414 protein-coding genes, 3 tRNA genes, 1 other RNA gene, 6 pseudogenes and 1 riboswitch (2 of these 425 cut by a window edge) are annotated in these 461,373 nt (G+C 63.0%); of the genes and pseudogenes, 167 read left to right on the top strand and 257 right to left on the bottom strand.

The features are described from left to right. The 3 genes in view from allB to RS897_RS00810 are tightly spaced (at most 27 nt apart) and all read right to left on the bottom strand, a layout consistent with a single transcriptional unit that may run on beyond the window. Nucleotides 1-542, bottom strand: partial view of an allantoinase AllB gene (gene allB / locus RS897_RS00800; RefSeq protein WP_315834725.1) — the 5' end (the start) only. 892 nt of this gene lie to the left of the window's left edge; 542 of the gene's 1,434 nt are visible here — the first part of the coding sequence; the start codon lies at nt 540-542; its stop codon lies off the left edge, out of view. A gap of 8 nt (nt 543-550) precedes the next feature. Then, nucleotides 551-1,342, bottom strand: a complete 792-nt coding sequence (locus tag RS897_RS00805) for an SDR family NAD(P)-dependent oxidoreductase (protein WP_315834726.1) — start codon at nt 1,340-1,342, stop codon at nt 551-553. A gap of 27 nt (nt 1,343-1,369) precedes the next feature. Next, nucleotides 1,370-2,428 carry an ABC transporter substrate-binding protein gene (locus tag RS897_RS00810; RefSeq protein ID WP_315834727.1) on the bottom strand — a complete coding sequence of 353 codons (1,059 nt, stop codon included), beginning with the start codon at nt 2,426-2,428 and terminating at the stop codon, nt 1,370-1,372. Nucleotides 2,429-2,572: 144 nt separating this feature from the next. Between RS897_RS00810 and RS897_RS00815 the strand changes: the two genes are divergently transcribed. Further along, nucleotides 2,573-3,487: a LysR family transcriptional regulator gene (locus RS897_RS00815; protein WP_315834728.1), complete on the top strand. Its 915-nt coding sequence runs from the start codon at nt 2,573-2,575 to the stop codon at nt 3,485-3,487. Between the two features lie 238 nt (nt 3,488-3,725). Here the strand turns inward: RS897_RS00815 and RS897_RS00820 are convergent, their stop codons facing one another. Both RS897_RS00820 and RS897_RS00825 read right to left on the bottom strand, forming a co-directional pair. Then, on the bottom strand, nt 3,726-4,514 hold the full coding sequence (locus RS897_RS00820; RefSeq protein ID WP_315834729.1) for a slipin family protein: 789 nt from the start codon (nt 4,512-4,514) through the stop codon (nt 3,726-3,728). Nucleotides 4,515-4,663: 149 nt separating this feature from the next. Further along, nucleotides 4,664-5,299, bottom strand: coding sequence for a flavin reductase family protein (locus RS897_RS00825; protein ID WP_315834730.1), 636 nt, complete (start codon nt 5,297-5,299; stop codon nt 4,664-4,666). A gap of 103 nt (nt 5,300-5,402) precedes the next feature. Here RS897_RS00825 and RS897_RS00830 point away from each other — a divergent pair, with 103 nt between their 5' ends. After that, nucleotides 5,403-6,311: a LysR substrate-binding domain-containing protein gene (locus tag RS897_RS00830; RefSeq protein WP_315834731.1), complete on the top strand. Its 909-nt coding sequence runs from the start codon at nt 5,403-5,405 to the stop codon at nt 6,309-6,311. Nucleotides 6,312-6,384: 73 nt separating this feature from the next. Beyond that, nucleotides 6,385-7,233 carry a class I SAM-dependent methyltransferase gene (locus tag RS897_RS00835; protein WP_315834732.1) on the top strand — a complete coding sequence of 283 codons (849 nt, stop codon included), beginning with the start codon at nt 6,385-6,387 and terminating at the stop codon, nt 7,231-7,233. A gap of 85 nt (nt 7,234-7,318) precedes the next feature. On the opposite strand, the gene RS897_RS00840 is transcribed toward RS897_RS00835, so the two are convergent. Continuing rightward, nucleotides 7,319-7,816 carry a putative quinol monooxygenase gene (locus RS897_RS00840; protein ID WP_315834733.1) on the bottom strand — a complete coding sequence of 166 codons (498 nt, stop codon included), beginning with the start codon at nt 7,814-7,816 and terminating at the stop codon, nt 7,319-7,321. Between the two features lie 124 nt (nt 7,817-7,940). Beyond that, nucleotides 7,941-8,753 (bottom strand): IclR family transcriptional regulator, encoded by an 813-nt coding sequence (locus tag RS897_RS00845; RefSeq protein ID WP_315834734.1) that lies wholly within the window; start codon nt 8,751-8,753, stop codon nt 7,941-7,943. 242 nt (nt 8,754-8,995) lie between these two features. On the opposite strand from RS897_RS00845, the gene RS897_RS00850 reads away from it, so the two are divergent. From RS897_RS00850 to RS897_RS00860, 3 genes are read left to right on the top strand one after another with little or no spacing between them, the layout of a single operon-like run. Beyond that, nucleotides 8,996-9,901, top strand: coding sequence for a tripartite tricarboxylate transporter substrate binding protein (locus tag RS897_RS00850; RefSeq protein WP_315834735.1), 906 nt, complete (start codon nt 8,996-8,998; stop codon nt 9,899-9,901). Nucleotides 9,902-9,928: 27 nt separating this feature from the next. Continuing rightward, a complete protein-coding gene (locus RS897_RS00855; protein ID WP_315834736.1) occupies nt 9,929-10,711 on the top strand; it encodes an enoyl-CoA hydratase/isomerase family protein in 783 nt (260 codons plus the stop codon). A 21-nt stretch (nt 10,712-10,732) separates the two neighbouring features. Further along, a complete protein-coding gene (locus RS897_RS00860; RefSeq protein WP_315834737.1) occupies nt 10,733-12,823 on the top strand; it encodes an acetate--CoA ligase family protein in 2,091 nt (696 codons plus the stop codon). On the opposite strand, the gene RS897_RS00865 is transcribed toward RS897_RS00860, so the two are convergent. Continuing rightward, complete coding sequence (locus RS897_RS00865; protein ID WP_315834738.1) at nt 12,824-13,576, bottom strand: GntR family transcriptional regulator; 753 nt, start codon at nt 13,574-13,576, stop codon at nt 12,824-12,826. 222 nt (nt 13,577-13,798) lie between these two features. Here RS897_RS00865 and RS897_RS00870 point away from each other — a divergent pair, with 222 nt between their 5' ends. The 4 genes from RS897_RS00870 (at nt 13,799) to RS897_RS00885 (ending at nt 17,127) form a co-directional block, all read left to right on the top strand. Next, nucleotides 13,799-14,506: a fumarylacetoacetate hydrolase family protein gene (locus RS897_RS00870; protein ID WP_315834739.1), complete on the top strand. Its 708-nt coding sequence runs from the start codon at nt 13,799-13,801 to the stop codon at nt 14,504-14,506. Between the two features lie 2 nt (nt 14,507-14,508). Then, the gene (locus RS897_RS00875; protein ID WP_315834740.1) at nt 14,509-15,381 is read left to right on the top strand and encodes a polysaccharide deacetylase family protein; all 873 of its coding nucleotides are present in this window, start codon (nt 14,509-14,511) and stop codon (nt 15,379-15,381) included. Nucleotides 15,382-15,486: 105 nt separating this feature from the next. After that, nucleotides 15,487-16,710, top strand: a complete 1,224-nt coding sequence (locus tag RS897_RS00880) for an MFS transporter (RefSeq protein ID WP_315834741.1) — start codon at nt 15,487-15,489, stop codon at nt 16,708-16,710. A gap of 54 nt (nt 16,711-16,764) precedes the next feature. Continuing rightward, nucleotides 16,765-17,127 (top strand): VOC family protein, encoded by a 363-nt coding sequence (locus RS897_RS00885; RefSeq protein WP_315834742.1) that lies wholly within the window; start codon nt 16,765-16,767, stop codon nt 17,125-17,127. Between the two features lie 107 nt (nt 17,128-17,234). Here the strand turns inward: RS897_RS00885 and RS897_RS00890 are convergent, their stop codons facing one another. From RS897_RS00890 to RS897_RS00925, 8 genes are all read right to left on the bottom strand, one after another. Beyond that, nucleotides 17,235-18,401: an ABC transporter substrate-binding protein gene (locus RS897_RS00890; RefSeq protein ID WP_315834743.1), complete on the bottom strand. Its 1,167-nt coding sequence runs from the start codon at nt 18,399-18,401 to the stop codon at nt 17,235-17,237. 157 nt (nt 18,402-18,558) lie between these two features. Beyond that, nucleotides 18,559-19,443, bottom strand: a complete 885-nt coding sequence (locus RS897_RS00895) for a VOC family protein (protein WP_315834744.1) — start codon at nt 19,441-19,443, stop codon at nt 18,559-18,561. A 66-nt stretch (nt 19,444-19,509) separates the two neighbouring features. After that, on the bottom strand, nt 19,510-20,703 hold the full coding sequence (locus RS897_RS00900; protein ID WP_315834745.1) for an FAD-dependent monooxygenase: 1,194 nt from the start codon (nt 20,701-20,703) through the stop codon (nt 19,510-19,512). Then, nucleotides 20,700-22,322 (bottom strand): FAD-dependent monooxygenase, encoded by a 1,623-nt coding sequence (locus RS897_RS00905; RefSeq protein WP_315834746.1) that lies wholly within the window; start codon nt 22,320-22,322, stop codon nt 20,700-20,702. Before RS897_RS00905 ends, RS897_RS00900 begins: the two co-directional genes overlap by 4 nt. 64 nt (nt 22,323-22,386) lie before the next feature. Continuing rightward, a complete protein-coding gene (locus tag RS897_RS00910; RefSeq protein ID WP_315834747.1) occupies nt 22,387-23,271 on the bottom strand; it encodes a fumarylacetoacetate hydrolase family protein in 885 nt (294 codons plus the stop codon). Between the two features lie 293 nt (nt 23,272-23,564). Beyond that, on the bottom strand, nt 23,565-23,855 hold the full coding sequence (locus tag RS897_RS00915; RefSeq protein WP_315834748.1) for a hypothetical protein: 291 nt from the start codon (nt 23,853-23,855) through the stop codon (nt 23,565-23,567). After that, entirely contained in the window at nt 23,852-24,130 is a 279-nt protein-coding gene (locus RS897_RS00920) for a hypothetical protein (RefSeq protein WP_315834749.1), read from the bottom strand. The genes RS897_RS00915 and RS897_RS00920 overlap by 4 nt, the downstream gene beginning before the upstream one ends. Before the next feature lie 193 nt (nt 24,131-24,323). Continuing rightward, nucleotides 24,324-25,034, bottom strand: coding sequence for a GntR family transcriptional regulator (locus RS897_RS00925; RefSeq protein WP_315834750.1), 711 nt, complete (start codon nt 25,032-25,034; stop codon nt 24,324-24,326). A 263-nt stretch (nt 25,035-25,297) separates the two neighbouring features. Here RS897_RS00925 and RS897_RS00930 point away from each other — a divergent pair, with 263 nt between their 5' ends. From RS897_RS00930 to RS897_RS00970, 9 genes are all read left to right on the top strand, one after another. Beyond that, nucleotides 25,298-25,570 (top strand): hypothetical protein, encoded by a 273-nt coding sequence (locus RS897_RS00930; protein WP_315834751.1) that lies wholly within the window; start codon nt 25,298-25,300, stop codon nt 25,568-25,570. Between the two features lie 39 nt (nt 25,571-25,609). Then, nucleotides 25,610-26,053: a hypothetical protein gene (locus RS897_RS00935; protein ID WP_315834752.1), complete on the top strand. Its 444-nt coding sequence runs from the start codon at nt 25,610-25,612 to the stop codon at nt 26,051-26,053. A 27-nt stretch (nt 26,054-26,080) separates the two neighbouring features. Continuing rightward, nucleotides 26,081-26,569: a hypothetical protein gene (locus tag RS897_RS00940; RefSeq protein ID WP_315834753.1), complete on the top strand. Its 489-nt coding sequence runs from the start codon at nt 26,081-26,083 to the stop codon at nt 26,567-26,569. A gap of 234 nt (nt 26,570-26,803) precedes the next feature. Next, on the top strand, nt 26,804-26,998 hold the full coding sequence (locus RS897_RS00945; protein ID WP_315834754.1) for a hypothetical protein: 195 nt from the start codon (nt 26,804-26,806) through the stop codon (nt 26,996-26,998). 187 nt (nt 26,999-27,185) lie between these two features. After that, nucleotides 27,186-28,499 (top strand): ABC transporter substrate-binding protein, encoded by a 1,314-nt coding sequence (locus RS897_RS00950; RefSeq protein ID WP_425476422.1) that lies wholly within the window; start codon nt 27,186-27,188, stop codon nt 28,497-28,499. A gap of 5 nt (nt 28,500-28,504) precedes the next feature. Next, the gene (locus RS897_RS00955; protein ID WP_315834755.1) at nt 28,505-29,437 is read left to right on the top strand and encodes a carbohydrate ABC transporter permease; all 933 of its coding nucleotides are present in this window, start codon (nt 28,505-28,507) and stop codon (nt 29,435-29,437) included. A 130-nt stretch (nt 29,438-29,567) separates the two neighbouring features. Then, nucleotides 29,568-30,341 carry a carbohydrate ABC transporter permease gene (locus RS897_RS00960; protein WP_315838936.1) on the top strand — a complete coding sequence of 258 codons (774 nt, stop codon included), beginning with the start codon at nt 29,568-29,570 and terminating at the stop codon, nt 30,339-30,341. A 38-nt stretch (nt 30,342-30,379) separates the two neighbouring features. After that, nucleotides 30,380-31,387 (top strand): Gfo/Idh/MocA family protein, encoded by a 1,008-nt coding sequence (locus tag RS897_RS00965; protein WP_315834756.1) that lies wholly within the window; start codon nt 30,380-30,382, stop codon nt 31,385-31,387. 22 nt (nt 31,388-31,409) lie between these two features. Beyond that, nucleotides 31,410-32,489 carry a Gfo/Idh/MocA family protein gene (locus RS897_RS00970; protein WP_315834757.1) on the top strand — a complete coding sequence of 360 codons (1,080 nt, stop codon included), beginning with the start codon at nt 31,410-31,412 and terminating at the stop codon, nt 32,487-32,489. Here the strand turns inward: RS897_RS00970 and RS897_RS00975 are convergent, their stop codons facing one another. From RS897_RS00975 to RS897_RS01005, 7 genes are all read right to left on the bottom strand, one after another. Then, nucleotides 32,490-32,735, bottom strand: coding sequence for a hypothetical protein (locus RS897_RS00975; protein WP_315834758.1), 246 nt, complete (start codon nt 32,733-32,735; stop codon nt 32,490-32,492). Between the two features lie 259 nt (nt 32,736-32,994). After that, complete coding sequence (locus RS897_RS00980) at nt 32,995-33,798, bottom strand: phytanoyl-CoA dioxygenase family protein (protein ID WP_315834759.1); 804 nt, start codon at nt 33,796-33,798, stop codon at nt 32,995-32,997. 365 nt (nt 33,799-34,163) lie between these two features. Beyond that, the gene (locus RS897_RS00985; protein WP_407654408.1) at nt 34,164-35,687 is read right to left on the bottom strand and encodes an acyl-CoA synthetase; all 1,524 of its coding nucleotides are present in this window, start codon (nt 35,685-35,687) and stop codon (nt 34,164-34,166) included. Nucleotides 35,688-35,830: 143 nt separating this feature from the next. After that, nucleotides 35,831-37,399 (bottom strand): fatty acid--CoA ligase, encoded by a 1,569-nt coding sequence (locus tag RS897_RS00990; RefSeq protein ID WP_315834761.1) that lies wholly within the window; start codon nt 37,397-37,399, stop codon nt 35,831-35,833. Then, nucleotides 37,399-38,595: an acyl-CoA dehydrogenase family protein gene (locus RS897_RS00995; RefSeq protein ID WP_315834762.1), complete on the bottom strand. Its 1,197-nt coding sequence runs from the start codon at nt 38,593-38,595 to the stop codon at nt 37,399-37,401. Before RS897_RS00995 ends, RS897_RS00990 begins: the two co-directional genes overlap by 1 nt. A gap of 12 nt (nt 38,596-38,607) precedes the next feature. Then, complete coding sequence (locus RS897_RS01000; protein ID WP_315834763.1) at nt 38,608-39,741, bottom strand: acyl-CoA dehydrogenase family protein; 1,134 nt, start codon at nt 39,739-39,741, stop codon at nt 38,608-38,610. 4 nt (nt 39,742-39,745) lie between these two features. After that, nucleotides 39,746-40,594, bottom strand: a complete 849-nt coding sequence (locus RS897_RS01005) for an enoyl-CoA hydratase (protein WP_315834764.1) — start codon at nt 40,592-40,594, stop codon at nt 39,746-39,748. Nucleotides 40,595-40,944: 350 nt separating this feature from the next. On the opposite strand from RS897_RS01005, the gene RS897_RS01010 reads away from it, so the two are divergent. Further along, nucleotides 40,945-41,256 carry a DUF1272 domain-containing protein gene (locus RS897_RS01010; RefSeq protein WP_315834765.1) on the top strand — a complete coding sequence of 104 codons (312 nt, stop codon included), beginning with the start codon at nt 40,945-40,947 and terminating at the stop codon, nt 41,254-41,256. Here the strand turns inward: RS897_RS01010 and RS897_RS01015 are convergent, their stop codons facing one another. The 3 genes from RS897_RS01015 to RS897_RS01025 form a co-directional block, all read right to left on the bottom strand. Continuing rightward, the gene (locus tag RS897_RS01015; protein WP_315834766.1) at nt 41,257-42,180 is read right to left on the bottom strand and encodes a DUF1932 domain-containing protein; all 924 of its coding nucleotides are present in this window, start codon (nt 42,178-42,180) and stop codon (nt 41,257-41,259) included. 78 nt (nt 42,181-42,258) lie between these two features. Then, complete coding sequence (locus RS897_RS01020; protein WP_315834767.1) at nt 42,259-43,917, bottom strand: benzoate-CoA ligase family protein; 1,659 nt, start codon at nt 43,915-43,917, stop codon at nt 42,259-42,261. After that, nucleotides 43,914-45,071, bottom strand: a complete 1,158-nt coding sequence (locus RS897_RS01025) for an FAD-dependent monooxygenase (RefSeq protein ID WP_315834768.1) — start codon at nt 45,069-45,071, stop codon at nt 43,914-43,916. The genes RS897_RS01020 and RS897_RS01025 overlap by 4 nt, the downstream gene beginning before the upstream one ends. A gap of 72 nt (nt 45,072-45,143) precedes the next feature. Here RS897_RS01025 and RS897_RS01030 point away from each other — a divergent pair, with 72 nt between their 5' ends. Together RS897_RS01030 and RS897_RS01035 are read left to right on the top strand one after the other, a co-directional pair. After that, nucleotides 45,144-45,563 carry an acyl-CoA thioesterase gene (locus RS897_RS01030; RefSeq protein WP_315834769.1) on the top strand — a complete coding sequence of 140 codons (420 nt, stop codon included), beginning with the start codon at nt 45,144-45,146 and terminating at the stop codon, nt 45,561-45,563. A gap of 41 nt (nt 45,564-45,604) precedes the next feature. Beyond that, on the top strand, nt 45,605-46,381 hold the full coding sequence (locus RS897_RS01035; RefSeq protein ID WP_315834770.1) for an IclR family transcriptional regulator: 777 nt from the start codon (nt 45,605-45,607) through the stop codon (nt 46,379-46,381). A gap of 43 nt (nt 46,382-46,424) precedes the next feature. On the opposite strand, the gene RS897_RS01040 is transcribed toward RS897_RS01035, so the two are convergent. Beyond that, nucleotides 46,425-47,246 carry a class II aldolase/adducin family protein gene (locus tag RS897_RS01040; RefSeq protein WP_315834771.1) on the bottom strand — a complete coding sequence of 274 codons (822 nt, stop codon included), beginning with the start codon at nt 47,244-47,246 and terminating at the stop codon, nt 46,425-46,427. A 222-nt stretch (nt 47,247-47,468) separates the two neighbouring features. Between RS897_RS01040 and RS897_RS01045 the strand changes: the two genes are divergently transcribed. Further along, a complete protein-coding gene (locus RS897_RS01045) occupies nt 47,469-48,398 on the top strand; it encodes a LysR substrate-binding domain-containing protein (RefSeq protein WP_315834772.1) in 930 nt (309 codons plus the stop codon). Between the two features lie 26 nt (nt 48,399-48,424). Here the strand turns inward: RS897_RS01045 and RS897_RS01050 are convergent, their stop codons facing one another. Next, nucleotides 48,425-49,207: an SDR family NAD(P)-dependent oxidoreductase gene (locus RS897_RS01050; protein WP_315834773.1), complete on the bottom strand. Its 783-nt coding sequence runs from the start codon at nt 49,205-49,207 to the stop codon at nt 48,425-48,427. Between the two features lie 225 nt (nt 49,208-49,432). On the opposite strand from RS897_RS01050, the gene amaB reads away from it, so the two are divergent. Then, on the top strand, nt 49,433-50,947 hold the full coding sequence (amaB, locus tag RS897_RS01055; RefSeq protein WP_315834774.1) for an L-piperidine-6-carboxylate dehydrogenase: 1,515 nt from the start codon (nt 49,433-49,435) through the stop codon (nt 50,945-50,947). A gap of 47 nt (nt 50,948-50,994) precedes the next feature. Here the strand turns inward: amaB and RS897_RS01060 are convergent, their stop codons facing one another. Next, entirely contained in the window at nt 50,995-51,549 is a 555-nt protein-coding gene (locus RS897_RS01060) for a TetR/AcrR family transcriptional regulator (RefSeq protein WP_315838937.1), read from the bottom strand. A 154-nt stretch (nt 51,550-51,703) separates the two neighbouring features. On the opposite strand from RS897_RS01060, the gene RS897_RS01065 reads away from it, so the two are divergent. Then, the gene (locus tag RS897_RS01065) at nt 51,704-52,477 is read left to right on the top strand and encodes an SDR family NAD(P)-dependent oxidoreductase (RefSeq protein ID WP_315834775.1); all 774 of its coding nucleotides are present in this window, start codon (nt 51,704-51,706) and stop codon (nt 52,475-52,477) included. A 70-nt stretch (nt 52,478-52,547) separates the two neighbouring features. Here RS897_RS01065 and rocD read toward each other — a convergent pair whose 3' ends face one another. From rocD to RS897_RS01090, 5 genes are all read right to left on the bottom strand, one after another. Further along, a complete protein-coding gene (gene rocD, locus RS897_RS01070; protein ID WP_315834776.1) occupies nt 52,548-53,798 on the bottom strand; it encodes an ornithine--oxo-acid transaminase in 1,251 nt (416 codons plus the stop codon). A gap of 284 nt (nt 53,799-54,082) precedes the next feature. After that, nucleotides 54,083-54,610, bottom strand: a complete 528-nt coding sequence (locus tag RS897_RS01075) for a hypothetical protein (RefSeq protein WP_315834777.1) — start codon at nt 54,608-54,610, stop codon at nt 54,083-54,085. A 104-nt stretch (nt 54,611-54,714) separates the two neighbouring features. Then, nucleotides 54,715-55,209, bottom strand: coding sequence for a DUF302 domain-containing protein (locus RS897_RS01080; RefSeq protein ID WP_315834778.1), 495 nt, complete (start codon nt 55,207-55,209; stop codon nt 54,715-54,717). A 62-nt stretch (nt 55,210-55,271) separates the two neighbouring features. Continuing rightward, on the bottom strand, nt 55,272-56,147 hold the full coding sequence (locus RS897_RS01085) for an alpha/beta fold hydrolase (RefSeq protein WP_315838938.1): 876 nt from the start codon (nt 56,145-56,147) through the stop codon (nt 55,272-55,274). Nucleotides 56,148-56,344: 197 nt separating this feature from the next. Further along, a complete protein-coding gene (locus RS897_RS01090) occupies nt 56,345-57,115 on the bottom strand; it encodes an alpha/beta fold hydrolase (protein ID WP_315838939.1) in 771 nt (256 codons plus the stop codon). A 216-nt stretch (nt 57,116-57,331) separates the two neighbouring features. Between RS897_RS01090 and RS897_RS01095 the strand changes: the two genes are divergently transcribed. Next, the gene (locus RS897_RS01095) at nt 57,332-58,294 is read left to right on the top strand and encodes an AraC family transcriptional regulator (RefSeq protein WP_315834779.1); all 963 of its coding nucleotides are present in this window, start codon (nt 57,332-57,334) and stop codon (nt 58,292-58,294) included. Nucleotides 58,295-58,324: 30 nt separating this feature from the next. On the opposite strand, the gene RS897_RS01100 is transcribed toward RS897_RS01095, so the two are convergent. Then, entirely contained in the window at nt 58,325-60,286 is a 1,962-nt protein-coding gene (locus RS897_RS01100; RefSeq protein WP_315838940.1) for a putative bifunctional diguanylate cyclase/phosphodiesterase, read from the bottom strand. Nucleotides 60,287-60,533: 247 nt separating this feature from the next. Here RS897_RS01100 and RS897_RS01105 point away from each other — a divergent pair, with 247 nt between their 5' ends. Further along, complete coding sequence (locus RS897_RS01105; RefSeq protein WP_315834780.1) at nt 60,534-61,022, top strand: Lrp/AsnC family transcriptional regulator; 489 nt, start codon at nt 60,534-60,536, stop codon at nt 61,020-61,022. 7 nt (nt 61,023-61,029) lie between these two features. Here the strand turns inward: RS897_RS01105 and RS897_RS01110 are convergent, their stop codons facing one another. Beyond that, the gene (locus RS897_RS01110; protein WP_315834781.1) at nt 61,030-61,230 is read right to left on the bottom strand and encodes a hypothetical protein; all 201 of its coding nucleotides are present in this window, start codon (nt 61,228-61,230) and stop codon (nt 61,030-61,032) included. Between the two features lie 382 nt (nt 61,231-61,612). Between RS897_RS01110 and RS897_RS01115 the strand changes: the two genes are divergently transcribed. Further along, complete coding sequence (locus tag RS897_RS01115) at nt 61,613-62,512, top strand: LysR family transcriptional regulator (RefSeq protein ID WP_315834782.1); 900 nt, start codon at nt 61,613-61,615, stop codon at nt 62,510-62,512. 538 nt (nt 62,513-63,050) lie between these two features. Continuing rightward, nucleotides 63,051-64,166, top strand: coding sequence for an SMP-30/gluconolactonase/LRE family protein (locus tag RS897_RS01120; protein ID WP_315834783.1), 1,116 nt, complete (start codon nt 63,051-63,053; stop codon nt 64,164-64,166). Between the two features lie 514 nt (nt 64,167-64,680). Here the strand turns inward: RS897_RS01120 and RS897_RS01125 are convergent. After that, on the bottom strand, nt 64,681-65,352 hold the full coding sequence (locus RS897_RS01125) for an alpha/beta hydrolase family protein (RefSeq protein WP_315834784.1): 672 nt from the start codon (nt 65,350-65,352) through the stop codon (nt 64,681-64,683). Nucleotides 65,353-65,439: 87 nt separating this feature from the next. Between RS897_RS01125 and RS897_RS01130 the strand changes: the two genes are divergently transcribed. Then, on the top strand, nt 65,440-65,838 hold the full coding sequence (locus tag RS897_RS01130) for a hypothetical protein (protein ID WP_315834785.1): 399 nt from the start codon (nt 65,440-65,442) through the stop codon (nt 65,836-65,838). 111 nt (nt 65,839-65,949) lie between these two features. On the opposite strand, the gene RS897_RS01135 is transcribed toward RS897_RS01130, so the two are convergent. From RS897_RS01135 to RS897_RS01180, 10 genes are all read right to left on the bottom strand, one after another. Beyond that, nucleotides 65,950-66,453, bottom strand: coding sequence for a GNAT family N-acetyltransferase (locus tag RS897_RS01135; RefSeq protein ID WP_315834786.1), 504 nt, complete (start codon nt 66,451-66,453; stop codon nt 65,950-65,952). Nucleotides 66,454-66,532: 79 nt separating this feature from the next. Continuing rightward, on the bottom strand, nt 66,533-67,351 hold the full coding sequence (locus tag RS897_RS01140) for an aspartate dehydrogenase (protein WP_315834787.1): 819 nt from the start codon (nt 67,349-67,351) through the stop codon (nt 66,533-66,535). After that, the gene (locus RS897_RS01145) at nt 67,348-68,046 is read right to left on the bottom strand and encodes an ABC transporter ATP-binding protein (protein ID WP_315834788.1); all 699 of its coding nucleotides are present in this window, start codon (nt 68,044-68,046) and stop codon (nt 67,348-67,350) included. The genes RS897_RS01140 and RS897_RS01145 overlap by 4 nt, the downstream gene beginning before the upstream one ends. Then, nucleotides 68,046-68,795 carry an ABC transporter ATP-binding protein gene (locus RS897_RS01150; protein ID WP_315834789.1) on the bottom strand — a complete coding sequence of 250 codons (750 nt, stop codon included), beginning with the start codon at nt 68,793-68,795 and terminating at the stop codon, nt 68,046-68,048. Before RS897_RS01150 ends, RS897_RS01145 begins: the two co-directional genes overlap by 1 nt. Next, complete coding sequence (locus tag RS897_RS01155) at nt 68,792-69,817, bottom strand: branched-chain amino acid ABC transporter permease (RefSeq protein WP_315834790.1); 1,026 nt, start codon at nt 69,815-69,817, stop codon at nt 68,792-68,794. Before RS897_RS01155 ends, RS897_RS01150 begins: the two co-directional genes overlap by 4 nt. Next, nucleotides 69,814-70,725, bottom strand: a complete 912-nt coding sequence (locus tag RS897_RS01160) for a branched-chain amino acid ABC transporter permease (protein WP_315834791.1) — start codon at nt 70,723-70,725, stop codon at nt 69,814-69,816. The genes RS897_RS01155 and RS897_RS01160 overlap by 4 nt, the downstream gene beginning before the upstream one ends. Nucleotides 70,726-70,963: 238 nt before the next feature. Then, nucleotides 70,964-72,139, bottom strand: a complete 1,176-nt coding sequence (locus RS897_RS01165) for an ABC transporter substrate-binding protein (RefSeq protein ID WP_315834792.1) — start codon at nt 72,137-72,139, stop codon at nt 70,964-70,966. A 213-nt stretch (nt 72,140-72,352) separates the two neighbouring features. Next, nucleotides 72,353-72,895, bottom strand: coding sequence for a 3-hydroxyanthranilate 3,4-dioxygenase (locus RS897_RS01170; RefSeq protein ID WP_315838941.1), 543 nt, complete (start codon nt 72,893-72,895; stop codon nt 72,353-72,355). Between the two features lie 58 nt (nt 72,896-72,953). Then, nucleotides 72,954-73,928: a dihydrodipicolinate synthase family protein gene (locus RS897_RS01175; protein ID WP_315834793.1), complete on the bottom strand. Its 975-nt coding sequence runs from the start codon at nt 73,926-73,928 to the stop codon at nt 72,954-72,956. A 43-nt stretch (nt 73,929-73,971) separates the two neighbouring features. Next, entirely contained in the window at nt 73,972-75,402 is a 1,431-nt protein-coding gene (locus RS897_RS01180; protein ID WP_315834794.1) for an NAD-dependent succinate-semialdehyde dehydrogenase, read from the bottom strand. Nucleotides 75,403-75,502: 100 nt separating this feature from the next. Here RS897_RS01180 and RS897_RS01185 point away from each other — a divergent pair, with 100 nt between their 5' ends. Both RS897_RS01185 and RS897_RS01190 read left to right on the top strand, forming a co-directional pair. Further along, complete coding sequence (locus tag RS897_RS01185) at nt 75,503-76,450, top strand: LysR family transcriptional regulator (RefSeq protein WP_315834795.1); 948 nt, start codon at nt 75,503-75,505, stop codon at nt 76,448-76,450. A gap of 324 nt (nt 76,451-76,774) precedes the next feature. Further along, nucleotides 76,775-77,644: a bifunctional 5,10-methylenetetrahydrofolate dehydrogenase/5,10-methenyltetrahydrofolate cyclohydrolase gene (locus RS897_RS01190; RefSeq protein ID WP_315834796.1), complete on the top strand. Its 870-nt coding sequence runs from the start codon at nt 76,775-76,777 to the stop codon at nt 77,642-77,644. A 208-nt stretch (nt 77,645-77,852) separates the two neighbouring features. On the opposite strand, the gene RS897_RS01195 is transcribed toward RS897_RS01190, so the two are convergent. The 4 genes from RS897_RS01195 to RS897_RS01210 form a co-directional block, all read right to left on the bottom strand. Further along, complete coding sequence (locus RS897_RS01195) at nt 77,853-79,022, bottom strand: toll/interleukin-1 receptor domain-containing protein (RefSeq protein ID WP_315834797.1); 1,170 nt, start codon at nt 79,020-79,022, stop codon at nt 77,853-77,855. Nucleotides 79,023-79,259: 237 nt separating this feature from the next. Next, entirely contained in the window at nt 79,260-82,355 is a 3,096-nt protein-coding gene (locus RS897_RS01200) for an efflux RND transporter permease subunit (protein ID WP_315834798.1), read from the bottom strand. Further along, nucleotides 82,352-83,527 carry an efflux RND transporter periplasmic adaptor subunit gene (locus RS897_RS01205; RefSeq protein ID WP_315834799.1) on the bottom strand — a complete coding sequence of 392 codons (1,176 nt, stop codon included), beginning with the start codon at nt 83,525-83,527 and terminating at the stop codon, nt 82,352-82,354. Before RS897_RS01205 ends, RS897_RS01200 begins: the two co-directional genes overlap by 4 nt. After that, entirely contained in the window at nt 83,524-84,654 is a 1,131-nt protein-coding gene (locus RS897_RS01210; protein ID WP_315834800.1) for an efflux RND transporter periplasmic adaptor subunit, read from the bottom strand. The genes RS897_RS01205 and RS897_RS01210 overlap by 4 nt, the downstream gene beginning before the upstream one ends. Before the next feature lie 144 nt (nt 84,655-84,798). Here RS897_RS01210 and RS897_RS01215 point away from each other — a divergent pair, with 144 nt between their 5' ends. Both RS897_RS01215 and RS897_RS01220 read left to right on the top strand, forming a co-directional pair. Next, nucleotides 84,799-85,455 (top strand): TetR/AcrR family transcriptional regulator, encoded by a 657-nt coding sequence (locus tag RS897_RS01215; protein ID WP_315834801.1) that lies wholly within the window; start codon nt 84,799-84,801, stop codon nt 85,453-85,455. A 12-nt stretch (nt 85,456-85,467) separates the two neighbouring features. Continuing rightward, nucleotides 85,468-86,025, top strand: coding sequence for a DUF488 domain-containing protein (locus RS897_RS01220; RefSeq protein WP_315834802.1), 558 nt, complete (start codon nt 85,468-85,470; stop codon nt 86,023-86,025). 89 nt (nt 86,026-86,114) lie between these two features. Here RS897_RS01220 and hflX read toward each other — a convergent pair whose 3' ends face one another. Both hflX and RS897_RS01230 read right to left on the bottom strand, forming a co-directional pair. Further along, a complete protein-coding gene (hflX, locus tag RS897_RS01225) occupies nt 86,115-87,572 on the bottom strand; it encodes a GTPase HflX (RefSeq protein ID WP_315834803.1) in 1,458 nt (485 codons plus the stop codon). Nucleotides 87,573-87,681: 109 nt separating this feature from the next. After that, nucleotides 87,682-88,170, bottom strand: coding sequence for an Lrp/AsnC family transcriptional regulator (locus RS897_RS01230; protein ID WP_315838942.1), 489 nt, complete (start codon nt 88,168-88,170; stop codon nt 87,682-87,684). 120 nt (nt 88,171-88,290) lie between these two features. On the opposite strand from RS897_RS01230, the gene RS897_RS01235 reads away from it, so the two are divergent. Both RS897_RS01235 and RS897_RS01240 read left to right on the top strand, forming a co-directional pair. After that, nucleotides 88,291-89,493: a diaminopropionate ammonia-lyase gene (locus RS897_RS01235; RefSeq protein ID WP_315834804.1), complete on the top strand. Its 1,203-nt coding sequence runs from the start codon at nt 88,291-88,293 to the stop codon at nt 89,491-89,493. Beyond that, entirely contained in the window at nt 89,490-90,674 is a 1,185-nt protein-coding gene (locus RS897_RS01240; protein WP_315834805.1) for a M20 aminoacylase family protein, read from the top strand. Before RS897_RS01235 ends, RS897_RS01240 begins: the two co-directional genes overlap by 4 nt. An 86-nt stretch (nt 90,675-90,760) precedes the next feature. On the opposite strand, the gene RS897_RS01245 is transcribed toward RS897_RS01240, so the two are convergent. From RS897_RS01245 to RS897_RS01265, 5 genes are all read right to left on the bottom strand, one after another. Then, nucleotides 90,761-90,883: a hypothetical protein gene (locus RS897_RS01245; RefSeq protein ID WP_315834806.1), complete on the bottom strand. Its 123-nt coding sequence runs from the start codon at nt 90,881-90,883 to the stop codon at nt 90,761-90,763. A gap of 366 nt (nt 90,884-91,249) precedes the next feature. Continuing rightward, nucleotides 91,250-92,746, bottom strand: a complete 1,497-nt coding sequence (locus RS897_RS01250) for an MDR family MFS transporter (RefSeq protein ID WP_315834807.1) — start codon at nt 92,744-92,746, stop codon at nt 91,250-91,252. 42 nt (nt 92,747-92,788) lie between these two features. Next, nucleotides 92,789-95,899, bottom strand: coding sequence for an efflux RND transporter permease subunit (locus RS897_RS01255; RefSeq protein ID WP_315834808.1), 3,111 nt, complete (start codon nt 95,897-95,899; stop codon nt 92,789-92,791). Between the two features lie 12 nt (nt 95,900-95,911). Next, nucleotides 95,912-97,033 carry an efflux RND transporter periplasmic adaptor subunit gene (locus tag RS897_RS01260; RefSeq protein ID WP_315834809.1) on the bottom strand — a complete coding sequence of 374 codons (1,122 nt, stop codon included), beginning with the start codon at nt 97,031-97,033 and terminating at the stop codon, nt 95,912-95,914. A gap of 31 nt (nt 97,034-97,064) precedes the next feature. Next, a complete protein-coding gene (locus tag RS897_RS01265; RefSeq protein WP_315834810.1) occupies nt 97,065-98,639 on the bottom strand; it encodes an efflux transporter outer membrane subunit in 1,575 nt (524 codons plus the stop codon). 204 nt (nt 98,640-98,843) lie between these two features. Between RS897_RS01265 and RS897_RS01270 the strand changes: the two genes are divergently transcribed. Together RS897_RS01270 and RS897_RS01275 are read left to right on the top strand one after the other, a co-directional pair. Next, nucleotides 98,844-99,482, top strand: a complete 639-nt coding sequence (locus RS897_RS01270; protein WP_407654607.1) for a TetR/AcrR family transcriptional regulator — start codon at nt 98,844-98,846, stop codon at nt 99,480-99,482. Nucleotides 99,483-99,518: 36 nt separating this feature from the next. Beyond that, on the top strand, nt 99,519-100,379 hold the full coding sequence (locus RS897_RS01275; protein ID WP_315834812.1) for an AraC family transcriptional regulator: 861 nt from the start codon (nt 99,519-99,521) through the stop codon (nt 100,377-100,379). On the opposite strand, the gene RS897_RS01280 is transcribed toward RS897_RS01275, so the two are convergent. Beyond that, the gene (locus RS897_RS01280; RefSeq protein WP_315834813.1) at nt 100,376-100,633 is read right to left on the bottom strand and encodes a hypothetical protein; all 258 of its coding nucleotides are present in this window, start codon (nt 100,631-100,633) and stop codon (nt 100,376-100,378) included. The two genes, RS897_RS01275 and RS897_RS01280, sit on opposite strands and share 4 nt — an antisense overlap. A gap of 225 nt (nt 100,634-100,858) precedes the next feature. Here RS897_RS01280 and RS897_RS01285 point away from each other — a divergent pair, with 225 nt between their 5' ends. Further along, complete coding sequence (locus RS897_RS01285) at nt 100,859-102,115, top strand: MFS transporter (protein WP_315834814.1); 1,257 nt, start codon at nt 100,859-100,861, stop codon at nt 102,113-102,115. 177 nt (nt 102,116-102,292) lie between these two features. Continuing rightward, nucleotides 102,293-103,063 (top strand): methyltransferase, encoded by a 771-nt coding sequence (locus tag RS897_RS01290; RefSeq protein ID WP_315834815.1) that lies wholly within the window; start codon nt 102,293-102,295, stop codon nt 103,061-103,063. 37 nt (nt 103,064-103,100) lie between these two features. Here the strand turns inward: RS897_RS01290 and RS897_RS01295 are convergent, their stop codons facing one another. Beyond that, nucleotides 103,101-103,859 carry a hypothetical protein gene (locus tag RS897_RS01295; protein WP_315834816.1) on the bottom strand — a complete coding sequence of 253 codons (759 nt, stop codon included), beginning with the start codon at nt 103,857-103,859 and terminating at the stop codon, nt 103,101-103,103. A 212-nt stretch (nt 103,860-104,071) separates the two neighbouring features. Here RS897_RS01295 and RS897_RS01300 point away from each other — a divergent pair, with 212 nt between their 5' ends. The 3 genes from RS897_RS01300 to RS897_RS01310 all read left to right on the top strand — a co-directional run bounded on the left by RS897_RS01300 (nt 104,072) and on the right by RS897_RS01310 (nt 107,002). Next, nucleotides 104,072-104,746 (top strand): response regulator, encoded by a 675-nt coding sequence (locus tag RS897_RS01300; RefSeq protein WP_315834817.1) that lies wholly within the window; start codon nt 104,072-104,074, stop codon nt 104,744-104,746. Next, nucleotides 104,746-106,146 carry a sensor histidine kinase gene (locus tag RS897_RS01305; RefSeq protein WP_315834818.1) on the top strand — a complete coding sequence of 467 codons (1,401 nt, stop codon included), beginning with the start codon at nt 104,746-104,748 and terminating at the stop codon, nt 106,144-106,146. Before RS897_RS01300 ends, RS897_RS01305 begins: the two co-directional genes overlap by 1 nt. A 217-nt stretch (nt 106,147-106,363) precedes the next feature. Next, complete coding sequence (locus tag RS897_RS01310; protein ID WP_315834819.1) at nt 106,364-107,002, top strand: outer membrane protein; 639 nt, start codon at nt 106,364-106,366, stop codon at nt 107,000-107,002. A gap of 48 nt (nt 107,003-107,050) precedes the next feature. Here the strand turns inward: RS897_RS01310 and RS897_RS01315 are convergent, their stop codons facing one another. The 5 genes from RS897_RS01315 to RS897_RS01335 all read right to left on the bottom strand — a co-directional run bounded on the left by RS897_RS01315 (nt 107,051) and on the right by RS897_RS01335 (nt 114,345). Further along, a complete protein-coding gene (locus tag RS897_RS01315; protein WP_315834820.1) occupies nt 107,051-108,109 on the bottom strand; it encodes a peptidoglycan-binding protein in 1,059 nt (352 codons plus the stop codon). A gap of 253 nt (nt 108,110-108,362) precedes the next feature. After that, nucleotides 108,363-109,013: a response regulator gene (locus RS897_RS01320; RefSeq protein WP_315834821.1), complete on the bottom strand. Its 651-nt coding sequence runs from the start codon at nt 109,011-109,013 to the stop codon at nt 108,363-108,365. Next, entirely contained in the window at nt 109,010-112,549 is a 3,540-nt protein-coding gene (locus RS897_RS01325) for a hybrid sensor histidine kinase/response regulator (RefSeq protein ID WP_407654409.1), read from the bottom strand. Before RS897_RS01325 ends, RS897_RS01320 begins: the two co-directional genes overlap by 4 nt. A 178-nt stretch (nt 112,550-112,727) precedes the next feature. After that, nucleotides 112,728-114,218: a monocarboxylate uptake permease MctP gene (gene mctP, locus RS897_RS01330; protein ID WP_315834823.1), complete on the bottom strand. Its 1,491-nt coding sequence runs from the start codon at nt 114,216-114,218 to the stop codon at nt 112,728-112,730. Next, a complete protein-coding gene (locus RS897_RS01335) occupies nt 114,208-114,345 on the bottom strand; it encodes a DUF3311 domain-containing protein (protein WP_315838943.1) in 138 nt (45 codons plus the stop codon). The genes mctP and RS897_RS01335 overlap by 11 nt, the downstream gene beginning before the upstream one ends. Before the next feature lie 327 nt (nt 114,346-114,672). On the opposite strand from RS897_RS01335, the gene RS897_RS01340 reads away from it, so the two are divergent. Then, nucleotides 114,673-115,155, top strand: coding sequence for a hypothetical protein (locus RS897_RS01340; RefSeq protein ID WP_315834824.1), 483 nt, complete (start codon nt 114,673-114,675; stop codon nt 115,153-115,155). Nucleotides 115,156-115,180: 25 nt separating this feature from the next. Here RS897_RS01340 and RS897_RS01345 read toward each other — a convergent pair whose 3' ends face one another. From RS897_RS01345 to RS897_RS01400, 12 genes are all read right to left on the bottom strand, one after another. Further along, nucleotides 115,181-116,761 (bottom strand): serine hydrolase domain-containing protein, encoded by a 1,581-nt coding sequence (locus RS897_RS01345; RefSeq protein ID WP_315834825.1) that lies wholly within the window; start codon nt 116,759-116,761, stop codon nt 115,181-115,183. A 14-nt stretch (nt 116,762-116,775) separates the two neighbouring features. Continuing rightward, nucleotides 116,776-118,503, bottom strand: coding sequence for a cation:proton antiporter (locus RS897_RS01350; RefSeq protein WP_315834826.1), 1,728 nt, complete (start codon nt 118,501-118,503; stop codon nt 116,776-116,778). 68 nt (nt 118,504-118,571) lie between these two features. Then, nucleotides 118,572-119,510: a LysR family transcriptional regulator gene (locus RS897_RS01355; protein WP_315834827.1), complete on the bottom strand. Its 939-nt coding sequence runs from the start codon at nt 119,508-119,510 to the stop codon at nt 118,572-118,574. A gap of 372 nt (nt 119,511-119,882) precedes the next feature. Beyond that, a complete protein-coding gene (locus RS897_RS01360) occupies nt 119,883-120,515 on the bottom strand; it encodes a TetR/AcrR family transcriptional regulator (protein WP_315834828.1) in 633 nt (210 codons plus the stop codon). 377 nt (nt 120,516-120,892) lie between these two features. Then, nucleotides 120,893-123,118, bottom strand: coding sequence for a xanthine dehydrogenase family protein molybdopterin-binding subunit (locus RS897_RS01365; protein ID WP_315834829.1), 2,226 nt, complete (start codon nt 123,116-123,118; stop codon nt 120,893-120,895). Further along, nucleotides 123,115-123,579: a (2Fe-2S)-binding protein gene (locus RS897_RS01370; protein ID WP_315834830.1), complete on the bottom strand. Its 465-nt coding sequence runs from the start codon at nt 123,577-123,579 to the stop codon at nt 123,115-123,117. Before RS897_RS01370 ends, RS897_RS01365 begins: the two co-directional genes overlap by 4 nt. A gap of 30 nt (nt 123,580-123,609) precedes the next feature. Then, the gene (locus tag RS897_RS01375; RefSeq protein ID WP_315834831.1) at nt 123,610-124,059 is read right to left on the bottom strand and encodes a DoxX family protein; all 450 of its coding nucleotides are present in this window, start codon (nt 124,057-124,059) and stop codon (nt 123,610-123,612) included. 278 nt (nt 124,060-124,337) lie between these two features. After that, nucleotides 124,338-125,312, bottom strand: coding sequence for an NAD(P)H-dependent flavin oxidoreductase (locus RS897_RS01380; protein ID WP_315834832.1), 975 nt, complete (start codon nt 125,310-125,312; stop codon nt 124,338-124,340). Between the two features lie 95 nt (nt 125,313-125,407). After that, nucleotides 125,408-125,821 (bottom strand): Rieske (2Fe-2S) protein, encoded by a 414-nt coding sequence (locus tag RS897_RS01385; RefSeq protein ID WP_315834833.1) that lies wholly within the window; start codon nt 125,819-125,821, stop codon nt 125,408-125,410. After that, nucleotides 125,818-126,930, bottom strand: a complete 1,113-nt coding sequence (locus tag RS897_RS01390) for an amidohydrolase family protein (RefSeq protein ID WP_315834834.1) — start codon at nt 126,928-126,930, stop codon at nt 125,818-125,820. The genes RS897_RS01385 and RS897_RS01390 overlap by 4 nt, the downstream gene beginning before the upstream one ends. Continuing rightward, a complete protein-coding gene (locus RS897_RS01395; protein ID WP_315834835.1) occupies nt 126,927-128,012 on the bottom strand; it encodes an amidohydrolase family protein in 1,086 nt (361 codons plus the stop codon). The genes RS897_RS01390 and RS897_RS01395 overlap by 4 nt, the downstream gene beginning before the upstream one ends. Nucleotides 128,013-128,182: 170 nt before the next feature. Further along, nucleotides 128,183-129,526: an aminotransferase-like domain-containing protein gene (locus tag RS897_RS01400; protein ID WP_315834836.1), complete on the bottom strand. Its 1,344-nt coding sequence runs from the start codon at nt 129,524-129,526 to the stop codon at nt 128,183-128,185. Nucleotides 129,527-129,625: 99 nt separating this feature from the next. Here RS897_RS01400 and RS897_RS01405 point away from each other — a divergent pair, with 99 nt between their 5' ends. Next, nucleotides 129,626-129,850: a DUF1127 domain-containing protein gene (locus RS897_RS01405; RefSeq protein ID WP_315834837.1), complete on the top strand. Its 225-nt coding sequence runs from the start codon at nt 129,626-129,628 to the stop codon at nt 129,848-129,850. 26 nt (nt 129,851-129,876) lie between these two features. Continuing rightward, complete coding sequence (locus tag RS897_RS01410) at nt 129,877-130,458, top strand: GNAT family N-acetyltransferase (protein WP_315834838.1); 582 nt, start codon at nt 129,877-129,879, stop codon at nt 130,456-130,458. Between the two features lie 48 nt (nt 130,459-130,506). Here the strand turns inward: RS897_RS01410 and RS897_RS01415 are convergent, their stop codons facing one another. Further along, entirely contained in the window at nt 130,507-131,946 is a 1,440-nt protein-coding gene (locus RS897_RS01415) for an aldehyde dehydrogenase family protein (RefSeq protein WP_315834839.1), read from the bottom strand. 255 nt (nt 131,947-132,201) lie between these two features. On the opposite strand from RS897_RS01415, the gene RS897_RS01420 reads away from it, so the two are divergent. After that, nucleotides 132,202-133,044: a glutathione S-transferase family protein gene (locus RS897_RS01420; RefSeq protein WP_315834840.1), complete on the top strand. Its 843-nt coding sequence runs from the start codon at nt 132,202-132,204 to the stop codon at nt 133,042-133,044. On the opposite strand, the gene RS897_RS01425 is transcribed toward RS897_RS01420, so the two are convergent. Together RS897_RS01425 and RS897_RS01430 are read right to left on the bottom strand one after the other, a co-directional pair. Next, nucleotides 133,045-133,917 carry a helix-turn-helix domain-containing protein gene (locus RS897_RS01425; protein ID WP_315834841.1) on the bottom strand — a complete coding sequence of 291 codons (873 nt, stop codon included), beginning with the start codon at nt 133,915-133,917 and terminating at the stop codon, nt 133,045-133,047. Between the two features lie 44 nt (nt 133,918-133,961). After that, nucleotides 133,962-135,200 (bottom strand): aminotransferase-like domain-containing protein, encoded by a 1,239-nt coding sequence (locus RS897_RS01430; RefSeq protein ID WP_315834842.1) that lies wholly within the window; start codon nt 135,198-135,200, stop codon nt 133,962-133,964. A 181-nt stretch (nt 135,201-135,381) separates the two neighbouring features. Between RS897_RS01430 and RS897_RS01435 the strand changes: the two genes are divergently transcribed. Continuing rightward, nucleotides 135,382-136,986 carry a CYTH and CHAD domain-containing protein gene (locus tag RS897_RS01435; protein WP_315834843.1) on the top strand — a complete coding sequence of 535 codons (1,605 nt, stop codon included), beginning with the start codon at nt 135,382-135,384 and terminating at the stop codon, nt 136,984-136,986. Between the two features lie 118 nt (nt 136,987-137,104). After that, nucleotides 137,105-137,707: a DedA family protein gene (locus tag RS897_RS01440; protein ID WP_315834844.1), complete on the top strand. Its 603-nt coding sequence runs from the start codon at nt 137,105-137,107 to the stop codon at nt 137,705-137,707. 7 nt (nt 137,708-137,714) lie between these two features. Here the strand turns inward: RS897_RS01440 and RS897_RS01445 are convergent, their stop codons facing one another. Next, nucleotides 137,715-138,605, bottom strand: a complete 891-nt coding sequence (locus RS897_RS01445) for a dihydrodipicolinate synthase family protein (protein ID WP_315834845.1) — start codon at nt 138,603-138,605, stop codon at nt 137,715-137,717. A gap of 166 nt (nt 138,606-138,771) precedes the next feature. On the opposite strand from RS897_RS01445, the gene RS897_RS01450 reads away from it, so the two are divergent. The 5 genes from RS897_RS01450 to RS897_RS01470 all read left to right on the top strand — a co-directional run bounded on the left by RS897_RS01450 (nt 138,772) and on the right by RS897_RS01470 (nt 144,264). After that, nucleotides 138,772-140,184 carry an FAD-binding oxidoreductase gene (locus RS897_RS01450; protein WP_315834846.1) on the top strand — a complete coding sequence of 471 codons (1,413 nt, stop codon included), beginning with the start codon at nt 138,772-138,774 and terminating at the stop codon, nt 140,182-140,184. A gap of 70 nt (nt 140,185-140,254) precedes the next feature. Then, on the top strand, nt 140,255-141,589 hold the full coding sequence (locus RS897_RS01455) for an ABC transporter substrate-binding protein (RefSeq protein ID WP_315834847.1): 1,335 nt from the start codon (nt 140,255-140,257) through the stop codon (nt 141,587-141,589). A gap of 80 nt (nt 141,590-141,669) precedes the next feature. Continuing rightward, nucleotides 141,670-142,623, top strand: coding sequence for a carbohydrate ABC transporter permease (locus RS897_RS01460; protein WP_407654410.1), 954 nt, complete (start codon nt 141,670-141,672; stop codon nt 142,621-142,623). Then, nucleotides 142,616-143,503, top strand: a complete 888-nt coding sequence (locus RS897_RS01465; RefSeq protein ID WP_315834848.1) for a carbohydrate ABC transporter permease — start codon at nt 142,616-142,618, stop codon at nt 143,501-143,503. Before RS897_RS01460 ends, RS897_RS01465 begins: the two co-directional genes overlap by 8 nt. A gap of 95 nt (nt 143,504-143,598) precedes the next feature. After that, nucleotides 143,599-144,264: a GntR family transcriptional regulator gene (locus RS897_RS01470; RefSeq protein ID WP_315834849.1), complete on the top strand. Its 666-nt coding sequence runs from the start codon at nt 143,599-143,601 to the stop codon at nt 144,262-144,264. A gap of 24 nt (nt 144,265-144,288) precedes the next feature. Here the strand turns inward: RS897_RS01470 and RS897_RS01475 are convergent, their stop codons facing one another. Then, entirely contained in the window at nt 144,289-144,978 is a 690-nt protein-coding gene (locus RS897_RS01475; protein WP_315834850.1) for a TetR/AcrR family transcriptional regulator, read from the bottom strand. Nucleotides 144,979-145,183: 205 nt separating this feature from the next. On the opposite strand from RS897_RS01475, the gene RS897_RS01480 reads away from it, so the two are divergent. From RS897_RS01480 to RS897_RS01490, 3 genes are all read left to right on the top strand, one after another. Continuing rightward, complete coding sequence (locus RS897_RS01480) at nt 145,184-145,768, top strand: DUF2147 domain-containing protein (RefSeq protein WP_315834851.1); 585 nt, start codon at nt 145,184-145,186, stop codon at nt 145,766-145,768. A gap of 75 nt (nt 145,769-145,843) precedes the next feature. Then, complete coding sequence (locus tag RS897_RS01485) at nt 145,844-146,506, top strand: DUF3313 domain-containing protein (RefSeq protein WP_315834852.1); 663 nt, start codon at nt 145,844-145,846, stop codon at nt 146,504-146,506. Next, nucleotides 146,503-147,828: an adenylate/guanylate cyclase domain-containing protein gene (locus tag RS897_RS01490; RefSeq protein ID WP_315834853.1), complete on the top strand. Its 1,326-nt coding sequence runs from the start codon at nt 146,503-146,505 to the stop codon at nt 147,826-147,828. Before RS897_RS01485 ends, RS897_RS01490 begins: the two co-directional genes overlap by 4 nt. A gap of 51 nt (nt 147,829-147,879) precedes the next feature. On the opposite strand, the gene RS897_RS01495 is transcribed toward RS897_RS01490, so the two are convergent. From RS897_RS01495 to RS897_RS01535, 9 genes and pseudogenes are all read right to left on the bottom strand, one after another. Further along, nucleotides 147,880-148,782: a fumarylacetoacetate hydrolase family protein gene (locus RS897_RS01495; RefSeq protein WP_315834854.1), complete on the bottom strand. Its 903-nt coding sequence runs from the start codon at nt 148,780-148,782 to the stop codon at nt 147,880-147,882. A gap of 16 nt (nt 148,783-148,798) precedes the next feature. Beyond that, the gene (locus RS897_RS01500) at nt 148,799-149,197 is read right to left on the bottom strand and encodes a RidA family protein (RefSeq protein ID WP_315834855.1); all 399 of its coding nucleotides are present in this window, start codon (nt 149,195-149,197) and stop codon (nt 148,799-148,801) included. Nucleotides 149,198-149,208: 11 nt separating this feature from the next. Continuing rightward, nucleotides 149,209-150,264, bottom strand: a complete 1,056-nt coding sequence (locus RS897_RS01505; RefSeq protein WP_315834856.1) for an Ldh family oxidoreductase — start codon at nt 150,262-150,264, stop codon at nt 149,209-149,211. 19 nt (nt 150,265-150,283) lie between these two features. Next, entirely contained in the window at nt 150,284-150,682 is a 399-nt protein-coding gene (locus RS897_RS01510) for a cupin domain-containing protein (protein ID WP_315834857.1), read from the bottom strand. A gap of 338 nt (nt 150,683-151,020) precedes the next feature. Further along, nucleotides 151,021-152,166: pseudogene (locus RS897_RS01515) on the bottom strand (IS4 family transposase). Nucleotides 152,167-152,367: 201 nt separating this feature from the next. Then, the gene (locus RS897_RS01520) at nt 152,368-153,129 is read right to left on the bottom strand and encodes a GntR family transcriptional regulator (RefSeq protein ID WP_315834858.1); all 762 of its coding nucleotides are present in this window, start codon (nt 153,127-153,129) and stop codon (nt 152,368-152,370) included. Nucleotides 153,130-153,253: 124 nt separating this feature from the next. After that, nucleotides 153,254-154,207 (bottom strand): amidohydrolase family protein, encoded by a 954-nt coding sequence (locus tag RS897_RS01525; protein WP_315834859.1) that lies wholly within the window; start codon nt 154,205-154,207, stop codon nt 153,254-153,256. Nucleotides 154,208-154,227: 20 nt separating this feature from the next. Continuing rightward, nucleotides 154,228-155,211 carry a Bug family tripartite tricarboxylate transporter substrate binding protein gene (locus RS897_RS01530; protein ID WP_315834860.1) on the bottom strand — a complete coding sequence of 328 codons (984 nt, stop codon included), beginning with the start codon at nt 155,209-155,211 and terminating at the stop codon, nt 154,228-154,230. Between the two features lie 14 nt (nt 155,212-155,225). Further along, nucleotides 155,226-156,224, bottom strand: coding sequence for an ABC transporter substrate-binding protein (locus RS897_RS01535; RefSeq protein WP_315834861.1), 999 nt, complete (start codon nt 156,222-156,224; stop codon nt 155,226-155,228). 249 nt (nt 156,225-156,473) lie between these two features. Here RS897_RS01535 and RS897_RS01540 point away from each other — a divergent pair, with 249 nt between their 5' ends. The 6 genes from RS897_RS01540 to RS897_RS01565 all read left to right on the top strand — a co-directional run bounded on the left by RS897_RS01540 (nt 156,474) and on the right by RS897_RS01565 (nt 162,050). Then, nucleotides 156,474-157,280, top strand: coding sequence for an ABC transporter ATP-binding protein (locus tag RS897_RS01540; RefSeq protein WP_315834862.1), 807 nt, complete (start codon nt 156,474-156,476; stop codon nt 157,278-157,280). Next, nucleotides 157,277-158,047, top strand: coding sequence for an ABC transporter permease (locus RS897_RS01545; protein WP_315834863.1), 771 nt, complete (start codon nt 157,277-157,279; stop codon nt 158,045-158,047). Before RS897_RS01540 ends, RS897_RS01545 begins: the two co-directional genes overlap by 4 nt. A 33-nt stretch (nt 158,048-158,080) precedes the next feature. Further along, nucleotides 158,081-158,839, top strand: coding sequence for an SDR family NAD(P)-dependent oxidoreductase (locus RS897_RS01550; protein WP_315834864.1), 759 nt, complete (start codon nt 158,081-158,083; stop codon nt 158,837-158,839). Further along, complete coding sequence (locus RS897_RS01555) at nt 158,836-160,395, top strand: FAD-dependent monooxygenase (protein ID WP_315834865.1); 1,560 nt, start codon at nt 158,836-158,838, stop codon at nt 160,393-160,395. The genes RS897_RS01550 and RS897_RS01555 overlap by 4 nt, the downstream gene beginning before the upstream one ends. A gap of 28 nt (nt 160,396-160,423) precedes the next feature. Further along, on the top strand, nt 160,424-160,747 hold the full coding sequence (locus RS897_RS01560) for an AraC family ligand binding domain-containing protein (RefSeq protein ID WP_315834866.1): 324 nt from the start codon (nt 160,424-160,426) through the stop codon (nt 160,745-160,747). Between the two features lie 172 nt (nt 160,748-160,919). Next, on the top strand, nt 160,920-162,050 hold the full coding sequence (locus RS897_RS01565; RefSeq protein WP_407654411.1) for a DSD1 family PLP-dependent enzyme: 1,131 nt from the start codon (nt 160,920-160,922) through the stop codon (nt 162,048-162,050). A 44-nt stretch (nt 162,051-162,094) separates the two neighbouring features. Here RS897_RS01565 and RS897_RS01570 read toward each other — a convergent pair whose 3' ends face one another. Continuing rightward, entirely contained in the window at nt 162,095-162,928 is an 834-nt protein-coding gene (locus RS897_RS01570) for a FadR/GntR family transcriptional regulator (RefSeq protein ID WP_315834868.1), read from the bottom strand. Between the two features lie 31 nt (nt 162,929-162,959). Here RS897_RS01570 and RS897_RS01575 point away from each other — a divergent pair, with 31 nt between their 5' ends. The 3 genes from RS897_RS01575 to RS897_RS01585 are packed head-to-tail and all read left to right on the top strand — an operon-like array spanning nt 162,960 to nt 168,265. Next, on the top strand, nt 162,960-164,342 hold the full coding sequence (locus RS897_RS01575) for an aminotransferase (RefSeq protein ID WP_315838945.1): 1,383 nt from the start codon (nt 162,960-162,962) through the stop codon (nt 164,340-164,342). Between the two features lie 49 nt (nt 164,343-164,391). Then, nucleotides 164,392-166,008 (top strand): ABC transporter substrate-binding protein, encoded by a 1,617-nt coding sequence (locus RS897_RS01580; RefSeq protein ID WP_315834869.1) that lies wholly within the window; start codon nt 164,392-164,394, stop codon nt 166,006-166,008. 16 nt (nt 166,009-166,024) lie between these two features. After that, nucleotides 166,025-168,265, top strand: a complete 2,241-nt coding sequence (locus RS897_RS01585; protein ID WP_315834870.1) for a N,N-dimethylformamidase beta subunit family domain-containing protein — start codon at nt 166,025-166,027, stop codon at nt 168,263-168,265. An 11-nt stretch (nt 168,266-168,276) separates the two neighbouring features. On the opposite strand, the gene RS897_RS01590 is transcribed toward RS897_RS01585, so the two are convergent. From RS897_RS01590 to RS897_RS01640, 11 genes are all read right to left on the bottom strand, one after another. Further along, on the bottom strand, nt 168,277-169,578 hold the full coding sequence (locus tag RS897_RS01590; protein ID WP_315834871.1) for an LVIVD repeat-containing protein: 1,302 nt from the start codon (nt 169,576-169,578) through the stop codon (nt 168,277-168,279). Nucleotides 169,579-169,673: 95 nt separating this feature from the next. Continuing rightward, nucleotides 169,674-170,621, bottom strand: coding sequence for an ABC transporter substrate-binding protein (locus RS897_RS01595; protein ID WP_315834872.1), 948 nt, complete (start codon nt 170,619-170,621; stop codon nt 169,674-169,676). Nucleotides 170,622-170,697: 76 nt separating this feature from the next. Beyond that, nucleotides 170,698-171,744: an ABC transporter permease subunit gene (locus RS897_RS01600; RefSeq protein WP_315834873.1), complete on the bottom strand. Its 1,047-nt coding sequence runs from the start codon at nt 171,742-171,744 to the stop codon at nt 170,698-170,700. After that, the gene (locus tag RS897_RS01605; RefSeq protein ID WP_315838946.1) at nt 171,734-173,260 is read right to left on the bottom strand and encodes a sugar ABC transporter ATP-binding protein; all 1,527 of its coding nucleotides are present in this window, start codon (nt 173,258-173,260) and stop codon (nt 171,734-171,736) included. The genes RS897_RS01600 and RS897_RS01605 overlap by 11 nt, the downstream gene beginning before the upstream one ends. 198 nt (nt 173,261-173,458) lie before the next feature. Further along, complete coding sequence (gene xylB, locus RS897_RS01610; protein ID WP_315834874.1) at nt 173,459-174,904, bottom strand: xylulokinase; 1,446 nt, start codon at nt 174,902-174,904, stop codon at nt 173,459-173,461. A 110-nt stretch (nt 174,905-175,014) separates the two neighbouring features. Then, nucleotides 175,015-175,629 carry a hypothetical protein gene (locus RS897_RS01615; protein ID WP_315834875.1) on the bottom strand — a complete coding sequence of 205 codons (615 nt, stop codon included), beginning with the start codon at nt 175,627-175,629 and terminating at the stop codon, nt 175,015-175,017. Beyond that, on the bottom strand, nt 175,626-176,294 hold the full coding sequence (locus RS897_RS01620) for a hypothetical protein (protein ID WP_315834876.1): 669 nt from the start codon (nt 176,292-176,294) through the stop codon (nt 175,626-175,628). The genes RS897_RS01615 and RS897_RS01620 overlap by 4 nt, the downstream gene beginning before the upstream one ends. After that, entirely contained in the window at nt 176,284-177,042 is a 759-nt protein-coding gene (locus tag RS897_RS01625) for a MotA/TolQ/ExbB proton channel family protein (RefSeq protein WP_315834877.1), read from the bottom strand. Before RS897_RS01625 ends, RS897_RS01620 begins: the two co-directional genes overlap by 11 nt. 247 nt (nt 177,043-177,289) lie before the next feature. Then, a complete protein-coding gene (locus tag RS897_RS01630; RefSeq protein ID WP_407654608.1) occupies nt 177,290-179,446 on the bottom strand; it encodes a xanthine dehydrogenase family protein molybdopterin-binding subunit in 2,157 nt (718 codons plus the stop codon). Between the two features lie 23 nt (nt 179,447-179,469). Continuing rightward, nucleotides 179,470-179,868, bottom strand: a complete 399-nt coding sequence (locus RS897_RS01635) for a (2Fe-2S)-binding protein (RefSeq protein ID WP_315834879.1) — start codon at nt 179,866-179,868, stop codon at nt 179,470-179,472. Between the two features lie 150 nt (nt 179,869-180,018). Further along, nucleotides 180,019-180,891, bottom strand: coding sequence for a helix-turn-helix domain-containing protein (locus RS897_RS01640; RefSeq protein WP_315834880.1), 873 nt, complete (start codon nt 180,889-180,891; stop codon nt 180,019-180,021). Nucleotides 180,892-181,171: 280 nt separating this feature from the next. On the opposite strand from RS897_RS01640, the gene RS897_RS01645 reads away from it, so the two are divergent. From RS897_RS01645 to mug, 3 genes are all read left to right on the top strand, one after another. Further along, a complete protein-coding gene (locus RS897_RS01645) occupies nt 181,172-181,465 on the top strand; it encodes a PepSY domain-containing protein (RefSeq protein WP_315834881.1) in 294 nt (97 codons plus the stop codon). A 351-nt stretch (nt 181,466-181,816) separates the two neighbouring features. Continuing rightward, entirely contained in the window at nt 181,817-182,038 is a 222-nt protein-coding gene (locus tag RS897_RS01650; RefSeq protein ID WP_315834882.1) for a hypothetical protein, read from the top strand. 208 nt (nt 182,039-182,246) lie between these two features. Next, the gene (gene mug, locus RS897_RS01655) at nt 182,247-182,780 is read left to right on the top strand and encodes a G/U mismatch-specific DNA glycosylase (protein ID WP_315834883.1); all 534 of its coding nucleotides are present in this window, start codon (nt 182,247-182,249) and stop codon (nt 182,778-182,780) included. A 483-nt stretch (nt 182,781-183,263) separates the two neighbouring features. On the opposite strand, the gene RS897_RS01660 is transcribed toward mug, so the two are convergent. The 8 genes and pseudogenes from RS897_RS01660 to RS897_RS01695 all read right to left on the bottom strand — a co-directional run bounded on the left by RS897_RS01660 (nt 183,264) and on the right by RS897_RS01695 (nt 192,027). Beyond that, nucleotides 183,264-184,043 carry an ABC transporter permease gene (locus RS897_RS01660; protein WP_315834884.1) on the bottom strand — a complete coding sequence of 260 codons (780 nt, stop codon included), beginning with the start codon at nt 184,041-184,043 and terminating at the stop codon, nt 183,264-183,266. Continuing rightward, complete coding sequence (locus RS897_RS01665; protein WP_315834885.1) at nt 184,040-184,948, bottom strand: ABC transporter permease; 909 nt, start codon at nt 184,946-184,948, stop codon at nt 184,040-184,042. Before RS897_RS01665 ends, RS897_RS01660 begins: the two co-directional genes overlap by 4 nt. Next, nucleotides 184,941-186,032, bottom strand: a complete 1,092-nt coding sequence (locus RS897_RS01670) for an ABC transporter ATP-binding protein (RefSeq protein ID WP_315834886.1) — start codon at nt 186,030-186,032, stop codon at nt 184,941-184,943. The genes RS897_RS01665 and RS897_RS01670 overlap by 8 nt, the downstream gene beginning before the upstream one ends. 5 nt (nt 186,033-186,037) lie before the next feature. Further along, entirely contained in the window at nt 186,038-187,150 is a 1,113-nt protein-coding gene (locus RS897_RS01675) for an ABC transporter substrate-binding protein (protein WP_315834887.1), read from the bottom strand. A 30-nt stretch (nt 187,151-187,180) separates the two neighbouring features. Further along, complete coding sequence (locus tag RS897_RS01680) at nt 187,181-188,497, bottom strand: NtaA/DmoA family FMN-dependent monooxygenase (RefSeq protein ID WP_315834888.1); 1,317 nt, start codon at nt 188,495-188,497, stop codon at nt 187,181-187,183. 1,056 nt (nt 188,498-189,553) lie between these two features. Continuing rightward, nucleotides 189,554-190,268, bottom strand: a pseudogene (locus tag RS897_RS01685) (type 1 glutamine amidotransferase domain-containing protein). Nucleotides 190,269-190,415: 147 nt separating this feature from the next. Beyond that, nucleotides 190,416-190,637, bottom strand: coding sequence for a hypothetical protein (locus RS897_RS01690; protein WP_315834889.1), 222 nt, complete (start codon nt 190,635-190,637; stop codon nt 190,416-190,418). 163 nt (nt 190,638-190,800) lie between these two features. Continuing rightward, a pseudogene (locus tag RS897_RS01695) lies at nt 190,801-192,027 on the bottom strand (ABC transporter substrate-binding protein). A 142-nt stretch (nt 192,028-192,169) separates the two neighbouring features. Here RS897_RS01695 and RS897_RS01700 point away from each other — a divergent pair. From RS897_RS01700 to RS897_RS01710, 3 genes are all read left to right on the top strand, one after another. After that, on the top strand, nt 192,170-192,868 hold the full coding sequence (locus RS897_RS01700; RefSeq protein ID WP_315834890.1) for an NADH:flavin oxidoreductase: 699 nt from the start codon (nt 192,170-192,172) through the stop codon (nt 192,866-192,868). Continuing rightward, nucleotides 192,784-194,010: an FAD-dependent oxidoreductase gene (locus RS897_RS01705; RefSeq protein ID WP_315838947.1), complete on the top strand. Its 1,227-nt coding sequence runs from the start codon at nt 192,784-192,786 to the stop codon at nt 194,008-194,010. The genes RS897_RS01700 and RS897_RS01705 overlap by 85 nt, the downstream gene beginning before the upstream one ends. Before the next feature lie 108 nt (nt 194,011-194,118). After that, the gene (locus RS897_RS01710; RefSeq protein ID WP_315834891.1) at nt 194,119-194,532 is read left to right on the top strand and encodes a tyrosine-type recombinase/integrase; all 414 of its coding nucleotides are present in this window, start codon (nt 194,119-194,121) and stop codon (nt 194,530-194,532) included. A gap of 61 nt (nt 194,533-194,593) precedes the next feature. On the opposite strand, the gene RS897_RS01715 is transcribed toward RS897_RS01710, so the two are convergent. The 5 genes from RS897_RS01715 to RS897_RS01735 form a co-directional block, all read right to left on the bottom strand. Further along, nucleotides 194,594-194,669 (bottom strand) — tRNA-Lys (locus RS897_RS01715). Nucleotides 194,670-194,859: 190 nt separating this feature from the next. Next, nucleotides 194,860-195,414, bottom strand: a complete 555-nt coding sequence (locus RS897_RS01720) for a Spy/CpxP family protein refolding chaperone (protein WP_315834892.1) — start codon at nt 195,412-195,414, stop codon at nt 194,860-194,862. 131 nt (nt 195,415-195,545) lie between these two features. After that, a complete protein-coding gene (locus RS897_RS01725) occupies nt 195,546-196,871 on the bottom strand; it encodes a TRAP transporter large permease (RefSeq protein ID WP_315834893.1) in 1,326 nt (441 codons plus the stop codon). Continuing rightward, complete coding sequence (locus RS897_RS01730; protein WP_315834894.1) at nt 196,868-197,446, bottom strand: TRAP transporter small permease; 579 nt, start codon at nt 197,444-197,446, stop codon at nt 196,868-196,870. Before RS897_RS01730 ends, RS897_RS01725 begins: the two co-directional genes overlap by 4 nt. A gap of 131 nt (nt 197,447-197,577) precedes the next feature. Continuing rightward, entirely contained in the window at nt 197,578-198,582 is a 1,005-nt protein-coding gene (locus RS897_RS01735; RefSeq protein WP_315834895.1) for a TRAP transporter substrate-binding protein, read from the bottom strand. A 331-nt stretch (nt 198,583-198,913) separates the two neighbouring features. On the opposite strand from RS897_RS01735, the gene RS897_RS01740 reads away from it, so the two are divergent. The 3 genes from RS897_RS01740 (at nt 198,914) to RS897_RS01750 (ending at nt 201,708) form a co-directional block, all read left to right on the top strand. Continuing rightward, nucleotides 198,914-200,419, top strand: coding sequence for a glycosyl hydrolase family 79 N-terminal domain-containing protein (locus RS897_RS01740; RefSeq protein WP_315834896.1), 1,506 nt, complete (start codon nt 198,914-198,916; stop codon nt 200,417-200,419). Between the two features lie 108 nt (nt 200,420-200,527). Next, on the top strand, nt 200,528-201,214 hold the full coding sequence (locus tag RS897_RS01745; RefSeq protein ID WP_315834897.1) for a site-2 protease family protein: 687 nt from the start codon (nt 200,528-200,530) through the stop codon (nt 201,212-201,214). A gap of 35 nt (nt 201,215-201,249) precedes the next feature. Further along, nucleotides 201,250-201,708 carry a hypothetical protein gene (locus tag RS897_RS01750; RefSeq protein WP_315834898.1) on the top strand — a complete coding sequence of 153 codons (459 nt, stop codon included), beginning with the start codon at nt 201,250-201,252 and terminating at the stop codon, nt 201,706-201,708. A gap of 3 nt (nt 201,709-201,711) precedes the next feature. Here RS897_RS01750 and RS897_RS01755 read toward each other — a convergent pair whose 3' ends face one another. The 3 genes and pseudogenes from RS897_RS01755 to RS897_RS01765 form a co-directional block, all read right to left on the bottom strand. Further along, entirely contained in the window at nt 201,712-202,680 is a 969-nt protein-coding gene (locus RS897_RS01755; protein ID WP_315834899.1) for an amidohydrolase family protein, read from the bottom strand. Nucleotides 202,681-202,789: 109 nt separating this feature from the next. Beyond that, a pseudogene (locus RS897_RS01760) lies at nt 202,790-204,339 on the bottom strand (2-isopropylmalate synthase). A gap of 403 nt (nt 204,340-204,742) precedes the next feature. After that, nucleotides 204,743-206,338 (bottom strand): 2-isopropylmalate synthase, encoded by a 1,596-nt coding sequence (locus tag RS897_RS01765; protein ID WP_315834900.1) that lies wholly within the window; start codon nt 206,336-206,338, stop codon nt 204,743-204,745. Between the two features lie 458 nt (nt 206,339-206,796). On the opposite strand from RS897_RS01765, the gene RS897_RS01770 reads away from it, so the two are divergent. Together RS897_RS01770 and RS897_RS01775 are read left to right on the top strand one after the other, a co-directional pair. Then, entirely contained in the window at nt 206,797-207,168 is a 372-nt protein-coding gene (locus tag RS897_RS01770) for an ArsR/SmtB family transcription factor (protein ID WP_315834901.1), read from the top strand. A gap of 3 nt (nt 207,169-207,171) precedes the next feature. Next, nucleotides 207,172-207,657, top strand: coding sequence for an SRPBCC family protein (locus tag RS897_RS01775; protein ID WP_315834902.1), 486 nt, complete (start codon nt 207,172-207,174; stop codon nt 207,655-207,657). Between the two features lie 7 nt (nt 207,658-207,664). Here RS897_RS01775 and RS897_RS01780 read toward each other — a convergent pair whose 3' ends face one another. From RS897_RS01780 to RS897_RS01805, 6 genes are all read right to left on the bottom strand, one after another. After that, nucleotides 207,665-208,627, bottom strand: a complete 963-nt coding sequence (locus tag RS897_RS01780) for a polyphosphate kinase 2 family protein (RefSeq protein ID WP_315834903.1) — start codon at nt 208,625-208,627, stop codon at nt 207,665-207,667. 98 nt (nt 208,628-208,725) lie between these two features. Continuing rightward, a complete protein-coding gene (locus RS897_RS01785; protein ID WP_315834904.1) occupies nt 208,726-209,448 on the bottom strand; it encodes an NUDIX hydrolase in 723 nt (240 codons plus the stop codon). After that, the gene (locus RS897_RS01790; RefSeq protein ID WP_315834905.1) at nt 209,445-210,467 is read right to left on the bottom strand and encodes an ABC transporter substrate-binding protein; all 1,023 of its coding nucleotides are present in this window, start codon (nt 210,465-210,467) and stop codon (nt 209,445-209,447) included. Before RS897_RS01790 ends, RS897_RS01785 begins: the two co-directional genes overlap by 4 nt. A 145-nt stretch (nt 210,468-210,612) precedes the next feature. Then, nucleotides 210,613-211,509 carry an NAD-dependent epimerase/dehydratase family protein gene (locus RS897_RS01795; RefSeq protein WP_315834906.1) on the bottom strand — a complete coding sequence of 299 codons (897 nt, stop codon included), beginning with the start codon at nt 211,507-211,509 and terminating at the stop codon, nt 210,613-210,615. Nucleotides 211,510-211,613: 104 nt separating this feature from the next. Next, nucleotides 211,614-212,615: an ABC transporter permease gene (locus tag RS897_RS01800; RefSeq protein ID WP_315834907.1), complete on the bottom strand. Its 1,002-nt coding sequence runs from the start codon at nt 212,613-212,615 to the stop codon at nt 211,614-211,616. 10 nt (nt 212,616-212,625) lie between these two features. After that, nucleotides 212,626-213,366: an ATP-binding cassette domain-containing protein gene (locus RS897_RS01805; RefSeq protein WP_315834908.1), complete on the bottom strand. Its 741-nt coding sequence runs from the start codon at nt 213,364-213,366 to the stop codon at nt 212,626-212,628. Nucleotides 213,367-213,643: 277 nt separating this feature from the next. Between RS897_RS01805 and RS897_RS01810 the strand changes: the two genes are divergently transcribed. Next, on the top strand, nt 213,644-214,636 hold the full coding sequence (locus RS897_RS01810; protein ID WP_315834909.1) for a sugar-binding protein: 993 nt from the start codon (nt 213,644-213,646) through the stop codon (nt 214,634-214,636). Nucleotides 214,637-214,815: 179 nt separating this feature from the next. Here the strand turns inward: RS897_RS01810 and RS897_RS01815 are convergent, their stop codons facing one another. After that, nucleotides 214,816-215,604 (bottom strand): ABC transporter permease, encoded by a 789-nt coding sequence (locus RS897_RS01815; protein WP_315834910.1) that lies wholly within the window; start codon nt 215,602-215,604, stop codon nt 214,816-214,818. Between the two features lie 153 nt (nt 215,605-215,757). Continuing rightward, nucleotides 215,758-216,567 (bottom strand): ABC transporter ATP-binding protein, encoded by an 810-nt coding sequence (locus RS897_RS01820; RefSeq protein WP_315834911.1) that lies wholly within the window; start codon nt 216,565-216,567, stop codon nt 215,758-215,760. Between the two features lie 190 nt (nt 216,568-216,757). On the opposite strand from RS897_RS01820, the gene RS897_RS01825 reads away from it, so the two are divergent. Together RS897_RS01825 and RS897_RS01830 are read left to right on the top strand one after the other, a co-directional pair. Continuing rightward, complete coding sequence (locus RS897_RS01825; protein WP_315834912.1) at nt 216,758-217,573, top strand: ATP-binding cassette domain-containing protein; 816 nt, start codon at nt 216,758-216,760, stop codon at nt 217,571-217,573. Beyond that, nucleotides 217,570-219,126, top strand: a complete 1,557-nt coding sequence (locus tag RS897_RS01830; RefSeq protein ID WP_315834913.1) for an ABC transporter permease/substrate-binding protein — start codon at nt 217,570-217,572, stop codon at nt 219,124-219,126. Before RS897_RS01825 ends, RS897_RS01830 begins: the two co-directional genes overlap by 4 nt. Before the next feature lie 27 nt (nt 219,127-219,153). Here the strand turns inward: RS897_RS01830 and upp are convergent, their stop codons facing one another. After that, complete coding sequence (gene upp, locus RS897_RS01835; RefSeq protein WP_315834914.1) at nt 219,154-219,783, bottom strand: uracil phosphoribosyltransferase; 630 nt, start codon at nt 219,781-219,783, stop codon at nt 219,154-219,156. Nucleotides 219,784-219,986: 203 nt separating this feature from the next. Between upp and RS897_RS01840 the strand changes: the two genes are divergently transcribed. After that, on the top strand, nt 219,987-220,319 hold the full coding sequence (locus RS897_RS01840) for a DHCW motif cupin fold protein (protein ID WP_315834915.1): 333 nt from the start codon (nt 219,987-219,989) through the stop codon (nt 220,317-220,319). A 27-nt stretch (nt 220,320-220,346) separates the two neighbouring features. Beyond that, nucleotides 220,347-221,051, top strand: a complete 705-nt coding sequence (locus RS897_RS01845; RefSeq protein ID WP_315834916.1) for a class I SAM-dependent methyltransferase — start codon at nt 220,347-220,349, stop codon at nt 221,049-221,051. Nucleotides 221,052-221,274: 223 nt separating this feature from the next. Here RS897_RS01845 and RS897_RS01850 read toward each other — a convergent pair whose 3' ends face one another. The 3 genes from RS897_RS01850 to RS897_RS01860 form a co-directional block, all read right to left on the bottom strand. Further along, nucleotides 221,275-221,925: an HD domain-containing protein gene (locus tag RS897_RS01850; protein ID WP_315834917.1), complete on the bottom strand. Its 651-nt coding sequence runs from the start codon at nt 221,923-221,925 to the stop codon at nt 221,275-221,277. A gap of 26 nt (nt 221,926-221,951) precedes the next feature. Continuing rightward, nucleotides 221,952-223,454 (bottom strand): flavin-containing monooxygenase, encoded by a 1,503-nt coding sequence (locus RS897_RS01855; protein ID WP_315834918.1) that lies wholly within the window; start codon nt 223,452-223,454, stop codon nt 221,952-221,954. 237 nt (nt 223,455-223,691) lie between these two features. Then, the gene (locus tag RS897_RS01860; RefSeq protein ID WP_315834919.1) at nt 223,692-224,276 is read right to left on the bottom strand and encodes a DUF2147 domain-containing protein; all 585 of its coding nucleotides are present in this window, start codon (nt 224,274-224,276) and stop codon (nt 223,692-223,694) included. Between the two features lie 208 nt (nt 224,277-224,484). Between RS897_RS01860 and RS897_RS01865 the strand changes: the two genes are divergently transcribed. Then, entirely contained in the window at nt 224,485-225,162 is a 678-nt protein-coding gene (locus RS897_RS01865; RefSeq protein ID WP_315834920.1) for an HAD family hydrolase, read from the top strand. Nucleotides 225,163-225,177: 15 nt separating this feature from the next. On the opposite strand, the gene RS897_RS01870 is transcribed toward RS897_RS01865, so the two are convergent. From RS897_RS01870 to RS897_RS01895, 6 genes are all read right to left on the bottom strand, one after another. Then, nucleotides 225,178-225,393, bottom strand: coding sequence for a hypothetical protein (locus tag RS897_RS01870; protein ID WP_315834921.1), 216 nt, complete (start codon nt 225,391-225,393; stop codon nt 225,178-225,180). Nucleotides 225,394-225,504: 111 nt separating this feature from the next. Further along, nucleotides 225,505-226,437: a metallophosphoesterase gene (locus RS897_RS01875; protein ID WP_315834922.1), complete on the bottom strand. Its 933-nt coding sequence runs from the start codon at nt 226,435-226,437 to the stop codon at nt 225,505-225,507. 262 nt (nt 226,438-226,699) lie between these two features. Then, nucleotides 226,700-227,212, bottom strand: a complete 513-nt coding sequence (locus RS897_RS01880; protein WP_315834923.1) for a GNAT family N-acetyltransferase — start codon at nt 227,210-227,212, stop codon at nt 226,700-226,702. A gap of 89 nt (nt 227,213-227,301) precedes the next feature. Then, a complete protein-coding gene (locus RS897_RS01885) occupies nt 227,302-227,445 on the bottom strand; it encodes a hypothetical protein (RefSeq protein WP_315834924.1) in 144 nt (47 codons plus the stop codon). A 149-nt stretch (nt 227,446-227,594) separates the two neighbouring features. Continuing rightward, nucleotides 227,595-229,349, bottom strand: coding sequence for a sulfatase-like hydrolase/transferase (locus tag RS897_RS01890; RefSeq protein WP_407654412.1), 1,755 nt, complete (start codon nt 229,347-229,349; stop codon nt 227,595-227,597). A 159-nt stretch (nt 229,350-229,508) separates the two neighbouring features. After that, nucleotides 229,509-230,915, bottom strand: coding sequence for an MFS transporter (locus RS897_RS01895; protein WP_315834925.1), 1,407 nt, complete (start codon nt 230,913-230,915; stop codon nt 229,509-229,511). An 80-nt stretch (nt 230,916-230,995) separates the two neighbouring features. On the opposite strand from RS897_RS01895, the gene RS897_RS01900 reads away from it, so the two are divergent. Continuing rightward, nucleotides 230,996-231,916, top strand: coding sequence for a LysR substrate-binding domain-containing protein (locus RS897_RS01900; protein WP_315834926.1), 921 nt, complete (start codon nt 230,996-230,998; stop codon nt 231,914-231,916). Between the two features lie 28 nt (nt 231,917-231,944). Here RS897_RS01900 and RS897_RS01905 read toward each other — a convergent pair whose 3' ends face one another. Genes RS897_RS01905 through RS897_RS01915 form a run of 3 tightly spaced genes read right to left on the bottom strand, consistent with a single transcriptional unit; the run spans nt 231,945 to nt 235,880 of the window. Next, nucleotides 231,945-233,342, bottom strand: a complete 1,398-nt coding sequence (locus RS897_RS01905; RefSeq protein ID WP_315838949.1) for an L-serine ammonia-lyase — start codon at nt 233,340-233,342, stop codon at nt 231,945-231,947. Nucleotides 233,343-233,347: 5 nt separating this feature from the next. Beyond that, on the bottom strand, nt 233,348-234,511 hold the full coding sequence (locus RS897_RS01910; protein ID WP_315834927.1) for a M20 aminoacylase family protein: 1,164 nt from the start codon (nt 234,509-234,511) through the stop codon (nt 233,348-233,350). Nucleotides 234,512-234,533: 22 nt separating this feature from the next. After that, entirely contained in the window at nt 234,534-235,880 is a 1,347-nt protein-coding gene (locus RS897_RS01915; RefSeq protein WP_315834928.1) for a DUF3100 domain-containing protein, read from the bottom strand. Between the two features lie 215 nt (nt 235,881-236,095). Here RS897_RS01915 and RS897_RS01920 point away from each other — a divergent pair, with 215 nt between their 5' ends. Then, entirely contained in the window at nt 236,096-237,031 is a 936-nt protein-coding gene (locus tag RS897_RS01920) for a LysR family transcriptional regulator (protein WP_315834929.1), read from the top strand. A 162-nt stretch (nt 237,032-237,193) separates the two neighbouring features. Continuing rightward, entirely contained in the window at nt 237,194-238,552 is a 1,359-nt protein-coding gene (locus RS897_RS01925; protein ID WP_315834930.1) for a serine hydrolase, read from the top strand. 22 nt (nt 238,553-238,574) lie between these two features. Here the strand turns inward: RS897_RS01925 and RS897_RS01930 are convergent, their stop codons facing one another. Next, nucleotides 238,575-239,270, bottom strand: a complete 696-nt coding sequence (locus tag RS897_RS01930; protein ID WP_315834931.1) for a TetR/AcrR family transcriptional regulator — start codon at nt 239,268-239,270, stop codon at nt 238,575-238,577. Between the two features lie 112 nt (nt 239,271-239,382). Between RS897_RS01930 and RS897_RS01935 the strand changes: the two genes are divergently transcribed. After that, nucleotides 239,383-240,012: a hypothetical protein gene (locus tag RS897_RS01935; protein ID WP_315834932.1), complete on the top strand. Its 630-nt coding sequence runs from the start codon at nt 239,383-239,385 to the stop codon at nt 240,010-240,012. A 24-nt stretch (nt 240,013-240,036) separates the two neighbouring features. Here the strand turns inward: RS897_RS01935 and RS897_RS01940 are convergent, their stop codons facing one another. The 6 genes from RS897_RS01940 to RS897_RS01965 all read right to left on the bottom strand — a co-directional run bounded on the left by RS897_RS01940 (nt 240,037) and on the right by RS897_RS01965 (nt 245,362). Beyond that, on the bottom strand, nt 240,037-240,990 hold the full coding sequence (locus RS897_RS01940; RefSeq protein ID WP_315834933.1) for an OmpA family protein: 954 nt from the start codon (nt 240,988-240,990) through the stop codon (nt 240,037-240,039). 162 nt (nt 240,991-241,152) lie between these two features. Continuing rightward, a complete protein-coding gene (locus RS897_RS01945) occupies nt 241,153-242,010 on the bottom strand; it encodes an SDR family oxidoreductase (RefSeq protein WP_315834934.1) in 858 nt (285 codons plus the stop codon). An 83-nt stretch (nt 242,011-242,093) separates the two neighbouring features. After that, complete coding sequence (locus RS897_RS01950; protein WP_315834935.1) at nt 242,094-242,408, bottom strand: hypothetical protein; 315 nt, start codon at nt 242,406-242,408, stop codon at nt 242,094-242,096. After that, nucleotides 242,392-243,489 carry a hypothetical protein gene (locus tag RS897_RS01955; protein ID WP_315834936.1) on the bottom strand — a complete coding sequence of 366 codons (1,098 nt, stop codon included), beginning with the start codon at nt 243,487-243,489 and terminating at the stop codon, nt 242,392-242,394. Before RS897_RS01955 ends, RS897_RS01950 begins: the two co-directional genes overlap by 17 nt. Beyond that, entirely contained in the window at nt 243,486-243,905 is a 420-nt protein-coding gene (locus RS897_RS01960; protein WP_315834937.1) for a hypothetical protein, read from the bottom strand. The genes RS897_RS01955 and RS897_RS01960 overlap by 4 nt, the downstream gene beginning before the upstream one ends. A gap of 11 nt (nt 243,906-243,916) precedes the next feature. Continuing rightward, nucleotides 243,917-245,362: an FAD-binding oxidoreductase gene (locus tag RS897_RS01965; RefSeq protein ID WP_315834938.1), complete on the bottom strand. Its 1,446-nt coding sequence runs from the start codon at nt 245,360-245,362 to the stop codon at nt 243,917-243,919. A gap of 203 nt (nt 245,363-245,565) precedes the next feature. On the opposite strand from RS897_RS01965, the gene RS897_RS01970 reads away from it, so the two are divergent. After that, on the top strand, nt 245,566-246,612 hold the full coding sequence (locus tag RS897_RS01970; RefSeq protein ID WP_315834939.1) for an alpha/beta hydrolase: 1,047 nt from the start codon (nt 245,566-245,568) through the stop codon (nt 246,610-246,612). Nucleotides 246,613-246,634: 22 nt separating this feature from the next. Here RS897_RS01970 and bluB read toward each other — a convergent pair whose 3' ends face one another. The 3 genes from bluB to RS897_RS01985 all read right to left on the bottom strand — a co-directional run bounded on the left by bluB (nt 246,635) and on the right by RS897_RS01985 (nt 249,226). Beyond that, nucleotides 246,635-247,285, bottom strand: a complete 651-nt coding sequence (gene bluB / locus RS897_RS01975; protein WP_315834940.1) for a 5,6-dimethylbenzimidazole synthase — start codon at nt 247,283-247,285, stop codon at nt 246,635-246,637. Between the two features lie 61 nt (nt 247,286-247,346). Beyond that, the gene (locus tag RS897_RS01980) at nt 247,347-247,778 is read right to left on the bottom strand and encodes a lysozyme inhibitor LprI family protein (protein ID WP_315834941.1); all 432 of its coding nucleotides are present in this window, start codon (nt 247,776-247,778) and stop codon (nt 247,347-247,349) included. A gap of 167 nt (nt 247,779-247,945) precedes the next feature. Continuing rightward, on the bottom strand, nt 247,946-249,226 hold the full coding sequence (locus RS897_RS01985; protein WP_315834942.1) for an NADH:flavin oxidoreductase/NADH oxidase family protein: 1,281 nt from the start codon (nt 249,224-249,226) through the stop codon (nt 247,946-247,948). Between the two features lie 94 nt (nt 249,227-249,320). Between RS897_RS01985 and RS897_RS01990 the strand changes: the two genes are divergently transcribed. Beyond that, a complete protein-coding gene (locus RS897_RS01990) occupies nt 249,321-249,782 on the top strand; it encodes a MerR family transcriptional regulator (RefSeq protein ID WP_315834943.1) in 462 nt (153 codons plus the stop codon). Continuing rightward, a complete protein-coding gene (locus RS897_RS01995; RefSeq protein ID WP_315834944.1) occupies nt 249,779-250,210 on the top strand; it encodes a GFA family protein in 432 nt (143 codons plus the stop codon). Before RS897_RS01990 ends, RS897_RS01995 begins: the two co-directional genes overlap by 4 nt. Nucleotides 250,211-250,703: 493 nt before the next feature. Here the strand turns inward: RS897_RS01995 and uxuA are convergent, their stop codons facing one another. The 5 genes from uxuA to RS897_RS02020 all read right to left on the bottom strand — a co-directional run bounded on the left by uxuA (nt 250,704) and on the right by RS897_RS02020 (nt 256,330). Further along, nucleotides 250,704-251,888: a mannonate dehydratase gene (gene uxuA / locus RS897_RS02000; protein WP_315834945.1), complete on the bottom strand. Its 1,185-nt coding sequence runs from the start codon at nt 251,886-251,888 to the stop codon at nt 250,704-250,706. Nucleotides 251,889-252,067: 179 nt separating this feature from the next. Further along, entirely contained in the window at nt 252,068-253,087 is a 1,020-nt protein-coding gene (gene ilvC / locus RS897_RS02005) for a ketol-acid reductoisomerase (RefSeq protein ID WP_315834946.1), read from the bottom strand. 177 nt (nt 253,088-253,264) lie between these two features. After that, nucleotides 253,265-253,867 (bottom strand): LysE family translocator, encoded by a 603-nt coding sequence (locus RS897_RS02010; protein ID WP_315834947.1) that lies wholly within the window; start codon nt 253,865-253,867, stop codon nt 253,265-253,267. Nucleotides 253,868-253,986: 119 nt separating this feature from the next. Continuing rightward, nucleotides 253,987-254,529: an acetolactate synthase small subunit gene (gene ilvN / locus RS897_RS02015; RefSeq protein ID WP_315834948.1), complete on the bottom strand. Its 543-nt coding sequence runs from the start codon at nt 254,527-254,529 to the stop codon at nt 253,987-253,989. Between the two features lie 22 nt (nt 254,530-254,551). After that, the gene (locus RS897_RS02020) at nt 254,552-256,330 is read right to left on the bottom strand and encodes an acetolactate synthase 3 large subunit (RefSeq protein ID WP_315834949.1); all 1,779 of its coding nucleotides are present in this window, start codon (nt 256,328-256,330) and stop codon (nt 254,552-254,554) included. A 432-nt stretch (nt 256,331-256,762) separates the two neighbouring features. Between RS897_RS02020 and RS897_RS02025 the strand changes: the two genes are divergently transcribed. Next, nucleotides 256,763-256,936 (top strand): hypothetical protein, encoded by a 174-nt coding sequence (locus RS897_RS02025; protein WP_315834950.1) that lies wholly within the window; start codon nt 256,763-256,765, stop codon nt 256,934-256,936. Between the two features lie 63 nt (nt 256,937-256,999). Here the strand turns inward: RS897_RS02025 and RS897_RS02030 are convergent, their stop codons facing one another. Together RS897_RS02030 and miaA are read right to left on the bottom strand one after the other, a co-directional pair. After that, complete coding sequence (locus RS897_RS02030; RefSeq protein ID WP_315834951.1) at nt 257,000-258,079, bottom strand: branched-chain amino acid aminotransferase; 1,080 nt, start codon at nt 258,077-258,079, stop codon at nt 257,000-257,002. 175 nt (nt 258,080-258,254) lie between these two features. Beyond that, nucleotides 258,255-259,175, bottom strand: a complete 921-nt coding sequence (miaA, locus tag RS897_RS02035) for a tRNA (adenosine(37)-N6)-dimethylallyltransferase MiaA (RefSeq protein ID WP_315838950.1) — start codon at nt 259,173-259,175, stop codon at nt 258,255-258,257. A gap of 66 nt (nt 259,176-259,241) precedes the next feature. On the opposite strand from miaA, the gene serB reads away from it, so the two are divergent. After that, entirely contained in the window at nt 259,242-260,135 is an 894-nt protein-coding gene (gene serB / locus RS897_RS02040; protein ID WP_315834952.1) for a phosphoserine phosphatase SerB, read from the top strand. A gap of 200 nt (nt 260,136-260,335) precedes the next feature. On the opposite strand, the gene RS897_RS02045 is transcribed toward serB, so the two are convergent. The 11 genes and pseudogenes from RS897_RS02045 to RS897_RS02095 all read right to left on the bottom strand — a co-directional run bounded on the left by RS897_RS02045 (nt 260,336) and on the right by RS897_RS02095 (nt 270,984). Beyond that, nucleotides 260,336-261,865, bottom strand: a complete 1,530-nt coding sequence (locus RS897_RS02045) for a Do family serine endopeptidase (protein WP_315834953.1) — start codon at nt 261,863-261,865, stop codon at nt 260,336-260,338. Between the two features lie 260 nt (nt 261,866-262,125). Then, complete coding sequence (locus RS897_RS02050) at nt 262,126-262,329, bottom strand: DUF2065 domain-containing protein (protein WP_315838951.1); 204 nt, start codon at nt 262,327-262,329, stop codon at nt 262,126-262,128. A gap of 192 nt (nt 262,330-262,521) precedes the next feature. After that, on the bottom strand, nt 262,522-263,442 hold the full coding sequence (hflC, locus tag RS897_RS02055) for a protease modulator HflC (RefSeq protein ID WP_315834954.1): 921 nt from the start codon (nt 263,440-263,442) through the stop codon (nt 262,522-262,524). Further along, nucleotides 263,439-264,578 carry an FtsH protease activity modulator HflK gene (gene hflK / locus RS897_RS02060; protein WP_315834955.1) on the bottom strand — a complete coding sequence of 380 codons (1,140 nt, stop codon included), beginning with the start codon at nt 264,576-264,578 and terminating at the stop codon, nt 263,439-263,441. The genes hflC and hflK overlap by 4 nt, the downstream gene beginning before the upstream one ends. A 149-nt stretch (nt 264,579-264,727) precedes the next feature. Next, nucleotides 264,728-265,264: a dihydrofolate reductase gene (locus tag RS897_RS02065; protein ID WP_315834956.1), complete on the bottom strand. Its 537-nt coding sequence runs from the start codon at nt 265,262-265,264 to the stop codon at nt 264,728-264,730. Then, nucleotides 265,257-265,751, bottom strand: a complete 495-nt coding sequence (locus RS897_RS02070) for a GNAT family N-acetyltransferase (protein WP_315834957.1) — start codon at nt 265,749-265,751, stop codon at nt 265,257-265,259. Before RS897_RS02070 ends, RS897_RS02065 begins: the two co-directional genes overlap by 8 nt. Next, nucleotides 265,748-266,542, bottom strand: coding sequence for a thymidylate synthase (locus RS897_RS02075; protein WP_315834958.1), 795 nt, complete (start codon nt 266,540-266,542; stop codon nt 265,748-265,750). Before RS897_RS02075 ends, RS897_RS02070 begins: the two co-directional genes overlap by 4 nt. 179 nt (nt 266,543-266,721) lie before the next feature. Beyond that, a complete protein-coding gene (locus RS897_RS02080; RefSeq protein WP_315834959.1) occupies nt 266,722-267,702 on the bottom strand; it encodes a tripartite tricarboxylate transporter substrate-binding protein in 981 nt (326 codons plus the stop codon). A gap of 268 nt (nt 267,703-267,970) precedes the next feature. Next, nucleotides 267,971-269,533: a tripartite tricarboxylate transporter permease gene (locus RS897_RS02085; RefSeq protein ID WP_315834960.1), complete on the bottom strand. Its 1,563-nt coding sequence runs from the start codon at nt 269,531-269,533 to the stop codon at nt 267,971-267,973. A 7-nt stretch (nt 269,534-269,540) separates the two neighbouring features. Beyond that, nucleotides 269,541-270,272, bottom strand: a complete 732-nt coding sequence (locus RS897_RS02090; protein ID WP_315834961.1) for a tripartite tricarboxylate transporter TctB family protein — start codon at nt 270,270-270,272, stop codon at nt 269,541-269,543. 356 nt (nt 270,273-270,628) lie between these two features. Then, nucleotides 270,629-270,984 (bottom strand): annotated as a pseudogene (locus tag RS897_RS02095) (chromate transporter). Between the two features lie 241 nt (nt 270,985-271,225). On the opposite strand from RS897_RS02095, the gene ssrA reads away from it, so the two are divergent. From ssrA to RS897_RS02130, 7 genes are all read left to right on the top strand, one after another. Beyond that, nucleotides 271,226-271,597, top strand: a transfer-messenger RNA (tmRNA) gene (ssrA, locus tag RS897_RS02100). Nucleotides 271,598-271,826: 229 nt separating this feature from the next. Next, nucleotides 271,827-272,351, top strand: coding sequence for an SspB family protein (locus RS897_RS02105; RefSeq protein WP_315834962.1), 525 nt, complete (start codon nt 271,827-271,829; stop codon nt 272,349-272,351). Nucleotides 272,352-272,582: 231 nt separating this feature from the next. Then, nucleotides 272,583-273,992: a class II fumarate hydratase gene (gene fumC / locus RS897_RS02110; protein WP_315834963.1), complete on the top strand. Its 1,410-nt coding sequence runs from the start codon at nt 272,583-272,585 to the stop codon at nt 273,990-273,992. A 188-nt stretch (nt 273,993-274,180) separates the two neighbouring features. Then, entirely contained in the window at nt 274,181-274,369 is a 189-nt protein-coding gene (locus RS897_RS02115; RefSeq protein ID WP_315838488.1) for a DUF4169 family protein, read from the top strand. Next, complete coding sequence (locus tag RS897_RS02120) at nt 274,366-274,665, top strand: ribbon-helix-helix domain-containing protein (RefSeq protein WP_315834964.1); 300 nt, start codon at nt 274,366-274,368, stop codon at nt 274,663-274,665. The genes RS897_RS02115 and RS897_RS02120 overlap by 4 nt, the downstream gene beginning before the upstream one ends. Nucleotides 274,666-274,928: 263 nt before the next feature. After that, a complete protein-coding gene (locus RS897_RS02125) occupies nt 274,929-275,252 on the top strand; it encodes a ribbon-helix-helix domain-containing protein (RefSeq protein WP_315834965.1) in 324 nt (107 codons plus the stop codon). A gap of 233 nt (nt 275,253-275,485) precedes the next feature. Then, complete coding sequence (locus tag RS897_RS02130) at nt 275,486-276,328, top strand: GNAT family N-acetyltransferase (RefSeq protein WP_315834966.1); 843 nt, start codon at nt 275,486-275,488, stop codon at nt 276,326-276,328. 22 nt (nt 276,329-276,350) lie between these two features. On the opposite strand, the gene RS897_RS02135 is transcribed toward RS897_RS02130, so the two are convergent. Beyond that, nucleotides 276,351-277,547, bottom strand: a complete 1,197-nt coding sequence (locus RS897_RS02135) for an MFS transporter (RefSeq protein WP_315834967.1) — start codon at nt 277,545-277,547, stop codon at nt 276,351-276,353. Nucleotides 277,548-277,629: 82 nt separating this feature from the next. On the opposite strand from RS897_RS02135, the gene RS897_RS02140 reads away from it, so the two are divergent. Next, on the top strand, nt 277,630-278,628 hold the full coding sequence (locus RS897_RS02140) for an AraC family transcriptional regulator (protein ID WP_315834968.1): 999 nt from the start codon (nt 277,630-277,632) through the stop codon (nt 278,626-278,628). Between the two features lie 5 nt (nt 278,629-278,633). Here RS897_RS02140 and RS897_RS02145 read toward each other — a convergent pair whose 3' ends face one another. Further along, nucleotides 278,634-279,668, bottom strand: a complete 1,035-nt coding sequence (locus tag RS897_RS02145; RefSeq protein ID WP_315834969.1) for a threonine aldolase family protein — start codon at nt 279,666-279,668, stop codon at nt 278,634-278,636. 48 nt (nt 279,669-279,716) lie between these two features. After that, nucleotides 279,717-279,827: riboswitch (SAM-I-IV-variant riboswitch) on the bottom strand. Nucleotides 279,828-279,939: 112 nt separating this feature from the next. Between RS897_RS02145 and RS897_RS02150 the strand changes: the two genes are divergently transcribed. Continuing rightward, the gene (locus RS897_RS02150) at nt 279,940-280,371 is read left to right on the top strand and encodes a cupin domain-containing protein (protein ID WP_315834970.1); all 432 of its coding nucleotides are present in this window, start codon (nt 279,940-279,942) and stop codon (nt 280,369-280,371) included. Between the two features lie 149 nt (nt 280,372-280,520). On the opposite strand, the gene RS897_RS02155 is transcribed toward RS897_RS02150, so the two are convergent. Further along, on the bottom strand, nt 280,521-281,534 hold the full coding sequence (locus RS897_RS02155) for an aldo/keto reductase (protein WP_315834971.1): 1,014 nt from the start codon (nt 281,532-281,534) through the stop codon (nt 280,521-280,523). Between the two features lie 198 nt (nt 281,535-281,732). Between RS897_RS02155 and RS897_RS02160 the strand changes: the two genes are divergently transcribed. Then, nucleotides 281,733-282,071 (top strand): GrlR family regulatory protein, encoded by a 339-nt coding sequence (locus tag RS897_RS02160; RefSeq protein WP_315834972.1) that lies wholly within the window; start codon nt 281,733-281,735, stop codon nt 282,069-282,071. A gap of 28 nt (nt 282,072-282,099) precedes the next feature. On the opposite strand, the gene RS897_RS02165 is transcribed toward RS897_RS02160, so the two are convergent. After that, nucleotides 282,100-283,041 (bottom strand): acetamidase/formamidase family protein, encoded by a 942-nt coding sequence (locus tag RS897_RS02165; protein ID WP_315834973.1) that lies wholly within the window; start codon nt 283,039-283,041, stop codon nt 282,100-282,102. A 228-nt stretch (nt 283,042-283,269) separates the two neighbouring features. On the opposite strand from RS897_RS02165, the gene RS897_RS02170 reads away from it, so the two are divergent. Continuing rightward, nucleotides 283,270-283,974 (top strand): glutathione binding-like protein, encoded by a 705-nt coding sequence (locus RS897_RS02170; RefSeq protein ID WP_315834974.1) that lies wholly within the window; start codon nt 283,270-283,272, stop codon nt 283,972-283,974. Nucleotides 283,975-284,005: 31 nt separating this feature from the next. Here the strand turns inward: RS897_RS02170 and glgA are convergent, their stop codons facing one another. After that, nucleotides 284,006-285,430: a glycogen synthase GlgA gene (glgA, locus tag RS897_RS02175; protein ID WP_315834975.1), complete on the bottom strand. Its 1,425-nt coding sequence runs from the start codon at nt 285,428-285,430 to the stop codon at nt 284,006-284,008. A 262-nt stretch (nt 285,431-285,692) separates the two neighbouring features. Here glgA and RS897_RS02180 point away from each other — a divergent pair, with 262 nt between their 5' ends. Further along, complete coding sequence (locus RS897_RS02180; protein ID WP_315834976.1) at nt 285,693-288,167, top strand: glycogen/starch/alpha-glucan phosphorylase; 2,475 nt, start codon at nt 285,693-285,695, stop codon at nt 288,165-288,167. A 235-nt stretch (nt 288,168-288,402) separates the two neighbouring features. On the opposite strand, the gene RS897_RS02185 is transcribed toward RS897_RS02180, so the two are convergent. Both RS897_RS02185 and RS897_RS02190 read right to left on the bottom strand, forming a co-directional pair. Continuing rightward, on the bottom strand, nt 288,403-290,451 hold the full coding sequence (locus tag RS897_RS02185; RefSeq protein WP_315834977.1) for an adenylate/guanylate cyclase domain-containing protein: 2,049 nt from the start codon (nt 290,449-290,451) through the stop codon (nt 288,403-288,405). 187 nt (nt 290,452-290,638) lie between these two features. After that, nucleotides 290,639-292,342, bottom strand: a complete 1,704-nt coding sequence (locus tag RS897_RS02190; RefSeq protein ID WP_315834978.1) for a SulP family inorganic anion transporter — start codon at nt 292,340-292,342, stop codon at nt 290,639-290,641. A 175-nt stretch (nt 292,343-292,517) separates the two neighbouring features. Here RS897_RS02190 and RS897_RS02195 point away from each other — a divergent pair, with 175 nt between their 5' ends. Beyond that, the gene (locus tag RS897_RS02195; protein ID WP_315834979.1) at nt 292,518-293,675 is read left to right on the top strand and encodes a diphosphate--fructose-6-phosphate 1-phosphotransferase; all 1,158 of its coding nucleotides are present in this window, start codon (nt 292,518-292,520) and stop codon (nt 293,673-293,675) included. Between the two features lie 78 nt (nt 293,676-293,753). Here RS897_RS02195 and RS897_RS02200 read toward each other — a convergent pair whose 3' ends face one another. Further along, on the bottom strand, nt 293,754-293,999 hold the full coding sequence (locus RS897_RS02200; RefSeq protein ID WP_315834980.1) for a hypothetical protein: 246 nt from the start codon (nt 293,997-293,999) through the stop codon (nt 293,754-293,756). A gap of 291 nt (nt 294,000-294,290) precedes the next feature. Between RS897_RS02200 and RS897_RS02205 the strand changes: the two genes are divergently transcribed. Further along, nucleotides 294,291-294,881, top strand: a complete 591-nt coding sequence (locus RS897_RS02205) for an NADPH-dependent FMN reductase (RefSeq protein ID WP_315834981.1) — start codon at nt 294,291-294,293, stop codon at nt 294,879-294,881. Between the two features lie 4 nt (nt 294,882-294,885). Here the strand turns inward: RS897_RS02205 and RS897_RS02210 are convergent, their stop codons facing one another. After that, the gene (locus RS897_RS02210) at nt 294,886-296,352 is read right to left on the bottom strand and encodes a GH1 family beta-glucosidase (protein WP_315834982.1); all 1,467 of its coding nucleotides are present in this window, start codon (nt 296,350-296,352) and stop codon (nt 294,886-294,888) included. 252 nt (nt 296,353-296,604) lie between these two features. Here RS897_RS02210 and RS897_RS02215 point away from each other — a divergent pair, with 252 nt between their 5' ends. After that, entirely contained in the window at nt 296,605-297,477 is an 873-nt protein-coding gene (locus RS897_RS02215; protein ID WP_315838489.1) for an aldose 1-epimerase family protein, read from the top strand. A 38-nt stretch (nt 297,478-297,515) separates the two neighbouring features. Further along, nucleotides 297,516-298,331: a glycoside hydrolase family 16 protein gene (locus RS897_RS02220; protein WP_315834983.1), complete on the top strand. Its 816-nt coding sequence runs from the start codon at nt 297,516-297,518 to the stop codon at nt 298,329-298,331. A 110-nt stretch (nt 298,332-298,441) separates the two neighbouring features. Here RS897_RS02220 and RS897_RS02225 read toward each other — a convergent pair whose 3' ends face one another. Then, nucleotides 298,442-298,888: a hypothetical protein gene (locus tag RS897_RS02225; RefSeq protein ID WP_315834984.1), complete on the bottom strand. Its 447-nt coding sequence runs from the start codon at nt 298,886-298,888 to the stop codon at nt 298,442-298,444. Between the two features lie 241 nt (nt 298,889-299,129). On the opposite strand from RS897_RS02225, the gene RS897_RS02230 reads away from it, so the two are divergent. Continuing rightward, on the top strand, nt 299,130-300,605 hold the full coding sequence (locus tag RS897_RS02230) for an amidase (protein WP_315834985.1): 1,476 nt from the start codon (nt 299,130-299,132) through the stop codon (nt 300,603-300,605). 41 nt (nt 300,606-300,646) lie between these two features. Here RS897_RS02230 and RS897_RS02235 read toward each other — a convergent pair whose 3' ends face one another. Next, nucleotides 300,647-301,930, bottom strand: coding sequence for a cystathionine gamma-synthase family protein (locus tag RS897_RS02235; protein WP_315834986.1), 1,284 nt, complete (start codon nt 301,928-301,930; stop codon nt 300,647-300,649). A 473-nt stretch (nt 301,931-302,403) separates the two neighbouring features. On the opposite strand from RS897_RS02235, the gene RS897_RS02240 reads away from it, so the two are divergent. Continuing rightward, complete coding sequence (locus RS897_RS02240) at nt 302,404-303,225, top strand: glycoside hydrolase family 16 protein (protein ID WP_315834987.1); 822 nt, start codon at nt 302,404-302,406, stop codon at nt 303,223-303,225. A gap of 5 nt (nt 303,226-303,230) precedes the next feature. Here the strand turns inward: RS897_RS02240 and RS897_RS02245 are convergent, their stop codons facing one another. Continuing rightward, complete coding sequence (locus tag RS897_RS02245) at nt 303,231-304,460, bottom strand: ABC transporter substrate-binding protein (protein WP_315834988.1); 1,230 nt, start codon at nt 304,458-304,460, stop codon at nt 303,231-303,233. Between the two features lie 330 nt (nt 304,461-304,790). Between RS897_RS02245 and RS897_RS02250 the strand changes: the two genes are divergently transcribed. Then, nucleotides 304,791-306,134, top strand: a complete 1,344-nt coding sequence (locus tag RS897_RS02250; protein ID WP_315834989.1) for an MFS transporter — start codon at nt 304,791-304,793, stop codon at nt 306,132-306,134. Between the two features lie 28 nt (nt 306,135-306,162). On the opposite strand, the gene RS897_RS02255 is transcribed toward RS897_RS02250, so the two are convergent. The 4 genes from RS897_RS02255 to RS897_RS02270 form a co-directional block, all read right to left on the bottom strand. Continuing rightward, nucleotides 306,163-306,897: an SDR family NAD(P)-dependent oxidoreductase gene (locus tag RS897_RS02255; RefSeq protein WP_315834990.1), complete on the bottom strand. Its 735-nt coding sequence runs from the start codon at nt 306,895-306,897 to the stop codon at nt 306,163-306,165. Nucleotides 306,898-306,929: 32 nt separating this feature from the next. Then, nucleotides 306,930-310,751: an AsmA family protein gene (locus tag RS897_RS02260; protein ID WP_315834991.1), complete on the bottom strand. Its 3,822-nt coding sequence runs from the start codon at nt 310,749-310,751 to the stop codon at nt 306,930-306,932. Nucleotides 310,752-310,894: 143 nt separating this feature from the next. Then, nucleotides 310,895-312,130: an NAD(P)/FAD-dependent oxidoreductase gene (locus tag RS897_RS02265; RefSeq protein ID WP_315834992.1), complete on the bottom strand. Its 1,236-nt coding sequence runs from the start codon at nt 312,128-312,130 to the stop codon at nt 310,895-310,897. 19 nt (nt 312,131-312,149) lie between these two features. Continuing rightward, the gene (locus RS897_RS02270; RefSeq protein WP_315838490.1) at nt 312,150-313,499 is read right to left on the bottom strand and encodes an FAD-binding oxidoreductase; all 1,350 of its coding nucleotides are present in this window, start codon (nt 313,497-313,499) and stop codon (nt 312,150-312,152) included. Between the two features lie 278 nt (nt 313,500-313,777). Between RS897_RS02270 and RS897_RS02275 the strand changes: the two genes are divergently transcribed. Then, nucleotides 313,778-314,323, top strand: coding sequence for a thioesterase family protein (locus RS897_RS02275; RefSeq protein ID WP_315834993.1), 546 nt, complete (start codon nt 313,778-313,780; stop codon nt 314,321-314,323). Here the strand turns inward: RS897_RS02275 and RS897_RS02280 are convergent. The 9 genes from RS897_RS02280 to copM all read right to left on the bottom strand — a co-directional run bounded on the left by RS897_RS02280 (nt 314,304) and on the right by copM (nt 323,704). Then, nucleotides 314,304-315,119 (bottom strand): tellurite resistance TerB family protein, encoded by an 816-nt coding sequence (locus tag RS897_RS02280; protein WP_315834994.1) that lies wholly within the window; start codon nt 315,117-315,119, stop codon nt 314,304-314,306. The genes RS897_RS02275 and RS897_RS02280 overlap by 20 nt on opposite strands. A 141-nt stretch (nt 315,120-315,260) precedes the next feature. Beyond that, nucleotides 315,261-315,809, bottom strand: a complete 549-nt coding sequence (locus RS897_RS02285; protein ID WP_315834995.1) for a nucleotidyltransferase family protein — start codon at nt 315,807-315,809, stop codon at nt 315,261-315,263. Between the two features lie 16 nt (nt 315,810-315,825). After that, the gene (gene ilvD, locus RS897_RS02290) at nt 315,826-317,667 is read right to left on the bottom strand and encodes a dihydroxy-acid dehydratase (protein ID WP_315834996.1); all 1,842 of its coding nucleotides are present in this window, start codon (nt 317,665-317,667) and stop codon (nt 315,826-315,828) included. Nucleotides 317,668-317,826: 159 nt separating this feature from the next. Further along, on the bottom strand, nt 317,827-319,212 hold the full coding sequence (locus RS897_RS02295) for a sensor histidine kinase (RefSeq protein ID WP_315834997.1): 1,386 nt from the start codon (nt 319,210-319,212) through the stop codon (nt 317,827-317,829). Between the two features lie 6 nt (nt 319,213-319,218). Continuing rightward, nucleotides 319,219-319,896, bottom strand: coding sequence for a response regulator transcription factor (locus tag RS897_RS02300; protein ID WP_315838491.1), 678 nt, complete (start codon nt 319,894-319,896; stop codon nt 319,219-319,221). Between the two features lie 427 nt (nt 319,897-320,323). Further along, complete coding sequence (copD, locus tag RS897_RS02305; protein ID WP_315834998.1) at nt 320,324-321,211, bottom strand: copper homeostasis membrane protein CopD; 888 nt, start codon at nt 321,209-321,211, stop codon at nt 320,324-320,326. Then, complete coding sequence (gene copC, locus RS897_RS02310) at nt 321,208-321,570, bottom strand: copper homeostasis periplasmic binding protein CopC (RefSeq protein ID WP_315834999.1); 363 nt, start codon at nt 321,568-321,570, stop codon at nt 321,208-321,210. The genes copD and copC overlap by 4 nt, the downstream gene beginning before the upstream one ends. Nucleotides 321,571-321,656: 86 nt before the next feature. Continuing rightward, a complete protein-coding gene (locus RS897_RS02315) occupies nt 321,657-323,129 on the bottom strand; it encodes a YncE family protein (protein ID WP_315835000.1) in 1,473 nt (490 codons plus the stop codon). 14 nt (nt 323,130-323,143) lie between these two features. Then, nucleotides 323,144-323,704 carry a CopM family metallochaperone gene (gene copM, locus RS897_RS02320; RefSeq protein ID WP_315835001.1) on the bottom strand — a complete coding sequence of 187 codons (561 nt, stop codon included), beginning with the start codon at nt 323,702-323,704 and terminating at the stop codon, nt 323,144-323,146. A 262-nt stretch (nt 323,705-323,966) separates the two neighbouring features. On the opposite strand from copM, the gene RS897_RS02325 reads away from it, so the two are divergent. Continuing rightward, nucleotides 323,967-324,479: a DUF2059 domain-containing protein gene (locus tag RS897_RS02325; RefSeq protein WP_315835002.1), complete on the top strand. Its 513-nt coding sequence runs from the start codon at nt 323,967-323,969 to the stop codon at nt 324,477-324,479. 147 nt (nt 324,480-324,626) lie between these two features. On the opposite strand, the gene RS897_RS02330 is transcribed toward RS897_RS02325, so the two are convergent. Further along, the gene (locus RS897_RS02330; RefSeq protein ID WP_315835003.1) at nt 324,627-324,821 is read right to left on the bottom strand and encodes a DUF1328 domain-containing protein; all 195 of its coding nucleotides are present in this window, start codon (nt 324,819-324,821) and stop codon (nt 324,627-324,629) included. A 296-nt stretch (nt 324,822-325,117) separates the two neighbouring features. Here RS897_RS02330 and RS897_RS02335 point away from each other — a divergent pair, with 296 nt between their 5' ends. Together RS897_RS02335 and RS897_RS02340 are read left to right on the top strand one after the other, a co-directional pair. Beyond that, nucleotides 325,118-327,679 (top strand): ATP-dependent helicase, encoded by a 2,562-nt coding sequence (locus tag RS897_RS02335; protein ID WP_315835004.1) that lies wholly within the window; start codon nt 325,118-325,120, stop codon nt 327,677-327,679. 205 nt (nt 327,680-327,884) lie between these two features. After that, entirely contained in the window at nt 327,885-328,523 is a 639-nt protein-coding gene (locus RS897_RS02340; RefSeq protein WP_315835005.1) for a chloramphenicol phosphotransferase CPT family protein, read from the top strand. Nucleotides 328,524-328,533: 10 nt separating this feature from the next. Here the strand turns inward: RS897_RS02340 and RS897_RS02345 are convergent, their stop codons facing one another. Beyond that, a complete protein-coding gene (locus RS897_RS02345) occupies nt 328,534-329,283 on the bottom strand; it encodes a GntR family transcriptional regulator (protein ID WP_315835006.1) in 750 nt (249 codons plus the stop codon). 239 nt (nt 329,284-329,522) lie between these two features. On the opposite strand from RS897_RS02345, the gene RS897_RS02350 reads away from it, so the two are divergent. The 3 genes from RS897_RS02350 (at nt 329,523) to RS897_RS02360 (ending at nt 333,694) form a co-directional block, all read left to right on the top strand. Then, the gene (locus tag RS897_RS02350; RefSeq protein ID WP_315835007.1) at nt 329,523-330,887 is read left to right on the top strand and encodes a class-II fumarase/aspartase family protein; all 1,365 of its coding nucleotides are present in this window, start codon (nt 329,523-329,525) and stop codon (nt 330,885-330,887) included. A gap of 68 nt (nt 330,888-330,955) precedes the next feature. Continuing rightward, on the top strand, nt 330,956-332,290 hold the full coding sequence (locus tag RS897_RS02355; RefSeq protein ID WP_315835008.1) for a cation:dicarboxylate symporter family transporter: 1,335 nt from the start codon (nt 330,956-330,958) through the stop codon (nt 332,288-332,290). A gap of 9 nt (nt 332,291-332,299) precedes the next feature. Further along, a complete protein-coding gene (locus RS897_RS02360; protein WP_315835009.1) occupies nt 332,300-333,694 on the top strand; it encodes a class II fumarate hydratase in 1,395 nt (464 codons plus the stop codon). A 2-nt stretch (nt 333,695-333,696) separates the two neighbouring features. Here RS897_RS02360 and RS897_RS02365 read toward each other — a convergent pair whose 3' ends face one another. From RS897_RS02365 to RS897_RS02375, 3 genes are all read right to left on the bottom strand, one after another. After that, on the bottom strand, nt 333,697-335,049 hold the full coding sequence (locus RS897_RS02365) for a spinster family MFS transporter (protein ID WP_315835010.1): 1,353 nt from the start codon (nt 335,047-335,049) through the stop codon (nt 333,697-333,699). A gap of 40 nt (nt 335,050-335,089) precedes the next feature. Further along, on the bottom strand, nt 335,090-336,442 hold the full coding sequence (locus RS897_RS02370) for a spinster family MFS transporter (protein WP_315835011.1): 1,353 nt from the start codon (nt 336,440-336,442) through the stop codon (nt 335,090-335,092). Nucleotides 336,443-336,694: 252 nt separating this feature from the next. Beyond that, complete coding sequence (locus tag RS897_RS02375) at nt 336,695-337,465, bottom strand: class II aldolase/adducin family protein (protein WP_315835012.1); 771 nt, start codon at nt 337,463-337,465, stop codon at nt 336,695-336,697. Nucleotides 337,466-337,603: 138 nt separating this feature from the next. Here RS897_RS02375 and RS897_RS02380 point away from each other — a divergent pair, with 138 nt between their 5' ends. Then, a complete protein-coding gene (locus RS897_RS02380) occupies nt 337,604-338,320 on the top strand; it encodes a Crp/Fnr family transcriptional regulator (protein WP_315835013.1) in 717 nt (238 codons plus the stop codon). A 98-nt stretch (nt 338,321-338,418) separates the two neighbouring features. Here RS897_RS02380 and RS897_RS02385 read toward each other — a convergent pair whose 3' ends face one another. Then, nucleotides 338,419-338,733, bottom strand: coding sequence for a hypothetical protein (locus tag RS897_RS02385; protein ID WP_315835014.1), 315 nt, complete (start codon nt 338,731-338,733; stop codon nt 338,419-338,421). A gap of 325 nt (nt 338,734-339,058) precedes the next feature. Here RS897_RS02385 and RS897_RS02390 point away from each other — a divergent pair, with 325 nt between their 5' ends. The 3 genes from RS897_RS02390 to RS897_RS02400 all read left to right on the top strand — a co-directional run bounded on the left by RS897_RS02390 (nt 339,059) and on the right by RS897_RS02400 (nt 342,514). Beyond that, on the top strand, nt 339,059-339,838 hold the full coding sequence (locus RS897_RS02390) for a L,D-transpeptidase (protein WP_407654413.1): 780 nt from the start codon (nt 339,059-339,061) through the stop codon (nt 339,836-339,838). Between the two features lie 212 nt (nt 339,839-340,050). Further along, nucleotides 340,051-341,466: an MBOAT family O-acyltransferase gene (locus tag RS897_RS02395; RefSeq protein ID WP_315835015.1), complete on the top strand. Its 1,416-nt coding sequence runs from the start codon at nt 340,051-340,053 to the stop codon at nt 341,464-341,466. A gap of 1 nt (nt 341,467) precedes the next feature. Continuing rightward, on the top strand, nt 341,468-342,514 hold the full coding sequence (locus RS897_RS02400) for a hypothetical protein (RefSeq protein WP_315835016.1): 1,047 nt from the start codon (nt 341,468-341,470) through the stop codon (nt 342,512-342,514). Nucleotides 342,515-342,627: 113 nt separating this feature from the next. On the opposite strand, the gene RS897_RS02405 is transcribed toward RS897_RS02400, so the two are convergent. From RS897_RS02405 to RS897_RS02420, 4 genes are all read right to left on the bottom strand, one after another. Then, nucleotides 342,628-344,046, bottom strand: coding sequence for a M20/M25/M40 family metallo-hydrolase (locus tag RS897_RS02405; RefSeq protein ID WP_315835017.1), 1,419 nt, complete (start codon nt 344,044-344,046; stop codon nt 342,628-342,630). A gap of 109 nt (nt 344,047-344,155) precedes the next feature. Continuing rightward, nucleotides 344,156-344,653 (bottom strand): RidA family protein, encoded by a 498-nt coding sequence (locus tag RS897_RS02410; protein WP_315835018.1) that lies wholly within the window; start codon nt 344,651-344,653, stop codon nt 344,156-344,158. Nucleotides 344,654-344,819: 166 nt separating this feature from the next. After that, nucleotides 344,820-345,248: a c-type cytochrome gene (locus tag RS897_RS02415; protein ID WP_315835019.1), complete on the bottom strand. Its 429-nt coding sequence runs from the start codon at nt 345,246-345,248 to the stop codon at nt 344,820-344,822. A gap of 22 nt (nt 345,249-345,270) precedes the next feature. Beyond that, nucleotides 345,271-346,845: a flavin monoamine oxidase family protein gene (locus RS897_RS02420; protein WP_315835020.1), complete on the bottom strand. Its 1,575-nt coding sequence runs from the start codon at nt 346,843-346,845 to the stop codon at nt 345,271-345,273. Between the two features lie 352 nt (nt 346,846-347,197). Between RS897_RS02420 and RS897_RS02425 the strand changes: the two genes are divergently transcribed. Next, the gene (locus RS897_RS02425; RefSeq protein WP_315835021.1) at nt 347,198-349,534 is read left to right on the top strand and encodes a Tex family protein; all 2,337 of its coding nucleotides are present in this window, start codon (nt 347,198-347,200) and stop codon (nt 349,532-349,534) included. Between the two features lie 135 nt (nt 349,535-349,669). Here RS897_RS02425 and RS897_RS02430 read toward each other — a convergent pair whose 3' ends face one another. Then, complete coding sequence (locus RS897_RS02430; protein WP_315835022.1) at nt 349,670-350,638, bottom strand: Bug family tripartite tricarboxylate transporter substrate binding protein; 969 nt, start codon at nt 350,636-350,638, stop codon at nt 349,670-349,672. Between the two features lie 87 nt (nt 350,639-350,725). Then, nucleotides 350,726-350,869, bottom strand: a complete 144-nt coding sequence (locus RS897_RS02435) for a hypothetical protein (RefSeq protein ID WP_315835023.1) — start codon at nt 350,867-350,869, stop codon at nt 350,726-350,728. A gap of 79 nt (nt 350,870-350,948) precedes the next feature. Here RS897_RS02435 and RS897_RS02440 point away from each other — a divergent pair, with 79 nt between their 5' ends. The 4 genes from RS897_RS02440 (at nt 350,949) to RS897_RS02455 (ending at nt 354,822) form a co-directional block, all read left to right on the top strand. Beyond that, nucleotides 350,949-351,512, top strand: a complete 564-nt coding sequence (locus RS897_RS02440) for an RrF2 family transcriptional regulator (RefSeq protein ID WP_315835024.1) — start codon at nt 350,949-350,951, stop codon at nt 351,510-351,512. 92 nt (nt 351,513-351,604) lie between these two features. Next, entirely contained in the window at nt 351,605-352,816 is a 1,212-nt protein-coding gene (locus tag RS897_RS02445; protein ID WP_315835025.1) for an NAD(P)/FAD-dependent oxidoreductase, read from the top strand. A 42-nt stretch (nt 352,817-352,858) separates the two neighbouring features. Continuing rightward, the gene (locus RS897_RS02450) at nt 352,859-353,281 is read left to right on the top strand and encodes a cupin domain-containing protein (RefSeq protein WP_315835026.1); all 423 of its coding nucleotides are present in this window, start codon (nt 352,859-352,861) and stop codon (nt 353,279-353,281) included. A gap of 206 nt (nt 353,282-353,487) precedes the next feature. Beyond that, nucleotides 353,488-354,822 carry an NAD(P)/FAD-dependent oxidoreductase gene (locus tag RS897_RS02455; RefSeq protein WP_315835027.1) on the top strand — a complete coding sequence of 445 codons (1,335 nt, stop codon included), beginning with the start codon at nt 353,488-353,490 and terminating at the stop codon, nt 354,820-354,822. A 43-nt stretch (nt 354,823-354,865) separates the two neighbouring features. Here the strand turns inward: RS897_RS02455 and RS897_RS02460 are convergent, their stop codons facing one another. The 12 genes from RS897_RS02460 to RS897_RS02515 all read right to left on the bottom strand — a co-directional run bounded on the left by RS897_RS02460 (nt 354,866) and on the right by RS897_RS02515 (nt 368,382). Next, on the bottom strand, nt 354,866-357,160 hold the full coding sequence (locus tag RS897_RS02460) for a VWA domain-containing protein (RefSeq protein WP_315835028.1): 2,295 nt from the start codon (nt 357,158-357,160) through the stop codon (nt 354,866-354,868). 13 nt (nt 357,161-357,173) lie between these two features. Beyond that, on the bottom strand, nt 357,174-357,971 hold the full coding sequence (locus RS897_RS02465; RefSeq protein WP_315838493.1) for a CbbQ/NirQ/NorQ/GpvN family protein: 798 nt from the start codon (nt 357,969-357,971) through the stop codon (nt 357,174-357,176). A gap of 70 nt (nt 357,972-358,041) precedes the next feature. Then, nucleotides 358,042-359,061, bottom strand: a complete 1,020-nt coding sequence (locus tag RS897_RS02470; protein ID WP_315835029.1) for an alpha/beta fold hydrolase — start codon at nt 359,059-359,061, stop codon at nt 358,042-358,044. Nucleotides 359,062-359,095: 34 nt separating this feature from the next. Beyond that, nucleotides 359,096-360,430, bottom strand: a complete 1,335-nt coding sequence (locus RS897_RS02475) for a purine-cytosine permease family protein (protein WP_315835030.1) — start codon at nt 360,428-360,430, stop codon at nt 359,096-359,098. A gap of 88 nt (nt 360,431-360,518) precedes the next feature. Next, nucleotides 360,519-361,556, bottom strand: coding sequence for an aliphatic amidase (locus tag RS897_RS02480; RefSeq protein WP_315835031.1), 1,038 nt, complete (start codon nt 361,554-361,556; stop codon nt 360,519-360,521). 71 nt (nt 361,557-361,627) lie between these two features. Then, nucleotides 361,628-362,323 carry an urea ABC transporter ATP-binding subunit UrtE gene (urtE, locus tag RS897_RS02485; RefSeq protein ID WP_315835032.1) on the bottom strand — a complete coding sequence of 232 codons (696 nt, stop codon included), beginning with the start codon at nt 362,321-362,323 and terminating at the stop codon, nt 361,628-361,630. Further along, on the bottom strand, nt 362,323-363,072 hold the full coding sequence (gene urtD / locus RS897_RS02490; protein ID WP_315835033.1) for an urea ABC transporter ATP-binding protein UrtD: 750 nt from the start codon (nt 363,070-363,072) through the stop codon (nt 362,323-362,325). Before urtD ends, urtE begins: the two co-directional genes overlap by 1 nt. Nucleotides 363,073-363,077: 5 nt before the next feature. Then, a complete protein-coding gene (urtC, locus tag RS897_RS02495; RefSeq protein ID WP_407654414.1) occupies nt 363,078-364,223 on the bottom strand; it encodes an urea ABC transporter permease subunit UrtC in 1,146 nt (381 codons plus the stop codon). Nucleotide 364,224: 1 nt separating this feature from the next. Next, nucleotides 364,225-365,118 carry an urea ABC transporter permease subunit UrtB gene (urtB, locus tag RS897_RS02500; protein WP_315835034.1) on the bottom strand — a complete coding sequence of 298 codons (894 nt, stop codon included), beginning with the start codon at nt 365,116-365,118 and terminating at the stop codon, nt 364,225-364,227. Between the two features lie 60 nt (nt 365,119-365,178). Beyond that, on the bottom strand, nt 365,179-366,450 hold the full coding sequence (locus RS897_RS02505) for an ABC transporter substrate-binding protein (protein WP_315835035.1): 1,272 nt from the start codon (nt 366,448-366,450) through the stop codon (nt 365,179-365,181). Nucleotides 366,451-366,586: 136 nt separating this feature from the next. After that, entirely contained in the window at nt 366,587-367,228 is a 642-nt protein-coding gene (locus tag RS897_RS02510) for an ANTAR domain-containing response regulator (protein WP_315835036.1), read from the bottom strand. Continuing rightward, nucleotides 367,225-368,382, bottom strand: coding sequence for a transporter substrate-binding domain-containing protein (locus RS897_RS02515; RefSeq protein WP_315835037.1), 1,158 nt, complete (start codon nt 368,380-368,382; stop codon nt 367,225-367,227). The genes RS897_RS02510 and RS897_RS02515 overlap by 4 nt, the downstream gene beginning before the upstream one ends. Nucleotides 368,383-368,778: 396 nt before the next feature. Here RS897_RS02515 and RS897_RS02520 point away from each other — a divergent pair, with 396 nt between their 5' ends. Further along, nucleotides 368,779-368,979 (top strand): DUF6496 domain-containing protein, encoded by a 201-nt coding sequence (locus RS897_RS02520; RefSeq protein WP_315835038.1) that lies wholly within the window; start codon nt 368,779-368,781, stop codon nt 368,977-368,979. A gap of 86 nt (nt 368,980-369,065) precedes the next feature. On the opposite strand, the gene glk is transcribed toward RS897_RS02520, so the two are convergent. Next, nucleotides 369,066-370,022: a glucokinase gene (glk, locus tag RS897_RS02525; protein ID WP_315835039.1), complete on the bottom strand. Its 957-nt coding sequence runs from the start codon at nt 370,020-370,022 to the stop codon at nt 369,066-369,068. A 40-nt stretch (nt 370,023-370,062) separates the two neighbouring features. After that, nucleotides 370,063-372,030, bottom strand: a complete 1,968-nt coding sequence (malQ, locus tag RS897_RS02530; RefSeq protein WP_315835040.1) for a 4-alpha-glucanotransferase — start codon at nt 372,028-372,030, stop codon at nt 370,063-370,065. A gap of 261 nt (nt 372,031-372,291) precedes the next feature. Here malQ and RS897_RS02535 point away from each other — a divergent pair, with 261 nt between their 5' ends. From RS897_RS02535 to RS897_RS02580, 10 genes and pseudogenes are all read left to right on the top strand, one after another. Next, complete coding sequence (locus RS897_RS02535; protein WP_315835041.1) at nt 372,292-374,247, top strand: alpha-1,4-glucan--maltose-1-phosphate maltosyltransferase; 1,956 nt, start codon at nt 372,292-372,294, stop codon at nt 374,245-374,247. Nucleotides 374,248-374,257: 10 nt separating this feature from the next. After that, nucleotides 374,258-377,566: a maltose alpha-D-glucosyltransferase gene (gene treS, locus RS897_RS02540; protein ID WP_315835042.1), complete on the top strand. Its 3,309-nt coding sequence runs from the start codon at nt 374,258-374,260 to the stop codon at nt 377,564-377,566. Then, on the top strand, nt 377,563-379,707 hold the full coding sequence (glgB, locus tag RS897_RS02545) for a 1,4-alpha-glucan branching protein GlgB (protein WP_315835043.1): 2,145 nt from the start codon (nt 377,563-377,565) through the stop codon (nt 379,705-379,707). Before treS ends, glgB begins: the two co-directional genes overlap by 4 nt. Nucleotides 379,708-379,709: 2 nt before the next feature. After that, nucleotides 379,710-381,782, top strand: a complete 2,073-nt coding sequence (glgX, locus tag RS897_RS02550) for a glycogen debranching protein GlgX (RefSeq protein ID WP_315838495.1) — start codon at nt 379,710-379,712, stop codon at nt 381,780-381,782. Beyond that, a complete protein-coding gene (treZ, locus tag RS897_RS02555) occupies nt 381,779-383,545 on the top strand; it encodes a malto-oligosyltrehalose trehalohydrolase (RefSeq protein ID WP_315835044.1) in 1,767 nt (588 codons plus the stop codon). The genes glgX and treZ overlap by 4 nt, the downstream gene beginning before the upstream one ends. A 4-nt stretch (nt 383,546-383,549) precedes the next feature. Continuing rightward, nucleotides 383,550-386,321 carry a malto-oligosyltrehalose synthase gene (gene treY / locus RS897_RS02560; protein ID WP_315835045.1) on the top strand — a complete coding sequence of 924 codons (2,772 nt, stop codon included), beginning with the start codon at nt 383,550-383,552 and terminating at the stop codon, nt 386,319-386,321. Nucleotides 386,322-386,545: 224 nt separating this feature from the next. Beyond that, on the top strand, nt 386,546-387,703 hold the full coding sequence (locus RS897_RS02565) for a terpene synthase family protein (RefSeq protein WP_315835046.1): 1,158 nt from the start codon (nt 386,546-386,548) through the stop codon (nt 387,701-387,703). A 285-nt stretch (nt 387,704-387,988) separates the two neighbouring features. Next, entirely contained in the window at nt 387,989-388,261 is a 273-nt protein-coding gene (locus tag RS897_RS02570; RefSeq protein WP_315835047.1) for a hypothetical protein, read from the top strand. Between the two features lie 452 nt (nt 388,262-388,713). Further along, nucleotides 388,714-394,884 carry a HAMP domain-containing protein gene (locus RS897_RS02575; protein ID WP_315838496.1) on the top strand — a complete coding sequence of 2,057 codons (6,171 nt, stop codon included), beginning with the start codon at nt 388,714-388,716 and terminating at the stop codon, nt 394,882-394,884. Beyond that, nucleotides 394,881-396,305: pseudogene (locus tag RS897_RS02580) on the top strand (HWE histidine kinase domain-containing protein); the annotation flags it as partial. The gene RS897_RS02575 and the pseudogene RS897_RS02580, both read left to right, overlap by 4 nt. Nucleotides 396,306-396,816: 511 nt before the next feature. Here the strand turns inward: RS897_RS02580 and RS897_RS02585 are convergent. Beyond that, a complete protein-coding gene (locus RS897_RS02585) occupies nt 396,817-396,981 on the bottom strand; it encodes a DUF3309 family protein (RefSeq protein ID WP_082070007.1) in 165 nt (54 codons plus the stop codon). Nucleotides 396,982-397,239: 258 nt separating this feature from the next. On the opposite strand from RS897_RS02585, the gene RS897_RS02590 reads away from it, so the two are divergent. Then, nucleotides 397,240-398,049: an RMD1 family protein gene (locus RS897_RS02590; protein ID WP_315835049.1), complete on the top strand. Its 810-nt coding sequence runs from the start codon at nt 397,240-397,242 to the stop codon at nt 398,047-398,049. Nucleotides 398,050-398,133: 84 nt separating this feature from the next. Here RS897_RS02590 and RS897_RS02595 read toward each other — a convergent pair whose 3' ends face one another. From RS897_RS02595 to RS897_RS02650, 12 genes are all read right to left on the bottom strand, one after another. Then, nucleotides 398,134-398,313, bottom strand: a complete 180-nt coding sequence (locus RS897_RS02595) for a hypothetical protein (protein ID WP_315835050.1) — start codon at nt 398,311-398,313, stop codon at nt 398,134-398,136. Nucleotides 398,314-398,328: 15 nt separating this feature from the next. Next, complete coding sequence (locus RS897_RS02600) at nt 398,329-398,958, bottom strand: hypothetical protein (protein WP_315835051.1); 630 nt, start codon at nt 398,956-398,958, stop codon at nt 398,329-398,331. 27 nt (nt 398,959-398,985) lie between these two features. Next, complete coding sequence (locus tag RS897_RS02605) at nt 398,986-399,363, bottom strand: hypothetical protein (RefSeq protein ID WP_315835052.1); 378 nt, start codon at nt 399,361-399,363, stop codon at nt 398,986-398,988. A 12-nt stretch (nt 399,364-399,375) separates the two neighbouring features. Next, nucleotides 399,376-399,813, bottom strand: a complete 438-nt coding sequence (locus RS897_RS02610; RefSeq protein ID WP_315835053.1) for a hypothetical protein — start codon at nt 399,811-399,813, stop codon at nt 399,376-399,378. 171 nt (nt 399,814-399,984) lie between these two features. Continuing rightward, a complete protein-coding gene (locus tag RS897_RS02615) occupies nt 399,985-400,713 on the bottom strand; it encodes an HAD-IA family hydrolase (protein WP_315835054.1) in 729 nt (242 codons plus the stop codon). Next, nucleotides 400,710-401,663, bottom strand: a complete 954-nt coding sequence (gene cbbX, locus RS897_RS02620; protein ID WP_407654415.1) for a CbbX protein — start codon at nt 401,661-401,663, stop codon at nt 400,710-400,712. The genes RS897_RS02615 and cbbX overlap by 4 nt, the downstream gene beginning before the upstream one ends. A gap of 206 nt (nt 401,664-401,869) precedes the next feature. Beyond that, nucleotides 401,870-402,292, bottom strand: a complete 423-nt coding sequence (locus tag RS897_RS02625; RefSeq protein WP_315835055.1) for a ribulose bisphosphate carboxylase small subunit — start codon at nt 402,290-402,292, stop codon at nt 401,870-401,872. Between the two features lie 63 nt (nt 402,293-402,355). Continuing rightward, the gene (locus tag RS897_RS02630; RefSeq protein WP_315835056.1) at nt 402,356-403,816 is read right to left on the bottom strand and encodes a form I ribulose bisphosphate carboxylase large subunit; all 1,461 of its coding nucleotides are present in this window, start codon (nt 403,814-403,816) and stop codon (nt 402,356-402,358) included. A 34-nt stretch (nt 403,817-403,850) separates the two neighbouring features. Beyond that, a complete protein-coding gene (gene fba, locus RS897_RS02635) occupies nt 403,851-404,933 on the bottom strand; it encodes a class II fructose-bisphosphate aldolase (protein WP_315835057.1) in 1,083 nt (360 codons plus the stop codon). A 38-nt stretch (nt 404,934-404,971) separates the two neighbouring features. Beyond that, entirely contained in the window at nt 404,972-407,020 is a 2,049-nt protein-coding gene (tkt, locus tag RS897_RS02640) for a transketolase (protein WP_315835058.1), read from the bottom strand. After that, nucleotides 407,017-407,892, bottom strand: a complete 876-nt coding sequence (locus RS897_RS02645; protein ID WP_315835059.1) for a phosphoribulokinase — start codon at nt 407,890-407,892, stop codon at nt 407,017-407,019. Before RS897_RS02645 ends, tkt begins: the two co-directional genes overlap by 4 nt. A gap of 11 nt (nt 407,893-407,903) precedes the next feature. Beyond that, entirely contained in the window at nt 407,904-408,932 is a 1,029-nt protein-coding gene (locus RS897_RS02650; RefSeq protein WP_315835060.1) for a class 1 fructose-bisphosphatase, read from the bottom strand. Between the two features lie 157 nt (nt 408,933-409,089). Here RS897_RS02650 and RS897_RS02655 point away from each other — a divergent pair, with 157 nt between their 5' ends. Next, nucleotides 409,090-410,028 (top strand): LysR family transcriptional regulator, encoded by a 939-nt coding sequence (locus tag RS897_RS02655; protein WP_315835061.1) that lies wholly within the window; start codon nt 409,090-409,092, stop codon nt 410,026-410,028. A gap of 6 nt (nt 410,029-410,034) precedes the next feature. On the opposite strand, the gene RS897_RS02660 is transcribed toward RS897_RS02655, so the two are convergent. Together RS897_RS02660 and RS897_RS02665 are read right to left on the bottom strand one after the other, a co-directional pair. After that, a complete protein-coding gene (locus tag RS897_RS02660) occupies nt 410,035-411,267 on the bottom strand; it encodes an acetyl-CoA C-acetyltransferase (RefSeq protein ID WP_315835062.1) in 1,233 nt (410 codons plus the stop codon). Nucleotides 411,268-411,311: 44 nt separating this feature from the next. Continuing rightward, nucleotides 411,312-412,094 (bottom strand): SDR family NAD(P)-dependent oxidoreductase, encoded by a 783-nt coding sequence (locus RS897_RS02665; protein ID WP_315835063.1) that lies wholly within the window; start codon nt 412,092-412,094, stop codon nt 411,312-411,314. 308 nt (nt 412,095-412,402) lie between these two features. Between RS897_RS02665 and pdxR the strand changes: the two genes are divergently transcribed. Then, entirely contained in the window at nt 412,403-413,875 is a 1,473-nt protein-coding gene (gene pdxR / locus RS897_RS02670) for a MocR-like pyridoxine biosynthesis transcription factor PdxR (protein WP_315835064.1), read from the top strand. A 32-nt stretch (nt 413,876-413,907) separates the two neighbouring features. Here pdxR and RS897_RS02675 read toward each other — a convergent pair. From RS897_RS02675 to mnmA, 4 genes are all read right to left on the bottom strand, one after another. After that, a tRNA-Met gene (locus RS897_RS02675) sits at nt 413,908-413,984 on the bottom strand. A gap of 96 nt (nt 413,985-414,080) precedes the next feature. Further along, the gene (locus tag RS897_RS02680; protein ID WP_315835065.1) at nt 414,081-414,419 is read right to left on the bottom strand and encodes a hypothetical protein; all 339 of its coding nucleotides are present in this window, start codon (nt 414,417-414,419) and stop codon (nt 414,081-414,083) included. A gap of 93 nt (nt 414,420-414,512) precedes the next feature. Then, a complete protein-coding gene (locus RS897_RS02685; protein WP_315835066.1) occupies nt 414,513-415,151 on the bottom strand; it encodes a class I SAM-dependent methyltransferase in 639 nt (212 codons plus the stop codon). A gap of 22 nt (nt 415,152-415,173) precedes the next feature. Beyond that, nucleotides 415,174-416,370, bottom strand: coding sequence for a tRNA 2-thiouridine(34) synthase MnmA (mnmA, locus tag RS897_RS02690; RefSeq protein ID WP_315835067.1), 1,197 nt, complete (start codon nt 416,368-416,370; stop codon nt 415,174-415,176). A gap of 265 nt (nt 416,371-416,635) precedes the next feature. On the opposite strand from mnmA, the gene RS897_RS02695 reads away from it, so the two are divergent. The 9 genes from RS897_RS02695 (at nt 416,636) to RS897_RS02735 (ending at nt 425,125) form a co-directional block, all read left to right on the top strand. Further along, a complete protein-coding gene (locus RS897_RS02695) occupies nt 416,636-418,132 on the top strand; it encodes a flagellar hook-length control protein FliK (RefSeq protein WP_315835068.1) in 1,497 nt (498 codons plus the stop codon). Between the two features lie 10 nt (nt 418,133-418,142). Beyond that, the gene (locus tag RS897_RS02700; RefSeq protein WP_315835069.1) at nt 418,143-418,865 is read left to right on the top strand and encodes a flagellar hook assembly protein FlgD; all 723 of its coding nucleotides are present in this window, start codon (nt 418,143-418,145) and stop codon (nt 418,863-418,865) included. A gap of 181 nt (nt 418,866-419,046) precedes the next feature. After that, nucleotides 419,047-419,322 (top strand): CtrA inhibitor SciP, encoded by a 276-nt coding sequence (gene sciP / locus RS897_RS02705; RefSeq protein WP_002714638.1) that lies wholly within the window; start codon nt 419,047-419,049, stop codon nt 419,320-419,322. A gap of 228 nt (nt 419,323-419,550) precedes the next feature. Next, nucleotides 419,551-421,161 carry a flagellar basal-body MS-ring/collar protein FliF gene (fliF, locus tag RS897_RS02710; RefSeq protein ID WP_315835070.1) on the top strand — a complete coding sequence of 537 codons (1,611 nt, stop codon included), beginning with the start codon at nt 419,551-419,553 and terminating at the stop codon, nt 421,159-421,161. Nucleotides 421,162-421,167: 6 nt separating this feature from the next. After that, nucleotides 421,168-422,256, top strand: a complete 1,089-nt coding sequence (fliG, locus tag RS897_RS02715) for a flagellar motor switch protein FliG (protein ID WP_315835071.1) — start codon at nt 421,168-421,170, stop codon at nt 422,254-422,256. Further along, complete coding sequence (locus RS897_RS02720; RefSeq protein ID WP_315835072.1) at nt 422,256-422,912, top strand: FliH/SctL family protein; 657 nt, start codon at nt 422,256-422,258, stop codon at nt 422,910-422,912. The genes fliG and RS897_RS02720 overlap by 1 nt, the downstream gene beginning before the upstream one ends. Nucleotides 422,913-422,915: 3 nt before the next feature. Next, entirely contained in the window at nt 422,916-423,266 is a 351-nt protein-coding gene (gene fliN, locus RS897_RS02725; RefSeq protein WP_315835073.1) for a flagellar motor switch protein FliN, read from the top strand. Between the two features lie 58 nt (nt 423,267-423,324). After that, entirely contained in the window at nt 423,325-424,704 is a 1,380-nt protein-coding gene (gene flbD / locus RS897_RS02730) for a sigma-54-dependent transcriptional regulator FlbD (protein WP_315835074.1), read from the top strand. A 100-nt stretch (nt 424,705-424,804) separates the two neighbouring features. Further along, complete coding sequence (locus RS897_RS02735; RefSeq protein WP_315835075.1) at nt 424,805-425,125, top strand: hypothetical protein; 321 nt, start codon at nt 424,805-424,807, stop codon at nt 425,123-425,125. Nucleotides 425,126-425,188: 63 nt separating this feature from the next. Here RS897_RS02735 and RS897_RS02740 read toward each other — a convergent pair whose 3' ends face one another. Both RS897_RS02740 and RS897_RS02745 read right to left on the bottom strand, forming a co-directional pair. Continuing rightward, nucleotides 425,189-425,383 carry a hypothetical protein gene (locus RS897_RS02740; protein ID WP_315835076.1) on the bottom strand — a complete coding sequence of 65 codons (195 nt, stop codon included), beginning with the start codon at nt 425,381-425,383 and terminating at the stop codon, nt 425,189-425,191. Beyond that, nucleotides 425,380-425,775 (bottom strand): DUF4345 domain-containing protein, encoded by a 396-nt coding sequence (locus tag RS897_RS02745; protein WP_315835077.1) that lies wholly within the window; start codon nt 425,773-425,775, stop codon nt 425,380-425,382. The genes RS897_RS02740 and RS897_RS02745 overlap by 4 nt, the downstream gene beginning before the upstream one ends. A gap of 181 nt (nt 425,776-425,956) precedes the next feature. Between RS897_RS02745 and RS897_RS02750 the strand changes: the two genes are divergently transcribed. The 6 genes from RS897_RS02750 to RS897_RS02775 all read left to right on the top strand — a co-directional run bounded on the left by RS897_RS02750 (nt 425,957) and on the right by RS897_RS02775 (nt 430,282). Further along, a complete protein-coding gene (locus RS897_RS02750; RefSeq protein WP_315835078.1) occupies nt 425,957-427,066 on the top strand; it encodes an ATP-dependent DNA helicase in 1,110 nt (369 codons plus the stop codon). Nucleotides 427,067-427,166: 100 nt separating this feature from the next. Further along, nucleotides 427,167-427,550, top strand: a complete 384-nt coding sequence (locus tag RS897_RS02755; protein WP_315835079.1) for a BA14K family protein — start codon at nt 427,167-427,169, stop codon at nt 427,548-427,550. Nucleotides 427,551-427,847: 297 nt separating this feature from the next. After that, entirely contained in the window at nt 427,848-428,564 is a 717-nt protein-coding gene (gene msrA / locus RS897_RS02760; RefSeq protein WP_407654416.1) for a peptide-methionine (S)-S-oxide reductase MsrA, read from the top strand. Between the two features lie 143 nt (nt 428,565-428,707). Further along, nucleotides 428,708-429,121, top strand: coding sequence for a peptide-methionine (R)-S-oxide reductase MsrB (msrB, locus tag RS897_RS02765; RefSeq protein WP_315835080.1), 414 nt, complete (start codon nt 428,708-428,710; stop codon nt 429,119-429,121). A gap of 129 nt (nt 429,122-429,250) precedes the next feature. Beyond that, nucleotides 429,251-429,625 (top strand): hypothetical protein, encoded by a 375-nt coding sequence (locus RS897_RS02770; protein WP_315835081.1) that lies wholly within the window; start codon nt 429,251-429,253, stop codon nt 429,623-429,625. Between the two features lie 378 nt (nt 429,626-430,003). Beyond that, nucleotides 430,004-430,282, top strand: a complete 279-nt coding sequence (locus RS897_RS02775; protein WP_407654417.1) for a hypothetical protein — start codon at nt 430,004-430,006, stop codon at nt 430,280-430,282. 28 nt (nt 430,283-430,310) lie between these two features. On the opposite strand, the gene RS897_RS02780 is transcribed toward RS897_RS02775, so the two are convergent. Together RS897_RS02780 and RS897_RS02785 are read right to left on the bottom strand one after the other, a co-directional pair. Beyond that, nucleotides 430,311-430,781, bottom strand: a complete 471-nt coding sequence (locus RS897_RS02780; RefSeq protein ID WP_315835082.1) for a DUF4112 domain-containing protein — start codon at nt 430,779-430,781, stop codon at nt 430,311-430,313. 80 nt (nt 430,782-430,861) lie between these two features. Continuing rightward, entirely contained in the window at nt 430,862-431,488 is a 627-nt protein-coding gene (locus RS897_RS02785; protein WP_315838500.1) for a peptidoglycan recognition protein family protein, read from the bottom strand. Between the two features lie 167 nt (nt 431,489-431,655). On the opposite strand from RS897_RS02785, the gene RS897_RS02790 reads away from it, so the two are divergent. The 3 genes from RS897_RS02790 (at nt 431,656) to RS897_RS02800 (ending at nt 435,504) form a co-directional block, all read left to right on the top strand. Next, a complete protein-coding gene (locus RS897_RS02790; RefSeq protein ID WP_407654418.1) occupies nt 431,656-433,176 on the top strand; it encodes an amidase family protein in 1,521 nt (506 codons plus the stop codon). A gap of 238 nt (nt 433,177-433,414) precedes the next feature. Next, nucleotides 433,415-433,675, top strand: a complete 261-nt coding sequence (locus RS897_RS02795) for a DUF2798 domain-containing protein (RefSeq protein ID WP_407654419.1) — start codon at nt 433,415-433,417, stop codon at nt 433,673-433,675. 158 nt (nt 433,676-433,833) lie between these two features. Continuing rightward, nucleotides 433,834-435,504, top strand: a complete 1,671-nt coding sequence (locus RS897_RS02800; protein WP_315835084.1) for an adenylate/guanylate cyclase domain-containing protein — start codon at nt 433,834-433,836, stop codon at nt 435,502-435,504. A 31-nt stretch (nt 435,505-435,535) separates the two neighbouring features. Here RS897_RS02800 and RS897_RS02805 read toward each other — a convergent pair whose 3' ends face one another. The 4 genes from RS897_RS02805 to dnaG form a co-directional block, all read right to left on the bottom strand. Then, nucleotides 435,536-436,147, bottom strand: coding sequence for a LysE family translocator (locus RS897_RS02805; RefSeq protein WP_315835085.1), 612 nt, complete (start codon nt 436,145-436,147; stop codon nt 435,536-435,538). Between the two features lie 13 nt (nt 436,148-436,160). After that, nucleotides 436,161-436,964, bottom strand: a complete 804-nt coding sequence (locus tag RS897_RS02810; RefSeq protein WP_315835086.1) for a lytic murein transglycosylase — start codon at nt 436,962-436,964, stop codon at nt 436,161-436,163. Nucleotides 436,965-437,137: 173 nt separating this feature from the next. Next, the gene (gene rpoD, locus RS897_RS02815; RefSeq protein ID WP_315835087.1) at nt 437,138-439,309 is read right to left on the bottom strand and encodes an RNA polymerase sigma factor RpoD; all 2,172 of its coding nucleotides are present in this window, start codon (nt 439,307-439,309) and stop codon (nt 437,138-437,140) included. Between the two features lie 304 nt (nt 439,310-439,613). After that, nucleotides 439,614-441,626: a DNA primase gene (gene dnaG / locus RS897_RS02820; protein ID WP_315835088.1), complete on the bottom strand. Its 2,013-nt coding sequence runs from the start codon at nt 441,624-441,626 to the stop codon at nt 439,614-439,616. Nucleotides 441,627-441,866: 240 nt separating this feature from the next. Between dnaG and RS897_RS02825 the strand changes: the two genes are divergently transcribed. After that, a complete protein-coding gene (locus tag RS897_RS02825; protein WP_315835089.1) occupies nt 441,867-443,048 on the top strand; it encodes an MFS transporter in 1,182 nt (393 codons plus the stop codon). Between the two features lie 2 nt (nt 443,049-443,050). Here RS897_RS02825 and RS897_RS02830 read toward each other — a convergent pair whose 3' ends face one another. Continuing rightward, entirely contained in the window at nt 443,051-443,446 is a 396-nt protein-coding gene (locus tag RS897_RS02830) for a gamma-glutamylcyclotransferase family protein (RefSeq protein WP_315835090.1), read from the bottom strand. A gap of 32 nt (nt 443,447-443,478) precedes the next feature. Continuing rightward, on the bottom strand, nt 443,479-444,291 hold the full coding sequence (locus RS897_RS02835) for a transglutaminase-like domain-containing protein (RefSeq protein ID WP_315838502.1): 813 nt from the start codon (nt 444,289-444,291) through the stop codon (nt 443,479-443,481). A 241-nt stretch (nt 444,292-444,532) separates the two neighbouring features. Between RS897_RS02835 and RS897_RS02840 the strand changes: the two genes are divergently transcribed. Continuing rightward, a complete protein-coding gene (locus tag RS897_RS02840) occupies nt 444,533-445,333 on the top strand; it encodes an N-formylglutamate amidohydrolase (protein WP_315835091.1) in 801 nt (266 codons plus the stop codon). A gap of 48 nt (nt 445,334-445,381) precedes the next feature. On the opposite strand, the gene RS897_RS02845 is transcribed toward RS897_RS02840, so the two are convergent. From RS897_RS02845 to RS897_RS02870, 6 genes are all read right to left on the bottom strand, one after another. Next, a complete protein-coding gene (locus RS897_RS02845) occupies nt 445,382-445,999 on the bottom strand; it encodes a LysE family translocator (protein WP_315835092.1) in 618 nt (205 codons plus the stop codon). A gap of 102 nt (nt 446,000-446,101) precedes the next feature. Continuing rightward, complete coding sequence (locus RS897_RS02850) at nt 446,102-447,712, bottom strand: acyl-CoA synthetase (protein ID WP_315835093.1); 1,611 nt, start codon at nt 447,710-447,712, stop codon at nt 446,102-446,104. A gap of 30 nt (nt 447,713-447,742) precedes the next feature. Continuing rightward, on the bottom strand, nt 447,743-448,198 hold the full coding sequence (locus RS897_RS02855; RefSeq protein WP_315835094.1) for a GatB/YqeY domain-containing protein: 456 nt from the start codon (nt 448,196-448,198) through the stop codon (nt 447,743-447,745). 86 nt (nt 448,199-448,284) lie between these two features. Further along, the gene (locus tag RS897_RS02860) at nt 448,285-449,958 is read right to left on the bottom strand and encodes a glycosyltransferase family 39 protein (RefSeq protein ID WP_315835095.1); all 1,674 of its coding nucleotides are present in this window, start codon (nt 449,956-449,958) and stop codon (nt 448,285-448,287) included. Between the two features lie 154 nt (nt 449,959-450,112). After that, nucleotides 450,113-450,823, bottom strand: a complete 711-nt coding sequence (locus RS897_RS02865; protein ID WP_315835096.1) for an alpha/beta fold hydrolase — start codon at nt 450,821-450,823, stop codon at nt 450,113-450,115. A 43-nt stretch (nt 450,824-450,866) separates the two neighbouring features. Next, nucleotides 450,867-452,432 carry an AMP-binding protein gene (locus RS897_RS02870; protein ID WP_315835097.1) on the bottom strand — a complete coding sequence of 522 codons (1,566 nt, stop codon included), beginning with the start codon at nt 452,430-452,432 and terminating at the stop codon, nt 450,867-450,869. A gap of 178 nt (nt 452,433-452,610) precedes the next feature. Here RS897_RS02870 and carA point away from each other — a divergent pair, with 178 nt between their 5' ends. After that, on the top strand, nt 452,611-453,801 hold the full coding sequence (gene carA, locus RS897_RS02875; protein ID WP_315835098.1) for a glutamine-hydrolyzing carbamoyl-phosphate synthase small subunit: 1,191 nt from the start codon (nt 452,611-452,613) through the stop codon (nt 453,799-453,801). 91 nt (nt 453,802-453,892) lie between these two features. Here the strand turns inward: carA and RS897_RS02880 are convergent, their stop codons facing one another. Then, on the bottom strand, nt 453,893-454,417 hold the full coding sequence (locus RS897_RS02880; RefSeq protein WP_315835099.1) for a Dps family protein: 525 nt from the start codon (nt 454,415-454,417) through the stop codon (nt 453,893-453,895). Nucleotides 454,418-454,600: 183 nt separating this feature from the next. Here RS897_RS02880 and RS897_RS02885 point away from each other — a divergent pair, with 183 nt between their 5' ends. The 5 genes from RS897_RS02885 to RS897_RS02905 all read left to right on the top strand — a co-directional run bounded on the left by RS897_RS02885 (nt 454,601) and on the right by RS897_RS02905 (nt 460,492). Continuing rightward, a complete protein-coding gene (locus RS897_RS02885) occupies nt 454,601-455,296 on the top strand; it encodes a class I SAM-dependent methyltransferase (RefSeq protein ID WP_315835100.1) in 696 nt (231 codons plus the stop codon). A 108-nt stretch (nt 455,297-455,404) separates the two neighbouring features. Continuing rightward, nucleotides 455,405-455,481, top strand: a tRNA-OTHER gene (locus RS897_RS02890). Nucleotides 455,482-455,789: 308 nt separating this feature from the next. Further along, nucleotides 455,790-459,119, top strand: a complete 3,330-nt coding sequence (carB, locus tag RS897_RS02895) for a carbamoyl-phosphate synthase large subunit (protein ID WP_315835101.1) — start codon at nt 455,790-455,792, stop codon at nt 459,117-459,119. A gap of 187 nt (nt 459,120-459,306) precedes the next feature. Next, entirely contained in the window at nt 459,307-459,783 is a 477-nt protein-coding gene (gene greA / locus RS897_RS02900; RefSeq protein ID WP_315835102.1) for a transcription elongation factor GreA, read from the top strand. A gap of 310 nt (nt 459,784-460,093) precedes the next feature. Continuing rightward, the gene (locus RS897_RS02905; protein WP_315835103.1) at nt 460,094-460,492 is read left to right on the top strand and encodes a DoxX family protein; all 399 of its coding nucleotides are present in this window, start codon (nt 460,094-460,096) and stop codon (nt 460,490-460,492) included. Between the two features lie 164 nt (nt 460,493-460,656). Here RS897_RS02905 and RS897_RS02910 read toward each other — a convergent pair whose 3' ends face one another. Together RS897_RS02910 and RS897_RS02915 are read right to left on the bottom strand one after the other, a co-directional pair. After that, nucleotides 460,657-461,139: an Lrp/AsnC family transcriptional regulator gene (locus RS897_RS02910; RefSeq protein WP_315835104.1), complete on the bottom strand. Its 483-nt coding sequence runs from the start codon at nt 461,137-461,139 to the stop codon at nt 460,657-460,659. Between the two features lie 19 nt (nt 461,140-461,158). Continuing rightward, a protein-coding gene (locus tag RS897_RS02915; protein WP_315835105.1) for a hypothetical protein crosses the window boundary here: on the bottom strand, nt 461,159-461,373 show its 3' portion. Its footprint extends 52 nt past the window's final position; the window shows 215 of its 267 coding nt (coding positions 53-267); its start codon lies off the right edge, out of view; its stop codon occupies nt 461,159-461,161.

Genomic DNA, 461,373 nt, shown 5'->3' on the forward strand with positions numbered 1-461,373 from the left:
AACGACACCCGCTTGCCGGTGGGCGCCACCACCTCGAACGCCTCCAGCATGGCGCCGGTGGTGGGCGACGGAATTTTGCCGAAGGTGTTGCCCATATAGAGCTTGAAACCGATCACACCGCCGTCGACCAGTTCCGGCACCTGCGCGATGGTGTCTTCGCCGAGCAAACCGTAGAGGCCGTAATCGACATAGGCCTTGGAACTGGCGATGGCGTGCTTGGCCGCCAGGATCTCCGCATTCGCCGTCGGCGGAATGGTGTTGGGCATGTCGAACACCGTGGTGACGCCGCCGAACGCGGCGGCCGCCGTGCCGCTTTCCCAGTCTTCCTTGTGCGGATAGCCGGGATCGCGGAAATGCACATGCACGTCGATTGCGCCCGGCAGCACGTGAAGACCGCCGGCGTCGAGGGTCTCCGTAGCCTGCGGCATCGAGTCCGCAGTGCCGACGGCCAGGATTTTTCCGTTCTTGATGGCGACACTCGCCGGAAACGTGGTGTCGGCGGAAACGACGATGCCGTTGTGGATGACGAGATCTGCGATCATGGCGTCCCTCACAGCATGGCCCAGCCGCCGTCGACCGGCATGTCGACGCCGGTCAACTGCCGCGACACGTCACTGGCCAAAAAAAGACAGGCGTTGGCGACATCGCTATCGGTGGTGACGCGCCGCAGCGCATAGTCCGCGGCGTGGCGCTGCATCGCCTCTTCCAGTGTGATGCCGAGCTTCTTCGCCATGTCGGCGCAGACCTTGTCGCGGAAACGCGGGCCGTCGACCATGCCGGGCGCGACGTAATTGACATTGATGTTGTGCTGGCCGACCTCCAGCGCGAAACTCTTGGTGATGCCGCGCAGCCCCCATTTCGAAGCCGAGTAGGCCATGCGGCCGGCGCGGCCGCGCAAACCGAAGGTGCCGCCGACATTGACGATCTTGCCGTAGCGCTGCTCGGCCATCGCCGGCAACACCGCATGCATGGTGTGGAAGCAGCCGTTCATGTTCAATGTGACGATCTCGTCGAACTCGTCCGGCGTGGTTTGTGCGCCGGTCTTGCCGATCGGGCCGGAGCCGCCGGCGATATTGACCAGGATGTCGATGCGGCCGAACGCCTCGAGCGCCGCCTTCGCCGCGATATCGCATTGTGCCGGAACCGTCAGGTCGCACGGCACCACGATGGCCGGCCGGCCTGAAGCGCGCACCTCGGCGGCGACCGGCTCGATTGCGGCGACGTCGCGGCCGATCAGCACCAGCTTGCAGCCCTCCGCGGCAAAGGCCTTGGTCACGACAGCGCCCATGCCTTTGGCCGGGCCGGTGATGACAGCAACACGATCGGTGAGTTTCAAGTCCATGGCTTGCGTCCTGCAGGTTGGTTTGGTTCAGAACAGCTTCTTCGGCAGCTCGGAGGCGGCTGGAAGAAAGGCTGGGGTGAAAATCTCGTCGACCGCCGGCGTGCGTGGCAGCCCATTGATCGACACCATGGTGTCGATGGCGCGCTTCAGTCGTTCGGGATTGACATTGCCGAGGCCGATCTTGGCAATCTCCGGATGATTCATTTCGGCCCGCAGCGTCGCGTCGAAGCGGGCACGCTCGACGTCGATCTTGATCAGCGGCTCACGTTTCGCGACCGCGGCGACCGCTCCGTCCGGATCCTTCAGTGCAGCGACCAGCCCCTTGTTGATCGCCTGGACCAGGCCTTTCACCACTTCGGGATTGTCCTTCACCAGCTTCTTGGACACGATGATGGCGTTGGAATAGAGATCCATGCCGTAGTCGCCGAAATTGATGTAGCGAATCTTGTCGTCACCGACGCCCATGGCGCGCGCCGAGAAGCGGATGGTGTTGACATAGCCGAGCACGCCGTCGACCTGGCTCTGCATCAGCATCTGCTCGCGCAAATTCGGCTGCAGGTTGGTGATCTTCACAGCGGTGCAATCGATCCTGGTGGCCTTGCAGAACGCCGGCAGCAGCTTCAGCGCGCCGTCGTTGGCTGCGCTGCCGAGTGTCTTGCCGGCCAGATCCTGCGGCGTCTTGATCGGACTGTCCGCCTTCACCGCAATGGTGAATGGCGGCTGGTTGAACATCACATACACCGCGACCGGCGCATCATCCGGCTTCTTGGCCGCGAGTTCGATCAAGGCATTGATGTCGCCGAAGCCGACATCGTAGGTGCCGTTGGCCACCAGCGGCACCGCCGCTCCCGAGCCGTTGCCCTGATCGATGGTGAGGTCGATCCCTTCGGCTTTGAGGTAACCGAGGTCCTGGGCCAGGAAGAACATGCCCTGCGGCCCCTGGTACTTCCAGTTCAGCACCATCTTGAGTTTGGTGTCGGCCGAGGCCGGCACGGTCATCGCCGTGACGCCGAGCATGGCGACCGCCGCCACTGCCAGACGACCGAAATTCGAACGCAACACCACTCCGATGGGCCTGTTCTGCATGGATCAATCTCGCTCTGTTGGGCGCGCAGGACGCCTCGCTGCCGGCGTCCCTGATCTATCCATGCAAGAGTGCGGTTATCTATCGCCGATTTTCTGGTGGAGCGTTGCCGAAAAGTATACACTCCGGAAAACCGGAGTTTTTCGATGCGCCATTTGCGTTTCCTCAGGTACGTCGACCAGGTCGCCCGCTCGGGCTCGATCCGGAAGGCCGCCGACACGCTCAACGTCACGGCCTCGGCGCTCAACCGGCGGATCATGGACATGGAAGACGAACTCGGCACCCAGCTGTTCGAGCGTCGGCCGCGCGGCATGCGGTTGACCGCGGCGGGTGAGGTGTTCGCCCGCTTCATCCGCAGCCAGTTCGCCGAGACCGAGCGGATGCGTTCGCAGATCGAGGATCTCAAGGGGCTGCGCCGCGGCAATGTCCGCATCGCCTGCAGCCAGGCGCTGGCGCACGGCTTCCTGCCCGAAGCGATCTCGGTGTTTCAACGCGCCTATCCGCTGATCACATTCGAGGTCAATGTGTCGGACCATGAGCGCGCCATGCAGGCGCTCGCCGCCCTCGAGGTCGACGTCCTGCTGGTGTTCCGCCCGCCGCAGCTGCCGAATTTCCGGCCGCTGCTCACCTTGAAACAGCGGCTTGTGGTGCTGATGGCCGCGAAACATCCGCTTGCAAAAAAGAAGACGTTGCGGCTGTCGGACTGCCGGATGTATCCGCTGGCACTCCCGGAGCGCAGCATCGGCGGTCGCCAGTTGCTGGATGAGGTCACCGCGCGTGCAGGGCTGAGCCTCGCGCCGTCGATCCAGTCGAACTCGTTCGAATTCCTGCGCGGCTGCGTCGCCCGCGGCCAGGCGCTGTCGTTTCAGATCGAGGTCGGCGCACTGCCGGATTATCTCGCAGGCTCAGGCGTCATCGCCCTTGCCATCGACCAGCGCGACGTGCCGCACGCCAACCTTGTGCTCGGACAACTGCGGGACCGCAACCTGCCGAGCGCGGCGGCGATCTTCTGCGAGCATTTGAAGAAGGCATTGCAGGGCATCGACAGCAGCACGCCGTGATGGGCTTGGCCTCTCATGGAAACGCGAGGTGAGCCCACGGATAACGCTGAGGGTTGTCGAAACGCATCAACACTCCCCTTGTCGTTGCCGGGCTTGTCCCGGCAACCCCGCTTAGGGACGCAGTGCCTCCCTAAGCGAGATCACCGGGACCAGCCCGGTGATGACAGTGATGAGTGCGGTGCCTTCGCCTCTAAAGCCGATGCGACTATCGCCCGTCACTCAGCAGGGCGACTCCAGGTCACTTGCCCGCCACCACCTTTGCCGCATCGGCAATCCCGCGGGCCATCGACACGAACTCGCTCGGCATCATCACGATGGTCATGGTGTTCTGCTCGGCGCCGACTTCAGTGATCATCTGCATCCGGCGCAGCTCAAGGCCGGCCGGATTTTGCATGATGACTTCGGCCGCCTTGCGCAGCTGTTCGGCGGCATCGAGTTCGGCCTCCGCCTTGATCAAGCGGGCGCGCTTCTCGCGCAGCGCCTCGGCCTCCTGCGCCATGGCGCGCTGCATGCTGGGCGGGATCTCGACGTTCTTCATCTGCACCAGTTCGACTTTGACGCCCCACGGTTCGGTGATGGCATCTATCAAGCTCTGCATCAGATTGGCGATGGTGTCCTGGGCCTTGAGAATTTCGTCCAGCGAATGCTGCCCGAGCACGGTGCGCAGCGTGGTCATCGAGACCTGCACCACCGCGTTGCTGACATTCTTGACCTCCATCACCGCGCGCTCGGGATCGAGAATGCGAAACCAGATCACCGCGTCGACCTTGATCGGCACGTTGTCGCGGGTGATGCCCTCCTGCTGTTCGACATTGGCGGTGATGGTGCGCAGATCGAGCTTGGTCAGCCACTCGATGAAGGGCACGATGAAGAACAGTCCGGGCCCCGCGGTGCGGTCATACTTGCCGAGCCGGAAGATCACGGCCCGCTCATACTGGTTTGCGGTGTGAAAACTCATCACCAGCAGCACAAGCGCCGCAACGGCCACAACAATGAAGGAAAGAAAAAAGAGCGGATACTCGGTCACGGGCCTGCTCCATGAATAAAGTCTCTTTGGTCTCCTGGACCAAATGAGAACAAAACAGGAACATTGTCGGTAACGTTCAAGAGGCCGCCGTCATCACTTTCGTGTGGCCGCAGGATCGGTCGTCCCCAGCCGTGACGGGACCCTACCGCTCAGGTGTTGTGCTGCGCCAACAGCGCGCGAGCCTGTTCAAGATTCTGCGGCTCGAACTTGTCGAGGGTACGGGTGTAAAGCGTCCCTTCCATGCGCCCGATCAGATCGAGCCGCGTGGTATCGATATGGAGCCGGTCGGGGTCGCTCACCGCTTCATCCGCGATATGCATCAGCACGATCCGGCCGAGCATCAGGCTGAAATTACCGAGCCTGATTTCCTGCATGAACCGGCATTCGAACGACACCGGACTCTCGGCAATGCGCGGCGGCTTGACGCGCAGGCTGGGCAACGTGGAGAGCCCCACCACGTCCACTTCGCTGATTCCAGGCGGAAACGGCATCGAGGTGTTGCGCATCTTCTCGGCCGCGGAGAACGGCACCAGATTGACCACGAACTCCTCGGTCGCACGAATGTTGAGGCGCGTGTCCTTTGGACGAACTGTGGAACTGCGCCCGACACCGAGGCCAACGGTCGCGGGATCGCTGCCGAACACATTGAAGAATGAGAACGGCGCGGCGTTGACCAGGCCGTTGCCGTCCTGGCTGGTCACCCAGGCGATCGGGCGCGGCAGCACGGTGGCAAGCATCAGCTTGTAGCGCGCCTCTTCCGGGATGCTTTCGAAGTCGAACTGCATGGCCACCTCCGTTGGAATCGGCCCGGAAGATGTCGCCAGTGCGCATTGCAGACAAACGAATCCATCGCTGTACGGGTGACTTTTTGTCACCTAAGATCGGCCCATGAATGGGCAGACCTCGATCCGGCACATCTCCGCATTGCGCTCGTTCGAGGCGGCGGCACGGCTGCGCTCGTTCCAGGCCGCGGCCGATGAACTGCATTTGACGCCATCAGCGATCAGCCACCAGATCCGGCGGCTGGAGACGAATCTCGGCCAGGCGCTGTTTGTGCGCACCCATCGCAAGGTCGACCTGACGGCAGCGGGACAGACGTTGCAGGGCTACGTGAGCCGAGGCTTCGCCGAATTCGCCCGTGGCATTCACGCCATCAGCGATGCCACGCGCGCCGCCGAATTGCGCGTCAGCGTCGCGCCAACGTTTGCCGCGGCGTATCTGACGCCGCGGATCGAGCAGTTCGAACGTTTCAATCCGGCGCTGCGGCTGCGGCTCGACATGAGCCAGAACCTGGTGGATTTCGAACGCGGCGAGTTCGACGCGGTGATCCGGATGAGTGCGCGCCCGCCCTCCGGGTTCTTTGCCGAGCCGGTGTCCAAGGTGCGGGTCGCGCCGGTGTGTTCGCCGGCGATCGGTGCCAGGCTTCGCAGCGTCGCGGGTCTGCGGCAGGTCACCCGCATCATCATCAGCCAGGCACCGGATGCCTGGGTGCGCTGGCACCGCGCCTTCGGCCGCGAGGATCAGAAGCCGCGGCGCGAGGTGCGTTTCGATCCGATGACTGCGGGATTGCAAGCCGCGATCGACGGCGTCGGCGTCATGATCGCACCCGTCGACGTGATCCGCAAACAGGTCCAGGAGGGCCGCCTGATGCTGCCGTTCGACCAGATCTACGAGACCACATCGATCTATCGCTTTCTATGCCGCAAGGGTGATGAGACCCTGCCGAAGATTGTCAGACTCCGGAACTGGCTGCACCAGGCCGTGCGGGACGAAGAGCGCGCGGCAGCGCAGGCATGAGAGAGACAGTCGCCAAGAATATCGGCGCCGGTTTTCCAGACAACAACACAACCCATAACATCGGGGAGACGACATGACTTCAGCACCAATGACCGACCAGTTGGCCTTCTGGAACGGCAGCGCCGGGCGCAACTGGACCGACTTCCAGGAAACCCTGGACGCCACCTTTGTGCCGGTGTTGCAGAAGCTGCTGGCGCGCGGCGCGATCAAGCCGGGCGAGCGGGTGATCGATGTCGGCTGCGGCTGCGGCGCCTCCTCGATCGAGCTCGGCAACCAGGTCGGCGCCCACGGCGAAGTGCTCGGCATCGACATTTCGTCCGACATGCTGACACGGGCGCGCCATCGCACGCCGCCCGGCCTTCACGTCCGATATCAGCTGGCGGACGCGGCCAGCCATGCGTTCGTGCCCGATCATTTCGATGTGCTGTTTTCTCGCTTCGGCGTGATGTTCTTCGACGACCCCGAGCGCGCGTTCACCAATCTCGCTGGCGCGATGCGGCCAGGCGGCCGCGTCGTATTCGCTTGCTGGCGGCAACCACGCGACAATCCATATTTCATCCTGCCGCTGCAGGAGGCTTATAAACATGTGCCGAAATTGCCGGAGGTAAAGCCGAACGATCCGGGCCCGTTCGCATTCGCATCGGAAGACCGGGTGCACAGCATTCTCGGTGCCGCCGGCTTCACATCCATCGGGATGGAGCCATTTGATACGCCGCTCGACATGGCCGCCGGCCGCGGGCTGGACCACGCCATGCACTTCGCGCTGTCGATCGGTCCGGCCGCGCGGGCACTCGAGGGACAGCCGCAGGACAAGATCACTGCTGCCGCGCAATCGATCCGGGACGCATTGGCGCAACACGCCAGCGGCGACAGCGTCAACCTCAAGGGTGCGATATGGATCGTGACGGCAGTCAGACCATAAGCCCATCGCGCCCGGCGCAGACCGCTCGCATCGCCGGTGCTCTGATTCAGTTGACCTGAATCAGAGCCACCATCAGAGCTTCGACTCAGAGTAACGTGTACTGCGCCCGCTCGCGCGTCGACAGCAGCGGCAGCGCCTGCTCCGCAATCAATGTCTTGAAATGTGTGCTGCCCTGGTGTGCGGCGAAAGCCGCCTCGTCGGCGAACAGCTCGTAAAACAGGAATTGACCGGGATCATCCTTGCCTCGGCTGATCAGAAACATTTTGACTCCCGGCTCGCTTTGGGCTTGCGGCAGAAAGCGACGCAGAATAGCGGTCACAGCCTCGGCCTGTCCTTCTCTGGCTTTCCATTGGGCGACGACGAGCAGGCCGCCAGCGCCGGTGATCTCGCTCAAGGTTTTCTCACTCGTGGATTTCTGATTGATCATCTCTGCTCCGTTGGGTGTCAGTGGCTGGGAATAAGCCTCATCAAGCGACGAGACCTTCGCCATCGCGATAGTCGCGCCAAGCATGCCGATGGCCGATCGACGGGCAATCGACACACCAGCACTCGGTCCGGTCATTGGGCTGTACAGCTGCTTCACGATATGTCCAATCCGCCATTGCTGCTGTCGGGGACGAGCACAACAATGACGCGCATCGCGATGCAAACGTTTCGGTCTCAATCGAAACATTGATCTGGGAATGCAATGTGGCGCTTGGATGCGGTCAACCGCCGGCTTCGGATGCACTGAGCTCGGTCAGTGCCGCACCAAACTGTGCCGCCAGCTCCAGCAGCGGTCTTTCAAGTTCGCGCACGACAGCGGCCGGCTTCGCTGGTGTGGTCACACTGATATTGAGCACATAGACCGGCCAGCCCTCGATCGCCACGGCCGCCGCCAGCGCCACCACATGGGGTTGCCAGGAGGCATGGCAATAGCCTTTGCGCGCAATCTGCCCGGCGGCATCCGCGATCTCGCGCTCGAGCTCCGGCCACGCCGTGTTGCGCCGCCGCCGCTTGATCCTCGACAGCAGGGCGGCACGCTGCGGCTCGGATATCACTGCAAGATACGCGCGGCCCAGCGACGTCAATTCGATCGGCACGCGATGCCCGGAGACGATGCTGCGCTCGGCGCCACGGGCGTTCATGCGCACCGAGTCCAGATAGACCATCTCGTCGCGGTCGCACACCGCGAGCCCGACATTGACGCGCAGCCGCCTCGCGACAGCCGTCATCAGGGGCGCCGCGACGCGCAGCACCGATGACCCCGTGCGCATGGCGTGGCCGAGACTGAGCACCGGCGCACCCAGCCGATAGGCGCGCTGCGCGCGGTCGTGCTCCAGGAAACCTGTCGTGACCAGCGTCTGCGCCAGCCGGCTGACGGTGGCGCGCGATAATCCGGTGCGCTCGGCGAGATCGCCATTGCCCAGCAATTCAGAGCCCGGCCGGAATGCGCGCAGGATGTCGATACCGCGTGTCAGCGAACGGTTGGTCGCGGATTTTTTGGGACGCGCGGGCGCGGTGCCGGCTCTCCTGGTCATCAACAACCTCCTCAAAAGCACGTTTTCGGATCATGCCTCCATTTCCACCAGGTGGAAATGGGCAGCAGGCCCGTCCGGCGGCGCGTGCTAAGCCGGACAGCATAAAAACCCACGAGGAACCCGGGAGACCGCGGATGTCAGGCCGCTCTATCACGTCAGAACCACCGCACCGTATCCGGCCTCGGCCGCTTCTCGCTGTCATGATGGCCCTCGCCGGTCTTGTCACTCTGTCGACAGGTCCAGTGCGTGCGGCCTACCCCGAAAAGATCATCCGGATCATCGTGCCGTTCGCCGCCGGTGGCGGCACCGACGTCATCGCGCGCACCCTGGCCCAGGAGATGTCGACCACCCTCGGCCGGCCGGTCATCATCGAGAACAAGCCGGGCGGTGGCACCATTCTGGGGACCCAGACGACCGCAACCAGCCCGCCGGATGGCTACACCCTGGTGATGGCAACGTTCGCGCACGCGGTCAATCCGAGCCTGAATAGCAAACTGCCGTTCGACACCTTCAAGGATTTCGCAGCCGTAGCGCTGGTGGCCCGCTCGTTCAACATCGTTGTGGTCAATCCGAAATTGCCGATCAAATCCATTGCGGATCTGACCGCGGAGGCCAAGGCGCATCCGGACGCCCTCAACTACGGCACCTTCGGCACCGGCACGTCGGCGCATCTCGCCGGCGAGTTGTACAAGAGCCTGGCAAAGGTCAATCTCACAACCGTGCCTTACAAAGGCGCCGCGCCGGCGATCACCGATCTGCTCGGTGGCCAGATCCAGGTGATGTTCACAACGGTGGCAAGCGCCTCGGCGCTGATCGCGGGCGGCCAGTTGCGCGCGCTGGCGGTGACCTCCGCCGAACGCTCGCCGGCCTATCCGGATCTGCCGACGGTGGCGGAAGCGGGCGTTCCCGGCTATGTCGCGGAAAGCTGGTACGGGCTCTTTGCGCCCACCCAAACCCCACCGGAGATCATCACGCAGCTCAACAGCGCTGTTGCCAAGGCGGTGCAATCTCCCGCGTTCGAAAAACTCAAGCTCAATGAAGGCCTGATCATGATGGGCGGTCCGCCGGACCAGCTCGATCGTTATGTGCGCGAACAGGAAGCCCGCTGGCGCAAGCTGATCCAGGACGCCAACATCAAGGCCGAATAACTCCCTCATTATCAGCGGAACATGATCATGACCGATCTCGTCAAACTCACCGTCGAGAACTCCATCGCGGTTCTCACCCTCAACAGGCCGCAGGTGCGCAACGCCATCGATGACGCCATGCGCGGTGAATTGATGGCCGCTCTTGATCGCGCCGCCAACGACGATGCGGTGCGCGCGCTGGTGCTGACCGGCGAAGGCAAGGCGTTCTGCTCCGGCGGCGACATCTCCGGCATGAAGCAGCGCCTGCAAGCCGCCCCCGGCCAGGTCGCATTCAACGGCTGGCGCCGGCAGCGGCGCACCCACCAGAGCGTGGCCGCACTGCATGGCCTGCCGAAGCCGACCATCGCCGCGGTGAACGGCGCCGCCACAGGACTCGGCTGCGACATGGCGCTGGCCTGCGATTTCATCGTGGCGTCCGACGCGGCGTCCTTCAGCATGAGTTTCATCCGCCGCGGCCTCGTATCCGATGGCGGCGGTCTCTATTTTTTGCCCCGGCGTGTCGGCCTGCCGCGCGCCAAGGAACTGATCTTCTCAGGCCGCACCGTCGAGGCGCAGGAAGCGTTGACGATCGGCCTCGCCGATCGCGTCAGTCCCGCGGACAGGCTCGTTCAGGAGGCCTGCGCCTGGGCGCACGACCTCAGCCGCGGCTCGGCCGCGGCGCTCGCATTGTCCAAAGCCATTCTTGATCGCACCTTCGAGACCCCCGAAGAACAGCTGTTCGCACTGGGACGCGAGGCGCAGGCGATCTGCTACACCACCGCGGAACACCAGGACGCGGTCGCAGCCTTTCTGGACAAGACGGCACGGTAAGATGCCAGCAGGAGATCTGACGTGACCCGAACCGCCCTCGACCGCCTGATCACACCGCGCAGCATCGCCATTGTCGGTGCGTCGTCCGATCCGACCAAGCTCACGGGACGGCCGCTCGCCTATCTGGACGGTTACCGTTATCCGCACCCGGTCTATCCGATCAACCCGCGTGAGCAGATGATCGGCGACCGGCGCTGCTATCCGGATCCGACCTCGCTGCCGGAAGCCCCCGACGTCGCGCTGGTGCTCGTCGGCTCCGACCGCGTCATCGATGCGGTGAAGCAGCTCAGTGCCCGCGGCACGGCGGCAGCGATTATCCTCGCCGGCGGCTTCGGAGAAAGTGGTCCCGAGGGCGTGCAGCGGCAGCGCGAATTGATCGAGGCCGCGGGATCGATGCGGCTGCTCGGGCCGAACACCATCGGTCTCATCAACCTGACCGATGGCATTCCGCTGTCCGCCAGCGCCACACTCGAAGGCGAGACGCTGCGCGCCGGCAATGTGGCGCTGATCTCGCAGAGTGGCGGCATCCTCGGCTCGCTGCTGTCACGCGCCGCCGCGCGCGGCCTCGGCTTTTCCAAACTGATCGCCACCGGCAACGAGGCAGATCTTGATGTCGCGGCCGTGCTCGACCATCTGGTCGACGATCCGGCGACACGTGTCATCGCGCTTTATCTCGAGGGGCTGCGGCGGCCACTGGCCTTTCGTCACGCGGCGCAACGCGCAGCGCGCGCCGGCAAGCCGATTGTCGTCTTCAAGGTCGGCCGGTCCGACGCCGGCGTACGGGCCGCAATGTCCCACACCGGCGCGCTGGCCGGCTCGGATGCGGCTTACGACGCCCTGTTCAGGCAGTACGGCATCATCCGCGCCGAGCGATTTTCCGATCTCCTCGACTTGCCGCTGGCGCTTAGCTGTGGACGGCGACTCGCGGGACGCCGCCTTGCGATCGTCACCTCCACCGGCGGCGCCGCCGGCCTCGTCGCCGACGCCGCCGGTCTTACCGGATTCGCGACACCGGCCCCGGATGCCGCCACCACGCAAGTTTTGACCGAACTCGGCGTCGCCGGCGCCATTCTGGACAGCAACCCGATTGATCTCACCTTGGCCGGCGCGAAGCCAACAGTGTTCCGCAGCGTGATTGCGCAGGTGCTCGACAGCCCGGGCTATGATGCTGTCGCCGTGGTGCTGGGCTCATCATCCGCCAACGATCCGGACCGGGCGATACAGCCTTTGCTCGATTGCGCTGGCACCAGCACCAAGCCGATCATCGCCTATGTCAGCCCCGATGCGCCGTTAATCGTGCGCAAGCTCAACGAAGCCGGCATCCCCGCCTTCGCCGCGCCGGAAAGCTGCGCCGCTGCGCTCGCAGCGATGTGGTTTGCGCAACACGCCATCGCGACCGAGACCCGCGAGGCACTTGCAGAACCATCGCGCGATAATGCGGAGATCGCGATCGATCTGAATCCCGGCCCGCTCAACGAGGCCGAAAGCAAGGCCTTGTTCGCGAAGTTCGGTCTTCCGGTGACGCGAGAGATTGTCGCGGACACACCGGAAGCAGCGGAAACCGCCGCACAAACGTTCGGCGGCAATGTCGTGGTGAAGATCCTGTCGCGCGCGGTGCTGCACAAGACTGAAGCGGGCGGCGTCGCGCTCGACGTGCCGCCGCATGCGGCGGCCGCCACCTGCGCACGGATGGCGCGGATGTTCACCAGCGCCACGGCGCAGGCGCCCGAGGGTTTCCTGGTGCAAGAGCAGGTCGAAGGCGGCGTCGAACTCATTCTTGGCCTGGCCCGCGATCCTCAGCTCGGGCCGTGCGTGCTGCTCGGCATGGGGGGCGTCGCCACCGAACTGTTCAGGGACACCGCGATGCGCCTTGTTCCCGTCAGCCGGCATGATGCCGAAACCATGATCGGTGAACTGAAGTCCGCGCCGCTGCTCAACGGCTTTCGCGGCCGTCCGATCGCCGACACCGACGCACTGGCCGACGCCATTGTCGCATTCTCCCACATGATTGAACGTCTCAGTGACAGGCTGTCGGAAGCGGAAATCAATCCGCTGTTCGTGCTGCCGAAGGGGCGCGGCGTGGTGGCGGCCGACGCTGTGGTGGTCGTGTGATCAGCGCCGGGCGGCGGACTTTCGCGTCCGCGGCTGAACGGGAGCCGCCTCGGTGTCGCGCAGACTGAACCAGCGCGCCATCGACAGCTTCACGGCGAGGACGTGCTGGCGCATCAGTTGCTCCGCCTCCCGCGGCTCGCGGCAAATGATCGCCTCATAGATCTTGCGGTGCGCCGCATGGCGCTGCCGCACGTCATCCAGGTCGAAGGCCACGATGTTGTGCGCTGACGTCTGGGGCACACGCTGGCAGATCCGCAGCACGTCGGCAACCAGTTGCGACTGCGCGGCCTCGTGAATGACGCCGTGAAACGCCTCATTGGCTTCGGCGTAAAATCCGCGGCGCGCGTCTTCCGCGGTGTCGTCAGCAAGCGCCTTCTCCCCGGCGACAAGTGCGGCCTCCATACGCAGGCGCATCTCGTCGCTCAGGCCGCGCTCGGCGGCGAAACGCGCGGCGAGGCCTTCCGCCAGCGCCCGCATTTCATAGGCATCGACGATCGCGGTGAGCGACTGCTCCGGCACGGTGAAGCCGCAGTTCGGCGTGTGATGCAACAGCCCTTCACCAGCCAGCGTCTGCAGGGCGGCGCGCAACGGAGTGCGCGAGACCAAGAGTGTGCGCGCCAGATGCACTTCATTGAGACGGCTGCCGGCGGCGAACGCGCCATCGAGCAGCGATTGCCGCAGCCGCTCGGCCAGAAGCCGGGACTGCGTCGATGCGCTGCGCTGTTCGGGGCCGAAAGCCGGATCTTCGGTCATCATTTTCTCAAGTGTGTACATATTTCGATTCGAATGGGCTGTCGATCACGACAGAAATCGCGCCATTTCCGGTGGATAGCCGACCTCGAAACCACCATGTGGGCCGTCTTAAGCCAATTATTGTACACACTTTACCATTGACAACGCACAAGTGTACTCACTTTAATGAGGAGACAGCCGGGATGCCAGCCCGACTGACACCGCTAGAGAGAGGACTGCCGGATGCTCCTGTCCCGGATCGCGCGCGACGCCGCGCCATCATCGATCAGCCTGCCCGTTGTCGGGACCGAGTCGTTGTTCGAGGTACGCCGCATCTATTGCGTCGGCCGCAACTATGTCGACCACATCCGCGAGATGAAGGAGGGGGACGAGCGCGATCCGCCCTTCTTCTTCCAGAAGCCGACCGATGCCATCGTGTTGAATGGCGACGTCGTGCCCTACCCATTGCTGACCGACGACTTCCAGCACGAAATCGAGCTGGTCGCGGCCATCGGTCGAGGCGGCCAACGCATCGCGCCCACAGAAGCGCTCGATCATGTCTGCGGTTATGCTGTTGGCATCGACATGACCCGCCGCGACCGCCAGCGCGAGGCGCGCGAACGCGGCCTGCCCTGGGAAATCGGCAAGTCGTTCGACCGCTCCGCGCCTTGCGGGCCGATCCATCCGGTGGATCGCGTGGGCCACATCGGGTCCGGAAACATTTCGCTGACCGTCAACGGCGCTCTCCGGCAGCGCGGCGATGTCGCGCAGATGATCTGGAACGTGGCCGAGATCGTCGCCAACCTGTCGTTTCACTATGCGTTGCACACCGGCGACCTGATTTTCACCGGAACCCCGGCCGGGGTCGGGCCCGTGGTGCCGGGCGATCATATGGTCGGCAGTATCGATGGCCTCGGCGACATCAGCTTCATCATCGGCGAAAGGATCTGATCATGCGCCCCACTGAGCGCCTGTCGTATTCCCCGATCACCGAACGGCCACCGTTGAAGCTTCCCGGCGATGCGCGCCTTGCGGTGTGGGTCATCGTCAATGTCGAGGAATGGGACGCGAAGGAAACCATGCCGCGGACCGTGCTGACGCCGCCGGCAGGCGGCTCGCCAAGCCCGGACATTCCGAACTGGGCCTGGCACGAATACGGCAATCGCGTCGGTTTCTGGCGCATGCTCGAGGTGTTCGACACACTGAAGATCAAGGCGGCGCTGGCTATCAATGGCTCGGCGATCGCAGCCTACGAGCCGATCGCCCGCGCCGCCCGAGACCGCGGCTGGGAGTTCATCGGCCACGGTTTCTCGCAAAAGAACATGCAGAAGGTGGCGAACGAGCGCGAGGACATCGTGCGCACATCAAAAGCCATCGCCGACTATGTCGGCCGTCCTCCGCGCGGCTGGCTCGGGCCGGGCCTCACCGAGACCTGGGAGACGCCCGACATCCTGCTGGAGGAGGGCTATGATTATGTCTGCGACTGGGTGCTCGATGACCAGCCGGTGGTGCTGAAAACGCGCACCGGGTCCATTGTCAACATTCCCTACACCCAGGAATGCAACGACGTCGCCATGATGCTGATCCAGCATCACAAGGCGTCTGAATATCGCGATCGCGCCATCGACCAGTTTGAACAGCTTTACGCCGACGCCCGCGAGTCGGCCCGCGTCATGGCGCTGGTCGTGCATCCCTACATCATGGGCGCGCCGCACCGCCTGCGCTACCTCCGCGAAGCGCTCGAACACATCGCCGGCAAGCCCGAGGTAACGTTCCGCACCGGCGAAGAAATTCTGGACTGGTATCGCACAGCATCGAAGCCCTGACACAGGCTCTGCAAGAAAATCCGCGGCGCGTGACCGGAATACCTCCGCCTCGCGCATGTCATCAAGAAAGACAACAACGATCCACGCGATCGGGGAGGATTTGCCATGACCACCGAGACCAGGACTCTGTCCGACCATAGCCGATCCACCAGCGGCCTGATGCTGGCGATGTTTATTGTGCTGCTGGCCTCCTATGTCATCAATGCAATGGACCGGCAGATCTTCCCGTTGCTCGCCGCCGACGTGCGCAAGGAGTACGGCTTCTCGCTCGCCGATACCGGGCTGTTGTCCACCATCTTCACACTCGGCATGGCGATCGCCGGCTGGCCGACCGGCGCCCTGCTTGCAAGATTCACCCGCAAGACTGTGCTGCAGATCGGTATTGCGATCTTTTCGGTCGGCACCGTGCTGACCGCCTTTGCCACCAGCATGGCCGACATGCTGATCTACCGCGCCGCCACCGGAATCGGCGAAGCCATGCAGCTCACCGCGCTGATCGCGATCGCCACCACATCTTTCGTGAATTTTCGCGCCGTCGCGGTGGGATCGATCAATGCTTCGTTCGGTGTCGGCGCCATCATCGGGCCGCTACTGGCAAGCGTCGCACTCGGTGCCTATGGCAGCTGGCGCGGCCCGATCATCCTGTTCGGCGCGATCGGTTTCGTTGCGATGGCTGTGATCGCGGTGGCCGTGCGCCCACAACTGACCGAGGTGCAGGGGCGCAGCGGCAGCGAACGGCTGAGCGGCGGCGCCCTGACGCTGTTCAACCGCAACACCGTGATCCTCACCATTCTCAGCCTGATCGGCGGCCTGATCATCTACGGCTATCTCGGCATGTATCCGACCTTCCTGCGCGAGCAACTGCATTTCTCGCCAGCCGACACCGGACGCATCATGAGCATCTACGGCATTGGCGTGCTGTGCTCGCTGATCGGCGGCTGGCTCGGCGACCGTTTCTCGCAGCGCGCCGTGCTGGGGCTGGCCTTCCTCGGCGCCGCCATGCTCGGCTATCTGCTGTTCTCCACTTCGCAGAGCTTTGCGGTGCAGGCGATACTGTCGTTCGCCTGGGGCTTCATTGTCAGCGGCACCATCTACGTCAATCTGGCCGGCGCGCATGTCAAGGCGGTGAATGCGTCACTCGCCGGCCGCGCCTCCGGCATGTTCGTCACCAGTCTATATGGCGCGGCGGCCCTCGCCGGCTACCTGATCGGTTTCCTGGCCAACCTGACCGGTTGGAGCCACGCCGGCTTGATCCAGATCACGGCGCTGTCGGCTATCGGCGCGGCCCTCAGCCTTGCCATCCGTCCCGAGCTGATGTCGCGCACCTGACGCCACGGCAAGCGACGTCGCCGATCAATCAGTTGAGAGAAGCAGGAGTGCCCCTTGAGCTTCGTTCCAGCCCGCGCCGCGTTCGACCATATCGGCCTGATCACCGACCAGCCCCAGGCCAATGAGACCTGGGTCGAGACCAATCGTCTCTGGGTTACCAACCCGCGCAAGCATCCATTCCATGTCGAATTTCTGCGGTACGCACCGGATAGTCCGGCGCCGCTGGCGCTCAAGTCGAAACCCCATGTGGCTTATCGGACCGATGACATGGAACGTGCCCTGGCCGGCCACACCGTGGTGCAGCCGCCGTTCGATCCGTCCGGCACAGGGTTCGTCAAGGTGGCCTTCATCGAGATCGGCGACGCGCTGATCGAATTGATGCAATACCGCGATCCGAACGAAGCCGGATGGTTTTGACCAGCTTAGAGCCATTTCCGTTCCGATAGAATCGGAACGGGGCTCTAGATTCTTGTTTTGACGCGTTTTCTTGACGCGAACCGGTGTCCACTTCGCTGGAAAACGCTCTAATGAATGGTCATGATCTCGCCGAACGAATCCCAGCTCGTGCCGTTGAAACGCATCAGGCGCAGCTGCTTGATCGGGGCATAATCGTCTTTCGTTGTGTTCAGCGTGATGCCGGGCAGCAGCAGGGACAGCGGCACCTGTTTGAGATCCGTCGCCTGCCGCATCAGGTTTTCGCGGGTGAGATCGTCGCCACACTGGCGCAGCACGGCCACAAGTGACTGGGCGACCGAATAACCGAACAGCGCATTGGTATCGAACGGATCAGCCTCAGGCGCGTAAGTCTTCATGGTCGACATGTACTCCGCGACACCGGGATCGTCCTTCCACGCCGGATCGCGCGGATCCTTGAAGTAGGTCGCTGAAATCACCCCGATCGCTTTCTCCAGCCCCACGGGCTTGAACGTCGCGGCGATCGACGCCGACGGGACATCGACGAACTGGACCGGCTGCCAGGACAGCTCCGACACCTTGCGCAACCCCTGCGCCGCGAACTTCGAGATGCTGACATGGAACAACACGTCGGCGTCGCTGGCCCGCAGGCTGACGATCTGGGAATCGAGGGTTGGGTCGGTCACATCATAGGTCCGCTCCGCGACGATCAGCCTGTCGGCGTCCGAGCCGAGCCCCTTGCGAATGCCCTTCTCACCTTCACGGCCGTACTCGTCGTTCTGGTAGACAATGGCGACCCTGGCCTGCGGCTTCGCTTGCCGGATGTAACGGCCATAGGCTTCGCCGACGCGCTCCGCGGACACCGGCCACGGCATGGTCCACGGAAACTCCTTCGGCGCGAGAAAGCGTGACGATCCGGACATCACGAACAGCTGCGGCACTTTTTTGCTGTTGAGGTATTTCTGTGTCGCGGTGTTCGGCGCGCTTCCCAGCGATCCGACAATGGCAAGGACCTCATCGGCTTCCACCAGCCGGCGGGTTTGCTCAACCGTCTTGGGCGGACTCAAGCCATCGTCGAGCGAGATCAGGTTGATCTTCCGGCCGTTGATGCCACCCGCCTCGTTCACCCGTCGCAACAGTGCGGCCGTGCCGCCCGCGGTCGGAATCCCGATCGCGGATCCCGGGCCACTGTAGGGCAGCGTTTGCCCGAGCTTGATTTCGGTGTCGGTGACACCGGGGCCGTAGCTTGGACCGGCCATCGCCACGGAAGAGGTCAAGCAACAAACCAGGACAAACAGGGACAATGCGGCTTTCACGTCTCGCACTCCTTATGTGATGGCGCACGCCGGCGCTCGACCAGCTCTCGGAGCCGGCCGGCTTGCGCGATGTCAGTCCGATGACGAGGCTCAGAGCCGCGCTCGGCGTCCGCTGCGGTTACGCCTCGCGGAAATCGAAGTCGTATTTGGTGCCCCAGGTGGTGAGCGTGGCGCGATCCCATAATTGCGGTCTCAGCGGCAGCGTTTCATGCCAGGGCCGTGGCTCGAACCAGCCGAGCTCGGCAATGTAGATGTCCATATCGGCATAAAACTCGACCAGCACGCGATCGGGATCGAAATGGTAGGATGCGAGATTGTGGCCGGCGGTGTGGCGCGCCGGTCCCCAGACGATCGGAATCTCATGCGTACTCAGGAGATCGGCGGCATCGTGATGATGACTGCGCTCCTTCAGCTCAAAAGCGACATGATGCAGTTTCCGGAACGGCGCCTCGACCACATTGAGCACATGGTGATCCCTGTTGCAGGTCAGGAAGGTGGCGCCGAGGTCGAGTTCGTCGGTCTTGATGAAACCAAGCAGCTCCCTGAAGAACTGCACCGACTTCCGCGCTTCCGGCGACATCACGGCAATGTGGCCTAGCTTGTTGGGCACCACGCCCTGCGTGCCAAACCCCGGCGCCGGCAAACTCATCTCGGTGAACAGCTGCACCACATGGCCGCCGGGCTCGGTGACTTCGAGGAGTTTCGCCACGCCCGGCCGCGCATCGCTCTTGAGCGTCGGCGTCAGGCCGACATCCCTGATCCGTGTCGCCCAGTCATCCAGCGACCGTTCGTTCGTCACCTGCAGGCCGAAACATCGCAGCCCGGCTTCTTCCGAAACCTTGAGCGCAATGTTGTGATGGTCGAGCCCCAGGCTGAGATAGGTCGAACCATCCGCCGCCCGCTCGGTGACTTTGGCACCGATCACTTCGGTATAATATTTCAGTTCGGGCTCGATGCGTTGCGTGCCAAGTTCGATGAAACCCAACCGGAATGCTTTCGACATAATGTCCTCCTGTTCTTGATGCGCCTGTTCGATCCGGGTTTTCCCCGGCGCCGGCGCTTGCAAACATCACACGAATTCTGCTGTCTCCAGCCGCTCGGCATCGAAGCCGAAAATCGACGCACGCCTGGGCGACAGCCCGCTCCAGGCCGCCATCTGGGCGTCCCGCTTCTGTTGTTCGGCGCCGTCAGGCAGATGAAACGAGGTTGAGTTGCCCCGCGCCGCCAGTTGGATCGCCGCAGTCCTCGGCTTGCGCCAGGTTTCGTAGGTCACGAGCGCCCTCTCCACATCGGAGGACGCGATGTCCGTCAAACACCGCGCAAGCGTTGCCCCGTCTTCGATCGATTGCGCCGCGCCTTGTGCGAGATAAGGCAGCATCGGATGGCAGGCGTCGCCAAGCAGCGTCACCCGCCCCACGCTCCAGCTTGCCAGCGGGGTGCGGTCGAACAGCGCCCATTTGAAGGTTTCGTCCACGGCACCGAGGATCTCGTGCACCTGGGGATGCCAGCCGGAATAATACCGTTTGGCTTCCGCGATATCGCCGCGGTCGTTCCAGGACTCCCGATCCCAGTTGTCCTGCTCGGTGACCGCCACGAAATTCATGTAGCGGCCGCCGGACACGAAGTAGTGCACGAAGTGTCCGCCCGGCCCCATCCAGTTGGTGGTCTGATGCTTGAGATTGAGATGGGCCAGCCGCTCGACAGGGGCAAGGCCGCGATAGGCGACGTTGCCGGAAAACCGCGGACGCTCATCGCCGAACAGGCTCTTTCGCACCGCTGAATGAATGCCGTCGGCGCCCACCACCACATCGCTGTCGATGACGGAGCCATCGTCAAAGACGGCGCGCGCACCGGTGGCAGTCTGACTCACGTCGATGCAGCGCCGTCCGCCATGCAGTCGTTCCGCCGGCAGTGCGGCCGTCAGGACCGACAGCAGATCGGCACGGTGGAAGTGATAATACGGCGCACCGTATGCGTTTTCGGCAGCGTCTCCCAGGTCCTCTCGCCCCAGAATCCGGCCGTCATCCCAGCGTCGGATTTCGATGCCCAAGGGCCTGACGGCCCGGTTGCGCAATGCGTCTGCAAGACCATAACGATGCAGCAGCCGGGTGGCGTTGGGACTCAGCTGAATGCCGGCTCCCACCTCAGTCTTGTTGACGACCTGTTCATAGACGTGGACGTCACAGCCGGCACGCAGCAAAGCCAACGCAGCCGCGGTGCCACCGATGCCGCCACCGACCACAGTGACCTTCAAGCCGTTCATCCGGCAGCCTCCCATCCCAGCGCTCGAGCGAGGATCCGATCCGCGTCCGCGCGCGTCCGTTGCGACCCGCGCCAGGCGATGTGCTGATCGGGCCGGACCAGCAGCGTATCGCGACCGTAGATCCGCTCAAGCGACGGTTCGTTGAGCTTGAGGATCTGCAATGGAATTCGGGCTTTGGCCGCCGCCGCGACGAAATTGTCGGTGTCCGCCCCGCCGAAATCGATCAGCGTGAACCACGGCCCCAGCCGGTCGAACAGCGCACTGCCGTCGCTCAGGAACGTGCTGGGCAGCCGCGCGCCGGGCATGGTGGTCGGCGTATAACGTACCGGATCCAGCGACGGCTCCGCACCCTGCTCGGCCGCGACGATCGGAGAGCGGTGATAGACATAACCGAACTCGACGCCCCAGCTTTCGTTCTCGGCGTTGCCGAGTGCGGCGACCCGCGCGCCAATGGCGGCACGGCGCTCTGCACTCACCGGCACGTCGGACTCGAGATCGGCCAGGTAGCTCTGCATGATCTCGATGCGAACCCCGGTATGCCGCGCCGATGCCTCGCGGTTACGCAGGCCGACGGGACGACGCTCGTGTTCATAGGACGCGAGCAAGCCCGGACCGCCGGTGCCGTTCAGGGTCGCCGCCAGTTTCCAGCCGAGATCGACGGCGTCGCCGATCCCGGTGTTCATGCCGTAACCGCCGGTCGGAATGTATTGGTGGACCGCATCGCCGGCAAGAAACACCCGCCGCCGGCCGTAGGATTGCGCCAGCAGCAGATGCGGCGTCCAGGTGTTGGAAATCAGCACGGTGTGATCGAATGGCGCGCCCGCGAACTTTTGCAACAGAGCGCTCGGGTCGATTCCATTCGGCGCCGAAGCCGGATCTTGCCGCGCCTGAACGGTCCAGATGTCATTGTCATTCTGCGCGATCATGGTGCCGAACGGCGACTGATAATGCCAGGCGATGCCCCAGCGCTGCAGCAGCTCACGCGCCGTCGAGCGAAAATGAACCATCTGGAACAGGCCGACCCGGGGCGTGCCGTCGAGCGCGATATCGAGAAGCTTGCGGACACGGCTGCCACCGCCGTCGCAACCGATCAGATAGTCGCAACGCACGGTTTCGGTGTTGTCATCTTCCGAATTGCGCAGGATCGCGGTAACGCCGGCATCGTCCTGCTCGAAGTCCTCGAAGGTCCAGCCGAACCGCACATCGGCGTCGGGCTGGGCTTCCGCCATCCTTTTCAGCACCGGCTCGATCTCCACCTGTGACACCCGCATCGCCGGCTCGCGCGACTGTGTGCCGTCATTGGTGGCGCGGATCAACGCACGGGACTGCTCCGGGCTCGGATAGCGGAAGCGATGCAATTCATGCCCGGCGAGCGACGTGATCCAGGCGACATCGAACGGATGCTGCTCGGGCACGGCCGACTTGCGCAATTCGTCTGCCAAGCCGAACTTGCGGAACAGCTCCATGCTGCGGCCGTTGGTAATATCCATTTTCGGATATTTCGTCGTGGTGGCGTTGCGCTCAACCACCATGACCTTGATGCCGAACTGGGTCAGCACCTTGGCCAGTGTCAGCCCCACCGGGCCGCCGCCTGCGATCAGAACCTGCGTCGTCTTCATCGGAGCTCCCTGTCAACGCGCCTCCGAAAATAACCGGGTTGTGCGCCGGCCTTGATTTATCTCATCAAGCCGCGCGGGCTTGTTCGTCTTCGGCGACAATCGGATTCGAGAGCGTGCCGATATCTTCAATGATGACCTCGACGACGTCGCCTGGTTTCATCCAGACCGGCGGCTTGCGCGCCGCGCCGACACCAGCCGGCGTTCCCATCACCAGCACGTCGCCGACCTCGAGGGTCATGCAGGCAGACAAAAGCTCCACCGTCTCCGCCACGCCGAAAATCATGTCGCTCGTGTTGGCGCTCTGCATCACAGCGCCATTCAGGCGAGTCTCGATCGCAAGTCCCGCTGCACCGGCAGGAAGCGCGTCGCTGGTGACGAAGTCCGGACCGAAGGCACCGCTGGCGTCGAAATTCTTGCCGACCGTCCATTGCGGCGTCCGCAGCTGATAATCGCGGATCGAGGCGTCGTTGAAGATGGAATAGCCGGCGATATGCTCAAGCGCGACATCGCGTTTGACGTGGCGCGCGGTCCGGCCGATGACGGCGACCAATTCCCCCTCGAAATCCAGCGCCGACGACTGCAGCGGCCGCACGATCGGCTGGCCATGGGCCACCAGCGACGTGTTGGCCCGCAGAAAGATCACCGGGAAGTCCGGGCGGGCCTGCTTCGATTCCGCGGCATGGTCCGCATAGTTCAGGCCGAGGCAAAGGATTTTTCCCGCCTGGGTGATCGGCGGCAGCAGGCGGATGACGCCAGCATCGACGGCCTTGATTTGCGGCGCGTCACGATGAGCTTTCGCGATCTGCGCCATGACCGACGGGCCAAGTGCAAGCAGTGCCGGCAGCGTATCCGGCAGGCCGGGTACGATATAGGCCAGCGGCAGGATCCCTTCGGAGGAGCGAAGTCCCAGCGCGGGTTTCGCGTGCCGTTCGTAGCTCACAAGCCGCATAACTGCCCCTCCAATAAAATCGATGTTTTTTGTTTATATGATAAAAAATCGATTTTCAAGAGGCGACCGAACGAACCGGCCTGGAGCGCGGCATAACACTGGAGCAACTGGCCTCGGGCTGAGACTGACATGCTAGAGCCTTTTCCGTTCCGATAGAATCGGAACGGGGCTCTAGTTGTTCTGTTTTGACATGTTCTTGACGCGAACCGGTCTCCACTTCGCTGGAAAACGCTTTGGCAGTCCAGAAGTACGGAGCGGGTCGCAACCGCATCGCGGCGAGCCGCCTTTACGCCTTAAGCGAAATACGAGATGTCTCGGTCGGGGTGCTTTATGGCAATGCTGGGCGCCGTCTTTGTGCGATCCTGCCCGGCCCACGGATACATCGCTTCGAAGAGCGTTTTGTGAGCGCTGAGCACGTCACCGTAGGTCAGGGCCTTCTTTCTTTGAAGTGCCGCGAAAGCATCATCAATGCCCGTCGTAAAGGAGGCATGTTCCAGCCGTCTGACGATGGCGGGATCCTTCTCTTGAGCAAGATTTTGTAGGTAGCCGCGCGTTTCGAAGTCGCCGAACGGGTCAAACGTCACAGCTTGGCTTCGTGCAGATAACGGGCTTGAAGTTGGATCATCTCGATGCGTGTGATCCGATTTGCGCGCTGCAATCCGATCAACAGTTGCTCGATCTCATCGAACTCGACCATATCCCCGGCTAGACGCGACATATGATGCGCCAAGCGATCATTTGGACCTTCTGAGTAGGTGACCTGATACGTCCGGGCGAGTGTCCGGATGTGCTCAGCGGTCGAGGAGGCAGTCAGCTTGTCCATCTTCATAATATAGCAATTTTTGGCCTGAAATTCCATTAATGAAAAGCGCCTGGAAATCAGCGGCTTGCAGGTCCATTTGCTGCCTCCCGAACACATGCGAAAACGGCCATCCGAAGAGTTGGCTGGCACGATTCACGGTCTGATCCCGGCTACCCTAAGAGGGCTATCGACTGGCGGTCGACAGGTACATCGTTGAGAAAGGCAACGATAAGAGTCCGTCCCGCGTCCGTCAGGTCGTTTCGTGCCGGCGCGTGACCTGCGTCACCAGGGAGGACGTGTGCGAGATGTGCGCGTTCGCCAGCCGGATCGCCTCCGAGACATTGCGAGCAATCACCGCATCGGCAATCCCCTTGTGCTCCTTCTGCACGTCGCGGCTGATCTTGGAACGGGTCGACAGCGCGCGATAACGCGCCGCCTGCTCGAACAGCATGGCATCGAAATCGATCAGCCAGCGCGAGCCGCAGGCGGCGATGAGGCTGGCATGGAACGCACGATGCCGCGCCTCCCAGTCGGGATTGATCCGCCTCGCATCGTCGGTCACATGCGTCGGCGTCTGCGTCAACCGATGCAGCGCCAGCACGATGGCCTCATCGGTCGCCTCAGTGGCGCGCGTTATGGATTCGCGCAGCGTGACCTCATTCAGCAGGCAGCGCGTGCGGGTCAGCTCTTCCAATTGATCGACCGACACCGATGGCACGCGAAAGCCGCGCTGATCCGACAGCACCACCCAGCCTTCTGCAGACAACCGGTTCAGCGCCTCCCGCACTGGACTTGCTCCGGCGCCGTACTTCTCCCGCAGCACGTCGATCGCGAGTTTCTCACCGGGCATGAACACCGCCGCGATCAGATCGCGCCGCAGCCGCTCCTCGATGCTGGAGGCGAGCGTCGTACTGACGCGTGACGTGGCTTCGACGGCGGCGGCTTGTTTTCTTGGCGGCATGAAACTCTCGGCGTTGCGGATAACGCCACCAAAGTGAGAAAAATCGATGAAAAAGTCAAATCAGATAAATCATCGATTTATGTGCATCAGCCGATGTGCGCCATCCTGTCCGCCACAACGTCTCTGGCCTTTATGGTTCCCTTATGAGGTTCGTGGCCCGCCCGTCTCGAATTCCTACACCCGCAATGACACCTTTTGGACCGAAGCGAACTCAGGGCAATGGCCCAACGCTTCGCGCACCAGACCCTGCATTGGAAAGTGTCATGAAACAGACCGAACCTCCCTCTAGCACCTCGACCGTCGTCCTGATCGGCCGGAACAGCCGTGGCGGCTGGGTAGCCCAGGAACAGAACGGCCTCTATGGCGGCCTGTTCATCAACCGCGCCGAAGCCGTGCGTTATGCACTGTTTGAAAATGGCCATCATCCTGAAGCCATCATCACCGCACCGGACGCGTTCGAGCTCGACATGACACAGAAGCCGTCGGCTGACATGACGGTGAGCGATGCCGGACCGCCCCTGCGGCGCGTTGCGTGATATCAGCGCGGCCTCTGGCCAGCGCTCCGAGGTTCAAAAATGCTTCAGCTCACTCCGGCACAAGCCCAGCAACAGCTGATCGATACCGTGATCGGGCTGACGCAGCTGTCGATTTCACACCGTGCAATCACCATCGGCAGCGGTGCGCCCGAGCTCTGCGTGGCGCTGCAGCGCCGCGGCTTCTTCCGGGTCGTAACATCAGGCACTTGCCCCGTGGCGCGCGCTCAGCATGCGATCGGGATCATCGCCGGCCACCACTCGCATCAGGCGCTCGAGACCCTGATCGAAGATATCTCGCATTATCTCGACACCGCCGCGACCATCGCCGTTCTGATCGATACCACTGAGAACGGTTGTGGCCTGAAAGTCCGCTCACGCCTGGAACAATTCGGCTTCCGGATCGATGCCGGTGTCCGCGGCCAGCATGGCCTTCTGTTGTCGGCGCGGCGGCAGGACGCTGCGCTCGTGGCCGTCGCCGCCTGAATAGTCCGAGATCAAGAGTTCCGTCAGATGAGTTCCGCAAAGCCCGGCGCCGTGCCGGTTTCCGGCATGATCGCGGATCAGCCGACGTTGATGCGGCGGCTGTTCGGCACAGCCGACGCGCGCAACGATTGGCACACCAGGGCGCTGCGGGCTTGGCTGCTAGCGCTGCTTCGCCTCGCCGTGACCGGCGATCGCGCCGACCGGCTGGAGGTGATGGCGACGGCCCGCGCCCTCGACGGCCTCGGCGCAACGACCACCGATGAAAGAACATTGACCGATCAAACTTTGAACGATCCGGTTTTCCACTTCTTCCACGCGACCAGCGCCAAACTTTGCCGCGCTATCGCCGATCCGACGCAGCCGGATTGTGACGATGTGCTGCGACGGCACATTGCCCGAATCGACGATCGGCGACTCAAACGCGCGTTCGCTGCTGCCGTCGACATCGAGCCGTCAGTGCCGAGACCAGCCGTTGCGTCGTTTGGACCAAGCGCCCGGAATGCACGACACCGCTGAAACGCGCAACGATCGCGGCACGACTGACGGCGAATCACTGCGCTCAACCCAACGACCTTGCAACCATTCAGCGACATTTTTGGGATTATGCGTGGCACGCAATTAGGCGTGAGGTTCTTTTTTGCGATGTATCGCAGCGCGATTTCCTCACAATGGCATTATTTGGACAAGTGATTGGATGACAAATCGCAACCATCCTCTATCTTCAGCGTTGCTACGTAAAGAATAGCAAGCATGGAGGTGCCGATGTCGTCCTGTGATTCGCGGTTTGAGATTTTTCAGGATCCGACGAACAATTGGATCGTGTGGGATTGCAAACTCGACGACTTTGCCCGGCTGGGGTCGGACGAACTTTTCTCCCTCTCGGAAACAAACGCGCGCGCGGCCTGCGATCTGCTGAACAGACTCGCCGACAAACGCGCGGCTTGATCCCCTAAACTCCTGGAACCCTCATGATGAGTTGGCCGACGCCTCGGCCGACTTGATATCATCTTGCTTTCGGCTCTTGTCAAAACGCAACAAGTTGCGCAACCTGTCGGTCAAATCCGGGGCAACCAAACCGGACAAAAGGGGCTGTCACAAAAGCCCCTTGAAAAACGACAGGGAGGGTGACGCCATGACGCACGCCATGGGCCGTACCGTGGGCGCTCCTGCGCTTTCACGTCGTTTGCTGATGACCTCCATGCTCGGAGGTGCGCTGGCGACGCGCGGATCAACCGCCTTTGCGCAATCCGATCTGCGACTGCGCATGTTCTGGTGGGGCTCGAAGGAGCGGGCCGAACGGACCAACAAGGTCAACGCGCTCTATCAACAGACCAATGCCGGCCTGACCGTCACCGGCGAATCGCTGGGATGGACCGACTACTGGCCGCGGCTCGCTACGCAAACCGCCGGCCGCAATGCGGCCGATGTGCTGCAGATGGACTACCGCTACATCTTCGAGTACGCGCGGCGCGGCGCGCTGTTGCCGCTCGACGGCTATCAGCCCGCGGCGCTCAATCTCGGCGACTTCAGCCCGGCCGCAATCGACAGCGGCAAGGTCGACGGCAAGATCTACGGCGTCAGCCTCGGCCTCAACTCCACTGCATTGATTTATGACAAGGAGCTGATCCAGAAGCTCGGCCTGAAAGAGCCGAGCTGGGAGATGGCCTGGAGCGAGATCGGGGACCTCGCGGTCGAGATCAGCAAAGCCGCCAAGCGCGACCGCTTCACCGGCCTCGCGGATGGGGGCCGGGACGAACCCGCGCTCGAAGTCTGGCTGGGCCAGCGCGGCAAGTCGCTCTATACGACCGAGGGCAAACTCGGCTTTGACGACAAGGACATCGCCGAGTGGTTCGCGTTCTGGCAGGACCTGCGCAAGCGCGGCGGCTGTGCCGCGCCGGATACGCAAGCGCTCGACCGCGGCGAAATCGATTCGAGCATGCTCACTTTGGGCAAGGCGGCGATGGGCTTCCATCAGTCCAATCAACTGGTCGGTTTCCAGGCGCTGAACAAAAGCAAGCTCGGGCTGACGACCTATCCAAATGGCGGCAAGGGCGCCAAGCCCGGTCGCTACCTGAAGCCGGCGATGATGTGGAGCGTCTCCGCGCAGTCCAAGCAGCAGGAGGCTGCCGTCAAGCTGGTCAGCTTCTTCGTCGCCGATCTGGAAGCCGGCAAGCTGCTCGGCGTCGAACGCGGGGTGCCCGCGTCCGATGCGGTGCGCAAGGTGGTGACGCCGACCCTCGACGAACTCGGCCGCACCATGGCTGACTACATCACCCTGATCAGCGACAAGGTCGGCCCGCTGCCGCCACCGCCGCCGCGCGGCGCCGGCGAGATCCAGACCATCCTGCGCCGGGTCAACGAGCTGGTGGGCTTCGGCAAATTGGCGCCGACCGACGGCGGGAAACAGTTCGTGATCGACAGCACCGCCGTGCTGGCCCGCGGCTGATCACGATGGCAAGCGCCGTCAGCGAAGCAGCACCGCGCCCAATCGAAGGCGCAGGCGAGAACGGCTGGCGTGGCAGCGGTGCCGGCTACCTGTTCCTGACGCCGTGGCTGCTCGGCTTCTTCGGGTTGACGCTCGGCCCAGCGCTGATTTCGCTTTATCTCTCGTTTACGGACTTCGACCTGCTAAGCACGCCGCGCTGGGTGGGGGCCGCCAACTATGTCCGCATCGCCACCAGTGATCCGAAATTCGTCGCGGCGATGCATGTGACGTTTCTCTATGTCGCTCTCGCTGTGCCGCTAAAGCTCGCCTTTGCGCTGATGGTGGCGGTGATCCTCAACAAGGGCATTCGCGGCCTGCCGCTCTACCGCGCGATGTTCTATCTGCCGTCGCTGATCGGCGCGAGTGTCGCCATTGCCGTGTTGTGGCGGCAGCTGTTTTCCGGCGACGGGCTGCTCAACCGGGTGCTGGCCCTGATCGGCATCCAGGGGCCGAGCTGGATCTCCGATCCGGACACTTCGCTTTACACCCTGGTGGCGCTAAGCATCTGGCAGTTCGGCTCGCCGATGATCATTTTCCTCGCCGGGCTGCGCCAGATCCCCAAGGATGTCTACGAGGCCGCCGAGATCGACGGCGCCAGCCGCAGCCAGCAGTTCTGGCGGATCACCCTGCCCCTGCTCACCCCCGTGGTGTTCTTCAACGGCGTGGTGCAGACCATCGAGGCGTTCAAGGCTTTTACGCCCGCTTTCATCATCAGCGGCGGCACCGGCGGCCCGATCGATTCCACGCTATTCTATACGCTGTATCTCTATCAGGAGGCCTTCGCCTATTTCCGGATGGGTTATGCCTCGGCGCTGGCCTGGATCCTGGTGGTGATCATCGCGGCGTTCACCGCGCTCGCGTTCCTCTCCTCGCGCTACTGGGTGCATTACGATGGCTGACACCACGGCATCCACCGCACTCGCACGCCGCCCCGGCTGGGCGCAGGATGACGAGCAGGCCCAGGAGCAGGGTGTCGGACGCGGCCGCTCCCTGCTCTATCACGTGCTGTTGTGCCTCGCCTCGATCGCCATGCTCTATCCGCTGCTGTGGATGCTGGCGAGCTCATTCAAGCCGGAGAGCGATATCTTCAGCAGCGCCTCGTTGTGGCCGTCGCATTTCAGCCTTGAGGCCTACCAGCGCGGCTGGTCCGGGCTGCAGGTCTCGTTTGGCCAGTTCTTTCTCAACTCGCTGCTGGTCTCGCTGAGCTGCGTGATCGGCAACGTGATCTCGTGCTCGCTGACCGCCTATGCCTTCGCCCGGCTGACATTCCGCGGCCAGAATATCTGGTTTGCGCTGATGCTCGGCACCCTGATGCTGCCCTATCATGTGACGCTGATCCCGCAATATGTGCTGTTCCTCAACCTCGACTGGGTGGGCACTTTCCTCCCCCTGATCGTGCCGAAGTTCCTGGCCGCGGATGCCTTCTTCATTTTCCTGCTGGTGCAGTTCTTCCGCTCGATCCCGCGCGATCTGGACGACGCTGCGATGATCGACGGTTGCGGTCCCCTGCGCATCTACTGGATGGTGATCCTGCCGCTGTCGCTGCCGGCACTCGCCACCGCCGCGATCTTCACCTTCATCTGGACCTGGGATGATTTTTTCGGCCCGCTGGTCTATCTCACCGACATCAACACCTACACCGTGCAACTGGGCTTGCGCAGCTTCGTGGATTCCACCGGCAAGTCCGACTGGGGCGCGTTGTTCGCGATGTCGACGCTGACGCTGCTGCCCGTGCTCGGCTTCTTCCTGGCGTTCCAGCGCCTGCTGATCAACGGCATTGCCACCACCGGTCTCAAGGGATAATCGAGCCCGCACCTCTTTGGCCTGCGCAAGGACACCACATGACAAAACTTCGCTTCGCCGCCATCGGCATCAATCACGCCCACATCCATGGTCAGATCGACTGCCTGGTGCGCGCCGGCGCCGACCTGGTCGGCTTCCATGCGCCCGAGGACGATCTGGCGAAAGCGTTCGCCGAGCGTTACCCGCAAGCGCCGCGGGCGGCCGATCGCCGGCGGTTGCTGGAGGATTCCGGTATCTCCCTGATCGTCTCCGCGGGCATCCCGGCCGACCGGGCGCCGCTCGGCATCGAAGTGATGCGCCATGGCAAGGACTATATGAGCGACAAGCCCGGGATGACCTCGCTGCAGCAGCTCGCCGAGGTGCGCCGCGTGCAGGCTGAGACCGGACGCATCTATTCGGTCTGCTATTCGGAACATTTCGAGACCCGCTCGACGGTCAAGGCCGGCGAACTGGTGGCCGCAGGCGCCATCGGCCGTGTCATCAACACCACCGGGCTCGGTCCGCACAAGCTGAAAAACCTGCCGCGGCCCGACTGGTTCTACCGGCGCGAGCGCACCGGCGGCATCCTCACCGACATTGCCTCGCACCAGTGCGAACAGTTCCTGTTCTTTGCGGACGCGCTGGACGCCGAAGTGGTGGCCGCTACCGTCGCCAACCGCGCCAATCCCGAGACACCGGAGCTGCAGGATTTCGGCGAGCTGCTGCTGCGCGCCGGCGACACCACCGGTTATGTCCGGGTCGACTGGTTCACGCCCGACGGGCTTCCGATCTGGGGCGATGGCCGGCTCACCATCCTCGGCACCGAAGGCACACTCGAACTGCGTAAATACATCGATATCGCCGGCCAGCCTGGCATCGATCATCTGTTCCTGGTCGACCGCAAGGGCACCCAGCGCATCGATTGCAGCGACGTCGAACTGCCCTACGGCCGCCAGTTGATCGCCGATATCCGCGACCGCACCGAAACCGCCATGCCACAAGCGCGCTGCTTCAAGGCCATGGAGCTGGCGCTGACGGGCCAGGCCATGGCCGAGCTGAAACAATAAGCCAGCAGGAAAGACCAACCCCATGGCCAAACGCTGGACCGTTGCGGTGATCGGATGCGGCATCGGCCGCAGCCATATCGAAGAGGGTTACGCCTGCCTGCCCGCGCAGTTCGAGGTGCGGGCGCTGTGCGACCTCAACCAGGAGCGGCTTGCCACCGTCGGCGACGAATTCTCCGTGCCCCGCCGCACCACCTCGTTCGATGAAGTGCTGGCGATGGCCGACATCGACATCGTCGATATCGCGACTCCGCCCGGACTGCACTTCTCGCAGACCAAAGCCGCGCTCGCCGCCGGCAAGCAAGTTGTGTGCGAAAAGCCTCTGGTCGGCTCGCTCGCCGAGGTCGATCAACTCGCGGCAATCGAGGCTAGCGCCAGGGGGCGCCTGATGCCGATCTTCCAGTACCGCTACGGCGACGGCCTGCAGAAAGCCAAGCGTATCGTCGAGCTCGGTCTCGCCGGCAAGCCGTATCTCGCAACCATTGAGACCGCCTGGCAGCGCGGTGCAAAATACTATGCGGTGCCGTGGCGCGGCCGTTGGGAAACCGAACTCGGCGGCGCGCTGTTGACCCACGCCATCCACGCCCACGACATGCTCAGCTGCCTGATGGGCGATATCGCCTCGGTGTTCGCGCGCACCGCCACCCGCATCAACAATATCGAGGTCGAGGACTGCGCGGTGGCCAGCCTGCAGATGACAAGCGGCGCGCTGGCGTCGCTCAGTATCACACTGGGGTCGGCCAAAGAGATCAGCCGGCTGCGGCTGTGCTTTGAGCACGTCACCTTCGAGAGTTCGCTTGCGCCCTATGCCCCCGGCGACGATCCCTGGCAGATCATCCCAACGTCGCCCGAAGCGGGGGCGCGTTTCGCGGCCGCACTCGAAGGCTGGTCCCACGTGCCGTCGCGCTTCGAAGGGCTGATGGCGGCCTATCACCGCGCGCTGGAGAGCGGTGGGCCTTTGCCGGTGACGCTGGCCGATGCGTGGCGGTCGCTGGAGCTGATCACAGCGCTCTATCATTCCGCTGAGACGGGCGAGCCTGTGCAACTGCCGATTGCAGCCTATCATCCGAAATATCGGGGATGGCGACCGCTGGATCGTTCCTGATCATTCCTGCGGCGCGCGCGTTTTTCCCGGAGCCGGATTATCTCCGGCATCTGATTGCATGCTCGGACTTTTCACGGTGACATTCGGAACGGCACCCGAGGCAAGCTGACGGCCGTTCGCCGGCGGCACGACGGCCTCGCGAACGATCTGGCGCGCCAGTTCTTCGTCGTCCACCAGCAGCACCGGCTCGCCAGCGACGCAGACGACCCAACCGACTTCGCTGCGCAGAATGGTGTAGTCCGACATTGCAGGACCGAAACGTGTCGTGTGAAACCAAACATATTGCCTAAAAAGCTCGATACATTTGAACCCCGCGCGTTAACACTTGGTGCGGCGAATTGTTGGAATCCCGTTACATCTCTGTTAACGCGATCGCCGAAAGTCGTCCCTATGTTACCGTGCCTGGTCCGCAAGTGCCCGAAGGTGCGGGCTTTTCCGGCCACAACACCCGCAGTGCGCTGCAACGCTCCATCTCAACATTAATCTGTGGATCGCCCAATCGACCTCAGAGCGGCGCCGGCGGAACCAGCCTGGCGAGCCTCGGCAGCCGATCACGCCACAGCGCGCAAGCACGCTGATACGGCGACAGATCTGCGACGAGATTCGCGACCTGGTCGCGAGACAACACGCTGCGTTCGCAGAAGAACGGGCGAAGCGGCCGGTGCGAGATGTAATTATAGAACACGGCACAGCGGTCGCGTGAGATGGCCGGTCGTCCGCGATGATAATGCGTGGCGAGATCGCTGAAGATCACGGTGCCAGCCGGTCCCACACAGCTGGTGATATCGCCATCGCGGAGCGTCCCCAGTTTTGTCTCGAGCGTCTCCTGCGTGAGCACGGGATAACCGGAGCCCGACATGATCTCGCCGTCCGGAAAACGCCGATGCAGAATCTCCAGCGGCCCGCCGTCGATATCGACATCATTGAAATAGACTGCGACCTTGAGCATGCGCCGATCCTCGATATCGCGATGCCATCGGCGCGCTCCGCTCTGCCGTCCATCGGCCACGGTGTAGAAAATATTGATCCCGTCGTATCCCACCGGCAATCCGAGATAGGTCTCGGCGATCTGCAGAAGCCGTTCGTTGAGACCCCATCTGAAGATATCAGAGTGGCTGATCACCTCCTGAGCATTGGCCTGAACGGTATACTGATGTCGAAGCTCACCTCTGGCAGAACGGTCGGCATAGACGTCCTTAAGCTGCTTCCCCGACGCAAACAGCTTATCCGAGCCGGACAGACCAAGCGCGCCCAGCGACGTGATGAAGACCCCGTCTCGCTCCAGGCTGGCCACAATTTCGGCATCCATTGCCGAGAGTTTTGGCAGCTTCGCTTTATATCTGCTCTTCGCCTGCTCATACGCGGCGGAAAGGCGATCTTCCACCATGGAGATATTGATGAGCCGCGATGCCCATTGCGCAGGCAAGCCGCGCATGCGCCTGGCAACTCTCTTGTGTAGAAGCGTCTGATTCAAGATGTCGTCCCCGATCGTTTCGAAACCATCGTTCGATACTACATGGGGGCAAATATGGTGGCATTGAGCCGACCATCATCGTTCGCGATAAGAATTATTCTTGGACAGCGCCAGCCGGCACGACCGCAAGATATCTTCATGCGCCGTCACGGACCGCAACAAATTACCGGACTGTCAGCGACCTTTGACAACAAGCGGCCTCAAATCCGCCGGCCCGCCCGCTCCCAATACGGATCCCGCAGCCGTCGCTTGAAGATCTTACCAGAGTCCTCGCGCGGCAGTTCGGTCCTGATCTCGATATGCTTGGGCACCTTGTAGTCGGCGAGTTGCGTCTTGAGATGGGTCCGCACCGCGGCGAGGTCGAGAGAAACACCGCCCTGCGGCTCGATCACGGCGATGAGCGCCTCGCCGAACTCCTCGTCCGGAATGCCGAACACCGCGCAGTCGTGCACGCCGGGATAACCGTGCAGCACGGCCTCGATTTCGGCGGGATAGATGTTGACGCCACCAGAGATCACCATGTCGCGCTTGCGGTCGCTGATGAAGACATAGCCCTCGTCGTCGATGTAACCGACGTCGCCGGAGGTGATGAAACCATCGCGATCGATCTCGGCGCGCTTCTCCGGCCTGTTGTGATAGGTGAAATCCGCACTCGCCGGGATGCGCGAATAGATTTCGCCGATCTGCCCCGGCGGCAGGATGTCGCCGGCCTCGCTCAGGAAACGCAGCTCGGCGCCGGGTGAGATCCGGCCCACCGTGCCCGGCTTCTTCAAGGCGTCCTGCGGCGTCGCAAACGTCACCGCGCCGGATTCCGTGCTGCCGTAGAATTCATAGATCACCGGCCCCCACCAGTCGATCATCGCGCGTTTGACCTCGGCCGGACAGGGCGCGGCAGCATGGATGACGTGGCGGAGCGAGGACATATCGTATGCCGCACGCACCGTCTCCGGCAGTTTCATCAATCGGATGAACATGGTCGGCACCATGAAAATGATGTCGATCTTTTCGTCCTGCACGATGCGCAAGAATTCCTCGGCATCGAACCGCGGCATCAGCACCAGCGCATCGCATTCCCGCCCGGCGCGAATGCCGTAGGCATTCGGCGCGGAGTGATAGAGGGGCCCCGGCAACAGCGCGCGTCCCTGCGGCCTGATGCCGTAAATCATCGCACGCATCCGATTGGTGTAAGCGAGCTGTTCGGGCGTCGGTGCCGCCCGGCGTACGCCCTTGGGATGGCCGGTGGTGCCGGAGGTATAGATCATGTTCGGTGGCGGCGGCAGCTCGGGACCGTCATACGGCCTCTGACGTGCCATCCAGTCGTCGAGATCGATGGCGCCCACCGGTAGCTCCAGCCCGCCCGGCTCGATCCGGTAACTCGCCACGACCTCCGGCGGCGGCGGCACGCCCAGTATCGTCACTCCGTCCGGGATGGCGCCGCGCATCTTGTGCAGCAAGTCGCTATGGCCGATCAGCACATGGGAGCCGGAATCGCCGATGACATAGGCGATTTCCTCCGGCTTGAAGTGCCAGTTCACCGGCACACCATAACCACCCAGCATGATGATGGCATACACCGCCTCGAGAAAGGCAATGTCGTTGCGCATCAACACGCAGACGCTGTCGCCCTGTTTGACTCCCAGCGATTGCAGGCCGCCCGCGATCAGGCGAGCCCGCTCAGCGACATCCGTCGTGCTGCGGCAACGGTCGCCACTAATAATTCCCATGGAGGGGGCTTTGGATGAGACAGTCATCAAGCAAATTCCAGTCAGTAGCCCGGATGAGCGCAGCGATATCCGGGATCAGTTTCTGTGTGTCTGCCCCGGATGTCGCTCCGCTCATCCGGGCTACGATCGTCACGATCGGGTATTCAGTTCACCCGCCGCTCCCGGCCGGCCCAGAACGGTTCGCGCAGTTCGCGGCGCAGGATCTTGCCGGTGCCGTTGCGCGGCAGCGCCGGAATGAAGTCGACGCTTTTGGGCACCTTGTAGCCGGCGATGCGGGTGCGGGCATGAGCGATGATGTCGTCGGCCGTCACCTCGGCGCCCGGCTTACGCACCACCATCGCCTTCACGGCTTCGCCCCATGTGTCGTCGGGCACGCCGATCACCGCAACCTCGGCCACCGCCGGATGCCCGAAGATCGCGTTCTCCACTTCGGCGGGATAGATGTTCTCCGCGCCTGATATGATCATGTCCTTGATCCGGTCGTGCACGTAGACATAGCCGTCCGCGTCCATGTAGCCGGCATCTCCCGTGCGCAGCCAGTTGTCCGCGCTCAAGGTCGACGCCGTCGCCTCCGGCAGCTTCCAGTATCCCACCATGTTGGCAGTCGAGCGTGTCGCGATCTCGCCGACTTCGCCTGGCGGCAACGGCCTGCCCTCCGCATCCAGGATCGCGAGCTCAACGCCGGGCACCGCCTTGCCGGCGGACCGCAGCCGCGGCGAGCCATCGAGGGTATGGTCCTCCGGCGGCAGCACCACGATGGTGCCGGTAGTTTCCGTCATGCCGTACATCTGCACAAAGCCGCAGCCGAACACCTCCATGCATTCCCTGAGGAGATCGACCGGAATTGGCGACGCGCCGTACAGCAGGTATTTCAGCCGCGAATAGTCGATCTGCCGGGCACGCGGGTGGCGCACCACGAATTGCATCGCCGCCGGCACCATGAACAGCTTGGAGATCCGGTCATTGACGAAATAGTCGAGCACCTTCGACGGATCGAATTCGCGCGCCACCACGCCCTTGGCGCCGGAATGCAGCCCGACGATGCCCCAGCCGGTGCCGCCGATATGAAACACCGGCATCGCCACCAGCGACACATCGTCCGCAGTCCAGACATTCCAGGGCGGCAGTTCGCCGGATTGCTCGTCGCGACGATCGACCAGATTGCGATGGCTGAGCATCGCTCCCTTGGGATGGCCGGTAGTCCCCGAGGTATAGAGCTGCAGCGCCACGTCCGTGAGCTGCGGCTGAAATGTGGGAGCCGCATCATTCTCGGCGTCGCGCCAGGCCTCATACGCCGGCCACTCCGCAGCGTTGCCCTCCATCGCCACCAGCAGCGGCGCCGACGTGAGCGTTGACATAAACGCCCGCACCACATCGACGAACTCCGCGCCGACGAGCAGCGCCTTCGCCTCGGCATTGTCGATGATGTAGACCATCTCCGGCGGCGCCAGTCGCCAGTTCACCGGCGACATCACCACGCCGATTTTCATGGCCCCGAGCAGCAGCTCGAAATAGTGGTCGCTGTTCTTGCCGACATAGGCGATGCGATCGCCAGCCTTGAGCCCCGCTGCGGCGAGCGCGTGAGCCGCCTTGTTGCTGTTGCGCTCGAACTGCGCATAGCTGGTCTCGCGTCCCTCGAACGTGAACGCCACCGCATCGCCGCGCTGCTCGGCATGGCCGCGCACCACATCCACCAGCGTTGAACCGGTCATCACAACCCCAGCATGTTCTTGGCAATGATGTCGCGCTGCACCTCCGAGGTGCCACCAAAGATGGTGTAGGCGCGGCGATTGAGATAGTCCGGCACGATGGTCAGTTCGTCTTCCGGAATCCCCGCGGGCTCGTTCAGCGCATAAAGCGGCCGCATCGGCTCCCAATAGAGCGCGTCATAACCGATCACGTCGACGCCGAGCCGGGTCATCGCCTGCTGGATTTCACTGCCGCGCAGCTTCAGCAGCGAGGATACCGCGCCGGGGTTCTGCCCGGTCTGCAGATCGGACGTGATGCGCAGCTCGATCATGTCGAGTGTATCGATATCGACATCAAGTTCGGCCAGCCGGCGCGCGATGTCAGGATCGTCGATCGCCCGCCCGGTCTGTTCGGAATGTGCAAGCCGCGCCACATGGTCGAACCGCGCGCGCAGCCGCGCCGCGGTCATCCCGCCGCCACGCTCGAACTCCAGCAGATACTTGCCGTAGGTCCAGCCTTTATTTTCTTCGCCGACCAGGTCGCTCACCGGCACCCGCACATCGTCGAAAAACACCTGGTTGACTTCATGATCGCCGCCGATGGTCTTGATCGGGCGAATCGTGATCCCAGGCAGTTTCATGTCGATCAGCAGGAAGCTGATGCCCTCCTGCTTGCGCGGCGTGTCGGCGGTGCGCACCAATGCGAACATGCGGTTGGCATGATGGGCGTGGGTCGTCCAGATCTTGGTGCCGTTGACCACATAGTGGTCGCCGTCGCGCACGGCGCGCGTCTTCAGCGACGCCAGATCGGAGCCGGATCCCGGCTCGGAATAGCCCTGGCACCAGTAATCCTCGCCCGAGAGCATGCGCGGCAGATAGTACGCTTTCTGAGCGTCGCTGCCGAAGCCGATGATCACCGGCCCGACCATGCGTACACCCATCGGCGACAATGACGGCGCGCCGGCACGGGCACACTCGGTCTCGAAAATCCAGCGCTGCGCCGGCGACCAGCCGGTGCCGCCATATTGCGTCGACCAGGCCGGCGCGACCCAGCCGCGCGCATGCAACACGCGCTGCCAGGGGCCTGAAATCTCCGGCTCGGAGAACACCGACGGCGTCAGCGCCTGGCCGCGCGCCAGTGCCGGCGTCAGGTTTGCAGCCAGGAAAGCTCTGACCTCGTCCTGAAAGGCGCGATCTTCCGGCGTGAACGACAATTCCATGATCCGCTCCGTTTACGCTGCTTGCTCGGGCACATCGGTCAGCGCCAGGCGCCGACGGTAGTGATAGGCGGAACCGCCGAACAGCGTGTCGAACATCAGCACGCGGCGCAGATAGAGCCCGATGTCGAGTTCGTCGGTGACGCCCATGGCGCCGTGCAACTGCACCGCCTGCTCGGCCACGAACCGCGCGCAGGTGCCCACCTTGGCCTTGGCGCCGGAGGCGGCACGACCGCGCGCCCGTGGCTCCGCCTCGGCCTGCAGTGTCGCCACCCGCGTGATGGCCCGCGCTTCTTCGCAAGCCATCGCCATGTCGGCCAGGCGATGCCGCACCACCTGGTTGGCCGACAGCGGCCGGCCGAACTGCTCGCGCATCTTGGTATAGTCGACGGTCGCCCGCAGCAGATAATCCATCATGCCGACAGCCTCCGCACACAGCGCCGCCAGCGCCCGGTCGACCACAGCCTCGAGCGCGGGCCGCGCGTCCGCGGCCTGCCCGAGCCGGGCATCCGCCGGCAGTTTCACACGCGACAGCGTGAGCACACCGGCACGTCCGCCGCCAAGCCGGGCGTGCTCACGCATTTCCGCCCCCTTGATGCCGGCCGGCACCAGGAACAGCCCAAGACCGCTGTCGGTGTTTGCGCTGACAATCCATTGTTGCGCCGATGGCCCGTCAAGCACCGCGAGTTTGCGGCCATCGAGGATCCAGCCGTCTCCGGACGCGTCGGCACGGGTTTCGATGGCGCTGAGGTCGAAACGTCCACCGCGCTCGGCATAGGCAAACGCGAGGCGAAGATCGCCCGATGCGACCTGCGGCAGCAGCGCGGCCTGTTGCGCCTCGCTGCCGGCTTCCGCGATCAGCCCGGCGCCGAGCACGACGGTGGAGAGATAGGGCGACAGCGCGAGGCCGTGCCCGAATGCCTCCATCAGGATGGCGATGTCAGTCGCACTGCCGTCGAGGCCCCCGTAACGCTCCGCAATCGGCAGCGCCAACCACCCAAGCTCGGCGTAACGTGCCCACAACGCCCCGCTTTCGTCGGCTGTGGACGCCGCGATGCGACGGCGCTCCTCGATCGAGAATGTGTCAGCGATAAAACGTTCGGCGCTGTCGCGCAGCAGGCGCTGTTCTTCGGTCAATGCCAGGTTCATCGGTTTACTCCGCAGCCGGCTTGCGCACCGTCGCCGGGATGCCGGCGGGGTCGATGATGGTGCCGAACTGCTGCAAATTGTGGGCGTGACAGAGCTGATGCAATGCGAAAGCCTGATCGATCGCCGTCTGCTGTCCCGTCGCATCAACAGCGCGATTGACGGCTTCCTTGGTCATCTTCAGCGCGAAAGCCGGCTTGGCGGCGATGCGCAGCGCGAGGTCCTGGACAAAGCGGGTGAGATCGGTCCGCGGCACCACATGATTGACCATGCCGAGCCGGTGCGCCTCCTGGGCACTCCAGCTGTCGGCGGTGAACAGCAGCTCCTTGGCCTTGCGCGGCCCCAGTTCGAACGGATGCACAAACCATTCGACACCGCAGACCCCGAGCGTCACCACCGGATCGCAGAACTCCGCATCATCGGAGGCGACGATCAGGTCGCAGGCCCAGGCCAGCATCAGCCCGCCGGCGATACACTTGCCCTGCACTTCGGCAATGGTCGGCTTGGCGAGGTTGCGCCAGCGCCGCGTGATCTGCAGGTAGATCTCCTGCTCGCGGGCGAAGCGGCCGTGGGCGCCCTTCTCGCGAAACCCGCCCCAGCCACCGATGGACGGAAAATCCGCCCCGGCTTCATTCTTGCTGCCGGCGCGCAAATCGTGGCCGGAGGAGAAGTGAGGATCGGCGCCCGCCAGCACGATCACCTTCACCGCATCATCCTGCACCGCGATGTCGAACGCCGCATTGAGATCGTAGGTCATCTGCAGGTTCTGCGCATTGCGGGCCGTGGGGCGGTTCATCACGATGCGCGCGACCTGCGGCGACGGCATCTCGTAGCGCACGGTCCCGAACTCCGGCATCTCGCGGCTCCCGTTCCGACGGGAGCACGACATCACCCTGCACGAACGCAAAGTCTGCGCGTCGCGATCAGGCGAGCCGTTTCCTTCCCATCTTTTTCTTTGAGCAAACGGCAAGCGCCAATGTTAGTCAAGCCACTAATTAACTCAAGCCAGCGCGCACATCGCCAGCGTGGCCTGCGAGCAGGTCTTGCGTTCAAATACTAATTTCTCGTGACGGAAATCGATCTTTCAGCTGGGCGTCATCTCATTGACGACCGCAATCCCATGTCCGGAATCGAGGGGATTTCGCCATTTGCAACGCCGATCCGACTTTGCGAGTCTTGACCGAACTCGCATTGAAGGAATCGAACATGGCGCTGCAGCTGCGACCGAACTGTGAATCGTGCGACAAGGATCTGCCGCCGTCGGCGACAGACGCACGGATCTGCTCCTACGAGTGCACCTTCTGTGCGGATTGTGCCGAGAACCAGTTGCACAATGTCTGCCCGAACTGCGGCGGCGGTTTTGCGCCGCGCCCGATCCGCCCCGCCACCGAATGGCGGCCCGGGCTGTCGGTCGAGAAACGGCCGCCGTCCGACAAGCGCGTGCACCTGCACTACAGCGGCGATGATATCGCCGCCCACTGCGCCCGGATCAGGGACATCGATCCCGCTCTGCGGTGATCAGGTCTTCGGTTTGAGCGAAGCCAGGATGCGATCGGCCTCGGTGCGCCAGTCGGCGCTGCGGGCAAACCCGGCCTCACCCTTTCGGCCGAACAGGCCGGCGTCGGCGAGATCAGCCACCCAGGCCTGGCGATCGGCGGTGCCTGCCGCCGACCACGGTGTGAGGCCGGCCTCGCGCACAGTCTCGGCCACCTCGCGCACCTCTTCGCTGCGGCGACGGCCGTGCTCGATAACGCGCTGGAAGAAATAGGCGCCCTGCTTCTCCCAGTCGATGCCGGGAAAGGTTTCCCGCAGCGAAACCAGCACCGCGTCCTCGACGCCATAGGCGCGCGCCGTGGTGAAGCTCTCGATCACCATCGCCTCCAGGCCCTTGATCATGACGCTGCGGCACATCTTGACCGCAGAGGCGACACCAAGCTTGTCGCTGGCGACCTTGGCGTCGAAGCCGAGCGCGACCAGCAGCGGTGTCAGCTCCGCGGCGCCGGGACCACCGAGCAGCAACGGCACCTTGAGGCGATACGGCGGCACCGACGTCATAACGGCGCCTTCGACATAGCGGCCGCCATGGCCATCGATCATGACAGCCGCGCGCTGCTTGGCGCCGGGCGAGGCCGAGTTGAAATCGAGGAACCAGGCCCCCTTCTTGACCGCAGGCGCGCAGGCCTGCGCTACAGACACGGTCTGGCTCGCGGTCACCGCTGAAACGATGAAATCGGATCGTGCCGCAAGATCTGTTGCCGATGACGCCAGTGTCACACCATGAACACCCGCATGATCGCGCAAGGCGCCGGCCTCGCCACCATCGAGCTTGATGTCATAAGCGCTGATCCTCAGATCCTGCTTGCGCAGGTCTTCAGAAAGGATCCGCCCCACCTCGCCATAACCGACGAAACCGATATGCCACTGCTTTGGATTGACCGACATTGCCGCACTTTCACCGTCGATGATGGATTAACGGCGTCAGCTTAACCGGGGCGGCTTTCGTTCAAAATAGCCAATCGCTCAATTCTGCGTTGCCGCCACAGCCTTCACCAGCGCCTGGCGATCGATCTTGCCGGTGCCGGTTTTCGGCAGTTCGTCGACAAACGCGATCTGACGCGGGTATTTGTAGGGCAGCAGTTTCTCCTTGACGAAATCCTGCAGCAGCCGGGTCGTCGCCGCAGGGTCGCAGGCGCGATCGTTCATCGCCACCACCGCCTTCAATGTCATGCGGCGGTCGGGCAATTCCAGCGCCAGCACCGCGCATTCGCGCACCAGAGGGTGTTCGGCCAGGCACAGCTCCACCTCCAGCGGATAGACCCATTGCCCGGAGATCTTGATCAGATCGTCGGCGCGGCCGCGGAAAAAATGGAAGCCATCGTCGTCGCGCACAAAACGATCGCCGGTATAGATCCAGCCGCCGTCGCGGATGGTCTCCGCGGTCTTGTCCGGCCGATTCCAGTACAGCGGGGTATTGGAATCGCCGCGCACCCACAAGATGCCCTCCTCGCCATCCCCGACATCGCGGCCATCCTTGTCGCGCAGCGCCAGTTCGTAACCGGGAACGCGCAGACCCGCCGATCCCAGCTTCTTCCGCTCCGGCCTATTGGACAGATAGATGTGCAGGGCTTCGGTGGAGCCGAGGCCTTCGACGATCTCAAGCCCGGTGAGTTGTTTCCAGCCGTTGAACACATCAGCCGAAAGAACTTCCGCGGCGGACAGCGCCAGCCGCAGCGACGAGAAGTCGGCCGCGCGCGCCCCTTCGGCCTTGGTCAGCGAGGTATAGAGCGTCGGGAGGCCGAAAAACACGGTTGGCCGATATTGTCCAATCGCTGCGAAGATCGCATCCGGCTTCGGTTGGCCCGGCAGCAGCAGCGTCGCCGCACCGACGGAAAACGGAAACGTCACGGAATTGCCGAAACCGTAGGCGAAGAACATCTTCGGCACCGAGAAACAGATATCGCCCAGCGAGAGCTTGAGTACGTCGCGTGCGAACGCCATCTCGCTGTAGGCCATGTCGTGCTGCAGATGCACGATGCCCTTCGGCCGTCCGGTCGAGCCCGACGAATACATCCAGAACGCCATCGCATTGCGGTCGGTATCGGCCTCGGGCAGATCGCCCGTAAAGCGATCGAGCCATCGATCGGCCACAAGGGTATCAGGCACCGCATGGACTTCAGGCGCGCCGTTGACCACGATCAGCGTACGCAACGCCGTTGCCGCGCATGCCGTGGCATCGAACCGCGCGCTGAACTCGGCGTCGGCGACCGCGACCGTGGCGCCGGAATCCGCCAGGTAGAACTGCAGCAGATCCGGCGGCGTCAGCGTGTTGATCAGCAGCGGCACGAAGCCCGCGCGCACCGCGCCGAAGAACGCCGCCGGATAGGCCGGTGTGTCGTCGAGGAACATCAGGATGCGGTCGCCACGCGCCAGCCCGAGGGAATGGAAGCCATGCCCCCAACGCGATGCGTCCGCACACAACTCAGCAAAGGTGCGCGTGCCGAGCGGCCCCATCAGCGCCAGCCTGTCGCCGCGCCCGGCGTCGAGATTGTCAAACAGGATACGGCTCGCATTATAGCGCTGCGGGACCGCAAAGCCGATCTCACGGCTGCCGGCGCTGTCGACCGGGACCTGATCGGCAACAATCCCATCCGCTCCATGAGGCCCATTCGACGCGGTCATCTGGCGCCTCCCGCCTGCCGATGCTCCGCGGACCGGGAGGCCTCGTAACGCGCCATGAAGGCGGGCGCCATGGCGCGCAGCCGCGCGATGTCGATCCGGCCGGACCGGGTGATGTAGCTCATGGCAAAATCCTCAAGGCTCAAACTCATGTACTCGGGGAATTTTTCGTACCAGTCGGCGCTGGTGCGTGCGGCGGCAACCAGTTTCTGCACGATCGGTTTGCGCTCGGCCTCGTAACGCCGCAGCGCCGCCGGACAATCATCGCGCTCCGCCTCCAGCGCCTTGGTCAGGGCGATCGCATCCTCGATCGCCAGCCGCGTGCCGGAGCCGATAGAGAAGTGCGCCGAATGCAGCGCATCGCCGATCAGCACGATATTCTTGAACGACCAATGCTGGTTCCAGACCCAGGGAAAGTTGCGCCAGATCGAACGGTTCGATACCAGCTTGTGACCACCGAGCGTGTGCGCGAACACCTGCTCGCAGATCGCCTGCGACTCCTCGGGCGACTTGTCGGCGAAACCGTAGCGCTGCCAGGTGGCCCGGTCGCATTCCACCAGGAACGTACTCATGGTCGGCGAATAGCGATAGTGATGGGCGTTGAAGGCGCCGAGTTCGGTCGCGACAAAAGTCTGCGACAGTGTCTCGAAACGCTGGGTGGTGCCGTACCAGGCGAACTTGTTGCTGGAATACGCGAGTGTGGTGCCGAAATCACCCTCGTACGCGCGCCGCGCCGTTGAGTTCAGTCCGTCGGCGGCGACGATCAGGTCATAGTCATCGAGGCGATCGAGCGATGGCACATGGGTCGCATAATGCACGTTGACGCCGGCAGCGGCGGCACGTTGCTGCAGGATCTGCAACAGCTCGAGCCGGCCGATCGACGAGAAGCCGACCCCATCGATGACGATGGTGTCGCCCCGCAGATCGAGAGTGATGTTTTTCCAGCTTTCCATCCGCGGCGCGATCGCCGCGACCGTGTCGGGATCGTCCGCACGCAGGAAGTCCAGCGCCTGCTCGGAAAACACCACCCCAAAGCCCCAGGTGACGCCTTCGGGGTTCTGTTCAAACAGATCGACCTCGGCCTCGGGATGACGTGTCTTCCACAGGTACGCAAAATAGAGACCTCCAGGGCCTCCGCCGAGCACGGCAATCCGCACGCGACCCTCCCGCTATTTTTGACATTATACAATTAATTCCTCAATATACAAAAATCCAAAACGAGGCAAGCCATGTCCAACACCGCCTTCACCACCCAGGTCACGATCGAATGGGGCGACTGCGACGAAGCGGGAATCGTGTTTTATCCCAACTACTTCTACTGGCTGGACTGCAGCTTCCAGCGGCTGCTGCGGGCGCGCGGCCTGAGCCTGCGCGAGGTGCGCAAGCGATTCGGCGCGGTCACCCCGATCACCCAGGCCCACGCCGATTTCACCGCGCCGGCGCGTTACGACGACGTGCTCGACATCGCGGTCAGCGTCGCGCTGCAGGGCGAACGGCGCTTTCGCGTCGACTATGATTTTACGTCGAACGGCAAACGGATCGGCAGCGGCCATGAGGTTCGCGCCTTCGCCCTGATCGGCGCCGACGGTACGATCAAGGGCGCGCCGGTTGATGCGGAGTTTTTGTCGATCCTGGTCCCAGCCAACTGACCGGTATCGCCATGCGCCCGCCGAAATCCTCGAAGTCCTCCATGCCGACCGATGATGGCGAGGATGCGCGCGCCTCGCGCCGCGGCATCCAGTCGGTCGATATCGGCTTTCGCGTGCTGGCCGCGCTCGCGGCGGAACCGCAGGCGGCCACGCTCGGTGCGGTGGCGAAACGCTCCGGCCTTTCGGCCTCGCAAGCGCATCGTTATCTCGCAAGCCTGATCGCATCCGGCATGGCGCATCAAGCCACCTCCTCCGGCCGCTATGAACTCGGACCGCAGGCGATCCAGATCGGATTGGCGGCACTGGCACGCACCGACGTATTCGCGGAGGCCGATCCGGCCATCGCCGACTTCACCCGCGACACCGGCCGCTCGACACTGGTGGCGGCGCGCGGCCCGCTCGGCCCCACCATCGTGCGCTGGCATGCCGGCCGCACGCCGGTGACCACGTCGCTTGCAGTCGGTTCCGTGCTGCCGTTGCTGGGATCCGCCACCGGGCACGCATTCCTCGCGTTCATGGGCACCGAGGAACTTGTTGGCGCAGTCGAACAGGCCCGCGCAACTGACCCCCGTGACGCCGATGTCGACGCAATCCGGCAGCGCGTGCGCACCACGATGTCGGCCTCGGTGGACGAAATGCTGATCCCGGGGCTTCGTGCCACCGCGGTGCCGATCCTCGACATCCAGGGCCGCGCCGCGCTGGTCGCCACCGTGATGGCGACCCCGGCATTCGCCCGCACCGACGACGAGGCCATCGTGCGCAAACTGCAGTCGGTCTGCAAAACCCTCACCGAACGTCTCGGCGCACGCTGGCAGTAGTCCGCCCCGGATAAATCCGGGACGGCACGGTCAGTCGTCGCACTCAGTCGAGAAAATCCGGCTGCTCTTTCAGGATGCGCGCGTAGAGCGGTTGAAACTGAAACCAACCGCCGAACGGAGTGCCGACAATCCGATAGGCTTGGGTGGCCGCCTCATGCGAGATCAGCTTCAGCGGCTGGTTGGTGCCGGCCGCGGCCGCCTCGGCCAGCAGTTGCACCTGGCATGACCGTTCCATGGTGATGAACCACCAGGCCGCTTCATCGACGGTCTTGCCCACCGTCAACAAACCGTGGTTCTGCAGGATCGCGGCCTTGCATGATCCGAGCGCGTCGGCGATCTGCTGACCTTCGTCGAGATCGGCGGCGACACCACCATAGTCGTCATAAAGTCCATGGTCGTTGTAGAAGGCGCAGACGTCCTGCGAGATCGGATCGAGCTTGCGCCCGAGCGCAGCAAAGGCGCGGCCATACGTCGAATGCGAGTGGGCGGCGCCGACGGACTCCGGACGTGACGCGTGGACCCGGGAGTGAATCGCGAACGCCGCTGCGTTGACCGGGCGATTGCCCTCGACCACCTTGCCCTCGTGGCTGACCCGGATCAGGTCGGACGCCTTGATCTGACTGAAATGCATGCCGAACGGATTGACCCAGAACGTTTCGGTGAACTCCGGATCGCGCGCGGTGATATGGCCGGCAACTCCTTCGTCAAACCCGAATTTCGAGAACAGCCGGAACGCGCCCGCCAAGCGCTGTTTGCGATGCTGACGTTCCTCCGCAACGGTCTCGAAGACCGGCGGCTGTGGCAAACCGCCGAACATCTTTTCGGCGGCGGATCTGCTGTCATCGAATTTTTGCGGTGCGTTCACTGAACTCTCCCTGGGTGTGGCGAATGGATCGAAACGCGCACGGTCGGCCGGCGCCGTAGCGCCGCAATCGACAATCCTCCCGTTTCGCCTGTGGTCGATTGCACGCATGAACCAACGTCATACGAACGATCGCGTTGCCTGAACCGGTGTTTGGTGCAAGCATCGCCAGATGCAAACCAAGGCGCAAATGAATTCGCTTGCGCTCACGTGAATGACATTCATATGCAGCGCTCGCGTTCATCCCTGCCGCCGATATCGACGCTGCGCCCGTTCGAGGCCGCGGTACGGCTGGGAAGCTTCAAGGCGGCAGCGGAAGAACTCGGCCTGACGCAATCGGCAATCAGCCACCAGATCAGCGCGCTGGAAACCCATTTCCGCAGCAAGCTGTTTCAACGCCAGGGCAACCGGCTGGTGCTGACCAAAGCCGGCTCGACCTACGGCGCCGCAGTCCTGCGCGCCTTTTCCGAAATGGCGCGCGCCGGCGAAACACTGCTGAGCAGCGAACGGCAAGAGATTGTCAGGGTCAGCGCAACGCCGAGTTTCGCCGCCTTCGCCGCATTGCCCAACATCGCGGCATTCAAGGCCATCAATGGCAGCCTCGACCTGCGGCTGGAGGCCCGCAACACCGGCGTCGATTTCGACACCGAGACCATCGATGCCGCTATCGTGGCCAACAACCCACCGTTTCCCGGGCTGCAGGCGCACCGGCTGTTTCGATCAAAGCTTGCCCCGCTGGCGCGCCCTGAATTGCGTGCGAAATTCCCGCCAGTGAAGACACCGCACGATCTCTTGCGTTTGCCGCTGATCGAACTCAACAACATTCCGGGCATGTGGGAGCGTTGGTTCGCCAAGGCCGACCCAAAGGTCAAACTGGGCGAGCTCCGTTTGTCGAGTGACAGCCTGCTGGCGGCAATTCAGATGGCGGAAGCCGGCGTCGGCGTGGTGCTGGCGCCCTTTCCGCTCGCAGCCCCGGTTGTTGCAGCCGGCCGGCTCGACGCGCTGTTCCGCCCCACCATCGCGATGGAGCGACCGGACATCTATCTGGTCTACCGAAAGACCGATGCGGGCTCGGCAAAAATCAAGGCCGTCAGGCGATGGATCAAGGATATCATCGCCGGCCTCGAACGCCGCACCAATACCACGGATCTCTGAAGCAACGCGATACCCCGCCGTGCGCCTCAAAACACGCTGTAGCCGCCGTCGATCACGATGGTGTCGGCGGTGTGATAGGCCGAAGCGCCGCTCATCAGATAGACCGCGATGCCGGCGAAGTCCTGCGGCTTGCCGAAGCGGCGCATCGGAATGCGCGGCACGGCGTTCGCCATGAACTTGTCGTTGGCCTGCAGGCCTTCGGTCATCTCGGTGTCGATCCAGCCCGGCAGAATCGCATTGGCGGTGACGCCGTAGCGCGCATGCTCCACGGCCAACGCCTGGATCAGCGAATTGATCGCGGCTTTTGATCCGGCATAGTGCTCATTGCGGGCGGTGCCGAACAGCGAGGCCATGCTGGAGGTCGCCACCAGCCGGCCGAATGCATCGCCCTGCCCGGCGCGCGCGATCATATGCCGGACCACCGGCTGGAATGCGTGAAAGACACCGTCGAGATTGATCGAGAACATGCGCCGCCAATCGTCTTCGGTGCGGTCGGCAAACGCCGTTCGTCCGCCGCCGCCGATTCCGGCATTGGCGAAGCAGCCGTCGATGCGGCCGAATTCCTTGAGCGTTGCGTCAGTCGCACGCGCGGTCTCGTCACGGCTTGCTACGTCGCAGACCAGCGTCTGCACCTTGCCGCCGAGCTTGCTCAGCTGCGCCGCCGCCGCTGCATTCTTCTCCGCGTTGCGGCCCCAGATCGACACCGCGCAACCGTGCGTCGCCAGTGCCTCGGCGATACCGAGGCCGATGCCGCCGTTACCGCCGGTCACCACCGCGACGCGGTGATTCAAGTCGAACAGGTTTGCCATGATCAGATCCTTGGATTCTTCCCTGGATTGTTATGAGAATTCCGTCGTGCAAATCGCGCGTCTCATCTCGTCCTCGGACAGTTATCTCATCGACCACCGTCGCTCGGCAAGCCTCGTCGCATCCATCGCAACGGATCGCGCCGTCCTCCGGTTTCAACTGCAAGGCCAGGTGAAAAAATGCTGATGTCGTGGTAGCGTGTCCTCCCAACTCGCAAAGGCCTTGTCATGACACTCGCAGCACGCGTCGACTCCATTTTGCAACATCTCGGCGTTCACCCTGATCGCCTGAGCGGCGGCGAGCGGGTGGTCCACTCGCCGCTGACCGGCGAGGTCATCGCGCAGATCAGGGATACGCCGCCGGCTCATGTCGGCGACATTATCACGCGCTCTGAACGGGCCTTCCTTGCCTGGCGCTCGATCCCGGCCCCGCGCCGCGGCGAGTTTGTCAGGCTGCTTGGCGAGGAGTTGCGCGCAAGCAAGAGCGAGCTTGGCGAACTCGTCACCATCGAGGCGGGCAAGATCCGCTCCGAAGGCCTCGGGGAAGTCCAGGAGATGATCGATATCTGCGATTTCGCGGTCGGCCTCTCCCGCCAGCTCTATGGCCTCACCATCGCCAGCGAGCGGCCGAACCACCGGATGATGGAGCAATGGCATCCGCTCGGCCCCGTAGGCATCATCACCGCCTTCAATTTCCCTGTCGCGGTGTGGGCCTGGAACGCGGCACTGGCCCTGGTGTGCGGCAATCCCGTGATCTGGAAACCGTCGGAAAAGACCCCGCTGACGGCCCTTGCCGTCCAGGCGGTGGTGCAACGCGTGGCGGCACGGTTCGGTGACGCTCCGGCCGATCTGTGCACGGTGCTGATCGGTGGCCGAGACATCGGTGAGATGCTGGTTGACGATATCAGGGTGCCCCTGGTCTCCGCCACCGGTTCGACCGCGATGGGCCGCATTGTGGGCCCGCGCCTGGCGCAGCGTTTCGCCCGCGCCATTCTGGAGCTCGGCGGCAACAACGCCTCCATCGTAGGCCCGACGGCCGATCTCGACCTCGCACTGCGGGCCGTGACCTTTTCCGCCGTCGGCACCGCTGGCCAGCGCTGTACCACGCTGCGGCGGCTGTTTGTGCATGACAGCCTTTACGACCCCTTCATCGCGAAGCTCAAGCAGGTCTATGGCGCGATCCGGATCGGCAATCCGCTGGCGGACGACGCCGTGCTGGTCGGCCCGCTGATCGACGGTGCCGCTTTCGAGCGCATGCAACACACCCTGGTCGCGGCTCGAAAAGCCGGCGGCACCGTGACGGGCGGCGAGCGCGTCGCCGGAAGGGACGCCGGCGCCTACTACGTGACACCGGCGCTTGTCGAAATGCCCGCACAGACCGGGCCGGTGCTGGAGGAAACCTTCGCTCCGATCCTCTATATCATCAAGTACGCCGATTTGGGCGACGCCATCAGATGGCACAACGACGTGAAGCAGGGCTTATCGTCGTCGATCTTCTCGGCTGACATCCGTGAGGTGGAGACATTTCTCTCCGCAACCGGCTCCGACTGTGGCATCGCCAATGCCAATATCGGGCCGTCCGGCGCCGAAATCGGCGGCGCCTTCGGTGGCGAAAAAGAAACCGGCGGCGGCCGCGAAGCCGGCTCCGACGCCTGGAAGGCCTACATGCGCCGCGTCACCAGCACCATCAACTACGGCCGCGATCTCCCGCTCGCTCAGGGCGTCAGGTTCGACATCGGCTGAGCCTGTGCGCGGGGCAATGCGGATTTTCGTCGCAAACAATCCGACGTTCAGCCGGGCGGAGGCGCGGCCCGCGCCACCGCGTCTTGCCCCAGAGCTTGAATCATGGCGCAGGCCGCCGTGGTCGACCGCCCACCCGCGGTCAGCGCGGCGAAGAACGGGTAGCCCGTCAAGGCGAACAGGACATCGACGAGATCACCCGAGGCACGCGCGCCGGCGCGTTTGACCAGCCGCCCGACAAGAACCGACAAGGCTTGGCGCCGCCGCGCATTGCGTGCGCCGAGGATCTCGGCAAATTCAGGATCGCTTACGCTTTCCGCCTCAAGGCGGCCCATCGCTTCGCGGCGAAAACTCCAGAACTCGCAGAACACGGCAATCAGGCTATCGAGACCTTCTCGAGGATTGGGGTCGGCCATGGCGTTGGCCAGCCGCGAGAGGCCGCCGCGCGCAGCAATATCATCGAACACCGCCTCGAGCAGAGCGCGGCGCGACCCGAACTGATTATAGACGGTGAGCCGCGTCACGCCGGCTGCCTTCGCCGCCGCATCGAGCGAAAAGCCAGCCGACGACCCACGCGAGGCGAGCAATGTGGTCGACGCCACCACGATGCGCGCGCGAGTTTGAGCGGCAGCCTCCTCGCGTTGCGGGCTGCGATAGGTCCGTGAGGCCAGAGCGATTGACTCCCAAAATGGATATACAATATGTATATCAAAATTAGTACAGAGCCAACGGCCGTTCAAGAGAGCGAAGGGGAATTCCTTGCCGCATCATCCGATCTATCCCGATCTCAAGGGCAAGACTGCCTTTGTCACCGGCGGTTCAGGCGGCATTGGCGCCGAAACTTGCCGCTGGCTTGCGGCCAGCGGCGTCAGGCTGGCGGTCGGCGGCCGCGATGAGGCGGCGCTGTCGCGCGTGGTGGACGACCTCGTGCAAAACGGCGCGCAAGCGCTGGCGATCCCTGCCGACTGCACCGACCCAGCCGCGCTGGACGGCGCCCGCGCCGCCATCGAGCAGCGCTTCGGACCCGTCGACATCCTGATGGCTTTCGCCGGTGGCGGCACGGCACGCCCGGCAGCGGTGCACGACACCAGCGAAACCGACTGGCGTTCCGCGCTGGATCACAATCTCACGGCCACTTTCCTGACCCTGAAAGCCTTCCTGCCGGGCATGCGCGAGCGACGATCGGGTGCCATCGTAACAATGGCTTCCACCGCCGGCCGCGCGGCTTCGGCCGCCTCTTCGGCGTACGCGTCGGCCAAGGCCGGCGTGATCATGCTGACCCGGCACCTCGCGCAGGAGGTCGGTCCGCTCGACATCCGCGTCAACTGCGTATCGCCGTCGGCCATCCTCACCGAGCGTACGGCGCGCCATATGCCCGCGGAGCAGAGGGCCGCGATCGCCGCGCTGCACCCGCTGAACCGGCTCGGAACTCCGGCCGACGTGGCCGCGGCGGCGCTATTTCTTGACTCCGACTGTGCGTCCTGGATCACCGGCGCAACGCTGGACATTGCTGGCGGTCGCCTGATGCACTGAAGCCGTTGACGTCATCCCGAGGTGCGAGCGACGCAAGTCTTGAACGCTGAACGGCCGTTTGCGCATGTCATCACGCATTGGGGGCAATGGCCTCGCCCGCCGTCGCAGTCTCCATAACCGGCGATACGACATCCCCCAGCACCTCGGCCAGCCGATCGATGGCCCAGTCGATCTGGCTCTCGTCGATGGTCAGCGGCGGCGCCAGGCGGATGGTGTTGCGATGGGTGTCCTTGGTCAGCACGCCGGCCTGCAGCAGGCGCCCGACCACTTCGCCCGAGCTCGCCATGCTCCGGTGCAGTTCAATGCCGGCGAACAGACCGCGCCCACGCACCTCACGAATGACCGGATTGTCCAGCGCGGACAGTCGGCGCAACAGATAGGCTCCCGTGCTCGCCGCACGCTCGACCAGATGCTCGTCGATCAGTGTATCGAGCGCGGCGAGCCCGACCGCGGCGGCGATCGGGTTGCCGCCGAACGTGCTGCCGTGATCGCCCGGCGCAAACACGCGCATCACCTCATGGCGTGCGAGAAACAGCGACACCGGCAGCAATCCGCCGCCGAGCGCCTTGCCGAGCATCAAGCCGTCGGGTTCGACGCCATCATGCTGGCACGCCAGCAGCTTGCCAGTGCGTCCCAAACCAGTCTGGATCTCGTCGCACAGCAACAACACATCGTTGGTCCGGCAGATCCGCGCGGCCTCGGCGAGATATCCCTCCGGCGGCACATTGATGCCGCCTTCACCCTGGATCGGCTCGATCAGGAACGCAGCCGTATGAGGCGTGATCGCCGCGGCAAGCGCCGCGATGTTGCCAAACGGCACCGACCGAAATCCCGGGGGAAACGGTCCGAAGCCATCACGATATTGCGGCACCGTGGAGAAACCCGTGATCGCGATGGTGCGACCGTGGAAATTACCATCCGCGACAATGATCTCGGCGCGGTCCGCCGGCACACCTTTAACCTTGTAGGCCCATTTGCGCGCCGCCTTGAGTGCGGTCTCGACCGCCTCCGCGCCGCTGTTCATCGGCAGCGCCGCGTCCATGCCGGTCAGCGCACAGGCCTTCGCCAGGAACGGTCCGAGCCGGTCGCTGAAATAGGCCCGAGAGATGGTATCGAGGCGCTGCGCCTGCGCGGTCAGTGCTGCGACCAGTCGTGGATGACAGTGGCCGAAGCTGACCGCCGAATAGGCGCCCATCATATCCATGTAGCGACGACCGCGATCGTCCCACAGATAGATCCCTTCGCCGCGAACGACGGTGACCGGCAAGGGCGCGTAGTTGCCTGCGCCAAAGCGGGCTTCGAGGTTGGCGAGATCACTCACGACACACCTCCTTAGCTGGAGGGAGCCGTCGCATTGGATATCAGCCGTTCGGGACGCCGAATCAGCCGGGGCTCCCTGCATCCTATGTAGGACGGCGGACTCCAAAGTGCGAGATCATTTGCAACGACCTGCGGCATCTTGCTCGATCGTGCGGTATCAGGATCGTGCTGACACCAGTGGAGGATTCGACGTTCGCATCCGAGCTGCGTGCCGATAGTCCCGGGACGTTACGTTCCCTAGGGAAGAATACGAGGAGTCGACACCGAACAACCGAGGCCTCTCGCCTAACCCTTCGCGGCGGGTACGGGCGGCACCGGCAGAATGATTTCGGAAGCGACCTTCCAGTCCTTCCCGACACGAAGCCAATTGATAATCATGAGAAACGGCCTGGCTGTTCCATCCTGCCCTGCATAAGAGACCGTGATGTTCATTGGCACGTAGGACTCGGCGACGTCACGCGTCAGGCCGACAACCTTGAGCTTCGAATAATCCGGCTCGAGCACGACCGGACCGGAGCTGCCGATATCATGCAGCTTTTGATCAATCGCCTCGTTGCCCCAAAAGCCGGCCCAGTTCCCTTCGAACTGGATCGCGCTCTTAGCCACCAGCAGGGCCGAGGGCGATTGCCAGAACATCCCATGCAGAGCCTTGAAATCGTGGTTGTTGGCCAAATCCATCAGCCTGCCGAACTTCGATTTTATCGCGCTGAGGGTCGCAGCATCCAGCGGCTCTTTCCTGACGGCGGGAGCAGCCGCGACAGCCCCGGTGGAAAGAGCCAAGGCAGTGAGGGTGACAAGAAGTGTCTTGTACATGCAGAAATTTCCCTTCCATGGTCTGGCTCGCGACAACGCCCGTCGCGTTCCGCGATTGGTATGAGTGACCCACGTCCAGCGACCGAAGACGTCAGCAGGACGTTTTAGCTTGCACATTCGCGTAGCAAGGCTGTGATTTTCGCATCAAGATTTCGGGCGACGGCGAGGGCTTCCGAGCTGCCATAATGCAGCAGATAACTCTCCATTTTGTCATAAGACACGTGCACGCCATCCGGGCGCTCATCAATCAGCACTGTGACCGGAGCGTAGGATCCAGCATCGGGCACGTGCTTGACCATCTCTTTCATGATGAGTGGATTGCCGACCACAAACCGCATGATCTTAGGCGTCTCGGATCCAGTTTCGCGACGCAGAATGTCGCCCAAGTCGAATTCCGCGAAGAGCATAAGGTCCGTTCGGCCGAGGCCGCTTTGCACAACGCGCTCCAGGTCCGGGAAGGAATTTGTCGCCCTCGTTTCCTTGAAAAATTCGGCCATGTTGGGTTGCCCGACCGCCGACTTGAGCGCGCCCACAACAGCGTCGAATGATTTTGAGCTCGTGAGACTGAAGCGCTCCACCTCGAATTTAGCGATTGTCATTTGTCCTCCATAACAACTCTCATGGATAAAGTGCTTCTGATCGCGTCGGAACGCGCCGGATGTCATGCAGCCGCGGGCTGCGCCTCCAGGAAGGTCCGGACGTGGCTGACGAACATCTCATGGTACTGAAACAGGGCGCCGTGCCCTGAATCGGGATAGAGGACCAGTTGAGCGTTGCTGAGTTCCTTGAACATGGCGTAGGCGTTGCTCGCGGGCAGCATGGTGTCGTGGCTGCCGCTGACCACAAGAGCGGGTTGGCGGATGGCGCGCAGAATGGCGTGCCCGGGATCAGGTGTCGCGCACCAGGTGATCAGCGCTTTGGCCTGAGGATCGGTGACCGCGCTGCCGTTATCGGTGTCCCGATCGTCCTGACGCACCTTCGTCCGCTTCAGGAAGGCCAAGCCGGACGACCGGCTGGCAGACGAATTCGTGAAGAACAGCGGCAGGCGGGGATCCGGCGCATCGGTTTGGGAAAACGCCTGCTGCAGAACCGCTAACAGATGTTCCTCTCCGCCTTTCGGCGCGGTGCCGACGAGGATGAGCTTCCGCACCAGGCGCTCGTGCTCCGCGGCGATCTGTTGGGCGACGCAGCCGCCGAGAGAAAAGCCCAGCAGGTCGACCTCAGAAAGGCCGAGCAGATTGATGAAGGCGACTGCGTCTCTGGCCATTGCTGCGACATTGTCAGGCGTATGGCCAGTCGAGCGACCAACCCCGGCGTTGTCGAATGCGATGACAGGGCGATCGGTGGCGAGAGCGTTGACGACGGCAGGATCCCACGCATCGATATTGCCCGAGAAGTGCTGCAGGAGAACCAGCGGCGTTCCGGTAGGGGGGCCGAGGCGGCGATAGGCGAAGCGGATTCCGTGGCCTTCGATGTAATGGGTGGGCGCCGTTTCGAGCGTGGCGACGTCCTGGCTCGCGATGTCGATTTGAGTCATGTCATCCTCTGAATGCCTGGCATAAAACAATTGAGTGGAGAGACCGGTGTGGCGCAGCGAAAGAAGGCCTCCCTGCAGGATTTTCGCTGGCGCATCGGCGGCGTTGGCTGGTTGCGCCATCGCGGCCCGATGCGCTCTGCATTCCCTGGAGCGAGCGTGCGCGCTCCCGGCGCGAACAGCCGCCGGGAGCGATACCGTCACTTCACGAGCGCTGCCTTTTCGATGACCTCAGCGACTTGCTTCGCATGAACGACGAGCGAAGCATGGCTGCCGGCGACTTCCGTCGTCTGAGCCTTCATCCTGGCGGCGAACGACTTCTGGGCCTCGGGCGCGAGGACTTTGTCTTTCGTGCTAATGACGTAGAAGGTCGGCTTGTCATGCCAGGCCGCAATGTCGACGGGGGCCTCGAACGCAACGTGGTTCAGCGGAAGCTGCGAGTTGGCCAGGTGCGCGGCGATCTCCGGAGGAAGGTCAGCCGCGACGGCTGACGGAAACACCTTGGGGTCGATGTACAAATTGCCCTTCGCATCGGGATGGATCGCGTTGCCGCCTTCGGTCGGTGGGCCGGCCTTTGCTAGCGACGCCAGGGATTCACCGACCTCCGGCGCGAAAGCGGAAACATAGACCAGCGCCGAAACCTTGGGATCGTTGCCGGCTTGCGTGATCACCACGCCGCCCCAGGAATGGCCAACCAGAACGGTCCTTCCGTCCTGCTTCGCGAGCGCCTGTCTGGTGGCATCAACGTCGGCGGCGAGAGAAGTGAGCGGATTTTCCACGAGCGTGACGCTGTAGCCTTTCTTCGTGAGGATATCGGCAACGGGCTGCCAGCTCGTCTGGTCCACGAAAGCGCCGTGCACGAGCACGATGTTGTGGGCTGCTCCCTTGGGCAGTTCGGCGGAATGAGCGGAGCCGAATAACGCCGTTCCGGCCAGGAGCGCGGTGGCGGCTGAGAGGAGAATATTTCGCATTGTTTGTTCCTGTTGGCATGTCGGACGAAGACGGTCCGGGGGAATGGAGAGGCGTTTCCAGCAGGGGTCGCGGTTCTTCCATCCGCCGTTGGCGAAATGGTTGCCGCTCGTCACGTCGGCCCGCCGCGACATGACGTATTCCGTGGACCTTTCGGACGATAGAGATCAATCGTCCGGATGTTGTGTCCAATCGTCCACCGGTCTAATCTCGGCGGCATGGACATCCTCGCCCAAGTGCTCGATCGCGTTCGTCTCGGCGGGACGCTGCTGTTTCACTTCGAGCTCGGCCATCCCTGGAATCTGGAGTTACCCGCGCGTCCCTACGCCCTGTTTCACTATCTCAGCCAGGGTTCAGCAACTCTCGCGCTCGGACAGGAACAGGAAATCCAGATGACTGAGGGCGATTTTGTCGTGATCACACGCGGCGAGCCCCATGTATTTTATTCGGATCGCCGGGCCAAGCCCTTGCGGATCATGGATATAGACCGATCGTCGCCGCGTCTTGGCGTCGTTCGTCACGGCAGCCGTGCAAAGCCGCTCTCGACCTTGATCTGTGGTAATTTCACGGTGTCACGACCGCTGTTTGGCAGCGTGCTGGAGCTGCTTCCGCCCGTGCTCCTGCTGAAGCCAACGGCGGACGGTGGCTGGCTTGAAGCAATCCTGCGCCGCATGGTCAGTGAATCCGCGCTCGAGCGTCCCGGCCAACGGGTCGCCCTCTCACGACTGACGGAAGTGCTGTTTGTCGAGGTGCTCCGAAGCTGGATTGCGTCGCTCAGTCCCGGACAAGGCGGCTGGCTCGGGGCCATATCAGACCCGCATATCGGACCGGCGCTCAAGCTGATCCACGAAAACCCGGAGCGGCCCTGGACCCTGAGCGACCTTGGCCAACGGGTAGGGCTCGGCCGCTCGGTATTTTCAGCCCGTTTCACCAGGCTCGTCGGCCAGTCCATGCATCGCTATGTGATCGAACGCCGGATGGCGGAAGCGGCGTTCCTGCTGGAAACCAGCGAGGAGCCGATCGCACGGATTGCCAGCCGGGTCGGTTACGAGACGGCGGCGGCGTTTTCGAAGCTGTTCCATCGATATCACGGCCTGTCGCCCGGCCGGCACCGAGCAGCTCGACGACGTGATACAAGCCACCCGCAACCGGAGGATTCGACAGCAGAAGTATCCGATTGACCTCAACCAGGCGCGCCGCAACCATAAGTGCTAGGCTGCGTGTCCGGTCTTGCGATCGTCGATGCCGAGCAAGGTGAGAACCTCGTGGGCCGAAATCGGCCGCCCGATCAGAAATCCCTGCACTTCGTCGCAATCGGCCGCGCGCAAATAGTCGAGTTGCGCCTCGGTTTCGACGCCTTCGGCAACCACCCCGATCTTCAAATCGCGGGCAAGACCGATGACGGATTTGACGATGGCCGCGCAATCCGGCTGGATCAGCATGTCGCGGATGAATGACTGGTCGATCTTGATGCGGCTGAACGGCAATTTGCGCAGGTAAGTCAGCGACGAAAATCCGGTGCCGAAATCGTCGAGCGCGACCGTCACACCGAGCTCGAGCAACGCGCTCAGCACCGATGGCGCGGAGCCGTATTTCGAGATCAGCATCGACTCGGTCATTTCGATTTCGAGCCGCCGTGGCGACACGCCGCTATCGCTGAGCGCTCGCACCACGCTCTGCAGGACGCCTGCGTTCTGCAGCTGAACCGCCGAGAAGTTCACCGCGATCCTGATGTCGTCGGGCCAGCGCGACAGCACGACACAGGCGTGCCGGATCACCCACTCGCCGATCGCATGGATCAGCCCACTTTCCTCGGCGATCGGGATGAACTCACCGGGATAGATCAGCCCGCGCACCGGATGCTGCCAGCGCAGCAACGCTTCGAAGCCGGCAATGCGATTGTCGCGCAGGTCGAGAAACGGCTGGTAGACCAGTCGGAATTCGTTGCGTTCGACCGCCGATTCCAGATCACGTTGCAGCGCCCGGCGCTCGCGGGCCGCGGCATCGTCACTTGGAGCGAAGAACTGGATCGCCCCCACACCAAGCCGCTTGGCGCGATACAGCACGACGTCGGCATGTTTCAGGAGCTCATTCGAGGTGTTGCCGTCGCGCGGCGCAAGCACGATGCCGATGCTGATGGCGCCCTGGACTTCGCGTTCGTCAATCTGGAACGGGTCGGCAAAGGCTGCAATGACTCGTTCAGCCAGTGCCAACGCCTCCTCCGGCCCGGCCATATTTGTGGCAATCAGCGCGAACTCGTCGCCGCCGATGCGTGCGGCGATGTCGGCGTCACGGGTGCAGCGGCGCAGCCTGGCTGCGACCTGGATCAGGAACTCATCCCCCGCGGGATGGCCATACAGATCGTTGATGTCCTTGAAGCGATCGAGATCGAGCAACAAGACTGCAAATTCTTTCCCACTGAGCGACAGCCGGGTCAGGCAGTTTCCGAGACTTTCGTTGAAGGAGAATCTGTTGGGCAGCAGAGTCAGCGGATCCTGGCGAGCCACCTTCTCGGTGGCTAGCTGCTTGATCAGAGAGCCGGTGAATTCGAAGGAATACGCAAACACGCTGCGCAACAAAACGAATGTGTAGATCAGCACCAGCACGGCGACCAGCACGGAGGCGAAGTCGCCAATGCGGCCGAGACAAATCTCAGCGCCGATAAAAATCGGGGTGATGAAAGCAATCGCCGCCACCGGAATGGTGGCGAACGCAAGCGCGCCACCGGCCAGCATGCCGGCGCACAGGCAAGTGATCACCAGTTGCCCACCGTTGCCGGCTTGCGCAAAGAACGCCAGCGGCAGGATCGCCCATGCACAGCCCAGCAGAAAGGCATTGCGGACCAGCCGGTGGATGGTTCGGCGCGAGACCGACGGCGGCTTTGCCACCCGCCATGTGGTCCGCCCCTTCAAGGTGATGAAAAGCGTGGCACACACGAGGCCGGCGCCCCAGAGCACAGCCGGCAGGCGATCGGATGAATCCCACAGCGCCAGCACCAGGATGACAGCGTTGCAGGCATTGGCCAGCATGATGCCGGGGGCGTGACGCAAGACCAAGGCGATCTGCTCGGCACGGATGAAGCCGGCGACGATCTCGTCGGTCGGCGGAGCGCCAAACGCAGCGAGATCCCCGGCGAACAGCCGCGAAACGTAAGACCTCAGATCCACCAGCATGTCGAATTCCATTCCCGGGGCCCCGACGCGGACGCCGGTTTCCCCATTGTGGCAAAGTCGCTGCTATTCTTTGAGGAAATGTGAACGATGACCGGCATCTAGGGTGTGCCTTCACCCCTCCATATGCGTCATGGCGCCATGTCGGCGGTATGGCTAACAAAGCCTGACTGGGAAAAGCACATTTGAACTTCGGTTCCCGACCGCGTAATCACAGGTGCGCATCCGCGCCCGGCCTATCTGGTGATTTATGTCAAAGCCTATCCTCGATCAATTTGACCGCCGCATCATTGCCGAACTGCAGAAGGATGCGCGGATCACCAATGTGGCCCTCGCCGAGAAGGTCGGGCTGTCGCCGCCACCTTGCCTGCGACGGGTGAAGCGGCTCGAGGACGAAGGCGTCATCCGCGCCTGGCGCATCGAGATCGATCGCAAGGCTCTGGGGCTTGGAGTCACGGTGTTTGTCGGCGTCAAATTCGACCAGCCGCAGGAGATCGAATCCAGCGAATTCGTGGCCGCGATCGGTCGCTGGTCGGAGGTGGTCTCCTGCCAGTTGATTACTGGGGATATGGATTTCCTGCTCGAAGTCGTGGTCGAGGATCAGGACGCCTATCAGCGCTTCCTGTTCGACAAGCTGTTGAAGATCCCCCACGTGAAGGACGTGCGCTCCAACTTCGCGATCAAGACCTTCAAGACCGGCGGCGCCCTTCCGTTCGCAACGGAGGCGACATCGCCCTAGCTCGTCGCTATTTCTTCGCTCGCAAGACCCCCTCGGCAAACGCCGTCGTCAGACCGAGGATAAGCACTGACGCAACGATTTCAGCTCCCGCGCCAAATCCGAAGGCCAGCACGACCGCAACGACGACCACGATCAGGACAGCCACCGTAAAGCCGTCATCCGCGATGGCGTGAAGCGAGCTTTGCAGCCGGGAGCGCAGGGGCGCCATTCGTCCTATGCGCCCGGCGGGTTGCCGCTGCCGGCAACGGCCGTGGCTATATGACTGGCCTTATGTTTCTGCCCGATGGCAACGGCGATTCCGGACAAGCGACGCATGCAATGAGTCAGCAGAAGCTGCAGCCACGAAGTCGTTGATCGCGAGATGCTGTGTGTCGTCATGGATTGATCCTCATGCGTGGCCGGCGAAGAGCGACCGGCGCGGCGGGCGGCCTCACACGGCTTTTTTTGATGGGGAGAAAACAGACGAGCACGCCTCCGCCGGTCGCACTCGTATCAGTGCGCGCTGCCGATCATTTTGACAAACGAATAATTATGGCTCTTATTATCGGCTATATCGATACTATTCGATCACGAGGACCAGCGAGCGCGCCATGGATACCGAACTGGCCAGGACCTTTCTCACCGTCGTCGATGCCGGAAACTTCATCACCGCAGCGGAACGTCTGCACCTCAGCCAGTCCACCGTCAGCACGCGCATTCACACGCTGGAGACTCAGCTCGGATGCACACTGTTCGTGCGCAACAAAGCCGGCACCACGCTGACAGCGGCAGGCCGGCAATTCCAGCGGCACGCATCGACGCTGGTTCGAACCGTTGAACAGGCCCGCCAGGATATCGGAATTCCAAAGGGCTTCAGCCGGACGCTGGTGATCGGCGGCCGCATCGGCTTGTGGGAGGAATTTTTACTGCATTGGCTGCCGCTCATGCAGCAGCGCAACCCGGACGCCTCCATTCGTGCCGAGAGCGGACTCGAACCGGAGATCATGCAAGGCCTTATCGAGGGGCGAATTGATATCGGGGTGATGTACACGCCGCAAAGCCGCCCCGGATTGAAGGTCGAACAATTGTTCGAGGAACGCCTGGTGATGGTGTCGTCCCACGCAAAACATCCACCCGAACCCGGACCCGGTTATGTGTATGTCGATTGGGGGCCCGAATTCTATACGCGGCACAGCGCGTGTTTTCCGAACTTCATCGGTCAGTCATTGACCGTGAATATCGGCTGGCTGGGACTGCAGCATGTTCTGAACAACGCAGGTTCAGGCTATTTTCCCATGCGCATCGTATTGCCTTATCTCGAAAGCGGGCGGCTCCATGTCGTCGCCCGTGCACCCGAATTCTTCATGCCGGCCTACGTGGTTCACTCTCTCGACGGCGACACGGCGCTGCTTGGAAGCGCAATCGAGATCATGCACGACATCGTCCGCACGAAAGCCAAAATCAAGAGCGGCACAGGGGCCGCAAAGCAGGTGAGAAACATCCGGCGCTGAGTGTTCCCGCTATGTCGGACCGGCCAAACCGCCGACATTATCTTCGGCGGACAAGTGTTGATCCGTGGGCACGGCGTTCCAAAAACAGGCGAACGCAATCTTAAAAACGATCTGTTTTTGACTGAAATTTTCAGCAACCGATTGGATCGGGAGAAAATCGGATCCACCCGACGTGATGACCTTGCAGACTGCGGCATTGCAACAGCCGACATCTCACTATCTGGGACAGAGCTATTCTTGTCTGCCGCGATATCGGAGATATCGCCGTCATCTTGCCGCATCGAAAAAAAGCGCTAGCATTCGCGTTGTTCGATCCTCGTGATCTCATCAGCATGCTCAACCTGAAAATCTGAAAACTCAGATACCGGACGCGCCGTCGAACAAATCTCCGCAATACCTGAAATCGACCTTTTGGCATTCACACAGAACGTCCACCGCCAAAAAAGTATCAGGAAAATCTGCAAGACTGAGCTGCACAAGACTGATCTGCAAAAGAATCTGGACGGCAAACCCAGCCAGACAACCGGAGGAAGCAACGATGACAATATTGCCTGAGACACTGGACGAGACTTCGCAGCCGCAGCATCGCGGTTTCGATCGCCGCGGTCTGCTGCGCACCGCCGGCGCGCTGGCTGCAACGACGGTGCTGGCGCCGAACGCACTCGCACGCGACTACGGCCGCAATGCCGAACCGGCCCGCTATCCGGACCCCGACATCGTTGTGATCGATCCCAAGCGCTTCAAGGCCAAGGTCGGCAATACCGTGATCCAGCGGCTTTTTACCGGATGCTTGTGGGCCGAGGGCCCGGCCTGGAATTCGCAGGGGCGTTATCTGGTGTGGAGCGACATTCCCAACAATCGCCAGCTGCGTTATCTGGACGACGACCAGCACATCTCGACGCGGTTTCGCTATCCGGCGAATGAAAGCAACGGCAACACCTTCGACACCGAAGGCCGGCAGATCACCGCGCAACGCACCCAGCTGGTGCGTTTCGAGCACAACGGCTCGACCACCGTGCTTGCCGATCAGGCGAACGGCAAGCCGATCAACGGCCCCAACGACATGGTGGTGCATCCCAACGACAAGTCGATCTGGTTCACCGATCCCGGCTATGGCGGGCTCGGCCGCTATGAAGGCGTGATGGCCAACACCGGCACGGTGCAGCCAAACCAGAAAGAAGCGGTGTATCGCATCGACGGACAGTCCGGTCAGATCACCAAGGTGGCCGACGAACCGTTCAAGCCGAATGGCATCGCTTTCAGCCACGATTACAAAAAGATGTATGTCTGCGACACCGGCATCACGCACTATCCCAATGCCAAGAACATCATCTGGCAGTACGACATCGACGGCGCCAAGCTGACCAATCCACGCACTTTTGCCGACACCACGCTGGACGGCAAGTCCGGCTTCCCGGACGGATTGCGGGTGGATGTCGACGGCAACGTCTGGGCCGGACTCGGCTGGGTCGGCGAGGGTTATGACGGCGTGCATATCTTCGCGCCCGACGGCACGCGCATCGGCCAGATCAAGCTGCCGGAGATTTGCGCCAACGTCTGCTTCGGCGGCGCCAAGCGTAACCGCCTGTTCATGACCGCAAGCCAATCACTGTATGCGGTTTATGTCGAAACCCAGGGTGCGCATTTCTGCTAGAGCCTTTCCCATTTCGATAGAATCGAAACGGGGCTCTAGATTTTTGATTTGACGCGTTTTCTTCACGCGAACCGGTATCCACTTCGCTCGAAAACGCTCTAAGGCGACCTCATCGCCAGCACCACATCCTGCATCATGGCCAGCGCGGCCGTGATGCAGGATGAAAAGAAAATAGAACCTCCATCAACGCGTATAGAAAATGACGCCGGCGATGATCACCATCGCTGCGACCGCCAGCATGTGCGCGAGCAGCCCCGAGGCTGCCCTCCTGGTGGCTTCCTTCATGTTCCCCCCATGATGGGCATGAGTCATCGCCGGCCGCACAGGCCCGACAACTCAGATATGTGACGCGGAACACCCCAAAACGACTTGAAGCGCGGATATTCGCGGATTCGAGTCCCCACTCGGCGAATATCGATACGTCAAAGAGTCGACCATCAATGCGGCATCAATTTGTCTCGAGCTGCCCAAGTTCAGGGCATGGGCTGGAGAGGTGATTCGCCCGCAATACGATTCAGATCGTCTGCTCGATCCACGCGGTCAGCTGATCCATCACCTCGTCAAGCACTTGCGCATCCTTGCGGCCGGTGCGGGCCGGCACATGAAACGAATGATCGGCATCATGAAATAAATTCAGCGTCGCGCGGCGGCCGAGCGCCTTGCACACCGGATTGAGCTGATCGAGTTCGGCGAGCTTGTCGTTGGTGCCTTGCAGGAACAGCATCGGAATTGTCACGTCGAACAGATGCTTGGCGCGATCCTGCGACGGCTTGCCGGCGGGATGCAGCGGGAAGCCGAGAAAGATCAGCCCGCGCACATCGGGCAGCGGCGTTGCCGCTTGCGCCTGCGAGGTCATGCGGCCGCCGAATGATTTGCCGCCTGCAAAGACCGGAATTTTCGGCAGCAGTTCGACCGCAAACGCCACCGCGGCACGCACGGTGGCGTGGGCAATGGCGGGCGCGTCCGGCCGTTTGCTGCCGCGCTCCATGTAGGGGAACTGATAACGCAGGGTTGCGATCTCGCGTTGCACCAAACCGGATGCAACGGCGGTCATGAAGGAATGCGCCATGCCGGCACCGGCGCCGTGGGCCAGCACATAGACCGCACGCGGATGCGGGGGCGATTGCAGCAGGCCGGAGACTTTGACGTCGTCGCGAACAGTGATGGTCACGGGTTTGGTCGACACGGGCGGCGCTCCGGGATGGGTACTTTCACGTTGTATATACGAACCGGCGGGCGGGTTGGAGCGGACGGCAAGGGGTGGTCAAGAATAATGGCGTTCGTTGTTGGCACTGCCGCGCAACATCATGCTGCCGGAGCGGCGTGCGACGCAATGGCTGTTGTTTTGTTGCGCGACGCGTTGCCAAACGCCGGGAGCTGCGAGAGCATTCGTGATCGGCGGCCTATCGCCGACCAAATTTTTGATCGACGAGGCACGCTTATGGCTGATCGCAACGCCGACATCTACGATCTGAAGGCCTATCGTAACAGGCAGTCCGCAGCGCGGCTCTTGGCCGAGAAGAAGGCGGCGGCCGCATCGCCGATTCCAGCTGTCGCGCCACGGCCGAGGAGCGAAGCGGTCTCGGCGGCGTCCTTCGCCATGCCCGCGGCATTCTTCGCCTTCTGGCCGTCGCTGCCGCCGGATCAGTCCCGTGAGCACGACGGCGCATAAGCGCCGTCGCTGGTGCAATCAGGCATTCCAATCTACGGCTTCATCTATGATGTCAAAACGAGGTCGCGGAGGCGACAGCAGCAACGCCCGCATGTCAGACAACTGTGCGAACTACCCCGGCGATGATGCAGGCCGAGTGCTGAGCACGATAAAGTCCTCGCCGTCCAGGACAAAGCCAGCGACCTCGCGCATCCCCAGCCGGAGATGCGCGCTGAGCGAGCGCGGATTGTCCGCGCGAATGAACAGGACCGCCTCGCGATCGGGCCGCCGCGCCACCAGGTCCCGATACAGCGCCTCAAGTACGCCCTGCCCGCGTGCGGCGCGATCGATGCACACCGGTCCATAGCCATAGGCATCGTCGCCGCCCGGCCACGCCCGGAACATCGCCACCACAGGCGGTGCCGACACATGGACCTTGTCTTCGGTGAGCAGCGCACCAATCAGCCCGGCCTCGCTGGTGGCGACAATGATCAATTGCCCGGCGTCGAGCCAATCCATGATCACGCCGGCGGACCAGTCGCCAAGCAGCATCCCGCCGTGATCGGCGGCGTTCGCCGTCAGCAGCGCCGAGATCGTTTCCACATCGTCCGGCGTCGCTGGGCGTGTCGTGATCATGGCTGAAATTTCGCCCGTGGATCGGAGGATGAACGCAAGTCCTGCCCGACCGGACCGGCGAGCGCAACCCCCACCGGTCTCAGAGGCTGACAGGTCGGACTCGGCCTTCGATCAGGTGCACCAGGCTGAGCGCGGTCATCTCCGACGACTTTGGGTTGGTGCCCAAAGGCCGGTTTTCGACCATGACCACCAGCGTCCCGAAATCGCCTTTCGCCACCAAATGATGACAATTTTTCGTCGTCGCAGGATTGGCCACCAGTTCCACACCGGTGCGTTCGAAACCGATGCCGGCCAGCGCCGAGATTGCCGCGACATTGGCGTTGGCAGGAAAGCGACTCGCCGCCTCGCGCGCGGAACCGCGAAAGAAAACATGCGCCGATGTCAGGGCACCAAGATCGACGAGATCTTCGGCCGGCGTGCCTTTCCACGCGCGTGGCGGCTTGATGATGCGATGGGTGACGGATTCGAGTGGCAGCCGCGACGCCGCTGCCAATGCATCGAGGCCGCCCAGCGCGCCGGACGGGATCAGGATCCGGCTGCCAAAACGCTCGGCCTGATCCACCAGCCGCTGCAGCACCGCGTCATCGGTGAAGGCACTGGTCGACGAGACCACAAAGCCCGGCGCACAGCGCAAGCTCGCCAGCCCCCAGGGCTCGACCGCAGCACGGCCCGCGGCTTCCACCACCAGATCGGGTGTGAGATCACGCAACGCATCGGGTGACGGCAGCCAGCGCGCGCCTTCGGGCAGTTCGCGGTCGTGGGCCGGCGCGCTGCGGGTGGCGATGCCAGCCAGCACAATGTTGTCATTGCGTGCGGTCAACAAATCAGCGACCCGCCGCGCAATCGCGCCCCAGCCGACGAACGCCAGACGCAACGGCTTCTTTCGCGCAATGCTCATAGCCCGATATACCGCTGTACCTTCGCCGCATCTCGATCAAGCGCCGTGCTATCGCCGCTCCAGACGGTATGCCCCTTCTCCAGGATGTAGTGATGATCGGCCAGCCGTTTCAGCACCTGTATGTTCTTGTCGACCAGCAGGATCGATTGCCCCTGTGCTTTAAGTTCGGCAATGCAGCGCCAGATCTCCTCGCGCACCACTGGCGCCAGTCCCTCGGTCGCTTCATCAAGGATGAGCAACTTGGGATTTGTCATCAGCGCCCGGCCGATCGCCAGCATCTGCTGTTCACCACCGGAGAGAGTCGCCGCATATTGCTGCGCGCGCTCGCCGAGTCTCGGGAACAGATCGTAGATCCGGCGCTCGGTCCAGGGCGCGGCCCGGCCGGTACGGTTGGCAGCAGTCGCCACGAGATTTTCGCGCACGGTGAGGGTCGGAAACACCATGCGGCCTTCCGGCACGAGCCCGATGCCGCGCCGCGCGATCGTCTCAGGCGCGGAGCCCGCCATCGGCCGGCCATCGAAGGCAATGCCGTCGCCGACCGGGACAAGTCCCATGATCGCTCTCACCGTGGTGGTCTTGCCCATGCCGTTGCGTCCCAGCAGGGTCACGATCCGGCCGTCGGGCACATCCAGGCTGACATCAAACAGCACCTTGCTCGGCCCATAAGCGGCCTGCACGTGACTCAGCTGCAGCATCACGCATCCCCCTCGCCGAGGTAAGCCACGCGCACCGCGTCGTTGTTGCGAATCTCGTCGGCATCGCCGGTGGCCACCACCCGGCCATAGACCAGCACCGAGATCCGGTCGGCGAGTGCGAACACCGCATCCATGTCGTGTTCGATCAGCACGATGGTCACCTTGCCCTTGAGCCTGGTGAGCAGCGCGATCATCTCCTGGCTCTCGAGCGGCCCGAGCCCGGCCATCGGCTCGTCCAGCAACAGCAGCGATGGTCGTGCCGCCAGTGCAACCGCAAGCTCAAGCTGCTTGCATTCGCCCTGGCCGAGATCGGCAACCCGCGCGGACGCCTGCGCTTCGAGGCCGACCTCCCGCAGCAACTGCAAAGCCGGCTCGCAAACGGCGCGGTTTGTTCGCGCGTCGGCAAAGAAACGGAAGCTATGCCCCTGCTGCGCCTGCACGGCGAGCGCGACATTTTCGAGAGCCGTGTACTGCCCCAGCAACTGGGTGATCTGGAAGGTGCGCGCGAGGCCATGGTGCACACGCCGCCACGGCGGAAGGCCGCCGATATCGACGCCACCAAGCCGGATGGCGCCGCTGTCCTGGCGCAGCTCGCCAGCCACCTGATTGATCAGCGTGGTTTTGCCGGCGCCATTGGGACCGATCAGCGCGTGCAGCGCCCCCGCCGGCACCGTCAGGCTGACATCGTCGGTAGCGATCAGGCCGCCGAAGCGTTTGGACAGGTTGCACAGTTCCAGTGCTGCGGTCATGGCTGCGCCCTGCCCGCGCGGCCCAACAGCGCCGCCAGCCCACCACGCGTCAGCATCACCACGGCAAGCAGGATGAAACCAAGATAGAGCTGCCAATTCTCGGTCCGTGCGGCGAGCAGGGTTTCCAGCAGCACCATGGCAGCCGCGCCCAGCAATGGCCCGGTCAGGGTGCCGGCGCCGCCCAGGATGACCATCATCATCAGCTCGCCCGACTTGGTCCAGTGCATCATGTCGGGGCTGACAAAACGCAGATGGTTCGCCATCAGCGCACCCGCGAGCCCTGCGCCGGCGCCTGCGATGATGAAAGCGACCAAACGATAGCGATACGGCGCCACGCCCATCGCCATCATCCGCCGCTCATTCTGCCGCAGTCCCGACAGCACGAAGCCGAAGCGCGAGCGCACGATGCATGCGGTCAGCAGGAACCATGCCGCCGCGGCCATTAGACAGATATAATAGAACGTCGCGTCGTCCCGGGTGTTGAGGAACGGCAGCACATCACGCCGCCGCATCATCAGGCCGTCGTCGCCGCCATAGGCCTTCAGCGACACGAACAGGAAGAACACCATCTGCGCGAACGCCAGCGTGATCATGATGAAGGGCACGCCGCTGGTGCGCAGCGACAGGGCGCCGATCCCGGCCGCGGCAGCGGCGCTGACCAGCATGGCCACTGGGATCGCCACCAGCAGCGCGTCGCTGCCAGGGAAGAAGCCAAGAAATGCGCTGCTATCGGCGAAGTGCTGATAGAGAATGCCGACGGCATAACCGCCGAGGCCGAAAAATGCGGCATGGCCGAAGGTGACCAAACCACCATAGCCGAGGACCAGGTTCAGGCTCATGGCCGCGATCGCGTAGATCATGACCTGCGTCGCCAGCCCGACCACAGACGGTACCTGCAACATCGCACCGGCCGGCGGCAGCATCGCCAGCAGCACGCCGACGAGCACTGCGGCCAGCAACCGAGGCGCAACGATCGTGATCGAGCGGTCGCCAGTGCGGCTTTCCAGCGAGTCCGATGTCATGGCTTCCCCGCCAGCAGGCCCTGCGGCCGGATCAACAGCACCAGCGCCATCAGGAGATAAATGCTGATCGACGACAAGCCGCTGGCCAGCGCGTCGGCATTCGATCCGCCCATCAACTGGCGCAACAGCATGGGCAGGAACGCTCGCGCCAGGGTATCGACAAGACCAGCCACAAGAGCGCCGAAGAAAGCGCCGCGCACCGAGCCGAGACCACCGATCACCACCACCACAAAGGCCAGGATCAGGATCTGCTCACCCATCCCCACCTGCACCGACGTGATCGGGCCGGCGATGACTCCGGCGAGACCCGCCAGCAGCGCGCCGAGGCCGAACACCGCCGTATAAAGCAACCTGACATTCACTCCGAGCGCCCGCACCATCTGGCGATGGGTCGCACCCGCGCGCACCAGCATGCCGATGCGGGTGCGATGGATCAGCAGGAACAGCCCCGCGGCCACCGACAGGCCGAGCACGATCACCAGCAGGCGATAGACCGGATACACCAGGCCCGGCAGCAGCGTGACCGAGCCGGAGAGCGACGGCGGCATCGCCACGAACAGCGGCTGACGCCCGAATAGCATATTTGCGCTCTGGTTGATGATCAGGATCAGCGCGAACGTCGCCAGCACCTGGTCGAGATGGTCGCGTTGATAAAGCCGCTGCACCACGACAAACTCGATGAGAATGCCGCTGGCCGCTGCTGCGGCAATCCCGCCAAGCAGCGCCAGTCCGACAGAGCCGGTATAGGCCGCAACCAGCGCCGCCGCATAGGCGCCGATCATGTACAGCGACCCGTGGGCGAGATTGATCACGCCCATGATGCCGAAGATCAGCGTCAGGCCCGCCGACATCAAGAACAGCGTGATGCCGAACTGCACGCCGTTGAGGATCTGTTCGAGGATGATCATGCGGTTGCGGCTGCGAAGCTGGAACGAGATCGAACTTGATTGAAGCGGTTGCTCCGCAACCGCGGCTCACCTCGCCCCGCTTGCGGGGAGAGGTCGGATCGCGTCAGCGATCCGGGTGAGGGGACGTCACCACAAACTCCGCGCGTTGAAGAGCCCCTCACCCCAACCCTCTCCCGCACGCGGGGAGAGGGAGCGCGCCGTCCGTTGCGGCAACGATTCGAGCGAGCCTCATCATGCTCTAAAACTTGCAGTCCTTGGCGTAAGCCTCGCCATGGCTCGACAGGACCTTGGTCTTGGTGTTGAGGGCGAGCTTGCCGTCGGCGGACTTTTCCGCTTTCAGCGCCCACCAGTCCTGCACCGGATGCTGGTTGGGGCCGAACTTGAAGGTGCCGCGGGTGGACTGGAAATCCGCCTTCAGCATGGCCTGGCGAAACGCTTCGACATCGTCCAGCTTGCCGCCGGTGCCCTTCAGCGCCGCGCCGATCGCCAGTGCGGTGTCATAACCCTGGCTGGCATAATAGGTCGCCGGGCGATGGTGGGTCTTGTTCCAGGCGGCCATGAAGGCCTTGTTGGCGGGATTGTCGAAATCGGAATTCCAGTGCGAGGTGACGTTGACGCCGAGCGCCGCTTCACCGACCACCGACAGCGTCACCGCATCGAGCGATGGCGCCGCCACCACCATCGCGATCTTGTCCTTCAGGCCGGCCTGCTCATACTGGCGCAGGAACGCAATGCCGAGGCCGCCGGGTTCGAACTGGAACACGGCTTCCGGCGCGGCAGACCTGATCTGTGCAAACTCCGGCGCGAAATCGGTCTGGTCGAGCCGGGTGAAGCTTTCACCTGCGATCTTGCCCTTGTAGAAGCGCTTGAAGCCTTCCAGCGCATCCTTGCCGGCCTGATAGTTCGCCGCCACCAGATAGACCGACTTGTAGCCGAGCTCATTGGCGAGCTGGCCGGCGCTCTCATGCAGGGAATCGTTCTGCCACGACACCACGAAGTAGTTGGGATGGCAGCCCTTGCCGGCAAAAGTGGACGGCCCCGCATTGGGGCTGACATAAATCGCGCCGGCATCGAGCACGTCGGGCACGGTGGCCCCGGCCACGTTGGAGAAGACGATCCCGGTGAAAATCCTGACCTTGTCGTTCTTCATCAGACGGTCGGCGATCTGTTTGCCTTGCCCCGGCTTGGCGGCATCGTCTTCCACCATCACCTGCACCGGGACGCCGCCGAGCTTGCCACCATTCATGTCGATCGCAAGTTCGAAGCCATCGCGGATGTCCTGGCCGAGATAACCGCCGGGGCCAGACAGCGAGGTGATGATACCGATCTTGACCGGCGCCTGGGCTCCCGCGGGAGCAGCCCATACGGACAAGATCGCGAGACATACGCCAGCAGCGACTTTCGACACGTTCATGGTAATGACCTCCCCCAAACTTCAGACACGATGAGATGTGCTTCGCTCAACGTAATCCGTCATCCTGAGGTGGCCGTGCGCAGCACGGCCCTCGAAGGACGACGGCTCATACGTTTGATTCATCGGCCGTACATCCTTCGAGGCTCGCCCAGCGGTGCAAGTGCACCGCAAGGCTCGCACCTCAGGATGACGGAGCGGATCAACGCAGGCCACCTAGAGCTTGACCCAACCCGCCGGCGGATCCTTGCCCGGGTGCAGCGTCTTACAGTGCGGACAGGTCCGCGCGGCTTCGTTGCCGTAGAATTCGCGATACAGCGGCGGCAGATCGTCGACGATGCTTTCGAGATCGACCTCGACGCGATGCACCAGCCCTTCGCACTTGAAGCAGTACCACTCGAAAGCATCGAGCACGCCGTCGGCGCGCTTCGGCTCGACCACGAGACCGACCGATCCTTCCTGCGGACGCTGCGGCGAATGCCGCACATGCGGCGGCAGCAGGAAAATCTCGCCCTCGCGGATCGGCACGTCGTAGTGCTTGCCGTTGTCGACCACCTTCAGCACCATGTCGCCGCGCAGCTGGTAGAAAAACTCTTCCACCGGATCGTCGTGGAAATCCGTGCGGCGGTTCGGGCCGCCGACCACGGTGACCATCAGGTCCGCATCCTTCCAGATCTGCTGGTTTCCGACCGGCGGTTTCAGCAGATGCTGATGCTCATCGATCCACTTTGCGAAATTGAAGGCCCGCAACCGTCCCAGTTCACTCATCTGCCGTCTCCCGCGTCGTTCTCGTTATTCGCCTTTTATTCGCTTTGGCTCAGCCTGCCTTGCGAACGTCCCCGATCTGAAGCCCGCATGCCTCGAAAGCACGACGGGTGATCGAGCGTTCTTCCTCGGTCAGGCCGAGCAGCGGCGGGCGCACGGGGCCGCCGACCTGGCCCAGCAACTCCTGCCAGTATTTCTGGTGCGCGTGCGGCTTCTCCGGCGGCCGGGTGCCGCGCAGCGCCGCGCGCACTGGATTGAGGCTGTCGCGCACCGCACGCGCCTCCTCGATCCGTCCGGCGAACGCCAGATCAGTGTAGGTCCGCATCCGCCGGTCCGTCGCCGACTGCAGAAGATACGGCGGCGACGAACACAGATAAAGCTGCCAGCCCAGTTCGACGATGTTGTCGAACCACTCTTCCTCGGATGCCGTGCTGACCAGGATGCGGTCGCCCGCGAGCCGGGTCAGTTCCTTGTACATCGGGCGCTCGACGCTGTACTTGATTGCGACCACGTTCTCGATATCGGCGAGCTGGTTGCACAACTGCGGCGACATCAGATAGCCGCTGTCCGGATGGCTCCACAGCGCGATCCCGATATCGACCTTGCTGGCGATGGTCCTGTAGTAGTTCAGCAGGGTCTCGTCCTGGGACTTGAAGAAATGCAGGATCGGCGCGTGCACCACGATATAGTCGGCGCCGACCTTTTGGGCATGACGGGCCAGGTCGATCACCACATCCATGTTCTGGTCCGAGCACGACATGATGGTGGCGCCGCGTCCGGCGCAGGCATCCACTGCCAGCTCGAACGAGCGCTTGCGCTCCTCGACCGACATCGAAAAGAACTCACCCTGCTTGCCGGCGATGAAAAGTCCGTCGATGCCGAGCTCGCCGGTCCAGTGCGCCACATTGCGACGGAAGCCGCCTTCGTCGATCGACAGGTCATCTTTGAACGGCATCAAGGCTGCAGCCCAGATCCCCTTCATATGCTGCCGGGCATAGGCTTTGGCGTCTTTTCTGGAATACTTCATGACGTGTCGTGTCCCTGGCCGATTTTTGCGCTTCCTGACGCCGTCACATCAGACGGTGCGAGATATTCTTGACGATGGTGTAGTGCGACAGCCCTTCCGCGCCGCCCTCCCGGCCGAAGCCGCTTTCCTTGACCCCGCCGAACGGGGTTTCGGCGACCGAGGCTTCCAGTGTGTTGATCGAGAAATTGCCGGCCTCAATGCCTTCCGCGAGGCGGTCGGCATTGCTTGCCGAATGCGTGAAGCCATATGCCGCCAGGCCAAAGGGCAGCGCGTTGGCCTTTTCAATAGCCTCGTCGAGGGACGAGACCGGATTGATCAGCGCCAGCGGACCGAACGGCTCCTCGCGCATGGCGCGGGCGCCATCGGGCAGGTCAGCCAGCACCGTGAGCGGAAAGAAATAGCCGCGATTGCCCAGGCGCTCGCCGCCGGCAAGCACGCGCGCGCCCTTGGCCCTGGCATCGGCAACCAGCGTCTCCATCGCTTCGACCCGGCGGCGATTGGCCAGCGGCCCCATCTGGGTGGCGGGGTCGAGGCCATTACCGACCGTCACCGTGCGTGCTTTTTCCACGAACGCCTTGGTGAATGCCTCATACAGCGGTTCCTGCACGAAGAAGCGCGTCGGCGAGGTGCAGACCTGGCCGGCGTTGCGGGCCTTGCGCACCGCCGACATCGTGGCGGTGGCGACGGGATCGACATCGTCGCAAACGATCACCGGCGCATGGCCGCCGAGCTCCATCAGCACGGGCTTGGCGTGACGCCCGGCCATTTCCGTCAGCCGTTTGCCGACCGCCGTGGAGCCGGTGAAAGCGACCAGCCGAATAGGATTCTGCGGAATGAGATACTCGGAGATCTCCGAAGGGACGCCGAAGACAAGGTTGAGGACCCCGGGGGGCAGGCCGGCATCGTGAAACGCGCCGGCGATATGAAGCGCACCGGCAGGCGTTTCCTCCGCGGCCTTGATAATGATCGAGCACCCCGCCGCAAGCGCGCCACCAATCTTGCGCGCTGGCTGGCTCATCGGAAAATTCCAGGGGGAGAAAGCCGCAACCACGCCGATCGGCCGCTGCAGCACAATGTATTTGATGCCCGGTTCGCTGGGAATGACCCGGCCGTAGGTGCGCTGTCCCTCGCCCGCATCCCATTCCAGGAATTCGCAGCCGCGCACCACTTCGAGACGCGCCTGTTCGATCGGCTTGCCATGCTCCAGGGTGATCGCAAACGCGATCTCCTCGACCCGCTCCCGCATCAACGTCGCGGCCTTACGCATGATGTCGCCACGCTTCGCCGGCGCCGTCCGGCTCCACACCTTGAAGCCATCAGCGGCAGCGGCCAGCGCGGCATCCAGATCCGAGCGGCTCGCAATCGGGACCGTTCCGATCTCGCTCTCATCGGCAGGGTTGAGCACCGGTTGCCCCGACGTGGCCCTCCTCCAGGTCCCTCCGATATAAAGTTGAAGATCAGGATATTGCGCCATTACCAGCCTCGAGCGATTGGATTACCTCGTGATTAGGCGGTCGCGGCGTTTAAGTTGCAATCCATATATTTCTTATCTATTCATAATGGATTGATTATGGATGCCGATGAACATCACGATCCGCCAGATCCAGTCCTTCCTGCATGTGGCCGAGCTCGGCAGCTTCACCCGCGCGGCCGAGAAGATGCACACCATGCAGCCGGCGCTGTCGCAGCAGGTGCGCGACCTGGAAGCCGAACTGGGCATACGCCTGTTCGACCGCACCACACGCCGGGTGGAACTCACCGAAGGCGGCGCCGAGTTTCGCAACATCGCCGCCAAGATCATCGAGGATCTGGAAGCGGCGGCACGTAACGCGCACGACCTTGCCGAGCGCAAGCGCGGCCGTGTCACCGTCGCCGCACCGCCGCTGTTGGCCGCCGCCATCGTGCCGCGTGCAATCGCCGACTTTCACCGAAAATATCCGGGTCTCCAGGTCAAGCTGATCGACGCCCGGACCGACCAGATCGTCGAGCATGTCCGCTCCGGGCAGGTCGATTGCGGAATCGGCACCTTTCATGCGGGCGAGAGCGAAATCTCGTCGACCCTGCTGGCCCGCGACAGCCTGATGGTGTTCTGCACCACCGGCCATGCGCTCGCCGGCAAGCCAACAGTCGGCTGGCGCGACCTCGATGGATTGCCGCTGATTACACTCACGCGAGACAGCGGCATCCGCCTGCTGGTCGAGGTCGGCTTTGAGGCCGCCCAGATCAGACTGGTTCCGGCCTATGAGGTCGGACAGATCACCACAGCCTTGGCGATGGTCGAGGCCGGACTCGGCGTTGCGGTGTTGCCGACCTACGCGTGGTCGGGGGCGCGCGGCATGACGATATCGGCCGTGGCACTGCTGCCCCGCATCACCCGCGACATCGTGATGATCACCCGCACCGGCCGCAGCATTGCGCCCGCGGTCTCGGCCTTCGCCCGATATCTCGGCAAATACACCACCGTCTCGGCGGCCACGGCCGAGGGAGCGAAACCCTCATCGGCGCGGAAGCGCACGCGCTAGCGGATGACTTACGCTGAATCAACTCCGTCATCCTTATGGTGCGAGCCTAGCGGTGCATCTGCACCGCTGGGCGAGCCTCGAGGGATGCACGGCCAATTCTCCGAGGTATGGGCCGTCGTCCTTCGAGGGCCGTGCTACGCATGGCCTCCTCAGGATGACGGATCACCTCATCCGCTTTAGCTCAAAAGCTGGCGTCCGATGCATCATCGCCGGTCAGCGGCCCATTGCCTTTACCGGCCCAAGGATGGGAACCATCGGGAAGCGCAGAGACGACCGCCGCGCGCCTGGGCACCAACCTTCAACGGAGGTGCCATAACTGCTGTAATGGCTGCTGCAACGATCGCGGAAACCATCGACGGGCATAAACACGCGCAGATCCTTCTCGACGCTGTCGCCGTCGAGCTGGCTCATCTCGCACAGGCTCCGGGATTTGCGGTGATCCTGGTCGGCGACGATCCGGCCAGTCACATCTACGTCCAAAGCAAAATCAAGATGGCCGAAAGGCTGGGCCTGCACGGCGAAGCCGAGATCCTACCGGACAGCATCACCGAAGCCGACCTGCTGTCCATCATCGCGGCCCTGAATGCGCGGGACGATATCGACGGCATCCAGCTGCCGCTGCCCGTGCACATCAACACGCTGCGCATCATGGCCGCGGTCGATCCCGCCAAGGATGTCGACGGCCTGCATGCCCTCAATGCCGGTCGTCTGGTACATGGGGCGGATGCTCTGATTCCCTGCACGCCGCTGGGATGCCTGAAGCTCATCAAATCGATGGTTCCCGACCTGACCGGGTGCCATGCCGTCGTCATCGGCAGTTCCAATATCGTGGGCAAGCCGATGGCCGCGCTGCTGCTGGAAGAACGTGCGACCGTGACTCAGACCCACGTCCATACGCGCGACACCCAGTTCATCTGCCGCAGCGCGGATATCCTGGTCAGCGCGGTCGGCAAACCCGGACTGGTGCGCGGAGGCTGGATCAAGCCGCGGGCCGTCGTCATCGACGTCGGCACCACACGCGTCGCGCGGCCCGACGGCGGCTACGACGTGCGCGGCGACGTCGCTTTCGAGGAGGCGATGCGGGTGGCCGGCGCCATCACGCCGGTGCCGAGAGGCGTTGGCCCGATGACCATCGCATGCCTGATGGAAAATACGGTGAAGGCCGCCAAAGCCCGGTTGGCGAGGAACGGCTAGGTCGGCGTCATTACCCGCTGACAGCAACCTTTGTCCTTCGTCATGGCCGTATACGTGTCCCGGCCATGACGATTCATTTGGCAAAGTGCCGAAGCGCTCGCAGCCACGCGTGAAGAACGGACGGGTCGAAGCCTGCTGCTGAAGGATGGAGGAAAACAGTTCAATCGACGGCTGACGACGTCAAGACACAGATCCGCCCCGCGCTCGACTACGGCCGGCTAACGGGTGATGTCACCACAATGCGCACAACAGGGTCTCCGGGCGCACTCGCCGTGGTCCAGTGACTCTCATACAGCTCCAGCAGCCAGCTTGACGTCCATCCCCTGTCAACCGCGCACGTCAGAATATCGCGCATCGATCCGCTCCGGTGTTCGACGTCAACAACTGCGTCTTCTGCCCGTTGCACCTCCTTCATCCCCAACTGGCGGCAGAGTCTCTTTCCGTCCTTGGTCCACGCACGTGCCGTAATTTCGGATACGAACAGGCGCTTGAACGCGCCCGCCAACAAAACGAAAAAAAACGATTCAATAAGCAGCCCTATGCCATCGTTCTTGTGTCCAGGTTCGATGCCGATCATAGATAAATATGCGGGATAATCGCCGCCAAAGTGGAAGTCCGGCATCATTTCCATACTCAGTTCATCCTCAGCTATTCTTCCAACCTTGACCTCTCTGTAAAATTCGTCGAACAGCAGATGCATTTCCCAATAGCCGACAATATTGTCGTCATTGTCCACCAGCAGTCGCCAATGCTCGGAATGGTTCCAGAATATCTCTTCCCACTGCTCCACGGTGCCCTCGTCTCGCGGATCGCTAAATCCCAACAACTTGTTATCCAGCCGAACTAATATTTCAGCCAGTCTCTTTGCAGGATCTTCCCATCCCCAGCCGATCACATCGTTTATGTTGGCAATGCGATGTCGGCTTGGGGCAAGGCCCAACTTCTTCCGAATTGCATTGCGAAGCTGGTCAAGATCGCTATCGAAGGACTCGTGCCTTATCTGCAGGAACTCCATCCCGGCAATCGAACGGGCAACATCGTCCAAGTCGCGCTGTTCCGGCTCTCTCGCGCCGTCGACGTAGACCGGAATAATCTCTTTGCTGGTCGCGAGTGCAGTCTCCACTTCAATGCGGCAATAATCTTTCGCCGCGTCGGCTTGCGACAGGCGTGTGAACCAATGCAGCCCTATGACGAACAGGACAATGTGAGATTCGCTTATGGATTTCCTAAGTCTGGCCTCCAGATCACTTCCGGGAGAGCGCTGGTCCTGATCCCAAAAAACCTTTTTTCCTGGAAACGCACGGGTCAAATGCTGCGCAATCAATCGGGCAGACGAAGCGCCGTCAGTCCACCGGTAGCTGATAAAAATATCAGACACTTCGGCTCTCCGATTTTCCATGTTGGGATTCGCAACTGCCCGAAACGCACCGCAACAAACTCGCCTCAGCCTTTCGAGTCGGCATTCCACCAGGCCGGTCCGGACATGCCGGCCATTCATATCAATGGTTCGAGCTCTTTCAAGCACCAGTGACAGGCGCTTGAAGCGCGTTTGTCGGTATTGTCGCCGCTATCGTCAGCCTCGTGGAATGACAGTAACGCACTCAACTCTCACTGACTAGGATGACTCCACTTCACTCTCGGGCGCGGTTTTGGCCTCCTCCGCCTGCCCATAGCCCGGCGCCTTGATCCGGAACCAGGTGACATACAGCGCCGGCAGGAACAACAGCGTCAGCACGGTGCCGACGATGATGCCGCCCATCATCGCATACGCCATCGGCCCCCAGAATACCTCGCGGGCGATCGGGATCAGCGCCAGGCTTGCGGCCGCCGCCGTCAGCATGATCGGCCGCATCCGGTGTTCGGTCGCTTCCATCACCGCCTCCCACGCCGGCCGGCCTTCCTCGCGCAGATGCTCGATCTGCACGATCAGGATCACCGAGTTGCGGATCAGGATGCCGATCAGCGCCAGCACGCCGAGGATGGCGACGAAGCCGAGTGGCGCGCCGCTGGGCAACAGCGCTGCGACCACGCCGATCAGCGCCAGCGGCGCCACGGCAAAGACCAGGAACAACCGCTGGAAGCTCTGCAACTGCAGCATCAGGATGGTCGCCATGACGAACAGCATCAGTGGCACGACCGCGACGATCGGCGCCTGGCTCTTGCCGCTTTCCTCGACGCTGCCACCGACCACGACATTGTAACCCGGCGGCAGTTTGTCGTCGAAGGCGGCGATCTGCGGCTTCAGCTGATCGACCACCGTATTCGGCTGCACCGCATCCAGGATGCCGGCCTTCAACGTGATGGTCGGCAGCCGCGAGCGGCGCCAGATCGTGGGCTGCTCGATCTCGTAACGCAACGTCGCCACCGCGGCGAGCGGCACCGACTGGCCGCCGCTGCCGGCCAGTTGCAGGTCGCGCAGGGTCTCGAGCGACTGGCGTTCGGTCGCCTTGGCGCGCCCCAGCACCTTGATCAGATAGATGTCGTCGCGCACCTGGGTCACCGAGGTGCCGTCGAGCACACCGTTGAGGGTCGAGGCGATGTCTTCCGAACTGACGCCGAGCTGCCGCGCCTTGTCCTGCAGCACGTCGACCTTGACCACGCGCGCCGGCTCCATCCAGTCGAACACCACGTCGCCGAGATGCGGATTGCTGCGCAGCACGCCAGCGAGCTCGAGCGAATAGCTGCGCACCTTGGCGATATCGGGCCCGCTGACGCGATACTGTATCGGGCGGCCGACCGGCGGGCCGATGTCCAGCAATTTCACAAAGGCATCGGTACCGGGGAACGTTTTCTTCAGATAGGCCTGCAACTCCCCCCTGAGGCGATCGCGCACCTTGAGGCCCTTGGTGACGATGACGACCTGGCCGAAGGTGACGTCGGCCGGCTGCACGTCGAACGACAGCACGAACCGCGGCGCGCCGGTGCCGACATAACTCGACCAGTGATCGATGCCGTCCCTGCCCTGCAGCGCCTCGCGCTCGAATTGCGCGATCTGCGCGTTGGTTTCCGCGATCGACGAGTTCTGCGGCAGGTTCCAGTCGACCACCAGCTCATTGCGATCGGACGACGGAAAGAACTGCTGCTGCACGAATTTCATGCCGCCCAGCGACAGCGCAAACACCACCACGGTCACGGCGATGGTGATCCAGTGGCGACGCATGCAGATGTCGAGAATCTGCGCGAAAATCCGGGCGAAGCGGCCTTTCTCCTCATGATGGCTCTTCATCGCCTCGGGCAGGATGGTGACGCCGAGCAGCGGTGTAAACAGCACCGCGACGATCCACGACACCACCAATGACACCGCGATCACCACAAACAGCGTGAAGGTGAATTCGCCGGCGGCGCTGTTGTTCAATCCGATCGGAATGAAGCCGGCGACCGTGACCAGGGTGCCGGTGAGCATCGGGAATGCGGTCGAGGTGTAGACATAAGTCGCTGCCTTGGTCAGCGTATCCCCAACCTCGAGCCGCGCGACCATCATCTCGACCGCGATCATGGCATCGTCGACCAAAAGGCCGAGCGCGATGATCAGGGCGCCGAGGGAAATCCGCTGCAGTGAAATCCCGGCATAAGCCATCACCACAAAGGTGATGGCGAGCACCAGCGGAATCGAGATCGCGACCACCAGACCTGCGCGCATTCCCAGGCTGATGAAGCTGATAGCCAGCACGATGACCACGGCCTCGAACAGCGCCCGGGTGAAGCCGCCCACCGCTTCCTCCACGATCTGCGGCTGATCGGACACGAGGTGCACGCCGACGCCGATCGGCAGGTCGGCCACGATCCGGGTCATCTTGTGCTTCAGTGCTTCGCCGAACTGCAGCAAATTGGCGCCGGCCTTCATGCCGATGGCGAGACCGATCGCCGGCTCGCCATTGAAACGAAACAGCGAGGTCGGCGGATCGGCATAGCCGCGGGTGATGGTGGCGACGTCGGTGAGCGGAAAGAAACGATCGTTGACCCGCAGGTTGATGGCCTTCAGGCTGTCTTCCGTGGTGAACTGGCCGCTGACCCGGACACTGATCCGTTCCGGACCGGCCTGTAGCACACCCGACGGCGCGATCGCATTCTGCGCCTGCAGAGCGCTGACGATCGTGCGGCCGTCGAGACCCAGTGCGGCAACCTTGCGGGTGGAGAATTCGAGATAGATCACCTCGTCCTGGGCGCCGACGATGTCGACGCGGCCGACATTCGGTACGGTCAGCACCTGGGCGCGCACGTCCTCGACCCGGTCACGCAACTGCCGCTGACTCAAGCCGTCGCTGGTGAAGGCATAGATGTTGCCGTAGACATCGCCGAACCGGTCGTTGAAGCCAGGCCCGACCACGCCTTGCGGGAAACTGCTCTTGATATCGGCGACCATGTTGCGCACCCGCACCCAGGTCGGGGCCACGTCCTGCGCCTTGGTGGTGTCGCGCAAATTGACAAAGATCGTGGTTTGCCCTGCAACCGTCAGGCTCTTGGTGTAGTCGAGCGATTCCAGCTCTTCGAGCTTCTTCTCGATCCGATCGGTGACCTGGCGCGTCATCTCCTCGGCGGAGGCACCGGGCCACTGTGCCTGGATCAGCATGGTCTTGATGGTGAAGGCGGGATCTTCCTCGCGCCCGAGCTGCAGATAAGAGAACAGCCCGGCTGCCATGAAGGCGATCATGAAATACCAGACCAGCGAACGGTGATGGAGCGCCCAGTCAGACAGGTTGAATGATTTCACGGGGTCGCTTCCTGATCGATGCGGACCTTCTGGCCCTCGGCAAGACTGTGCACGCCGGCGGTGGCGACGCGCGCGCCAGCGTCGAGACCGGCGGTGACACGCACGCCGCCATCATCATCCTTGGTGCTTTGGATTTCGCGCAGCGCCACGGTGTGGCTCGACGGATCGACCAGCCAGACGAAATTCTTGCCGTCCCTGGCGAGGATGGCCGACGGCGGTACCCGCAGGCCTTGCACGACGGCGCCGGCCAGCACCGTCGTCACCGTGGTGCCGAGCCGGAAGGTTTCCGGCGGATGGTCGAGGGTGATGCGGACACGCCGCGAACGGGTCACCGCATCGGCTTGCGGCGCGATCTCGCGCACCTTGCCTTCGGCCTTGATCGAGGGATCGAGCTGCAGGCTGACCGCGAAGGGCATACCGATCGACAACGCACCGGCGATATTGTCAGCGACGTCGATGACAGCTTCGCGCACATCGGGACGCGCCACCGTCACCACGGCCTGGCCCGGCGACACCACCTGACCGACTTCAGCGTTGATTGCGGTGACGACACCGGCAAAATCGGATTTCAGCTGGGCATAACCGAGCTGTTCGCGCGCCTTGGTGAGATTTGCCTGGGCGCGGATGACGGAGGCCTGCGCAGCGGCGCGGCTCTGCTCCGCGGTCTCAAGCGTCGCCTTGCTGGTGGCGTCGGTTTCCATCAGCGTCCGCTGGCGTCCCTCCGCGCCGGTCGCATTGGTCAATTGCGCCTGGGCGCTCGACACATCCGCAATCGCCGAGCGCACCGCGAGCTCGAGCGAGGCCGGATCGATCGCGGCCACGACTTGCCCCTTGTCGACGTTATCGCCGACATTGACCGACCGCGCCACCAGCCGCCCGAGCACACGAAAGCTGAGATCGGTCTTGAACTGCGGCTGCACGGTGCCGACGATAAAGGCATTGTCCGCCGATGCCGGGGCGACCACGGCCGAGAGCACCGGCCGCACCGGAACGGGGGCTGCGACTTTTTCGTTGCAACCGGCGACCGTGATGCAGGTGCTCAACAACAAGGTGATGCGCGTAGCCCGGGTGAGCGGAGCGATACCCGGGATCAACTTCGCGACGCCCACCCCGGATGTCGCTTCGCTCATCCGGGCTACGGAGGCGATGGACTTGGCATGATGGAACATCATGATGCGCGCTCCCCGTCAAAAGTCACCGTCTGCCCCGGGCTGAGCAGCTTGCCGCCCTCGGTGACAACACGATCACCCGGCGACAGCCCACTCTTGATACTGATCGTTCCGGTCTCGTACTCGTCGACCGCGACCTCCTTGAGCGACACGGTTTTGGTCTTGCCGTCCACCACCCAGACCGCAGGCTTGACGGCATCCGCCATCAGCGCGCTCCACGGCAGAACGATCCGCTGCACCGGCTTCCACTTCCCGGTGCCAATGACCGCACTGCCGAGCGTCATGGCCGGCGGCGGGTTTTCGATCGCGACCTTTACCCGCACGGTTGCCGTTTTCGGATCGATGGTCGGAGACACCTCGCGCACGTGGCCTTGCGCCATGACCTTCGAATCCGACACCAGCACCAGCGCGATCTTGTCGCCTCCCGGCTGGCGGAAGAAGATCGACTCATAAACATCGAACACGGCGTCGCGGTCGCCGTCCTGCGCCAGCGTGAAGGCCGACTGCGCGGCCTGCGCCACCTGGCCGACTTCAAGGCTACGGGCAGTGATCACGCCCGCGGCGCTGGCGCGCAACTCGGTGTAGCCCAACGCATCCTTCGCGGTGCCGAGCTGCGCCTTGGCGGATTCAAGCGAGCCCTCGGCGGTGCGCAGCGCCTCCTGGGCCTGATCGAAGGTCGCTCGCGTCGTGAAGCCGTTGCCCATCAGGGTCTTCTGCCGCTCAAACGTCGCCGTCGCCACCCGCACCTGGGATTCCGCCGCGGACACCGCGGCGGTGGCGGCATCGAGATCGGCCTGCTGCTCGGTGGGATCGATCCGCGCCAGCACGTCACCGGCATTCACATGGGCGCCGACGTCCACCAGCCTCTCAATCACGCGGCCGCTGACACGAAACGACAGTTCGGCCCGCACCCGGGCCTGGACATCGCCGGTCAGGGTGACGGAGGCCTGGCGATCCTTCAACTGCACGGTTTCGGTGCGAACCAGGGTCGGCGGCTTTGCGGCGACCGCATTGCGATCGTTGCAGCCGGCAAGCACCGCCACAACGGACAGCACACAAGCGGCGCGCAACCCGGCGCCGATGCCGGATCCGGGATCACGACTGACACGACATCGGAGACGGCTGCTCATGACGACACGCTCGACGTTTGAGGGGGCACCGGCTTGATTGGAACCCATGGTGGCACGGGCCTCTTTCAGAGGCGCGACAAATATTATTGACTAACTCGTAAGTCAATAATAAAATCACCCTCATAATAAGAGCTTGGAGAGACCATGCCGGAGACTGACGCACCGCCCAAACGCCGGGAACGCCGCAAGGCGGAACGCCCCGGCGAAATTCTCGACGCCGCCTTCGAGGAATTCGTCAAGCACGGCTATGCCGCCACGCGGCTCGAGGACGTGGCAGCGCGCGCCGGCGTCACCAAGGGCACGATCTATTTCTACTTCGACACCAAGGAGCGGGTGTTCGACGAGATGATCCGCCACGTTTCGCGGCCGGTGTTTGCCGAGCTCAACAGTTTTGTCGGCGCACTGCACGGGTCCTATCGCACGCGGCTGCGCGCACTGATCGGCTTCCTGCACACCCGGATGGCCGGAGAACGCGCGTCACGCGAGACACTGCGCTTTCTGATCGCCGAAGGCGCCCGCTTCCCCGACCTGGTGGAGCGTCATTATCTGGCGTTCATGCAGCCCTTCACCGAACGGTTGCGCGAGATCATCGCGGCCGGCATCCAAGCCGGAGAATTCCGCCCTACTCCCGCAGCGAACTTCCCCGAGATCATCGTCAGCCCGGCGATCCTGCTGAATGTGTGGTGGATGCTGTTCGGCGACCGGCGACCGATCGACGTCGAAGCCTACATCGACGCCTCTTTCGATTTGCTGATGCGGGGGTTGTCGGGGGCAGCGGCGACCGGCGCATCTGCCAGCTGACGAGCGCACCAGATGTCAGCAAATCTTGTCTTCACAGTGGGACACTCCAACAGGACGCTGTCCGACTTCATCGCCGTTCTCCGCTCCGCCGGGATCTTGGCACTGGTCGACGTGCGGCGGTATCCCGCCTCGCGACGGCATCCGCATTTCAACGCTACCCCGCTGAAGAACGAACTGGCCGCAGTCGGAATTGGCTATCGGCATTTTCCCGACCTTGGCGGTTATCGGGATAATCCTGTCGTCTCATCCTCAGGTCCGAACGACGGCTGGCCACCGGGATTTCTGCGCAATTATGCAGACTATGCGATGACCGAGGTGTTTCAGGCCGCATTGACTCGTCGGCGCGACACGCTGCAGCCAAAGACCGCGCTGATGTGCGCCGAGAAGTCGTGGACCGACTGTCACCGGCAAATCATCTCGGACTATCTGATCGCGCGGAGGCATGAGATCATTCACGTGATCGATGCCGAGGGCCGCGAACAGGGAGCATTGACTGCGTTTGCCCGGCCAACGGAGGGAGGACTCATCACCTACCCCGCCGCCCGATCACAATTGCAGCTCGATCTTTAGAGTTTCCGTTCCGATAGAGTCGGAATGGAAGCTCTCGCCGGCGCTGCCGCGAACGCCCGAAGGTCAATCGAAGGCTAACAATCACTGACTCATGACGTAGCCAGGCTTTTCCGCAACCGCGCGATCGCGCCGGGCAGGCCACGCACCCTCATGATCCGTCCATTGGCATCATAACCCTCGGAGAGCACGCGCGCGTTCTCATACACCTCGCTCAGCCGTCCCTGTTGAGCATACGGCAGCACCAGGTCGTCCTCCACCATGGCCGCTTCGAAGAACGCGATGATTGCCTCGCGCAGCGCCGCCACGTTCTCGGCCGACTTCGCTGACAGGAAGATCGCGTCGGGGTGTTTTGCGCGGAGTGCAGCGCAATCCGCCTCGTTTATGCGATCGATCTTGTTGAGGAGCAGGCGCGACGGGACGATATCGGCGCCGATCTCGCGCAGCACACCGCGGCTCACCTCCAATTGCGATTCGTAGGTCGGATCCGACGCGTCAACGACGAACAACAGCAGCGATGCTTCGAGCGCTTCGGCCAGCGTGGATCTGAACGACGCAACGAGATCATGCGGCAGCTTCTTGATGAATCCGACCGTATCCGAGACCAGCACGCGCGGCCTCGTCTCGGGGTGCAGGGCACGCACCGTCGTGTCCAGCGTTGCGAAAAGCTTGTCCGCAACCAACACCTCACTGCCGGTCAGCGCACGCATCAACGACGATTTCCCAGCATTGGTGTAACCGACCAGGGCGACCCGGAGCCGATCGCGACGCGCCGACCGGCGCTCGTCATGATCTCGCTGGATATCGTCCAGTTGCTGCTTCAGCTCCGCGAGGCGATCGCGGATCTTGCGGCGATCGAGTTCAAGATCGGACTCGCCTGAGCCAGGGCCCTGATGACGTCCGCCGCCGCCCGACGCTTCCCGCAGGCGTGGCGAGACGTACTTCAACCGCGCCATCTCAACCTGCAGCTTTGCCTCACGGCTGCGTGCATGACGATGGAAAATCTCCACGATCACGCCGGTCCGATCGAGGACCTCCGCTCCGGTTGCACGCTCGATATTGCGTGCCTGGTTCGGCGAGATATCATGATCGACAATCACGACATCCGGCTTTGGCGCCTCCCGATCAAGTTCGATCTCCACCACACGCGGCTGCTTCTCGCCAGCATCTCCAAAGCGTTCCCGAGCCTTGGACTTGCGAAGCGGTGCCGTGGATCCAACCACGCCTGTCCCGCCGGTCATGGCGGCGAGTTCTTCCAGCCGCCCCTTGCCGAGCACCGTTCCGCCGTCGATTGCGTCGCGCTTCTGTGAAATCACGCCGACCACATCGTAGCCGAGCGTCTTCACCAGGCGGCCCAATTCCTCGAGGCTCCCGGCATGCGCGACGTCATCAACATCCGGGAGCTGGACCGCGACAAGGATCGCACGCGGAACGGGGGCTTCAGTTTCCATGATACAGCACTTGCCACTTCTTCCGTCCGCTCTACGCCGGACATGTTCTCTGTTCGTCTGTGTCCGTCTCTGTTTGCTTGGCGGCGACGCATCCGCCAACTGACATGACAACAGTGTCCGCAAGATAGACAGAACGGCGGAGAGAAGCGAGACGAATGAAAGGGCACCCGTATAGTCAGCGCATGAATGCCCCGGGATTTCGGCCGCCCTACAGGATCGGCACGCTCAGCCCGACCTTGACGCGGTCCATGGCAACAAAGGTTCGAAACCGTTTCACATTGTTGTTGGCGAAAAACAGGCGGTGCGTCAGCGCCTCGTAGTCGGCCATTGTGGCGGTTGTTATGACGAGCACGAAATCGGCCTCTCCGGTGACGTAGTAGCACTGCTGCACGCCCGGGTCGGATGCGAACGAGCGCTTGGCGGCTTCAAGCATCTCGACACGTTCGCTCTCCATCTCGACTTCAACGAACAGCGTGATGGCCTGCCCGACCCTGGCTGGATCGACGACTGCGACATTCGCCTGGATGACGCCCGTGTCTTCCATTCTCTTGATGCGCCGCTGGACGGCCGCCGCCGAAAGACTGACGGCTTCGGCGATCTCGCGCTGCGACGTCTTGTTGTCACGCTGCAGGATTCGGAGAATGGCACGATCCGTACGGTCGAGATCATCCGGTGATGGGACGGGTTGTTTGTGCATCTGCAAGCGCTTCAGTGAGCCAAAATTGTGTATGAGGGCCGGAAATGGAGCACACAACGCGTCACATACGCAATATCGTTGATAAGGCAGACGACTCTCTTCGGCGCCGAGGCCCTCACCATGCTGATCATCAACGACCATAAGGATCACGGCAAACCGCTCGACGCAGGCGATGCCGCAACGATCGGCCTTGCCGCCGCGAGCGAGGCGGAACGCTTTCTCGAACAGCGCGACGGGCACAGGCCAACCCCGCTGCTCTCCCTTCCCAGCCTGGCCCGCGAGTTGGGTGTCGCCGCAATCCACATCAAGGACGAAGGCCATCGCCTGGGCCTCGGCAGCTTTAAAGCGCTGGGCGGCTCGTACGCGGTCATCCGCCTGATTGTCGAGGAGGCGTCTCGCCAGCTCGGCCGGACGATCGATATCTCGGAGTTTCGCTCACCGGATGTCCACGCTGTAGCGGCAAAACTGACCGTCGCCTGCGCGACCGACGGCAACCACGGCCGCTCCGTGGCCCAAGGCGCCAAGCTTGTCGGCGCCAAATGCGTCATCTTCGTTCATGCCGGCGTCAGCGATGCGCGCGTCAACGCCATCGCGCGCTTTGGCGCCGAGACGGTGCGCGTTGCCGGTAATTACGACGATTCCGTCGCGGAGGCGACGCGCGTGGCAAACGAGAGCGGTTGGATCATCGTCTCGGACACGTCATGGCCGGGATACGAACGCATTCCGGGACTCGTCATGCAGGGCTATACCGCGCTGCTCCGGGAGGCATTGCGCCAGTTGCCCGAACCGCCGACTCATGTCTTCGTCCAGGCCGGGGTCGGCGGCATCGCCGCCGCGGTCGCCGGGCATTTCTCGCAGGTCCTCGGTCCGCAGCGTCCGTTCTTTGTCGTGGTCGATCCGGCCCACGCAGCCTGCCTGTACGAAAGCGCCCGCGCCGGACATCCGGTCAAGCTGTTGCATGGCGAGGCGACGGTCATGGCGATGCTCGAATGCCACGAACCATCGCTCGTGGCATGGCGTATTCTGTCGCGCACCGCCGACGCCTTCATGACGGTGGAGGATGACGAGGCGATCGACGTGATGAAGCGGCTCGCTCATCCCGTCCCGGATGACCCCGTTATCGTTGCAGGCGAGAGCGGCGGCGTCGGTCTTGCCGGGTTGATCCAGATCACACGTGATCCGGCGCTGCGCAATCGCGTCAAACTTGGCGCCCACGCGCGAATATTCCTTATCAACACGGAAGGGGCGACTGACGCAATCGTTTACGAGCGCCTCGTCGGCCAAACGCCCGGCGCAGTCGCCGGCAAGGGAACGCACGCATGACGGACGACACAGCAATCGATAGCGAGATGCGGGCGTGGAGGCATGATCTTCATGCGCATCCGGAATTCGGATTTGAGGAGACCCGGACTGCAACCTTCGTAGCCGCAAAGCTGCGCGAATTCGGATTGGACGACGTTGTCGAGGGGATCGGCGGCACCGGGGTGGTCGGGACACTGAAGCGCGGCACCGGCAACCGTGCGATCGCGCTGCGCGCCGACATGGACGCCCTGCGGATCACGGAACAGGGGACGCTGGACTACAGATCGACCAATCCCGGCATCATGCATGCCTGCGGACATGACGGGCACACCACCATGCTGCTCGGCGCCGCCAAGATGCTCGCCGAGCAAGGCGGCTTCGACGGGATCGTCCGTTTCATCTTCCAGCCGGCCGAGGAATGGGGAAAGGGCGCGCTTGCCATGCTCGGCGACGGATTGATGACGCGCTTCCCCTTCGATGAGATCTACGGGCTGCACAACATGCCGGGCCTGGCGGTCGGCAGTTTCGAGACCCGTGCCGGGCCGATGATGTCGGCGGAAGACAATTTCGAGATTGTGCTGCAAGGTGCCGGCGGCCATGCCGCGCGCCCGCATTGGGGCAACGAGGTGCTGGTCGCCGCCTGCGCCGTGGTCACCAATCTACAGACCATCGTCGCACGACGCCTCAACCCGACCGATATCGGCGTCGTCTCGGTGACCGAACTGATCACCGACGGCACCCGCAATGCCCTGCCGGGCCACGCCCGCATACTCGGCGATGCCCGCAGCTTCCGGCCCGAGGTTAGCGCCGAGATCGAAAAGCAGATGCGCATCATCGCCGCGGGCACGGCACTGACCTACAACGTCGGCTCCAAGGTGATTTATACGCGGGAATTCGTGCCGCTCATCAACGATGCTGCGTCGGTGGAGGAGGCTTTTGCCGCCGCCCGCACCGTCTTCGAGCCCGACCGCGTCGCCGCGGCCCACGAGCCGATGACCGGTTCGGAGGACTTCGCCCAGTTCCTCGCCCACGTGCCCGGCTGCTTCTCCTTCATCGGCAATGGGGAGGCATCGGCGCCGCTGCATAACCCGACCTACGACTTCAACGATGAGGCGCTGCTCGGCGGCGCGCGCTTCCATGCCGCCATCGCACGCCGCCGCCTAGGCAGGATCAACGGAGGCCCAGCAATCGGTGAGGCTTGAGAGGCTGTTCCACCGAGCTTGAAGAGATCTTCCGTGAGCCCGCAGGTCTGGAACCATGCGGAGCGCTTTCCTGATTGGCTGTGGGTTCAAATCACCGGTGACCACGGCACCATGATCTCGCGACAGCCGCTGGCGGTCTTTTCGACATGGGCCAGTGCGGGGAATGGATAGTGGAAGCCCTGGATCAGCATCTTTTCCACCACCAGCATGTCGTACACTTTTCGCCGGGTTCACCAACCTTGTAACGATAGAAGCTCGATCCCTGGGTGGTGCTCTGTGGAACGGCGGCTACCGCTGCAGACGGCGCGAGCGGCAGTGACCGGCCGAGCGCGGCGGCAGCTGTTGCGGACAACAGAGTCCTGCGAGTCATGGTCGGCATGGTGCGGTCCCCCCAGGAATATTTGCTTCGAGCGCTCGCTCGTGCCTGTTGTTGGCTTGTGCGCGATGATGGCAGCACAGAGCTTTTCTCACAAAATGCGCGCGCTTCTAATTCCGGCAATGTTCGGAAACGAATAAATCGGTCAGGCCCGGATGACGTTTACGAGTACCCCGCCTTATGGCGAGGTATCACCGCGCTATTTCCCCGCCAACCGCTGCTCCGGCGCCAGCGCCACCAAGAGACAGGCGATCGCCACCACCGCCGCCGCGGCGAAGAAGGTGGTGGAGAGCGCATGCCGATAGAGCAGCACCAGCGCTGTATCGCTGACTGAGGGCATGTGCGACGTCACCGTCTCAATCGGCGTGCCCGGCGGCATCAGAGCGTGAAGCCGCGCAGTCAGCACAGCGCCGGCGATCGCGACGCCGACCGCACCGCCGAGCGAGCGAAAGAACGCCGACGTCGCGGTGGCGACGCCCATGTCCTGCCGGCCCACGGCGCTCTGGATCGCAGTGGTGAGATTGGGAAAGGACACGCCGATGCCAAATCCCAGGATCACCAGGATGGCGATGCCCAGCCCTGCGCCTTGGCCGGTCCAGGCCGTGACGCCAAGCGCCGTGAAACACAGGGACGCCAGCAGCAAGCCGCAGGTCACCAGCCATTTGTAACGGCCATAATGCGACACCAGCCGGCCACCGCCGACCGACGCCACGATCACGCCGCCCATCATCGGCGCCACCATCAATCCCGCCGCGGTCGGGCTCGCGCCCTGCACCAGCTGGAAATACAGCGGCAGAAACACCGCCGCCGTGAACAGCCCCATGGATGCGAGGCCAATGACCAGCACGCTCGACAGAAACACACGATTGCCGAACAGATGCGGCGGGAGCAGCGGCTCCGCGGCCCGTCCCTCGTTGACGACCAGGAGCCACAATGCGCCGATGGTGATCCCGGCAAGGCCAAGGATCACCGGTGACATCCAGGGATAAGTGTTGCCGCCCCAGCTCAATGCGAGCAGCGCGCAGCAAGTGGCGGTGCTGAGCAGCAATGCCCCGGCATAATCCAGCCGATGGGCGATGCCGCGCGGACGGTGTTTCAGCGCAACACCGATCAGCAGCATCGCCAGCGCACCCACCGGCAGATTGACGTAGAAGATCCAGCGCCACGACAAATGATCGGTGATCACGCCGCCCAGTAACGGCCCGGTAACGCTGCAGACCGCGAACACCGCAGCAAACAGCCCCTGATAGCGGCCGCGTTCCCGCGGCGGCACCAGATCGCCGATCACGGTTTGCGCGAGGGTGATCAATCCGCCCGCACCCAGCCCCTGGATGGCGCGATAAACAATCAGCGACGTCATGCTGTCGGACAATCCGCACAACACCGAACCGATCAGGAAGATGGTGATCGACACGAAGAACGCAGGCTTGCGCCCATAGGTGTCGCTGAGCTTGCCGTACAGCGGCGTGGTCATGGTGGACGCCACCATGAACGCGGTCACCACCCATGACAGATGCCCAAGACCGCCGAAATCGCTGGCGATACGCGGCAAGGCGGTGGCGACGATATTCTGGTCCAGCGCCGCCAATGCCAGCGCCAGCATGATCCCGGTCAAGATCAGCCAGAGTTCGCGCCCGGCAACGCGGGTCTCGGTCACACCGGTCTCAGTCACAAGGGGGTCGGCAACAGATGTCATCTCATCGTCTCTTTCGACTGCAGCTTTCTACTCCTGATTCGGTCACTCAGCTGCGCGCGGCACTGCAACGGCCGCAGACATCGCGTCGGGTTCGCCGGCCTCGTCGCCGGCTGCGTTTTTCGAATGATCGGCAGCCAGCAGGATGTAGAAGGCCGGAACCACGAACAGGGTGAACAGCGTGCCGATCGCCAGGCCCGAGGCGATCACCAGGCCCATGTTGAAGCGTGATGCGGCGCCGGCGCCCGATGCCGTGATCAGCGGCACCACGCCGAGCACCATGGCGGCCGTTGTCATCAGGATCGGCCGCAGCCGGATCGCGGTCGCCTCGATGACGGCATCGCGCCTGGAACGTCCGGCGTGCTGCAGCTCGTTGGCGAACTCAACAATCAGGATGCCGTGCTTGCTGATCAGCCCCATCAGGGTGACGAGACCCACTTCAGTGTAGATGTTGAGGCTCGCGCCCTTGATGCCGAGCATGATGAAGATCAACGCGCCGGCAATCGACATCGGCACCGAGACCAGGATGATCAAGGGATCGCGGAAGCTCTCGAACTGCGCCGACAGCGCCAGGAAGATGATGATCAGCGCAAAGCCGAAAGTGGTGGCGAACCCGCTCGATTCCTGGATGAACTGTCTCGACTGCCCGGCATAGTCGATGGTGTAGCCCTTCGGCAGCGTCCTGTCGGCGATCTCCTTCATCGTCGCCAGCGCCTCTCCGGTGATCACACCGGGCGCGGCGACGCCGGAAATGGTGGCGGCATTGACCTGCTGGAAATGATTCAGCGATTCCGGCACCGTGGTGGTCTTCAACGATGCCACGGTCGACAGCGGGATCGCGGTGCCGTCGGAGGTCTTGATGTAATAGTTCAACACCTGGTCGGCGTTGAGGCGGGAGCGCTGCTCGACCTGGGGAATGACCTTGTAGGAGCGACCGTCGAGGCCGAAATAATTCACGTAGCCGCCGCCAAGCAGCGTGCCGAGCGCGCTGCCGACGTCGCTCAATTTGAGCCCGAGCTGTGCGGTCTTCTCGCGGTCAATCACCACCGAGGTCTGCGGTTGGTCGATCTTCAGGTCATTGTCCAGGAAGATGAACTTGCCGCTCTTGAGCGCCTCGGACGCGAACGCCTTGGCGACGCCGTCAAGCCGGTCGAACGGGTCGGTGGTCTGGATCACGAACTGGATTGGTAGACCGGAGGATCCGGGCAGCGGCGGCTGCTGGAACGCCACGATCCTGGCGCCGGCAATGCCGGCCATCTCCTGCTGCACCATCGGCTGCAGATCCGCCGCCGTCTTCGCACGCTGGTCCCAGGGCTTGAGCACCCAACCCGCGATCGAGCTGCCGACGACGTCAAGCTGGAACACGCCCGCGGTTTCCGGATGCGCTGCGAACCGCCGGTAGACTTCCGCCGAATACAACAGCTTCTGCTGCAGCGTCGCATTCGGCGCCAGGGTCGATTGGGTAAGAATGATACCCTGATCCTCCTGGGGCGCCAGTTCGTTCTTGGAATTGGAATACAGCCAATAGATGCTGGTCAGCACCAGCGTGGCGAACACCACGGTCACGGGAATGGTTTTCAGGCTGCTGGCCAGCAGCCGCTGGTAACCGTGTCGCAAGCGGTCCATCCGTGCGTCGATGAATGCGACGATGCGGTCGTCGAGCGTCGGCTTGTCCTTGTTCGACGGCTTGAGAATGAAGGCGCAGCACATCGGCGTCAGCGTCAGGGCGATGACGGCCGACACGGTGACCGCGCCAGCGAGGGTGAAGGCAAACTCGGTGAACAGCGCCCCGGTCAAGCCGCTCTGGAAGCCGATCGGCACATAAACGGCGATCAGCACAACGGTCATGGCGATGATCGGGCCGGCGAGTTCGCGTGCGGCAAGCAGCGACGCCTGCAGAGGCTTCACACCCTCGGCGATGTGACGGTTGACGTTTTCGACCACGATGATGGCATCGTCGACCACGAGCCCGATCGCCAACACCAGCGCCAGCAAGGTCAGGAGATTAATCGAAAAGCCAAGCGCCAGCAGCATGGTGAAGGTGCCGACCAGCGACAGCGGGATCGCGATCACCGGGATCAGCACCGAGCGCCAGGAGCCGAGGAACAGGAATACCACCGCGGTGACGATCGCCAGCGCCTCGATCAGGGTATGGATCACCTCGCTGATCGAGCTGTTCACGAATTCGGTGGAGTCGTAGATGATCTCCGAGTTCAGCCCGTCCGGCTGCTGCGCCTTGAGGTCCGGATAGACCGCGCGCACACCTTTGATCACGTCGAGCAAGTTCGCCGCCGGCGCCACCTGGATGCCGATATAAACCGCGCGCTTGCCGTTAAAACCAACTGACGACTCGTAGTCTTCCGACCCCAGCGTGACATTGGCGATGTCGGACAGTTTGATGTTGGCGCCGTTGACCTGCTTGACCACGAGATCGCGGAACTCCTGCAGCGATTGCAGGTTGGTCGCCGCGGTCAGGTTGACCTGGACCATTTGGCCCTTGGTGGTGCCGAGTCCGGCGATGTAGTCGTTGCTCGACAGCGCCGTCGAGACATCGGTTGCGGTCAGCCCGTAGGCGGCCAGCTTGACCGGATCGAGCCACGCGCGCAACGCAAAGGTCTTGTTGCCGATCAGCTCGGCGGTCTGCACCCCCGGCACGGCCTGCAGTTTCGGCTGCACCACCCGGATCAGGTAATCGGTGATCTGGTTGGGCGCGAGCACATCGCTGTTGAAGCCGATGTACATGGCATCGATGGTCTGACCGACCTTGACCGTCAGCACCGGCTGCTGCACGCCGCTCGGCAACTGATTGATCACCGAATTGACCTTGGTGTTGATCTCGGTGAGCGCCTTGCCGGAATCGTAGTTCAGCCGCAGGTTGACGGTGATGGTGCTGGTGCCCGACTGGCTGGTCGAGGTCATGTAGTCGATGCCGTTGGCCTGGGCGATGGCATTTTCCAGCGGCGTGGTGATGAAGCCTGCCACGATCGCCGGATCGGCGCCGTAGTAGGTGGTGGTGACCGTCACGATGGCATTCTGCGTGCGCGGATATTGCAGGATCGGCAGCGAGGTCATCGATTTCAGACCCAGCACCAGGATCATCAGGCTGACGACGAGGGCGAGCACCGGCCGGCGGATGAAGATATCGGTAAAGGACATCGCGGCCTCTGCTTACTGGTCGACCGGCTTGGGATTGGGGTCGTTGGCCACCGGGATCGCATTGTCGATCTTCAGCGTGGTGCCGTTGCGCAGCTTCATCTGTCCCGTTGCCACCACGGTCGCGCCGGGCTCGATGCCGGAGACGACAGCGACCTGGTCGCCGCGGGTCAGCCCGGTCTTGATGAACGACTGCCGCGCCACCAGCGCATCCTTGCCGGCGGCACCCTTGACGGCGAGAAACACCGAGTTGCCGTATGGATTATAAACGACGGCGGTCTGCGGCAGCGTGACGTAATTAGACGGCTTGTCGACCGCGACATCGATCAGCACATACATGCCGGGCAGCAGCTTGCGCTGCGCATTGTCGAAGATCGCGCGCACCTGCACGTTGCGGCTGGTCTGGTCGACCTTCGAATTGATCGCCAGCACCTGTCCCTTGAAGGCCTGGTCCGGATAGGAATCCACCCGGGCGGAGACCTCCTGCCCAACCCTGACCTGATCGATCGCCTGCTGCGGCAGGTTGAAATCGACATAAAGCCGGTCGAGCGCCTGCAGCGTCACAATGGTGGTGCCAGCGGTGAGATACTGGCCGACATCGACCTGACGCACGCCGAGACGGCCGGCAAACGGCGCCCGCAACGTCTTCTGATCGACCACCGCCTGCTGCTGGGCCACCAGCGCCAGCGCATTGCGCTCATTGACCAGATCGGAATCGACCGTGGCCTGGCTCACCGCATTGATCTTCAGCTGGCCCTGATCGCGCTTCAGCGTGATGGCGAAGCCATCCGCGGTCGCCTGCAGCGACTGCAGCTTGGCGACGTCATCTTCTTTGCGAAGGTCGAGCAGCACGTCGCCGGCCGCGACATCCTTGCCGGATTCGACATGGATCTTGTCGACGATGCCGGCGAGCTGCAGCGCGAGATCCGCGCCGTTCACGGCACGAAAGCTGCCGACGGCGGTCAGCTTCGGCTGCCACTCGGACGGCGACGCCTTGACGGTCGACACCGTCTGCGGCGGATCAGCGAGCGACGCCAAGGCCTGCCTGATCATGCCGGACCGGAAATTGACGAACCAGGCGAGCGCGGCGAACACCGCCCCGACGACGCCCAGCATGATGACCATTCGCTTCAACATGAGTGAACTCCATGCCCTCACATGGGCAGCATCAATTGATCGGCGCAGCAGGCGGCGTCGGCAGCGCACCGGCGGGTGTGAAAATCGCCGCGATCCCGGCCGGCTTGGCTTCGGACGCCGGCGTTTCGTCAATGCGGTTCCACCAGCCGCCGCCGAGCGACTGGTACAGCGCCACGGTGTCGGCATAACGCGAAGCCTGTGCCTTGACCCGGTTGGTGCGCGCGGTGAGCAGGGTCTGCTCAGCGTTGATGACGGTCAGGAACGTGGTGGAGCCGGCCTTGAACTGCGCGCGCGAGATCGCCAGGCTTTCCGCCGCGGTCCTTTCCGCATCGACCTGGGCCTTCAGCAGCGACGCATCGGACTGAATGGCGCGCAGTGAATCCGCGACATTCTGGAATGCGGTGATGACGGTGGAGCGATATTGCGCGCTTGTCTGCTCCAGCGCCGCGACCTTCGATTCCTTGGTGTGGAACAGCGAGCCGGCGTCGAAGATCGGCCCCGCGACACTCGCCGCCACGCTCCATGCCGCGGTCTGCGGACCGTACAGCGCCGACAGCGCCAGAGCCGAACTGCCGCCCGATGCCGAGAGCGTGACGTTCGGCAGCATGTTGGCGGTCGCGACGCCGACATTGGCGCTGGCCTGATGCACTTGGCTCTCCGCGGCACGGATGTCCGGCCGCTGCCGCACCAGCAGCGAGGGAACGCTGACGGGCAGATCGCGCGGCAGGCGCAGGTCTTCCAGCCGCACCGCCTCGCCCTTGTCCTGGTTCGGCAGCCGACCGAGATAGGCCATCAGCTGATTGCGGTTCTGCGCGCGCGATTTCTGTAGCGGCGGCAGCGTCGCCACGGTCTGCGCCAATTGCGCCTTCTGGGTCAGCACGTCGGCATTGGAGACGGCCCCGAGCGCAAACTGTTGCTCGAGCAGCGACACCAGCTGGCGCTGGCCGTCGATCTGCTCCTCAGTCACCCGGATCTGCGCCGCATAGGATGCGTCGCTGATCGCGGTGGAGACGACGTTCGCCGTCAGCGTGAGATAGGTCGCCTCCAGCTGGAAACGCTGATACTCGGCGCTGGCGAGATCGGCCTCGATGCCGCGTGCCTTGCCACCGAAGATGTCCGGCGTGAACGAGACCGGAACCGAGGTGTTGTAGAGCGTGTATAGAGATGCCGGCCCGGCGAGCCCGGACTGCGCCGACGACACCCGATTGCGCGTGACACTCGCATCACCGCTGATCGAGGGCAGCAGCGCGCTGGTATCAGCAGCCGCCACCTCGCGCGCCTGGCGCAACGCCGCCTGCGCTGCCGCGAGATCCGGATGATTGTCGACCGCTTCCCTGACGAAAGCTTCGATCTGCCGGGAACGCAACACGCGCCACCAGGCGCCAGACACATCGGCACCGGGTGCGAACCGCTGCGCCGCGCCGCCGGCGCCGTCCGCGGAAACCGTCGCGCTCAGGACACCAGCGGTATAGCCACTGACCTGCGGTGCCACAGCCGGGGTGAAATCCGGGCCCACCGCGCATCCACCCAGGGACAACGCGATCTGAACTGCGATTGGTGCCCAAATACCTTTTAAGCGCCTTTGAAGGCGCGTTCGCAACGACATCAGACAATCCACGAAACTGAACTGTTCAGTACTTGCCAATTCAGCCCAAACGAGTCAACAGTACTGAACTGTTTAGTTTTGTTACAAAGCACGTCGGTGAAGGTCTCGAAGCCAGACTTCCCGGCTCGAACGTTTGTTGTTTCAAGTTGTTGGCTGGCGTCATGGTGCGTTGAGGTGGACGCAACGATTCGACCGCGATGGAGGATGCAATTGAGTGAAGCAATCGCGGCTGCGGTCCCGAAATCTGCGCCGACCGGCCGAAAGATGGAGACGGTCACCCGCGCCGCCCGGCAATTGTTTCTCGATCAGGGATTTTCCGCGACCAGCATGGAAGCGGTGGCGAAAGCCGCCGGCGTATCGAAGGCAACCCTTTACGCATATTTCCCGAGCAAGGAGGCGCTGTTCGCCTCCCTGATCGTGGCGGAATGCGAGGGCATGCAGCGTCACTTGCCGCAGCCTGATTTGTCGGACGGCTTCCTGCCGGCGCTGCGACGCTTCGCGTGGCAATATGTCGACGCCTTCGTCAGACGAAAGGACGTTGCCTTCGTCCGCATCATCGCCAATGAAAGCGGCCGCTTTCCCGAACTCGGGCGGCTGTTCTACGAAAGCGGACCACAAGCGACGATCCGACGGCTAGCCCGCTTTCTCGACGAGGCCAAGGCGCAGGATCTCATCGACTTCGACGACTCGATGACAACCGCGACGCAATTCCTCAGCCTGGTGCGCGGCGAGCTGCCGCTGCGCGCCGTACTCGGACTGGCCGACATGACGGATGAGGCGATGGAGCGGGAAATCGAATCCGGCCTCGCATTTTTTCTCAAGGCCTGTCGGCCGAACAGCTGAACACCCTCCGCCGCCGGTACGCGGGCCAACACGGACATGAGCGATACAACCCGTCCCGATCCCGATCACATCCCCCGCCCGGTGGTCGGCCTGTCCATCGAATTTGCGGGCGAGGTCGGAGAAACCGCTCCGCACGCCCACCGCAAGGCGCAGCTGTTGTGGGTGCGCAAGGGCGCGCTCACGGTCGAGGCCGGTTCCGGCATCTGGACCGTGCCGCCGAACTGCGCGATCTGGATTCCCGGCGGGGCGATGCATACCGCACGTGACTCCGGCCCGGTGTCGGTCGGCTGTCTCTATGTCGAACCCGGCATCACCACCGGCTCGCGCGCCGAATGCGGCATCGTGTTCATCCAGCCGCTGCTGCGCGAATTGCTGTCCCGTTTCATCACCACGCCTCATCTCTATCCCCAGGGCGATACGCGCGAGACGCGGCTGGTGTCGGTCCTGCTCGACGAACTGCAGGCCGCTCCGGAAGAACCGCTGCATTTGCCGATGCCGGTTGACCGGCGGTTGCTGCGGCTGGTGGAAGCGCTGATCGAGGATCCTTCGCTGCGTTTCAGCCTTGGCGAATGGGGCGCACGGGTCGGCGCCAGCAACAGGACGCTGACCCGCCTGTTCCAGAGCGAAACCGGACTGTCATTCGGCCAGTGGCGACAGCAACTGCATGTGAGCATGGCACTGCGACGGTTGGCGTCAGGCGATTCCGTTACCACGATAGCCCTCGACCTCGGCTATGAAAGCATCAGCGCCTTCATTGCCATGTTCAAACGCATGCTCGGCACCACGCCATCCCGCTATTTCGATGATATCGCGGGCGCGGACAAAGCGGTCGAGACCGATGATGCGGATAGCTCCGCGAGCAAAATCGTCAAGCTGCGGCTATCGCGACAAGACTAGGGCTTGTGCGCGTCGACGATGGCGCGGACCAAGGGATTGCGCGGTGCAAGAACGTCGAACAATCCCACCGCATGCAGCACCGGCATCGCCGTGATCATATCGCGCTCGGCAGCGGCACGCGCTTCAGCGGTCGCATTGGCATCGGTGAGCACGACGGCGTTGGCCAGAAATGCAGCGATCGAGCCCTTTCGCACGGTTACGCCATCATACTCGGCCTGGTCGACACCGTCGGGTAAAATATCTTCGGCACGCATCGTTCGTCTCCGTGTTGAGGACAAGCCACAACGCTAGTTGGAGCAAACCCGAGCCGCTATCGTGCCCCGGTCATTCGATGCGCCAAGACAGCCAAAAAGCACCTTTTCCAATCGGATCCCGCCCCGCTTTGATGCATGGCTCACAGTCCGGGATGCGCTTTCAGCAGACCCCGACCTGGGCCATAAGGCCTCTTGAACCCGATCCCTCCCTGTCATCGCGAGCCCATGTTAGCGCCCTCCGAGCAGCATCCGACTGCTGGTCTCAAACTGATCGCGCCGATCGTGGTGCTGGCGTGCGGCCACATGCTGTCCAACTTGATTCGCACCCTGCCCGCGGTATCGATCGACCTGATCGCGGCCGATCTGCAGGTCAATGCGGCAAGTGTCGGTTCGCTGGCGGGCGCCTATCATTTCGCGTTCGCCGCGGGCCAGATCCCGCTCGGCGTCGCGCTCGACCGCTTCAGCGTCCGCACCGTCTCCATCGCATTGCTGCTGGCGACCGTGATCGGCGCGGCGTTCGCCGCGATGGCGCGTACGCCGCTCGAATTCTGCCTGGCGCAGATCGTGCTCGGATTCTCGACCTCGGGCATGCTGCTGTGCCCGCTCACCTACGCGGCGCGGCGCCTCCCGTCGGCGAAGTTCGGCCTGTGGACAGGTATCATTCTCAGCCTCGGCAACTCCGGGATGATCCTCTCCGCCAGTCCGCTGGCCTGGCTGGTCGAGAATTATGGCTGGCGCGGCGGCTTCTGGCTCTCCGGTGCGCTGTCGGCGTGCATTGCCGCTGCGGTCCTCATCGTCGTGCAGCGCGATGTCGCGCGCCCGCAGGAAACGCGCGGCATCGCCAATGAGGCCATGGGCGTGTTCAAGCTGGGACTGTCACGTGACCTGCGCGGCGTCGTCATCCTCGCATTTTTCTCGGTGGCCATCTTCATGATCATGCGTGGCGTCTGGGGTGGGCCCTGGCTGATGGACATCAAGGGCCAGTCCAGGATCCAGGCCGGTCAGATCCTGTTGGTGTTCACGCTGGCGCTGATCGTAGGGCCGATGCTGATCGGAATCCTCGACCGGCGGCTGGGACATCGGCGCGTTCTCGTGATCACGACCCATATCCTGACCGCGCTCACGCTGATGGTGCTGGCCGCGGGAAGTCCCGGAGGTCCGCTGTCGACAGCGCTTGGCATCCCCTATGTCAGCGTCGGCGTCGATACCATTCTGCTGGCGGCGATCGGCATCTTCAATTCGTCCCAGCCGCTGCTCTACGCCATGACGCGACAGGCGGTGCCGAGCCAGGATACGGGAAAGGCGCTGTCCGCGGTCAATCTCTCGTTCTTCTTCGGCACGGCCGTGCTGCAGGCCGTAATCGGCCTGGTGGTGGCACACTGGTCGCTTCCCGCCGCGCTGACGGCGCTGGCTGGCGCGTTGCTGTTCGGCGTCGCCGTATTCGCGGCGCTGAGCCGGACTCCGCGTTCGCGTCCGGCCTGAGCCGCAGCGCACAATTCATCCAGCGGTTGCAAGCCGCCTGTGATGTTCGCGCGCATGTGTGCAAGCGGATAACGATTCGCGGGGAACTATTGTGAGAATGCCGACTTTGGATAAGCGAGTGGCACGGCATCCGTTCTGGATGCGCCCTTTTCACGCCAGCTGATTTCGAGGTGCGGAATGTCAGGTTTCACTGACCGCCAGGCCGAGCGAATCCTGACCATCGGCGATTTCAAGAGTCCAACAAGCTACAGCCTGCCCCGGTCTCTGTTTCGCAAGCTGGTGCACTTCTTCTCGTTCCACTTCATTCTCAACCGCGGCAGCACGTCGACCACAACCGTGTCGGGGCTGCGGCTGACGGTGCCGCCGACCGTGTTTCATCCAAAGCTGTTCCTGACCAGCAAGTTCTTCGCGGACTTCGTCCAGAACCTGGATCTGCGCAACAAAAGCGTGGTCGAGGTCGGTACCGGATCCGGAATCCTGGCGCTGTCAGCCGCGAAGGCCCGAGCCGCGCACCTGCTCGCTCTCAACCCCGCGGCCGTCGCCGCCGCACAGAAAAATGCCGTCGACAACGGCTTCGCCGACAAGGTAACTGCACTGGAATCGGATCTGTTCGCCGCGGTCCCACCCAGCGACCGTTTCGACGTCATCATTTCCAGCCCGCCGTCATTCGCGGGCGAGCCTCTCAACGTGGCCGATCGTGCCTGGCACGCCGGGCCGAACTATTGCACCATTGCGCCGCTGTTCGCGCAGGCGCGCACGCGCCTGAAGCCCAAAGGGAAAATGTATCTGCTGCTGTCATCCGACAGCGATCTCGAGCTGTTCGCAACGCTGACGCGGCATGCCGGCTTTTCCAGCCGGCTATTGGCCGAACGCTCGATCGTGGTCGAAACATTCCTGCTGTTTGAACTGGCCTCAATGCGGGACGTCACGCCGACGGCATCGAACTGAAAGTCTTGAGCCGGTCTTGAGCTGATTCTTGCGCCGGTCAGACCGGCGTGCGCGTCTTATGCGCAGCGTCGTAGATTTCGACGCGTAGCATCGGAAATTTCCCGAGCAGTTCGGTGCCTGCGGATTTTGCCGCCTTGGCGTCGTCATATTGATTCTTGAAATGCCCATCCACCACCAGCGTGAAGCCCGTCGCCGGCGGAATGTCGGCGCGTGGCTGCTGCTTTCCGCCGTGAGCCGGCGCTGGTTTTGGTGCCGGTTTGATGACACTGGGCGGCGGAGCGGCTGCTTGAGCCGCGGCCTGGTCCGCCCCCTGAGTCTTTGACTGGTCCTTGGATTGCTCCTTGGGTTGGTCGGCCTCACGCTTCGGCAGCGTCAGCGGCAGGCGTGGCGCGCTCTCCTTCGCCGCGGCCGGCGCCGGAGCGGCGGACACAGCCTTTGCCACAACTGGAGGATTTTCGGGATTTACGACAGTCACAGGCTTTGCGGCTTTTGCAGCAGCGGTCGTCGGGGTCTTCGTCACAGCCTTGCTCACGGTTTTGGTCACAGTCTTGACGGCCTTTACGGCAGCCTTCTTTACAACAGCCTTGTCCACAACAGCCTTGTTTACAGCAGCCTTGTTTACAGCAGGCTTGGCAGCCTCCACCGGCTTCACAGGGGCGACCTTGGCGGGTTTCGCAGCCTTGACTGCGCTCGCCTTGCCGGTCGTCGCCACGCGCACAGCCGGCATTTTCGCGACGACGGATTTCGGTTTGGTTCCCGCGCGCGCAACAGCCGTCTTTACTTTCGATTTCGCCAAACTCAACTCCTTTGCAGCGCGGGCCTTCTAACATCACCAGCGGCTGCGACAAAACCGCAATCTGTCCTCAGAACGCGGACAATGTTGCCGATTTGCAACGATTCCAGCACTGTTGTGCGTCATCTCGCCTGCATCTTCAATATCGACGTGCAATATTCACGCAATCCTCGGGGGCACAATGCAAAAATCAGACATTCGAACGGAATCCCGACATGCGCCTGCTGCTGGTGGAAGATGAAGCTGAAATGGCGGCGGCGCTGAGTGCGGCGCTGCTGAAGTTCGATGTGGTGGTCGACCATGTATTCTCGCTGGATCTGGCGCGCGAGGCCATCGCCGAGCCCGTGCACGATGCGATTATCCTCGACCGCCAGTTGCCCGACGGCGACGGCTTGAGCCTCGTGCCCTACCTGCGCTCGCGGCGTTCAGGCGTGCCAGTCATCGTGCTCACCGCGCGTGGCGAGGTCAGCGACCGGGTGCTTGGCCTCAACGCCGGCGCCGACGATTATCTGGCCAAACCGTTCGCGCTCGAAGAGCTGCTGGCCAGGTTGCGCGCGGTGCTGCGGCGCCCCTCCGCCATGGCGCCGACGCAGGCGCGGGTGGGCAAACTCACGTTCAATTTTGCCAGCCGCGACATCACCATCAATGGAGAGCCGGTGGAGCTGCGACGGCGTGAACTGCTGGTGCTGGAAACCCTGGTGCGCCGGCATGGCCGCACCGTTCTGCGCACGGTGCTGGAAGAAGCGGTCTACAGTTTCGACGACGAGATCCAGTCCAACGCACTCGACTCGCATATTTCCCGGCTGCGCCGCAAACTCGACGCGGCCGGCGCCAGCATCGAAATCCACAACATCCGCGGCGTCGGCTATCTGCTGAAAGCCTCGGAATAATGAAATTATTCCAGCGCGGCTCGCTGAAGCGGCGATTGGTCTGGCAACTGCTTGCGCTCCAATACGCCATCCTGACCGCGCTGACCGCCTACCTCGTGATGCAGCTGATCCGCGCCGATCTCGGCGGCCAGTATATGGATACTGACGCCATCGAGGTGATCGGCCGCGCCATCCAGCGCCTGCCCGACGGCAGGCTGTCGCTGGCGGACAATGCGGAGATGCGCAAGCTGAAAGAGGATGCCCCGAACATCTGGTTCGTCGCCCGCGGCGCCAGCGGCGAATTGCTCTCCGACGGCCGGATGCCCGATGCCTACCGATCGCTGGTGGGCGTGCTCGGCCGGATCAGCTTTTCCGATATCCGTGACGCCACCCCGCCGTACGACCTGTCGGCAGCGGTGCGCTCCGCCGAAACCGCCGCAGGCCCCTTCACCATCATCGCCGGCAATGGCGAGATGGTCGGAATGACGTTCGTCATCGTGCTGTTATCGCAGTTGCTGATGATCCCGATCCTGGTGCTGCTGGCGCTGATCGCCCTGATCGCCATTCCGATCATCGTCAGCCGGGCTTTTTCCGGGCTGGCCACCGTGGCCGCCCATGCCGAGCAAATCGACGTCGACCGCCGCGGCGCACGGCTGTCAATCGACAGCATCCCGACGGAAGTCGGCCCGTTGGTACAGGCGATCAACGGCGCGCTGCAGCGCCTGGACGAAGGTTATGAGCAACATCAGCGCTTCCTCAGCGATGCCGCCCACGAGCTGCGCACCCCGATCGCCATCCTGCAGACCCGGCTGGAGATCCTGGAGCCGGGCCCAATCCGCACCCGCCTGATGCTGGATGCGAACCGGATTGCCACCCTCGCCGAACAGTTGCTCGACATGCAACGGCTCGAGCGCACCAACGACAATTTCAGCGACGTCGATCTGGGTGACCTCTGCCAGCGCATCGCGGCCGACCTCGCACCGCTGGCGATCGCGACCGGCTATGAGCTGTCGCTGGACATTCGGCAGCACGGCGTGAGCGTGACGGGCGATCCCGGCGCGCTGGGCCGCGCCGTCACCAACCTGGTGCAGAACGCCATCGAACATGCCGGACGCCGTGGCACAATCACGATCCGGGTCGAACGCGGCGGCATGATCGAAGTCGCCGACGAGGGTCCGGGCATCCCCGACACGGAACGCGACAACATCTTCGCGCCGTTCTATCGCCTGCAACCGCAGGATCGCGGCGCCGGTCTAGGCCTCAATCTGGTGCGAGATATCGTTCGCCGCCACGGCGGCGAGATTTCGGTGACAACGCCTCCAACGGGCGGCGCCTGCTTCCGCATCGTGCTGCCGGAGCGCGATCAGATCGCATCCCCGCCGGGGCTGACGGTTAACAACTCGTCAAAACCAAACGCATAACACACTGAAAAATATCCGAAAAAACGCCGGTTTCCTATCGCCGACAATGTCCCCGCAATCCTCGCACGCACAATGGGTCAGGTCTTTCGGACACTTGCCGCAAGACATCGAACCGAAGCGTGGCTGCCATTGACCGCACGCTTCTGACCTCAATCCACATGCCGCGTTCGACCCGACAGGTGCGAACGGCTGGGCACGTGCAGTCTGGAGTGAAGCGATGTTGTCGCGAAAAGCCCTGGTCCTTGTGGCCGTCATTGCCGCGCTTGCCATGTGCGGTGCGCGCCTGGCGCGCGCTGGTGACTACTACGGTTATAACAAGGCTCCCGCTTATTACGTGCCGCCGGTGTTCGCATGGAGCGGCTTCTACGTCGGCGCACATGGCGGGCTGTCGTTCACCGGCATGCCGAACCCGTTCGCTGGCCGCAACGGCCTCGCCGCTGGCCTGCAGGCCGGCTACATGTACCAGATGGGCGTGGCCGTGCTGGGCGCGGAAATCGAAGGCTCTTATCTCGGCGGCACCGAACACAGGGTGTTTGGCGGAACGCTGGAAGAAACCTGGCGCGGCGCGCTCAAGGCGAGAGGCGGCCTGACCTTCGGTCAGACCCTGCTTTACGGCACGGCGGGTCTCGCAGTAACCAAGTTCGCGCCCACAGACGGCCTCTCCGGCAGCAGCTCATGGAAAAGCGGCTATCTGCTCGGCGGCGGCATCGAGCAGGGTTTCGGCGGCGGACTCTCCGCCAGGGTCGAGTACAACTACATCAATACGCCCGATGTAAAATCAACCTCGGCGTTCGGGGCCCGTCGTACCGATATCAACAGCCACGTGCTCAAGGCCGGGATCAATTACCGGTTCTAGAAGCCCCGCAAGAAATGCCGCCCGATCCAGGTATCCAGTGGCGTTCACTCAGCTTAGCGGGATCGTGATGTTCTTCAGAGCCGCTTCGGCGGCAAAATAGGCGTAGAGATCGGCGGTCCGCAGCGCGGTCCAGTTGCTGACCTTCAGAAAATTGGCGTGGGTGTCGTAGGTATGATCGCCGATCCGGGCGCTGCTGTTGACGGGCGGCCCGACAAAATGGGCGAGCTCGTGGATGATGGTCAGGATCAGCTCATTGTCCGCGGTGCCCAACAAGCCCGATACGGCGAAGAAAATCGTGTCCTGGCGCAATCTGCGCGGGCCCGCATAATTGTCGTCCCCGGACAACCGCGGCGTGCCGTCGCGTCGCCGCTGGTGCCAGCCGCCATAGAAGGTGTAGGCGGCGTATTTATCCGATGCCGCCGTTCCGTCCATCGGGTCCGGCTGGAAATGGCCGACGCCCCACCCGAACATCGGTGCCTCGAGCAGCGAACCGGTCAACACCGTCTGCATCGAACCGTAGATGTTGCGGACCGACTGCAACTGATGCAGGCGCATGTGCTGCGACACCTTGTCGGCATGAAAATATTTGTTGAACAGGTCCATTTCCCGCTTGCCGATATCGTGCAGGGCGGGAAATGGGTCATGCCGGTCGAGCTTGCCTTTTCGGGCGTACTCGATCGCCATGTCGATCTTGAGCTGAGCGCTCTCCGTCCAGCGACGGGCTTTCGGCAGCAGGCCGCCGATTTTGGCAATGAATGCGTCGTTCACCGCCGCTGTCGGTTTCGGCATCCGGTTGAGCGCCTTCATGGTCGCGCCATTCGGGTCGACGCGACCGTCAGCGCGCCCGATTTTCTGGTGCCTTTGATAGTTCTCAATCGCGGCAATGGTGTCCTGGTCGCAGATCCCGTTCAGCGCCAGCCTCGGCATCGGTCCGCCATCCGTCACCTTCTCTGAATTCAAGGCCGCCTGGATTCTCCGCACATCGTCATACTGATTTCGTCCGTGACGCCCCACCGAACCGGTGATGTCGAAGAAGTGCCCTTCGCTTCGCGGGGCGCAGAGACGACATCCGCCTTTTCGACTGCGGACGAGGATCTGCTCTGTCATGGGTGCTCCTGACCGATGATGTGATTGCGCGTGGAACCAGCCGAGCATTCGTCGGGGCTTGGTTGGCGCTGGTTCAGTCACGAGGCCGCGACTGCGGCAGTTGCACGACTCATCGGGCCGTCCTCCGATCGGAGGAGACCACGCACTCACACGTGCCATCCATCTAAGGAATTGGACTTTAACACGTGCTTGAATGCTCGGTCGTCCCTGACGTGATTCCGCGCGAATGATCGGAAAGTCTGGCGCGTCGCCCCTATGACGCGTCGCCGCCGCCCGACAGACGTTCCGCCAGCACCGCCGCCTGGGTTCGCGAGCCCACGCCGAGCTTGCGCAAAATCACCGAGACGTGGCCCTTGACCGTCTGCTCGGCGATGTTGAGGTCGTTGGCGATCTGCTTGTTGAGCCTGCCGGCCACGATCATGCTGAGAATGCGCAGTTGCTGTGCCGACAGCGACGCCAGCCGCGACGCCAATTCGAGGTCGGAGCTCTGGAGCGATCCGCGGCCGCCGATATTCGGCGGCATCCAGATTTCGCCAGCAAGGATCCGCGTGACGGCATCGGCCATCGCCGGAAGGCTGAGCGACTTCGGGATATAACCGGAGGCACCATAGGCGATGGCGCGGCGGATGGTGGTCGCATCCTGCTTTGCCGAGATGATCGCAACCGGGACTGTCGGAAACTGCGCGAGCATCATGAACAGTCCGGTAAATCCCTGGATGCCCGGCATGTTGAGATCCCACAGCACCAGGTCGATCTCGTCGGGGCGCGCGGACAGCACGGCCAGAACCTCGTCGAGGGAATGACACGCCACGATGTCGAGATCGGGCAAGGCGGTGGACAGCCCCGTGCGAAGGGCGGCCTGCACCAAAGGATGGTCGTCACCAATGACGATACGTGTGGTCATGCCGCGTCATCATCCTGATCTGTCGTCAATTGCCCGCGAAGCGCCGCACCGCTCAGGAATCTCCGCAGCGCCGCCGGCTTGACCGGTTTCAGCAGAATTCCGCAACCGCGCGCCTGCGCCGCCTTGCGGACGTCCTCGCTGCGGTCGCCGGTGACCAGCAGCCCAGGAAAACCTGCACCGGATGTCTGCCCCAGCATCTGCCTGAGATCGTCGAGAAAATCCATGCCGGTACGGACGCCGTCGATATGATAGTCGACCAGCGCGACGTCCGGCCGGTTCGCAGCCGCTGCGGCAAGCGCGGTGCGGGCATCCACGGCGGTGATCACACGGTGCCCCCATCCCTCGAGCAGCGCCGTCAGTCCCTGCAGGATGGTGACGTCGTTGTCGAGACACAGGATGGTCAGCGGCTTCATGGCGGCCGATGGATTCTCCTGGGCCGGCGCAGGTTTCAGTGCGACGCCGGGTCCCTGCGCCAGCGGCACCGTGACGGCAAAGCAGGATCCCCGGCCGGGGCGCGAGCGAACGTCGACCGCATGGCCGAGCAGCCGGCTGATCCGATCCACGATCGCAAGGCCAAGGCCTGAGCCCTTGTCCGATCCGGCGCCCGGCGCGAGGCGCTGGAATTCCTCGAAGATCTTCTGCTGATATTCCGGGGCGATTCCCACGCCGGTATCCCACACTTCGAGGCGCAGCTCCGCGCCGTGACGTCGGCATCCCAGCAGGATATCGCCCCGCGGCGTATAACGGACCGCATTCGAGAGCAGGTTCTGCAGGATTCGCCGCAACAGATGCGGATCGCTGCGCACGTCGGCGCCGCATGTCACCACACGCAATGTCAGTCCGCGCTCCCGCGCCAGGGCCGAGAATTCGACCGTGAGCTGGGCCAGCACATCCGCGATCGGGAAGTCGACGAGATCCGCATGCACCGCGCCGGAATCGTAAGACGAGATGTCGAGCAGCGTATCCAGCACATGCTCGGTGGACCGCAGCGCCGTAATCGCGCTGTCGGTCAGCATCCGCTCCTTGTCGCGGGGGGATTGCCCGCCGGACGCCGGCATCGACTGCAAGCTCTCATCGAGCGCCGACAAGAACAGGCGCGCCGCGTTCAGCGGCTGCAGCAGATCGTGGCTGGCGGCGGCGAGAAACCGGGTCTTGCCGAGATTGGCCTGTTCGGCCTCCGCCTTGGCCCGCTCCAGGGCGTCGGTCCGCTCATGAACGCGCTGCTCGAGATCTTCATTGGCCCGGCGCAAGGCTTCCGCCGCGCGATAGCGCTCCGTTACATCGGTATAGGTCGAGACATAACCGCCCTCGGCAATGCGATCGTAGGCGATCTCCAGCACGGTCCCATCCGGCCGCTTGCGCTCGTAGACATAGGGCCAGGTCTGGATCGAGACATCGCGATTGACCAATAGGGCCGCGAATTCGGCCTCCCCGTATTCGTCGCGGCCGACATTGAACTGGATCAGTTCGGCGAGCGGCCAACCGACGTGCACGAGGTCGCGCGGAAGATCCAGCAGCTCGATGAAGCGGCCGTTCCAGGCCGAGATGTTGAAGTCGGCATCGAATGCACAGATGCCCTGCGGCACGCTCTCCAGCACGCCCTGCAGCAGGCGGCGGTTGAAGCGGAGCGCCTCGGAGGCCTCGTCGAGCATCGCCATGGCCGCGCGCCGCGACAGCGAATGTCCTTCCAAGGACGCCGCGATCACCACCCGCGCCGACGCCGCCCCGATCGCGCCAGCCAGAAGGTGTTCCGTGAAGCGAATCGAATCAAGGTCGACCAGGCCGGACTGGTCGAAACGCGGACCGCGTCCGGACCGGCGCGCCGCGATGTAGCTGTCGAACTGGGCCGCACCGCGTTCGGCGCCGACAAAGCGGATGGCCAGCGAGCGCAGATCGTCAAACCGCACCACGACCCGTGACGACAGCATTGACGATATCTCGTGCGGGGCGCCATGGGTGAAGGCGGACGCCTGGTTGCGCTCGACCGCCGATTGCTTGCCGAACAGCGACAGCGCCACAAAACAGATCACATTGGCGCTCAGGCTCCACAAGGTGGCGTGCGAGATCGGATCGAGGTTGTCGAAGCCGAACAGCGCATCGGGCCTGAGCCAGGCGAGTTGCCACAAGCCATCGCGCACGATCCGGTCGGCCGCGGGCCACAGCGGCGCCGCAGACGGGAGCAGCAGCGTGTAGCCCCATACCAGGAAGCCCACCGCGATCCCGACGGATGCGCCGATTTTGTTGGCACGTGTCCAGAACAGCCCGCCGATGAAAGCCGGCCCGAACTGCGCCACGGCGACAAACGAAAGCAGCCCGATCACCGTCAACGGGTAAGCCTGGTTGACCAGGCGGTGCATCAGATAGGCCAGCAGCAGAATGCCGACAATCGAGAGCCGTCGCACCGTCACCAGCGCCGAGGACACCGACCAGGTCTCCGCGCGCCGGCCAAGGAAGCGCCAGCGCAGCAACAACGGCATGATGACATCGTTGCACAGCATGGTGCTCAGCGCCACCGATGTCATGATCACCATGCCGGTTGCCGCCGACAAACCACCGAGGAATGCAATCAGGCTGACGGCTTTCGCGTTCGCGACAATCGGCAGCGCGATGACGTAACTGTCGGGATCCGTCACCGACCCGAACATGGCCATTCCCGCCACCGCGACCGGCAGGATCAGCAGGCTGAAAAACGCGAGATAAACCGGATAAAGCCAGGCGGCGACACGGGTGTGTCCCGGCGTCTCGTTCTCGACAATGGCGACATGGAACGCCTGCGGCAGGCAGAGGAAGGCAATCGCCGAGATGATGATGTTCGACAGCCAGACCGGCTGGCTGAGGTCGAACGTGAACACCTTGCCGAGCTGTGGATCGGATTGCAGCTGCGCCCAGAGCCCGGACACTCCACCGGACATGCCGAACAGCACGAACAGCGCGACCACCAGGAACGCGACCAGCTTGACGACGCTTTCGAACGCGATCGCCAGCATCAGGCCGCGATGGTGTTCGCTGGCATTGATGTGCCGCACGCCGAAGACGATCGCGAACAGCGCCATCGACGCCGCGACGCCGAAGGCCGAATCCTGCCAGAACCGCAGCGCCTCGCCGCCGGCCGGTCCCGGCAGCAGCACCAGATAATCAAAGCTCTTGCCGACCGCCTTCAGCTGCAGCGCGATATAGGGCAGCACCCCGAGCAGCGACGCCAGCGTTACCAGCGCGGCGAGTGACTGGCTTTTGCCATAACGCGCGGCGATGAAGTCGGAAATCGAGGTGACGTTTTGCGCCTTGGCGATCGCGATCACCTTGGACAAAATCCGCTGGCCAAATATCAGCACCAATGTCGGGCCGACATAGATCGTGATGAAATCGAGGCCGCTACCTGCGGCACGGCCCACCGAGCCGTAGAAGCTCCAGGAGGTGTTGTAGACCGCCAGTGTCAGGCAATAGCCGACCGCGGCGACCCAGGATCCCGGCGACACCAGCGGGCCGTTCACGCTCCGGCGATCGCCCCACCAGGCGATCAGGAACAGCGTGGTCACGTACGCCGCTGCAATCGCTAGGACAAACCACCCCTGCAAAACATCCTCGTCAAGGCTTCCTGGGGCGTGGATTTATACACCCTCTTGCCGGCCTTAAACTGGCTTTAGGCCGGCTTTGCAATGCCGGATGGCCTGTGGCGGCGACCGGAGAGGCCGGGCGCCGCCACAGATGGCTAATTTAGGCCGGACTCTTAGCCGGGCCCGTCTGTTGCAGGCCGCGGAGCGCGAGGTTGACCACCACCGCCACCACGATATTGGCCGCCAGCGCCAGCAGCCCGGTGTAGATGGCGATGCTGCCCATCCCGAAGTCGATGGTGTGCAGCGGCTTCAGTCCATCGGACCAGGCCAGCACCGAGCCACCGACCAGCCCGACCGCCCAGCCGACCAGCAGCGCCTTGCTGGAGAACCAGTTCAGGTACAGGCCGAACACCAATGCCGGCAGCGTCTGCAGGATCCACAGACCGCCAAGCAACTGCAGATCGAGCGCGAATTGTGTCGGCATCAGCAGGATGGCGAGCAGCGCGCCGACCTTCACCAGCATCGAGGTGTTCTTGGCGACCTTGGCCTCACCCGCCGGCGTGACGGCCGGATTGATCCAGACTTTCCAGAAGTTGCGGGTGAACAGATTGGCCGCGCCGATGCTCATCACCGCAGCCGGAACCAGGGCCCCGATTGCGATCGCCGCGAACGCAAAGCCGGCGAACCAGCCCGGAAACAGCGTCTTGAACAATTCCGGCACCACATCATTGTTGCTGGCGAGTTTGAGGCCGGCGGCATGGCCCATATAGCCCAGCAGCGCGAGCAGCCCGAGCAGCAAGGTATAGGCGGGCAGCAGGATGGCATTCTTGCGAATGGTGTTCTCGCCTGACGACGCGAAGATCCCGGTCAGCGTGTGCGGATACATGAAGGCCGCAAGCGCCGAGCCCAGCGCCAGCGACGCATAGGGGAAGATCTGCGCCGGCGACAGCAGAATGCCGCCCGATCCCTTGGCTTTGAACGCGGTATCGGCCGCGGTGAAGATCGCACCATAACCGCCGAGTTTCGACGGCACGATCGCGATCGCGGCAATCACCACGATATAGATCATGATGTCCTTGACGAAAGCGATCAGCGCCGGCGCACGCAGCCCCGACGAGTAGGTGTAGAGCGCCAGCACCAGGAAGGCGAGGACCAGAGGAATCTCGCCGTGCAGCCCCAGCGCCTTGATGGCGACCTCCATGCCGATCAATTGCAAGGCGATGTACGGCATGGTGGCGAGCACGCCGGTGGCCGCTACCGCGAGCTCCAGACTGCGCGATCCATACGCGCCGCGAACGACGTCGCCCGCGGTGACATAACCCTTGTCCTTCGCCACTCTCCACAGCACCGGCATTACCGCGAACACGAACGGGTAGACGATGATGGTGTAGGGCAGCGCGAAAAAGCCGTAGGCGCCGACCGCATAGACCAGCGCCGGAACGGCGATCACCGTGTAGGCGGTGTAGAAGTCGCCACCGACCAGGAACCAGGTGATCCAGGTGCCGAACTTGCGACCGCCGAGCCCCCATTCATCAAGATGGGCCAGCGTCTCCGGCTTGCGCCATCGCGACGCCACGAAGCCCATGCCGGTCACCAGGACGAACAGGGCGATGAAAACGGTCAAAGCCGCGCTGTCGACATTAGCCGTCATGGCGCGTGCTCCTGTAGACGATGAAAGTCAGGAGCGAGGTCAGCGGCACCCAGGCGAGCTGGTACCAATAGAAGAAGGGAAAGCCGAACAGAGACGGATCCTTGATGTTGTAGAACGGCACAATCATCAGGCCGACGAACGGCAACAGCAGCAGCAGGCGTATCAAGCGCTCCTCCCATGTTCATGACAACGACGCGCACGTTTGCGGGCGCAACTTGAGCGCGATAGTGCGCCAAACGGCCGCAAAGCTCCCGCCCTACCTTGGGTCTGCCGGACCCCAGTACTTTGGTATGGGGCAGTCGGAGAGAGACGCTGGGGACATCGCGGGTAGCCACACTCGTCGCCGGCGGGAGCAATGTTTCCCCGCCGGGAGCACGATTTTGCGCGAATCCGAACGCAAAGCGGACGTGACCTGCTGCTCAACTCGCTGTGGTCATGATGCAGGAGGCATTCCATGCAAGGACAAATGAAGCAGAGATTGAATTACTCGAGATTGAAATACTTGGCGGCTGCAGCAGTGCTATCGACGCTAGCGATCTCACCAGCACTGGCAGGAGACCTGCTGCTGCCGGAAGACTCGCTTTACCCGAGAGCTCCGCAACATCGTTATGAGCCGGGCCCGTACACTTATCAGGATAACTACGGCAGCTATCGCGGCCCCTACAGGACGCGCCGGTCCACCACGACGTACGAAGAAGTCCCGGTTTATGAACGCCGCGAGCCCGGCTTCTGGCCGGCGGATGTCGTTGGCGGCGCGATCGGAACGGCGGGCGCGATCGCAAGCGGTGCGGTCGAGACCGCAGGCGCGATCGCGACGGCACCGTTCCGCGCCGACACTTATGAAAGCAACGACGACGTTTATAACAACGACGATGGCGTCTGTCAGCCCGGGACTCATTTCCGCGGTCCGGACGGGCTGTGGCGCCGCTGCCGGTAAGCGCAGCCCGCAGCGGGCGGCTCAATCAGCCGCCCGTAACCTGTGCCCTGCCGACCAGAACAGGCATATCGAGCGCCGCCGAATTGACGTTGACACTGCGGCTCAAGCGCAGCAGTGGTCCTTCGAACACGCATTCGACGGTGTCGCGGAACGCGGATTCGACAAACACCCAGATCATCACGAAGGTTCTGGTATCGCGCCACGCACCGCTGGCGATCACACGCATGACATCGGGCTGATATTCGTGGTGCAGCTTGTTGCCGGTCATGGTGGTGGAGCCCTCCACCGCCTGCCCAAGGCCGACCTCGATGGTGTGGATGCCGCGATCGTCCTCCAGCACAAAGCGGCAGCCTTTGTCCGCAAACGTGAGGCTGACCGATTTGATCGCGTCGGCATTCTCGGGAAACTGATATTTTTTCGCCGAAACATACGGCACCACCGACGATGACGAGAGCGCTGGCTGCGGCAGCAGGCGCAGGTTCGCTGTCCGGGCCGCGAGGGCTTTTCCGTCGCGGCTGTGAGCTGTGACCGAAGCCGACAGCATCGCGGGCGTATGCTGGAAAACCAGCTTGGTGAAACCCGCCCCGCCGGGGATGCCCGACGTGATCGCCAGCACGGCGTTATGCTTCGGAAACACGAAGCTGAGCTGGCTGAACAGGCCATTGGCATAATATGCGCCGTCCGGCCCGAGCCACCATTGATACCCATAGGTATCCTTGACATGCGGCGACTGCACCGCCGCCACCCAGTCCGCGGGCAGCACCTGCTTGCCGTTCCAGCGGCCGTTCTGGGCATGCAGGATGCCGAGCTTGAGGCTGTCGACGGTCTTCCAGCTCAGGCCGTTCGCGCCCGGCGAGATGTTCTCCGGCCCCACTGGCCACTGATAGCCGGTGATGCCGAGCGGATCGAACAGACGCGTCTTGAGATAATCGGCGAGCGGCTGTCCGGTGACCTTGGTGACGATGGCGGACAACAGATAGGTCGCCGCACTGGTGTAGACCCATTTGGTGCCCGGCTGATAGACGACCGGAATCTTGAAGAACTCCGCAACCCAGCTGGTCTTGATCGGTCGCCAGACCGACCCCGACACCATATGCGCATGGCCGGTCCGCATGGTCAGCAGATCCTCGACCGTCATGGCTGCAAGCTTGTCGTCGACGGTGTCGGGCAAGTGCTCCCTAAAGAACGACACCACCTTGTCCCGCAGATTGAAGCGCCCTTCGGCGATGGCGAGTCCGACGGCACACACCGCGACACTCTTGGTGAGCGAATGCATCATGTGGACGCGATCCGCCCGATAGGGCGACCACCAGCCCTCCGCCACCACATGGCCATTGCGCCACAGCATGAAACTGTGCAGCTCAAAGCCCTGGCGGTCGACGTCATCGAGAAAATCAAGGATGGCGCGTGGCGCGATGCCCTGGTCTTCGGGGCGGCTGCGCGCGAGACCGTCGGACGCGGCCATGGCCAAACACCAATCCGCGTCACCGGCCACCATGGCGACGGATCCGCCAAGCAGCAGTGTCAGCGCCGCGCGGCGTGACGGCTTCAGCCCGTGGCCAGTTCCGGAGATGTGATGCGCCAGCGTCTTCGCGTCGTTCAGCATCGCCCATCCTTTTGCTACGGCAGCACCTCGCGCCGCTCGGCCAGCAGTTGATCGAGCTCCGCCTTCTTCTCGTCGAGCAGGCTGTCGTCGACGGCTTCGATGGCGCTCAGGAGTTCACGGGCGTCGCTGATCCGCGGCACCGTGACGTAGTCTGCACCCGCGGCATAGATATCGGGCACGTCGGACAGGAAATCCGCCGTCGCGATCACCTTGGCGGTCGTATTCAGCGACCGCACATGGCGCACCAGCTTCTCGTTGTTGGCGCCTTTCAGCAACGAATCCGGCACGCTCAGGATGATGATCTCGGCACTGGCAATCCCGGCGTGCAGCAGTGTGTCGACATTGCTGATATCGCCGTAAATGACATGGAGGCCACGGGCCTTCAGGTTGCTGAACACCACCGGATTGAAATCGACCACACTGACCTGTTCGAGCAGCGATGGATTCTGCCGTTCGATCTCGCTGAGCAATGCACTGGCAGAGCGGAAGAAGCCGAGGATCACAATCCGCCGCCCGGCACCATGGCCGTCGCCATGAGCCTCGCCATCGACGCCAACGTGGTCGAGGTCGCGCAGTCCCATCCGCTTCAGCAAGGGAATCGACCAGCGGCAGATCGGATCGCTCTGGGTGATCATGAAGGTGGAGAGCACGGCCAGCACCACGAAGGCGAACGATACCGCACTCGAAGTCGCCGTGCTGAGATGGCCGGCGGCGATGCCGACCTGGATCACCACCAGCGAGAATTCGCTGATCTGCGCCAGATTAAGCGCCGGCAACAGGCTGGCGCGCAGCCCCTGCTTCATCAAATAGAGGGGCACGAAGGTGGTGACCAGTCGGCTCACCACCGTGAACGCCGCAATCACCAGCGCAAAACCGACCACCGACAGGCTGGGAATCGGAATCGTCATGCCGAGCGCGACAAAGAACAGCGTGATGAAGAAATCACGCAGCGTCGTGACCTTGGCCGTGACGTCAAGGGCATAGGGGAAGGTCGAAAGCGAGACGCCGGCCACCAGCGAACCCATCTCGCGCGACAGATGCAGCTTTTCGGCGATCTCGCCGATCAGGAAACACCACGCCAGCGCGCCGAGCAGCACCAGTTCCGGCCGCCGCGCCACCCGGTGAAACAGCGGCGGCAACACATAACGGCTCAGCACCAGGGCGACGGCGACCAGCACGACGACGCGACCGATCGACAGCAGCACGATCGAAATCTGCAGGTTGTCGAGGCTCGGCTGCACCGCAAGAAACAGAATCGCGAAAATGTCCTGCAGCACCAGGATGCCGAGCGTGATACGCCCCGGCAACGTGTCGAGCTCGCGCTTTTCGTACAAGACCTTGACGATAATGACCGTGCTGCTCAGCGCGCAGGCGATGCAGAGATAAAGCGCATCGAAACCGCCCTTGCCCATCGGCAGCCCGATCGCCATGAAAAAGGCGATGCCGAGCAGGCAGCCGCCGACCAATTGCCCGCCGGACCCGAACAGGATCACCCGCCCGGCCCGGACGATCTTCTTCAGGTCGATTTCCAACCCGATCATGAACAGCATGAAGATCAGGCCGAGTTCGGAGATGGTGTTGATGGATTCGCGGGTGTGCACCCATCCGGTGCCGTAGGGCCCGATGATGAAGCCGGCGACCAGATAAGCGAGAATCAGCGGCTGACGCAGAAAATGCGCGGCAAGGCCCAGCGCCCATGCGAACAGGATGCAGAGCGTAATATCGCGAATCAGTTCGGCCATGCGTCCCCCGGTTGAAGAGGGACCATAAAAGGCAAATCGGCCGGCTAATGCAAGCCGGCTTTGGCCGGCTACGACGCGCGGGCCTGCCCGTTACGATCGGCGCCTGTTTCAGTCGCGAAGTCCAGGCGGGACTGCATGAATTTCGAGAATATGACGGCCTTGGCCGGCTGGTAGACCGTGCTCGGATAGATGATCCAGGCGGCCGTATCCGAAGGTCCGGTTGTGACCGCATAGTCCGGCAGCACGCGCACCAGCGTGCCGTCGTCCAGGTCCGCACCGATCATCCAGTCGGGCAGCAGCGCCGGCCCCATGTTGGCGAGCGCACATTGCCGGACCGCCAGTTCGCTCGAAAACCTCAGATTGCCGTTGACGAGCACCTGCGCCTCCTCGTCGTCGCGGCGGAAGGTCCAGCGCTCACCGTCACGCGCCGTGTCGAGCAACAGACATTGCCGGGTGCTCAGATCGACCGGAAGCAACGGATGCCCGGCCTGTTCGAGATACTGCGGGCCGGCGCACACCGAGTGGCTGGTCGAGAACAGCTTGGTCGCCGGATAGCTGATCTTCTCCCGCTCCGCGAACTGAACCGCGAGATCAATCCGTTCTGCCACCAGATCCGGCGTCCTGTCGATCAGCATCAGATCCACCGAGATGTCCGGATGCGCCTGCTTGAACTCCGGCAGCAGTGGCAGCACGCACATCATTCCGAACGCAACCGAGGTGGCGACGCGCAATTCGCCCGCCGGAGTCTTGCCGATCTCCTGCACCGCGTGCTTGGCGCGCTCCATCTGCTCGACAATCGGCTTGACCTTCTCGAAGAAGACATTGCCGGCTTCGGTGGGGACGATACGCCGCGTGCTGCGGAAGAACAGACGCGCGCCGAGCTCTTCCTCGAGCGAGGACACCACGCGTGAAATCGACGAGGGGTCGATGTTCTGATCCTTGGCCACCGCGGTGAAGGATCCGCGGCGCATCACATCGACAAAGGTCGCGAGCGCATCAATATCCATCTTCAATCCACGCGGCCCCGGACAATTCCGTCGCAATACTCTTCAAATGCAAACAACCGTCGATCGAGAGCTTATGCCAGCTGAGAGAAAGCAACGAATCGGCTAAAGCATGACGATGGCCGGTTCGCTGGATTATGCAGGGGACGCGCGTGATCGCATCTCCCATTTGAGCGATGAAGCTCACTCTCTCGGACGCCTCCATGTGGCAGCAGAGCCTCAAGGCGGGACGACGTCCATCCACCGAACGGGGGACCATGCGTTTTCAACCGCGATCTCCGCAAAAAAATCGCATGGCTCACCACGGGCGTGGAGCATAAGACGCCATGGGAGTTTTCTTCACGCGAGCCAGCGTCCGCTTTGCTGGAAGACGCTCTAACACACCGTCGGCAGCAACTGTTTTATCTGGTTGAGCAGTTCAGGGACCGCCTGGCGATCATTCGACAAATGCTTCAGCAAGGCCCGCTGGAAAAGCCCATCGAGCAGAGCGTACATGACGGCCGACTGCACCGTCGGTGTCGTACCACCAAGCTCGGCGTAACGCACCGTAATACGCCACACCATGTCCTCCAGACTCTGGTCGATTTCGACGACATCCTTGCGGAAGCCGTCCTCGAACAGCGCCTGCGCCCGCAGGTCGTACCACAGACGATGCATGGGAGCCTCGTCCCGCAACGTCTCCCCGAGCTTCTGGGTGAAGCCCTCCAACAGCTCGTCGCGGGTTTTCGATTCCGCCGTGACCTGATCATACCGGGTGACGCAGCGCGTTTTGTACTGGCGCACGCTGCAACAGATCAGATCCAGCTTGTCAGTGAAGTAGTAGTGAAACACGCCGTGGGTGAATTCCGAGTTCTGCGCGATCTCGCGCAGACTGGTCCGCGCATAGCCGAGCTCACCAAGCGTATTGAGTGCTGTTTCCGCCAGCTCCAGGCGCCGTGCCAGGAATTTCTCGTCCTGTACCGCCGTTACGATGCCAGAAAGCCGTTCTTTCGCCGTCCGCTGCGCCATTGCAGTCCCACTTGCCCCGGCCACCTGGGGACTCGCATCGCACTGTGACCGGCTCGTCAATATATGGCAACGGCCTTGTTGCCCAGAGCGGACCCGATGGTGTTGTTCTCCTGGAACACATCGGTCATCAACACTGTATATCGGACGAGCCGTCACAATTTTGAGGCCCGAGCAAACTGTGATCACACTTAGGGCTATTAGAGAAAACTTTTTCTTTCATCAATTGATGAGCTAGACTCTCCAATGGCCGTGAAGCGCGCACCTTCGCAAATCATCGCATGCCTCTTGCATCGCAACGCATCCGAACCTGACAGTTCACAGCCAAGATTTCACAGCCAAGATGGAGGCTGGCTAGATCATACGGCCAGCCAAAGAACTCACGCCAGCGCGCGCTTCACACGATCCGGCGTCATCGGCAGGTCGCGCAAGCGACGGCCGGTCGCGTGCGCGAACGCGTTGGCGAGCGCCGCGGACGCTGGCCCGAGGGATCCCTCTCCTGCTCCCAGCGAGGCCTCCGTCGGCCGGTCAATCAGCACGACCTCGACCTTGGGAATTTCGGGAAACGTCAGGATCGGATAGCTCGACCAGTCGCGCGAGGTGATCTGGCGCCGGTCGAACGTGACCTGCTCCTTCATCGTCAAGCTGATGCCCTGGAGCAGACCGCCCTCGATCTGGTTGACGACTCCATCGGGATTGATCACGCGCCCGACATCGACTGCGATCACGACCGCCGGGACGCGAATGCTGCCGCTGTCCGGATCGACCTCGACATCGAGAACCGCCGCGGCATAGGTGCCGATGTTCTTGTAGCGGGAATAGGCCACACCGCGCCCGCGCCGGCCATCGCCAGCCACCCCCGCCTTCCATTGCGCCCTTTGCGCCGCGGCTTCGAGAACCGCAATGGCCCGCGGGTCCTTCAGATGAGCGAGGCGAAAGGCGACGGGATCGGCGCCGGCGGCCAGCGCCAGCTCATCCATGAACGATTCAATGGCAAAGATGTTGCCGTGGGCTCCGAGCGTGCGCAGCGAGCCGTTGCGGATCGGCGTTTCCAGCAGCAGATGATTCCTGATCTCCTTGCGCGCGAGTTCATAGGATGGAACAGCATTGCGATCGCCATCGCCATACGGCTGCGGAATGCGCAGCGGCGGCGACTGGCCATAGGCTTTCGCCGAGTGCCACGCCGCCAGCAGGTTGACGCCCCCGGATTGGCCGGGCCGCATCGCATGGCTGTTGCTCCAGACGTCGTAAGCCCAATCGACGATCTTTCCCTCGGCAGACAAACCGGCTTCGGCCTGCATCGCCATGGCCGGGCCGAACGGCGCCCAGCCGAATTCATCGTCGCGCATCCATTGCAGCTTGACCGGCCGCCCCGCGGTCGCCCGCGCCAGCAAGGCGGCATCGAGCGCGGCATCGTCGGCGCCGTTGTGGCCATAACAACCGGAGCCGGACGTGTGCACGACGTCGACCTGCTTGAGCGGCATATCCAGCACTTTTGCAAGATCGCCACGCAGCGGATAGGCGCCCTGGGTGTGCGACCACACCGTCATGTGACCATCACGCAGCCAGGCGACCGCGCACGACGGCCCGATCGTTCCCTGCGACAAGTAGGGGCGCGTATAGACTGCCGCGATGCGTTTTGCCGTGGCAGGCAGCGGCTCCGACTGCCCACTCGCCGCGATGACGGTATCTTCGCTGCGCAGGCGCTGCAGCTCCTCGCGCAGCTTCGTCGCATCCGGCAACGCTGCGCCGTCGCTCCAGCGCGACACCTCGATCAGCCGTTGCCGCGCGGCGATCGCCTGCTCCTCGCGCTCGGCCACGACACCAAGAAAATTGCCGTCCTGAACCACGGCGATGACGCCGGGCATCGCCCGAACGCCGGCAAGATCCGTCGCAATCAGCTTTGCGCCATAATGCGGCGGCCGCATCACCCGCCCGAACACCATGCCCGGAAGACGAATGTCCTGGACGTAGGAAGCCACCGCCGTCAGCTTCGCCGGGAGGTCGGAGCGCGCCACAGAGCTTCCGACGATCTTGAGATCGCCGGCGCGTTTCGGCATGGCGTCAGCCGTCACCTCGCGCGACAGCACACCCGCATCGTCTTTCGCGATGTCCCAGTAGGAGGCCAACCGCCCGTCGCGGGTCGTGATCACGCCATCCGCAACCTTCAAATCCGCAACCGGAGCATTGAAGCGGCTGGCCGCCGCCGCAAGCAGCACGGCGCGCGCCTGGGCGCCCGCGACGCGCAATGCAGCGCCGCTCTGTTCGACCGACTGGCTGCCATAGGTGTATTGCTCATCCGGGCCGCGCGACGTATCGGCGCCGATCATCCGCACCTTGTCGAAGCCGACATCCAGCTCTTCGGCGACAATCTGGGCCAGGGACGTCAGGATGCCCTGGCCAAGCTCGGCTTTCCCAGTGAACACGGTGACGGTCCCATCAGCTTCAATCCGGATCCAGCCATCGAGCCGACGATTGGCGCGCAGGCTCATCGGCAGGCTTTGTGGCGTCTGACCGAAAGTTCGCAGCGGCGACATAGCAAACGCAGCGACGAGAACGCCGAACCCTTGTCCGAACTCACGGCGCGAAAGACCCGTCGCTCTCATAGCGCAAGCTCCGTTGCCGCACGGCGCACCGCGCGAACAATGCGGTTGTGAACGCCGCAGCGGCACAGATGGTCGGCCAGCGTCTGCTTGATCACGTCCTCGCTCGGGCTGCGCTCGCGGTCCAGCAGCGCTTTGGCCGCCATGATCATTCCATTGCTGCAATAACCGCACTGCGCGGCCTGCTCGGCAAGAAACGCCTTCTGCAACGGATGCGGCTTGTCCTGCGACCCCAGCCCTTCCAGCGTCGTCACATTGTCGTCGCCGATGGCGCTGAGCGGCGTCGAACAGGACCGCACCGCTTCACCGGCGATGACAACGGTGCAGGCACCGCACTGCCCAAGACCGCAGCCGAATTTCGGCCCGTTGAGGCCGAGATCATTGCGGAGAACGTAGAGCAATGGCGTCCCGGGCTCCGCCTGCACGACATGCGTCTTGCCGTTCACGGTCATGCGTGAAGACATGTTTCCCCCTTGTTGTTTGTTATGATGTTGTTAGCGGCGTGCCAGTGCGGCTTGCAGCGAATAGGGGCCAGCGCCGAACGCGGCGACCAGCGCCAAGCCGCCGACAAGGCCGACGTTCTTCAGGAACTGGACGGTCTGCAGCGTGACCTGGGTCTCCGGCGACGCCCAGAACGGATGGAACATCAACGTCGCCACGATGGTGAAACCAATCAACACCGCGGCGGCCTGGCGCGCCCAGATGCCGAGCAACAACGCGGTTCCGCAGCCCAGCTCTATTGCGATCGCACCGGCCGCCAGCAAATTGCCCAGCCCTTCCGCGCCGCCCGGCAGGCGCGATGCCGTGACGCCGAACGCGAGCACCTTGCCGATCCCGCTGTAATAAAACAGCGGCACGAACAGCACCCGCGCGAACAGCAGAATAACCCCATTTGCTTGCGCTGCGGTCGTGGTGGTTTTGTCAAACTCTGCCGATATCGCCATGTGTCTCCCTCATCGACGGGCTGGCCGGCCGTCGGCCAAGCCGTCTTTTCGACATCAAGGATCAGGCATCGCCCCATTACTTGTCAATGACAATGTTGCTTATGCAAATAATTGCAAAGCAAATGTGATTGGCCCCCGGAGGCACCCAGACACCGGACGGTCAAACGAAAGGCGCGCCGACCAAGGGATCGGCGCGCCTCAATTCGAGACTTCACCACGCAGCGAGAGGCTGGAGGCCGCCGGCTGCGACAACAGACGCGAACCGATCTCGCCGCGGTTCAGGCCGCGATCATGCGGCCGATGCGGACCTTGATGATCGCCTCGGCGTCGCGCACGATTCGGCCGATCAAGTCGGCGCAGGTCGGAATATCGTTGATCAGGCCCTGCACCTGGCCCGCCGACCAGATGCCGTCCTGCCAGTCGCCGGTGGCATAGACCTGCTTGCCACGGGCACCAGCCACCAGATCACGCACCTGATCGAAGGTCGCACCTTCCTTCTCCATCGCCACCACCTGCGTGCTGATGGGATTTTTGGCCACGCGCGAGGTGTTGCGCATGGTGCGGAAAATCAATTCGGTGGAACGCTCGTCATTGGCGACGATCTGGTCCTTCACCAGTTGATGGATTGGGCTCTCGACCGTCGCCATGAAGCGCGTGCCCATGTTGATGCCGTCGGCGCCCAGCGCCAGCGCGGCGGCGAGACCGCGGCCATCGCCGAAGCCGCCTGAGGCAATCATGGGGATCTTCACCTTGTCGGCCGCGGCCGGGATCAGGATCAGGCCCGGCGTGTCGTCCTCACCGGGATGGCCGGCGCATTCGAAGCCGTCGATCGAGATCGCATCGACGCCCATGCGCTCGGCGGACAGCGCATGACGCACGCTGGTGCATTTGTGAACGACCTTGATGCCATGCTTCTTGAACTCGTCGACATGCTCCTGCGGCTTGTTGCCGGCGGTCTCGACGACGGTGACGCCGCTGTCGATGATCGCCTGTCGATACTCCACATAGGGCGGCGGCTTGATGGTCGGCAGAATGGTGAGGTTCACGCCGAACGGCTTTTTGGTCAGCGTCCGCGCGCGGGCGATTTCCTTGCGCAGATCATCGGGCGTCGGCTGGGTCAGCGCGGTGATGATGCCGAGGCCACCGGCTTCTGAAACAGCGGCCGCAAGCTCGGCACGGCCGACCCACTGCATGCCGCCCTGCACGATCGGATGCTCGATGCCGACAAGCTCGGTAAAACGTGTCCTGATCATATCGCGTGTCCCTATTCCTATTTTGATTTCATTCTTGATTGATCGACTAACTAACAAACTAGGCGCGTGAGCCCCCCGACAGATCGAAGCGGGCTTCAGAGATCGACGACCACGTAATCGTTCTCGATGGACACCGCGATCGTCTCGGCGACATAAGGTCCCTTCACCACCGCGGACCCCGGCTCGACATTCACCGGATAGGCCCTGACGCGGAACTTGCGTGGATCGCAGTAGGATTGTCCGGTGCGGATATCGAACTCCCAGCCGTGCCAAGGGCAGCGCAGGATTTCGCCATGACGGGTGTATTCGATCTCGCCGGGGTTGGACGACTGCGCGAGCCCGATCAGCGGCCCCTCGCACAGCGCGGCGCCCTGGTGCGGGCAACGATTCAGCAGGCCGAAGAACTCGCCCTTGATGTTGAACACCGCGATCGGGCGATCGTCGATGGTGACGAATTTACGCGCGCCCGGCGGTAGCTCCTCGACCGGAGCGATGACGTGACGGCTCATCCGGCGATCCCGAACAACCGGCGTGCATTGCCGAGGAAGAAGGCCTCGCGCTGCGCATCGCCGACACCGGCGGGCAGCACGCGCGACGGCTCGTCGAAATCCCAGTGCGGATAATCCGTGGCGAACAGCAGCCTGTCCCAGCCGATCCAATCGATCACATCGAACAGATGATCGCGCCGTTCCGGATCTTCCATCGGCTGGGTGGTCCAGAAGATGTGGTCGCGGATATACTCCGACGGCGGCCGCTTGACGTCCGGGACCTCGCTGCGCATCCGCGCCCATGCCCGGTCGAGCCGCCATGCCAGTGACGGCACCCAGCCGAAGCCGGCCTCGATCATGATCATCTTCAGTTTCGGAAAACGCTCCAGCACGCCCTCGAGCACGATGCTGGACAGCGCCGCCTGCTGGCACTGCGAATGGCCGACCATCTCCTCGATGTAATAGCTCGGCCAGCCCGACGCCGTGATCGGGTTGCCGCCAAAGCCGAAGGCATGCACGCCGATCGGAAGGCCGGCCTCTTCCGCCGCCTGATAGATCGGCCAGTAGCGGCGCTGTCCCAGCGGCTCGACATTGCGGCTGAGCAGCAGCACCTGCACAAAATTCTTGTCCCCCGCCCGCCGGCGGATTTCGGCCGCCGCGGCCGGGCCGTCCTCATTGGCGACCACGACGGAGGCTTTCAGCCGGCTGTCCTTGCCGGTCCACTCGGCGATCTGCCAATCATTGATGGCGGAGGCGAGCGCGGCGCTGAGATCCTGGTTGCGCAGGCCCTGCCCGGTGTTGAGCGGGCAGAGCACGCCGAGCGCGACATTGTTGGGATCGAGATGCTGCTGCTGCATGAACGACAGCGATGAGCCCTGCGGCCCGCCGTCCGGCGGATAGGCATCGCGGCGCGAGGCATTGGGCTGCGCCTTGGGATAAGGCGGCCCCGACATCATGCCCTGGTAGGGATGACCGCCATAGGTTTCCAGATGCGCATGCCAGCGCTTCGCCAGGTACGGATACAGATCCTTCGAGCCCTTGCGCGCCGGATGGATATCGCAATCGGCAATCGCAGGCCGCACGGTGGTCGATGACGCGGGGGCTGTGTCCGGACGAACCTGGATGTTCATTGCATCCTCTCCTTCGGTTCCGGTTGTTGCAGGCGCGTGTAGGTGGCGAGCGGATTGTCGATCATCACCTTGCGCACGAGATCGGCCGACATTCCCTCGGGCAGCACCGCATCGCCATCGAACTGCCAGTGCGGATAGTCGGTCGAGAATAGGAGCAATTCATCGGACTGCATATGGTCGAACAGCCGGTTCAATGTCGCTGGATCCGGCGGCGCATCGACCGGCTGCAGCGAGAAGCGGATATTGCTGCGCACAATCTCCATCGGCGCGCGATCCACCCACGGCGTTTCCATGCGGATGCCGCGCCAGAATTTATGCAGCCGCCAGACATAAGCCGGCAGCCAGGTGAAGCCGGATTCCAGCATCACCATTTTCAAGTCGGGATGCCGTGCGAACACGCCTTCCACGATCAGACTGGTCAGTTGCGTCTGAAACGCCTGCGCCTGCGCGGCGTAATCCTCGATGTGATAGGAGCCCCAGCCGACCGAAGTGGGCGGATTGTGGTAGGCGCTGCCGGCATGGATGCCGATCGGCAGGCCCAGCCGCTCGGCGGCCGCATAGATCGGCCAGTAGGCACGTTTGCCCAGCGGCATATCGCCCATCACCAGCATCAGCACCTGGACGAAGCGCGGATCCTTGGCGCAGCGCTCGATTTCCGCGACCGACTTTTCCACGCTCTGCACCGGAATCACGATCGAGCCGCGCAGCCGGGCATCCTTGTCGAGCCACTCCCGCACCAGCCAGTCGTTCAGCGCCCGGCAGAACGCGTCCGCCATGTCTTCGCTGAACACCATCTGCACGCCGTAGAGCGGATTGCAGATGCCATAACGCGCGCCATAGGGATCGAGCGCGTGCGCCGTCAGATCTTCAAGACGTGCCCCCGGCTTGCCGTCGGCCGGACGCCAGTCGGGCCGCGCCGTGATCGGTGAGTTCGGCGGATAGGATTGCGACACCAGATCGGTCATGCCGCGGGTGGTCACCTGATCGCGCCAATAATCGTTGAGGTAGGGCAACAGGCTGTCGAGCCCGGGACATGCGGGATGCAGGTCGCAATCCACACCGCCAGTGATCGGTGACGTCATGACGCCCTTGTCCTTGCGTTCCGCTTCCTCGTGGTTCCGCGCGAAGCGGAGCGCCGTATGGCCGGCTTGATGGGAAAAATGCCAGCATCCGTTGGCCGGCGCCAGCGCAATCGCGCGAGACAGCCATGCAGCCCGTCAAATGAATATTCCGGGTGACAGATCGCCCTGCGTCACTCCGTGACGTCGGTCTCGTCGTGGCGCGCAACCAAAAGTTCGCTCAGGCGCTTGCCGGCGAGGCGAAGCTCGTCGTGGCTGGGAAGTCCCAGCGCGATCCGCACCGCGTTGGGGGCGTGTCCGGGAGCCATGGCGAATGCGCTCGACGGCGTCACCGCGACGCCATTGCGCGCCGCGGCGGTGACAAAGGCTTCCGAGCGCCAGTGTTCCGGCAGTTCGAGCCAAGCATGATAGGAGCGCGGATCGGCCTTGACCGTAAAGCCTGAGAACGTCGCCGCCACGATATCCTGCCGCTGCCTGGCATCCCGCCGCTTGTGCTTGACGATCTCGGCGGCGGTTCCATCCGCCATCAGCCGCGAGACGATGTCGAGCGCCAGCGGCGTCACCGACCACGCGCCGGCGCGCACCACCGTCGATAGCCGCTCCTGCAACGACTTATGCGGAAGCAGCAGTCCGATGCCGACACCTGGCGCAAGCCGCTTCGACATGCTGTCCACCACGATGCAGCGTTCGCTGCCCTGCGCCGCCAGCGGCGGGCTGTCGCACAGGAAGCCATAAATCGCATCCTCGATGATATAGAGGCCGAGCTTGTCGGCGAGCCGCAGCAGGTCCTGCCGCCGCGCCGGGCTGATCGCATGCCCCAGCGGATTCTGCATGGACGGCTGCAGATAGATCGCCCCCAGCGCACCGGACCGGTGTGCCTTCGCGATCGCATCGGGGCGCGGTCCCTCGGCGTCCATCGCGATCGGCAGCACGTTGACGCCGAGGCGCGCAGCGATGTTCTTGATCATCGGATAGGTGATGGCTTCGACCCCTAGCCGGCCGCCCACCGGCACCAGCGCCGATATCGCGGCGGCGATCGACTGACGGCCGCTGCCGGTGAAAACGATGGCGTCGCGCTCGGGCTGCCATTGCGCCGATGACAGGAATGCCGCCGCGATCACGCGCGCCGCGTTGAGCCGGCGCTGGGTGACCGGGCCCATGGCTTCGGCCAGCGCATCGGGGCGCTGCAGGCCGACGAGCGACTTCGCCATCAGTTCGGCCTGGCTGGCCACGGTGGGAAAGTTGAATTCGAGATCGATGCGTCCCTCATGCGGCACGCCGCGGATGATGGAGGGTGCGAGCCCGCGTCCGGCAACGAAGGTGCCGCGTCCGACCTCGCCGACCACCAGCCCGCGGCGCAGGAGTTCGCTGTAGACCCGTCCCGCGGTCGAGGCTGCGATCCCCTTCTCGTACGCAAAGCTGCGTTGCGTCGGCAGCCGGTCACCGGGCTTCAGCCGGCCCGCGGCAATGGCGGCGGCCACCTCGTCGACCAGAGCGGTGTATTGAATCTCTGACAATATTGCACCGAGTACAATGTAATGATTGTACCGATTAATGTACTCGGTCATTGATATCCGGGCAATCCCCTCAACTGGAGACAAAGAGAGAGACCGACCATGCCTGTCATCAGCCCCCCGACGTCGACATCCATGCAAATCTGGCCGCAGCTGCGTGAGCTCGCCGCCAAAACGCGCATGCTGTTGCAGCTTGCCGGCCTGTGGCTCGAGCGCAGGCGCACGCGCGATCAACTGTCGGATCTCAGCTCCGAGCAGTTGCGCGACGTCGGCCTCAATCCTGTGACGGTCCGGCGCGAGATCGAAAAGCCGTTCTGGATCGCGTGACGGCCAACATGAGCGGGGACAGGATCGTGACTGCGAACCAGCCGATGACCGGCCCCCGCGTCGAGCTGCGGCCGCTGGAGAAATCCGACGGCCCGGCTCTTGTCGCCGCGGCGAACGACGGCGAACTCTGGAGACTGCCGTTCACTGTCGTTCCGTCGCACGACACCGTCGAAACCTATATCAGCCGTGCGCTTGCAGGGCGGGATGAAGGCCATGTGCTGGCTTATGTCATCGTGCTGCGCGCGACCGGCGACGTTGTGGGCACGACGCGCTTCTGGAAGGTCGACCGCCAGAACCGCAAACTGGAAATCGGCCACACCTGGATCGCCGCCTCGTGGCAGCGCAGCTTCGTCAACACCGAAATGAAATTCCTGATGCTGCGCTTCGCGTTCGAAACGCTGTGCTGCGTTCGCGTTCAATTCACGACCGACGAGATCAACAGCAAATCGCGCGCGGCGATCCTGCGGCTCGGCGCGACTGAAGAAGGCTGCATCCGGAATGAGCGGATCATGCCGGACGGACGGCTGCGCAATTCGATCCGCTTCAGCATCATCGCGACCGAATGGCCTGATATCAAAAAAAGCCTGGAAAAAAGATTAAGCATGTAGGTGCCGGAGGGCAGAGGCCGGTGAGGCCACTGCCCTCTGGCCGCCATATCACGGCAGCGTATAGGCGGTCTTCACCGTGGTATAGAACTCGGCGGCGTAACGGCCCTGCTCGCGCGGACCGTAGCTCGAGGCTTTGCGGCCACCGAACGGCACGTGATAATCGACACCGGCGGTCGGCAGGTTGACCATCACCATGCCGGATTCCGAATTGCGCTTGAAGTGCGAGGCGTACTTCAGGCTGGTGGTGCAGATGCCGGACGCGAGCCCGAACTCGGTGTCGTTGGCGACGGCCAGCGCCTCGTCGTAGTTCTTCACCCGGATCACCGACGCGACGGGGCCGAAGATCTCTTCCCGCGAAATGCGCATGCTGTTGCTGGCTTCGGTGAACAGCGCCGGCGACAGATAGAAGCCGGGGGTTTCGCGATTGACCAGTTCGCCGCCCTCGACCAGCTTGGCGCCTTCATCGCGGCCGATCTTGATATAGGACAAATCCTGATCGAGCTGGTTCTGATCGACCACCGGGCCGATATGAGTGCCGGCCTTGCAGGCGTCGCCAATCACGAGGCCTTTCATGCGCTCGGCCATGGCATCGACAAAACGGTTGTGAATGCCTTCGGTCACGATCAGCCGGGACGATGCGGTGCAGCGCTGGCCGGTGGAGAAGAACGCGCCGTTGACGGCGGCCTCGACCGAGGTCTTGAGATCGGCGTCGTCGAGCACCACCAGCGGATTCTTGCCACCCATCTCGAGCTGGAACTTGGCCATCCGCGCCACGCAGGCGCCGGCCACCTTGCGGCCGGTCGAGACCGAGCCGGTGAAGGTGATGGCATCGACGTCCCTGCTGTTGAGCAGTGCCTCGCCGACCACCGAGCCACGGCCCATGGTCAGGTTGAACACGCCGGCCGGCAGGCCGGAGCGCGCAATGATCTCCGACAGCGCATGCGCGGAGCCCGGCACGAGGTCGGCCGGCTTGAACACCACCGCATTGCCGTAGCAGAGCGCCGGCGCGATCTTCCACGCGGGAATGGCGATCGGGAAATTCCAGGGCGCAATGATGCCGACCACGCCAACGGCTTCGCGGGTCATCTCCACATCGATGCCGGGCCGCACACTGGCGACCTTCTCGCCGGTCAGCCGCAGCGCCTCACCTGCAAAAAAGTCGAAAATCTGCCCGGCGCGCGCGACCTCGCCGATGCCCTCGGGACGGGTCTTGCCTTCCTCGCGCGCCAAGAGTTCGCCGAGCTCCTCGCGGCGGCTCAAGATTTCGTCGGAAATCTTCTTCAGCGCGTCATGGCGCTCCTGCGGCGTCGAGCGCGACCAGCCGGGCGCGGCGGCCTTTGCGGCCGCGATTGCAGCCAGTGTCTGAGCGGTGTCGGCCTGGGCGTATTCGCCAACCACATCATTCGTGTTCGACGGATTGACGTTTCGCGTGGCCTTGGCGCCGGTGACCCATTCGCCGCCGATGAAGTTCTTGTGAAGTTCGGACATGTCCCGGTTTCCCATGGTTTTTGTCGGGCGGCACCCTGGTGCCGCGGAGTGTGAAGGTCCTACCACAGGTCTGACAAGTTGTCGTATGAACTGATGAGTTTCCCGACTGACGCGCTTTCTCCCGGGGAACCGGCGCGCTCGAACCCGACGGCCCAAATAGTGGGACGGCGTCAGCGGGCACGGCGCCATTCCCTGCCAGGGAATTGAGTGGATGCGGCATCCGGGCCGATCATCCCCCTCGAAACGAGGACCCACATGAATCACGCCGGCAAGCTATTTCACAACGCACTCTCGGCTTCGTCGCAAAAAATTCGCCTGGCCCTGGCCGAGAAGAAGCTTCGCTGGGACAGTGAGGAAATCGACCTGCGGGCCGGGCAACAGCACTCGCCCGCATATCGGCAGTTGAACCCGGCCGGCGTCGTCCCGACCCTGGTTCGTGACGGCGAAACCATGGTCGAAAGCTCGGCCATTCTGGAATACCTGGATGACGTCTTTCCCGATCAATCGCTGCGGCCAAACGATCAGGCGGAGCGTGCGCGCATGCGCGCCTTGATCCGGCGACTTGACGACATTCACCACGCCGCGAACGGTTTTCTGACTTATGCCGTCCTCGTTCGCCCCTCGCTGCTGGCGCTCGATCCGACGCGGCTGGACGCCATGATCGCGGCCATGCCGGATGCACGCGCGAGAGCCTCGCGGCGCGAAGCGCAGGAGCTCGGGGTTGAATCCCCGATGTTTCCGGATGCAGTGAAAACCCAAATCGCCCTTTTGGATACGATGGACGGGCTTCTGGCACGGACGGACCATCTCGCCGGCGATGCGCTGTCGCTCGCGGACATCACCGCACTTCCTTATGTCGCGCGCCTCGATCACATGGGATGGACCGCCACGCTCATGGATGGACGGCCACGTGTCGCAGACTGGCTGGCCCGCATGCGAACACGTCAGGCCTATGCGGAAGCGATCGACCGATGGATGCCGCCGGCCGTCGTCGCACAATGGCTTGCGCTGGGCCAGGCAGCCTGGCCTGCCGCCAGCCACGTGCTTGAATTCCGACCCCATGGTCAAAACATGACTCGTGAGCCGGACAAGACTTGATCAAGTCAGGATTTGATCAAGAGAGGATTGGCCCGCAATCAACGCCACCGTCGCATCATCGGCCGGGTGAAGCGCTTCGATCTTGATTTCGCTGAGGGTGAGATCCTGCGCTGTTCCCAGTGTCGCGATCGTGCTCACCAGCCGTATTTCCTTCGCTGCAAACCTGAACACCAGCGGGATCAGGATTTCGGAAGACGGCTCCCGGTCCCAGAGATCGCTGACGCCCGGATAGGCCTTGATCTGATCGAGAACGGCACGCCGGGGATCGGCCGACTCGGCGCCCGCCAGTTCATAACTCACACGCCTCAGCACCGCGCTGGCCACGACGGGCCAATTGGCGAGCCTTTTGCGAAGGCCATCGGGATGAAACAACAGATGAAGCGTATTGGGCCGGGGCGGCGCGATCAGCTCGAATGCCCTGACGTTCGATGCAGTCTGACCGACGCGCGCAATGGTCGCCGCGGCAGCGTCGCTCGCCATGATGACATCCCACGTCCGATCGATGGCGATCGCGCCATACGGATCATGCCGCTTCAGAATCAGCCGCAAGGCCGCGAGCGTCGGCGCCATCTCGGGGGCTTCGAGCGGCCGATCCCGGAACATCGCGGCAAACCCCGCCGCGGTCATCAGCGCATTCCGGTCGCGATGGCTCAATCCCATCACATCGGACAAGCGCGCGATCATGCTCCGGGTCGGTTGCGCCCTACCCGTCTCGAGGAAGCTGATATGGCGACTTGGCGTTCCGACCGACGACGCCAGATCGAGCTGGCTGATGCGACGCGCCTTGCGCAGGACCTGCAGCAACACGCCGAACTCCCGCGGCGGCGCGTGAGGGAATGCGGATGTCGACACCGACGTGTTCAACTTATCCATCAGCCTGGTGTCCCGAATTCGAAGTTCGCATTGCATGCGCGACCTCAGCGGGCGCGGCGCTCGACATTGGCGATGCGCGCGGGCACGCCGAACTCCTTGCGGCAAACCTCGGCCAGCACGGCCACGCCCTCGCGAATCTGCTCATGGGACGGGCTTGCGAAACACAGCCGCAGCCGGCTGCCGGCATGGGCCTTGTCGGTGGACCATTCGGGCCCCGGATTAATGGATACGCCCGCGGCGAGCGCCGCCTGACAGAGCTTCAGCGTATCGACCTGATCCGGCAGTTTCACCCAGAGAAAGATGCCGCCTTTGGGATCGGAGAATTCCGCCGCGGTTCCAAACTGCGCATCGAGCGCATCCATCAGCGTCTCGAGCTTAGCGCGCAGGCCGCGCGTGAGTTTTGGAACGTGGGTGGTGAAATGCGGCGGACAATATTCGGCCAGCACCATCTGCTCCAACGCGCCGGAGCCCGCATCTGTTTTCAGAGCGAGCATCCGCGACAGCACCGCCCAGGGCGCAACGATATAGCCCACCCGCAGCGCCGGGGCGATCGACTTGGAGAACGAGCCGATATGAATGACGGCGCCGGTCCGGCTCATGGCATGGAGCGCCGGCGGCCGCGCTCCCTCCCAGATCAGGTCGGCGTAACAATCATCCTCGACAATCGGCACGCTGTATTCCTGAGACAGTGCCAGCAGCTCGGCACGGCGCGCTTCGCTCATGATGGTGCCGGTCGGATTCTGCACGGTCGGGATGACGTAGATGTATTTCGGCTGGATGCCGCAGCGCTTGAGGTCGCCCAGCGCCTCCGCCAGCGCATCCATCCGCATGCCGCCGTCATCCAGCGGAATGCCTGTCACATTGACGCCCATCCGGCTCAGCCGTGTCAGCGCGCCCTGATAGGTGTCGCGCTCGACGATCACGGTGTCACCCCGCGCCAGCAGGCTCTGGTTGACCAGATCGAGCGCCTGCAGCGAGCCGGACACCATCAGGATGTCATCGGCGATGCAGTTGATTCCGGCATCGCGGCGCAGCTTTGTCGCGATGAATTCGCGCAGAGGATGATAGCCTTGCGGGCCGCTCGCCAACCCATAGGTCGCCAACGTCCGCCCCTCGCGCCGCAACACAGCATTGACTGCATCGATCAGGCCATCCAGCGGAACCTGATCCGGATCGTTATTGCCGCCGACAAAACTGTACCTGGCGAGCCCGGTCCATCGGGCCGCGGGCGCCGGCAATCCCGTGGGCCATAGCGGAGTGAAGTCGAACAGCGCGGAGGTCATGGGCAATTTCTCCCGTTTTCTTGTCGCCGGCCCGAGTCAAGTCGAGTCCTGAAAAAATTTTCGCACTTTGCCGGGTGAAAATTCCAAGCCACCAATGCAAATTCGCTGCGCAGCTACGTGGATAACCAGTAGACAAGCCTTGTCAATGTCACAAAATATTCACACGTCAGGACTGACGAAGATGAATGGGGACCACGTGACTTTCAGGCAATCAGTACCGGACGATTCCGACGCCACTCTTGCTGTGCGGCCGGGCGAACAAACCGAAATCGAACTTAAGCTATTGGCGCCGCAGGGCATTCTGGACAAGCTGCGCGACCTGCCGGTGGTGACGCAGCATGCGCGTAATCGCGGCGCATTTCGCCGGCTTGAATCGGTGTATTATGACACGCCGGAGCGGGTGCTGTTTCAGCACGGCATGTCGCTACGCGTGCGGCGCAACGGAAAACACTTCATTCAGACGCTGAAGCTCATGCCCGACGCCCGCCAGCCGCTGGCGCGGCGGCAATGGGAAATGCCGGTCGGCGGTCTCACGCCCGACCTTGCGCGACTGCCAATCGGCGAAATCGGCGATCCGATGACAACATTGGCGAGCAGCGCGCTGGTGCCGGTGTTTACAACCAAGTTTCGCCGGCACGCACGACAACTCGATCTGCCCGAGGCATCGATCGAAATCGCCTTCGATGAGGGAACGATCGAGGCCGGTTCGCGCCAGGAAGCCCTGTCGGAAATCGAACTCGAACTGAAAAGCGGCAATGCCGGAGCGCTGTTCGATCTGGGCACGCAGCTGCTCGATGCCGCGCCGCTGCAGGTCGCGACCCAAAGCAAGGCGGAACGCGGCTACGCGCTGGCGTTCGACACGACGCCTGCGTCAGCGAAGGCCGAGTCCCCCGACATCGCCGCCAACCAGACGGTCGACGACGTCATTGCACTGCTGGTCGGCGGTTGCTGGCATCACATCCTGAAAAATCGCAAGGTGGTGGAAGACGGAAAAGATCCGGAAGGCGTGCACCAAATGCGTGTCGCCTTGCGGCGGCTGCGAACGCTCTGCACGCTGTTCCGGCGTGACATTCCCTCGCCCTCGTTTCAGACGATCAACAGCGAAGCAAGATGGCTGATGCAGCAGCTCGGCCCGGCCCGGGAGTGGGACGTGCTTGCCACGACCACGCTTCGCCGGCTCGCGACGGAACTACCTGAAATCGATTTCGGCGAGTTGCGCGAGGCGGTGGACCGGCAGCGCACATCGAGCTACGGCGAGCTGCATGGCGCGCTCGCCGATCCGCGCTGCAGCCGTTTCCTGCTCACGCTCGGACACTGGATCGAACGCCGAGGCTGGCGCAACGACATCGACAGCCATGCCCTGGCGCTGCTGTCGCAACCGATGATCACGCTCGCCGACCGGATCCTGGGACGACTGCACCGCAAGGCACTCAAGCGTGGCGCACATTTCCGGCGACTCGATATCGAAGCGCAGCACGATCTTCGGATCGACCTCAAGAAGCTGCGTTATGCGACGGACTTTTTCCTGCCGCTGTACGCCGCGTCCGCGACCGCGCGGCGCTATGCCGAGCGGCTCGCCCAGTTGCAGGGGAACCTCGGGCGCGCGCATGACATCGGCGGCACTCGCATTCTGCTGGATACCATCCGGCAGGAAGGCCGCCCCACGCTTCACCTCGCCATCGGCGCCGTTGCCGGCTGGCAAGCGCGCGACCAGATCGCCATTGCGAAAACGCTGCGCAAGAGATGGCGCCGGTTCAAGGCAACCCCGGCCTTCTGGGGCCGCTGAGCCCGCAAACCGCAATGTTGCCGTAAGGTCGGCATGTGAGACATGAGACCACAGAACGGACGCGGCACGACCCCATGTGAATGGTGTCGGCCGCGCCCAAGCGGGACATCATGACGGCATGGCGGATATCAGCGGCTTCCTCGACGACGTACTCAAGACGGCGGATCTCGCCAGCGTGTTTTACGCCGCACTGGTGGAAAAGTTCATTCCCGTGCTGCCGTCCTATGTGCTGTTTCCGGCCGTCGGCATGGGCGCTGCAGGAACCACCGACCTGATGCTGCGATGCCTGGTGGCGGCCGCGGGCTCGATCGGCGGCGCAATCGGTTGGTACCTGCTCGGCGCGATGATCGGCCCACTGCGGATCAGGCAGGTGGTGCTTCGATACGGGCGTTGGATCTTGCTGACACCGCGATTGTACGAGCGCATTGCGACGTCCTACCAGCGCCGTCCCTTCGGCATTACCTTCGCGGGCCAGTTGATCCCGACGGTGCGCATCTATCAGGCGCTGCCGGCCGGCGTGCTGCGATTGCCGCTGCTGCCGTTCCTGCTCGCAACAGCCATTGGTGCGTTGTGCTGGATCGTGCCGCTCGCGGTCGCCGGCCACATCCTGCGCGCCCATGGCTGGAGTGCAGCGGAGGCCGGACTGGCTTTGCTCGCGACATTGTTGACCACGGAAGGGGTTGCCCTCCTGATCGTGCGCTCCAGACTCAGGACAAGATAGATCCCGGCTACGCAGCCGCGCGACGCGTCGCCGCGTCCAGTTGCGCCTGCAACGCCGCGCCGTCGGACGACGAACGCAGCGGCGCGCGCACCCGCAGCCAGCCCGCATCGCCGGTCTGGACGGCGAGAATGGCCTTCAAAGCTGGAACGAACGGGTGGCTGGCGACCACCGAGACTGCAGCCTTCATCCGGGCTTCGGCCCCAGGGCCGCTCAGCATTTCCCGCACCAGGTCACATGCGACATTCGCCATGCCGCAGATCGTGCCGGCGCCGCCTTCGGCGACCGCGCGCGCGATATCGGCTTCGTTGCCCACCGTGACGGCAAGGTCTGGCGCGGCGGCGCGATAGGCCTGGAACTGCTTGAAGTCGGCGCTGCTGTCCTTCACGCCCGCAACGATCCTGCCGTAGCGCGCGCGCAGCTTCGCCGCGACGGTGGCCGGCACGCCGACGCCTGACACCTGCGGAATGTTATAAAGCGTTGCGCGCAGCCGATCGTCCGCCACGCCGTCAAGAATCGCAGCGAACGCATCCTCGATGCCATCAGGCGTGACGTCGCGATAGAAATACGGCGGCAGCATCAGCACATGGCGAAGTCCAACGCCCAGCGCCGCGCGGGTGAGTGCAATGGTATCGGTCAAAGCGGGAAAGCCGCCACCAAGCCCGATCCGCGACGCCGCCGCGCCGGCTTTCAGCAGGGCCTCGACGGCTGCGATGCGCTCGACGGCGCTGAACGAAGTGCCCTCCCCGGTGGTCCCAAACACCACGGCGCCGTCGACGCCTTGGGCAAACAGGCCGAGCACATGACGCGCCAGGCTGGCGTGATCGACACTGCCATCCGCCACCAGCGGCGTCGGGACGGCAACCCAGTAGCCGCGAATTTGATCAGTATTGTCAGTCATATCGACTCCTACCGCGCCCGCGGCGAACTGCCCGGGCACCTTCTTACGCCAGTCTGTTGACTCTTCTTGTACCTTACATACAAGATGAGATCAATGTATTCGTTCGCCGGGGCTGCGCATGCCGCAGACGCAGAACACCGGCCAAGTCCAACCAGATAGGCCGCAGATGGATGCGACTCTCCAATCGGAACGTCCGGAAGATCAGCTCGACGCCCTGCGGCAAAAGCTCGGCCCGCAAGCGGTGCTGACTGGCGCCGACATTCCCGTCCGCAACTGCAACGACTGGAGCGCGAGCCTGCCACAGACGCCGCGCGCGGTGGTGCGGCCGGTCGATGCGGCGGGGGTGTCGGAGGCCATCGCTGCCTGCCGGCGGGCCCAGCTGCCGTTCGTCCCGCAAGGCGGCCTCACCGGCCTGTGCCGCGGCGCGGCGCCCGAGCCGGGCTGGGTCGCGATCTCGCTGGAACGCATGGTGGGGATCGAGGAGATCGATCCGGCCAGCGCCACCATGACGGTGAAGGCCGGAACCCCGCTGGAGGTGATTCAAAAAGCCGCCGACGACGCCGGCTTTTTCTTTCCACTCGATCTGGGCTCGCGCGGCTCCTGCGCCATCGGCGGCAACCTCTCCACCAATGCCGGCGGCAATCGCGTCATTCGCTACGGCATGACGCGCGAACTGGTGCTCGGCCTCGAAGTCGTTCTGCCTGATGGCACCATCATCACCAACCTCAACAAACTCCTGAAGAACAACGCCGGTTACGACCTGAAGCATCTCTTCATCGGCTCGGAGGGAACGCTGGGCATCATTACCCGCGTGGTGCTGCGGCTTTATCCCAAGCCACGCTCGACCATGGCGGCGCTGTGTGCGCTGGCAGATTATCCCGCGGTGCTGGCGCTGTTGAGCGCGGCTCGCAGCGGCCTCGGCCCCTTGCTGTCGGCGTTCGAGGTGATGTGGCCGGATTACTGGGAGGTGATCACGGCGCGCGCCGGCGTACGCACGCCGGTCGGCGCCGGTCACGGACTTTATGTGCTGGTGGAAGCACAAGGCACCGACGAGAGCATCGACGCACCACGCTTCCAGGATTGGCTCGAGGACCTGATGGACCGCGGCCTGCTGGCCGACGCCGCGGTGTCGCAATCATTGGCGCAGACCCAGGCGTTCTGGACCGTGCGCGACATCTGCTCCGAGTTCGGTCAGGTGCTGGGACCGCATGTGTCCTACGACATCGGCCTTGCGGTGGCGCGGATGGATGAGTTCGTCAGGCGTTGCAAGGCCGCGCTGGCGGCGGACATTGCCGGCTGCGAGAGCGTCTATTACGGCCACATCGGCGACGGCAACCTGCATCTCGTCTCCTGGGTGAGCGGCCTGCCGGTCGAGCGGCAGCCGAAGGAGCAGATGGACGCCATCATCTATGGCCTCGTGCGTGACATGGGCGGCAGCGTCTCCGCCGAACACGGCATCGGCACCGCAAAGAAACAATGGCTGGGATATGCGCGCAGCGAGCCGGAGATCGCGCTGATGCGCACGCTCAAGGCCGCGCTCGATCCCGACCATCTGCTCAACCCCGGAAAAGTGATCTGACACCGTCGTCCGTCCGGGACGCGGCAAGACGACCCGACGCCTGAACCAACAACAACCAAGGAGGACACACATGATCGACATCACCCGCCGACGCAGCCTGCAGCTCGGCGCCGGCGCTTTGCTGGCATCGTCCGGCCTCAGCCGCGCTCGCGCAGCCATCGGGAAGACCGATGTCGCAGCCCCCAGCTTTCCGATCGAAAAGGGTGCAACACTGCGCGTGCTGCGCCCTGCCAAATTCGTGCCGGCCGACGAGACCATCTTCAACGAGAACACCAAGGCGTTCACAGCGAAAACCGGCGTACCGGTGCGCGTCGACTACCAGGCATGGGAAGACCTGCGCCCGCAGACCGCGGTGAGCGCCAACACCGGCGTCGGCCCCGATGTGGTGATCGGCTGGACCGACGATCCCCATCTCTACTCGGACAAGCTGATCGAGCTGTCCGACATCGCCGAATATCTCGGCAAGAAATATGGCGGCTGGTATCCGGTGGCCGAACGACTGGGCAAGAAGTTCGGCACCAACAACTGGATCGGTATCCCGCTCGGCGGCACCGGCGGTCCCGCGGTGTATCGCACCTCCTGGATCAAGGAAGCCGGCTTCGACAGCTTCCCCAAGGACACCGATGGTTTCCTGAAGCTGTGCCAGGCCCTGAAGAAGATCAACCATCCCGCGGGCTTCGCGCTCGGACATGCGGTCGGCGACGCCAACTCCTTCACCCACTGGCTGCTGTGGAGCCATGGCGGATCGGTGGTCGACGAGAACGGCAAGGTCACGCTGAACTCCAAGGAAACCGTTGCCGCGCTGAAGTACGCCAAGGAGCTGTACCAAAACTTCATCCCCGGCACGCTGTCGTGGCTCGACCCCTCCAACAACAAGGCGATGCTGGCCGGCGAAATCGGCCTCACCCAGAACGGCGTCTCGGTCTATTACGCATTCAAGAACGCGCAGGATCCGAAGATCGCAGCGCTGGCTGCCGATGTCGATCATGCGCCGATGCCGATCGGCCCGGTCGGGCGCGGCACCGAGACGGCGCTGGTGGTCAATTCGATGATCTTCAAGCATTCGAAATATCCGAATGCCGCGAAAGCCTATCTCACCTTCCTGATGGAAGAGGAGCAGTACGACAAGTGGCTGACCGGATCAGCCGGCTATTGGGCGCAACCGCTGCAGGGCTACGCGCAGAGCAGCGTATGGACCAGTGACCCGAAGATCGCGGTCTACCGCGACACCATGAAGAACTCGCTGTGGTACGGTTACAAGGGCCCGATCGGTGAAGCGTCCGCCGCCGTGGTCGCCGACTATGTCACGGTGGATATGTTCTCCGAGGTCTGTTCGGGTTCCGCGACGCCGGAAGACGCCGCAGCGACCGCGGCCAGCCGCGCCCTGCGCTATTACAAGAAATAGCTGACTCTCACGCGCCGGCGGGCTCGACACCCATGTCGAGCCCGCCTCGCCCCGTTTCATTGTCCCTTTGGGAGAGCCTGATGGCAAACCTCGCGCTTGAAGGCGCCACGTGGATCCGACGCGACAACTGGCTGGTCCGGCTATTCGACTACAAGCCATTCCTGATCGTGATGTGCCTGACGCCGGCGCTTGGGCTGCTGCTGGTATTCCTGACCTATCCGCTCGGGCTTGGCCTGTGGCTCGCCTTCACCGACGCCAAGATCGGCCGGGCCGGCCAATTTGTCGGACTGGAGAACTTCATCTCGTTGTTCAAGGACAAGATCTTCTGGCTGTCGGTCTTCAACACGCTGGTCTACACCTTTGTCGCCACCATCGGGAAATTCCTGCTCGGCCTGTGGCTCGCGCTGCTGCTCAACGACAATGTCCGCTTCAAGTCGCTGATCCGCGCCATCGTGTTGATCCCCTGGATCGTGCCGACGGTGCTCTCCGCAATGGCGTTCTGGTGGATCTACGATCCGCAGTTCTCGATCATCTCCTATACGCTCAAAGATGTGATGCATGTGCGCGACAGCAATATCGACTTTCTCGGCACCCCCTGGGCAGCGCGGTTCTCGCTGATCGTCGCCAATATCTGGCGCGGCATTCCCTTCGTCGCCATCAGCCTGCTGGCCGGGTTGCAGACGATTTCGCCGTCGCTCTACGAGGCGGCGATGCTGGATGGCGCGACATCGTGGCAACGATTTCGCTTCATCACCGTGCCGATGCTGATGCCGGTGCTCGCGGTGGTGCTAACGTTTTCGGTGCTGTTCACGTTCTCGGATTTCCAGTTGGTCTATGCCATCACCCGCGGCGGGCCGAGCAACGCCACCCACCTGATGGCGACGTTGGCGTTCCAGCGCGGCATTCCCGGCGGGCAACTCGGCGAAGGCGCCGCCATCGGGGTCGCCATGATCCCGTTCCTGATCGCCGCGACCATCGTGACTTATCTCGGGCTCACCCGCAGCAAATGGCAGCAAGGATCGGACAATGACTAACAGCACAGCCGCTTCCGAGCCGGAACGCACCGGCGCCATCTCCTGGGACTCGCGCCTGCGCCGTATCATGACGCTGCATCTGCCGCTGGCGATGTTCGTGTTCGTGCTGCTGTTCCCGTTCTACTGGATGACGCTGACGACGTTCAAACCCAACGAGGAGCTTTACGACTACAAGCAATACAACCCGTTCCTGGTACATTCGCCGACGCTGCAGAACGTCAAGAAGCTGCTGTTCGACACCGACTACCCGCAGTGGCTGACCACCACCATGGGCGTCGCCTTCGCCGCCACTGCCTTGTCGCTGTTTGCCAGCGTGCTCGCCGCCTACGCGATCCAGCGACTGCGCTTCAAGGGCTCCGAATGGGTCGGGCTCGGAATCTACCTCGCGTATCTGGTGCCGCCATCGATCCTGTTCATTCCGCTGGCGGCGGTGGTGGTGCAATTCGGGCTCTACGACTCGCCGCTTGCCTTGATCCTGACCTATCCGACCTTCCTGGTGCCGTTCTGCACCTGGCTGCTGATCGGCTACTTCAAATCGATCCCTTACGAGCTCGAGGAGTGCGCCATGATCGACGGCGCCACCCGCTTGCAGATCCTGCGCAAGGTGACATTGCCGCTGGCGGTGCCCGGGCTGATCTCCGCCGGCATCTTCGCTTTCACGCTGTCATGGAACGAGTTCATCTATGCGCTGGCCTTCATCCAGTCATCGGAGAAGAAGACGGTGCCGGTGGCCGTGCTGACGCAATTGGTGCAGGGCGACGACTACCAGTGGGGCGCGCTGATGGCCGGCGCCCTGCTCGGCTCGATCCCGGTGGCGCTGCTGTATTCCTTCTTCGTCGACTATTATGTATCGAGCCTGACCGGTGCGGTGAAGGAATAGGTTATCCCGCTGGCCAAGCCCACGTCGGCGGAAGCCGGATTCCCCTTCGTGGAAAAATGCTTTAAGACGGAGCCTGATTCAAAAGGTTGCCGTGGATGAGGTCATTCAAGCTCGATACGCCAAAATCGCTGTCGCAGAAGGTGATGCTGCGGCTGCGCGAGGCCATTATCGAAGGCGAGCTCAAGCTCGGCGCAATCATTGCCGAGGAAATGCTGGCGCAATCGTTCGGCGTCAGCCGCACGCCGATCCGCGAGGCCATGAGCCTGCTGCAATCACAAGGCCTGGTGGTGGTGCGGCCGCAGGTCGGCAGCTTCGTGTTCACGCCCAGCGCCGACGACATCGCCGAGCTCTGCGCCTTCCGGGTCATCATCGAGCCCAAGGCGGCCGAGCTTGCCTACCATCATGACCACAACGGCGCGCTCTCCGCCATGCGGCTCGCGATTGCAGCGATGGAGCAGGCGGTGACGGAAAAGGACAACGTCGCCTATGGCCGGGCGGACACCGCGATGCACGACGCGCTGTTCGCCCATTGCGGCAACCACTATCTCATAGAGTCCTATCAGCTTGTCGCCGGGCGCGTGGCGGCGCTGCGCACCAATCTGAGCGCACCGATCGATGTGCAGACGCCGGCATCGTTCCACGAGCACGGTACACTGTTGCGGCTGTTCGAAGGTGGCGACTTTGCCGCCTTCGCAGCGCTGATGACCACCCACATCACCAACTCCGGCCGCACCTACGCGCAGGCGCTGGCGATCGCGTGACGCCTTTCGCTTTCTTGAAACGCTCTAATCGCGTCGCGTCACACCGTCACGGCACCCGTCCAGGAACAGCGCCACCGCGCGGGTGATGCGCTCGCGCAGCTCCTTCTCGGTGCGCGCAGTCTTGCCGCTCAGCACCACGGCGCGGTTGGGGCCGTCGACCACGGCATAGCCGAACTGCTCGGCCAGATAGGTTGCATCCCCTGAGCGGATCTGGCCGTCACGCATGGCATTGGTGAACATGCTGGCGATCATGCTGCGGGCATGAACGGCGTTCTCGAGGTAGACCCGCGCGAGCTCCGGGAATTGACGGGCTTCGGAGCCGACAAGCCGGTCGAGCGCGATCGCCGCCGGCGCGAGCGCCCGTTTTGACAGCTCAAGACCAATCTGAACCAGGATGGTCTCGATCGACTCCTCGCGATTGGATTCGCTCAGCACCGGCCTGAACAAGTCATCGGTGCCCTTGCGGATCACCGCTGCATACACCGCCTCCTTGGAGGCGAAGCGGGCATAAAATGTCTGCTTCGAAATCCGCGCCGTAGCCGCGATGTGATCGATGCTGACCGCTTCGAAGCTGGACTCCAGGAACAGCTGCATCGCCACGTCGACGATGTGTGCGGTGATCTGCTCAGCCTGCTCTTTGGTCGGCCGCCCACTGCGCACGGTTCTGTTCGGCTTCGGCTTGTTCGACTTTGTGCTCGATTTGGCGACGCTCATTCCTGCCTGCTCTTCATCCTGCTCCCGCGCGGACCGACGGAACCGCAGACGGGTGCGACATCGATGATGCCGATTTCTCCGCATAACGACTTGCGGCGACGCACGATAGGATATAAATAGTACGACATCGTTTGATTAAATACGAACGCGGCAAAACCGCCGCGGGCGACGGGTTTTGCTGTCTTTCATGCATCGAGGACCAGATATGAGGCACCTGACATCGGTTTCCCGAAGGGCCGCGTGCGCTGCTTTTGCCGCAGGCCTGACGATATCCACCGGACCCGGCATCGCCGCTGGAACCGCCGACCCCGGCGGCACCTGGCTGACCCAGGATGGCCGCGCCCGCATACGAGTCGAGCGCTGCGGACCAACACTCGCACAGGTCTGCGGCTATATCGTCTGGATGCGCGATCCCGCCGATGCGAAGGGGCAACCGTTCCGCGACCAGAGCAATCCGGATCAGGCCAAGCGCTCACGTCCGCTGCTCGGCCATCAACTGATCATGGGCCTGCAGCTGAGCCCGGAGGGATACTTTCACGGCCAGATCTACGACGCGGAAGGCGGCAAGTTCTACGAGATCTCGCTGTGGCGCGAGGCCGCCGACCACCTGAAGGTCAAGGGCTGCATGCTCTCGGTGTTCTGCGCCAGACAGACTTGGACTCAAACCGTGAATGCCCTGCCCGGGCAGTTGGTCGGTATGACCGGAGATCCGGACGGACCGAAAGCGGACAAGGAGTGGGCCCAAGCGAAGCCCACCGCGAAACCGTCGACCGTGGCCAGAGCCAAATAACCACCTCGGGGCAAATAGGGGGCACATCGGATCCGGCCCCGCTGACCATCCCATCACATCCAACTGGAGTTCAAGATGACTATCACCTCGCAGGCGACCCGCCTGGCGATCGCCTTGCTGTGCGCCGGTCTGACTGGATGCGCCAACGTGGCGCCGATCCCCTATTCGGAGGTTGCCTCATCCGCCCACCTCACGCCGAACACCTCGGATTCCTCGGGGCGGATGCCCTATCACTACGCCACGCAAGTGGACTGGCGCGCCTACAACAAGGTCATCATCGAGCCGGTGGTGATCTACCGGGGCGCCGATCATCAATTCGGCGACATGCCCGACGAGGAAAGGGCCTCGCTGGCGCGCACCATGCACGCGCGATTTGCGGAGCGACTCGGCAGCCGCTTCACTGTCACCAGCCAGCGCGCGCCGAACACACTGCGGGTGCGGCTGACGCTGACCGGTGCCGCCATCACCATGCCGGTGATCGGCACCCTGTCGCGATTCGACATCGGTGGTGCCGTCTACAACGGCGTGCAGGCGGCCCGCGACGGCGAGGGATCGATGACCGGCTCGGTGAGTTATGCGGTCGAGATCTTCGACGCGACAAACGCGCGCCTGCTCGGCGCCTTCGTCAGCAAGCAGTATCCGGCGCCCTACAACATCAAGGCCACCGTCGGCCGGCTGGCCGCAGCCGAGGACGGCATCGACAAGGGCGCGGACGCGCTGCTGGCGCAATTGCGATGATGGCGCGCCGGATCGGTCTCGCCTTCCCCCCCGTCATGGCGCATCCGCGCTCCGCGGCCGCTGACACACCCGACGGACATCGACCAGCGCGACAATTGCACGCCCGCCAGGTCATGCAGTGGATCACCGAACAGGCGACGGCGCGCGATGATGGCGTCGCGCTGCTGGACGGCTTCTGCACGGCGCTGCACGACGGAGGGCTGCCGCTCTGGCGCATGAGCGCCATGGTCTCCGCCATCGATCCCTCCGTGCGCGCGTTCTGCTTCGACTGGCAACACGACCTCGGAGCTTCGCTGGTACCGACCGCGCACGAGGCCGGCATCGGCGGGTTCGAACGCATGCCCGTCTACGCTATGCTGGCCGAGGGGCGAACCTCCGCCCGATGGCGGCTGCGTCATGATCTCGATCCCATCGCGGCATTCCCGTCGCTCATGGCGCTGCGCGCGGAGGGCGGCACCGATTATATCCAGCATATCGTGTGGTTCACGCCGGGCACCGCGCTGAAAGGCCTCGCAGTCTCATTTGCGACCGACACACCGTCAGGCTTCGGCGACGACGATCTCGCTGTTATCGCCGAGGTGCTACCCGCGCTGGGGCTCGCGATGTGCAAGTTCAGCCTGTCGCGGACGCTGCACGAGACACTCGCGACCTATCTCGGCGCTGGGCCGAGCGTGCGCGTGCTCGAGGGCCATATCCGCCGGGGCGACGGCGAGACGGTGGCCGCCGCAATCCTGCTGGCGGATTTCCGCGGCTTCACGGCGCTGACCGACCGTGGAGACCCCGTGAAGGTGGTCGGCTGGCTCGACGAACATTTCGACGCCATCGGCGAGCCGGTCACGCGTTGCGGCGGCGAGATCCTGAAATTCACCGGCGACGGCTTCCTCGCCATCTTTCCGGTCGAGGATCCGGACAACCGGCCATGCGCCACCTGCGGCAGCGCGCTCGACGCCGCCGAGCAGGCGCTGGCCGCCAACCGCGCGCTGAACGCACGGCGGCGCGCGGCGGGTTTGCCGACACTGGACGTCGACCTGGTGCTGCACTTCGGCGAGGTGATCTATGGCAATATCGGGACCAGCCGGCGGCTCGACTTCACCGTGATCGGGCGGGCGGTGAACGAAGCGAGCCGCATCGAAGCGCTCTGCGACGACACGGATCGCCCGATCCTGGTGTCCGGGCCGTTCGCCGAACGCTGCACACAGAGGCTGGAATTGGTCGGTACATTCGCTCTGCGCGGGCTTGAGCGAAAACAGCAGATCTGGGCACCGGTGCCCTCGCCGTCGGCCTCGCCAGCCAAGCCCCGCTATACATTCGGATGGTTCTGAGCCGCGGACAGCGCGGCGTTATCGTCCGCGCTGTCCGGCGATGTGAGACCCTCAATCCAGCCTGATGTCGGAATGCCCGGCAAGATCCTGTGGAACCAGCGTGTTGCACAACTCGCCGATGCCGTCACCGCGGACCACGACCTGATCGCCGGCTTTCAGGAACAGCTGCGGTTCTCGCGCATTGCCGACACCGCTTGGCGTTCCCGTCAGGATGACGTCGCCGGCATGCAGGGTCATGCCGAACGACAATTCGGCAATCAGCTCATCAATCGGAAACGCCATCTGCGCGACGACGGCATCCTGCACCGTCTGGCCGTTGACATCGCACCGCAGCCTCACGCGTGGAATGTCGAGTTGGTCCGGCGTGACGATCACAGGTCCGAGCGGCATGCTCTGATCGATGCTCTTGCCCTTGAGCCATTGCCCGCCATGACGGCGCTGCAGATCACGCTGCGAGATATCATTGGCGAGAGAGACGCCAAAAATATGCTCCCAGGCGGAGGCGCGCGGAATGCTGCGGCCAGTGCGGCCGATGATGACCACGAGTTCAGCCTCGTAATCCCACTTTTGCGAGATGCGAGGGTCGAACGCGATCGCATCGTTCGGCCCGATGACCACGTCGGGCGACTTGGTGAAGAAGGTCGGCGCCTTCGGCTTGTCGACGTCCTGGCCCTCGCGCTTGCCGCGGCCCTCCTCGAAATGATCCCAATAATTCCAGCCGGTACACAGCACGTCGCGGCGAAAGCGGCGAATCGGCGCCGCCAGACGCGCTGTCGATCGCGGTACGCGCAAGCCCGAGGCAAGGGCCTGCCGGATCGTCGAGCCGCGGGCCTCCTCGTCCAGTTCGAGAAAGCCGACGAGATCAGGGATAGCCGGCGAGAACAAGGCAATCTCGTCTCTCGCCAGAACGCCGGGTCGGACCTGTCCATCCAGATGGATGCTCGCAAATCGCATCAGATCAATCCTTCGATCAGTCCGCCAGCACGGCGATGGCGTTGATCTCGATCAGATAGTCTGGCGAGGTCATCTTGCAGATTTCGACCATGGTCGACGCCGGCGCGATGCCGGTGAAATATTCACGGCGCACTTTATGGATGGCGTCGAAATGCTCCATGTTGCGCACGTAGACGTCGACCCGGCAGATGTCGTCGAGCGTGCCACCGGCTTCCTCGACCGCGGCCTTGAGGTTTTCGCAGACCTGGCGCGTCTGTTCCTCGATGTTGCCGATGCCGGCGATGGAGCCGTCGGCGCGACGCGACGTCATGCCCGAGAGGAACACGAAGCGTCCGCGCGCTTCGATCGCCGTGGCCTGGGAGAAGTGCCCATTCGGCTGTCGCAACTTGGGGCTGGTGATTTTCTGCTTGGGCATGGATGGTCCTTTCAGGACAGCTGAGGGGGAATTGCAACATTGAGTCGCTGCGCGCTCGTGCGCAGGGCCGAGATGGTGGTGGCGGCGACATGGCAGATGCCGTCGAAGGCGGCGTGCGCGCCGGCGGCGCGATCGCCGGGAAGGCGGACCGGCTCGGCCTGGGGCACGCGGCGGGACTGCCGGATCTTGCCGGCAAACGCCGATACCGCGCCCTCGAAGTCCCGCACCGCGCGAAAGCCCTTGATGTCGATCGCAAGGAACAGGTTCGAACAGCCATAGGGCTTTGACAGATCACCATAGAGCGGCTGGACTTCATCGCCGATCGCGCCGGACGACAGGCCGCCGGCCAGCATGTCGATCATCAGCGCCAGTCCGAATCCCTTGGCACCAGCCGCCGGAAGCAGCATGCCCTTGATCGCCTCCGCGGCATTGGTGGTGGGAAAACCGTCAGCGGTGGACGCCCAGCCGTCCGGAATCGGGCGACCCTGGCTGTCCGCCAAGCGGATCTTGCCCATGGCGCCGGCACTCAAAGCGAGGTCGAGGACGATCGGATCGCCTGTCGACGGCACGGCGATGGCGATCGGGTTGTTGCCGACAACGCGCTCGGCGCCGCCCGGCGCCGGCAGCAGCGGCCGGGTGTTGGCCATCACGATTCCGATGCAGCCCTCCTGCGCGATTGATCGAGCAAATCGCCCGGCGGCACCAAAATGAAAGGCATTGCGGACTGCGACCGCCGCAAGCCCATGCGTGCGCGCATTGGCCACGCAGAGCTGCGTCGCGCGTTCGGCAACGACATGGCCGAGTCCGTTCTGGGCATCGATGACGGCCTGTGTTCCGGTATCGGAAACGACGACCCCTTCGGCGGCCGGCGCAATGGAGCCGGACAAGATTCGGTCCAGATACATCGGCAGCAGCATCGTGCCGTGGGACGCGAGACCTTCGATGTCCGCATCGACAAGAGCCGTTGCGACGATACGTGCGTGCGCAGCTGGAGTGCCGGCCGACATCAGCAGGCGCGACGCGAATTCGACATAATCGACCGCCGAGACGGCGACAGAACCTGTCATCGGGATATCCCCTGCCGTATCAGTGGGCGTCGCGTTCGTCGGCATACCATGACGGCTTCACCGGATAATGCGGGCCATCATAAATCTCGACCACGACGGTCTCCTCGTGAGCCAGGGTCGGGCCGTGCACGTTGCCCTTCGGATTGCAGTAGAAACTGCCCGCCTTCAGCGTCACGCCGGTGCGCGTGTACTCGTAGTGGCCCGACAGGCAGAACATCATCTGGTTCGATGCATGCATGTGCGGCTCGGGGATGCTGGCGCCCTTGTCGAACTTGATGAGAGCGACGGAGGCGCCGGTGGCCTCGTCGCGCCAGAGCATCTTTTCATGGACGCCCTTGAGCGATTTCTCGCGCCACGGCATCGCGGCGGTTTGAATCAGAATTTCGTCGAGGCTTGGCGCGCCTTCGGGAAGCTGCATCGGCTTGTCCTCATGTTTCGAACCCGGGTCGATGCCGAGCTGTTTACATGATATTTCACATGATGTCTCTCAAAAAATGCGCGCGTTTTCGTCGATCGGCGATGCGATTAACGAGATGGCGAGTGTGGGATAAGAGAGACTGCAGTGAGGAGTGCTGAACACACGTCCTCAGAGCCCCATTAGAAAAGCGGCCTGATCTTTAGACCTTTGTAAGAATGCGAAGACAACCGCCTTCTCCGTCATGGCCGGGGCTTGTCCCGGCCATCCACGTCTTTCTCCTTTGAGATGCTGCAAAGACGTGGATGCCCGGCACAAGGCCACGGCTGTCCGGTTTAGGTTTAAGCTAGACTTAGGCACATCTGGCGCTGATCTTGGATGGTCGGCGATGGTTCGAGCAAGTTGTCGATATGGCGGCGTTGCATGAGATTGGCGCGGACCAACCTCGCGAAGACGAGCGGACTTCGAATGGTTTGCTGCGTGGCCTGAGCGAGGCGCAGCAGCAGGAAGGCGATCAGGGCAACAGCAATCTGGATGCGCACGGCATTCTCGGAGGTGCCGACGAAGCGGGTGATCTTGAGGGTCTGCTTGACCCAGCGGAAGAACAGCTCGATGGCCCAGCGGCGGCGGTAGAGATCGGCGATGTCCTCGGCGCTGGCATCGAGGTCGTTCGACAGCAGGCGCAGCACCTTTCCAGTCTCGGTGGTGACGCGCACCTCGCGCACTGCATCCTGCATCGGGTTGCGACGGCTCCTGGCCTGGCGTGCGGGGAGAAAGCCGATGCGATCGGACAGAATGTTGCTGCCTGGGGCGACCGGCAGTTCCTTGACCACAGCGAGCCGGGTGTTGGATTTGAACCGGCTGACGATGCGGCAGCCGGCGGCATCAAGCTCGGCCCACTAAGCATAATCGTAATAACCGAGATCGAAGACATAGGTCGCACCCGGCACGATCGGCATCTGATGGGCTGCGGTGATGTCGTTAACATTGGCGGCACTGACCGCGGCATAGATCGGACGATCGGCGTCGGCATCGTAGATCACGTGCACCTTGGCGCCGCAGATCCCGGCCGAGAACCGCGCCCAGCCAGCGCTGTGCTCGTTCAACCGCACACTCGTGGAATCAATCAGATAGGTCGTCTCGGCGAGCTTGCGGCGCAGCCCGCGATGGGCCTGCTTCATCATGACTTCCAGCAGTTCGCTGAACACCGCAACAGGCCGCTTGGCGTTGGCATCCGACATCGTCGACCGGCGGGCCGGACCTGCGCCCAGATGATAAAGCCGGGCCGCGTGGCTCGAAAGCCCGGTCACGATCTCGCGCAAACCCGAAGCGCCCGACAACTGGCCGTAGAGCAGCGCCACAAACTGGCCCTTGGTCGAGAGCCGACGCACCCGTGCGTCGGCATCATGATCTTCCACAAGCGCGTCGAACCGCTGCCATGGTACAAGCTTCAGGAGATCGCGAAATACTGTATTGTGAGGCGGCATGGTGCTGATCTCCATTCGTGTCCCGGAACGCTTGCAGACGTCCAGGACCGAGTAGAATCAACGCCATGCGCTTCGTCCAATAAATTTAAACCGGACAGCCGTGGCACAAGGCCGGGCATGACGAGCTCAACAACAAAGGTCCGATCTTGTTGCCCCGCGTTCTCAACCGGACTTTCTGGGTAAGATTTCCGCCGGCCATGCCTATCCAGAGATATCATGGCGGGCGCGATTGCCATGCCACATGCCGCGCGCGGTGGAATTCTGCAGGTTGGCGACACGCTCCCTGAGAATGGTCAGGTGGTCGCGCATCGCCTTGGCCGCACCATCGCCGTCCTGCGCCTTGATCGCCTTCAGGATGCGGCGATGCTGCTTGTCGGACCCCGCGGTGTCCAGCGTCTGCCACAGATGCAGGTACCAGGAGCGCGTGCATCGCTCGTGCAGCGATTTGGCGAAATCCCCGAGCGCGCGATTTCCGGACAATTCGCTGATCCGGGTGTGAAACGCACGGTCGCATTCGACGAAAGCATCGATGGCGCTGGCGCCGGCGTCGGCCCGGCTGTGGTCATCCAGGATCTGCTGCAACTCCCTGGCATCGGCCTCCGTCGCGCGAATGGCGGCAAGACGGGCGATCTCGCCCTCGACGGCAAGCCGCGCATCGAGGAACTCGAGAATCTGGCTGATCGAGTCGGGCTGGATGATCACGCCCTTGCGCGGCACCACGTCGATCAGGCCCTCGAGCTGCAGGCGCTGCAGCGCCTGGTGCACAGGGGTGCGCCCGAGATTGAGCAGTTTGCAGATCGCGCCTTCGTTCAGGTACTGGCCGGGCAGGAAATAGAGCGTGATCACCTTTTCCTTGATGGCCTGATAAGCCTGCTCGGTTAGCGAGGCGCCCGCGCCATCCCGTTCCGGTTTTTTCCCGGCCCGCGCCTTGACGGTTGCCTTCGATTTCTGAGCCTTCGCCATCACTGCCGACGTGTCCTCGACCTGGGTATCGTGCTGAATATCTTGAGCGATATCAGATCCCCCGAGTCTCGTCGAGCCGGCTTCCTCGCCTCCCGCCCCATCGTTGCGACCGTTGCCCATCGCGCTATTTTCGATCCAGCGATTGCGGATTATCGCACCAGATCGCCTTGAGCTGTGTCGGCGTCACGCCGGACAATTGCCGTCGCGGCTCGAGCAAGCCCATGGGAAACGGCCAGTCCGATCCGAACAGGATTTTGTCCTCACCAAACACATACCCAGCCAGTTCAAGGGCCTCTGCATCATGGGCGATGCAATCGACGCAGAAGCGGCGCAACGCCCGGCCGGGCGCCTCCCGCTTGGGATCGAGCCCCGGCCGCGCTGTCGCATGCCCCTGCTCCCAACGCGCCGCGAGCATAGCGGTGGCACCACCGGCATGCGCGAGACAGATCGTCATGTCCGGATACTGCTCCAGCACGCCTGCGAACACGAGGTGCGAGGCGGCAATCGCGGTCTCCATGGGATTGCCGAGCAAGTTATGCAGATAGAACGCATCAAGCCGGGGATCACATCCCTCCCCCGGGTGCAGAAACAGAAAACCAGATGCGGCATGAAGCGCCTGCCACAGGGGATGATAATCCGGCGCCGACAGCACGCGCTCGACGCCGCCAGCGGACATCGAGAAGCGCACATGCCCCTGCGCGATCGCCGCGGCGGCGGTTTCAACCGCGATCGATGGATGTTCGACTGGCAGATGTAGCAGCGGCGACAGACGTGGCGCATGTTTGCTGACCATGGTGGCAAGGCCATCATTGAGCGCCCGGATCCAGGCGGCGGCTTCATCCGCCGGCAGATGCGGCCGATAGGCGGGTGGCGGAATCGACACCCACGCATGCGCAACGTCATGCGCGTCCATCCATGCCAGCAACTGTTTCACATGAAACAGGCTCTTGATGCCGACAGCATGGCCATCGATGCTCAATTTCTGGGTATCGGAATCCCACACCACGCCGTCGAATCGCGACAGCGCGCCGTCATGAACGGGAATCAAGTGGGTGTGGACATCCAGGTCGATCTTCATGGCAACGAATTCCTACACGCTTAGTCGATCTTGAGGCCGGCTTTGCCGATGACGTCTTTCCAAGCGGCCGTCTCGACCTCGATTCGCCGCGCCAGTTCGGCTGAGCCTTCGCCGGTCACGGAAATTCCGGCCGCCGCGAGTTTTTGCCTGACTTCCGGATCGTTCAAGGCGCCGACAACCGCCTGCTCGATCGCCGCGCGCAATCGCTCCGGCGTGCCCTTCGCCACCAGCACCGCGAACCAGGCGCTGCTGTCGAAGCCGGGCAGCGCGGCCTCGTCGACGGTCGGCACGTCGGGCAGCAACGGCGTGCGCCGCGTGGTGGTCACTGCCAGCGCCCTGAGCTGGCCCGCCCGCACCTGCTCCAGCACGGTGGGCAGATTATCGAACATCAGTTGCACCTGACCGCCGACAAGATCCGTCACCGCAGGCATGCTGCCCTTGTAGGGAATGTGGACGATGTCGACACCGGCGCGCTGTGCGAACATCAGCCCAGTCAGATGACCGTTCGAGCCGATCCCCTGCGAGGCGAAGTTCAAGGTGCCAGGCCTTGCCTTTGCCAGAGCGATCAGTGCTTTCAGATCGGCGGCGGGAACCGCCGGATTGACCACGATGACGTTCGGCACGAAGCCGGTCCGCGTGATCGGGGCGAGATCACGCAGAGTCTCATAACCGAGGTTTCGATAGAGCAGCGGATTCAGCACGAGGGCGCTGGAGGCGATGGCCAGAAGCGTGTGACCATCGGCCGGTGCACGAACGACCGCGTTGACGCCGATCCCGCCATTGGCACCGGGACGGTTGTCGACCACCACCGGCTGCCGCCAAGTCTCGCCAAGCTTCTTGGCCAGCAACCGCGCAATGATGTCGCTGGTGCCGCCCGCCTGATAGGGTGAGACGATCGTCACCTGGCGGTCAGGAAAATCCTGAGCGCGCAGCGCCGTGGTGGAGGCTGCGATAACAAGCAGACCGGCCAGCGCAGCAGCAGCGGAGCGTTTCGGCTTCATCATCGAACCGGGCACCGTCAAGGCAGGACGGGTGCCTCGGGCAGGAAGCCCGGCACATAAATCTTGTCCGCCGTGAGCTTCTCGCCAGCAACCTCGATGTTCTTATTGATGAAGTCGACTGTGTTCTTCATCCGCTCCGGCGAGACGTAACCATAACCATGTTTCTTGACGTCCTCGGACAACGCGACACGCCTGAGAATATCGATCTCCTCGCGCACGATCTGCGGATCCAGTGCCTTGACATACTGCAACTGGATCTTCACCGCCTCGTCCGGATTGTCCAGGGTGTATTTCCATCCGCGTAGCGACGCTCGGACAAACTTCTTCACCACCTCGGGATTGGCCTTCAGAAACTCGTCCTGCACGCCGATGGAATTGGCGTAGATCTCAAGCCCGAAATCGCCGGCGAACAGACAGACCGGCTTTGAGTCGGGCACCGCCCGCCTGATCGCCGGCTCGCTCATCACGAACAGGTCGATGGCCTGCACCTTATGCGTCACCAGCATCGGCACCCGTGACGCGGCATCGATATTGACGACCTTCATAGTCTTGCTGTCCACGCCGTTCATTTCCATGAAGGCCGCCCAGATCTTGGGAACGAACGACGCCGTGCTCGATCCCAGTTCGATATTGGCGAGCTTCTTCGGGCTGTCGATATCCGCGCCGGGGCTGAGGCTGAAGATGCAGTATGGCGGCTTTTGATAGTTCGCGGCGACGATCTTGACGGCCGATGCGTTGCCACCGGCGGCGACAAGACTGGGAACGTCGATGAAGCCGAACTCGGTGGTGCCGGTCGCGACGGAGCGGATCGCATCCGCCGTGCCCTTGGACGGCAGGATCGTCACGTTCAGCCCTTCTTCCTTGTAGTAGCCCTTGCCGAGGGCGACGTACCACGGCGCATGGCGGCCGAGGCTGATGAAATCCAGCACGAATTTCACGTCGCGCTCCTGAGCCTGCGCCGCAAACGGCAGCAGCGCGAGAGCCACCACACCCAAAATCGTCAACCGCCTGATCATTCGCACGCCCCTCGCTCACACATGATTTGAAGAAACCCCGATTGGGAAACCCACTGCGGCGCCATGAACCGGGCCGCTAAATTGACACATGAGATATCATAAGATATTTCACATGAAAGTACACCGGTTTCTCGAGCGTAACCTGGGCGAGGCGCGCCGGACCGTTACGGTCCGGCAAAAGCTGCAAGCTCCAGGGGCAAGTTTCGGGCCAGCCACGGCACGCCATGATGCGGAGTTGACGAGCAAGCAATGCCATTTGGATCGGTCAGAAACGTCAGAAAAGTCTTTGCGGTGACCGAAAGCCGGTCGCACAAACAGGAGCCGGTCGTCGCGCTGGACGACACCAGTTTTGAATTCGAGGAGGGAGAACTGATCTCCTTTCTCGGGCCGAGCGGATGCGGAAAGACGACACTGCTCCGGATCATCGCCGGTCTGATCCCGAAGACGTCGGGAACGGTGACGATCGGCGGACAGGATGTGGAGCAGCCGATCGGCAACTATGGCTTTGTGTTCCAGAGCCCCAGCCTGATGCCGTGGCGCAGCGTGATCGACAACGTGCTGTTTCCGATCGAGATCCTCAAGCAGCGCGATGCCGCCGCACGCCGGTATGCCGGTGAGCTGCTGGAGTTGGTCGGGCTTTCGGCCTTTGCCGGCTCTCGACCGCACCAGCTGTCGGGCGGCATGCAGCAAAGAGTCGCGCTGTGTCGCGCACTGGTTCATCGCCCCAAGCTTCTGCTGATGGATGAGCCGTTCGGCGCCCTCGACGAACTGACGCGGCTCGACATGAACGATCTGCTGCTGCGCATCCGAAAAGAGACGAACGCCACCGTGCTGTTCGTCACCCATTCCATCACCGAGGCGGTTTACGTGTCCGACAAGGTTCTTGTATTCAGCAAACGACCGGCCCGCGTGGCCAGGGAAATCCAGATCGACCTGCCCTACCCACGCTCGCAGAAAACACGCTTCACCAGCACATTCGTCCGCCTCGAACGCGAGGCCAGCGAAGCCCTGGGTGTCCTTCCGCCGGAAACGACTGTCGAAGGCGATGCAGCATGAACAGCCAATCGATCTCGCGCGCCGCCTACCCCATCGCCGGCGTCATTCTGATCATTGTGATCTGGGTGCTGGCCTGCCGTATCGGCAACCTGGCGACCGTCGTGCTTCCGACACCGGACAAGGTGCTGAACTCGCTGATCAGCCACAGCGGGCTGCTGATCAGCGAAGGCTGGATCACGCTGAAGGAAACGCTCGGCGGTTTTCTGCTCGCCATGCTGATCGGCCTGCCGATCGCAGTCGCGATCGCCAATTCGCGGCCGCTCAATCTGATGTTCTATCCCCTGCTGGTGGCGTTGCAGTCCGTGCCAAAGGTTGCGCTCGCGCCGATCGTGATGATCTGGCTGGGCACCGGGATCGAATCCAAGCTGGCGATCGTCTGGCTGGTGGCGTTTTTCCCGATTATCGTCGACACCACCGCAGGTCTGCGATCGACGCCGAAGGAGTTGCTGGAGCTGGCCCAGAGCCTGCGCGCCTCCCGCCTGCAAATCCTGCTGAAGGTGCAGTTTCCGGCGGCGCTTCCCTTTGTTTTTACCGGAGCGAAGGTTGCCATGACCCTGGCAGTGATCGGCGCGGTGATCGGAGAGTTCGTCAGTTCGAGCGAGGGACTGGGGTTCCTGCTGCTCAGCGCGACCTCGCAGCTCGATACACCGCTGGCGTTTGCCGCGCTGTTTGCACTCTCCATGCTTGGCGTGCTGGCATATCTGATGGTCGAGCTGGTGGAAATACTGGCCAAACCCTGGCTGCCGCCGACGGCACAGAAGCACTAGTAGCAGCACAACTCGTCAGAAGGTCACGACCTCATGCGCGCAAACTTTGACTTTAACGGCGGAGTGATCGCCATCACCGGCGGAGCCAATGGGATCGGCCGCGCGCTGGCCCGATCCGCCGCCGCCGCCGGGAGCCAGGTGGTTGTTCTCGACGTCGACCATGCCGGGCTGGAAGGCGTGACAGCTGAGCATCCGAACATCTCCGCAATGTTTCTCGACGTCGGCGACCGCGCCGCGGTGATCTCCGCTTTCAAAGGAATCGCGCAGAAGTTCGGGAAGATCGACGGACTTGTGTGCGGCGCTGCGATCCAGCCCCGCACGTCGGTCCACGACATGGATCCCGATGAGTGGCATCGGGTGCTGAGGATCAATCTCGACGGCGTGGTCTGGTGCTATCAGGCTGTGATCGGCGGCATGATTGGCCGCCGCAGCGGCAGTATCGTCGCCTTCACCTCGGGCCTCGCGCATCAGGGCTGGCCGCAGGCCTCCGCCTATGCCGCAAGTAAGGCCGCGCTGATCGCCTTTGTCAAAAGCGCGGCCAAGGAAATCGCCGATCATCGCGTCCGTTTCAACATCATCGCCCCCGGCGTCATCGACACACCGCAATATCGCGCCGCAAACGCGGGACAAGACAACGAACGCTGGAAGGCGTCGACCGGCATCGGCGAGCCCGAAGACGTGGTCGGCCCGCTGATGTTCCTGTTGTCCGACGCCGCGTCCATGACCGCCTCACTGCTGAGCCGCGACACGGCCTATCCAGCCTCTGAAGCCGCATCAAAAGAGCTGCCATGAAGCCCATTCTTATTGTCGGGGCCGGACCGGTCGGCCTGACCACCGCCCTCGCGCTCGATTTCTACGGCCTCCCGTATCAACTGTTCGAGGAGGATGGCAGCCTCTCCAGCGACACCAAGGCCGGGACCATTCTGACCCGGACGCTGGAAGCATTCCGGCGCTATGGCGTGTCCGGCCAGGTGCTATCCAAGGCCTTGCGGGTCGACGAGATCGGCGATGTGGAGCGTTCGACCAACACTGCGCGGCCGTCGGTGCGCACCGACTTGCTGGCGCTGGAAACTCGTTATCCGTTCGTCATCAACCTGCCGCAGCATCACCTTGAACCGATCCTGCATCGGGCGATCGAAGACAAGTCGCCGGGCCACACTCACCTGCAGCACAAGCTCACGACGTTTACCGCGGCGACGGATTCGGTCAGTGCGACATTCGACACGCCCGACGGTCCACGCACGATCGAAGGTTCCTATCTGCTGGCCTGCGACGGCGGGCGCAGCACGATCCGGTCGATGCTGGATATCCCGGTAGAGGGCGAGTCACTGGCCGCACGAAATCTGCTGGTCGATATCAAAGTGGATCTGGATGTCGCGAACCCGCGGGACTATCCGTATCTTGCCTACTTCGCCGATCCCGACGAGTGGATGATCCTGGTCCGCCAGCCACATTGCTGGCGTTTCCTGTTTCCGCTGCCACCGGATGTGCCCGAACCCGGCACCGATGAGCTGAAGCAAAAGGTGCTGAAATTCATCGGCCCGGTGGACGATATCGAAATCCTCAACACCATCGTCTATCGCATCCACCATCGCATCGCGTCGCAATGGCGCTCCGGACGCGTGTTCCTGATGGGCGATGCGGCGCATCTGATCACCCCGATGTGGGCGCTGGGGCTCAACACCGGCATCCTGGATGCGATCAGCCTGCCCTGGCGGCTGGCATGGGTCGCGCGTGGCTGGGCTGACGACGCGCTGCTTGACGGCTATGGCCGCGAGCAGCGGCCGGTCGCGGCGCAGGGCTCCGGCGAGATGGCGGAGGCCGGACGGAAATACATGCTGGGGCAGCAGGATAATCTTCGGGCGATGTCCGGCGATGCCTGGGCGAATGCCATCACCCGCACCATGCTGGGCGTTCGGCTGGATGTGGACCAGTCCGGCGACTGGTCGATGGTCAAGACCGAACTCGGCCCGGTGCGGATCGGCGATCGCATTCCAGATTTTGTGCTGCACGGACCGGATGGCGAGCCGGTCCGGCTGCATCAGTTGATCGATGATAGCTTTGTGGTGCTGCATTTCACCGATGTTCGGCGGCGGCCCTCGCTTCCCCAGGACACACCGGGCCTCAAGCACCTGATCGTGTCGCGATGGGATGCGCCGCTCGACTCCGGCCTGCGCGAGCGCGCCTATTTCGATGTCGGCGACGCGCTGCGCAACCGGCTGGGCTGTGCGCTCGACACCGCCATCCTGGTCAGGCCCGATGACCACATCGCCGCCATCACCCCCATCGACCACGCCACGATCGAGCGGATTCACGCCCGGATCGTGCGTCCAACCACCCGTCCGTGACCTTCTCCCGAGATATGGAAGCTGAAACATGACGTCCTCTCCCGCCTCCCCACGACAACTCGGCCCGATCGGTGACAAGATCCTGTTCGAGAACGATCACGTGCGCATCTGGAGCGTCCAGTTGCAGCCGGGTCAACGACAGCCCTGGCACAAGCATGACCTGCCCTACGTGATCGTCCCGCTCACCAAGGGCAAGAACATCATGTACTTCGATGACGGGCGGGAACGAGAAACCAACGAAAATCCCGGCGAAGTGCTGTGGCGCGAAGCCGGGATCCCGCACGAACTCGTCAACATCAGCGACTGGGACTACAAGAACGTCCTGATCGAGATCAAAGACGGCAAGGCGTAGCGGCGAGAGGGATCGCACCTCGAGCGTTGACCACGGCGTTTGGCCCGTGCATCGTGATTGTCGGCCCGGATGCAAAAGCACTGCATCCAACAAAGGCCGGAAATGACATGCACGGGCACCAATGACAACAAATTCAGGTCCGGAACAGGAAACGCTGGAGCCGGGATATGACGTGCCGGCCCGGGTCGGCGACCTCCTCGCCGATATCGCCACCCCCGCCTTGATCATCGATCTCGACGTGTTCGAGCGCAATCTCGACCGCATGCGCGTTCACACGTCCGCTCTGGGCGTTTCCCTTCGCGCCCATGCCAAGATGCACAAGTCCGCGGACATTGCCAAACTGCAGATGTCGCGGGGAGGAGCCGTCGGCGTCTGCTGCCAGAAGGTGTCGGAAGCGGAGGCACTGCTGCGGGCGGGTGTCGGGGATATTCTGGTCTCGAACGAGGTTATCGGCGAGGCCCGCGTGGCGCGGCTGGTACGGCTCGCGGCCAAGGGCAAAATCACCGTCTGCGCGGATCATCCCGACCAGGTGGCGGCGTTTTCCCGCGCAGTGATGGCGCAGCGTGCGCAGAGCGGAAACAACGACTTGATCCTCGACGTCCTTGTCGAGATGGATTGCGGCTCGCGGCGATGCGGAACGGGCTCGATCGCCGAGAGCGTCACACTGGCCAAGGCGATCGCAACAGCGCCGGGGCTCCGTTTCGCCGGATTGCAGTCCTATTATGGACGGGCCCAGCACATTTACGCCCCGGCGGAACGGCAGGCCGCACTCAACGAGTCCATCGCGCTGACGACCAGCACTCGCGACGCCATTCGCGCAGCAGGGCTGAGCTGCGACCGGGTGACTGGCGCGGGCACAGGCAGCTTCGAGATCGAAGGCGCTTCGGGGCTCTATACGGAGATCCAGGCCGGCAGTTACGCCTTCATGGATGCCGACTATGCCAAGGTTCGTACCACGGATGGCTCCACGCCCGGCGGTTTCGAGCACGCGCTCTTCGTGCTCGCGACGGTCATGAGTGTCCCCGGCGCGGGCCGCGCGGTCTGCGATGCGGGCCTCAAGGCCGTGGCGGTCGACTCAGGGCTGCCTCTCGTAGCCGGGACGACGGGCGTCAAGGCGATCGGAGTTTCCGACGAGCACTGCAACCTGTCCGATCCCGATGGGCAGCTACGCCTCGGCGCGCAGGTCCGCCTGATCCCTGGTCACTGCGACCCGACATGCAATCTCCACGACTGGTATGTGGGCATCCGCAACGGCCGCGTCGAATGCCTGTGGCCGATCACGGCGCGCGGGAAAGTGTTCTAGGCTGTCGCCTGGTGGCGCCGATCTTTCATTTTCTTCTCTGAAGGCTAGGTCTTCTCGCGCGCCATCGATTTCGCGTTTGACGCCTGCATCAGCGCATCGCGGATATTGCCGAGGTGCCGAGTCATTGCCGCGCTTGCCTTGCGCGCATTACCGGTGGAGACAGCCTCGAAAATTGCCTCGTGATCCCTGAGCCAGATGGACCGGTAGTCCTCCATGCGCATGTGCGCGTGGATTTCCTGCCAGATGCTGGAATCGCTCTGCGCGCGCCACAGCGAATCGCAAATCGACACCAGGGCGCTGTTGCCCGTGGCCTCCGCCAGGATGACATGGAAACGATGATCCGACGCATCGGCTTCGCGGCCCTCGGCATGCTCACGGCGCATCATGGCGAGCGCATCGGCGAGCTGGACAATGATCGCCTTGGTGGCGCGTTGTGCCGCCGTCGCGGCAATCTGCGGTTCGATCATCTGCCGTGCTTCGAGATTCTCGAAGGGACCCGCGCCTTCAAGCGCATGCACGTCCGGCAGCTCGCGCCGGCTGATGACATAGGCACCGCTGTTGCTGCGGACCTGCAGCATGCCGGACATCGCAAGCGAGAGAATGGCTTCGCGCACCGTCGGCCGCGAGACTCCGAAGGTTTTTGCAAGTTCACGCTCCGCAGGCAGGCGCTGGCCGATGCGATAGCTCGCCTGCACCATCGTCGCGATCTGTTTCGCAACGACCTCGAAGCTGCGCAGTGGTGCGACTGGCGAAGTGGATGACAGTGAAGTGGGTGACATGGCGCGGGCATATCGCCTTTTTTTGCGCCTTGACAAGACAAAATTGGTCAGACCAAATTGGCCTGACCAAAAACAGAGCCCAACCTCGGCGCGCGACAAAGCTGCCGATACAGGAGAAGGGCCTTTGAGCGTGTTGAAGCGACTGCCGAATTCGACCGAAGCGCGGGATGTGCTGTTCCACCTGCACTCCCAGACCAACCCGACCCTGCATGCCGAAACCGGCCCGCTCGTGATGACCCACGGCGAAGGCGTTTACGTCTATGGCGCGGACGGCAAGCGTTATCTCGAAGCGATGGCCGGCCTGTGGTGCACGTCGCTCGGTTTTTCCGACAAGCGCCTGAAGGCCGCCGCGATGGCCGCCTACGACAAGTTCGGCTTCTATCACACCTTCAACCACAAGGCCCCCGACGCGGTGGTCGACCTCGCGGAAGAGCTGGTGGCGCTCTCGCCGATTCCGGATGCGCAGGCTTATTTCGCGACGTCGGGGTCTGAAGCAACAGAGACCATGGTCAAGCTGGCCTGGGTCTATCACGCGGCGCGCGGCAAGCCCGGCAAGCGCAAGATCATTGCGCGCGATCGCGGCTTTCATGGCTCGACCATCGTGGCGGCCTCGATGTGCGGTCTGCCGCGGATGCATCGCGAGTTCGGGCTGCCGTTACAGGGCTTCCTGCACACCCATTGCCCGGATCCCTATCGCGGTCCGCTGCCGGGCGAAACACTGGAAGCCTTCACCGACCGCCTTGCGGCCGATCTCGCCGATATGATCGACACCGAGGGGCCGGACACCATCGCGGCCTTCATCGCCGAGCCGATCAACGCGGGCGGCGGCGTGGTGGTGCCACCGAAAGGCTACTTCGCAAAAATCGAGGCGGTGCTTCGGCGATACGATATCCTGATGCTGGCCGACGAAGTCGTCTGCGGCTTCGGCCGCACCGGCAACTGGTTCGGCTGCCAGACCGTCGGCATGCAGCCGGACATGATGGCGCTGGCCAAGGGGCTATCATCCTCCTACTTCCCAATTTCCGCCGTGCTGCTGTCGCGCCCGATCCGGGATGCGCTCACCGAGATGAACAAGGCGGGCGAACTGTTCGGCCATGGCTTCACCAACTCCGGCCATCCGGTCGGCTCCGCCGTCGCACTGGAAACTCTGCGCATTTATCACGACATGGACGTCGTCACGCATGTGCGTGCGATGGGCGCACGGCTGCGGGCCGGCCTGGACAAGATTGCCGCGGAATCGTCCATCGTCGGTCAGGTGCGCGGCGAAGGCCTGATGTTCGGGGTCGAGCTCGTCGCCGATTCCGCGACCAAGGCTGCCTTCGATCCCGCGCTGAGGGTCGGCGCCGCGTTCGATACCGCTGCGCTGGCGAACGGCCTGATCATTCGCGCCATGGGCGACACCATCGGCCTCTGCCCTCCTTTGATCATCAAGCCCGACGAGGTCGACGAGATGCTCGATCTCTTCGCCCGGACCCTGAAAACCGTGGAAGCGAAGTTATCCCATCGGGCTTGAGCCTTTTGACGAACACCTGTCCCTAGACCGCCTCGCAAGGAGAATCAGGATGCGCCGTCGAGACCTGCTTCGTTCCAGCCTGGGCGCCGGTCTCGGCGCGGCCCTTGGATCTCCGCTTGGCGCCCCGCTCCTCCTGCCGCGGATCGCGCGGGCGCAAGGCGCGCGGACTCTGCGCTTCGTGCCGCAGGCCGATGCCGCCATCCTCGATCCGATGATCACAACCGGCCTGGTCAATCGCAACCACGGCTTCCTGGTGTTCGATACGCTCTATGGTGTCGACGAGAGCTTGCAGCCAAAGCCGCAAATGGTGGCGGGCCATGTTCTCGAGGACGACGACAAGATCTGGGTGATGACCCTTCGCGAGGGACTGAAGTTCCATGACGGCGAGCCGGTCCGCGGCCGTGATGTGGTCGCGAGCCTGAAGCGCTGGGCGTCCCGCGATGCTTTCGGCAATTCGCTGTTCAACATCGTGGACGAGATTTCGGCGCCCGATGATCGCACCGTGCGCTGGCGCCTCAAAAGCCCATTTCCCTTGTTGCCGGAGGCGCTCGGCAAGGTGGGCGCCATCATCGCCTTCATCATGCCGGAGCGGCTGGCGCAGACCGACAGCGCATTGCCGGTCAAGGAGCTTGTCGGCAGCGGCCCCTTCCGTTTCAAGGCGGACGAGCACGTGCCTGGCGCTCGCCTGGTCTATCAGCGTTTCGACGGCTATGTGCCGCGGCCGGATGGCAAGACCAGCCTGCTCGCCGGGCCGAAGGTTGCCAATTTCGATCGCGTGGAATGGCAGATCATGCCTGATCCCGCGACCGCGGCCGCGGCCCTGCAGCGCGGCGAGATCGACTGGTGGGACCAGCCGATCCTCGATCTGCTTCCGACCCTGCGCGCCAACAAAGCGCTCAAGGTCGAGCTGCTCGACAATATCGGCAATGTGGGCGTGCTGCGCTTCAATCACACGCAGCCGCCGTTCGACAACGCCGCCATCCGCCGTGCCGTGCTCTCGGCCGTGAGCCAGCGCGATTACATGTCCGCCGTCGCCGGCGACGACTCCAACCTGTCGCGCGACAAGATCGGCTTTTTCCCACCTGGCTCGATCATGGCCAACGATGAAGGGATGGAGGCGCTCAATGGGCCACGCGACATCACGGCCGCGGCCAGGGCGATCAAGGAGGCCGGCTACAAGGGCGAGACGGTGCTGCTGATCGCACCCGGCGATTTCCCGGTGATTGGCCAGATGAGCGAAGTGACCGCCGATCTTTTCAAGCGGCTTGGATTCAAGCTCGACTATGCCGTGATGGACTGGGGCTCCATGCTCAAGCGGATGAACAGCCGCGAGACGCCGGACAAGGGCGGTTACAACGCCTTCTGTACCTATTCGGCCGGCGTGACGCAGCTCAATCCGTCGGCCCACAACTTCATCCGCGGCAGTGGCGACAAGGCCACCTTCGGCTGGGCGCGCAGCCCCAAGCTGGAGGAGCTGCGCGACGCCTGGCTGGTGGCGCCGGACGCCGCCGCGCAGAAGAAAATCGGCATCGAGATGCAGCGTCAGGCCTTCATCGATGTGCCCTACGTGCCGCTCGGCGTGTTCTACCAGCCCACCGCCTACAGGAAGGAGCTGACCGGCATGCTCAAGGGCCTGCCTTTGTTCTGGAACCTGCGGCGCGGTTGACGAAAGAGACTTTCTCATGCTGCCAATCACCGGCTATGTCGATCGCTGGAGCGTGCGCCCCGGCGAGACAATCAACTTCATGATCGGCGTGCGTGGCGGCGGACGTTACCGCGCCCGCATCGCCCGCGTGATCTGCGGCGATCCCAATCCGCGGGGACCGGGTTATCGCGAAATTCCCGTGCCGTGGACGCTGGAGGGCGAACATGACGGGAAGGAGCAACTGATCGCCAAGGGCTCCTGGATCGATATCCCTTCGCTTGATCTCGGCACCAGCGCAAAACCGATAGCCTTTGCGGCAACAATCTGGCCAACGCTGCTTGTTGCCGGCAGGCAGGCTGTCCTGAACTGGAAGGGCGGCGACGTGTCGCTGACACTGGGCATCGGCACAAAAGGCGCCTTCTGCAGGCTCGCCACGCCAGCGGGCGTCCTCGACATCGAAACCGGCAACCCACTTACCGAACGCGCCTGGTACGATATTGCTGGCGTGTTCGATCCAGCGACCGGAACACTGCGGCTGGGCCAAGCGCCACGCAAGGCGAGACTCGATCGCGACGAACGCGCCGAGACGAACGCCACGGCCAAAGGTGCCCGGTTATCAGGCGTGGGTGCTGTGGCCGTTGCGGCAGAACGTTCGAACGACGGGCCCCATCTGCACTTCAACGGCAAGATCGAATGGCCGCGCATTGTGGCTGGCACGGGTGGTCTTGACGACGTGCTCGCGACACAACGCACGGGCACAGCGACAGCAGGAAACATCATCGCCGAATGGGATCTATCGATCGGCATTCCCACTGATACAGCGACCGATATCGGCCCGGCGAAAGCCCATGGACGCTGCGTCAACCTGCCGACGCGAGGCATGACGGGCTCACACTGGACAGGCGCCTTCCATCGCTGGACCGAGGCGCCGGAGCAATGGGGGGCCATTCATTTCCACGACGACGATATCGGCGACGCCGAGTGGACACCTTCGCTGAGCTTCACCGTGCCGACGGATTGGAAAAGCGGCGTCTATGCCTTGCACCTCGACAAGGACGGTGCACGCGACAACATCGTGTTTTATGTGCGCGCCGCCAAGGCAGGCACGCAGGCCAAGGTCGCCTTCCTCGCGCCGACCTTCTCCTACACCGTTTACAGCCAGTTCCAGAAAAAGGGCCGCGAAGCGCTGATCATCGAGCGGTCACGCGCCTGGGGCGCCTTGGCGCAGGCACCGGACGGCCATCCCGAATACGGTGTTTCGCCCTATAACTTCCATTCGGACGGCAGCGGCGTGGTGATGTCGACCATGCGCCGGCCCTTGATCGATAAGCGGGTCAACCAGATCCATCTCGTCGACCCCAGCCCCTATGGCTCCGGGCTCTACTGGATCTCGGCGGACAGCTACATCACCGATCTGCTGACACGCAAGGGTATCGACTTCGAGGTGATCACCGATCACGACGTGCATGCTGAAGGCGCGGAGCTGCTGTCGAACTACGCGGTCGTGCTCACCGGCCAGCATCCCGAATATCACACCACTGAAACACTCGATTCGCTCAGTGCCTATCTGGAAAACGGAGGCCGCTTCATCTATCTCGGCGGTAACGGCTTCTACTGGAAGGTGGTGCCGCATACGAGCGGGCCCTGGGCCTTCGAACTGCGACGCGCCGAGGGTGGCATCCGTCTCTGGGGAACGGAGCCAGGCGAGAGCTACCATGCCTTCGACGGCTCCTATGGTGGCCTTTGGCGTCGCCTTGGCCGCCCACCACAGATGCTGGCCGGAGTCGGCTTCAGCACGCAGGGCGAATACAAGGGTTTCCCCTACACGTTCCTCGACGGCATCCTCGATCCGCGCGTCGCTTTCATGCGCGAGGGCATGGAGGACAAGGCGACGCCCGGAGGCATTCTCGGCGAGCGCGGGCTGATGGGCGGCGGCGCCGCAGGCCATGAGCTCGATCGCGCCGATGTTCGCCTGGGCACGCCGCCCCATGCCATCATTGTCGGGCGGGCCGTGCTCGAAGACCCGACCTACCAGCCGGTGAACGAGGAACGTTACGATCACACCTGGCCGGCAGCACGCGAGGACATCATCCGGTCCGATTTGACATTCTTCGAGACACCGAAAGGCGGTGCCGTGTTCTCGGTCGGCTCGATGAACTTCATCGGTGCGCTGCCGATCGACAGCTACGACAGCGTCGCGGCGCGATTGATCACCAATGTCGTCAAGCGCTTTGCCAACCCGGCGCCGTTTCCTTCCCCGCGACCCGCCGACGACTGAGACATCGCCGCTTAGCCGTCATATTGGAGGACATGCAGTCCGCCATTCCAGTCGCTCAGGTACATGATGCCGTTGGCCTGCACGTTGATGTCGCAGGACTGCGGCGCCAGCGCATTGCCGGGCCGCGGGTCCATGATTTTGGCGGGCGGCGGCGGCACGAAGCTGGCGACTTCCCTGGGCGCGAAGGCGTCCCGGATATCGAAGATGCGCAAGCCGGCATTATGATAGGTGGCGAACAGGATATCCTCGCTCTGAAAGCTCTCCGGCCGGTTTTCATGCAGGTTATGCGGACCAAAATTCTCGCCGGGACGACACCAGGACTGATCCGTGGGCGTCGGCAGGGTCGAGATCGAGACCGGGTTTTCCAGCACGCGGACATCGTAGAGCCATGTGTAGCTCAAACCTTTGGCGCAGGCGAAGCCGTTGGATTCCTCCAGCATCACGGCCAACTTGCGACCGGGCAACGGCAGCGGCGTATGGGTGCCGCCGGCGAACGGCGGCGCGGTGTTGACGTGAGCGAGAAGCTTGATATTGGCGGGATCAGCCACGTTCAAGATGGTGAAGCCGCCATCCCGCCACGCGGCATAGCCGATGTCACCTGAAACGATCATGTGATGCAGCGCAACGCGCTTCTTCTCCCAGTTCGGTTTCTCCCCGCCGTCACGCCACATCCCCGGCATCCACCAGCGGCCGGCGATGGTCGGCTTGGTCGGCTCCTTCATGTCGACGATCACCAGCATGTGGTCGGTGAAGCCATCCATGTGCGCCGAGACATAAGCGTAACGGCCGCCGTCATACCAGAGGCGGTTGAGGCCGATACCTGGAATCGGCAGGAACGCGATTTCCGTCGGCGCAGCCGGTTTGGAGATGTCGTAGACCTTCAGGCCGGCGACGAAATCCGATCGTCCGGACACGCTTCCCGCATAGGACTGGCCATAATAGGAAAACGACGGATTGTATTTCCCGATGGTCGGGATATCCGCGCCGCACACGATCAGCATGAGATCGCCGTGGGTCTGCAGGTGATGGGTGCGGGTGTTCGGCGGCGCCGCCACGAACTGCAACGGCTTCGGCTTGGACGGATCGGCCACATCCATGATGGTGAAGCCGTTGCTGAACATATGGCCGACATACAGATGGTTGCGGCTCACCATCACCTGCACGCCGTCGGGGCGGCCGCCCTGATCACTGAACGCCAGGTGCTTGATCTTGCCCGTCGGTCCCGGTGTCGCGCCCCGGCTGATGGCGGGCAACGCGACGGCCGTGGAAAATCCAGCCATCGCGGCCAATGCTGAACGGCGATTGAAAAGCATAACGGTCCTCCCTGCCCCTGTCCGCGGCTCTTTCCGGTGGCCGCGATGTTTGGACAGTGTTCGCCGTTATCAGCGACAAATCAACTCCGGCGTCGCTATTGCGAACGGTCCGAAGTCCAGCCCTTGTAATCCTTGATATTGTCGCGGGTCACGAGCTTGGATGGCAACAGCTCCACGGTCGAGGCGGGCTTGTCGCCCTTGAGAATGCCGACGCCGACCTGCACGGCGCGGCGGGCCATGAAGAAAGGATCCTGCGACGCGGACGCCTGGATCTGCGCCGCCGCCGGATCCTTGAGCGCGGCTTCGATATCGGGCGCGCCATCCACCGCCGTGATGATGATGCCGGTGCGTTGCTGCTGGCGCGCCGCGAGATCGGTACCGATGGCCTGGGGATCGTTGATGGCGAAGATGGCATCGATCTTGGCGAAGCGGGTCAGATAGCCCTGGGTTACGGTGAGGCCGCCCTCGCGCGATCCCTTGGCGTCCTGGTCGCTCGACAGCACCTTGATCCCAGGAATCTTGCCGAACACGTTCTTGCAGCCGACGACGCGATCGATCACGGCAGAAACCTGCGGCCCGTTCTCGATGATAACCTCGCCTTTGCCGCCGAGCTTGTCGACGATGTACTGGCAGGAGATTTCGCCGGCCTGAACATTGTTGGTGGTCACGGTGGCGTCGGCGCCCTCAGCCGCGGTGTCCACCGCGACCACGACGATGCCGGCCGCCTGCGCTTTCTTGATCGCCGGGCCCACGGCTTTCGGATCGCCAGGATTCAACAGGATCAGGTCGACGCCGGCGGCGATGAAGTTGTCGATCTGGGTGACCTGCTTGCCGAGGTCGTATTCAAAGCCGACCGTCGTGATCTTCACACCGGGATTGGCCTTCTTGGCTTCAAACTCGGCACCCTTCGAGAGTGCGACAAAAAACGGGTTGCCAAGCGAGCCCAGCGAGATGCCGATCGATTTGAGCTCCTTGGCAAAAGATGGGGCCGAGCTCATGGCGAGCGCGACCGCGGCGCCGGCAAGCGAGATCGTCTTCAACATTGGCGTCCTCCCTGGTCTCCTTGAACGTTCCGGCACGGCGGACCAGCGACCGTTTCGGAATACGACAGGTGTAAGCTCAGGTGCGCGCCGAGCCCTGCAGCCGATAGCGATCGAGCGCCACTGCACCGATGATCACCAGACCCTTGATGACATACTGCCAGACATCGGACACACCGGTGAGGATGAGGCCGTTCGACAGCACGGCGATGATCAACGCGCCGACAAGCGTGCCCCAGATCGAGCCGATGCCGCCGACAAAGGACGTTCCGCCCAGGATCACCGCGGTGATCGCATCGAGCTCATAGGATTGTCCCAGTTGCAATCCGTTGGCCGCATAGAGGCGCGCCGCCTGCATGGCGCCGCCGAGCCCGGCCAGCAATCCCGACACCCCGTAGACAAAAATCAGGATGGCCCAGACCTTGATGCCGGCAAGGCGCGCCGCGCTCTCGTTGCCGCCCACCGCATAGATGTGCACCCCAAGCACGGTGCGCCGCAGCACCACCCATGAGGCCAAGATGACAAGCAAAGCGATCACCGACAGCCAGGGAATCGACACCACACCGGGAATGATGGTCAGGGAGCCGTTGCCGATAAAGGCATAGGGAATGGCGGAATTGAAAACGGTGGTGTCGGTGCCGAGCAGACGCGCCAGACCACGCACGGCCGTCAGCGATCCCAGCGTGACAATGAAGGGAGGCAGGCGCAACAGCGCGATCAAGGCACCATTAATGGCACCGAACGCGAGCCCGGTGAGCACCGCCACCGGCAGCCAGAGCGTTCCGAGATCGGGGAGCTTGGAGACGATCAGGCCCGCCATCGCCGCGGCGGCCAGGATGGATCCGACCGACAGATCTATGCCGCCCGTCAAGATGACAAAGGTCATTCCCGCGGCCAGCACGGTGTTGACGGCCGCCTGCTGCAGGACGATGCCGAGATTTTGCCCGGTGAAGAAGCGACCGTCCGAGAGAAAATGGAAGCCGATACACAGCAACAGCAACACCGGCAGCATGCCGGCCGCGCGGATAAGGAGCCGCGTGCGCTGGCGCTTGCTCTCCTGCGCAGCCGCGAGGCCCGGCGCGCCGGCGGGTGCGGTCTCCGCCGGCGAAGGATTGTCATGAGGCATGCAACTGCTCCATTCCGGTGGCAAGGGCCATGATCTCTTCCTGGTCCAGCGGCGATGTCGCCGAGCGGCTCATCTCGCCGGCGATGCGCCCGGCACGCATGACAATGACACGGTCGCAGATGCCGATAACTTCCGGCAGGTCGGACGAGATGACGAGAATCGCGGCGCCGGATTTGGCGAGATTGTCGATGATCGCATAGATCTCGGACTTGGCGCCGACATCGACGCCACGGGTGGGCTCATCGAGAATCAGGACCTTGGGCGTGGTTGCGAGCAGGCGTGACAGCAGCACCTTCTGCTGGTTCCCGCCGGAAAGACCGCCGACCGGAACACCGACGTCCGCGGCACGGATGCCAAGCGCCGCAAACGCCTTGCGGGCCCGCTGGCGCGCCTTGTCCCGGTCGAGAATGCCGCCGAGCTTCGCGTCCCTGCCGAGCACCGCGAGGTTGATGTTGTCCAGGCAGGACATGTCCAGGAACAGGCCCAGCGCCTTCCTGTCTTCTGTCAGATAGGCAATGCCCGCATCGAGGGCCTCACCGGGGGTACGGATGGCGACCGCGCGACCTTCGAGTTCGACATGGCCGGAGGTCTTCGGCGACGCCCCGATGATGAGATGCGCGAGCTCCGTGCGGCCCGCACCGATCAGGCCCGCGAGGCCAACGACCTCGCCCGCGCGCACGGTCAACGAGCATCCCCTGACGCGTTGCCCATCGGCGATGTCGACAGCGGCGAGGACGGGCGCCCCGAGCCCCGCCTGCGGATCGTGATCTTTCTTGTAAAAGGAGGAGACCTCGCGTCCCACCATCAGCCTGACGATGGTGTCGGCCCGGATCTGCGGCTTGTCGAGGGAGCCCACCAGTGTGCCGTCGCGCAACACCGTCACCCGGTCGCCGAGCGCATATACCTCATCCATGCGGTGCGAGATGTAGATGATGGCAAGCCCTTCCACGCGCAGCTGGCGGATCAGGACGAACAGTCGTTCGCTCTCGCCCGCCGACAACGACGTGGTCGGTTCGTCCATGATCAGGATCTTCGATTTTGCGTGCAGTGCACGCGCAATCTCGACGAGTTGGCGCTGGCCCATGGACAGATCGGCAACCAGCGTCGATGGCGTGAAATCCGCGCCGAGCCGCGCGAGAATCGGGCCGACGCCGATGCGCATGGCGTTGCGGGCCAACAACCCAGAATGTGAGATTTCGCGGCCGAGATAAATATTCTCCGCAACACTCAAATTCGGGGCGAGAGACAGTTCCTGATAGATGATGGAGATACCGGCCGCGCGACCGCCGAGCGGACCATCGATGCGCACCGGCTTGCCCTCGATGCGAATCTCTCCCCCGGGATCGGGTCGGTAAGCACCCGACAGGATCTTCATCAACGTCGATTTGCCGGCGCCGTTCTCGCCCATCAGGGCATGGATTTCGCCGGGGTAAACAGTCAGGTCGACATTGCGCAACGCCTTGATGCTGAAGAAAGACTTGGAGACCCGGCGCATTTCGAGAATCGGGTCGTTCATCCGTGGCGCCTCCCTGGCTTGTCGACAGCGCCATTTTTTTGACTCGCGTCTCGCTGGCGGGACGGCGCGATCTCGCGGCATTAAACAAAAGGCGGCGGCGCAGGGCAATATCGAGAAAATATCAGAACGGCATCGGGAAAATATCAGGGCTCGCCCGATCCCACAGATTGGGACATCGCTCCGGAACCTTATGGAAGATCAACGCTGCGGCCTGTAGAGCCCGCGCCAGTGCGGACGACGCCCGGCGTAAGCATCGGCGAGTGCGGGGACAGGCTCGAACGTCTCGATGCGCTGCGGGGGTGCGCAGACGGTTTCAATCGCCTCGCCGGTGACGGCCAGGCGCCCCAGTCGCGCTGCACCAAAGGCCGCACCGGTTTCGCCATCGGCAAAGCAGTGAATCGGAATGTTCAGAACATTGGCCAGCACCGACAGCCAGAACCGCGACCGTGACCCGCCCCCGATCGCATCGGCCTGCGCAATCACAATCCCGGTGTCGACCAGCGCATCCCGGCAATCCGCCATCGCAAAGGCCACGCCCTCGAGCACAGCCTGCACGATGGCGGTGCGATCGGTTGCATGGCTCAATCCATCCAGCATCCCGCGCACATCCGGATCATCATGCGGTGTTCGTTCACCGGACAGATACGGCAGGAAGCTCACGGGTGACGGCGCCTGCGGGGCCAGACCGAGCGGCGCCAGCAGGTCGGCCTCGGAGGCGCCAAGTAGTCGCGCGGTCCAGGCGAGGCACGACGCCGCCGACAGGATCGCACCGGCCTGAATCCACATGCCGGGAATGGCGTGACAGAACGTGTGCACCGCGCGCTCCGGATTGGCGGCAATCGTTTCGGTCGGCGCCATGATCGCACCGGAGGTTCCCAACGACACGAACGCCGCGCCGGGCCGGATCGCACCGATGCCGATGGCACCCGCCGGATTGTCTCCGGCGCCTCCGGCAAACATCGGCCGACGGGTCATTCCCCAGCGCGCGGCGAGCTCGGGCCGCAGCCGCGCGGCGGGGGCGCAGCCTTCGACAAGACGCGGCATATGGCTGCGCGACAGATCGGTCGCGGCCAGTCCATCGTCGGACCAATCGCGCCGCGCGACGTCGAGCCACAGTGAGCCCGATGCGTCGGAGATATCCTCGATCGCTTCACCGGTCATGACCAGACGCAGATAGGCCTTCGGCAGCAGCACAAGCTTTGTCGCTGCAAAAATCTCCGGCTCGTGCGCCGCAACCCACAACAATTTTGGCGCGGTGAATCCAGGCATCGCCTTATTGCCGGTGATCGCCCGCAAGGCTAGCCAGCGCTGCTCCAGCAGGCGGCATTGCGCCGCGGAGCGCCCGTCATTCCATAAAATGCAGGGCCGCAGGGGTGCGAGGCTTTTGTCAAGCAGGGTTGCGCCGTGCATGTGGCCTGACAGGCCGATCCCCCCAACCGCGGCCAATTCGCTGCCGTGATCAGCCTTCAGGGCATCAAGCGTCGCGAACACGGCATCGATCCACTGCCGCGGATCCTGCTCGGAATAACCGGGACGAGGAGAGGTCACCGTCAACGGCTGGCTTCGGCTCGCCACCACGCGCTGGTCATCATCGACCAGTAGGGTTTTGACGGCCGAGGTGCCAAGATCGATGCCGAGATACATGATGCCTTGCGTCCCGTATGTCTTGCGCCCTGACTCGCAATGTGGATCCATCCATACTATGGACGGCCGCTCACGTTCGACAAGCCGCCACTGGACTCAGACCAAATCTTTTATTGATCATCCTTCTTCGGCATCCGCGGTGGCGCCAGCGGCGCAAAGCTGATGCTTTGATTTTCGCCGTTGCCTATGCGGGGATCGACCGGGCCGCCCGTGGAGGGATCGCCACCGCCAGTGGTCGTGATCGAGGATGGGGTGACCAGGCGAACCGCCTCTTCCGCCGCGCCTCCCTCACCCGTTCCCATATCAACTGCCCGGCCGCCCTGTGGCCTGCCGTCGGCGCTTGCGGCGATCGCCCTCTCGGTCTTCTCCGCAAGCTTCGCGTTGTATGGCAGGCGATAAGCACGCGGGACGCCGCTGGGTCTGTTGTCTTCGTCAAGCGCCTCGACCCACAGATGAATGGCGCCGGGTTCGCCTTCCAGCGAATGCGGCTCAACAATGCGGGCCTGCAGCAGCTTGAAGTGCGCCGGCAGCGGATCGTTCGACGACCAGCCCAGCAGGCCCCGCGCACCGATGAAGCTGACGATATAGAAACAGCTGGTCACGACGACCGCGACCGCCTTGGCCGGCCAGGGCAGCCGCGCGCGAACGAGAAGCGCGAGCAGCAGCGCCCCGATCAGGGCATAGGCAAGCCCAAGGGAGAGGATGACAGATTCCAGGCTCGTCATAGCTTCTTCACATAACCGGTTTTCGGATCGCGATCCGCGCCGTTGCTGCGCACGTTGCGGAACGTCTCCATCAGCGACTTGTAACGGTTGTTGATATCAACCACCTCGCCCTCGGCATCGAGGGTGAAACGCACGGCGGTTTTCTCATCCCCGATATGGTCGACGGTGACTGTGTTGTCGTAGATCACCTGCGCCGTCGGATTAAGTTTCTGCACCTTGACCTTGGCCGGCACCGGCTCGCGGGTCAGCGCCTGAAAATGGCTGACATTGATGGTATATTCTCCCGCCACCACGCCGCGAACAGTCACGATCTCCTCGCGGATCGGCGACGCGATCTTCTTGCCATTGACGATGATGAAGTCGTTGGCGCCGCCGCGGTCGTCGCGATCGAGCACCAGGAAGCCGGCTTCGCGACGGCGGTACCAGGCGATATTGCCGGCCGGATCCTGCACGAACAGATCGAGATCGTCGGGATGATTGTCGGGCCAGTCCATGGTGATGATGAACTCGGCCTTGGAATCGATCTTGCCGTCCTGGGACTCCGGCGCGATCGCCAGCAGCGCCAGGAAAAACAGGAAAGCGATCACCTGCAACGCCTTGAACAGCATCACGCTGAACGGATCGAACGGCTCTTCCCGCGGATAAAGGCCGAAGTCATCGATCATGACGGCTTTCCAGCGCCGGAACGGCGCGTGTTTCCGTCAAGGTCACGGCCTGGGAGAACACCTGGGCGGTCGCTGCATCCAGCATGTAATACTGGATCTTGAGCAGGATGGACCCGACGAGGCCTGCCAGCGTGGTGTACATCGCAATCGCCATGCCGTCGGTCATCAGGCCCATGGACGATTTCAACAGCGAGCGGTCGGACGCGTCGATGCCGGCGATCGGTGCCAGCATGATGATGAAGCCGATGATGGTTCCCAGCAAGCCCAGCTTCATCAGCGTATCGCTCGCGAAGGCGCCGAAGCCGTTGGACCCGCGCAGCCGATCCGCCAGCGAGCGCAACAGCAATGTCTGATCGATCCGTCCCGACCCTTGCGTATCCGCCTTCAGGACGAGATTACGGATGTGATCCGCGACCAGGCCCTTGGGCAGCGCGTTGCGTTCCACGGCGAGGACCACCGCGCCGGGTTCTGACAGGATCTGCGCGGCCCGTCGTCCCGCATCGGCTTCGCGCCCGATGGCGATGGTGCGCCAGAGACAGTGCAGCGAGGTGACGACATAGAGCACCGCGATGATGGCCGAGATGTAGGTGCGATCCGACGCCAGCATCAGGCGAACGAGGCCATAGTGCCACAGCAGCACCACGGCAAACGCGCAGAGACCAGTGAAGATCATCCAGCGCAACAAGGGCGCGCGATCAGCGGCGCTTAAGGGGGATTCGACGTCCGACGACATCGCCGTCACGCTCATGGCCCATCTCCCTGACCGACGCGTGCTCAGTTCCGGCGGCGTCGTTTGTTTTGGAGACAGTGAATGCCAATCAGGCGGCGAGGTCCAGCCTCTTTTGAGGCCGGGCCATGCGTATGGTCAGGGGCGCTTCATCGAGCGATGCACACCGGCACGGCGTGGCGGAGAGCTCATCGCGCGGGTTTGATGCGTCCGGCAACATCGGGATAACACGTCAAAGCTCGACTGTGGCCGCTTTTGAACGAGCCTCTCAGGCCTTGAGCAGGCCTGTGTCGACCGGCAGGGCGCGGATACGCTTGCCAGTGGCGGCGAAGATCGCGTTGGTTACCGCAGGCGCGACGATGGCGGTCGCGGTTTCACCAATTCCGCCGGGCGCCTCGGCACTCATGACCTGATGCGTCTCGATCACGGGAACCTCGTCGATCCGCATCGGCACGTAGGTATCGAAATTGCCCTGTTCGACACGACCGTTCTTCAAAGTGATCGCACCATTGAGCAGCGCCGTCAGGCCGAAGATCGATCCGCCTTCCATTTGCGCCGCGACGGTGTCCGGATTGACCGTGAGGCCGCAATCGATGGCGCAGACGAGGCGATGAACCCTGACCGATCCGTCGGTGCCGACCTCGACCTCGGCCACCTGCGAGAGATAGCTGCCGAAAGCGAACTGAACCGAAACACCAAGACCGCGGCGCGGCGGCAACGTCCGGCTCCAGCCGGCCTTGTCCGTCGCAAGTGTCAGCACGCCGAGCGCGCGCGGATTGTGGGCCAGTAACGCCTTGCGATAGGCGACAGTATCCTGCTTCGCAGCAGTAGCCAGTTCGTCGAGAAAACTCTCGACCACAAAGACATTGTGGGTGGGGCCAACGCCGCGCCAGAAGGCCGTGGGAATCCCCGGCGGTTCGACTCGGACATAATCCACGTGAATGTTCGGAAATGCATAAGGCGGTTCCGCCGCGCCTTCCACGGCATCGGGATCCAGACCATCACGAAACAGCGGCGGAATATAGCGCGCCATCACCGAAGACCCGGCAATACGGTGAGTCCAGGCTACCGGCTTGCCGTCGGGGCCGAGAGCCGCGGAGATGCGATCGTAATAGCAGGGCCGATACATGTCGTGCTGGATGTCTTCCTCGCGACTCCAGACAACTTTCACCGGCCCCTGCACCTGCTGTGCAATCTTGACGGCGCGCACCGTGCCATCGGCCTCGAGCCGCCGGCCGAAGCCGCCGCCGAGCAGGTGATTGTGAATCCTGACAGCTTCCTTCGGAAGGCCGACGATGCCAGCCACCACCGCCTGGGTTAGCGTCGGCGCCTGGGTGCCTACCCAGATATCGCAACTATCCTTGCGCAGATCGACGGTGCAGTTCATCGGCTCCATGGGCGCATGGGCCAGGAACGGCACCTGATAGATGGCATCGATCCGTTGCGTGACGCTGGCGAGCACCTTCGCGGCATCGCCTTCGTTGCGCGCCACGGCGCCGGGCTGTTTCGAAGCCTCTTCCAGCTGATGCAGGATGTCAGCGCTGCTGACGGCCGCATGCGGTCCTTCGTCCCATTGTACCGCCGCGGCTTCCAGACCTTTCTTCGCCGCGCCCATGTGATCGGCGACAACCGCAACCGCATCGTCGGTCATCACCACCTGATGCACGCCCTTGACCGCCAGCGCCGCCGCCTGGTTCACCGATTTTGGCTTGCCGCCGAACACCGGCGAGATGGCGATCGCCGCGATCTTCACACCTGCGGGGCGGGCATCGATGCCGAACATCGCGGTACCATTGACCTTCGCGGGCATGTCCAGTCGCGCCGCGCGCGTGCCGATCAACTTGAAGTCCTTCGGCTGTTTCAGGGTGACGCTATCGGGCGCCGGCACAGCAAGCTTCGCCGCACTCTCCACAAGCTCGCCATAACCAAGCTGCCGAGCGCCACTTGGCGCGAAGACCACGCCGTGCTCTGCCCGGCAGGACTTGGGATCAACACCCCAGCGTTTGGCGGCCGCGGCGATCAACAGCGTGCGCCCCATCGCGCCCGCCTGGCGCAGCGGTGTCCAGAACTCGCGTATCGAGGCCGAGAGGCCTGTGGACTGCACATGAAGCAGCCCGTTCGCATAGAGCGCATCATTCGGCGGCGCATGCTCCAGCCGAACCTGATCAAGCCCGACTTCCAGTTCCTCGGCGAGAAGCATGGACAGCGACGTATAGGTGCCCTGACCCATCTCCACCATCGGCATCACCAGCGTGACGATGCCCTGGCGATCGATGCGAATGAAGGCGTTCGGTGCGAAGCTGGGTGTCGTTTCAGTTGCCGCCTGGGCCAGCATGGGCGGCAGGGCAACGGTGAGAACCAGCTCACCTCCAAGGGCTGCGCCCAGCTTGAGGGCAGCGCGGCGATCGAGCAGGGATGAAGACATAGGGTTGGTCACGGCAGGCTCCTTCAGCTTGCGGCGCGATGAATCGCCGCGCGGATGCGCTGATAGGTGCCGCAGCGGCAGACATTGCCGGACATCGCGCTGTCGATGTCGGCATCGGTCGGTTTCGGCTTGTCCACGAGCAGTGCTGCCGCCGACATGATCTGCAGCGCCTTTCCTTGCGGAGTCCCGCCGATCATCTCGATTGTCGTGATGGCGCTGTCGCCGATGCTGTCGACCGTGGTGATGCAGGATCGCGTCGCCACGCCGTCGATGTGCACGGTGCAAGCGCTACACAGCGCGGCGCCACAGCCGAATTTCGTGCCGGTCATGCCGAGCACGTCGCGCAGCACCCAAAGCAATGGCGTATCGTCGTCCACGTCGATGTCACGACGGGTTCCGTTGACTTTGATCGTCCTGGTCATGGATTCGCTTCCGCTGACATGCGTGACCCAGCCTCCGCCGGACCACGGGATGTTATGTCAGGCCGCTGTAGCACGGCCCCAAAAAGCCGCGCCTTTGGCAGATTGCTGAAAGCGCCCGCGATATTGCTGCGGCGTCGCCTGGAAAACGCGCTATCGAATGTCCCGCCGGTAGACGCTCGGAGCGACGCCAAAAATCTTGCGGAAAGCGACGGCGAAGTGCGCTGAATTCTCATATCCGCTGGCAAATGCGATCTCGGCGATGGACTGGTTGCCGGCCAGCCGCTCGCGTGCGTCTTCCATGCGCAAGCGTGTCAGTCGCTTGAGCGGCGTCTCGCCATATGTCTGCTTGAACAGCCGAAGAAAATGAAACCTGCTGATGCAGGCCACTTCGGCCAGCGCCGTCAGCGACAGCGGATCTGCAAGGTGCTCCCGCATATAATCATCAACGCGGCGCAAGCGTACATCTTCGTGCGCCGGCGGCGGCATATGATGACGGCCATGACGAAGCAGCAGATGTGCGACCAGGAATTCCGCCGCGGTCTCCGCGTACAAATCGGGAGCTCCCTCTGCCATTGCAGCCGCCAGACTCAGCATGGTCTGTCGAATGACGGTGTCCTCGTCGCCCAGGCGACTCGGCAGTCCGGCAGGACGTCCAGTCTTCGGCATCTCGGCCGCTGTCGCCTGAAGTGTCGCGGACGGGAGGTGAAGCTGCAGCGTCTCGTGTGTCGTATGCCCATGCCAGCGCAACGTGGCCGCTTCTCCGGGCGCAGTCATGCCCAGCATGCCCGGCCGATAGCGTGCCTTGTGCCAGCGCCCCTTGTAACGCCCCTCGATCTCGCAGGAGCCTCCGGTAACCAACACGATCAAATGGTCGGCGGTGGGCCGTGTGTTGAGTTCATCGACCGTCGGGGGATCGACATAAGCGCGCAACAACAGCGAGCGCCAGCCGGCCTTGGTGCTGCAGGCGGTCATGGTCGCCTTCAGATCCTGATGGGCATCCAGGCTTGAAATCAGGCGTGTCATCGATCGGTCTCGCGGGCAATTTGGCGAAGCGCTGCAAACGGCCTGCCATCCTTGGTTCCCGCCGCGTTTAGCACCTAACGCCGGCAGATATGCTTCACATTGACGCGGGCAACACAGACTCCCGCCGACTGCGACCGAAACGGTACCTTTTTTTTGCCTAACCTGTTGATTTCACGGGATGCGCATGGCCGAACCTGCAGCCAAGCCGGCGGAGCAATTTTCGATCTGACCCATTTAGGCAGGCGTCACCCTTGGTCACGCCCCGGATGCGGAGGCCCGAATGAAGACTATCGCCCCGGTGATGCTTGCCATCACGCCAACAGGCGGGACGCTCCGTTGCGTGTTTGCCGATACGCCAGGCCCCGACTGGATGCGCGCCGATCAGGTCATCCAGAAGCTATTGCAGTCAGGCTATAACTTGATCAGCAAGATCGAAGCCGATGACGGCCGATGGGAAGGCCATGGTGTGAAGAATGGCCTGAAGATGGAATTTCACGCGGACGCCAAGAGCGGCGTCGTCACGTTTGAGAAACTCGAACGATTAAAACATCCATCTGCCGACATCGACAGATGACTGCGCAGGCGGCGTATCAATCGAACGCCCCCATGATGGTCGCAACAACCAAGGCAGCGAGAATAGCAGCCGCCGTCCAGGTTCCACGATGTCTGTAGCGGCTCATTTGGAACACCTCCGTTCGCCGATAAACAAGATATCGCCCAGCTTCGCCGGGATCAACGTTCGCCTGAGAGTGTCAATACGCACCGCTTCGACACCAACAGCGTGGGGTTCCCGTGATCATTGCTTCGATTTAATGCGCGCAAGCCGCGACCGATCGATCCGTTCACGCAGCATTCACGGCTCGAGTTCAAACATCCCGCATCGGCCAGCATGAATCCCTCAGAGCCGTCAACGGAGGACCAAAAAATGAAAAAGACGATGATCGGGTTGACAACCGCGGTGCTGCTCGGCCTGGGCTTCTCGGCTGCGCCGGCCGCAGCGTTCCAGCCGGCCCACGTCGCGATCACCAAACACTCTGACATCACCAGCGTTCGCTTTCACCGCGGCCCGGTGTGCACCGTCCGCACGGTGGTGTCGCGCGGCTTTCATGGACGCCGCGTCGTAAAGCGGGTTCGCGTCTGCCGCTGATCGCACTCTGAGAGTTTCAATGAACGGGCAAGACTTCATGTCTTGCCCGTTTATTCGTTTCCAAGCCACGCAATCAAAACGCCTGCGAAGTGGCGCGAAGGGTCCATTCTGGTTATGAAGCGGCAGGCTGAGCCACACGGCATTCGCCTGTTTTGAACGAACCTGGCATGATGAAAGCTGTGCCCTTTTCTCGAACAACTCCCGCACCATGAACGGCCCAACCACCGGCTTGCCCGATATCCTGGCAAACAACCTCGACGTCGTCTTCTGCGGGCTTAACCCCGGCCTACGCGCCGCGGCAGCCGGCCATCACTTTGTCGGCCGCGGCAACCGTTTCTGGCCGGTGCTCTTCAAGTCGGGGTTTACGCCCCGCCTGTTCGAGGCGACCGACGACCGGCTGCTGCTCAAAGAACGCTGTGGCCTGACGACGGCCGTTGCTCGCCCGACCGCGAGCGCCGACGAGCTTTCAGTCAGTGAATTCACCGCCGCCTCGCGCGCTCTCAGGCGGAAAATCGAGGCGCATAAACCACGCTTCGTGGCCTTCCTGGGCAAAAAGGCCTACAGCACGATCATCGACCGCTCGACCATCGCGTGGGGCCGGCAACCGGACCAATTTGGCGGCGCGATCGCATGGGTCCTTCCCAATCCGAGCGGCCGCAACCTCGCCTTCTCACTCGACGAACTTGTATTGGCTTATCGCGAACTCAAACGCACGACCCGCACGGGATCGGCTTCCGCTTGAAGGACCTGAGACGGATAAGCCCCGTTCCGTCGTGGAGTCCCGCATCTCGAGGACCGCCTCGGATCAATAGACAATCTTTGACGATATGGTGGGCGCACCAGGGCTCGAACCTGGGACCCGCTGATTAAGAGACATCCTATTCGCACTGATATCTCAAGGGAATTTTTCCAACTGAGCCAAAACCCACCCATTACAGATCAACGGCTTGCAGCGTAAAATCCAACTGCGATTGCGCGCAGGGCTGTATGGATCGACGCGTCCGAGACGTCGAGGCTTCGAGTCACCGGACCGCTACCGCCTTTCCCCACACGGCGCAGATCTGCGATATTTCCTCCGATCGTCCGCCTGAAGGGGATGTTTTCGAGGAAACCTGAATCAAGCAGCGCCGCAAAGATTCCTGTGTACGGCTTGCTCGCCCTGCTCGGTCGCCAGACGTTCTGCACGCCCGGTCAAATTACACGCGGCGTCTCGGCTGGGCCAAGGTCAAGCGGCCGCTCGTTTTCCAAGGAGGTGGGCGCAGCCCATCAACACGACCGTCAGCACGATGGTCAGGGTTGAGACCGCTGCGATGGTTGGCTCGATCTGATAGAGCAGATCGTCCCACATGCGGCGCGGCAGCGTGACCGCGCCGGAGCCGGATATGAAGAGCGCAACGACCAGCTCATCGAACGATGTGATGAAGGCGAACAGGGCGCCGACGAGAACGCCGGGGCGGATCAGTGGCAGCGTGATCTGGAAAAAAGTGCCGATGGGTGTGGCGCCGAGGCTAAGCGCCGCCTGCCCCAGGCGGGGGTCGATGCCCGCGAGGCTGGCGTTCACGCTGGTGACGACGAAAGGCACCGCAAGACAGGTATGGGCGAAGATCAGGCCGGCCGGCGTGCCGACCAAGCCGTAACGGGCGAAGGCGTAGTAGATGCCGATGGCCACGACGATGACCGGCACGATCAACGGCGAGAGGATCAGCGCAGAGGCCAGAACGCGGAGTGCTTTGGGCAGGCGGGCGATGCCAACCGCTGCCAGCGTACCGAGTAGCGTCGCCAGCACGACCACGGAGGCTGCGACCCAGAGGCTGAGCCAGGTCGAGCGCAACCAATCGTCGCTGGCGAAATAGACGCTGTACCAGCGCAACCCGAAGGCCGGCGGTGGAAACGTCAGGTAGGTCGCCGAAGAAAACGAGACCACCATCACGACGACGATGGGCAAGGCGAGGAACATGAGGATGAGGCCTACGAGCATCGCCGGCAGCACGCGGGCGACTGTCATCGTGCGCTCGTTCGGAGCGTATGGCCGACACCAGGCAGCCGATAGAAAGCCGCGATGATGGCGAGCGCCGTTGCCAGCAGCAGGACCGAAAGCGTCGCTGCATAGGCCCAGTTGAGCTGATCGACCTGTTGGGCGATCAGCATCGATAGCGTGATCTCGCGCGTGCCGCCGACCATGGCCGGCGTGATGTAGAAGCCCAGCGCCAGCACGAATACCAGCAGCACGCCGGCGGCGACGCCCGGCATGGAGAGCGGCAGCGTTATCTGCCGAAAGGTCGCCCACGGCGTGGCGCCCAGCCCGGACGCCGCGCGCGCCAGCGACGGATCGATCTGTCGGAGCGCATTGGCGATCGGGAGAACCATGTAGGGCAGCAGGATGTGAACCATCGCGATCTGGGTCGCCAGCGGCGTATTGAGGATGCGCAACGGCTGGTCGATCACGCCTGCCGCGAGCAGCGCCTCATTGATGAGGCCGTGCCGGCCCAACAGCACCATCCAGGCGTAGCTGCGGACCAACACGCTGGTCCAGAATGGCAGCAGGACCAGGAACAGGATCACCGGCGCGTAGCGCGGCGCGCGCACCAGCGAGAGAGCGACGGGATAGCCCAGCAGCAGCGCCGCCGCGGTGACGGTCAACGACGTGTAGAGCGTGTTCGAGAAGACTTTCAGGAACACCGTGTCGCCGGTCAGGGAGGCATAATGCAACAGCGTCCAGTTGGGATCGTTGACGCTGCGCATCAACATCGACAGCACCGGCAATGCATAGAACACGAGCATGAACAGCAGAAGCGGTGCCGCCAGCAGCAGCGGCATGACCGGCCGCCAGGACAGCCGCCAGGGCAGCCGCACGCCGCTCTGCCGCGTGGCGGCCAGTCCTTCGAAACGGATTTCGACCCCCTCAGACAAGGATCGTATCCGCGACCGACCAAGCGATCTCCGTCCGCTCGCCGACCGCGCGGCGCCGGATCGCCGCACTCGACGGTTCCTTCAGCACCATCGCGGTGCCGTCGCGTGCCTGCAACATGTAGCGGCAGCGTTCGCCGGCAAACACCGCCTCGGTCACGGTGACGCTGAGACGGTTCTGCGGCGCGGTCGAAGCAAAGGCGCCGTCGGCGAAACGGATACGCTCCGGACGCGTCGTCAGCATGACCTTCTCGCCGGTGGCGGGCCGGCCGGGACACAAAGCACGGACGATGGCCCCTTCGCACTCGGCCACCACGACATCGTCCTCGATGCCGCGCACGATGGCCGGGAGGAAATTCGACTCGCCGAGGAAGGAGGCAACGAAACGACTGCCCGGCCGGTCATACAGATCCTCGGGCCGTCCGACCTGCGCCACCAGCCCTCCGTTCATGACGGCGATACGGTCCGACATGGTGAGAGCCTCCTCCTGGTCGTGGGTGACATAGATGAAGGTGATGCCCAGATCGGCATGAAGGCGGCGCATCTCCAGCTGCAGGTTCTCGCGGAGCTGCTTGTCGAGCGCGCCCAAGGGTTCGTCCATCAGAAGAAGGCGCGGCTTGAACACGATGGCGCGCGCGAGAGCGACCCTCTGTTGCTGGCCACCGGACAATTGGCGCGGGTAGCGCTCACCATGGTCGGGCAATTGCATCAGCGCCAGCGCCTCGCGGACCAGCTTTTCCCGCTCGGCCTTGCCGACGCCGCGCTGCTTGAGCGGAAATCCGATATTGTCGGCAGCGGTGAGATGAGGAAACAGAGCGTAGTTCTGGAACACCATGCCGATGTTGCGACGATAGGGCGGCATGGCGACGACCGACTTCCCGTCGATGGCGATGTCGCCGCCGGTCGGCGTCTCGAAGCCGGCGATCATCATCAAGGTCGTCGACTTGCCGGATCCGCTCGGTCCCAGCAGCGTCAGGAACTCGCCGGAGAGAATGTCCAGCGAAACGCCGGCCACCGCGGCCACGCGATCGTAGCGCCTTTCCAGGTTGCTGAGCGATACCGACGCGCCGCGGCCAGCCCCGGTCATCGTCGTCAGCTCAGCAGCCATTTGTTGAAGCGACCAACGACCGTGTCGCGATTGTCGATCCACCAATCATAGTCATAGTTCACAAGCTGCGATCTGATGGCGGGGGCGCTGGGCAGCACGGCAAGCCGTTCGGGCGGGATGTAGTCGTTCGACTTGGCGTTGACCTGACCGTAGGGGATTCCGAAGGCGATGCGGGCCTGCGGAATCGCCATGGTCGAATAGGCTGCGAACTTCATCGCATTCGTGGCGTTCTTGGCGCCCTTGGGGATGCCCCAGGCGTCGCGCTTCATCAGCCCCTGATTCCAGCATATGGCGGCGGGAACGTTCGCCGCCTGCAGCGCAGCCATGCGGCCGTTCCAGACGGTTGTCATGGCGACCTCGCGGTCGGTCAGAAGCTGGATCGGCACGGCGCCGGTGTCCCACCATTTGACGACCGCCTTCTTGATCCCCTCGTAGCTTGCGAAAGCCTTGTCGATATCGAGCGGATAGAGCTTGTCGGCCGGCACGCCGGCCGCCATCAGGGCGAATTCCATCTCGGGCCAGCCGCCGGCGCCGGTGCCGCCCATGGCTCGGTCGCCGGGAAATTTCTTGGTGTCCCAGAAGTCTGCCCAGCCTTTAGGCGCGTCGCCCTTGAAGGCGTCGGTCCGATAGCCCATCACCTGCGCCCACACCAGCATCTCGAGGCCGTATTCGAAGCGGTAGGCGGCGCCGACACCGTCATCGACCAGGGAATAGTCGATCTTCTCGAAGTAGTCGCCTTGCTTCTGCAGGTTCATGATCGAGCCGCGGCTGAGCTGGGCGATGTCCCATTCGACGTTGCCGGTCTCGACCATGGCCTTGATCTTGGTCGGGTTGGTGCCGGGAAAGGCATGCACCTTGATGCCGGACAACCTCTCGAACGGCTCGAAATAAGCCTTTTGCTGGGTCTCCTGCATCGTGCCGCCGAAGGTGGCGATGCGAACCTCGCCGCTGCCCTTCAGGATGTCGGGGATCGTGGTCTGCTCCGGCCACGCCGCCTCGGCGTGACCAGGGCGGATAAACGGCGCCGCAAGGCCTGCGCCCAGCAGACCGATTGCCGCGCGGCGATTGAATTTGGTCGGAGAACGATGATCGCGCATGACGGCTTTCTGCCTTCCTGCTAGGGGTGATCAGTACGCCAGAAGATTGTCGCGGAAATGCTTGTGCTCGTAGGCTTTGCGCATCAGGCCGCGATCCTGCAGCGCCGGCACCAGCCCGTCCTCGATCTCGGCGAGTGTGCGGCGGTTGACGTTGGGCATCGAGAACAGGAATCCGTCGCCGCCGACCTCCTGCATCACCTCGCCCATCTGTGCGGCGACGGCGTCGGGCGTGCCGCAGAGCTCGACCGACATGTCGACCGCATTGAAGCTCGCCATCGTCTCCCGGATCGAGCGCCCTTTCGCCATCAGGCGGTATTGCTCGAGATTTTGCTGATGGCCGTTGGTGGTCACATCATCGGGCAGCGGCTTGTCGAGATCGAACTTGCCGAAGTCGATATTGGTTACCTTGCCGAAATGCGCGAGCCGCTCATCGATGCGCCCCAACGCGATGGCGGCCCGCTTCTTCCTGCGCTCCTGGGCGTCGGCCATGCTCTCGCCGAGAATCGGATTGATGAGATAGAGCACCTTGCAATCGGAAGGTTTGCGGCCGCATGCGATCATGTGCTTGTGCACGTCGTCGCGGTAGGCGCGCATCGCCTCGATGCCCTTGGTATGGACCACGATGGTGTCGGCATGGGCGGCGGCGAACTTGCGTCCGCGCGGCGAGCCGCCGGCCTGGGCGATCACGGGCCGGCCCTGCGGCGCCGGCCCCGAGTTGAGCGGGCCGCGCGTCTTGTAATACTTGCCGCTGTAATTGACGGCGTGGACCTTGGTGGGATCGACCAGTACGCCGCTCTTGCGGTCGGCGATGATGGCGCCCGGCTCCCACGAATCCCACAGGCCATTGCAGACCTCCATGTATTCGTCAGCCATGTCATAGCGCAGATCGTGCTCCGGCATGCCTGGCATGCCGAAGTTCATGGCCGCGAAGTCCGAACTGCCGGTGACGGCATTCCAGCCGATGCGCCCGCCCGACACCTGGTCGAGCGTCGCCACCAGGCGGGCAAGCAAATAGGGATGATAGGCATATGTTCCAAAAGTAGGCACGATGCCGATGCGCGATGTCCCCTGCGTCATCAGCGCCGCCACCACCGACGGATCCTGACGCGGCACCGCGATGCCGTTCTTGAGATAGATGTCGGTCGAGCCACCGAAGCTCTCGCCGACGTAGGACGAATCTTCGAGCAGGATGTAGTCGAAGCAGGCTCGCTCGAGCGCGCGCGCCGCGTTCAGGAACAGCTCAGGCTCCATCCAGGTCTGGCCGATATGTCCGGTCCAGGACTCACCCCAGGCCTGCACGCTCGATCCCTGAAGGAACCAGGCCAAGTGAAATGGTTTGGTGGGCATCTCGGCTCCATAACCGCGATCAAGTTGCGGGATCGACCGAATGAACTAAGCAAATACTATGCCGACCTCCTATGCGTTGTAGTCGTGGAGGCTGGTAACAGCACTCCGGTCCCGTGTCTGGAGAGGCGGTCCGTCCCAATCGCTTCGGGTAGTTTTTGGAGCCCCGTGCGTGCCGAAAACTTAAGCTCGGGCATAGTGGCTGTGAAGTCCGTTCGGAATGGCGCGGTGCGCCTCACGTCGAGACACGGCGACCGAGACCGCTACCGCTTCTCCCCACACGATGCAAATCTGCGATATTTCCTCCGATCGTCCGCCTAAGCTCAGAAGCTTGTCGAACGGTAGATTCAAATCGGAGACTCGCAACCACCGATACCGACATACGCTGATCGTAGCCGTCTGAAGCAACAGTCCCCTGCGTCCCGAACGCAGTGAGCGACTTCTAGGCTATTGATCTTTCTTGGTGTGGTGATCCGCCGCGTCCAGCTTTGTTCACGGTCGTTTCACCCAATTCGTTGCGATTTCATTGCGGCCTTTCGCAACGAGAACGGCGTTCGCTGAGACATCGAGCGCGCGTGTGGCAACGGAGCCTGAGTAAGTTCAAAATCAAACCAATAGGTCCGCTCGGAAAGAGAAGCGTTCGCAGCGACTTCCAAATGGGCTCTAAACTCTACCCCCGAGCGTTGGTCTTTACGCAACAAGCTCAATGCCTTCAGTCTTGGCTGAGAAGGACCGGCCGAACATGGGAATGGCAGAATCAAAATCAGTTTGATTATTCAACGATTTCAAGGCGCGTTTGGAAGAAACAGCTCAAACGCCCTTCAGCAATATCAATAGCTTGGCCACCGTTTCCAAATGAAGCCGCCTTCGGATTGGAGTAATTCCCAAAGGCCGAGAGCGATAAGCCTACACGCGCCTCGCGCCGGCAATATAGACGCTTCAACGCGTGCTCGGAGCTCGGAGCCAACCCGCGTCGATTAGCAAGCAGGTACCGTGGAGAAGCGCGCACCGATCGCGCCTCCCCAACGGCAACGCGCCGCATTCGATCCAGCATTCGATTTAAGAGGCCCGGGCGGTGACGGTCGGCTTGGCGCTTTGCTTCACCGCAGCCATCAGAGCCTTCGCGGCCGGGCCTGAGGAACCCGGATTTTGCCCCGTGATCAGCAAGCCGTCGCTGACCACGTGAACTTCCCAGTTGCCCTTCTTCGAAAAGGTAGCGCCCAGCTTCAACATCTCGTCTTCGACAAGGAAAGGCACCACCTTGGTGAGGCCGACTTCTTCCTCCTCACCGTCGGTGAAGCCTGTAACCTCTTTTCCCTGAACCAGGGGCTTGCCGTCCGCCGTCTGGACATGACGCAGCGCACCCGTGGAGTGACATACGACTGCGATTGTCTTGCCGGCAGCCAGAAAAGATTCGATCAACTTGACGGAGTGCCTATCTTCAGCGAGATTCCACATTGGGCCATGCCCGCCCGGATAGAAAACGGTGTCGAAGTCTTCTTGCCTGACGCTGTCGAGGCGAACGGTCCTGTCGAGCTGGGCCTGCGCAACAGCATCCTTCTCAAACCGAAGCGTAAGGTCAGTGCGGAAAGTGGCCTCGTTGCTCTTGGGGTCGAGTGGGCGGCCGTCCGCCCTTCGGAGACGCGAGTGTCACCTCCACGCCGGCATCTTTGAAGACGTAGTAGGGAGCTGCAAGCTCCTCTAGCCAGAAGCCCGTCTTTCGCCCGGTGTTACCCAGCTGATCGTGGGATGTGATGACCATCAGTACTTTCATGAGTGCCTCCTTTGGATGAATCGTTGATTGAATTTGTCAGACGAGGACAGCCTGATGGTCTACCGCTTCTGCTCCGGGCGCGTCTCAACCTCGTCGGCCTCATCCGAGTCCCGGATCAGCATCGCCGGTTCGTCGAACCCCTTGCGACTACTGTAGAACACAAGTGCCATCAGGCCGACACCAACGGCCAACGAAAAAAAAGACACCGAGCGCCATGGCAACGTAGCCCGACATCGGGACGTCCGCATTCGAGATCGTCCAGCCGAGATAGCCGATCACACCGGCGGCCACGAGCAGCAACACCAGAACAGCGACGACAAGCGATCCGCTAATCCTGTTGCCGGACGGATTTTCAATTCCAGCGTCCAATGGACGATTCCGCGTCAAGGGAATAAACGATGATACCAGGAGACCGAAAGGCCGAGACGAAACTCCACTTTCAATGCTTTCGCACGAAAGCCCGCGGATCGTTTGTTACGTGTCGTGAGAGCCCGTTAACAGTTGGGAGCAAACCGCGGTGGCCGGACCAAGCTCAATGGTTCACACCTCCAACGAATGCTGTATCGAGCACGCTCCCAAACGGCACCCACGTGCGGCCATCGAACTGCACCAGCTGCATTTGCTCGATCGGTCGAAACTCCGTGGCACTCGTACCGATCGCGATACCAGGAAGCAGGACGGAATTGTGGTAGTTCACAAGCGAAGCTGCCTGATGCATGATATTGGTCCGTGAAAGATCATCGCCGCATTGTCGCAGCACCTGCGCCAAGGTCTCGGCGGCCGCATATCCGAAGACTGCAGCGGAGTCGTCCTTGTCCCCATCGGGATAATACTTGTCCATGAATGACGACCACTCTTGCATTCCCGGATCGTTCCGCCATGTCGGATCGCCTGCATCCTTGAGAAACGCTGCAGAGATCACACCTGTCGCATTCTGAAGTCCGGCAGGCCTCAACGCATTGGCGATGGACGCCGATGCATTACCCAGGAGAAACACCGGGTGCCATCCGATATCGGCCGCTCGTCGAATGGCGAGCGCACCAATTGCCGGCGCTCCGTCAAACACCAGGATCTCCGCGCCCGAATCCCGCAGCACATCGATCTGTCGCTCGATCGACTTGTCCGAAATGTCAAACGTCATGTCGACGACAATCCTGCTCGCTCCGTTACCCAGACTCTCCTCCAAACCTGAATACAGATCGCGTCCGAACTGATCGTTCTGCCAGAGCACCGCGATCGTTCGTCCCGGAAAATAAGCCTCGATGTAATTTGCGAAAATCTGTCCCTCGGCGCGAAAAGGCGGCTGCCAACCCATCGTCCAGGGAAAGGTCTTTGGCCTATCCCACTCCTAGTCTCCTGACGCGACAAACAGTTGCGGGATATTGTTCTCGTTCAAATAGGGATGTACGGCGAAATTGCCCGGCGTCCCGAACGATCCGAACATCAAAAGCACCTTGTCCTGCTCAACCAGTTTTCGCGTTTGTTCGATAGCGGTCCGAGGATCCGAACTGTCATCGTAGGAGATGAACCTGATCTTGCGACCGTTGATTCCACCGCGCGCGTTGATCATGTCAAAATAAGCGGCCTCGGCTTTTCCGATCGTGCCAAATCCAGCCAATGGCCCCGTGTATGGCATGATATTTCCGACGCGGATTTCAAAATCAGATGCGCTCGCATCGAGAACCGGGGCAGCCATCAGGAGGCCGCTCGTCCAGATCAACGTGGCAACCATCACAGCAATCCTCGCCACGATGAACATCGGCTGGTGTCCCAGTTGGAGTGATCCAAAAGCTGCTCCGATGACCGCGCTTTAGTCGTTCAACGACCATCGCTTGGCGATCTGATCAGGCGGGAGGATTCCCGGATAGGGCATACCGCGTTGGGCTAACGTTACCGATGCCATGATCGCCTTCTATGCCGAACGGGCGCGCGGCGGCACCGGGCTGTTGGTCGTCGAGGCGACCTATGTGGACGAAATCGGTCGACGGTTGCGCTTCAACAGCATGCTGCACGACGATCACTTCATTCCCGGCATGCGACGCCTCGTTGAGTCGATCCATGCCGGCGGGGCCAAGGCCGCGTTGCAGATTGCTCATGGCGGCCGTGAATCTCGCACCGAGATAACCGGTCACGTGCCGGTCGCGCCTTCGCCGATCATCTCGCTCTATACGTCGGTCGGCGCTCCGGCTCTGCCGCGCGAAATGATGGTCGAGGAAATCCAGAGCGTTGTCAGCGCCTTTGCCGATGCGGCGGAGCGGGCGCGCCAGGCCGGCTTCGATGCCGTCGAATTGCACGGCGCCCATGCCTATCTGACCGGCCAGTTTCTGTCGCCGGTGGCGAACCGCCGCGAGGATGATTATGGCGGTTCGGTCGAAAAGCGGTCGCGCTTCTACGTGGAAATCCTCCGTGCGATCAAGACACGGCTCGGCGAAGATTACCCCGTAATCTGTCGCATGAACGGCAGCACATGTTCGAGGGCGGCATTGAGATCGCTGAGGCCGTCGAGACCGCTCGCATTCTCGAGCGGGCCGGCGCGGATGCGATCAGCGTCTCGGCGGGCATTCACGCGTCGCGCCCTTACGCAATCATCCCTGGCATGAGCGGGGCACGCGGGTGCTATGCCGTGCTTGCCGCGGCCGTGAAACGGGACGTCTCTGTTCCCGTGATGGCAGTCGGTCGCATCAATACGCCTGAAGTCGCAGACACTATGCTCGCCAATGGCGATGCGGATTTTGTGTGTCTCAGCCGCGCGCTCGTCGCGGATCCCTATTTCGTCGCAAAGGCGCAATCCGGCGATGTCGAGGCGATCGTGCCGTGCATTGCCTGTAACGAATGCGTCGCCTCGGTACATCGGCACCGGGGCATTGCGTGCACGATGAACCCGATGGCCAGCCGGGAGCTGGAATTCCAGGAGATGATGCGGCAGAAGCCGGTCTCGCGCCGGGTTGTCGTGATCGGTGCGGGCGTTGCAGGCATGGCGGCGACGTTGACCGCGGCGCGGCGCGGACATGAGACACATCTTATCGAGCGTAGCCGCGAGCTGGGCGGCCAGCTTCTTCTGGCGCATCGCCCACCGCACCGCGAGGAGCTCGAGAATGCGCTTCATTATTTCAGACGAAGGATCGTTCACGAGGGCGTCAAGGTTCATCTCGGCCGCGACTGGGGGGCGGAGAAGGTGGCGGCTCTTTCACCCAATCACGTCATTGTATCGACAGGCGCCGATAGCCGATTGCCTGATATCCCCGGTATCAACCAGCCGCATGTGATCTTTGGCTGGCAGGTGATTGCTGAAACCCGCAAGGCCGGCAAGACTTGCGTTGTCGTTGGTGGAGGGCTTGTCGGTATCGAGGTCGCGGATTTCCTGGCTCACCGCGGGCACAAGGTGATGATCGTTGCGAGATCCGGCCTGTTGACCAAGGCTGTGTGGGCCGACCATGTCTATTTCCTCGATCGCGTCCGCGAACTTGGAATCGAAACGATGGCAAATACGAAGGTGCATGCCATCGGCCCGGATTGGATCGACGTCGAACCCGCCGGCCAGATTCAGCGGATTCTGAAGAATATCGATAACGTTATCATCTGTACCGGTTACGAGCCGCGACAAGCTATTGGCAAGGATCTGATGGCCAAGGGCATCGCAGTTACCTTCGCAGGCGACGTGCTAGGCTCACGCAAGTTCTTCCAGGCCGTGGAAGAAGGCACGCTGGCGGGGCTGGGCGTTCAAGGAAAACGGATAATTTAGGCTCTGACGCAGTCGCGGTCATTTGTGGCGCTCTCAATCTGTGGGCGCCTCGCCTACACCTCGCCGCTGCAAGGGGGACGAGGTGATGACGCTGGAGAAGCGATGCTGTTGGACTGCATTTCCGAAGACCTGACGGGTGCGGCCGACCTCGCCGTTCACGACACCGCCGATGGCGACTTCGCCGCCGAGGTCGAGTTGAGGACCCTGCTCGATGCGACGAGCCGCCGGGGGCCGCTTATCCTCACGAACACGCTGGGCCGGCCCTGGACGTCCGATGGCTTTCGCACGTCGTGGGGAAAGGCTTGCGAGCGTGCCGGTATCGACGGCCTGACGCTTCATGATTTGCGCGGCACGGCGGTGGTTCGCCTTGCGATCGCAGGCGCCAGCGTACCGCAGATCGCGGCCGTCACCGGTCATTCGTTGAAGGACGTCGAGGCCATTCTCGATGCGCACTACCTCGGTCGCGACATTCAGCTAGCAGAAGCTGCGGTGCTAAAGCTCGAGGCGAGAACAAAACTGTAAACGGTGGTGTAAACGGCGCTGGTTTTGCCGTTTGCTCAAACCGCTAAGTGCTTGATTTATATGGTGGGCGCACCAGGGCTCGAACCTGGGACCCGCTGATTAAGAGTCAGCTGCTCTACCAACTGAGCTATGCGCCCGGAACCCGTCCGGATATCGATGCGGGAGGGCGTCGTGTAGCAAAGCGGGCCCCCCATGTCCAGCAATGCGGGCAAGGTTTTCCCGCATCTTTGGGAGAAATTTCGGGGCTGTCCGGAGCTTCTCCCCAAACGGCGAAAAGCCACTGAGAATCAGCGGCTTTTCGGTCTTTCCGAGGGACGGAATCGAGGCTCAGAGCCGGCTCGGCCCGTCGTCCCGGTCCGGACCGCGGCCACGGTCGCCGCCACTGTCGAAATCCCGGTCGCCGCCGCGGCGGAAATGCTCGCGCCAGCCGCCGTGATGATGGCCACCCATGCGGGTCAGGAAGGTCAGGCGCCGCTTCTGGCCCTCGTCCAGGGTCTTGTAGAGCGGATCGGCGGCGTCCGCGATCTTCTTCAGGCCGGCGGCCGTGGCCGCCATCCGGTCGGAGCGCTCGCGCAGGCGGGCAATCGGATCCTGTTGTTCCTTGGTGTCGGTCGAGGCGTTGGCGCGGTCGATGCGCTGCTTGGCGAAATCGCGCACCGCGCTCTCGATCGCCGGCCAGTTCTTCTCCTGCTCCGCCGTGAGTTTCAGCCCGGCCTTCACCGCGGCGATGCGCGCGTCGACGAATGCAAGCCGGTCTTCCGCACTCATGCGGGAGTGACGCCAGGACCCGCGGTCGCCATCCCAGCCGCGGTGCTGCGCGTAGACGGCGGTGGAACCGGCCAGCGCGGCGGCTGCAACACCGGCGAGAATGATCTTCTTCATCAGAACCTCCAGGTAACGCCCCGCTTCAACATGGGCGCCTCGGAAGCTCCATTCAACTTAAGGTTTGGATAGAAAGATGTATGGCTATTCAGACCTGTGTCAGCGTGCGACGCCGGAAACATCACGCAATCTTACAGCATACCCAACAGCCGCGGCAGCCAGAGCGACAGTTCCGGCACGTAAGTCACGACGACCAGGAAACCGAGCATGGTGAGCAGCCACGGCCATACCGCAATAGTCAGCTCCGTAATGCCCATCTTGGCGATGCCCGAGGCGACATAGAGGTTGAGGCCGACCGGCGGATGGCACATGCCCACCTCCATGTTCACCGTCATCAGGATGCCGAGATGCACCGGATGTATGCCGAGGCTGACCGCGATCGGAAACAGCAGCGGCGCGGTGATCAGCACGATCGAGCTCGCTTCCATCACATTGCCCGCAACCAGCAGCAGCACATTGACGAACAGCAGGAAGGTATACTTGTTGACCCCCATCGCGGTGATCCACGCCGTCAGCTGCTGCGGGATCTGCTCGTTGGTCATCATGAAGGAGAACAGCACGGCGTTGGTGATGATGTAGAGGATCATCGCACTCATGTTGGCGGAGCCGAGCAATACCCGCGGCACATCCTTCAACGACATATCGCGATAGACGAAGACCGCGATGACGAAAGCATAGACCGCAGCCATGGCGGCAGCTTCAGTCGGTGTAAACATGCCGGTGTAGATACCGCCGAGCACGATCAGGATCAGGAGCAGGCCCCAGATCGACTTGCGGAAGGCATCGAAGCGCTCAGCCCAGCTGGCGCGAGGCATGCGGGGGTAATCATTACGCCAGGCGCGGTAGAATGTGGTCATGCCCAGCAACGTCGCCAGCAGCAGGCCGGGGATCACGCCCGCCATGAACAGCTGGCCTACGGACGCCGACGAGACCCGCTGCCCTGTCGGTCCGAGCGCCACGCTGCCGCCGGTCGCGACGGCATAGATCACCATCACGATTGAGGGCGGGATCAGGATGCCAAGCGCCCCCGAGGTGGTGATGACACCGGCGCCAAACCGCTTGGGAAAGCCTTGCTTCACCATCGCCGGCATCAGGATCGAGCCGATCGCGACCACAGTCGCCGGTGACGAGCCGGAGATCGCTGCAAACAGCGCGCATGCCAGCACGCCAGCCAGTCCGAGACCACCATACCAGTGGCCGACCATCGAGGTGGCGAAATTGATCATGCGGCGTGCGACGCCGCCATGGGTCAGGAAATTGCCGGCCAGGATGAAGAACGGGATCGCCATGATCTCGAAGCTCTCGATCCCGGTGAACAGCTTCAGCGCCACCGATTCGATCGGCACGCTGGTCAGCGTGAACATGAAAGTGAGCACGGTGAGACCGAGCGCGATCGAGATCGGCATCCCGGTCAGCATCAGGGCGATCAGCAGTGCAAAGATGATGAGGCTGTTCATCGCAGCGCCTCGGTCATCGCCTTGCCGCTGTCGACCTCGATACCTTCGACGCGGCTTTCGTCATGATGCGGCAGCGCGCCGGTGCGCCAGAACGACCACGCCACCTGCAGGAAACGGAAACACATCAGGTAGGAGCCAAGCGGAATGCAGAGATAGACGATCCAGCTCGGCACTTCGAGATCGGGCGATGTCTGGTCGGTCCCCATCAGCCCGAGGACGAATTTCGCCCCCATGGTGCCGATGACGGCGGTAAAGAATGCCCCGCTCAGCAAGCTGAACAGTACGGTCCCCCTGCGCCAGGCCGGCCGCAACTGGTTGACCAGAACATCGACGCCGACATGGATGCCGGTGCGCACACCGTAGGCCGCGCCGAATTTCGCCATCCACACGAACATGTAAATGCACAGCTCTTGTGCCCAGGATATGTGAATGTGGCGCAGATATGGATAGAACGCGCGAATACCGGAGCCGTAGCGATGCAGCACCGCGACGAAAATCACCAACGTCGCCCCCGCGATCAGCGAAGCGATCAGGATTTCCTCGAGACGATCGAGGATACGCAGCAGGATTTTCAAGGATTGTCCCCCACCCGTCGCCGAGCGCGTTTTCGCGCCTTGTGCAGCTATTGCCTAGAAGATTGCGGGCTGCGCGCCAAGCCCCTCGCGCGGCGCGCAGCCCATGACGTTATCCCTTACGATACGTCTGATCAGTTCGTGGATCCCTTGGCTTCCTTCTCGAACTCGGCGATCAGGTTCTTGCCCACCCGAGACGACATTTCGTCGGTCACGGGCTGCAGCGCCTTCATCCACTCCGCCTTCTCTGCCGGCGTCAGTTCATAGAAGGTGGTGGTGCCGGCCTTCTTCATGGCTTCGATGGCCTCGTCATTTTCCTTCTGGGCAATGCCGTTGGAATAGTCGGTCGCCTCGTCCATCGCCTTTTCGAGCTGCTGGCGGATGTCGGACGGCAGGCCGTCCCAGAACTTCTTGTTCACGATCACCGCATAGCCAATGTAGCCGTGGTTGGAGATGGTGGCGTGCTTCTGCACCTCATGCATCTTCTGAGTGTAGCAGTTCGACGGCGTATTCTCGTTGCCGTCGACCACACCGGTCTGCATCGCCTGATAGACTTCCGAGAACGCCAGCACCTGCGGGATGGCGCCAAGCGCCCGCATTTCCGCTTCCAGCACCTTGGAGGACTGGATACGCATCTTCATGCCCTGGAAATCCGCGACCTTGTGCATGGGCCGGTTGCCGGTCATGATCTTGAAGCCGTTGTCCCAGTAGGCAAGGCCCTTGATGCCTTTCGGCTCCAGCTTGGCAAGCAGATCCTTGCCGACCTTGCCCTTGGTGACACGTCCCAGCGCTGCCTTGTCCGGCAGGATGAAAGGCAGATCGAACACCTCGAACTCCTTCACGCCCAGCGGCCCGAACTTGGCGAGAGACGGCGCCAGCATCTGCACCGCGCCGAGTTGAAGGGCCTCGACCTCTTCCTTGTCCTTGTAGAGCTGGGAGTTCGGATAGACTTCGACCTTGACCTTGCCGCCGGTATACTTTTCGGCGAGTTCCTGGAATTTGAGTGCGCCCTTGCCCTTCGGGGTATCCGGCGCCACCACGTGGCTGAACTTGATGACGATCGGCTGTTGTGCCGCCGCCGGGCCGACCAAGGCAGCCACGGCAACCGACAATGCGGCCAGGATGATTTTTCTTCGCATTTTTTTCTCTCCCAATGGCTCTTGCGAGCTGTCTCCCTCACCAGCCGGGGTCGTCGTCACCGCCGTCCCCGGAAATTCCGGCCGCACCATCGCAATCCACTCAAGGCAAGACCATTGCCCGTTAGCAGGGGGTGCGAACCTCCTGCAATTTTGCTGCGCTGCAAACACGTTCCGGCGACCGAAAGTCGTTGAACGCGCAACGCTGTTTAGAGCAGTTTTCCGATCAGTTGAAGTCTTGATCAACCGATCATTTGAATCCCTGCGGCACCTGCGAGGAACTTTCATAAAGCGGTCTGCGCCATATGATGGTGACTTCAGATGTGAGAGTGCCGTGCAACGTCATCTGTTTGTCAGCTTAAGAGCCGTCGGCCTGGTGCTTGGGCTCGCTGCACACCCCTGCGCCAGCGCCCTCGCCGGTGAACCGGCGCCGCTTCTTGCACCGGCGCAGATGCCCCGCGTCGGCACGGTCGACGTACGTTTCCAGTCCTATAACATCGAAATGGTCGAGGTGACGGGAGGCCGTTTCTGGAGACCTTACGGCGCGCCACCCCAACGGTCCGCCACAAGATCCGACCTCTTTGCCGAGCGCGCGCCGATCGACCTGACCAACGCGCGGCTGCGCAGGCTCGCCGCAGCGCTAGGGCCGGCATACCTGCGGATCAGTGGAACAGCGGCCAACGCCACAGCCCCTGCCAACGCAAACACCGCATCGGCTACGCCACCACAAGGCTTCAACGGCGTCTTGACCCGCCTGCAATGGCATGGCGCCATCGATTTCGCCCGCGCCGTCGATGCACGGATTGCCACCTCGTTTGCGATCAGCCCCGGCACGCGCGACGCCAAAGGCGCATGGATGCCGAAGCAGGCGCGACGGCTGCTCGCCCTCACCCGTGCCGCGGGAGGACGCATCGCCGCCGCCGAGTTCATGAACGAGCCGGACCTTCCCGAGATCGGCGGCGCGCCGGCCGGTTACGCCCCTTCGGCCTACGGGCGGGATTTCAAGACGTTCCGTGCGTTCATGCGACGCAAGGCGCCACGCATGCTGATCCTCGGCCCCGGCGCGATCGGCCAGACGGCGGCGGTGCCGGCCCTGCTGAGCGCATCCGGCGCGGATTTGGACGTGGTGTCCTATCATCACTATGGCGCACTATCCCGGCGATGCGCCGGACACCACACACCGGACGACGCGCTCTCCGAAACCTGGCTCGCCGGCGCGGACCAGGCCCTGGCCTTCGCGCAGACGCTGCGCGACCGCTTCGCCCCGGGCAAGCCGATCTGGCTGACCGAGACCGGCGAGGCCGCATGCGGCGGCAATCCTTGGGCCGCAACATTCCTCGACACCTTCCGCTATCTCGACCAACTCGGACGATTGGCCAAAGCAGGCGTGCGCGTCGTGATGCACAACACACTGGCGGCGAGCGACTATGCACTGCTCGACGAGGTCACGTTCACGCCGCGGCCGAGTTACTGGGGCGCGCTGTTGTGGCGACGCCTGATGGGCCCGATCGTGCTCGACGCCGGCCTGCCGATCCAGGCCGGGCTGCATGTCTATGCCCACTGCCGCCGCGATGCGGTCGGGGTGACGCTGCTGGTGATCAACACCGACCGCGACGCCCCTCATGCACTCACGCTTGCGGCGGCATCGGAGCGCTACACGCTGGACGCAGCCGGCCTCAGGGATAGCGCGGTGCAGCTGAATGGCCATTCACTCGCGCTTGGCGCCGGTGATGAATTGCCGCAGCTCGCCGGCCAGCCGACAGCGGCCGGCCCCGTGACCTTCGCACCCGCGACCATTACTTTCCTGACTGTGCCGACGACCAACGGTGCCTGCGGATGACCAGAAAACAACATGCAGGCTCGGCATGATTCGCTGCTACAAAAGGGCCTCAGCGCGACGCGCCATGTCATGTTAGCTTTGCCGCCAGAAACTCGATGGGATTAACGATTGCCAAACATCAGCGCCTACGACATTTCGATCTGGGTCTTGCCGCTCGTCATCGCCATCACGTTTCATGAGGCCGCCCATGGCTTCGCGGCGCGCCAGCTCGGCGACAACACCGCCTGGCAGCTGGGACGCGTCAGCCTCAATCCGCTCAAGCATATCGATCCGTTCGGCACCATCCTGCTGCCGGCGGTGCTGCTGTTGTCCCACTCGCCGTTCCTGTTCGGCTACGCCAAGCCGGTCCCGGTCAATTTTCGCAATCTGCGTAATCCCCGGCTCGACATGGTCTGGGTTGCGCTCGCCGGCCCGATCATGAACATCCTGCTGGCGGCGCTCGCCGCTCTGGCCTTCCACCTCATCGCCTATGTTCCAACGGGAGCCGCGTCCTGGACCGTCGACAATCTCAAGAACGCACTGATCATCAACATCGTTCTTGCGGTGTTCAACATGCTTCCGATCCCACCGCTGGATGGCGGACGGGTGGCGGTGGGACTGCTGCCCAATGTCATTGCCATCCCGCTATCCCGGCTCGAGCCCTACGGCATGCTGATCCTGATTGGTTTTATTATCATTTTACCGATGCTTGGCACCCAATTGGGCCTGAATCTCGATTTCATCTCGCAGATCCTGCGCACCGCGACCGGCTTCATTCTGAATTGGCTACTCTTGCTCACGGGCAATCTTTCGTGACATGCGTAGTGCGGACGAAATAGACAGAGAGACTTGTGGTCAAAGCTGCTGACATGATGATCGCCAGGCGCGCCGACACCCAGGCCCGTGCCGACGTCGCGACCTGGAAGATGATGGCGAAACTGAACGGGACCGATTCCCTTCCGGCCGATGCCCAGGCTTATCTCGCCGGCTACCAGGCTCTGCTCAAGACAGAGCCGGAGACTGAGGCGACGGAGACCATGATCGCCCTGGTTTACAAAAACTATTATGCGGCGATGGGTGGCCACGGCACGGCGCCCACGATCCAAAGCGGTCCTGTCGATCCCATCGCCGACAATGTGACGCCGTTTCAACGACCGAAGCCGCAGCGACCCACCCCTCAGCGTGCGAAGGCCGCACAATCCGCCGGCCGAGGCGCCAGCCCCGACGGCAAGCCGCGGCTTCCCGTCGGGCTGATTTTCATCGCTCTGGTGATTGTCGTGGTTGGGGCGCGCTACCTTCTCGGCTGGTAATTCCTAGCCAAAGCCGTAGAGCCGGGCCGGATTGTCGACCAGGATCTTCTTCCTCACCGCCGCATCGGGCGCCCACACCGCGAGCTGGTTCAGCAGGCGGCCGTCGTCGATCTGAAACAGCGGGGTCACGTCGGTCGGCTTGCGGCCGGGCGGCGTCACCGAATCCGGATGCGGCCAGTCAGTGCCCCAGATGATGCGGTCACTGTTGGCCGCAATCAGGGCCTTGGCGAACGGCGCCACGTCGGCGAAATCCGGTCCCTGGGTGGACGAGCGATAAGCGCCAGAGATTTTGACATAGGCCTTGCCGCCACGAACCAGTTCCACCAGATCGGCAAAGCCGGGCTGCTCGGTGCCGAGCTTGGCTTCCGCACCGCCGAAATGATCGAACACCACCGGCACCGGCGACGCCGCGAGATCGGCCTTGAGCGCCGTGACCATAGGCAACAGCGTATAGATCTGGATGTGCAGGCCGCGGTCCTTCACACGCGTAACGGCGTTGACGAGACGCGGTCGCGCGATATTCGGGTCGTTGGTGCCGCCGGTGGCGAGATTGATCCGGATGCCACGGATGCCGGCCTTCTGCATGGCGTCGAGATCGCCGTCCGGCGTCTTGTCGTCGATCACGGCAACGCCGCGCGCATTGTCTCCGCGTGCCTTCATGCCGAACAGGGTCGCCGCATTGTCGGTGCCGTAGACACTCGGTGTGACGATGACCACACGACCGATGTGAAGCGCCTTGTGCAGCGCCGCCATCTCCTCGGGCGAGGCCGGTTCGGGCGTATAGACGCGGCCGGCGAAGAACGGGAATTTAGCATCGTCACCATGAATATGGGTGTGGCAATCGCAGGCCCCGGCGGGGACGTCGAAATTCACGGCAGTGGCCGGCTGCGCGGCCTTGGTTAGTCCAAATCGGCTGTTCATGGTCACTCCGGCTGCAACGGATGCAAGCAGTAGACTGCGTCGCGTTATCATCGCGTCTCTCCCTGGGATCGATTTTTGTTTGCGTTTCCCCCGCCGACTGACCAGCCGGCGCCGGGATCATATCCCAGCGCCGGGCTTTTGTTGGGCGATTTATCGCGCTTTAGGCACTGGCCTGCACGTGAGCGCCATCACGCTGCTTCATCACAATTTTGTTGAGCGCGCCGAGATAGGCGCTGGCCGAGGCTACCAGCGTGTCCGGATCCGCAGCACGCCCGGTGACGATACGGCCGTCCTGGGACAGCCGCACGGACACCTCGGCCTGGGCATCGGTGCCTGCCGTGACCGCATGCACCTGGTAGAGCTCGAGTGTCGCGGTGTGCGGCACCAGTGCGTTGATGGCGTTGAACACCGCATCCACCGGGCCGTTACCCTGCGCCTCCGCGACCCGGATGGCGCCGTCGATGCCGAGCCGCAGTGTGGCGCGCTGCGGACCGTGGGTGCCGGCGATCACGGTCAGCGACACCATGCGGATCCGGTCATGCGCCTGCGCGATGTTCTGGTCGACCAGCGCCTCGATATCCTCGTCATAGATGTCCTTCTTGCGGTCGGCCAAGGCCTTCATCCGCGCGAACGCATCCTGCAGCTGGTTCTCGCCGAGTTCATAACCCATCTCCTTCAGCCTGTGAGCGAAGGCATGGCGCCCGGAGTGCTTGCCGAGCACCAGCGACGACTGTTTCATGCCGACCGATTCCGGCGTCATGATCTCGTAGGTCTGGGCATTCTTCAGAACACCGTCCTGGTGCCGCTCTCATGGGCGAACGCGTTGCGGCCGACGATCGCCTTGTTGTATTGCACCGGGAACGAGGTCGCCGCCGACACCAGTTTCGACACCCGGGTCAGCACGGTGGTGTCGACCCGGTTTGCGTAGGGAAACATGTCGCTGCGCACATTCATCGCCATCACGATCTCTTCCAGAGCGGCATTGCCGGCACGCTCGCCGATCCCGTTGATGGTGCACTCGACCTGCCGCGCGCCGCCGGTGATGCCGGCGAGCGAGTTAGCCACCGCCATGCCCAAATCATCGTGGCAATGCACCGAAAACACCGCCTTGTCCGAGTTCGGCACCCGCTCGCGCAGGGTCCGGATCAGATTGGCGTACTCACTCGGGGTGATGTAGCCGACGGTGTCGGGAATATTGATCGTGGTGGCACCGGCCTTGATCACTGCCTCGACGATGCGACAGAGATAATCGACGTCGCTGCGGGTGGCGTCTTCCGCGGACCACTGCACATTGTCGATGCGATTGCGCGCCCGCGTCACGCTCGCGACCGAGGTCTCCAGCACCTGCTCGGGCGTCATCATCAATTTCACCTTCATGTGCAAAGGCGATGTAGCGATGACAATGTGTACCCGCCCCTGCTTCGCCACCTGCACCGCTTCCGCGCAGCGGTCGATGTCGTTGGGATGGGCCCGGGCGAGGCCGGCGACCATGGCCTTGTCGGTGCGCCGGGCGATTTCCTGCACCGCCTGGAAGTCCCCCTCGGACGAATTCGGAAAGCCGGCTTCGATGATGTCGACGCCCATGGCGTCCAGGGTTTCGGCGACTTCGAGCTTTTCCTCGAAGGTCATGGTGGCGCCGGGGCATTGCTCGCCGTCGCGCAAGGTGGTGTCGAAGATGACGACACGGTCTTTGTCGGATGAGGTGGTCATTGGCTGGTCCTTGATCTCTTGCACCCGTCTGCGGGCATTTCGGGGGGTCTGCAAACACATCCCCTGAAAGCCCAGGCACAAAAGCCCAGCCGGCCTTCAGGGGTCGGTAAGGAGCAGAAGCCCGCGAAGCGAGAGAGTGAGGACGACGGACACGCCGCATGCACGCGCAGCAGCGGACGACGCGGCGGCGAAAGCCACCGGGTCGATCGTATGCTGCGAGGTGGTGCGAACGGTCATTGCTGTTTCGTATTAGAGTATGGAGATTGATGCGCTTCTTCACCCACTCCGTCGTTGCCGGGCTTGACCCGGCAATCCAGCTTCCTTGACCGAACTGCTGTCGAAGTAAGCTGGATCGCGGGTCAAGCCCGCGTATGACGCATCGGGTGTCGAAACGCCTCGCCTTTCAGTGCCCCGCGGCCGCCGTGGTCGGCATGCCGATCGGCTTGTCGCGATGCTGCTTCATCACGATCTTGTTGAGCGCGCCGAGATAGGCGTTGGCGGAGGCCACCAGCGTATCCGGATCCGCAGCGCGCGCGGTGACCGAGCGGCCGTCCTGCGACAGCCGCACTGAGACTTCGGCCTGGGCGTCGGTGCCTTCGGTGACGGCGTGGACCTGGTAGAGCTCCAGTTTCGCCTCGTGCGGCACCAGCGACTTGATGCAGTTGAAGACCGCATCGACCGGCCCGTTGCCCTCAGCTTCCTCGATCCGGATCTGGCCGTCGACGTCCAGCTTCATGGTCGCGCGCTGCGGGCCGTGGGTGCCGGCGATCACCGTCAGCGATGTCAGCTTGATACGGTCGTTGGCGTGAACCATGTTCTCGTCGACCAGCGCCTCGATGTCCTCGTCGTAAATGTGCTTCTTGCGGTCAGCCAGCGCCTTGAAACGCACGAACGCGTCTTCCAATTGGTTGCCGCTCAGCTTGTAACCCATCTCCTCCAGCCGGTGGATGAAGGCGTGGCGGCCGGAATGCTTGCCCATCACCAGCGAGGTCTGCTTCACGCCGACCGTCTCCGGCAGCATGATCTCGTAGGTCTGCGCGTTCTTCAGCATGCCGTCCTGGTGGATGCCGCTCTCGTGCGCGAAGGCGTTGCGGCCGACGATGGCCTTGTTGTACTGCACCGGGAATGAGGTCGCCGCCGACACCACCTTGGAAGCGTTGGTCAGCATGGTCGAGTCGATGTTGGTCCAGTACGGCAATTTGTCGTTGCGCACCCGCATCGCCATCACGACTTCTTCCAGCGCGGCATTGCCGGCGCGTTCGCCGATGCCGTTGATGGTGCATTCGATCTGGCGGGCGCCGGCGCGCACGCCGGCCATCGAGTTCGCCACCGCCATGCCCAGATCGTTGTGGCAATGCACCGAGAATATCGCCTGATCGGAATTCGGCACGTTCTCGCGCACGCGCTTGAACAGGTCGAAATACTCTTCCGGCACGCTGTAGCCGACGGTGTCGGGGATGTTGATGGTGGTGGCGCCGGCCTTGATGGCAGCTTCGACGCAGCGGCACAGGAAATCGAACTCGGTGCGGGTGCCGTCTTCCGACGACCACTCGACATTGTCGGTGTGGTTGCGCGCGCGCGTCACCGACGAGATCACCAGCTCGTAGACCGCCTGCGGCTCCATCTGCAGCTTGTATTTCATGTGCACGGGCGACGTGGACAGGAAGGTGTGGATGCGCCCGCGCGCGGCCGGCTTGATCGCCTCGGCGCAGCGGTCGATGTCCTTCTGGCCGGCGCGCGACAGTCCGCAGACCACCGCGTTCTTGGTGCGCTTGGCGATCTCGTTGACGGCCTCGAAGTCACCATCCGAGGCAATCGGGAAACCGGCCTCGATGACGTCGACACCCATGGTGTCGAGCAAGGCTGCGATGTTGAGCTTTTCCTCGAACGTCATGGTGGCGCCGGGGCACTGCTCACCGTCGCGCAAGGTGGTGTCGAAGATGACGACGCGGTCTTTGTCGGCGCGATTCTGGTCGGATTGAGTCGGAGTGGCGGTCATTGGGCTGGCTTTCTCGGTCTTTTGGCGCTGGATCGGGGTTGGTCGGTTTCGATCCCCTGAAGGCCCAGGCGCAAAAAGCCCAGCCGGCCTCAGGGGCTGCTAAGAAGCAGAAGCCCGCCAAGAATGAGGTTGGTGCGCGCAGCAACGGGCCGGCCGGCGGCAACTGCCGCTGTCCCGTCAATCCCCTGCGATGCGCCACGAATCGTCATGCTCATTCCCTGGAACGCCGAAATCTTGGCCAAGAACCGTTGACGGTTGGTTGCTCAAGCGGCGTTCGGGCTCCGTTTTAGACGACAAACGGCGCGAGCCGCAACGCCAAAAGTTGTGGATAGCGCGATGGCGGCGATCTCAGGGATTTCCAGCGGTTAGCCGGCATTGAAATGGCCTCCGAAATCAGTCGAACCCAATACTTAAGTGACGACTTGACAATTGAAGCCAGCGCGACAATACTCAAGTCCATGCTTAAGTATTCAGACGTCGATGCCAGCTTTCGCGCGCTTGCCGAGCCGACCCGGCGGGCGATCGTGGAACGGCTGAGCGGCGGACCGGCCACGGTCAGCGACCTCGCCGCGCCGTTCGACATGAGCTTCGCCGCGGTGGTTCAGCATCTGCAGGTGCTGGAAGGCTGCGGCCTGATCCGCAGCGAGAAGGTGGGGCGGGTGCGCACCTGCCGGATCGAGCCCATGGGCCTCGCCCCGCTGGCCGACTGGGTCGCCCAGCGTCGCGCCTTCATGGAGCGTCGTTTCGACCGGCTCGGCGAACTGCTCGCGGAAGCCGATTCCTCAGAAGACCCTCAGGCCTCCACCCAAACTCCCATCAAGGACAAGTAAGCCATGAGTCAGAATGAAACGGCGCCCGCCAGCGACCACGTGATCCACTCGACCTTCACCCTGGAGCGCACCTATCCGCAATCGCCGGCGCGGGTGTTCTTCGCCAATTCCGACAAGGCGATGAAGCGCCGCTGGTTCGTCGAGGGGGAAGGCTGGGAGATCGACAGCTATACGCTCGACTTCCGTGTCGGCGGGCTCGAAGCGTCGCGCTTCCGCTTTCAGGGCGGGCCGGAGATCACCTACGACGCCGTGATCCAGGACATCGTCAAGGACAAGCGGATCGTGTTCGCTTACCGGATGTCGGTCGCCGGCAATCCGATTTCGGTATCGCTGTCGACCATCGAACTGGTCCCCGCCGGCGCGGGTACGCTGATGCGTTACACCGAACAGGGTACCTATTTCGGCGATCCCAATGCGCCGGCGGGCCGTGAGCACGGCTCCCGCGAGCTGCTGGAGAAGCTTGCCGAAGAGCTCGCACGCGCGGGCTGAGACACCCCTACGCCGGACGCTTGGCTCCTGTGACAGCCGAGCGCCGGCCCTCATGCTCCAGCGCCAGGCGGACTTTCTCGAACTCCTGCAGCGACGCCTTGTCGACCTTCGGATACTGCAGGTTAAGCCCCTCCAGCGCGCTGACGATGGTCGAGCCGATCACCACGCGGGCAAACCATTTGTGATCTGCCGGCACGATGTGCCATGGCGCCGGCTTGGTCGCGGTGTGAGCGAGCATATCCTGATACGCCGCCTGGTACTTGTCCCACAGTTCGCGTTCTCTGATATCGCCCATCTCGAACTTCCAGCGCTTGCCGGGCTGTTCCAGCCGGTCGAGAAAACGGGCGCGCTGCTCGTCCTTGGAAACGTTGAGGAAGAATTTCAGGATCAGCGTGCCGTTGCGCGACAGATAACGCTCATAGGCATTGATGTCCTCGAAGCGCTCGCGCCAGATATTGCGCGTGACGAGTTGCGGCGGCAGCTGCTGCTTCGCCAGCACCTCCGGATGCACACGGACGATCAGGCATTCCTCGTAATAGGAGCGATTGAAGATGCCGAGGCGGCCGCGCTCGGGTACCTGCAGCTGGCTGCGCCAGAGGAAATCGTGTCGCAGTTCCAGGCTTGACGGCGTCTTGAAGCTCGCCACATCGACACCCTGCGGATTGACGCCGGAGAACACATGCTCGATGGCGCTGTCCTTGCCCGACGCGTCCATGCCTTGGAAAATCAGCAGCACCGCCCAGTGGCCCGAGGCATACAACCGCTCCTGAAACCCGGCCAGCCGCTTGCGGTTCTGCTCGATGATCTCTTTTGCCGCGTCCTTGTCGAGGCCGCCCTTCTCGTTGGCCTTGTGCGATTTCAGCCGAAATGACTGGGTGCCGTCGGCCAGGAACGGGGTGACATAGGCTTTCAATTCGTCGGCAAGAGACTTGTGCGACGATGATTTGAGACCGTTGTTCTTCTTCGGCATAACGATAGGGACTCCGCGGCGGGTCCTGATGATGCAGGTGTCCCAAAGGATGAGGCTCCGGGCACATCTGGTCAATACCACCGGGCCCGCTTGGACGACTACTCTTTCGCCGTCATCGCCTCGATGTAGCCGGTAATGAACAGCGGCATCGCATCGGTAAAGTCACGGCGATCACGCACCAGGTGGATGGCGCTCAGCTCCGGCGCGGTTTGTGAGGCAAGATTCTGCAGAATGCGCCGCCGCAACTCCTCGGCCGGATCAGCCACCTCAAGTACCCGCATGAAGGCGATCCATTGCCCGGTGCGCACACAGTGCCAGTGATCCGCCGCGCGATAATCCGACGGCACAAGCCCCGCCTCCTCCTCGACCTCACGGGCCACGCTCTCCGCCATGTCGACGCGATCGCCGCGCAGGTCATTGGGATCCGGCGTTCCGGACGGGAAATAGATGCGGCCGTGATTGGCGGTGTGCGCGGACATTTCGCCGAGCACGAACACGCCATCATTGCCGCGCAACGCACCCATGCCGAAGCCATTGAACACGGTCTTGTCGGGACAGCCCCAGTCTCGCCACGCCAGGAAGCTGGCGAAATCGGTTTCGAAGTACCGCGCACTGAAGTGATCGGCATGATCCTGGGGATCACGCAACAGCAGCACGCGGCCGTTCCAGAGCGCACCGTTGGCGCCTTGCGCGGCTGCGAAGTGCGCGTCGATCTCCGCGCGCCGCTCGCGTACGAACGGCCAGTCCCAGGGCTGAAATGCCAGGTCGAGACGATCGGCGCGCCGGATCGACAGCGCCGGAACATTTGCAGCAACGTTCACTTGGCCTCCGCAGCCTTGTCGGCAAAGCGGCCGTCAAACGTTCGCGTCAGGTCGACCTTGGCATCCCTAAGCTCCGGGTCGAACTGCAGCAGCATGTCGAGTGCATTCTTCATGCCGGCGGGCGGGATGATGCCGGTCTTGGAGTACATCGGCGCGGAGGCCTTGACGGAGGCGAGGTAGAGCGATTTGTCACCCAGCCAGTATTCCTCCGGCACGGCCTTGGCGACATCCTCAGGGGTCGCCTTCGCCAGCCACTTCAGTGACTTGTAGAAAGCATTGACAATCCGTTGGGTCGTCACCGGATACTTCTGGATAAAGTCGCGCTTGAGGTACACCACCGCCGCCGGATTGTTGCCGCCGAACAGCTTCATGTTGCCCTCTTCGGTGCGCGAGTCAGCGAGCACAACGATGTCGCCGTCCTGCTCGAGCTTGGTCATCACCGGATCGAGGTTCGACATCGCGTCGATGTCACCCTTCTTCATGGCTGCGACCGCACTCAGGCCCGTGCCGACGCCGATGATCGCCACGTCATCCGCCTTCAGCCCCTCGCGGGCAACCAGCGCATTGACGAAGAAATTGGTCGACGAACCCGGTGCGGTGACGCCGATCTTGAAGCCCTTCAGATCCTTGAACGACTTGACGCTGGCCGCCTTGTCCTTGCGCACCCCGAGCACGATGCCGGGAAAACGGCCGAGCTCCAGCACGGCGGCGATTTCCTGGCCTTTCGCCTGCATGCGGATAGTGTGTTCATAGGCGCCGGTGACGACATCGGCCGAGCCGCCGATCAGTGACTGCAGCGCCTTGGCGCCACCTCCGAAGTCGGTGATGGTAACGTTGAGCCCCTCTTCCTTGAAATACCCCAACCGCTCGGTGAGGGTGAGCGGCAGATAATACAGCAGGCTCTTGCCGCCGACACCAAGCACCAGGTCCGGCTTTTCGACCGCCTGGGCGAAGGCAGCGCCGGTCAGGCTGGCGGTCAAAGCCAGCGATGAGAGGGCGAGCATGATTGCTTTTTTCATGGGGCATCCGTCTCATGTCTTCGAAGAGAAATTATCTTTTTATCATGGCCGGGCTTGACCCGGCCATCCAGCTTTCTTGTTTGAAGAAGATGGATACGCGGGTCAAGCCCGCGTATGACGCTGGGAGTAGTCGAAGCGCCCCAACTCACTCCGGCACATATTTCCGCCAGTTGTGCTCTTCCTTGAAGCCCAGCACCTCACGAATCTTCCGATTCGACATCGGCGCGCCGAATTCACCAAGCTCGCCGGTAATCGGCGTGCGCGGACTGTGTTTGGCCAAAAACTCCCGGGTCGGGGTTCTGGCGGTGATGGTGTCGTTGACCGCGTTGAACACCTGGAAGCCCAGTCCGTCCTTCTGGATGCACAGATGCACGATCTGGCCGAGGTCGCGCGCGTCGATGTAGCTCCAGGCGTTGCGTTTGCGCGATGGCGGATCCGCCAGAAACGCCGGGAAACGGTCGTACTCGTGTGGCTCGATGACGTTGCTGATCCGCAACGCGTAAATGTCGATGCCATAACGCAGAGCGAAGGCGCGGGCGGTGCGCTCATTGACCACCTTGGACAATCCATAGCTGTCCATCGGGTCGACATCCTGGATTTCCTCGATCGGGAAGCCCAGGAAATCCCGCTCGCCCTCCGCGAAACACACGCCATAGGTGGTCTCGCTGGAGGCGATGATGATCTTGCGCACGCCGAGCTTGGCAGCGGCCTCGATCACATTGTAGGTGCTGATGGTGTTCTGCCGGAAAGTCTCGTTGTCGGGATGGATCAGGATGCGCGGAATGGCGGCGAAATGCACCACTGCATCGGGCGGCGCCGGCGTCTTGCCATGATTGAGGCCATCGAACCCAAAATGGGTGGTCAGGACGTTGAACGCCTGGCCATTGTCGGTGATATCAGCCACCAGGGTGTGTACCGACGGATGGTCGAACGGTTTGAGATCAACATTGAGCAGTCGATATCCCTTGTCGGCCAGATAGGGCAACACATGGCGCCCCGCTTTGCCGGTTCCACCGGTAAAAACCACACGCTTGCCTGTCATGCCACCTTCTCCATTGCGCACGTCTCGCCGTCGTTCGACAACATCACTCTATAGCGCGCCGTATCCACATCCGGCATGACGCCTCTCCAACAAAAACAAGTGATCTAACCCGGCTGCCTGAAATTCCTGAGACGGTCGAAGGCGACCGCAATGATGATGAAGCTGCCGACAAAAACGCCTTGCCAGAAGGCATTGATGCCGAGCAGGCCGAGACTGTTGCGGATCACCTCGATCAAAGCGGAGCCGATCAGGGCGCCGAATGCGGTGCCGACACCGCCGGCAAGATTGGCGCCCCCGATCACCGCGGCTGCGATGACCTGAAGTTCCATGCCGGTGCCAAGATTGGTCGTCACCGCACCCAGCCACCCGGTCTGGATCACGCCGGCGATGCCGGCCGACAGTGCCGACACCATGTAGACGGCAACCTTCATGCGGCGGACCGGCACGCCGGTCGCGATCGCCGCGCGCTCGTTGCCGCCGATGGCGAACACATAACGGCCGAACTTGGTCCAGCGCAGCACCACGCCGGTCAGGATGGCGAGCACCAGCATGTAGAACACCGGGTTTGAAATCCCGAACAGCCAGGCGCCACCGCCTAGCGCCAGCAGCTTGTCGTGGTCGGGGCCGAACTGGAACACCACCGTGTTGTTTGACAGCACCATGGCGAGGCTGCGGGCGATCGACAGCATGCCGAGCGTGACCACGAACGGCGGCATGCCGAGATAGGCGATGAGAATGCCGTTGAACGCGCCGACCACGAGGGCCGTACCGAGCGAGGCCGCGATGCCGATCTCGATGCTGTAGCCGGCATGCATCACCACCGCGAGCACCATGCTGCAGAGACACAGCACCGAGCCGACCGACAGATCGATGCCGCCGGTGATGATCACGATGGTCATGCCGAGCGCGATGACAGCCACAAAGGTGAAATTGCGGGCGACATTGAACAGGTTGTTCGAGGTCGCGAACGAGTTGGTGGCAAACGACAGGAAAATGCAGGCGAAGATCACCGCAAGCAGAACCCAAAACGCTTGCCGCGACGCCAGCCAGACCAGGGCGTCGGAGGTACTTCTTTGTTTCACGCGATCGTCGAACTGGATATCCATGACGTCCCCGTTATGCGCGCTCGATGGCGCCGGTGATCAGGCCCGTCACCTCTTCCGGCGAGGAGTCGGCCGTGGCCTTGTCCGCAACCTTGCGGCCGCGCCGCAACACCACAACCCGATCGGCCACACTGAATACATCCGGCATGCGATGGCTGATCAGCACCACCGCAATGCCGCGGTCGCGCAGCACCTGGATCAGGTGCAGCACCTCCGCGACCTGCCGCACCGAAATCGCGGCGGTCGGCTCATCCATCAGCACGATCCTGGCATCGCCGATCCGGGTGCGCGCGATCGCCACCGCCTGGCGCTGCCCGCCGGACATCTGCCGCACCAGATGGCGCGGCCGCGTTTCCGATCGCAGTTCGGCGAAGATCTCACCGGCGCGACGGTACATGGTCGCGTAGTCCAGCACCTTGAACGGACCGATACGTTTTTGCACCTCGCGGCCGAGAAAGACGTTGGCTGCCGCGCTGAGGTTGTCGCACAGAGCGAGATCCTGATGCACGATCTCGATGCCGTGCTTCAGCGCATCGATCGGCCGGTGCATCACGAGATCGACCCCCTCCATCCGCATCGCACCGTGGGTGGGGCGAAAATTCCCGGCGATGATCTTCACCAGTGTCGATTTGCCGGCGCCGTTGTCGCCCATCAATCCGACCACCTGTCCGGGCTCCAGCGACAGCGACACGTCATCGAGAGCGTGGATGGGGCCAAAATGCTTTGACACCTGTTCAAGTTCCAGAAGAGCCATGGCAGCGGTCGCCCTCGTCTCTTGCTCTGATCGACGGCACATCGCTCACGTCTCACATCCTAGGATGATGCGAGGTCGAGGCGCGCCCTTCAATTTGTGATGCATTGCACCAAGAACGGATCATCATCAAACTAACATGAAAGCACGCACCCGCAAGCCGATGATCAAGCGACAAACGCATTGACTCATTGCTCATGAGATGACGAGATCAGGACAAACGCATTTGGCACTGAACGACCAAAATTGCTGTCACTTAAGATCCACTTGGGAGGACAACATGAAGAAAGTCGTGATGGCGCTGGCGGCAACGATCCTCGCTCTATCCGCGGGATCCGCCTTCGCTCAGAAGAAGCAGCTCGTCATCGTGGTCAAGGGATTGGACAACCCGTTCTTCGAAGCCATTCATCAGGGCTGCGAGAAGTGGAACAAGGAAAACAAAAGCTCGCAATATAACTGCTTCTACACCGGCCCGGCATCGACGTCTGACGAAGCCGGCGAGGCGCAAATCGTGCAGGACATGCTGGGCAAATCCGACACCGTGGCGATGGCGATCTCGCCCTCCAACGCGCCGCTGATTGCCAACGCGATCAAGGCTGCCAAACCAAAAATTCCGATCATGACCATCGACGCCGATCTGCGGAAGGAAGATGCCGCACTGCGCAAGACCTATCTCGGCACCGACAACTACCTGATGGGCTTCCGGCTCGGCGACTATCTCAAAAAAGCGAAGCCGAACGGCGGAACCGTCTGCCTGATCGAGGGCAACGCCGCGGCCGACAACATCCTGCGCCGCGCCTCGGGCACGCGTGACTCGCTGTCCGGCAAGAAGGACCTGGACAGGCTGAAGGGCGAAGGCGGCTGGACCGAGGTCGCGGGCTGCCCGGTCTTCACCAACGATGATGGTCCACGGGGCGTCCAGGCCATGCAGGACATCCTGGCGGCCAATCCCAAGCTCGATGCCTTCGTGATCGAAGGCGGCTGGCCGTTGTTCGGCGCGCCGCAGCCCTACCGCCAGCTTACCGACCAGTACAAGGCGCAAATCGCCAACAAGTCGCTGGTGATCGTTGCCGCCGACACCATCGGCGACGAAGTCGCACTCGCCAAGGAGGGACGCGTCGAGGCGCTGGTCGGGCAGCGACCGTTCGAAATGGGCTACAAGGCGCCGACAGTGATGATCGATCTGCTCGAAGGCAAGAAGGTGGATGATCCGGTGTTCACCGGGCTCGATGAATGCACCAGGGATACGGTGGAGACGTGTATTCAGAAGTAGGGTTTGATTGACACGAAGCCGGTCCCACACACTCTGCGTCATGCCCGCGCTTGGCGCGGGTATCCACGCCTTAACAGCATCTCCGCAAGAAAGACGTGGATGCCCGGCCCAAGGCCGGGCATGACGGCTGATAATGTGGAAACGCTGCCGGCACTTAATTTCGCCTGATCAACAGACCCTCACCCCCGCCCCTCACCCGCAGTCGGACGCCAGACCAGCAACCGGCGTTCGACGCGGCTGACCAGCATGTCGATCAGCACCACGAACACCGCGAGCACGATCATCCCCGCGAACACGCCGGCGACATCGAACACGCCTTCCGCTTGCTGGATCAGGTAGCCGAGGCCGGCGGACGCGCCGAGATATTCGCCGACCACGGCGCCGACCACCGCAAAGCCTACCGAGGTGTGCAGCGAGGAGAACATCCAGGACAACGCGGAGGGCCAATAGACATGGCGCAGCAGCTGCCGCTCGCTCATGCCGAGCATCCGGGCATTGTCGACCAGCGTGGTGTTCGCCTCCTTGACGCCCTGATAGACATTGAAGAACACCACGAAGAACACCAGCGTGACGCCGAGCGCGACCTTCGACCAGATCCCGAGCCCCAGCCACAACGCGAAGATCGGCGCCAGCACCACGCGGGGCAGCGCGTTCATCATCTTCACATAAGGATCGAAGATCGCGGCCACCGTCTGCTGGCGGGCGAACCAGAAGCCGACCAGCGTGCCCGCCAGCGAGCCGATCACGAAGGCCAGCATGGATTCGATCAGCGTCACCACCAGATGCCGCCAGATCGTGCCTTCGATGACCCATTTCAGGATACGTTCAGCCACCTTGCCCGGCGTCGAAAAGAAGAACGGCGGCAGCACGGTGACGCCGAGGATGGGTATCGTGCTCAGTACATGCCATAGCCCGATTGCAACCACGGCCACCAGCAATTGCAGCAACCACAGGGTTGTCCGGCTCATGACGCCACCCTATCCCCCTCATCCTGAGGAGCCTGCGCAGCAGGCGTCTCGAAGGATAGGGCCGAGGCCTCTGTGGCCTCATGGTTCGAGACGCGCATGCCGCGCTCCTCACCATGAGGAGATGGGGCACCACGCGTTGCAGCTTCAACGTGTTCACACATTCTCATAACTCTTGATCACTTCGGCCTTCAGCACGCCCCAGATTTCGCGATGCAGATCGTGAAACTCCTTTTCCAGCCGGATATCGAAAATGTCACGGGGGCGCGCAAGCGGCACGCGCCAGTCCCCGATGATGCGAGAACCAGGCCCCGCCGACATGATCACGACCCGGTCGGCGAGCGCGATCGCTTCCTCGAGATCGTGAGTGACGAACAGCACCGCCTTGCGCTCCGCGCTCCAGAGTTCGAGCAGCAGGTTGCCCATGATCTGCCGGGTCTGCGCATCAAGCGGACCGAACGGTTCGTCCATCAGCAGGATCTTCGGATCGCGGATCAGCACCTGGGCCAAACCGACGCGTTTGCGCTGACCGCCGGACAGCATGTGCGGATAGCGCTGGGCAAAGCCGCCGAGGCCGACCGACGTCAACCATGTCTGCGCCGCTGCGCGGGCCTCGTCGTGGGGCACGCGATTGATGTCGAGCCCGATGGCGACGTTTTCGATGGCCGTCTTCCAGGGAAACAGCGCATCGGCCTGAAACAGATAACCGGCCTGCCGGTTCAGCCCCGAGAGAGGCTGGCCGAAGATCTTGACGCCGCCGGCCGCAGGCTTCAGCAGCCCAGCGGCGACATTGAGCAGGGTCGACTTTCCGCAACCGGTCGGGCCGACAATCGCGACGAATTCGCCGGCGGCCACGGACAGACTGGCGGCTTCCACCGCCGTATAGGTGCCACCGCCTGCGAGGCGAAACGCAACCGTCGTTCTCTCGAGTTCGACGGCCGCCGCCGCACTTCCGCCTGCCTGCACGTACGCCCTCCCAGGCCTGTTGTCTGCGCGCCGCGGCAATGGCCGGGGGCACGAATTCGGCGCGCAAGTTCCACCGGACGGCGGCAAGATGCAAGAGGGATGAGCCGATCGTTAGGGGCTCGTCACCACGAGGCCATAAGTTCAACCCGCCGCTTGGTCCTGCCGTCGCCCTGTGGCAGCATCGCGGTCCATGACTGGTTCCGCCCCTGCCATTGCGTTCGACGACGTCACCAAAAGCTTCGACCGGGGACGTGTTGTCGCGCTCGGCGGCGTCTCGCTGAGTGTCGCGCGGGGCGAATTCCTTGCCGTGGTCGGTGGCTCCGGCTCCGGCAAGACCACGCTGCTGCGCCTCGCCAACCGGCTGATCGATGCCGACAGCGGCTCCGTCAAGATCCATGGCGACGACGTACACGGCCTGGACCCGATCGCGCTGCGGCGGCGCATCGGCTACGTGGTCCAGAGTGGCGGCCTGTTTCCGCATATGACCATCGCCGGCAATATCGGCATCACGCCCCATTTGCAGGGCGCACCGGCCGCTGACATCGCGACGCGCGTCGACGAGCTGCTCGATCTGGTCCGGCTCGACCGCGGCCAGTATCGCAACCGTTTTCCGCACGAACTGTCCGGTGGCCAGCGGCAGCGGATCGGGGTGGCGCGGGCGCTGGCGGCGAAACCGGACATCGTGCTGATGGACGAGCCGTTCGGCGCGCTCGACCCACTGACCCGCGACGCCCTCAGTGAGGATTATCGCCGGCTGCACCGCGAGCTCGAACTGACCACGGTGATGATCACCCACGATATGGCCGAAGCGGTGCTGCTTGCGGACCGCGTCGCGGTGATGCGCGATGGCCGCCTGCTGGCGCAGGGCACGCCCAAGCAATTGGCTGATGTCAGCGACTCCTATGTGCAGGATCTGCTGCGCACGCCGCGCCGCCAGGCGGAGCGGCTGCAGGCGCTGCTGCCGCAGATGCCCGAAAACGATGCCGCGACCATGGCGCCGCGATGATCGGCGATCCGCGCTGGCACGATGCGCTGAGCCGCCTGCCCGACTATCTCGGCAGCCATGTCCGCGTCAGCCTGGCGGCACTGGCGCTTGGCCTTGTGATCAGTTTTCCGCTGGCGCTGCTGGCCCGGCAGCGCCCGTTGCTGCGCGGCACGCTGCTGGGCGTTGCCAGCGTCGTGCAGACGGTGCCCGGCCTTGCGCTGCTGGCCTTGTTCTATCCGCTGCTGCTGGCGCTTGCGGTGCTGTCGGTGACCTGGTTCGGCCTTAGCTTTTCAGCCTTCGGCTTCCTGCCGTCGGTGCTGGCGCTTGCGCTCTACAGCATGCTGCCGGTGCTGCGCAACACCATCACCGGGCTGGATGGCATCGACCCGGCGTTGCGCGAAGCGGCCGAAGGCGTCGGCATGACCAGGCGGCAATCACTGACCATGGTGGAGCTGCCGCTGGCGCTGCCGGTGATCATGGCCGGCATCCGCACCGCGGCAGTGTGGGTGATCGGCACCGCAACACTGTCGACGCCGATCGGCCAGACCAGCCTCGGCAACTACATCTTCGCCGGACTGCAGACCCAGAACTGGGTGTTCGTGCTGTTCGGCTGCGCCGCGGCTGCCATCCTGGCGCTTTATGTCGACCAGATGCTGGCACTGATGGAAAGCGGGGTACGCACGCGCGGCCGCGGCCGGATCATCGGTGGCGGGGTCGGACTCGCGGCATTGGTGGTCGCGACGCTCACGCCGGCGCTGATGCGCCCGCAATCCACTTACGTGGTCGGGGCCAAAACGTTTACCGAACAATATGTGCTCTCGGCCTTGGTCGCCCAGCGGCTGCAAGCGGCGGGCCTCTCGGCCAGTACCCGCGAGGGGCTGGGCTCCAACGTGATCTATGAGGCGCTCGTAACCGGCGATATCGATGTCTACATCGACTATTCCGGCACGCTGTGGGCCAACCAGCTGCAGCACACCGACATCAAGCCGCGCCAGCAACTGCTCGAGGAGCTCAGCCTCGAACTCGCCGTACGCGACAGAATTTCGCTCGCGGGCACGCTCGGTTTCGAGAATGCCTACGCCCTGGTGATGCCGCGCAAGCGCGCGGAAGCGCTGGGCATCCGGACCGTCGCCGATCTTGCCGGCCACTCAAGCAGACTGTCGATCGCCGGCGATTATGAATTCTTCTCCCGGCCGGAATGGGCCGCATTGCAGAAGGCCTATGGTCTGGCGTTCCGCCAGCAACGCCAGATGCAGCCCGATTTCATGTATGCCGCTGTGACCGCGGGCGATGTCGACGTCATCGCAGGCTACACCAGCGACGGCCTGATCGCGAAATACGACCTCCTGGTGCTCGACGATCCGAAACATGCGATCCCGCCTTATGATGCGATCGTGCTGGTCGGGCCCAAACGTGCCCAGGATCAGGCCTTGCGAACGGCGCTGCAGCCACTGCTGGGACGGATCGACATCGCGACCATGCGCGAGGCCAATCTGCGTGCCGCGAGCGGCGGCAACGACAGCTCGCCCGGCAACGTGGCCCGGTGGCTGTGGGCAAAAATCGCCACCAAGTGAGCGGTCGTGCAAGACGCCCAGCGCAAATCAGCGCGTGCCGTACATCCGGTCACCGGCGTCGCCCAGACCGGGCACGATATAGCCGTGGTCGTTCAGGCATTCATCGATCGCCGCCGTCCAGATCGGGACATCGGGCAGCGCCGATTGAAATTTCGCCAGACCTTCCGGCGCGGCCAGCAGGCACACAAAGCGGATGTCCTTGACCCCGCGCTCCTGCAGCCGCTCGATGGCGGCGATCGCCGAATTGGCGGTCGCCAGCATCGGATCCATCACAATGACCAGCCGCTCGGCCACGTCGGCCGGCGCCTTGAAATAATACTCCACGGCCTGCAGCGTCTTGGGATCCCGGTACAGGCCGATATGCGCAACCCGCGCCGACGGCACCAGGTCCAGCATGCCGTCAAGAAAACCGACGCCTGCCCGCAAAATAGGCGCGAACACCAGTTTTTTTCCAGAGAGTTGCGGCTGCCTGGTCGGCCCCAGTGGCGTCTGCACCTCCACCATTTCGGTCGGCAGATCGCGTGTCACTTCGTAACACAGCAGCATGCCGATTTCGTTGAGCAGTTGCCTGAATGCCTTTGTCGACGTGGCCACATCGCGCATCAGCGTCAATTTGTGCTGCACCAGCGGGTGACTGACAACGTGGACCTGGCTCATGACGCCCTCTTGCTGATCATCAAAATGTTCCACCGGCCCCCTGTTGTGGCAGTTTGATCGAGGCCTGCAAAGGCCCGGTGCGGGGGATATTCAAGACCCGCAAAATCGCCGCGCGTGTTACCCCCAGAAAATTGGCAGAGGTCCATTCGCCCGCCATCGGATATAGTCGAGATCGCGACCCGTGCCCCAGGAAGAGACACCCCATGAAAATCCCGCAGTTGCCTTTTACCGTGACGGACTGGACCTCCGTGCCGCCGACCGAACATCCCGGCGAAACGGGACAGGCGCTGTGGCGCACGCTGAACATCGGCGACCTGCGGGTGCGTTTGGTGGAATATACGCCGGGCTACCTGGCCGATCACTGGTGCGACCGCGGCCACGTGCTCTATGTGCTGGAGGGTGAGCTCGACACCGAATTGAACGACGGACGCCGCTTCAAGCTCACGCCCGGCATGAGTTATCAGGTCTCGGATTTCGGCGATGCCCCGCATCGCTCCTCGACGCGCACCGGCGCGAAGCTGTTCATCGTGGACTGAGTCCATAACAAAACTGCGGGAGGCATCATGACCTCATCGAAGCCGCGCACACCGGTGCTTGCCGAGCAGCGTTTCGCTGCGCGACGACAGGAGTTCACCGGCCTCGATCTCGCCGCGCGGTTCGACCTGATCCACCGGACCAACCTGTGGGGCGCGGAGCAGTCGATATCCGGCCTCGGCTCGGAATTGGCCGCCACCGCAACCCTGCGCCATGAGCTGTCACGGCTGCTGCGCGACCGCAACGTCACAACATTGCTGGACCTGCCCTGCGGCGACTTCACCTGGATGGCGCATACCGACCTCGCCGGCATCCACTATACCGGCGCCGACATTGTTCCCGCGATTGTCGCGGCCAACACCACACACAATGCCATCGATGGCTGGGTGGAATTCCGGCAACTCGACCTGGTCACCGATCCGCTCCCGGTCGCAGACCTGATCCTGTGCCGGGACTGCCTGGTTCATCTGTCGTTCGCGCATATCCAGTGTGCAATCGGCAACATGAAACGGTCCGGCTCACACTGGCTGCTGACCACCACGTTCCTCGATATCGCCAAAAACCGGAATGTCGAGGACGGCGACTGGCGCCCCCTCAACCTGCGCCAGGCGCCGTTCTTCTTCCCCGAGCCCCGGGCGATCATCATCGAGGGCTGCACCGAGGCCGATGGTGATTATGCCGACAAGGCCCTGGGCTTGTGGCGGCTGGCTGAGCTGCCGACCGCTATTGCTTGACAAGCGTAGCTTGAATTTCCAGAGAGCGTGATGAGATAGTTCGCTCAACGTTATCCGTCATCCTGAGGTGCGAGCCCTGCGGTGCGCTTGCACCGCATAGCGAGCCTCGAAGGATGCACGGCCGAGGCATCTAAGGTATGGGCCGTCGCCCTTCGAGGGCCGCGCTACGCACGGCCACCTCAGGGTGACGGATCACATTTACCTAACTCAAATTTCATCTCGCTTAGATCTCGCTCAAAAACGCCTGCAAAAACCGGACAAGACGCGCGTGCCGCTCCTGCGCCAACATGGCCCCCTTCGCGGTCTGGAAACCAGACGCGAGTGTCAACAGCTTGGTCTGGAAATGATCGATCGCGAATTGCCGATCGTCGAGCGGGCGATGCTCTGCTTGCGGATCGAGGGGGTCATAGAGCTGCGAGCGAAGACGGCCGGCGACATAGAAGCAGCGTGCCGCCCCGATCATGCCGATCGCGTCCAGCCTGTCGGCATCCTGCAGAATTTTCGCTTCAAGCGTCTGAGGCACGACGCCTGCCGAGAAGCTGTGGGCCTCGACGGCATGAGCGACAGCAGCAATATCCTGTGGTGACCACCGCCCCGCGACCAGAAGGCCACGCGCCTTCTCGGCTGCCAGCCGTGACGACTGGCCACGCAACGGAGAATCCTTTTCGACCGCAACGCAATCGTGCAGCAGCACCGCGGCTGCCAGCAACCTCAGATCACCGCCTTCGTTCGCCTGGATCGTGCGCGCATTGCTCCACACCCGCAGCAGGTGCGCCACGTCATGGGATCCGTCGTCATGGCCGACGGCATGCGGGAGAAGCCCCTTTGCGAGAGATTCATGAGGCGCGAACGATTGCGCGCACCGCTGCAGCATGTCGGCATTCGGAGACAGGTCTGACATCACGCGTAAACGAATGCTCCGTCATCGAGGTCGATCAAGGGCAACTGGTCCTTCTCGGTCCAGTAATCCTGGCTGTGCTGCCAGTCCGGCTTGTCGCCGCGCTTCGGCAGCAGGTGCATGCCACGCATCATGTAGCCGGGATTGAAATTCTCCGGATCGATCCACGGCAACAGCGGCATGTCGCCGTCCTCCGGGCGCAGCGCCGGCACCACCCGTCGCGCGCCGCGCTGTTTCATGTGATTGAGCAGCCGGCAGACGAAGTCGGCGACAAGATCGGCGCGCAGCGTCCAGCTGGCGCGGAAATAGCCGAACACCCACGCCATGTTAGGCACGCCGGTGAACATCATGCCGCGATAGGTGACGGTGTCGCCGAACTTCAAGGGATCGCCGTCGATGGCAAAGGCGATATCGCCGAGGACATTGAGATTAAAGCCGGTCGCCGCCACGATGATGTCGGCGGCGAGCGTCTTGCCGGACTTCAGCTGGATGCCGCTTTCGGTGAAAGCCTCGATCTCGTCGGTGACGACCGAGGCCTTGCCGGACTTGATACTCTCGAAAAAATCGCCGTCGGGAATAAAAGCGATGCGCTGCCGCCATGGCCGATAGCTTGGCGTGAAATCAGCCAGATTGTCGTGGCCGGGTCCGAGATGCGCCTGCACGCCTGCCAGCAGTTCACGCTTCACCGCCTCCGGCTCGCTGAACGAGCGACGTGTGAACACATCCTGCTCATACAGGATCTTGCGACGCACGATTTCGTGGATCCAGCTTGGATCGACCTGCAGCTCACGCAACGTATCCGCCAGCTCGATGGCGTTGCGGCCAATGCGGAGATAAGTCGGCGAGCGCTGCAGCATGGTGACATGCCGGCAGTCAGCGGCAATCGAGGGAATCAGCGTTGCCGCCGTGGCCCCGGAGCCGATGACCACGACGGTCTTGTCCTTGTAATCGAGATCCCTGGGCCAGGTCTGCGGATGCACCAGCCGGCCCTTGAACGCCTCCATGCCCTTCCATTGCGGCATGTAGCCCTCGGAGTGCCGGTAATAGCCCTGGCACATCCAGAGAAAATTGGTGGTGAAGCGCAGCAACTCACCGGTATCGAGGCGCTTGACCTCGAGCGTCCAGAGATTGTCGGCGCTCGACCAAGACGCCGAGACGATCTGATGCCGGTAGCGGATATGGCGGTCGAGATCGTTGTCTGCGATCACCTCGCCCATGTAGTTGAGAATCTCGGCCGCGGTCGCGATCGGCGTGCCGGTCCACGGCTTGAAGCGATAACCGAAGGTGTAGAGATCGCTGTCGGAACGAATGCCGGGATAACGATGGGTGAGCCAGGTGCCGCCAAAACTCTCCTGGGTCTCGAACACAACAAAGCTGGTTCCCGGACACTGCTGCGTCAGGTGATACGCGCCGCCGATGCCGGAGATGCCGGCGCCGACAATGACGACGTCGATATGTTGGGCGTGCTGCTGTGCTGCCCTGCTGAGCGTTTCTGTCCCGGTCATTGTTTTCATTCTTGTTGTGGATGAATGCACCGGCCTTGCGCGAACAGGACCTCGCATTGTCCACAAAAGTGGATACCAGTTTTGTTCCGCAATCAAGCGCACGGGCGTTTGAAACAGACAGCCGGATTCCATTCGGCGGAAAATGCCGAACGGGATCTACACGCTGATTAACTGATATGTCCCGCGCGACCCGACTTGTATCGGGGCGCGCCTATCGCGTGGAACTGAAGCGATCAGCTATTTTGCGGCCTGAATGACGGCGGCACAAAACTCGGCATTGGGATTGACCGGCGCGGCAGCGGTCTTGGTTCCCGCCTTAGCGGCAGCCGGCGCCGCCGATTGTTTGGCGGGAGCCGCTTTTGGCGCCGCACCCGGCGCGGGCGGCGGTTCGATATACCGCGTCCAGGTCTCACCGCCGCACAGATATCTGAGCACGCAGCCTTTAACCTCCAACTTGGACGCTGAAAGCAGCTGAATGTGAGCACTGTAGGTCTTGCCGTTCTCAGGATTGTAGATGTTGCCTTCCCATTTATCGGGAGTGGCTTGCGCTGGCTTCATGTCGAGCAAGATCGGCATGCCGAGGGTTGGCCGTGATTGCTTTGCCGTATCGGGATTGTGTTCGTCCCGCCCGGGTTCCTTTTCCCACGCAACTGCGCCCCACAGGCGACCGTTACAATCCGCGATCTTGATGCGGGCCAATGCGTGCTCATCAAGCCATTCGCCCTGGGGATCGAGTGCAAATGCGGCCCGCAGCATGAGGATGAGCCAACATCCGACAACAAGAAATCTTTTCATCGGCAATTCCTGATCGATAAATGGCATCCCCACCGCATTGAAACCCGGGCGACCGGGAGATGCAAGCCCGGCAGGGAGCGTTCCGGAGGTACAAATGTGACCCTCCGTCGCTCACATTTGCCGGAATGACATCCATGCGATTCGCAAAACCGCCAATTGCCTGCAAAACCGGTATCCATCCCGGCGAATTCGCGCTAAACGGCGCTTAAGTTGCTAAATATTTCGGCAGGCTTTTGTGGATCAGATCAAGTCACGATTATCGCGGATCAGGGCCGTCATTTTCGACATGGACGGCCTGCTGTTCGACACCGAGCCGCTGATCAAGACGGCGAAACTCGCGGCGATTCGTGCGCTCGGATTCGATTTTTCCGAGACGTCCTACAATGCCATGATCGGGGTGCCCGGCCCCGAATGCGATATGCTGATCCAGACCCATTTCGGTCCCGCGTTTCCGATGGCGGACTATCTCGCCTCCTATCGCGGCGACTGGCAACGGCTGATCGAGAACGGAGCTCCGCTCAAACTCGGGGCTGCCGACATCGTAAGGGAGCTGCATGCCCTGGGAATGCCGATCGGGCTCGCCACCTCATCCGGGCGCGAGAGCGCGGAACATCATCTGAAGACGGCCGGCCTGCGCCCGTATTTCAACACGGTCGTCACCCGCAACGATGTCACGCGTGGCAAGCCGCATCCCGATCTCTACCTCAAAGCAACTCACCAGCTCGGCGTCGCGCCGGAGCTCTGCCTGGCGCTGGAAGATTCCCATAACGGCGTGCGTGCCGCGCATGCGGCGGGCTGCCTGCCGATCATGGTGCCGGATCTGCTCGAGGCCACCGACGAGATGCGCACATTGTGTGTGTCGGTGGCGGGCAATCTGAACGATGTCAGGGCGCTGTTGTCGGTCGCGACTTGAGCCGATTCTCTGGCCTCACGACTCGACAAGCCCTGGCTTGCCTGCCTCGATCACGAACGATTTCGTTGTCGAAACCGGCGCGCCAGGCGTGGAGATCTGTTCGACCACGCGAAAATCCGCCAACCAGCTGTTACGGGTCACCGTGTGGCGGTGATAACCACGCTGATCGCTGATGAATTTCAGATGCGGGTTGTTGGCACGAAGCTTCTCGGCGTTGCTCAGTAACGGCATGGTGCGGCCGGCGGCATCGACATCCGCGCAGGCGGCCTTGATGCCGTCGCCGCAAGGCTAAAACCATCGGGCGCCGGATCGCCCGAAGCCGTGGTCCGTCAGGCCCAGGCCTCACCGTGCCAGATGAATCAGCGTGATCTCGGGCAGGCAATTGATCCGCACCGGTGCGATCGACGTTCCCACTCCTACCGAGGTGTAGCCGGTCATGCCGTGATGGGTCCACAAACCGGAGCCGAGGCGCCGGGGCAGTTTTGAACTCAGCGTGATCGGGACTGAACCCGGCAGGCAGATCTGGCCACCATGGGTGTGACCGCTCAGCATCAGATCGAAGCCGGCGTGCGCCGCCTGACGATAGATTTCCGGCGTGTGCGACAGCAGGATGGAGAACGCCGCCGGCGGGATGTCGATCGCGGTCTTCTCGATGTTGTCGACCCGATAGAAGTGCGCGTCATCGATCCCCGCGAGATGGATGACATCGCCGCCGCGCCGGATCGGCTCGCATTCATTGAGCAGCATGCGGATGCCCATCGCTTCGAGCGCCGGCACCATGCGGATGCTGTCGTGATTGCCGAGCACGCCATAGACCGGCCCCTGCAAGGCAGGCCTCAGCCGCCGGACGCCTTCCATCGAAGCCTCGATCGGCCCGCGGGTGGCGCCCCGGTAATCACCCGTCAGCACGCAGAGATCGTAGCTGAGGCCGGGCAGAATCTCGGCCAGCCGGCGCAGCGCGCCTTCGCTGTAGTCGACATGAAGATCGCTGATGTGCAGCAGGGTGAAACCGTCGAACGCCGCCGGCAGGTTTTCGAAACGCAGGTGCTGATGACGGACCTGGATGCGCTGGGCGTTGCGCCGGCCGCGCCAATACAGCCCCGTCAGCTTGAGGGCGGCACGGATCAATCCATGCGCCGACGTCCAGTTCTCGATGTGGAAGAACGTCAAACCCTGGCCGAAGATCTGCGCCTCGTGATCCATCTCGATGCCAAGCCGCTGACGGGCGTGAAAATGCCCCAGGCGTCGCTCGAGACTGCTGACGACATCGTCCATGACGACCAATCCACGTGACCGGGGAGCGCCGTGCGCGACACGGCAAGCTCGCACGGGAGAATACCTCAGGTCGCACGCGGGCCAAAATTTGGGAAGGTGGGCGGGACCGTCGGCGTATTCGCGCGACGGCCCCTGGCTCGCAACAAAAATGGGGGGTCGCTAGCGAGGCTTGGGGTCTCCTGCGACATTGCGAGATGAATCAGTGTTAGCAAATCCCGCAAAATCCGCACTTTGATTTGGATTTTAACCTAACCGTTCAACCTTACCAAAGCGGTATCCGGTGCCAGAGCGTTTCCCTGGTCGCCATGTCGTGAAACTGCGCATGCCGATCGAGCATGCCCCGAAGATCCGGTCCGATGTTGTCGTCCGGCATCGGTGAAAACCCATGCTTGCGGAACCATGGCCCGTTCCAGGGCGGACGCTTGAACGTGGCCAGCGTAACCGCCGGACAGCCCGCCTCCCGCGCACTTGCGGTCGACGCCTGCAGCAGTTCGGCACCGATGCCGCGTCCGCCGACATCCGGCAAAACAGCAATGTTGGCGAGATACGCCAGACCATCGAACGGCTGGTTCAGTGTGAAGCCCACAGGCCGCCCGGCTTGCTCGGCGACGATAACCCAGCCGGTCGCGAACCGCTCGGCGGCCATCGGCGCGGCCTGCGCCGGCACGGAGAAACCTGGCAGCGTTCCATAGCGCGACCGCGCTGCGTGATCGATGGCCTGAAAGATCTCGATTTCGTCGGGCCTGCCAGAGCGCAGGATGATTCGCTCACTCATGTCAGCCCATTCAGCCAAACAATCTGGGCGATCCGACCGAATCTCTCGTCACCGAAAGCAAGCCCGCCTCGGAAAGATCTCGCCTCGCGCTACGACTTCTTCGTGAATGGGTTGGCCGTTGCGGCACCCTTGCCTTGCGATAGCTTGTAGGCGGATCCACCGCCCTTGGGCTGATTCTTGTCCGCCTTCGGCTTCTTGGCTTCTTTGTTGCTCTTCATTTGACCTTTAGCCATGACATCCTCCCGTAAGCGACTCTGTCCATGCGGCCGGTCGCGACAACCGTAGCTGCGCGCCACCCTGCGCGTTCTCGACGGCAATAGCGACTCATTTCATGGTCGGAGCGAAGTGCGGCCTCACCGCAAACGGGCAGCTCCCTTGCGCGTTACAGCGACTTGATGAAGCCCGCATCGATCAGCAGACGGTTGAAGCGCCGCGCTTCCGCGCCGTCCTTGCAGGCGTAGAACAGCCCCTTGCAGCGGAGCATGATCTTCTTCTGCTCCTCGAAGCTCGGGTCGAGCGGCAGGCCGGCGGCATCCTGGATCACCAGCGGCAGATAGGCGCCGTCGATCGTCTCCATCGCGGTCGGGCTCACCGCCGGTTTGAAGTTGATGGCGTCGATCGCATAGTAGGTGGCGTAGTAGCGCGGATCATACGCCATCAGCTTCTTGCCGATATCGGTCTCGCTCAATTTCGGGTCGAGCAGTTGCGGCGAGAATTCCGGCTGATGGTCGCCGTACCGCACGATCAGGAACGGCTCGTTGGGGAACTGCTTCTTGAGGCCGGCGACGAACGCGCCGTAGTCCCTGACGCTCATGGTCTGGCGCCGCAGGTATTCGTCGACCGAAGGCGCATTGCCCGGTGCACGCCAATCCGGCATCAGATCGGGGCGGAATTTGATCTCCCAGGGGAAATGGTTGGCGGCGAGATAGACGAACATGAAGACCGGTTGTGTTCCCTTCTCTCCCTTCTCCTGGGCCAGCAGGTTGACCGCCTTGTCATAGAAAAAACTGTCGGGCTCGACGCCCTTGGCGCCGAGCGCGCGGGCGTCATAGAAATTCTGCACACCGGTCGTGGTCTGGAAATTGCGCGCGCTCATGAAGGCGCCGAACGCCGGATAGAGCGAGATGGTGGAATAACCGCAGCGGCGCAACGCCAGCGGCAGCCCGCGCTCGACCCGGCCCGACGCGATCCGGGTCACGAAATAGGAAAACCGCCCGAACGAGCGCGACGACAATCCCGCCAGCACATTGTATTCGGTGAACCAGCTGGGGCCACCGTTGCTCTCGGCCAGGAACTTGCGCGCCTTGCCGTCGTAGGACACGAAATGGCTGCCGTAGCCCGCCGGCACCTTGACGCCCGATGCGGAGCGGATGTCGAAGCTGGATTCATCATGGACCATGATGATGTTCGGCCGCCGCCCCACCGGATTGCAGGCGTCCACCAGCGGCAGCTTCAGGCGTTCCGCCACCACCGCGTCGGATTCCATGAAGCCGTAATTGGCAAAATCAAACACGGCGGTGACGCCGGAGCGCGCGAACTTCGAGACATAACCGTCATCGTAATAGCCGCGCCAGGCTTCGTCCGGCCAGGTCTTCGCGATCCCGACCAGCACCGCGAGGCATCCCAGCGCAAACGCCACTGCCGGCAGCCGGCGGAAACGAAACGGATCGAGCCACCACAGCGCGTACATCAGCGGCACGGTGACCAGCGCGGCGCCGATCGCCGACCAGCGCAGGTCCGGGAAGATGGTGAACAGGAAAGCGATGGTGTCGCGATCGATCACCATCAGGTCGACGAAATTCGCGGTCATCTGCACGACGTCGTGCTTGAGCCGCGACAGCAGGATCAGGATCACCACCAGGGTCAGCGACAGCGCGCCGGAGAGCGCCGGACGGCGCAACGCCGCGATGAAGCTGAAGTTCAGGATGCCCCAGGCCAGCAGGAAGGCGAGCCGGGACATCATGTCGGTTTCGGTCTGCAGCATCACGGCAAATGCAGCGAGATGCGGCGAGGCCACCGCCAGGCGGCGCCAGATCCCGTAGGACGCAATGACCGCAACCGCCGCGGAGCCGCCGCCCGGAAGACCCCCGTTCGGAAGATTCGGATTGGGCAGACCTGGGTTCGGCGTCGGCGCCATGAAGGAACGCAAAACCACCCGGCGCAGGTGAGGCCTCACACTGGCGGGAGCCAGAAGGCGAACGGCGGAGCCGGTGACTGCTGCCGTGTCATAAAATCGTAATTGAACTGTCGCACAGGTGCAACTTGGTCTTTGGCCGCAAGCGGTGACGCCAAGCGTTCAACGGCGGTTCAGGACGTAGCAGGCGACCGCGGCAGTCAGGGTCACCAGGGCCGCGCCCCAGAAAGCCAGCGCGAACCCGGCCGCCCCGCCCCCGGCCTGCAGCAGGAACCCCAGCAGCGCGATACCCAGGCTGAATCCGAGCTGGCGCAAGGTGACGCAAATCGCCGCCGCCATCGCCGCCCGGCCACCGGGCACGGCGCCGATGGCCGCCGCCGAGGTCTGCGACTGGATCAGCGCGGCTCCCGTGCCGCTGCACAGCAAAGCGACAATGACCGGCCAATCGCCGAACCTCGTCGGCCCGGCCCAGACGGCTGCCGCCAGCACGCAATCGGCCACGCCGATGATCATCAGCCCCATCGGAAAGAAGACACCCGCCGGCAAACGCGCCGCCAGCACCGCCCCGAGGCGCGGCAGCAGCAGCATCGGCACGGTCAGCACGGTGAGAAGCCAACCGGCCTCCACCGGGTGCAAGCCCATGACGTCGCGTGCGAACTGCGGCACGTAGATCAGCAGCGACCAGTAGCCGACCGACGTCGCCACCGGCGTGATGCACATGGCGAGAAACTCCGGCGACCTCAACAAGCTGAGGTCGATCGCGGGGTACGCATGACGGCGTTCGACCCGCACAAAAGCGACAAGGCTGACAAGCGAGATTGCGAGCAGCCCGACCACGGCCGGCGAGAGCCAGCCGAACGATCGACCGTCGAGCAGGACGAACGCAAGGCTGCCGATCGCGAGCGCGAGCAGCGCGCATCCCAACCCATCGATCGCTCGCTCGCCAGCGCCTGGATCGGCCGATTCCGCCACGCGTTTGAACGTCAGTGCCAGAACGACCGCGCACAACGGCACGTTCAACCAGAAAATCCAGCGCCAGCCGATTGTCGACGCGATCAGGGCGCCGAGCGGCGGCCCGGCCACCATCGCGGCACCGATCACGGTGCCGGCAATGCTGAAGGCGCGCGCCCGGTCCGGCCCGTGATAGGCCGCAGCCAGCAGCGCCAGCGACGCGGTGGTGAAGCAGGCGCCGCTGATCCCCTGCAATGCGCGACACAGCAGCAGGATCGCAAATGACGGCGCCAGAGCGCACAATACGGAGGCCATGGCAAACAGGGCCGTGCCAAGCGCAAACAGCCGCCGGCGCCCGAAGCGATCGGCGAGTGTGCCGGAAGCCGGCAGCGAGAACACCAGCGCAAGGCTGTAGATGTCGATCACCCAGGCCGACGAGGCTTCGGCCGTGCCAAGATCCGCTCCGACATCGGCGAGCGTCGCCGCCAGCGCCGTGAGATCGAACTGAAACAGCGCGCCGCTAATGCAGACGGCCCACAGGGTGACCGTGGCATCGGTCATCCGTGACGCAGGTTTGATCGTCGGCGGCAGATCGGAACGTGTCGTATCCAAGGTCATGACCGCATCTTACGATATCGGACCGGCGCGAGAGGAATGATGCTTCTTCTAAGCTCCATGAATTGATATCATGGCTCGTCATGCCCCGACGTTTGCCCCCCTTCCAGCCCCTGCTCGCCTTCGACGCCGTGGTCCGCCATCGCTCCTTTACCCGCGCAGCGGCGGAGCTCGGCGTCACGCAAAGCGCCATCAGCCATCAGGTGCGCCGTCTTGAACAGCATTTCGGGGTGACGCTGCTGGAGCGACAGAATCCCGGCCTTGATTTGACCGCGGAAGGCCGCGCGCTCTTGCCCGAACTCGCGGCATCGCTCGACGCGCTCGGTGCGCTCGACGCCCATGTCCGGCGCGCCGCCCGGCAGCGCACCTTGCGTATCAGTGCCAGCACCGCGCTGTGCAACTGGTGGCTGATCCGCCGGTTGCCGCGTTTTACGGCGCAACATCCATCGATCGCGCTCGAGTTCGTGCCGCGTGAAGCAGCCCCCACGACCGACAAACCGGTCGATCTGCGCATTTCATGGGTGCTCGCCAATGAGGCGCGCCGCACCACCACGCAGACGCCGCTGTTTCGCGAGCAGGTATTTCCGGTCTGCACGCCGGCGCTGCGTCCGGCCCTCTCGTCACCGGAGGCACTGCTATTGCTGCCGCTGATTCACAAGGATGCGGACCAGACCAGCGAATGGAGCTGGGACACCTGGTTTCGCCGCCTCGGCCTCAAGCGCGCGGCAGCAACAGGTGGCGGTATCCGTCTCGGTGAAATCGGCCTGTGCCTGGCGGCTGCAGCGGAGGGCACAGGCGTTGCGCTCGGACGCTCGCTGCTGGTCAGCGACGCCATCGCCGACGGCCGGCTCGCGCGGCTGTTTCCGGACGGGCCGGTGATGGAGTCGCGCAAGATCTATGTCGCCCGCTGGCCCGCGGAGTTATCCGCGGACAAGGATGCCCAGTCGTTCGTGCGATGGCTGGCCGAGGAAGCGGAACGAACCTGTGGTGCGGCTGTCGCCTGACATCAGTCGACACAGATGACCGTGCGTCTCAGCACTCGACCACATTCACAGCGAGACCGCCGAGCGAGGTCTCCTTGTATTTGGATTTCATGTCCTCGCCGGTCTGCATCATGGTGCGGATCACGGTATCCAGCGACACGTAGTGGTGGCCGTCGCCGCGCAGCGCCAAACGCGCGGCGTTGATGGCCTTCACCGCGCCCATCGCATTGCGCTCGATGCAGGGGATCTGCACCAGGCCGCCAACCGGATCGCAGGTCAGGCCGAGATTGTGCTCCATGCCGATCTCGGCGGCGTTCTCGACCTGGGCGACCGAACCGCCGAGCACGGCGGCCAGCGCGCCGGCCGCCATGGAACAGGCCACGCCGACTTCGCCCTGGCAACCGACCTCGGCGCCGGAGATCGACGCATTGGTCTTGTAGAGCACACCGATCGCGGCAGCCGTGAGCAGGAAATCGACCACGCCATCGTCCGACGCGTCGGGCACGAACTTGCGATAGTAGTGCAGCACGGCGGGAATGATGCCGGCCGCGCCATTGGTCGGCGCCGTCACCACCCGCCCGCCGGCGGCATTCTCCTCGTTGACCGCCATGGCGAATGCGTTGACCCAGTCCATTGCCGCCAGCGGATCGATGGCCTCGACATTGTCGCCGCGCGCCAGCAGTTCGCGATACAGCGCCGGTGCCCGGCGGCGGACGTGCAGGCCTCCCGGCAAGCGCGCCTCGGCACCGGCATTGTCGATGCCGAAGCCGCGCTGCACGCACGCCTGCATCACCTGCCAGATCCGCAGCAGACCGGCGCGCACCTCAGCCTCCGGCCGCCAGACACACTCATTGGCCAGCATCAGGCCGGCGACCGATAGGCCGCTGGCCTTGGCCTGCGCCATCAGTTCGTCGCCATTGCGGAACGGATGCGGCCAGACCAGAGCGCCGGCTCCTCCAGCGACGCCAGCGGGATCAGTGCCGGCCTCGATGATAAAACCGCCGCCCACGGAAAAATAACTGCGCTCAGCCAGCGAACCGCCATCAGCCGCAAGCGCCACAAAGCGCATGGCGTTGGGATGTTCCGGCAGCGACCGGTCGCCGCAAAACGCGATATCGCGCACCCGCACAAATTCGACCGGGTGGCGCCCGAGCAACGGCAACTGCTCCGTGCGTCGCAGGGTTTCAATCCGTTCGCGCGCAGTTGTCGGATCGACGGTGTCAGGCGCTTCGCCACACAGCCCGAGGATCACGCCGAGATCGGTGGCATGGCCGCGGCCGGTCAGGCCGAGCGATCCGAACAGCTCGGTCTGCACCCGCACAGTGCGCGGCAGCAGCCCATCGCGATCGAGCAGGCGCACAAACGCCAGCGCTGCCCGCATCGGCCCCACGGTGTGCGAACTGGACGGGCCGATGCCGATCTTGAAGATATCGAAGGTTGACAGCATCACCTTTAGGTAAGCTGCTGCTTCACCAGTGCAACCCAGTAGGCGGCGCCAATTGGCAGAATGGCGTCGTTGAAGTCGTAATAGGGATTGTGCAGCGGCGGATCGTTGTCGCCCTCACCCGCGCCGACCTGGATGTAGGCGCCGGGGCGCTTTTGCAGCATGAAGGAAAAATCTTCCGAGCCCATCACCGGCTTGATGTCGGTGTCCACCTCGGCCTCGCCCACCAGGCTCGCCGCCGCCGCGACCGCGGCCTCGGTCTCGGTTGCCGTGTTGATGACACCGGGATAACGCCGCATGTAGCTGAAATCGATGGTGGCGCCGTGGATCTGCGCCATGCCGGCGCAGATCTGCCGCATCGCCGCCTCGATACGGTCCTGGATCGCGCCGTCCAGCGTGCGCACCGTGCCGCGCAGCACCACGCTCTCCGGCACCACGTTCCAGGTGTCGCCGCCATGGATCTGCGTCACGCTGACGACGCCCGCATCCATCGCGCCGATGCGCCGGCTGACGATGCCCTGCAGCGCGTTGACGAGCTGGGCGGAGATCACGATGGAATCGATGCCGCTCTCGGGCGACGCCGCATGGCAGCCGCGGCCGGTGATGACGATCTCGAACACATCGAAGAACGCCATCATGATGCCGGGCTTGATGGCGAACTTGCCGCGCGGGATCTGCGGGATGTTGTGCATGCCGTAAACCGCGTCAGCCGGGAATTTGTCGAACAGCCCCTCTTCCACCATGCGCCGGCCGCCGCCCTCATTTTCTTCCGCGGGCTGAAACACGAACTGCACGGTGCCGCGGAACAGCTTGTGGCGCACCAGATGCGCCGCCGCGCCAAGCAGCATGGCGGTGTGGCCGTCATGGCCGCAGGCGTGCATCTTGCCGGGAGTCTGCGACTTGTAAGCGGGATTGCCGAGCTCCTGGATATGAAGCGCGTCGATGTCGGCGCGCAGCGCGATGCTCGGCCCGGGGCCGTTCGCCAGCGTCGCGACCACGCCGGTGCCGGCAAGGCCGCGATGCACCGGCAAATCCATCGCACCCAGCGCGTCGGCGATCACCTGCGCGGTGCGGTGTTCCTCGAAGGCGGTCTCGGGATGAGCGTGGATATCGTGGCGCCAGGCCACCATGCGGCTGCGGATATCGTCGGCGATCTCGATCGGGAGGGACATGGAGCGATCCATTGGTTGAGACTCAGTGGAACAATTCGGCGACCAGGGTGGCGCCAAGGAAAGTGCCGGCGGCCGCCGTGAGCGAAACGACCACAATACGCCATCCGAGCTGTCGGAAGATCGGCAGGTCCTTGGCGACCGAGAAGCCGGCCAGCGCCAGCACCGGTGTGGTGAAAGTGAGGAAATTCAGCTTGGCGGTGGCGGCGATCATCGCGTCGGAGAACGGCAGCAGGCCGGGAATTCCGAGCACGGTGGCAGTCACCGAAAGAACCAGCACCATCGGCAGCCTCTGTACCAGCCGCTTGACGAGGTCGACCAGCAGCGCGATCGCGATCACGATGAGCATGCCGATCAGCGACTGCAGCACCGGCACCTTGTAGGTCAGCCAATTGCCGATCATGACCCCACCGGTCATCACTGCCCACGCGATCAGCTTATCGGCCAGGGATAGTTCCTTCGCCTTCATGCCGCCGATGCCGGCCAGCACGGCGGCGTCCGAGATCTGTTGCTTGACCTCGCGCTTCGAGAAGCGGCCGAGCACGGGCTCGAGCCGATCATAAAGCCACGAGCACACCGGCAGCGACAGGAACAGGGTGAAATAGAATCCCGCAACCTGGGTGATCAGGTTCGAGGCCGCGGCAATGGCGGTGAGATGCGGCACCGCCGCCGCCGGCTGCTGCGCATTGATGGCGCCGATGCCGGCCGCCATCATGCTGGCGGAGCCGACACCCGCACCCATGGCGAGCGAGCGCGGATCGAAGATGTTCAGGCTGGTGATGAAGCCGGCCAAGAGCGCGATGAACAGCGCACCGAGCACGGTGCCGGTGATGTATTCCGCCAGCACGCCGCGGCCTTCCGCCGAGGCCATGCCGTATTTCTCGCCGATGATGACGAGGTTGCCCTCGCGACCGATCGAGAATGTCGCGCCCACCGCCTCGCGCTTGACCCCGAGCAGCAGCGCCAGCGGCAGACCGAGCACCAGCGTGCCGAAGGTGTGGCCGAACTCCTGGAATAGCAGCGCCCAGCCGGCCTCCCGCACCTGAGGCAATGCCGCGCCGACCGTCAACCCGAGCTTCACCACGAACAGCAGCAGGCCCACATTGAGCAACTCCCCGGCAAAGCTCTGCACGCCGGCCGTGACCTGCACCAGGCGCGGCAACAGCCGCTCCGCAAGCCCCCAGGCGGCCGCGATCAGCAGCGCCCAGACCATCGGCTGCAGCACCACCTTGCCCGGCCCGATCTGAAACTGGGCGATCCCGATGCTCTCGGCGACGGCGACGATCACCATCACCACGATGAACAGCTTGAACTTGTCCGCGCCGGAAAAGGTCATCGCGGGTGGATCGGCTGTAACGGACGTCGACGTCATGATGCAGGCGCTCCAGGTGTGATGCGGCGCTCAAACGGCGAGCATAGCCAACTCTGGGAGCCGATTTTCAAGAAAAACAGCCTTGCATCAATAGCACCAGGAGAGGATATGTGTTGCATTTCATGCAACAGTCACAATCGGACCGGGCGGCGCAGCCCGGCAGGGTCATCCTTGGAACAGGAAACCTGCTTGGAACAAGAATCTGGGAGGGTGTCATGCGGGTCAATCTGGACAACAACAAGCTCGACACCCGCCGCCTGCGCTACTTCATGCAGGTGCTGGACAGCGGATCGGTGCGCGGCGCCGCAGGCGTGCTCGACATGGACCCCTCTGCCGTGAGCCGGGCGGTCAGCCTGCTGGAGCAGGAGTGCGGCACCGCGCTGATCGAGCGCCGCGGCCGGGGCGTGGCCCCCACCGATGCGGGACAGCTGCTTGCGACCTATCTGCGCCGCCAGCAAAGCGAGAAGCAGACCCTGCTCGCGCAAATGGACAGCATCCGCAAGGTCGAAAGCGGTCATATCGACATCATGGCGGGTGAAGGCTACATCGACTGGCTGATGAAGAAGAGCGTATGCCGGTTCATGCGCGCGCATCCCAAGATCACGGTCGGGCTCGATGTCGGCAGCACCGATCAGATCGTCCAGGCGATTGTCGAGGAGCGGACCCATGTCGGCGTGCTGTTCAAGCCGCCGAAGGACGAGCGGCTGCGCTCGCACCATTCGCATGCCCAGCCGATCCAGACCCTGGTGCTGCGCACGCATCCGCTGGTCCAACTCAACCGCCCGCTCCGGCTGGCCGACCTGCTGCCCTACCCCGGCGCCACCCTGCATCGCAGCTTCGGCGTGCGTCAGCACATCGAAGCCGCCGAAGTCAGCGAAGGCGTCCGTCTCAACGTCGCCCTGGCCACCACGTCGTTCGATGCGGTGGGGCACTTCGTCGCCGCAGGCCTGGGTTACGCGCTGGTATCGCGGCTGTCGATGACGGTCACCGATGCGGCGAAGGTCATCGCCTTGCCGATGAAGAACGCGCTGCTGTCGCGCGGCCGTACTCATGTCATCACGCGGCAGGGCCGCACATTGTCGCCGGCGGCGCAGGAGCTGCTGCGCATCATTGTCAGCGATATGAAACCGCCGGTCGGTCCCGCCCGCTGAGCGTTTGATACCTGCACCACAATTTCGCCCGCATCGCGATAAGGCTCGCGCAATCCTGCCGTGCGATCGACGGCCGCTTGCCGCAGCGGCATGCGACCACATTGCGTCCATCGATGGAGCTGACCGACGATGAGACGCCTGATTGCAGGAGGAGCGTTCTTGATGGCTGCCATGGTTACAGACGCCACTCGCGCGGATGCGCCTCTTTTCACCGACGCCGATATCCGAAAGATCCTGATCGAACGGATCGACATTCAGAAGCAAAGCGTCGGCATCGTGGTTGGGCTGGTGTCGTCCCAGGGCCGCCGCATCATCGCCCACGGCCATTTCGGGACCAGCGACCAGCGGCCGGTGGACGGCAATACGGTGTACGAGATCGGCTCGATCACCAAGGTCTTCACCGGCCTGCTGCTTGCCGACATGGTCGGCCGTGGCGAAGTACGGCTCGACGATGCCGTGGCAAGGTATCTGCCTGATGGCGTGATCATGCCGGAGCGCGACGGCAAACAGATCACGCTTGTGGATCTGGCGACCCACACCTCGGCGCTGCCGCTGCTGCCGGACAACATGGCGATGGCGGATCCCGCCAACCCCTATGCGGATTACACTGTCGAGCAGCTCTACACGTTCCTGTCGAACTATCAGCTGCCCCGCGACATCGGCAGCGCGTACGAGTATTCCAATCTCGGCGCCGGCCTGCTCGGTCATGCTTTGGCGCGGCGCGCCGGCACCGACTACGAGACCCTGGTGCGCCAACGCATCCTGTCCCCGCTGGGCATGGCGAGCACCGCAATCGCGCTGCCGCCGCAGCTGGGCACGCAGCTGGCGGCCGGCCACGATCATGACCTGCAGGCCGCCGCCAACTGGGATCTGCCGACACTTGCGGGTGCGGGCGCCCTGCGCGCAACGGCCAACGATCTGCTGACCTTCCTGGAGATGACCATCGCGCTGAAGGATACCGCACTGTTTCCTGCCTTGACCGCAACACTTGCCACCCGTCGCGCAGGCGCCGCCGCCGGGCTCGAAACCGGTCTCGGCTGGGCCATTACCACCGAAGGCCTCGAGGACATCATCTGGCACACCGGCGGGACAGGCGGTTATCAATCGTTCATCGGTTTTCTGCCGGCCTCGAAAATCGGCGTGGTGGTGCTGTCCAACAGCGCCTCCATGCTTGGGGCCGGGGACATCGGCTTTCACCTGATCGATCAGGACAAGCCGCTGGCGCAGCCACCCAAACCACGCGTGGCCATCGCCCTCGATCCGAAACTGTATGATCGTTATGTCGGACGCTATCAGCTGACCCCGGACTTCATCCTGACCGTGACGCACGACGGCAAGGGATTGTTCGCACAGCCCACCGGCCAGCCGAAGGTGGAGGTGTTTGCCGAGAGCGAGACAGATTTCTTTCTCAAGGAGGTCGACGCGCAGTTGAGCTTTGAGACCAGCCCAAACGGCCGCGCCACCGGGGTGACGCTGCACCAGCAGGGACAGCACATGCCGGCCGCCCGGCTGCCGGACTGATGCATCCTCACCCGGCCGTCCTTCAGCTCTCCGTTGCGATGCCTGCGAGAAACAGATCCAGGACCTTGTCCGCCAGCAGCTCGACCTCGTCATCGGCCACGCCCCAGCGCGGAAAGTGGCCGTCGGTTTTCATCCGCGCGAATCCATAGACCAGCGCGCGGCCGGCGATCTGCAGCACACGCACATCGCGCGTGCGCAGCAGACCTCTTGCACCGGCCTCCTCGAGCACGCGCGCGGTGGTGGCGATGATCTCGGCGTTGTCGGCGCGCAGCTCTCCTGCCGCCTCATAGTCGAACAGGCGGCCGGTCGAGATCACTTCGAAATGCGCGGGATTGCGCAGTGCCCACCGCAGATAGGCACGCCCCAGCGCGCGATACCGGGCCAGCGGATCCTGCTCCGGGACATCGGCCAATGCCGCGGAGATCTCCGCCCGGAAGCGGCGCTGCGCTTCTTCCGCCACCGCGGCCAGCAGCGCATCGCGGCTGGGGAAGTGCCGGAACGGAGCACCCGGCGAGACGCCGGCGCGGCGGGCCGCCTCGCGCACGCTCACCGCTTCGGCGCCGCCTTCCGTTACCAGTTCAAAAGCCGCGTCCACCAGCACCCGGCGCAGGTCGCCATGATGATAGGGTTTTGCGGCGGCGACTCGTTTTGATGGCCGGGCGGCGCCGGAGGATGCCCGCCGGGTCGCGGGCCGCTTGGGAGGGGAAGTACGGGTCATGGCGGATCTATAGCATCACCCGATCGTGAATGTAATCACTGCATACACCGGATTGACAGGTTTCGCCCGATCAAATGTAACTGGTGATTACATAAACCTGAGGAGGATCCCGATGACCCCGTCGCGCCCGAACGGCACCGCCGCCTGGCTGGACGGCTGGCGGCTCCCCATTGCCGCCACTTTCGCCATCGCCGCACTGTCGGTGTGGCTCGCCAGCATGCGCGGCTTCGAGGTGGACGGTGTCCGCCTTGCGATCCGCTTCACCGCCCGCACCTCGCTGCTGCTGTTCTGCCTCGCCTTCAGCGCATCCGCGCTGGTCCGGCTGTGGCCGAATGCCTGGACCCGCTGGCAGCGGCGCAACCGCCGTTACATTGGCCTGAGCTTCGCCGCCTCCCACGGCCTCCACGCCATCGCCATCGTGCTGTTCGCGGCGATGGCGCCGGCCGCCTTCGATGAAGCCACCTCGCCGGCCTCCTTCATCTTCGGTGGCCTCGGCTACGGCTTCATTGTCGCAATGGCTGCAACCTCGTTCGACCGCACGGCGGCCGTGATCGGCCCGCGTGCCTGGCGCGTGCTGCACACCACCGGCATCTATTATCTCTGGTTCCAGTTCATGGTGAGTTTCGGCATGCGCATTCCGCCAATGCCGAACTACGCCTGGTTCCTGCTGCCGCTGCTGCTGGTGATGGCGATCAGGATCATTGCCGCGGTGCGAAGCAAGCGACAGCTTGCGACACCGTGACCAGCCTCGCTACACCCACGCGCGTTACTGCAGCACCATCTCGACGCGGCGATTGCGGGCGCGGCCGGTCTCGTCGGCGTTGCCGGCCAGGGGCGCGTAACTTGCAAGCCCCGCGGCCGAGAGGCGTTTCGCATCGACGGCATGCTGGCCGGTCAAGGCATCGACCACGGCCTGCGCACGCGCCTTCGAGAGCACAAGGTTCGCGTCCAGCGGACCCTGGTTATCGGTGTGGCCAACAATGTAGACCTTGAGCGCCGGCTGGGCCTGCAGCGCGCGGGCCATTTCCGCGAGCTGCGCCCTGGACTCCGGTTTGATGACGGATTTGCCGGTGTCGAAAAAGATGCCGTAGAGCGCCACCTTGCCTTCGGCCTGCAGGCCCTTGGTCAGCGCGGCGGCATCGACCGTGACCTTGCCGGTGTCCATGGCCTTGGGCTCGACGATCTCCACAACGGTCGCCACGTACGTGCTGGCCAGCGCGATAGTGCCAGGCTTGGCAGAGAGCACGGCGACGTGCAGTGCCTTCCCCGCCGCATTGAGCGTGCTGAACCAGTAATAGTCCTTGCCGGCGTCCTGCCATTGCTGCAGCAGGGTTTCGGCTGTCCAGCCCTGCAGCGCCGCCTTCGACAGCACCGCATTGCCCGGCTGGCTGCGGATCGGCTTGAAGCTACGGTTGCCGCAGGTCTCGCTGCAGCCGTCACGCTTGACGGCGCCGGCCCGCTCCAGCGCCTGCTCGTAATTGCGCTGGACTTCCAGCACCGATTTGCCGGCGGGCGAGAGATAGAACAGGCGCGTGATGCGCCCCTCCAGGCGGACCGAACTGCCGTCCTTCTCGGGCAACTCGACGCCGTCGAACTCCCTGGTTTCCTGCGCGACCAGCCACGAGCCGGCATAACGGCTGATCGCCGCATGGTCGCGCGCATTCGGCGCGCATGGCCTGCGCCATGGCCTGTGTTGTGGCGGAGGACGAGGCCAGGACAATGCCGCAGCTCATCAACAAACCCGACAGCAAAAACCGCATGGGACTCCCCGCTTCGCTCCGAACCTCGACGCCGCCCGGACCCGGACGACGCGTTTCGCGAATAATATATCTCGGGGAGAATGACCAGTGCCGCCGTGCCTGCAAAATCGACGCACCGCACCTCAGCCGCCCTTCGCCGGCAGCAACCCCAGCCGCTTCGCAATGATGCCGTCGAGCAGCCGCTTCGGCAGAATCTTGGCCAGCAGAAGCTGGACCGGCTCGGGGCTCACGGCATAACGCACCTTCGGCCGCGGCGCGGTCAGCACATGATGCACCAGTTCACCGATCTGTTCCGGCGGCAGGCCGTCCTTCGACAGCCTCAGCATGAAGGCGCGCAGCCGCTCCAGCGCCGGCAGGAACGGCGAATTGTTGTAGCGCGCAATATCAATCTCCTCGGCCTTATCCCAGATCGGCGTCTTCACCACACCAGGGCCGATGATGATGACGTCGATGCCGAACAGCATGAATTCCCGCCGCAGGCTTTCGGACAGCCCTTCGATGGCGTGCTTCGACGTGCTGTAGGGCGACAGCAGCGGATTGCCGTTCTGGCCAGCCACCGAGCCGATCATGACAATGCGTCCGGGCGCGCCCTTGAGCGATCCGTCGGCGCCAAGCAGCGGCGCGAAGGCCTGGGTGGAAATCACCGGCCCGAGCACATTGACGTCCATCTGCTTGCGAAATTCGTCGGCCGTGAGCTCCAGCAACGGCCCCGACACCGCGATGCCGGCATTGTTGACAAGGCCGGCCAGTGTCTCGCCGCCGAGCGCGGCGCGCACGTCGCCCGCCGCCGCGTGCACCGCGGCCTCATCGGTGACATCGAAGATCAACGGCGTGAAATTGCTGCCGAACTGCTGTTTCAAGCGCTCGGCGTCCACCGCCTTGCGCACGCTGCCGAACACCCGGAAGCCGCGATCGAGCAGCACTTTTGCCGTGCCGAAACCGATGCCGGTGGATGTGCCGGTGATAACGACGGATCGCATGTTTGACCTCCAGGAAGGATGGACAATTCTGTCGCCGACTATTTTCGGACGGTGACATTATCCAGGCGTGACAGGCGCACAAATCAGGCCCCGGCCCTGCCCCGACATCCCGCGCCCAGTACCGGCCAGACCAGCCACGCCCCTTCGGCGTAGAGGCGCCGGACGGTGTCGGCGCTTCCGGTCCTCACGGTGACGAATCCGCGGCCGGCATTCAACGGCTGACCGTCGGTATCGACCGCAGCCTGCAGCAGGTGCGACGGAGATCCGAATGCGACCACGGCCTCGGGCCGGATCAGCAACGCCGCGAGCGTCATGCCACCGAACCACAGCACGAGCGCAAGCGCGATGCCGCCGACCGGCAGGGCACGTCGTCGCGTCCGCTCAGTAGTCGTAGGCATGCTCGAACCGCCCTCCCTGGGCTTCCACTGCGCCCGCCTGGGCGGCGAGCGATGTCACCGTCGTATCGAACCCGAGACGCCGCGCGCCCGGGTCGGACTGGATCGGGATCGAGAATATCTCGACCGCGCCCGCAAGGTTAAGGGTTTTTCCGGGCGGGACGATGACCGTGGTCAGAATCCGCCGATTGCCGGCGATCTCCAGAAGCGTGCGGCGGCGCGCGCCCAGCCCCTGAATGATCTCGGTCAGGGCCTGGTAGCGCGGGGTTTCGATCAGGCTGGCGCGTGTGCCGTCGGTGGCCGTGATCTCGCGGATCGGCTTGATCCGCGGCTCGGCGGCGACATCCGTTTGATCGAGCCCTCCGACCACGCTCTTGATGGTCAGGTCGGCCGGCGCGTAGCCCGCGGCATACCGGATCGCCGCGGCGTAGAGCGCCTTGACGCCGTACTGCAGGCTGAGCGAGACGCGCCGCTCCACGCTGCGCACCGACCAGTGAAACGGCACCTCGCTCCAGAGCCGGCCGAGCTCCGCCTTGAACGGGTACTGGTACCACGGTGTTTGCTGCAGGAACGCCGCATACTCCTGCAGCAGGCGCAGATTGAACGCGTCTTCGGCGGTTCGCTCAGCAGGCTGCCGCGCGGTCAGCGCGCCGACGGTGCGCTCATAGAGCCCCTGGATCGCCATCTCCAGGGTGAAGCTGATGCCGATCACATAGTTGGTGGTTTTCTGGTCGGCGGTGACAGCTCCGATCCGTGTCGCCACCGAGGTCGAGCTGCACAGGCTCGACCAGAAGCCGCTGATGGCAGCGAGATAATCAAAGGCGGATTCGGAGGCCCGCGCCGTCACGCCGGCAAGGTCGGCATAGGCGTGAACGATGTACCATTCGGGATAGCTGAGAAAACTGTTGCCCTCGGCGCGCCGGTAGTTTGCGTCCGTAATGTTGAAGGCTGGCGCCGCGGCGGCCCGATTGACCGGCGTCGCGATGCAACTGTGCTCGACCCGCAGGATTGGAAACGCGATCAGCGCGGCGATCACCACAAGCGCAAAAACCAGCCGAACCAGACAGCGCTTCAGCCGCTTCATGCAGCCTTGCCTTCGGTGGAGCGCCACGGCGACCAGCCCATGACGATGCCGAAAGCGCCGAGAAAGAGATGCGGCAGGCTCGACAGGATCTTGATCGTCACCGGCGTATTGCGGACGCCATCGATGAAGATGCTGAGGTCCAGATAACCCGATCCGGTGAAGACGCCCATCACGCCGTCAAGGAAATACAGCGTGCCGAAGATGCGCAGGAATTGCACCGCTGCATGACGCGACAGATACGCCGCGGTCAGCGCCCAGAGCCCGGAGACCACATGCAGCGCATCCTTGTAGACGTCGAGGTAGAAAAGCCCGAACACCCGGCCCTGGGCATCGATGAAGGGCGGAATGTAATCGGTCGCGGCTGCGAACAGCAGCGCGAGGCCGAGCAGGATGGCAGCAAGGCGGTGGCGTCCCACAACAAATCTCCTCAAGCGAAATAGGTGTCCCACATGGTGTTGCGGAACGTCAGATTCGGGTCGTAGCGGCGCTTGGCGGCGACGAACTCGGCGACATGGGGATAGGACTTCTCGACCTGGTCGCGGCGGGCATGCAGGCGATAGGGCAGATAGAACGCGCCGCCGATCGCCACGATCCGCTCGATCAGGGCTTCGGTGAGCTGAAGCATATCGGCTTCGCCTTCCGCGGAGGTATCCTGCGAGAACGACATCACGGCGGCAATACGCGCCGTTGGCGCAAACGCCAGCACCGGAGTTTCGTCCGCCGCGACATAGCGCAGCGTGACATTGAGGAACTCCGCCTTTGCCTTCGGGATCACGTCACGACAGGCCTGCAGGAAATCGTGAAAACGATCCGGCGGAACGAAATATTCGTGCAGGATATCGGTCAGGCGCTTGTTGGTGCCGGCAAGATTGGCGACCGGCTCATTCATCAGCGAGTTGCGGGTCCATCCGCCCGACGCGATCATCGGAGCGAATTGCGACTCGATGTACCAGCGCAGCCGCTTGGCGTTTTCCCAGCCGATCTGCGCGCGATAAACCTCGCGCTGAATTTCGGTCATGGCGCTGGAACTGGTCGCCGCCGGCAAACGCTCGGGCTGCTGCGCCGCCGGCCGAAAGCTGACCAGCATCGCCTCGTCGAAGAAGCCCGCACGCGACACCGATAAGCGTCCATAGGCCATGCGCGCGGCCTTGTCGGCGGTGACGACCCGGACAAAGGCCTCGGCAAATCGCTCCGGATCCATCCGCTCAAAGCTTGGAGTCAGCAGCAGGTTCGGCACCATGTCGACGTCGAGTTCGACAATGACGCCGAACAGCCCGTAGCCACCCATCGCCAAACGAAACAGCTCGGTATTCTCGGTGCGCGAACAGGTCACCAGCGTCCCGTCGGCCAGAACCATACGAATGGCACGGACGGTCGAACCGAACGGTCCGTAGGGAACCGGCCAGCCATGGGCGTTGACGCAGAAGGTGCTGCCGACGCCGAAATCATGGTTCGACTGCATCACTGCGGGAGAGAACCCGCGCGGATCGAGAGTGCGAATGATCTCCGCCCAGCTGAGACCCGCGCTCGCGCGATAGGTGCGATTGGCGGTGTCGAGTTCGATCGGGCCGCCCGAGAGGGTCAGCGCGGTGCCGTCCCGCGGCAGGCTTTGTCCGCCCATCGAGTGGCGCGCGACGCCGACCGCGAAGGGACGTCGCGCGGCCGCCGCATCCTTCAGCTCGGCGCGCACACGTGCGACCAGATCGTCCTGCGACGCAGGCGTCACTCGCACGTGACGCGCCACCGGCGTGGCACTGAGCCGGCTCGCATCGTTCAGGACGACGCGAGGATCAGCCAATGCAAGTTTTTGAGAGAGCGCCGTGCCGGCGAGAGCGGCGGCGCCGGTAGCAATGAACGATCTGCGTGAATGCATTCCAGCCCCAAAAAGTATCGTCGCTAATAGTCACATGAAAGCGGTCGAACGTTCAAATATGACAATCATTGCGTGATGTTGATATTGCGTCCTTTTCCGAACGGAACCGGCCTGTGCAGCGCAATACAGCTTTGGCTTTCGCAAAAAGCTTACCCCTGCTAGCATTTTGTCCATCACGCGTTCAACCGCTCAGCGAGCCCATCATGACGAAACGCGATCAAGACATCTCTTCGCCCGCACGACGCACAATCCTCCAGGGTGTCGGATTAGGTCTCACAGCCGGTGTGGCCGGCGGCCTGATCGGCTCCGCGGAGGCGCAGACAGCATCGGCGCAGCCGGCCGCGACCGGCGAGATCTGGAGCCAGGACTACTGGGCGAAGAAAGGCGACATCCCGCTATGGATGTATCGCAAGCGCGTGGGCGCGCCGAAATCGGGCGAGCCGGCGCGTCCGGTGCTGTTCTTTGTGCACGGCTCGTCCGTCACCTCGCGGGTGTTCGACCTCAATGTGCCGGGACACGGCGAATATTCGATCATGAACGAATTCGCCCGTTATGGCTTCGACTGCTGGACCATGGATCACGAGAACTACGGCAAATCAGGGCGTACCTCCGGCAATGCCAACATCGCCAGCGGCGTCGAGGACCTGAAAGCGGCAGCCGAAATCGTGACGCGGGAGACCGGCCAGCGGAAATTCCACTTCCTCGGCGAATCCTCGGGCGCGCTGCGCGCCGGCGCCTACGCCATGGTGCAGCCGGAGCGCGCCGACCGGCTGGTGCTGGCCGCCTTCACCTACAAGGGCGAGGGATCGCCGACCCTGGCCAAACGTGCCGAGCAGGTCGAATATTATCGCACCCACAACATGCGCAAACGTGACCGCGAGATGATCCGGTCCATCGCCACCCGCGACAAGCCCGGCACCAGCGACCAGGCCGCGGTCGATGTGCTGGCGGACGTGGAGATGCAGTTTGGCGATCAGATCCCGACCGGCACTTATCTGGACATGACCGCCAACCTGCCGGTGGTGCATCCGGAGAAGGTGCTGTCACCGGTGCTGCTGGTGCGCGGCGAATTCGACGGCATCGCCGCCGTCCCCGATCTGGAAGAGTTTTTCAACCGGCTGCCGAACGGCGACCGGCAGTTCATCATCCTGCCGGGCACGGCCCATTCCGTCGCGCTGGCGATCAACCGCCATCTGTTCTGGCATGTCACCCGCGCCTTCCTCACCATGCCGGCGCCGCTGGCGACGTGAGGCGAGCGCGCCATCATTCTCTTCAACGGCGGAACAGCACCGACTCGGGCAATCGCCGGGTTTCCCACCCCTCGCGCTCCAGCACCGGCACATCGTCATTGTCGATGGGATAACCCAGGCAGAAGTAACCGATGAAACGCCAGGCCGGCGGCACGTCCAGCGCGGTGGCGACCACATCGGGATCGAGAATCGACACCCAGCCCAGTCCGATGCCTTCGGCGCGCGCGGCGAGCCAGAGCGTATGCACCGCCATCACCGCGGAATAGTCGATGGTCGCAGGCATGGTCAGGCGGCCGAGGCCGTGGCCCTGCGCGGTCGCGCCATCGGCGAACACCGCGAACTGGCAGGGCGCATCATCGAGCCCGGCGAGCTTCAAGCGTGCATAGAGTGCGACGCGATCTTCCGACTGTGACTGCAGGGCCGCAGCATTGCAGTGTTCGAAGCTGGCGCGGATGGCGTGACGACGCGCTGGATCTTCCACCTGCACAAAGCGCCACGGTTCGCTGAGACCAACCGACGGCGCGAGGCAAGCCAGTCGGACCAGCCGCTCCAGCATCCCGTCGGGCAGCGGGTCACGTTTGAAGCGCCTGACATCACGGCGCCACACCAGCAGGTCGAGCAGCTGGTCGCGAAACGTATCGCCGAATTGTGCTGAAACGGATGCCTGTTCCATGGCCGGTCTTGTAGGACAAATCGTTCCGACGCGCAGCAGCTAATGATCCGGCAAGCGGCAGCTATTTTTTCCAGCCGGCCATGTCCTCAGCGAAACCGCGAAGAAAGATCGCGCGGCGGGCGGTTTCCCGGTTGAGGCAGTTGGCGATCATCGGATGGGCCATCGTGCCCTGGAAATAATCGTAGTAGAAATCGCAGGTCTTGGTTCGGGTCTCGATCCAGGATCGCTGCATGTCGCGCAGCTTGGCCTGCTGATCGGGCTCGAGGCCCTTCAGCAGCGCCTGATAGGACGCGTTCAGCAGCTTGTCCCACTGGGCCTGCTCGGCGTCGAGACATGTGCGAACCTCGGTGGACGATTTCGCCCCCTCGTCCGGCCCGATGCAGCGCCCCGACGCCTTGCCGATGCAGTCGTCCAACGCCCGCGCCTTGTTGCCCGCCGCCTTGACGCACACCTCCACCGAGGCGGGGTCGCCGCCCTTGCTTGCGGCAGACACGGGCCCGACGCACACGAGCAACGCCAGCGTGACAAGAGCAGCACCTGTCCCGCGTGATCTCGTCATCATGGTGGCGCAACGTTTCACGCGAAGAATCCCGTCTCATTCAGTCCCTGGAATTGGTCGCCATGATGAGGATCGGGTTCAAACATCAGGGATGGACAGCCTTATCTGGCTGGGGCTACCCGTGCCCGCGACACCCAGGCACGATAACGCTTGGTGCGCCGCGCGGTCCTGATCTGCTGAGCGATCAGGGTGAAAACCGGGTTCGCACCAAGTTTCGGCACACGGCCGGCGCCGAGACGACGCAGTTGCAGCTTGACCAGCGCCATCTTGGCAAGACCTGCCAGCGCCTTGTTGCGCCAGCCGACACCGGGAATGGCGACATCAAGTGCTTCACCGCCCTTCCATCGCTGCGGCAGCGCCGGCTCGAACGCCATGGCGCTGGCGATGCCGACGATGGCGACGCCGGGCTTGCCATCACGGGGCAACAGCGCCTGTTCGGCGATGGCGCGACGACGGATGCCGCCGGTGACCATGATCGGCATGCGCGCGACGGCCCCAATCTCGCGGGCGAAATCGATGAAATAGGCCTCACGCGCGCCGGTGCTGCCGGCCTGCGCAGTCCCCTGCATGGCCGGGCTTTCGTAACTGCCGCCGGACAATTCCACGAGATCGACCGGCAGATCGTTCAACCAGCGCACAACCTGGACCGCATCCGCCGCATCGAAACCACCTTTCTGGAAGTCGGCCGAATTCAGCTTCACCGCGACGCTGAAGCCGGGCGACACCACCGCGCGCACCGCCTTGATCACGTCGATCAGCAGCCGCGCGCGATTGACCAGCGAACCGCCCCACGCGTCGGTGCGGTGGTTGCTCAATGGCGAGAGGAATTGGCTGATCAGGTAGCCGTGCGCGGCATGAAGTTGCACGCCATCGAACCCCGCGGCCTCGGCCAGCTTCGCCGTGGTTGCGAAACGCTGCACGATGACGGCGATCTCGTCAGCGGTCAGCGCCCGTGGCTCCGGGAAGCGGTGCGAATGGCCGGGAATGTTGACGCGGATAGCGGAGGGGGCCACCGCGCCCTGCCCCATCGCGACGAACACCTGGCGGCCCGGATGGCTGATCTGCAGCCAAACCTGGCCTCCCCCGCTCTTGGCCGCCAGCGCCCAGGCCTTGAACGGCTCCAGGGGCTGCCGTTCGTCGAGCACCACCCCTCCGGGCCCGGTGAGGGCTTTCGGGTCGATCATCACATTGCCGGACAGGATGAGGCCGGCGCCGCCCTTGGACCAGCACTCATAGAGCCGCCGCAACGCCGCGCCGGGAAGCTGGCCGTCGTCGGCCATGTTCTCCTCCATCGCCGCCTTGGCGATGCGGTTCGGGATTACCGTGCCGTTCGGCAGGGTCAGCGGAGAAAACAGCGAATGGGGTGGAATCGTCGCATGCATGGATTGGCCTTGAATTGGACATCGGGTGCAGGCACGCTACACCTTCAAGTTAACTTGAAGGTCAAGCGCAAAGAGCACGCAGGAGGCAAAGCCCATGAAGATCGGTGAACTGGCCCGGCGGCTCGACGTGGCGTCGTCGAAAATCCGGTTTCTGGAGGCTGAGGGCCTGGTGCAGCCGGTGGGCCGGTCGACCGGCGGCTATCGCGAGTATGACGAGGACTCGGTTGTGACCCTGGAGCTGATCCTGCAGGCCCAATCGCTTGGCTTCACGCTGCAGGAAATCAAGCGCGGCCTCGCCGACAATCACGATGTCCGCTCCCACGAATACCTGATCACGCGGCTGTCGCAGAAACTCACCGAACTCGATCGACACCTGGCCCAGGTCAGGGATTTGCGCAGCCGCATCGTGGCGGCGATCGACGACGTGAAGACGCGCGCCGGGAATGGCAGCGCGGCGCTTGCCGCCTGTCCATCGCGCCGCGCAGCGCCGCGACTGAAGACGCGTGGGGCTGGAAAGCACACCGCCACGGCGCGCACGCCGGCGGTGCGCGCATGAGCGCGCCCACCATCCAGCGTTTCGCCAGTTGCACCTGCGGATGGCTTCAGTTCCGCTGCGAAGGCGAGCCGGTGCGCGTCTCGATGTGCCATTGCGCCGACTGCCAGCGGCGCACCGGCAGCGTGTTCAGCGTCGTCGCCTTTTTCCAACGCCGCGCCGTCAGCGTGGCGCACGGCAAGTCGAAAAACTTCATCCGCGATTCCGCGGTCGGAACGCAGGTGCTGTTCCATTTCTGTCCCGCGTGCGGATCGACGGTGTCGTGGGAGCCGGAGCGCATGCCGGACCTGATCGGCATCGCCGTCGGCGCCTTCGCCGATCCGACATTCCCGAAGCCGGAGCAGTCGGTCTGGACCGCCAACAAGCATCATTGGCTGCCGCTGCCCACTGAGATGGCAGCTCACGACATGATGCCGCCGCCGAAGACGTGAATCGTTTGAACTCGGGGCGACGCGGCAACGGATGGCGCGCTCCTTCTCCCCGCCTGCGGGGAGAAGGCTGGGATGAGGGGCTCTTCTTCGATACACGGAGCTTGTGGCGACGCCCCCTCACCCGCCGCGCAAGCGCGCGGCGACCTCTCCCCGCAAGGGGCTCTCGTATGCACACATCTCCGCTCTCGGTTAATCGCCGATCATCTCGCAATCCAATGAGCTGTTCCCTCCCCCCTTGTGGGGGAGGGTCAGGGAGGGGGGTGATGAGGACTCCGCAGCGCATCAGATCAGATGCTTCGCACGACTCAATCTTGATTTCGGAATGCTGGGTACCCCCCTCCCCGCCCTCCCCCACAAGGGGGGAGGGAGCCGAAAATCATCATCTCAGCGCTAAAACATTCAGGTCGAGATGTGTGAATCCGATAGCCGCTTGCGGGGCGAGGTGGGCCACAGCATGGAGAGACCGATTCAAACAGGCTCGATCGCGCTTGAGCTATCCGTGCACGATGGCCCGCATTGCGCCGCGCAACTCGGCCAGCCCACGCAGCCTGCCGATCGCGGTATAACCCGGATTGGTCCGCTTGGTCGCGGCGAGGTCATCGAGCATGCGGTGGCCATGATCGGGACGGAATACGATCCGGTCAGCGGGTGAACGCCGCGCATTCTCCGCGAGCAACACCTTCAGCACGGCGATCATATCGACGTCGCCATCCAGGTGATCAGCCTCGAAGAAAGAGCCATCGCTTTCGCGTTTGGTTGCGCGCAGATGCGCAAAGGCAATCCGCGGCCCGAAACGCTCGGCCATCGCGGGCAGATCATTGTCCGCACGCACCCCCAGCGAACCTGTGCACAGGCAGATCCCGTTCGCCCTGGACGGCACCGCATCGAACAAGGCCTGATAGTCATCGGCCGTGGACGCGACGCGTGGCAATCCGAACAACGGACGTGGCGGATCGTCGGGATGCAGCGTCAGCGTCACACCGAGCTGTTCGGCGACCGGCGCGACCCGCTGCAGAAATTCGACGAGGTGCCGGCGCAGCAGGCCCGGCGTGATCTCGCGGTAATGGTCGAGCCGATCGCGGAATTGCGGAATTGTCATCGGCTCGGTGGTCGAACCGGGCAAGGCGCTGGCGATGGCCATCACGAGATCATCGATGTCGTCCCGGCTCATCCGCTCGTAGGCCTGCCTGGCGCGGGCCTGCGCATCCGGCGAATAGTCCAAGCGCGCCTCCGGCCGCTCCAGAATGTGCAGCTCAAACGCGGCAAAACGATCCTGGTCGAAACGCAGCGCACGGGCCCCGTTCGGCAGGTCCCATTCCAGATCGGTGCGGCACCAATCCACGACCGGCATGAAATTATAACAGATGACCTTGATGCCGGCGGCGGCGACCGCCTCCAGACTTGCGATCCACGCCTCGATCGAGCCTGTGGCCCGCGCCCCTAATCGTTTGACGTCATCGGGGATCGGGATCGATTCCACCACCGACCAGGTCAGCGGATTGCGTCCGGGTGGCCCGTTCTCGATGATCGCCTTGCGCTCCTCGACCGCCTTGCGGGTCCAGGCCTCGCCGATCGGCACCTGATGCAGCGCCGACACGATGTCGGTCGCGCCGGCCTGGCGGATATCACCCAGCGACACGGGATCATCGGGCCCATACCAGCGCCATCCCTGCAGCATGATGCAAAACTCCCCTGGTCGTTGTGTCCAGAAGAAGGTTCGCTGGCACGCTGTCGAGATGCAAGCCCAAAGACCAGACCTCACCCGCGATGGTCCCCGGTCCTGCAAAAGCAAATGGCCGGGACAAAGCCCGGCCATCGCAGATCTTTTCAAGGCGTTCGCGCGACGAGCGCCGAACCTTAGTTCTTGGACTTGTCGACCAGCGCACCCTTCTTGATCCAGGGCATCATGTCGCGCAGCTTGGCGCCGACGTCCTCGATCTGGTGCTGGGCGAGCTTGGCGCGGGTGGCCTTGAACGAGGTCTGGTTGACCTTATTCTCCAGCATCCAGTTGCGGGTGAACACGCCGTTCTGGATGTCGGCGAGCACGCGCTTCATCTCGGCCTTGGTCTCCGAGGTCACGATGCGCGGACCGGTGACATACTCACCGTATTCGGCGGTGTTGGAGATCGAGTAGTTCATGTTGGCGATGCCGCCTTCATAGATCAAGTCGACGATCAGCTTCACTTCGTGCAGGCACTCGAAGTAGGCCATCTCCGGCGCGTAGCCGGCTTCCACCAGGGTCTCGAAGCCGCCCTTGATCAGCTCGACCAGGCCGCCGCAGAGCACGACCTGCTCGCCGAACAGATCGGTTTCGCATTCTTCGCGGAACGAGGTCTCGATGATGCCGGCGCGACCGCCGCCGATGGCGGAGGCGTAGGACAGACCGAGGTCGTGGGCATTGCCCGACGAGTCCTGATGGATCGCGATCAGGCAGGGCACGCCGCCACCGCGCTGATACTCGGAGCGCACGGTGTGGCCCGGGCCCTTCGGGGCGACCATCAGCACGTCGATGTCGGCGCGCGGCTCGATCAGGTTGAAGTGCACGTTGAGGCCATGAGCGAACAGCAGCGCAGCGCCGTTCTTCATGTTGTCGTGCAGATGCTCGCGATAGATGTCGGCCTGCAGCTCATCCGGGGTCAGCATCATGATGACGTCGCCCCACTTGGCGGCTTCGGCGACTTCCAGCACCTTGAAGCCGGCGGCTTCCGCCTTCTTGGCCGAAGCCGACCCCTTGCGCAGCGCGATGGCCACGTCCTTGACGCCGGAGTCCTTGAGGTTCAGCGCGTGGGCATGGCCCTGGCTGCCGTATCCGACCACGACAACTTTCTTGCCCTTGATCAGATTGATGTCCGCGTCGCGGTCGTAATACACACGCATGGTCGGTCCTCTTCGTCTGTCGGGCGCGATTGCCCGTTTCACCATGATTGGGGTTGGGTCAGGCCTTGTGATCGGTCAGGCCCGTCGAATTGCCGCCGTTGTGTAGGGCGGCTAGGGCGTCCAGACAAGCCCGAAAGCCCGTCCAGACAGGTCGTTTCTGCATGACTAGAGGCCTCATCATGCCTCCATCAGCACCGGGTAAAGCGAGGCCAGCAACAGCAGCGCCATCACGATATTGAAGATCCGAACGGCGCGGGGCGATGTGACGATCGGCTGCAGCCAGGTACCGAACAGCACCCAGGTCACCGACGATGAAATTCCGAGCACCAGCAGCAGGCCAGCCAAAGCGAGGATGTTCCAAGGGTAGCTCGCAATTGCAGCATAAGCGGTGATGGTGCCGATCGCGATCACCCAGCCCTTGACGTTGATCCACTGGAACAGCGCCGCGCCAAAGAACGTCAGGGGACGGCCGGAGCCCTTGTTCGAGGTGTCGGTCGGCCCCGACAGCGCGATCGCGACAGCGAGATAGATCAGGTAGGCACAGCCGGCGTACTTCAGCACCGTCTGCAGCAGCGGCCAGGCCTCGAACACCGCGCCGAGGCCAAGCCCGATCAGCGCCACCTGCACCGCAAACCCGATGGCTACGCCGAGCACATGCGGCACCGTGCGGCGGAAACCATAGTTCAGCCCCGACGTCAGCAGCATCACATTGTTCGGCCCCGGCGTGTACAGCGCCACCGTGGCGAAGATGATGAAGGCGACAACCAGCTGTTGCGACATGATGGCGGGCTTCTCGCTCAGGCGGCCGCTTGCGCAAACCGCCAGGGGCGGCCCGCGTGAGCGGCGGCACGTTCTGTGTCGCGCGTGTTGTCGAACAGTTTCATGTCCAAAATCAGCCGTTACATGCTCTCCGGTCCGCGCACGATGGCGACGACGCCGGTGCGCGCCACCTCGACAAGGCCGAGCGGCTTCATCAGGTCGATGAACTGGTCGATCTTGGTGGTGGCGCCGGTGATTTCGAACACGAAGCTTTCCGTCGAGGCGTCGATCACGCGGGCGCGGAATGCCTCCGCCAGCCGCAGCGATTCCACCCGCGGCTCACCGGTGCCGCGCACCTTGACCATGGCGAGCTCGCGCTCGATCGCCTTGCCGGTCAGCGTCATGTCGATCACGCTGTGCACCGGGATCATGCGGTCGAGCTGGTGCTTGATCTGCTGGATCACCTGCGGCGTGCCGGTGGTGACGATGGTGATGCGCGAGACGTGCTTCTGGTGCTCGGTCTCCGACACCGTGAGGCTTTCGATGTTGTAGCCGCGGCCGGAAAAAAGACCGATGACGCGCGCGAGCACGCCGGGCTCGTTGGCGACGAGCACGGAAAGCGTATGGGTCTCGTTCGGGTCCTTGCGGTCCTCGAGGAAATAGGCGGATGCAGGCTGGTTCATGATCGTGTCCCCTATTCCCTGTTCACACCAGCGCCTTGCCGCCGGCAAAGGCCTTTGCGGTGGCCTCATCGTTGGCTTCGGCTGGCAACAGCATTTCATTGTGCGCCTTGCCCGACGGAATCATCGGGAAGCAATTTTCCAGCGCGGCGACACGGCAATCGAACAGCACGGGACGCTTGACCTTGATCATCTCGTCCAGCGCGCCGTCGAGATCGCGCGGCTTGGTCACCTGCATGCCGACACAGCCGAACGCGTCCGCCAGCTTGACGAAATCCGGCAGCGCTTCCGAATAGGAATGCGAGAGACGGTTGCCATGCAGCAGCTGCTGCCACTGCCGCACCATGCCCATATACTGGTTGTTGAGGATGAAGATCTTGATCGGCAGTTCGTACTGAACCGCGGTCGACATCTCCTGCATGGTCATCTGCACCGACGCGTCGCCGGCGATGTCGATCACCAGGCTGTCGCGATGCGCGACCTGCACGCCCAGCGCCGCCGGCAGGCCATAGCCCATGGTGCCGAGACCGCCCGACGTCATCCAGCGATGCGGCTCCTCGAAGCCGAAGAACTGCGCCGCCCACATCTGGTGCTGGCCCACTTCCGTGGTGATGTAGGTGTCGCGGCCCCGGGTCTTTTCGAACAGGCTCTGGATCGCATATTGCGGCAGGATCACGTCGTCGTTCTTCTTGAACGCGAGTGAATTGCGCGCACGCCAGGTCGCGATGGTCTGCCACCAGGCCCTGGTGTCCGGCGCCTTCGATTCCGCCTTGAACACCTGCAGCAAGTCGCCGAGCACGTTGGCAACGTCGCCGATGATGGGAACGTCGACGCGGATGTTCTTGTTGATCGAAGACGGATCGATGTCGATATGGATCTTCTTCGAGTTCGGCGAGAACGCATCGGTGCGCCCGGTGATGCGATCGTCGAACCGCGCGCCAATGCACAGCATGACGTCGCAGTCATGCATCGCCATGTTGGCCTCATAAGTGCCGTGCATGCCGAGCATGCCGAGCCAGTTCTTGCCCGACGCAGGATACGCGCCGAGACCCATCAAGGTGGAGGTGATCGGGAAGCCTGTCGCCTGCACCAGTTCGCGCAGCAGCCTGGAGGCTTCCAGTCCCGAATTGATGACACCCCCGCCGGAATAGATCACCGGACGCTTGGCGTTGGCGAGCAGCGACACCGCCTTGCGGATCTGCTCGGCGTCGCCCTTCACCCGCGGCTTGTAGGAGACATGCACGTCCGACTTGCGCGGCGGGGTGTAAGTGCCGACGGCGAACTGCACGTCCTTCGGCACGTCGACCACCACCGGGCCCGGACGGCCGGTGGTCGCGACATAGAACGCCTCGTGCAGCACCCGCGGCAGGTCCTCGATCCGCCGCACCAGCCAGTTGTGCTTGGTGCAGGGACGGGTGATGCCGACGGTGTCGCACTCCTGGAAGGCGTCGTTGCCGATCAGGTGGGTCGGCACCTGGCCGGTGATGCAGACCAGCGGGATCGAATCCATCAGCGCGTCGGTCAGCGGCGTCACCATGTTGGTGGCGCCGGGCCCCGACGTCACCAGCACCACGCCCGGCAGGCCGGTGGAGCGGGCATAGCCCTCCGCGGCGTGGCCCGCGCCCTGCTCATGGCGTACCAGGATGTGCTCGACTTGGTCCTGCTGGAAAATCTCGTCATAGATCGGAAGCACCGCGCCGCCCGGATAACCGAAGAGGTGCTTGACCCCATGGTCGATCAGCGCGCGGACGATCATCGCTGCGCCGGTCATCTGGTTGGGGTCGTGGCTCGTGCTGTCGCTCATGGTTCGCTCCGGATCCGCTTGCCGCTTGTTCGTGGACGTCTGCACTCGAAGTCGTTGGGGTCGTGAAGTCGCTTTGGTCGTCAGGTGTGCGGGTAATAAAAAAGGGCCCCGAGAGGCCCTGCACACCGCCAGTCACGCAGGTGGCCTCAGCCACCCCGGGCGGTGTGCCAGGGGACGATAAGTACGACAATAATTGAAATAATATTGCGCATTTTTCGTCCAGAATTCCTAAAGGTTGCGCGGGGTTATAGCCGCGGATCGGCCAAAGTCAAGCCAAACCACCTCACTTCCGCGCCATGGCTCGAAACGTAGCGCGGTTTTGGGCTTTCGGCGAGAGGCAAAGTTGCCGGGCGAGCCATGCGCCGGCGAACGCGCTAACATCGGAGACCGGCGCCGCCGATGATGGTGGCCCGGACGCACGGGATCAGGATGATGCCAAATTGGCTGCTTCCGCTGCTCGGCCTGATCGTACTCGGCAGCTTTGTCTATTTCGGGTTCTGGAAAGGCTTGAGCAACAGGCGGGACGAGAACAACAGGAACAACGACGGGAGTGGATCGGAGACCCTGACAGGCGGCCACAGTTCTTCCGACAGCCATCATCACTGAGCCCGATCTCAGATCGACAGACCCGAGCTCAAGCGGAAAGCGGCGGAGTAACTCCGCCGCCAGTCACAGGACCTTTCTGATCCAGTCGTGCGGATCGGCCGCGCGACCGTACTGGATGTCGACCAGTTTCTTGCGCAGCCCCATGGCGACAGGGCCGGCGGCACCGCCATTGATCTGAAAATCACCGCTCGCGGAACACACCTTGCCGATCGGCGAGATGACCGCCGCCGTGCCACAAGCAAAAGCCTCTTTCAGCTTTCCGCTGGCGGCGTCAGCACGCCACTGCTGGACGGTGTAGGCCTCCTCACGCACGGGCGTGCCGGAATCCTTCGCGAGTGCGAGGATCGAATCGCGGGTGATGCCCGGCAGGATGGTGCCAAGCGGCGGCGTCAGCAGCGAACCGTCGTCGAACACGAAGAACACGTTCATGCCGCCGAGCTCCTCGACATAACGGCGCTCGATCGCATCGAGGAAGACCACCTGGTCGCAGCCGTGATCGATGGCCTCGGCCTGGGCACGCAGGCTGGCGGCATAATTGCCGCCGCACTTGACGGCGCCGGTGCCGCCGATCGCGGCGCGGGTGTAGGTCTCCGACACCCAGATCGACACCGGCGCAGGTCCGCCCTTGAAATAGGAGCCAACCGGCGAGGCGATGACGGCGAAGATGTAATCCGCGGACGGTTTCACGCCGAGGAAGACCTCGCTCGCGATCATGAAGGGCCGCAAATAGAGGCTGCCCTCACCGCCCGGCACCCAGGCGCGATCGATGCGCACGAGCTGCTCGACCGCCTCGATGAACACCGGTTCGGGCAGCGGGGCCATGGCCATGCGCTCGGCCGAATTGTGGAAGCGACGGGCATTGGCGTCCGGGCGAAACAGGTTCACGCCGCCGTCGTCGCGTGTGTAGGCCTTGAGGCCTTCAAAAATCTCCTGAGCGTAGTGCAGGACGGCCGTGGCCGGATCGAGCGGGAAATTGGCGCGGGATTCGACGCGCGCGCCAAACCAGCCCTTGGCCTGATTGTAGCGGACCAGCGCCATGTGGTCGGTGAAAATCCGGCCAAAACCTGGATCCACGAGCTTTGCCGTGCGCTCTTTCTCGGGCGTCGGATGTGCCGCAGGCAGGATTTCGAAATCCAAACTCATGTCCTTGTGTCTTTCCTTGCTTCCCGCTGTCGGCGCGATGGCTGCGCCGGACCTGTCGATCCAGGCCCGCTGGCCCGATTTCGGGCAGCACCATATTTGGACGCGCCCGACAGTGAAAGGGGGTCGTCGCCGGGGACCACAGGGGTCTCGCATTCAGCCCGCGGCGGCGGGCCAGCTAGTTGAGCCCGCGGAGGGACAGGGCGTTGGCCAGCCAGCCGCGCGCCTCGTGGGGCGCCACCCACTGAAACTCCGGCAGCTGGTGGCGGAACCAGGTGAACTGGCGCTTGGCGTAGTGGCGGGTGTCGGTCTGGCCGATCGCCATGGCCTCGTCCCGGCCGATTTCGCCGGCCAGGAATTTGATCAGCGCCGGCACGCCATGAGCTTTCATGGCCGGCAGCAGCGGATCGAGCTTGCGGGCGGCGAGAACAGCTACCTCATCGAGCGCGCCCTGCCCCAGCATGGCCTGGAAACGCGCGTCGATCCGCCCATAGAGTTCCGCCCGGTCGGGCGCGAGAAAGACCGCCACGGTTCCTTCGGGCGGCAACAACGGCGGCAGCCCCTCGCGGTGCCAGTCCGTCAGCGAGCGGCCGGTCGCCTCCACCACCTCAAGGGCGCGGGCGATGCGGACGCGGTCGCGCGGCTTCAGCTTGAGCGCCAGCATGGGATCGCGCAACGACAGCTCCCGGTGCAGCGCCTCGGGACCGCCCTGGGCGAGACGGGCGCGAACGTCGTCGCGAACCCGCGCCGGGATCGGCGGCACCGCCGACAGTCCCCGGGTCAGCGCCTTGAAATACAGCCCCGAGCCGCCGATGAAGATCGGCACCCGGCCGGCCTCGCGCGCTTCATAAAGCACGGTGACCGCATCGTTGACCCACATCCCGGCCGAATAGTTCACCGCCGCGTCGGCGTGGCCGTACAGCCGGTGCGGCGCCTGGACCTCGTCCTCCGGTGCGGGACGGGCGGTGAGCACCCGCAAATCGCGGTAAACCTGCATGGAATCGGTGTTGATCACCGTGCCGTCGATGGCGCAGGCCAAGTCGAGCGCCAGCGCCGACTTGCCGCTGGCGGTGGGTCCTGCGATAAGCACGGCCTTGATCGGATGTCCTGTCGAAGTCGACGTCACGCACTCATCCCGAAGGTCAAAGACACCTCAAAGGCTACCATGTCTCTCGTCGCCACGCTGATTTCCAACCCGAACGATCCCGCGCTCGACAGCACGGCGATCGACGCAGCGTGCGCCATCCTGCCGCCGTCTGCCAAGCCCTCCTGGCTGTTCGACGAGGTCGCGGCCGACATCACATTTAGCAGCGACGAGGACCCCCGCGCCATCGCAGAACGGCTGCGGCAGGCTAGAGGCGACCTGCCGATCGATATTGTGGTGCAACCGGAAGCGACCCGGCGCAAGAAGCTTTTTCTGGCCGATATGGATTCCACCATGATCGGCCAGGAATGCATCGACGAACTGGCTGACTTCGCCGGCCTCAAGGCACATGTCTCGGCCATTACCGAGCGCGCCATGCGCGGCGAGATCGCGTTCGAGCCGGCGCTGCGCGAGCGGGTGGCCCTGCTGAAGGGCCTGCCGGCCAAGGTCGTCGACGAGGTGCTCGAGAAACGCATTACGCTCACCCCCGGCGGCACAGCCCTGGTGCGCACCATGCGGGCGCACGGCGCCTATACGTGTCTGATTTCCGGCGGCTTCACCGTGTTCACCAACCGGATCGCCGCCATGATCGGGTTCCAGGAGAACCGCGCCAATACCCTGTTGGTGGACGGCGACACATTCACCGGCCAGGTCGCCGAGCCGATCGTCGGGCGCGAGACCAAGCTCGCGACCCTGCTCGAGCTGCGTGAATCATTCGACGTCGACGCCGTCGACACCCTGGTGGTCGGCGACGGCGCCAACGACCTCGGCATGATCGAGGCGGCCGGCCTCGGCGTCGCCTACCGCGCCAAGCCCAAGGTGGCCGCGGCCGCCGGCGCCCGGATCGACCACGGCGATCTCACCGCATTGCTGTACGCGCAGGGCTATAAGCGCAGTGAGTTCGTGACGGAGTAGGTTCGGGACGCGGGCTCCACATTCAGCGTCATGCGCGGGCTTGACCCGCGCATCCAGCTTTCTCGGTATTTCAATGCAAACAAGCTGGATTGCCGGATCAAGTCCGGCAATGACGCAGTGGGGATGATGGGCTGCGTAAAAACGCAAATGCCCGGCACGAGGCCGGGCATCACGCAGAAATATAAGAATGCAGCGCAGTCTTACTGCACGCTCAGCGCCACGAAGCGCAGCTCGCCGTCGGCGTTCGACACCAGCAGCAGAACGGACTTCTTGCCGTCCTTCTTGAGCTGATCGATCCGCTTCTTGACGTCGCCGCCATTGGTCACCGCCTCCTGCGCCACCTCGACAATGACGTCACCGGCGCTGAGGCGCTTTTCGGCGGCGTCCGAGGAGGTGTCGACGCTGGTGATGATGACGCCCTTGACGCTCTCCTTGATCTTGAACTTGGTGCGCAGGTTCTTGTCGAGCGCCGCGAGATCGAGTCCAAGCGCCTTCTGGGTCGGAGTCTTCTCCGCTTCGGGCGTGCTGGATTTGACCGAGGCCTGCACCGGCTTGTCGTCGTCCTGCAGCCGGCCCAGCGTCACCTGCTTGGTCTCTTCCTTGCCCTTGCGGATGATCAGGACGTCGACGGCCTTGCCGACCGCGGTATCCGCCACGGCGCGCGGCAAATCCTTCATCTCCTTGATGTCCTTGCCGTCGAACCTGACGATGACGTCGCCCGGCTCGATGCCGGCGGGCTTGGCCGGGCCCTTGTCGTCGACACCGGCGATCAGCGCGCCGCGCGCCGGCTTGATGCTCAGGCTCTCGGCGATTTCATCGGTGACCTGCTGGATGCGCACACCGAGCCAGCCGCGGCGGGTCTCGCCATACTGGCGCAGCTGATCGACCACGCCGGCGACCGTCTTCGAGGGCACCGCAAAGCCGATGCCGATCGAGCCGCCCGAGGGCGAGATGATCGCGGTGTTGACGCCGATCACTTCGCCATCGAGATTGAACAGCGGACCGCCGGAGTTGCCGCGGTTGATGGCCGCATCGGTCTGGATGTAGTTGTCGTAGGGACCGGAATTGATGTCGCGGTTGCGGGCCGAGACGATGCCCGCCGTCACCGTGCCGCCCAGCGAGAACGGGTTGCCGATCGCCACCACCCATTCGCCGAGCCGCAGCTTGTCGGAATCGCCGAACTTCACGGAGGTCAGTGTTTTCTCCGGCTTGAACTTCAGCACCGCCAGATCGGTCTTCTTGTCGCGGCCCATCACCTCGGCCTTGATCTTGGTGCCGTCATTGAGAATGACGTTGATCTCGTCGGCATCGGCAATGACGTGATTGTTGGTGACGACAATGCCGGACGTGTCGATGATGAAGCCGGAGCCCAGCGAGTTCACCTTGCGCGGCTGGAAGTTGTTGCCGCCGCCCTTGTCGGCGCCACGGTTGCCGCCGCCACCGCGGCGGTTCTTGAAGAAGTCGTCGAAGAACTCCTCGAACGGCGAACCCGGCGGCAGTTGCGGCATGGCATTGGGTCCATCGCCGCCCCGCGCATCGAGCGTCTGCGAGGTCGAAATGTTGACCACCGCATCGATCACTTTCTCGGCAACGTCGGCAATGCCGTCGGGCCCACGCGCCGCGGCAGGCGAAATCATCAGCACTCCGGCCACACCAGCGCTGATCACCGCGCGCAGAAGGGCGGCGGGGCGTGAAGGCTGGAGGCTCAATGCGGCAATGGCATTGGTCATAGGGTCGTCGTCTCCTGGAAAAGGGGTATCCGAATTCGCCCCAGAGTGCGCCGGAACGATGGTGCGGCGCAAGCTGTTCTACACCCCGATCCAGGCGCCGATTGCGGCGAAATGCAGGCCAAACGCCCGTCAATTCGGGGCGCCTGATCCCTGACCGCCGGGGCCCGTTCACGGCTCAACGCCGCCAGCGGCGGCGCGGTGCGGATGCAGGAGCGGATCAGATGGAGAGAGTTCGGCGGACGGAGGGCCGCCTCACACCGTCAGTAGCGGCGGACGAAATAGATCACGATCAGGCCGACCACGGCCGATCCGATTCCAACCGCGCGCAGAATGTTGTCCGGGGTCAGGATCGCGCTTTTCATGGCCTGGCGCATCCAGTTCGGCATGGCCGCAAACAGCAGGCCTTCAATGACGAGCAGAATGCCGATGCCGATCAGCAAATCCGAAAACGCTATCGACCTCAACACGCGACGCCTCCCCAAGCGTGTTCCGTCAGACCGACATGCCGGCTGCAGACGCGCAGTTGTTGACGCAACCGGACCCCGATTTTGGATTTACAGTCGCGCTGAGTATCTGAGCCCGATCCACCGGATCGGGCTCAGGGACATGCTTTATTGGAAAACCAGCCCTCACGGTCAAGCCCGGGGGCGGTTTTTCTAGCGCGAGCCGGCCGCGGGTTGCCCAGCCCCAGCCGCCGAGGCCGGCGGCTTGCCGGAGGAATTGGCGAAGAAGCGGAAGAACTCCGAATCCGGACGCAGCAGGAAGCGGGTGTCGTTGGCCTTCAGCCCGGTCTCGTACGCCGACATCGAGCGGTAAAAGGCAAAGAACTCCTGATCCTTGTTATAGGCTTCAGCGAAGATCCGGTTGCGCTCGCCGTCGCCCTCGCCGCGGGTCTGCTCGGCTTGGGAGTTGGCCTCGGCGATGATCACCGTGGCCTGGCGGTCGGCGGTGGAGCGGATTTCCTGGGCCTTCTGACCGCCCTGGGCGCGGAACTCGGCGGCTTCACGCTGTCGCTCGGTCTGCATCCGCTGGTACACCGCCTGGCTGTTCTGCTCCGGCAGGTCGGCGCGGCGGATACGAACGTCCACCACCGCAATGCCATAGCCGTCGGCCTCGCGATCAAGCTGCTCGCGAATCCGCGCCATCAGCGCATCGCGCTCGTCACGCACCACCTGGATGAACGTCACCTCGCCGAGCACGCGGCGCAGCGACGAGTTCAGCAGCGTGGTGAGCTGCAAGTTGGCGGCCTGGATCGAACCGACGCGCTGGTAGAAGCGCAACGCATCCTTGATGCGGTAACGCGCGAAGGCATCGACGACCAGACGCTTCTGGTCCGATGCGATCACTTCCTGCGACGGATTTTCCAGATCGAGAATCCGCTTGTCGATATCGATCACGGTATCGATGAATGGCCACTTGAAATTCAGACCCGGTTCGGTGACGACGCGGATCGGCTCGCCAAGGCGAACCACTAGTGCCTGCTGGGTCTGACGCACGGTAAAGGCCGCGCTGTAGCCGACGATAACAATGGCGACCAGCAGCACCAGCGCAACAACTCCTGAAATGCCGGCCTTCATCGTGCGCTCCCGCCCTGTTGCTGTTGCGGCGCAGGCGCCGGCTGTCGTCGCGAGAGTTCACTCAGCGGCAGATAAGGCACGATGCCGGGCGAGCCGCCCGCCGATCCCGGATCGATCACAACCTTTTCGGCCGAACCGAGCACACGCTCCATGGTTTCGAGATAGATGCGTTGCCGCGTCACGTCGGGCGCCTTCTTGTATTCGTCATAGACCTTGAGGAAGCGCGCGGTCTGACCCTTGGCTTCCGCCACCGCCTGCTCCTTGTAGCCCTGCGCCACCTGCAGGATCTGCGCACCGCGTCCCCGTGCATCGGGCACCACGCGGTTGGCGTAGGTCTGGGCTTCGTTCTGCAACCGCTCGAGGTCGGCGCGGGCCGCCTGCACGTCGCGGAACGCATCGATCACCTGCGCCGGCGGATCGACCTTCTGCATCTGCACCTGCTGGATCAAAACGCCTGCCTTGTAGCTGTCGAGCGTCTTCTGCATCAAGTCCTGCACCGCCGCTTCCGTGGTGGTGCGGGCGCCGGTCAGGATCGGCTGGATCTGGGCGCGGCCGACTGCTTCGCGCATCGCGCTTTCAGCCACCGCTTTCACGGTGCCTTCGGGATTCTGGATGTTGAAGAGGTAGTCGCCGACGCCGTCCGGCTTGATGCGCCAGAGCACGGTGAAGTCCACGTCGACGATGTTTTCGTCGCCGGTCAACATCAGGCTTTCTTCCGGCACGTCGCGGAAGGTGCCGCCACGGCGCGATTCATCGTAGCGCATGCCGATGCTCAGGGTGGAGACACGCAGCGCCTTCGGCAGCAGCACGGTCTCGATCGGATACGGCAGGTGATAGTTCAGGCCCGGCTGCACGGTGCGAACATGCTTGCCGAAGCGCAGCACGACGCCCAGCTCTTCCGACTGCACGCGGAAGAACCCGGACAGCGCCCAGATCGCAATCGCCGCGACGACCAGGAGCCCGATGCCCATGGCACTGAAATGCCCGCCCGGCAGCAGCGTCTGCAGACGATCCTGCCCCCGCCGCAGAAGGTCTTCGAGATCCGGCGGCTTCGGTCCCGACGACTGCGGTCCGGAGCCCCATGGTCCTTTCGGACCCGAACCCCACGGGCCGCCACCTTGATTCTTCCACGGCATAGGTTGTCTCCTTGACCAGTCCAGCAGGGGGACCGGCGTAATACGGACGGCTTTATAGGGGACGGCTTCACCCCTTACAACGCGGCGTCTTGCTGCGCAGCAGGTAGGGTCGGCGCGATATTTGTCAATGTAAACATCGACAAACGGGGTTAATCGGCCGACCGGCGTATATATGTCGCATAAGTGAAATCGGCGCTGTCGACCGCTGCGGCCGTATTTCTGACGCGGCTGACTTCCGTCCAGCGTGTTGGGTTCGGCTTCAACAACTCGGTGAGAAACACATCGCCTGCAGGCTGTGCGTGGACTTCGGTGATCTCCAGACGATCCGCTCGATCGAGCCATTGCTTATAAATTTCGGCGCCACCGATCACGGCAATTTCAGTGGCAAAACGACGCAGCGCATCACCGCGCGCCACATCGTACGCGGCATCGAGCGACGGCACGACCACGATCCCCGGCGCTTGAAAGCCAGCATCGCGCGTTACCACGATGTTGGTGCGACCCGGCAGCGGCTTGCCGATCGACAGGAATGTCTTGCGGCCCATGACCACGGGCTTGTCCAGCGTCAGCGCCTTGAAGCGCTTCAGGTCAGATTTCAGCCGCCACGGCATGGCATTGTCGTGACCGATGACGCCGTTCTCGGCGATCGCGACGACGAACACGATGTGGATGCCGCCGTCACTCATGCCGCCCGCCCTGCGATCCAAGCTGCTGCAGGGCTTCGCCGGTCAGGCGGCACGTGGTCCAACCGTCCATCAGGGTCGCACCGATCGATTTGTAAAACGCGATCGAAGGGGTGTTCCAATCGAGCACCGACCATTCAAGACGCGCCCATCCATTGGCGGCACAGCGATGCGCCAGAGCGGCAAGCAGTGCCTTGCCGATGCCAAAACCGCGAAAAGCCGGACGCACGAACAGATCCTCCAGATAGATCCCGTGGCGGCCGCGGAATGACGAGAAATTGAGAAACCAGAGCGAGAAGCCGACCGGCGTCCCCTCCCATTCGGCGATATCGCAAAACAGCCGCGGCTGCGGCGCAAACAGAGCCTGTTCAATCATCGCCTCGGTGGCAACGACGTCGTGCGACAGCTTCTCGTAGTCAGCCAGTTCACGCACGAAATCGAGCACCAGCGCAGCTTCGTCGGTCCGCGGCGGACGGATCGACAGGCTCAAACCGCGACCTCGGCCTTGATGTGCGGATGCGGATCGTAGCCTTCCAGCACGAAGTCCTCGAAGCGGAAGGCGAAGATGTCCTTCACGTCCGGATTGATCTTCATGGTCGGCAGCGCACGTGGTGCACGCGACAGTTGCAGCCGCGCCTGTTCAAGGTGATTGGAATAGAGATGCGCATCGCCGAGGGTGTGCACGAAGTCGCCGGCCTTCAGCCCGGTCACCTGTGCGATTATCATGGTCAGGAGCGCATAGGAGGCGATGTTGAAGGGAACACCGAGAAACACATCCGCCGAGCGCTGGTAGAGCTGGCACGACAGCCGGCCTTTGGCGACATAGAACTGGAACAGGCAGTGGCACGGTGGCAACGCCATCTTGTCGACATCAGCCGGGTTCCAGGCGCTGACGATCAGCCGGCGCGAATCCGGACTGCGCCGGATCATCTCGATCACATTGCTGATCTGGTCGATCACGCGGCCGTCCGGCGCTTCCCACGAGCGCCACTGGCGGCCGTAAACCGGGCCGAGGTCGCCGTTCTCGTCGGCCCACTCGTCCCAGATGGTGACCTTGTGGTCCTGCAGGTATTTGACGTTGGTGTCGCCGGCGAGGAACCAGAGCAGCTCGTGTACGATGGACTTCAGCGGCAGCTTCTTGGTCGTCAGCATCGGAAAGCCCGAGGCGAGATTGAAGCGCATCTGATGCCCGAACACCGACAGCGTGCCGGTGCCGGTGCGGTCGGTCTTCTCGGCACCATCGGCGAGAATGCGTTCAAGCAGGTCGTGGTATTGATGCATCAGCGTTTTCTGGGGTTTGGGAACTGTATCGGGCTGCGACTCAGGCAGCCGCCGGACGGATTATACACCCCGGTTCGTTGTTCCGAACATGGCCGCGCCGGTCCCAAACGACAAGGGCGGCCCCCGCGGGACCGCCCTGTTATCACCGGCCTTTATGGCCTGTGGATGACTTCCAGTGCTCAGTTGGTCGCCGGCTTCAGCACGGCGCTCCACTTGGCGACTTCGCTCTTCACCAGCGCCCCCAGCGCCGCCTGGGTGCGGCCTTCCGGCTTGGGGATATCGCTGCCGAGGTCGAGCAGCCGCTTGCGCACATTCTCGTCGTCCAGCGCCTTCGCCGCCGCAGCGTTGAGCTTGGCCAGGATCGGCGCCGGCGTCCCCTTCGGGGCGAATATCGCGTTCCAGGCCGACGCCTGGTAGGCCGGCAATCCGCCCTCGATCGTGGTCGGCAGGTCAGGCAGCGAGGGATTGCGCTCCGGCGTCGCCACCGCATAGGCGCGGATGGTGCCGCCCTTGATCTGCGGCACGGCGTTGACGATCTGGTCGCACATGTAATCGACTTGCTGGCCAACCAGCGCATTCATCGCCGGACCGGTGCCGTTGAAGGGCACACCAGTCGGCTTGATGTCGAGCACGGAATTCAACAGTTCGCACGACGAATACGACACGGAGCCGACGCCGGCATGGGCCATGTTGAGCTTGTCGGTGTTGGCCTTGAGATAGGCCACGAACTCTTTCAGGTTGCTGGCGGGAAAATCCTTGCGCGCCAGGATCAGGATCGGAGTGCCTGCAAGCAGCGCCACCGGCTCGAAATCCGTCTCGGGGTGATAGGCGAGCTTGGGATAGAGCGGCACCGCAGCGGCATGGGTGCCCATGTGGCCGGTGATCAGGGTGTAGCCGTCATTGGTGGCCTTGGCCGCCCGGGTCGTACCGGTGGTGCCGCCGGCGCCGACCACGTTCTCGATGACGATGGCCTGACCAAGCGTCTGCGACATGTGGCTGGCCACGATACGCGAAATCACGTCGGTCGGTCCGCCCGCGGCGAACGGCACGATCATGGTGATCTGGCGGGTCGGGTAATCCTGCGCGGCTGCAGGCACGGCGAAGGCGGTCGCCAACGTAAGCAGGCCCAGCGATCGCAGGAACAAACGGCTGAAAGACATGATTAAATCCCCCGAAACAATCGGACGTTGCGAACTCGCCCGTTTCGCGCTGGCGTAGCAGACTTGCCAGGGGTTGTAATGAGCCAAACCGCCGCAGTTAGCGGCGGTTTGGATTATCAATTCGTCCGAATCGGACGCGTGTAATGGGACACGTACGAACCTGGGCTAGAGCTTTTTCCGTTCCGATAGAATCGGAACGGAAGCTCTAGATTTTTGTTTTGACGCGTTTTCTTCACGCGAACCGGTGTCCACTTCGCTGGAAAACGCTCTAGTTCTCCGATTCGACAAACACCTCGTCGCGCTTGCGCTTCAGCGACGGCAGCACAGCGAGCACCAGCAGGAAGGCGGCGATCGCCATCAGGGTGGCCGACAACGGCCGGGTGAAGAACACGGTGGCATCGCCGCGCGAGATCAGCATGGCGCGGCGCAGGTTCTCTTCCATCAGCGGCCCCAGCACCATGCCGAGCAGCAACGGCGCCGGTTCGAAATCATGCTTCACCAGCCAGTAGCCGACGAGGCCGAAGGCGCCGGCCAGGATCACATCCATCGGCGCATTGTTGATGGAATAGATGCCGATGGCGCAGAAGATCACGATCGAGGGGAACATCAACCGGTAGGGCACGCGCAGCAGCCGCACCCAGATGCCGACCAGCGGCAGGTTGATGACCAGCAGCATCAGGTTGCCGACCCACATCGAGGCGATCATGCCCCAGACCAGCTCGGGCTGCTTCTGCATCACCTGCGGGCCCGGCACGATGCCGTGGATGGTCATCGCGCCCACCATCAGCGCCATCACCGCGTTCGGCGGAATGCCGAGGGTCAGCAGCGGGATGAAGGAGGTCTGCGCGGCGGCGTTGTTGGCGCTTTCCGGCGCCGCAACGCCCTCGATCGCGCCGCGGCCGAAGCGCGACGGATCCTTGGCGATCTTCTTTTCGAAGGTGTAGGCGGCGAACGACGCGATCACCGCGCCACCACCAGGCAGAATGCCGAGAATCGAGCCGAGCACCGTGCCGCGGGCGATCGCGGGCGCGGAATCGATCAGGTCCTTTTTGGTCGGCATCAGACCGGTGATGTGCTCCTGCACCAGGCTGCGGTCTTCCTCCGCACCCTTGTCGAGGTTGCGGATGATTTCCGCAAAGCCAAACACACCCATCGCCACGGTGGCGAAGCCGAGGCCGTCGGCCAGTTCCGGAATGTTGAAGGCCATGCGCGAGACGCCGGTTTCGATGTCGGAGCCGACCATCGACAGCAGCAGGCCAAGCACGATGACGGCGATCGCCTTCAGCACCGAGCCCTTGGCCAACACCACGGCGAACACCAGGCCCAGCACCATCAGCGAGAAGTATTCGGCGGGACCGAACGCCAGCGCGAGCTTGGTCAGCGGCGCACCGAGCACGGCGATCAGCACGGTGGCGACGCAGCCGGCAGCGAACGAACCGATCGCGGCAATGGCGAGCGCGGGACCGGCACGGCCCTGCTTGGCCATCTGGAAACCATCGAGCGTGGTAACCACCGAGGTCGCCTCACCCGGAATGTTGACCAGGATGGAGGTGGTCGATCCGCCATACTGGGCGCCGTAATAAATGCCGGCCAGCATGATCAGCGCGCCGACCGGCGGCAGGCCGAAGGTGATCGGCAACAGCATCGCCACGGTGGCGATGGTGCCGATACCCGGCAGCACGCCGACCAGAGTGCCGACCAGCGCTCCGATCAGACACAGCAGGATGTTGGTCGGAACCGGGATCGACATCCCGCCCAGGAAAGCCGGAGTCCACTGCGTCAGCGCGAAGACGACCTTAAAGCCGAGCCCAAGGTTGGAAAAAATATCCATCACGCCCTCACTGCAAGAACGCTGGCAGCTGCTGGAATGGCAGCCCGAGCGCATAGGGGAAAAGGAAGGCGCAGAACAAGGTCAGCAGCACCCCGACGATGATCGCCTCGCCCCATCGGGTTTCCGACGAGCCGGTCGCAGCAATCAAAAACGTGAGAATGCTCGACAAAATCAGACCGAGCGGACGGATCGCAAAAGCGAAAAACACGATCGCAAGCGTCACAAACAGCGGCCCGCGAACCGCAAACCGCTGCAGCGGACTGCCGTCGGTCACAAGGCCGGTCACCGCGATCGCTAGACCGAGCAGAAACAACAATCCACAGAATAGCCGCGGCGCGGTTCCCGGTCCGAATGAAAAGCCGCGTTGGCCAGCGAGATCGATCGATGCCCAGAGCGCGAATAACGAGACGGCGATCATGACGATGCCGCCGTAGTAATCCTGCGGGCCTTTGATTCTCGGAAAAAGCGTAAAGATTGCGATCACGACCAACGGCAGGGAATAAAGGCCCAGCAAATTCTTGTCGGCGATGAAGCCCACGAGAGCCGTTGAGCCGGCCGAGATCGAGAACGGCCCAAAGATTCCCGGCGCAATCGAAAGAATCGAACGGACAAGAAAGGCTGCAATAGCGACCAGCTGTGGGGCGAACGCAATAACCACCACGGCAGTGGAGCCTATTGGATTCCGAATCCCGATCCCGCGCGGCTCGACCCCCGCCATCCGATCTGGCGCTTTACTCATCGACATCCCCTCCCCAAACACGAACTTGCCGTCCGTCTTACCTTTATTGCGTTGCCCTGCAAACCATTGCGTAGCTGGTTTGTCAAATTGTCAAACGCTGTTGTTACGCTCAGAACGAGAGGCAAGGCCACGCAACCGTGCACCCGTGATGCGCGCGCGCAATACAATGTTCGCGCGGCGCCTTCTGTAGCCTGCTTTCCGACCAAAACTGTCTAGACAAGGCCCGTAGATCCGAGAACGCCGCCCCGGGCAGCATACCGCTCACAAAATAAGCAGCGACAGCGCGCCGCACATCGCGGTGGTGGCCATCAGCCCGCCTGCGATAACGGCCACGTGATAGCCGATCAGGGGCACGATCAGGACATTGGCAGCAGCATGCGCGCGATGATGGCGAGGAGCAGCCCAACGGCAGCGCACGAGACCTCGCCAGGGTCCGCTGCAACGCATCCACCACACCAAAATGGGCATAGCCCGCCGCAAAAGCAGTGACGATCACCACCGGCGGCGCCAGCAGGCTGGTAAAGACCGCAACGGCCCCGCGGATGCCGCGGAAGCGCGACCCGAACACCACGGTCAGGTTGACGACGTTGGGACCGGCGAAATGGCACAGTGCGAAGGCTTCGCTGAATTCATCCGCCGTCATCCGGCAATGCTGGTCGAGGATGGCGCGGCGGGCAAACACCAGCATGCCTCCGAAGCCGGACAGCGACATCTTCGCGAAGGCAACAAACAACTCCGCCAGCGCCCCCGGCGAATGGGGACCGGCCGCAGCGCGGCGCCCTCGGCGAGACAAGCGGCAGGGCTGCCAGGTTCCGAATCCGGTGGCATCCCCCAAATTTGAAATGATGGCGGACAGCGGGCGAACTTCTTTTCCGCAAGGCTTTTTCCGCAAGGCATTGAGCCATCCCAACGCGGCTTTGCGGGAAGGCCGTCAGCCATAGGCCGGTTCCCCGGCCTTTGCACCCGACGCCGTTGCATCCTATATTGAGGCTGCCGGTTCGCCGGCTATGGAAATAAATGGCCGTCGCAATAAACCATTCGGACCCGGGGGCAGCACCCGGCGCCTCCACCAAAGCCCGTCAGCCGCGAACCAACAGTTCAAGAGCGGGTTTCGGCGGGGGCGAAACAGGATCGACGAGGGCGTAAAGGGCGTGTTTTTTCCCGGTATTGTTCCGCCGTTATCGGGCTCTGCAATAGTTGCAAACGACAACTATGCTCCGGTTGCTCAGGCTGCGTAACGCAGTTTGAAAGACCATCTTGAAGTCCTGACGGGTTAAGCTCCGTCAGGCGGGGTTCGGAGGCACCTGGCAACAGAAGCCTCCACTTTATTTATTTCCGAATTCGACAGTTTTTTGTATTTGACCCTGGTCACAGCCCCAGCTTCGACACAGGAATATCCCCAGTCCGCCCTCTGGAACCTGCTGACCTTCGATGTCCGGCGGGGTACGATGGAACAAAGTGCGAGTCGGATCGCTTTTCCGGTGTCGCGTGCCTCCCCTTCGCGGCTCGCGCCTGACGCGCCGTCCGCCAAACGACGATTGACTGGACCGACCGATGCCGACCGATCACATTCGTTATGATGTCCTGGCGCGCGACGCGCTGCGCGGCGTGGTGCGCCGCGTGCTCACCGACGCCGCGACCCACGGCCTGCCCGGTGACCATCATTTCTACATCACGTTTCTGTCGAGGGCCGATGGCGTCAAGCTGTCGCCCCGCTTGCTCGCGCAGTACCCCCAGGAGATGACCATCATCCTGCAGCACCAGTTCTGGGACCTGATCGTGACCGACGAAAGGTTCGAGGTTGGGCTGTCGTTCGGCGGCACGCCCGAGCGGCTGGTGGTGCCGTTCGGCGCCATCAAGAGTTTCTTCGACCCGTCCGCCAAATTCGGGCTCGAGTTCGATCCGTCGGCGGCGGAGGCCGCGCTGGAAACCACGCCGGATGCCGAACCGGCCCTGCCCAGCCAGGCCGCAAGCGAGCCCAAGGACGGCGCCAAGTCCGAGAGCGAGCCGGATGACGAGCCGACCAAGCCCACCGAGGGCGCCGAGGTGGTGCGGCTCGATCGTTTCCGCAAGAAGTGAAGTAAAGCCGGATTAGAGCTATCCGTTCCGATAGAATCGGAGCGGAAGCTCCAGATTGCTGTTTTGACGCGTTTTCTCCGCGCAAACGCTTCGCGTTTGTCGCGGGGGAACCGGTGCCCACTTCGCTGGAAAACGCTTTGCCTGTTTCGATGAATTCTTTGCCGGCCGGCTTCCGCCGGCCTGTGGCTGTCTATAGGTAGGGCACACCTGCTCACCTGATGGACGGACCTCATGGCACGCGCACCGAAGGCAAACCCAACCCGCACCGAGACCGATACGTTCGGGCCGATCGAGGTCGCCGCCGACCGCTATTGGGGCGCGCAAACCGAGCGTTCCCGCAACAATTTCCGGATCGGCGGCGAGCGCATGCCGCAGCCGATCATCCGGGCGCTGGCCGTCGTCAAGCTCGCCGCCGCGGAGACCAACCGCGAACTCGGCCTGCTCGATCCCAAGCTGGCCGATGCCATTGGCCGCGCGGCACGCGAGGTAATCGACGGCACGCTCAACGATCATTTCCCGCTGGTGGTCTGGCAGACCGGCTCCGGCACCCAGACCAACATGAACGTCAATGAGGTGATCTCGAACCGCGCCATCGAACTGCTCAGCGGCACCCGTGGCAGCAAGAAACCGGTGCACCCCAACGACCACGTCAATATGAGCCAGTCGTCGAACGACAGCTTCCCGACGGCGATGCATATCGCCGCCGCCGAGCGCATTCACACCGACCTACTGCCGGCACTGAACCATCTGCTCACCGCGCTCAAGGCGAAAGAGAAAGAGTTTGCCAAGATCGTCAAGATCGGCCGCACCCACACCCAGGATGCCACACCGCTGACGCTGGGACAGGAGTTCTCCGGTTACGCCGCCCAGATCGCTAGCGGCATGGCGCGGATCCGCCTCGCCGTGAAGGAATTGTACGCGCTGGCGCAAGGCGGCACCGCGGTCGGCACCGGCCTCAATGCCAAGCCGCGTTTTGCCAAGCTGTTTGCCAAACACGCAGCCGTGATCACAAAGCTGCCGTTCATCACCGCGCCGAACAAGTTCGAAGCGCTGGCGTCGAACGACGCTTATGTCGCGGTGCACGGCGCGATCAATTCCGCCGCCACCGGCCTGTTCAAGATCGCCAACGACATTCGCCTGCTCGGTTCCGGCCCGCGCTCGGGATTGGGTGAACTGATCCTGCCGGAGAACGAGCCGGGCTCTTCGATCATGCCGGGCAAGGTCAATCCGACCCAGTGCGAAGCCCTGACCATGGTGTGCTGCCAGGTGTTCGGCAACGAAACCACCATCACGGTGGCCGGCAGCCAGGGGCATTTCGAGCTCAACGTCTACAAGCCCGTGCTGGCACATTGTATGCTACAGTCGATCGGGTTGATTGCGGATGCGGCGCGCTCTTTCACGGACCATTGCGTCACCGGCATCCGCGCCGACGAAAAGCGGATCCAGGACCTGATGCAACGCTCGCTGATGCTCGTCACCGCGCTGGCTCCAAAGATCGGTTACGACAGTGCCGCCAAGGTCGCCAAGACGGCCCACGCCAACGGAACCACACTGCGCGAAGAGGCGGTACGGCTCGGCTTTGTCAGCGCCGCCGAATTCGATCGACTGGTGAAGCCGGACAAAATGACGCAGCCGGGATGATCCCCCGGACATCACTTGTTGATCTAAATGGCCTGACGAAGCACTGATGTCGCGACTAAAGTTGAACGGCGCCCCCGTTGCGAAATGCTGCGTGAGTCGCAGACTCGTGGTGCCGAGCTGGTGAAATCGGAACTTGCGGCGTCGCGGACGGAATCCAGTCCGCCGCGACAGGCTCATAAGGAGTGACCGTGGGCGAAGTTGTGAACCTGAACCGCGTCAGGAAGCGGGTCGCGCGAGAGCAAGCGAAGAAAGAGGCCGACGCCAACCGCATCAAGTTCGGGCGCAGCAAGACCGAGCGAACCATCGACGAGACGACAACCCGACGGCAGGACTCTTTGCTGGAGCAGCACCGGATCGATCGCGAGGACGAAACATGAAATCCCCCGTCGTGAAACGCTCGATTGTCGTCGCTGGTCATAAAACCAGCGTCAGCCTCGAAGAGGCCTTCTGGAACGGCATGAAGGAGATCTCCAGCGAGCGCGACCTGACGCTGTCGGAACTGGTGGGCGAAATCGACGGTCATCGCCAGCAGGGGAACCTGTCCTCCGCCATTCGGCTGTTCGTGCTCGACTACTTTCGCAAGCGTGCAAGCGGCTCGGCGAAAACTACTGATGGAAAATCGAGCGACAATACGGATGCGGCTGCGCAAATGTCCCATCAGGAAAATACCTGAGGCCAGCGTCACGATCGTGTCTCTCTCTTAGGTTGTTTACCGAATATCAACGGTAGTCGAAGTGGGTTACGTTATACCCACATCGCATCGTTTGTTGTGTGATTCCGATGCGACGGGGCCGAGACGGCGCCGTGAAGCGTCTCTCTCTTCCCACCCATTCTTACCGCGAAACGGTTCGCGTCCGATGAGCATTCATCGTGCGCAAGTGATGATGCTTGGCCGCGAACAGACTTTGGCAACGAATTGGACAAAGGAGTTGGGGCATGGAGACCGAAAGAGCAGCATCCGAACACGGCGGACCCGTCGAAAAGGAATTTGCCGTTGTCAAACGATCGGTCGTCGTTGATGGCCACAAAACCAGCGTCAGTCTCGAGGATGCGTTCTGGCGCAGCCTGAAGGATATTGCGGCGCGACGCGGCATGACGCTGTCGACGCAGATCGCCGTGATCGACCAGCACCGCAAAACCAACAATCTGTCATCGGCGATCCGGCTGTTCGTGCTGGAACACTTCCGCGCCCGTGCGCTCAGCGCCGTCTTCATCGGCGAGCGCCAGGGCATGCCGCGCGGCCTGGAACCGCGCGCATAAAGCTGACGAGCATTGCGCGCGCCCTCCGTTGAGACGGGCGCGCGCAATGGCCGGGGTGATGAATTCACCCCGGGTATCGCTATCGATAGCGGCATCGTGATCCAACTGCAGGCTGCGCTCCGGCAGCGGCCCGCAACCAACGGATTTCCATTTTTTCAGCGCCTCGTTGTTGATGCACGTCAGCACGTCCGGACCTATAGTCTGCTGGTACGTCCAGAGGCGCGATCATCCCCGTGAGCGAATTCCTGATCCGGACCATGCGGCCGGACGATATCTCGACCGCCGTGAATTGGGCGGCGGCGGAAGGCTGGAACCCCGGCCTTGCCGACGACGCCTGTTTCGCCACGGTTGATCCGGAAGGCTTCCTGATCGGCGAGCTCGACGGGGTCGCGGCCGCAACCATCTCCTGCGTCAATTACGACGCGAGCTTTGCCTTCCTCGGCTTCTACATGGTGCGCGCGGACTTGCGTGGCCACGGCTACGGACTGCGCGTATGGGACGCCGCCATCGCGCACGCCGGAACGCGTGTGATCGGGCTCGACGGCGTCGTGGCGCAGCAGCAAAACTACAAGAAGTCAGGGTTCGCGTTCGCTTATGCCAATGTCCGGTACGGCGGGACCGTCGCCGCTCCACCAGCGCCGCAAGCCGGTGTCATTCCGCTCACCGAACTCCCGCTGGCAACCGTGGAGGCCTCCGACGCCATGGTGTTCCCGGCTTCACGCACGGCGTTTCTGCGCGGGTGGATCAACGCACCCGGACATATCGGTTGCGCGCTGGTGCGCGACGGCGAACTTGCCGGCTGGGGCGTGATCCGCCCCTGCCGAAGGGGTCACAAGATCGGGCCGCTGGTGGCTGACAGCCGCGGCGCCGCCGAGACCGTTCTCTCGGCTTTGCTGGCCCGCGCCGGAGGCGGCGAGATCTTTCTCGATATTCCCGGCACCAACCGAGACGCGATCGCGCTGGCGCAAGATCTGGGTCTTGCGCCAGTGTTTGAGACTGCGCGCATGTATACCGGCAAGATTCCATCGTTACGGCTGGATCGGCTGTTCGGCGTCACCACCTTCGAGTTGGGCTAAAGCTAGCACCCGCCAGTGGCGCTCAAACCGCCACCTCCACCGCGCGCGGCCGCACCCCCACCCCGATAATCAGCCCCGCCAGCAGCAGCACCAGCGCACTGGCCGTAAACACGCCGGTGATGCCGCTGAGGTCGAACAGCATCCCACCGCCGGCAGCCCCCAAGGTAATGGCGAGTTGGACCGCCGCGACCAGCAGACCGCCGGCGCTTTCGGCCTGATCAGGGACGGTGCGGGTGAGCCAGGTGGACCACGCCACCGGCACCGCGCCGAACGCCAGCCCCCAGAGCACGACCATCACCGCATCCGCGACTGCGTTCATCGGGGCAACAAGGCTCAATCCGAGGACGCCCATCAGAAGCGGCATCGCGAGCAAGGTCAGCCGCAGGCTGCGCTCCAACAGCGGGCCCGCCAGCAGCGTGCCGAGGAAATTGGCCACCCCGAAGCCGAGCAGGATGGCGGAGACGACGCTGATGCCGACAACGACGCTCTCGAGGAAGGGGCGAATATAGGTGAAGAACGCGAAATGCCCGGTGAACACCAGCATTGCGGCGAGCATGCCGAGCCCGACCCCGGGTCGGACCAGCACGTCGACCAAGGTGCGCAGGCGGCTGTCGCCGCTCGGCGCCATGCTGGGCAAGGTGAAGACCTGCGTGACCAGCGTCACCACACCGAGCGCTGTGGCGATGAGGAATACGTTGCGCCAGCCGATCATGTCGCCGAGATAACTGCCGACCGGGGCGGCCAGGATGGTGGCGGCGGAGACACCGCTGAAGATCATCGACAGCGCACGCGGCACCAGCGCCTGCGGCACGAGGCGCATGGCGACCGCCGCGGACATGGTCCAGAAACCGCCGATGGCGGCGCCGAGCAGCACGCGCCCGAGCAGCAGCCAGGACAGCGACGGCGCGAAAGCCACAATCAGATTGGAGATGATCAGGAGCACCGAAAACGCCAGCAGCACGCGCCTCCGGTCGATGCGCCGCGTCGCGGCCGAGATCAGCAGGCTGGTCACCATCGCCACCGCCGCTGTCGCGGTCACCGCCTGGCCAGCCAAACCTTCGGTGATGCCGAGATCCGCGGCCATCGGCGTCAACAGGCTGGCGGGGAGAAACTCCGCTGTCACCAGGCCGAAAACGCCGAGTGTCATGGCTCCCACCGCACCCCAGGCCGGCGTGTCGCCCGTCCGATCCTCTCCAGCCGCCTGCACCGATGCGCTCATTGGTCTCTCCATTCGCGAAGACGTGTTTGCACCGCAGCACATAGGGTGGTTTTCCCGGACGATCTATGCCATATAGTCCGAAATGCTTGATCGAAAGTCCGACAATGGCAAGCCGGCGGAGGCGACGCCCCTCCCCGCCGACCTCGTGAGCGAACTGCTTATGGGGATGCGTCTGGTTGGCCTGTCGTATCGCCGCATCCAGATCACGCCCCCGTTCGGGCTGCGCTTCGGCGCGGTGGAGGGGCGGGCGCAATTCCATTTTGTCGCGCGCGGCCCGGTGTTCCTGCGCTGTGCCGACGGCACGATCAACCCACTGAGCACCGGCGATGCGGTGCTGCTGCCGCAGGGTGGCACCCACGATCTCGTCTCTCAGCCGGACCTGCCTTGCCGCCATGTCACCGCACTCGAAAGCGTCCCGATCTGCAGGAGCATCGACGCGATCCAGGCCTGCGGCGACACCGCCTGCGATGGCACAGGCGTGCTGATCTTCTCCGGCTGCATGGAATTCGACCTCGGCAGCATGCACCCGCTGGTCGCGCTCATGCCGGGCATGATGTTCGTCGGCACGCTGCTGGAGCGTTATCCCGAAATCCTGCCGATGCTGGAGGCCATGGAGCGCGAAGCTCGCGGCGAGCGCGCCGGCTTTGCCGGGATTCTGGCGCGGCTTGCGGACGTGGTGTCGGCCTTCATCGTCCGCGCCTGGGTTGAATGCGGCTGCGGCGAGTCCAATGGCTGGGTGGCGGCGCTGCGCGACCCGCGGCTCGGCCGCGTGATCGCGGCACTGCACCGCGAGCCGGGCCGAAACTGGACCGTGGCCGAGCTTGCAACCGTGATGGGCAGTTCACGCTCGGTGTTCGCCGAGCGCTTCCTGGAGGTTACCGGCATGACGCCGCTGCGCTATCTCACCGAGCTGCGGATGCGGCTGGCGGCGCAATGGATCGGCCGCGACCACCTGCCGATCGACGCCGTCGCCGAGCGCCTGGGCTATGGCTCGCAGGCCGCCTTCAGCCGCGCCTTCAAGCGGGTGATCGGCAACCCGCCGGGCGCAACACGCACAAGTGCGAATGCACCGGGCGCGTGATCAGCTCACGCCGCCGTTATCTGCCTGATGTCGGCGGCGAGTTGATCGACGCGCTGGGCATCCGCATCCCAGGCGAACATGAAGCGGGCGCCGCCGCCGATGAAGGTGTAGAAGCGCCAGCCGCGCTCGCGCAGGGTCGCGAGTTTCGCCTCCGGCATCCGCACGAACACCGCATTGGCCTGTGGCGGGAACATGATGTCCACCCCGCCCAGCCCCTCGATCTGCCGCAGCAGACGCTTCGCGCAGGCGTTGCCATGCTCGCCGTTGCGCAGCCAGGCGCCGGTGTCCAGCATGCCGACCCAGGGTGCGGCGAGAAAACGCATTTTCGAGGCGAGCTGCCCCGCCTGCTTGCAACGGTAATCGAAATCTTCCGCCAGCTTCGGATCGAAAAACAAGATGGCTTCGCCCGCGGCCATGCCGTTCTTGGTGCCGCCGAAGCACAATACGTCGACGCCGGCGCGCCAGGTCATGTCGGCCGGGCTGCAGCCGAGGCTGGCGCAGGCGTTGGCGAACCGCGCGCCGTCCATGTGCAGATGCAGGCCGAGCTCGCGGCAGGTAGCGGAGATCGCGCGGATCTCCTCAACGCTGTAGACCAGCCCGGTCTCGGTCGGCTGGGTGATCGTCACCACCCGCGGCTTGGGAAAATGAATGTCACTGCGGTTGGTGGCGATGGCGCGGATCGCCTGCGGCGTCAGCTTGCCGTCGGCGGACGGCGCCACCAGCAGCTTCGAGCCGTTGGAGAAGAACTCCGGTGCGCCACATTCGTCGGTTTCCACATGAGCTGCCTCCGAGCAGATCACGCTGTGATACGACTGGCACAGCGCCGCCAGTGCCAGCGAGTTCGCCGCGGTGCCGTTAAAGGCAAAGAACACCTCGCACTCGGTCGCAAACAGCGCACGGAAGGCATCCGACGCCTTTTCGGTCCAGTGATCGTCGCCATAAGCGGGCGCGTGGCCCTGATTGGCCGCGGCCATCGCCTGCCAGGCTTCCGGACAGATGCCGGAATAGTTGTCGCTCGCAAATTGCTGGGATTCGTTCATCACGCACCTCTGGCCAATCTCATCCATCATGGGAAAGGGCGATGCGAGGCGGTCCCGTTTGGTTGCCGGATCGGCCGCATCTCCCTGTTGTCGCAGGGAACGCCACCTTGCTCGGGAGCAGGTTGGCGTTGAGCATCAGCTCAACTCTTGATGGTGCGCATGGCATAAACGGGAAAATCGGCTCTGGCAAGAGCTCACGGCCTGTTGCTTCGCCATGGCAGGCCTTTCGCCGCAGGGTCTGCTAGGCTCGCGGCAAACAGAGAGGTTCAGCATGACCGACGACACCACGGCGTCCACCGGACAGTTCAACATCCAGGCGATCGCCGACGCGCTACCGCCTTCAGCCAAGACGCTGCTGGTCGACACGTATCTGACCAATCGCGAGCAGGCGAGCGCACGGGTGTTTCGGGTCTATCGCCCGACGCCACCGCACTATCATGCGACCTGCGACGAATATCTCTACGTGTTCTCCGGGCGCGGCACCTTCTGGATGAAGGACCCCGCCACCAAGAGCGAGTTCGCACCGGGACAACTGCTGTTCTTCGAGCGCGGCACGGTGCATGCCATGCCTGAGCTTTATGAGGAGCCGGTGGTGTTTCTGTCGATCGACACGCCGCGGCGGCAACCGACCGACATCATCTTCGTCGATCCGAAAGACGGCTCGCCGGAGACCTTCATGGCCCGGAACGCGGCGTCAGAATGATTGTACTTTTGTCGTGCCGGGCTTGTCCCGGCAACCTCGCTTAGGGGCGCACTGCGTCCCTAAGCGGGATCACCGGGACAAGCCCGGTGATGACTGTTGTGGGTGGAGATGCTTTATTCGCGACAATGACGATCGTCGGCCCATCCGCCTCACGCGCCGTTGCGCACCGGCCGGCCCTCGATCGGATAGGCCGGATCGTTGAAGCCCGGCGTCGAGGGATGTCCGGTGGTGACGAGGCTGTTGACCAGCGCCTCGTCCTCCGCGGTGAAACGATAGGCCAGCGCCTTGACGTAATCGTCCCACTGCTCTTCGGTGCGCGGCCCAGCGACCACCGCATCGATGAAGCGATTGTTCAGCACCCAGGCCACCGCGAACTGCCCGGCGGTGATTCCACGCGCTTCCGCATGCTTGCGGATGGTCTGCGCCAGTTGCAGCGATTCCTGACGCCATTCGGTCTGCATCATCCGGGTGTCCTTGCGGGCCGCGCGTGTGCCCTGCTCCGGATTGCTGTCGGGGGCGTATTTTCCGGTGAGGACGCCGCGCGCCAATGGACTGTAGGGCACAACGCCAAGACCGTAGAAATTGCAGGCCGGCAGTTGTTCGACCTCCGGCATCCGGTTCATGGCGTTGTAATAGGGCTGGCTGACCACTGGCCGGTCGATACCGAGCCGATCGCAGATGTTGCAGATCTCGGCGATCCGCCAGGCGCGATAGTTGGACACGCCGAAGTAACGCACCTTGCCCTGGCGAATGAGATCACCCATCGCCCGCAACGTCTCCTCCAGCGGCGTGGTGTGGTCTTCCTTGTGCAGATAATAGATGTCGAGATAGTCGGTGCCGAGCCGCGCGAGGCTCTCATCCGCCGCCTGCAGCAGCCATTTGCGCGACAGCCCGCGCCGGTTGACGCCCTCGCCGATCGGGTTCGCCGCCTTGGTGGCGAGCACCCAATCGTGGCGGTGCCTGGCGATGGCCCGGCCGACGACCGCTTCCGACTTGCCCTGCGAATAGGCATCCGCGGTGTCGATGAAATTGATGCCGGCGTCCCGGGCCTTGGCGACGATGGTGGCAGACGTCACCTCATCGGTGGCGTCGCCGAACATCATGGTGCCGAGGCAAAGCTGCGAGATCTTCAGGCCGCTGCGGCCGAGGTTGCGGTGGTTCATTTGGTCCTCCGTCTTGTTCATGAGTGTGGCCCGGCTTTCGCCGACTGATACGGGCAGACGTCGCCCTTGTCCACGGTCCGTCTCGGCCGCTCTGCTGCAAATCACCGCAGAAAACGAGCTGTCGAACCGGCCGCCGTCACAGTATTGTGAGGCCGATGATCAAAATGCTTCCGCGCGGCCGGGTGGAACGGACGAAGCATGAGGAACGGGCTTTACACGATTGCCATCGACATGCTGGACGGCGTGGACGCCCGCGCGACCGGCGTCATCGTGCTGCGCGACGGCGCCATTCACGGCGGCGACAGCTATTTCTACTACACCGGCAACTACGAGACCGGACCGGACAAATGGCGGGGCGAACTCGTCACCCATCAGCACACCCAATCCCGCGGCAATCCGGTGTTCGGTGGCCGCGACGTCAGCGTCGGTTTTTCCGGAAAACACGATGCGACGGGAGCCGTTGTCTACGGCACGGCACTGGTGGGATCGCGCAGCGTCAGCTTTCGCGCCACCTTGCGGCGGCTGGCCGACGCCTGACCATCCGGCCGGTCGAAGCCGTCCAAGATCAGGGGTGCACGACCGACTTCGCGATCATGCAGTGGATGCCCTTGGAGCCGTTGACCGTCTGCGTCACGCGCAGGTCAGCGGCCAGGCTGCACAGCGTGTAGGCGTCTTCACGCGACAGCTTTCCGATCTCGCCGAGCAACACGATCATGTCGCGCAATGCCTTGACCACGCACTGATCGAGATCCGGATCCATCGCCATGGTGATGTAATGGGTCGGCGTCTCGGCCCGCGGATAGGTAAACCGCAGGTCCTTGCGCAGCCTGAACGCGAAGCGGCCCTGCAGCGCGGTCTCGATCGCAGTGACGCAGACCTCGCCGTCGCCTTGCACACCGTGGCCGTCGCCGCAGGAAAACAGAGCGCCGGGCACGAACACCGGCAGATAGAGTTTGGCGCCCGGGATCAACTCCTTGTTATCGAGATTGCCGCCCATGGCGCGGGGAATGAGCGAGCCGATGCGGCCCCAGGCCGGCGGCGGCGCGACACCCATCACTCCGAAGAACGGCCGCAGCGGCAGATCGAGCCCCCACGGCAAACGGCCAACCAAACGCTGCTCGTCGAGCGGAATGGTGATGAGCCGCGTCTCGTGGAAATCGTCCGGCAACGTGCCGCTGAGCGGACGGATCAGATTCCAGCCCCAGTCCTGCCGCAGCTTGATGTCGAGGATTTCGACTTCCAGCACATCACCAACCGCGGCACCATCGACGGCGATCGGACCGGTGAGAATATGGCCGGGCAGCAGCCGCTCGCTTTTGGCATGGACCTCCGCGTGTTCGGGCAGGATGCGAAAGCGGCTGGCGTCCGGCAGCACTTCCGGGCCGCCACTGAGCGTATCCACCGTCACTTCATCGCCGCTGGCAACAGTCAGAACCGGCTTCAGGGTGGCATCGAAGAACCCCCAATGACAGGTTTCGGGGCTTGCGCGCAGATGATGATGAGTCATGAAGGACACCGTAAGGCGAAGGGCGGGAGATCGGATACAGCGGCGGGGGCTGCGGGTCTGCAGACTAACAGCGCCCTGTCGCGATGCAACGATTGCCGAGCGAACGGCAGCCTCCCATGTTTGCCGATGCGACGATCCAACGTATGCGGCCGACGGCCTTGCGCCGCCCCACCGCCTCGCTATGGTCGCCCGGAATTTTTGTCATCCGATCCCACCGGAGCCTTCCGCATGTCCGACCTCACAGCCTTCCCGATCACCAAGCGCTGGCCGGCGCAGCACCCGGACCGCCTGCAGCTGTATTCCCTGCCGACACCAAACGGCGTCAAGGCCTCGATCATGCTGGAAGAGATCGGGCTGCCCTACGAGCCGCACACCATCGACATCGGCAAGAACGAAACCTTCGGACCGGAATTCCTGTCGCTGAATCCGAACGGCAAAATTCCGTCGATCATCGATCCCAACGGCCCCAACGGCAAGCCGATCGGCCTGTTCGAATCCGGTGCGATCCTGATCTATCTCGCCGAGAAGACCGGCAAGCTGCTATCGAGCGATCCGGCGCTGCGTTACGAGACCATGGCGTGGGTGTTCTTCCAGATGGCGTCGGTCGGCCCGATGTTCGGCCAGGTCGGTTTCTTCCATAAGTTCGCCGGCAAGGACTATGAAGACAAGCGTCCCTTGCAGCGTTATGTCACCGAATCCAAGCGGCTGCTCGGCGTGCTGGAGACCCGGCTCGCGGACCGCGACTGGATCGTGGGCGATGCCTATTCGATTGCCGACATCTCGCTGCTCGGCTGGGTGCGCAACCTGGTCGGCTTCTACGGCGCCGGCGATCTCGTCGACTACAAGGCACTGAAGCATGTGCCGGCCTGGCTGGAGCGCTGCCTCGCCCGCCCGGCGGTGCAACGCGGGCTGGAGATTCCGAAGCGGCCGTGAGGCGGGCTGCGGATAACTCCGATTTAAACGGTTACGCCACCTGCGCGACCTGGCGGTAAAGGCCGTGATAGGCCGCGACCGAATCCCGCCACGCGAACGAGCTCGCCATCGCGTCCGAGCGCATCGAATTGAGCTGCCGCTTGTGACCGTAAGTGCCGAAGGCACGGCAGACCGCGCCGAGGAAGGATTCGGTCGACGGTTCGTCGAACAGGAAACCGGTGCGGCCATCGACGATGGTGTCGGCCAGGCCCCCGGTCTTGTGTCCGATCGGCAGTGAGCCGAAACGCTGGGCATACATCTGGCTGAGGCCGCAGGGCTCGAAACGCGACGGCATCAGGGTGAAATCGCTGCCGGCGAAAATCCGCTTGGCCTCCCCATCCTCGAAGCCGAGGGCGACACCGATCGATTGCGGCCGGCGTTTCTGTGCCTCCTGCAACGCCCGCTCGAACCGTGGCTCGCCGCGCCCCATCACCACGATCTGTCCGCCTGATGCCACGATGGTCTCGGCCGCCTCCAGCACGAGGTCGACGCCCTTCTGATGCACCAGCCGCGCGACCAGGCCGAACAACGGCCCGCGCGACAGCGCCAGATTGAACTGGCGGCGGATGTGATTGACGTTGGCCTTCTTCTGTTTCCAGTCACCGGCACCGAACGGCGTCGTCAGTTCCGGACAGGTGCGCGGGTCCCAGGTCTCGTCGATGCCGTTGAGAATGCCGGTCAATTGATCTGCGTTCGCACGCTTTTTCAGCAGCCCGTCGAGCCCGCAGCCGAACTGGGAGGTGGTGATTTCGCGCGCGTAGGTCGCGCTCACGGTGGTGAGATGGTCGGCATAGACCAGCCCGCCCTTCAGGAACGACACCTTGTCGTAGAACTCGACGCCGTCGATGTGGAATGAACTCGCAGGCGCGCCGATCCGTCGCAGGGTGTCTTTCGGAAACAGTCCCTGGTAAGCCAGATTGTGGATGGTCAGGATGGTCGGGATGTTGAGCTTGTTCCAGACGGCATAAGCCGGCACCAGCGCCGCCTGCCAGTCGTTGGCGTGCACCACGTCGGCGCGCCATTGCGGATCCACATGGCCGGCGGCCAGAAACGCGGCAGCCGAGGAAAACCGGGCAAATCTGATGTCGTTGTCGCGCCAGTCGTTGCCGTTGGCATCGCTGTAGGGTGTCCCTTCCCGGTCGTAGAGCTCCGGAGAAATCAAAATATAAACGTGCAGCCCGTCGCTGGTGGTGGTGCGGCCGATCGCACATGAGGGCAGACCAGCGAGTGCGGGACAGCGGCCGATAATATCGATATGGCCAAGCCGCGACAGGACCGAGCGGTAGCCCGGGAGCATCAGCCGGACATCAGTCCGCGCCCGAAGTGCCCGCGGCAAGGCCGACGACACCGACGCCAGTCCGCCGACGCGGACATACTCCTCGAGTTCGGAGGTGACGAAGAGAACCCTGATCGACATAACAACCCCGCCGATACGCTTAACGTTGCGTTGCAAAAACCGTTCCGCACATTTGGCGAGTGTGTGGCGGAAAAAAGCAGCAGCCGGTTCCGCCTGAAATTGCCACTTTCAGAGGCAATGTTCGCCTCACATCAGTGCGGTCGAAGGGTGGCATGCGCGGGATCGATCCCCTAGACTCCGGCCCATTCGCGTCCTGTCGCTGCGGTCTTTTAACCGGTTTGGATCATGGCTTCGTGACGCAGCAGCAAATGGGGATGCTGACTTGGAAAAGTTCATCGCGTTTTCCGGCGCCGAGGCCGGTCAGATCACCACCTCCGAGGTCCGGGGAGCCATCCTCGAGAAGCTGACGCTTTCGATCGGCAAGGATGCGGCCCAGGCGACCAAGCGCGACTGGTATACGGCTGCCGCTCTGGCGCTGCGCGATCGCATCGTCGAGCGCTGGCTTCAGACCGACCGCCGCAACTTCGATGCCGGGCGCAAGCACGTCTGCTACATGTCGCTGGAGTTCCTGATCGGCCGTCTGTTCACCGACGCGCTGACCAATCTCGGCGTGTTCCCGGTGTACAAGCAGGCGCTGGAGGAGCTCGGGCTGGATTTCGCCGAGCTGCGGGAGTTCGAGGCCGACGCCGCGCTGGGCAATGGCGGCCTGGGGCGGCTGGCCGCCTGCTTCATGGAAAGCATGTCGACACTGGATATTCCGGCCACCGGTTACGGAATCCGTTATGAACACGGGCTGTTCCGCCAGATCATCGTGGATGGACGGCAGCAGGAATTTCCCGACGAGTGGCTGGCCTACGGCAATCCCTGGGAGTTCCAGCGTCCCGAAACCGTCTACAGCGTGTCCTTCGGCGGGCAGGTCAGCATCCAGACCGACGACAAGGGGCACACCCGCGAGTTCTGGCGCCCGTCGGAGACGGTGCGGGCGATCGCCTATGACACCCCGATCGTCGGCTGGCGTGGCCGGCACATCAATGCCTTGCGGCTGTGGAGCGCGAAGGCCGCCGACCCGCTGCGGATCGACACCTTCAATGCCGGCGACTATCAAGGCGCCGTCGCCGCACAGACGCGGGCGGAGGCGATCTGCAAATTCCTCTACCCGAGCGACGAGACGCCAGCCGGCCGCGAGTTGCGGCTGCGACAGGAGTATTTCTTCGTCTCGGCCTCGCTGCAGGACATCCTGGCCAACGAACTGCGCGCCTATGGCAGCCTGCAGTCACTGCCGTCAGCCGCGGCGATCCAGCTCAACGACACCCATCCGAGCCTGGCCGTCGCCGAAATGATGCGGCTCTTGATCGACATCTATGGCCTGCGCTGGGACAATGCGTGGGATCTCACCACCAAGACACTATCCTACACCAACCACACGCTGCTGCCGGAAGCGCTCGAGACCTGGCCGGTGGCACTGTTCGAGGCACTGCTGCCCCGCCATCTGCAGATCATCTATCGCATCAACGCGCTGCATCTGGATCGCGCCGAGAAAAAATTCCCGAACCAAAGCGAACTGATGGCCTCGGTCTCGCTGATCGAGGAGCGTGGCGAGCGGCGGGTGCGGATGGGGCAACTGGCGTTCGTCGGTTCCCATCGCGTCAACGGCGTCTCCGCCATGCACACCGAACTGATGAAGCAGACCGTGTTTGCCGATCTGCACGGGCTTTATCCCGACCGCATCACCAACAAGACCAACGGCATCACTTTCCGCCGCTGGCTGATGCAGGCCAATCCGGCGCTGACGTCCCTGCTGCGCGAGGTCTGCGAGGACACGGTGCTGGACGATCCGAACCGGCTGGGTGTGCTGGAAACCGTCGTCGATGACAGCGAATTCCAGAAACGCTTCACCGCGGCGAAGCGCGCCAACAAGACCGCGCTGGCGAAATTCATCTCCAGCCGCCTCGGCCTGGTGCTCGATCCGGAGTCGCTGTTCGACGTCCACATCAAGCGCATCCATGAGTACAAGCGCCAGTTGCTGAACATCATCGAGACCATCGCGCTGTACCAGGCGATCAAGGACGAGCCGAACCGCGACTGGGTGCCACGGGTCAAGCTGTTCGCCGGCAAGTCCGCGGCGAGCTATCATTACGCCAAGCTGATCATCAAGCTGATCAACGATGTCGCCGGTGTGATCAATGGCGATGCCAGCATCCGCGGCCTGCTGCGGGTGGCGTTCCTGCCGGACTACAACATCAGCCTCGCCGAGCGCATCATTCCGGCGGCGAACCTGTCCGAGCAGATTTCGACCGCCGGCATGGAGGCCTCCGGCACCGGCAACATGAAGTTCGCGCTCAACGGCGCGCTGACCATCGGCACCCTGGACGGCGCCAACATCGAGATCAAGGAACACGTCGGCGCCGACAATATCTTCATCTTCGGCCTGACCGCGGAAGAAGTGATCGCCCGCCGCAAGGCCGGCCTCGACGCCACCGACGCGGTTGCGACATCACTGCGGTTGCGGCGGGTGATCGAGGCGCTGGAGCGCGGCGACTTCTCACCCGACGAGCCGGGCCGCTTCCACGCCATCACCCACGCGCTGCGCCATCTCGACCACTACATGGTCAGCCGCGATTTCGACAGCTACTACGTGGCGCAGCGGTCGGTCGACCGCGTCTGGCGCGATCCCGCGGCCTGGACCCGGCACAGCATTCTGAATGTCGCCCGCGTCGCCTGGTTTTCCTCGGATCGTACCATCGCCGAATACGCCTCGGACATCTGGCACGTGCCGTTCCAGATGTCGGAGGCGTGAGGGGCGGCGAGCGAACAGCATATGCCGTTCGGCTATGAGATGGCCCGCCCGGTGCTGGTAACGCGGAATGCGGCGGGTGGCGTGCAGGGCATGACCGATCCGTTCGCGAAGGGGTTTGCGATCGCGGTGTGAGGGTGAGTGATGGACTTGACCACCACCGTCCCCACGCAACCATTGTCATGCCCGCGGACGGGGCATCCAGTATGCCTGTGTAAGAGACTCCAGCCACGGCCTGCTACTTGACGTCAGCCACCGTCGTATCGCTCCAGTCGTCCGCGAGCGGCTGCGACAGCAGTTCCGTGCAGCGCTGGATCATCCGCGATGAGGCCTCGTCCTCGCCGCGACGAGCGAGCGCAGTTCGGAAGCATGCGATGGCACCGCTGAAATCACGTGCGCGATAGGACGCGAGCCCGCGTTCATAATCTTCGACCCAGCCCGGCACGCCGGCATGGTCGGCGCTCATGCCGAGCAACTCGTAGATCTCGAGCTCACCGGCGCGGCCATAGACGGCGAGGCGATCCAGTTCACGCACGATGATCTCGTCGCCCGCGAGCCGCCGTGTCTGCGGGCCGATGATGATGCCGGAGCCATAGACCTTGTTGGTGCTCTCGAGCCGGCTCGCGATATTCACCGCATCGCCGATTACCGTATAGTTCAGACGCGCCTCGGAGCCGATATTGCCCACCAGCATGTCGCCGGAATTGATTCCGATGCGGATATGCAGCGGAGCGCCTGTGTCATTTGTCAGACCGGAGTCGCGAACGGCCTGCCTGCAGGCCAGCGCCGCCCGGCAACACGCCACCGCATGATCCGATGTCATTCTGGGCGCCCCCCAGAACGCCATCACCGCATCGCCGATGAACTTGTCGATGGTGCCGTCATGGGCCTGGATTGCGAGCGTGACCGCTTCGAAATAGCGCGACAGCAGCGGAATGATACGATCGCCCAACCGCTCCGACATACCGGTGAAACCGGCCATGTCGATGAACATCACGGTCATCGGCCGCACGGATCCGCCGAGACGCGCCTGCGTGCCGTCGCTCACCAGCCGTTTCACCAGGTCGGCGGGGATGTATTTCCGGAACGCCGACAACCCCAGCGCCATGTCGGCAATGGCGCCGGACAGATTCTCGATCTCGATCAGCTGCGAAGGATGCCGCACGACCTTGTGCAGATCGAATCGCTCGACATGCTTGATTTCGTTGACCACCTTGATCAGCGGCGCGGCGACCAGGCGTTGCGCGAGCCATGCCGACAACAGTCCAGCCACGACGATCAGAGCGGCAAGGCCGATCAGCAATTTGCGGATGGTAGCCTGCACCGGCCCGAGAAATTCGGATTCCGGAACCACGGTGACCAGCGACCAGCCCGGAAACGAGATCGGCGTCAGCACCACCTCGAAGGCGCCGCGCGCCAGCGCGATCCGCGCGCGATACGGCTGACCCTGCTCGGGATCGTAGGCGGCGCCGGTTTCGCGGATTGCAGCAACGGCCACCGGCAGCAACGGATGATCCGACTTGAGCGCATTGAGTTCGTCGGCATTCGGGTCAGGCGCGGCGATCACACCGCCGCTGCGATCGAGGATGAAGGCGCCGGCCGACTTTCCGACCGTGAGCTGCGACAGAAACTGCGACACACGCGTCAGCTCGACGATGATCGCCAGCACTCCCTTGCGCTGTTGATGCACATCGATCGGTCCGGCGAAGGCAACCGCCAGCCGCTCGCCGACCGGATGGGTGGTGAGGTTGAACCAGTGCGCCTCGTCGGACTTGATTGCGTCCTTGAACCATTGCTGATCGGCGACGGCATAGGTCGTTTCCTCGGAGCGGCGGCTGTCGAATGCGGCGTCGTCACCGGTCAGCCTGTATTGCTCGATCCGCCGTGTGAACTGGCCTGCAGCGATATCGATCATCTCAACGGTGGAATCACCCAGCTTGTGGGCGGCAAAAAACGATCCCTCCGGCCACCCGAACGCCACCCAGGAAATCGTCGGCTGCGCCTGCAATTGCGATAGGAACACGAACTCGCGCTTTTTGACGTCGGCGACGTCGACGACGTCCTGCACCAGCAGGCTGCGCACCGCGGTATAGGCGGAGCGCACCTCCGTCGTGATCGACTGCAGCTCGTCGCCGACCGCGGACACGATCTGCTCATTGATGGTGTCGGCGAGAGTCTGGCTGACCTGTTGCGCGGTTCTCCACCACAGCAGATGCACGCCGACGGCGCTGAGGGCGATGGACGCCAGGACGAGACTCGAAATGGCGCCGCGGATTCCGATACGCATGCCGATAGTATCCCGATCGTGCGCTGCACTGCACGCACGAAACCATAAGAGCAAACGCGATCGGACGATACCGGAGCGTGGGACCGGCCCGTTGTGTACCAGGGGAAACGCCGCTCATATCACGACGGCCTGCGTGAACTGGATCACCCGGTCTTCGCCGGACGATGACACCGAAAATGATGAAACGCTAGACTTTACACCCCTTCACCGCCTGCTCCACACTGTGAAACACCCGGTCCGGCCCTAGTGCTTGCTCGAGCCCGAAGCGCGCCACCGCCTCCTGCGCCCGCACGGATTCCAGCCGCGCGACGGCGAACATCACCCCACTCTCTCGACAATGGCGGATGATGTCGTTCAGCATCTGCGCGGCGGTGAAATCGATCTCGACGATCCCGGTGGCCTCCAGCACCAGCAGGCGGGTTTGCGGCGATGCCTGCAAGAGCGCAATAATGTCGCGGCGGAAGTGATCGGCGTTGAGGAACGACAGCGGCGCCTGGAAGCCGGCCACGATCACGTTCGGCTCGCGCTCGCCCGCCACATGCGGATGCGCCGGCCACCAGATCGAGGTGCCCGGTACCCGCTCATAAAGCACGACACGGGCGCGCGTCGTGCTCCAGATGCCGTGCAGCAGCGACAGCGCGATGCCGAGGCCTACGCCCTGTTCGATCGGAAACAGGATGATGGCGGCGGCGGTGGCGACGACCAGCACGAACTCGCTGAGCGACTGCCGGTAGATCGCGACGATCTGTTTCACGCGGATGATGCGCAGCGCCACGAACAGCAACACACCGCCAAGCGCCGCATGCGGCACGTGGCGCAGCAGTGCCGCACCGAACAGGATCAGAGCGAGCACAATCGCGGCCGCGAACAGGCTCGCGAGTTGCGAGCGCCCGCCAGTCTCCGACACGATCGCGGTGCGCGGTGGACTGGCGTTGACCGGGAACGCGCCGATCAAACCGGACAGGAGGCTGCCGGCTCCGACGCCAATGAAGTCGCGGTTGACGTCTGGTTGCGTTTCCGGATCCGATGGAAACGAGCGCGTGGTGGCCGCGGTCTGCACCATCACCACCATGGCAATGATCAGCGCCAGCGGCACCAGATGCACCCATTGCATGATGGCCACATCGGGCAGCGTGAGCCGCGGCAGCGCCACCGACAGCTGACCGAGCACCGCCACACCCCGCCCCTCGAGCCCCATCAGCACCACCGCGGCGCTGGCGCAGGCGAGCCCGATCAGCGCGCCGGGAATGCGCGCGTCGGTCTTTTCCGAGACCACGATGATCGCGAGCACGGCCAATCCGATCACGACGGTAAACGGATTGGCCTCCCGCAGATGCACAAGCAGATCCCACAGCCGCGCCAACATCGGCCCCGACGGGGCCGGCAGGCCGAGGATCGCGGGTAACTGCGAGATCAGAATATGGACGGAGATGCCGAGCAGGAAGCCGACAGTAACCGGCACCGACAGCAGGTCGGCGATGAAGCCGAGACGGAAAATGCCGCCGGCGACCAGCAGCAGGCCGACCATCAGCGACAGCGCGACCGCGAGCGACGCATATTGCGGCGATCCGGACGTGGCCAGCAAAGCCAGGCCGCCGGCGAAGATCGGCGTGATGGTGGAATCGGCACCGCTGGACAGGAAACGGTTAGCGCCAAAAGCCGCGAACGCCAGCGCGCCTGCAAGAAAGGCAAAGAACCCGATTTGTGGGGCGAAGCCGCCGAGCCGGGCCGTCGCCATCTGCTCGGGAATGGCGATAGCGGCGAGGGTCAGGCCGGCGACGAGGTCGCGGGAGAGAAACGCCAGGCGATAGGCCGCCAGTGAGCGGAAGACGGGCCATGAATGTCTGCCGCTTGTGGTATCCGCCACGGGCGACCGGGATGTCTCCGCCATCAAGCCTCCTTGCCGGTCAGCCATGCGGCCGGCCCGATTCTCAGCTAAGAATGATAGCGCAATTCCGCTCGGCGGCGGCCCTTCATCGTCAGGCCACAAGTCCGTTGCAGGATCACTCAATCTTCGCTTCAATCGCCCGCGGGCAGAAGGGCTCAATATACGTCATGGAGGTTTCATGCCATCGATCGTGATCGCCCAGGGTGGCGGCCCCACTGCCGTGATCAACCAGACCCTGTGTGGCGCCATCCTGGCCGCACGCAAGCTTGATCCCACCTTGCGCATTCTGGGCGCGCGCCATGGCGTGCGCGGTCTCTCGGCCGGCAATGTCGTCGATCTCACCGCCATCCCGGAGGCCGAACTCCGCCGCCTCGGCAACACGCCGAGTTCAGCGCTCGGCTCGACCCGCGACAAGCCGGATCCCAAAGCATGCGCCGAGATCCTCGCGGCGCTGGACCGGCTCGATGCCCGCGCCTTTGTCTATATCGGGGGCAACGACACCGCCGGAACGCTCGACCTGCTGCGTCAGCAGTCCAGCGGGCCCTGCCATTTTGTGCATGCCCCCAAGACCATCGACAACGACCTGATGGAGAACGATCACGTTCCCGGCTTCATCTCGGCCGCGGCCTTCGTCGCCAACGCCCTTGTCAGTGTCGATCTCGATTTTCGCGCTATGACCGGCATCTATGTGGCCATCGTCATGGGCCGCCATGCCGGCTTCCTGACCGCAGCCGCCGCGGGCTGGCAGCGATCGCCCGACGATGCCCCTCATTTGATCTATGCGCCGGAAAAGCCGTTCTCGGTTGCCCGGTTCCTCGACGAGGTCGAAACGGTTTATGCGCGCCTCGGCAACTGCATCGTCTCGATGTCCGAGGGCGTGCAGGACGAGACCGGTCGCCCCCTCGCCGAAACGCTGGCGGGCGCAGCAGCTGAGCGCGACGCTCATGGCAATCTGCAATTGACGAGCGGCGATCTCGGCATCGAGGTCCAGAAGGCGCTGAAAGCCCGCTTTCCGAAGGCCAGAACGCGCGTCGATACGCTGGGCTATCTGCCACGCGGATTTATCGGCGTGATCGACGACACCGATCGCAAGGAGGCTTTCGCCGCCGGCGCGTTCGCCGCGCAAAGCGCCTTCACCGGCAGCGGGTCGGTGGTGCTGCATTATGACGGTGAACGCATCGAGCCACGGATCGTGCCGCTCGACCGTGTCGCGGCCAAAACGCGCCACATGCCGGACAGCTTCTTCGCCGGCAGCAATGCGATCTCAGAAGAAGGGCGCGCCTATTTTCGGCGGCTTTTGCCCGAACGGCCCGATACCTTCCCGCCGTTCGTCTGAAGGCCGCAAAGAACTCGCGGCATCCAGGGTGGCGCGGCCAGCCCCGGATGCCGCTTCACTTAATCTGTGCGACAAGCCCTACGCGTCCTTTTCGCACTTCTTCATGAAACTGTTCTTTGCGGCGCCTTTCAGTGCCTTGCCGTCCGATCCGACGGCCTTGGTCGCACAGCTGTCGACCGCGCATTTCTTCATGAAAGACGTCTTCGCCGCGCCGGCGAGCGCCTTGCCATCCTTGCCGACGGCTTTGCTTTCGCAGGTTGCCTGCGCAAAGGCAGAGCCGACAGACAGCACGGTGATCACAGCAGCTACACATATCCGTTTCATCGCTGGTCTCTCCATCGATTGAATTTGATCTTGCTTCCAAGGGATCGGGCCTCGAGACCCACTTTCATCATCACGAGCAGGGACTGTTTTGGGCGTGAACGGGAGAGGAAAATAAACCTGTCCGGTCGCTGCAACAAGACACAACCAGGCGTTCACAGGTCGGACCGGCCCGCGTTTGGTGCAGCGCCCAAAGGAGCCGGAGGCAGGTGGCGGTGCCCTGCCCTTGAGAGGCCAACCGGAAGCCCCTACAACACAGATGTCTTCATCCGAACACCGGGCATGGAGTGACGCGTGGCCGATCGAATCCTTGTTCTTTACGGGTCCTACCGCGCCGATCGGATGGGAATCCGCCTGGCGGACTACATCGTCGCCGGGCTGAGCGCGCGGGGCAATGACGTCGAACTGATCGACGCCAAGGCCATCGGGCTGCCGATGCTGGACCGGATGTACAAGGAACATGCTCCGGGCTCCGCTCCCCCCGCGATGGAAACGCTGGCCCGGAAGATCGTCGCTGCGGACGCGTTCGTGTTCGTGACCGGCGAATACAATTGGGGGATGCAGCCGGGGCTCAAGAACCTGACCGACCATTTCCTCGAGGAATGGTTCTGGCGCCCCGCCGCCATCGCCAGTTATTCAGCGGGGCGGCTCTCCGGCGCGCGGGCTTCCACCCTTTGGCACGGCACGCTGTCCGAGATGGGCATGGTCGTCATCTCCAGCACCCTTGCGATCGGACCGATCGGGCAAACGTTGACAGCCGAGGGCAAGCCGACCGGGGATGGCGGACACGCGCTTGAACGCGCCTTCCCTCGTTTCGCCGACGATCTCGCCTGGTGGACCGAAGCCACCAAAGCCCAGCGTGCACGCAAGGCGCCGCCGTACTAGGGTCTCACGCCAGCGCGTTGCGCGCGATCACCTCGCGATAGAATGAGACGCTCAGCTTCGGTGTCCGGCGCTGGGTTTCGAAATCGACGCGATACAAGCCGTAACGCTTGTCCAGTCCGTCCGTCCATTCGAAGTTATCCAGCAAGCTCCATAGGAAATAACCCCGCACCGGCACGCCTTCGGACGTCGCACGCTGCAACTGCGTCAGGTAACTGCGCAGCAACACGATCCGGTCAAGGTCATAGACGTTGCCGCCGGCAACCGGTTCGTCCGCCGCCGAGGTACCGTTTTCGGTGATGTAGATCGCCTTGGGATTCCAGAGTTTCGCCACATGACGCGGCGCCCAGTACAGCGCTTCAGGGCCGATCTTGTGCCAGGGCGAACTCGTGTGCGGAAACGACGCCGGCATCGGCAGCACCGCGAAGCCGTGCGCATCGTCAGCCGCCGTCACATAATAATGCGGCGTGTAGACATTGATGCCGACATAATCGACCGGCGACGAGATGATCTTGAGATCATCAGTGGTGTATGTCGGTGCGTTGGCACCGGCATACGCCAGAAATGCGTCGGTGTATTTTCCTTCGAGGATCACGGTGAGATAGCCGGCGTTCATTTCGCGGGTGGCGATCTCGGCAGCCCGGGCATTCGCCGGCGTCTCGATGGCCGGCACGCACACCACGATGTTTTCCGCCGGGCCAACTTTGGTCCCTGTCCGGCCACGGGCGCGGATTGCCTGCACGGCGAGGCCATGGGCCAGCGCCACGTGGTGGCGCACCTGATTGACCCGGTTCTGCGCAAGATTGAGTCCGGGCGCGTCCGGACCACCGCCATAACCCGCTTCGACGAAGCGGCCGCACTCATTGATGGTGAAGAAATTGGTCACGCGATCGCTCAGGCGTTCCGCGACATAGCCGGCATATTCCCCAAACGCCTTGGCGGTGTCGCGGGATTCCCACCCGCCGAAGCGGTCCTGCAGCACCTGGGGCAGATCCCAGTGATACAGCGTCGCAAACGGCTCGATGCCGTTGGCGAGGCATTCGTCGACAAGACGATGATAGAAATCGAGACCTTTGGGATTGGGCTCGCCCGCGCCATCCGGAAACACGCGCGGCCAGGCGATCGAGAAGCGATAGGCCTTCGCGCCCATCGCCTTCATCAGCTGAACGTCTTCCTTGTAGCGATGATAGTGATCGCTGGCGCGATCCGCATTGCTGCGATCGACGATCTTTCCGGGCGTGTGCGCAAAGGTGTCCCAGATCGACGGCCCTCGCCCATCCGCTCTGACGGCCCCTTCGACCTGATAAGCCGAGGTCGCGGTTCCCCACAGGAAGCCTTTGGGAAAACCGGAGACCACGCTCGCCTTCGGCTCACCTGAACGCGTCGGCCCGGCCTTGGCCGATGCCGTGGAGGCTCCGAGCGCCGACCAGGCGGCGAGTTTTGCAAGCTGACGGCGAGAAAACCCCTTGAACATCAGATATCCCGTTGGAAGATCAGGCGGGCGCCATGTTTTCATGCCCCGCGAGGGCAGGCACCCGGCACTTCATGTGTCGCAAAATAATCGCCATGTCCACCACGAAGGACCTGCGCCGGCAGCGCTCCATGCCGCACGCTTTCACTCCAGAGCCGCTTTTGTTACCGTTCGTGCCGGCGGCCCGCGAGCGGCTTGCTTTGCCTCTTTTGGAAGCATGTAGACCACAACGTGAGCCCAACCCAGAACCAGGATCTGAACCCGGACAGCCACACGCTGTGCGGCAGCGGGATATCCGCGATCATTGCCGCTCACGGCGCCGAACTGCGATCGTTGCGCAACACACGGGAAATTGAATTGCTGTGGCAGGCAGGTCCCGCCTGGCGGCGCCATGCGCCGATCCTGTTTCCGATCGTGGGCCGGCTGAAGGGTGATGAGCTGCGGCATCGGGGTCGTGCGTATCCGATGACGCAGCATGGCTTCGCGCGCGACCGACGCTTCGACTGGACGGAGCGCGGGCCGTCATCCTGCACACTTGTTCTCACCGACGATGCGGATACCCGCTCGCGTTATCCTTTTGCGTTTCGCCTGACTGTGACATATGCGCTGAACGACAGAACTCTGAACGTGTCCTTCGAAGTCAGCAATCCCGGCGACGAGGTGCTGCCCGCGTCGGTCGGTGGCCATCCGGCGTTCAACTGGCCGTTGCTTCCGGAGCTGGACAAAGAGGCCTACCGGCTGACGTTTTCCGACATGGAGAAAGCGCCGATCCGCCGCCTGACCGACGGCCTGCTGCGCGCGACACCGGAACCCAATCCCATTCACGGCAACATCCTTGCCCTCTCGGAACGGCTTTTCGACGACGATGCCGTCATCCTGGATCGTCCCGCAAGCACGAGCGTCCGCTACGCGGCCGATCGTGGCCCCTCGATCGAGATGGCGTGGCAAGGTTTTCGGGAGTTCGGCATCTGGTCGAAGCCCGGAGGCGCGCCGTTCCTGTGCCTCGAACCCTGGCACGGCGTCGCCAGCCCCAGGGATTTCGACGGCGAGTTTATCGACAAGCCGGGCCTGATGCTGATTGCCCCCGGCGCGAGACACGTTCTGAGCTATCAGATCAGCGTTGACTAGCTGATCGCGCGGATCACAGCGGCGTCGAGGATATCGACATGCCAGGCATGAGAATCAACATTCTCCGCATCGTCATGATGTCTGCCGGCCTCAGCGTTTGCGGACAAGGTCTTGCACAAGCGCCGGAGCCTCCGCCGCAGGCGGTTGCCGCCGGATTCCAAACCCTGGCTTTCAACGACGAATTTTCAGTCGACAGCTTCACGTCCGCAGCCACCACCAGGCTGTGGTGGGAGAGCTTCCACTTCTTTCCTCCGCCTGTCGGCATCATCGAAATGCTGCCCGGTGGCGGCGTCGTGCGGCTGACCACGCCGGGCACGTCGCCTCATACCCATCTGGTCAACCACCCGGTGAACGACGCGCCTTATGGCGATGGCTATCTGTTCGGCTATTTTGAAGCCCGGATGCGATTTCTTCCTGGCACAAACGCGGATGTCGCGAACAGCTGGGGCGCATTCTGGCTGTTCTCCAAGCCAGCGATCGAAAACAACGTGTCCAATGCAGACGGCAGCAAGACGTGGTGCGAGATCGACGTGGCGGAGATGTACCGCCATGGCCTGCTCAATACGACGATCCACTCCTGGCACCAACCGAGCGGTGGTACGCCGCAGGATACGTTCAATCCCGTCCATCTCAATGTCGTCAGCGGCGATCCGATCGACGGCAACTGGCACACTTTCGGCTTGCTGTGGCAACCGGGCGTCGTGACCTGGTATATGGACGATGTCCAGGTGACGACCTACACGCATTCGTATCCGGTCTGCGACACGCAGCCGATGACGCCTGTCCTGTCCGTGCAAAGCCTGGCTGAGGATCCACAGACCGCCGAGGTCGACTGGGTTCGGATCTGGAAATAACGCGCGCGATTCGGGCGAAATGCCTGGCCCCGGCGCGACCCGGGTCAGCCAACGGAGCCGCGCCTGCGCGGACCCATTGGGCGCACCCAGGCGCCTGCTGCCGGTTGGCCTCAAGCCTTCTTGGATGAAGATTTGGATGAAGATTTTTTGGGCGAAGCTTTCTTGGCCAAAGCTTTCTTGGGCTTCTTCGCCGGGGTCTTGCTCGCTTTGGGCGCCTTCTTTTTATCCGCGTTCTCGACGGACGCAGCCTGAGCCTTGTCGGCAGCCGCCTTGTCAGCCGCTACCTTGGCAGAAATGGCTTCCGCTGCCATTCGCATGGAGCGCGCGTAGCTGTCGGCTGCGTTGTCGGCGGAGATCTGCAATCGCCTGGCAGCCGCGGTGCCCTGCTCCAGCGTGTCCTTTGCAAGCTGCTTGTAGCGCTCCCTGGTCTCGGCATTCTTGGCCTTGGCGGCAAGGGCCACGTAATGAGCCCGCCGCGTCTTGGCGGCGGCAAGGAGGGTCTTGTTTTGCTGTTTCGCAATCTGCCGGATCAAGACATCCAGATCGGCTTCCGCCATCATTCATTTCCTTCAAGACAAGCCAGACAAATTTATCGGACCCACTATGCAATTGCCGGGGGGCCTTTGCAACACGAGGGCCATTGTTGTCCCTCGATCGCGGCCGGCATGGTGTGGGGATGGTGAATAACAGGAGCCGCCATCGCTCGCCCAGCATTATCCATCCTCATCATTGCGGCTGCGTTCTTGACCCCGAACATTGCTGAACTACAGTCCAGGCCACATCAAGGGAATGGATCTGATGACTTTACCGATGAGCTGGGATGAATGGGCTGAGCACGACGGGCTGGCGCTCGCCGCGCGGGTGAAGAAGGGAGAATTGACCGCCGCCGAGTTGTCGACCCAAGCAGCCGCCGGCATCGCCAAGGTCAACGGCGCGCTGTCCGGTGTAGTCGAGGTGTTCGAGGACGCGGTCACTGATCCGGCGATCGACGGAACGGACCTCGCGGGCCCCTTTGCCGGTCTGCCGTTCCTGATGAAGGACCTCGGCCCCACACTGAAAGGCCGCCTGCAGGAAATGGGTTCGTTGCTGATGCGCGGCAATCGCGCAACGGCCGATACCTTCCTGACCTCGCAAATGCGCAAAGCGGGGCTCAACCTGATCGGACGCACGACCACGCCGGAGTTCGGGGTCTGCAGCTCGGCCGAGAATCCCGCGGTCTACGTCACGCGCAATCCCTGGAACACCGACTACACCACATGCGGCTCCTCTGCCGGGAGCGCCGCGATGGTCGCCGCCGGCGTGGTGCCGATCGCGCATGCGACGGACGGCGGCGGCTCGATCCGCATTCCCGCCGGCGTCAACGGCAACATCGGGCTCAAGGTGTCGCGCGGCGTGTTCTCGCTGGCACCGCATTTATCGGACCTGACGGGCCTGGTCTCGATCCAGGGCTGCCAGTCGCGCTCGGTGCGCGACACCGCGGCTTTTGTTGATGCCTGCCGGGGCCCCGGACCCGGCGAATTCATGCCGTTCTGGACCCCGCCGGAGCCCTACACACAGCTCATCACGCGCGACCCGAGCCGGCTCAAGATCGCTCTCTCGCACCAGTGGGGCGACTATCGCGCCACACCGCATATCGCGGCCGAGCTCGAACGCGTGGGCCGGTTCCTCGAGGGCCTCGGCCATCATGTGGATTACGCCCTGCCGGCCGCCGATTTTAACGCCGCGTTCGCCGCGCAGACCACCTGCTACATCAGCAATTTCGCCGTGGTCATCGGCAACATGCTCGCCGCGCGCGGGCTGGAGCGGCCGCCGGCGGATCTCGTCGAACCCATCAACATCCGGATCTGGGACGCCGGCCGACACACGACCTTCGCCGAGCGCGCACGGATGCAAGCGATGTTCAATACAACCTCGCGCGGCTTCGGCGCATTTTTCGAGGACTGGGACATCATCCTGACGCCGATCACCGCGCTGCCGACACCAAAGATCGGCACCACGGAGTACCTGACCATCAGCGACAATCCGTCGGTGCTGGACTGGTTCGGCAATCTCTGGCGCAACTTCGCCTTCACGCCGCTCGCCAATCTCTGCGGCATTCCCGGAATCTCACTGCCGCTGGCCGTAAACGAGCACGGGCTGCCGCTCGGCATCCAGGCACAGGCCAAGCAGGGCAACGACGGACTGTTGCTGCAGCTGGCGGCGCAGATCGAGCGCGCGATCGGCGGCCGGTGGAGCTCGGGGCGCACGCCGGACGTTCACGTGTCGAAGGGCTGAACTTGCGGCGCAGTTCAGGGGCGCGGTCCGTATCTGCCGCGCTACGCTACATTTAACGCCTGCCCGATGTCAGCGATCAGGTCGGACGGATGTTCGATGCCGATCGACAACCTGATCGTGGAATCGAGCACGCCGATGCTTTGGCGAAGGTCAGCCGGAACGCCGGAATGGGTCATGCTGGCAGGCAGGCTGGCCAGCGACTCGGTGCCGCCCAGGCTCACCGCCAGCTTGAAGATCTGCAGCGCGTTCAAGAAGCGGAATGCGGCGGGCTGGCCGCCGACAATGTCGAACGAGAAGGTGGAGCCCGCACCGGTGCATTGCCTTGCAAACAGCCGGCCGGCGGCAGAGGCCGGATCATGATGCGCAAGATAGTGGACCTTCGCCACCTTGGGCTGGTCGCGCAGGAAATCCGCCACCAGCCGGGCATTCTCATCGGCTCTGTGCATGCGGATGCTCAGGGTTTCGAGCGAGCGGCTGATCATCCAGCAGGAATGCGGATCCAGCTGGGTGCCGATGGCGCCGCGCAGCGCCTTGACGTCCTTCATCAGGGTTTTCGAGCCGAGCGCCGCGCCCGCGATCAAGTCCGAGTGACCGCCGACATACTTCGTCAGCGAGTACAGCGACAGATCCGCACCGTGTTCGATCGGCCGCTGAAAGACCGGACCAAGCAGCGTATTGTCGCAGGCAATGATCGGCGTGTGCCCCTGGGCCCGACCGATCATGTCGGCGATGCGGCGAACCATCGCGATGTCGACGAGACCATTGGTGGGATTGGCGGGGGTTTCGATGAAGATCATGGACACCCGCCCCCGGCGCATCGCGTCCTCCGCCGCCAGCCGGACCACGGGTTCGTCAATGCCGTCGGCAAAGCCCACGGCACCGATGGAGAGACCAGCAAGCGTCTTGGCGAAGAGCGTCTCCGTTCCACCATACAGCGGCTGTGAGTGCAGGATGACGTCACCCGGACGTGCGAATGCGAGAATCGTTGTCGCGATCGCCGACATGCCTGACGAGAACAGCGCGCAATTCTCGGTGCGCTCATAAATGGCGAGCCGATCCTCGACGATCTCGCTGTTGGGATGGTTGAAGCGCGAGTAGACAAGGCCGGCGCCCATTCCGGCGGGCGGCTCGCGCCGCCCCGACACGAAGTCGAAGAAGTCCTGCCCATCTTCAGCGGTCCGAAAAACGAAGGTCGAGGTCAGAAACACCGGCGGCTTGACGGCCCCTTCCGACAACTGCGGATCGTAGCCGTAGTTCAGCATCAGTGTTTCCGGATGCAGTGCATGATTACCGATATGGGTCTTCGACGGAAACGGTTTCACCATGGCCTGTCTCGCTGTCTGTTGTCGGACTCTCGTTCTGCGGTCGGATTGTCGCCGATGGCACGATTGGTGAAGAGAATGGATCGACGGTATCCATAAGCTCCGGGATTGGTCCGCACCGACGCGTGATCCTGCTCAAAAACAAGGCGATTTGCTGCTTGCATCGCGACTCAGGCATCCACCTCTCTGAAGTCAAAATACGCGCCTTCGGCGCAATGTCTATTGCGCTTGGCGCCCGAGCGACTGCATATTCGGCAAGCTTAATGGGACGAGCCGACAGATCCGTGCTTACGCACGACCACCGGCAGCACGGGTAACGCGTAACTGACGCGCCTTCGCAAAAGTGCTGATCTCAGTTGCGATCAGCCCGTCTAGATTAACGGATTGCATTTCAGACCGCCGTCATCGAATCCCCGCAGTGGCGCCGGCCGATGAATTGCATAATGAATCGCAGATCATGAATTGCAGGCATCAACATGTCGAAGATTCGTGTAAACGTTCGCATCATCGCAGCCGTGTCACTCTGCCTTCTGGGCTGCCATGAAGGTCTGGCGCAAACGACGCCGACAGCTCCGTCGCAGGCATCGGCCTACGGATACAGTACCCTCGTCTTCAACGAGGACTTTTCAACGGATACCTTCACCCCGGCGGCCACCACACGGCGCTGGTGGAACAACTTCTGGTTCTTCCCTCCAGCCGTTGGGACATCAGTCATGCTGCCGGAAGGCGGCGTTGTGCGGATGACAACACCTGGCTATTTGCCAAACACTCACCTGGTCAACCACCCGGTGAACACCGCAGCCTATGGCCCCGACTACCTGTTCGGATATTTCGAGGCCCGGATGCGCTTTCTGCCTGGCACAGACGCCAACGTCGGGTACAACTGGGGCGCGTTCTGGCTGCTCTCCAAGCCCGCCATTGAAGACCGAGTCTCTGACGCGAACGGCAACAAGTCGTGGTGCGAAATCGACGTCGCCGAGATGTTCGGCCCCTACATGCTCAACACGACAATTCACTCCTGGTATCAGCCGAGCGGCGGGACCATGCAGAACACGCAGAATCCCAACCACCTCAACAACATACCCAACAACCCGATCGACGGAAACTGGCACACGTTTGGCGTGCTCTGGCGCAAGGGAGTCGTCACCTGGTACATGGACAACGTGCAGGTGTCGACCTACAGACACTCGTTCTCCGTCTGCAATACCCAGCCGATGACCATCGTTTTATCGGCGCAAACCCTGGCCGCCTGGAACTCGGAGATTACGGACGTCGACTGGGTTCGTGTCTGGCGCTGATCGGACTATTTGATCAACGGGCAGCCGCCGTCCTTTAGCGGCCGAAACGCCTGCTCTCCGGGCACCTCCGCGAGAATCTTGTAATAATCCCATGACCCCTTCGACTCTTCGGGCTTCTTCACCTCCAGCAGCAGCATGCTGTGGACCATGCGACCGTCCTCGCGCAGCACGCCGTTCTCGGTGAAAGCATCCCGCACCGGCATCTCACGCATCTTCGCCAGCACCGCCTTGGTGTCGGTGGTCCCCGCGGCCTGGACGGCTTTGAGATAATGCAGCGTGCCGCTGTAGGTGGCCGCCTGATTCATGGTCGGCATGCGCTTCATGCGGTCGAAGAACCGTTTGCCGAAGGCGCGGGTGCGTTCGTTCTGATCCCAGTAAAACGCTTCGGTGATGATGAGGCCCTGCGCGATCTTCAAGCCCAGGCTGTGGATGTCGGAAATGAACATCACGATGCCGGCCAGGTTCTGACCGCCGGCGACGATGCCGAATTCCGAGGCCTGCTTGATGGTGTTGATGGTGTCGCCGCCGCCGTTGGCGAGACCGATGATTTTCGCCTTCGAGGCCTGCGCCTGCAGCAGGAACGACGAGAAGTCCGCGGTGTTGAGTGGCGCTCGCGCACTGCCGAGCACCTTGCCACCGGCCACCCTCACCACCTCGCCGGTGTCGCGTTCGATCGAGTGACCGAACAGATAGTCGGCGGTGATGAAGAACCAGCTGTCGCCGCCCTGCTTGACGATGGCACCGCCGACGGTTTTGGCGTTGGCATAGGTGTCGTAGGTCCAGTGCGCGGTGTAGGGCGAGCATGACTTGCCGGTGATGTCCGAACTCGCGGCATCGGTGACAATCATGATCTTCTCATAGCGCTTCGACATCTCCATGCCGGCCAGTGCGGTGGCCGAGGTCGGCATGTCGATGATCATGTCGACGCCTTCGCTCTCATACCATTTCCGGGTGATGGCAGCGGCGATGTCGGCCTTGTTCTGCGCGTCGGCGGTGAGAAGCCCAATCGGCCGTCCCAGCACCGTGGACTTGAAATCCTCGATCGCCATCTTGGTAGCTTCGACATTGCCCGTGCCGCCGATGTCCGAATAGACCGAGGTGAAATCCGACAGCACGCCAATCTTGACCGGTGCCGTGGATTGCTGCGCCTGCACAGGTGCGCTTAACAGAGAACTACCGAGAACAACCGCTGTGGTCAGCGCCAGAGCCGTCAAGGCACGATCAAAAGATTTCATTGTTTCCCCCATTATCATTTTCTGGTGTTTGCTTGGCCGCAGGATGGCGTTACCTTGGCGGTCAGGCAAGTGGCTCTCGATCGATTTCGTCGGCGACTGCCCGTCCATGACCTGCGCCCGCCAAGGCGGCGCATGGGCCTCTGCCACCTCAACAAGAACACGCGCAAGGCAGCGAAGGGACAAACGCCATGACCATCCCGCCATTCCCTCCGGTCTAGACATCACCGCCAAACAGCGGAGTGACGGCATCGCCGATCGCTGCCGTCCGCGCGAGGGCGCGCTCGAGCGCGCGTTGCCCGACACATCCACCACCTCTTTCTGAAGGCTTTCATGTCGACACCCTCCTCCGCTGCGGCCGACGCCGCCCCCACCATCAGCTGGGATGAAAAGAAAGTCCTGACCGCGACGCTCGTCGGCACCACCATCGAATGGTACGATTTCTTCGTCTACGCCCAAGCCGCAGGCCTGGTGTTCGGTCCGCTGTTCTTCGCTCCAATGGTCCAAAACAATCCGTTGCTGGCGCAAATCCTGTCGTTCGCGACCATCGGGCTCTCGTTCCTGTTCCGGCCGCTCGGTGCAATCGTCTGCGGCCATATGGGCGACCGGTTCGGCCGCCGCGGCGTGCTGGTGATGACACTGGTGCTGATGGGCGTGGCCACAGCACTGGTCGGCCTGCTGCCGACCTATGCGCAGATCGGCGCCTGGGCGCCCGTGCTGCTGGTGCTGCTGCGCATCCTGCAGGGCTTCTCCGCCGGCGGCGAATGGGGTGGCGCGGCGCTGATGTCGGTGGAGTATGCGCCGCGCGGCCGACGCAGCTTCTTCGGAGCATTCCCGCAGATCGGCACGCCGCTGGGCATGATCCTCGCGACCGGCGTGCTGTGGATCTTGACCACGCTGCTCGGCAAGCAGGCGATGACCGAATGGGGCTGGCGAATTCCGTTCCTGGTCTCGATCGCGCTGATCATTGTCGGTGCGGTGATCCGGCGCACCGTGGAGGAGTCGCCCGTATTCCGGGCCATGCATCAGCGCCGCAAGGAATCCTCCGCGCCGCTGCGCGACCTGTTCCGCGGCCACAGCAAGGAGATCCTGCGCACCGCGCTGATCTTCATGGCCAACAACGCTGCCGGCTATATCCTGATCGCCTTCATCATCAGCTACGGCCTCAATACGCTGAAGCTGCCGTCGGACCAGATCCTGCTGGTCTCAACCCTGGCGGCATTCGGCTGGTTCGCATTCACGCTGCTCGGCGGGCTGATGGGTGACTGGATCGGGCGGGTGCGCACCTTCCAGATCGGGTTCGTCATTATGGCGCTGTGGGCGATCCCGATGTGGTTCCTGATCGACTCGAAAAGCATCGCGCTGTTCTTTGTCGGCGCGTTCGGCCTGACGATCGGGCTCGGCCTGTCCTATGGACCACAAGCGGCGCTGTACGCCGAATTGTTTCCGGCCAGGATTCGTTATTCCGGCGTCTCAGTCGGCTATGCGCTCGGCGCCATCCTCGGCGGCGCCTTCGCACCGGCGATCGCGCAATGGATCATCGGCACTTACGGCGAATCCTGGCGTGTGGGCGCCTATATCGCGGTGCTCTCGGTGATCTCCCTGATCGCGGTGTCCACGATCAGGGATCCGCAGGGCGTGGACCTCAATGTCCACGACGGCGAGGTCGCGTCATAGTGAGGCGTGCCGGACGCTGGATCGTGATCTAGTTGAAGGCCATGCCGCCGCTCATCGCGACGGTCTGGCCGGTCATATAGGCATTGTCGATCAGCAGCATGACGGCACCCGCCACCTCGTCGGCCGCGCCAAAGCGCCCCAGCGGGATGCGGCTGACGAGGCTCTCCTGCCCGTGCATCATGTCGGTTTCGATCAGAGAGGGCGCAACCGCATTGACGGTGACGCCCTCCTTCACCAGACGGGCAGCGTAACCGCGCGTCAGCCCCTCGATTCCGGCTTTGGATGCATTGTAGTGCGGTCCAATTGAGCCCGCTCCGCGGGCGGCTCCGGAAGAGATATTGACGATGCGTCCCCATTTCGCCGCCCGCATCGTCGGCAGGACGGCCTGGGTGCAGAGAAAGACCGACTTCAGATTGACCGCGATAGTCTGATCGAAATCGGCCTCGGTGAGATCGTCAATGCCGCGGGTGATGGCAACGCCGGCATTATTGATGAGAATATCGATCGGTCCGAGTTGCGCGTTCACCGCTGCGGCCATCCCGGCCACGGCGCTGGCATCCGAGACGTCCGCAGGGATCGCCATGGCGCGACCACCGGCATCGACGATGGCCTTGACCAGACCATCCGCATCACTGACACGCTCGCGATAGTTGATGGCAACGGCAGCACCCGCGGCGGCCAGCGCCCGCGCAATCGCTGCGCCGATGCCGCGAGAACCTCCGGTCACCAGGGCAACGCGGCCGTGCAAGGTATTTTTCGTCATCCCAGTCTCCAATGGCGGCGAGCGGCAATCGCTCAGTTCTGCACCGGCGGCGTCAGCACCAGCGGGGCGCGTGCGCGCGGCTTTGCCATGCCGGGCGCGGGGCGCACCTCAATCGGCGGCGGCAACGGTTCCAGCGCCGGCGCGGCCACGGAGGGCACACCATTCGACGCCTGTGGCGGTGCGGGCGACGGCAGGGCCGGCGCCGGGGGCACTGTCACGACAGGACTGGCCTTCGCTTTTGGCTCGCGCCGCCGCTGATCACGGCCAGGCACCGGCACGCCGGGCGGCGGCAATGCACCGGCATCGGGCACAGGCTCCACAGCCGCCGGAGGATTGACGGCCGTGGGCGGCGGGATCGCCGCCGTCGTCGGTGGTGGCAGCGTTGGGGCCGCAGGCGGCAGCGGCTCGCCGCGTTCCAGCGCATCAAGCCGCCGTGTCTCGCGATCGATCGCCCGCACCGCGAGCCATGACGACAGCGATGTCACGTCAATGGTGCGGTTGAGGCGATCCGGCGGCCCATGAGCGAAGATCTGGATCTCCGGCCGGCTGGTGTCGGTGCCGATCCTGGTCGACACCAGGCTCGCGCGCAAATCCGCCTGGTCCGCCGTGATATCGTAGCCACCGGAGACGACGGCCCGAGCCCCGTCGGCCTCAAGCGTGGTGGAGGTCACCCGCAAGCTGCCGTCGCGGATGTTGAACGGAATCTGCACCGACGCGACCGGCAACGGCGCCGAGGCAAGCACCGGCGCGATCAGGTCGCGCAGCCTGCGATCATCGGCCACCCGCCCGGCATCGCTCGCTGCAATCGCCACCTCGAACGCGCGGGGATCGAGGCCGCTGATCTGCGCATTCTCCATCGACAGCGTGCCGCTGCCGGACAGCGCACCGGCCAGCACGCCAGCGCTGCGGCCACGGGTGGACAGTGCCATCTGCAGCGACGTCTTCCCGGCCGGCAGCGCCAGCCCGCGATAGCTCAATGCCTGGCCGTCGACGCCGGACAATTGCACGCGCGCATCGACAGCAAATCCGTCGCGGCCATTGGTCGTGGTCAGGTCGGCAGTCGCACTGCCGCCGCCGAGCGAGCCCTTGACGCCATTCAGCGTCAGCGACGCACCATTGCCCTTCAGCGTGCCGCTCACGGGCTTGAGCTCGAGACCACCGGGCAGCACGCCCCGCAACGCCTGAAATGCCAGTTCGCCGCGTGCGCCCTGCAACGGGCCTCGGCCAAGCGGCTCATCGGCGGCATGGCCGGTGGCGCCGATCGCAAGGCCGAACAGCGCGCCGAGATCGAGCGCATCCATGCCGAGTTCGCCGGAGAAGGCCGGCTCATCGCCCCGCGTCAGCGCAAGCCGGCCGCGTACCCGCGAGCCGGCCACGGTGCTGTCGATATCGCTGAACGTCAGTCGCGGCCCGGCGACGTCCAGCCGCGACGACAAACTGATGGTTAAGGCAGGCAACCGTCCCGGCGGCAGATCTAACGCCGGCGCAAGGTCGATCTTGCGCGCCGCGAGGGTGACCGAAACGCTGGGATCGTCCGCCCAGGGATTCGCCGTGCCCTGCGCGTCGGCATCGAGATTGGTGCCGGCGAGTTTTGCCTTGAACCGCAGCGGCGCCTTCCAGATGCCGGTGGCGGTGGCCTCGAACTGGGCCGCACCGTCGCCGGCCGCCAGCGCGCGATCGAGGCCGAGCAGTGCCAGCAGTATGCGCCCCTGATCGGCGGCAAGCTTGCTGTCGACATTGATCTCGCCTTTTGCGAGCGCATCGAGATCGAAATGTTGCAGGGCGGCGAGCGTCGACTGCGCCGAAGCGCGGGTGGTGCCCTTGAGCTGCGGGCTGTCGACCTCAAGCGTCGCCAGGACATTGGCAACATGGCCTCCGGCGCGATCCGCCTTGGGGCGATCCGATTTGGAGGAATCCGACTTGGCCTCGGCCTTGCTGTCCGTTTTGGCGCGATCGGTCGTGTCCATGCGATCGAGTGCAACAGAGAATTTCAGCTTGCTCATGCCCTGAGCGCCCGCGGGTGCCGCCGGCAACGCATTCAACCGCGCTGCGAGTCCCGCGGGCAGCATCGGCGCCAGTGCCGCGGTGATCTGCGACAGCGAGGCCGCATGCGCCTTCAGGCCGAGTTTGCCGGTGCTGGCGGTGCGGTCAAATGCTCCGCTGCCGTCCACGGTCACACCACCGGTGCCGCCAAGTTTCAGGCTGGTGAGGTTGAACGCTGCCGGTCCATAACCGAGTTCGGCCAGCAGCGGCGCGACCTCCTGTCCACCCATGGTGCCACGGCCGATGTCGAGAGAGAGCTGAACTTCATCGGGCCATTCGGCCTGCGGTCCCGCAAAGGCGCGGGCAAAAACCGCCAGCGCGTCAAGATTGGCACGTGCCGCCTTCACACCGACATCAAGCTTCAAGGACTTGTCGGATGCCTTGTCGCTGGTGCCGTCGGACACCGCGAGCCGCCCCTCGATCGCATCGCCTTCGACGGTGGCCTTGATGCCATCCAGCGCGATCCGATCCGGCGCCACGCTCAGATTTCCGGCGATCCGGAGCGGACCCTGCAAGCGCAGCGACGGATCACTGCGACCGCGCAACCAGGTTACGAGCCCATCGGGATCGGTCGACTCCACTTTCAGATCGCCCTTGAAGTCCGTGCCCGGCGCAAGCCGCCCGGCCAGCGCGACCTGGGTTGCGCCCGGCGCACGCCCCTGCAGCTGATCGATGATCCAGCCGTCGGCATCGCCACTGAACTCCGCTGCAATATTCTGCACCGGACGGCCACCGAGGGTGACGCTGTCGGCTTCGACAGCAAGGCGGGTTGCGAACGGCGGCGTCGGCACTGACGAGACGAGGCCGCGTAACCCCGGCAGCAGCCGTGTCGGCTCGGTGGTCGCGGTCTCCTTCGCCAGCAGCCGGTCCGCATCCAGCTGGCGCGCCGCCAGCGTGGCGCGCAGCGACGGCGTGGCGCCGAACGCCATGTCGGCGGAGCCGGACAGTTTCAGCCCGACATCGTCGGCGCCATACACGGCCTCAAGCTGCTCGAACTTGGCTGCAGCCGGATCCGCCCGGACCTTGGTCGACACCTTCCAAGGCGTTTGCAGCAGGTTGCCGCTGGAGTCGGTGCCACGCAACGCGATGGCGCGGGCGAGCGTGAGCGTCCCCTCGAAGCGCGGCACCTGTGCCTGGGTGCTGATGACACCATCAAGATCGAGCCCGAACGGCCGCTGGCCCGGATCAATGTTGAGATGCAGCCGCGTACCCGCCCCGTCGGAGCTGGCGCCAGAGCTGAAGCGGAACGGATAACGCACGCCGTCGTAACGAAAATTGCCGTCGCCGCGCGCGGCCCCTGCGAGGGCACGGACGTCGCCGCCGAACGCGATATCATCAAGCGTGATGGTCGACCGGCTTGCCGCATCATGCAGCGCGATCCGACCGGTGAGATTCACCCGATCAATCGCCAGCGAACCGAAATCGAAGCTGCCGCCCTTGAACGGCCAGATCAGCCGGCCGCGATCATTGAGGCTGAGATCGAGGTTGAGCCCATTGAGCGTCAGCTCTGTGGCCCGCCATTCGCCACGCATCAGGGAGCTCAGGCTGAAATCAACGTCGAGTTTGTCGGCCCCGACCGTGCTCGCACCGGCCGTGTTGCCGACCGCAACCGCCCGCAGCCGCAAGGACGGCGTCGGCAGCAGCCGGGCATCGAGCTGGCCGCCGACCCGCACCGGAGCGCCGATCACGCGCGTCGCCTCGGCCTCGAACTGCGGCCGGAACTGGTTCCAGTCGACAAAATGCGGACCGACCAGCGCGGCCACCAGCGCGAGAATGAAGGCAATCGCCAGTCCGAGCAGCGTGGTCTGCACGGGGTCCCCTTAAAAAGGCTGCAAAAATCCCTCGCGCGCGAGTCGTCGCGGAACCCCATTATACAGGAACAAGTGTGGCGAAGTCACAGCGGCGTTTTGCGCGCCCAACCTCTCAATAGTCCTGCCCCTCAAGAGTCCTGCCCTCAATAACGGTCGGGCCGGAACGGAGCCGGGTCGACGAACGGCGTTTCCCCCACCATCATCTCCGCCAGCAAACGCCCGGTGGCCGGCCCCAGCGTGAAACCTTGATGCCCATGACCGAAATGCATCCACAACCCGGCGTGCCGGGAGGCCGGACCGACCACGGGGAGCATGTCGGGCATACAGGGCCGGGTGCCGGACCAGGGCTGCTGCTCCACCGGCGTGCCGAGATCGAGCAGGCCGCGCGCTGCCTGCTCTGCCCGCCCCAACTGCACCGGACGCATCGACGCCCCCGGGCCGGTGAGTTCGGCGCCCGTGGTGATGCGCAGACCCATCGCCATCGGCGCCAGCACATAACCAAAGCCGGAATCCATCAGCGGCAAGTCGAGTCCGGTGCCGCCGCGAAAATGCCGGTGATACCCCCGCTTGCGCACCATCGGAAACCGATAGCCGAATTTTCGCAGCAACTCCGGCGACCACGGCCCCAACGCCACCACGGCGTGCTCGGCCGCGATGGTGCCGTTCTCCGTCGCGACGCTCCAGCCGCCACCGGGCGACGGCCGCAGGCTGGCCGCATCGCCATGAACAAAATTACCCCCCGATCGGACGAACAGATCGGCATAGGCGCCGACCACGCCGCCAGGATCTTTTGCGGTCCAGGTGTCGAGCCAGTGCAGCGCGCCGATCCCGGTGTCTCTCAAGCCGGGCTCGGCCTGCGCCAGCTCCGCCGCCGACAACAGCCGGGAGCGCACGCCATGCTTAACCCTGAGACGCTCGGCGCGGGCGGCGACGAAATCCATCGTCGCCTGCGACCGCAGCAGGATGCGAAAGCCGTCACGGCGAACCAGGTTCGCGACACCGGACGCATTCATCAGCGTCTCGTGCTCGGGCGCCGCATGGGCGATGATCCCGGCATAGGCTGAAACGATCGCCGCATAACGCTGCGGGGCGGAAAACCACCAGTATTGCAACAGCGACCCGATATGCCGCGGCAGCGTCGCCAGATTGTAGTGAACGTCGTTGGAGCGCCCTGTCGCAATCGCGATCAGCGAGGCGAGGTCCCGCGGCATCGGATAGGGCTCGACTGCTTCGCTCTGGATGAAGCCGGCATTGCCGTAGCTGGTCGCGCGGCCCGGCGCCTGGCGATCGACCAACGCGACCGACCAGCCGCGGCTTTGCAATTGCAGGGCCGCCGCAACACCCGCCATTCCGGCGCCGAGAACAATTGCACTTGGCATGGCAGTCCTTGCGCGCCGCTCAAGCCGCTGGCACGATCTTCCCGGGATTGAAGATGTTGTGCGGGTCCAGCGCCTGCTTCACCGCGCGCATGGCGTCGAGCGCCTCGGGGCCGAGTTCGCCGAGCAGGTATTTCTGCTTGCCCTGGCCGACGCCGTGCTCGCCGGTGCAGGTGCCGCCCATGCCCTGCGCCCGCTCCACCAGGCGATGCATGAATTCCTCCGCACGCGCCATTTCGTCCGGATTGTCGGTGTCGGCCAAAAGCGAGCAATGGAAATTGCCATCGCCGACATGGCCGACAATCGGCGACAGCAGGCCGAGCCGGATCAGGTCTTCTTCGGTTTCCACCACACAGTCGGCCAGCCGCGAGATCGGCACGCAGACGTCGGTGGCGACGATGCCGCCGCCGGGGCGCAAGCCCCGCACCGCCCAATAGGCGTCATGCCGCGCTTGCCACAGCCGGGTGCGCTCCTCCGGCCGTGTGGTCCATTCGAACGACCCGCCGCCGCACTCCCTGGCGATCTCGCCGAACAGCTCCGATTGCGCCGCGACTTCGCCCTCGCTGCCGTGGAATTCCAGCAGCAACAGCGGCGTCTCCGGCAGCGACAGTTTCGAATAGGCGTTGCTGGCCCTGACCTGGGCCTGGTTCAGAAGCTCGATCCGCGCCACCGGAATGCCGGTCTGGATCGCCATGATGGTCGCCTTGCAGGCTCCCTCCACGCTCGTGAACGAGCAGGCCGCCGCGGCGATGGTTTCGGGAATGCCGCGCAGCTTGATGGTCAGTTCGCTGATGATGCCCAGCGTGCCTTCGGCGCCGATGAACAGATGGGTCAGGTCATAACCGGCCGAGGACTTTTTGGCGCGGGTGCCGGTGGTGATGATCTCGCCGTCGCCGCGCACGACCTTCAGCGCCAGCACGTTCTCGCGAATGGTGCCGTAGCGCACCGCGTTGGTGCCGGACGCGCGTGTCGAGGCCATGCCGCCGAGCGACGCGTCGGCACCCGGATCAATCGGGAAGAACAGGCCCTGGTCACGGATGTACTCATTGAGCGCCTTGCGGGTGACGCCGGGCTGGATCACGCAATCCAGATCCTCCGGATGCACCGCAAGAATGTTGTTCATGTCCCTCAGGTCAATGCAGACGCCGCCGGCCGGCGCATTGACCTGGCCTTCCAGCGACGTGCCGGTGCCGAATGCGATCACCGGGACGCCGAGCGGCCCGCAGATCCGCACCACATCCTGGATGTCCACGGTCTCCTGCGCCATCACCACCGCGTCCGGTGGCTGGTTGGCCAGCCAGGTGGTGGTGTGGCCGTGCTGCTCGCGCACGGCCTGCGACGTTACCAGCCGGTTACCGAACCGCGCCGCCATGGCCTCGATCGCCCTCGCAAGCTTCTGCGGCTCCGGCCGCGGCAGCGTCTTTACAGTCGTCAGACCCACCCTTCAATCCTCCTGGAGGCGCCATCCGGCCCTCATCATAACGCCGGAACACGCCGATCTCTGCTGGCTTGCATGCGATCTGCAACACAGGACGCCATCCTGCGCGGATCTGCACGGTTGCGAACGACCGTGGCAAAGGATGTATAAGGGGTCAAGCACCAAGCGGCGCAAAAAGCGCAGGGCATTTCAAAGCAGTCCCCGGGGAAAGCATGACTGAGACTCTCGATCCCAAGGCTCTCGATCCCAAGGCTTTTGATTTCAAATTTGGCCTTCGCCTCGACCGGGCACCGTTCGTCTGCTCCGTGATTCCGATCGAACCCCACTGGATCGACTATAACGGCCACCTCAACATGGCCTATTACAACGTGCTGTTCGACCGCTCGCTGGACGAGTTCTTCGACATGCTCGGCATCGGGCATGACTATCTCAAGCAGCGCAACAACTCGACCATGACCGCGGAGTGCCACGTGCGCTACCTGCGCGAGGTCCACCTCGGCGACCCGGTGCACGTCCATTTGCTGCTGGTCGCCGCCGACCAGAAACGGATGCATATCTTCGAGGAGCTGCACCATGCCAGCGAAGGCTGGGTCTCGGCCACGTCGGAAATCATCTCGCTGCACGTCGACATGGACGTGCGCAAGGTCGCGCCGTATCCGCCCGACATCGCGGCGCGGATCCAGGCGGTGGCCGCCGCGCAAGCGGCAATCCCCCGCCCCGAGGCGATCGGTCGCCGCGTTACGATGCCGGTGACATAGACACAGACACCGGCACCTTTTCGGTGGCGCCTTCCACCGTCGCGTTGAGGTGGGCGACAAGCTTGGGATCGAGCCGCAATCGCGTCGCCAGAAGATCCAGATAGCCTCGCTCGGATGAATGATCCACATCGATGGCAAGCAGCGAGGCCACATAGAGCTCGGCCGCCTCCTCGGGCGTCCGCGCGGCCTGCGCGACGGCATCGATATCCAGCGGTTTGCGCAGTTCGTCGATGACAAACGCCTTGTCGTCGCTATCCAGCGCCATCTTGTCCATCTGCGCGAAGATATTGGCCTGTTCCTTCGCATCGATGTGGCCATCGGCTTTCGCGGCCGCGATCATCGCACGCAGCAGATTGCGGCCGAGCGACTGCTGGTCCGCAACGCCGGTCGGATTGAACGGCGTGTCGCTCGGCGGCGGCAACATCGGCACAGACGTTGTCGCCGTTGCCTGCGGCGCCTGGCCGGTCTGCCAACCCCGATAAGCCTGATAGGCGAGCGCACCGACGACAGCCATGCCGCCAAGCTTGAGGGCGTTGCCGGCGAGCTTGCGACCGCCCTTCGAGCCGAGCAGCACCGTGGCCAGGCCACCAGCCAACGCGCCACCACCGAAGCTGCCAACGGATCCTCCGAGGGCACCTCCGAGAGAGCTGCCGGCAGATCCACCAAGCCCCTTGTTCAAAACATCGCCGGCGTTGCGGGCGAGATCTCCCCATGGCGATCCGGTGGATTGACCTTGTGCGGCGCCTGTCGCCTGGCCTCCGAGAAACTGATCCAGCAGCCGCTTGGCATCGAACATTGTTCGCAGTCCCTTATCCATTGATGTCGCGGCTATAGATCGATTGCCGGCGCGGTCATCGCAACCGCACCCGGCTGCGGCGGAATGCCCGCGCCGCGCTGCGATTTGCCGCAGAACAAAGTTCCGAAAATGAGGCCGGCTTCAAACCACCGTCAGCTGCGGCCAACGGTTCAGCCATTCTTTGGTGCGGAGCCGTTCGTCGACGACATAGCGCCGCGCGGCGAAAGCGGTGGTTGGGCGCACAATCAAATTGATGAGATCGTCGATGCCATGCGGTGCCAGCAGCTCGACGCGACCAAGCACGGAGCGGGCTGCAACCGCCGTGGCCGTCTCGGGCCAGCGCGCGATTGCGCTGCCGACATCGGCATAGGGATCATCGTTGTTATGCGCGTGCATTCGGGCCTGGTTGCTGACAGACCATGGCACGCCCGGGCACGTCAGCCTCAGCTTGCCTTCAATCGCATCGTCGCGGCGCCGGCTTGCATCGGCACCATCGAAGAACACCACATCGACGTCGTTCAGGCGCGTGCAATCCGGCGTGCGATCGTGCAGCACATCCCACACCGCATTTCTGACAAAGCCCGCCCCTATCCAGCAGTCCGGCAGAGCGAGCCTCTCCACGACGTGGAGAAGCCGCATCATGTCCGGCTGCCCTTCGATCAGGGCGATAATGTCAGCAGCGACTTTCATGCCGCCTGGCGGGTGCTCAGTCCTTGATGACGCGCACCGCGCCCTTTGCGGCGCTGGTGGCGAGCGCGGCGTAGGCCTTCAACGCAGTCGACACCTTGCGGCTGCGCTTGGCCGGCTTCCAGGCGTTCGCGCCTTTGGCCTCCATTGCCGCACGGCGGCGGGCCAGTTCGGCATCGTCGACCGCGAGACGGATCGAGCGCGCGGGAATATCGATCTCGATCAGATCGCCTTCCTGCACCAGGCCAATCAGACCGCCTTCGGCAGCTTCCGGCGACACGTGGCCGATCGACAGCCCCGACGACCCGCCGGAAAAGCGTCCATCGGTGACAAGGGCGCAGGCTTTGCCGAGCCCCTTGGATTTCAGATAGCTGGTCGGATACAGCATTTCCTGCATGCCGGGGCCACCGCGCGGGCCTTCATAGATGATCGTGACCACGTCGCCGGGATTGATCTTGTTGGTCAGGATGGCCTCGACCGCGGCGTCCTGGCTCTCGAACACCCGCGCCGGTCCCGAAAACTTCAGGATGCTGGCATCGACGCCCGCGGTCTTTACGATACAGCCATCGACGGCAATGTTGCCGGACAACACGGCGAGGCCGCCGTCCTTCGAGAAGGCATGTTCGAAGTTACGGATGCAGCCGGTGCTGCGATCGGTATCAACCTCTTCGAACCGGCGGTTCTGGCTGAACGCGGTTTGCGTCGGCACGCCGCCGGGAGCTGCCGAATAGAATGTGCGCACGCTTTCGCTCTGGGTGCGAACGATATCCCAGCGATCCAGCGCGGCCTGCACCGTGGTCGCATGCACGGTCGGCAGGTCGTGGTGAATGAGGCCGGCGCGATCGAGTTCGCCGAGGATCGCCATCACGCCACCGGCGCGATGCACGTCTTCCAGATGCACGTCCGGCACCGACGGCGCCACCTTGCACAGCACCGGCACCCGGCGTGACAGCCGGTCGATGTCCGCCATGGTGAAAGGAACCTCGCCCTCATGGGCGGCGGCCAGCAGATGCAGCACCGTGTTGGTCGAACCGCCCATGGCGATATCGAGCGTCATCGCGTTCTCGAACGCCTTGAAATTCGCGATATTGCGCGGCAGCGCTGTTGCGTCGTCCTGCTCATAATAACGGCGCGCCAGGTCGACGATCAGATGGCCGGCTTCGACGAACAGGCCCTTGCGGTCGGCGTGGGTGGCGAGCACCGAGCCGTTGCCCGGCAGCGCCAGACCCAGCGCCTCGGTGAGGCAGTTCATCGAATTGGCGGTGAACATGCCCGAGCAGGAGCCGCAGGTCGGACAGGCCGAGCGCTCCATGTCGTCGACCTCGGCGTCGCTGACCCGATCGTCGGCGGCGGCGACCATCGCATCGATCAAATCGACCGAGCGGATCTTGCCCTTGACGCTGACCTTGCCGGATTCCATCGGGCCGCCTGATACGAACACCACCGGGATGTTGATGCGCATCGCCGCCATCAGCATGCCGGGCGTGATCTTGTCGCAGTTGGAGATGCAGACCATGGCGTCGGCGCAGTGGGCGTTGACCATGTATTCGACGCTGTCGGCGATCAGCTCGCGCGACGGCAGGCTGTAGAGCATGCCGTCATGGCCCATGGCGATGCCGTCATCGACCGCGATGGTGTTGAACTCCTTGGCGACGCCGCCCGCCTTCTCGATCTCGCGCGCCACCAGTTGTCCGAGGTCCTTGAGATGGACGTGTCCCGGCACGAACTGCGTGAACGAATTCACCACCGCGATAATCGGCTTGCCGAAATCCTCATTGGTCATTCCGGTGGCGCGCCACAGGCTGCGGGCGCCCGCCATGTTACGGCCATGGGTGGTGGTTCGGGAGCGATAGGCTGGCATGAATGTCCTCGGATATCGCCCGGGTCCGAAGCCCGGGCCGCAAACTCACTGATATGACGAGGATTTACAGGGAAGTCGGCGCCGTGGCGACAGCCAATTTCGCTGTCCAGCGATGCCGCACCGCCGGAACCTCCCGCACTGCACAATCCGCCGGGGCCCTCAGGCGACCAGCCGCTGATGCGGACAGGCGATCTCCACCACGCAGCCCGGGCCGGGCACAATGGTGAGCTCGAAATCATGCAGTTTCACGATCGCGGCCACCAGATTGAGACCGAGCCCCACCCCCGGCGTGCTTCGGATCTTGTCCGAACGATAGAACCGCCGCAGCACCGCGTCGCATTCCTGCGCGTTGATGCCCGGACCGGAATCCTGGATACGGATGATGCTGCCGCGGTCGTCGCTGGTCAGCGCGATCTCCACCTGTCCGCCTTCCGGCGTGAACTTCACGGCGTTGTCGACCAGATTGGCGACGGCCTCGATCAACAGGTCACGATCACCATGAACCTCGAACGGAGCACCGCCCGTTGTCGCCGGCAGATCGGTCTTGAGCGCAATCCGCTTGTCGTCCGCGATCGGCTCATAGAGGTCGGCGACCTCGCGCGCCAGATCGGCCAGCGCCACGGTGCCGAAACCCGACGAGCGACGGTTGTTCTCGATCTCGGCGAGCCGCAGCAGCGCGGTGATGATGGTCAGCGATTGATCAATGCCGGCGATCGCCTTGTCGGCGCTGGTCTGCAGATCCTGCAGCGTGGTCGCATTGGCCCGACCGCGCTCCAGCGCCAGGCGCGCCCGCGTCAGCGGCGTGCGCAGATCATGGGCGATGTCGTTGCCGACGCCCGCCAACGCGCCGATGAGATTTTCCATCTCGTCAAGCATGCCGTTGACAATCACTGCCAGCCTGGAGAACTGATCGTCGTCCTTGGTTTGCGGCAGCCGCTCGCTCAGGTCGCCGGCAATGATGCGCTGGACCCGCGCATTGACGTCCTCGACCCGCCGCTGCGCCCGAACGCTGACCAGCGCACCGGCCACCAGGCAAAGACACAAAGCTGGCACCAAGCCGAGCGCCAGGGCCTGCCCGACCACGTGCGCGAGCTCCATGGCCTCGTCGATCTGCCTTCCGACCACCAGCACATCGCCATCGGCCAGTTGCCGCGCGACGGCGCGGATGGTCTGGTCCTTGCGGCCGGCGGAAGTGACCTTCATGACGCGGGCGCCCTGGACAATATCATCGACCGTGAGTCCCCGCGGCAGATGCTCCAGATTGCCGGTGATCTTGCGGCCGTCGGCGCCGAACAGTCCGGCGAATTGCACCCCACGGGAATCCTGCTTCAGATGATCGTCGATCGCCTCCAGACGCCGCGGCGCGGACAGCACCGAGATGGCATTGACCTGCACCGTGAGCATCCGGTCGGTTCGCATGGTCAGATAGTCGGAGGTCTGCCAGTAGATGAAGCCGAACAGCGCGACGACGATGGCGGCGAACGCGCCGGCCAGCATCAGCGCCCAGCGGAACGATGTCGAACTCAGGAACTGCGGTCGCTGCATCGGCGGTTAGGCCGGCTTGCGGAGAATGAATCCCGCGCCACGTACGTTCTGGATCATCGGGGTATCACCCGGTCCATCCACCTTATGGCGCAAGCGGCCCATGTGCACGTCGACGAGATTGGTGGCCAGAACGAACTTGTAATTCCAGACTTCCTCGAGCAGCATCGCGCGCGTCAGCAACTGATCGCAGCGCTGCATCATGTATTCCAGCAGGCGAAACTCGCGTGGCAACAGATCGATCTCCCGCTCGCCGCGTTTGGCGGTGCGCTCGATCAGATCGATCTCCAGCGACCCGACCCGCAGCATGGTTTCACGGGTCTCCGCCGGTCGCCGCAACAACGCCTCGACGCGGGCGATCAGCTCGGCCACCGCAAACGGCTTGGTCAGGTAGTCGTCGCCGCCCATGCGCAGGCCGCGCACACGGTCGTCGACCGCGCCAAGGGCGCTCAGCACCAGGACCGGCGTGCGCAGCTGCTCGTTGCGCAGGGTTTCGATCACATTGAGACCGTCCATGCCGGGCAGCATCCGGTCGACGATCATGGCGTCCGGCCGGGACGTCCGCGCCTTGGCAAGCCCATCGACGCCGTCGGCGGCCCACTCGACGGTAAAGCCGCGATCAGTGAGCTCCGCCTGGATTTCCTCCGCGGTCTCGCTGTCGTCCTCGATCAGCAGAACTTTCGCCATCGCTTGCGGTCCGGTTTCCATGAATAGGCTCATTCTATCACCTCCGGCCTCGCGATGGATATCCGCACGTGATGGCGCCCTCACCGCGACCTGACGATGAGCCGGACGACGCACGCAGGCCTTGCACTGGGGGGAAGGCAGGCCTTGCGCGCGCCGTCCGCTCTGCAGCCGGATATTTGCCGCCTTCGGGGGCGCGAGCGCGGCAGGGCTGCTCAACGACAACCTAGGACTGGAGGGTCGGCTTCACCATTAAATTGCCTGTTAAAATTGCATCCGTGGCCCCTGGACCGAGATCACGCGGGACGCGCTCACCCGGGGCCCAAGTAAAAGCCGATTTAGAAATTGCGACCAAACCCGATCGTGAAATTGATTACGGCCAGGCGCGCAGCGTTCAGAAGACCGGAGCGCTTCAGACACCGCAGGTAACTTATCCCGGATCGAGTTGCCCGAACAGCGCGACCAGCGCCAGCACGCCGAGGCCGAGCAACAGCTCGGCAACAGTACGATGGGTGATGGCGCGCGCGGCGACCGCCATGTCGCTCTTCATCCGCGGCACCCAGACATAACGATTGACCAGCGCAAGCCCGACCATGCAGGCCACCAGCGCGATCTTGGCCAACAACAAGATGTGATAAAGCGAGGGGGTGAGCCAGTTCATCGGCGGACCAATAATAAGCAGCGCATTCACCACACCGGTGACCAGCACCAGCGCCACGGCGCCGTGGCCGGCGAATGAAAAATTGCGAAGCGCGGCATAACTTTCGGCGCGCAGCTCGGGCCGCCGCAGAGCCGCGAGACAGGGCAACAGCGGCACCAACGACCCCAGCCAGGCCGCGGCCGCGATCAGGTGCACGATATCGTTACCGCGGTGAACGAGCCCGCGGGCGCCATCGTCTGCCACCGCGTGGCCGGAGAATGCAAAACTCACGAGCAGCAAGCCGGCCGCCGCGACAGTGCGAAGTCCCAGCCGCGGCGACATCAGGCAACTTCCCATCAGCAGGACGGCGAGGCTGAAGCGGATGATCAGCATTCGCCCCGAGATGGTCTCCCGCAGGATGGTGGTGGCGATGCCGGGCCGCATGGCTTGATGCCAGCTGCCGGCCATCCTGATGACGGCGATCGGCACCATGGCGACAACTGCCACCAGCGCCAGCGCTGCGGCGAGCAGAATCAAGCTGCGCAGCCGCTGGCCGATGAAGTCTCCGAGCGGACCGGCCGCGAGGAAGCGTGTGAAAAGGCTGGAGCCAAACAGGATCATGGCGGACGCGAAGGCCAGCAGCCTGCATAGAGCGATGCCAGCCTCGGGCGCGGTCAAGGGGTAACCGTGAAGCTGTATGAATTGTGCGAGATGTGACCGTCCTTCGACAGCGCATGCCAGCTCACGGTGTAGGCACCGGGCACGAGCGGCGCCGGCAGCGGCACGATCAGGACCTTGTCGTTGTCGTTCGCAAGCATCGCCGGGTTGGTCGGTGTCTCGGACTTCCCCGACGCGACGACGGTGGCGCCACTCAATCCCGCTTCGAGCCCCTCGGAGAACGTTAGTTTCAGTTGCGTTGGCCTGGCCTGCACCACCGCGCCATCGGCTGGATCAGCCGACACCAGGTGGGCGTGGGCCGATGCGGCGCCGGTGGCGGCAAGGCCTATCGCCGCGGCAAGCAGAAGACTTCTGATCATGGTCTTATCTCCTGTCGGGCGAGTTTGCCGCTAGCCTGACGCACCGGCTCCGCCGCGTTTGCCGCGGAGCCGGATCGCGCCATCTGTTACTCTTGCTGGACTTGCACCACGGGACCGGGCTTGGCCGCGTTGCCCTGCGCGATCACCAGATAGCGGCGCTGGATCTTGTCCTCGCCCTGCACCACCTGGCGGATCTGCCCCGTCGCATTGACGATGGCCGAGCCCGCGGGGTTGGTCATGAACACCGCCAGTGGCTCCAGTCCGCCCTCGCCGTTCGGCTGCCGCGCCAGCGCCAGCACGTACGGCTGTTTCGGCTCCAGCCCGGTCACAGACGCCTGCAGCACCTGGATCAGGCCCTGATCGAACAACGAGACGCTGGTCGGGCCCTCCTCCTTCGCGCCCTTGGCGCCGGCCGTCTTGCCTTGCACGGCGACCAGACCAAGATGGGTCGCCTGACCTGCAACGCCGAGCGCCTGCAGTCCTTGCTTGCCGTCGCCTTCGGGCACGGCGTTGGGAACATAAGCGATCGCCTGCGGTGCCTGACCGATCGCGCTGGTGGCGATCACCTTGTTGCTCATGGTGTCGATGGCGGTCACCGCGTCGGCATTCTCGAGCCCGACATAGACCCGGCTGCCGTCACCCGACGGCCAGAGGCCATGCGGCAGCTTGCCGACCGGAATGGTTGCCACCTGCGAAAAATCGTCGGTGCGGAACACCTTGACCACGTTCAGTCCGCCGATCGTGATATAGGCAAAAGTGCCGTTGGCGTTGTGAGCGAAATTGACGTGATTGCTGATCGGGCCGGTCTCGAAAGACTTCAGCATGTTGAACGGCGGCTGCGCATTGAACACCTGCGTGCGGCCGGTATCCTTCAGCGTGAACCAGACCTGCTTGCCATCCGGTGTCGCGGCGATGTTGGGACAGAACGGGCTGTCCTGCTTGACGTGCCCAACGATCTGATGGTCGGCGACGGTGATCACGACGGTCTCGGGATTGAACGACGAGCAGACATAGCCGTACTTGCCGTCCGGCGAGAAGATCTGCATGCCGGGGCCAGCGGGCACCTTGATCCGGGTCTTTTCCTCGAAGGTCTTGCCGTCGAGCACGGATACGTAATCTTCGCCGCGCACCGTCACCCACACCTCGTTGCCGTCAGGCGTGAAGAACACCTCGTGCGGCGAGCGGCCGACATAGGTGGTGTGCTTGACAGCGTTGGTGGCTGTATCGATGAAGGTGACTGAATTGCTGCCGATCGAGACCACCGCGATGGTCTTGTGATCGGACGAAAAGCCCATGCCGTGGACCAGCACCTGGCCCTTGTAGAGCGGGCTGAAATTGCCTGGCTGCGGGTCACCCAGGCGAATGACGCCAACCAGTTTGTTGTCGACGGGATCGGTGACCGAGACGGTGTTGGAGAATTGCTCGGCGGTGTAGACGCGATCGCGATGGCTGATCGGAATATCCGCATCGCTGGCGGCACCAGGCACCTGACCGGCGAATGCCGGGACCGAGAGCGCCGAACCGGCGAGCAACGCCAGCGCGAGAAAAGAACGCTTCATACAGAATCTCCCTTTTATTTCATGTTCATTGAATTATGGGACATCGAACCGTGTGACATCGCGCCATGCGCCATGCCCATGGTGTCGTGCGAGACCGGCTGCTGATCCGCTGCGGGTGTTCGTTCGGGTTGAGTCGGCGACGCCACCGAAGGCGGCAGCGGCTCGCCGAGCGCAAGCCGCATCGCGGCAATTTCCTGCTGCTGGGTGACAATGATTTCCTGGGCCAGCCGGCGCAACTGTTCGTTCTTGCCGTATTTGAGCAGGGCCTTCGCCATGTCGATTGCGCCCTGATGGTGGGGGATCATCATTTCAACGAAGTCGTGATCGACGTCTCCGGTCGGCTTGGCCGCCATGTCGGCCATCATTTTGGTCATGGCGGCGTCGTTTTCCGACAGGAACGGCGCTTCGGCCGACAGCGCCGACGGAGCGGCCACGTATTCCACGGGCACGGCGCTGCCGGCGTAGGACTTCGTCATGTGACCCGGCGCGAAGGCAGACGACACCACGCCAAGTGTCAGGGTGGTGGCGAGGGAGATGACGCGCTTGCGAATGAACGCGCGTGAGACCAGATTCATCTTGTGTCCCCTGAATTAAGATCGAACGTGAGCAAACGCACGTTGGAGACCAGGGACGCCGCGCTCAATTAAAAACCCGTTTAGGATTCTAAATTCAAATTTAGATTTCAGTCCGGGGGACGGCTGGATTTGCCGCACGGCACACAAAACTGTCACAGCCCAATAACGCAAATTGCTTTGTTCTGGCCGGACGGTTTCACTTTTTTGTTTGCTGCACGTGTTCTAAGGTGCGGCCAGGGAAGAAACGGAGCCAACAAATCAAATGAAAAAAACGCGGATTGCACTGATTGCCATGGTCGCTGTCGGGTTCGCCTGGGCATTCGCCGGACCAACGGCAACACCAGCCAAGGCCGACGACGCCTCGATGGCAGCGGCGCAGGAACTGGTCGATTTCACCCTCGGAAAGACCACCGACGACATGATCTCCAACATGGAGAGCGCGATCTGGTCTAACCTGGAGACCGCGTTCCCCCGCACCACCGACGCCGCCACCATCGCCGAGATGCGCAGCGAATTTGACAAGATCGTGCGCAAGTACGTCGCGCAAGCCATGAAGATCGCGCCGACCATTTACGCCAAACACTTTACCGTGGACGAATTGAAGGGGCTGCTCGCGTTGTACAAGACGCCGCTGGGCGACAAGATGCTCGCCGAGATGCCGAAGGTGATGGGTGATTTCACCACCACCGCCATGGTGCCGATGATGGCGCCGATGCAAAGCGAGATCAAAGCCAGCCTCGAAACCATCATGCGCAAACAGGGGACGGCGAAGTAGGCGCCGCCCCGGTCCGCCTCGCTAGAGCCTTTTCCGTTCCGATGGAATCGGAACGGGGCTCTAGCATTTTGTTTTGACGCATTTTCTCCGCGCAAACGCTTCGCGTTTGTCGCAGGAGAACCGGTGTCCACTTCGCTGGAAAACGCTCTAATTCACCGGATGCTTGCGCGGAAAGCTGGTGCGGCCGCGCACCAGCCCAACCACCGCGGAAATCAGAAAAAGCACGATGGCGACAAAGAAGATCAGTTTTGCCAGTTCGTTCGAAGCGCCAGCGATTCCGGTAAAGCCCAACACACCGCCGATCAGCGCGACGATGAGAAGGATAACAATCCAGCCCAACATGGTCGTATGCCTTTAGCTACATTCTGCGAGCGGTGAACCACCGTCGCCTTCACCGGGCCAATAGCGGGGGAACAGCAAGGTTCCGCCCAGCCTGCGCTTGAAAAGTGCGTGAGAACCGGAAAAATCCGGAACCAATCGCCCCCGTGGCCGCAGCCGAATTGTCCCGGGAAAACGACAGCAAAATCACGCAAAAGCTGTGCCAAACCCCGTATGATCCCTATATGAGGAATCCTCCTCATGGATGGCGCCTGTACCGCCGCGTTGCGGGGTGCCATCGTGGCCGCAAGACGATTCGCATGACTGATCCGATCAAACTGAGCCCTTTTGACGTGCCCGCGCACCAGCCCGCCGCTGGCGGCATTGCTGCGCGCGCCCGTGCGGCGGCGGGTCCTCAGTATCTCGCCGTGCTCAATCCGGAGCAGCGCGAGGCGGTCGAGACACTCGACGGTCCGGTGCTGGTGCTGGCCGGCGCAGGCACCGGCAAGACGCGTGTGCTGACCTCGCGCATCGCCTATATTCTGACCCTTGGTCGTGCCCGCCCCGCTGAAATCCTCTCCGTCACCTTCACCAACAAGGCGGCGCGGGAGATGAAGCACCGGCTCGGCCAGATGCTGGGCCAGGCGGTGGAGGGCATGCCATGGCTCGGCACCTTCCATTCCATCGGTGGCCGCATCCTGCGCTTTCATGCCGAGCTGGTCGGGCTGAAGTCGAATTTCACCGTCCTCGATGTCGACGACCAGGTGCGGCTGCTCAAGCAGTTGCTGCAGGCCGAGAACATTGACGAAAAACGCTGGCCGGCGCGGATGCTGGCCGGGCTGATCGACGGCTGGAAGAACCGTGGACTGACACCCTCCCAGGTACCGTCAGGCGAAGCCGCCGTGTTCGGCAACGGTCGCGGCGGCAAGCTTTATGCGACCTATCAGGAGCGGCTGAAGGTTCTCAACGCCGCCGATTTCGGTGACCTGCTGCTGGAGAACATCCGGTTGTTCCGCGAGCACCCCGACGTGCTGCGGCAATACCAGGGCCGCTTCAAGTTCATCCTGGTCGACGAATATCAGGACACCAACGTCGCGCAGTATCTCTGGCTGCGGCTGCTGTCGCAAAGCGGATCGTCGTCGGGGCCCATCCTTCGAGACGCACCGCGTCGCGGTGCTCCTCAGGATGAGGCGGAGAGTGAACAGCCGCTGCTCCCTGAGGAGCGCGGCAGCTCGCCGCGCGTCTCGAAGGGCGAGGCCGAAGCGCTTCAGCACCCCGCCCCGAAAAACATCTGCTGCGTCGGCGATGACGACCAGTCGATTTATGGCTGGCGCGGTGCCGAGGTCGACAACATCCTGCGCTTTGACCACGATTTTCCCGGCGCCAAGGTGATCCGGCTGGAGCGCAACTACCGCTCCACCGGCCACATCCTCGCCGCCGCCTCGCATCTGATCGCCCACAATGAAGGTCGGCTTGGCAAGACGCTCCGCACCGAGGACGAGGACGGCGAGAAGGTCACCGTCACCGGCGCCTGGGATTCCGAGGAAGAAGCCCGCGGCATCGGCGAGGAGATCGAGGAGCTGCAGCGCAAGCAGCACAAGCTCAACGAGATCGCCATCCTGGTGCGCGCCTCGTTCCAGATGCGCGAGTTCGAAGACCGTTTCGTCACCCTCGGCCTGCCCTATCGGGTGATCGGCGGGCCCCGGTTCTACGAGCGCGCGGAAATCCGCGACGCACTGGCTTATCTGCGTGTCATCAATTCGCCGGCCAACGACCTCGCCTTCGAGCGCATTATCAATGTGCCCAAACGCGGCCTCGGCGACGCCACCGTGCAGATGCTGCACGACCATGCCCGCAAACGCCGAATTCCGCTCACCGAAGCCGCCCGCGCCGTCATCGACACCGACGAACTAAAGCCGAAGGCGCGCGGCTCGCTGCGCGACGTGATCGCCAATTTCGACCGCTGGCGGGCCCAGAGCGAAGTCGTGCCGCACACCGAACTGGCCGAGATCGTGCTCGACGAAAGCGGCTACACCGAGATGTGGCAGAAGGACCGCTCGGCGGACGCTGCGGGCCGGCTGGAGAACCTGAAGGAACTGGTGCGCTCGATGGAAGAGTTCGAGAACCTGCAGGGGTTCCTCGAACACATCTCGCTGGTGATGGACCGCGAAGGCGGCCCCGATGAGGACGCGGTGTCGATCATGACGCTGCACTCTGCCAAGGGGCTGGAATTCGACACCGTGTTTCTGCCCGGCTGGGAAGAAGGCCTGTTTCCGCACCAGCGCGCGCTGGACGAACAGGGCCGCGCCGGGCTCGAGGAAGAGCGTCGGCTGGCGCATGTCGGCATCACCCGCGCCCGTCGCCGCGCCAAGCTCTACTTCGCCACCAACCGACGCATCCACGGCTCATGGACAACGACGATTCCATCCCGCTTTCTCGATGAACTGCCGGCGCACAATGTCGAGATCACCGAGAGCAAGGGTGGCGGCGGGTGGGGCGGCGCCGGTGGCTATGGCGCCTCGCGCTTTGACGACATGTCGGCCTTCGGCTCGACCTATTCGACGCCGGGCTGGCAGCGCGCACAGCAGCGCAAAGGCAGCGGCAGCAAAGGCGGCGGCGGCTTCAACGAAACCGGGGGCAGTTATAGTGCCGGCGGTGGCGACTTCGGATCCTGGCGCAACAAGCGCGGCGGGATGACCATCGAAGGCGAACTGATCGCCAAATCCACCGGCGCGCAGTCGGACTTCTCGGCCGGCGACCGGGTGTTCCACGAAAAGTTCGGCTATGGCGCGGTCACGCAGGTCGACGGCAACAAGCTAACGATTGCGTTCGACAAAGCCGGCGAGAAGCGCGTGGTGGACAGCTTCGTGCAGCGGGCGTGACGCGACGAGGGCCACGTCGCCGGCCCTAGAGCCTTTTCCGTTCTGGTTGAATCACAACAGAGGCTCTAGCTTTTTGTTTTGACGCGTTTTCTTCACGCGAACCGGTATCCACTCGAAAACGCTCTAGCGAGAAGAGCCAATCTCCAGAACTGTGCCGCGGCTTCGATCTCATGCTTCCGGCACTGGGAAAATCGTGGGAAGCGCGATGCCACAAGGCCAGATCGTTATTCTCAATGGCGCGCCGCGTTCGGGGAAATCCAGCATTGCCGCCGTTATTCAAGAGACGTTCGAAGGTCCGTGGATCAGCCTGGGCGTCGATGTTTATGCGAGCATGATCCCTGCCCGGTACCGACCCGGCATCGGCTTGCGGCCTGGCTGCGAACGGCCGGATCTCGAAGCGTTCGTCCCCACTTTTTATGCGGCCTTGTACGACTCAATTGCAGCTCACAGCCGATTGGGGCTGAACGTCGTCGTCGATGTCGGACATCATGATGACTATACGCGGCCGCTGAATGTCCTGCAGGACTGCGCACGACGTCTACTTGATTTGCCCGTCTTGTTCGTCGGAGTCCATTGCCCCCTTGACGTCATCATGAAACGTCGCAGTGTGCCGCAGTCCGGGCGAGAAGGACAATATGTGACGGGGTCGGTTGATCAACCCGCCCCGCATCCTGTTGTTCAATGGCAGCGAGCCGTTCATAGTCCCGGCCTATACGATCTGAACATCGACACATCGTTGCAGAGCCCAGAGGCATGCGCAGATGCAATCCGCAGGCAGCTTGAACGAGGCATGACCTATCCCACGGCGTTTCAAAAACTTGCGGCAGAGCGGTACGAACCGTGACGCTTCCGCGTCAGTTCGTTGCCGCGTCCTGCCGCATCAGGCGCATGGTGTAGCTGTAGCGATCCGCCGGATGAATGCTGAGCGAGACTTCGGCCATATCCCCGGGACTCAAAATATACTGACGGCGGATCTCCAGCGCGTGTGCGCCCGTCACAGCCTTTAACGGCCCCGCCAACTGTTCGGAAATTCCGACCGCCTTGATGTCCTGCCGGATTTCGCCGATCCGGCGGCCTGAGATGTTTTCCACCAGCGTCGAGAAGATGCCGCGGTGACGATCCATGCGCGCCTTCACCTCGTCGGCAAACACCGCATCGATATAGACGTCGGTCCAGCAGATCGGGGTCTGGGAGATGTCGCCGGGCGACAGGCGCAGGCTTGAGATCCGCAGCCAGCGCCGCCCCGGCCGGCATCCGAGCCGCACCGCCAGTTCGTCATCCGTCACGATCTCGGCAACCGCCTGGACATGGCGCTCGGTCTCGACGCCGAACTGTTGCACGGCCTCCACCGACCCCAGCGCCTGGGTGTATCCCGCCGCGCTGCGAGACGGCGCAACAGCCTCGACCCGGGTGCCGGCGCTCTTCTTGCGGCTGACCAGACCGGAGGCCTGCAGTTCGCGCATCGCGGCCCGCACTGTGGAACGGCTCACCGCGAACTGCTCGGCCAGCTCGAATTCGTTCGGAAGCACCGAGCCGACCGGATGGCGGCCGTCGGCAATCGCTTCAGCCAGCGCGCGGGCGACATAGGCATAGCGCGTTTCCACCCGTCTTTTCCTCCGGTTACAGCCAAGAGCGTCCGCTCCGAAAGAATCGGAGCGGACGCTCTAGTTTATTGTTTTGACGCGTTTTCTTCACGCGAACCGGTACCCACTTCGCTTGAAAACGCTTTGGGCCCCGCGCTGGAAGCCCGACCCCCGACGGATTCGTCAAGGAAGTATATTGACTCCTCTATTATGTTCCTACAATAATATATGTACGTACATAATATCCGAGGAGACGGTTCATGGGCAGCACGGTGTTCGACTCCGTCCTGTTCCGCGACATGTTCGGCACGGCCGAGATGCGCGCGGTGTTCAGCGACGAGGCCCTGGTCGGGCGTTATCTCGAGGTGGAAGCGGCGCTGGCCCGCGCCCAGGCCCGTTGCGGGGTGGTGCCGAAAGACGCCGCCGCCGCGATCGACACCGCGTCGCGCAGCATCGTCATCGACTACGACAAGCTGCGGCATGAGACCGAGATCGTCGGCTACCCGATCCTGCCGCTGGTGCATCAGCTTGCGGCCGCCGCCGGCGACGCCGGAGGCTTCGTGCACTGGGGCGCCACCACCCAGGACATCATGGACACGGCGAACGTGCTGCAGATCCGCGCAGCGCTCGCCATCGTCGCCCGCGACCTGCGCGACCTGCGTGGCATCCTGGCCGATCTCGCCCGCAAATACCGCGACACGCCGATGGCGGGACGAACCCATCTGCAGCAAGCATTGCCGGTGACCTTCGGCTACAAGGCCGCGGTCTGGCTGTCGTCGATCGACCGGCACATCGAGCGTCTCGACCAGGCGCTGCCGCGGATTCTGCTCGGCGAATTCGCCGGTGCCGCGGGCACCCTCGCCTCCGTCGGCGACGGTGGTCTCGCCATGCAGACACTGTTCTGCGAGGAACTTGATCTGCATCAACCGGCGATCACCTGGCATGTCGCCCGTGACGGCATCGCAGAATCCGTCACGCTGCTCGGCCTGATCACCGGCACGCTCGGCAAGATCGCAACCGACGTGATGATGATGTCGGCCAGCGAGTTCGGCGAAGTCTCCGAGCCGTTCGTGCCGGGACGCGGCGCGTCCTCGACCATGCCGCAGAAGCGCAACCCGATTTCCAGCGAACTGATGCTGGCTGCGGCCAAAGCCGTGCGCCAGCACGTCGCCGCCATGCTGGACGGCATGATCCACGATTTCGAGCGAGCGACCGGCCCCTGGCATCTGGAATGGGTGTCGCTGCCGGAAAGTTTCCTGCTGACCGCATCGTCGCTGGCCAACGCCAAGTTCATGCTCGCCGGCCTTGTGGTGCACGAACAGCGCATGCGCAAGAACCTCGACCTGACCCACGGCCTGATCGTGGCGGAGGCGGTGATGATGGCGGCGGCGCCGAAACTCGGCCGCCAGCACGCCCACGACATGGTCTACGACGCCTGTCGCAAGGCGATCGAAGGTGGTGGTCAACTCGCCGACATCCTGGCCGGCGTGCCGGAGATCGTCGACGCGCTCGGCAGCGTCGCGGCGATCCGTCGTCACTGCGATCCCGCCAACTATCTGGGCTTGTCCGGACAGATGGTCGATCGCGCCCTGCAGATATCCGCTGGCAAACCTGCCGCGACCTGATTGGTCGCTACCCCATCGCAAGGCGCCCGAGAGCGCCAACAGCAACATCATCCTTTCGGGAGACAATCATGGCCGTCGCAGCAACCACTGACAGCAATCTTGCGCCCAGTGATATCAAAACCAAAACCAGGAAAGCGTCCCTCTGGGGCAATCTTGGTTTCCAAGTCGCGGTGAGCATGGTGCTCGGCATCGCCGTCGGGCTGATCTGGCCGGAGTTCGCCGCATCCCTGAAGATCCTTGGCGATCTGTTCCTGCGCCTGATCAAGACCGCGGTGGCGCCGCTGGTGTTTCTCACCGTTGCGGTAGGTATCGCAGCCGCCGGCGACATCAAGCGAGTGGGCAAAGTCGGCCTGATCGCAATGCTCTATTTTGAGATCGTCTCGACCATCGCGCTGGCGCTCGGGCTGTTGTTCGGAAACCTGGTCGGCGTCGGCAAAAATCTCGGCCACCTCACCGCCTCGACGAACGCGATCAAGGGCGCAGAGGCCGCAGCCAAGACCGCATCGACGTCCCACACCACGTTCGACCAGTTCCTGCTCAACGTCTTTCCCGACAATTTCGTTGGCGCCTTTGCGCGCGGTGAACTGCTGCAGGTGCTGGTGATCGCGCTGATCTTCGGCTTCGGCCTGATGGCGCTGAGCCCGGAGAAGCGAGCGCCGATCGAAGCCGGGCTGAACACCATCTCGACCGCGTTCTTCGAATTCATTCATATCATCATGCGACTGGCGCCGATCGGCACGTTCGGTGCCGTGGCCTATGCGGTCGGCGCCAACGGCACCACGGTGCTGATCTCGCTGGCGTATTTCGTGCTGACCTTCTATGCGCTGATTATCCTGTTTATCGTGTTCGTGCTTAGCGCGGTGTGTGCGCTGTTCCGGATCAACCTGTTCCACCTGCTGCGCTACATCCGCGACGAAATCATCATCATGCTCGGCACCGCGTCATCCGAGAGCGTGCTGCCACGCCTGCTGGAAAAGCTGCCGGCCTACGGCGCTTCGAAACAAACCGTCGGGCTGGTGCTGCCGACCGGCTATGCCTTCAACCTCGACGGCACCTCGCTGTTCATGTCGATGGGGGTGATCTTCCTGGCCAACGCTTATGGCGTGCCGCTGAGCTGGGAGCAGGAACTTGGCATCCTTGCCATTATGCTTCTGACCTCGAAGGGCGCGGCAACCGTGTCCGGTGGCTCGTTCGTGGTGTTCGCCGCTACCGTTACCGCCTCCGGAATCCTGCCGATCGAGGGCCTGGCGCTGATCTTCGGCGTCTATCGTTTCCTGTCCATAGCGCTCTCCACCTGCAACGTGATCGGCAACACGGTCGCGACCGTGGTGGTCGCCAAGCTGGCCGGCGAATTCGACGAAACGGCACGCGCGCGCCTCGATGGCGCCGAGACCACAGCCTGAGAGGTCGCCATGTCGCTGCAGCCGCGCATCGAACACGACGCCTTCGGCCCGGTCGAAATTCCTGTCGATCGCTATTGGGGGGCACAAACCCAGCGTGCGCTCGCCGTGTTCGACGTCGGCGAAGAGCGTTTCCCGGCCTGCCTGATCCATGCCTTCGGGCTGCAGAAAATCGCCGCCGTGCGCGCCAATCGCCGGCTCGGAACGCTTGACGCGCATCTTGCCGACGCCATCGAAGCCGCGGCAGCCGAGCTGCGTGCGGGACGGTTCGACGATCATTTCCCGCTGACGATCTGGCAGACCGGCTCCGGCACCCAGACCAACATGAATGCGAATGAAGTGATCGCCAACCGCGCCAACGAGACGTTGGGACAGCCGCTTGGCACGCGGGCGCCGGTGCATCCGAACGATCACGTCAATCGTTCGCAATCGTCCAACGACAGCTTCCCGACAGTCATGCATCTCGCCACCGCCCTGGAATTGCAGGAACGGTTGCTGCCGGCGCTGGCGATATTGCAGGCCGAACTGGCGACCAAGGCGGAGGCCTTTGCCGACATCGTGAAAATCGGGCGTACCCATCTGATGGATGCGGTGCCGATGACCATCGGCCAGGCTTTCGATGCCTTTGCCCGCCAAATCCAGAATGGCATCGCACGGATCGAAGCGACATTACAGCGGCTCTGTTTGCTGCCGCAAGGCGGCACCGCGGTCGGCAGCGGCCTCAATGCGCCCGTCGGATTCGACGCTACCTTTTGCGAGGAAGTCAGCGCGCTTTGCGGGATCGCGTTCGAACCCAATCCGAGCAAGTTCGAAGGCATGGCCGCGCACGATGCCCTGGTCGAGGTCTCCGCCGCGCTCAATGGGCTGGCGGTTTCGCTGATCAAGATCGCCAATGATATCCGCCTGCTCGGCTCCGGCCCGCGCTGCGGCCTTGGTGAACTGATCATTCCAAACGATGGTCTGACCTCATCCATCATGCCGGGCAAGCGCAACCCGACCATCGCCGAGGTGGTGGCGCAAGCAGCATTCCAGGTGATCGGCAATCACGCCACGGTGACGGCGGCGGCGGCCTCCGGCAATTTCGAGCTCAATGTCGCCAAGCCAGTGCTGATCTACAATGTGCTGCAGTCGATCCGTGTGCTCGCCGACAGCGTACGAATGTTCGCAAATCGGCTGGTGAAGGATCTCGATGTCGACCGCGAAAGATTAGCCAGCAATGTGGCGAACGCACTGCTGCTCGCGACCGCACTCAATCCAGTGTTGGGATACGACAAGGTGGCGCAGATTACATCCAGGGCCGTCGCTGACGGCACCACGCCGCGTGAAGCGGCGCTGGCCCTGGGTTTTCTAACCGGCGAACAGTACGACCAGCATGTTGATCCCTTGCGGATGGTCCGGCCGAACTGAAATCAGGCCACCCGCGGAGCACCGACGATCACCGGCGCGGACGCGTTCATCTGTCCCTTCATTGTCCTGGCGTCGGCGACAAAGGTGCGTGCGGCCATGAACATCGCCGCCGCCGTCAGCAGCAGCGAGACAGGAATGGCATACATCGCATCGTGCAGGCCGATGGCTTTGAACTGTTCCGTCATCTCGTTGGCGCCACTCGCGACCATCGCAGCGACCGCGTAGCGGTCCGACAGCCAGCCGACCACCAGCGGACCGAACGCACCGCCCAGCAGGTACAGCGCGATCAGAAACACCGCAATCGCGGTGGCACGCAGCCGGGGTTCGACGATGTCCTGCACCGCCGGGTAAATGCAGGTATGATAACAATATTGCGCGAGCCAGCCGATGCTGAAGAGCGCTGTGAACAGCCCAACCTCGGTGTGATCACGCATCAGCGCAAACCATGTGGCAAACGCCGAGATGAGCATCCCGAACGCGCCGAACAGCAAGCGCCCTCGCTCGGACCGCTGATGTATCTTGTCCGCCAGCCAGCCGCCCCCGGTGAGGCCGATCAGGCCGGTGATGCCGACGATGATGCCGGTGGTGACGGCGGCCTGCTGTAGCGACAGGCCGTAATAACGCTGCAGCATCGGCACCATGAAGGTATTGGCGGCGTAGGCGGCAAAATTAGCGGCGATCCCGGACAGGATGATCCACCACATGGTCGGGATCCGCAAAATCCTGCGGATCGGCTGGCTGATCGGCGCCTCCGAGATCCGGATCTCCTCGGCCGCTCCCCGGGCCGGCTCCTTGATGAAAAACACGAAGATCGCCAGCACGAGGCCGGGCACCATCGCAATGAAGAACGGTGCTCGCCATGACCCAAACGCGTTGACAATCGCCCCCGTGGTGAAGAACGCCAGGATGAGCCCGAGTGGCAGGCCAAGCATGAAGATACCGACGGCGCGCGATCGTTTCTCGGACGGGAAAAGATCGCCGATCAGGGCATTGGCGGCGGGTGCATAGCTCGCTTCTCCAACCCCGACACCGACCCGGATTGCCAGGAACGAGAGGAAACTCCACGCCAGGCCGGTGAGGCCGGTGAAGACGCTCCAGACCACGAAGCCCCATCCCATGATGGCTTTGCGTGATGCGGTATCGGCAAGCCGGCCGAGCGGTAGGCCGGCCACGGCATAGACCACCGTGAAGGCAACGGCGATGATGCCGATCTGGAAATCGCTGAGGCTCCATTCATGGCGAATCGGTTCGATGATAATCGCCGGGATCGCCCGATCGAAAAAATTGAAGAGGTTGGCGAGAAAGAGCAGAATCAAGACCCGCCAGGCATTGTCCGCCTGCTTGCCGCCTGCCATGCGCGTCGCTCCCGTTTTGGGCCGGATCGTATCTGGTCGGTTATGCCGGGCGAGGCGCCCCCACAATGGCCGGAGCGCGTGCAATCATCCCCTGCTTCATCGCCCGGGCATCGGCAACGAAGGTGCGGGCGGCAAAGAACATGGCGATCGCCGTCAACAGCAGCGAGACCGGCACCACGAACATCGCATTGTGCAGACCGGCGGCCTTGAATTGTTCGGTCATCTGGGTCGCGCCGGCCGCGACCATAGCCGCGGATGCATAGTGATCCGACAACAATCCGACCACCAGAGGGCCGAATGCACCGCCCAGCAGATAGAACACGGCGAAGAAAACCGCCATCGCGGTGGCGCGCAGGCGCGGTTCGACGATGTCCTGAATCGCCGGATAGACGCAGGTGTAGTAGTTGTACTGCAGCAGCCAGCCGATGCTGAAGAGCGCGGTGAACAATCCGATCTGGGTGCTGCCGAGCGTGAGGGCATACCATGTCGCCAGCGCCGCGATCACGAGCCCCAACGCGCCGAACATCAGCCGGCCCTGCTCCGACTTTTGATGCATCTTGTCGGCAATCCAGCCGCCAAGGGTCAGGCCGATGAGGCCGGTCACGCCGACAATGATGCCTGTGGTGACCGCGGCCTGCTCCAATGGCAAGCCGAAGTAACGCTGCAGCATCGGCACCATGAAGGTGTTGGTGCCATAGGCCGCAAAGTTGGAGGCAATCCCGGCCAGGATGATCCACCACATTGTCCGAATCCGCATCACCTTGCGGATCGGCTGATCGATCGGCGCCAGCGAGATCTGCGTCTCTTCGGCAGCGCCGCGCGCCGGCTCCTTGATAAGGAACATGAAGACCGCGAGAACAAGCCCCGGCACCATGGCGATGAAGAAAGGCGCGCGCCAGGAGCCGAAAGCCTTGACCATCGCGCCGACGGTGAAGAACGCCAGGATCAGTCCGAGGGGCAGACCGAGCATGAAGATGCCGATCGCGCGCGAACGCTTGCTGGACGGAAACAGATCGCCGATCAGGGCATTGGCGGCCGGCGCGTAACTCGCCTCGCCGATGCCGACACCGACACGCACCGCCAGAAACGACCAGAAGCTCCAGGCCAGACCATTGAGCCCGGTAAAGATGCTCCAGACCGCGAGCCCCCATCCCATGATGTTCTTGCGCGATGCGGAGTCCGCCAGCCGTCCGAGCGGCAGGCCGGCGATGGCATAAACCACCGTAAAAGCAACGGCGATGATCCCCAGCTGGAAATCACTGAGGCTCCATTCATGGCGGATCGGTTCGAGGAGAATCGCAGGGACCGTGCGGTCGAAGAAATTAAAAAGGTTGGCCAGAAAGAGCAGAATCAACACTCTCCAGGCATTCTCAGCCTGTTTGCCGTTGTCCATGCGTTTTCCCCGTTTGAAACCGGCTGATTGTGCTCAGCCCATTTTTTTTGAAAATCGCAGATCAGGTCATTAGAAACGATAATATGACGGCGTCAACGAAAGTCGGCCAAAACGACACGCGCAGCATGCGCCAACATGACGCGTTTCGCGCGAACCGACGTTTCTTCCTTGGAAGTCTTGTCTTGAAATCTCGCTGCACAGCAGCATAACGGTGCGCGCCCATTGCTGCGGGCGCGCACGGCAGGCGGACACTCAATCCCGGTAACCCGGGTTGACGCGGTCGAGCTTGCGCAGGATTGCCGGCCAGACCAGTTGGTTCGACAACGCAGCAAAGCCCTCCGATTTGCCGAGCGCGGCATTTTTCTCAATGACCGATTCCTCGGTCGGATGCTGGTTGCCGCCCTGCATCAGGGTCCGCACCTGCATGGTGCAGGCGCGCTCGAGATAGTACATGCGCGTGAAAGCCTCCGCGGCGGTGCGACCCACCGTCAACGTCCCGTGATTGTGCAGCAGCATCAGATTCTTGTTGCCGAGGTCCTGCTGGATACGCGGTCGTTCGTCATGATCAAGGGCGACGCCCTCATAGTCATGATAAGCCAGATCCGAAAGAACGATCTGAGCCGTCTGATTCAGCGGCAACAGCCGGCTTTCCGCCGTCGACACCGCAGTGCCGTCGGGAGTGTGCAAATGGATCACACAACCGGCGTCCTCGCGGACTTCGTGCACCGCCGAGTGAATGGTGAAGCCGGCGGGGTTGACCGGATAGGGAGATTTGCTGACAGGATTGCCGTCGAGGCCGATCTTGACCAGGCTGGATGCCGTGATCTCATCGAACATCATGCCGTAGGGGTTGATCAGAAAGTGATGTTCCGGACCGGGGACGCGGGCGGAGATGTGGGTGAAAATGAGGTCGTCCCAGCCATATAAAGCCACCGCGCGATAGGCGGCGGCGAGATCGATGCGCACCGCGCGCTCGGCGTCGGACATCTCCGCAGTGTGGAGATTCTGGATCGCGGCAACCATCTGCTTTCTCCCTTTGTCTCTTTCGCCGCGGCATGCGGCGTTGGGGAAGACCGATAGTCGCCCTGGTCGGGAGAGACTGTCGCGTGGTTTACAATTGGGCGGGGGAACCGTAATTTTTCACCCATGGACCGTCGGCGGATGGAAGAGGTGCTGATGCACGGCACGTGGTTCGGCGGCTTGCCTGAGCCACGACGCGCCGCGATCCTCGAGCGAGCCCGCTTGAAAGCCATCGGCGAAGGCGAAAGGCTGTATGCCATCGGGGATCCTCCGAACGGCCTGTTCGCGGTCCTCGAAGGTGGCGTGCGGCTGGCCAACTACCCGAGCCCAGGTTTGGAGCGGCTCAACCTGATCGTCGGCCCCGGTGACTGGTTTGGCGAGATCTCTGTCCTCGATGGTGGACCACGTCCGCACGACGCGGTCGGCGCCGACACGTCCAAAATCCTTCATCTCTCGCTCGCCGCCATCGACGTGATTGCACAGAGCGATCCGTATTTCTATCGCGAGCTCGCATTGATCGCCTGTCGCCATCAGCGGATGCAACTCGCGGCGATGGGCCGTATCGTGACGATGCGGCCGGAAGCATCACTGGCTTATGCGTTGCTGCATCTCGCCATCGCCGGGGACAAGCATGCGGCCAAGGATACCGAGCTCATCGCTCAGATCAGCCAGGAAAGTCTGGCGAGCATGGTCGGGGTTTCGCGGCAAACCCTCAGCCGGCTGCTGAAACGGCTCGAAGCCGCGAAGGTCATACGAGTGGGGTATTCCAGACTGACGATACGCGACCGCGATCGTCTTGTGGCGGAGGCCCAGCTCGAACCGGACGAAGCACTCGCCATTCGCAAACCGTGGACTTGAAAGCGTCTCAGCTGCCCGCTGCGACACTATCGGTCATGCTGCTAACAAAAATCCGCCGCGCGGAGCGCGACGGATTGGTGGTCGGTCCCGCAATTCGATCAGTGGCGATGCCGCCGATAGTGACGGTGACGATAGCCGCGACGGTCAGGGATGCCGAGCACGCCCTTGACGCCCCCGACCACGCCACCTACGCCCGCCCCGATCGCTCCGCCCACCACACCGCCGACGGGCCCGGCCGCGCGGTTGCCGCGGCGACTCCCCTCTTCAGCTCCGCCAACAATACCCTGGGCGTGGGCGACGTGAGGAAGCGCGAGCAACGCCAGCGCCGACAGGGCGGCGATCGCATGCAGTCTGATCAGCGATGGTCTGGTCACGGCAATCGCGCTTGCCTGCCGTCCGATGTCCCTCAACATTCCAAGTCTCCTGGTCATTCTCGAAGACCCCACTAACGCAGCAGGGAACCGAAGGTTGCGACGAGATATGACGAAAGCGTGAAGGTCGAGCCCAACGCCGCAGATCGGTAGTTTTCCGGACCATTTCGGGCCGTCGGCAGCTGCCCTCGGCAAGGGCGCCTTTTATGAACGGCCCCTCGTTTGGTTACCTTAACGTGAACCGATCGGAACGTGGTGGAACCAAATTCGGCTTTTATGCTTTAATACCGTTGGGCCGTGGAGGCAGGCCGGCTCGACATACGAGCGCCAAGGCCTTAGCGCCAAGTCCTTGGAGGCGAGTACCAGTATGAGTGCGCATCACACCATGACATCGTCCGTTGTTCGCCACCTTCTATCCCTCACCGTTGCCGGCTCGGCCATCATTTTCGCAAGCGGCACGGCGCAGGCCGCGGTCCAGATCACGATCGACAAAGACAGCCAGCAGATGACCGTTGCTGTCGACGGCGTCGAGCAGTACACATGGCCGGTCTCAAGCGGTGTCCCCGCGCACGAGACACCGAACGGCACCTTCCGCGCCTTCCGCATGGAAGCCGACCACTACTCGAAAGAGTGGGACGACGCGCCGATGCCGCACTCGATCTTTTTCACCAAGGTCGGCCATGCCATCCACGGCACCGACTCGGTGGGCAAGCTCGGCGCGCCGGCCTCCCATGGCTGCGTGCGGCTCTCGCGCGAAAACGCCGCGACACTCTACGCGCTGGTGGAGAGGGAAGGCGTGCTCAAGACCACCGTGACACTGACCGGCTCATCCCAGGTGGCGCTGGCACGCCGCGGTCGCGGCAAGACCAACGTTGCACGTGGCGACGCGGCGGGCGATCCCGTCCAGATCACTCCCCGCAATGCCCGTGCCGCGGCGCGCGGACTGGATGATTCCGGCGAGGTCTATGTCGATCAGTACGGCCGCCCCGTCGCGGCCAACCGCGGCCTAGGTTATGCCACCGATCAATACGGCCGGCGCGTTTACCAGGGACGCCCGCAATACGATCCGCGCTACGAGGCCGACGCCTACTCACAACAGTACGGGCGCCCCTATCAGCCGCGCGGCCTGTTCTTCAACCAGTACTGACACGCCGTAACAGCCGGTGGCCGGATCGAAGGCGCCCAGCGCCTGATCCGGCCATTTTGCTTTGATCGCATGATGCCGCGGGCGACGTTCAGACGTCACAGAACCATGACATGCATGGCCGTCCTGCCGGCGCTGCGATATTGACGAAACATCCCGAAATATGCGCTTTAGTCTGATACCGCGGGGAAAGCGGCTGAAGACCACGGGACCACATGCTTTTCGTCACCAGAGAGTTTTTTCTCGGATTTCTTCCGATCGTTCTGGCGGCATTCCATATCTCGCTCGCGCTCGGTTTCCGAAAACTGCTGCTGCCGATCCTGCTGGTCGGATCGGTAGTGTTCTACGCCTGGGGCAACCCGTCTGAAACGCCGATCCTGATCGTATCGATCCTGGTCAATTATCTGACCGGGCGCGGTCTGGTGGATCTCGGCCTGTCCCCGTCACGACGCAAGGCGCTGTTCATCCTCGCGCTGACCTTCAATCTGGGAATGCTGGCGTTCTTCAAATATACGAACTTCGCGCTGGACAATTTGGCCGCCGTTTTCGACCTGGCGCCGCGCCACATCAACATCGCGCTGCCGATCGGAATTTCGTTCTACACCTTCACGCAGATCGCGTTCCTGACCGACATCTACAAGAACGGCGAGCGTCAACGCGATATCGCGAGCTACGGACTGTTCGTCACTTATTTCCCGCATCTGGTGGCCGGACCGATCATTCACTGGCGCGATGTGATGCCGCAATTCCGGATACTGGGACGCAAGGAGGGGCTCTCATTTGCCTCGTCGGCGTATGCGACATTTCTGATCGAGGGCATCTGCCTGTTCTCCATCGGACTGATCAAGAAACTCCTGATCGCCGACCAGCTCAGCGTCTTCGTCAATCTCGGCTACAAGGCGGTGCCGTCACTCGGGTTTACCGACGCCTGGCTGCTCAGCCTGGCCTATACGTTCCAGCTCTATTTCGATTTCTCCGGCTATGCCGATATGGCGGTGGGGATATCGCTGCTGTTCGGCATCCGCATTCCCTACAATTTCAACTCGCCCTACATCGCGGTTTCGATCCAGGACTTCTGGCGCCGCTGGCACATGACGCTGTCGCGCTGGCTGCGCGACTATCTGTACATCCCGCTCGGCGGCAATCGCGGCTCGTCGGCGATGATCTACCGCAACCTGTTCCTGACCTTCCTGCTGGGCGGCCTCTGGCACGGCGCGGCCTGGACCTTCATTATCTGGGGTGCGCTCCATGGTCTGGGATGCTGCGTGCATCGCCTCTGGTCTACGGCCGGCTACCGCATGCCGAAGCTCGTCGGCATCGTCGTGACCTTCCTGTTCATCAATATGACCTGGGTCTATTTCCGCGCCCCGGACCTCGCCACCGCCAACACCCTGCTGCTGACCATGGCCAAGCCGCAGTTCGATGCCCCGGCCTTGCTGTTTGCCGTGCGGCCGCTGCTGGTGATCAGTGCGCTGCTGGTCTGGTTCTGCCCGAACAGCCAGGCCATTGCATCCGCCGACTGGCGCGGGCGCATCGCACTCTCCGGCGCGTTTGCCGGCGTGGCCGCGATCGTCGCGATGGTCGCGACCAATACGTCGATTTCGTCTCCCTTCATCTATTATAATTTCTGACGTGAGAAAACTCGTAACATTCCTGCTGTTTGCCGCTATCGGCGCCACGCTGTGCGCGTTCGCCAGCCTTCTGTCGTATGATTTTTTCACGACACGCAACCGCGCCGTGCCGTACTCCTATTCGCAGTTCCTGCTGGAGACTATCGCCACGCCCCGCATCATCATCGATGCCGGCTCCAGCTCGATGTTCGGCGTCGAGCCCGGACTGATCGAGCAGGCATTCAGAAAGCCGACGATCGACGTTGCCGACAACGGCAGCATTCCGCTCGACATGAAAATCTACCGGATGCTGAAATACGCCCGCGAGGGCGATATCCTCGTTGTCCCGCTGGAATGGGTCTACTACACTCGCGATATCGTTCCGCTGGACTTCATCGACAAGACGCCGGACGAATATGCAGCCTATTACGGCAGCCTGCCGTTGCCACAGCGGCTGTATTTTGCCGTGCGCCACGTATCGCTGCACAATCTGTCGGATGCGGGACGGCTGTATCTGCGCAAGGATCTGCGCCGCAACCATCTTGGTCGGGTGCGCGACGAGATGTCGAAATGGCCTAATGGGGATCGCAAGGACGACACGCGGCGGCGCTCGTCGGTGACCGACATCAACTGTGCCGACTATATCGCCGCTGCCGGAGAGATTCCGCCGATCGTGCCGTGGGCGGCGAAGCAGCTCTCCGAGCTTCAGACACAGCGGAAGATCCGCGTCTATCTGGCCTGGCCGGCGGTTGCGGGGTCGGACTGCTATGCGATGCCGAACGGACGGTTGCCCATTGCCGATCAGGTCCGCGCCATCTTTGAACGCAACGGCATCACCGTGATCGGCGAGCCCGCGGATTCATATTTCGCCCCGGAGCATATGCTGGACACGTATTATCATGTCGACAGCTCCGCCGCGCGGGTGCGCACCGAACGACTGATTGCGCGATTACGGGATGCGGGGTTGAAGCCGGGCGAAACCGTCGCCACGACAACGGCCCAGCTCGCTGAGGAAGCCCTGCGCAAGCTGGAAGCGTCGATGGACCCGCGCGACGTCGCAGGGCAATGAACGTGACGGCATCCAGTCTCGTAGCCCGGATGAGCGCAGCGACATCCGGGGCGACCGCTCGACTTTAATTTCCCGGATGTCGCTTTGCTCATCCGGGCTACCATCGTCAGCGTCTACGATCCACCAGCCAGGCCCTTGACCAGCCGGTAGAGATACTCATCGCCCTCGAAGAACGACTTCACCAGGACCCGCTCATCACGGCCATGCGCGCGGACATCGTTGATGTCGCCCGCGAGCCCGGAGTGGCCATAGGTCGGGATACCGGCGTTGCGCAGATAACTGCCATCGGTGGCGCCGGAACTCATCACCGGCATGATCACCGCGCCGGGCCAGAACTCGCCCGACAATTTTCCGATCGCCGCCAAAATCTCCTTGTTGAGGGGCGACGGCGGAGACACCACCGGCTGGCCGATCTGCGTCACGCTGATCTGCTCATCCGCGAGCACCTTGACCAATGTCGCCTTCACTTCGTCCACCGGCTCCCCGGGCAAGATGCGGCAATTGACCTTGGCGCGGGCCATCTGCGGCAGCGCATTGACAGCATGCCCACCCTCCAGCAGTGTCGCGACACAAGTGGTGCGCAGTTGCGCATTGAAGACCGGACTGGCTGAGAGCCGGTCGACCGCTGCCGGATCGGGACGCGCCCCCAGCAACGCGCGCATATCCGCCGCGTTGCTATCATTCTCGAATTGCGCCGCGCGCTCGAAATAAACCCGCGTGGTCTCGTTGAGCTTCACCGGGAAGTCGAATTTCGCCAGCCGGGCCAGGCCTTCGGCCAAATGATAGATCGCGTTGTCCCTGGTCGGCAGCGAGCTGTGCCCGCCCTTGTTCTTGACCTCCAGCTGGTAGCTGAGTGACACCTTCTCGCTGGTCTGGATGCTGTTGCGGATCGCCTTGCCGTCCTTCAATCCGACCCCGCCGCCTTCATTGAGAGCGAACTCGGCGTCGATCAGATCACGATGATTCTTGATCAGCCACTGGATGCCGAGCCCATCGGCATCGAGGATTTCCTCGTCGGTCTCCAGCGCAATAATGATGTCGCGATCCGGCTTGTAGCCTTCCTGCCGATAGCGGATCAGGTTGGCGACAAAGGCCGCCGCCATGAATTTGTCGTCGCCGCTGCCGCGGGCGTAATAGTAGCCGTCCTTTTCCGTCAGCTTGAACGGGTCGACCGACCAATCTTCGCGCAGCGCCGGCACCACGTCGATATGCGCGACCAGCAGGATCGGCTTGCGGGCGCCGCTGCCGCGCAGGCGGGCGACGAGATTGCCCTTCCGCGGCGCCGGCTTGAACACGTGAACGTCGGTATCGCTGAACCCGCCGGCACGCAGCCGCGCGCCCATCGCCTCCGCGGCTCGGGCGGTGTCGCCGGTCGCCGTCGTGGTGTCGATCTCGACCAGCTCCTTGTAGATGTCGAAGGCGCGCTGCTGCTGAGCAGTCAGTGCCTCCGCGTGGCTCGGGCGTGGTTCGCCGAAAACGGCGCCGAACAGAGCCAGTCCGACTACGAGGGACGACAGGCGGCGGCAGGACATTCAACTCTCCTTTTCAAGTCTCCCTGGGTGTGATCCAGAGTGCGTCAGGTTGCCGCCGTGCGGCCACCACCGCAAGCTAAACCCGCGCGCCGCATGACAGCCATTACGCCTACTTGTTGTCCTTCACGGCGATGACTTCGATCTCAACCAGGAACCCCGGATTGGCCAGCGCCGCCACGCCGACCACCGACCGCGCCGGCAGATTGGGCTGGCTGCCGCCGAAGAACTTGGTGTAGCCCTCCATGAACGCCTTGAAATCCATCGGCGCCCGCGCATCGTGAACCAAAAAGACCTGCATCTTGACCACGTCGCCCATACCAAGCCCATGGCCCTCGAGGATGGTCTTGATCTTGGTCAGGACGCTGACCGTCTGGGTCTGCACATCGCCATAAGCCTGAGGGCTCGAGGCATCGGCATCCTTGTTGGCGACGGCGGGAACCTGGCCACTGACGTAGTAGGTCGTCACATTGCCCGAGACCTGGACATCCAGCGCGATCGGGAAGGTGGAATTGGGAATCGGATGCCGGACAATTTCGGCTTGAGCGACGCCAACGCCCGCCAAAACACCCGCCACGACTGCACCAAGAACGAACGAAGCCAATTTCATCTGCATGTCCCCTGATCTCAAAAAACCGCGTGTTTCTTGAGAGCACCGTTCCGATAGAATCGGAACGGTGCTCTAGATTTTTATTTTGACGCGTTTTCTCCGCGCAAACGCTTCGCGTTTGTCGCGGGGGAAACGGCATCCACTTCGCTGGAAAACGCTATGCACTCTACTTTTTCTCGGGCCGCGCATCCTTGGCATCCTTGGCCGTGATTTTGTCCTGATAGCTGTTGCCAAAGCTGGTGCGCACAAAATTCACCACGGCCGCCACCTGCTCGTCGTTCATCATCAAGCCGACCGGCGGCATGCCTTTGGAGCCATTGATGACGACATAAAGCGGGTAGCTGGCCGCCTCCAAATTCTTGTTGTTGGCGAGCGCGGGATAGACTCCTGCGCCGACTGCTCCCTTGCCGTCCGGCATGTGGCAGCCCTGGCACACGTTGGCATAGATCTCTTCGCCGGTTGTCTCCACGAAGGTCTGGGATGGACTGAGCATCGGATGGGCGCCTTGCGCCCGCGCCGGGTTACCGGCCTGCGACCAGACCAGGAGTGAAACGAGGCCGAAACCGGCAACCGACCAGGCAACAAGTCGTGTCATGGAACAATGCCCTCGCAGATGATCAGGCTTTGACGACGCGGCTATGCAGCCGCGAAATGGCATCGAGTGCGGAGAGAATGGCCCCCTCCTGCCACGCAGGAATGTACGAGGCATGTTCGCCGGCAAGCGCAATCCGGCCATCGATCTGGCAGATATTGTCGTAGTGCTCGGCCCGTGTTGCCTCGGTCCAGTACCCGGCACAGCCCAGCGTATACGGGACCCGGTGCCAGGCGACCGAAACACCGTTTTCGTACTCGGTCTTGTACTGAGGATGGATTTGCGCTCCGAACTCCACCGCGCGTGCAATTCGCTCTGACGGCGCCATCGAGGTGAACTCATACGAGTTGGGACCCTCGAACATATAGGCGCCGAGCAACACGCCGCGGCCGCTGCGATTGAAGCCGGTGTTCGGATAGGCGATCTGTCTGATCGGCAAATCAGTGTAGCTGATGCCGCCGTAAATCGCCTCGTCTTCCTCCCAGAACCGACGCTTGAACTGCAGGCCGACCTTCACGGACGACACATAGGGTACGCCGTCGATCGCCGCCTTCATCTTGGGGCCGACATCCACGGGAAGCTGGCTGAGGATCGAGAGCGGAATGGTGCAAAGACACCAATTCGCCTTTGCCTGCTGCGGCGTGCCCGGGTTTTTGCCGTCGATATAGGTCACCGTCACGCCGCCGGCGTCCTGCTGAATCCGGGTCACCTTGGCGTCGTAGCGGATGAGGTCGCCGACCTCCTTGGCAAAGGCCTTGCCGATCATGTCCATGCCGCCGACCGGCTGGAACATGGTGGTCTGGAATTCGTGCAGCGCGAAATTCTGCAGGGAGCGCCACAGCCGGGATTTCAGGATGTCCGACAAGCCGATCGGATCGCCCGGCACCGGCGCGGCATTCAACCCGCCGCCGGGCTCCTTCGCATAGCCGCGGAACTCCGCCGAAATCTCATTCGCCTTGTAGGCGTAATTGTTATCGAGCGCCCCCCACGATTTCAGCGCCTGCAGCAGGATTTCCTTGTCTTCTTTGGATACCGTATCGTCGAGCTTGCCTTGCTGGGTGACCTTTGCGAGCAGCTCCGACGTGTGCCCCTGAAAGTCGGTCTTGATCTCTCTGATACGTTGCGGCTTGCCGCCGAATGCGCGCGACGAATGCAGCAGGGCGTTGTGATTGAGCTGAACGAACGGTTCGAGCGCCACGCCAAGCCGCTTGCAATAATCGAGAACGCCATGATGGTGATAGGGGATCCGCCATGGGCCGGGATTGATATAAAGTCCTTCGGCGAATTCGCAGGTTTGTTCGGTACCGCCAAGCTCCGTATAACGGTCGCCACCGCGCAGCGTCCAATTGCGGCCACCCGGCCGGGTGTTGAATTCAAGGATCTGGACCTTGTATCCGGCCTTGCGCAATTCGAGCGCGGCCGTCATGCCCGCAAGGCCGGCGCCGAGGATGAGAATCGAGGCGCCTTTGGGATCGCCATCGAGCTTGATCGGACCCTTGTAGCCGGACTCTTCGGCGAAACCGAGCGTGGTCATCGCCTGGTACATCGCCGCGCTGCCCGCAACGGCGCCGATCATCGACAACAGATCACGCCGGCGCATGCCGGAAAGCTGTTGACCATCAGTCTGCTTATTTTGCATCACCTTTGTACTCAATTTGCGGGGTGCGAAGAACAAATTGCGGCAGGAGAGCACGACGTGCATGAAGCTGAGCGGAGCACGCTATCCGTGTCAAGCAATCTTGATCACGAACAGCCATGCACAAATTTCGCGACAAACTTGACAACTGGCTTGGCTCCGAACCCTCGAACGGATTTGGCAAGCCTGCAGCCACATCAGCGACCACATCATGTGTCTAATTCACAGAAACTTTTTCCGATCATGACGGGTTGATGAATCACCATTCGGTCTCCATAAGCGCAGGCGACAACACTTTCGAACAACAGGTGCACTTTTGATCAAGAGCATTTTCGAGCGAATCGCAGACGAGCTCAGCATCCGCGAACAGCAGGTCGAGGCGACCGTCGCGCTGCTGGATGGCGGCGCGACTGTTCCGTTCGTTGCGCGCTATCGCAAGGAGGCGACCGGTGCGCTTGACGACGCCCAGCTGCGAACCCTGGAAGAACGGCTGGGATATCTTCGCGAGCTGGAGGCACGGCGGGTCGTTATCCTCGATTCGATTCGCGAGCAGGGCAAGCTCGACGCGGCACTCGAAGCCGCCGTCATGGCCGCCGACAGCAAGGGCCGCCTCGAAGACATCTATCTTCCCTACAAGCCGAAGCGGCGCACCAAGGCGGAAATCGCCAAGGAAGCCGGCCTTGAACCGCTTGCCGACCAGTTGTTGACACACCCCGAGAACGATCCGCAGGGCGCCGCTGCGGCGTTCATCAACCCCGACAAACAGGTGGCGGATGCCGCGGCGGCATTGGACGGCGCACGCGCCATCCTGGTCGAACGGTTCGCCGAAGACGCCGACCTGATCGGCACGCTGCGCGAGCAGATGTGGTCGAATGGCCTTTTTGTGTCGCGGCTGCGCGATGGCAAAAAGGAGGCCGGCGCCAAATTCAGCGACTATTTCGAATTCAGCGAGCCGCTGGTCAAGCTGCCATCGCACCGCATTCTGGCGCTGTTCCGCGGCGAGAAAGAAGAGATTCTCGATCTTCAGATGGAGGCGGAACCACCGTCCCCGACCCCAACCACCGTCAGTTCCTACGAGCTGCGCATCAGGCAGCGTTTCGCCATCGCCGATCGCGGCCGCCCCGGCGACAAATGGCTGTCCGAGACGGTGCGCTGGGCGTGGCGCACCAAAATCCAGATCCATCTCAATGTCGATTTGCGCATGCGCCTGTGGACCGCGGCCGAACAGGAAGCGGTGCGGGTGTTCGCCGCCAACCTGCGCGACCTGCTGCTGGCGGCGCCGGCCGGCGCGCGCGCCACCATGGGGCTTGATCCGGGATTCCGCACCGGGGTGAAAGTCGCCGTGGTGGACGCCACAGGCCAAGTGGTGGACACCACCGCGATCTTCCCGCACGAGCCGCAACGACGCTGGGATGAGTCTTTGGCCATGCTGGCCAACCTCGCGCGCAAGCACAAGGTGGAGCTGATTGCGATCGGCAACGGCACCGCGTCGCGCGAAACCGACAAGCTCGCCACCGAGCTGGTCAAGAACCTGACCGAACTCAAGATGTCCAAGATCGTGGTGTCGGAAGCCGGCGCATCGGTCTATTCGGCCTCGGCTTTCGCCTCGGAAGAACTGCCCGATCTCGACGTGACGCTGCGCGGCGCCGTCTCGATCGCCCGGCGGCTGCAGGATCCGCTGGCCGAACTGGTCAAGATCGATCCGAAATCGATTGGCGTCGGCCAATACCAGCATGACCTCGCCGAATCCAAGCTGTCGCGCTCCCTCGATGCCGTGGTGGAAGATTGCGTCAACGCGGTCGGCGTCGATGCCAACACCGCCTCCGCGCCGCTGCTGTCACGGGTGTCGGGCATCGGCACGGGACTGGCGCAGAGCATCGTCGATCATCGCAATGCCAAGGGGCCGTTCCGCTCGCGCAAGGCTCTGAAGGATGTGCCGCGGCTCGGGCCGAAGGCCTTCGAGCAGTGCGCCGGCTTCCTGCGGATCGCGAACGGAGAGGATCCGTTGGACACCTCCGGCGTGCATCCGGAATCCTATCCGGTGGTGCGGCGCATTCTCGAAGCAACCAAGAGCGACATCAAGGCGCTGATCGGCAACGCCAGCGCGCTGCGTCAGTTGAAGCCGCAAAGTTTCGTCGACGAAACGGTCGGCCTGCCGACCGTCACCGACATCCTGCGCGAACTGGAAAAGCCCGGACGCGACCCGCGCCCGATGTTCAAGGCGGCCGAATTCAAGGAGGGCGTCGAGACCCTCAACGATCTCAAGCCTGGTATGGTGCTGGAGGGGGCGGTGACCAACGTCGCTGCATTCGGCGCCTTTGTCGACATCGGCGTGCACCAGGACGGCTTGGTGCATATTTCGGCGATGTCGAAGACCTTCATCAAGGATCCGCGCGACGTGGTGAAGCCGGGCGACATCGTGCGCGTCAAGGTGCTGGAGGTCGACGTTCCGCGCAAGCGCATCTCGCTGACGCTGCGGCTGGACGACGAGCTCGGCCCCAAGCAGGACAAAACCGCCGTGGGCGTGACCCGCGGACAGGCCAAGCACATGACGTCGTCAGCCCCCCGCAAGGATCGCGGCTCGGACGCCAATGCAGGCGGTGCACTGGCGGAGGCATTGCGCGCGGCGATGAACAAGAGCCAGCCGCGGTAAGGTTCGTCACGCAGTGGTAAGTCACACTCGGTGTCATCGCCCAGCTTGACCGGGCGATCCAGGGTGGCTTCAACCGGTCAAGCGGGGGGACGACGGAGAGAATTAGTCGCCTGCCTCGCGAACAATGCGCTTCCCCTACTCGATCTTCGCGCCGGCATCCTTCGCGACCTTGCTCCACTTGTCGGTCTCCGCGTGGATGAACTTCGCGAATTCCACCGGCGTCTCGCCGCCGGGCTCTGCGCCCATGTCCTTCAGCCGGGCGCGGATCTCCGGTGATTTCAGCGCTTCGCTGATCTGGGCATAGAGCTTGTCGCAGATCTCCTTCGGCGTCCCCTTTGGCACCAGGAAACCGTACCAAGTGGTCACGTCGTAATCCTTCAAGCCCGCTTCCGCCAGCGTCGGCAGGTCCGGAAAGAACGGCGACCGCCGCGCAGTGCTCACCGCCAACGCACGAACGGCACCGGCTTGAATCTGTGGTGTCGCCGACCCACTGGTTTCGATCGCCATCTGGATCTGGCCGGAGATCAGGTCGGTCATCATCGGGGCACCGCCCTTATAGGGGACGTGCACGATGTTGGCGCCGGCCATCGAGCGGAACAGCTCGCCCGACATATGCTCGGTGCTGCCGGGGCCGGCGGAGCCGTAATTCACCTTGCCGGGATTGGCGTTGATATAAGCCATCAGCTCATCGACCGATTTTGCCGGCAACGCCGGATTGACGATCAGGATGTTCGGCACTTGCGCGGCGATCGTGATCGGCTCGAAATCCTTTTCGAAATTGTACGGCAGCGACTTGTAGAGGCCGGGCGCCATGGTGTGGGCCACGGTCGCCAGAAAAATCGTGTAGCCGTCGGCCGGCGCCTTGGCGACCGCGGCCGCCGCCAGCGTTCCACCGGCACCGGCGCGGTTATCGACCACGACAGGCTGGCCCAGCCGTTGCGACAGCACCTGCGCGATCGGACGCGCGACCATGTCGGTGGTGCCGCCCGCAGCAAACGGAACCACGACGGTCACCGCCCGGTTCGGCCACTCGTCGGCGCAGGCGACACCGCTCCACAGCAGACCGCATGCGATCGCAAAATTGCGCGCTTTCTTTATCGACACATTATCCTCCCAGCGCCTCATTATTGAGGTCATTTCAAAACAACCGGCTCTGGCTGCGCCGTCTGACGCAATATTTTATGATTTAGATCAGGCGATAGACGACTGGCCGATAAGACCGGCAAAGCCGCTGTCTGCGGCCCGCGCCAGCAAGCTATCGGCGTTCTCGGCCCGCTGCAACGACAGCCCGACCGATTTCGCAAGGCCCAGCACATAGGCGCGCTGCCCAGTCACCCGGCGTTATTCGCATGGCGGCGCTGCCGCGCATCTTCGGCGCTTGCGATCTTAAACGCGGACCAATATAGTCCGCGTTATGGCACACCTTGGAACCAGCGTTGAATATGCGATGCATTGCCTGCTCTGGCTTGCCGGCCCGCTTGCCGAGCCGGCGAGCAGCCGCGATCTCGCGGAATTGCAGGGCATTTCGCCGTCATTCCTGGCCAAGATTTTCCCGAAGCTGGAGAAGGCCGGCATCGTGGAGGCCTCGGAAGGCATTCGCGGCGGCTATCGTCTCGCCCGGCCGGCCGACAACATCACGGTTCTCGACGTGGTCGATGCGGTCGAAGGCCACAAGCCATTGTTCGACTGCCAGGAAATTCGCGGACGCTGCGCATTGTATGGCGACAACCCGCCGCTGCGCGCAACCACCGGCATCTGCGGCATTCACGCCGTGATGCTGCGCGCCGAGCAAAGCATGCGACAGGAGCTGGCCCGCACCACGCTGGGCGACCTCGATAGATCGACCGGCAAGAAGATGTCTCCCGGCTTTCCCGACCAGGTTCAGGAGTGGCTGTCCAATCGCGTCACGGCGCGAACGGAAGCGCGACTGTCACCCACGAAGGACCCTTCAGCGGAACGACGGCGCCGCAAACCATAAGCGCCAAAATACCCTCAATTTTTTAATTCGCCGGTCACAGGCTCGGAGAGATCGACCACGCGCGCCTGTGCGAAACACAGAGGATAACCGTTATGACACAACGGATTTTAATCATCGGTGCCGGCTTCGCCGGCATGTGGAGCGCGCTGGCTGCCGCACGGGTGCTCGACCAAGCAGGCCGGACCGACGGTTCGATCGAAATCGCACTGATTGCCCCCGAACCAGTGCTGCATGTTCGCCCGCGGCTTTATGAGACCGGTGCCGCAGAGATGGCCGCGCCGCTCACGGACATCTTCAACAGCGTTGGCGTCACCTACATTCAGGGCCGCGTCGACAAGATCCGAACAGGCGACAAAGCCGTGGAGATTATCGACGCCGACCACAACAGGTCCGTTCTGACCTACGACCGGCTGGTGCTGGCCGCCGGTAGCCGGCTGTTCAAGCCGGATATTCCCGGGCTCGAGACCCACAGCTTCAATGTCGACCAGCTCGACGAGGCCGCTACACTCGAAGCACATATCAAGCGGCTCTCTGAACTGCCCGACACGCCCGCGCGCAACACCATCGTTGTCGCCGGTGGCGGCTTCACCGGCATCGAAACCGCAGCTGAAATGCCGGAGCGGCTGCGCGCGGCACTCGGCGACACGGCAACCGCCAGCGTCATCATTGTCGAGCGTGCCGACGCGATCGGACCGGACCTCGGACCGGGACCGCGCCCGATCATCGAGCGCGCGCTTTCCGAGCTTGGCGTGCAATGGAAGGTCAATGTGGCGGTGACAGCCATCGACTCGGATGGCCTGACGCTTTCGACTGGAGAGCGGATCGCCAGCAACACCGTGATCTGGACGGCGGGCGCACGCGCCAGCACCCTGACCGAGCAGATTCCAGCGGAGCGCGACCGCTACGGCCGGCTGCATGTCGATCGTGACCTGCGCGTGATCGGTATCGATCATGTCTACGCGACCGGCGATGTCGCCCGCGCCATCACCGACGATCAGGGCCATCACACCATGATGTCGTGCCAGCACGCGATGAACCTCGGACGCTCGGCCGGACACAATGTCGCCTCCGACCTGCTCGGGCTGGCAACCATGCCCTACAGCCAGCCGCGTTACGTGACCTGCCTGGATCTCGGTCCTTGGGGCGCGGTCTACACCGAGGGCTGGGACCGCCAGGTCAAACTCATGGGCGCGGAGGCCAAGGCGCTGAAACGCAACATCAACACCCGGTGGATCTACCCGCCGCGCGCCGATCGCACCGAGGCGCTCGCGGCCGCCAATCCCGCACGTATCGTCGTCGCCTGAACCATCCCACCACTCAACCAGAACACGGAGAAAGGATTTGACATGAAGATCCGACATATCGTGACTCTGATCGCCGGCGCATCGCTCGCAGCACTGCTCACCGGCGCCGCCGCGCAGGCCCAATCGGCCGGAACCGTAACGCCCGCGTTCAACCACGCTATTTCCAACATTCCCGGCAAGAGCATCGTTGCCGTGATCGTTGACTACCCGCCAGGAGGCACCACACCGGCGCATCGCCATGCCAAATCCGCCTTCATCACCGGCTATGTGCTGTCGGGCGCGATCCGCAGCCAGGTCGATGACGGACCGGTGCAGGTGTTCAAGGCCGGTGAAAACTTCACCGAGAAGCCGGGCGCCCATCACCGTGTCAGCGACAATGCCAGCACCACCGAGCCGGCAAAACTGCTCGCGATCTTCGTGGTCGACAGCAGCGAAAAAGAACTGACCACACTCGACGGAAAATAAAATGGTCTATCGGATCTTCTTCGCTGGAGCCGGCGGCGCGATCGGCCGCCGGCTGACCCCGCTGCCGGCCGGCCCATTCATGTCTCTGCCGAGAATGCCAGCGCGACGGAACTGGCCGAATTGCTCGCAATTTTTGTTGCCGACAATGACTGCAACCCGCTTACAATACTCGACCATACGAAGCATTAGACGGGAGCACCGGCACTATGACCTCGGCAACCGAAACCCCTGCCAGCGCTGAGCAAGATCCCGGTCCGGTCCGCTCCAAAGATCGCCCCCGTGTGGTCATTGTCGGCTCCGGCTTCGGCGGCCTGGAACTGGTGCACCGCCTCAACGGCGCGGCGGTCGACATCACGCTGATCGATCGCCGCAATCATCACCTGTTTCAACCATTGCTCTATCAGGTTGCGACCGCATCACTCGCCACATCGGAAATCGCCTGGCCGGTGCGGCAACTGCTGCGCAAGCGCCGCGAAGTCACCACGCTGATGGCCACGGTGACTGGCGTCGATACCGCGGCCCGCCGTGTGCAGCTCGACGATGGTGCCACCGTGCCTTATGACACGCTGGTGCTGGCGACCGGCGCTCGCCATGCCTACTTCGGCCACGACGAATGGGAGCCGTTTGCGCCCGGCCTGAAGACGCTGGAAGACGCCACCACCATCCGGCGCCGCATCCTGATGGCGTTCGAGCGCGCCGAGCGCGAGACCGACCCGCAACGCCGCGCCGCGCGGCTGACATTCGTGATCGTCGGTGCCGGCCCGACTGGTGTGGAGCTCGCCGGCACCATCGCGGAGCTCGCGCATGTCACCATGCCGGCAGACTTTCGCAATATCGACACCCGCAAGGCGCGGGTGATTCTGATCGAAGCCGGACCGCGCGTGCTGGCGGGCTTCCCTGAGGATCTCTCGGCCTATGCCCAACGCTCGGTGGAAAGCCTCGGTGTCGAAGTCGTGCTGGGACAGCCGGTGTCCGAATGCAACAGGGATGGCGTGGTCTATGGCGGACAACGGCTCGCCGCCAAGACCATCATCTGGGCGGCGGGTGTGCGCGCCTCGCCCGCGGCGGAATGGCTCAACGCACCGGCGGACCGGGCGGGACGGTTACAGGTTCTCCCTGACCTGACCGTACCCGGCCATCCGGAGATCTTTGCGGTTGGCGACACCGTGACCATTGCAGGCCCCAATGGCCAGCCGGTCCCCGGCATCGCACCCGCGGCCAAACAGCAGGGGCAATACGTGGCGGGGATGATCGCAGCGCGCCTGCGCGGCGATACCCCCCCTCCACCATTCCATTACAAACACGCCGGCAGCCTGGCACAGATCGGCAAGAAACTTGCGGTCATCGACTTCGGCCGCATCAAACTGCGCGGCACCATCGCCTGGTGGATCTGGGGCCTTGCCCACATCTATTTCCTGATCGGGGTGCGCAACCGCCTCCAGGTCGCGATCAGTTGGCTGTGGATCCATACCCGCGATCAGCGCAGCGCACGGCTGATCACCCAGGGAAGCGCCCAGATCAATCCCCCCGGTCCGGGGTAGGCCACTTCACTCATCCCACCTGCACTTCACCACATCGCATTTTTCATTTCTTCAGTTCGCCATACAGCTGCATGATCCGCGCCGGCAATGCGGCAATGCGCGGGACGCGAAGTGCACGGCGGACGCCGAAAATCCGATCGAGCTGATGGAATGGCCCCTCTCCCATCCCGAAAGCGAAGGTATCGACGCCGCGGCGGCGCAGTTGCGAGACCACCCGCCTCGCATCCTCGGCAAGGTAGAGCGGATCCTGCACATCGATATCCGACGGCTCGCCGTCGGTCAGGACCACCAGCACCCTCCGGAATGCGCGCCGCAACGCAAGCGCGCGGCCGGCATGGCGCAGCGCAGGTCCCAGCCGAGTCGAATGACTGCTGCTGAGACCGGCGAGACGCGCACGCACAATTCCATCCACCGGTTCGTCAAAGTCCTTGATGCGCACGTACCGCACCCGCTCGCGGCCATCGGAATTGAATCCATGCACCGCAATGGCATCGCCGGCGTCATGGACCGCGGAGGCAACGATCCTCGCCGCCTCACGCTCGATCGCGAGCACCGACTGTCCCTGACGATCACGGTCGGCGGTGGACTGCGACAAATCGAGCAGCAGCACGATCGCCAGATCGCGTGGCCCCGGCGCATCGCGCTGGTAGACCCGTGGCTCCGGCACCAGGCCGGCGCGGCGCTCGATGTTCCAGGCGATCGCTGCATCGATATCCAGCGTATCGCCGTCGTGCTGGCCCCTGTGCCTGATACGCCGACCGATCGAGGCCTCACGCGCAAGCGCAGTGATCCGCTTCATCTCGACGGTCTCCGCTGGCAAAGCGCCGCCACCACCCCGGTCGACCGGAGCGTCCGCCTCCAGGATCGTGGTCCAGTCGGGGCGCTCGATACCCGCGGCATAATCCCACTCCGGATAGGTCGCGACCGGCAATCCTTCCGGCGGCGTCACAACTGTCCCGCGTGCGCGCAGGTTATCGGAACGGGCCGCTTCATCGGCCCGCTGCTGTCCGTCGGGCTGGTCACGCCGCTCGATCCGCACGGAATCGACCGGAAGCTCGATCTCTTCGGACGGCGCGTCCGGCTGGTCGCCGAAATCCCACAGCGCCAGGTTGTCGTCGCGATAGACCGGCTCGACCACATAACTGCGGGCATTGAACTGCAGCCGCATCTGGCCCAGATCATTGCCCAGCAGCCCTCCGATCTCGCGGCTGATCGCCGGATCGCTCCATCGCTCAGTTGCGGCCGAAAACAACGCCCGTCCCTTGCCGACCCAGGCATCGCCCTCATCGTAAGCCGGATCGATCAGTGCACGCGCCAGCCGCGTCATCAATCCGGCAGCGGTCGTCTGCGACGATGGCTCTGCGGTGTGAAACGGCAACCATAGGCGTCGCAAGCCGGGTTTATCGTTCAGCGCCAGCGTCTCGACCCGCGCATCCTCGATCAATGACACCAGCGCGATCTGCAACGGCTTCAGCTGCCCAACCGGAAAACGGATACCAGAATGCGACAGATGCGCGCCGGCATGGGCCGCAGCCGCAAGATAAATCGTGTCTGCGTGAGTGCCTTCGAAGCCGGGAAACGTTTCGGGCAAGCCGATCAGTCCCGCGGCCAGCGAAGCTCGCCGCTGCAGCGGCAAGGCGTCGGCGGCCACCAGCTTGCGAAACCGCGACTTGCTGTTCCACAGCGCCTGCATGGTCAGGGATAGCCGCCGTTCCAGCCGGGTGAAGTCGCCGCCGGATCGACCGAGCGCGAACAGGCGTTTCGACAACGCGTCGTCCAAACCGAAATAGGCACGTCGGCGCGCGGCGCTGCTGCCGCAGGCGCGCAGGCCGCCCGACACCCACACCGCGAAGTCCTCCGCATCGGCGGAAGCCAGCAACTGTTCGAGGCGGCCAATGGCCAGCACGACTGATTCCGGTGCCACCTCCGCAAGCTGGCGCAAAGCGGCTGACACGATCATCAGATCGACCGACGCCGGCAGCCGCGGCAGCAGTTTCGGTATCGTGGCGAGCAGGACTTGCGCACTGCGACTGCCGGCTTCCCGGCCGACATGCCGCGCGGCTTCCCCTGTCGCCAGCAGATCCACGGCGGATCGATCGCGCGGCCACACCTCGGTCAGGCGCAGGAAGCCACGAACCGTGGCTTCGCCGAGATTGGCATTGAGCAAGCCAAGCAGAATCTCATCCCAACGAGCGAGATCGATATTGTCGCCTCGACGCCCCAGCGCGGTGAGCGTGGCATGCAATGCCGCAAGCAGATCACTGTTGTCACGAAGCAGCGCGGCAAACCGACGGCCTGATCGATAGTCACCGAGGGAGAGGACCTGCGCGCCCGGCACGATGTCTCCTGATCTAGATGCTGGCCGTGATCGCGTCGCGCAGCGCATTTCGGACATCCATATCGTCGGTGAGGGGAACGACGATCGTGGCCTCACAGGCATCATCCAGGTCGATACCGCATCCGATCAGCCGGCCGGCATTGACCAGCATGCGGGTCGACGCGCCCTCATCAAGCCCTTGCCCTTTCAAATTGCGGCTGTGTGCGGCGATCTTCACCAGGAGGCCTGCAACGTTCGGATCGATACCAGCCTCGCGGGATACGATTTCGGCCTCGGCAGATCGATCCGGATAGCCGAAATCCAGCGCCGCGAAGCGCTGCTTGGTGGATTCCTTGAGATCCTTGATCGCGCTCTGGTAGCCGGGATTGTAGGAGATCACCAACTGGAAATCGGAATGGGCGTGGATCAGTTCGCCGCGCTTTTCCAGCGGCAACACCCGCCGATCATCGGTCAAGGGATGGATCACGACGGTGGTGTCCTGGCGCGCCTCCACGATCTCATCGAGATAACAGATCGCGCCACAACGCACCGCCGTGGTCAAAGGCCCGTCGTTCCAGACTGTTCCCTGCGGATCGAGCAACCAGCGGCCGACCAGGTCCGCAGCCGTCATGTCTTCATGGCAGGCCACCGTGATCAGCGGGCGACCAAGACGCCAGCACATGTATTCGATGAAGCGGGTCTTGCCGCAGCCGGTGGGCCCTTTCAGCATCATCGGCATGCGACTGGCATAAGCGGCGCTGAACATAGCAATTTCATCCCCGACGGGCCGATAATACGGCTCGTCGAGAATCCGATACTGGTCGAGCAGCATCGCCGGGTTGGACACGCTTACGCCCTCTCTTTGCACCAGCGAAGATCGGACCGACCGCACGCGATCGACATCATGATGCGAGCAGCTCCTTGAGTTTGGCGTCGATGAAGGCGACGTCCACCGGATTGGTTCCGGGGCCGCCGGCGAAGTGTCCCCATACCGACGGCACCGGCACGAACTTCGCATTCGGCATATGCGCGACCTCGTTCTCGCTGTCCTCTGGCGGGAAATAGAGATCAGTCTGGCCCGGCATGACGAACGTCTTGGCCTTGATCGCGCCGAGCGCGGCCTTGAAGTCGCCCTTGTAAAGGTCGTTGTCGCTGATGTCCCCGTTTTGCCAGGTCCAGAGCATGGTCAAGAGATTGTTGGGATCTTTCGGCAGGAAGAAACCCTCCCAGAATGCGACCAGAAAGTCCTCCAGTGAGGAATATCCCAGCGTCTTGATATCGAGCTCCTGGCGATAGAAGGCCTGGGAAAAGCCCCAGCCGGCGTAGACGCGCGCTGCGGCGCGCAGACCGCGTGCCGGTTTCTCGGTGTACCAGCCTTCGTTCCAGACCGCGTCCGCGGTCAGCGCCGCCTTGACTCCCTCGAGAAACACAATGTTGTGGCGCGAGCATTTGGCCGAGCCGCAGAACGGCGCCAGCAGGTCCATCATGGTCGGATAAAGCGCGCCCCAGTGGAAGGTCTGCAACGCTCCCATCGACCAGCCGACGACAAGCCGGATGTGCTCAATGCCGAACTTTTCAGTGACCAGGCGGTGCTGGGCGCGGACGTTGTCGTACGCGGTCACCTTGGGAAAACGCGGCCCATTGTAAGGTTCCGGCGTATTGCTGGGCGACGAGGACAGCCCGTTGCCCAGCATGTTCGGAATGATGATGAAGTATTTGGCGGGATCGAGCGCCATGCCCGAGCCGACCAGCCATTCATTGTCGTAGTGCTGGCCGGAATACCAGGTCGGATAGACGATGACATTGTCCTTGGCTGCATTCAGCGTGCCGAAGGTCTTGTAGGCGAGCTTGCAGTCGCGCAGCGTCGCTCCCCGCTGCAGCACGACGTTGCCCAGGTCATAGATTTCATAATCGATACTCATCGATCGTCCCTTTCGTTTCTCGAAACAAAATCCATCAGGCGGCGCGCGCCGCGCTCTCGGCCGGCGCTCCGACCTTTGCTATCACCAGATAAGCAATGCCGGCGACAACCGCAGCGGAGATCGCCGTGGACAGGCTCGGCATCTTTTCCTCGACCACGAAGGCGCACAACGATCCGATGGCCCAGGCGATGAACGGTTTTGCGCGCCAGTCCGCCTCCGCATGTGAGTTGGTGCGCAACAGGTACTGATCGACAAGAATGATCGCGCCAATCGGCGGCACCAGGATGCCGAGCAGCGACAACCATTGGATGAAGAACGCCCAGACATTGCCCGCCGCCACAATGATGCCGATCACGCCCAGCACGATCGCCATGGCACGCATGTTGGTCCCGAGAATGCGCGACCAGCCGGTGGCCGCATTGTAGAGGCAGTGCGAGCAGACTGAGCCGAGATTGGCGTAGAGAAAGATAAAGGCCAGGATGCTGAGCCAAGTCAGCTGCTTGCCGTTCATGTAGCCGAACATGTTGTCGACGCCGAACGGATTGGCGTTGGGAACAGCCAGGGCCGCGGTCATCACCCCGCCCACCAGCATCGCAACCAGGTTGGCGAAGGGAAAAGCGCTGAATGTCGCGATCAAGGACGCTTTTGGCGATGGCGCCCAGCGATTGAAATCCGCCGTCACGGTTCCCGCATCGATGAACAGCGCCAGCACAACCGTTAGCCCGACGCCCATCGACATGGAAGCAACGCCATTGTTGCCGGCGTAGTCGAGGATGGCAGCCGCCGTTGTCGTGGTCGCTGCGTCCGCAGCCACCCATAACCCGAGCACAACGAACAGAGGCACAGACGCAAGCCCGATCCAGTGCAGGCCCTTCACGCCGACGAAGGTAATCCCGATATAGAGCACGCCGGCGATAATCGTCATGGCGACATAGCTGAGGCCGTAGGTTGAGGACACCAGCGCACCGGTAATGCCGGTCTGCACCGCATACCAGCCGAGCAGCAGGGTGGACAGCAGTCCCGACGCCAGCACATAGCCCTTCTTGCCGAACACGATGCTGGCGATCAGCGCAAAGTTCATGCCGCGCTTGGTGCCGATCAGGCCGAGTGCACCGACATAAGCGAACATGATGATGTTGCCGAGGATCATGGCCACCAGCGCACTCTTGAAGCCCATTCCCAGCACCAGCAGCGACCCGGTCATCGCACCGGTGATGATCATCGGAAAGCCGAGCCACACCATGGTGACCGAGAACGCACTGCGCCGGGCACTGACCGGAACCGGCTCATGCTCGTATTCGTGCCCCAGAAGTTCGTCGATCTGTTCTTCGGTATGATGAACGATACCGGTATTCGCGTCGCTGTTCATATCAAGCCCCAATCCCTTTTGATGTGCTACCCCGGCAAATACCCTGGCATGCGCCGGCACGGAGGCCGTGCCGGCGCGGCGTTTTCGTTCAACGATGCGCGGTCTTCTGGTTCGGGATGCCTTCGATCGGACTCTCGTCCGTGCCGACGGTCGGGCGGGTCATGGCTTCGACCATCTCCCGAGTCCCTTCGGGATCGCTGATCCAGTTCTTGTAGAAAGTGTAGGGACAGACCGCGTGGCCGCGATCACCCTCGCCCGAATTGATCAGGCCGGTGTAACCGCGGTGCACCAGCTTGAAGAGATGGTTCTGCGACTGCATGTTGCGCCGTGCGTCGCGGATCAGCGACACGGAGAGCTGTGCATACTGGATGCCGTTCTCCTCGGTGCCGCACTCGCCAAGCGTACGTCCGTCGAAGCCGACGATCGCCGAATGTCCGAAGTAGGAATAGACACCGTCGAAGCCCGCCGCATTGGCGACCGCAACATAGACGTTGTTGGCCCACGCCATCGCCTTCGACATGATGACCTGCTGATCCTTGGCCGGATACATGTAGCCCTGGCAGCGCACGATCAGTTCGGCACCGCGCATCGCGCAATCGCGCCAGATTTCGGGATAATTGCCATCGTCGCAGATGATCAGGCTGATCTTCAGCCCCTTCGGGCCGTCGGAGACGTAGGTGCAATCGCCCGGGTACCAGCCCTCGATCGGCACCCAGGGCATGATCTTGCGGTATTTCTGGACGATCTCGCCCTTGTCGTTCATCAGGATCAGGGTGTTGTAGGGCGCCTTGTTCGGGTGCTCCTCATGGCGCTCGCCGGTCAGCGAGAACACGCCCCACACCTTGGCCTTGCGGCAGGCATCGGCAAAGATCGCGGTTTCCTCGCCGGGAACACTCGAGGCCGTCTCGTACATCTCCTTGGAGTCGTACATGATGCCGTGGGTGGAGTATTCCGGGAAGATCACCAGATCCATTCCCGGCAGGCCGAGCTTCATGCCCTCGACCATGCTCGCGATGTTGCGGGCGTTCTCCAGGACCTGCGCCTTGGTATGAAGGCGCGGCATCTTGTAATTGACCACGGCGACGCCGACCGTGTCCTTGCTCGAAGAAATATCACCATGCAACATGTCGCTCTCCTTGCTGGCTGACAATCAGTCTCTTGTTGCTTCGACCAGCGCTTCATTGCGCCAGCCCCCAGTCACACCGCCATGTGGCGATGAACCATCCCGTCGCTGAGCTCTCCGATATCACCCGTGGCGACGACGCGTCCCTTCTCCATCATGGCGAAGCGATGCGCCGCCCTGCGGGCAAATGAAACGTTCTGCTCGACCAGCATCACCGTGAGGCCGAGCTCGCTATTGAGGCGAACGATGACGTTCTCGATCTCTTCCACGATCGAAGGTTGAATGCCTTCGTTCGGCTCATCGAGAAGAATGACCTTCGGATTGGCGGCCAGCGCGCGGGCGATCGCCAGCTGTTGCTGCTGACCGCCGGACAGCACGCCGCCGTTGCGATCGAGGTTGTTTATCAGGTACGGAAACAGCTCCGCCACCAGCGGTGGAATCTCGCGCCGACCATCGGTACGGGCGAAGGCACCCATCAGGATATTGTCGCGAATGGTGAAATCCGGGATGATCTCGCGGCCTTGGGGAACGTAGGCGATGCCGGCACGGGCGCGGAGAAAAGTGGGTTGCTGACCGAGATCGATGTCGTCGAAACGAATCTGCCCCTTCATCCGGTCGGTCAGGCCCATCAACGTCTTGAGCAGCGTGGTCTTGCCCGTGCCGTTGCGGCCGAGCACCGCCATGATCTTTCCGAGCGGAACATCGAGACAGATATCATGCAGGATGTGACTACGATCATAGAAGCTGTCGACGTTTGCGAACATCAGCATCAACCGATCCCTTTCGAGCCGAGATAAGCTTCCCGCACTTTGGGATTGGTCTCGATCTGCTGGACATTCCCCTCCGCGAGCACCTGGCCGAGGTGCAGCACCGTGATGCGTTCGGCGATCTCGCGCACGAAGGCCATATCGTGTTCGACCACGATGATGGTGTGCCGCCCCCTGAGATTGTTGACAATCAGGGACGTCTTGTGCGTTTCGGTCTGAGTCATGCCGGCCGTCGGCTCGTCAAGCAGGACGATTTTCGGATTCTGCGTGATCAGGAGCCCCAGTTCGAGCCACTGCGTCTGGCCGTGACTGAGATAGGCCGCGATGTGGTCCGCCTCCTCGGTCAGGCCGATCAGCTCCAGCACCTCGTCGATCTCGGCCTTGGCCTGCGTGCCGAAGCCGAAGCGGAGATTGGCGAGCACGCCGGGATTCTTGCAGCTCGCGACTTCCAGATTGCGACGGACGGACAGATCCTTGAATACGCTCGGGATCTGGAACTTCCGCCCGACTCCGGCGCGCGCGATCTTGTGCTCTTCCCAGTTGGTGATGTCAGTGTCATGCAAGAACACCCGGCCGGACGTGCTTTTTGTCTTGCCGGAAATCAGATCCATCAGCGTGGTCTTGCCGGCGCCGTTGGCACCGAGCAGGACCCGCAATTCGCCGTCGTCGATCGTCATCGAGACGTTGTTGACCGCCTTGAAGCCTTCGAAATCGACCCCGAGCCCATCGATCGTCAACGCGGTCTGCGCCATGTCAGTTACTCCGCCAGTTGCGATGTGTTGGTGGCGCGCAGCTCTCGGGACGATGACGGAAGCTTTCGAGTCACGACACGGGCGACGAAGTCATGTGCGAGGCCGGCGAGGCCGCGCGGCAGATACAGCACGACCAGAACGAAGATCAGCCCGATAATCGCCTTCCAGGCTTCGGCAAAGCCCGCTGTTTCGCTGACGGTCGCCGAAATGATGTTGATCAGGATGGCGCCGATGCAGGCGCCAAGGATGGACGAGCGGCCGCCGACCGCGGCCCACACCACCATGGTGATGGAGAACGTCAGATCCATGAAAGTCGGCGATGCGAACTCCGACACGACCACGTAAAGCATGCCGGCGAAGCCAGCGATCGCCGCCGACACCGCAAAGAAGAAGGTCTGGTAGACCGGCACGTCGAAGCCAAGGCACCGGGCCCGATTCTCGTCGTCACGGATCGCCTGCAGGATGATTCCGGCCCTGGTCTCGACCAGAAGCCGCGCACCCGCCAGCACGATGGCGAGCGAGATCGCGACCAGGTAATAGGTCTGGACCACATAGGGATCGAATTCAAAGCCGGCGACCTTGAACCAGCCGAGATCGGTCAGGCCGTTGAAGCCATTGGTGATCGGCTGCGCATCGATCACGACGAGCCTGACCAGCAGCACCAGCGCCAGCGTGATGATCGAGACGAACACACCCGCGATACGCTTGCGGAAAACGATGGTGCCGATGATCGCTGCGATCGCCACCGGCAGGATCAGCGCCATCGCCACGCCGAACCACTGGTTCTGGAACGGCAGCCACAGAAACGAAGCCTTGTTGATGCAACACAGTTCGGTTGGCGCACCGGGCTCGGCGTTCCAGAGCATGAAGTCGGGCACCGGCTTGTCGGAGCCCTGCCGCAGGCTGGTCGTGCTCGCCAGCTTCAGCGACATCGCCAGCATGTAGGCTCCGGCGCCGAAGAACAGGCCCTGGCCGAGATTGAGAATGCCAGCATAGCCCCACGACAGTGCCACCGCGACGCCAAGCATCCCATAGACCAGGTACTTCGCCACCCGATTGAGCCAGAACGGATCCATCGCCAGCGGCGCCAGCATGATGAGGACGATGAAAGCTGCGTAGATGCCCCATTCGATTCGGCGCGTCGGCGACATCTCAGCGGCCTTTCAGGGCGAACAGGCCCTTCGGCTTGAGAATGATGATCAAGATCACGACCCCGAACACCACCGCGCGCGCCAGGATGTCGTTGGTCGCCGCGGCGACGAAACCATTGATCTCGCCGAGGATGCCTGCGGACAGCACCGAGCCGAGCAGACTGCCGACACCGCCCATCACGACCACGAGAAAGCCATCGACCACCATCGACGTGCCCATGTCGGGAAACACGGTCTTGAAACCCGACATCATCACGCCGGCGATGCCGGCAAGACCCGAGCCGAACGCAAAGGTCAGCGCGTTGATACGCGCGACGTTAATGCCACAGGCTGCCGCCATCTTCGGATTGCGAATTATCGCGCGAACCTGCATGCCGATGGCCGTTCGGTACATGATAAGCCACGTCACGAACGCCAGAACCGCGGTGACGAAAATGATGAATGTGCGATAGCGGTTGATCTCCGCACCACCGATCACGAACGTGCCCTGCAAAATCGCCGGAACGCTGACGTTCTGCAGTCCCGGCCCCAGTCCCTGGATGTGAATACCGAAGAACGAGAGAGCTAGTTCCAACCGCACTGCCTGCTGGATCAGGATCGCGATGCCCCATGTCGCAAGCAGTGTGTCGAGGAGACGGCCATAGAGGCGACGCACCACCACATGTTCGATCAAAAGCCCCAGCAGCGCAGTGACGATGAAGGCAATCGGAATGGCGACGAAAATGTTGGCGCCGAGCCAGATGCCGGACAGCACCGTGACATAGGCGCCGATCATCACCAGCTCGCCGTGCGCCATGTTGATCACACCCATGGCGCCGTAGGTGATGGCGAGACCCAGCGCCACCAGCAGCAGAATCGAGCCGACGCTGAGACCGATGAACAAAACCTCGAGCATAGAACGTCCTTGTCGCCCGGCCCCACCGCGCCAGGCACGGTGGGCGGCTTTGCTGTGCCGTCAGATCTTCAGCTTGGCCGTGTCGAGTCCCTTGCCCGTGCAGAACAGGTTGGACTCGGTCTCGCCATAGGCGACGTAGGGCAGCGGAATCGTCGGCTCCTTGTAGGCGTCGATGATCTTGCCCTGGCCGTTCGCTTGCCACTGCGCGATGCGCGGCGTGAGGTAGGTATGAAGGTTATCGGGATCGATCTTCACGTGACCGTTCGGCGCATCGAACTCCTGCCCCTTGACCGCTTCGCGGATCGCAACAGGTGTCACCTCGGTGGCTTTTTCGACTGCCTGCTTCCAGAGGAAAACCTGGAAATAGGAGGATTCGAGCGCGTGGTGCGTGACCGCCTTGGGATCCTTGACGAAGGCGCGATAACGCTCGACGAACGCCTTGTTGCGATCGGTGTCGATGGCCTGGAAGTACGGGAATGATGTATAGCTGCCAACCGCATATTCGGGCCCCATGGCGGCGATTTCGATTTCCGACGTCACCGTGGCGCAGATCGGCAGCTTGTCGTGGGTGAGGCCCTGGTTCTTGTATTCACGATAGAAGGCGACCACCGAATCACCGACCACGTTGGATAGCACCACATCGCAGCCCGAGCCCTTGATCTTGTTGACCATCGAGCCCCATTCGGAATGGCCGAGTTCAAGATATTCGTCGGCGATCCACTCCCCGCCGCTCTTTTCGATCAGGATCTTCGAGACCTTCGCCATCTCACGGGGATAGATGTAGTTCGAGCCGACGATGAAGAATTTCTTCTTGCCGAGGGTCTTAACGATCCAGGGAATGAAGTTCGAGAGCTGCTGGTTCGGAACGGCGCCAGTGTAGACGACGTTCTTCGAACACTCGAAGCCTTCGTAATAGGTCGGATAGAAGTAGAGGTTGTTGCGCTTTTCGAACACCGGCAGCACCGCCTTGCGGCTTGCGGAGGTATACGATCCGAACACCGTCGGAACCCGATCCTGAATGACGAGCTTTGAAGCTTTCTCGTTGTAGGTCTTTGGATCTGAGGCGCCGTCTTCGGCAATCGCCGAGATCTTCATCCCCTTGACGCCGCCGGCCGCGTTGATCTCGCTGATCGCCATCATGGTGGCGTCGTGAAGCGACTTCTCGACGATGGACAGACCGCCGGTCAGCGAAAACAGCACGCCGACCTTGATTTCTCCACCTGCGGCGCGCGCCAGATCGGCGTTCTTGATCCAGATGTGTGGCAGGCCGGCGCCGGCGAAGGCACCAAACGCTGCTGCATTTTTCACCAAAGTCCGCCTCGAAATGCCCATCTCTTGCTCCCAGAGTAAAAAAGGAAAAGAAAAAACAAAAAGCCCTCCCGATGCGCGCTGACGCGAGCATTGGGAGGGCTTTGTTGCCTGATGTATCGAAGGCGGCGCTGTCGCCGCCAATCCCCGCTATTGGGGACTAGTGTTGCGGATCGTAGCCAAGCAATTCGAAGGAGTCAACGATCGCAGCGGCAACTGCACTCGCCGACACGCGACGATCCATCGCTTGCCGACGAATGAATCCGTAAGCTTCCGTCTCCGGCATTTGCCGCGTCGCCATCAGGATCGCCTTGGCGCGTTCGACGGTTCGCATCGAGCGCAGATTTTCATCGAGCTTTTCGATCTTGCTGCGCAGCCGCCGCTCATAGCCGAACTGGCTGCGCGCCAGGATCAAGCTCGACAACACCGCATTGGGCGTAAACGGACGCGACAGCACCGCATTGGGTGTGGCATGGGACAGCGCTTCTGCCTGAATCGCCTCCGTCGCCGGCACAATCACGACCAGCGCCGAGCGCGCATCACCTGGAATCCACGGCAGCCGGCGAGCGAGATCATTGCAGTAGTCGCAATAGACCACATCCGCATCGCCCGGGACGCTTTCCGGCATCGGCCACACCTGCCGCACCCGCATCCGGAATCGCTGCAATTCCCGCAGCAACAGGCTGGTCTGGTCATCAACCAGGGCAACCACAACGGCGCTCAGGTCTGCCAGCTCCTGCACCATCGATTTACGGCCCGGCATCTCCCGGCTGCTGCCGGGTTTACGCATGGTTTCAGTCATTGAGCGTGTCCTGCATGTGCGGTTGCCCGGCCGTATCCGATCAGGAACGGATCGGCGTGCACCGCCTCTTTTGATTGATTGATGATATCGAACTGCCCCTGGCGATTGGCGCGACCGATCCGGGTCCAAAGATCAGTGTGACCCGACATCGGATTGACGGTGACGGCACCTTGCGGCGCATCGAAGCTGCTGCCCATGACCATCGATCGCAGGACTTCGGTATCTAGGGTGTTGGCCAGCTCCAGCGCCCGCGCAAACAGGTGCAACTGGAAGTAGGAGGCTTCGACGCACATGTTGGTCGAGACATCGCTGCCGAACCGTTTCTTGAAGCGGCTGACAAACGAATTGTTGGCGCTGCCCTCGATGCCCTGGAAGTAGGACGCGGCAGTGATGTGGCCCTCGCCGACGTCGAAGCCCATGGCCGCAATCTCGGCTTCGGTGGTGGTCAGGCTGGCGATCGGCATCTTGCGCGGATCGAGCCCGACATTGGTATAGGCCTGGTAGAGATAGACCGTCCCCTCCCCGACCACGGTCGAGAAAATCACATCGGGCTTGAGCCTGCGAATATCCTGCACGATCGGCAGAAAATCCTGCCAGCGCGCATGAACGCCGACATAACGCTCGCCGACCACCGAACCGCCATTGGCCTTCAGCAGCTCGCGCATCACCCGATTGGATTCGCGCGGATAGATGTAGTCCGAGCCGACAAAGTAGAAGCGATTGCCGTAGGTATCCATCAGGTAACGGCACAGCGCGAGGCTGTTTTGATTGGGCGATGCCCCAGTGTAGATAACGTTGGGCGACGCCTCGAATCCTTCATACAGCGTCGGATACCACAGCAGACCGTTCAACCGTTCGACCACCGGCAGCACGGCTTTGCGGCTGGACGAGGTGTAGCAACCGAAGATGGTGCTGACCTGATCCTCGATCATCAGGCGCTTGGCATAGTGTCCGTAAGCGATCGAATCGGAGCCGGGGTCGTAGGCGACAGGAACCAGCTCCCGGCCGCATACGCCGCCGGCCGCATTGATCTCCTCGATCGCCAATAATGTGCCCTGATACTGCGTGTCTTCGATCACCGACATGAAGCCGGTACGCGAGAACAACACGCCAATCCGCCAGGGGGCGGACGTTTCGTGCGACAGGCTGGCCATGATCACACCCTCGATGTTTTAAAGAGGGACGGGAACGATTGTTACTCTTGAACGCAAATTTCGATAAAAAGATTGCACGCCACCTGAACGGAAACAAGCACAGCTTTTCATCGCTGCCTGCATACGCGGCAAAAAGCGAACCGGTCAACTCTGGAAGACTCTCAAGTCACGCGTGAACGGAGTGCTGAACCCTCGGCACAACTCGCGCGTTCACTGAGCATGTGAAACGTCGAGACACCATTCGGCAGCCACCGGTCGGCAGGAACAAGCAAACCCGATTGCAGCCGCGGCTGCCCATTCCAAGCACACATCGCTCCACCGGAACGCTTTGATCAAATTGGAGTTCACCTCCGGTTGTGACGGGTCCGACACTGGACCGCGACTAGGAGAGAACGGATGGCGAAGAAAGCCGTGAAACGAAAGTACTCGCGCGGTGTGTCGAAAAAAGTCGCGTCCGCAATGAAGAAACGAAAAAAAGGCACGCTCAAGAGCGGTCGCAGCGGCAAGACAGTCAAAAGCCGCAAGCAGGCCATCGCCATCGGCCTCTCTGAGGCGCGCAAAAGCGGCGCCAAAGTCCCGAAGAAGAAAGCCAAATAGCGCGCCGGGAAATCATCGCGTGCGCGGAAGTCGCGTTAGGGATTGTCCCTGCGGGTTGGCTCGGATGTCACCGGCCGGTTTGTCGGTCAGGTGGCTGACCGGTCGACGAAATTGGCCAGCCCCAACAACGCCGGCGATTCTTCCAGGATCATGAACGTCGGAATCTTGCGCAGATAATCCTGAAATCGTCCCTTGGCCTCAAATCGCTCGCGGAACGGCGACGACGCAAACGCATCCTTGAAGCGCAGCAGGATTCCACCGGCGAGGTAAATGCCCCCGGTCGCTCCGATGGTCACCGCCAGGTTACCTGCCACCGTGCCGAGCATTGCGCAGAACACCTTGAAGGCTTCGACGCAGGTCGTATCCGTACCGCGGATGGCATGGTCGGTGACGTCAGCCGGCGACAGTTGATCGGGCGTACGACCCGCGATGGTGCAAAGCGCCTCATAAAGATTGACCAGACCGGAGCCGGACAGCACTCGTTCCGCCGACACATGGGACCAGCGCGTGCGCAGAACTGCGATGATCTGATCTTCCTCAGGCTTCACAGCCGGTAAAGTGACATGACCACCTTCGCCCGGCACCATGATCCATTGGCCGCGATCCGGCACCAGCGTGCTGACGCCGAGACCCGTTCCCGGCCCAACGATGCCGATCGGCCCGCTCGCGCCGGGGCGCGACTCGCCGACCGGAAAGACATCCGTTTTCGGCAGATAGGGAATTGCCATGGCGATGGCAGCGAAATCATTGACGATGACCAGCGACGACAGGCCCAACGCCGCCTTCAATGCCGTGATCGAGAACGACCAGCTCTGGTTGGTCAGCTTGATATGATCGCCGAACACCGGCCCCGCAATCGCGAGCACGCCGGTGCTCGGTCGCAGATGATCCGGCAGCGTCGCCATATAGGCGATCAGCGCGTCCTGCAGCGTGGCATGGTCGCGCACCGCCACGTGAGACAACGCGCTGTAGGTGCCGTTCTCGGCAATGGCAAAGCGGGCGTTGGTCCCGCCAATGTCTCCGATCACCCGACGTCCGCTCATGGATTATCCCGTGTCGCCTTCATGCAAAAAGCAGCATGTCCTAGACGTTGCCCGTACGCCATCTTGAACCAAGCGCATCGTGCAATTTTGCCAGGTCGAGTTCGGTCGCAGCCGCCTCGATCGTGAGAGGGAGCTTGCGACGCCAGTTCGGGTGCTCGTCGATGGTCCCCGGTACGTTCGGCTGCTCCCGCACCTGTTGCAGATCCTCCATCGCCACCGCCAGGATGCGGGACGGCGTTCGGCCGAGGAAGCCAACGGCGTCGCTGAAAGTAACGGCCTCCGACGACCCATGCCGGGTCGCTGCATGAAAGGCACCGACAGCCCAGCGGCGCTGGTCATCGGTCTCTCCGGGATCCAACCCCAATCCCCGCTTGACCTCCAGGTCATGGCCCGAGGCCCATCCGGCAAAGGTCGGCAGATCGTGCGTGCTGAAGGTGACCAGCGCGTCGGCGGCATAATGCTCCGGCGCCGTGAACGATCCATCGTGATTACGCTCGAAGATCATCACCCGATACGACCAGATGCCCCGCTCTGCCAGCCGCTCGCGAAAACCTTCGGGCACGGTGCCGAGATCCTCGCCGACCACGATGCAGCGGTGTTTTTGACTTTCAGCCGCAATCACCGCCAACAACGCCGCGAGCGGCATCCGCACGTAAACACCCTCCCGCGCTGAGAACCCCGACGGCACCAGATAGATCCGCTGCAAACCGAGGACGTGGTCGAGGCGGATGGCACCGGCATAACGCATCGATGCTTCCATCATGTCACGAAACGGTCGAAACAACGTGCGCTCCAGGCCGGCAGCGCTGAATCCTGCCAACCCCCAGTTCTGCCCGGCGGTGTTGAGCAGATCGGGCGGCGCACCGACTGACGCATGGCGCGAGATGACGGACTGCTCATTCCAGGCGTCGAAGCCGTCGGCCTTCACGCCGACGGCGACATCGAGATACAGCCCGACCGGCATCCCGAGTTCGACGGCCAGATCACAACATTGCTGCAACTGGCTATCGGCAAGCCACTGGATGAACTCGAAGTATGCAATCTCTCGCGCGTCCGGGCCGTGGCGGAGTGCAGTCAGCCGGTCGACGTCCGGCGTACGCCATTCCAGCGGCCATTCCCACCAGGGTCCTGGATGTTTGTGCCGCAGGAATTCGAAGCAGGCAAATCGCGAGAGATTATCGCCACGCTCCTGCCGAAAGATATCGAACGCGGCCATATCATCCTTGGCTCCATCTCGCCTGAATCGCTCGAAGGCGAGGCGCAGCGCACGCCATTTCAGGCCGGCGACGGCCGTGTAGTCGACGAGGTCGGCGCGCCGCAGCAACTCCAGGTTATCGGTGTGCTCAGACAAGAACTCGGCGGGGATGTTCGGCGCCCGGGTCACGTCTATATAGAGCGGGTTCAGGAACAACCGGCTGTTGGGCGAATATGGACTGCAATCGGCGGGATGATTGTCGAACAACGCGTGCAGCGGATTGAGACCAATTCCGGCCGCGCCAGCCCGCGCGGCAAACCGGATCATCGTCATCAGATCAGTGAAATCGCCGATACCCCAATTCGAAGCCGAGCGCAGACTGTAGAGCTGAATTGTCAGCACCCAGACCCGGTCGAAGGTGCCGGCGAACGCCTTGTCCGGTGCAACGACCAGTGCGCTGTGATCGGTTTTGCCGTCGACATCGGTCAATCGCACGCGATAAACGCCGGGCGCGAGGTCGGCCGGCCATGCAATGGCCTGATGTGCCGATTGGCCGCGGGCAATATCGCCCTGTCCGCCTTCGCGGCTGATTGCCCAGTCGACGGGCAGTTTCGCCGCACCGCCTAATTCGGTCATCGTGGGTTGTCCCGCACGCACCACGACCGGGCCAGGAAGCAGCCGATGATCGGACGGATGGTCGACGGCTTCGAGGATCGCCTGGAGAACTGCCGGATTGGTGGCGTGCGCATGGCCCTGCGCATCGATAAAGTCGGTTTCAATGCCGACGGCGACCGCCTTAGCTCTCAAATCCATCAGATCTTCTTTACCATTGTGACCACGGCGCAGCCCTGACGCCGACCCCAGCGATGAAGGGCCGGCGATTGTCCGATTCATGACGAATATTGGTGACAAATATAAGTGACAATAAAGGTGATAAAAAAGGCAGCGCAAAGCGGCTGACCAACGTGCCATTCCCGCGTAAGTTCCTGGGAACCAGTCGCTTAAGTAGTTGTTCTACCTCACAGGGATTGGCCCTTCCAACTGAGGGGCCTTCGTCATTAGGCGGTGAAGCAGGTGAACAAAAGAGTGCAGACCGGCAGTGGCCTCGCAACCGCTGCTGCTTTTCATATCGAGAATATCTACCCCAGCGTCGATGGCGGCCGCTACCCGGTCAAGCGCATCGTCGGCGAGGCGGTAGAGGTGTGGGCCGACGTCTTCCGCAACGGTCATGAGGTGACCGTTGCGGTGCTGTTATGGAAACGCGACAACGAGCCCGAGTGGCACCGCCAGCCAATGCGGCACGATGGCAACGATCGCTGGACAGCCTCCTTTATTCCCCGTGACCTGGGGCGCCATCACTATGCAATCGAAGCCTGGACCGACGAGTTCGCGACCTGGCGGCGGGATTTCGAACGCAAGCGCGATGCTGGCCTCGACGTCTCCCTCGATGCGCTGGAAGGTGCCAGCCTGTTGACCAGGGCGCATGAGGCCAAGCCCGACGCGGCTGTCGTTATCATCCAGAAGTGCGAGGACTTCCTGCAGAATGGCGACCCTGCGCCGCTGCTCTCTCCGCTGCTCGCGAACGCAATGGCGGAAAGCCAGCACCGTGTCGGCCTCACCCTGTCGCGCCCCCACCCGCTGATGATCGATCGCCCGATCGCCCGCAACGGCGCATGGTACGAGATGATTCCGCGCAGCCAGGGAACGATACCGGGCCAGCACGGCACCTTCAGCGACTGTATCGCACGCGTTCCGGAGATCGCGGCACTCGGATTTGATGTCATTTATCTGACGCCGATCCATCCGATCGGGAAAGCCAACCGAAAAGGCCGCAACAACGCGCTGGTCGCGGCTCCCGACGATCCCGGTAGTATGTATGCAATCGGGAGCGCCGACGGTGGCCACGATGCGGTGCATCCCGAACTCGGAACACTGGAGAATTTCCGCGGCTTCGTCACGGCCTGCAAGCTGCATGGCATGGAAGTCGCGCTCGACTTCGCGGTGCAATGCTCTCCCGATCATCCCTGGCTACGCGAACATCCCGAATGGTTTCGCAAGCGGCCGGACGGATCGATGCGGTTTGCGGAGAACCCACCAAAGAAATACGAAGACATCGTCAATCCCGATTTCGATGCTCCAAGCGCACCGGCGCTCTGGGCAGGTCTGCGCGACGTCATCCTGTTTTGGGTGACGCAGGGCGTGCGCATCTTCCGCATCGACAACCCGCACACCAAGCCCTTCCCGTTCTGGGAATGGCTGATTGCCGAGGTCCAGGAACGTCATCCGGACACGATCTTCCTGGCGGAAGCGTTCACGCGCCCGAAGCTGATGAAGGGCCTCGCCAAGCTCGGCTTCACCCAGTCCTACACGTATTTCACGTGGCGGACCTACAAGGGTGAAATCGAGGAGTATCTGCGCGAACTCACCGACTATCCCGAGCGCGAGTATTATCGGCCGAATTTCTTCGTCAATACGCCGGACATCTTGCCCTACCATCTGCAGGGCGGCGAACCATGGATGTTCAAGTCCCGCGTCGCTCTGGCCGCCACGTTATCCTCGACCTACGGCATTTACAGTGGCTTCGAACTGCTGGAGCACGAGCCGATTCCCGGCAAGGAGGAATACATCAATTCCGAGAAATACGAGATCAAGGTGCGGGACTGGAACAAACCGGGCAACATCAAGGACTATATCCGCCTGCTGAACGAAGCGCGGCGCAGCAACCCAGCCTTGCAACAGACCGAAAAGCTGCGGTTTGTCGGCATTGAGGATCCCAATGTCATCGGGTTCCTGAAAGAGAGCATCGATGGCAGCAATGTGGTCGCGATAGCCATCGCCCTGTCGGCGGACACTCGTGATGTGTGGTTTCCGATCGGCGACGCCGAGATTGGGCCCCCCGGCCATCGGCAAAAGGTTGCGGCCGTCGAAAATATCATGACCGGGGAACGTTACGCGATCGAATGGGGCGGCTTGCGTCTCCAGATTGATCCAGCCCGCGATCCCGCTATCCTGCTCCGATGCCTCGCGTAAGAGGCAAGTCATGAATGTGATGTCGCACGTCTCAAACCGACCATCCTCGCACGCGAATACCGCCGCCGCGGAGACCGATCCGCTATGGTACAAGGATGCCGTCATCTATCAACTGCACGTCAAGGCCTATGCCGACAGCAACAATGACGGCATCGGTGATTTTGTCGGGCTGACGAGCAAGCTCGATTACCTGCAGGATCTCGGCGTCACGGTGTTGTGGCTGTTGCCATTCTATCCCTCGCCGGGACGCGATGACGGCTACGATATCGGCGACTACGGCGCGGTAAACCCGGATTTCGGCACGATGCGGGATTTCCGCCGCTTCATCGCCGAAGCCAAGCGCCGCGGCCTGCGGGTGATCACCGAACTCGTGATCAATCACACCTCCGACCAGCACACCTGGTTCAAGCGCGCCCGCCGCAGTCCGCCCGGCTCGAGCGCACGCAACTGGTATGTGTGGAGCGACACCGACCAGAAGTATCGCGGCACCCGGATCATTTTCACCGACACCGAGAAGTCCAACTGGAGCTGGGACACCGAGGCAGGCGCTTATTACTGGCACCGGTTCTTCTCGCATCAGCCCGATCTCAATTTCGACAATCCGCGGGTGGTTACCGCGGTCATCCAGGTGATGAAGCGCTGGCTCGATGCAGGCGTCGACGGCTTTCGTCTGGATGCCATTCCTTACCTGTGCGAGCGCGAAGGCACCAACAACGAAAACCTGCCGGAGACCCACTCCATCATCCGGCAACTCCGGCGCGGCCTCGACGCCTACGCCAAGGACAAGATTTTCCTTGCGGAAGCCAACCAGTGGCCGGAAGACGTCCAACAGTATTTCGGCGACGGCGACGAATGCCACATGGCCTACCATTTTCCGCTGATGCCGCGGATCTATATGGCCATCGCCCAGGAGGACCGGTTTCCGATCACCGACATCCTGCGCCAGACCCCCGACATTCCGGAAAACTGCCAGTGGGCGCTGTTCCTGCGCAACCACGACGAACTGACCCTGGAAATGGTCACCGACGTCGAGCGCGACTATCTGTGGTCGACCTATGCCAACGATCCACGCGCCCGCATCAATCTCGGCATCCGCCGCCGGCTCGCGCCATTGATGGACAATGATCGACGCAAGATCGAACTGATGAATTCATTGCTGCTGTCGTTTCCGGGGACGCCGATCATCTATTACGGCGACGAGATCGGCATGGGCGACAACATCTATCTCGGCGATCGCAACGGTGTGCGCACGCCGATGCAATGGTCTCCGGACCGCAATGGCGGCTTCTCGCGCGGCGATCCGGCGCGGCTTTATGCCCCGCCGATCATGGACCCGGTGTATGGTTATGACGCGGTCAATGTCGAAGCGCAGTCGCGCAGCTTGTCCTCGCTGCTGAACTGGACCAAACGGCTGATCTCGGTGCGGAAATCCAGTCCCGCATTCGGGCGCGGCTCGATCACCTTCATCCGCCCGGTCAATCGCTCGATCCTCGCCTATGTTCGCCAGTATGGCGACGAAATCATCCTCTGTGTCGCCAACCTGTCGCGCGCAGCGCAGGCTTGCGAGCTCGATCTGTCGCCGTGGAAGGACCGTATTCCACTGGAGATGCTGGGACGCACGAGTTTCCCGCAGATCGGCGAACTGCCTTATATGATCACGCTCGCCCCCTACGGCTTCTATTGGTTCAAGCTGGAGGAAAAGCCGGCATCGATGCGGCCGCCGGTGATCGTTCCCGAATTCGAGACGCTTGTCATTCCGGCCGGCTCGGTGTGGGAATCGCTGGGGCGCACCCGCGGCGTGTTCGAACGCGACGTGCTGCCGCAACATTTTGCACTGGCGCGCTGGTTTCCGGAGCATTCGCCATTTGCAATTTCGGCTAAACTGATCGCGGCGGTGCCCTGCTCGAACGACGAGATCATGGTGAGGCCGTGGATCGCATTTTGCGAGACCACCCATCGCAACCAAACCGGGCGCTATCTGATGCCGCTGCGCATCAACTGGTCCCGCTTCGATCGCTCGCGCTACAATCCGAATGCATTGGCCGCGGTTCGCCAGGGGCCCACGGAAGGCACACTGGTCGACGTTGCCTCCGACAAGGACTTCATTACGCTGCTGCTCGACAATGTGCGGGCGAATTTTTCCATCGAGGACCAGGGTATCCGACTGGATTTTCGCGGCACCAAGCGATTCCTCGCAGCGGCACCAAAGCCGGTCGAGACGGTTCGCGCGGTCCAGACCGAGCAGTCGAACAGCACGGCGCTGGTCGACGGCAACTATGTGGTCAAGGTCTATCGCAAGCTCGAAACCGGTATCAATCCTGAAATCGAAATGGGTCAGTTCCTGACCGACGTGGCTGGCTTCGGCAACACCCCGGCACTTCTGGGCAGCGTCGAAGCGGTCGAGGGCGACAAACGCAGCGCTGTGGCCATCGTCCACGCGTTTGTCGAAAATCAGGGCGACGCCTGGACTGTCACCAACAATTATCTCGATCGTTATATCGAGGAACAGAGGGTGCTGCGCGCCCATCACGAGGCAGAGCGCCCCGAGGAGCGCTCGCAATATCAGCTTTACATGGAGCAGACCGGCAAACGCGTCGCCGAAATGCAGCTCGCGCTGGCGAGCCGCAGTGACATTGCCGACTTTGCGCCGCAGCCAACCACCGACGAGGACGTTCAGTCCTGGGCCGATGCGATCATCGAGCGGGGCGAACGCGCCTTCGAAGGGTTGCGGCGCCAGCGCGAAAAGGCCAAAGAGGCCGACCGACCGCTGATCGACAAAGTGCTGGAACTTTCCACCGGCTTCCGCGACCACGTCGGGGGCCTGATGCCCGCCGCAAGCCAGAGCCTCAACATCCGGCATCATGGCGATTTCCATCTCGGGCAGATGCTGATTGTCAAAGACGACATCTTCATCATTGATTTCGAGGGCGAGCCACGGCGTTCGCTTTCGGAACGCCGGCGCAAGGCTCCTGCCGCGCGCGACGTCGCCGGCCTCATCCGCTCGATCGACTATGCGGCGACCGCTGCGCTCGAGCGCGCCCTCAAGGTCGAGGCCGATGATGCCGGCCTCACTGCAACTGCGCTTGATCAGTGGCGCGACCGCTCCACCGCAACCTTCCTGGCCGCATATCGCGCCATCATGACGGATTCCCGGCTGTGGCCGGCCGACCCCATCGCCAGCGAACGCCTGCTCGACTTTTTCCTGCTGGAAAAGGCCTTCTACGAGATCGAGTATGAGCTCGCCCACCGCCCCGACTGGCTTCGCGTTCCGCTCGCCGGAACCCTGCGGGTGCTGTCGCGGCAACGAGGTTCTGTATGACTCTGCAAGACGAAGCCCATGCGGTGATTGAAGGCCGCCACGCCGATCCGTTTCACTATCTCGGCCCGCATCCCGAGGGCGAGACCACGGTGGTTCGCGCTTTTTTGCCTGGCGCCCTGGAGGTCGAAGCGATCGAGCCTGACGGCCATGCCGCACCCCTGTCGCGCATTCACGAGGCCGGGCTGTTCGAAGGCAAGCTGTCGAACGGATCGACCAGCTACCGGCTGCACGCACGGTTCGGCAACGGTGTCACCGAATTCGACGATGCCTACCGTTTTCCACCGATCCTGTCGGACTTTGATCTGCATCTGCTCGGCGAGGGCACCGATCTCAACCTCTACAAGAAACTCGGCGCCCACCGCATGATCATCGACGGCGTTGAAGGCGTCGGCTTCGCGGTCCACGCCCCCAATGCCCGACGAGTCAGCGTGGTCGGTGACTTCAATCTCTGGGATGGCCGCCGACATGCGATGCGCGTGCGCGGGACCGGGTACTGGGAGATCTTCGTCCCAGGCGCGGTGCCTGGCGATCACTACAAGTACGAGATTGTCGACCACACCGGCCGCCTGCTGCCGTTGAAATCCGACCCCCTGGCGTTCTCGGCCGAGTTGCGCCCGCACACCGCCTCGATCGTGGTCGACGAGCGCAGTCTGCATCGCCCCTCGCCGGCCCCCGCCGACATCAACAGCCTGAAGGCGCCGATGTCGATCTACGAGGTTCATCTCGGCTCGTGGCGCCGCAAGAGCGGCAACGAATGGTTGAGTTATCGCGATCTCGCCGAAACACTGCCGGCGTATGCCCGCGATATGGGATTTACCCATCTGGAATTCCTGCCGATCAATGAGCACCCGTTCGACGGCTCATGGGGTTACCAGCCCACCGGCCTCTATGCGCCGACCAGCCGGTTCGGTACGCCGCAGGATTTTCTAGCCCTCGTCGACGCGTGCCATTGCGCCGGCCTGGGCGTAATCCTGGACTGGGTGCCGGGCCACTTTCCCGACGATCCGCACGGCCTCGGCCAGTTCGACGGCACGGCGCTGTATGAACACGCCAATCCGCTACAGGGCCGGCACCTCGACTGGGGCACGCTGATCTACAATTACGGCCGCACCGAAGTCTCCAATTTCCTGCTCTCCAACGCGCTGTTCTGGCTGGATCGCTACGGCATCGACGGACTTCGCGTCGATGCCGTCGCCTCCATGATTTATCTCGACTACAGCCGGCCGGCCGGCGGCTGGATTCCCAACAAGTATGGTGGCCGCGAAAACCTCGAGGCGGTCGCATTCCTGCGCCGCTTCAACACCGAGGTGTTCGGCCACTTCCCGCAGACGACCACCGCGGCGGAAGAATCCACCGCCTGGCCCCAGGTCTCGCGCCCGGTGGAATTCGGCGGCCTCGGCTTCGGCTACAAATGGAACATGGGCTGGATGCACGACACGCTGGACTACATCAGCAAGGATCCGATCCACCGCAAGCATCATCACGGCCAGATCCTGTTCGGCACGCACTATGCGTTCTCGGAAAACTTCATCCTGCCGCTGTCGCACGACGAGGTCGTCCACGGCAAACGCTCGATCCTCGGCCGTATGCCGGGTGATGCCTGGCAACGCTTCGCCAACCTGCGCGCTTATTACGCCTTCATGTTCGGTCACCCCGGCAAGAAGCTGCTGTTCATGGGCAACGAGTTCGGCCAGGAACGCGAATGGAATCACGACCAGTCGCTCGACTGGCATCTGCTTGATCTGGCGCCTTATGCCGGCATCCACACGCTGATCCGCGATCTCAACCGACTCTACAAAGCCGTGCCGGCGCTGCATCAGCTCGACTGTGATCCAACCGGCTTCGAATGGGTGATTGCCAATGACGCCGACCGCAGCGTGTTCGCCTGGATGCGCAAGGGTATCGACACCCGCTCGCGTTGCCTCGTGGTCTCGAATTTCACGCCGAATACCTACCGCAATTATCGCGTTCGCGTGCCATTTGGCGGGCGCTGGCGTGAGGTGCTCAATTCGGATTCCGCTCATTATGGCGGCAGCAATGTCGGCAATGGCGGTGTCATTGAGACGTCGGCGACGCTGGTGCCGGAGCTCAATCTGACCATCCCGCCGCTGGCGACGATATTTCTGGTTCTGGAAGATTGATGATGCGGCTGACTGCGGGGACATCCCATCGCCTGGGCGCAACATGGGATGGTCGGGGAACCAATTTCGCACTGTTCTCGGCCAACGCCACAAAAGTCGAGCTCTGCCTGTTCGACAGCCAGGGCCGGCGCGAGCTCGAGCGCATCGTCCTGCCGGAACGAACCGAAGACGTCTGGCACGGCTATCTCAACGATGTCTCGCCGGGGCAGCTCTACGGTTATCGCGTGCACGGGCCGTATGAGCCAAGCCACGGCCACCGGTTCAATGCGCACAAGCTGCTGCTCGACCCTTATGCCAAGCGGGTGGCAGGTCGGGTGGTGTGGAGTGATGCGCATTTCGGCTACCGTGCCGGCAGTCATCGCGAAGACCTGTCGTTTGACCGGCGCGACAATTCCCGTGGCGTGCCTAAGGCCGTGGTGGTCGACGAGGTCTTCAACTGGGGCCTGCGCGAGTTGCGTCCACAGATCGCCTGGGAAGACACCATTATCTACGAAGCCCACGTCAAAGGCCTGACCCAGACCCACCCGGATGTTCCCGCGCAGATGCGCGGCACCTATCGCGGCCTGTCGTCTCCGGCGGTCATCGAGCATCTGAAACGGCTCGGCGTGACCACGGTCGAACTGCTGCCCATGCATGGCCTTGTCGACGATCGCCGCCTCGTCGAGATGAAGCTCGTGAACTACTGGGGCTACAACACACTGTCGTTTTTTGCGCCGGAACAGCGCTACGCGCCGGACAATCCGCTCGATGCGTTCCGCACCACGGTGGCGCGGCTGCACGATGCCGGCATCGAGGTGATGCTTGACGTGGTCTATAATCATACCGCAGAAGGCAACCACCTCGGCCCGACATTGTCGTTCCGCGGCATCGACAACGCCTGCTACTACTGGCTGACGAAGGACAATCCCCGCTTCTATGAAAATTTCACCGGAACCGGCAACGCGCTGAATCTCACGCATCCGCGCGTGCTGCAGATGGTGATGGATTCACTGCGCTACTGGGTCGAGCAGTGCCACGTCGACGGTTTCCGTTTCGATCTCGCGCCGACACTGGCGCGCGAACCCAATGGCTTCAATCGGGCCGGCGCCTTCCTGATGGCGATGCGGCAGGATCCAGTGCTGTCGACCGTCAAGCTGGTGGCTGAACCCTGGGATATTGGCCTTGGCGGCTACCAGGTCGGCGCCTTTCCCTCGCAATGGTCCGAATGGAACGACCGCTATCGCAGCACCCTGCGACGCTACTGGGCCGGCGAAGGCAGCCTCATTGGTGATGTCAGTTCGCGCATGATCGCCTCTCCGGATGTGTTCAAGCATGACGGGCGCTTGCCGCGCTCCAGCATCAACCACATCACCGTCCATGACGGGTTCACGCTGATGGACCTGTTCAGCTATAACGAGAAACACAACATGGCCAACGGCGAGGATAATGCCGACGGCTCCAGCGACAATCACAGCATCAATTGCGGCCATGAAGGCCCGACCGACGATCCCGAGATTCTTCGCAAGCGCTGCCAGCTGCGACGCAACCAGCTGGCCTGTCTTTTTCTGGCCCAGGGCGTGCCGCTGCTGCTGGCCGGCGACGAGGTCGGCAACAGCCAGGACGGCAACAACAACGCCTATTGCCAGGACAACGACACCGGCTGGATCAATTGGGGTGGACTGCGCCGCAAACACGACAACATGGTGGATTTCGTCGCCCATCTGACCGCGCTGCGCCGGCGATTTCCACAATTGCGCGCCAGCCATTGGGTCGCGCCGCTGGTACCCAACACGCCGAACAGCGTGCTGTGGCTGACGCCGCAGGGCAACGAAATGACGGAGACCGACTGGAAGTTTCCGGACGGGCGCTTTGTCTCGTATGTGCTTGGCGCCGTCGATTCCCACGCCCCGCTCTATATCGTGCTGAACGCGGCGTCCGAAGCCATCGCATTCACACTGCCCAAACTCGATCCCTACAGGCAGTGGGAGCTGGTGCTCGATACCACCGATGACGATCAGCTGGCGCGGCGTTTTGATCGCACGACTGCGATGGAAGCGCCGCCGCACGCCGTGCTTGCCTACGCGGGGATGCCATGAGCGCGCGCCGGTTCGGCGCGGTGCTCTCGGCGGAGGGCACCACCTTCCGGCTGTGGGCGCCGGCTGCTGCTAGCGTCGACCTCGTGCTGGATCGTCCCATCGCAATGACGAAACAGCCAGACGGCTGGTACATCGCCACGACCAAGGAAGCTGGCGCCGGCACGCGCTATCGTTTCCGGATCGATGGCGACCTTGAAGTCCCCGATCCGGCCTCCTTGTTTCAGCCGGACGACGTGTTCGGACCCAGCGAAGTGATCGACCACGGCTCCTATCATTGGCGCGCCAATACCTGGACAGGCCGGCCCTGGGCGGACACCATCATTCTCGAAACCCATGTCGGCACCTTCACTCAGGAAGGCACCTACCGCGCCATGATCGACAAGCTCGATCACCTGGTCGCGACCGGAATCACGGCGCTCGAACTGATGCCACTCAATGATTTTGCCGGCCGTCGCAACTGGGGGTACGACGGCGTGCTGTGGTATGCTCCCGATGACAGTTATGGGCGGCCTGATGACCTGAAGGCGCTGATCGACGAGGCGCATCTGCGCGGCCTGATGGTGTTTCTCGACGCCGTCTACAATCATTTCGGGCCGGAGGGAAACTATCTCGGCAGCTACGCGCCCGGCTTCTTCATGAAGGCCAACACCCCCTGGGGCGCGGCCATCGATTATCGCCAGCCGCTGGTGCGGGATTTCGCCATTCAAAGCGCCCTGCACTGGTTGCGCGACTATCGCTTCGACGGCCTGCGGCTGGATGCCGTGCACGAAATCGCTGAAGCCGGCGAGAACCCGCTGCTGCGCGATCTCAGCATTGCTGTCGGTGACCTCGCCCGGCAGACAGGCCGCATCATCCATCTGATGGTCGAGAACGACGACAATCGCGCCAGCCTGCTGGCGCCGCAGATCGATCCTCCCGACGGCCATTATCGCGCCCAATGGAACGACGATTATCATCACGCCTGGCATGTGCTGCTGACCGGAGAAAACGGCGGCTATTATCGTGACTATGCCGCCGATCCGCGCCGCTACATCCAGCGCGAACTGACGTCGGGTTTCGGCTACCAGGGCGAGCCATCCGAGCATCGCAACAACCGACCGCGCGGCGAGCCGAGCCTCGCCTTGTCGCCGCTGGCCTTCATCAATTTTCTGCAGAACCATGACCAGATCGGCAACCGTGCCTTGGGCGACCGGCTGCAATGCCTCGCCACACGCGAAGCCATCGAAGCAGCGCTTGCCATCACTTTGCTGACCCCGATGCCGCCAATGCTGTTCATGGGCGAAGAATGGGGCTCGCGGCAGCCGTTCCCATTCTTCTGCGATTTCAAAGGCGGCCTCGCGGAGGCTGTTCGCGCGGGGAGACGGCGCGAATTCCAGGTGGCTTACGCCAAATATGGAAACGACGTTCCGGATCCGTTGGACGCGACCACGTTCACATCCGCCAAACTTGACTGGCAGGAACTCGAGCAGGAGCGAAGTAGCGCTCGGCTGGCGCTGATCCGGGAGCTGCTCGCGATTCGGCACCGCGACATCATTCCGCATCTGGCGCAGGCCCGCTTCAGCCACGGCACGTCCGGCCTGCCGCCCGCCTCGCTACTCTCGGTGCAATGGATCCTTGGCAACGGACGAACGTTGTCACTGATGGCGAACATCTCCGATCAGCCGACCGAAAATCCATCCCAGTCCCATCCAGGCGTTGCGATCTGGGGCGGCGAACCGCCGTCAACGTTGCCATCCTGGTCGGTGTTCTGGCGCATGCGATAAGCCGATGACGCAGGGCATCCCGCTTGCGACCTATCGGCTGCAATTGACAGCGGACTTCGGCTTCGATGCAGCCGCGGCCGTGGTGCCGTATCTGAAGACACTGGGCATTACTCATCTTTATGCTTCACCCTTCCTGAAGGCGAGAAGCGGCAGCACCCACGGCTACGACATCATCGATCACAATGCGCTCAATCCCGAACTCGGTGGCGAAGCCGGGTTTGAGCATCTGAGCGCCGTGCTGAAGGCGCACGATCTGGGGCTGATTCTGGATTTCGTGCCCAACCACATGGGCGTGCATTTCGCCGACAATGCCTGGTGGCTCGACGTCCTTGAATGGGGCTCCGCCTCGCCGCACGCCGCCTTTTTCGATATCGACTGGGACACTTTGCCATTTCGCCGCCGGCCCGGTGTGCTGCTGCCGATCCTGGGCACATCTTATGGCAGCGCGCTCGGCCAGGGGGCGATCGAACTGCGTTACGAACCAACGGACGGCAGCCTGTCCGCCTGGTACTACGAGCACCGGCTACCGATCAGTCCCAATCGTTACGGCGAAATCCTGCAGGTAGTGGTCAACGCGGCGAATGCCGGAGACAGCGCCGCGGGCAAGGCCTTGCTGGCAATCGCCGCGCAATATCGTGGCCTGACACGGCCGCGGCGGCACGAAGCTCCTGCGATGAAAGCCGCAATTGCCGCTGTGGATGGCGGGGCGGAGGTGATCGAGTGTGGGCTCGCTACCTATCGCGCCGGTCCCGAGCGCGCGACCGAAACACTGCTGTTGCATCATCTCCTGGAGCGACAACACTATCGCCTGGCGGACTGGCGCGTTGCCACCAGCGACATCAACTATCGCCGCTTCTTTGACGTCAACTCGCTGGCTGGCCTGCGGGTCGAACACCCAGCAACATTCCAGGGCGTTCATAGGCTCGTGACCCGGCTGATCGCGGACGATAGATTGCAGGGCCTGCGGCTCGATCATATCGACGGCCTGCGCGATCCAGCCGGTTATTGCCAGCGACTGCGCCGCCTGATCCGCTCGGCCCAACCCGATCCAAGCCAGCCGTTCTATCTGCTGGTGGAAAAAATCCTCGGCGAAGGCGAGGCCTTGCCGCGCTTTGCCGGCGTTCACGGCACCACTGGCTACGAGATCCTGAACACCATCAGCCATGTGCTCATCGATAACAAAGGCCTGTCGGAATTGGACGAAGTCTGGCGGCAGGCTGCGGACCTGCGCCCCGATTTCGATCCAGTGCTGCTGCAGGCCAAGCGGCGCGTGATCGATACCATCCTCACCAGCGAATTCACGGTGCTGGCGCGGCTGCTGGCGCGCATAGCAGCCGGACATTATTCGACGCGCGACTATTCCGCAGTCGTGTTGCGGGAAGCGCTTGAGCTTTATGTGCTGTATTTTCCTGTTTATCGCACCTATTTGACAGCAACCAGCGTCTCGGCAGGCGACCGCGCCCTGATCGAAGCAACGATTGCGCTTGCCCGCGCCAACTGGCCCAATTCCGACGCCGGCATTTTCGATTTCCTGCGTGATGCCCTCACCCTCGATCTGATCGCGCCGGGCAACCCGCCGCACAGCAAACCGCGGGTGCGCCGCTTCGCCCTGAAGGTGCAGCAGTTCACCGGCCCGACCATGGCCAAGTCGCTCGAAGACACCGCGTTCTATCGCTACCATCGGCTGCTGGCGCTCAACGAGGTCGGCGGCAACCCGGCCACGCGCGAATTGCCGGTCGATGCCTTTCATCAGGCGATGGCGGATCGCGCCCGACATTGGCCGCACGCACTGACCACGACGGCAACCCACGACACCAAGCGTGGCGAGGATGCCCGCGCCCGGCTGCTGAGCCTTTCGGAACTGTCCCATGAATGGGCGGTCGGCGTCGGCAAGTGGAAGCAGCTCAACGCCCGGCATATCACGACGACCGGAAATCTTCGCAGTCCTTCCGTCGCGCACGAGTACATGATCTATCAGGCTCTGCTCGGCGCCTGGCCCCTGGACGGTCCAGATCGAAGTTTTGTCGAGCGCATGCAATCCTATGTCGTGAAAGCCGCGCGCGAGGGCAAGCAGGAGTCCAGTTGGATCAATGTCAACGAAGCCTATGAGCGGAACCTGCAGGACTTCATTGCAAACATCCTGACTCCGGACCTGTCGTCCGAATTCCTCGAATCCTTCACCCGCTTTGCGGATCGCACGTCCCTGCTGGGCGCCATGAACACGATCAGCCAGTTGACGCTGAAGGCCACCCTGCCTGGTGTACCCGACTTCTACCAGGGCACGGAGTTGTTCGATTTTTCGCTGGTCGACCCCGACAATCGCCGCTCCGTCGATTTCGAGCAGCGCCGAAAGGCGTTCGTGGATGCCCCCGTCGGTTGGCCGGACTTGACGGCCCATTGGCGCGACGGCCTCTTCAAGCTGCAATGGACCCGGCAGTTGCTCATGCTACGCCGAACTTTCCCGGACATTTTTACGCAAGGCAGCTACCAGCCGCTCGACGTTAGTGGCCCCCACAGCGATCACGTCGTCGCATATGCAAGACAGCGTCGGCGCGATACGCTGATCGTCATCGTCTGCCGGAAGTTCGCAAGGTTGACCGACGGCGGGCGCCACTGGCTCAACGTCGACCACGTCGATGCATCGATCGACATTGCGGACTTCGTGGTCCGCGACGTCGCCATTCGTGAGGCCTTGCAGTCGGGTGGCGCTTTGCCGGCATCCCTAGCGTTGAAGGGTTTTCCGGCTGCAGTTCTGCCGGCAACGATCCAAAGCTAAACGCCATCAGCCTGGCAGCCGACTTCGATTGATCCCCAGTGATAAACGTTTGCCTGTTAGTGAACAGCACTCCCTCGTCCTATCAATTGCACTGACGGGCTAATTTTTATCTCAGGATCGTCGCCACCGTCTTGAACCGTTCACTGTCGCCGATGCTCTCATCAGCAAACCCGACCTGACCATCTCCCCCATCGATGGGCGACGGCCGACATGGAACATGAGACATGAACGCGACGACGTCACAACGCATCCTACATCGCATCAGAGCCTGGGCTTTCGAGACATTGCCGACTGCACGCGAACTCGGCCGACTGCTGGATATGACAAAGGCCAGACTCCACGATTCTTCCAGCAGGCACACCAGCGCTCCGCAAAGCAGCCAACACACCAATACTGTATCCGCCGGCTCACCCCTCCGCGGTGCACCAGTTCGCGTCTCTCCACCGGCGCTCTACTGCCCGTTCCCCAGCGCCGTCCACGACGACGTCCATTCCATCGAGGAGGGCACCATTACGTGGATGAAGCGCTACGGCTACATCAAGACGCCAGGTGAGGAAGAAAGCGCCCGAAAAGCCCAGTTCGGCATCCGCGCGGCCCGCGTCCACCCCATCGGTTGCACCGAAGCGATCCAGTTCGTCTCCAACCTGACGGTGTGGCTCTTCCTGACGGATGACGTTTATGTCGAGGAGCCGGGCATGTCGCGCACCCTTTCGATCACGACCGACCACATCATCCGCTCCATTCGCATCCTTCGAGATCCGGAAGATGTCTCCTCGGGCCTGGGTGCTTCCCTGCTGGCGCTGCAGGACATCAGCCGGCACCTCAGAGTCCTGGCGACACCCGAGCAGATCGACCGCTTCGTCAACGGAATGATCGAATTTTTTCTGGCCGGCTGCTGCGAAGCCGTCTCCTTTTCCCGCAAGACACTGCCGGCGGAAGCCGACTACATCCCGGTGCGTGATGCGATCAATTGTCTGCGCTCGGTGTGCTTTGTGTTTATCGAGATCGTCGGAGGCCACGAATTGCCTGGCCCCATATGGTGCGGTGCCGATTTGCAAGCCGTCGTCGGCAAGGCCACACGAATCGTTTCGAATCACCACGATATTCTGTCCGGGCTTCGCGAGCTTTCACAAGACATCCCGATGAACCTGCCGGCGGTCATTGCCCGTGAACAGGGGCTTCCTATTACGGAGGCTTTTGCACACGTCGGCGATCAGGCGAACGCCGATATGCGCAGCTTTGTCGATATGATCAACCGCATCTTCGCCGATCAGCCAGATCCTTCGGTCAGGACATACGTCGATGGTTTGAAAGCCTGGATTCGAGGGAACCTCGACTGGAGCCTGACGACAGGCCGTTACCGCGTCTGCGATTACGTCTGATCGGAGCTGCCACCTCATCACTCGTTCTTGAAGCGGACGTTCGTGATCACGCTGTCGGGAAGATTTGGCCGGCGGTGCGAATATCGCGCCCATACAGCGCCGGTCCCCGGTGCCGCCTCTATCGCTGGTGCCATCTCGGAGATCCATTTTAATCAATCGGGCGAGATCGTGGTCACGAAGTGGCACATCTCCTTATTCGCGACGTGAACATGGCGGCCCTGTTGCTTGGCATTCAGGATGACTAGCTCATGATGGCCTGCAACAGAAAGCACTCAGGACAGTTCGATGACGAACCATCTGACGAGCCAAGAGACAATCCAGGATAACGGCGATCTGCGCCAAGATAACGTGGTGTATTTCTCGAAATCCCTGGAACTTCGCGCTAGGGCGCTCGAGGTCGCCCGACGCGCGCGCGCATGCCCCATCGGCCCCGCACGCAACAAGCTGCGACAGATTGCGCGGGCGCTCCGAGCCTTGGCGGATAATGAAGCCTGGCTGCACGGGCGGATCGAGCCGCGCAGACGGCAGTATGGTCGGCGCAACGCGCACGGTGCCTAGCCGGGTCAATCCTTCTTCGCGATCGATTGAGAGCCGGTGCCACGCCCATGAACGCTTGTCGAACAGGCCACGGGAATCGACACCGGAACGAACTCGGCTCTCCTCCAACGGGTAGACCGGCGTTAACTAAACTCTAAACCAGCTCCCCATCGGGAACCCACGCAAAAATTTGCATTTTTGCGGGGAACCTTTGCACCTGTAAGCCATTGTGCGTCATGCGGGAACTCGTTCGAGCTGGCTCGCATGACATTTCAATGGCAGGGCCACATGCTTTTGGGTCGATTGTCGGCAGACCATCCACTCCATTTCATTGCGGACATTCCATAGAACCCAATGCAGGGGGAAAGTAGATGCAGAACGGCCTCGATCCGGGTCTGACCGCAGTTGATTCGTTGATACCATCCGAAGGCAATGGTCAGCATCTGGAAGCGCTGCTGGTCGCTCTGCAGGCGATGCGCGCGGGTGATTTCTCGGTACGGATGGCCGGCAATCAGTTCGGCATCGAAGGCAAGATCTCCGATACCTTCAACGAGATCGTCGCGGCCAACGAGCGGATGGCAAAGCAGCTCGATCACGTTGGCCAGGTGGTCGGCCGCGAAGGCAAAACCCGACAACGCTTGAAGGTCGGTCTGTCCGGCGGCGCCTGGGCCGAGATGGAGGGCTCGGTCAACACCCTGATCGACGATCTGCTATGGCCGACCCGCGAGGTGACGCGCGCGGTCGCCGCCGTCGCGCAAGGCGACCTGCTGCAGACGGTGAAACTCGATGTCGAAGGCCGCCCGCTCAAGGGTGAGTTCCTGCAGTCCGCGACCATCGTCAACACGATGATCAAGCAACTCAGCGTCTTCACCTCGGAAGTGACGCGTGTGGCACGTGAGGTCGGCACCGAAGGCAAGCTCGGCGGCCAGGCCCAGGTGCCCGAGGTGACCGGTGTGTGGAAGGACCTCACCGAGAGCGTCAACTCGATGGCGAACAACCTGACGGGGCAGGTCCGAAACATCGCCGAAGTAACGATCGCGGTGGCGAGCGGCGATTTGTCGAAGAAGATCACTGTCGACGTGCGCGGCGAGATCCTGCAACTCAAGGAAGCCATCAACACGATGGTCGATCAGTTGCGCTCGTTCGCCTCGGAAGTGACGCGCGTGGCGCGCGAGGTCGGCACCGACGGCAAGCTCGGCGGCCAGGCCATCGTCCCCGGCGTTGCCGGCACCTGGAAAGACCTGACCGACTCCGTGAACGCGATGTGCGGCAACCTCACCGCACAGGTCCGCAACATCGCCCAGGTCACGACCGCGGTGGCGCGTGGCGACCTGTCGCGAAAGATCACCGTCAACGTCTCGGGCGAAATCCTGGAGCTGAAGGACACCATCAACACCATGGTGGACCAGCTCAATGCCTTCGCCTCGGAAGTGACGCGCGTGGCGCGTGAAGTCGGCACCGAGGGCAAATTGGGTGGTCAGGCCGCCGTACCCGGCGTGGCCGGAACCTGGAAAGACCTCACCGACAACGTCAACTTCATGGCGTCCAACCTGACCGCGCAAGTCCGCAACATTGCCGACGTGGCCTCCGCCATCGCCGGCGGTGACCTGTCCAAGAAAATCACCGTGAACGTGTCGGGCGAGATCCTTCAATTGAAGGAAACGCTCAACACCATGGTGGACCAGCTCAATGCCTTCGCCGGCGAAGTGACGCGTGTGGCGCGCGAGGTCGGCACCGAAGGCCGGCTCGGCGGCCAGGCCAATGTGCTCGGCGTCGCCGGCACCTGGAAGGACCTGACCGACAGCGTCAACTCGATGGCGAGCAACCTGACTGCCCAGGTCCGCAACATTGCCGCGGTGACGACGGCGGTGGCCAATGGCGACCTGTCGAAGAAGATCACGGTTGACGTGCGCGGCGAAATCCTGGAGCTGAAAGACACCATCAACACCATGGTGGACCAGCTCAACGCCTTCGCCGGCGAAGTCACCCGCGTGGCGCGCGAGGTCGGCACTGAAGGCAAACTCGGCGGCCAGGCTCTGGTGCGCGGCGTCGCCGGCACCTGGAAGGATCTCACCGACAACGTCAATTCGATGGCGAGCAACCTCACCGGACAAGTGCGCAACATCGCCGAGGTGGCGACTGCGGTCGCGAAGGGCGACCTGTCGAAGAAGATCACTGTGAACGTGTCGGGCGAAATCCTTCAGCTGAAGGAAACGCTCAACACCATGGTGGACCAGCTCAACGCTTTTGCTGGCGAAGTCACCCGCGTCGCCCGCGAAGTCGGCACCGACGGCAAGCTCGGCGGCCAGGCCGCAGTGCCCGGCGTGGCCGGCACCTGGAAGGACCTGACCGACAACGTCAACTTCATGGCGTCGAACCTGACCGCCCAGGTTCGCAACATCGCCGACGTCGCCACCGCGATCGCCGGAGGCGATCTGTCGAAGAAAATCACCGTGAACGTGTCGGGCGAAATCCTTCAGTTGAAGGAAACGCTCAACACCATGGTGGACCAGCTCAACGCCTTTGCCGGTGAAGTCACCCGCGTCGCGCGCGAAGTCGGCACCGAGGGCCGGCTGGGCGGCCAGGCCAATGTGCCGGGTGTCGCCGGCACCTGGAAGGATCTGACCGACAGCGTCAACTCGATGGCTGGCAACCTGACCGCCCAGGTCCGCAACATCGCCGAAGTCACCACAGCCGTTGCGCGCGGCGACCTGTCGCGCAAGATCACCGTGGACGTGAAGGGTGAAATCCTCGAACTCAAGAACACCATCAACACCATGGTGGATCAGCTCAATGCCTTTGCCTCGGAAGTGACACGGGTCGCCCGCGAGGTCGGCACCGAAGGCAAGCTCGGCGGCCAGGCCGAAGTGCCGGAGGTCGCCGGCACCTGGAAGGACCTCACCGACAACGTTAACTTCATGGCCTCCAACCTCACCGCGCAGGTGCGCAACATCGCCGAAGTGGCAACCGCCATCGCTGGCGGCGACTTGTCGAAAAAAATCACCGTGGACGTCCGCGGCGAGATTCTGCTGCTCAAAGAGACCCTCAACACCATGGTGGAGCAGCTGCGCTCGTTCGCCGCCGAAGTGACCCGCGTCGCGCGCGAGGTCGGCACCGAGGGCCGGCTGGGCGGCCAGGCCGTGGTGCCCGGCGTCGGCGGCACCTGGAAGGACCTCACCGACAACGTCAATCTGCTGGCCGCCAACCTCACCACCCAGGTGCGTAACATCGCCGAAGTCACCACCGCGGTGGCGCGCGGCGACTTGTCACGCAAGATCACCGTCGATGTGAAGGGTGAAATCCTCGAGCTGAAGAGCACCATCAACACCATGGTGGACCAGCTCAACGCCTTCGCCGGCGAAGTCACGCGCGTCGCCCGCGAGGTCGGCACCGAGGGCAAGCTCGGCGGCCAGGCACAGGTGCCCGGCGTCGCCGGCACCTGGAAGGACCTGACCGACACCGTGAACGTGATGGCCGCCAATCTTACCGAACAGGTGCGCGGCATCGTCAAGGTGGTGACGGCCGTCGCCGACGGCGATCTCAAGCAGAACCTCACCGTCAAGTCCAAGGGCGAAGTCGCGGCGCTGGCCGAAACCATCAACAACATGACCGGAACGCTGGCGACGTTCGCCGATCAGGTGACGTCGGTGGCGCGCGAGGTCGGCGTCGAGGGCCGACTCGGCGGCCAGGCCAACGTGCCCGGCGCCGCAGGTACCTGGAAAGACCTGACCGGCAACGTCAACCTGCTCGCGGCAAACCTGACCACCCAGGTCCGCGCCATCGCCGAGGTGGCGACCGCCGTGACCAAGGGCGACCTGACGCGATCGATCCAGGTCGATGCGCGCGGCGAAGTGGCCGAGCTCAAAGATAACATCAACACCATGATCGGCAATCTGCGCCTGACCACCGATCTGAATACCGAACAGGACTGGCTGAAAACCAACCTCGCCCGCTTCACCAACATGCTGCAGGGCCAGCGCGATCTCGCCACCGTGGGACGCCTGCTGCTGAGCGAACTCGCACCGCTGGTCAACGCCCAGATGGGTGTGATCTATCAGGTCGAGAACGAGGACAATCCACAGCTGCGATTGCTGTCGGCCCATGCTCAGGACGGCGCCAATCCGCACAAGCCGATCGTCGAGTTCGGCGAAGGGCTGATCGGCCAGTGTGCCGTCGACAAGCGCCAACGCCTTATCTCAGACGTTCCCTCCCGCAACATCACCTCGGCCTTGCTGCGCGTCGCGCCGCAAAATCTCGTCGTCCTTCCGGTGCTGTTCGAGAATCAGGTCAAGGCGGTGATCGAGCTGGCGTCGATTTCCGCGTTCACGGCATCGCAATTGACCTTCCTGGAGCAACTGACCGACAGCATCGGCATCGTGCTCAACAGTATCGAAGCAACCATGCAGACCGAGGGTCTGCTGACGCAGTCGCAGCAACTCGCTGGTGAATTGCAGACCCAGCAGAAGGAATTGCAGCAGACCAACGAACAACTCGAGCAAAAAGCGCAGCAGCTCGCGGAGCGCAACGTCGAGGTCGAGCGCAAGAACCAGGAGGTCGAACAGGCCCGCCGGGCGCTCGAGGAGAAAGCGAGCGAACTCGCGCTGACATCGAAGTACAAGTCCGAGTTCCTGGCCAACATGTCGCACGAGTTGCGCACGCCGTTGAACAGTATCCTGATCCTTGGCCAGCAACTGACCGACAATCCCGACGGCAATCTCAGCGCCAAGCAGGTCGAATTCGCTCGCACCATCCACGGCGCCGGCACCGACCTGCTCAACCTGATCAGCGACATTCTGGATCTGTCGAAAATAGAATCCGGCACCGTCAGTGTCGACGCCGAAGAAATCCTGGTCTCCAACCTGCTCGACACCGTCGCGCGGCCATTCCGACATGAAGCCGAGGACCGTCAGCTTTTGTTCGAAGTCAAGGTCGATCCGCATCTCAGCCGCAGCATCGTCACCGACTCCAAGCGGCTGCAGCAAGTGCTGAAGAACCTGCTCTCCAATGCCTTCAAGTTTACCCAGGGCGGCAGTGTCAATCTCACGGTGTCGGCCGCGATCAGCGGCTGGAGCCCGGAAAATGCCGTGCTTGGCAAGGCCGCCGCCGTGGTCGCCTTCGAGGTGTCGGATACTGGCATCGGCATTCCCCTGGAAAAGCAGAAGATCATCTTTGAGGCCTTCCAGCAGGCCGACGCCAGTACCAGTCGCAAATATGGTGGCACCGGATTGGGCCTGGCCATCAGCCGCGAGCTTGCGAGCTTGCTTGGCGGCGAGATTCATCTCGACAGCAGACCCGGAATCGGCAGCACCTTCACACTCTACTTGCCGCTGAAATACGAAGGACCGATCGTCACGCCGCAGACGGTTCCAGGACCGCGCGCACGCCCCGAACTCGCCGTCATTTCCTCCACGTCCGGTCAAGAGCGTGCCGTCGAACAGGTGCCTGATGACCGGCTGACCATCGAGCCCGGAGATACCATCCTGCTGATCGTCGAGGATGACCCGCATTACGCGCGCGTACTCGCGGACCTCGCGCGGGACAAGGGCTTCAAGGTCCTGGTCAGCGCCCGCGGCATCGAGGCGCTGGATCTCGCCAAGCAGTTCCAGCCGACGGCAGTATCGCTCGACGTATTCCTGCCCGACGTGCTGGGCTGGACCGTTCTCAGTCAGCTCAAGCAAAATCCTCTGACGCGGCACATTCCGGTGCAGGTGATTACGCTGGACGAGGACCGGCAGCATGCTTTGTCACGCGGCGCCTTTTCCTTCGTTACCAAGCCGACCACCACCGAGGGCGTCAAGGAGGCGCTCGGGCGGATCAAGGAATACACCAAGCCGCGTCGCAAGCGCCTGCTCGTGGTGGAGGACAACCAGGCTGAGACGATGAGCATCAACGAATTGCTCGGCCATGACGATATCGACATCGTGACCGCCGAGACCGGCAAGGAGGCGCTTGCCGCCATGCGCCGCGACAATTGCGATTGCGTGGTGCTGGACCTGCGGCTGCCGGACATGAGCGGCTTCGATGTGCTGGAGGAAATCCGCAAGGACAACAAGCTCGCCGACACCCCGGTGGTGGTGTTTACTGGACGGGAGCTGTCCGCCGATGAAGAGGCCAAGCTGCATACCATCGCCCGCAGCATTGTCGTCAAGGGCGTGGAATCACCCGAACGCCTGCTGGACGAAACGTCGCTGTTCCTGCATCGCGTCGTCACCAATCTGCCATCTGAAAAGCAGCGGCTGCTGGAGCGACTCATTACCTCCGACGACGATCTGATCGGCAGAACCGCGCTTCTGGTCGACGACGACGCCCGCAACATCTTCGCATTGAGCAGCGTGCTCGAACGGCGCGGCATGAAGGTCCTGACGGCAACCACCGGTTCTGAGGCGATCACGCTGGTCGAGAGCAGATCGGAAATATCGATCGTGCTGATGGACATCATGATGCCGCAGATGGACGGCTACCAGACCATCGGCGCGATCCGGCAAAATCCGGCCTTCCGCCGGCTTCCCATCATCGCGCTGACCGCGAAGGCGATGAAGGGAGATCGGGAGAAATGCCTGGAGGCCGGCGCCTCGGATTATCTCGCCAAGCCGGTGAATACCGAGCAGTTGCTGCTGTCCCTGCGCATGTGGTTGCACCGATGAGCACCGTAACCGAACGCAGCAGGATCAATATCCTCCTGGTCGACGACCAGCCAGCCAAGCTGCTGGCTTATGAGGCGATTCTCAAGGATCTCGACGAGAATCTTCTCATCGCCTCTTCGGGGCGCGCAGCATTGGAATCCCTGCTCAGGAACGACGTTGCCGTCATTCTGATCGACGTCTGCATGCCGGAGCTCGATGGCTTCGAGCTCGCGTCCATGATTCGCGAGCACCCCCGGTTTCAGAAAACTGCGATCATTTTCGTGTCCGCCATTCAAGTGACGGACCTCGACCGCCTGCGCGGCTATGAGATGGGCGCCGTGGATTACCTGCCGGTGCCACTGGTGCCGGAAGTGCTGCGGGCCAAGATCAGGGTCTTTACCGAACTTTATCGCAAGACCCGCCAGCTCGAGCAGCTCAACGCTGAACTCGAAGCCCGGGTTCGGGCGCGCACTGCCGAACTGGAAGCATCGAACATCCGGCTGGTCGAAAGCGAGCAGCGACGGACCCTCGCTTTGGCCGCCGGCAAGATGGGATCGTGGGACTGGGATCGCGTCAAGAACGACCATCTGTGGGACGAGGGTCAGTATCAGATTTTCGGCGTGGATCCGCAAAGCTTCGCGGTCCGTCTCGACACGGTGCGGCCGATGATTCATCCCGAGGATATCGCAGGCCTACGGGATGCTATCGACAGGATCCATCAGGGCGCGCCAAGCTGCGAGGTTGAGTTTCGCATCATCCGCAGCGATGGCGAAGTTCGCTGGTGCCTCTGCACCGCGGCCTCGACGCTCGACGGTCATAACAACGTCGTGCGTGTGAGCGGCGTCACCGTCGACATCACGGAGCGGAAGAAAGCAGAAGAACGACAGGCGCTGCTGGCCCGCGAGGTCGACCATCGCGCCAAGAACGCGCTGGCATTGGTGCAATCAATTGTGCGGCTGACTCGCGCGGACGATATCCCGAGTTACATCAAGGCCGTGGAGGGCCGTATCACCGCGCTGGCACGGGTTCACACGGTGCTGGCTCAGGCCCGCTGGCAGGGCGCCGACATTCGTGGCCTGATCGATGAGGAGCTCGATCCCTATCAGGTTCGCGACACGAAGCGCGTGAGCATCGATGGCCCTTCGGTCCTGCTGCAGCCCACCGTTTCCCAGACCCTGGCCCTCTCGATTCACGAGTTGGCGACCAACGCCGCCAAATACGGCGCATTATCGGTGCATGAGGGACACATCGACATCCGCTGGTACATCGATGGCGATGATCTGCGCCTGACCTGGGAGGAGAGCGGCGGCCCGGCCGTCAGTGAACCCACGACGCGCGGTTTCGGCACCCGGAGTGTCATTGCCAGTATCGAAACGCAGTTGCAGGGCGAAGCTAATTTTGAATGGCGGCCGAAAGGGCTGATCTGCCAAATCCGGATTCCCGACCAACAGAGCTTGCCCGTTGCATCGAAGGGCATAGAGTCGAGCGGTCATCGGGCTGAGACCGCGGAGCTTGCATTCACGGGGTCAAACGTCCTGCTCGTCGAAGACGAGGTCATCGTGGCCATGACGATGAACGATATCCTGACCGACCTCGGCTATTCAGTGCAGGGGCCACTCGGCCGCCTCTCCGATGCCTTCGCCTCTGCGCTCGAACATCGCCCCGACGTCGCCATTCTCGATGTCAATCTCAACGGCGAGATGATCTATCCGCTCGCCGAATTCCTGATCGAGAAAAACGTGCCGGTTCTGCTGGTGACGGGCTATGGCGCCGACGGCATCGACCGGCGCTTCGCAAAGTTGCCGCTGCTGCAGAAACCGCTCGATCGGCACATTCTCGAACGCATGTTCCCGGCGATTGCCGCATCGGATATCACACGCCCGTCCCATCGATCCAAGGCGTATCGCGTTCGGCAATAATCGCTTCGGCCCGGCGCAATTCTTTCAACCAGCTTTAGAGTCTGCCGAGCAGCAGCAGAACCAGCAAAATCACGACCACGAGACCCAAACCGCCACCGCCGTAATAGCCCGTTCCGTAAAACGGTCCGCCACCGATTCCGCTGAATCCACCCAGCAGCGCAATCACCAGAATGATAAGAATAATCGTACCTATCGACATCAGAGTCTCCTCAGCCCACAGGGGAAGATTAACGGCTTCTTGCAAAGCCGCGGGTTACACTCAATTGATGAGAGAGCAATCCGCTGGTGCGACGAATGTTCCCTCACGCCAGGCGAAACAAATCGTGGCGAAGCATTTGAATTCATGAACAATAGTCTTCGCGATCGGCAGCAGCCGATTTCATTATCCAGGCCTTGGGATCCTGGGATCGCTTTCTGGTAAATTACCTCTGCGCACCATTCGGGGACATTTCGCATCATGATTGCTTCGGCCGAGATCGGACAACGACTCACGATCCACGCACTGCTGGTCGGCGATCGGCTGAATACGACCAACCTCGAAGCCCGCGACATGATTTCAACGACACCGGCGGCGTTTCGTGTTCAGACCGGCGGCATCGCGGTGCTGTTTCGTTATGGGGTGACGGTGCTGATCGGTCTCAAACCTGACGAAGCAACAGCATTCCTCACCGCACTGAAGCCACGCATCACCAGCGAGTTCACGCGCTATGAAGAGGAAGCGACCGAGCTCGAACTGTGCGACGGCGCGGAAGACATCGTGCAGCCGGGCGGCCCAATCTGCGTCACAGCGTTTTCAACCGATCGGCTGCTGATTGTCGCCGACGCCCTGGCCAAAAGCACCGTGCTGGCACACGACGAGCGGCGGGTGGCGGCCGTGTTCGACATCATCGAGCCGTTTGCGCGCGAACTGGCGGAGCGCGGGCGAACGCCGCGCGACCGCAAGGCGATGCTGAAGCTGATCGGCAATGCACTTCTGGTTCAGCAGCGGGTGTCCGGCCGCGTGGCTGTGGTGGAGAAGCCCGACGCGCTTTGGGACAAGCCCGAGCTGGAACGGCTCTATGCCCGGCTGGAGGACGAGTATGAGTTGCAGGAACGGGTCGAAGCTCTCGACCGCAAACTGACGGTCATTGCCGAGACCGCACAGGCGCTGACGGACATGATCGACACCCGCCGCTCGCTGCGGCTGGAATGGGCGATCGTCGTGCTCATTGTTTTCGAGATTGTACTTTCACTCTATCAGATCCTGGCCGGCAAGGCCGGCCATTGAGCCGCCCTTCATGGTTTCCGCTTCCCTGACACGAACATACCGGCGGAGTAGCCGCCGGCATGTTGTCGTGCGTCCGGTCGCAGACTACTTCGCGGACAGCCGCCGTTCCAATGCCTCGATCTGGCGCTGCTGTTGCTGCACCACCGCGACCAGATCGGCCACGACGTTCTGCGTCTTGACGACATGGGGCCGGCCGTCATTGAAGCCGGCCAGAGCCGGATCGACCGCCGCGACCTCTTCGGCGATCAGCCAATGCTCCGGCACATCCGGAGTTTCCTTTTAGGAGCCGGTCTGCGGGCGCAACGCCATCACATTGGCAAGGGCTACGTTTGACGGGAGATCGCCCGTGATGGTCTTGAATTGCCGCGAGGAGACGATGCATGACAGGTCTCCACTGGCGTTGCTCTGGATGCCCGCACCGCAATTCGCGACGCCGGCAAACCGGACTGTGCCAACCGTGTGGAGGCGAGCCGCGGGCGACGCCGTCCCGATGCCGACATTGCCGGTGCTGGCTCCATTGATGGCGACCGGGGTGTCTCCTCCACCACCATCAACCCGGCCGATGTTACTTGTGTCGACCCAGAGATTGAGCCTCTTGGTGCCCGCCACATTGCTGATCCCAACGCCGGTGGTGACCGAATCGACACTCTGAAGGATGTCGAGTTTTCGCGCCGGGCTGGACGTCCCGATTCCGACATCGCCGCCGGCGTTGATATCGATGCTGCTGGTCGGGGCGCCGGGGCGGATGCGGAACGGCAACCGACTGCCGCCGGTCACGTCGCGGACAAAGAAGTTCGCTTCGTTGCCGGCAACGTCCCAGGTCTGGGGCGTAAAACCACCGTTGCCGTTCTGCTCGAAGCGCTGCCCGGGGGTGTCGCTGGTGTTGAGATGCACCTTGAGCACGGGCACCGCGGTGCCGAGGCCAATACGGCCGGTCTAGTCCATGCGAAATGCGTTGCTCGGTGCGCCTGAATCGATCCGAAACACCTGCGCGAGCGTGCCAGCGCCCTCATCCTGGAGTGAGAAGAAATTGCCGGTCTCGGCTCCGTTCGCGAGCAGCCGCCAGTCGTTGGTCGGAAAACTTCCGATGCTCGTATCCTGGAAGAAGATGCGCAGTTGATTTTCCCGCAACACGATGGTGTCGGACCCGAAACTCATATTGTTCACGCAGTCCAAGCCGACGCAGAGGCTGCCCTGTACGATGAGATCGTCGGGGATGACCTGATCGGCCGCGGCAATGCCGCCGCCGATGAGCGTCGTACCAACCATGCATGCGAGGGCGAGAGGGCTGTGCAGCTTGGTAAAAATACTCATGGATGCACCTTCCTACTTGCGATCGGTCTTGCGTGGCTGCGAGGCCTCGCGCGTTGTAATTACTCCCTTGGTGAGCAGGAAGCTTCCGCTCAGTGAAGCGCCCTTCAGCATCTCGGTGGCAGGTTTGCCTTCGCGGCCGTTATTGTCGGGCGGCGTGAAGACCTTGACCTTCTCAGTCGTGGCGGCAGAGAGCTGATAGATATAAACGCCATCCGGAAGATCGCTGAACTTGCGAATGTCGAGCGATGGCGCGCTGCTCCCGGAGAATTCCTGCGTGCTGAATCCCGCCGGTCCCGAGACCGCGAAGGTGAAATTGCTGTACTGGCCCTTGAGATCGAATCCGAGCGTCGTCTCGGTAAACTTCGGCTCCGCTTTCAGATCATTTGCGAGACAGGCGCCCGCGCTGCCGGCGGCGAGGATCGCCGCCAGGCCCAACGTTGCGATTTGCATGAAGATCTCCTCATTCGAGCGGCAACGCTATTCCAAGCCGTCGCGCTCCGGTGGTGTCCCTGCGCGACACTAAACAACCTCTGGATGTATCGGCACTGCGGCGCTTGGTCGCATCATGCGCGAAAACGAAATGGCAGCCGCGAGTGCTGCCGTATTCGATTTCGCTTGCGTTTACGAACCCGCCAGCTCCGTCAACTCCTCGACAACTGCGAGCGCGGGGAAAAAGTCATCGTCATGGAAATAGGCGCTGCGGGTGATCAGCACCGGTATCCGCGCGCCCTTGGCCGCGATGAGGCCGTTGCCGGAGTCCTCGATCGCCAGACAAGTGCCCGCCGGATGGCCAAGCCGGGCCAGCACTTCGACATAGACGTCCGACGCCGGCTTCTTGCGCGGAACGTCGTCGCCCGCAACCACCGCCGAAAACAATGCCTTCCAATCTCGATCGAGGGTCACCGACAGCAGCGCATCGACATTGCTGAAGGTGGTGGTGGTTGCGATCGCGAGCTGCTGGCCGCGCGCCAGAGCGCCGCGGATCAGCGTTTCGACACCCGGCCGCAGCGGGCAACCGCCGCGAGAGACCAGATCGGCATAGCGCTGTGTCTTGATGCGGTGCAGATTCGCAATCTCGGCCTCCGACAACCAGAGCCTGTGCTTCTGCATCCGATCGAATGCACGCATGCGCTCCTTGCCACCGGTCACCCGCAGCAGATCCTTGTAGGTGGCCTGGTTCCAGCACCAGGGGATTCCCGCCTGCGCGAAGGTCTCGTTGAAGGTGCGACGGTGGGTTTCCTCGGTCTCTGCCAGGGTGCCGTCGACATCGAAGATCAGGGCGCGGACATGCCCGATCAGATCCTGCAGCTTGCGTCGGCGCAGGGCCGCCAGGGTCGGGACGGCTCTCATGGCTTTGTTGCCCCGGCAGTTGGACTCGCAGAGAACACCCGGCTCGCCAGCACATCACCCGCCTCGATCGACATCAGGTCATCACCGGTCAAGACACGGTCGAGCTTCGATACCAAGCGATTGGCCTGCCGTAGCCGGATGCGATCCAGCGCATTGCGAATTGAGCGCGCATTGGAGAACAACGGCTGGGTCTTGCGCGTCGCGATATAGCGCACGAACGCATCACGCGCGCCCGGCGCAAAACAATAGCTCTGCTGCTCCAGCATCAGTTCGGCGATAGCCAGCAGCTCCGCATCGCCATAATCCGGAAAATCGATATGGTGCGCGATACGGGAGCGGAAACCAGGATTGCTTTGAAAGAAACGCTCCATGCGATCGCCATAGCCGGCGAGGATAACGACGAGGTCCTCACGTTGCGATTCCATGACCTGCAGCAGGATCTCGATCGACTCCTGCCCGTAGTCGCGCTCGTTTTCCGGACGATAGAGATAATACGCCTCATCGATGAACAGCACCCCGCCCATCGCCTTCTTGAGGACTTCCTTGGTCTTCGGCGCAGTGTGGCCGATGTACTGCCCGACCAGATCATCCCGCGTCACATTGATGACGTGACCACGCCGGACAAACCCGAGCCGATGCAAAATGCCGGCCATCCGCAACGCCACCGTGGTCTTGCCGGTGCCGGGATTTCCGGTGAAAGACATATGCAAGGTCGGAAAGGTGGTCGCGAGCGCCATCTTGCGGCGGATACGTTCAATCAGCAGCAGCGAAGCGATCTCGCGAATCCTGGTCTTCACCGGCACGAGGCCGATCAGTTCCTGATCGAGCTGCACCAGGACTGAAGCGATATCGACCGCTTCGAACTCCTGGCGCAGATCGATCGAGGAGACGACAGGCTCGGCCTGAGTTGCATGATCCAGGGTCTGGACGGCGTTTGGTTTGGAATGCACCTGATCCACCAATCTCGCAGGGTGTAGCCCGGATGAGCGCAGCGACATCCGGGGTCGAGTTAAACGAAGCTCCCGGGTGTCGCTGCGCTCACCCGGGCTACCGATCCTAAAATGCTCCGTCGTCGCCACGGCGACGACGGAGCAGGACATCCGATGCGCCGAACAGACAACCGGGAGGAGAGAATCGTCTGCCTGCGCGTCGGGATTCAGGACCCGTAACGCTCGCCTTCGGGCCGCCCGGCGGCATAGGCATGAGTGGAGTATTTTATGTTCCGGCCAACGGACTCCTGCCGGTCGAGCCGGAAGCCGGGCTCCTCCTTCGGCCGGTTGACGATGAAGGAGATCCTCACCGACTCCCAGCCATGGCTCGCATCGAAGCCGGAGATCCGGATGTAGCGATCGCCATAGACGCGACGGCAATCGGCGAGTTCCTTCATGATGCCGGCGGCATCGGGCAGGTCGAACATCGGCAGGCCCCACATCTCCCAATAGGTGTTGCGGGGATGCGGATCATCGGTGAACTCGATGTTCACCGCCCAACCCTTGTCGAGACAATACTGGACCTGGCTGGTGATCTGGGCATCTGTCAGATCGGGAAGAAACGAGAAGCACCCTTGGGTGACGCGCATGTTACAGCTCCTTTAAACTGCGAGGCTTGCTAAACAGCAAGACTTGTTAAACAGTAAGACTTGTTAAACAGTAAGACTTGGCGTGGGAACGAAGTCGGGCGCATCGGTCGATTCATAGTTGAAGGTTACGTCCTTCCACACCTCCAGCGCCTCGCGCAGCGGCGTACAGGTTTGCGCCGCCTTCGCCAAAATCTCCGGTCCTTCATGAACGTAATCGCGGCCTTCGTTGCGAGCCAAAATCATCGCCTCCAGCGCAACGCGATTGGCGGTCGCACCGGCCTGGATGCCGCGCGGGTGGCCGATGGTGCCGCCGCCGAATTGCAACACGACGTCCTCGCCAAGAAGGTCCAGCAGCTGATGCATCTGTCCGGCATGGATTCCGCCCGACGCCACCGGCATCATCTTGTTGAGGCTCGCCCAATGCTGGTCGAAGAACACGCCGTGTTCCAGTTGCGTCGGATTGAAGTCTTCGCGGCAGATGTCGTAGTAGCCGCGCGTGGTGTTGGGATCGCCCTCCAGCTTGCCGACCACCGTGCCGGCGTGAATGTGATCGACCCCGGCCAGCCGCATCCATTTGGCGATGACGCGGAAAGAGACGCCGTGATTGCGCTGCCGCGTATAGGTGGAGTGGCCGGCACGGTGCAGATGCAGAATCATGTCGTTGCGGCGCGCCCATTTCGCCATCGACTGAATCGCGGTGTAACCGATCACGAGATCGATCATGACAATGGTGGAGCCGAGCTCACGAGCGAACTCGGCCCGCTCGTACATGTCCTCCATTGTGGCCGCAGTGACGTTGAGGTAGGTCCCCTTGATTTCACCGGTTGCCGCCTGCGCACGATTGACCGCTTCCATGCAATACAGGAATCGTTCGCGCCAGTGCATGAAGGGTTGCGAATTGATGTTCTCGTCGTCCTTGGTGAAATCGAGCCCGCCCTTCAACGCCTCATAAACCACGCGGCCATAGTTGCGGCCCGACAGCCCGAGCTTGGGCTTCACCGTGGCGCCCAGCAGCGGGCGGCCGAACTTGTCGAGACGTTCACGCTCGACCACGATGCCGGTCGCCGGCCCCTGGAAGGTCTTCACATAGGCGACCGGCAGCCGCATGTCCTCGAGCCGCAGCGCCTTCAACGGCTTGAACCCGAAGACGTTGCCGATAATCGAGGCCGTGAGGTTGGCGATCGAGCCCGGTTCGAACAAATCGAGGTCATAGGCGATATAAGCGAAGTAGCTATCCGGCGAGTTGGGCACCGGATCGACGCGGTAACACTTCGCACGGTACTTCTCCGCCGCGGTCAGGCGATCGGTCCACACCACGGTCCAGGTCGCGGTGGAGGATTCGCCGGCGACCGCCGCACAGGCTTCGGTCGGATCGACGCCGTCCTGCGGCGTCACGCGAAACAGCGCGATGACGTCGGTGTCTTTCGGCGTGTAGTCGGGCTCCCAATAGCCCATGCGCTTGTATTCCATAACGCCGGACTTGTAGCGTTCCTTGCCACGAATGGTCATCGACTGGTGGTTCATGGGACTCTCCTGAAAGTTGCTGTGATCATGGCTGTCAGGCCGCGACGGTCATGTCTCCGGCTTTCGGATCGAGCGCGCCTGAGCGGTAACGCCGCGCCATTTCGGCAAGCGGGATGGGTTTGATACGGCCGGCGTTGCCGGCGGCGCCAAATTGCTCGAACCGCTCGCGGCAGAGGTCACGCAGCGCGTCCATTGCCGGCTTGAGGAATTTGCGCGGATCGAATTCGCCCTTTGCCTGGACGGCGACCTTGCGGAAGATCGCGGTCATAGCCAGCCGGCAATCGGTATCGATATTGATCTTGCGCACGCCGTGTTGAATCCCGCGGACGATTTCTTCGACGGGCACACCCCAGGTTTGCGGCATTTCCCCGCCAAACGCGTTGAAGATATCCTGCAGCGGCTGCGGCACCGAGGACGAACCATGCATCACCAGGTGCGTGTCCGGCAGCCGGCGATGAATTTCCTCGACCACACGCATGGCCAGAATTTCGCCGTCAGGCTTGCGACTGAACTTGTAGGCCCCGTGCGAGGTGCCCATGGCGATCGCCAGCGCATCCACCTTGGTGGCGCGCACAAAATCGACCGCCTGGTCCGGGTCGGTCAGTAACTGATCATGACTGAGCGCGCCTTCCGCGCCGTGGCCATCCTCTTGTTCGCCGCCGCCATGCTCGAGCGAGCCAAGCACCCCCAGTTCGCCTTCGACCGACGCTCCGATCCAGTGCGCCATCTCGGCTACACGGCGCGTGATATCGACATTGTACGCGTAGTCGGCAACGGTCTTGGCGTCGGCTTTGAGAGAGCCGTCCATCATCACCGAAGTGAACCCGTGCTGGATCGCGGTCGCGCAGGTGGCTTCGTCATTGCCATGATCCTGGTGCAGGCACAGCGGAATATGCGGGTACATCTCGACCAGCGCATCGATCATTTTGGCCAGCATGATGTCGGTGGCGTAGCTGCGGGCGCCACGCGAGGCCTGCATGATCACTGGCGCATCAACCGTATGCGCAGCTTCCATGATGGCAATGCCTTGCTCCATATTGTTGATGTTGAACGCCGGCACGCCATAACCGCGATCGGCGGCATGATCGAGCAACTGTCTCAGGGTGATCTTCGCCATCATTGTCTCCAAACGTCTCAGGTCTTGTCTTGAAGGGATCACACCGCCGCGGAACCGCGCCTCGCACCAACATTCGTCATCGCCCGCTGCGCGGCGGTGACCACAGTTTCCGCAGTGATGCCGAACTGGCGGTAGAGTTCGCCGGCTGGCGCGGACGCTCCAAAACCAGTCATGCCGACAAATTCCCCGTGCTCGCCGATCCAGCGGCTCCATGCGCCGTGAACAGCGGCTTCGATCCCGACCCGCGGGCCACGGCCCAGCACACTCGCCCGATAGTCAGCGGGCTGCGTCTCAAAGAGCTCGAAGCATGGCGCCGAAACCACGGCGGTGCGGACACCTTGCCGGCCAAGCACTTCGGCTGCCTCAACGGCGATGGCAACCTCGGAGCCGGTGGCAATCAGGGTGACATCGCGTCCGCCATCGGGCTCGGCCAGCACATAGGCGCCGCGCGCCACGGCGTTGCCCGAGACGGACCCGCGATGCAGCACCGGAAGTGCTTGCCGGGACAGACAGAGGATTGAGGGCTGGCGCTGGGCGCGCAGCGCACAGTCCCACGCCTGTGCGGTCTCGATTGCGTCGGCCGGCCGGAACACCAGCAGATTTGGAATGGCACGCAGCGCGGTCAGATGTTCGACCGGCTGATGCGTCGGCCCGTCCTCTCCCAGTCCGATCGAGTCATGGGTCATGACATGAATGACGCGCACGCCCATCAGCGCGGCAAGACGAATGGCCGGTCGGCTGTAATCAGAGAACACCAGGAATGTCCCACCATAGGGGATGAAGCCCCCATGCAGCGCGATGCCGTTCATCGCGGCCGCCATGGCATGCTCGCGGACGCCGTAATGGACATAATCGCCGTCGAACGCACCCGGACGAACCGGCCGCTGCGCCCGTGTCAGAGTAAGATTCGAGTGTGTCAGGTCAGCCGATCCGCCGAGCAGATTGGACGACGCCGCGGTGATCGCTTCGAGGAATTGCTGCGACGCCTGGCGCGTCGCGATGTTTGGCCGCTCCTCGGAAAACCGCCGCTCGAGCTGCTGCAGCGCATCGTCGTATCTCCGCGGCAGCCTGCCATGCAAGGCGGCCTCAAAACTCGTGCGCTCCTGCCCGTCGAGCCGCTCCAAGCGCGCTCTCCAGGTATTGTGCGCACCCCGCCCCCATAGGCCGACGGCGCGCCAGTGTGACAGGACATCCTCGGGAACATCGAACGGCCCATGGGGCCAACCCAGCGCTTCGCGCGCCCTGCCAATTTCATCGTCACCGAGAGGAGCCCCGTGCACCTTTTCGGTGCCCTGGCGATTGGGCGCGCCGTAGCCGATGATCGTGCGGCAGGCGATCAAGGAGGGGCAATCACTCTCGCGCGCACTCGCAATGGCTTCGGCGATGGCTTCGGCGTCGTGGCCGTCGATCCGGGAGACTGACCAGCCCGACGCCTCGAAGCGCATCAGTTGATCGTCGGAGCACGACAGCGAGGTCGCACCATCGATCGAGATCTGGTTATCGTCGAACAAAACAATCAGGCGGGCGAGCTTCAGATGCCCCGCCAGCGAAATCGCTTCATGGCTGAGGCCCTCCATCAGGCAGCCGTCACCGGCGATCACGTAGGTGAAGTGGTCGACCAATGCGTCGCCAAACCGGGCATTCAACAGTCGTTCGGCAAGCGCCATGCCGACCGCGGTCGCGAGCCCCTGTCCCAGCGGCCCGGTGGTGGTTTCGACTCCCGGTGTGTGGCCATATTCCGGATGGCCCGGTGTCTTCGAACCCCACTGGCGAAAGGCCTTCAGCTCATCCAGCGTGATGGCCTGATGGCCCGTCAGATGCAGGAGCGCGTAGAGCAGCATCGAACCGTGTCCCGCCGACAGTACAAAACGATCGCGGTCCGGCCAGTATGGATTGGCGGAATCGAACTTCAGGAAGCGCGCGAACAGCACCGTGGCGACGTCGGCCATGCCCATCGGCATGCCGGGATGCCCCGACTTGGCCTTCTCGACCGCGTCGATGGCGAGAAATCGGACGGCATTCGCCATCGCTTCGTGCGACGAAGCCGGGTGAGTCTCTCTGTCCGGGGCGGAAGCGAAGTCGGTCATAGCGCGCGCCTCTTGCGTTCGATCAGTTGCAGGATCAGCGGGGTGAGAATGAGCTGCATCGCGAGATCGAGCTTCGCGCCATGAACCACGATCGAATTGGCGCGCGACATGAAGCTTTGCGGGATCATCGACAGCAGATAGGGGAAATCGATGCCGCGCGGATTCCTGAGGCGAATCACCACCATCGATTCGTCAGGGGTCGGAATCCAGCGCGCGATGAACGGGTTCGATGTGTCGACGGTCGGAATGCGCTGGAAGTTGATGTCGGTCTCGGTGAACTGCGGGCAGATGTAGTTCACATAGTCGGGCATGCGCCGCAGAATCGTGTCGGTGACCGCCTCGGTGGAGTAACCGCGATCCCGGCGATCGCGATGCAGCTTCTGAATCCACTCGAGATTGATCACCGGCACCACGCCGATCTTGAGATCGGCATGCTCCGCAATATTGACCTTCTCGGTCACGACCGCGCCATGCAGCCCTTCATAGAACAGCAGGTCGGACTCCCGCGGCAGCGGCGTCCAGCCGGTAAAGGTACCCGGCTCTCCGCCATGCAGTGTCGCCTCTTCAGCGTCGTGAATGTAGTGCCGTGTCGTACCGGTGCCCGACTCGCCATAGTCGCGAAACAGCTTTTCCAGCTCCGCGAACAGATTGGTCTGCGGGCTGAAATGGCTGAAGTGCTTGTTGCCGCGTTCCGCCTCCTCGGCCATCTTCCGGCGCATCTCGACGCGGTCGTAGCGGTGGAACGCGTCCCCCTCGATGTAGGCGGCCGTCACCTTCTCGCGGCGAAAGATGTTCTCGAACGTCTTCCGCACGGAGGTCGTGCCGGCGCCGGAGGAGCCTGTCACCGAGATGATCGGGTGTCGACGCGACATTGATGCCTCCCTCAGCGAAACAGGCCGCGCCGCGCGAACAACGGCGCGTCACTGCTCTCGAATCGCAGTTCGAACCCCTCGTGCAAGACATCGATCTCGCGCACCGCGCGTTGGGATCCCATGATCAGTGGCACACGCTGATGCGGCGTTCTGGCCGATAGATCGAGAATGCGGTTGCGGCCCGTGCTTGCCGTGCCGCCGGCCCATTCCATGATCAATGCGATCGGATGCGCCTCGTAGAGCAGCCGCAACCGGCCTTCGTGATAACCGGGGCGCGCGTCGGCGGGGTAGAGGAACACACCGCCGCGGACCAATATGCGAAATGTCTCCGCCACCAGCGAGCCGATCCAGCGCATGTTGAAATCCTCGCCGCGGCCGCCGCTCGCACCGAGCAGGCATTCGTCGATATAGCTGCGCACCGCCCCGTTCCAGTGGCGGCGGTTGGACGCATTGACGGCAAACTCAGGCGTGTCCGACGGAATACGAACGCTGCGCCGGATCAAAACGAATGCGCCGGCCGGGCGATCGAGGATGAAGATATCGACGCTGCCGTCGAGCGCGAGCACCAGCGTAGTTTGCGGACCGTAGATGAAGCACCCCGCCGCGCACTGCGCGATGCCCGGCTCGAAGAATGACGAGAGGACGTCGCGCCCTCGCGGCCTGATCGAAAAGATGGTGCCGATGGAAATGTTGTTGTCGAGATTGGCCGACCCGTCGAGCGGATCGATCGCAACACAAAGCGGAGCATTCTGGTCGAGCAACTCGGGCAACTCGGACTCTTCCGACAGCACCGCTGCGACCGGCGCGTCACGAAGCGCCGCACACATCAGCCGGTCGGCCGCGATGTCGATATCCGTCTGCCGGTCGCCGCCTGCATTGATGCCGCCAGCCCGACCGGTAATGCCCATCAGCGGCCCCGCTGCGATCAGCTCAGCCAGTTCGATCGCAGCCCGCGCCAGCGACGCAATCACGGCGCCAACCGCGGCCTGCCCGGCGAGATGCTCATCCAAGGTCGGCTGCAAAGTCGGTTGATCGTCCATCCGGCGTCTCCCTGTAACCGCACCCTCTTGCGTGGGGTTGGCGGTGCCGGGCTGCGGGTGGCGCAGTGTCGCCGGCCCCCTATCAACGCTGAAATTGCAAAATCAGTAAAATTTCAATATCTTGGGTGAGAGCAAAGATTTTCTTATAAAGGTGGTTATGGCCGGCCGTTTTCCCCGGGATTTGACGATCCGCCAGTTACGGGCGCTTGCCGCTGTGCAGGCGACGGGGTCGGTCACAGCTGCGGCGAACTGGCTGAACCTCACCCAGCCCGCCGTGACCCTGCAGCTTCGCAATCTGCAAGCCCTGGCGGGGCTGCCGCTGATCCAGCGGACCGGCGAGGGCATGCGGCTGACCGATGCCGGGCGCGAGGTGCTCGCGCTGACCGAGCGGGTCGAGGCGGCTCTGCTCGACTGCGAACAGTCGCTGGACATGATCGCGGGCCGCACCGGCGGCCGGGTGTCGATCGGCGCAGTCAGCACGGCGAAATATTTCGTACCGTTCGCGATCGGCGCGTTTTCGAAACGCCATCCGAAAATCGAGATCGTGCTCAGGATCGGCAATCGCGAAGACATTCGCGAAGCCCTGCGGGGCTATGATCTCGACATCGCGGTGATGGGGCAGCCTCCCCCCGACGTTGCGGTGGAGATGCGACTGCTCGGTGATCATCCGCATGTGGTCGTCGCGGCCCCCGACCACTGGCTCGCGAAGGATGCGGGCCTTGCCGCCGTCGATCTCACCTATGAAACCTTCATCACGCGCGAGCGCGGCTCGGGAACGCGGATGCTGATGGAGCAGTTTTTTCAGGCTACCGATCTGCAGCCGAAGATCGGCATGGAGATGGACAGCAACGAAACCATCAAGCAGGCCGTGCTCGCCGGTCTCGGCGTCGCCTTCATCTCGTTGCACACGGTCGCACGCGAACTCGATGAAGGCCGCCTGGTCGCGCTCGACGTCGCCGGACTGCCGGTGATGCGGCAATGGTATGCGGTGCGGCGACGCGACAAGGAATTGCTGCCGCCGGCCCAGGCCATGCTCGACTTTCTCGGCGAAGAAGGCGCGCGTTATCTGCCCGCAGTCCAGCCCAGCAAGTCCTGACTAGCCTCAGACCCGCTCGATGATAATAGCCGGCGCCATGCCGCCGGCGGCGCACATCGTCACCAGGCCACGCCTGAGATTGCGCCGCTCGAGTTCGTCCAGCACGGTGCCAATCAGAATCGAACCGGTCGCGCCGATCGGATGGCCGAGCGCAATCGAGCCGCCGTTGACATTGACCTTGTCGCGATCGATCTCAAGATCACGGATGAATTTTTCAGCCACCACGGCAAACGCCTCATTGATCTCGAACAGGTCGATATCGCTGAGGTCGAGCCCCGCTTTGGCGAGCACCTTGCGGGCTGCCGGCACCGGTGCGTTCAGCATCAGCGTTGGCGAGTCCCCCATGTTGGCCATCGCCACCACTCTCGCCCGCGGCTTCAGGCCGTGCGCCTTGGCATAGGCAGGCGACGCCAAAAGGATCGCGGCTGAGCCGTCGACCACGCCCGACGAATTGCCGGCATGATGAACATGATTGATTTCGAGATCGGGAAACTTGTCCAGGATCAGCTTGCGATAGGTGGTGCCCTTGTCGTCGAGCGGATAGTCGGCAATCGCCGGAAACGCAGGTTTCAAACCGGACAGCGCTTCCATCGTGGTCTGCGGACGCGGATACTCCTCGCGATCGAGTGCCAGACTGCCGTCTTCGTGGCGCACAGAGACCAGGCTCCTGTCGAAATAACCCTTGGCGATAGCATTCGCGGCGCGCTGCTGACTCAGCAGCGACAGGCGATCGGTGTCCTCGCGGCTGATGCCCTCCATGGTCGCGATCGCATCGGCGCAAACGCCCTGATGGGATTGCGGATGCCGCGCCCGCAGCCGCAGGTTTCCGGAATCCATCATCATCGGCCCATCACCGCGCCGTGTCGCCATCGACATCTTTTCGGTGCCGCCGGCGATCACCAGATCCTCCGCGCCCGCCATGATCGAAGCTGCCGCCATATTGACACTGGTGATGCCGGAGCCGCAGAAGCGATCGAGTGTCACACCGCTGGCGCGCACATCGTAGCCTGCATCGAGCGCCGACATCCGGCCCATGTCGCCGCCCTGCGGACCTACCTGCGCACTGGTGCCCCAAATGATGTCATCGACATCGGCGGTGTTGATGCCGGTGCGCTCGGCGAGCGCGCGCAACACGGTGGCGCCGAGCTGCTGGGGATGAATCTCCGACAACGCGCCTTTGCCTGCCTTGCCAATGCCGTGCGGGGTCCTGCAGGCGTCGATGATGAGTGCCTCGCCCATGGTGATCTCCTCGTATTGTTGGCGCCGTGACGGCGCGGATTGAATTAGCGTGGCGCCATGCGGATGGCACCATCGAGCCGCACGTCTTCGCCGTTGAAGTAGGTGTTGGTGATCATGGTGTGCGCGAGCTGGGCGTATTCGTCCGGCCGGCCGAGACGGCGCGGAAACGGCACCTGCGCGCCGAGCGCCGCCTTCACTGCCTCCGGCGCCCGTTGCAGCAGCGGGGTGTCGAAAATGCCGGGCAAAATCGTATTGACCCGGATCGCTTCGCTCGACAGATCGCGCGCCACTGTCAGCGTCAAGCCGACAATGCCGGCCTTGGACGCGGTATAAGCCGCCTGCCCGACCTGTCCGTCTTCCGCGGCGACCGACGCCGTGTTGACGATGGCACCGCGGTCGCCGTCCGGCAGCGGATCGAGCGTCAGCATGCCGGCCGCGCTCTTGGTGATGCAGCGGAAGGTGCCGATCAGATTGACTTGGATGATCCGTTCGAAATTCTCCAGCGGATATTCCTTGATCTCGCGGGTCTGCTTGTCGCGGGACACGGTTTTCACCGATCCGCCGACACCGGCGCAGTTTACCAGAATGCGCTCCTGCCCGATCGCAGCGCGCGCCTTGGCGAAGGCCGCATCAACCTCCGGCGTCGAGGTGACATTGACCGCGCAGAAGACACCGCCGAGTTCTTTGGCCAACGACTCGCCGAGATCGCCGTTCAGATCGAACAGCGCGACCCTGACACCGTGCGACGCCAGCATCCGCGCCGTCGCAGCACCAAGGCCGGATGCGCCGCCGGTGATGACAGCCGAAATCGACGAGTCCAGTTTCATCTCTGCGTTTCCTTCCCGTTGCGGCCGGCGCGTTGCGACACACCTGTGCCCCGTCGTTTCGACAATCAATCTGAATTGCTGTGCCCGCACTGTGCATGAGCCGCTGGGAGTGCGCCACTCCATTCACTCCGCACATTCGGCGAGGTGATATGCAGCAGTCCACATGAACATCCGGCTCCGGCGGTTGTCGTGCTCTGAATTTCGCATCATGGAAATCATGCTGAGCCTTGATTTGACCCTCAGGAGCTTTGCTGCCTAAATGGCCCCGATTATGGGCCGCTATCACATGATTTGATGGGACCAATACGATGTTGCTGAAGCTGGACGGCACAGGACCCGCCTATCTCCAGGTCTATCGCGCCATCCGGACCGAGATCCTCAACGGCACTCTGTCGCGAGGAATGCGGCTGCCATCGACACGAAGCATCGCGACCGACCTGTCGGTCGCGCGCAATACCATCCTGCAAGCCTTCGACCAGTTGCTGGCCGAAGGCTACGTCACTGCGCATGTGGGCGCGGGAACGTTCGTCGCCGACGAACTGCCCGATCTGATGGAGACGCTGCACCCGGCTGCGTCCCGGCCAGCATCAGGAGACCAGACCGCGTTCGGGCTGTCGGCCTACGGCCAGCGCGCACAGATGTGGGACTCCCCACTCAAGCTGCGGCCGCGGCCGTTGCCTTATGACTTTCGTCAAGGCCACACCGACATTCAAAACTTTCCATTCGAGATCTGGCGCAAGCTGCTCACGCGCCGGGCGCGCAGTTCGAACGCGCATTCCTTCGTGTACAGCACGCCCGAGGGCGGCATCGACCTGCGCCGGGCGATTGCCGACTACGTCCGGCGCTCGCGCGGGGTGCGTTGTCACGAGGATCAGGTTCTGGTCGTAAATGGAAGCCAGCAGGCGTTCGACTTGATTGCGCGCGCCCTGCTCGATCCCGGCGACGTCGTTGTCATGGAAGATCCAGGCTACCTCGGCGCGCGCGAAGCATTCCGCGCCGCCGGCGCGCGTTTCGTCGCGGCATCTGTCGATTCAGATGGGTTGACCTTGGACACCCTGCCTCCACTCGCCAACCGCGCCCGGCTGGTCTACGTCACGCCGTCGCATCAGTTTCCCACCGGCGCGATCATGCCGCTGGCGCGTCGGCTGGCGCTGCTGGCCTGGGCGAAATCGACCGGCTGCTACATCGTGGAAGACGACTATGACAGTGAATTCCGTTTCGACGGTCGTCCGGTCGAGGCGGTGCAGGCGCTGGATCGCTCGGGCCTCGTGATCTATCTCGGCACGCTGTCGAAGACGCTGTTTCCGGGTTTGCGTCTCGGCTATCTCATCGTGCCCGAACCACTGGTCGCGCCCTTGCGCGCTATCAAGTTCCTGGCGGACCGCCATACGTCCACCCTGCAGCAGGACGCGTTGACGGACTTCATCACGGAAGGCCATTTCGAGCGCCACCTGCGCCGGGCCCGAAAACTGAACGGCGCGCGGCGCGAAGCGATGATGCGTTCGCTTCGCACCCATTTGGGCGACAGGGTGGAGATTTGCGGCGCCAATGCCGGCCTGCACATGCTGGTTTGGCTGCGCGATCATGCCGAGGCGGAGCTGCCGTCGATCATGGCCCGGGCCGCCGCGGCCGGCGTCGGTATCTATCCGGTAACGCCCTACTATTTCGAACCGCCACGACAGGCGGGACTGCTGCTGGGGTATGCCGCGCTGGATCCCGCCGCCATTGAGGAAGGGATCGCCCGTTTCGCCAAAACGCTCAACGCTCGAAAGACGGCTTAACTTCTTGGAATAACAGGAAAAATATCTGGATTTGGTAGCGAGAGAGGGACTCGAACCCCCGACCCCAGGATTATGATTCCCGTGCTCTAACCAGCTGAGCTACCTCGCCAACGGATCGGGACCGGATCAACCGGTCGCGACCGGCGGCATATAGAAGTCAGCCAAATCCGATGTCAAGTAAGCTGCGGAAATGGCTGTTTCGGCCCTATTTCGGACGCAGCGACGGATCGCCCCCAGGGCCTCCCGGAGGCCGAATGACCGGCGTGTTGCCACCATCCGGCGTCGGTGCCCGCATGTCCGGATCAACGCCGGCCGGCGGGCAGAGCACGCCGTCGGATTTCGCCAGCCTGTCGCTGAGCGGCTCGCGGCTTTGACCGGTGGTCTGCCCGCCGGGGGCGATGGTTCCGTCCTGCGGTTTTGACTGGGTCGGCGCGCAGTTGTGGTCCTCGTGGGCCACCGGCGGCGCAGTTGGCGCTGGTGGAGTCGCCGGGGACGGCGGAGCCTGCGCCGCTGCCATCACGGGAACCAGAACCAGCGTGCTCATCAGCAGAAGTGTCGGTTTCCATTGCATGCGGACAGAACAAAACATCCTGCGGGATGTTCCGGCATCGTCCGCGGAACAATTGACGGTTCGCGATCAATTCTTGCGATAGCGGATCAGCGAAAAATGCCCCATCGGCGGCATCGGCCGCCGCTCCTGCAACGTCACGCCGCCGTGGCGGCTGGCCCAGTTGACCAGACGTTCCCACGGGAATTCCGGGCGCCAGCCGAGCCGGCGCGCCAGCGGCGCGAAGCCCAGTTCGAACATGCGGCGCGCACCACTCTCGGCGCCGATGTGATTGACCAGGATCAACTCGCCGCCCGGCTTGAGCACACGGATGAAATCGTCGAGCGTCCCCTCCGGATCGGGCACCGCCGTAATCACATATTGCGCAACCACCGCGTCGAACGCCCCATCCGCGAAGGCGAGATTCTTGGCGTCCATCACCGCCAGGGTCTCGACATTGGTCAGATCGAGCGTGCGCACACGCTCCTGCGCCTTGCGCAACATCGGCTCGGAAATATCGACACCGCAGATCTTCGTGGTGCGTGAATAATCCGACAGCGACAGCCCGGTGCCGACACCGACGTCAAGCACCCGTCCCCCGATCGCATCGGCAATCGCAATCGTAGACTTGCGCCCCTGATCGAACACCGGGCCGAACACCAGGTCATAGACCGGAGCCCAGCGCGCATAAGCCTTCGCCACGCCGGCGCGATCGATATCGTTTGCCATCCCCAGCCCTGTTGAAGGTTTCTTATCCGTGCATGCCGACGGCCAGCGGCTCCGGCCTCGGTGTGGCATCACGTGTCGGCGTGCGTCCGGCCGCGGCGCTGACAATGAAACCGCCGCCAAGCACCCGCGCCTGTCCGGCAGCCGCATCGTAAAACACGCAGGCCTGCCCGGGCGACACGCCCTCTTCGCCATCGACCAGTTCGACCTCATAGCCGCCATCGACCCGGCGCAGCCAGGCCGGCTGCGGCGCACGCGTCGAGCGAACCTTGACGAACATCTCGATCCCCTGCGCAGCAGCATGATCGAGCGAGCCGTCGCCGATCCAGTTGATGTCGCGCAACACGATGCGCCGCTTCCGCAGCGCTTCGCGCGGACCCACGACCACCCGCCGCGCCGGCGCATCGAGCCGCACCACATACAGCGGCGCATCGGACGCGATGCCCAATCCGCGACGCTGCCCGACCGTGAAATGCGCAATGCCCTGGTGCGTGCCGATCACATGACCGTCGAGATCGACGATGTCTCCGGGCTGCATCGCACTCGGCTTCAGCCGCTCGATCACGTCGGTGTAACGCCCGGTCGGCACGAAGCAGATATCCTGGCTGTCATGCTTGTCGGCGACCGACAGGCCGAAGCGACGCGCCAGCTCGCGGGTTTGCGCCTTGGTCAGATCGCCGAGCGGGAAACGAACGTCCTGCAACTGGTCCTGGGTGGTCGCGAACAGAAAATAGCTCTGATCACGCTCGGCATCCGCCGCACACACCAGCGCGCGAGAGCCATCCGCCAGGCGGCGAGAGGCGACATAGTGTCCGGTCGCCAGCGCCTGTGCCCCGAGTTCTCTTGCGGTTGCGAGCAGGTCGCGAAACTTGATCGAGCGATTGCACTCGATGCACGGCACCGGCGTTTCGCCGAGCACGTAACTTTCGGCAAAACGATCGATCACGGCCTCGCGGAAGCGGCTTTCGTAGTCGAGCACATAGTGTGGGATGCCGATGCGTTCAGCCACCGCACGGGCGTCGTAGATATCCTGCCCGGCGCAGCAGGCTCCCTTGCGGTGGGTGGCCGCGCCGTGATCGTACAATTGCAGGGTAATGCCGACGACGTCGTATCCTTCGGCCTTGAGCAGCGCAGCCGTCGTCGACGAATCGACGCCGCCCGACATGGCAACGACAACCCGGGTGTCTTCGGGACGACCTTCCAGATCCAGACTGTTGAGCATACTTCCGGCCAACCTCAAGGGTGCGGCCGCGCGGGCCGCCGACGTCATTCGACCTCTTTATAGTAGGTGGGTCTTCGCAGAGGCAATCGAAACGGCCATCCCGACAAATAGAAGGGGGCAAATCTTGCCGCCGGGCAGCAAATGAGGGCTTTCCCGCCCTCCCCGGCGCTGGCGAAAACTAACTAACACATTGAAATTTAATTACTTTCCTCATTGGCCCGGTCCTTGCTGAAAGATAAGCAGTCCATTTCCGAGAGGCTGCCCCGTGCTTCGTGTGCCGTCCGAGAGTTCCGCGATCACCGCGTCCCACAACGCACGGCCGAAATCCACCGCGCCCAGCCAGACGACTGGGGGCAGCAGCTTTTCGGCCCTGGTCGACAGCAATGCGGACGCAGCGGCCGACAACCGGCCATCGCCCGCTGATGCATCGCCGCAACCGCCCCAACAGCCGCAGGCCTCATCGCAGCCGCAGAAATCCCCGCCCGCCAGCAAGGCGGACAAGCCCGGAGATCCCAATTCCAATGCGGAGACCACTCCGAAGGCTCCGGATTCAGCCACAGCGCCTGCCGCCGGCACCGTGATCGTGGGCAAGGACGGCAAGATCGTTGTCGCGACCGATCCGGCCGGCAAAGGGGATGGCGATCAGGCCAAGGATGCAAAAACCGACACCGAAGACGCGCAGCCGACACCAACTGCTGCACAGCCGGCCGGGGCAGTCGCCGTGGTGCTGCCGGTAGCACCCGCTCCCACCAACCCGACGGTCCCCGCAGCAACGGCTGATACCGCCACCTCGGGATCCAGTTCCACCCCGGCTGTCGAGGCGGCGGCCGCGGCTGAAGCTGCGGCGACCGTTATCGCTGCACCAAGCGATCCGGCGACCGCTGCAGCGGTACAGGTGACAGCCGAAGCGACCGGAGAACCGGCCAAGGGAGAATCGGCCAAGACCCCGGCCAAACCCATTCTCACACCCCGCCAAGCCAACGCGATGACGGCCGAGGCTGATGCCGGCGCGGCGACATCGCCGACCACGGACCCGCAGGCCACGGCGGCTGCGAACACCACCGCCACGGCTGACAAATCGACCGCGAAGGCCGCGCCCAAAAAAGATCAAGCCGACATCGAGACCGCCAGGCCTGACGCCCCGGCCAAGGACGGCGGCCAGGCATCGGACGCTCCGGCAAGCGGACATCGTCTGCAAGCGCCCGGCGTCGATTCGTCGTCGCTCTCGTCGGAGGCAAGCCAACGCGCCGCGGCTGCAGCGCTGCAGACCCAACCGCAAACACAGACCACCGCGACCGCACCGACAACGCAATTGCATGTCGCGCTCGCGACCGCCGCAGCCGTGCCGCTGAACGGCGTTGCCATGGAAATCTCGGCCCAGGCGCAGATCGGTCGCAACCGCTTCGAGATCCGACTCGATCCGCCGGAGCTCGGCCGCATCGATGTCCGCCTCGATGTGGACCACCGCGGACAGGTGACGTCGCATCTCACCGTCGACAAGGTCGAGACGCTCGACCTGCTGCGCCGCGACGCACCGCAACTGCAGCGCGCCCTGGAGGATGCCGGCCTGAAAACCGGCGATGGAGGCCTGCAATTCAGCCTTCGCGACCAGTCGTCATCGAACGGTCGCGACGACGGCAACGCAGGCAAGAATTCGCAGCGCCTGATTATCAGTGAAGACGACACCGTGCCGGCTGAAGTCGCCGGACGCAGCTATGGCCGCATGATCGGCGCAAGCCGCGGCGTCGATATCAGGGTTTGAGGAGAGACACATGGTCGATGTAACCACGCCAACCCCGATTACGTCGGCGCCATCAGCCAATCCGCCGGCGAGCGGATCAGGCTCGAGCTCAGGCGGCAAGAGCACGACCACGGGCCTTGCCGACAACTTCCAGACGTTTCTGACGCTGCTGACCACACAGCTGAAGAACCAGAATCCACTCGATCCGCTGGATACCAACCAGTTCACTCAGCAATTGGTGCAGTTCGCTCAGGTCGAGCAACAGCTCAAGGGCAATGAACAACTGACGTCGCTGGTCAACATCGAGAAAGCCGCGCAATCGACCCAGGCCCTGGTGTTCGTCGGCGCGACGGTGGCGGTCGACGGCAGCACCGCGCAGCTCGTGAAAGATTCCGCCGGGAAGAATTCGGCAACCTGGAATCTGAACGCCCCGAAGGATGCCAGTTCGGTCATCACCATCACAAATTCAACCGGCCAGACCGTCTACAACGGGACCTTCACCCTTAATTCCGGCAACGCCAGCTTTGTGTGGGACGGCAAGGGCAACGACGGCACGCAATGGCCGGCAGGCGCCTACAAGATGAGCGTGACGGCGAAGGACGCCAATGGCCAGAGCGTGGCGGTCTCGACCGAGATTCAGGGCACCGTCGATTCCGTCGACCTGACAGCGACGCCGGCCCTGCTTTCGATCGGCGGACAGAGCTACACCGTCGATAAGATCAAGCGCGTGGTCCGACCATCCGCCAGCAGCTAGCCGTCGCAGCGGTTTCCATCATCCCCAAACTGGTCACCCGGCCTCGTCGCGAGTCCGGGTGCATCTTATTGCGCTGTGATTTCAAGGAGATTCTGATTGGAGCGATATGCTTAGGCAAATTTTAAGCCACGGCGAGTAGAGTTTTAGAGTGAGTTCAGTGGTTAGAGTATGTGAGTAAGCCATGACAGAACCCCATCGCCCGAGGGTGAAATACGTCATCGGGCCTGACGGCAGTCCGTTAACAATTGCGGATCTGCCCGCTCCCGGGACAAAACGGTGGGTCATCCGCCGTAAAGCCGAAGTCGTTGCCGCGGTCCGCGGTGGCTTGCTCTCCCTCGAGGAGGCCTGCAGCCGCTACACACTGACGGTCGACGAGTTTCTCTCCTGGCAATTCTCCATCGACCAGCACGGCTTGGCCGGTTTGCGGACAACCCGCATCCAGCAGTATCGCCAGTAAGCCCTTCTTTCCTCATCAGTGATTCGAAAACCGGCTCTTCGGAGCCGGTTTTTGCTTTTGGTGTACGGCCTGCAGCCAGAACCGATCGAATGGTGTGGTTTTTTGACACCATATGGTTCCCATTTCTTTAAAAAGCCCGCCGGGTTAACCGGCGTTAACCATATGGAAACCATCAATAGGCAAATTCTGCCCAGTCGGCGGTAAAGCCGAATCTGGTGGGGCTGAACTTTGCAAGCGCTGTTGGGATTTTTGAGAACGCTGGGAGCAGCGCGACTTGCGGCCATGGTCGCCGTAACGCTGGCCCTGATCGGCTTCTTTGCCTTCGTCATCATGCGAGTGACCACACCGCAGATGACCACACTGTTCACCGATCTCAGCTACGAGGACTCCTCGGGCATCATCAAAGAACTGGAACGCCAGGCCATTCCCTATGAGATGCGCAACGACGGCGCCATCCTCATGGTCCCGAAGGACAAGGTCACCCGGCTGCGGATGAAGCTCGCTGAGTCGGGCCTGCCCAAGGGCGGCGGGGTCGGATACGAGATCTTCGACAAATCCGACGCCCTCGGCACCACCAGTTTCGTCCAGAACATCAATCATCTCCGCGCCCTGGAAGGCGAGCTGGCCCGCACCATCCGCGCCATCGACCGGGTTCAGTTCGCCCGCGTCCACCTGGTGCTGCCGGAACGCCCGCTGTTTTCGCGGGAGATACCCGAACCCTCCGCCTCGATCGTGGTGCGGGTTCGCGGCATGCTCGAACCGCAACAGGTTCGCTCGATCCGTCATATCGTTGCCTCCGCCGTCAACGGCCTGAAACCGCAGCGGGTCTCGATCGTCGATGAAACCGGACGGCTGCTCGCCGACGGCGCCGCCGGCGACCTCGCGGAAGGAGCGACCGGCGACGAACGACGGATCGCCTACGAAAAACGGATGCGCGAGCAGATCGAAACCATCGTGTCGTCGGTGGTCGGCTCGGGACGCACCCGGGTGCAGCTCTCGGCCGACTTCGACTACAACAAGGTGACGCAGACCTCCGACAAGTTCGATCCTGAGGGACGGGTGCTGCGCTCCAGCCAGTCCCGTGAAGAATCCAGCCTCTCGGCCGACGCCAAGGACGGCCAGGTCACCGTCAACAACGAACTGCCCGGCAACCAGCGCAACGACAACAACGGCACCCCGGCCCGCGATCAAAGCAAGAAAAGCGAGGAAATCAACAATTACGAGATTTCCCGCGTCACCAAGACTGAAGTCACCGAAGCGGGCCGTGTCAATCGCATCTCTGCCGCGGTGCTGGTCGACGGCACCTACAGCAAGAACGAGAAGGGCGAGACCGTCTACCAGGCGCGCAGTAAGGAAGAGCTCGACCGGATCACCTCGCTGGTGCGCACCGCCATCGGTTTCGACCAGAAGCGCGGTGACCAGGTCGAGGTGGTCAATCTGAGGTTCGCCGACGCACCGGCAACGGTGCCCCTGATCGAACCCACCGGCCTGCTCGGCATGCTGCAATTCACCAAGGATGACGTCATGAACGTCATCGAGCTCATTGTCATGATGCTGCTCGGCATCGTGGTGCTGTTCGTGGTGATCCGCCCGCTGGTCAAACGCATCCTGTCGCCCGAAATGAACCTGCTGGGCGCGCCGAAGCCCGCTCTGCCAGCGGTCGTCGAAACCACGCCTTTGCCCGCCCCCAACAATAACGCCATGTCGCAAATGATCGACGTCGCCCAGGTGCAGGGTCAGGTCCACGCCCAATCCGTCCATCGCGTCGGCGAACTGGCGGACCGCAATCCACACGAAACCGTCGCTATCATTCGTCAATGGCTCCAGGAACCGGCGTGATCTGACATGGCTTCGACCCAACTCGCTACCAGCAACGCCAACGATATCACCAGCACGGTCGCTGCCCTGGCCGCTCGCCAGGCCAAACGGCCACAGGGCGAAAAAGTCAGCGGCCCGCGGCGCGCCGCCATGCTGATGCTCGCGCTCGGAGAACAATACGGCGGCAAGATCTGGGCGCTGCTCGACGACGATGAACTGCGCGAGCTGTCGCTGCATATGTCGGGCCTCGGCAATGTCGAAGCCGATGTGGTCGAGGACATGCTGCTGGAGTTCGTCTCGCGGATGTCGGCGTCCGGCGCCCTGATGGGCAATTTCGACGCCACCGAACGGCTGCTGCAGCAATACCTGCCAGCCGACCGGGTCCATGGCATCATGGATGAAATCCGCGGGCCGGCCGGACGCAACATGTGGGAGAAGCTCTCCAACGTCCAGGAAGAGGTTCTCGCCAACTACCTCAAGAATGAATATCCGCAGACCATCGCCGTGGTGCTGTCGAAGCTGAAGCCCGAACACGCCGCCCGCGTGCTGTCCATCCTGCCCGACGACATGGCGCTCGACGTCGTCAATCGCATGCTGAAGATGGAGGCCGTGCAAAAGGAAGTGATCGAACGGGTCGAACAGACGCTGCGCGTCGAGTTCATGTCCAACCTGTCGCAGACCCGCCGCCGCGACGCGCACGAAGTGATGGCCGAGATCTTCAATAATTTCGACCGCCAGACCGAAACCCGCTTCATCACCTCGCTGGAAGAGGAAAACCGCGAGTCGGCTGAACGCATCAAAGCGTTGATGTTCACCTTCGATGACCTGGTGAAGCTGGACAACGGCTCTGCGCAAACCCTGATGCGCCACGTCGACAAGGAAAAGCTCGCCATCGCCCTGAAGGGCGCCAACGAAGACGTCCGGCAATTCTTCTTCGGCAACATGTCGACCCGCGCCGCCAAAATGCTGCTGGACGACATGGCCTCGAGTGGTCCGGTGCGACTGCGCGACGTCGACGAGAACCAGGCGCTGCTGGTCAACCTGGCGAAAGATCTCGCGGCCAAGGGCGAGATCATGCTGTCGAAAAACCGCGCTGACGACGAGTTGGTGTACTGATGGCCGCCCCCGCGAAATTCCTGTTCGACACCGATTTCTCGGCTCCCAAAGCCAAGGAACGGGCGATGACCGGTACCGAGATCGCACAGCAGATCGCCGATGCCGAGGCCCGCAGCTATCGCGCCGGATACGATGCCGGTCGGCACGAAGCCACCGTCGAATATGGCCGCCGGCTGTCGCTTGCGCTCGAGGAAGTCGGCCGCTCGATGGAGACCATCGCCAGGCAGTTCGCCGGAGCGGAAGCGCGGATGGAAGTCGAGGCCGTCGACGTCGCAGTTGCGGTTGCCCGCAAGCTTTGCAGCGAGCTGATGGCGGCGGAGCCGATGACGGAGGCGATGGCGCTGGTCGGCGATTGCTTCCGGCATCTGACTTCGACGCCGCATATCGTCGTGCGCATCAACGACCAGCTCTACGAAGGCGCCCACCACCATATCGAACGCCTCGCCCGCCACTGCGGCTTCGAAGGCCGGCTGGTAGTTCTCGCAGAGCCGGACATCTCAAGCGGGGACTGCCGGATCGAATGGGCCGATGGCGGTGTGCGGCTGGACCGCGCGGCGACTGAAGCCAAGATCGACGAGCTTGTCGGACGCTACATGGCGTCTCGCAACCAGACAGCGGCCCAAGCCGGAACCACCGATGCAAAAGATGGGAACTGAACCATGAGCAGCAACGACACCCAGGTCCCGCTACAGGATCTCAACGCCGCCGACGCTCCCGGATTGAGCGACGTCGGTTACCGCGAGGACGACGACCAGGCCTCGCGCATTGCCGGTGATCTCGAAGCGGTCTTCGACGTCCCGGTGCAGGTCTCTGCAGTCCTCGGCCGCTCCAAAATGGACGTCGGCGATCTGCTCAAGCTCGGACCCGGCACGGTGCTTGAACTCGACCGGAGGGTTGGCGAAGCAATCGATATCTACGTCAATAACCGGTTGGTGGCACGCGGCGAAGTCGTCCTGGTCGAGGACAAGCTCGGCGTGACCATGACCGAAATCATCAAGGCCGACCGCTGACCATGATCCGGAGCGCCGCGCTCGCGCAGGCATAACAACGGAACTATAGGAGAGAAACATGCGGCTTCTCATCGTTGGCACACTGAAAGGCCAGCTCACGACCGCGACCAAGATCGCCATGGAAAACGGCGCCACCGTGACCCATGCGGAGGATAACGAACAAGCGCTGCGGGTCCTGCGCGGCGGCAAGGGCGCGGATCTGCTGCTGGTGGATGTTGCCCTCGATATCCGCGACCTGGTGATGCGGCTGGAAGTCGAGCACATCCATGTGCCGATCGTGGCCTGCGGCATCACCAATGATGCCCGCGCCGCGGTCGCAGCGATCCATGCCGGCGCCAAGGAATACATTCCGCTACCGCCGGATCCGGAACTGATCGCCGCGGTTCTGGCCGCAGTCGCGAATGATTCCCGTGATCTGATCTACCGCGACGACGCCATGGCGAAGGTCATCAAGCTGGCGCAGCAGATCGCAGGCTCCGATGCGTCGGTGATGATTACCGGCGAATCCGGCACCGGCAAGGAAGTGCTGGCCCGCTACGTCCACACCCGCTCCAACCGCGCCAAACGTCCGTTCATCTCGATCAACTGCGCGGCGATCCCCGAGCATCTGCTGGAATCCGAACTGTTCGGCCATGAGAAGGGCGCGTTCACCGGCGCGATCGCCCGCCGAATCGGCAAGTTCGAAGAGGCCACCGGCGGCACCCTGCTGCTGGATGAAATTTCCGAGATGGACGTCCGGCTGCAGTCCAAACTGCTGCGCGCCATCCAGGAGCGCGTCATCGACCGGGTCGGCGGCACCCGGCCCGTTCCGGTCGATATCCGCATCATCGCCACCTCGAACCGCAACCTGAGCGATGCGGTGCGCGCGGGCACTTTCCGCGAAGACCTGCTGTTCCGGCTCAATGTCGTGAACCTCAAGATCCCGGCGCTGCGCGAACGTCCCGCGGACATTCTCGAGCTCGCCCAGCATTTCGCCAAGAAGTATGCCGACGCCAATGGCGTGCCGGTGCGGCCACTGTCGGCGGAAGCCAGACGCGTGCTGACTATCAATCGCTGGCAGGGCAACGTTCGCGAACTGGAAAACACCATCCATCGCTCGGTGTTGATGGCGAACGGTGACGAGATCGGCGCCGAAGCGATCCTGACCCCGGACGGTGACCGACTCGATCTGGCCAAAACCCCGCCGGCCGTGGCCCACGCGACGTTCGCCGCCGAGCAGGTGACCCGCGCACTCGTTGGCCGCACGGTGGCCGACGTCGAACGCGACCTGATCCTGGAGACGCTGAAGCACTGCCTCGGCAACCGCACCCACGCTGCCAACATCCTCGGCATTTCGATCCGGACATTGCGCAACAAGCTCAATGAGTATGCCGACGGCGGGCTGCCGATCACGCCCGCGGGCGCCGGTGACTTCCGCGGCATGGCCGCATCGGCCTGACCATTCCCTGCTCTCAATACGAGCCGGCACAGCTTCTCTGTGCCGGCTTTTTTGTGCTCTCGGCGTTGTGGTTGCAACAGCTGGCCTTATGTCGTTTGCGATGGCGGATATCATCTGGCCAACCCGCGTCCCCACTATCTCGATGCCACCGCTCAGTGATTATGGCGGCGACCCGCTGGCGCCGCACAAGAAGCCGCCCAACTACCGCATCGTGAAGGTTCAGCCGGTCCTCGATTCTCCGCCACTTCGAAGGCCGGAACGAAGTGCAGCAAAGCCAGCCGCGAAAAGCCCGTGGGATGCGGCGTCGATCGTGCGCGTTGTCCCGCCGCAACCGTTCATGCCGATTGACGACCGATTCTTTAGCCCGCCCGACAAGACATCCCCATCCCTGCAGATCGGATTTCAACCTGCGTCGAGGTAGAATGTCAGCTTCGCCGCCTTCAGCACCGCGGCGGACGTTCTGTCGACTTGCCAGCGTGATTCATCACGAAACATCCTTGCCGTTCGGCGTGCGGAAAATCCGGATCGGCTTTGGTGGCTCTGGCGCGGGCTGCAGGTAGATGTCGTAGAGGCGAAAAGCCACGAATCCGAGCACGGCCAAGGCGACGATCATCGCGAGCCAGGACAGCACACGCTGGGTTGGCGTCTCGCGCGCCTTGCTGTCGCCGGATCCGCTCAAGGTGTGTTGTAGACTTTGTGGTTATGGGCCAGCCGCCGCTGCCACAGCCACAGCAGGGGGATGTAGATCAGCGTCACCACCGACACGATCACGGTGCCGAAGCTCGGCACCCCGCCGAAGAACAGCGAGGTCAGCCGCGCCAGCGATCCGAACACCAGGATGAAGGTGAGCACGGAAAACTGGGTTTGATGCTTTTCGATGTGGGGAATCGAAATCCAGTACTGGGCGCCGACGGCCAGCAGGACACCGGACAGGAAACGGACCGCACCGTCGATGGATGCATTGTCGTCGATCGAGAGAAACCGCACGCCCCAGGTAACCCCCGCGAGGCCGATCGCAATCGGGATCACACCAGCGAAAAAAATTGCGATCTGAAGAAGTCTGCGTTCCATGCCGCCACCGAAGTTGGGATCATGCGACCGGCACGTCTCGGTCACATCCGCCCACTTATATGGCCATGAACGCCGGAACCGCGATATTTCATAGCGAAATCAGCAAAAAATATCGCATATCCCGGCTGCCGATTCAGGTATGTACATCGCTCGTTCGATCTTTGTACTACTCACCCGGATCATGACCACATTCACCCCGCACCAGAATGCCGCACTGAACGCCGTGGCCGACTGGATCAAGGCCAAGCCTGGCGAAGGCTCGACGCCGCAGGTGTTCCGGCTGTTCGGCTATGCCGGGACCGGCAAGACGACGCTCGCCCGGCATATCGCCGACGGCGTTGACGGCGACGTCAAATATGCCGCTTTCACCGGCAAGGCCGCACTGGTGATGCGAAGCCGCGGCTGCGACGGCGCCTCGACCATCCACTCATTGATTTACCGCGCCCGGGAATCCGGCGAGGAGCAGCCCAATTTCGAACTGTGGGATGACGCGCCCGCCTCGAAGGCCAAACTGATCGTGATCGACGAGTGCTCGATGGTCGATGCCGAACTCGGCCGCGATCTGCTGTCGTTCGGCGCACCGCTTCTGGTGCTCGGCGACCCGGCCCAGTTGCCGCCGATCCAGGGTGGCGGATTTTTCACCGAAGTCGAGCCGGACGCGATGCTGACCGAAGTGCACCGCCAGGCGCAAGACGATCCGATCGTGCGGATGTCGATGGCGGTACGCGAGGGACGCTCGCTGGAGCTCGGCCAGTTCGGCGACAGCGAAGTGATCAATCGAGCTGCGCTCGATCCCGATCGCGTGATGCAGGCCGATCAGATCCTGGTCGGGCGCAACAACACGCGCCGCGCCTACAACATGCGGGTTCGCCAGAAGCAGGGTATCGAGGATCCGTTGCCCGTCGCCGGCGACAAACTGGTGTGCCTGCGCAACAACCGCAAGAAGGTGCTTTTCAATGGCGGACTGTGGCGCGTCAAGGCGCGCGCGCAATCCAAATCGCGCATCGTCACCATGCGGCTGATGCCGGACGAAGAGTTTTCCAGCAAAGTGACAAAAGTGTCGGTCCGCGCCGACTGCTTCAGCGGCGGCATCGAGGCCATTCCTTGGGAGCAGCGCAAGCCCTATGACGAGTTCGATTACGGCTACGTCCTCACCGTGCACAAGTCACAGGGTTCGCAGTGGGACGACGTCGTGCTGTTCGACGAAAGCTTTGCATTTCAGGATTCGCGCGCACGCTGGCTTTACACCGGCATTACGCGTGCCGCGAAAAAATTGAGTATCGTGGTGTAGACGCAGCCGCTCCGCATCGGCAGAAATGCGGGCGGGATATGTCGGGAACATATCCGCGGGTTTTGCGTTGAAGCCCGCATTGCCCAAAAAGGAGAAAATAATGCGACTTCCCCGACTATCCGCCCGAATTCTCGGCGCCGCGCTGATCGCACCCAGCGTACTCTCCGCCCCCGCGATTTCAGCACCATTGCGCGCCGACGCCGGGCTTTCGAATGTAGCGCCCGCTGCGGCGGAGACCGTTCAATACCGGCGCTGGGGTGGTCGTGGATACGGTTATCACCATCATCATCGCGGTGGTGGCGGAGCCGGCGCGCTGATCGGCGGTCTCGCTGCGGGCGCCATCATTGGCGGCGCGATCGCAGCCAGCCAGGCCCAGGCCGCGGCGCAGCAGAATGCAGCCTACTGCGCGCAGCGTTATCGCTCCTACGATCCGGCTTCGGGCACCTATCTCAACCGGGACGGCAACCGGTATCCTTGCCCATAAGCGTTCAAAATTGACTTCATCGGGAGCTGCGGGATTTCGGTCCCGCAGCTTTTTGCTGGCCTTTTCCATACTAACCCGCCCCTTCCGAAACCTCACGAACTCGTGTGGCTTCGAGGCGTAACGAGCCGCCGGGCCGGCCGTATTGGGTTGTGTGCCGACATCGGTAATTGCATGCCCCGGCGCAAATCTTACATAATCCGGCACCGATGCCGGCCCGTTTAAGCCTTGGCGCGTAACCTGATCGCTGGACCAGTCTCTATTTTTCGGACTGCGCGCTACCAACCCAAGGAAACACCGATGCCCAGCCTCCCCTTGCGCCGCATGGTTCTGACCGCCGCTGCCGGCGCCGTATTGCTATCCTCCGCCTGGATCGGCCCCTCCCGCGCGGCGGAAGACGCGGTGGTGATCCCGGCCCCGACCGCTGACCTGCCCGCGGCCGACGGCACACAGACCGCTGTGCTCGCCGGCGGCTGTTTCTGGGGTGTTCAGGGCGTGTACCAGCACACCAAGGGCGTCCTCAACGCCGTGTCGGGCTACGCCGGAGGTGCCAAGGAAACCGCCAATTATTCGGCTTCAGGCACGGGAGCCACCGGCCATGCCGAATCCGTCCAGGTAACCTACGACCCGAAGGTGATTTCCTACGGCAAGCTGCTGCAGATCTACTTCTCCGTCGTGCACGATCCGACCCAGCTCAATCGCCAGGGGCCGGACAGCGGCACCCAGTATCGCTCGACCATCTTCGTCCAGAACGACGCCCAGAAGAAAATCGCGGAGGCCTACATCGCGCAGTTGAATACTGCGAAGACGTTCAAGAAACCGATCGCGACCACGGTCGAATCCGGCAAGCCGTTTTTTGTCGGCGAAGAGTACCACCAGGACTATCTGACATTGCACCCCAACCAGCCCTATATCGTCTATAACGACGCGCCGAAGATCGAGGCCCTGAAGAAGATCTTCGCCGACAATTATCGCGACAAGCCGGTGCTGGTGCGCGATGCCAAGGCGACGAACTGACGGGCAAACAGAGCGGCGCTATCCGCCGATCAGCGGATAACGATTTCTATGCAATCGCGTCACGCGATTTCACATTATCGTGCTGACGTCCGAGGTTTGACCTCGGACGTTTTCTCGAGAAGCATTAAAAAGCGGAGAAACCGATGACCGACACCCGCACCAAGACCACCGCAACCCAGAAGACCGAAGCCGAGTGGCGCAAGGAATTGACGCCGATGCAGTATGCGGTGCTGCGGGAAAAGGCCACCGAGCGGCCGTTTTCAGGCGAATACGAGCATACCAAAACGCAGGGCACCTATGTTTGCGCCGGTTGCGGCCAGACTCTGTTCGAATCCGACGCGAAATTCGATTCCGGCTGCGGCTGGCCGAGCTTTACCACTCCAGCGGAAGCCTCACACGTCGACGAAGAGCGCGATGTGAGCCATGGCATGATTCGCACCGAGGTTCTATGCTCGAACTGTCAAGGTCATCTCGGTCACGTTTTCCCCGATGGCCCGGGCCCGACAGGTCTGCGTTATTGTATCAACTCCGCGGCCTTGAAACTGAATCCGAAATAACCAGATAGCTGGTCCGACCGAGTTTGAACGCGTTGCTTTCCTCGCGCGACCAACACCGGTCGCGCGAGGATTTTGTTTACCAAACGAGCGTAAACGCCCGCGTGCTGTTAACGTCTAAGGAACTATGAAATGTCCCAAGCTTCCCGTAGCCGTGTTCTGGGCTTCGGTCTCGCTGGTCTCATTCTCGAGACCATCATCTCGCATCCCGCTCTCGCCACCGACAAAGTCTCGCTTTTCAAAGTCGTGACCGCAAAAGACGAAATCGTGATCGGATTGACCGAGGACGAACTGGCCAGGTTCGAAGGCAAGAATGCAGGCGGAATCGCAAAGGCGCTGAAGACCGAAGGCACACTGTCGGTGTGGCGCTACGCGATGCGCAAAGCCGGCAGCGGCGATCTCGAGCAGGCTCCCTCGGGGAAAATCGGATTGATGGCAAACGACGCACTTCGCGTCGAGCCCTACACCTCTCCGGTCAAAGTGGTCCCGATCGACCAAACGAAATAGCCGGCCGCCGCGGCCAGTTTTACGCCTTTTCGACCCTCCCCTCGAAAAAAGCCCGCAACCCAGGTTGCGGGCTTTTCGCATGGCTGCCTCCTTGCCTCGCCATATAGTTGAATTAATGACGGAATCCGCGGCAAGGGCTCGAATCGAGGGTAGATTCATTCCTTGGCATGCCAAGGGGTCGCAATTCTCATATTGATGCCCATATTAGGGCGTAGAGTACGACCTAGCTCCGGTGCCGCGGTCACGACTGTGATCGAGTGTAGGTGCCGGCTTTTCGATGATCATGTTGGATCAGGAGAGCGCGATTGCGATGCAATTCTTGCAGCGTAATCCTTGCAGCGCTCTTTTCAGAGAAACCGCCTACCACGTCGAGATGTAATGATGCGTTTTAATTACACCAAGTCCGCCGAACTGTTTCCCGCCGCGATCCGCAAAAAGCGTCGCGCCGGTTTTGCCTATCGTCGGTTCGATACTGCAGCCGACGCCGTGCGCTTTGCGATCGAGGAATTGCCGGCCGATTCGCTCAACGGCGCCTACCTGCAGGTCGGCGAAGCGCGGTTCGACAAGAACGGCATTCGCGATCTCTACGACAGCACCGAGTTTCCGCTTGAGCGCAAGCCGCCGGAGCTCGAAATCGCGGAACAGGACGTCGCCTGAACTGACGTCACCTGAACTCCAGTGCAAATTAGCGCTGCTTGTCGAGCCATCGCCTTAACAGGCGGATGTTGCGAACGTTTGCCTTGAACACGACGTCGAAGGCGTCGCCGGCCACAGGCACCAGTCCCACCACGCCATCGAGCGCAACGTTGCCGAGCATGCGCGCGGTGACATGCCAGGGCGCGCCAAGGGCACGCGCTTCGCGAACGATCCACAACGAGATGGCGGTGGTGATCAGATCGCCGACCACTGGAATCAGGCCGATCAGCCCGTCGATGCCATAACGAATGTTCGTGCCCGGCATGATGAAAGCGACGTCGAGCAGCTTTGCCAGGGCTTCCAGCCGCGCGATGCGCTGCTCGCGTGTCAACGGCGCAGTGCTGAAGCCGAACGCCTGAAACTGCAGCGGATCGCCGTAGCGGGTGCCGCGCGACAGCTCCTCGGGGCGAACCTCCCGGCCATCCTGATCGATGATCAAATTACCGCTGTGTGTTTTCATGCGCTCCATATGGGGGACCCGCGACTTCGATCAAGTTCAGATGCCAACGAACTTCGGCCCCATGGCGGCGAAATCAGGCGTCATCTTGTCTCTCCCCGGCTGATGGACTCCGGGATGAACTTCAGGGCGCGGGCGCGCTGCGCCAGGCCGCAGCCCTCGCAATAACGCGCATCCTTGAAGTCGATCCAGTTGTGGGCGTAGATCCGCTCGCTCGGGATCGCATAACGCGCCTGCAGCAGGCGCACCAGAATGTCCCATGCCGCAAGCTGCGCCGGTGTCGCCTCCGCGCCGACGTTGGGGAAATTTCCCGCGAACTCGACCCCGATCGCGTTACCTTTCAGCACCTGACGGAACGTCGGCCTGTTGTCGATGTATTTGTTGTCGTTGCGGTTGGCGCCGTCGCCATGGGTCGGAATCGCATCCTCTCGCGTCGCCCAATACACCGTACCGTCTGTTTCCACCCAGACGGTCACCCCGCGACGCTCCGGATGTTTCGACTGCTCAAGCGCACCGGCCCGCGCTGAGCCGGCCGGACCTTCGGTCTGATGCACGATGATGTTGCGCCAGGGGTTCGCCTTGGCCGGATCGCCCCAGGGAGCGAGCCACACCACCTTGAGGCCCGGGATGTCCGGCATGCCGGTGGCGCCTGCGAGGCTTGCGAAATCTACCTCGGCGGCCGGCAGACTGGATATTCCGCCCAGCAACATCAAGACCACGGTACCCGCCACCGCGACGCGTGACCTTCCCTGCTGCAGCATGCGCCGCCCTCTTCGAATGCCGTTGCGACAGTCGCATTCCCAAGCATGAATGGAAAGCGCCGGCGAGGGTTACAAGATATTGGCACTGTTCGCAGCTGCCGCCCACCATGTCGGAGATGCAGACACGCCTGCTCCCACCGTCGCTCGACTTCTGTCCGACCTCCGATACGATTGCCGGATTGAATCGGACAGGGAGAAGACGACACGTGGCCAAAACACCTATCTGGCAGTGGTCCGCCGTTGAAACGGCAGCCGCAATCAAAAAGGGCAAGGTGACATCGGAAGAGGTGGTCCGCACCCACATCGACCACATGCACAAGACAAACCCCGCGCTCAACGCCGTGGTGGTCGACTTGAGCAAGGATGCCCTGAAGGCGGCCAAGGCCGCGGATAGAGCGCTCGCCAAAAGCAAGCAGAAGGGCGACGAGGTCGGACCGCTGCACGGCGTGCCGGTCACCATCAAGATCAATATCGATGTGCAGGGCCAAGCCAATTCGAACGGCGTCACGGCCTTCAAGGACAATATCGCGCCGGGCGATTCTCCGGTGACCGCGAATCTCAAGAAGGCCGGAGCCGTCATTCTCGGTCTGACCAATACCCCGGAATTTTCCATGCGCGGCTTCACCGACAACCCGCTGCACGGGCTGACGCGCAATCCCTGGGATCCTGCCATCACCTGTGGCGGCTCTTCGGGCGGCGCAGGCTCTTCCATCGCCGCCGGCATCGCCACCATCGCGCATGGCAATGACATCGGTGGATCGCTGCGCTGGCCCGCCCAGTGCAACGGCATCGCCACCATCAAGCCGACCCAGGGACGTATCCCGGCGTTCAACCCGAGCGCCACCGCGGAACGGCCGCTGATGGCGCAGTTCATGTCGTCGCAGGGACCGCTGGCCCGCGAAGTCCGCGACGTGCGCCTTGGCCTCGAAGTGATGGCGCAACGCGATCCACGCGACCCCTGGTGGGTGCCGGCCCCGCTCAAGGGACCCAAGCCAAAGACACCAATCAAGGTCGCCCTCGCCAAGATCCCCGATGACCTGGACACCGATCGCGGCGTGATCGCGTTGCAACGCAAGGCTGCCGATCATCTGGCCGACGCCGGCTACAAGGTCAGCGAGGTCGAACTGCCCGCGCTCAACGACGTCTGGCAGCTCTGGTGCGACCTGATCATGACCGAGCTGCATGTGCTACAAGAGGCGCAGATGCGGGCCACCGCCGGCGCCGATTTTCAGCAGACCCTCGACGGCTTCCTGGCGATCTCGACCAAGCTCGACCAGATCGGCTACATGAAAGCGATCAGCGAACGCTCGCGCCACATCAGAAGCTGGATGGCATTCCTCGAGGATTATCCGCTGATCCTGACGCCGACCACTGTCAAGGCGACGCCGGAGGTCAATGCCGATCTCGGCGGCGACCAAAGGGTCAAGGACCTGTTCTGGAACGACCTGCGCTTCATCTCCTCGATCAATGTGCTGGGACTGCCAGCCGCCGTGGTCCCGGTCGGGCTGCATAATGGCCTGCCCGTCGGCGTCCAGATCATCGGCTCCCGCTACCGCGAGGATCTGTGTCTCGACGCCGCTGCGGCGATCGAGAAGAAGGCCGGCATCCTGGTCAAGGAGCTGTGGGCCCGAAATTGATCGGGGCCGCGTGGCTATCCATCTTCACGCCACACTCAAGACATTCTGCGCCGACCGTGAAATTTTCGCTGGCGGTCGGCGCCATCCTGCATTAAGGCACAGGCGTGGCACGGGTTTGTCCCATGCGCCGTAAGCGTCTCACGTCAGGCAACGCATCCAACACCCGGTCCTTTGACCCGGAGGGATGCAGAATTGGCAGCCACGTGATCGACGGACCGATTTCAAAACGAGCTTAGATATGAATATGCCTGAAGTGAATCGCGCGCGCAGGCGGCTGCCCGCGCACTATGCCTCTATTGTCACCCCGTTCGTGCTTTCGGTGATCATGACGTTTGTCGTGTCCGCGATCTCGACGCTGAAAAGCCTTGGCTTCAGCCCGGAATTCACCTCGACCTGGCCACAGGCCTGGGGACTGTCCTGGCTGGTGGCTTTCCCGACCCTGCTGCTGGTGCTCCCACTGGTGCGCAGGATTGTCCGCCTGATCGTGGAACATCCGTAAACCGCCTGCAAAGCCCACCCTCAGCCGCCGGGACAGAGTGAACTGCCCTGGCGGCTGCGCGACATCGATACGGCCGAGAGCAGGCTCAGAACCATCGGTTCCTTCCGCGTCCGGCATTCGCTATGATTCAAAGCAATCTGGCCCCTCCGAGAAAGACGATGACGCTGAACCCATCGCAGTTGCGCGCCAATCTCCGCCTCACCAGTGGCCTGACGCTGCTCGCCTTCGTGGTCTGTCATTTCCTCGGGCATGCCACGCTGCTGATTTCCCTCCCGTTCGGCGAAGCCGCACTTGGCGTCGTGTTGGCTCCCTGGAGAACGACGGCGGGGACCGTAATTCTCGGCATCGCCCTGGCCGTGCATTACATCAACGCGTTGTGGTCGATCTACAGCCGGCGATCGCTGCGGATGTCGCGCTGGGAGTTCTGGCAACTGGTGCTCGGGCTCAGCATTCCACTGCTGTTGGCGCTTCATGTAGTGGCCACGCGCATTGCCGAACTCGGTGCTGAAGTCTCTCCGTTTTACGGCGCGGTCCTTGTCAGCCTTTGGCAATCCACACCCTGGCTTGCCGGCCTCCAGTTCATCTCGGTGATCGCGGTCTGGATCCACGCCTGCATCGGCATTCACTTCTGGCTGCGTACCAAGCCGTGGTTTCCGAGCGCGCTGCCTTATCTGCGGCCCGTAGCGCTGCTGCTTCCGGCACTGGCGCTGGCCGGCTTCGTCGCTGCTGGAAACGAAGTCCGGCGCGAGGCGCAGAAGGATCCGGGTTATGTGCAGGCGACACTGGAGGACGCCAACTACACCAACGAAAGCCGGGCCTTCGTCGATCGCATCACGCGCGCGGTCATCATCGGCCACATCGCTCTCACTCTCCTGCCATTCGGCGCGCGCGCCGTGCGCAGCCGGCTCTACCGCCGGCAGCGGCCGCCGACGCTGACCTTCTCGAACAGACGGCGCATGATCGTGGAGCCCGGCGCGAGTGTGCTGGAAACATTGCGCGACAACGGCATCCCTCATGCCGCGGTGTGCGGCGGCCGCGCGCGATGCACCACCTGCCGGGTCCTGGTCACTCATGGCCTCGCGAGCCTGCCGGACCCCGAGCCGCTGGAAGCCAAGGCCCTGACCCGCATCCACGCCTCGCCCGGCACCCGCCTCGCCTGCCAGATCTGTCCCACGTCCGACCTCGCGGTGATGCCACTGTTGTCCGCGGAAGCGGCGGCGATCGACGGCACCGCGCGCGGTGGCCTGGAGGGCAGCGAACGGTTGATCACCGTGATCTTTATCGATTTGCGCGGCTCCACCAGCATCGGCGAAACCCGCATGCCCTACGACGTGCTGTATCTGCTCAATCATTTCTTCCAGGAAATGACCAACGCGCTGGACGCCACCAACGGCCACTATTCGCAATTCACTGGCGACGGCCTGATGGCGCTCTATGGGCTGGAGGGCGATCCCGCCCGCGGCGCGATGGACGCGATCCGCGGTGCACGCGAAATGCTGATCCGGCTCGAGCGGCTCAACCGCCAGATGGCCGGGGAACTCGCGCAACCTCTGCGCATCGGCATCGGCATCCACTACAACGAAGCCATTGTCGGCGCGATGGGGCCGCCGAAATCGCAGATCATCACGGCGATCGGCGACACCGTGAACACCTGCGCCCGGCTGGAGAGCCTGACCAAGGACTACAATTGCTCACTGATCATCTCCAGGCAGGTTGCCGAGGCCGCCGGCCTCGATATGTCCAGCGAAACCCTGCATGACGCAGCCGTCAAGGGCCGTGCCGCCACAGTGCAGTTTTACGCGCTCGACAAAGTGCCGGAGCTGGCGTGACGCAGGCTCGTGGCCCTCAACTCCGATCAGTTCAGCGCTCCGCAAATGCCAGCTTGGCGCCGAGTGCGACAAAGCCGGCCGCGAAGGTCCGGCGCAGCCATGTCATCACTGTGGGACGGCTGATGACACGGTCGCGCACGCGGGCGGCGGCGAGGCCATACAGCACAAACACCGCGAACGTCAGCACCATGAACGCCACGCCGAGCTCCAGCATCTGCAGCAGCGGATGCAATTCCTCGGCAGGTATGAATTGCGGCAGGAAGGCCAGGAAGAAGATCGACAGCTTCGGATTGAGGATATTGATCAAGAATCCGGTGACGATGGTCTCGTGCAGCGAACGCGCGGCGCCCTTTTCGTCCACATGCAGTGCGCCCTGCTCACGCAGCGCCTGCCAGGCCATGTAGAGCAGGTACGCCACGCCCAGCCATTTCAGCGCTGCGAACGCCAGCGCACTGGTGTGCAGCACGGCAGCAAGCCCAAGCATCGCCGCGGCAATGTGGGGTACGATCCCGAGCGTGCAGCCGAAGGCGGCTGCGACACTGACTCGCGATCCACGGGTGAGCGCCGCCGCCAGCGTGTAGAGCACGCCAGTGCCGGGCGAAGCGATGACGATCAGCGAGGTGATGATGAAAGATAGCGACATTGAATAGTCACCTTTACTGCGCCAGCCGGTCCGCGAAATAACCGATGGTCTTGCGATAGACCGTCGCCCGGTTCCACTCGCGCATGGCGTCGAAATTCGCCGAGCCCTCTTCATAGGAGCCGCCGGCGCGCCAGCCGCTGGTCTTCAACAGGTTGGCGGTCGAGGCCAGCACATCGGGCACGCTGTGCCTGAGATCGACATGACCATTGCCGTCATAGTCCACGCCATACTTGATGTAGGACGACGGCAGAAACTGGGTCTGGCCGAGTTCGCCGGCGTAAGCGCCGATCATGTCGCGCAGGCCGAGATCGCCCCGCTGTACGATCTTCAAGGCGGCGATCAGCTCGCCCTGGAACAGTTCGGTGCGGCGGCAATCATGCGCCATGGTCGCAAGCACTCGGAACACCGGCAGCTTGCCCATGTCGCCAGCGCCGAAATCGGTCTCCAGCCCCCAGATCGCCACCAGGATTTGCGGCGGCACGCCGAACTGCCGCTCGATGCGCGACAACAGCGACGCATGCCGCTGCAGCATCGTCTTGCCGGTCTTGATGCGTCCCGCCCCGACCCGAGTGGCGACATACTGCTCGAACGTCTTGTTGAAAGTACCGCGCTGGCGCCGGTCGAACGCCAGCACCGCACCATCCTGGGTCACGCCGCCGAGCGCCTGGGAGATCACGCCCTGGGAGATGCCCGCCGCTTGCGCCTCGCGCGAGATATTGGCGACGAAGGTCTGAAAATCCCCGCCGCACTGCGCCGCAAAGGCGGGTGCAGCAACCATGAGCGTCGTGAGAATGACAGCCAGTCGCAGCCTGATCATGATGAACCCGATCCTTTCGGCGATGGAAAACGAAGATGACAAGCGAAGCAGCAGCATTGTCCCTGCTGCCTCCGCAAGCGTCAATGCCGCGCGCTGCCGCGGACGAGGTGGCGCAAAACAAAATCGCCGGCCCAAGGGCCGGCGATTGTTCGTAACACGCAATGACACCGGACTCAGTTGTCCAGGAAGCTGCGCAGCTTGCGGCTGCGCGAAGGGTGCTTCAGCTTGCGCAGCGCCTTGGCTTCGATCTGGCGGATACGTTCGCGGGTCACCGAGAACTGCTGGCCGACTTCTTCCAGGGTGTGGTCGGTGTTCATGCCGATGCCGAAACGCATGCGCAGCACGCGCTCTTCGCGCGGCGTGAGCGAGGCCAGCACGCGCGTGGTGGTCTCGCGCAGGTTGGACTGGATCGCCGCATCGATCGGCAGGATCGCGTTCTTGTCCTCGATGAAATCGCCGAGGTGTGAATCTTCCTCGTCGCCCACCGGGGTTTCCAGCGACAGCGGCTCCTTGGCGATCTTGAGGACCTTGCGCACCTTCTCCAGCGGCATGCCGAGCTTCTCGGCCAGCTCCTCCGGGGTCGGCTCGCGGCCGATCTCGTTGAGCATCTGGCGCGACGTGCGCACGATCTTGTTGATGGTTTCGATCATGTGCACCGGAATGCGGATGGTGCGCGCCTGATCGGCGATCGAGCGGGTGATCGCCTGCCGGATCCACCAAGTGGCATAGGTCGAGAACTTGTAACCGCGGCGATACTCGAACTTGTCGACCGCCTTCATCAGGCCGATGTTGCCTTCCTGGATCAGATCGAGGAACTGCAGGCCGCGGTTGGTGTATTTCTTGGCGATCGAAATCACGAGACGCAAATTGGCCTCGACCATTTCCTTCTTCGCCTGGCGCGCCTCGCGCTCGCCCTTCTGCACGCCAAGCACGATCTTGCGGAATTCGCCGATCTCGAGCCCGGTCAGGGCAGCAAGCTGCTGGATCTCGTGGCGCAGCTCGCGGATACGATCCTTCTCGTGGGCGACGAAATTCTTCCAGCCCTTGGCCGAGAGTTTCGAGACACGGTTGAGCCAGCGCGGATCAAGCTCCGAGCCCTGGTAGTTGCGCAGGAAATCCTCGCGGCCGACGCCATGGCTGTCGCCGAGCCGGAACAGGCGGCTTTCATAGGACACCAGCTTCTTGTTGATGTCGTAGAGCTGCTCGACCAGCGAATCGATACGGGCCTGATTGAGCCGCAGCGACTTCACTTCGACGATGATTTCGTCCTTCAGCTTTTTGTACTTGCGCTCCTGCGACGGCGTCAGCTGCTCGTTCTGCAGCTGGTTCTGGATGTCCTGCTCCTGCAGGCGGCGCAGCTTCTTGTACTCGCTCGCGATCTTATCGAAGGTCTCCACCACCTTCGGCTTGAGCTCGGCCTCGATCGCCGCAAGCGACATCTGGTTCTCGAACTCGTCGTCGTCCATGTCGGACTCGGCGGCGGATTCAGCCGGATCCTTCTCCTCGCCTTCCGCAGCGCCGGGCGCGCCGCGCGGCGGTGCCGGACGGAACGGGGTGGCGGACGGCGGCGCAGCCGGAGGCGCAACCAGCGACGGCGCGCTCACCACGGCATCGCCAGCATTTCTTGAAGGGTCTTGGGCGTCGGCCGCAGCGGCGGGCTGGCCATCACCACCGGATTGATCGGTGATCGCCGGGTTCATGCCGTTCTTGGCATCGGGGCCGGCATAGGTGGCTTCGAGGTCGATGATGTCGCGAAGGAAGATTTTGCCTTCGTTCAGTTCGTCGCGCCAGATGATGATGGCCTGGAACGTCAGCGGGCTTTCGCAGAGACCTGCGATCATCGCTTCGCGGCCGGCTTCGATCCGCTTGGCGATGGCGATTTCGCCTTCGCGCGACAGGAGTTCGACGGTGCCCATCTCGCGCAGATACATCCGCACCGGATCGTCGGTGCGCTCGCCGGGCTCGGATTTCTTGGTCTCGGTGACGGCCTTCTGCGTGACCTCGACAAGCTCGTTGTCGGGTTCGTCCTCGGCCTCTTCCTTGGTCTCTTCTTCGTCGTTATCGCTGTCTTCGGATTCGATAACGTTGATGCCCATGTCGGAGAGCAGCGCCAGCGTGTCTTCGATCGCCTCGGAGGTGACCTCCTCCGACGGCAGCACCGCATTCAGCTGCTCATAGGTGACGTAGCCGCGCTTCTTGGCCTGCTTGATCATCTTCTTGACGGCGGCGTCGGAAAGATCGAGCAACGGCCCCGGCGCTTCAGAAGCATCCTTTTCCGGCGCGTCAGTGACCTTCTCGTCTTTTTCCTTTTCCTTGATCTGCGCCGTCTTCGCCTTGCTGGCCATTCACTGCTCCTGAAACGCGCTACCCGCACGGGGGCGTCACCGCCCTCGCTGCCCGGAGCGCGATCGCGCCCCATGTTGTGTTTGAGCCTGATCCCCCGGAAACCGGCTCCGCTGGACCACGCTCGTGTATCAACCCGCCTTTGACACGGAAAGGGCGGCGCTATCGCAACGCCACCCCCGAATCGATTTCGCCACTCTCGCCTGACGCCGTTAAGCGCCCCTTAACCCTGTTTTTGCGTCCAAAATGTCCGTCTTGCGAGTCTTTAATTGCGGTTCCCCGACGCCGGGCGGGCGAAACTCAGGCTCACACCGACTTGAGGAACCGGCCGGAGGACTCGCCGAACCCCTCGATCAGAGCCTCGGTGCCATCCACTTCCGCAAGCCGGGCTTTGACGTCGCGCAGCCAGGCTTCATTCGCCTCATTGGCCACCTCGCCCAGAGCCAGCTCTGCGTCCTTCAGCTCCCTAAGTAGGGAGTGCGACTGCCGATGCAAGACGATCAATTGATGCCAGGTGGCGAGTACGTCGTCGGTAGCCGCTCCAGGTTGCGCGCCCCACACCGCGAAGGTCGTGATAGATTTCTCAACCCTTTGAAGAAGCTCTGAAAATCCAGATTTTGCCAAATCCGCTCGCAGTTTTTCGCTCTGCTCGACGGGGTCGGGGCTGTGATGATGATCATGGGCGAAAGCTGCGATGATGGCTGCGCGCAGCCGGTGGGCCTCCGGATGGGCCAATTCCAGCGCCGCGACCTCCTCCAGATGGTCGTCCAGCAGCCAAGGATGGTTGATCAGCGACTGCAGGATCAGGGCCTCGCGTCGCGACAGCGCCGTCCGCTGTCCCCGCATCAGAGGGCTGCTCGCCAATTGCGGACTGGCCGCCTGATAGGGGCCGCGCCCGAGGCTCTGACCAACAGTGGAAAACTTCTGGCCGGCCCCTCGCGGGTTGCCCCGCCCGCCCTGGAACCCGTTTTGAGACCCTCGCGGCGCGAATCGGCGCCTCGATTCGCCGCCGAAACCGGGTCCGCGCCCGTAGCCGCCGCGACCGCCCTCAGGGGCCAAGGTCCGCTGCAACCGCTCCACCAGATCCTGCCGATAATAGCGGCGGATCACCTCGTCGAGGATGCCATTGGTCAATTCACCAATGCGGGCTTCCAGCGCCGCCCGGCGTTCCGGCGTGTTGAAGCTCCCGCCCTCGGTCTCGCGCGACCAGATCACCTCGGCCAATGGCCGAGCCGCGCCGATCACGTCTTCGATCGCGCCCCGCCCGCCGCTGCGCGCGAGATCGTCGGGGTCCTGCCCCTCCGGCAACAGCGCGATGCGCAGACTCTTGCCGGGCTTGAGGTGCGGCAGCGCCAGATCGGCGGCGCGATAGGCGGCGCGCTTGCCGGCCTTGTCGCCGTCGAAGCAGAGGATCGGTTCATCCACCATCTTCCACAGATGGGCGAGCTGATTTTCAGTCAGCGCTGTGCCGAGCGGGGCGACAGTGCCGGCAAAACCCGCCGTCACCATGGCGATGACGTCGACATAGCCTTCGACCACGATCAGCGGCGCGCCATTGTGGGTCGCCTGCCGTGCCGGCGCAAAGTTGTAGAGATTATCGCCCTTGTGAAACAGCGGCGTTTCCGGCGAGTTCAGGTACTTGGCCGAGACATCCTTTTCCAGCGCGCGGCCGCCAAAGGCGATGACCCGATTGCGCAAGTCGGTGATGGGAAATATCACGCGATCGCGGAAGCGATCGTACGGCACCGGAATATCGTCGCCGCCGATCAAAAGCCCCGCCTCGATCATATCCTCCACCGAGACGCCGGCCTTGCCGAGATGCTCCTTCAGCGTGAACCGCTCGCCGTCCGCATAGCCGATCCGGAACTGCAGCTGCGTCGTGGGCGCGATCGCACGATCGGCAAGATAACCACGCGCCTTGGCGCCCACACGCGACGCCAGCGTCTCGATGAAGAAGGTGGTCGCCATCTCCATCACATCGTGCAGGGTGCGGCGGCGCTGCTCTTGGCGCGCGGCGTCGGGTGTCACCGCGGGGAGCGAAAGACCGGCCATCGACGCCAGGCGCTCGACGGCTTCGGTGAAGCCGACGCCGTCGGTTTCCATCACAAAGCTGATGATGTCGCCATGCTTGCCGGACGAGAAGTCGTGATAGAAGCCCTTCTGATCATTGACGGTGAACGACGGCGATTTCTCCTGCTGGAACGGCGACAGGCCCTTCCACTCCCGGCCCGCCTTCTTCAGCTTGACGCGTCGCCCCACGACTTCCGAAACCAGAAGCCGTGCGCGCAGTTCATCGAGAAATTGGGGCGTAAAGCGCATCAGCTTCGCAGACTTTCCAGCAACCGATCATCAATATAGGTGGGCTCACGTGGCGGCCATAGGTCGAAGACGTGTCTCCCCCCTTTCCACAGGGCGGATTTTGGCTCGAGACACGCCGGATCCGACGAGTAGGGCCGCGCTCCGGTCTTGCGTCCGGCGGCAGACGGCCTATCTCAGGCGTGCTCGGCAACTCTGTCGATCCAGCCCCCCCCCCAACAGTTCCGCTTATAAACCCATCCAATGCCTGACCAGACCGCAAGCCACGGCACCGTGCCGGCCTGGCTGATCTTTTGCCTCGCCGTCGGTACGGGCGTGACCGTGGCCAATCTCTACTACGCCCAGCCCCTGATCGGCCCGATCGGACAGTCGCTCGGCATCAGCATTGCCCGCTCCGGCTTGATCGTGACCACCATCCAGGCGGGCTATGTGGCGGGTCTGCTGTTGCTCGGTCCGCTCGGCGACATCGTCGAGAACAAGAAGCTCATCCTCGGCGCGCTGTGCGCCGTCATCGTAAGCCTCGTGGCGGCGATGCTGGCGACGTCGGTCTGGATCTTCCTCGCCGCAGTTCTCATACTCGGTTTCAGCACCAGCGTGACCCAGACCATCCTCCTGATCGCCTCTCATCTCGCACCGGAGAAACGCCGCGGCGAGATTATCGGCAAGGTGATGAGCGGGCTCCTGCTCGGCATCCTGCTGTCGCGCCCGATCGCGACCCTGGTCGCCGGTGTGGCCGGCTGGCACGCGGTGTTCGGGCTGTCGGCACTGGTGGTGAGCGCGATCGCCATCCTGCTGGCCGTGGCGCTGCCGCGCCGCCATCCGGATTCGAAAACCGGCTATCGCGAGTTGATCGGATCGTTATGGCCGGTGCTGCGCGACAACCCGGTGCTGCAGCGGCGTTCGATCTACCAGGCCTGCATGTTCGGCTCGATCAGCCTGTTCTTCACCTCGATCCCGGTGCTGCTGCAGGCGCCGCCGTTTTCGCTGGGCACAGTCGGCCTCTCCGCTTTCCTGCTCAGCGGCGCAATCGGCGTGCTGGTTGCGCCGGTGGTGGGGCGTCTGGCAGACCGCGGCCACGGCCGGCTGGTCACCGGCCTTGGCATTGCATTGGCGGCTGCGGCCTTCGGCCTGACATTCTTCGGCGGCACCGGCTCGCTCGTGCCGCTGGTCGGCGCCAGCATCCTGATCGACGCCGGCGTCCAGTGCACGCTGGTGAGCGGACAGCGCGAAATCTACAAGCTGCCGGCGGAGATCCGCGGTCGCGTCAATGCCGCGTTCGTCACCAGCATCTTCCTCGGCGGCGGCATCGGCTCGGCACTGAGTACGGTGGTGTTTTCGATCGGCGGCTTCGTGCCGCTCGGTGCGATCGGCCTGGTGTTCGCGGCGATCCTGCTCGCGGCCTATCTGACCGAATTCCGCACCTGAAATCACGGACGCAGGAACCGGCCGCTGCGAATCCGTGTCAGCCCGGCAATCGGGCGGTTGTAGACATACACAAACGCCTCGAGGGTCTTGCCGTCGCCCAATGCGATGGTCTGCAGCCTGCGGACATATTGCACCGGCTTTTGCGACAGCGGCCCACTTCCCTCATAGACGTCCAGCCGCCGCAGCAGACGGGAAGGATGACGCAGCACATAGACGTCGCCGAACACCACGTCTCCGGCCATCGTCGATGGCACCACGCCGGGATAATGGGAAATCATGTAAAGCCGCCCTGCGTAGCGGCCTTCACCGACGAAATCTGCATTGGCCGCGAGCATGGCCGCCATCGGATGACGGGCCCGCCGCATCAGCGTGCCGTAAACAAACAAATGCACTGTCATGAGAAGATGAAACGAGGTCCTGCGATCGGCACTCAGGGTGCCACCACCTCGTCGGTGTGGACAACAAATTTCTTCAGCACCACCGGGCCGAAGTTCGTTGTCAGCGCCACGTCGGCGGCATCACGGCCGGTGCCCATCAGAATGCGGCCGATCCTCGGCTTGTTGTGACGGGCATCAAAGGTATGCCAGCGGCCTGACAGATGCGCCTCGAACCATCCGGAAAAATCCATCGGCGCCGGATCCGGCGGCACGCCGATGTCGCCGAGATAACCGGTCACGTAGCGCGCCGGAATGTTCATGCAGCGGCAGAGCGCAACGGCGAGATGGGCAAAATCCCGGCACACGCCCTTCCGGACCTGGTAGACGTTGAAGGCGGTGCGAGTTGCATCGGCGTGCTGATAACCGAATTCGACGTGGCCATGCACGAAATCGCAGATCGCCTGCACCCGCGCCCATCCCGGCGGCGTATCCTTGAACAGCGTCCAGGCGATATCGGCGAGCTTCTCCGTCTCACAATAGCGGCTCGGCATCAAATACAGCAGGCACGCGTCGGAAAGCTCTTCGATGGCGAGTTGCCTGGCCTCGAGCGCGACCGGATCGGGCCGGCCGCTGTCGCGCACCAGCGCCTCGCCACGCAGCCTGATCTTGCCGGCGGGGGCCGTCAGCCGCCCGCAGGCATTGCCGAAACTGTCCCGATAGTATCGGACCGGAACGTCCGGCTCGGTCACCAGCGTTTCTGCCCCGACAATATCGCCGGCCCGGGAGGGGTGGATGCTGAGCATGATCACCATCGGGGTGACGGCCGGCGTCTCGTAGACGATGTCAAATCCCGTGCGGATCAGCATGTTGCCGGCGCGGTTCGCAACCCCACTTTCGCCGCGATCGACCAACCTGGCCATTTTCGTGACATTTGTCTCCGCCAGGTTGGCGGCATCTTCAGGGGCAGAACTTCGGATTCGGCAGGTCACGGGATGTCTTTGATTTGAGTGAGACTTTATTAGATGATCGAACAGGCCGAATCTTGCGATGGCCTGCCGCTTCGTTGAGCAGCCCATCGAACAGCAGCGTCAGGCGGCAGGGATACGCATGAACCCAGACAATCCCCTTTCATTACGCCTCACAAGCGATGAAGTTCCACCGGTGCTGGAGGAAAATGATAAGGGCATATCGCCGTTCTTGTTCACCTGCGATCACTACGGCCGGCTGATCCCGCGTGCGCTTGGCCAGCTTGGACTGCCCATCGACGAACTGACACGGCACATCGCCTGGGACATCGGCATCGCCGGCGTCGCGACCGCGCTGTCGCACATGATGAATGCGCACCTGATCGCGCAGCGTTATTCGCGACTGGTGATCGACTGCAACCGGCCGCCGGGCGCGCCGTCCTCGATCCCGATGATCAGCGAAGCAACCATGATCCCCGGCAACGAGGGCCTGACACACGACAGCGCCGAGGACCGGCGACGACTATTCTTCGAGCCGTATCACAACCGGATCGATGAGGTCATCGCGCAGCGGCTGCGCGATGGACGACCGACCATCCTGGTCTCGCTGCATTCCTTCACGCCGATCTATGCCGGCATCGCACGTCCCTGGCACGTCGGGACGCTGTATCATCGCGATACCAGGCTGCCACCATTGCTGCTGCAGCAGCTGCGCGCCGAGGGCGATCTGGTGGTCGGCGACAACGAGCCCTATGCGGTAAGCGATGCCACTGACTACACCATTCCCGTGCACGGCGAGAAGCGGGGCCTGATGAACACCGGCATCGAGATCCGCCAGGACTTGATCTCCGAGCCCTCGGGTCAGCAGCAATGGGCTGAGCGACTGGCCCGCATTCTCACCGAAATCGAGGCCGTGGTCGGCGCCGAACACTTGCCGGTGTAACGCAACCGTATCGGCGCATGGCGTCTCCGCCCTGTTGTCGACGACGGGTTATCGCGCGCGGCTCAGCGCCAGCCAGATGCCACCACCGATCATAAAGCCGCCGGAGGCCCGCGACAGCATCCGCGCGCGACGCGCCGACAGGATGTTGCGCGCCCGCCCGGCCAGCAGGGCGTAGGCGGCATCGGACATTGCCACCGTCACCATGAAGGTGAGGCCGAGCACCACGATCTGCGGAAATTGCGGCTGGCTCATATCGACGAATTGCGGAATGAAGGCACCGAAGAACACCAGCACCTTGGGATTGCTCAGCAGCACCAAGAGGCCCTGCAGAAAAAACCCGCCCCGCGGCGGCGGAGGTGGTGCGTCCGATGTTTCGAGCATGCTGGGCGAGCGGATCAGCTTGATGCCGAGCCAGACCAGATAGGCGGCGCCCGCAAACCGCACCCAGTCGAACCAGTACCCCATCGTCGCCATCAGCGAGGTCAGCCCGACGGCGACAACGCCGATCACGATCGCCAATCCGACCTGGGCACCGGTGATGTTGATCAGTGCGGCGCGTGTGCCATAGCGCAGGCCATTGGCAATCACCAGCGTCACCACCGGTCCGGGCAACAGCGCCAGCGCGATACAGGCGGCGACATAAGCGAGATAGAGCTGCAGTGACATGATGAATTCCTTGCCCGTAGGTTCTTGAGCGAGAGCAAGAGACTATCGCGATTTCCCCGACACCGCCAGCGCATGCCGTCATGCGTGCCAGCGCCGATGGCGTCACCCCAGCGTACGCAACTCGCGGCGCAGCACCTTGCCGGTAGCCGTCATCGGCAGGCTGTCGGCGAACTGCACATGGCGTGGATATTCGTGAGCTGCGAGTTGCACCTTGACGAAGTCCTGGATCTCGCGCGCCAACGCGTCGCTTGGCGAAAATCCCGGCCGCAGCACGATCCAGGCCTTGATCGCCTCGGTGCGGATCGGATCGGGAATCCCGACCACCGCGGCAATCGCGACCGCCGGATGCTTCAGCAGGGTATGCTCGATCTCGGAGGGGCCGATGCGATAGCCGGCGCTGGTGATGACGTCGTCCTCGCGGCTGACGTACCAGAAATAACCGTCCGCATCCTGGATGCCGAGATCTCCAGTCAGCAGGAACTCGCCGGCGTATTTCTTGGCCGTAGCCTCGGGATTGCGCCAGTATTCGAGCATCATGCAGGGGTTCGGTCGGCGCACGCCGACGATACCGCGTTCGCCGCGCGGCAATTCCTCGCCGTGTTCGTTCACGATGCAGACGTCGAAGCCGGGAATGGCGCGCCCCATGGATCCCGGCCGGATCTGAAACAGGCCTGCATGGTTGCCGATCACGAGATTGCATTCGGTCTGGCCGTAGATCTCGTGGGCGTCGATGCCGAAGGTCGCGCGGACCCAGGCGAGCAGCTCGGCCCCGAGCGATTCGCCGCCGGTGAGGATGCTGCGCAGCTTCACGCCGGAATGCCTGACGTCGGCCTGGCGCATCAGCTTCAGCGCGGTGGGCGGCAGGAACACGTTGCGCACGCCATGATCGGCCATCAGTTGCATGGCGGCCTGAGGTTCGAACTTCTTGGCGCGATAGCCCACAATCGGCACGCCATGATACCAGGCCGGAAAAAGCGCATCGAACAGCCCGCCGATCCAGGCCCAGTCGGCCGGCGTCCAGTACACATCACCTGGTTTGGGGAAGAAGTCGTGCACCATCTCAACGCACGGCAGATGGCCGAGCAGCACGCGATGGGCATGCAGCGCGCCTTTCGGATTGCCGGTGGTGCCGGAGGTAAAGATGATGATGGCTGGATCATCGGCATGTGTTGGCGCATTGCTGAAAACGTCTGACGCGACTTCGATCGCCTGCCAGAACGATTTGGCGCCTGACGGCGTCACATCGCCAGTCACGAAGACATGCTTGAGCTCCGGCAGCCGGTCACGGATTTTCGCCAGCTTCTCGAAACCGGCGGCATCGGTGACCACGACCTTGGCGCCGCTGTTGGCGAGCCGGAATTCGAGTGCATCCTCGCCAAACAGCATGAACAGCGGCACCGACACCAGGCCGGCACGAAACGCTGCGAGGTGCACCACTGGAAGTTCAATCGACTGCGACAGGAACACCGCGACACGGTCGCCACGGACAAGGCCGTCGGCTTGCAACACATTGGCAAACTTGCACGACCAGGCGCGCATATCGTCGAATGACGGCCGCCGGGTGCCGCCATCCTCGTCAACGTAGATCAGGGCAAGACGACCCGTGCCATCGGCATGGCGGTCGCAGCAGACGTCGGCAATGTTGAACAGCGCCGGAACGTTCCAGCGGAAAGTTTCATAGAGGCGATGATAGTCGTCGGTCTCGGTGAGCATGATGATCAACTCCCTCGCGACACCGGTGGACTATCCCGCGAGTGCCGCCTTCACCAGACCGCTGGCTTTGCCGAAATCCATCTGGCCCGCGTATTTCGTCTTCAGCACGCCGATCACCTTGCCCATATCCTTCATGCCGGCAGCGCCGGTTTCCTGGATGGCAGCGGCAATCGCGGCTTTGACATCGTCGTCCGACATCTGCTTTGGCAGATACGCGGAGATGACGGCAATTTCCTCACTCTCCTGCGCGGCGAGTTCGGCTCGGCCACCCTTCTCATACAGCACAACCGATTCCTGGCGCTGCTTGATCATCTTCTGCAGCACGCCGAGCAGGTCGTCATCGCTCAAGGGAGGTTTGCCCTGCCCACGCGCGTCGATGTCCGCATTCTTGATGGTAGAATTGACCATGCGAAGCGTGGAGAGCTTGCGCTCATCCCTGGCCTTCATGGCCTCCTTCACCGCGGTATTGATGGCGTCGCGCAGCATGATCGGCTCCGGGGAATCGTCAGCCCCCAGTGTATCTGCGGGGCATTCCCGCACGATCTAGTGCGTTTTGTGCCCCGGCACAACCATCACGGGCGGGTGGGACGAATGGCGCTTTCCGGCCGGAACTGGATATGTCGCCGGCTGGCGCTGAAATCCTCGAGGCTCTCGCGCTCCGGCACCAGCACCGGCTCCGCGGAGGGATCACGTGGCGGTGCGATCACGGCGACGATGACGGTGCTGACGCCCGGCCGGCCCCACAGCTGCGAGGTGAGGACGAACTCGGACTGGACGAATTTGGTCTGCCGCGTTTCGAGCCGCCGCAGCCAGGCCTCGCAATCCGCTTCGCCCTTGAAGCACAGGGCGGCCCAACCCTTGTCCAGCGTGCTCTGCCGCGGCAGGCCCCACACGTATTGGAACTGGAACGGGCGCGCATAGCGCGGATGATCGGGGCTGTAGAAGGCGGTGGCAAACGCCAGGTTGTCGTCGCCACTCACCGCGGGCAGCGGGGTCGGCGATACCTGATGCCAGCGGCGGGTCAGTTCCTCGGCGGCCTGCCGGTAGAACGTGCGGCCTTCCTTATAGCCGTGGGTGTTGCGATAGATCGCATGGAATGGCGCGGCGCCGACGGCAAACAGCGAAAGGCCGAGCACGAACACCGCGAGGTTGACGGTGTCGAACCGGTCGACCGCAAAGGTCGCCGCCGCCACCGCGATTATCGCGACAAAGAACAGGCCCTGCAGATTCCAGAGCGCCGGCAGGTCAGTGCCTATGGTGATGCAAGCCACCGCCGGGAACAGGATCGAGCCGATGAAAACCAGCAGCAGCAGCAAAAGCCCCGGCTCAATCCTGCGCAGGTTCGATGCGTAGGCCCGCAGGTTGGTGCGGATCATCAGCAACCACGTCACCGCCGGCAGGGCGAAATAGGCCAGCAGCGTGAGCGTGAACATGCCGGATTCATGCACCGCCGACGGCAGGCTGCGGCCGCCATGGGCGGTCATCGCATACTTCATCGGAGCAAAGTCGTGGGCGGCGAGCCAGTAGAGATGCGGTGCCAGCACCGCGAGGCCGACCAGGGCCGAGACCCATGGTGCCAGCGACGCGAAATAGGCGCGACGCTGTGGATGAGCGATCGCGGCCAGCACGAAGCCGGCAACCAGGAAGACCGAATAATGCTTGCCCAGCATGGCAAGCGCGGCACACAGGCCCGCAGCAACCGACCAGCCGAACGCCCGGGTCTCGAATGAGCGCAGGAAGCAGTAGGTCGCCAGCGGCCAGGCCGCGAGCAGGATGCTGTTGGCGTTGAAGCGCTGGGCGTGAAACTGGTAGGCCGGCAGCAGCATCAGCAGCAGCAGCACGATCACCCGCTTGTCGCCACGCACAAAACGCCGGGTGATCAGGTCGACCGACCAGAGCGCGAAAGCTGCATTGACCATGGCGAGAAGCTGGAACGACCAGTCGGTGAGCGGAAATACCGTCGACCAGAGCCGTGCCACCCAGCCCATCAGCGGCGGGTGCTTGGGATTGCCCCACTCGAAAGTCCGGCCGATGGACCAGGTTTCCAGGATGTCCGGATGCAGGTCGGCGTTGATGTAGGCGATCAACAGAAACGCCATCCAGATCGCGACAAACCCGATCAACAGCGCCGGAATAGCCCAGCCCGGCTCGATGCCGTCGAGCCATGCCTCGAACGGCCGTCGCCACGCCGCGCGAGGCTGCGCCGGCGTCCGTGGCGACGCCGAAGTCCCTGGATTTGATGTCACGGAAGGCCGTCCTTAAGGATCACTCGCCGGATTGTGTAGAAGTGTGTCTGGCCCGGGGCAAGCCATTCCTTCGTCGGCGGTTCCGGAATTTTAGTGATTCAAAGGCCGACGTCGCAACACTCGTGCAACGGTTTCCGCGTTGGCAACGCTGCAATCAGGATTGTCGTGTTGCAAGCCACTCGCTCAATGCGGCGGCCACGGCTTGTGGTCGTTCGGGCTGTGACATGTGTCCGCATTCGGGAATGATGGTCAGCGTTGCTCCGGGAATACCGGCGGCGATCTCCTTCGACAGCTCGTTCGGCAGCAGCATGTCCTGATCGGAGGTCAGGACCAGGGTTGGGCAGCGGATCGTGCCCAGGCCCGGGCGCGAATCCGGCCGCGCAAGGATTGCGGTCTGGTTGTTGATGAACCCCTCCGCTCCAACATCGTCGGCCATGTCGTGCACCAACTGGCGAAGCGCGTCATCGGTCACCCGCGAAGGATGCACGAACTGCGGGAACAGCATATCGAGCACCTCGTGCAGCTTGCCGTCACGAGCCATCTGCATCTGCATGCGGCGACGCGCCGAAGCTTCCGGCGTATCCGGGCGTGCCGAGGTGTTCAACAGTGCGAGCCTGGCCACGCGTTCCGGCGCCTGGCGCATGATTTCGAAGGCGATGTAGCCGCCCATCGAATGCCCCGCCAGCGCGAAACGTGCCGGAGCCTCGCTCAGGATGCGGCGCGCGATGGCCTCCATGCTGTTGTCGCGCAGATGATTGGCCACCATGACCGGCCGTAGCCGCCATAACGACGGAATGACTGGCGCATAGACGCGAGACGACGAGGCAAGTCCCGGAACGAGGACCAGCGGCAGGGTTTCAGTCATCGCAATCTCCCGTTATCGCGGCGTTCCGATGAAGGCCGCCATCCTATGCAACACCGCGTGTACGGCCTTCCCAGTACGGCGCCCGCAGCGCCTTGCGATCGATTTTGCCCAGCCCCGTCACGGGAACGCTCTCGACCACGTCGATCGATTTTGGCGACCATGGCGCGCCCCGCTTGTCCTTGACGTGGGCCTGCAGTTCGCTGACGTCGATGCTGCAACCGGGTTTCGGCACGACAAACCCCTTCACGGCTTCGCCCCACTTGTCGTCGGGAATGCCGATCACCGCCGCCGACGCGACGAAGGGATGCGACATCAACGCATCCTCGACTTCACGCGGGTAGATGTTGAAGCCACCGGAGATGATCATGTCCTTGGTGCGGTCGACGATATAATAATACCCTTCATCGTCCTGCAGCGCGACGTCGCCTGTGTGCAGCCAGCCGCCGCGCAACGCATCGGCCGTGGCATCATCCCGCTTCCAGTAGCCGTCCATCACCAGCGAGCCGCGGACGCAAATCTCCCCGGGCTCGCCGAGCGCGACCTCCCGCATCTCGGCGTCGAACAGTTTGACGTCCAGCATCGGATTGGCGCGGCCACACGAGCCGAGCCGTCGCGGATTGCTCGCGTCATGATCGATCTTGCGCATGGTGGTGATGACCTGCGGCGCCTCGGTCTGGCCGTAAAGCTGCACGAACACCTGGCCGAAGATCGCGATGCCCTCGCGCAAGCGGTCCGGCGACATCGGCGCGGCGCCATAGATGATCATGTCGAGCGACGACAGATCGACGCGCCTGCGCAAGTCGACATTGTCGATCAGCGCATAGATCAGCGTCGGCACCAGGAAGGTCGCGGTGATCTTTTCGTCCTGCACCACGCGGCCATAGACGTCGGGATCAAAGCCCTGCACCAGACGAGAATAGCCGCCGCGCAGCATCACCGGAAACAGTGTCACGCCAGCGGCATGGCTGATCGGGGTCGCGGCGAGGAAGCGAATGTCTTGCGGCCAGTCCCAGTCGGCAAACAACGTCAGCGTCATTGCCACCAGCGACCGGTGCGGCAGCATCACGCCCTTCGAGCGGCCGGTGGTGCCACCGGTGTAGGCCAGGAAGGCGATGGCGTCGTTATCACCCGCGTCGATCAGCGGCGCGGGTGCCGCCACCGCGACCTCCGTCAGGATATCCCGAACGCCGTCCATTGCGCCGAACGCAACCATGTGTTTCAGCGCCGGCGCACGCTGCTTGATGGCGCGACCGCGATCGCCGAACTTTCCGGCTTCCACGATCAGAAGATCGATCTCGGCGTCGTCGATAATGAACGCCTGATCATCCTCCGCGGCCATCGGGTGCAGGGAGGTGTAGCGCGCGCCCATCACCATCGCAGCGCAAATCGCGGCCCAGCTCTCGACCCGGTTGCTGGCGAGCACCGAGACGGCGCTGCCCTTGGTCAGACCCATCGCCCGATAGACCGTAATGAAGCGAGCGACGACGTCGCCCAGTTCGCGATAGCTCCAGCGCGTGGTGCCGTCGGCAATAGCCGGGCGGTCACCGAACCGAGCGATCGCCGAAATAATGAGACCTCCGACGGTTCCGCCGGAATGCAGCCGATCCATGACGCCGTTTCTCCCTTCGCGGCTCGTTGAGTGCCTGTGGCCGCGCGGGCGCAGATTAATGCCCCGTATCCCCTTGTCAAACTTCGGGAAAATCGACGAAAAATGATATGGGAACGAGGTGTGAATCCGTGGTTTCGGCCTTTGACGCCGGACGCCGCAGGCGTTATGTGATGCGCTCATGACCCAATCAGAAAACGCTGCCGCCTGGCCGGACCTCAAACCGACCGCGCTCCTTGTGCTCGCCGATGGCACTGTGCTGGAAGGCTTCGGTCTCGGTGCGGAAGGCTCCGCCGTGGGCGAAGTCTGCTTCAACACGGCCATGACCGGTTACGAGGAAATCCTCACCGACCCGTCCTATGCGGGGCAGATCATCACCTTCACTTTCCCGCATATCGGCAATGTCGGCACCAACGATGAGGATATCGAGGCGCTGAACATGGCGGCAACGCCCGGCGCCCGCGGTGTGATCCTGCGTTCCTCGATCACCGATCCGTCGAATTACCGCGCCGCCAAGCATCTCGACCAGTGGCTGAAGGCCCGCGGCATCATCGGGCTCAGCGGCATCGACACCCGCGCCCTCACCGCGCTGATCCGCGGCAAGGGCATGCCCAATGCCGTGATTGCCCATGCCCCGGACGGCCGCTTTGACTTGCGGGCGCTGAAGGAAGAGGCCCGGGAGTGGCCGGGCCTGGTCGGCATGGACCTGGTGCCGCTGGTGACCAGCGGCCAGCGCTTCACCTGGGACGAGACCCCTTGGGAATGGGATAAGGGCTTCGGCCGACAGGACAACCCCGAGTTCAATGTGGTCGCCATCGATTACGGCATCAAGCGCAACATCCTGCGGCTGCTTGCCGGCGAGGGCTGCAAGATCACGGTGGTGCCGGCCACCACGTCGGCCGAGGATATTCTGGCGATCAAGCCAGACGGCGTATTCCTGTCAAACGGCCCGGGTGACCCGGCGGCAACCGGCGAATATGCGGTGCCGGTGATCAAGAAAGTGATCGACTCGGGGCTGCCGACCTTCGGTATCTGCCTTGGCCACCAGATGCTCGGTCTCGCCGTCGGCGGCAAGACCATGAAAATGCATCAGGGCCATCACGGCGCCAACCATCCGGTCAAGGACATCACCACCGGCAAAGTGGAAATCACCTCGATGAATCACGGCTTCGCGGTCGACAAGACCACACTGCCGGACAACGTGACCCAAACTCATACCTCACTGTTCGACGACTCCAACTGCGGCATCGCGCTGAAGGACAGGCCGGTATTCTCGGTGCAGTACCATCCCGAAGCCTCGCCCGGCCCTCGCGATTCGCATTACCTGTTCAGGCGCTTTACCGACCTGATGCGTGAACGGAAGAAGACCTGATTACCTCGCGCAACGTGCACCCCGAATAAAAACGCCCGCATCACGCGGGCGCTTTTATTTTGCGGGATCGGTCGGGCGCAGCAACGCGCCTTCAGGCCTCGTTGCCGCCTTCCTGGCGGCTGGCCTCGAACAGGAACCAGGTGCGCCGCTCGGTGGCGTCGATGAAGTTCTCCAGAATGCTGGCGGTGGCGGCATCGTCGTATTTGTCGGCCACCTCGTGCGCCTTGCGCAAGGCGACCGTGAAGCTCTTGTTGTCTTCCATCAATTCGCGCAGCATTTCACGTGGCGGCACATAGGCCTCGTCATTGTCTTCCACCGTCTGCAGTTTGGCGACATGGCCGATCGAACGCAGCGTGGTGCCACCGATCTTGCGCACACGTTCCGCAAGCTCGTCGATCCCGGCGAAAATCACATCGGCCTGCTCGTCGAGCAGGAGGTGATAGTCGCGGAAATGACGGCCGCTGACATGCCAATGAAAATTCTTGGTTTTCAGGTAAAGCGCGAAGGAGTCCGCCACCAGCGGATTGAGCGCTGCCGAGATCCTGTCGACGGCTTCCTGCGACAGATCGGTTGGCGTATCGAGTTCGGGGGCGACTTTTTTTGCAGTTTTGCTCACGGCTTACCTTCCTGTTAGGACTGGCTGGTTATCGAAGAACGTCGGGCCAGAGGCGGCTTTTGGGCAGTTTTTGGACCAGACCATCGGGCGATGGATGGACACCTCTCGTCGAACCCATTAACGCACAACTCACTCTGAGGGTTCCGGACTGGGAACCACTATACTGGTGGCCGGGGCGAGACCATGGACGACTGGATCGATTATTACGATTCCACGCATACGATTTATGTCAGCAAGCTGCACCGCGACCTGCACTTCAGCATCATTGCCGACGATATTATCGGCTACATCTCCTCACCCGAGGCGGTGGTGCTCGACTATGCCTGCGGCGAAGCGACATCGGCTGGCCACGTCGCGGAACGGTGCGCACGGCTGATCTTGGCCGAGCCGGCGCCAGGGGTGCGTGGACGGCTGATTGCGCGATATGCCCGCGACCTCAACATCAAGGTCCGATCACTCGAGGACTTGCGTTATCTCGACGACAGTTCGGTCGATCTCGCTGTCATGATCTCGGTGGCGCAGTACATGACTCCGGCTGAACTCGACACAGCTTTTGCGGCGGTGCGCCGCCTGCTGAAACCGAGCGGACGTCTCCTGCTCGGCGATATTCTGAGACCCGACGTTGGCGCGGTCACCGACGTGATGGCCCTGCTGCGGCTGGCGCGCGCTCATGGTTTCCTGAAAGATGCCCTGATTGGCCTTTTGCGCACATACCTGTCGGACTATTGGCAGTTGCGCACCAAGGTCGGGCTACAGCGCTACAGCGAGCAGGAGATCGTCGCCAAACTGGCGGCCGCCGGATTTTCCGCCACACGCGCCCACGTCAATGTCGGACACAACGCGGCGCGCATGACTTTGGTGGCCCGGCACGCATTCTGACGCCCGCAAACGCAGGTGCTTGCGGGCTTTTCCACCGCCCCGTGCGACGTTAACTATATCTTAAGGATAAGCGTGATTTGCCGCACGCTCCGGCGTTATCTTGACCTTGGCCCGGTGGCGGAAGCGTCGACGCGGGGGCTGTGCAAAGCCTCATATCCTGGTTTCGAACCCAGGCCGGGCCTCCAATTTCCTCCTCAAAGCCGCCACGGCCCTTGGCCTGCCCGCTTAGAGAGCAAAATCCCCGGTTGATGAGGGTTTTAATCCCCTTCCCCGCTCCGGGAATCTGGTCTAAAGACACCCCCGCGCAAGGCACTTTCTTGGCGCTCGGCCAGAGGACGCGCGACAGGCGCGCCCTTTTTTTGTGCCTAGTTTCCTGCCCGCCTGAAAGCGCGGTGGCTTTGGATCGAGTCGCAATCGCGCTTTATCTTATTGTTTGAGCATGATTTTTTCGGAAAATCGGTCCTCTTTCCGGATCATGCTGGTGTGAGACGCGATGCCCAAACGAACCGACATATCGACCATCCTGATCATCGGCGCCGGCCCCATTGTGATCGGCCAGGCCTGCGAATTCGATTATTCCGGGACCCAAGCGGTCAAGACGCTGAAGGAAGAGGGCTACCGCATCGTCCTGGTCAATTCCAATCCGGCGACCATCATGACCGATCCGGAGCTGGCTGATGCGACCTATATCGAGCCGATCACACCCGAGATCGTCGCCAAAATCATCGAAAAGGAGCGCAATGTCATCCCCGGCGGCTTCGCGCTGCTGCCGACCATGGGCGGCCAGACCGCACTGAACTGCGCGCTGTCGCTGCGCAAACAGGGCACGCTGGAGAAGTTCAACATCGAGATGATCGGCGCCACCGCCGACGCCATCGACAAGGCCGAGGACCGCGGCCGGTTCCGTGAGGCCATGACCAAGATCGGGCTCGAGACACCGCGCTCGATCCAGACCAAGACGCTGCCGGATGCTCTGCGTGCGCTGGACCAGATCGGCCTGCCGGCGATCATTCGCCCGTCGTTCACGATGGGCGGCACCGGCGGCGGCATCGCCTACACCAAAGCGGAGTTCATCGAGATCGTCGAGCGTGGCATCGACGCCTCGCCCACAAGCGAGGTGTTGATCGAGGAATCCGTGCTCGGCTGGAAAGAGTTCGAGATGGAGGTGGTCCGCGACAAGAAGGACAACTGCATCATCGTCTGCTCCATCGAGAACCTCGACCCGATGGGCGTGCACACCGGTGACTCGATCACGGTGGCGCCGGCGCTGACCCTGACCGACAAGGAATACCAGATCATGCGCGACGCATCGCTTGCGGTGCTGCGCGAAATCGGCGTCGAGACCGGCGGATCGAACGTACAGTTCGGCGTCAATCCGGCCGACGGACGCATGGTCGTGATCGAAATGAATCCGAGGGTGTCGCGCTCGTCGGCGCTGGCCTCCAAAGCCACCGGCTTTCCAATCGCCAAGGTCGCCGCCAAGCTTGCGGTTGGCTATACCCTCGACGAAATCGCCAACGACATCACCGGCGGTGCCACGCCGGCATCGTTCGAGCCGACGATCGATTACGTCGTCACCAAAATCCCGCGCTTCGCGTTCGAAAAATTTCCCGGTGCGAGCCACACCCTGACCACCTCGATGAAGTCGGTCGGCGAAGTGATGGCGATCGGCCGCACCTTCCAGGAAAGCCTGCAGAAGGCGCTACGCGGGCTTGAGACCGGCCTCACCGGCCTCGACGAGATCGAAATCGACGGGCTCGGCAAGGGCGACGACAAGAATGCGATCCGCGCCGCGCTCGGCACGCCGACGCCGAACCGGCTGCTGCAAGTCGCCCAGGCGATGCGGCTCGGATGGTCGAACGACGAAATCTTCGTATCCTGCAAGATCGATCCATGGTTCCTCGCCGAAATTCGCGGCATCGTGGAAATCGAAACCAAGGTCCGCGCGCACGGCCTGCCCGGCAACGCCTTCGCCATGCGCTCGCTCAAGAGCATGGGCTTCTCGGACTCTCGCCTTGCGGTGCTGTCGGGCAAGACCGAGGCCGAAGTGAAGTCGCTGCGACGAACGCTCGGGGTGCGCCCGGCGTTCAAGCGGATCGACACCTGCGCGGCGGAGTTTGCCTCGCCCACCGCCTATATGTACTCGACCTACGAGACGCCGTTCGCAGGCGCAGTGGCCGACGAGAGCGCGCCTTCGTCCAAGAAGAAGGTCATTATCCTGGGTGGTGGCCCAAACCGGATCGGCCAGGGGATCGAATTCGACTATTGTTGCTGTCATGCCTGCTTCGCGCTGCACGACGCCGGCTTCGAAACCATCATGATCAACTGCAATCCGGAGACCGTGTCGACCGATTACGACACCGCCGACCGCCTGTATTTCGAACCGCTGACCGCGGAAGACGTGCTTGAGATCATCGACACCGAGCGCTCCAACGGCACGCTGCACGGCGTCATCGTGCAGTTCGGCGGCCAGACCCCGCTCAAGCTCGCGCGGGCGCTGGAAGAGGCCAAGGTGCCGATCCTCGGCACCTCGCCGGACGCGATCGATCTTGCCGAGGACCGCGACCGCTTCAAGCGCATCCTCGACAAGTTGCATCTGAAGCAACCGAAGAATGGCATCGCCTATTCGGTCGAACAGGCACGACTGGTAGCGAGCGACCTGGATTTCCCGCTGGTGGTGCGGCCGTCCTATGTACTCGGCGGTCGCGCCATGCAGATCATCCGCGAGGAAGGCCAGCTCGGTGACTACCTGCTCGGCACCTTGCCGGAGCTCGTGCCCGCCGACGTCAAGGCGCGCTATCCCAACGACAAGACCGGGCAGATCAACACGGTGCTCGGCAAGAACCCGCTGCTGTTCGACCGCTATCTGTCGGACGCGATCGAGATCGACGTCGACTGCCTGTGCGACGGCAAGGATACCTTCATCGCCGGCATCATGGAGCACATCGAGGAAGCGGGCATCCACTCCGGCGACTCCGCCTGCTCGCTGCCGCCGCACTCGCTCGACCCCGCCACTATCGCGGAGCTCGAACGGCAGACCCGCGAACTGGCGCTCGGACTCGACGTGGTCGGACTGATGAACGTGCAGTACGCCATCAAGGACGGCGAGATCTACGTGCTCGAGGTCAATCCGCGCGCCTCGCGTACGGTGCCGTTCGTCGCCAAGGTGGTCGGCATGCCGGTCGCGAAGATCGCCTCGCGCATCATGGCCGGCGAAAAGCTCGCAGACTTCAAGCTCAAGCCCGCCAGGCTCAGCCATGTCGGCGTCAAGGAATCGGTGTTTCCGTTCGCGCGTTTCCCCGGCGTCGACACCGTGCTCGGTCCTGAAATGCGGTCGACCGGCGAGGTCATGGGCCTCGACCAGTCGTTCGCGGTGGCGTTCGCCAAGAGCCAGCTCGGCGGCGGCACGCGGGTGCCGCGCTCCGGAACGGTCTTCGTCTCGGTGCGGGAAACCGACAAAACCCGCATTCTTGATGCGGTCCGGCTGCTGGCCGCCGCGGGCTTCAAGGTCATGGCCACCTCGGGCACGCAACGGTTTCTGGCCGACAACGGCGTGCCGGCCGAGAAAGTGAACAAAGTGCTGGAAGGTCGGCCACATATCGTCGACGCCATTACCAATGGCGACGTCCAGTTGGTCTTCAACACCACCGAAGGCCCGCAGGCGCTGGCCGACAGCCGGTCGCTGAGACGAGCTGCCCTCTTGCATAAAGTACCGTACTACACCACTCTTTCCGGTGCCGTGGCGGCCGCGCAGGGGATCCGGGCCTATCTGGGCGGGGATCTCGAGGTTCGCACGCTGCAGAGCTATTCTTCGGATCTCTAATCGCGACCGTGAATCTTGATCCGGCTCCGCGGGCAATGCGGTGACAGGTAATCTCTCGCCGGAACCAGTGGGTTAAGACTGTGTTCCCTTTCGATGCCCGCCCCTTTCAAGGGGTCGGGTCAAACAGGATGTTTCGTGCATCAGGGCCGATTTGGTTCCCCGCGCGAAATCGAAGGACGACGACGAAATGGTTGAGAAAATTCCGATGACCCAGGGTGGCTATAACGCCCTTGAGGTGGAGCTGAAGCAGCGTCAGCAGGTTGAGCGCCCGCGTATTATCGAGGCGATCGCCGAAGCGCGCTCCCATGGCGATCTGTCGGAAAACGCCGAGTATCATGCGGCCAAGGAATCCCAGTCGCATAACGAGGGGCGCATCGCCGAGCTCGAGGACAAGCTCGCGCGTGCCGACATCATCGACGTGTCGAAACTCTCAGGCGACACCATCAAGTTCGGCGCCACCGTGACGCTGATCGACGAAGACACCGAGAAGAAGGCCGTGTGGCAGATCGTCGGCGAGCCGGAAGCCGACGCCAAGAACGGCCGCATCTCCATCACCTCCCCATTGGGGCGGGCGCTGATCGGCAAGAAGAAGGGCTCGTCGGTCGAGGTGGTCGCGCCCGGCGGAGCGAAAGCCTATGAGATCGCCAAGGTCGAGTGGCGGTAACTTCGCGGAAACCACGGCGGGAAATCGCACGTACGACACCAAGCCGCAGCCTCCGCGCTGCGGCTTTTTGATTCATTCCAAGCTCACTTCCGCAACTGCGAACATAAATCTTCGTGATCGAGGCGCCCGGCTGCCGCAATCGGCGCGGCGTTATATTGCGTCGCGCTGGCGCACCATGGGATAAGTTCCAGGCGGCATCCGCAAATTTCGATGGGCGCCGCGTGAGCTGCGGCCTTCATGATCATACGATCGGAGGCCGTGTTTCTAAGCGCTACCGGTTTTCATGCAACCGGACACTGGGGGATATCAAATGGAAAACTTCGCAGCTTCGTGGGCACCGCGTGTCCTCAGCCTTCTGCGCATTATGACTGGACTTCTGTTTCTTCAGTACGGAATCGCAAAGCTGTTCAAATGGCCGCAGATTCCGATGTTCGAAAAGGTTGAGTTGTTTTCGCTGTACGGCCTCGCCGGCAGTCTCGAACTGGTCGGCGGCATTTTGCTGATTCTCGGCTTGTTCACACGGCCGGTCGCGTTCATCGTCGCCGGTGAAATGGCATTCGCCTATTTCATGGGCCATGCGCCGCGCGGCTTTATGCCGATCCTCAACCAAGGCGGGCTCGCGATCCTGTTCAGCTTCGTGTTCCTGTATCTGGCGTGCGCCGGCGGCGGACCATGGAGCGCCGACGCGGCAATCCGCAACAAGAATTAAAAAAGAAAACACATCACGATAAGACGCAGCATTCGCTATCGAGACGCAAATCCCCCGGCCTTGCCCGGGGGATTTTTTTGTCTCCTGTTCGAAGCCGCACTGCGAGGCAGGCAGCACGACCAATGCTGCAGGGCATGGCGCGGCAACCCAGCGACGGGGCAGCCTCAGTTGCGGGGGAACTTCAACTCGAGCGGCACCACGGCCTCGTTTTTCGAATTGTGCAACACCAGTGACGTCCGCACGTTGCGCACATGCGGCGCTGCGGTCAGATGCGAGACGAAATGCTGAAACGTCGCCATGTCCGGCGCCACGCATTTCAGGATGAAATCCACCTCACCGGACAGCATCCAGCACTCACGCACCAGCGGCTCGCGCCGCACGAACTCCTCGAACGCGCGAAGATCGGCGTCGGCCTGGCTCGACAGATGGACTGACGCAAACACCGTGACATCAAAACCCAGCCGATGCGGATCCAGCAGACCCCGGTAGCCCTGGATATAGCCCGCATCTTCCAGCGCCTTGACGCGACGCAGGCAGGGCGGCGGAGAGATACCGACACGTTTAGCCAATTCCACGTTGGTAATTCGGCCATCGGCCTGAATTTCATGGAGAATTTTCAGATCGATCTCGTCGAGACCCTTGGACACGGACAACCATTCCCTCGATTCACACCATCTGCGGTGCTTGCCGGCTGTTCATACCGCAGTGCCACCGGTTTTGCGAAATTTTATTGCTTGGAGACAAATGTTCCGCGAATGGCAGCAGATAAGTGACGGAAGTGTCAGAAAATCGGTGGATATGGGTTGCATAACTTGCATGGCTGCCCAGATAACCTAAGATGAATTCTGCCGTTTTTGATGCACTGCAGCCGTCTTTCTGAG

It is taken from the genome of Bradyrhizobium prioriisuperbiae (assembly GCF_032397745.1).
GTDB lineage: Bacteria > Pseudomonadota > Alphaproteobacteria > Rhizobiales > Xanthobacteraceae > Bradyrhizobium_A > Bradyrhizobium_A prioriisuperbiae.

Excerpts from the sequence above, each read along its gene's own strand:
- RS897_RS00805 (WP_315834726.1), bottom strand. The coding sequence starts at position 1,342 with ATGGACTTGAAACTCACCGATCGTGTTGCTGTCATCACCGGCCCGGCC.
- RS897_RS00810 (WP_315834727.1), bottom strand. The coding sequence starts at position 2,428 with ATGCAGAACAGGCCCATCGGAGTGGTGTTGCGTTCGAATTTCGGTCGT.
- RS897_RS00815 (WP_315834728.1), top strand. The coding sequence starts at position 2,573 with ATGCGCCATTTGCGTTTCCTCAGGTACGTCGACCAGGTCGCCCGCTCG.
- RS897_RS00825 (WP_315834730.1), bottom strand. The coding sequence starts at position 5,299 with ATGCAGTTCGACTTCGAAAGCATCCCGGAAGAGGCGCGCTACAAGCTG.
- RS897_RS00830 (WP_315834731.1), top strand. The coding sequence starts at position 5,403 with ATGAATGGGCAGACCTCGATCCGGCACATCTCCGCATTGCGCTCGTTC.
- RS897_RS00835 (WP_315834732.1), top strand. The coding sequence starts at position 6,385 with ATGACTTCAGCACCAATGACCGACCAGTTGGCCTTCTGGAACGGCAGC.
- RS897_RS00845 (WP_315834734.1), bottom strand. The coding sequence starts at position 8,753 with ATGACCAGGAGAGCCGGCACCGCGCCCGCGCGTCCCAAAAAATCCGCG.
- RS897_RS00855 (WP_315834736.1), top strand. The coding sequence starts at position 9,929 with ATGACCGATCTCGTCAAACTCACCGTCGAGAACTCCATCGCGGTTCTC.
- RS897_RS00865 (WP_315834738.1), bottom strand. The coding sequence starts at position 13,576 with ATGACCGAAGATCCGGCTTTCGGCCCCGAACAGCGCAGCGCATCGACG.
- RS897_RS00870 (WP_315834739.1), top strand. The coding sequence starts at position 13,799 with ATGCTCCTGTCCCGGATCGCGCGCGACGCCGCGCCATCATCGATCAGC.
- RS897_RS00875 (WP_315834740.1), top strand. The coding sequence starts at position 14,509 with ATGCGCCCCACTGAGCGCCTGTCGTATTCCCCGATCACCGAACGGCCA.
- RS897_RS00880 (WP_315834741.1), top strand. The coding sequence starts at position 15,487 with ATGACCACCGAGACCAGGACTCTGTCCGACCATAGCCGATCCACCAGC.
- RS897_RS00895 (WP_315834744.1), bottom strand. The coding sequence starts at position 19,443 with ATGTCGAAAGCATTCCGGTTGGGTTTCATCGAACTTGGCACGCAACGC.
- RS897_RS00900 (WP_315834745.1), bottom strand. The coding sequence starts at position 20,703 with ATGAACGGCTTGAAGGTCACTGTGGTCGGTGGCGGCATCGGTGGCACC.
- RS897_RS00905 (WP_315834746.1), bottom strand. The coding sequence starts at position 22,322 with ATGAAGACGACGCAGGTTCTGATCGCAGGCGGCGGCCCGGTGGGGCTG.
- RS897_RS00910 (WP_315834747.1), bottom strand. The coding sequence starts at position 23,271 with ATGCGGCTTGTGAGCTACGAACGGCACGCGAAACCCGCGCTGGGACTT.
- RS897_RS00920 (WP_315834749.1), bottom strand. The coding sequence starts at position 24,130 with ATGGAATTTCAGGCCAAAAATTGCTATATTATGAAGATGGACAAGCTG.
- RS897_RS00925 (WP_315834750.1), bottom strand. The coding sequence starts at position 25,034 with ATGCCGCCAAGAAAACAAGCCGCCGCCGTCGAAGCCACGTCACGCGTC.
- RS897_RS00930 (WP_315834751.1), top strand. The coding sequence starts at position 25,298 with ATGAAACAGACCGAACCTCCCTCTAGCACCTCGACCGTCGTCCTGATC.
- RS897_RS00935 (WP_315834752.1), top strand. The coding sequence starts at position 25,610 with ATGCTTCAGCTCACTCCGGCACAAGCCCAGCAACAGCTGATCGATACC.
- RS897_RS00940 (WP_315834753.1), top strand. The coding sequence starts at position 26,081 with ATGAGTTCCGCAAAGCCCGGCGCCGTGCCGGTTTCCGGCATGATCGCG.
- RS897_RS00945 (WP_315834754.1), top strand. The coding sequence starts at position 26,804 with ATGGAGGTGCCGATGTCGTCCTGTGATTCGCGGTTTGAGATTTTTCAG.
- RS897_RS00950 (WP_425476422.1), top strand. The coding sequence starts at position 27,186 with ATGACGCACGCCATGGGCCGTACCGTGGGCGCTCCTGCGCTTTCACGT.
- RS897_RS00955 (WP_315834755.1), top strand. The coding sequence starts at position 28,505 with ATGGCAAGCGCCGTCAGCGAAGCAGCACCGCGCCCAATCGAAGGCGCA.
- RS897_RS00960 (WP_315838936.1), top strand. The coding sequence starts at position 29,568 with ATGCTCTATCCGCTGCTGTGGATGCTGGCGAGCTCATTCAAGCCGGAG.
- RS897_RS00965 (WP_315834756.1), top strand. The coding sequence starts at position 30,380 with ATGACAAAACTTCGCTTCGCCGCCATCGGCATCAATCACGCCCACATC.
- RS897_RS00970 (WP_315834757.1), top strand. The coding sequence starts at position 31,410 with ATGGCCAAACGCTGGACCGTTGCGGTGATCGGATGCGGCATCGGCCGC.
- RS897_RS00975 (WP_315834758.1), bottom strand. The coding sequence starts at position 32,735 with ATGTCGGACTACACCATTCTGCGCAGCGAAGTCGGTTGGGTCGTCTGC.
- RS897_RS00980 (WP_315834759.1), bottom strand. The coding sequence starts at position 33,798 with ATGGATGCCGAAATTGTGGCCAGCCTGGAGCGAGACGGGGTCTTCATC.
- RS897_RS00985 (WP_407654408.1), bottom strand. The coding sequence starts at position 35,687 with ATGGGAATTATTAGTGGCGACCGTTGCCGCAGCACGACGGATGTCGCT.
- RS897_RS00990 (WP_315834761.1), bottom strand. The coding sequence starts at position 37,399 with ATGACCGGTTCAACGCTGGTGGATGTGGTGCGCGGCCATGCCGAGCAG.
- RS897_RS00995 (WP_315834762.1), bottom strand. The coding sequence starts at position 38,595 with ATGGAATTGTCGTTCACGCCGGAAGATCGCGCCTTTCAGGACGAGGTC.
- RS897_RS01000 (WP_315834763.1), bottom strand. The coding sequence starts at position 39,741 with ATGAACCTGGCATTGACCGAAGAACAGCGCCTGCTGCGCGACAGCGCC.
- RS897_RS01005 (WP_315834764.1), bottom strand. The coding sequence starts at position 40,594 with ATGCCGGAGTTCGGGACCGTGCGCTACGAGATGCCGTCGCCGCAGGTC.
- RS897_RS01010 (WP_315834765.1), top strand. The coding sequence starts at position 40,945 with ATGGCGCTGCAGCTGCGACCGAACTGTGAATCGTGCGACAAGGATCTG.
- RS897_RS01015 (WP_315834766.1), bottom strand. The coding sequence starts at position 42,180 with ATGTCGGTCAATCCAAAGCAGTGGCATATCGGTTTCGTCGGTTATGGC.
- RS897_RS01020 (WP_315834767.1), bottom strand. The coding sequence starts at position 43,917 with ATGACCGCGTCGAATGGGCCTCATGGAGCGGATGGGATTGTTGCCGAT.
- RS897_RS01030 (WP_315834769.1), top strand. The coding sequence starts at position 45,144 with ATGTCCAACACCGCCTTCACCACCCAGGTCACGATCGAATGGGGCGAC.
- RS897_RS01035 (WP_315834770.1), top strand. The coding sequence starts at position 45,605 with ATGCCGACCGATGATGGCGAGGATGCGCGCGCCTCGCGCCGCGGCATC.
- RS897_RS01045 (WP_315834772.1), top strand. The coding sequence starts at position 47,469 with ATGCAGCGCTCGCGTTCATCCCTGCCGCCGATATCGACGCTGCGCCCG.
- RS897_RS01050 (WP_315834773.1), bottom strand. The coding sequence starts at position 49,207 with ATGGCAAACCTGTTCGACTTGAATCACCGCGTCGCGGTGGTGACCGGC.
- amaB (WP_315834774.1), top strand. The coding sequence starts at position 49,433 with ATGACACTCGCAGCACGCGTCGACTCCATTTTGCAACATCTCGGCGTT.
- RS897_RS01075 (WP_315834777.1), bottom strand. The coding sequence starts at position 54,610 with ATGTACAAGACACTTCTTGTCACCCTCACTGCCTTGGCTCTTTCCACC.
- RS897_RS01080 (WP_315834778.1), bottom strand. The coding sequence starts at position 55,209 with ATGACAATCGCTAAATTCGAGGTGGAGCGCTTCAGTCTCACGAGCTCA.
- RS897_RS01085 (WP_315838938.1), bottom strand. The coding sequence starts at position 56,147 with ATGACTCAAATCGACATCGCGAGCCAGGACGTCGCCACGCTCGAAACG.
- RS897_RS01090 (WP_315838939.1), bottom strand. The coding sequence starts at position 57,115 with ATGCGAAATATTCTCCTCTCAGCCGCCACCGCGCTCCTGGCCGGAACG.
- RS897_RS01095 (WP_315834779.1), top strand. The coding sequence starts at position 57,332 with ATGGACATCCTCGCCCAAGTGCTCGATCGCGTTCGTCTCGGCGGGACG.
- RS897_RS01100 (WP_315838940.1), bottom strand. The coding sequence starts at position 60,286 with ATGCTGGTGGATCTGAGGTCTTACGTTTCGCGGCTGTTCGCCGGGGAT.
- RS897_RS01105 (WP_315834780.1), top strand. The coding sequence starts at position 60,534 with ATGTCAAAGCCTATCCTCGATCAATTTGACCGCCGCATCATTGCCGAA.
- RS897_RS01110 (WP_315834781.1), bottom strand. The coding sequence starts at position 61,230 with ATGGCGCCCCTGCGCTCCCGGCTGCAAAGCTCGCTTCACGCCATCGCG.
- RS897_RS01115 (WP_315834782.1), top strand. The coding sequence starts at position 61,613 with ATGGATACCGAACTGGCCAGGACCTTTCTCACCGTCGTCGATGCCGGA.
- RS897_RS01120 (WP_315834783.1), top strand. The coding sequence starts at position 63,051 with ATGACAATATTGCCTGAGACACTGGACGAGACTTCGCAGCCGCAGCAT.
- RS897_RS01130 (WP_315834785.1), top strand. The coding sequence starts at position 65,440 with ATGGCGTTCGTTGTTGGCACTGCCGCGCAACATCATGCTGCCGGAGCG.
- RS897_RS01135 (WP_315834786.1), bottom strand. The coding sequence starts at position 66,453 with ATGATCACGACACGCCCAGCGACGCCGGACGATGTGGAAACGATCTCG.
- RS897_RS01140 (WP_315834787.1), bottom strand. The coding sequence starts at position 67,351 with ATGAGCATTGCGCGAAAGAAGCCGTTGCGTCTGGCGTTCGTCGGCTGG.
- RS897_RS01145 (WP_315834788.1), bottom strand. The coding sequence starts at position 68,046 with ATGCTGCAGCTGAGTCACGTGCAGGCCGCTTATGGGCCGAGCAAGGTG.
- RS897_RS01150 (WP_315834789.1), bottom strand. The coding sequence starts at position 68,795 with ATGACCGCAGCACTGGAACTGTGCAACCTGTCCAAACGCTTCGGCGGC.
- RS897_RS01155 (WP_315834790.1), bottom strand. The coding sequence starts at position 69,817 with ATGACATCGGACTCGCTGGAAAGCCGCACTGGCGACCGCTCGATCACG.
- RS897_RS01160 (WP_315834791.1), bottom strand. The coding sequence starts at position 70,725 with ATGATCATCCTCGAACAGATCCTCAACGGCGTGCAGTTCGGCATCACG.
- RS897_RS01165 (WP_315834792.1), bottom strand. The coding sequence starts at position 72,139 with ATGAACGTGTCGAAAGTCGCTGCTGGCGTATGTCTCGCGATCTTGTCC.
- RS897_RS01175 (WP_315834793.1), bottom strand. The coding sequence starts at position 73,928 with ATGAAGTATTCCAGAAAAGACGCCAAAGCCTATGCCCGGCAGCATATG.
- RS897_RS01180 (WP_315834794.1), bottom strand. The coding sequence starts at position 75,402 with ATGGCGCAATATCCTGATCTTCAACTTTATATCGGAGGGACCTGGAGG.
- RS897_RS01185 (WP_315834795.1), top strand. The coding sequence starts at position 75,503 with ATGCCGATGAACATCACGATCCGCCAGATCCAGTCCTTCCTGCATGTG.
- RS897_RS01190 (WP_315834796.1), top strand. The coding sequence starts at position 76,775 with ATGGCTGCTGCAACGATCGCGGAAACCATCGACGGGCATAAACACGCG.
- RS897_RS01205 (WP_315834799.1), bottom strand. The coding sequence starts at position 83,527 with ATGATGTTCCATCATGCCAAGTCCATCGCCTCCGTAGCCCGGATGAGC.
- RS897_RS01210 (WP_315834800.1), bottom strand. The coding sequence starts at position 84,654 with ATGAGCAGCCGTCTCCGATGTCGTGTCAGTCGTGATCCCGGATCCGGC.
- RS897_RS01215 (WP_315834801.1), top strand. The coding sequence starts at position 84,799 with ATGCCGGAGACTGACGCACCGCCCAAACGCCGGGAACGCCGCAAGGCG.
- RS897_RS01220 (WP_315834802.1), top strand. The coding sequence starts at position 85,468 with ATGTCAGCAAATCTTGTCTTCACAGTGGGACACTCCAACAGGACGCTG.
- RS897_RS01230 (WP_315838942.1), bottom strand. The coding sequence starts at position 88,170 with ATGCACAAACAACCCGTCCCATCACCGGATGATCTCGACCGTACGGAT.
- RS897_RS01235 (WP_315834804.1), top strand. The coding sequence starts at position 88,291 with ATGCTGATCATCAACGACCATAAGGATCACGGCAAACCGCTCGACGCA.
- RS897_RS01240 (WP_315834805.1), top strand. The coding sequence starts at position 89,490 with ATGACGGACGACACAGCAATCGATAGCGAGATGCGGGCGTGGAGGCAT.
- RS897_RS01245 (WP_315834806.1), bottom strand. The coding sequence starts at position 90,883 with ATGCTGGTGGTGGAAAAGATGCTGATCCAGGGCTTCCACTATCCATTC.
- RS897_RS01250 (WP_315834807.1), bottom strand. The coding sequence starts at position 92,746 with ATGACATCTGTTGCCGACCCCCTTGTGACTGAGACCGGTGTGACCGAG.
- RS897_RS01255 (WP_315834808.1), bottom strand. The coding sequence starts at position 95,899 with ATGTCCTTTACCGATATCTTCATCCGCCGGCCGGTGCTCGCCCTCGTC.
- RS897_RS01260 (WP_315834809.1), bottom strand. The coding sequence starts at position 97,033 with ATGTTGAAGCGAATGGTCATCATGCTGGGCGTCGTCGGGGCGGTGTTC.
- RS897_RS01265 (WP_315834810.1), bottom strand. The coding sequence starts at position 98,639 with ATGTCGTTGCGAACGCGCCTTCAAAGGCGCTTAAAAGGTATTTGGGCA.
- RS897_RS01270 (WP_407654607.1), top strand. The coding sequence starts at position 98,844 with ATGCAATTGAGTGAAGCAATCGCGGCTGCGGTCCCGAAATCTGCGCCG.
- RS897_RS01275 (WP_315834812.1), top strand. The coding sequence starts at position 99,519 with ATGAGCGATACAACCCGTCCCGATCCCGATCACATCCCCCGCCCGGTG.
- RS897_RS01280 (WP_315834813.1), bottom strand. The coding sequence starts at position 100,633 with ATGCGTGCCGAAGATATTTTACCCGACGGTGTCGACCAGGCCGAGTAT.
- RS897_RS01285 (WP_315834814.1), top strand. The coding sequence starts at position 100,859 with ATGTTAGCGCCCTCCGAGCAGCATCCGACTGCTGGTCTCAAACTGATC.
- RS897_RS01290 (WP_315834815.1), top strand. The coding sequence starts at position 102,293 with ATGTCAGGTTTCACTGACCGCCAGGCCGAGCGAATCCTGACCATCGGC.
- RS897_RS01300 (WP_315834817.1), top strand. The coding sequence starts at position 104,072 with ATGCGCCTGCTGCTGGTGGAAGATGAAGCTGAAATGGCGGCGGCGCTG.
- RS897_RS01305 (WP_315834818.1), top strand. The coding sequence starts at position 104,746 with ATGAAATTATTCCAGCGCGGCTCGCTGAAGCGGCGATTGGTCTGGCAA.
- RS897_RS01310 (WP_315834819.1), top strand. The coding sequence starts at position 106,364 with ATGTTGTCGCGAAAAGCCCTGGTCCTTGTGGCCGTCATTGCCGCGCTT.
- RS897_RS01315 (WP_315834820.1), bottom strand. The coding sequence starts at position 108,109 with ATGACAGAGCAGATCCTCGTCCGCAGTCGAAAAGGCGGATGTCGTCTC.
- RS897_RS01320 (WP_315834821.1), bottom strand. The coding sequence starts at position 109,013 with ATGACCACACGTATCGTCATTGGTGACGACCATCCTTTGGTGCAGGCC.
- mctP (WP_315834823.1), bottom strand. The coding sequence starts at position 114,218 with ATGACGGCTAATGTCGACAGCGCGGCTTTGACCGTTTTCATCGCCCTG.
- RS897_RS01335 (WP_315838943.1), bottom strand. The coding sequence starts at position 114,345 with ATGATTGTGCCGTTCTACAACATCAAGGATCCGTCTCTGTTCGGCTTT.
- RS897_RS01340 (WP_315834824.1), top strand. The coding sequence starts at position 114,673 with ATGCAAGGACAAATGAAGCAGAGATTGAATTACTCGAGATTGAAATAC.
- RS897_RS01345 (WP_315834825.1), bottom strand. The coding sequence starts at position 116,761 with ATGCTGAACGACGCGAAGACGCTGGCGCATCACATCTCCGGAACTGGC.
- RS897_RS01350 (WP_315834826.1), bottom strand. The coding sequence starts at position 118,503 with ATGGCCGAACTGATTCGCGATATTACGCTCTGCATCCTGTTCGCATGG.
- RS897_RS01355 (WP_315834827.1), bottom strand. The coding sequence starts at position 119,510 with ATGGATATTGATGCGCTCGCGACCTTTGTCGATGTGATGCGCCGCGGA.
- RS897_RS01360 (WP_315834828.1), bottom strand. The coding sequence starts at position 120,515 with ATGGCGCAGCGGACGGCGAAAGAACGGCTTTCTGGCATCGTAACGGCG.
- RS897_RS01365 (WP_315834829.1), bottom strand. The coding sequence starts at position 123,118 with ATGAGAGCGACGGGTCTTTCGCGCCGTGAGTTCGGACAAGGGTTCGGC.
- RS897_RS01370 (WP_315834830.1), bottom strand. The coding sequence starts at position 123,579 with ATGTCTTCACGCATGACCGTGAACGGCAAGACGCATGTCGTGCAGGCG.
- RS897_RS01375 (WP_315834831.1), bottom strand. The coding sequence starts at position 124,059 with ATGGCGATATCGGCAGAGTTTGACAAAACCACCACGACCGCAGCGCAA.
- RS897_RS01380 (WP_315834832.1), bottom strand. The coding sequence starts at position 125,312 with ATGATCAGGACACGTTTTACCGAGCTTGTCGGCATCGAGCATCCGATC.
- RS897_RS01385 (WP_315834833.1), bottom strand. The coding sequence starts at position 125,821 with ATGAGCCGTCACGTCATCGCTCCGGTCGAGGAGCTACCGCCGGGCGCG.
- RS897_RS01390 (WP_315834834.1), bottom strand. The coding sequence starts at position 126,930 with ATGAACATCCAGGTTCGTCCGGACACAGCCCCCGCGTCATCGACCACC.
- RS897_RS01395 (WP_315834835.1), bottom strand. The coding sequence starts at position 128,012 with ATGACGTCACCGATCACTGGCGGTGTGGATTGCGACCTGCATCCCGCA.
- RS897_RS01405 (WP_315834837.1), top strand. The coding sequence starts at position 129,626 with ATGCCTGTCATCAGCCCCCCGACGTCGACATCCATGCAAATCTGGCCG.
- RS897_RS01415 (WP_315834839.1), bottom strand. The coding sequence starts at position 131,946 with ATGTCCGAACTTCACAAGAACTTCATCGGCGGCGAATGGGTCACCGGC.
- RS897_RS01420 (WP_315834840.1), top strand. The coding sequence starts at position 132,202 with ATGAATCACGCCGGCAAGCTATTTCACAACGCACTCTCGGCTTCGTCG.
- RS897_RS01425 (WP_315834841.1), bottom strand. The coding sequence starts at position 133,917 with ATGGATAAGTTGAACACGTCGGTGTCGACATCCGCATTCCCTCACGCG.
- RS897_RS01430 (WP_315834842.1), bottom strand. The coding sequence starts at position 135,200 with ATGACCTCCGCGCTGTTCGACTTCACTCCGCTATGGCCCACGGGATTG.
- RS897_RS01435 (WP_315834843.1), top strand. The coding sequence starts at position 135,382 with ATGAATGGGGACCACGTGACTTTCAGGCAATCAGTACCGGACGATTCC.
- RS897_RS01440 (WP_315834844.1), top strand. The coding sequence starts at position 137,105 with ATGGCGGATATCAGCGGCTTCCTCGACGACGTACTCAAGACGGCGGAT.
- RS897_RS01445 (WP_315834845.1), bottom strand. The coding sequence starts at position 138,605 with ATGACTGACAATACTGATCAAATTCGCGGCTACTGGGTTGCCGTCCCG.
- RS897_RS01450 (WP_315834846.1), top strand. The coding sequence starts at position 138,772 with ATGGATGCGACTCTCCAATCGGAACGTCCGGAAGATCAGCTCGACGCC.
- RS897_RS01455 (WP_315834847.1), top strand. The coding sequence starts at position 140,255 with ATGATCGACATCACCCGCCGACGCAGCCTGCAGCTCGGCGCCGGCGCT.
- RS897_RS01460 (WP_407654410.1), top strand. The coding sequence starts at position 141,670 with ATGGCAAACCTCGCGCTTGAAGGCGCCACGTGGATCCGACGCGACAAC.
- RS897_RS01465 (WP_315834848.1), top strand. The coding sequence starts at position 142,616 with ATGACTAACAGCACAGCCGCTTCCGAGCCGGAACGCACCGGCGCCATC.
- RS897_RS01470 (WP_315834849.1), top strand. The coding sequence starts at position 143,599 with ATGAGGTCATTCAAGCTCGATACGCCAAAATCGCTGTCGCAGAAGGTG.
- RS897_RS01475 (WP_315834850.1), bottom strand. The coding sequence starts at position 144,978 with ATGAGCGTCGCCAAATCGAGCACAAAGTCGAACAAGCCGAAGCCGAAC.
- RS897_RS01480 (WP_315834851.1), top strand. The coding sequence starts at position 145,184 with ATGAGGCACCTGACATCGGTTTCCCGAAGGGCCGCGTGCGCTGCTTTT.
- RS897_RS01485 (WP_315834852.1), top strand. The coding sequence starts at position 145,844 with ATGACTATCACCTCGCAGGCGACCCGCCTGGCGATCGCCTTGCTGTGC.
- RS897_RS01490 (WP_315834853.1), top strand. The coding sequence starts at position 146,503 with ATGATGGCGCGCCGGATCGGTCTCGCCTTCCCCCCCGTCATGGCGCAT.
- RS897_RS01495 (WP_315834854.1), bottom strand. The coding sequence starts at position 148,782 with ATGCGATTTGCGAGCATCCATCTGGATGGACAGGTCCGACCCGGCGTT.
- RS897_RS01500 (WP_315834855.1), bottom strand. The coding sequence starts at position 149,197 with ATGCCCAAGCAGAAAATCACCAGCCCCAAGTTGCGACAGCCGAATGGG.
- RS897_RS01505 (WP_315834856.1), bottom strand. The coding sequence starts at position 150,264 with ATGACAGGTTCTGTCGCCGTCTCGGCGGTCGATTATGTCGAATTCGCG.
- RS897_RS01510 (WP_315834857.1), bottom strand. The coding sequence starts at position 150,682 with ATGCAGCTTCCCGAAGGCGCGCCAAGCCTCGACGAAATTCTGATTCAA.
- RS897_RS01520 (WP_315834858.1), bottom strand. The coding sequence starts at position 153,129 with ATGGCGAAGGCTCAGAAATCGAAGGCAACCGTCAAGGCGCGGGCCGGG.
- RS897_RS01525 (WP_315834859.1), bottom strand. The coding sequence starts at position 154,207 with ATGAAGATCGACCTGGATGTCCACACCCACTTGATTCCCGTTCATGAC.
- RS897_RS01530 (WP_315834860.1), bottom strand. The coding sequence starts at position 155,211 with ATGATGAAGCCGAAACGCTCCGCTGCTGCTGCGCTGGCCGGTCTGCTT.
- RS897_RS01535 (WP_315834861.1), bottom strand. The coding sequence starts at position 156,224 with ATGATCAGGCGGTTGACGATTTTGGGTGTGGTGGCTCTCGCGCTGCTG.
- RS897_RS01540 (WP_315834862.1), top strand. The coding sequence starts at position 156,474 with ATGCCATTTGGATCGGTCAGAAACGTCAGAAAAGTCTTTGCGGTGACC.
- RS897_RS01545 (WP_315834863.1), top strand. The coding sequence starts at position 157,277 with ATGAACAGCCAATCGATCTCGCGCGCCGCCTACCCCATCGCCGGCGTC.
- RS897_RS01550 (WP_315834864.1), top strand. The coding sequence starts at position 158,081 with ATGCGCGCAAACTTTGACTTTAACGGCGGAGTGATCGCCATCACCGGC.
- RS897_RS01555 (WP_315834865.1), top strand. The coding sequence starts at position 158,836 with ATGAAGCCCATTCTTATTGTCGGGGCCGGACCGGTCGGCCTGACCACC.
- RS897_RS01560 (WP_315834866.1), top strand. The coding sequence starts at position 160,424 with ATGACGTCCTCTCCCGCCTCCCCACGACAACTCGGCCCGATCGGTGAC.
- RS897_RS01580 (WP_315834869.1), top strand. The coding sequence starts at position 164,392 with ATGCGCCGTCGAGACCTGCTTCGTTCCAGCCTGGGCGCCGGTCTCGGC.
- RS897_RS01585 (WP_315834870.1), top strand. The coding sequence starts at position 166,025 with ATGCTGCCAATCACCGGCTATGTCGATCGCTGGAGCGTGCGCCCCGGC.
- RS897_RS01590 (WP_315834871.1), bottom strand. The coding sequence starts at position 169,578 with ATGCTTTTCAATCGCCGTTCAGCATTGGCCGCGATGGCTGGATTTTCC.
- RS897_RS01595 (WP_315834872.1), bottom strand. The coding sequence starts at position 170,621 with ATGTTGAAGACGATCTCGCTTGCCGGCGCCGCGGTCGCGCTCGCCATG.
- RS897_RS01600 (WP_315834873.1), bottom strand. The coding sequence starts at position 171,744 with ATGCCTCATGACAATCCTTCGCCGGCGGAGACCGCACCCGCCGGCGCG.
- RS897_RS01605 (WP_315838946.1), bottom strand. The coding sequence starts at position 173,260 with ATGAACGACCCGATTCTCGAAATGCGCCGGGTCTCCAAGTCTTTCTTC.
- xylB (WP_315834874.1), bottom strand. The coding sequence starts at position 174,904 with ATGTATCTCGGCATCGATCTTGGCACCTCGGCCGTCAAAACCCTACTG.
- RS897_RS01615 (WP_315834875.1), bottom strand. The coding sequence starts at position 175,629 with ATGACGAGCCTGGAATCTGTCATCCTCTCCCTTGGGCTTGCCTATGCC.
- RS897_RS01620 (WP_315834876.1), bottom strand. The coding sequence starts at position 176,294 with ATGATCGATGACTTCGGCCTTTATCCGCGGGAAGAGCCGTTCGATCCG.
- RS897_RS01625 (WP_315834877.1), bottom strand. The coding sequence starts at position 177,042 with ATGAGCGTGACGGCGATGTCGTCGGACGTCGAATCCCCCTTAAGCGCC.
- RS897_RS01630 (WP_407654608.1), bottom strand. The coding sequence starts at position 179,446 with ATGTCTTCATCCCTGCTCGATCGCCGCGCTGCCCTCAAGCTGGGCGCA.
- RS897_RS01635 (WP_315834879.1), bottom strand. The coding sequence starts at position 179,868 with ATGACCAGGACGATCAAAGTCAACGGAACCCGTCGTGACATCGACGTG.
- RS897_RS01640 (WP_315834880.1), bottom strand. The coding sequence starts at position 180,891 with ATGACACGCCTGATTTCAAGCCTGGATGCCCATCAGGATCTGAAGGCG.
- RS897_RS01645 (WP_315834881.1), top strand. The coding sequence starts at position 181,172 with ATGAAGACTATCGCCCCGGTGATGCTTGCCATCACGCCAACAGGCGGG.
- RS897_RS01650 (WP_315834882.1), top strand. The coding sequence starts at position 181,817 with ATGAAAAAGACGATGATCGGGTTGACAACCGCGGTGCTGCTCGGCCTG.
- mug (WP_315834883.1), top strand. The coding sequence starts at position 182,247 with ATGAACGGCCCAACCACCGGCTTGCCCGATATCCTGGCAAACAACCTC.
- RS897_RS01660 (WP_315834884.1), bottom strand. The coding sequence starts at position 184,043 with ATGACAGTCGCCCGCGTGCTGCCGGCGATGCTCGTAGGCCTCATCCTC.
- RS897_RS01670 (WP_315834886.1), bottom strand. The coding sequence starts at position 186,032 with ATGACCGGGGCTGGCCGCGGCGCGTCGGTATCGCTCAGCAACCTGGAA.
- RS897_RS01675 (WP_315834887.1), bottom strand. The coding sequence starts at position 187,150 with ATGCGCGATCATCGTTCTCCGACCAAATTCAATCGCCGCGCGGCAATC.
- RS897_RS01680 (WP_315834888.1), bottom strand. The coding sequence starts at position 188,497 with ATGCCCACCAAACCATTTCACTTGGCCTGGTTCCTTCAGGGATCGAGC.
- RS897_RS01700 (WP_315834890.1), top strand. The coding sequence starts at position 192,170 with ATGATCGCCTTCTATGCCGAACGGGCGCGCGGCGGCACCGGGCTGTTG.
- RS897_RS01720 (WP_315834892.1), bottom strand. The coding sequence starts at position 195,414 with ATGAAGAAGATCATTCTCGCCGGTGTTGCAGCCGCCGCGCTGGCCGGT.
- RS897_RS01725 (WP_315834893.1), bottom strand. The coding sequence starts at position 196,871 with ATGAACAGCCTCATCATCTTTGCACTGCTGATCGCCCTGATGCTGACC.
- RS897_RS01735 (WP_315834895.1), bottom strand. The coding sequence starts at position 198,582 with ATGCGAAGAAAAATCATCCTGGCCGCATTGTCGGTTGCCGTGGCTGCC.
- RS897_RS01755 (WP_315834899.1), bottom strand. The coding sequence starts at position 202,680 with ATGATAACGCGACGCAGTCTACTGCTTGCATCCGTTGCAGCCGGAGTG.
- RS897_RS01765 (WP_315834900.1), bottom strand. The coding sequence starts at position 206,338 with ATGACCGCCACTCCGACTCAATCCGACCAGAATCGCGCCGACAAAGAC.
- RS897_RS01770 (WP_315834901.1), top strand. The coding sequence starts at position 206,797 with ATGCTTAAGTATTCAGACGTCGATGCCAGCTTTCGCGCGCTTGCCGAG.
- RS897_RS01775 (WP_315834902.1), top strand. The coding sequence starts at position 207,172 with ATGAGTCAGAATGAAACGGCGCCCGCCAGCGACCACGTGATCCACTCG.
- RS897_RS01780 (WP_315834903.1), bottom strand. The coding sequence starts at position 208,627 with ATGCCGAAGAAGAACAACGGTCTCAAATCATCGTCGCACAAGTCTCTT.
- RS897_RS01790 (WP_315834905.1), bottom strand. The coding sequence starts at position 210,467 with ATGAAAAAAGCAATCATGCTCGCCCTCTCATCGCTGGCTTTGACCGCC.
- RS897_RS01795 (WP_315834906.1), bottom strand. The coding sequence starts at position 211,509 with ATGACAGGCAAGCGTGTGGTTTTTACCGGTGGAACCGGCAAAGCGGGG.
- RS897_RS01800 (WP_315834907.1), bottom strand. The coding sequence starts at position 212,615 with ATGGATATCCAGTTCGACGATCGCGTGAAACAAAGAAGTACCTCCGAC.
- RS897_RS01805 (WP_315834908.1), bottom strand. The coding sequence starts at position 213,366 with ATGGCTCTTCTGGAACTTGAACAGGTGTCAAAGCATTTTGGCCCCATC.
- RS897_RS01810 (WP_315834909.1), top strand. The coding sequence starts at position 213,644 with ATGAAGAAAGTCGTGATGGCGCTGGCGGCAACGATCCTCGCTCTATCC.
- RS897_RS01815 (WP_315834910.1), bottom strand. The coding sequence starts at position 215,604 with ATGAGCCGGACAACCCTGTGGTTGCTGCAATTGCTGGTGGCCGTGGTT.
- RS897_RS01825 (WP_315834912.1), top strand. The coding sequence starts at position 216,758 with ATGACTGGTTCCGCCCCTGCCATTGCGTTCGACGACGTCACCAAAAGC.
- RS897_RS01830 (WP_315834913.1), top strand. The coding sequence starts at position 217,570 with ATGATCGGCGATCCGCGCTGGCACGATGCGCTGAGCCGCCTGCCCGAC.
- upp (WP_315834914.1), bottom strand. The coding sequence starts at position 219,783 with ATGAGCCAGGTCCACGTTGTCAGTCACCCGCTGGTGCAGCACAAATTG.
- RS897_RS01840 (WP_315834915.1), top strand. The coding sequence starts at position 219,987 with ATGAAAATCCCGCAGTTGCCTTTTACCGTGACGGACTGGACCTCCGTG.
- RS897_RS01845 (WP_315834916.1), top strand. The coding sequence starts at position 220,347 with ATGACCTCATCGAAGCCGCGCACACCGGTGCTTGCCGAGCAGCGTTTC.
- RS897_RS01850 (WP_315834917.1), bottom strand. The coding sequence starts at position 221,925 with ATGCTGCAGCGGTGCGCGCAATCGTTCGCGCCTCATGAATCTCTCGCA.
- RS897_RS01855 (WP_315834918.1), bottom strand. The coding sequence starts at position 223,454 with ATGACCGGGACAGAAACGCTCAGCAGGGCAGCACAGCAGCACGCCCAA.
- RS897_RS01860 (WP_315834919.1), bottom strand. The coding sequence starts at position 224,276 with ATGCCATTTATCGATCAGGAATTGCCGATGAAAAGATTTCTTGTTGTC.
- RS897_RS01870 (WP_315834921.1), bottom strand. The coding sequence starts at position 225,393 with ATGCCGTTACTGAGCAACGCCGAGAAGCTTCGTGCCAACAACCCGCAT.
- RS897_RS01875 (WP_315834922.1), bottom strand. The coding sequence starts at position 226,437 with ATGGACGATGTCGTCAGCAGTCTCGAGCGACGCCTGGGGCATTTTCAC.
- RS897_RS01880 (WP_315834923.1), bottom strand. The coding sequence starts at position 227,212 with ATGAGTGAGCGAATCATCCTGCGCTCTGGCAGGCCCGACGAAATCGAG.
- RS897_RS01885 (WP_315834924.1), bottom strand. The coding sequence starts at position 227,445 with ATGGCTAAAGGTCAAATGAAGAGCAACAAAGAAGCCAAGAAGCCGAAG.
- RS897_RS01890 (WP_407654412.1), bottom strand. The coding sequence starts at position 229,349 with ATGGCGCCGACGCCGAACCCAGGTCTGCCCAATCCGAATCTTCCGAAC.
- RS897_RS01895 (WP_315834925.1), bottom strand. The coding sequence starts at position 230,915 with ATGACCTTGGATACGACACGTTCCGATCTGCCGCCGACGATCAAACCT.
- RS897_RS01900 (WP_315834926.1), top strand. The coding sequence starts at position 230,996 with ATGCCCCGACGTTTGCCCCCCTTCCAGCCCCTGCTCGCCTTCGACGCC.
- RS897_RS01905 (WP_315838949.1), bottom strand. The coding sequence starts at position 233,342 with ATGCTGTCAACCTTCGATATCTTCAAGATCGGCATCGGCCCGTCCAGT.
- RS897_RS01910 (WP_315834927.1), bottom strand. The coding sequence starts at position 234,511 with ATGTCCCTCCCGATCGAGATCGCCGACGATATCCGCAGCCGCATGGTG.
- RS897_RS01915 (WP_315834928.1), bottom strand. The coding sequence starts at position 235,880 with ATGACGTCGACGTCCGTTACAGCCGATCCACCCGCGATGACCTTTTCC.
- RS897_RS01920 (WP_315834929.1), top strand. The coding sequence starts at position 236,096 with ATGCGGGTCAATCTGGACAACAACAAGCTCGACACCCGCCGCCTGCGC.
- RS897_RS01925 (WP_315834930.1), top strand. The coding sequence starts at position 237,194 with ATGGCTGCCATGGTTACAGACGCCACTCGCGCGGATGCGCCTCTTTTC.
- RS897_RS01930 (WP_315834931.1), bottom strand. The coding sequence starts at position 239,270 with ATGACCCGTACTTCCCCTCCCAAGCGGCCCGCGACCCGGCGGGCATCC.
- RS897_RS01935 (WP_315834932.1), top strand. The coding sequence starts at position 239,383 with ATGACCCCGTCGCGCCCGAACGGCACCGCCGCCTGGCTGGACGGCTGG.
- RS897_RS01945 (WP_315834934.1), bottom strand. The coding sequence starts at position 242,010 with ATGCGATCCGTCGTTATCACCGGCACATCCACCGGCATCGGTTTCGGC.
- RS897_RS01950 (WP_315834935.1), bottom strand. The coding sequence starts at position 242,408 with ATGCCTACGACTACTGAGCGGACGCGACGACGTGCCCTGCCGGTCGGC.
- RS897_RS01955 (WP_315834936.1), bottom strand. The coding sequence starts at position 243,489 with ATGAAGCGGCTGAAGCGCTGTCTGGTTCGGCTGGTTTTTGCGCTTGTG.
- RS897_RS01965 (WP_315834938.1), bottom strand. The coding sequence starts at position 245,362 with ATGCATTCACGCAGATCGTTCATTGCTACCGGCGCCGCCGCTCTCGCC.
- RS897_RS01970 (WP_315834939.1), top strand. The coding sequence starts at position 245,566 with ATGACGAAACGCGATCAAGACATCTCTTCGCCCGCACGACGCACAATC.
- bluB (WP_315834940.1), bottom strand. The coding sequence starts at position 247,285 with ATGGAACAGGCATCCGTTTCAGCACAATTCGGCGATACGTTTCGCGAC.
- RS897_RS01985 (WP_315834942.1), bottom strand. The coding sequence starts at position 249,226 with ATGCATGCGACGATTCCACCCCATTCGCTGTTTTCTCCGCTGACCCTG.
- RS897_RS01990 (WP_315834943.1), top strand. The coding sequence starts at position 249,321 with ATGAAGATCGGTGAACTGGCCCGGCGGCTCGACGTGGCGTCGTCGAAA.
- RS897_RS01995 (WP_315834944.1), top strand. The coding sequence starts at position 249,779 with ATGAGCGCGCCCACCATCCAGCGTTTCGCCAGTTGCACCTGCGGATGG.
- uxuA (WP_315834945.1), bottom strand. The coding sequence starts at position 251,888 with ATGCTGCAGGGATGGCGCTGGTATGGGCCCGATGATCCCGTGTCGCTG.
- ilvC (WP_315834946.1), bottom strand. The coding sequence starts at position 253,087 with ATGCGTGTGTATTACGACCGCGACGCGGACATCAATCTGATCAAGGGC.
- RS897_RS02010 (WP_315834947.1), bottom strand. The coding sequence starts at position 253,867 with ATGTCGCAACAGCTGGTTGTCGCCTTCATCATCTTCGCCACGGTGGCG.
- ilvN (WP_315834948.1), bottom strand. The coding sequence starts at position 254,529 with ATGAACCAGCCTGCATCCGCCTATTTCCTCGAGGACCGCAAGGACCCG.
- RS897_RS02020 (WP_315834949.1), bottom strand. The coding sequence starts at position 256,330 with ATGAGCGACAGCACGAGCCACGACCCCAACCAGATGACCGGCGCAGCG.
- RS897_RS02025 (WP_315834950.1), top strand. The coding sequence starts at position 256,763 with ATGCCAAATTGGCTGCTTCCGCTGCTCGGCCTGATCGTACTCGGCAGC.
- RS897_RS02030 (WP_315834951.1), bottom strand. The coding sequence starts at position 258,079 with ATGAGTTTGGATTTCGAAATCCTGCCTGCGGCACATCCGACGCCCGAG.
- serB (WP_315834952.1), top strand. The coding sequence starts at position 259,242 with ATGTCTCTCGTCGCCACGCTGATTTCCAACCCGAACGATCCCGCGCTC.
- RS897_RS02045 (WP_315834953.1), bottom strand. The coding sequence starts at position 261,865 with ATGACCAATGCCATTGCCGCATTGAGCCTCCAGCCTTCACGCCCCGCC.
- hflC (WP_315834954.1), bottom strand. The coding sequence starts at position 263,442 with ATGAAGGCCGGCATTTCAGGAGTTGTTGCGCTGGTGCTGCTGGTCGCC.
- hflK (WP_315834955.1), bottom strand. The coding sequence starts at position 264,578 with ATGCCGTGGAAGAATCAAGGTGGCGGCCCGTGGGGTTCGGGTCCGAAA.
- RS897_RS02065 (WP_315834956.1), bottom strand. The coding sequence starts at position 265,264 with ATGAGTGACGGCGGCATCCACATCGTGTTCGTCGTCGCGATCGCCGAG.
- RS897_RS02075 (WP_315834958.1), bottom strand. The coding sequence starts at position 266,542 with ATGCATCAATACCACGACCTGCTTGAACGCATTCTCGCCGATGGTGCC.
- RS897_RS02080 (WP_315834959.1), bottom strand. The coding sequence starts at position 267,702 with ATGTCTTTCAGCCGTTTGTTCCTGCGATCGCTGGGCCTGCTTACGTTG.
- RS897_RS02085 (WP_315834960.1), bottom strand. The coding sequence starts at position 269,533 with ATGGATATTTTTTCCAACCTTGGGCTCGGCTTTAAGGTCGTCTTCGCG.
- RS897_RS02090 (WP_315834961.1), bottom strand. The coding sequence starts at position 270,272 with ATGAGTAAAGCGCCAGATCGGATGGCGGGGGTCGAGCCGCGCGGGATC.
- RS897_RS02105 (WP_315834962.1), top strand. The coding sequence starts at position 271,827 with ATGCCGACCGATCACATTCGTTATGATGTCCTGGCGCGCGACGCGCTG.
- fumC (WP_315834963.1), top strand. The coding sequence starts at position 272,583 with ATGGCACGCGCACCGAAGGCAAACCCAACCCGCACCGAGACCGATACG.
- RS897_RS02120 (WP_315834964.1), top strand. The coding sequence starts at position 274,366 with ATGAAATCCCCCGTCGTGAAACGCTCGATTGTCGTCGCTGGTCATAAA.
- RS897_RS02125 (WP_315834965.1), top strand. The coding sequence starts at position 274,929 with ATGGAGACCGAAAGAGCAGCATCCGAACACGGCGGACCCGTCGAAAAG.
- RS897_RS02135 (WP_315834967.1), bottom strand. The coding sequence starts at position 277,547 with ATGAGCGCATCGGTGCAGGCGGCTGGAGAGGATCGGACGGGCGACACG.
- RS897_RS02140 (WP_315834968.1), top strand. The coding sequence starts at position 277,630 with ATGCTTGATCGAAAGTCCGACAATGGCAAGCCGGCGGAGGCGACGCCC.
- RS897_RS02145 (WP_315834969.1), bottom strand. The coding sequence starts at position 279,668 with ATGAACGAATCCCAGCAATTTGCGAGCGACAACTATTCCGGCATCTGT.
- RS897_RS02150 (WP_315834970.1), top strand. The coding sequence starts at position 279,940 with ATGACCGACGACACCACGGCGTCCACCGGACAGTTCAACATCCAGGCG.
- RS897_RS02155 (WP_315834971.1), bottom strand. The coding sequence starts at position 281,534 with ATGAACCACCGCAACCTCGGCCGCAGCGGCCTGAAGATCTCGCAGCTT.
- RS897_RS02160 (WP_315834972.1), top strand. The coding sequence starts at position 281,733 with ATGAGGAACGGGCTTTACACGATTGCCATCGACATGCTGGACGGCGTG.
- RS897_RS02165 (WP_315834973.1), bottom strand. The coding sequence starts at position 283,041 with ATGACTCATCATCATCTGCGCGCAAGCCCCGAAACCTGTCATTGGGGG.
- RS897_RS02170 (WP_315834974.1), top strand. The coding sequence starts at position 283,270 with ATGTCCGACCTCACAGCCTTCCCGATCACCAAGCGCTGGCCGGCGCAG.
- glgA (WP_315834975.1), bottom strand. The coding sequence starts at position 285,430 with ATGTCGATCAGGGTTCTCTTCGTCACCTCCGAACTCGAGGAGTATGTC.
- RS897_RS02185 (WP_315834977.1), bottom strand. The coding sequence starts at position 290,451 with ATGCGTATCGGAATCCGCGGCGCCATTTCGAGTCTCGTCCTGGCGTCC.
- RS897_RS02190 (WP_315834978.1), bottom strand. The coding sequence starts at position 292,342 with ATGGCGGAGACATCCCGGTCGCCCGTGGCGGATACCACAAGCGGCAGA.
- RS897_RS02195 (WP_315834979.1), top strand. The coding sequence starts at position 292,518 with ATGCCATCGATCGTGATCGCCCAGGGTGGCGGCCCCACTGCCGTGATC.
- RS897_RS02200 (WP_315834980.1), bottom strand. The coding sequence starts at position 293,999 with ATGAAACGGATATGTGTAGCTGCTGTGATCACCGTGCTGTCTGTCGGC.
- RS897_RS02210 (WP_315834982.1), bottom strand. The coding sequence starts at position 296,352 with ATGTTCAAGGGGTTTTCTCGCCGTCAGCTTGCAAAACTCGCCGCCTGG.
- RS897_RS02220 (WP_315834983.1), top strand. The coding sequence starts at position 297,516 with ATGCCAGGCATGAGAATCAACATTCTCCGCATCGTCATGATGTCTGCC.
- RS897_RS02225 (WP_315834984.1), bottom strand. The coding sequence starts at position 298,888 with ATGGCGGAAGCCGATCTGGATGTCTTGATCCGGCAGATTGCGAAACAG.
- RS897_RS02230 (WP_315834985.1), top strand. The coding sequence starts at position 299,130 with ATGACTTTACCGATGAGCTGGGATGAATGGGCTGAGCACGACGGGCTG.
- RS897_RS02235 (WP_315834986.1), bottom strand. The coding sequence starts at position 301,930 with ATGGTGAAACCGTTTCCGTCGAAGACCCATATCGGTAATCATGCACTG.
- RS897_RS02240 (WP_315834987.1), top strand. The coding sequence starts at position 302,404 with ATGTCGAAGATTCGTGTAAACGTTCGCATCATCGCAGCCGTGTCACTC.
- RS897_RS02245 (WP_315834988.1), bottom strand. The coding sequence starts at position 304,460 with ATGAAATCTTTTGATCGTGCCTTGACGGCTCTGGCGCTGACCACAGCG.
- RS897_RS02250 (WP_315834989.1), top strand. The coding sequence starts at position 304,791 with ATGTCGACACCCTCCTCCGCTGCGGCCGACGCCGCCCCCACCATCAGC.
- RS897_RS02255 (WP_315834990.1), bottom strand. The coding sequence starts at position 306,897 with ATGACGAAAAATACCTTGCACGGCCGCGTTGCCCTGGTGACCGGAGGT.
- RS897_RS02265 (WP_315834992.1), bottom strand. The coding sequence starts at position 312,130 with ATGCCAAGTGCAATTGTTCTCGGCGCCGGAATGGCGGGTGTTGCGGCG.
- RS897_RS02270 (WP_315838490.1), bottom strand. The coding sequence starts at position 313,499 with ATGGCGGCGCGGTTCGGTAACCGGCTGGTAACGTCGCAGGCCGTGCGC.
- RS897_RS02275 (WP_315834993.1), top strand. The coding sequence starts at position 313,778 with ATGACTGAGACTCTCGATCCCAAGGCTCTCGATCCCAAGGCTTTTGAT.
- RS897_RS02280 (WP_315834994.1), bottom strand. The coding sequence starts at position 315,119 with ATGTTCGATGCCAAGCGGCTGCTGGATCAGTTTCTCGGAGGCCAGGCG.
- RS897_RS02285 (WP_315834995.1), bottom strand. The coding sequence starts at position 315,809 with ATGAAAGTCGCTGCTGACATTATCGCCCTGATCGAAGGGCAGCCGGAC.
- ilvD (WP_315834996.1), bottom strand. The coding sequence starts at position 317,667 with ATGCCAGCCTATCGCTCCCGAACCACCACCCATGGCCGTAACATGGCG.
- RS897_RS02295 (WP_315834997.1), bottom strand. The coding sequence starts at position 319,212 with ATGCAGCGACCGCAGTTCCTGAGTTCGACATCGTTCCGCTGGGCGCTG.
- RS897_RS02300 (WP_315838491.1), bottom strand. The coding sequence starts at position 319,896 with ATGGCGAAAGTTCTGCTGATCGAGGACGACAGCGAGACCGCGGAGGAA.
- copC (WP_315834999.1), bottom strand. The coding sequence starts at position 321,570 with ATGATCAGAAGTCTTCTGCTTGCCGCGGCGATAGGCCTTGCCGCCACC.
- RS897_RS02315 (WP_315835000.1), bottom strand. The coding sequence starts at position 323,129 with ATGAAGCGTTCTTTTCTCGCGCTGGCGTTGCTCGCCGGTTCGGCGCTC.
- copM (WP_315835001.1), bottom strand. The coding sequence starts at position 323,704 with ATGAATCTGGTCTCACGCGCGTTCATTCGCAAGCGCGTCATCTCCCTC.
- RS897_RS02325 (WP_315835002.1), top strand. The coding sequence starts at position 323,967 with ATGAAAAAAACGCGGATTGCACTGATTGCCATGGTCGCTGTCGGGTTC.
- RS897_RS02330 (WP_315835003.1), bottom strand. The coding sequence starts at position 324,821 with ATGTTGGGCTGGATTGTTATCCTTCTCATCGTCGCGCTGATCGGCGGT.
- RS897_RS02335 (WP_315835004.1), top strand. The coding sequence starts at position 325,118 with ATGACTGATCCGATCAAACTGAGCCCTTTTGACGTGCCCGCGCACCAG.
- RS897_RS02340 (WP_315835005.1), top strand. The coding sequence starts at position 327,885 with ATGCCACAAGGCCAGATCGTTATTCTCAATGGCGCGCCGCGTTCGGGG.
- RS897_RS02350 (WP_315835007.1), top strand. The coding sequence starts at position 329,523 with ATGGGCAGCACGGTGTTCGACTCCGTCCTGTTCCGCGACATGTTCGGC.
- RS897_RS02355 (WP_315835008.1), top strand. The coding sequence starts at position 330,956 with ATGGCCGTCGCAGCAACCACTGACAGCAATCTTGCGCCCAGTGATATC.
- RS897_RS02360 (WP_315835009.1), top strand. The coding sequence starts at position 332,300 with ATGTCGCTGCAGCCGCGCATCGAACACGACGCCTTCGGCCCGGTCGAA.
- RS897_RS02365 (WP_315835010.1), bottom strand. The coding sequence starts at position 335,049 with ATGGCAGGCGGCAAGCAGGCGGACAATGCCTGGCGGGTCTTGATTCTG.
- RS897_RS02370 (WP_315835011.1), bottom strand. The coding sequence starts at position 336,442 with ATGGACAACGGCAAACAGGCTGAGAATGCCTGGAGAGTGTTGATTCTG.
- RS897_RS02375 (WP_315835012.1), bottom strand. The coding sequence starts at position 337,465 with ATGGTTGCCGCGATCCAGAATCTCCACACTGCGGAGATGTCCGACGCC.
- RS897_RS02380 (WP_315835013.1), top strand. The coding sequence starts at position 337,604 with ATGGAAGAGGTGCTGATGCACGGCACGTGGTTCGGCGGCTTGCCTGAG.
- RS897_RS02385 (WP_315835014.1), bottom strand. The coding sequence starts at position 338,733 with ATGTTGAGGGACATCGGACGGCAGGCAAGCGCGATTGCCGTGACCAGA.
- RS897_RS02390 (WP_407654413.1), top strand. The coding sequence starts at position 339,059 with ATGAGTGCGCATCACACCATGACATCGTCCGTTGTTCGCCACCTTCTA.
- RS897_RS02395 (WP_315835015.1), top strand. The coding sequence starts at position 340,051 with ATGCTTTTCGTCACCAGAGAGTTTTTTCTCGGATTTCTTCCGATCGTT.
- RS897_RS02405 (WP_315835017.1), bottom strand. The coding sequence starts at position 344,046 with ATGTCCTGCCGCCGCCTGTCGTCCCTCGTAGTCGGACTGGCTCTGTTC.
- RS897_RS02410 (WP_315835018.1), bottom strand. The coding sequence starts at position 344,653 with ATGAAATTGGCTTCGTTCGTTCTTGGTGCAGTCGTGGCGGGTGTTTTG.
- RS897_RS02415 (WP_315835019.1), bottom strand. The coding sequence starts at position 345,248 with ATGACACGACTTGTTGCCTGGTCGGTTGCCGGTTTCGGCCTCGTTTCA.
- RS897_RS02420 (WP_315835020.1), bottom strand. The coding sequence starts at position 346,845 with ATGCGCCGGCGTGATCTGTTGTCGATGATCGGCGCCGTTGCGGGCAGC.
- RS897_RS02440 (WP_315835024.1), top strand. The coding sequence starts at position 350,949 with ATGGCACACCTTGGAACCAGCGTTGAATATGCGATGCATTGCCTGCTC.
- RS897_RS02445 (WP_315835025.1), top strand. The coding sequence starts at position 351,605 with ATGACACAACGGATTTTAATCATCGGTGCCGGCTTCGCCGGCATGTGG.
- RS897_RS02450 (WP_315835026.1), top strand. The coding sequence starts at position 352,859 with ATGAAGATCCGACATATCGTGACTCTGATCGCCGGCGCATCGCTCGCA.
- RS897_RS02455 (WP_315835027.1), top strand. The coding sequence starts at position 353,488 with ATGACCTCGGCAACCGAAACCCCTGCCAGCGCTGAGCAAGATCCCGGT.
- RS897_RS02465 (WP_315838493.1), bottom strand. The coding sequence starts at position 357,971 with ATGCTGCTCGACCAGTATCGGATTCTCGACGAGCCGTATTATCGGCCC.
- RS897_RS02470 (WP_315835029.1), bottom strand. The coding sequence starts at position 359,061 with ATGAGTATCGATTATGAAATCTATGACCTGGGCAACGTCGTGCTGCAG.
- RS897_RS02475 (WP_315835030.1), bottom strand. The coding sequence starts at position 360,430 with ATGAACAGCGACGCGAATACCGGTATCGTTCATCATACCGAAGAACAG.
- RS897_RS02480 (WP_315835031.1), bottom strand. The coding sequence starts at position 361,556 with ATGTTGCATGGTGATATTTCTTCGAGCAAGGACACGGTCGGCGTCGCC.
- urtE (WP_315835032.1), bottom strand. The coding sequence starts at position 362,323 with ATGCTGATGTTCGCAAACGTCGACAGCTTCTATGATCGTAGTCACATC.
- urtD (WP_315835033.1), bottom strand. The coding sequence starts at position 363,072 with ATGGCGCAGACCGCGTTGACGATCGATGGGCTCGGGGTCGATTTCGAA.
- urtC (WP_407654414.1), bottom strand. The coding sequence starts at position 364,223 with ATGTCGCCGACGCGCCGAATCGAATGGGGCATCTACGCAGCTTTCATC.
- urtB (WP_315835034.1), bottom strand. The coding sequence starts at position 365,118 with ATGCTCGAGGTTTTGTTCATCGGTCTCAGCGTCGGCTCGATTCTGCTG.
- RS897_RS02505 (WP_315835035.1), bottom strand. The coding sequence starts at position 366,450 with ATGGGCATTTCGAGGCGGACTTTGGTGAAAAATGCAGCAGCGTTTGGT.
- RS897_RS02510 (WP_315835036.1), bottom strand. The coding sequence starts at position 367,228 with ATGACTGAAACCATGCGTAAACCCGGCAGCAGCCGGGAGATGCCGGGC.
- RS897_RS02515 (WP_315835037.1), bottom strand. The coding sequence starts at position 368,382 with ATGGCCAGCCTGTCGCACGAAACGTCCGCCCCCTGGCGGATTGGCGTG.
- RS897_RS02520 (WP_315835038.1), top strand. The coding sequence starts at position 368,779 with ATGGCGAAGAAAGCCGTGAAACGAAAGTACTCGCGCGGTGTGTCGAAA.
- glk (WP_315835039.1), bottom strand. The coding sequence starts at position 370,022 with ATGAGCGGACGTCGGGTGATCGGAGACATTGGCGGGACCAACGCCCGC.
- malQ (WP_315835040.1), bottom strand. The coding sequence starts at position 372,030 with ATGGATTTGAGAGCTAAGGCGGTCGCCGTCGGCATTGAAACCGACTTT.
- treS (WP_315835042.1), top strand. The coding sequence starts at position 374,258 with ATGAATGTGATGTCGCACGTCTCAAACCGACCATCCTCGCACGCGAAT.
- glgB (WP_315835043.1), top strand. The coding sequence starts at position 377,563 with ATGACTCTGCAAGACGAAGCCCATGCGGTGATTGAAGGCCGCCACGCC.
- glgX (WP_315838495.1), top strand. The coding sequence starts at position 379,710 with ATGCGGCTGACTGCGGGGACATCCCATCGCCTGGGCGCAACATGGGAT.
- treZ (WP_315835044.1), top strand. The coding sequence starts at position 381,779 with ATGAGCGCGCGCCGGTTCGGCGCGGTGCTCTCGGCGGAGGGCACCACC.
- treY (WP_315835045.1), top strand. The coding sequence starts at position 383,550 with ATGACGCAGGGCATCCCGCTTGCGACCTATCGGCTGCAATTGACAGCG.
- RS897_RS02565 (WP_315835046.1), top strand. The coding sequence starts at position 386,546 with ATGAACGCGACGACGTCACAACGCATCCTACATCGCATCAGAGCCTGG.
- RS897_RS02570 (WP_315835047.1), top strand. The coding sequence starts at position 387,989 with ATGACGAACCATCTGACGAGCCAAGAGACAATCCAGGATAACGGCGAT.
- RS897_RS02575 (WP_315838496.1), top strand. The coding sequence starts at position 388,714 with ATGCGCGCGGGTGATTTCTCGGTACGGATGGCCGGCAATCAGTTCGGC.
- RS897_RS02585 (WP_082070007.1), bottom strand. The coding sequence starts at position 396,981 with ATGTCGATAGGTACGATTATTCTTATCATTCTGGTGATTGCGCTGCTG.
- RS897_RS02590 (WP_315835049.1), top strand. The coding sequence starts at position 397,240 with ATGATTGCTTCGGCCGAGATCGGACAACGACTCACGATCCACGCACTG.
- RS897_RS02605 (WP_315835052.1), bottom strand. The coding sequence starts at position 399,363 with ATGAGTATTTTTACCAAGCTGCACAGCCCTCTCGCCCTCGCATGCATG.
- RS897_RS02610 (WP_315835053.1), bottom strand. The coding sequence starts at position 399,813 with ATGCAAATCGCAACGTTGGGCCTGGCGGCGATCCTCGCCGCCGGCAGC.
- RS897_RS02615 (WP_315835054.1), bottom strand. The coding sequence starts at position 400,713 with ATGAGAGCCGTCCCGACCCTGGCGGCCCTGCGCCGACGCAAGCTGCAG.
- RS897_RS02625 (WP_315835055.1), bottom strand. The coding sequence starts at position 402,292 with ATGCGCGTCACCCAAGGGTGCTTCTCGTTTCTTCCCGATCTGACAGAT.
- RS897_RS02630 (WP_315835056.1), bottom strand. The coding sequence starts at position 403,816 with ATGAACCACCAGTCGATGACCATTCGTGGCAAGGAACGCTACAAGTCC.
- fba (WP_315835057.1), bottom strand. The coding sequence starts at position 404,933 with ATGGCGAAGATCACCCTGAGACAGTTGCTCGATCATGCCGCCGATCGC.
- tkt (WP_315835058.1), bottom strand. The coding sequence starts at position 407,020 with ATGACCGACTTCGCTTCCGCCCCGGACAGAGAGACTCACCCGGCTTCG.
- RS897_RS02645 (WP_315835059.1), bottom strand. The coding sequence starts at position 407,892 with ATGTCGCGTCGACACCCGATCATCTCGGTGACAGGCTCCTCCGGCGCC.
- RS897_RS02650 (WP_315835060.1), bottom strand. The coding sequence starts at position 408,932 with ATGGACGATCAACCGACTTTGCAGCCGACCTTGGATGAGCATCTCGCC.
- RS897_RS02655 (WP_315835061.1), top strand. The coding sequence starts at position 409,090 with ATGGCCGGCCGTTTTCCCCGGGATTTGACGATCCGCCAGTTACGGGCG.
- RS897_RS02660 (WP_315835062.1), bottom strand. The coding sequence starts at position 411,267 with ATGGGCGAGGCACTCATCATCGACGCCTGCAGGACCCCGCACGGCATT.
- RS897_RS02665 (WP_315835063.1), bottom strand. The coding sequence starts at position 412,094 with ATGAAACTGGACTCGTCGATTTCGGCTGTCATCACCGGCGGCGCATCC.
- pdxR (WP_315835064.1), top strand. The coding sequence starts at position 412,403 with ATGTTGCTGAAGCTGGACGGCACAGGACCCGCCTATCTCCAGGTCTAT.
- RS897_RS02680 (WP_315835065.1), bottom strand. The coding sequence starts at position 414,419 with ATGAGCACGCTGGTTCTGGTTCCCGTGATGGCAGCGGCGCAGGCTCCG.
- RS897_RS02685 (WP_315835066.1), bottom strand. The coding sequence starts at position 415,151 with ATGGCAAACGATATCGATCGCGCCGGCGTGGCGAAGGCTTATGCGCGC.
- mnmA (WP_315835067.1), bottom strand. The coding sequence starts at position 416,370 with ATGCTCAACAGTCTGGATCTGGAAGGTCGTCCCGAAGACACCCGGGTT.
- RS897_RS02700 (WP_315835069.1), top strand. The coding sequence starts at position 418,143 with ATGGTCGATGTAACCACGCCAACCCCGATTACGTCGGCGCCATCAGCC.
- sciP (WP_002714638.1), top strand. The coding sequence starts at position 419,047 with ATGACAGAACCCCATCGCCCGAGGGTGAAATACGTCATCGGGCCTGAC.
- fliG (WP_315835071.1), top strand. The coding sequence starts at position 421,168 with ATGGCTTCGACCCAACTCGCTACCAGCAACGCCAACGATATCACCAGC.
- RS897_RS02720 (WP_315835072.1), top strand. The coding sequence starts at position 422,256 with ATGGCCGCCCCCGCGAAATTCCTGTTCGACACCGATTTCTCGGCTCCC.
- fliN (WP_315835073.1), top strand. The coding sequence starts at position 422,916 with ATGAGCAGCAACGACACCCAGGTCCCGCTACAGGATCTCAACGCCGCC.
- flbD (WP_315835074.1), top strand. The coding sequence starts at position 423,325 with ATGCGGCTTCTCATCGTTGGCACACTGAAAGGCCAGCTCACGACCGCG.
- RS897_RS02735 (WP_315835075.1), top strand. The coding sequence starts at position 424,805 with ATGGCGGATATCATCTGGCCAACCCGCGTCCCCACTATCTCGATGCCA.
- RS897_RS02745 (WP_315835077.1), bottom strand. The coding sequence starts at position 425,775 with ATGGAACGCAGACTTCTTCAGATCGCAATTTTTTTCGCTGGTGTGATC.
- RS897_RS02750 (WP_315835078.1), top strand. The coding sequence starts at position 425,957 with ATGACCACATTCACCCCGCACCAGAATGCCGCACTGAACGCCGTGGCC.
- RS897_RS02755 (WP_315835079.1), top strand. The coding sequence starts at position 427,167 with ATGCGACTTCCCCGACTATCCGCCCGAATTCTCGGCGCCGCGCTGATC.
- msrA (WP_407654416.1), top strand. The coding sequence starts at position 427,848 with ATGCCCAGCCTCCCCTTGCGCCGCATGGTTCTGACCGCCGCTGCCGGC.
- msrB (WP_315835080.1), top strand. The coding sequence starts at position 428,708 with ATGACCGACACCCGCACCAAGACCACCGCAACCCAGAAGACCGAAGCC.
- RS897_RS02770 (WP_315835081.1), top strand. The coding sequence starts at position 429,251 with ATGTCCCAAGCTTCCCGTAGCCGTGTTCTGGGCTTCGGTCTCGCTGGT.
- RS897_RS02775 (WP_407654417.1), top strand. The coding sequence starts at position 430,004 with ATGATGCGTTTTAATTACACCAAGTCCGCCGAACTGTTTCCCGCCGCG.
- RS897_RS02780 (WP_315835082.1), bottom strand. The coding sequence starts at position 430,781 with ATGAAAACACACAGCGGTAATTTGATCATCGATCAGGATGGCCGGGAG.
- RS897_RS02785 (WP_315838500.1), bottom strand. The coding sequence starts at position 431,488 with ATGTTGCTGGGCGGAATATCCAGTCTGCCGGCCGCCGAGGTAGATTTC.
- RS897_RS02790 (WP_407654418.1), top strand. The coding sequence starts at position 431,656 with ATGCAGACACGCCTGCTCCCACCGTCGCTCGACTTCTGTCCGACCTCC.
- RS897_RS02795 (WP_407654419.1), top strand. The coding sequence starts at position 433,415 with ATGAATATGCCTGAAGTGAATCGCGCGCGCAGGCGGCTGCCCGCGCAC.
- RS897_RS02800 (WP_315835084.1), top strand. The coding sequence starts at position 433,834 with ATGACGCTGAACCCATCGCAGTTGCGCGCCAATCTCCGCCTCACCAGT.
- RS897_RS02805 (WP_315835085.1), bottom strand. The coding sequence starts at position 436,147 with ATGTCGCTATCTTTCATCATCACCTCGCTGATCGTCATCGCTTCGCCC.
- RS897_RS02810 (WP_315835086.1), bottom strand. The coding sequence starts at position 436,964 with ATGATCAGGCTGCGACTGGCTGTCATTCTCACGACGCTCATGGTTGCT.
- rpoD (WP_315835087.1), bottom strand. The coding sequence starts at position 439,309 with ATGGCCAGCAAGGCGAAGACGGCGCAGATCAAGGAAAAGGAAAAAGAC.
- dnaG (WP_315835088.1), bottom strand. The coding sequence starts at position 441,626 with ATGCGCTTTACGCCCCAATTTCTCGATGAACTGCGCGCACGGCTTCTG.
- RS897_RS02825 (WP_315835089.1), top strand. The coding sequence starts at position 441,867 with ATGCCTGACCAGACCGCAAGCCACGGCACCGTGCCGGCCTGGCTGATC.
- RS897_RS02830 (WP_315835090.1), bottom strand. The coding sequence starts at position 443,446 with ATGACAGTGCATTTGTTTGTTTACGGCACGCTGATGCGGCGGGCCCGT.
- RS897_RS02835 (WP_315838502.1), bottom strand. The coding sequence starts at position 444,291 with ATGCTGATCCGCACGGGATTTGACATCGTCTACGAGACGCCGGCCGTC.
- RS897_RS02840 (WP_315835091.1), top strand. The coding sequence starts at position 444,533 with ATGAACCCAGACAATCCCCTTTCATTACGCCTCACAAGCGATGAAGTT.
- RS897_RS02845 (WP_315835092.1), bottom strand. The coding sequence starts at position 445,999 with ATGTCACTGCAGCTCTATCTCGCTTATGTCGCCGCCTGTATCGCGCTG.
- RS897_RS02850 (WP_315835093.1), bottom strand. The coding sequence starts at position 447,712 with ATGCTCACCGAGACCGACGACTATCATCGCCTCTATGAAACTTTCCGC.
- RS897_RS02855 (WP_315835094.1), bottom strand. The coding sequence starts at position 448,198 with ATGCTGCGCGACGCCATCAATACCGCGGTGAAGGAGGCCATGAAGGCC.
- RS897_RS02865 (WP_315835096.1), bottom strand. The coding sequence starts at position 450,823 with ATGACTGAAACCCTGCCGCTGGTCCTCGTTCCGGGACTTGCCTCGTCG.
- RS897_RS02870 (WP_315835097.1), bottom strand. The coding sequence starts at position 452,432 with ATGGATCGGCTGCATTCCGGCGGAACCGTCGGAGGTCTCATTATTTCG.
- carA (WP_315835098.1), top strand. The coding sequence starts at position 452,611 with ATGACCCAATCAGAAAACGCTGCCGCCTGGCCGGACCTCAAACCGACC.
- RS897_RS02885 (WP_315835100.1), top strand. The coding sequence starts at position 454,601 with ATGGACGACTGGATCGATTATTACGATTCCACGCATACGATTTATGTC.
- carB (WP_315835101.1), top strand. The coding sequence starts at position 455,790 with ATGCCCAAACGAACCGACATATCGACCATCCTGATCATCGGCGCCGGC.
- greA (WP_315835102.1), top strand. The coding sequence starts at position 459,307 with ATGGTTGAGAAAATTCCGATGACCCAGGGTGGCTATAACGCCCTTGAG.
- RS897_RS02905 (WP_315835103.1), top strand. The coding sequence starts at position 460,094 with ATGGAAAACTTCGCAGCTTCGTGGGCACCGCGTGTCCTCAGCCTTCTG.